Consider the following 461,373-nt stretch of genomic DNA (forward strand, 5'->3'; position numbering starts at 1 on the left):
TAGTCTCTAAAATGAGATGTTCCAGCCGCACCTTCCGGTACGGCTACCTTGTTACGACTTAGCCCTAGTTACCAGTTTTACCCTAGGCAGCTCCTTTGACGGTCACCGACTTCAGGTACCCCCGGCTTCCATGGCTTGACGGGCGGTGTGTACAAGGCCCGGGAACGTATTCACCGCGCCATGGCTGATGCGCGATTACTAGCGATTCCAGCTTCATAGAGTCGAGTTGCAGACTCCAATCCGAACTGAGACCGGCTTTCGAGATTCGCACCCACTCGCGTGGTAGCTGCCCTCTGTACCGGCCATTGTATTACGTGTGTGGCCCAAGACGTAAGGGCCGTGATGATTTGACGTCATCCCCACCTTCCTCTCTACTTGCGTAGGCAGTCCCAACAGAGTCCCCAACTGAATGATGGCAACTGTTGGCAGGGGTTGCGCTCGTTGCAGGACTTAACCTAACACCTCACGGCACGAGCTGACGACAACCATGCAGCACCTTGAAGATTGCCCGAAGGAGGGTCTGTTTCCAAACCTGTCAATCCCCATTTAAGTCTTGGTAAGGTTCCTCGCGTATCATCGAATTAAACCACATAATCCACCGCTTGTGCGGGCCCCCGTCAATTCCTTTGAGTTTCATCCTTGCGGACGTACTCCCCAGGTGGCTAACTTATCACTTTCGCTTGGTCTCTGAACCTTGCGGCCCAAAAACGAGTTAGCATCGTTTACGGCGTGGACTACCAGGGTATCTAATCCTGTTCGCTACCCACGCTTTCGTCCCTCAGCGTCAGTTGGACCTTAGTGACCTGCCTTCGCAATCGGTGTTCTAAGTAATATCTATGCATTTCACCGCTACACTACTTATTCCAGCCACTTCAAATCCACTCAAGACCCGCAGTATCAATGGCAGTTTCGCAGTTAAGCTGCGAGATTTCACCACTGACTTACGGGCCCGCCTACGGACCCTTTAAACCCAATAAATCCGGATAACGCTCGCACCCTCCGTATTACCGCGGCTGCTGGCACGGAGTTAGCCGGTGCTTATTCGTACGGTACCTTCAGCTATCTACACGTAGATAGGTTTATCCCCGTACAAAAGAGGTTTACAACCCATAGGGCCGTCGTCCCTCACGCGGGATGGCTGGATCAGGCTTCCACCCATTGTCCAATATTCCTCACTGCTGCCTCCCGTAGGAGTCTGGTCCGTGTCTCAGTACCAGTGTGGGGGATCTCCCTCTCAGGACCCCTAAAGATCATCGACTTGGTGGGCCGTTACCCCGCCAACTATCTAATCTTGCGCGTGCCCATCCCTATCCACCGGGGTTTTCAATATCTAGTGATGCCACCAGATATATTATGGGGTATTAATCCTCCTTTCGGAGGGCTATCCCCCGGATAGGGGCAGGTTGCACACGTGTTACGCACCCGTACGCCGCTCTCTGGGTAGCAAGCTACCCATACCGCTCGGCTTGCATGTGTTAGGCCTCCCGCTAGCGTTCATCCTGAGCCAGGATCAAACTCTCCACTGTATGTTTGTCCGTCCCGCTCAAAGTCATGACTCCGCCTTGGTTTTTTTCCTTACTTGGTTGTTGTATCTTTTCTTTCAATGAACTCCGTTCTTCCGCTATCCAGACTCCGCTCTGCCGCTTCGTCCGATTTGCGAGTGCAAAAGTATAAACTATTTTCTATATGGCAAAATGTTTTGAGAAAAAAATTTGAAATTATTCCTAACTGTCTTCTATTCAGCGTGAAATCTTTCAGAGATTTTGTTTCCGTCATCCTTAAACATCCCGCCCTCCTGCGCTCCCCGCATCATTGTTTCGAATTGGGACTGCAAAGATAAAGCAAATTTTTGAAACTGCAAATATTTTTTTTAATTTTTTTTTGCGGCCATTCCTGACTTATATATAAAAGCTACTTCGCTACCTCCTTAAAAGGTGGGTGCAAAGGTAATGCTTCATTGCGGAGTGAGCAAGCAACTTATCGTAAAAATAGCTGGAAGTGGAAAAAGTGTCGCGTAAATACTTGGCGAAAAGGAGGTTGCAGTCGTCGTCAAGTTATCCACATTATGTGAAATGTATACGTCGCGGTAGGGATAGTAGTGGAAATCCCGCAGTGACGACGAAGGAGGAGCGAGGAATTGGAACGAATAGCTCGACCCGAGGTGTGGGAAAATTATAAAAGTGTAAAGTAAGCGTCGGCGAGGGGACCGTCCAAAAAAAGAATCAAAGAGATTTAATCTTCTGGAAAAGGATATACCCTAAAAGAAAACCGACCGTATCGGCGACGAGATCGAGCCCTTCCAAAGATCTGCCAAACCCCATCACATCCTGCAAAATTTCGGTGAGCATCCCGTAGCAGAGCATTATTTGGAGGAAGATGAGAAACTTGATTCGGGGAAAGGCGCACATGAATGAAAATCCCAAAACCATGAATATTGAAAGGTGGAGTACCTTATCGATACCGTCGAACATAAAGAAGTATTCGCGGTTTTCGACACCTGGTTTGAGAAGCATATAAGTAAGAAATGCCCAATAAATGGGCAAAATCTTAGCAAATATTTTCGAAATTTTATCCAAGGGAAGCTTGGTACTGCTCTGCTGAAAGAAGTTCGGACTGATCCGCGCCATCCGCAATCTGCAATTTGATGATCCAACCTTTTCCGTACGGATCTGTATTGAGCAATTCTGGCTGATCTTCCAAATCGGAGTTGAATTCAGTTACAGTTCCGGAAAGTGGCAAGAAGAGGTCTGAAACAGTCTTTACTGCTTCCACGCTTCCGAAAACGTCTCCTGCGGAAAGTTCATCATCCACGGAATCCACATCAACAAAAACAATATCTCCCAATTCGCCCTGCGCGAAATCTGTAATACCGATTGTTGCGATGTTTCCTTCAATTCTTACCCATTCGTGGTCTTTTGTGTATTTTAGTTCAGACGGTGTGTTCATTTTCTCTGTTTTTTATTTCTTCAAAATTAAGTAAAATTCTTTGACCTGCAAACAATTCTTACCACAATGATACAGAGAGTGATTGAGCCACTCTTTATTAATTAATGCTGATTTTGCTACCTTTGTTACTACGGATTTCACAATCCACCACCTTATATATATAAGGACTCACCTAAATTTCTTTGTACAATGAACTTACAGAATAAACTTAATGCCGCTCAAAAATCCTTTGAGAACTGGCGAAAAACTTCCTTTAAAGAAAGACAAAAACTGATAGAAAAACTCTCAGGAGTGCTCGATTCAAACCGTGAAGCTTTAGGAACGATCATCACAAAAGAGATGAACAAACCCATTTCCCAATCCATTGCCGAAATAGAGAAATGTGCCTTGATGTGCCGCTATTATGCAAAAGCCGAAAACATTCTTCAACCAGAAAAAATAAAAACCGAATACCGAATCTCGGAAATCCACTATGTTCCAATAGGCGTGATTATGGGAATCATGCCGTGGAATTTTCCGTTCTGGCAAGTCTTGATATTTTGCCGTGCCTGCAATTTTGGCGGGAAATACGGTGGTGCTTAAGCATGCATCAATCTGTTTCGGAAGCGGGAAAAGGATTGAAAAGCTGTTTCTGGAAGCAGGTTTTCCAAAAGGTGTGTTCCAGAATCTGGAGATTGGACACGAAGAGGTGAAGAAAGTTTTGGAAAACCCGATCGTTCGCGGAGTAAGTTTAACGGGAAGTGAAAAAGCGGGAGCCGAAGTTGCGGCAACCGCGGGAAGAAATATCAAGAAATCCCTGCTCGAACTTGGTGGAAGCGACGCGTTCATCGTTTTGGATGACGCCAATTTTGAAAAAGCAGCAGAAAGCGGTGCAAAAGCGCGTCTCCAGAACTGCGGACAAGCGTGCAACGCAGGGAAGCGATTCATCATCCAGAAAAATATTGAAAAAGATTTTCTTCCCTTATTTATAAAGGAGTACCAAAAATTTGTTCCTGGAAAACCTTTGGATAAAGCCACCAAAATAGCAGGAATGGCGCGTCCAGATTTGGCGGATGATCTGGAGAAACAATATAAAGCTGCAATAAAAAACGGAGCAGAAATTATTTTGCCGCTTGAAAGAATTTCTCCCAACGAATTCGTGCCAGGTTTGATTAAAGTGAAAAAGGGAAATCCAATTTTGGATGAGGAAGTTTTCGGGCCACTTGGAATGGTCCTGGTCGCAAAAGATGACAATGAAGCCCTGAAACTCGCAAATGATATTCCGTTTGGACTTTCCAATTCAGTTTGGACGAAGGATAAAAAGCGCCAACAATTCTTTACCGAAAATCTGGATTCCGGGACTGTGAGTATTAATAAAGAGTCAAGCTCGGACCCTCGTTTACCGTTTGGTGGTGCGAAAGCTTCGGGTTATGGAACCGAGTTGTCGCTTTTGGCGTTGAAAGAATTTGTAATTGCGAAGACGGTTGTAGGAAACTGAAGATCCAAGAAACAAGGCAAAAGAAACAAGAGCCATGTGATTTCCATAAACGATTGTCAATGGTGAATTCGCTTTGCGGTGAATGGTGAATTTTGATTGGCGTTGCTCAGGAACCATTTGAGCAAACTTTAACAACCACTGCACCAAAATGCACCAACTGCAACAATTGCAACCGCAAAAACTACTTGCTCTCCTCCACTTCCTTTTTCAGCTGGGCTTTGTAGAGTGTGGCGTAGTAACCGTTTTTGTCGAGAAGTTCCATATGTTTTCCTTCCTCGACGATTTTTCCGTGATCCATCACGATGATCTTATCCGCTTTCTCGATGGTTGAAAGTCGGTGCGCAATGATGATGGAGGTTCTATTTTTGGTGATTTTCTCCGTTGCTCGCTGGATGAGTTTCTCGCTTTCTTGGTCGATGGAGGAAGTCGCCTCATCGAGAATCAGAATTTTCGGATCAGTAAGATAAGCTCTTAAGAATGAAAGGAGCTGTCTTTGTCCCAAAGAAATCGACGAACCACGTTCACGCACCACATAATCGTAACCATCGGGAAGCGACATGATAAAGTCATCTACCTCGATGTCTTTTGCAACCGCACGGATTTTATCTAAAGTAATGGTGTCGTCGCCGAAAGAAAGGTTTTCGAAAATACTTCCGTGGAAAAGGAAAACATCCTGCAGAACAACTCCGACATGACTTCTCAGATTGTAGAGTTCATAATCCTTTAAATCAACATCATCGAGAAGAATCTTGCCTGAATTAATGTCGTAAAGTCGCGTAATCAAACTGATAATCGTGGATTTCCCCGCTCCAGTCGCACCCACAATCGCCACCGTTTCGCCAGGATTTACCAAGAAGCTGATCCCTTTCAGAACCTCCTGTTTTTCATCATAAGAGAAATGTACATTCCTAAATTCAATTTTACCGTCAAAATGATCTTTCATCACTTTTCCGTTATTTGGGAGCATAAAATCTTCATCCATCACTCCCAAAACTCTTTCTGCACCTACGATTCCACGCTGGATGTTGTTGAAGCGGTCTGCAATTTGTCTTAGCGGACGAATCAGCATGGAAATGTACTGAATAAAAGCGATTACCGCACCTGCTTTAATAGTAATAAAACCTCCATACATCAGGATAAACCCGAGAAACAGCGAAGAAATCAGTTCGACAACGGGAAAAAACAGCGAGAAAATGAAAACTGTTCTCAGCAAAGCCGCCTTTAAAGTGATATTAATCTGATCAAATTTTTCAAATTCCGCCTTCTGTCGGTTGAAGACCTGAACCAAGGTCATTCCTGAAAGCCGTTCCTGTACGAAGGAATTTTGGTTGGCTGTCCAGGTTCGCTCGTCGCCGAAAGCTTTCTTTAAACGTTTTTGGAAAAATCTCGTAATGACCACCATCAAAGGTAAAATCGCCAATGAGATATAACTCAGGTGCACATCCACTTGAAACATCATGAACAGCACGAAAATGATACGTAAAATATCTCCAAAAACCATCAAGAATCCATCCGTGTAAACGGTGGCGATGGTCTCCACATCACCTACTGCCCTGGTTACGAGCTGCCCCACCGCAGTTTTGTCGAAAAAGGAAGTGCGGAAGTAGATCAGTTTATGGTAAAGCCGTTCACGAATATCGCGAATGACATTTTGCGAAATAAAATTGGAAAAATAGACCAGAAAAAAGTTCAGAATGGTTTCCCCAAAAACCAACGCCACCAAAATATAGATGTGCTTCATCATCAGCGCCTTGTCCTTTAGCCGGATGATGTCGGTATCCACGATCTGCATGGTGAGATAAGGTCTGTATGTGGAAATTACGGAAAGCAGGACTGAAATAACGAGCGTGAAAATAAACCACGCGCGGAACTTCATGCCAATCACGAAAAGCCGTCTGATAATATCCCAAGTGCTTTGCTTCTTCATTTATTCTTGTAAACGGTGCAAAAATACGGAAAAAGTTGGAGTTGGATAGAACGTGTATTTGTTTGTGTTGGTTGCAATTCTCAAGTTTCAGGCCTGTCTGCCGACAGGTAGATTTGAAGTTTCGAGATCATAACTGAGGAAAGAAATTCACTCGAAGAAATTCACTATTGAATTTCATCACTTATCACTCATCGCCCATCACTCATCTTCGCTCTGGCTCACCCACACTCCGACTTACCAACACACCCCCTCAATACCTCCACCGAAACATCAACGCCGACAAAGCAAAGGTTAGAACCGCAACGGCGCCATAAGCAGCCATTGTTGGATTGAGGAATTTACTCCAGGAGAGATAAACCATCCAAGAGGAAATCAATCCTGCGAGAAAGAGCAAGATTGCTGTGGGAAAGGTTTTAAAAAAAGTAAAGATCTTTTTCATTATCGTATTGCTACTGAAACTCATTGATGCCATAAAGTATTTCCTTCATTTTGCTGCCGTTTACTTCTACGGGTTTGTAGGCGACATTGAACTTATCAATGGCAATATTAATGTCGGATTTCAGTTTGCCGTATTCGATCGGTAACTTACTTTCGCATTGTGTTTGGTTTTGGTAGCTGTTTAGGATAATGCTAAATTTCTGGTAAAACTGTTCACCCGAATTGATAAAGTTATTGTATCCGCCGATAAACTGGATGAGTCGGTCAATAGGAAACTCCACCTCGATCTGCATCTTTCTTTTTTGAAGGTTTTCGGATTTAGCAATGGTCAGCACATAGTTTTCGAGTTTATCTTTCACCTCGCTCCAGTCGTCGTTTTCGCGACATTCTTTAAGTGATTTTGCGTAACCTATTGGTTTGGTGTAATCGCGAAAGAGCGTTTCGATATCTTTTTTGATTCCGTCATTTGATTTTTGCAGAAAGGCGGTTTCAAAATAAATCGTGTTCAAGTCATTCTGCATCCGGAGTGTGAAGTCGATAATGCAGTCCACTTTTTTTAGCTCAGATTCTTTCTCTTCTTTGGTAAGGTTGGAAACCAACATGCTTGTAAATGTATTGATTACCGAGGCAATTGAGTTTGTTCCCAAAATACTTGTGAGATCGAAACCAAACTTCTTATCTTTTTTTGACTTGATGAGATCCTGCACTTTTTCAAATTCAGGATATTGGGTAGGGTTTGAGATTTTTGAAATTTCCGAAAAAGTTCTAACGGATGAAAAATGATGATCCAGCCCTAGAACCTTTTCATATAAGATTCGGATAATTTGTAATCCTTTTATGTATCTGATTTTAGAAATCTCATTCGACATATCTGAAAGATTATTGCTGATGTTTGTTTTCAGCATATCCTTTTCAAGGAGCAGATTGAGTTTTCTTTCCGTGTTTTTTTCCTGAATTAGGGCAATATCAATTTCTTGCAACTTCTTGTTATAGAAAGTGATTTTTTCGGAATAGCTTTTAGAAACTGTTTCGAGTTCCGCATACATTTCTTCCACCACTATATTGGGATCATCTTTAAGTTCTTCTGCAAAAGCAAAGATGACTCCTAAAAAGAAGAAAAGGAAGATCATTGTAGTTTGTAGTAAATTTTTCATAATACTCAAATTTTAAAATGGGCATTGCCATTAGTCGCTTCACCGGCAATGCCCGGGTTTAGAAATCACGAAGCGCATTACTTCTCTGAAAGGGTGAAGATCACCACCGCTTCCTCTTTTTCGAAAAGCAGCGGATAATTCCCCTCCTTTATTCTCCCGTACTTTCTGTCAATCTGCAATTGATCGAGCAAAGAATCCTCGAGGATGATATCCTTTTCCTGAGAGAATTGCAATTTTTCGGTGGGTGAAATTTTGTCAAATTCTTTTCCTGCAATGTTTCTTTGCGAGCTTGTGGAAAGTGTTCTGTTGTCAAACACAAAAGCGATGGACTGACCGGAAATTTTTCTCACCGTAACCGCATCTTTGTTCACACTTGGCGGCTCCCCAGAAACATCGCACAATCCCAAACCTCCGTGGCAGTCTCTGCCACGAATATCTGCCGAAATCCTTGCCTCTTGCGAAAACAGAAAGAGCGAAAGAAACATTGCAGGCAAAATTGCATGTTGTTTTTTCATATTATAGGGGTTTAAAATTTAACGATTAATATGGGTGTAATTCTGTTACAGGTTATTTTCAATCCTGAACTTATTTAAATTGAATCTCTTTCTCTGTCAGTCCCCATCCGTCTTGGAAATCCATATTCAGCTTTACTACCTTAATTTTCACTTTTCTGTTGTTTTCAGCCAGCTCCTGCCAAGCCGAAACATGGTCAACATTTCTATTTCCTACAAAAATTGCCCAATTGATCATAAGATAATAATCTGAATCATTCATTACATGCATTGACTCCGATTCTAATGGAATAGTAAAGTCGGTAATAAGTTGCTGTATATTATGAGTGCCTGTTTTTAGTTTAGTATTGGCATCCAGATTTGGAATAACCCGAAATAATCCGGCATTACATGATTCGGAATCTTCTTTATAAATGAGTTCGTTACCGTTTTTGTCAAACAATATAGCTTCGGGAATTCTCTTATAGAAGACTTTTATGATGTCTGAAAATGCTTTCTTGTCTTTGCAAAGATAGTTGTCGCCATGCTGCATTTTATTCTGATCCAAATACATCTTGATGTTTTGGGGGTTCTCTAATTTCGGGTCTTTAAAACCGAAAATTGTTTTGCCAATTTGCTGACAGGATACAAGTGCCAATAAGCAAAAGAGCATGATAATTCTTTTCATAATTTTTCTTTTTAAAATCCTTTCTGTTGCAACCAACAGAAAGGATTTAATGGGGTTAATGCTATCTGATTGATACCGGAATAATATATGACCCGTAAATATTTGAGTCAAAGCTTGGCTTATATGCACCAGCTTTTAGCGTATAAGTTCTTCCGTCCATCTCAACGGGAATGTCATTGTCAACATGCAAGGTGTTATCAAATCTTGTTGTATCGATTGTTTGTGCCAAATCAAAACGATAATAGCTTTGATTCGAGTCCTCAATTAAATACCCCGTAGCTGTTGATTGCCGAAAGCTCACATCTATATCAACATAAGATCCTTTACAGAAACCAAATCCACCACAATCTTTAGATGTCCTTCCGATCACCCAATGGATTTTTATTCCAATTTTTGACGAAGGCGCGTCTGCAAATTTTACATCTTTGGCAGTAGGTTCCAATTTCGTTGACTTCTGCCCAAATGCAAAAGAACCCACAAACACCATCAACACCGCGAAAAATTTAATCATTGTTTTCATAATAATTTTTGTCTCCTCCAGATTTTTGGTTTTAAAGAGCAACGGTCGGGAGAGGCACGTATTTGCGACCGCTGTCTTTGGTTAAAGATTTAAGTTTTGCGAAACCGTTTGTTTTAAGCCGCCGGCTCCGCTTCTTCCGGCTATTGCGGGATGTTTTAGGAGTTCCCGCAAACTCCTCCTATTCGTAGCTACTGAATATTCTGGTCAATTACTTAATTGGTGGTTTTACATTTGGGGCATTTTCTTGAGGCAACCCTACAAGAACAGAATCCGAATCTTCGGAACTATTCCTGTTCATCATAAGGTCTTTGGCTGTATCCATATCTTCTTTGTGAAAATAGGGCAAATTCTCCTGTTCTCGGCAGCTCGTCAATGCAAACAATAAGATTGCGGCAGCGAACCATACTATTTTTTTCATGCTTTAAAATTTTAATGGGTTTAAAAAATTCTAATCACATGCAATTGCGTCTTAAAAGTTTTTCGTTTTCATCTGTGAGATTTATTTTACTCCTTTCTTCACAAAATCTGAAATAGCGAGCTCCTGTTCTTTCCGAAAATCTTCCGTGATTCCTTACCGACAAATCTATATGCCGAACCGATACCCACCAAAAGAACCGACGGAAATTTTAATGATGAAAATTGTCAAAATCAGAAAAACCATTGTCAAAAAATGAAAACCCCATCAGCAAACCACTCATAATCAGCATATAAAAAATTTCCGAGAGATAAGATTTTTTAGCTACATTTGGGTTTCAAAAGCATCCAAAGTGACGGAATTCCGCAGTTTTTTTCTCCTGATTTTCCTTTTTACACAATTGCCGTTCCTGTCATTTGCGCAGCCCGGCGAATATTTAAGCGAATATTCTGATTATCCAGCATTGGAAAAGAAGATAAAGTCTCTGGAAAATCAACCCGAACAGTCGATGGTTTATGTAGAAATGTTTATTAGGAAAGCAAAAAAAGAAGGGAATGCCGATAATATTCATAAAGGATATTTATTTGCAACCTTTAATTCCAGAGAAGAAATACAACTAAAATACGGTGACAGTTTAATTGTTTCCTCTATAAAACTGAATGACAGGAATAAGACAGGTGAGGCGCTTCTGTCACAAGCTTTGGTTTATCAGGGAAATGAAAATTATGAGAAATCCTTAGAATATACCCTTGACGCTTTAAAAATTTTTGAAGAAACCAAGAATCTTTATTTAATCAATACAGCAAAATATTCGATTGCGGAAATCAAAACTTTTCTGGGAGCTTATTCGGAATCCAATACTTTATTTATTGAAACCACAGAGTTTTTCAGAAACAATCAAAAGAGAATAGGCAATACTGACTATCGACTATATTACCTCTACTCATTACTTGGATTAATTGGAACTGAAAATCGCTTGAAACATTTTTCTGAAAGTCAGAATCTTATCGACGAGGGAAAAGCTTATGTGAGCAAAAACCGGGAGTTTTTGGGCTACTTCCCGTATTTTGTCTCTTCCGAAGGAACCAACTTCTACTTCCAAAACAATTATCCCAAAGCGATCGAGAAACTCGACGAAGCCCTGAAACTTTACGACGACAAATGGAAACACCTCACCGAAAAATTCTATATCGGCATGAGCTACTACCACTTGAACCAATACGACAAAGCCATTCCCTACCTTCAGCTGATCGAAAAGGACTATGATGAAACGGGCAAACTCTTCCCCGAATTCCGCCCCGGCTTTGAGGCGATGATCGACATCTACAAAAACAAAGCAGATAAAGACCTGCAACTGCACTATATCGACAAACTCCTGATCATCACCAAAAAGGAAAACGAAAGCAGGGAAAAAATCCGCACACGCTTAGAAAAGAAAATGGGTGAAACCGAGCTGCTCGCCGCCAAAAAGGAATTGGAAAACTATAAGAAATGGCAAAAGTTTGCACCGATTTGGATTGGAACAATACTAATTGTTGCGGGACTGTTGTTTTACCGAAACCGGAGTAAAAAACTGCGAAAAAAAATATCACCACATTCGGAAGATCATGGTTTTTCCACGACTGAAACTCTTGAAACCATTGCCCTTTCCCTACACAACGATGCGCCGTTTACAGCTGAGCCGACAGAAATTACCCCAACTACACTTCCACTAACCGAACCTGAAAGTTCTGAACCCACCGACTTTAGCAAATATGCCCCGATCCGGAAAGAAACAGTGCTCCTCATCCAGAAAAAACTCGCCACATTCGAAGAAGAAAAGCGCTTTACCTACAAAAACATTAAGCTCAGTTCGCTTGCAAGGGATTTCGGAACCAACGAAAAGTATATTTCCGCCATCATCAAAGCCGACAAAGAAAAGAACTTCAATGAATATTTGAGCGACCTCCGAATCGACTATTTCCTGCAGCTCCTCAAAATACCTGAAAATAAATTGAAGAGCATCACAGAACTTTCAGAAAAAACGGGCTTCACCAACAACGAAATGTTCCATAAGGAATTCAAGAAGAAGTTTGGTGTTTCTGTGAAGCAGTATTTTGGGAAGGATTAATCGGCTTTAAGCAATCGGCTTTCGGCTTTCGGCGGTTTAGAGTTGAAAACTAAGTTTATCGTTTTTAGCCAATGATAATTTCTCACCGATTTCACAGATGACGCAGATTATTATGTGGTTGCAATTGTTTCAGTGGTATCAAGTTTCAGGTTTCAAATTTCAAAGATCATAGCTAAAGAAGAAATTCACTCGAAGAAATTCATTCTTGAATTTCATCGCTCATCACTCATCACTCATCGCTCATCACTCATCGACACTCCAACTCACCTACTCTCCAACTCTCCAACCCTCAAACTCTCAAACCCTCAAACCCTCAAACCCTCAAACTAAAAATTATAACCGACATCCACTAAAAACAAACCTTGCGGCGGCGCGGAAGTTCCTGCTGCGTTACGGTTTTGCGATTCAATGACGGTGCGCAAATCTTCAGGTTGGATTTTTCCGTTTCCGATTTCGACCATGGTTCCGACGATGGCGCGAACCATGTTCCTTAAAAAACGGTCGGCAGAAATGGTGAATTTCAGTTCGGAACCGTTTTGTGACCATTCTGCTTTGTAGATTGTGCAGAGGTTGGTCTTGTTGTCGGTGTGAAGCTTGGCAAAACTGGTGAAATCATCGTATTCAAAAAGGATTTTGCACGCCTCGTTCATTTTGTCGATGTCTAAATCCCTTCTCCAGATTTGCCACGCAGAATCTTGGGTAAATGGATTTTTTTCTAAAGAAATGTAATATTCATAGGTTCGGAAAGTGGCGTCGAATCTTGCGTGGAAATCATCTTTTACCTTAAAGATTCTTTTCACCGAAATATCGGGAGGCAAGAAACTGTTGAGTTTGTGCGGCAGATTTTCCTCTAAAATTTGCTCCGTGTCGAAGTGGGCAAACATTTTTTTTGCATGCACTCCAGTGTCGGTTCTTCCCGCTCCCGTCGTTTTGATTTCTTCGCGAAGAATCGTGGACAAAGCTTTTTCCAGTTCTTCCTGAACGGTGATTTCGCGCGGCTGAATCTGGTAGCCGAAATAGTTTTTCCCGTGGTATGAAAATTCGATGAAGTAGCGCATTGCTGCAAATTTAAAATAAATGCCACGAATGCACGAATAATTCAGTCCAGTATCCAACTCAAAAATTAACTTGTTGATCACTGCTGCAGAATCTACAGAAACTAAAAATGCCAGGAATGCACGAAATTTAATAGTGGCAATGAATCTTTATTTCATTCGCGAATTGACTCCGTCGAATCTTCGATTTCGTGGCACAAAAAAATTCTAGCTCAAGTTATCAAAGATTAGAAGCAGTCAATGGACAAATTAGAATCTTTATCGATTTGTGGATAGGAAAATTCCCATACTTTCGCATTATGAAAATCCTTTTGCTTTCCGACACCCATTCCTACATCGATGAAAGAATTATCGAATACGCCACACAAGCCGACGAAATCTGGCATTGTGGCGATTTTGGGAATATGGAAGTAGTCGAGGAACTTGAAAAAATAAAACCACTCCGCGGCGTTTACGGAAATATCGACAACGAAAAAATCAGAAGAATTTTTCCCGAAGTTCTGCGGTTCAACTGCCAAAAAGTGGAAGTTCTGATGATCCACATCGGTGGTTATCCTGGAAAGTATTCTCCTTTAGCCAAAAAAGAAATTGCAGAAAATCCACCGAAACTATTTATTTCAGGACATTCGCATATTTTAAAAGCGATGTTTGACCATAAAAATCAATTACTTCATTTGAATCCAGGTGCAGCGGGAAATCAAGGATGGCATAAAGTGAGAACGATGATGCGGTTTGAAATTAATGGGGAAAAGATTGAAAAGTTGGAAGTGATTGAGTTGGGAGTTAGGTGATTATTCCAGCAATCGGCTTTCAGCTTTCAGCAATCAGCAATCAGCTTTCGGCAATCCGTAAAATAATGTCAACAAAAAAGGATTCCCAAATTTGGGAATCCTCCGGAAAAAAGTAAGTATGAAAATTACTACTTTACAATTAATCTTTTTACGATACCTTCTGAAGTTTTGATGATGTAAAGTCCCGTTGCAAATCTGCTGGTATCGATGGTTTTCTGTTTTGCGGCTTTCTGCAGAAGTTTTCCTGCCATATCATAAATTTCAATGTCGGCTTCTCTGTTGAAATAAACCGTCCCTTTCGAAGCCGGATTCGGGAAAACCGAGAAAGTGTTCGTGGTATTTGCAGCGCCGTTTGCAGAAAGGATTGAGTCATTAATTTCATAAATCGTCAATGTTCCGCTGATTTCGTTTGCAATCACGATATACCCTTTTCCAGTCGCACTTTCGTTTTTCGGGATGTAGGTAATTCCTTCCGCACCGTTGTCGCCACCGTATGCAGAAGTATTTCTGGTATTTTTATAGTCCACAAAAACGGGAGCGTTCGGATTGGTCACGTTATACACCATCACTCCGCCGATTCTTTCCAGTGAAATAAATGCAAAAGTTTCGTTGGCAATCGTTGCGATTGTCACTCCTTCCGGTTCCGGACCTTTTGAGCGGCTTCTGTTCTTCGGAGTATTCGAATCGGAATGATCAGCATTGAAAATTGTTGGGAAATGTTTTGCGGTATATCTTTCGAAATCGTCGCCACTGTCGAAAACAATCTGTTTCGTATCCGCATTAAAAATCGAGAACGATCTTGCTCCCACTGAATTGATTTCTTCAAATTCACTGTCTCCATCAAGGTTTCCGTTCAGGTTCGTCACTCTGAATCTTCCAAGATTATGCGATGCTTTCAACATTTGAGCTTGTGGAAAAACCGCGGGATCCAAAACGTAATTGTTTGCTCCAACTGTGGTTCTTTCGTTCAGGTTGGAAAATTCTTTTTCGTCGCCTTCATTTGCAGTGATGATGAAATTGGTTCCATTAACTTTATAAGTCGCAACACCATCCGGAATGTAGTAGGATTTTACCGGCCAGTTTGCAATCAGCACTTCACCGTTGTTGTCGGAAGCGTCGAAACCGTTCCCCGGCAAATTCATATCTTTTTTACCTAAAGCCCAAAGCGAAGTAAGGGTTTTGGTATTCAGATCAATTTCTGCAACCGCGTTATTTTCCTGGATGGTTACAAAAGCTTTCTGGTTATCGTCGGAAATCGCGATGTATTCAGGTTCCAAATCCTGGGAAAGTGTACTCGAAGCTTTTAGCTTTCTGATTCCTGAAGCGATTAGTGAAGCTTCCTGAGCGTTGAAATCGGTAAACAAAAGTGTCGTCACATTCGATTGTGAAAGTGAAGGAATCCCACCGGAAATATCAATAATACTAACCGAACCTTCCGGATCTACGGAATAATTTGCGTTAGGTTCACCTTCATTGGCTGTTAAAACTTTTGTTCCATCATTGGTAAAAGTCACCATATCCGGCAAAGCTCCTACTGTAACCTGTTTTAGAAAATTTCCCGAAGTATCGAAGAATACTACCGAACCATCCAATTGAGGATTGGTGTTTGGAGAAGCTACCGCAACTATTCCGTTTTTCACAGCAACACTGGTAATTCCTCCATAAGCATTCATATCCACCGAATTGATGACAGTTGGTGCAGATGGATCAGTGAAATTAATGATATCTAAAACTCCAGCAATCGCACTGGTTGTGAAAAGCCGTTTGGAAATCGGATCGTGAACCACGATTTCGGTGGTACTGCTGTTTGCACCGGAAGGATCGAAACTTCCAACATAATTCAGTGTAATCTGATTATTGGGAACCGGTGCCTGTTTATCGTTATCAATAATATAGACCGTCGAAAGTTGCTCTCCTGTAATCGCTGCTCCTACTGGATTTTCCAAACTTAACACGAAATATTCTGCTTGCTGTTCTTCGAGCGTGTCGTCGATAATCGGAATCTGGATATTGTAAATTCCCGGAGTTGAGGGAGTAATATTAATGGTTTGCGTCGCCAAAGTAAAATCTCCCGAATCAGCAGTGCTGAACGGAGCCGGCTTCACCACCAAATCCACCGATGCATTGGAAGGCGAATTGACCTTTAATGCAAAATTTAAAACTCCCGCATCTTCGTTTACTTTAATAAAAGTTTTGTCGAATGCGACAGAAGTTCCCGCTGTTGTAAACGTGGAAGAAGTCGTCTGTGTTACCGCATTGTCGCTGAAATCTTCGACAATATTTGGTTTTAATGCCACATAATAAGTTTGGTTGGTCATAAGATTTGTATCCGGAATCACGGTTATGACATTATTGCTAAAGGTCGTCGTGAACGCAACCACCGCTCCGGAAGCATTGCCAATTCTGAAATCCACCAAATCTTTTGCATTCGTATCGGTAATCGGCGAATTGTCGATCAATCTTACATCTTCGTTAAAAGAAATAGTTGGTTTAAGCGTGGTCGAAATGTTCGTCGCGTTATTTACCGGAGTCAAAGTTACGACAGGCGGCGTTGTATCTGCACCTCCCAATGCAGTCGCGTCCAAAGTGAAATTATCAAAACGGTTATTGCCAACATTTCCGCCAGATCCGGTTTCGAATTCTACTTTCAGCTTAAAGTTTGGGTTATCTTTAACGTTAGGAATCGCCGAAAAATCGAGCGTTAATAAAGTCGGATTTCCATCAACAGGAGCGAAAGTCGTAAATGGACTGAAATCCGTTCCGTTGGTGGAATAGGACCAAAGTTGAGTTCCAGCTCCAGAACCGGATCTTCTTGTCGCGGTTGTTACCACCACATTTTCAAAACCAGTTGTCGGAAGTGAAAACTGCAACGCTCCTCCAATTGGATTATTGAACCTCAAATGCGTTCCGGAAGGATCGCCGTTTCTTGCGTTCAGGTTTTCTACGTTAAAGTTCTGTCCGGTACCACCTGCATTGTCGATCACACTTGATCCACCGGGAACAGCGACCAAAGCAGCTCCCGAAACCAATGATTGAGTTGGAGTTGTGATCGTAGCGATTGTAGAATTGTTGTTGAAGTTCCAGTAGTGAACCAACGTTTGCGAAAACGCGAAAGACTGCGCTCCAAATACCAGCGAAACTGCAAAGAGTTTCAGCGTGTAAATTTTCTTCATAGTTACTCTTTTATCAGATGCACAAAAATCTGATTATTAAACCAGAGAACCTTTAACGCAAGTTTAAAGATTCGTGAATAAAACCTTGTTGATAAATGGTTCAGCTTGGGTTAACTTTAAGTTTCAAAATGAGACAATAGAAGAAGTTTGAAATTTCGCATTCGATTAATTGTTGGAAGCTGATTTTAAAATGAGAAAGTAGACAGCGTTTTCATCTACGCTTCATCAATTCGCTGTATTGGATCAATTTTAAAAATCTTTGGTGAGAATAATTGAAGTTTTTAGTTAGAAATTCCACCACAAAAAAAACCATTTTTCAAATCTTTAATCCTTAAATTTGAGAAAAATAAGTCATGAGAAAAAAACTCAAAGAAATGCCTCTCTACAAAAAGGCAGACGAAATCTATCGCACCGTAAAGACGATCTGCGACCTGATTCCCGATGAAAACGAATATCTTCAGCACACCAAAATGCACCTTCAGGAAAACACGATGGTCATTATGGCGAAAATCTCCGGTGCGGAAGCGGTGAATCTGTGGGACATTAAAATGGAAAACGCCGCAATCATCCGAAAATGTGCACGCGAGCTGATGGTGAGTTACCACAGTTTGACGGCTTTCGGTTTTGACGAGGCAGACTATTACCTGATTGTGCGCAAACAGCTGGAAGAATTCAGAATGTTGTTCCGGGAATGGGTGGCTTCATTTGACCCGAAGAAATTCATCGTTGACGAATGGGGACTTTTCAACCCGCCTGGAATTCCGCAGGATTACCAACAAAGCGACGAAGAAATCGACTTCTTAGACGATGATGAAGACGAGTTGGATTTCGGTTATGACGATTTTGATGATGAGGATGAATAAACTACGATTTCTAAGAGTTCAAACGCATTAATAGACAAATTCATAAAAACCACAAAAGTCACAAAAGAAACCTGCTAAATACCACCTCTAAAGAATTTCAAAAATATTTCTTAGATACCAAAAGAAAAAATCGAAGATTTTTTTGAACTTTTGTGTCCTCTTAACTTGCTTTTCTTAACTCTATCATTGATATACAGTAAGATTTTTGTGCCTTTTGTGGTTAAAATTATAATGCGTTTGACTTGCATTATTACTTCTTCCCCTTCAAACCATCATAAATACTGTGGACTAAACCATCGGCAACAGAAATTTTCGGTACGAAGATTTTGTTGATGTCGCTCCACGTCATGACTTTGGTAAAGATTTCCAGAGCCGGAACCAAAACATCTGCGCGGTCCTCCCGAAGATTGTGCCTGATCATTCTCTCATGAACGGATAGTGAACTCAGTTCCTTATAAGTCGTTTTCAAACCCGACAGAAAAAGCGGTTTGCCGTCCTTGGTTTTGCTCATCGAAAAAATCTTGTTTATATTTCCACCGGAACCGATTGCAACCACCGTTTTTTTGCTGTTGATATTCTTGCGAATTTCTTCTTTCATTTCCTTCCAAAGATCGTCGGTCACGAGATTGTTAAGCAATCGGATGGTGCCGATATTGAAAGAGTTTTTGTATTTCAGTTTACCATTTTCGTAGAAAGTAAGCTCGGTAGAACCACCGCCAACATCCACATAAAGATAAGCAAAATCTTTGTCGAGTCCTTCTGCGACGTGGTTTTCGTAAATCAAGGTAGCTTCTTCATCACCTGAAATAATTTCAATATTGATTCCTGAAGTTTTTTTCACCTCGTCAATAATCGCTTTGCCGTTTTTCGCATCACGCATCGCGGAAGTTGCACACGCACGGTAATGTTCGACATTGTAAATCTTCATCAAATCAGAAAAAACCTTCATCGAGTCGATGACCATTTTCTCGCGTTCTGCACCGATTTCGCCGTTGGTAAAAACGTCCATCCCCAAACGGAGCGGGATTCTCAGAAGGTTTAGCTTTACGAATTCCGGTTTCCCTTTTCTTGGTTCGTTTACTTCATTAATTAAAAGTCGTGCGGCATTACTCCCGATATCGATGGCGGCAATTCTCATGGTTTCTGAAAAATTATTGGTCTTAAAGGTAAGAAGAATCAAACGAAAATGGAAGTAAATCGCGGATGGATTTGGTTTTGTAGATTTCACCATCCAATGAAGCGAAGTAAATTTCGATCTCGTCTTTCTGCTTGGATTCATATTCCAGGATCGATTGTCGGCAAGCTCCACAAGGTGGAATCGGGGTCGATGAAATGGCATCTTTTGGCGCACCGATCACAAAAAGTTTTTTGATTTTCACGTTTGGAAAATTTGCAGAAGTCCAGAAAATCGTCGTTCTCTCCGCGCACAATCCCGACGGATATGCCGCGTTTTCCTGATTGCTTCCCGTGATGATTTCGCCGTTTTCCAGAAGCACCGCACATCCTACCAAAAAGTTGGAATACGCCGCATAAGCGTTTTCACGGATTTTCTTGGCGGCATCGAAGAGTTTTTTTTCAGTCGCATCCAGCGCGTCGTAACTGCTGATGGCTTCAAAGGTGATTTTAAATTCTTTTTCCATTATAAAAAATCGGGAGGTAAAGATAGGGAAATTCGGTAGATTTTAGATGTCAGATTTCAGATTTCAGATGTTAGATCTCAAATTGTAGGTTACAAATGGGTGCAAATGGATGCAATGGTTACTTCTTCCTTATTAATAGATTTTGATGCTGTACTCTTCAGCAATGTTCTATTTTTGACTTAATTTTGCAATGATCAACAATTGCAACAACTGCAACTATTGCAACAATCGCAACCACTACAACAAAATCAAATACAAATGACCCTCTACTCCAAAATATCTTTCCGCAATCTCGAACTCAGCAACCGATGGGTAATGTCGCCGATGTGTATGTACTCCTGCGAAAACGGTGTTCCAAATGATTTTCATTTCGTGCATTACGCGAGTCGCGCTCAAGGCGGAACTGGACTGATCATCGTGGAAGCAACCGGCGTTGTCCCGGAAGGAAGGATCACCAATAAATGTACTGGAATCTGGAACGACGAGCAGAAAACCGCCTTTTCTAAAATCGTGAAATTCATCCACGCAAACACAGAATCCAAAATTGGGATTCAGTTAGCGCACGCCGGAAGAAAAGCTTCAACCTGGAACGGGAAACAAATCTCTTTGGAAGAAGGTTGGGAAACCGTGGCTCCATCGCCGATTCCTTATTTGGAAGGCGAACGAATTCCGCACGAACTTTCAGTTTCGGAAATCAAAGATTTGGTAAAAAATTTTCAGGATGCCGCGATCAGAAGTTTGGAGGCAGGTTTTGATCTGATTGAAATTCACGCTGCACACGGATATTTGATTCACCAGTTTTTGTCGCCGTTATCGAATGTGCGAACCGATGAATACGGCGGAAGTTTTGAAAACCGAATCCGGTTTTTATTGGAAATCGTTGATGCCGTGAATGAGGTTTTGGATGATGACCACCCACTTTTTGTAAGAATCTCGGGAACTGAATATGCTGAAAACGGCTGGAACATTTCCGACAGTGTGGAACTCGCAAAGATCCTGAAACAAAGAAAAGTTGACCTCATCGATGTTTCGAGCGGCGGGAATATCCACGGTGCAAAAATAACTTTGTTTGATGGTTACCAAGTTCCTTTCGCTTCCGAAATTAAAAAAGATTCGGGAATGAGAACCGGCGCGGTCGGATTAATCAAAACTGCAGAACAGGCAGAAGAAATTTTGCAGAACGGCGACGCAGACTTGATTTTCGTGGCGCGGGAAATTTTGAGAAATCCTTATTTGGCGATACAGAATTCATTTAAAGAAAACCAAAACTGTTTTTTCCCTCCTCAGTATGAAAGAGCAAAACCTTGATTAAATGTTACGAAATCAAAGATGGATGGATTCAATGCGCGAATAAATAATTTTTGAAACAGTAGAAAAAAAACCGGTTTTGACTTTTATATTAATTTTTTCATAATTTTACTAACAACGTAAAAACTAATTTATCATGAAAAAAATTATTCTACTTCCCCTATTTCTGTTGGGATTTTGGGGAATGTCTCAAAACAGCATTCAATCCGGTTTCGGAGAATTTAAGTTCAACCAAGCCAAAACACCATGTTTAACAAAAGAACAGCATGACGAAATTTCCGCTCAACTTGATCAAAGTGCGAAACTTCTTCAGGCGGAAGGTAAATTATTAATTTCACCCAAAGCTCCGCCGCTAAAATTTATCTGGCCGGTAAGAAAATCCGCCACTGCTCCCTACGAAAATGTCTGGAGCATCAGTAATCATGTAGATCACGACCTCAATTATCCAAACCAGCTAAAAGACTGGAATTGCGGTACCAGAACTTACGATACTGCAGACGGCTACAATCATCAGGGAATTGATATTTTTACGTGGCCTTTTACATGGTTCCAGTTTGAAAATAATCAGGCGGAAATTATTGCTGCAGCAGACGGAGTAATTATCTACAAATCTGACGGAAATTTTGATAAAAACTGCGCTTTCAACAGCTCCAACTGGAATGCGGTTTACGTGCAGCATTCCGATGGTAGCAGAGCTTGGTACGGACACATGAAAAAAAATTCTCTCACTCCCAAACCTGTAGGTGCAGCAGTAGTTGCAGGTGAATATTTAGGAATTGTCGGCAGTTCCGGAAATTCTACCGGTCCGCATCTGCATTTTGAAGTGTATGACAGCAACAATCAACTTGTGGATACTTATCAAGGTCCCTGCAACGATTTTGTATCCGGAAATATTTCCTGGTGGCAAGTTCAAAAACCTTATCAAGACCCAAAAATCAATGCCGTTCTTACCCACACCGCACCGCCTAATTTTGGAACCTGTCCTACTACAGAAATAACTTACCAAAAAGATGATTTCGTTAGCGGAAGCAACGTTGTAGCGGCAGTTTATCTTGCAGATCAAAAACCGGGAATGGTTATTGTAGTGCGGCTTATCCGTCCGGATGGAACCGTAGCTTTTACAACCAGTATTAATTCAACGACGTTCTACGCAGCAAGTTTTTGGTACTGGACTTTGCCGGCAGGAACCTTCAATATGAACGGGAACTGGAAGTTTTCAGCAAATGCCGAAGGAACAACAGTGACGCACAATTTTACTTACGGGATTTTAAATACGCAAGATCATGATGCTAAAAGCATTGAAATATTCCCAAATCCAACCAAAGATTTCTTAAATATTCAGGGACTTGGTGCCGAAAAAATAAAAAGAGTTTCCGCTTATGACGCATCGGGAAAAATGATAAGTCTTCAGGCGGCGAAAAAGGATCAGGTTAATGTATCTGATTTAGAAAATGGCTCTTATGTTTTAATGATTCAGACCGACCATAAAACTTATAAAAAGAAATTCATCAAAAAATAATTCCTTTAAAAATTTTAACAAAAAAATCCCTGACTTACAATAAAAATCAGGGATTTGTTTTTTTACGAATATTCAAATTTTCTAATGACTTCCAGCGTCTTGTCGATTTCCTTTTCTTTAATAGCGTCAGAAATAAACCACGTTTCAAAACCACTCGGCGGAAGATAAATCCCGTTTTCCAAAAGCTGGTGGAAGAAATTGTTGAACAGCGAGTGGTTCGCCATCGCCGCCTCGTCGAAATTAGAAACCGAAGTCGCGTGGAAAAACACACTCATCATCGATCCTTTCCTGTTAATGCGGTGCGGAATATTCTTAGAATTCAAAATCTTGCCAATTTCGAAGTCGAGGGTTTCAGTAGCTTTGTTGATATTTTGATAAAAGCTCGCATCCTTCTTGATGAGTTCCAAAGTAGTCAAACCAGCCCTCATCGCCAAAGGATTCCCGCTCAAAGTTCCCGCCTGGTAAACCGCGCCTCTCGGAGCAAGATGGTTCATAATTTCATTTCTTCCCGCAAAAGCACCGACCGGCATTCCGCCACCGATTACTTTTCCGAAGGTTACCAAATCCGCTTTCACATTGAAAACTTCCTGGGCTCCGCCAAAAGCCAAACGGAAACCTGTCATCACTTCATCAAAAATCAAAAGCGCACCATTTTCGTCACAGATCGTACGGAGTTTTTGTAGGAAATTATTTTCCGGCAAAACGCAACCCATATTTCCTGCAACCGGCTCGATGATGATGGCGGCAATTTCTCCTTCGTTGTGTCTGAACAAATCTTCGACCTGCTCAAAATCATTGTATCGCGCAAGAAGTGTGTCTTTTGCCGTTCCCGCAGTAACTCCGGGTGAATTCGGATTCCCGAAAGTTGCGGCACCACTTCCCGCTTTAATTAAAAACGAATCCGAATGTCCGTGATAGCAACCTTCGAATTTGATAATTTTATCTCTTCCCGTAAAACCTCTCGCCAAACGGATTGCACTCATACACGCTTCAGTTCCCGAAGAAACCATTCTGATCTGGTCGATATTCGGCACATTTTCCACGATGAGTTTTGCAATTTCTGTTTCGAGTTCGGTAGGTGTTCCGTAGGAAAACCCGTTTTCTGCCTGCTTCTGGATGGCTTCCAAAACCTCGGGATGCGTGTGTCCCAAAATCGCCGGTCCCCACGAATTGATATAGTCGATGTAAACATTATCGTCCACATCGGTCATGTACGCACCTTTTGCATATTTCATAAAAACGGGAACTCCGCCAACAGATTTAAAGGCACGAACTGGTGAATTTACTCCACCCGGAATATATTTTTGGGCTTCGTCAAAAAGCGCCGAACTTCTTTGATATAACATTTTATAGGTGATGAATGATGAGTGATAAATTATCCTCTCGGTTTTTTTTCCTGCAGGTAAATGAGCTGTCCCGGTTTTGGTTGCTGTCCGAAATCCATTCTGTTTTTTGAGTAGAGTTTCTTCAGCTTGATGCCAAATTTCTGCGAAATATAGTGCATCGATTCGCCGGCTTGAGATTTATACGTGGCAATATTTCCTGTGGATGATTTTGATTCGAGGAAGAGGATGTCGTTTTTTCTGACATGGTCGCTGTCGAGCTCGTTCCATCTCAGCAAACGACTTTGGCTGATTCCGAATTTTTTCGAAAGCGACGCCAAATCCATATCGTCGGGAACAATGATGAATTTGCGGTTTTCGTTCGGATGGCTTTTAATTAAGATTGAATTCAGAAGCTCCGTTTTGCTGACGATTTTCTCAACTTTTTCCTTTTGCTTTGCGTAGGAAGTTTGTTCATAAGGAACTGTTACCGTAACTGGTTTTGTATTGGCTTTATTTTGTTCGAGCTTTGCCATAAAAACCTGGTCATTGCGCAAATCGGGATAGAGTTTAAGAATTGCGTAATGCACCTCTTTTGAATTGGTATTGTCGAATTCGTACAGTTTCAGTTTTTCGATTTTGTCGATCAGAATATAGGCGTATCGCGGATTGGTGGCGTAACCTGCCTTCTTCAGTCCGTGTGCCCATCCTTTGTAATCTTTGATATCGAGTTTGAAAAGGTTGACGTAATATTTTCGGTATGCCAGGAATTTAGAGTGGTCTTCATAGGAATCTCTCGGGTCGTCGTACACGCGGAAACATTCATTCGGAGCATCATCGGTGTGCGCCATTGTTTTTCCGGTCCAGTCTTCTTTGCATTTAATTCCGAAATGGTTATTTCCCTGGATTGCCAATCGGCTTTGTCCACCACCAGTTTCCAGAATTCCCTGTGCCAAAGTGATTGAGGCGGGAATTTTATACTTCTCCATTTCCTCTACGGCATAAGCTGCAAATTTCTGCACGTACTGGTCATCGTTTTTCCAGGATTGCGAATAGGTTTTTGATAGAAAAAATACAGTAAAAGCAAAAAATATTTTTCTCATAAATGGATTTATATTTTGGCTAAATGGACATTTACTTTTTTTAAATGGGCTAAAGCCCATTCCTATTGATAATGACTGTTCTATTTTGCTTTTTCAGCATTTCGTTGGCTCCCTCGATTCCCTGCAATCCGCCGGTATGGAAACAGAGGATTCTACTGTTTTCGGGAAAGAAACCCTCATCAATCAACTCGAAAACTTTCTGCATCATTTTCCCGGTGTAAATGGGATCCAATTGAATCCCGAACTCTGCTGAAAACCAATTGATAAAACGGATATTTTCGTCATTTATTTTACCATAACCCCCGAAATCTGCCTCGATCAGCGAAAAATTTTCATTTCCTGACAGTTCTGAAATTTTAGTTTTCAAGGAGTTGTCATCAACAACTTTAAAGCCCAAAACTTTCTGGTCATCTCCCGCAAATTTCGAGATTCCTGCAATCGTTCCGCCAGTTCCCACCGCGGTGCAAAGATAATTAAAACTTTTTGTATCGCTGCTTAACATATGCTGAATGCCATCTACAGCGAGATTGTTGGTTCCTCCGTCTGGAATGATCAAGCTACTCGGAAATTCGTTCTCCAATTTTTTGGTTAATGAAACTTTGTTGCGGTATTCTTCCCTCGAGACAAATCGAAAATCCATTCCGTTGGAACTGGCAAATTTCAAAGTCGGGTTTTGTTCCCATTTTTGTTGGAGTTCCTCGCCGCGGATGATGCCCAAAGTTTTGATCCCCAGATTTTTTCCCAATGCGGAAACCGCAGAAATGTGGTTGGAGAATGCGCCGCCAAAAGTGATGATTAAAGGGTTTTTCGGATTTCTTTCTAAATAGTGATTGATATTATAGAACAGTTTCCAGAATTTGTTTCCTGAAATTTCGGGATCGATCAGATCTTCTCTTTTGATAAAAAGACGGACGCTTTTGTTTAATGGAATTTCGGTGATGGGAATTTTTATGGTGGGAAAATTCATTTTCTTGATTCTCGCTAGTTGTACAAATTACGGAGAATTATTTTGGGAGAAAAAGTGAGCGGAGAAATTTTTTGCCAATTCAAAAACGCAAAGCATTTTCAAAAAATCCTATTCGAGGTAGCAAAGTTGGCGGATCAATCCGCTGATTAAAGAGATGCTTCATCAATCCGCATTTTGCGGAGTTCGCTTTGCTTCCTCTATGTACGACGAAATTAAAATAAATCTTTGCGATTTTCTTTAACACAAATGCACGAATTTCAACGATGAACCTCGAAGCTCTGAAGAAGAACGAATCTTGTTCTGAAAAAATTCATGTGAAAAAGGTGACGAAACTGCGCCCCCGATCGAGCGGCGTGTTTGAGCTCTTTTTTCTTTTTTGGAAATGGGAAAAGCAGTGGCAAAAAGAAAAAAAGCGAGTAGTGAGAGCGGGAAATGTGCGCCCAAAATATTTCAGGAAAGATACTTCCAGAAACTCCAGAGTTTTCTGTGGGAAAGGTAATCCAGATCGTCTTCCATCGCGAATGCTTCGCGCTCGAAGGAAATGTATTTGTAGGCGAGGTAACTGTCGTTGAGTTTGAAATACCAGTAATAGTACTCTATGACATACCACAGATAAAAGAAAATCACTAAAAGCTCCAACTGCTGCCGAAGATGGATTTTTTCGTGGTTGATGAGGACTGCGTTAGTTTTGTCCTCCTGCTTTTTCAGGAAGATAAAGGGAAAAAGAGTGATGCCGTTTATTTTTGTATTTTTGAGTAAAGATTTCCAAACGATTATCATAACACAAATATAATTTTTTCGGAGGCGAAATTTAACTAATGGATCAAAATAAAATCAAAGAGAATGAAGACTTTTATTATAACGAGCAGGGTTACAGGGTTTTTACAGAAAAGTATCACCTGAAACGCGGCTACTGCTGCAAAAGCGGCTGCAAACACTGTCCGTACGGATATGATAAAAAGACCGACACGTTTAAAAAAATTAAAAAAAATAACTCGTAATGAAAAAATATTTTTTTCTCCTTTTGGCATCCGCGACTTTGGGACTTACTTCCTGCAGCCCATTCAACGTGAGATCCGACTATGCTGAAACCGCAAATTTCAATATGTACAAAACGTACAAGCTTAGAATTGACGACCTGAAACTGAACGACATCGATAAAGACCGCGTGCTGAACGAGGTTTCGAAACAGTTGCAGATGAAGGGAATGTCGGTTGCAGAAAATCCCGATTTGATTGTGAACGTGAAAGCGAACCACAAGAAAATCCAGGATGTGCAGGGAGCAAGACCATACGGAATGTACGGATGGGGCGGTCCTTTCGGTTGGGGAGTTGGAATGAGCAGAACATGGACTTCTAACTACAACGAAGGCGCACTTGTTCTGGACCTGATCGACGCAAGAACCCAAAAATTAGTTTGGCAGGGAATCGGAAGCGGAATCTCCGTGGATTCTCCGAGAGCAAAACAGCGACAGATTCCAGAAATCGTGGCAGAAATTATGGCGAATTATCCGCCGCAAAGAGGAAAATAATTCCCTAAAAGAATAGAGAAAACCGCCTGGATTAGGCGGTTTTCTTGTTTTTAATTTTGGATCATTTCTTATTTATGATGTCCTTTTGCTTTATGACCTTTTTTAATATAAAGGTGACTTCCATCGCCTAATTTTTTCCTTCTTTCATATTCCTTCATCGATTTTTTATTTTGTCCCTGATTATTCTGGACTTTTATTTTTTGGAATTTGCTGTTCTGGTATTTCTTGTAGTTGTTTTTGTTTCTGTTGTAAACCGCTACTGGATTTTGTCCTTTGTAGTACTGGTTTTTGAATTTCGTATACTTTTCCTGACCCAAAATTCGCTCGATTGAAGAATATCTATCGGTTCTCCATCGATCGGGATTGTTCGCATAACGTGTATTCCACGAATTGTAATCCGGATACTGGTTGTTTAATGCAAACAAATCTGCTTTCTGCTGCGGAGAGAGTAACAAGTTTGCCGCTACTGTTTCCCAATTTACGTCGGCAATACTTCGTTGATAATCGTTATAATAAACCGACTGCGAATAACCTAATGTAAATAATCCTAAACTAAGGACTGTAACTAACTTTTTCATTCTAAAATTTTTTGGTGTTGTATTTAAACTTTCTATTTGTGTGCCAAAAAAAGTTTCGAGAAACAAAAAAGAGCAGCTTCATTGCTGAAACTGCCCTCCATCATTATTAACATTAAAAAACTAAAATTAGTGCGAAGTCAATCGCAATCCCGAACCACCACCTGAGTTATTCGGCGTTCTGAATCCGGGAGACCTTGTCTCGCTACCGGAATTATTCTCAATTTTTCTTTCAGGCATACTGTTTCGGATCGAGTTTTCTCGCGGTGCGGAATCGTTTCTGAATCCGCCACTGTTCTGCTCGCTTCGGAAACCACCGCTTCGATGTTCTGTATTTACTCTCGGCGCAGTTCCCTGGTTATTTCTGAAACCTCCTTCCCTGTCGGAATTGGTATTGTTTCTAAACCCTCCATTTTGGTTGGAGTTGGTGTCATTTCTGAAACCATTGTTTGAATTGGTATCGTTACGGAAACCTCCATTTTGGTTGGAATTGGAGTCATTTCTGAAACCGCTGTTGTTACCCGATCTGGTTCTTCCGTTATCGGTAAATCCGAAATTTGGTCGCGGATTGTTTTGATGATACTGTACCCGATCCACTCGATATCGGTTCACGTTGATGTTTCGGTATCTCGGGATGATATATACATTGGCTGCATAATGCTGTCTTCTGTAATTTTGGTAGTACACAACTGGACTGTAACCGCCATAAAAATTATTCTGGAAGATCACGAAGATTCTTGGCCCCAAAATTCTTTCCAAAGCGTAGAATCGGTCGTAATACCATCTGTCAGGATTGTATCTGTAGTAGTTGTTCCACGCAGAGAAACTTGGATACATCTCGTTCAGCATGATAATTTGCTGTACTTGCCATGGTGAAAGTCGGTACATTCTGAAGAAGCGGTTCCAGTTGATATCATAGATGCTTCTTCGGTAATCATTGTAATAACTTTGGTAATAATTGTCGGTATAATAATCGGAAGGATACTGGTAATAGTAGTCATCCGGGAAGTAAAACTCGTCCTCGTCATCACCGTAGTAATAGCCGTTGTTTTGTCCGCCATTTCCCCATCCGTTGTTTGGGTAAGTGTCGGGATAATATTGCGCGGAAGCCAGTGTCATCGCAAACACCGAAATTCCAAGAAGTATTTTTTTCATTTCAAATCAATTTTTTTGAGTTCAATGTAAACTATTAGAAAAGCGTGCCAAATTCACTATTGAAATCTTTGTCAACACCCATCGATAAAGAGTTTCCATGAAACTCTCCTTATGTTTGATTCAAATAAAAAAAGGAAGTTAAACTCTAATTTAAAATCCTTTATTGAAAACTTTTATCTCGCTGATTGTCAGTAACTTAATTTTATAGTATTTTAGATTAAGAATCGTAAAATTACTTGTGATTTTTTTCTACAAATTCGAAATTATTTTTATTCTAAAATATCTTCAATAAATTTTGGCTAAAGCCCCTAAATACGATCATAAAAAAAGCGGGCTAAAGCCCGCTCCTATTAAATCAAATTGATTTGATTATTGATGTTTTTACAAAACTTCTTCGAGTAGTATCAAACGTCATAAAAAACTACCCCGTCCTCATCTTTGATGAGGACACCCCTTCAGAGAAAGGGAATTCGCCCAGAATCAAACGCGGTTAGAATCTGAAATCCAGGACGCGATTTTGTTATTAAAATCTTCTTTCGCCGCCAAATCTTCCAGATTCAGATGCATTCGGTATCTCCAATAATGTGGGAAAACCGCCGGCTGATTAATTCTTTCATCGTCCATATTTGGATTTGCCAATTCATAATCAGTCGCCAAGAACTCCTGTATCGGGAAAATTGCGAGCATCGCGTCATTGTACAGATGCTGCTTCATAATCATTTCACCCAATTCCGGCTCCATATTCCAAGGAGCGGTTCCGTATTGACCGAGTTGCTGGTTGAAGAATTTCTGCGTGAAGTTCCGGTCTTCGTGCCACCATTGACGAAGTGTCGAACTGTCGTGCGAACTCGCGGTCACCACATTCATATAACCTGCATTTCGCGGGTTGTACCACAAAATATTTTCCGACGGCATTCTCTGAACTTTCAAAGCGGTAATTGCTAACCGGTCCATCACTTGTGGAACACAGTCAGGAACAAGTCCTAAATCTTCGCCACAGATCAGCATATCAGTAGCATTGAGGATTACCGGAAGTTTTTCCATCGCTTTCTGGTACCACAATCCGTCCTGTCTTTTGAAGAAATAGTCGATGTACAAATCGTGGATCGCCTGTTTTTCCCAATCCGGAAGATATTTGTAGGAATCAGTCCTGTCAATATTGAACCGCGGATGGTAAACATATTCGCCGTTTCCTAAATCTTCCTGAAGGAAAAGCACATTTGCACAGAGTGAAATCAGTTTATCTTCCGCCCACGGATGAGGATTTTGGTCAAAATAATCGCGGAGTTTTCTTTGGGTGTCGAATTCTTCCTTGAAGCTGTAGGTTCCATTAAAATGGTTGTTCATGAAGAAGTTGTGAATCGCATCCCTTTCGTCACCGAAATAGTCCCACAAAATTTGGTCGTTGATATACGGTTTGCAATATCGGTCGAAATGGAACGGAATATTTCTCGCATGAAACTCTTCGATTCTCACAGGAACTGCTGGATAAAAATATCCGAGGATTCCCTGAACTGCGCTCATCGGCATCCTCCAGATTCTGAAGAAACCGAGAATGTGGTCGATTCTCATGGCGTCGAAATACTGTTCCAATGCCTTGAAACGGTTTTTCCACCATCGGTAACCGTCGGCTTTCATCGCGTCCCAGTTGTAGGTTGGGAATTCCCAGTTTTGCCCCAAACCGGTGAACTGATCAGGTGGTGCTCCCGCCTGAAAATCCATGCCGAAAAGTTCCGGTTCCGTCCACGCTTCTACCGAGTATCTGTAAATCCCGATCGGCAAATCTCCTTTCACCGAAATTCCCAAATCGTGGATGTAGTCGATCGCATCTTTCAATTGCAGGTGAAGTTGGTACTGAACCCAGGAATGAAGCATGGTCGCATCATAATCTTTGCTTTTGGCGGTAAAGAAAGGAGCGATTTTTCCGGCAATATATTTTTTGTGTGTTTTCCAGTTGTTGAAGTTCGGCGTTTTGTACTTGTCGCGCTGAACGCAGAACGCAGCATAAGGAACGAGCCACTCTTCGTTGTCTTTGATGAATTTCTTGAAGTTTCGATCCTTCAGGATTTTCTCTTTATTGGCATCAAAAACGGCTTTCACATATTTCCATTTGCCTGAAATCATTTGTTCGTAATCGATCAGATCAAGCGCATTGAGCTCTGTTTTTTTCGCATTAAATTCTTCAACTAAATCTTTCGGTAAAGCGAAATCAAGTTTATCTAAAGACAAATATTGCGGATGAAGTGCGTACACCGAAATCGCAGCATACGGATAAGAATCAGTCCAGGTATAGTTTGCCGTCGTGTCATTAATCGGCAAAATCTGCAAAATGGAAAGATTGGTTTTTTTTGCCCAATCGCCGAGATTTTTCAGGTCAGAAAATTCGCCGACTCCGAAACCATTTTCGGTGCGCAATGCAAAAACCGGAACTGCAACTCCCGCTGCATGATACATTTCGTAAGATTTAAACTTGAAGAAATGGTCGGCTTTAATCTGTAAAACATTTTTCTCAGCATTTGGTAAAGTCCATCTGTTGTCGCCATATTCGATATCGAAAACCTGTCCTGAAGTGATGTCTTTCAAACCGTATTTGTACTGGATCATTTGGTTGGTCGGCAGTTCGATTGCGGCTTCCCAAATCCCGAAGTCGGTTTGCGCCAACTCTACCGCTTTCAGCCATTCCCAATTTCCGAGTGCATCGCAGTTTCCGAGAATCACCACTTTCCAGTTCGGGTGGTAAATCGGAGCTTCCAAACGGAAAAGATGAGTGTGTTTTTTGAGTACCGAAATTTTTTCTGGCTTGAATCCGCGCAGTTTATTTTTAAGAATTTTATTGTTGAGATAATTCTCCGGGAAGTTTTTCAAATTCCAGCTGTCGTACACTGTAAACTCATTATAGTTGTGCGGAAGATTCAGATGGTGAAGAGAAAATTCTTCATCGAGGATATTTCCTCCTTCATCGGTCAACTGGTATTTGTACGAAATCTGCTTGGAGAAATAGTCGATTTCCGCATTCCAGTTTCCGTTATCAGTATAGTTCAGGAAGTGGAGCTTGTCTTCGCTTCCTTCCTCCATCACCAAAACCTGGAGTTTTTCGCCCATTTTGGTTCGGAAGTTAATGTTAAGGTAAAGTTTCATTAAATTATTTTCTTAATGTCATTTGAGGGCTGCAAGTTACAAAAATTCTTAAGAAAAATTAGATTCTTCAGCTTTTGAATTTTTAGTTTAAACATTGATTACCAATCTTTTACAATTGCTTATTAAAAGCATGTCAAAAATCATAAAAAAACCTTCCCGATTCAGTTCGGGAAGGTCGATCTTTATACAGTTTTTCAGGAAAAATCCTAATTCACAGAGATCTTTTTATTTAAAATCACCTTTTTATTGCTACCTACGACAGAAACAACATAAACACCTGATTTCAAATTGTTTAGTTCAATTCTTTGAGTTCTGTTTTTCTCAATGGATGGAAGATTTTTCTGCATTACTTTAATCCCTGCAAAATCATAGATTTCAACAGAAACATTTCCTGTGATCTTAGGATCATCCAAGCGGATGTTGATGAAATCTTCCTCCACTTTTGTCGGGTAAATATCAACTCCTGACGCAGTAATTAAGTTGAGTTTTTCCCCAAGGAAATAGGAACTTGCCAAATCATAAATCACAGGTTTCAGGTTTCCCGCGATTGGTTTTGCCTGAAGATTGTCCATCGCGATTTCGTACATGCTTTCACCGCGCGCACTTCCTATAACCACATTTCCTTTGGAATTTACCGCTGCTCCGTTCAGCGAGTAATTTGCAGGAAGTCCGGAAACTTTGCCTAAAAATTTAGTTGTCATCAGTTTCGGTGAAACCTTAAACACATTTCCAGAAGCGGAAAAAACCATAAGGTTATTATCGGCATCTGCAACCATATCGCCGCCAAAACCCTTGGTCATCATCTTTATCGAATTTTCGCCATTTGCGGAATCGTCTTTCACCGCTCCCAAATCGGTCAACGTATATTTCCCGTCTTTTCTGGAAATCTGGATCAGCTGGGAACCAGAATTGCTCATCGCGTAGATATTTCGGTCGTAGCCGGTCGTCATTCTCGTGATGTGTGAAGCCAGATCACAGGAAGTAGTTTTCACAACATTACTTTCAATGAGCGTGATGTCTTTGGATTTTTGGTCGAGCAAATAAACGTTCGAAGAAAACATGGGAATGTAAACGAGTTTTCCGTTCAATCCGTCATAAGCGAGCGACGCCATCGAAACCGCTTGCGAATTGTTGAACGATTGTTTCACTTCCGTAATCATCCTGTTCTGTTGTTGCGAAAAAACATTCGGTGAAGACTCCGCACTGAAAATTGCGGCTCCGGAAACACCGTGGTTCACATCAATTGTACGGAAATCGCTGAACACGATATTGGTGCTCGTTTTTCCGGTCAATGCAAATACATCCTGTTGTGCAAAAGCTACGGAAGCAGCCGACACCAATGCTAAAGAGAATAGTTTTCTTTTCATATTAATTGGTTTTATTGGTTTTAAAGTTATGATTTTGAATGAACTAAGTTAGCAATTTTTTTGAATGGAAAATATTTTCTATGAAAACTTGATGAAAGATTAATTCAGAAACCGCTTATATATTACAGCAAAAAAACCTCTCCGCACCGCAGAAAGGTTTTTCTATTATCTGTAAAGTCAGTTTAAGAAATCGTGTAAGTCGTTCCTTCTCTCCCGTCTTTTAGTTCGATTCCCTGCTCAAGCAGCTTGTCGCGGATTTGGTCGGAAAGCTCGAAATTTTTCGCTTTTCTCGCCTGGTTTCTGAGTTCAATTAACACTTGGAGAGTCTGATCAAGTTTCTCGTTGTTATTTTCCTCAATGTTTTGCAGCCCGAGAACTTCATACACAAAATCGTGCATCAGTTTTTTCAGCTCTTCCAAATCTTCGGAACTAATGGTTTCTTTTCCATCCTTTAATTTGAAGATGAAATTCACCGCCTCAAAGAGATGCGAAATCAAAATCGGAGAGTTGAAATCGTCGTTTAATGCATCGAAGCATTTGGTTTTCCACGCCGTGAGATCGAAACTGCTTTCTGCCGATTGCTGACCACTGATTGCCGAAAGCGATTTGACCGCTTCCATCAATCTCTGATATCCTTTTTCACTCGCCACCATCGCTTCGTTGGAAATATCCAAAACGCTTCGGTAATGTGCCTGCATAAAGTTGAAACGCACAATCGTCGGGTGAAAGGGCTTTTCGAAGAAATCATTATTTCCGGAAACCAATTCCATTGGCAAAATATAATTGCCGGTCGATTTGCTCATTCTCTGTCCGTTCATCGTCAACATATTGGCATGCATCCAGTAGTTTACGGGAGCGGTTTCGTTGCACGCTTTTCCTTGCGCAACTTCACATTCGTGGTGCGGAAATTTCAAATCCATTCCACCACCATGGATATCGAAATTCTCACCTAAATATTTAGTTGACATCGCGGTACATTCCAGATGCCATCCTGGGAAACCTTCTCCCCACGGGGAATTCCAACGCATGATATGTGCAGGTGAAGCCGATTTCCATAAAGCGAAATCTTGCGGATTTTTCTTTTCGTTCTGTCCGTCGAGATCGCGGGTATTGGCAAAAAGTTCGTCAATATTTCTTCGGGAAAGTTCGCCGTAATTCAGACCGCGCTTGTTGTATTCCAACACGTCGAAGTAAACGGAACCGTTGCTTTCGTACGCAAATCCTTTATCAATCAGTTTCTGGGTGAGTTCGATCTGCTCCAAAATATGTCCGGTTGCAGTCGGCTCAATCGTTGGCGGAAGGAGGTTGAAAGTATCCAGAACTTTATGGAAATCGACGGTGTATTTCTGAACAATTTCCATAGGTTCGAGTTTTTCCAGTCGCGACTGTTTCACAAACCGGTCATTGTCCACATCGCCATCATCGGTTAAATGTCCCGCATCGGTAATATTTCTCACATACCTCACTTTGTAGCCGAGAAACATCAAAGTTCTATAAATAAAATCGAAGGACATGAATGTTCGCACATTTCCCAGATGCACGTTGCTGTAAACGGTGGGTCCGCAAACATACATCCCGACATTTTTTTCGTGGATGGGTTTGAAGACTTCTTTTTCGCCGGAAAGGGAGTTGTATATTTTTAGATACATAAATGATGATTGATAAATGATAAATGATAGTTTAAAAATTACTCAAAACTATTTTCTTCAAAAGGAATGTTTTTATCTTTACAATAAACCAAAATGTCGTTATCATTAGAAAAAAAACGGTCGCAAAAAGATTCAAAATCTTTTTCTAAAGGACGATAAAACCTGTCTTCGATACCCATTAATTTCTCTATATGCTCAATAAACCTTTCAAATTCAGGATTCATTTTGCAAAGCTTATCAATAGTTTTAAAATCCAAATTTCTATATCTTGCAGGATACAGTATTTTTGATTGATAAGGATTGGCACTCAATTTAATAATTCCAACGCCAAAAGACTGATTTAGTCTTTCAATTTCATCTAATAAATCATCGCTAAAATCTAATGCTACTAAATAACCATAATTTGCCCAAGATGAGTTTGAAACTGCCTGAAAATATGCCTGTTTTAATTCATTATCAGAGGAAATTTCTCTTTTTAATTCATAAGAAGAAATTTTAAATGCCTCTTTTTGATTAATTTTTTTGAAAAATTCTTGGCTAATTTTATTTCTGAATTGAAGAAAATTCACACCTACCATGTCAGGATTAGTCCAAACTTGTCCATTCTCTTTATTTAATGATTTTTCATGGTAAATTGTCTTTGAAAAAACATTTTCAATATCTTTTAGAAAAGTGCTTAAAAGAATATGTAAATCTCTTTCCTTATAGCTTTCTTTCTTTGTTGTTTTTTGTGACTCAACAATAATTGGTTGTATATCAACAATATCTTCTTCGAACTTCGACAAATAATACAGATAATTCCCTCCTTGCTTTTTGACTCTTTTAATTCTTTTATCATTTTTATAAATAAAATCAGTCAAATGTGCCGAAACGGTATTGTGTGGTGTTTTGCCTTTAAACTCCACATACTTTTTTGATAGAATATAATCACATAGTTCAAATGAACCTATTGGCTTCTGAATTTCTTCAAGTGATTTTAATACTGCTTCCTTAATAGTCATTTTCTTAAATTTTAATCCAACTTCGCGTGACTTCCTACATAATGCAGGAATTCCTGTCGTGTAATGGGGTTCGTTCGGAAGATTCCACTGAGTTCTGCGGTGATGGTGGAACTTGCAGTATCTTTAATTCCCCGACAATTCACACAAAGATGTTTTGCATCGATGATACAGGCAACGTCTTTGGTTCCCAATGCTTCCTTTAAAGCATCCACAATCTGCATCGTCAAACGTTCCTGAACCTGCGGTCTTTTTGCGTAATAATCAACGAGCCGGTTAATTTTCGAAAGTCCAATTACCTCGCCATTAGAAATGTAGGCAACATGCGCTTTTCCGATAATCGGCAGGAAATGGTGCTCGCAGAAAGAATATACAGTGATGTCTTTTTCTACCAACATCTGCCGGTATTTGTACTTATTGGAAAATGTAGAAATTCCCGGTTTGTTTTCAGGCAAAAGCCCGCCAAAAATTTCCCTCACATACATTTTTGCCACCCGTTTTGGGGAATCTTTCAGGGAGTCGTCGGTCATATCCATTCCCAGCGTCTCCATGATCTTATGAAAATGTTCCTGGATAATCTCAATCTTTTCGTCCGGAGATTTCTCGAATGCATCCTTCCGCAAAGGAGTGTGATCCTTTCCCGTAAACAGGTCGTCGTCGTTTTCGAATTCTGGATTCATATCTTATCGTGATGAAAGGACAAAATTAGGAATTTTAGGAGCGAACCACAAAACTGGGCTGCTTTATCTTTGAAGTTAAAAACAAAAAACCGGAAAACACTTCCGGCTTAAATTATATCAAACATATCTATTACAATCCGAAGCGAACACCCAAATTCGCAATGGAAATCCCGAAACCTGCTTCAGCGAACACCGCGATTTTATCTCCATAACTCGCACCGATCGGATTAACCTGAAACATAAAGCCGGTAACATCCTGTTTTCCTGTGTCGGTTTCGCGATTCATGAACAGCATACCGAGCATTGCATTTCCATACAGCTTAAACTTATTGTTTTGATAATATCTTACATCAACTCCGGGCATTACTGCGACATACGAGCTATTGTAGGTCATATTTTTTGTGCTGCCATTATTAATATTTTTAATAGTCGCTTCATTCTTAATCCCCATAAAACCCACCTGCAGACCAAGACCAACAATCTCTGACAAGCCATATCGGTAATCGACAAAAATATAAGGATAGCTTGTGGAGTAGTTGTCCTCTCTCGTAACTCCTGTAATCGGTAAAATAATGGCGTCGAAGGCATTGATGAAGAGGTCACCTGTTGACAGCATGGTTCCGTCGCCGACTCCGACTTTGATTTGATGTTTGTAATCCTGTGCCTTCAGGCAAGTAAATGAGAACAGCAACGCAATAAGCGTAAGATGAAGTTTTTTCATGGTACAATTTTTTATGAGCAAAAATAAGAAAAAAATGTATCCGTTCTGAAAAAACACAAAACCCGGAAAAACTTCCGGGCTTAATGTTGAAATTTAAAATCCTCCGCCTGCACCGGTAAAGGTGAATGTTGCGGTGATCCCTGCTCTAATCGTGGAGAGCGGGAACGCGGTGGAAATCTTGTACTTCGTAAGCATTTGGTCGTAGAAGAGTTTGATGTTGAAGTTCTGCGACATGCTGTAATCTGCCGAAAACTTAATGCTCATCATTCGCTGACCGCCGGTAACCTGTGAATCGTTTTGAAGAATGTTGGTAATTCTTGTCTGGCTGTCTCTCAGAGAGAAATCGCCTCTAAAATTCACATCGCTCTTGATGGTACGCTCTTTACCTTTGAAGTTCATTTTCAGTTTGAAATCCTTCAAAATGTATCCGAAACCGAAGATATATTCTTTTCCAACGTCTTCCGTCAAAGTATGATTTACTAAACCAAGCATAAACATCCTGTCGCGGTTATAGGAAGCACGGAACTGCATATTGTTTCTGAGCGTCATATCTGCTCCGATTAGCGGTGCGAAAGCTTCCACATAACCCACCTGTGAATAGGTGTACGGATTATAGAAATCGTTGAAAGCATCCCGGTTCGGAGCGGCGTTGTGCTGCATATTATAATAATCGATGCTCGACTGAATTCCCGATGCGGTGTAAGTTGACGTATAACCGTGAAGTACATCAAATTTAGAGAACTGGCTATTTACTAAAGGAATATTTTTCAATCCCGAATAGGTAACTCTCCAGTTCGGAAGCGGGAATCCTGACTTTTTAGGATCAGTTATCGGTCCGCTCACGGATTTTCCTTCAACCGCTGCCTGGAATGCCGGAACCAACACATAGGCATTTGCGAGTGAGTGACCATCTGTAAATCCGTCTCCAGCAAGTGTTCCTCCCATTTGTTGAGAAATTTGTCGTGCATTTGCAATCATATTGTCATAAATCGTTGCGCCGTCTGTAAATGCAGTTCGGAAAGTCCAAGCAGTCTTCGAGTGGGTAATCATATCGTTACCGAACGAGAACTGGAATCCGTTTGCAGGATTGGAATCTGCATCGACATTGTAACCACCCTGAGTGAAATTGCTGGTAAAGTTTTTCATCACATTCAGGTCAATTCTGAAATCATTCACAGGCATGATCTGAACATTCGCGAGGAAATTTCGGTTTTTCATCTGTGTATATGGATCGTTCATATAGTGCGAATCTGAGATCCATCCCCTTTCAATCACCGTCCTTCTGTAATCCGCCTGCGAACCGAGTAGGAATCCTGCAGTTGGTCCACCTAAAGTCTGTCCGTACCCAAAGAAATTAGGTGCTGAAAGCAATCCTGGAAGTACAGTACCATTATTCTCATTATAAGAAATATCGAGTTGCTTTACCGATGTTAATGCATACGCAATACTTTGCAGCGGCGTAAGTTTGTTTTTGAACTTGTGGGTTCTGAAACCTCTCTTACCATTTTTCTTTTGCCATTCTTGGGTAATCACATTGTTCAGCGAGTCAATTTCCTGCTTTCTTTTCAGCATTTTCGAATTGATCGCTTGGAAATACTTGAACTTGCTGAAGAATTTAGGCATATCGACCGTCGCAGTTCCAATGATATTGTTGGTATTCTGACCGATGCTTCCCAAACTTTCTGCTTTTTGAGTGTCTGGATTGATGAACCTTGTCATCACAGTACTTCGCGCATTCCAATTATAAGTAAATCCATAACCAAGTTCAGCATTTATGAAATCCAGGTATGGTAAGTATTCGAACGGGAAGCGGTAATTCAACTGAACTCTGTGGTTATAAAGTACCGGTCTTCCTGCCCTGAAAACATCAGAAAAAATTGATTTCGTCGTCATATCCGCAGGATTCAGATTGTCGTTCAGAGTCCTCATTGCGGAATTGATTTCAAGTTTCAGAGATTTGGTAAAATTAAACCCTAATCCATACTGCCATCCGAAGAAGAAGTTTCTGTTTCTGATCACATCGAATTCCTGACCTGTATTTCCACTAAGGATCGATTCGATATTCCTGAATTCAAGTTCGTTATAATTTCTGTCAACTTCCGTGCGGAAAGACAATCTTGTAGGAACTGGATTAAAGTTGACTTCTTTCAGCCATCTCAAATATTTATATGATTTGGCAGTGTCACTCACTACTTTATTGAACGGTCTTAAAACCCACGGTTTAAAAGAATAATTGTAGTCGATATACCCTTTCAGATACTGCCGGTAATTCTTTTTGGTGTAAACATCCCTGTAATAATCGTCGTTATAAACAGCAGTTACAGAAACGTTTTCTACGTCGTAGAATTTTGGTTTCTTGTTCGGATTCATTCTTTCCTTACGCATATTTACGACACCGACACTTCTTTGCTGTGTATAAGTTCTTGCCACTTTTTTCAGCTGATCTCTGTTTGGTGCCTCCTCAAATTTCACATCATTGTCAATCGGATTGTATTTCGGATCTTCAATGGTTTGCGTGTAGGAATAATTCACCGGAATTTTCATCCCTGCTTTTTCAGGAAGGAATTTGTCAACATTTACGGTAGTGTTGATGCTGAACGCGGAATGTGTCGCCTGAGATCTCTCGGAAGGTTTTTGAGTAATTCCGCCAAAACCTACGGTGGAATAGGAAGCATTTGCATTAACAAGCGCGAAATCTCCAAGGTTAAAGTTCAAACTTGCATTTCCGGCATATCCTCCCTTATTTTCAATTCCGGAAAGTCGAATTTCGTTCACCCATAAGACGATCTCTTTTGTTGATGCCGCGTTTTTATTACGAACTCCCAACATAATCGTGGTTACATTTCCGAGACTCGGTCTACCTTTAATATAGATTTTTTTGTTAGGGTCGATTGAACCGTACTCGACGTCTTCTATTCTCTGGTCAATTGCGTTTGAGTGCTCCTGGTCGCGTCTCATTTTAGCATTCACAAAGTTCTGGATTTCAAGATGCATCATATTTTCGTGCGGCCAGATTTCGAGTGGCGACTTCGCATTTTTTGCAGTATATTTCAGTGACGCCTCGTATTCGTAGTAGTTATCAGTAGCATCACTTCCGAAACGGATGAAGAATTTTGCGTCTGGATCATAAGCGGATGAGTTTACGTTTTTCAAATCTTCAGCATGCACGAATAGTTCCATGTTCTGGTAGCGTCTCATGTCCAGCGCTACATTTTTGAAAACACCACGTGACGTATCTCCGAAAAGTGGTGAAGCTTTCATGTATAAGGACGCTTCGTTCTGTCTTTGCGCACCGGCATTTCCACTCAATACCTGTCTGTCAATTCCAGGAGGAAGCACATAAGGAGGTTGGTTAAGTCCGTTTTCTTCAAGGTTTACACTACCTACATCAAGGTTTTGGTCGGTTACGATCTGCGTTCCTTCCTGATCTGGAAGATTCGTTGCGATATTTTTGGTGTATTTTCTCCAATCGCTTCTTACCAAATCTAAAGTTCCGAAACGGATTGTAGATGCCTCGTCAAAGCCGGTAAGCAATAATCTTGCAAACCGCACATTATTCAAAATCGAAGGATCTTTTGCTCCGCCTTCGTTTGCACCCGTATCAAACTGAGTTACCGGAATTCGGAAAAGATACCACTTGTTTTTGCCGGTTTGTCCGTTTTGGAATCTGGCATCAACTTCTTTCACGTCAACAATGAAGTTCTCGCCGAGTACCATATCCTGCTGACCAAGTTTGATAGTATATTGGTTATAGTTCTCGTTCTGATCAAGGTTGTAGTCGCGGTTTACATCTTCTGCATCAGGAGTCTGTGTAGCAACCTCAAGCGTGTTGCTCTGCGAGTTCCCTTCTGGACCACGGAAATACTTGTATCGTTCTGCCACTGAGGAAGCTTGAGGTCCGGTGAATTTATTTGACAAGTAGAAAACGAAATCATCAGATGCCGGATCCGGAAGATTAGTCACTGGATTCATGAAATTAGTCCCGAATTTATCCGCCTCACCTGCTGCGTCTAATCCGTCATAACCTAAATCTTGAGCGGTTCTCTCGTCACCTTCTGTTGAAAATGCATAAAGAATCGGGAATTGGTTGGGTTGCTTCCCCCAATTGGTCGTCGTTGTATTGGCAGGAACGTTCGGTGTTGGCAAACCGTTTTCATAGGTTAGTTTTCCGTCTTTCAATACATCTTCCGAAACATTTCCAAGATGAAGCAAAATTTTCGGGTCTGCTCCTAAATTTTTTCCGTCTGCATAAGGATCCATCATCCAAAATTCAACATATTCAATATTAGAATTGGTAAAATTTGAAACTGAGATCGGCCTCATCAATCCCGCCCATCTCTGTTGGGTAGTTTCGATTTGCGTATTGACGTTATAAGGACCCCTTTCCTGCGGGAAGTAAGAAATATCAAATGTATTGGTGTAAAGCTGTTCACCTGCTACAAAATCTCTGCTGTTGTACAGTTCCTTCATTTCAACTCTTCGTGAAGCGTGGTTAGAAACAGCTTGTGCATTGATTCCTGTAGGTGCAGCTCCCCCGATTCCGTAAAATCTTGGATCGATATTGTACCATGAAAGCAAACCTCTACCATTTCCGTGGGCTAAGTTGTCATTAAGTTCTGCACCCGAGAATATAGGTTCCGGATTGAGTTCAGGTTTTGAAGCCAGACTCCACATTGCCGGTTCTTTCAGAGAGATTTTTGATGTAGTCTGCTCGAAATCATCAATATACGATTGATCGCCAATTCCTTTGTTCTGTCCCGGAATCAAGTATGCTCCTTCTGCCATGAAACTCAGATTTGATGGCGCTTCGGTGTTGATTAAAGGAATTTTGTCGGTAAGTCGCGTCAGGAACGGCAACTGATTGTTGTATAAGATGTTGAATCCGGCCATCGTATTGTTCACCGCTTCCTGACCGAAATTCACTTTCTGGGTCAAAGGTGTTTCCGAATAGTTGACCACCGTTCCACCAATTGTAAGGTGTTCATTGAATTTTCTTTCGAGATTTAACCCGAGGAATCTTTTCCGCTGCGTATTGAAAGTCAGCTGGTTTTCCATTGAAATATTGATCGCCTGTCCCGACTGCTTCACTGCTTCGTTAATGATATTCACCGTTCCAAGCATATAATCTACGGTATAGTCAACCCCTTCCTGAAGCTGCACTCCATTTGCGGTAACTTTTACCGAACCTTGTGGAACATTGATTGCGCCGAGAGAAATGCCGGTTCCCTGCGAACCTTTAAAGCGACCTTCCATCGTGTAACGCAATGCAAGATTACTTTGCGAAGCTACCTGTTTCTGCTGGTCATACAGATCATTGAAAACAAATTTTGGATCATTGCTTCCCAACTTGCTCTGCAAATAGCTACCGAAAGGTTTTGCTTTAGTAAAAATTACTTTTCCATTGGCTGGATCTACAGTAATATTCGGCACAAAGTCGAAAATCCCATCACCCAAGATATCCCCGTTTTGCTGCAAGTCATTATTCATATTCAGTCGATCCCAATTGAAAAGCTTCAACAGGTTAATGTCCTGAACTGGAGTATTCGGAAGATAATTTACCTTTCCACTTTGTGCATCACGGTAATAAACGTTGAGCAGGAATCCGTCTCCACTCAACTGGTTGGTGTTGAGCGAATAAATATTTTTCATCATCAAATCCCACATCGGCGAAGTAGTTTTCACCATGGTATTTGGTTTCAATACTTTCGTGATCAACACAGAACCTTCTTCAGAAAACTCTCCAACTTTATATACTTTACTTTCACCATTCAAGGTATAGGAGTATGATACCGCCAAAAGCTGATTGTCATTAAGTCGCTGATTTAATGACAAATAACCCAATTGTGGGTGGAATGTAAATTCGTTCTGAGAAAGCCTTCTTGCTTTTCGGTTGAAGATAAACTGTTCACCGTCCATATAAATTTCCGGTGTTCCGTTGGCATTAGGAAAAGTCTGTCTGTTGATGGCATTATACGCGGTATTCACATTTCTAATATCCGGTCCTAAAGCCACAATGCTCTGGTAAAGGTTATTTTGCGAGTTATCGGGAATTCCTGACGCTCCTTCTCCTAAATCACGAATACCCAAAATACCTTTTTGATCCTGAAGATTTCCCGAACCTTGGTCCAAAACCCACGCCTCAATTCTCGTAATGTTAATTCTTGACTGCACCTGCGGATAATATTCTAACGCACGGTCGTAATTGTTGAGGAAATAATGCCCCAGATAATAGTGTTGGTTATCTTCATAGTCAATCGCGTTGAGTTTGAAAGTGTTCATCACACCACCTCCCTGCGCAATAATATTTCTCGATTCACCCTGCTGTTGAGAAAAAACCAAAGTTCCGTACGTTTTTCCGAGCTGGAATTCGGTTTTCAAACCAAAAAGTGATTCAGAACCACGAATCAAACTTGTAGAAAGTGGCATATTCACATTACCAAATTCCACCCTTTTAATAATCTTATCTTCACCACCAGTTGTTTTATCCTGCAAACCCTTCGACTGCAAATCTTTCCAAGTTCCTTTTGCCTGCCAAACAAGATTCATCTTGTTCTCGAATGCAAATCCACTTTGAGTATCATAGTTTGCTTTGAGTTGAAGATTTTCACCCACTTTCCCCAATAATCCGAGTTGGATTCTCTGCTGAATATCGATTGCGAAATTGGTTCTGTTATGCGGTAAAATCAGGGGATTATCAATTTTCTGATAAAGAATTCCAAGGTCGAAGGATGCAAATCCCTGCGGAATAATCTCAATCTTATTCCCACCAAAAATCGATTCAAAAAGCTTGTTCTTAATATTCAAACTTGGCAGAAAACCTTTTTTTGTACCTGCTGTGGTTTCTTTAAGGTAACTTTGGCTATTTAGCGCAGATTTTTCCCTATAATAGCTACTTAGCTGATTGTTGAGCATATAACGGTAATACTCATCGGAAGTCATAGAAACCGGACTTCCAACCACCATATTCCCAATTTTCGGATACAGGATATACATTCCGCTTTGCACATCGTAGAAAGCTTCGTAATGCAGCGGATCCGGCAACGAAAAATCCTGCCGCACCGATGCGCTGTCCGACGGTTTTACCTGCGCAAAAACTGTTACGAAAGAAAAACAGAGAAAAAATAAAGTTAATAATTTATGCCGAAAAATAATGCTCTTGTCCAAACGTTAAATGTTTTTTAAAATTTGCTTCACCAAATCCTCCACTGTAAGATCAGGGTTTTGTTTAAGAATACGATCTGCAATCTTGTCGCTCGTTTTCCGGGGAATCCCCAAAACCTCTAATGCAGATAACGATTCTTCCTTCACTTTATTATTCTCAAATGTAGAAATATTTGCATCCAAAACCGTGAATTTTTGGACTTTATCACGTAAATCGACAATGATTCTTTCAGCAGTTTTCACACCGATTCCCTTCACTTTTTGAAGCATCAGTGCATTACCCGAAAGTATCGCCGAAGCAATCTCGTCCAAAGATAAAGAAGACAACATGATGATGGCAGAAACTGGTCCCACTCCATTAACGCTTATTAACAGATTAAACATTTCTTTCTCCAAAATTGTGTTAAAGCCAAATAGCAAATGTACATCTTCACGGATGATCTGCTGAATATTGAGAAACGTCTCCTTACCCAAAACCAGCTTTTCTGAAGTTTGCAAACTGACGCCGACCAAATAGCCAACACCGTTTACATCGACGACCACAGATGTTGGATTCAATTGCTGTACGATTCCTTTGAGAGAATAAATCATGGTGAATGGAAACGACAAATATAATCATTTCGAGAACGTTTCAAAATGATAAAGTGCCGATTTTGAATATTATTTTTGAGAATAAACCCCGATCTACTACATTAATTGCCATCTCTTCGCTGTGCATCGAGAACGGCGATCGTTGCCAAGTTCACAATCTCGTCCACACTTGCGCGCATCTGCAGCACGTGAACCGGCTTTTTCAACCCCATCATGATCGGACCGACGATTTGTGCAACCTTCATTCCGCGGATGATTTTATATGAGAGATTCGCACTCTCCAGATTTGGGAATACGAAAACATTGGCTGGATTTGTACCGAGTTTTGAGAATGGATAATCCGAAAGATGATCCGCATTCATCGCAAAGTCCGGCTGTATTTCACCATCCACGACCATTTTCGGATATTTCTCGTGGAGGATCGAAACTGCTTTCGACACCTTTTTTGAGGTTTCAGAAATCGCCGCAAAATTCTCGAAAGAAAGCATCGCGATTCTTGGTTCTATGGCAAAACTTTTCACGGTCATCTCACACATTCTAGCAATATTCACCAAATCTTCCGAAGTCGGATTCTGGATAATCGAAGCGTCGGAGAAAAACATCGGTTTTTTCTCGGTGATAATCATCATCATTGATGCTACTTTGTCAACACCTTTGTCTTTTTCAATGACTTCGAGAACCGGTTTCAGGACTGAAGAATAATTTTTGGAGAAACCGACAATCAGCGCGTCAGTATCCCCGTGTTCCAACATTAACGGGCCAAAATAATCTCTTTGGCGAACGAACCTTTTCGCTTTGTACTCGTTCATTCCCTTTCGCTGACGTCTTTTCCAAAGCGTGTCGCGGTACTTCACGCGGTATTCTTCCTGGTCGTCGTCCATCGGATCCACAATCGGAACATTCAGCTCGATACCGAATTTCTTCATCTGCTCCTTGATGTATTTTTTCTCACCCAAAAGAATCGGATGTGCAATTCCTTCTTCGTAAAGAATCTGTGCCGCTTTCAACACGTTGTATTCCTCTGCATTTCCGAGGGTAACACGTTTCGGATTCGAGCGGGCACGGTTTTGCATCATTCGGATGAGTTTCTCGTCACGCCCCATTCTATCGAGAAGCGCATTTTCATACTCCTCAAAATCAGTGATGGGTTTTCCGGCAACTCCGCTTTCCATCGCAGCTTTTGCAACTGCAATCGAAACACGGGTTATCAATCGGTTATCAAATGGTTTTGGAATAAAATACTCTTTTCCGAAATTCAGACCTTTCAGATTATATGCCAAGATCACGGCTTCAGGAACGGGTTCTTTTGCCAAATCTGCAATGGCGCGAACTGCCGCCAATTTCATTGGTTCGTTAATGGAAGTCGCCTGAACATCAAGTGCACCACGGAAAATATATGGGAAACCAAGCACATTATTTACCTGGTTCGGATAATCGCTTCTTCCGGTTGCCATAATCGTATCTTTTCTGGTTTCCATTGCGAGGTTGTACTCGATTTCCGGATCAGGATTTGCCAAACCGAAAACGATCGGATTTTCAGCCATCGACAACAACATTTCAGGAGTCATCACATTACCTTTAGAAAGTCCCACGAAAACATCTGCACCTTTCAGCGCCTCCTCTAAAGTGGAAATTTCAGTATTGGCGATAAAGTCGATTTTTTCGGGAGTGAGGTTTTCTCTTTTATGGTTAATGACGCCTTTGGAATCACACATTAGGATATTTTCCTTTTTCAAACCGAGCTGCATGTACAGATGGGTACAGGCAATTGCTGCTGCTCCAGCTCCGTTCACAACGGTTTTTACTTCACCGATTTTCTTACCGGCAAGTTCAAGAGCGTTGAGCAAAGCCGCCGCAGAAATAATCGCAGTTCCGTGCTGGTCGTCGTGCATCAACGGAATGTCGAGTTCGTTTTTCAGTCGCTGTTCGATATAGAAAGCTTCCGGCGCTTTAATGTCTTCGAGGTTAATTCCACCAAAAGTCGGCGCGATTCCTTTCACAATCTCGATGAATTTATCGGGATCTTTTTCGTCGATCTCAATGTCGAAAACATTGATGTCGGCGAAGATTTTAAACAAAAGTCCTTTCCCTTCCATCACTGGTTTTGAAGCTTCCGCACCGATGTCGCCCAAACCGAGAACCGCAGTTCCGTTTGAAATTACGGCAACCAAATTTCCTTTTCCGGTGTAGTCGTACGATGTTTTTGGGTTCTTTTCGATTTCGAGACACGGAATCGCAACTCCAGGAGAATACGCCAATGAAAGGTCTCTCGCCGTAGAGTGTGGTTTTGATGGAATGACTTCTATTTTTCCTTTGGGCTCTGCTTTGTGGTAATCAAGCGCGGCCTGGTTAAAGTTTTTTTCGTCTCTTTTATTTTTGTTAGGCATTTCAGGGGTTTGAAGTTTGGGGTTTGAGGTTTGATCCCGAATTTACGGGATAGGAGTTTCAGGTTTGGCGCTGAATCTGAAAGTTAATCCATATTCAGGATATATTTTTTATGGTAATCTACCAAGCTTTCGATGGGTTTCTGCACAATCACTCCCACATTGAGGTTGAGTTCGGCAGCGGCTGCACGCAGGATATCTTCATAATAAAATGCAATCGAACCGATGAAATTGATCTCGGCTTCTTTCGCTTCTTCATACGGCAAAACCTGGTAATCGAGGAAGTTCTTCATCTCGTCGAAAACCATATTCTGGAAGTACGGATGACTTTTCCTTTCCACTACAAATTTATTGAAATCAGCAAGATAGGCATTTGCACGCGGATTGTGGTACATATTCTTGATCGCCTCCTCAATGGTCAAATTATATTTTTCAATAAAACCATTGTGCAGATCTGCAGGAAGTTTTTTCATAAAGAACCTTCGCAGCAAATGTTTTCCGATGGCGCTTCCGCTCCCTTCGTCACCAATCAGGAAACCGAGTGACGGCAGTTCTCTCCTGATTTTCTCCCCATCAAAATAACAGGAATTCGAACCGGTTCCAAGAATGCATACAATTGCAGGTTTTCCGTTGTAGGCAGCGTAAGCAGCGGCAGTGAGGTCTTCTTTCACGGTAATTTCAGTGGTTTTGAAAATCTTCTGAAATTCATTTTCAACCAACGCCACATTTTCGGGAACGCCACAACCGGAGCCGTAGAAAAATATTTTCTGAAGGGAATCCTTAATAGAAACGAGACTGCCGTTTTTCTCTATTTCGGGCACGATCATTTCCGGATTGATTATATTGGGATTGAAACCGATTGTTTCTGTCTTCAGGAAAATCTTACCGAACTTGTCGAGAATTACCCAGTCGCATTTTGTGGAGCCGCCGTCAACAATTGCAATCATACGCTGAAAGTTTAATCTGCTAAAATATTAATTTAATTTGAAAATGGTTCAGATTTACCCATATTTTCCGCTTATAAAAAAGTGAAGCAATCCAAAAATGAATTGCTTTATTTTTTTCTATGTGATTAGGTCTTACTCCACATTCAACACTTCCCGAATTTCCGGAGCGTGCTGCTTGATGGTGTTTTCCACACCCAGCTTCATGGTCGAGAAACTCATTGGGCAACCGTTGCAGTTTCCGATCAGCTTTACATATACGGTTTGTTCAGCTACATCAACCAATTCTATATCACCGCCGTCTTTGTTGAGGAAAGGTCGGATTGATTCCAGCGCCTCCAGAACTTTGGTTACGGTTTCTTCGTGTTTTTTCTGTTTCATAATCTTTTTCGCATTTGAGATGGTTGAAATTCTTTACAAGCAATCGACTCCGCCGATGCGCTGTGGACAATTGACTCCGTCGAACCACTTCGTTAGGTTTCGCGATTTGTCCTTACTTTCCTTACTTTTTCGGTGAGCAACCTGCCATTGTTGTGATTTTCACAGCTTCTGTCGGAGGAAGGTTTTTGTTTCTTTCCACCAAACTTTCGATCATATTCTGGGTCGTTTTGGTATAGATTTCCTCGATCTTGGAACCTTCCTGCAATGCAGCGGGTCTTCCGACATCACCCGATTCACGGATGCTCTGGATGATCGGGATTTCACCAAGAACCGGGATTCCCAAATCTTCTGCCAAATACTGCGCTCCCTGGTTTCCGAAAATGTAGTATTTGTTTTCCGGCAATTCTTCAGGAGTGAAGTACGCCATATTTTCGATCAGTCCCAAAACCGGAATATTGATGCTTTCCATTGTGAACATCGCGATTCCCTTTCTAACGTCGGCTAATGCGATATGTTGCGGAGTCGAAACAATCACCGCTCCCGTTACCGGAACTTCCTGTACGATGGAAAGGTGGATGTCGCCTGTTCCCGGCGGTAAATCGATGAGCAGGAAATCGAGTTCGCCCCAATGTGCGTCGCGGATCATTTGGTTTAACGCTTTTGAAGCCATCGGTCCACGCCAAACTACCGCCTGGTTTGCTCCCGAGAAATATCCGATGGAGAGCATTTTCACGCCGTAGTTCTCAATCGGCTTCATTAGATTCTTACCGCCAACTTCAACGGATAAAGGTTTTGAGCCAAAAGTATCGAGCATTGTCGGAATTGAGGGTCCGTAAATATCGGCATCCAAAACCCCGACTTTGAAGCCCATTTTTGCCAAAGTTACGGCGATATTCGTCGTTACGGTAGATTTTCCTACCCCACCTTTTCCGGATGCGATGGCGATGATATTCTGGATTCCGGGGATTTGCTTCCCTTTGATCTGGCTTTTCTGAATTTCTGAAGGTTCCGGGGAATTGATTTTCAGTTTCAGAACAATGTCTTCACCGAATTCTGTTGCAAACGCCTGCTTCATTGCCACCTCCAGTTTTTTCTTTTCGTGCATTGCAGGTGAATGCGCCGTCATATCGATATACACGTCGTTTCCCATTACCTGGAAATTGTGTACCAAGTCATCAACTTCAATTTCTTTCAGGAAATCCTGAACTTTTGCTTTCGTCAACATAATTTTCTACTGTAAAATGATTGACAAATTTAAGCAAAATTTTCCTTATTTAGAATCAATAAAATCTATGACATTTATCTTAAAAAAATGACGGTAAAAACCGCCATTTTGTCTGCAAATATTTGAAAATACCCGTGCATTAAGAGCTCTTTAAAACGCAAAGAATTATCAACTGCGCTCCCAAACTTCATGAGGGCAAAGTATTAATCTGCAGGCAGATTTTTTGAAGCTCACTCTTTCCACGCTTCATCAATTCGCGACGGCGAATAAAACTTTGCCACCTTAATGTTATGAGTATGATTCTAAACTTTTGCGTTTAAGAATTATGTAACATCGGCTTTTCTTTTGGCTTCAAGAAAAAATGATAATTGAAAACTAAATTCACCTCAGGTTTGAAAAGGTTTTTAGAAATTACAATTCTCCACCGTGATTATCCAGCTGTCCTTCCCATTTCGAAACTGCGGAAGTTGCCAAAGCATTTCCGAGCACGTTGGTCATACTTCTTCCCATATCGCAGAAATGGTCGATCGGCAGAATCAGCGCGATTCCTTCCGGCGGAATTCCGAACATCGTGCAGGTTGCGACAATGATTACCAAACTTGCTCTTGGAACACCCGCGATTCCTTTGGAAGTTAACATTAACACCAAAAGCATGGTGATTTGTTGACCGATGCTCATTTCTATTCCGTAGATCTGTGCGATGAAGATTGACGCGAAAGTCATGTACATCATACTTCCGTCGAGGTTAAAGGAATATCCTAAAGGTAGGATGAACGACACAACTCTGTTGTTGCAGCCGAAACGTTCCAACTCTTCTACCAGTTTTGGGAAAACCGCTTCGGAACTTGTGGTGGAAAACGCGATGAGTAAAGGTGCCTTTATTCTTCTGAAAAGTTCGAAAAGTCTATTCCCTAAAATCAGATATCCTACGATGCAGAGAACCAACCACAACACTCCCAATGCAATGAAAAAATCGCGGAGATAAATTGCGTAAACCTTGAAAATCTCGAAACCATTAGTTGCAACTACTGCTGCGATTGCGCCCAAAACACCGAGTGGAGCGACCCACATAATATAGCCCACCATTTTCAGGATTGCGTGTGCGCAGATGTCGAATGCCTTGGTAATCGGTTTGGTATATTCCTCTCCCATATTTGCCAACGCAACACCGAACATAATGGAAAATACTACAATTTGTAATACCTCATTAGTTGCGAATGCCTCGAAAACACTTTTCGGGAAGATGTGTTTCACAAAATCTTCCATCGAGAATCCTTTGCTGGATTTAATGAGATCGTCTGCAGATGCGTGATCCTGAATCGGAAGCTGCGTTACGTGACCAGGTTCGAGCCAGTTTACAAAAATCAACCCGATGAAAAGCGAAACTAACGATGCTGAAAGAAACCACAACATCGCCTTTGTTCCCACTCTACCAATCATTTTGATGTCGCTCATCTTTGCAATTCCCACAACGAGCGTGGTGAAAACGAGCGGCGCGATAATCATCTGTACCAAACGGATGAAGATGGTTCCTAAAAGTTTAATGTTCTTGGCGAATGATTCCGCGCTGTCTGCGTACTGATAATGCACGACACCGCCCATCGCAACACCCACAACCAAACCGATGATGATGGCGATGAAGAGTTTGTTTTGACCTTTCATAGAAGTTCTTTTTGCTGTTTTTTTTTCGAAGATTACAAATATAGATTTTTTTTGCTTTGCCGAAGTGGTCGAGGGAGCTGTATTTCGGACAAGCGATAGAAGTGGAAATCCTTTTTGTTTTTTTTTGCGTTGGAAATGAAGTTGGAAAAAACAAAAAGATTGTAACGGATAGCGCGGTCCCGACGAAACTTTTTCTTAAAAAAAGTTGTCGGGATGGCCCATAAAAAAACCCCTGAAAAAAATCAGAGGTTTAGGTTGGTTGTATTGTGGTTTGTTATGCTCTCAAATATCTTGCATAAGCGTAACCTTCTGTTCCTGAAGAAGTTCTAACTTTCCACCAGTCGTCAGAAGTTTGCTCAACCAAAGTTACGTTTTCGCCTTTCGCAGCTTTTCCTACGATTGCTCCTTCTGTTGAAGGTTCCTGACGAATGTTGAGGTTGGATTCCTCGGTTGCCACTGTCAAAGCAGCTCCTGAAGCCAATCCTGTAACTTGCACGTCAACATTGATGTCGGAAGCGGAATAGGTTGCGTCGATTGCTCCCAAAGCGTTCCATACCGCGTCTTTTGCAGCGGTGTTTGCAGCGTTTCCGGAAACATAAAGGATTCCGTCCTGCTCTGTAACCTGAAGTCCGGAGATTCCCGCAGACTGAGCCGCAGCGATTACTCCTGCGTATTTATCTTGTAATGCACTCATTTCTAATTATTTTACAGTGTAATTATAGTTAACTTTTCCAGCTTTCAAAGCGTCAACCGACATTTTGATTTTTCTTGCCTGCTCAGGAGAAACGTTTCCTGTAAGTGTCAATTCGCCGTTGATCACCTCAACTTTTACTGAAGGGAAATCTTTCACAGCGTCGGTCACTTTTTGCTGAACTGCAGGATCCACAGCAGAAGTAGTTTCAACCACTACAGGAGCTGCGATTGTTGACATATCGTGTACATCCTTGATTCCTGGGATTGCTTTCAGGGAAGCGATCATTGCGTCTCTTGAAGCTTCGTCAGCAAAAGTTCCGCTCAAATGCGCTGCTCCGTCTTTTACCTCAACAGAAGCGTTTGGATTAGAAGTTACAACAGTAGTTGCCTGAGTTTGAAGTTCGGCATCAGAAACTTTTTTCTTACATGCGATAGAACCGAATGACACTGCAAGTGCCAAAGCTGCCATAGCGAGTGTTTTTTTCATAGTTGAATTCATTTAAAATGTTAAAAAAATTATAGTTCAAATTTAACAATAAAATGTATGCCGAATTCTTAAAGAATGATAAATTTTTCTTAAATCTTTTGCAAGTTTTTGATTAGGAGCAATATATTTTGATAGAAAATTTTCTTTACCGTTCCCCAAAGGGAGGAAAACTTTCTTCAAATATCTGAGTATTACAAACGAATCCTCACTTTTATCAAAGGATTTCAAAGATAGTGAATTTTTCTTAATGGTTTTCGATGGTTCGAAAGGTAAGATTGATTCGCGGTTCGGCGACTTTCGTGGTTGGCGGAAGCCGGTGAAGCCAGTGAGATTGGGTTTCGTCTTTCATTACAAGCAAGCTGCCGTGTTCGAGGACGAGTTCTACTTTCTCTTTGCTGGTTTTGTGTTTGAATGAGAACTTACGTTCCGCACCGAAACTGAGCGATGCGATGGCGCCGTTTTTCTTCAGATCCTTTTCGCCGTCGCTGTGATACGCCATTCCTTCGGAACCGTCGTGATAAAGGTTGAGCAAACAGGAATTGTAGGTTTCCCTGGTTTTGATCTCGACAATTTTCTTGAGATCCAAAAGAGCATCCGTCCAAATTAAAGCTTGTTTTGTTCTTCCCGAATAGGAGTACTCAAAATTTTCATCACCGAACCAGGCGACTTTTCTTTTGGTTTCGATAAGTTTTCCGAAGATGACGGCTTGATCAGCTTTCCAGGGAATCTCGCTCATCAGGATTCTAAAACAAGCATCCGCTTCTTCTTTAGTAAAAATCTTTCCATAATAATTGACGGTTCCGTCTTTGGGAAGAAGATTTTTGGTAGGGTCAAAGATTTGGTCGAAGAGATTTTGCATAGATAAAAATAATGAAGCTGCTGGAAAAAACCTTCGGTTTTTGGACAGATCGCGATCTGTCCGTACGGAGTGTGATATTTTATATTTTATCTTTTTCCTTGTTTCTTTTTCCTTGTTTCTTTTTCCTTGTTTCTTGTTTCTTTACTTACCGATATGATAATACGCCAACATTTTATAATACAGTTTCGCAGCTAAGAAAGCTGTCGGTTTTGCATAAGGCGAATCCATCAGTTCCACAATATCGAATGCTACGACATTACATTTCTCGAAAACTTTTCTAAGGAGTTCCAAAGTTGGATACCACTGCAATCCTCCAGGTTCCGGAGTTCCTGTAGATGGTGCAAATGAAGGATCGAACGCATCCAAATCAATCGTGATGTAAACATTTCCGGAAACTTTCTCCAAAACATCATTTACCCAGTTCTCGTTGTTGGCGATTTCGTGCGCCCAAAAACACTGCCCTTCAGGAACATACTGCATTTCCTCAACATCGCAGGAACGAATTCCGACTTGAACCAAATTTAATTTCTGCGAAGCCTCAAAAACTGCACAAGCATGATTAGAAGTCGAACCGTGAAAATCAGGACGCAAATCGGTATGTGCATCCAATTGAAGCACCGTCAAATCAGGATATTTTTCACCAAACGCACGAATGGAACCGATAGAAACCGAATGTTCCCCACCAAAAAGCGTGAACAGTTTTCCTTCGTTCTGCATCATTTCTTGAGTTTTTTGGTAAACCGCTTCCGTCATTGCTTCGGGTGAAGAATTTTCTGAAACTTCTCCCGCCATCCAAACGCCTTCCAGATAAGGTTCTGTTCCTGTTTCGATGTCGTAGAGTTCCATATTTTCGGAGGCGTCGAGGAAGAGTTCCGGACCTTTGTCCGCACCTTTTCCCCAGGTTGAAGTTCCGTCGTAAGGAACGGTTACCAACATTACTTTAGCGTTTTCGAGTGTCGCGTTTTCTTCGGGAATTCCTGCGTAAGTATTCATTTTTAGTTTGAAGTTTAAGGTTTGAAGTTTGAAGTTGGACAAAGATAAAGATTTTCAGATTCCACCGAAAATGGAAATCAAATCCAAAATACTCAATTAAAATTTTAATTATATTAAAATAATTTTTAACTTTGTTAAAGACAAATTCATTTAAAATGAAACTACCGATTTTTTGTCCAAGCTGTGAAAACTCATTGAACGTAAGCCAAATGAAATGCAACCATTGCGAAACGGAAGTGAATGGCAACTACGAACTCCCGCTGTATCTGAAGCTTTCGAGAGAAGAGCAGGATTTCATCCTCCAGTTTTTTCTTTCCAGCGGAAGCATCAAAGAAATGGCAAAACAGCAGGAACTTTCTTATCCCACGATGAGAAACAGAATGGACGATCTCATCGATAAAATCAAAAACTTAAATTAATAAACCGATGAGAAAAATCCCAGTAAAATACGGCATCGAGATTTTGGTGATCTGCCTCACTCCCTTTCTGTTTATGATTTCGGAAAGTATTTCGAATGGAAAAGTAACAGGAATTCTATTTTCATTTGGCTACCTGATTCTTGTTGGTTTCGTTATTTTCGGCATTAGATATTGGATTGAAAATGAAGAACTTGTCATTCAAAACCTCTTATTCTGGAAAACCCGAATCAGGATCAGTGAAGTCTCAAAAATCGAAAAAACTTGGAATGCACTTTCTTCGCCTGCGCCGAGTATAACAGGAAGAGTAGAAATTTATTACAATAAAAAAAGTATTGTTATTTCACCGAAAAATTTTGAGGAATTCAAGAACGAACTGCTTAGAATCAATCCCAACATCATTATTAAAGAATAAAATATGAACTTTGAAAATCCATTGTTTTTAATGGGAAGTATGACGGGAGCAATTTTCGTGATTGGAGGATTATTGCTTTATTTTCTGCCTCCAAAAAAAATCAATTCGCTGTACGGTTATCGTACGGAAAGCTCGATGAGAAATCTCGACCGTTGGAATTTCGCACAGAAATATGCGGCAAAAGTGATGATTGCTTGCGGAACCGCATTTTCATTTATCTCGATTGCAGGTTTGTTTATTGTCGGAAACGAACGACTTTCGTTGATTGTCGCAATGGTTTTATTATTTCTCATTTGTGCCATAATTTACTTTTCGACTGAGAAAAAACTTAAAGAAAATTTTACCGATCAACCTTAAAATTTAAACGTTATGAATTGGAAACTTTTTTTCAACCCGTTTGAAAAATTCAGCGAAATCCAACTTCTGGTATTTGGAATCATTATCACGATTCTCGGGAGTTTTATTGGGAGTTCGCTCGGCGTGATTTATGACGGCGTTTTTGATGTGCATGTTTACCAAACGACTTTCGCAAAAGCAATTCTCGTGAATTTCATCAACATTCTTTCCGTTTTTGTTCCATTATTGATTTTAGGTAAGATCATTAATTCAAAAACAAGAATCATCGACATCCTGAATGTTTCGCTGATCAGCAGGTTTCCCATTTACATCGCTGGTTTGTTAGCCAATAATGAGAAGATGAACGGGATTACCGAAAATATTCTAAAGGAAATCAACACTCCAGAAAAACTTCAAATTCCAACCACCGACCTTATTTACCTTATGGTTTTTTCATCATTAATGATGATACTTTTAGTTTACAGCATCGTGTTGATGTTTTCAGGATTTCGAACCGCGACCAATGTGAAAAAATGGCAACATTTCATCTTTTTCGCAATTGCCATTATTGTTGCAGAACTCATTTCGAAGGTTACGATCGGAAGTTTACTCGATTTTTGGCAATAATTAATACCCCAAAAGCTTCAGCACATCTTCAGGTTGCTGTTCCTCGCGGAAAACGGTGTAAACAAAGTTTCCTTCCTCGTCTTTGTCGATGAGAATGTGTTTCGGTTGCGGCATCAAGCAGTGGTGAACTCCGCCGTATCCACCGATGGTTTCCTGATAAGCTCCTGTATGGAAAAACCCGATGTACAAAGGTTTTGTGTCACTAAAAACAGGGAGATAAATGGCGTTTGTATGCTGTTCGGAATTGTAATAATCGTCGGAATCGCAGGTTAATCCGCCAAGGAAAACCCGCTCATAAGTATCGTCCCAACGGTTGATCGGGAGCATAATGAAGTGTCTCGAAATCGCCCAAGTGTCGGGAAGCGTGGTCATAAAAGAAGAATCGATCATGTTCCATTTTTCCCTGTCGTTCTGCCTTTTCTGTGAAATGATTTTGTAGAGATGACCCCCGCTTTCGCCTACGGTAAAACTTCCAAATTCGGTGTAAATGTTCGGTTCTTCCACGCCTTCTTCCTCACAGAATTTCTTGATCTGTGAAACGATTTCATTCACCATATACTGGTAATCGTAATCGAAATTCAGAGAGGTCTTGATCGGGAAACCGCCACCAATATTCAGGGAATCCACTTCCGGCGCAATTTTTTTCAAACGTGCGTAAACCCGGAGACATTTATACAATTCGTTCCAATAATACGCGGTGTCTTTAATCCCTGTATTGATGAAGAAATGCAGCATTTTCAAGCGCGCATTCGGATGTTCCGCGATTTTCTGGGAGTAGTAAGGAATAATGTCTTTATAACCAATTCCTAATCTCGAGGTGTAGAATTCAAACTTCGGCTCCTCTTCCGATGCGATTCGGATCCCGATGTCGAAAGTCACGTCGATGCTTTCGGTAAGTTTGTCGAGTTCACGGTAGTTGTCGAGGATCGGAGTAATATTTTCGAAACCGTTGTTGATCATTTCAGAGATTTTCTGAAGATAGTCGTCAGTCTTAAAACCGTTACAGATCACTTCGATATTTTTGTCAACCTTTCCTTTGTCATAAAGGGATTTCACAATATCCATATCATAAGCGGAAGAAGTTTCGATCGAGATGTCGTTTTTTAAAGCTTCCTCCAATACAAATGCAAAATGGCTGGATTTGGTGCAGTAACAGTAACGATAGTTTTTCGTGTACTCGTTGAGTTCAAACGCTTCCTTGAACCACGCTTTTGCGCGCTGGATGTTCATCGAGATTTTTGGCAGATAATTAAATTTCAGGGGAGTCCCAAACTTTTCGACGACCTCCATCAAAGGAATATCGTGGAACTGGAGTTGATTTTCCGAAACGTTGAATTCTTCCGTCGGGAAATACAGGGTTTGGTCGATGAGCTCTGAATATTTAATTTTCATTCGTAAATCTAATTTTTAAAATTTTGACGCTTGAAATCTGAACTGCAAATTTGGTGAAAAAAGTTGGTTTTTCTGTTAAGCGAAATTCAAATAAGGAAGTTTTATGCCATAATAAAAATGAAGGCTTCAACGAGGTTTTTAGTTTTCAACAAAAACAATCAGCTCACCTTTTTCGAATTCAATGGTGACCTTTTCATCTGAAGCAAAATTTCTTGTTCCAATCCTTGAAGTGATCGACAAGCTTTCTTTGTTTAATGGCCAGTTCAATCCTGCGGTGATAATATTTTCCGCAATAGGAAATGGGTAAAGAGAAATCATTTTTCCTTTCACGTTTTCCAAAACTAACTTTTTAGGTGAGAAAAAATATCTTGAAAAATTATCGTAGAAAGTTAGCTCCAAATCATCTTTAAACTTAAAGCCCACGGTTAGGTTCCCCAGAAAGTGATCCATCTCACCACCGCTCGCTCCATACACATCTACTTTCTTTATTCCTTTTTTCCGTAGAATTTCCAGTGACTTTTCGAAATCCGTCTTATCCTGATCGGGAGTGAAGATGAACTTCTCGCGGTACAGCTCGTCATCTGCAATCGTGTGTGAATCAAAATCTCCAGAGACAAAATCCAGTTTTTCCATAGGAAAGTTTTTTTCCTTTAAATAGCGGAAAGCACCGTCGGAACAGCAAATCAAATCATAGCCGTCAATTTCGGGAAGATCTTTCGGCGGTTCGCCGTTGATGAACAAAAGAGCAAATCCTCCCCCTAAATCCTCCTTCAAAGGAGGGGGATTTTTATGTTCGTCATTATTCAGGTTGGTCATAACTGATGAAATGGGACCTTTATTGTTCTGGTTTTTCTACGGGAAACTTTAGTTTCTTAAAAGTCGAGACTTGTCCCTACCTGTTATTTGGATTCCAAAATTCTTCGGTGTCGCCGTGTAATTTTGAGACGTATCTTGCCAAAACAAAAAGATAATCTGAAAGTCGGTTGAGGTATTTAATCAATTCCGGTCGTACTTCTTCTGATTCATTCAGAAAAACAAGACTGCGCTCCGCTCTTCGGCAAACCGTTCTGCAAACGTGAAGTGCGGTTGCTGCTTTTCCGCCACCTGGAAGAATAAAGTACTGAAGCGGCTCCAGTTGCGGTTCATATTCGTCCATCCAGTTTTCGAGTTCCTGAATTTCTTCTTCGGAAATCATCAAGGTAAGGCGGGACTTTCCATTGGCCAAAGTCAGTTTATCAGTTGGTGTCGCCGATTCCGAACCGACGGTAAATAAATCGAACTGAATTTTTTTCAATTGCGAGATGACCTTTGCGTCAGTGATCTCACATTTTGCCACTCCGATAAAAGAGTTGAGCTCGTCGATATTTCCGTAAGATTCAACTCTCGCGGAAGCTTTTGAAACGCGGGTTCCGCCGTAAAGCGCGGTTTGACCTTTGTCGCCCGTTTTGGTATAGATTTTCATTTTTACTGATTAATGAAGTAAAATTAAGGAAATTAATGATGTTGAGAAAAAAAACTAAACCACCCCGTCTCCCGAACTTCGTTCGGAATCCACCCCTCCAGTGGAGGGGAATTTCGTTATTCCCAAAATTACTTCAATTCATTTAGAATAATCTCCCACAGATTTTTATTAAAACTTCTGAAAAAGTTGACATGCCCAATTTCTCTTTTCTCGGATTCGGCGACTTTCACTTCTCGGTAGGTTTTCTTTAGGTTCGGATACGCAGTGTGCATCAAGCTTTCCATGCCTTTTTCGGTCACCCACGAATCGTCTTCGGCGTGGATGATGAAGGTGTCTTGAGTCAATTCTTTGGAATAATCCTTGCCGATTTTCTCAAAAAGCTTGCTGGTCGATTTCTTGTTGAGGATCAAAGTTTTCCAATCCAACGCGGCTCCTTTCGGAAGCGACTCACCCAAACCAAACCAATGCGCAGGAAAGTATCCCAAAAGCTTTGTCGTAGCGGGAACAGCGATTCCAAAACCGAAAAGTGCGGTAACTGCGACTTTCGTTTTTAGATGTCCGAAATAGGCATCCTGTGTGGCGACGAAAATAAATTTTTCAAATAACAGAGAATCGGGATTCATCCCCAAAATCAGCGCACCGACGGAATGACCAAGACAAAACTTCCGGAAACCCTTGTAATATTTGTCGATAAACTGAGTGAGCGTTTTGTAGTCTTCAGTTCCCCAAATCCGCATCGATGCTTGGAAACCTTTTATTTTTTCTGGTTTCGAAAGTCCGATTCCTCGGTAATCGTAGGTGATGACAGTGAACCCGCGTTCCGCAAAATATTTAGCAAAAGAAAAATAAATCTGCTGTTTTACTCCCGTTGCCGAATTGATGAGCAGCAGTTTCCCGTTGGAATCGACGGGTTCGAAAAACGTTGCCGCAATGGGAACTTGATCGGAAGTTTTCAGATGGATGGTTTTCATTTGCGTTAAAGTCAACCCAAAAAGAATCGGACTGCTGAACTTCAAAATTAAAGATTTAAAGTTTTCTGAAAAGGAAAATCGGTATGGTCAGAATAGAATTTAGAGCATATTCAAATTCTTTTTAGAAAAAATATTATTTCGGAAGTTTTCTTTACCCCGACACTAAACGGCGGAAAATTTCCCGCTAAATAAACCAAAATTTGCTCCCTTTAGGGGACGGGGTAATCAAATTTAGGTTTATTTAGATAATATTAACACGCCCTTAGTCCTTCAGGAAATCTTTCAGATACGGCAAACCGCTTTGCGAACCACTGTTTCGGGTGACTTTCAATGAGACATCATTTCCGAATTTTACACATTCATCAATGGTGTTTCCGTGACAAAGTGCGACTGCAAAACCAGAGGTGAAAGCATCGCCCATTCCCATTTTGTGTAGCACGGAATCGTGATGATTGCGGTAATATTTCATTTCAGAACCATCGAAGTACGTCGTGGAATTGGAATCGTCGCGCACGAAAAGTTTGTTGGGATATTTTCTGACAATTTCCTCCCGAACCTCGTGACCGAAAATCGTGGAAAGTTCGTTGCTTTTGGCGACAATAAAACTCGCGTCTTCAATTACTTCTGCTGAAAGTTTCTTTGCAGGTGCGGCATAAACACCGACTTTTTTACCGTGTTTCTTGGCAAGCTGCACGGTAAATTCCACAGTTTCCATCGGAATTTCGAGTTGGATCAAAATCAAATCTGCGGAGATGAAGAACTTTTCTGCCTCCATAATATGTCGCCGTTTCAAATGATAATTTGAAGCCGGAACCACGACAATAGAATTGATTCCCTCAGAAGTCGTCACGTAAGCTGTTCCAGTCGGTGCATCTTCCGTTTCTGCAACAAATCCGACATTGACACCCTCTTCAACAAGGTTTCTCATAATTTGCTGACCAAGCGGATCCATTCCCACGCAGCTGATGAAATATACATTTGCTCTGAGTCGCGCAGTTCCTACCGCCTGATTTGCACCTTTACCGCCGAAAAAACTTTCAGACCTATCCGCTATTACCGTTTCGTTGGGTTTCGGAAGATGTGAGGTGTTGAGCACCAAATCGATGGACGAGCTGCCTACAACAATAATTTTCGGTTGTTCTGAAGTAATGGTCATTCTGAAATTCTGTTTTGAGAGGATTAGTTAATAAACAAATTTATCCTTTAATTCCCAATTTAACTATGGTTTAACATTAATTAACAAAGCCAACCTCAATAAATTCCGTCATAATTTTCGCCGGACGATTTTCGTTATCAAACCCAATATAGCTTCCGTAAAAACCTTCACCATAACCCGTTTCGAATGCGAAGATGTTTCCGCCCTTTTCTTCATCAGGTTTGAGGAAGGCAAACTGGTCGATTGCTCCGTTTTCGTCAAAAAAATGTTGGTGGAAAAACTCCTCGTAAATCCCCATAAAGTCATCGCCTTTTCGGTGGAACAATCTTTTTTCCAAATGATTCAAGCAATCCTGAGTTTCTGCATCCATAAAGCACCCCATTCCGCTTTCCACGGGATAGCCGAAAATTTCGCCTTCCTTCAAATCAGCCGTGTTCTGACCATCGGTTGTCGCTAATTTCCAGTTCGTAACCTCGTTCGCATTGAAAACAATTTCCACATAAGCAATGCAGTTGGACTCTTTTTCTTTATGCACCAAAACTTCGAATTCGCCAACAGGAAAATCTTCATTGAAAGCAGCCATATCTCCCGTTAACAGAAGATCGCACGCTACAATTTTTCCCGTCGGAAGATGGATTTTTCCTGCGTCGAAAGTTTCAATCAAAGGACTTTCAACAAAATTTTTGCTGAAGAGTTTCGCGATATTTTCAAGGTGCGTCATAATTAAGGTTTGAAAGGGTTTGAGTTGATTTGAGTTTATTTGATGTTGCGGAGCTTCTTAAACCCTCAAAGAATTTCAAATAAAATCAAACAACTTCAAATTCTAAAGCGTTTTCAGTTTCTCCTCCAGAAGTGCGATTTTTTCCTGCGCGTCTTTCTGTTTTTTCAGTTCGTTATCCACTACCTGTTGCGGAGCTCCTGCCATAAATTTCTCGTTGGAAAGTTTCTTCTCAACTGAAATCAGGAATCCTTTCAGGTATTTGAGTTCTTCCTCGGTTTTGGATTTTTCTTCTGCCAAATCAAGGTTTTCACTCAGAGGAATTGAGATTTCCGTGGCTCCAACTAAAAAGGTGAAACTCGGTTTGTCGGTTTTCTGCGCAAAATGGATTTCAGAAATATTCGCCAGCTTTTTCACTAATTCTTCATTGGCAAAAGAGTCGGTGTTGGTAAAAACCTCCACTTCTTCCCTTGGTGAAATTCCTTTTGACTGTCGGTAATTCCGCACTCCAGAAATCAGTTCCTTAGAAGTTTCGAAATTTTTAATCAATTCACTATTAAAGCTATCAGCTTTCTTTTGTTGCGAAATGACCAATGCGTTTTCAGGAGTTCTTGCGGAAATATTCTGCCAAAGCTCTTCCGACAAAAACGGCATGAACGGATGCAGCAGTTTCATTAATTCCTCAAAATATTCGATCGATTTATGATAAACTTCCGCCGAAATCGGTTCGCCGAAATTGGGTTTGATCGCTTCCAGATACCAAGAACAGAAATCGTCCCAGATCAGTTTATACACCAAGTGCAGCGCATCAGAAATTCTGAATTTTTCGAACTGGTCTGCAATTTCGGTGATGGTTTTGTCCATTTGGTTTCCAAACCATTCGATGGCCTGTTTGTCGGAGCTGTTGGGTTGCAGCGTTTCGTTTTTTTTCCAACCCTGGATCAGTTTGTAGGCGTTCCAGATTTTGGTGGCAAAATTTCTTCCTTGCAACATCAGGTCTTCATCGAAAAGCAGGTCGTTTCCTGCAGCGGAACTCAGTAAAATTCCTACGCGAACTCCGTCTGCACCGTATTTGTCAATGAGTTCAATTGGATCGGGTGAGTTTCCGAGCGACTTCGACATTTTGCGTCTTTGCTTGTCGCGAACGATTCCCGTGAAATAAACATTTTTAAAAGGAACCTCTTTTCGGTATTCCAAACCGGCCATAATCATTCTTGCAACCCAGAAGAAAATAATATCGGGACCCGTTACCAAATCCGAAGTCGGGTAGTAATAATTAATGTCTTTATTCTCGGGATCGAGCATTCCGTCGAACACCGAAATCGGCCACAACCACGAAGAAAACCAGGTATCGAGCGCATCTTCATCCTGCTTTAAGTTTCGAGTTTCGAGTTCCGGGTTTCGAGTTTTTTGTTTGGCTAAAGCCAAAGCATCTTCGATATTTTCGGCAACCACAAAATCGTTTTCTCCACTACCATAGTAATACGCCGGAATTTGCTGTCCCCACCAAAGCTGTCGGGAAATATTCCAGTCGCGGATGTTTTCCATCCAGTGTTTATAGGTGTTCTTGAATTTTTCAGGATGGAATTTCACCTCGTCGTTCATCACCACATCCAATGCTGGTTTAGCGATTTCCGACATTTTCAGGAACCACTGCTGCGAAATTTTCGGCTCGATTACGGCACCAGTTCTTTCGGAGGTTCCCACTTTGTTGATATAATCTTCCTGCTTTAGCAATAATCCTTTTTCCTCCAGTTCTTTGGCGATGAGCTTTCGTACTTCGAAACGGTTTTTGCCTGCGTAGTGAAGTCCGTGCTGATTGAGATTGGCGTCATCATCCAAGGAATCGATCATCTGCAGGTTGTGACGTTGCCCAATTTCGTAGTCATTTGTGTCGTGAGCAGGAGTGATTTTCAGTGCACCCGTTCCGAATTCAATATCCACATAATCATCCTCAATTATAGGGATCACGCGATTCGCGATGGGAACGATCACATTTTTTCCTTTTAAATGAGCATATCTTTCATCATTAGGATTAATGCAAACCGCGGTGTCGCCGAAAATGGTTTCAGGACGAGTTGTTGCTACAGAAAGAAAATCCTCCGTTCCTTCAATTTTATATTTTAAATAATAGAGTTTTCCTTTCTGTTCTTTAAAGATAACTTCCTCGTCAGAAATATTGGTTTTGGCTTCCGGATCCCAATTTACCATTCGGTAACCGCGATAAACCAGATCTTTATTGTAAAGATCTACAAAAGATTTGATTACCTGCTGCGAAAGCTTGGGTTCCATCGTGAACCGCGTTCTTTCCCAGTCGCAGGAAGCGCCGAGTTTCTTGAGTTGTTCCAAGATTGTTCCACCGTATTTGTCGGTCCATTCCCATGCATGTTTCAAGAATTCTTCTCTTGAAATATCGGACTTGTTGATTCCTTCCTCTTTCAGTTTTGCCACGACTTTTGCTTCAGTCGCAATCGAAGCGTGATCCGTTCCGGGAACCCAGCAAGCGTTGAAACCCTGCATTCTTGCGCGGCGAACCAAAACATCCTGAATTGTATTGTTCAGCATATGTCCCATGTGAAGAATCCCAGTTACGTTTGGCGGTGGAATAACGATGGTGTATGGCGGCTTTTCGTTGGGTTCAGAATGAAAGTAATTGTTCTCCAACCAGTAACTGTACCATTTCTGTTCAGTTTCCTGGGGATTATATTTGTCCGAAATCTGCATAAAATCTTAAATAATTATTAAAATATCAGTGCAAAAATAGGGTAAATAAAATTTTTTGGAATGATTATTAAAATAATTTTTAACTTTGTTACTCGATTTCAATCTAACAACAGATATTAACAAAAAACAAATTAGGAATATGAAAAAGATTTTCGCAGCACTTTTCATTACTGCATCATTTGCTTTCGCTTCGGCGCAAACCATTTCATTCGACAAAACGACTTACGATTACGGAACAGTAAAAAATGGATCCGACGGACACAGAATGTTTACCGTGAAGAATACAGGAGACAAACCTCTGATCATTTCCAGAGTTCAGGCATCTTGTGGATGTACCACACCGGAATGGAGCCAGGATCCTATTATGCCAGGAAAAACAGCACAGTTAAAAGTGGGTTACAACACCACTATTACCGGACCCTTCACTAAATTGATCGAAGTTTTTTCTAATGACCCTCAAAACAGCAGATCAGTTATCAACATCAAAGGAACTGTTGAGGCCCCTGCGCAAGCACAAGGTCAGATGATGGAAATGAAGTCAAGTGAAGTTGCGACTGCGAAAACTGCTGTGTTGCAACCAATGCAAGCTGCAAGAGCAGAGGTCGCTGTAAAAGCAGAGCCAGCGCAAAAAGCAACAAAGAAAACTGCAAGAAAAGCTGCCGCAAAATAATTAAGAATTAAAAAAATCCTAAAATCACTTCATAATTGGAGTGATTTTTTTATTTTAGTTTAAAATTAAAAGATATGGATTTGGATTTCACCGATAACTTTGTTGTAAAAGGAAAGTTCTCAATTAAAAACGCTGATACCGAATACACAGGGAAATTAACCAAAGAAGAAGGGCAAAAAATGCTGCAGGATGAAAAAGTTAAGCTGCGCAAATTGCAGGAACGGCTTTATGCTGATGGAAGCAAATCCCTCCTCATTGTTATCCAGGCAATGGATGCGGCCGGAAAAGACTCACTGGTTGAACACGTTTTTGGAGGAGTGAATCCACAAGGTTGTGAAGTGACCAGCTTCAAAGCACCAAGTACCAAAGAATATTCTCACGATTTTCTTTGGCGCCAGTATCTTGCACTTCCTGCTAAGGGAAAGATTGGGATATTCAACAGAAGTCATTATGAAAGTGTCCTGGTTTGTAAAGTTCATCCGGAATACAACCTCAGCGAGAAAGTTTGGAAATCCATTGACGATTTCGACGACAAGTTCTGGGAAAACCGATACGAAAGCATCAGAAATTTCGAAAAACACCTCGCTCAAAACGGAACGACGATTGTAAAAATCTTCTTGAATGTCTCTAAAAAAGAACAGAAGAAAAGGTTTATTGACCGAATCGACGAGCAGGAAAAAAACTGGAAATTCTCGATGGGAGATTTACCGGAGCGTGCATTGTGGGATAAATACATGAAGGCATATGAAGAAGCCATCAGCGAAACCTCGAAAGATTATGCACCGTGGTTTGCGATTCCCGCCGATGATAAGTGGTTTGCGAGAGTAGCAGTAATACAAATTATTATTGACGCGTTGACCGGAATGGACCTGAAATATCCCGTGCTTTCCGACAAGGACCGCGAATCGCTACAAGAAGCCAAACAGCAGTTGCTGAACGAGTAATTTTTCAAAAAGAATTTCGGTTGGAAATTATCTTCCGACAAAAAAAACCACAAGAAAAACTATAAGCCGGATTCTGTTCCCCAAAAATGGGGCGCCTGTTATTTATCTGCGTTTTACATTGCTGCAAAACTTTAGCTGTTTACCCCTCGACATTGGACGAGCCGCCCTTGATTGCCGATATACTTAACATTGCACCGCAAAGAGTTTACCTGATTTCACTATAAATTAATATACATTCTTTCTGTTGCACTGGTCCTGATCTCGCGACCGGCGGACGTTATCCGCTTTGCTGCTCTGTGGTGTCCGGACTTTCCTACTTTCGCCGAGACGAAAATCAACAAGCCGTTTTTCTTGTGGATGGCAAAGATAAGGAGAAATACGAAATACGAAGGACGAATTACAAATTACGAATTTTGAATTTTGAATCAGAGAGAGAATTGGTTTAAATGGTTTTTATAAATTTGCGTATGGATTATTTTAGTGTAGTTTCCGCGGTTCTTGAAAGGTGGTATCTCAAGTTTGCCCAGTTTACCCCAAAACTGATCGTGGGGATTATTATTTTCTCCTTTTTTTTGATCGCGAGCAGTTTCCTAAGCAAAGTCGCTGTACGCATTTTTAACCGCCTGTTTCCGAAAAGCAGAAGATTCGATACCGTTGCCTCCTTAGTTGGATTTTTTAGATTTATGATCCTCCTTTTCGGCACATTTATCACGCTTGAAGTAATGGGACTCAGCGGATTTTTTCTGAAACTTCTTGGAAGTTTGGGTGTTGCAGGGATTATTGCCGGTGTTGCCTTAAAGGATTTGGTATCGTCGATGTTCTCGGGGATTTTGGTAGGGATGGACAAATCATTCAAAGTCGGTGATCTCGTGCAAATAAGCAATATCACGGGAACAGTGGAGGAAATAGGTTTTTTGACTACCAAAATTATCGCTGATGACGGCAAGAAAGTGTATTTACCCAACCAACTCATCTTCAACTCGCCTTTTATCAATTTCACAGCTTCGGGAGACCGGAAAATTTTCATCGATATTGAAATTCCAAACACGCAGGATCTGGAGAAGTCAAAACGTGTGATTTACGATGAAGTATCGAAATTTGAATTTGTTGATCAATCAAGAAAACCGCAGGTAATTCTATTGAAACAAAACTTGGGAATTTTCACGATCGAGGGACAGTTTTGGATTCGCTCTGGACTTAATATCCAGGAAGTGAGGAGTGAGGCATTACTCAAAATTAAGCAACGACTGGATTCCGAGGGAATTTCTATGGTGAATCCTGTAGCTACTAATCCAGGAAACCTTTAATACAGTGGTTTCTATTTTCTGAAACTCCATGGGGAAACCGAATTGGGGTCGCTCCACAAACCGAGTTTATTTTTCTTGGCAGTTTCTTCAAGTCGGGCATAATCTGCATCGGAAGAGTATTTTTTGTAATGCCAAGCTAAACCAAATTTCACCATTTCTTTATTGACATTGGTGCCGTCTTCCAGAAAAATTTCGGCAATCAGTCTCCCTCTTGAATCATAAGAACCGTTTCTCCCATTACTGATAATGGTCGCATTTTTTCCAAAACAAAGGTCGGAAAGCCGTTCTTTGGATTTTGTTCCGAATGGCTGTCTTTTCTCGGGTGCGTCGATATGTTCCAAACGGACGCTCATTGGAAATTGGTAGTAGAGTGCTTCAACAGTATCGCCGTCTTTTACCCCGATTATTTTTACTTTCAACACGACGCTATTCTGATCCGCGTTAGCAAATTTTGCTGGAATTAATGTTGCGAAAAATAGTAATAAGAGAAGAAATGATTTGTTCATAGTAGATTTTAACTATGCAATTTACAGAATTTCTTGAAAAAATAATATTGTGGATGCTCTAAATATCTTATAAGCTTTATGATAATAACCACAAAGTCACAAAAGGTGTATGTCAAAAATTGATACAGTCGAAAATACCACCTATTTAATGACACAAAAGTTTAGAAAAACTCTGGCACTTTTTCGCACAAAAAATATCCCGATTCCTAAGAACCGGGATTTACTTTTATACTAAACTTTGTCAAAGATTTTAACTTTGACGAAGTGAGTTGGCAATTTTACGCCTGAACGTTGTTTTGTCCCAATACGAACGGCTCAACTTCCTTGATTTCGCCAAACTGCTGCTCGTAATTAGCGATGTTTTGTTGCAATGCAGCAAGAACTCTTTTAGCGTGAAGCGGAGCCAAGATTACTCTTGATCTCACGTTTGCCTGCTGAACTCCCGGCATCAATTGGATGAAGTCTAATACGAATTCAGATGGAGAGTGGTTAACCAATGCAAGGTTACAGTAAACACCTGCAGCGATCATTTCGTTCAATTGAATGTTGATGTTGTTTGGATCTTGGTTTTGATTGTTGTCCATTTTTAAAATTTTTGTTTGATATAATTTGATTTTGTTTGATGTAGTTTGATTTGGTTTGAAAGCAGAACGTTATCAAACTTTCAAACCTTATCAAACGATTTCAAACTATTAGTTAATTAATGTCTTCGAATTCTTTCTTCGAACCTACGATGATGTTCTGGTAATCTTTAAGTCCGGTTCCTGCAGGAATTCTGTGTCCTACAATTACGTTTTCTTTCAGACCGCCAAGATAATCAACTTTTCCTGAAACCGCTGCCTCATTCAAAACTTTGGTAGTTTCCTGGAACGATGCTGCAGACATGAAGGATTTGGTTTGGAGCGCGGCTCTCGTAATTCCCTGAAGAACAGGAGTTGCCGTTGCAGGAAGCGCTTCGCGAACTTCCACCAGTTGTAAATCCTCACGTTTCAGTTTGGAGTTTTCATCTCTCAGTTCTCTCGCCGTGATCATCTGACCTGGCTTGAATTCTTTGGAATCACCAGCTTCGGTTACGACTTTCAGTCCGAAAACTCTGTTGTTTTCTTCAAGGAAATCGTATTTGTGTTCCAAAGCTCCTTCAAGGAATTGGGTGTCACCACCGTCCACAATTTCTACTTTGGTCATCATCTGTCGAACGATGATTTCGAAATGCTTGTCGTCTATTTTTACCCCCTGAAGTCGGTACACTTCCTGAATTTCATTTACCAGATATTCCTGAACTGCGGTTGGTCCTTTGATTTTAAGGATATCGTCCGGAGTGATGGAACCGTCGGAAAGTGGTGCTCCTGCTCTCACGAAATCGTTTTCCTGTACCAGAATCTGGTTAGAAAGTTTCACGAGATATTTAGAAATTTCTCCGGTTTTCGCTTCCACGATCAATTCGCGGTTACCTCTCTTGATTTTTCCGTAAGAAACTACCCCGTCGATTTCGGTTACTACCGCCGGATTCGATGGATTTCTTGCTTCGAACAATTCGGTAACTCTCGGTAAACCACCTGTGATATCCCCTGCTTTTGCAGATTTTCTCGGGATCTTGATCAGGACTTTACCTGCCTTGATTTTCTCGCCGTCATTAACCATCAAGTGAGCTCCAACAGGAAGGTTGTATGCTTTCTGCTCTACTCCTTTCGCATCTACAACTTTCAGCGTAGGAACGGCTTTCTTGTTTCTGGATTCAGAGATTACTTTCTCTTCGAAACCGGTTTGCTCGTCGATCTCCAACTGGTAAGATGTACCTTGAATGATGTCCTCGTATTCTACCTTACCTGAAGTTTCGGCAATGATTACCGCGTTATATGGATCCCATTTCGCGATCATATCTCCTTTGCTTACTTTGTCGCCCGACTTCACAAAGATTTCGGAACCGTAAGGAACGTTCGCCACCATCAATGGTGTTCTTGCTGCATTGTCGGCTACCAAACGGAATTCCGTAGAACGGGAAACCAGGATGGTCGCTTTCTTACCTTCTTCATTTTCAGAAATTACGGTTCTGATTTCGTCCATTTCAACGATACCGTCTCTTCTTGCAACGATGGATGGGTTTTCTGAAATATTACCTGCAGTACCTCCTTGGTGGAAAGTTCTCAACGTCAGCTGAGTTCCAGGTTCACCGATGGACTGCGCAGCGATTACTCCTACTGCTTCTCCAATGTGGATTGGTTTTCCTGTCGCCAAGTTTCTACCGTAACATTTCGCACAGATTCCTTTCTTCGCCTCACAAGTTAATGGTGAACGAACTTCTACCACCTCGATTCCAGCTTCTTCGATCTGTTTTGCAATCGCCTCGTCGATGAGTTGGTCTGCTTCCAGAATAACCTCGTCGGTTTCTGGGTGGTAAATATTGTGAAGGGAAACTCTACCCAAAATTCTCTCGGAAATCTTTTCAACGATTTCGTCGTTTTTCTTAAGCGGAGTAATTTCTGTTCCTCTCAATGTTCCACAGTCGTCTTCGGTAATGATTACATCCTGTGCAACGTCCACCAATCTTCTGGTCAAGTAACCAGCATCAGCGGTTTTCAGAGCGGTATCAGCAAGACCTTTACGAGCACCGTGAGTGGAGATGAAGTATTCCAAGATGGAAAGACCTTCCTTAAAGTTCGCCACAATCGGGTTTTCGATAATTTCTGCTCCGGTAGAACCGGCTTTTTGTGGTTTTGCCATCAAACCTCTCATTCCCGATAACTGACGGATCTGTTCCTTAGAACCTCTCGCTCCTGAATCAAGCATCATATACACAGAGTTGAATCCACCTTGGTCGGTTTTCATTCTGCTCATAATCATCTCGGTCAAACCAGCGTTGGTGTTTGTCCAAACGTCGATTACCTGGTTGTATCTCTCGGTGTCTGTAATCAGACCCATGTTATAGTTTGCCTTGATTTCGTCCACATTTTCAACCGCCTGTGCAATCATTTTCTTTTTCTCTTCCGGAATTACGATATCTCCTAATGAGAATGAAAGTCCACCTTTAAATGCGTTGGAATATCCAAGGTTCTTCATATCGTCGAGGAACTTCACGGTTGTTGGGAAATCTGTTTCCGCAAGGATTCTACCGATAACGTTTCTCAATGATTTCTTCGTCAACAGTTCGTTTACGAAGCCAACTTCTTTAGGAACAATTTGGTTGAACAGGATTCTTCCGACCGTAGTTTCGATCAGTCTGATCACGAGTTCGCCGTTTTCTTTCACAGGAAGTTTACATCTTACTTTCGCGTTCAGGGAAACTTTTCCTTCTGCGTAAGCGATTTCTGCTTCTTCCGGAGAATAGAAAGCCAAACCTTCACCTTTTACTTTGTAATCATCGGTGGAGTATGCTTCTTTAGTCATGAAATAAAGACCAAGAACCATGTCCTGAGAAGGTACGGTAATCGGTGAACCATTTGCAGGGTTCAAGATGTTTTGCGAACCGAGCATCAAAAGCTGAGCTTCCAAAATTGCTTCCGGTCCTAACGGTAAGTGAACCGCCATCTGGTCACCGTCAAAGTCAGCGTTGAATGCCGTTGTTACGAGTGGGTGAAGCTGGATTGCCTTACCTTCGATCATTTTCGGCTGGAACGCCTGGATTCCCAATCGGTGAAGCGTAGGTGCTCTGTTCAGAAGTACAGGGTGACCTTTCATCACGTTTTCAAGGATATCGTAAACTACTGGCTCTTTTCTATCGATGATTCTTTTCGCAGATTTCACGGTTTTTACAATTCCTCTCTCGATCAGTTTTCTGATGATGAATGGCTTGTACAATTCTGCCGCCATATCTTTAGGAATACCACATTCGTGCAACTGAAGGTTTGGACCTACAACAATTACCGAACGAGCAGAGTAGTCAACCCTTTTACCCAAAAGGTTTTGACGGAAACGACCCTGTTTACCTTTCAGTGAATCCGAAAGTGATTTCAAAGGTCTGTTTGATTCAGATTTTACTGCAGAAGATTTTCTCGTGTTGTCGAACAGTGAATCCACCGATTCCTGCAACATTCTCTTTTCGTTTCTAAGGATTACTTCCGGGGCTTTGATTTCCAAAAGTCGCTTCAAACGGTTGTTTCTGATGATTACTCTTCTGTAAAGGTCGTTAAGGTCGGAAGTTGCGAAACGTCCACCATCCAACGGAACCAATGGTCTCAGTTCTGGTGGAATTACAGGGAGCACTCTCATAATCATCCATTCCGGACGGTTGATCATTCTGGTGTTTGCTCCACGAAGTGCTTCTACAACGTTCAATCTTTTTAACGCCTCAGTTCTTCTTTGTTTTGAAGACTCGTTGTGCGCTTTGTGACGAAGGTCGAAAGAAAGTGCATCGAGGTCGATTCTTCTCAACAATTCTTCAACTGCTTCCGCTCCCATTTTGGCAACGAACTTGTTTGGATCGGAATCGTCAAGATATTGGTTTTCAGCAGGAAGCGTATCGAGGATATCCAGATATTCTTCTTCTGTTAAAAACTCCATATCCTCGAAATCGGAACCATCGGCTTTCTTAGCGATCCCTGGTTGGATTACGACATATCTTTCGTAATAGATAATCATATCCAACTTCTTGGAAGGCAATCCGAGAAGGTAACCGATTTTGTTCGGCAGCGAACGGAAATACCAAATATGTGCTACAGGAACCACCAAATTGATGTGCCCGATTCTTTCACGACGCACTTTTTTCTCGGTAACCTCCACTCCACAACGGTCGCAAACGATTCCTTTGTAACGGATTCGCTTGTATTTTCCACAGGCACACTCATAATCTTTCACGGGACCGAAGATTTTCTCGCAGAAAAGTCCGTCACGCTCCGGTTTGTGCGTTCTGTAGTTGATGGTTTCGGGCTTTAGAACCTCTCCTCTTGATTCCTGAAGAATGGATTCGGGAGAAGCAAGACCGATTGTAATTTTACTGAAATTACTTGTTTTATTTTTGTTTGACATAACTCTTTTTAAGATTATAAATTTTAGATTTTAGATTTTAGATTAATTATTGAATATCAAGCAGTTTGAATTCAAAATTTATAATTTAAAATTTAAAATTATTCTTCTAGTCTTACATCCAGACCAAGACCCTGAAGTTCGTGCAGCAATACGTTGAACGATTCAGGAATTCCAGGTTCAGGCATTGCCTCACCTTTGGCGATTGCTTCGTAAGTTTTCGCTCTACCAATTACGTCATCGGATTTTACCGTCAAGATTTCACGTAAAATATTCGATGCTCCGAACGCTTCAAGCGCCCAAACCTCCATCTCTCCGAAACGCTGTCCACCGAACTGCGCTTTACCTCCTAAAGGTTGCTGCGTGATCAGTGAGTAAGGTCCGATCGAACGTGCGTGCATTTTATCATCCACCATGTGACCAAGTTTCAGCATATAGATTACCCCAACTGTTGCCGGCTGTGTAAATCTTTCACCAGTTCCACCGTCGTAAAGGTAAGTGCTACCGAATTTCGGAAGTCCAGCTTTATCGGTGTATTCGGTGATTTCTTCCAGTTCAGCACCGTCGAAAATTGGCGTCGCAAACTTCAGTCCTAACTTCTGACCTGCCCAACCAAGAACAGTTTCATAAATCTGACCGATGTTCATACGCGAAGGTACACCAAGTGGGTTCAGTACGATGTCCACAGGAGTTCCGTCTTCAAGGAACGGCATGTCTTCTTCACGAACGATTCGGGAGACGATCCCTTTGTTACCGTGACGACCCGCCATCTTATCACCCACGTTCAGTTTACGTTTTTTAGCGATGTAAACTTTTGCCAATTTGATGATTCCCGCTGGAAGTTCGTCTCCGATGGAGATTGCGAATTTCTCACGGTTTTTCACACCCTGGATGTCGTTGTACTTAATTTTATAGTTGTGGATCAGCTGTTTGATGAGTTCGTTTTTGTCTGCATCCACTGTCCAGTCAGAACCGCTTACGTTTACGTAGTCTTCAACGCTTTGAAGAAGTTTTGTGGTAAACTTCACTCCTTTTCCGATGATTTCTTCATCAAGGTCGTTTTTCACTCCTTGAGAAGTTTTACCGTTAACAAGCGTTCCGAGTTTTTCGAGCAACATGTTTCTCAAATCGTCGAACTTCGCTTTGTAGGTATTTTCGATTTCTTCGAGTTTCAGTTTCTCTTCGGTTCTTTTCTTTTTGTCTTTAATGTTTCTTGAGAAAAGCTTCTTGTCGATCACCACACCTCTCAATGAAGAATCGGCTTTCAGGGAAGCGTCTTTTACGTCTCCTGCTTTGTCACCGAAGATTGCGCGAAGAAGTTTTTCTTCCGGAGTTGGATCAGATTCCCCTTTCGGAGTAATTTTCCCGATCATGATGTCTCCAGGTTTTACTTCGGCGCCGATTCGGATCATACCGTTTTCGTCAAGATCTTTGGTTGCTTCTTCAGAAACGTTTGGAATATCCGAAGTCAGTTCTTCCATACCGAGTTTGGTATCACGAACTTCCAGTGAATATTCATCAACGTGGATGGAAGTAAACCAGTCCTCACGAACTGCCTTTTCGTTGATCACGATCGCATCCTCGAAGTTATACCCTTTCCAAGGCATGAACGCTACAGTAAGGTTTCTACCCAATGCAAGTTCGCCGTTTTCAGTTGCGTAACCGTCGCAAAGAACCTGTCCTTTCACCACTTTGTCGCCTACTCTTACGTTTGGTCTCAAAGTAATGGTGGTACTTTGGTTGGTTTTTCTGAATTTGGTAAGGTTGTATGTTTTCGTCGCAGATTCGAATGACACTAAATCATCGTCCTCGCTTCTTTCGTATTTAATGGTAATTTTGTCCGCATCCACATATTCCACAACACCGTTTCCTTGAGCATTGATCAATACTCTGGAATCTGTCGCCACCTGTTTTTCAAGACCGGTACCAACAATCGGAGCTTGCGGTTTCAAAAGCGGAACCGCCTGTCTCATCATGTTCGATCCCATCAATGCACGGTTCGCGTCATCATGTTCCAGGAACGGAATCAATGATGCAGAAATACCCGAAATCTGGTTTGGTGCAACATCGATCAGGTTAACCTCGTTTGGTTCTACTACAGGATAATCACCGTCAAGACGCGCAATTACTCTATCGGTAGAAATGGTTCCATCGTCGGTCATTTCAACGTTTGCCTGTGCAATTACCTTTTCTTCCTCATCTTCAGCATTCAGGAAGATTGCAGGACTTTTCAGGTCAACTTTACCATTAGCAACTTTTCTATATGGAGTTTCAATGAATCCTAAGTTGTTGATTTTCGCATAGATTCCCAGTGAGGAGATCAAACCGATGTTCGGTCCTTCCGGTGTTTCAATCGGACAGATTCTTCCGTAGTGGGTATGGTGAACGTCACGAACCTCGAAACCTGCTCTTTCTCTTGACAAACCACCTGGTCCGAGTGCAGAAAGACGACGCTTGTGCGTGATTTCTGAAAGCGGGTTGGTTTGGTCCATAAACTGTGAAAGCTGGTTGGTTCCGAAGAACGAGTTGATTACCGATGTTAAAGTTTTTGCATTAACTAGGTCGATCGGCGTGAAGATTTCGTTGTCTCTCACGTTCATTCTCTCACGGATGGTTCTTGCGATTCTTGAAAGACCTACGCCGAACTGTCCTGCCAACTGCTCACCAACAGTCTTGATTCTTCTGTTGGAAAGGTGGTCGATATCGTCCACCTCAGCTTTGGAATTTACCAGTTCGATCAGGTGACGAACGATGGAGATGATGTCTTCCTTCGTCAATACTTCTGTTTTTTCAGAAATATTAAGCCCTAATTTCTTGTTCAAACGGTAACGTCCCACTTCACCTAATGAATATCTCTGCTCGGAGAAGAATAGTTTTTCGATAATTCCTCTTGCAGTTTCCTCATCTGGCGGATCAGCGTTTCTCAACTGACGGTAGATATATTCCACCGCTTCTTTTTCGGAGTTTGTAGGGTCTTTCTGTAAAGTATTCTGGATGATCGAGAACTCGTTGGAATTTTCTTTGTGGATGAGGATTGATTTTACTCCCGCGTCCAAAATTAAATCCAAATGTTCTTTTTCAAGAACGGTTTCTCTGTCGAGGATGATCTCATTTCTTTCGATAGAAACCACTTCCCCTGTATCTTCGTCCACGAAATCTTCGAACCAGGTGTTCAAAACTCTCGCGGCCAAAGTTCTGCCTTCAACTTTTTTCAAAGCTGCCTTAGAAACTTTCACTTCTTCGGCAAGGTCGAAAATCTGAAGGATATCTTTATCGGATTCGTATCCGATTGCTCTCAACAAAGTCGTCAACGGTAATTTTTTCTTACGGTCGATGTAAGCGTACATTACGTTGTTGATGTCGGTTGTAAATTCCATCCAAGATCCTTTGAAAGGGATGATTCTGGAATAGTACAGTTTGGTTCCGTTGGCGTGGTAAGTCTGTCCGAAGAACACACCCGGAGAACGGTGAAGCTGTGTAACGATCACACGTTCAGCACCGTTGATGATGAATGATCCCGAAGGAGTCATATAAGGAACCGGCCCCAAATACACATCCTGCACCACGGTCTGGAAATCTTCGTGCTCCGGATCGGTACAGTAGAGTTTAAGGCGGGCTTTAAGAGGCACGGAATACGTCAAACCTCTTTCCACACACTCGTCGATCGAGTAGCGCGGTGAATCAACCAGGTAATCCAGGAACTCGAGTACGAACTGGTTTCTGGAGTCGGTGATTGGGAAATTTTCTTCAAAGGTTTTGTAGAGGGTTTCGTGAACTCTCTGTTCCGGGAGCGTGTCCAGCTGGAAAAACTCTTTGAATGACTGGATCTGAATGTCCAAAAAGTCAGGAGTCTCAATTCTTCCCTTTGCTGCGGAGAAATTGATTCTTTCGTTTCCCTGAGTTTTTGCGACTGCTTTAGATTTACTCATAAAAAAGATTAAGAATAAAGGGTTAAAAAATATTTTGGTTAAAAAATATCAGAAAGATGGAAGAAACAAGATAAATGTAAAAAGATAAAAGTTCAAGTGAAGAATTGTAAGTTTGGCGCCACAAATACTTGAGTCTTTTGCCTTTGTTCTTGGCTCTTTGTGCTCTTTCTAACTGCAACGCCGGTATATCTTTTCACGGAGTAGTGCAAAATATTTTTTGGTTCTTTCGGCGGAAAAAATTGGTAATTGTATAAAACACGAAAGCCCTTTCAAATTCTTTGAAAGAGTTGATGATCAATATTTTACGAAATTAAGAACAATTATTAGCGCCAAAAGGAGTGCAAATGTACAATAATTTTTGGCAATACGCAAATGATTTCAGAATTGCAAGAGATAGGCGCGAACACTTTGTTGATTCTGACTTTAAAACGAAAAAATCAGTGCCGCGAAATGTGACCTTTAAGTGTAATCATCATATTTTTTTCAATGAACTTGACTGAGGAATATTTTGCGTCACAAAGGTTGCTAGTCAGCAGATACTCCCCTTTCTTAATAACGATGGAATTCTTACCATGTCTTGGTATGGCGAGGTTGTAATAGTTTTTCCCAGAGATCCGCATAATCATATTGCAGTCTGAATAATTCTCCGCAAGGAGGATTGCCTCATCTGAATTTGTGTCATTATCAAAAAGTTGGCTCAATAATTTGGCTGTATGGCTGTTTTTCGCCGCTTCGGACTGATTCATCAGCTCTTCAAACTCTTCCTGTTCACTATTTTTACTGGGTTTAGCTGGAGGAATTGCGGTTATAGTAGGTTTTGCCGGCTCAGAAGGTTTGGAGCTACTCTTCATCCATTCATTTTTTAGTGAAATGAGTTTTGCCCTCAACACTGTACGTTTGGGATCATCGGGATGAACGTTTTTCAGGTAGTTTTCAATTTCGGGGATGCTTTTACTTTCAAGGATATCTTCGCTGCGTTTCTGGCCAGAAAGCAAAATCAGAAAAAACAACATCAAAAGCACAAAAAACTTCTTCACCTTAAGGAATCATTTATTTAATTCGAAATTTGATGTAAGTGATCGTTTTTCCTTTCGCCGAGAAAAGGCCTTCATAGTAAGTTTTTATCTCTCTCAGCAAAGGTGTCCCAGGATCATATTCCGGAGCTCCGTAGATATCGTGGTGCGCAGTGATGATATCGTGACCAGCTCCCTGCAATAGTCCCAAAGTATAACCGTGCAAAAATTCGGAATCCGTTTTCAGGTGGATCATTCCATCTTTTTTTAGAATCTTCTTATACCTTTCTAAGAAATCCGGATGCGTCATCCTGTGTTTTGTTCTGCGGTATTTGATCTGAGGATCTGGAAAAGTAATCCAAATTTCATCCACCTCATCTTTTTCGAAGAAGCAGTCGATCAGTTCGATTTGCGTCCTGAGAAATGCAACATTTGTCATTCCTTCATTTATCGCCTCTTTTGCTCCAAACCAAAAACGCGCTCCCTTGATATCAATACCGATAAAGTTTTTCTCAGGAAAAGCTTTGGCTAAACCAACCGAATATTCTCCCTTTCCACAACCCAACTCCAAAACCAGAGGGTTTTGATTCTTAAAAACTTCGCTTCTCCACTTTCCTTTCAAATAAAAGTTATTCAACGCCTCTTCCCTGGTTGGCTGAAAAACATTCGGAAGCGTCCTGTTTTCGGCAAATCTTGCCAATTTATTCTTGCCCATCTTAAACTCATCATGAGATGACAAAAATAAATATTATTGTTGGAATAACAATTCGCTCAATGTGAATCATTTTTGTTGATTTGCGCCCAACGAAACCATCACTGCTTTCTGAACGGTTTTCTGTGAAGCATACTGAGCGCCGCAAACCAAGCTCGAGAAAAGATAGTCTCCTTTCAATACTACGATCGTATTGTCGCCATGTGCAGGAATCGGTAATCGGTAGCGGGTATTTCCCACGCCTTCAATCCTCATGATCATATTGCAGCTGGATTTGTTTTCGATCAGCACAATGCTTTCCTTGCTATTGGGATCGTTGTCAAACAGGGAATTCAGTATTTTGACCGTATTGTTTTTTTTCTCCATCGGACTTGCCGACATCAGCATATTAAACTCCGCTTCTTCCTCATCCGTCATTCCGCTTTTCATCGGAGCAGCTACTTCAACGTCGGTTTCCTGTTGTTCTACATTTCCGTAGACTTTAGTTTTATAAGCTCTCTCTACTTCTTTTTCAATTATTTGCTGCTTGAATTTCGCTATCTGCCTCTGCCTGATCTGTTCGTTAAATTCCTCAAAACTCATCCTTGTCGAGGGTTTCTTTCTAAGCAGAGCAATTTTCTCTTGAAAATCCTTCACACGCTGATCAGCGGGATGCGCTTTTCTGATATATTCTCTCAGCATTTTGATCAGCCGCGGCTTCAAAATCAATCGTTTAGGATCGTCGGGATGGGCGTCGCGCAAGAAGGCATCAATCTCATAGATATTGGTGCTCCTCATAATTTTGGAGTAGTCTTTCATTTTCTGCTGCGAAAAGGTATGACAAGACAGCAGTATCGTAAGAAGACACAGGATTTTTTGGTTCATCATCGGCGTTTTGTGCGGGTGAAAATTTCTCACAGGAAAAGCCGCTGTGTAAAAATATTTTTTTTTAATGAACCAACAAATTTTATCTTGAGAGATCCATCAGCTGAGAATTGCGGAGTCGCCGCTGATAAATTGGCAGATATTTCTCAATGTACATTGCAACCGGCTCATAATTATTGGCTGCGATATATTGGTAAATATTGTCGGACGAATACACGAACTGCAAAAAATTATCGACCAGATTTGCTGGAATCTTGAGATTGGCGAAATAGTCCTGACCGTAGTATTTTTTTATGCTTGCAATGGAATTATTCATTTTTTCGTACTCGTTGGCTCTTTCCTTTTTCTTTCTTTCGCCCGAAAGAATGTCGTAAATGCTTTCTAAACTGAAAGTAAGTCCGCCACCGGAAAAACCTGCAACCGGAAGTTCTGGAGGCAAGCCGTTTCCTTTTGGAGCAGGGAGACCAATCATTCGTTGTAATTCTAATTCCCTTTCACCTGTTTTTAGTGAACTCACGTCTTTACGAAGATTTCCCGTAGGTTTAAACCTGCTGATCACCACTTCCTGGATGTCGTAATATGCCACTTTAAGCTCGACGATGTTTTTGGAGTTCTGCATATTTTCTTCGGTAACTTTCACGTCTTTTCTGTCAGTTACAATAGAAGTAAAACGGATGATATCGCCTGGTTTTGCGGGGATCTTGAAAGTACCGAAATAGTCGGTATAGACAGTTTTATGGGAAGTAATATTGGTAACATAGACCTGATTCAGATAATATACCGATTTGTCCCTGATCAGGATTTCGCCAGAAAAAAACTGGGCATTCGCCAAAACAGTGAGCAGGAATGTGAACAGGAGCAGAAACTTCTTCATACAGTGGGCAAAAGTAAATGTTTTTTGGAACAAATACCGAATTTTAGATGCCGTTGCACGGTTAAAGTTAGGTTAAATACTAAGAAATTCTGTTAAAGCATGACATTAAGCAAAAAAAATCCCAGCCAATTTAAGCTGGGATAAATATCATTTTTTATTATATAAACTTAATTCGTAGAGTTAGTCCGTTTGTCCTATATTCGCCCATATTACAGAGTAAAGAATCATAATACATTTGAACCGCATAAACTCGCATATTTCCGCCATTATCCTGAATATGTTTCACAACTTGTTGAAGTATTCGGTTTAACAAATCAGGAGGTAAACCACTTCCGATAGGAAAAACCCAATATGATGGTGGAAGACTCGCATCGACGGTTTGGAAAATATCAAGCTCAAGATAACCATTAGATTTAATTATACTAAAATCGTAATCCGGGTCAACATAATTTGGATCATTAGGCAGGAACTTGTAATCAATGGCAGAATTATTATAGTAATTCTCTATATAATTTACTAAAAGTCTCGGCAAGTCAGTACAACCTCTACAATAATATAAAGAAGAATCATCATTCCAAAAGTACACATTACCATGAGGATAATATGGCACTGTGCTGTTAGGAACGTTAGTCAAACCAATACCTCCCCCACATTTATTAGCTTCATTGATAAGGAGATAGGCACTTGCCTCTTTTGAGGAACGATTCACACCCTCTGCTTTTCCGATAGGATCTAATGAGGATATTGCTTCTGAAGATCTATCGATATTTTGGCATGCGATTGACAGTAATGCAACAATAAGAAGATAAACTGTGTTAAAAAATAATTTCTTCATAATTCTATTTTTTGATGAATTTCACTTTTTCTACGGTTCCTTTATCATCTACAGAGATAAAGTAAACACCTGACTGAAGTTTGGAAACCGAAACTTTGTTGTCAGCAACATTTCCTTTAGCAACCAACTGACCTGCAGCATTATAAATGCTGTATGTAGCGTTATTAGAAACTTTGGAAACATTCAATACGTCAACTGCCGGATTTGGATAAACCTGAACTGCATTTGCACGTACATTGTCGTTAACTCCAAGAGTTGGCGAGATTATTACTGCGTAATCCTCAACTTCACCGTACGTGTAGCTTCCACATGGATTGGTTTGTGCAGTGTTAAATTTCAGAGCAACTCTCATTCTTACTGGCTTGTCTCCAGAATAAGCATCCGCAGGAACCGAGAAGGTTTGTGTAACCGGAGTCGTTTGGTTTCCTGGAGTCTGCATTACAAGTTCACTTGGCTCAAATGTTCCGTTTCTGTTGAAATCGATCCAGGCAGTAACTGCCTCACTATACTTGGTTCCAGTCCAAGCTTTTGAAACAGAAAGAACGTTATTTGATGTTCCTTTGGCTAAATGTACAGTTCTAGTATTATCAGTAGTGTAATCAGTGTAATTTGAAGCTCCTGAGCTGCTGTTTACTCCTGTTGCACCTTCCGCGGTGATCGTTACATTAGAAATATACTCGTCATTAGAATTGGTTGAAGTTAATGTACAGTATGTCAGCACTAAAGTACTAAAGTTGGTTACCGGTGTATATGTTCCGGTAGTTCCGGTACAAACTGACGCTACCTGCACTTCATACGCAACTGCTTCTTCCAGTCCTGTGATGGTGTAAGTGTTAGTCGAAACAGGAACTTCGTTCCAGGTAGTATCAGACGCTTTCTTCCATCTAAGAATATAGGTCGCACTTGCGATCGGATCCCAAGAAACTGTCGCAGCAGCAGTGGTGATGTTGGATACCGTTAATCCTGCAGGTGCAGTACCGTCGCAAGGAACAATTGCAGAAACTATAACCGGCGCCACCGCATAGAAAACGTTACCTATCGCAGAAACCCTCATCTTAAGCTGAGTGTTGGTTGGGAACGATGCAAAGCTCAATTCTTCAGTACCGTCGTTTGGAGTTGATGCAGCGATTACGTTCCAAGTCACACCGTTGTCCTGGGTGTATTCGATCTTAACATTTGCCACATAAAATGGAGCAGCGTCAGTTCCCACTACATCCCAGGTAAATGGACCGGGAGCGTTGTTATACACTTTGGTTGAAGTAATCTTAAAAGGTCCGTTTGCATGAATAGTAACTTTCTGACCTGCAACCTGAGTTTGTTGCGCCTCCACATTGGAATTGTTATCACGTACAGTTACTCTGAAGTTCATTACTCTCGCCACATTAGAAACAGATTCCCATTCAGCTTTTAAACCTAAAATACCGTTCATTACCATTGACGTCTTAGGGAAATATCGTGTAGGCGAAGTAGTTCCCATAATAGATCTGAATTTCGGTCCCTGAGTATTGTTTGCGGTAACATCAGTTACTGCTGCAGTCGCCCCGTCATATTGTTCCCAGGTATAAGTAATCGGGTCATTTTCAGGATCGGTAGCAGTCGCAGTCAGTGCGAATGCAGTACCCTTAGGAATGGTCACATCCGGCATTGGCGTGATTACTGGTGGCTGATTGGTGATCGGTGTGTTGACATCGCAGTTTTGCGTCTGCACATAATTCTGCACCTGGAAAATACTCACTGCGTGAAAATAAGGGTCAGAATGTGGCTGTACGTCAGCACTGGTAATTCCTGCGTACCCCATAATAGTAGAACCTGATCCCGGCTCCATGTGTGCGATACTTCCCGAGTGGATTCCGTGAGCAAAGGTATGCCATGCTCCAAACTGGTGACCCATTTCATGGGCTACATAGTCGATATCGAAATTGTCTCCTACAGGATCACCGGATCCAGGCGAAGTGTATCCCTGTCCTTTATGCCAATACCACTGATAACCTGAATCATAAGTATCTGTATTGTTACACACACAACCGATACATCCCGCGGAACCTCCTCCACCGGAACGTCCGAACAAGTGTCCAATATCATAATTGGCATCTCCTACCCCGTAAGTAGTTCCCTTGAGTACATTCTTAAGTTCGGCAGTCCATGCTCCTTGAGCTCCTGGATTCGCCGGGGAATAAGGGTCGGTATTAGGATTGGTAAAAATAATCTGCGGAAAATCCTGCAGAACCATTCTGATGGCGAAGTCTTTCTCGAAAACACCGTTTACTCTGGTCATCGTAGCGTTCATCTGTGTAAGCGCTCCAGCAACTCCACCGAATAGCTGAGTATACTCACCTGTTACAGACAATGCCAAACGGTACTTTCTAAATTTCTGATCACTATTTTTGGAAAAATTGGTAACCTGGTTAGAAAAATCAGTAGTTTGCCCAAGTTTCTCAATCTGGCTCTTTGTCAACAGTTCCTGCCCGTGACAAGTGTACGCTCCATCAGGTTTTTTTGATTTCGGAAATACGCCATATACGGATTTGTTAGCATTAAGAGGTTCAATAAACTCCTGCTTTCCGTCGGTAAACATCATCGATTGGAAATCGGTAGGCGACACAGAAAATCTCACATATTTCGCAGGATCGTCAATTCCCACACCTGCGTAGGATCCAAGCTGGTAACGGTCTGCCAAAGATTTCACGACAACTGGCGCACTGTACACTGCGAATCTTTCGGTCTTTCCGTCCAAAGTCGGCAGATTAATTTCAACAGCTACAGCACCTTTCCCGCTTTCCTGCGCATTCGCAAGCTTCGCTCTCATCTGGTTGAGGTCTAAAGAATAGTAATTCTTTACATTCGCCTCAGGTCTTGTCCTCTCACCCTGCATCGTCGTAGGTGCCCATTGTGCAAAGGCAGCCGTACTCATGAGTCCGCAAAGCAAAGAAGTAAAAATTTTCTTCATAAGATTAATATTTGTTTTAAATGAATCTGCCAAAAATAGCTTATTTTCTCAAAGCGACAAAATAAAAGATTCAATATTTTTGGTGTTTTTAAAGAAAATAAATAGAGTAAGACCAAAATAAATAAATTATTGTCAAAATAATCATCACATCAATATCAACACCTTATTTAAAGCATGAATTTTAGAAAAAATACGGCAAATATTCCTTAAAAAAAATATTAAAAAAACAACCGTATTATTTGCAGCATAATATCAGAAGCGATACGCCAAATTCCAAGAAAAACCTAAGTTGAATTTGGCTGAGCTTTTCCCAAATCCAGGAACGATCATCGGTGAGATTTCCTCCTGTTTGGTAGAAAATATGAGGTACTTCGGCTGAATATTCACATCAATATAGAAAGGGCTTTCGAAAAGCTGAACCCGGCCTCCAACCGTTCCTTCAAGCCAATAAGAACTTTGCGTGGAAGCAGGAAATGCCACCGAAGTTTCGCTGCCGCCATAACCGCGGACAGGAACCGCCCTGTATTCCTGGCTGTAAAAAGAACCCGCAAGTTTGCCACCTGCGTAGAACCCGTTAAGATGATTTTCGCTGTCATAAGCCAACATGTAGAAAGATCCGAGCTTTAGGAAGCCGCCACTTACAGTAGCGTCGTATCCATTTTTTTTGTAGCTGTTCTTTTCAAAACCGGCATCTGCAACTGCGTGAAGGTTGCCTTTTAGTTGCGTTGATACAAATCCCTGGAAAAGTTTCCGTTCCGAGAAAACACCGATTCCCGCATTCAGCACATCGAAACCGACCATGAAGTTGGGTTCGTATTTCCATTTCACTTTCACCGAATCCTTTTCATTCTGAGCAAAAGCGAAAACGAAAAGTACACTAAAAAAGAAGGAAAAGATGCGTTTTGCTTTCATCAGTAATCTGGGCTTGGTTCTGCTCGGTTCCAGTAACCGGATTTGCTATCTCGACCGTGGAATTTACATTTTCGTACACTTTCTTAATTCCGCAAGCGGGGGAAACATATTCCGAAGCAGTCGTATAATTGATTTTGATTTTAGAGGTAATCGCAGCTTTCGACAATCCCACGTAGATTTCGGTAAAAGGATTTCCATCCACCCGAAGCGGGATGTAAACGGAGTCGGTTTTCGCCTTCCGCGCAATCAAAGGAATCTGCCCGTTTCCGTAATCGACATTGACATAAAGAGAATCAAGCGTTTTCAGTTTTCCGGTCGAAGCGGTTTTGAATTTCATTTTCATTCTGGGCGTCGCTTCGCCACCAATACAGATGTCGTCATCACTGGTACATGAAAAAAGCGAAACCAAAAACAAAGAAAGAAAAAATATTTTCAGGAAATTCATTGTTCAAAAATAATAAAAAGTTGAGAGCTACGCTGCAATTGCAGGAAAAGAGTGGTTCAATGGTTCAGTGGTTCAGTTCACCTTTGACAATCACCCATCGCTCATCACTCATCACTTATCACCTATCACCAATCACAAACACATCGACTCAAAAATTTCCTTTACCCCAAAACCCTAAAGGGAGGAAAATTTTTTCGCTCCAACTCACCTACTCACCTACACTCCAACTCTCCAACTCTCCAACTCTCCAACTCTCCAACTCACCTACACCTTCTTCACAAGCAGCGCAATATTCTCCACATGATGAGTTTGCGGAAACATATCGACCGGGAGGATTTTTACCAGTTGATACTGCTCTTTCATCAACGCCAAATCTCTCGCCTGCGTCGCAGAGTTGCAGCTCACATACACAATTTTTTCGGGGGAAAGCTTCAGGATTTGCTCGACCACTTTCTGGTGCATTCCGTCTCTCGGCGGATCGGTGATGAGCACATCCGCTTTCGGATGATTGGCAAGAAACTCGTCATTAAAAATATCTTTCATATCGCCGCAATAAAAGGTGCAGTTAGAAAGTCCGTTCAGTTCCGCGTGCTCTTTTGCAGCGTCGATCGCCTCCTGAACCGACTCAATCCCAGTCACCTGTTTCGCGTTTCTTGCAACGTACTGCGCAATTGTTCCAGTTCCAGTGTACAAATCATAAACAACCTCATCGCCTTTCAAATCAGCGAATTCTAAAGTTTTTCGGTAAAGTTCGAGTGCCTGATTATAATTGGTCTGGAAAAAGGATTTCGGCCCGATCTTGAATTTCAATCCATCCATTTCCTCCATCAGAAAACCATCGCCAAAGTAAGTGATCACGTCCTGATCATAGATCGAATCGTTTGGTTTTGAATTAATTACATAAACCAAAGTCTTGATTTGCGGAAATCTTTCCAATAGGAAATCAAAAAGAGCTTCGCGATTTTCCTGATCTTCTTTAAACAGTTGGAAAAGCACCATCCACTCTCCTTTCGAGTTTTGGCGCATCATCAAAGTTCTCAGGAAACCTTCCTGATTCTTTACATCAAAAAATTCCAGACCTTTTTCCACCGCATAATTTTTTACGGCAAGTCGAATGGAATTCGAGGGTTCCTCCTGGAGATAACATTCCTTTAAATCCAGAATCTTGCTCCACATTACGGGAATATGGAAACCGAGTGCATTTTTATTGTCGAAATCCTCTCCGGAATTTACCTCCTCCAAAGTCAGCCAACGCGCGTTGGAGAAAGAAAATTCCATTTTGTTGCGGTAGAAGTACTGTTCCTTGCTTCCCAAAATTGGCAGCGTCTCGAAATCTTCAATTCCGCCGATTCTTTTGATATGGTTAAAGACTTCGTCCTGTTTAAACTCAAGCTGTTTTTCATAAGAAAGGTTCTGCCATTTGCAGCCGCCGCAAACTCCGAAATGGATACATTTTGGCTCTGCGCGAAATGGCGACTTCTCGATAATTTCCACTGCATCTGCCTCAAAATATTTTGACTTGGATTTTTTCACTCGTGCATTCACCACATCGCCCGGAACGGCGCCAGAAACCAGTACGGTTTTGCCTTCTTCGGTTCTTCCGACAGCAACACCTTTTGCACCTGCGGAAATGAGTTTGATGTTTTCTAAAACAATATTTTTATGCTTCTTTCTCATTGAAAAATTTCGTGAAGCAAAAGTAAGGTTTTAAAATAAAAATCTTTGGGATCGTGAGGTTTTCTTTTTATATGAGCTTGAGGAAAAACTTATTAGCTTTCGCTTGAACGTAAAAAATTCGAAATGCTTCTGCAACGCAAAGATTTTCTATGAACACGTACAAATTTAGTTAAGCAAAGATTGCGGATAAATCGCTGATTAAGCAAGCACTTCATCAATTCGCTTTAGCGGACAAAAATCATCGTCTTCAAAAAAATTAACTTAGAAAGAATTGCATGGAAAAATTCTCGCAGTGCCAAACAAAGTAATATTTATACACCTACATCTCTACCAGACAAACAAAGGCGCTTTCTCTTATCGAAGATAGACAACGTCTAAAAGACCCCTATTGAATAGCTTAATCGCAAAGGTTCTAATTTCATCCTACTCTTTTATAAGAATGCAAAGTTTCTTCGCTAAAGCGAATTGATGAAGCTTGGAAAGAATCAAAAATAACAGAAAGTATCGAAAATGATATTATTTCTCAATGCTTGGCTAAATGAAATGCCTTTGCGCTCCAAATAAGCGGAATAATTAATCATAAATTTCCTTGCATCTTTGCGATGAATGACTCTCACAGAAAATAACCATCAAGAATTATTTCCAAGAATGCTGATCATTTTCCAGCCATTAACTTTTCCCGGTTCATTAGATAATACAATCCAGCGATACAGCCGGTTAACAGGAATCCGAGTGTCCAAAGATATTTGGAGGAGAAGTTGTTTTTGAAGACATCCACGATCAAAACCACCACGGTGATGAAAGTCGCAGCAAGTCCAAGAACAGGAAAAACAGAGCCAAACTCTTTAGGAACACCGAGTGACGTAAGGTCGATAGTGATTGTAAAAAGCGTAAAAATCAACCCGATAAGCGCAATTGGATAAAGTTTGTTTTTCTGAATAATTAAAGGAAACTCCATAATTTTAATTTTGGTAAATATAAAAATTCCCGCCGAAAAATCGACGGGAATTGAATATTGAACAGTTCAAACGCATTATAATTTTAACCACAAAAGGAACAAAATCTTTATATAGCAATTACAAAGGTGAAAAAACCTATTTAAGAGGACACAAAAGTTCAAAAAATTCTTCGATTTTTTCTTTTGTTATCTACTAAGAAAATATTTTGAAATTCTTTAAATATAGTATTTAGCAGTATTCTTTTGTGACTCTTTTGTGGTTTTTATGAATTAGTCTTTTTAGTGCGTTTGACCTGAATATTGAACGATTTTTTTATTTGCTCGGAGCAGGTGCTTTCTCCGGTTGGGGGACCTGGTTTTGCGGAGCCAGCAAGTCGTTCTGCAGATGCGCTTCAGGAACCGTTGGCGCTTTAAGACCTGTCAGTTTATCGAGCACGGTCACAATTTCAGGGTCGCCCAAGTTGTAGAAGAATCTGCTTGCAACTTTACCGTCTTTGTCTAAAACGATGAACGAAGGCATTTTGAAACCATAGACTCCAAAATCTTTCGCAACTTGGGAATTCATTCCACCTTCACCGTAAACATTTGCGGCAGGAATACCTTTCAGCATCGCATTGCTCGTTTTGATGAACTGATCTTTCGTATCGTCAAGGTTCACGAAAGTGAAATTCATTTTCGATTTGTAGAAATTCACCACTTCCTTCAGAACAGGAACTGTCGCTTCTGAAATATAAGGATTCCACGAAGCATAGAACATTACCAATGTTGGTTTTCCTTTACCATCAAAAATTTTATCGGTACTTCCGTCTGCTTTGATCACTTTCGGACTTGGTGCAGCTTCGCCAACTTTTGGTCCTGCAATCACGAAGAGAATTTTCTCCATGTCTTTTTTGATTCCTGAATCTTTTATTTTGTCCTGAATCAACTTATTGATTTTTGCTGAGCTTTCAGCCGGCATTCCGGGAGCAAGGTCACTGCTTGAAAGCACGAACGACAAAAGATAATCCTTGGTCAGCTGTGGGAGATCTTTTTTGGTGTCGAGGAAATTGGCGAAGAGTTCAGAAGTCAATTCTGTTCCGGTTTTCTTACTCGTTTCTGCAAATTTCTGGAATTCCGGGCTCAATTTGCCTAGAAGATAATTTCGGTAAACCGGTTGAGATTTCAGCATTCTGTCTTTATCGGTTTCGAGTTTTGCAACGACATCGGTGAAATTTTTGGAAACTTTGTAGGATGGATTTCCAGATGCTTGCGCATGATTCATTTCATACTGGTTCATCAATCCCAAAATACTCGCGTGAAGTTCATCTTTTTTGTAGGTAATCACTTCGCTGTCCGGTGAAGTTTTCTTGGCCGCAGTTTCGATCCCGCCTTCAAAATCTTTTTTGATTTTCTCCACCTCTTTCAAAAATGCAGGTTCGTCTTTCGCAACAAGTTCGCCCACATTGATTTTTTCTGCATAAGTTTCGATTGTTTTCTGAACTTCGTGCAAGAAATCATTGTTCTTTTTCGCGTCACCAGAGACTGTGTACTGCATTGGGAAATTTTCTGCCTTCCCTGAAATATTGAGTTTCTGACCGCCTTTCAGATAAATCATTGCCTGTCTTCCTCCGTAAGTAATGATGTACATCCCGTTCTTAGGCGCTTCAAAGCTGCCCGAAAAGCTGCCTTTGGAATCCACACCGATATTGGTTAATGGCAAAGTCGCAACTCCGGAAGCTTCGATAAACTCGATTCTCTCTAATGGTGATCCACCGGCGAAATTACCCATAACTTCAACTTTTTTTGAACACGCGATTGCAACCACTGCAAAAAGCATCAATAAAAAAAACTTCTTCATTTTCTGATAAATAAATTTGAGCAAAAATAAGCTATTCGGCGGTTTATTAAAAATTAATCGTAAGATTTGTGAATATTTAACAAAGACAAAAACCACCTCGGTCGAAGTGGTTTATGTTCTAATTTCTAATATTTCAATTTTTTATCCTCTGTCAACAGAAGAGGTGGTAAACTCGCGGTTAAGTCTTGCGATAACTTCGAGGGTAATTCCTTTCGGACATTCCACTTCGCAGGCGCCGGTGTTGGAACAGTTTCCGAAACCTTCTTCGTCCATCGCTTTTACCATATTCAGAACTCTTCTCTTTCGCTCCACCTGTCCTTGTGGAAGCAGTGCGTATTGGGAAACTTTCGCTCCCACGAAAAGCATCGCGGAACCGTTTTTACAGGTCGCTACACAAGCTCCACAACCGATACATGCAGCGGCATCCATTGCTTTATCGGCATCTTCTTTTGGAACGAGGATCGAGTTGGCGTCAGTAGTATTTCCCGAAGTGTTTACGGAGATGAATCCACCTGCTGCCATAATTCTGTCGAATGCAGAGCGATCCACAACCAAGTCTTTGATTACTGGGAAAGCGGCACTTCTCCAAGGTTCGATGGTAATGGTTTCACCGTCTTTAAACATTCTCATGTGAAGTTGACAGGTGGTGATTCCTGTGTCCGGTCCGTGTGGTCTTCCGTTGATGTAGAGGGAGCACATACCGCAAATTCCTTCTCGGCAGTCGTGATCGAATGCGATCGGTTCCTTTCCTTCGTTAATAAGGTTTTCGTTCAAAACATCAAGCATTTCCAGGAACGATGAGTCGGTGGAAACATCGGAAATTTTGTAGGTTTCGAACTGTCCTTTTGATTTATTGTTTTTCTGTCTCCAAATTTTCAGAGTCAGATTAAGTCCTTTTTTTGCACTCATTTTCTTAACTTTTTTTTTGGAGATTATTTATAACTTCTTGTTTTCACTTCAATATTTTCATAGATCAGGTCTTCTTTGTGCATCACCTCCTGATTAATGTCGTCACCTTTGTATTCCCAAGCTGCAACGTACTTGAAGTTGGCGTCGTCTCTTTTCGCCTCTCCTTCCGGAGTTGAGTGGTCCCAACGGAAATGTCCACCGCAGGATTCTCTTCTTTCCAAAGCGTCTTTCGCCATCAGCTGTCCCAGTTCCAGGAAGTCTGCAACTCTGAACGCTTTTTCCAGTTCGGGATTCATTTCGTCATTCGATCCGGGAACTCTTACATCTCTCCAGAATTCCTCACGTACTTCGGCAATTTCTTTGATCGCCTCCTGCAAACCTTCAGGAGTTCTTCCCATTCCTACCTTGTTCCACATAATGTGTCCCAGTTTTTTGTGGAAATAATCTACCGAGTGTTTTCCATTATTATTAAGGAAGAAATCGATTTTGTCTTGAATACCCTTCGCTGCCTCGTCAAATTCAGGAGTATTGGTTGGAATTGCTCCTGTTCTGATGTCTGCAGAAAGATAATCGGCAATCGTGTAAGGAAGCACGAAATAACCATCGGCTAATCCCTGCATCAATGCGGAAGCTCCCAATCTGTTCGCTCCGTGGTCGGAGAAATTCGCTTCACCGATTACGAAACAACCAGGAATCGTGGACTGCAGATTGTAATCAACCCAGATTCCGCCCATCGTGTAGTGAACTGCCGGATAAATCTTCATCGGAGTTACATACGGATTGTCGTCGGTAATTTTTTCATACATCACGAAAAGGTTTCCGTATTTTTCTTCTACCCAAGCTTTTCCTAAATCATAAATCTGTTTTTCTGTTGGGTTGTGGATATTTTTCTCGAGTGCCGCTTCTTTACCTTTCTTCATAATTTCTGTAGAGAAATCAAGATAAACTCCTTCTTTGGTATCATTGTTCTCGATTCCGAAACCGGCGTCACATCTTTCTTTTGCCGCTCTGGAAGCAACGTCGCGCGGAACGAGGTTTCCGAAAGCAGGATATCTTCTTTCAAGGTAATAGTCGCGGTCTTCTTCTTTGATATTTTCAGGGCGAAGTTTGCCTTCCCTAATTGCAACCGCGTCTTCAATTTTCTTTGGAACCCAGATTCTTCCTGAGTTTCTGAGCGATTCCGACATCAAAGTCAATTTACTCTGCTGCGTTCCGTGTACAGGAATACAGGTTGGGTGAATCTGCACATAGCAAGGATTTGCGAAGTACGCTCCTTTTTTATGGATTTTCCATGCCGCAGAAACATTGGATCCCATCGCGTTGGTTGAAAGGAAGTAAACATTTCCATAACCTCCGGAAGCGATTACGACAGCGTGCGCCGAATGTTTTTCGATCTCACCGGTTACGAGGTTTCTTGCGATAATTCCTCTTGCTTTTCCGTCAACGATAACCAAGTCGAGCATCTCGTGACGGTTGTACATTTTGATTCTACCTTTCCCGATTTGTCGGCTCATTGCAGAATATGCTCCTAAAAGTAACTGTTGTCCGGTTTGTCCTTTTGCATAGAACGTTCTTTTTACCTGAACTCCACCGAACGAACGGTTATCTAATTGTCCGCCGTAATCTCTACCAAACGGAACTCCCTGTGAAACACACTGGTCGATAATATTTGCAGAAACTTCCGCCAAACGGTAAACGTTGGCTTCTCTTGCGCGGTAATCTCCACCTTTGATGGTGTCGTAGAATAATCGGTACACCGAGTCGCCGTCTCCTTGATAATTTTTTGCCGCATTGATCCCACCTTGCGCCGCAATAGAGTGCGCTCTTCTTGGTGAGTCCTGGTAGCAGAATGCTTTCACATTATAACCCTGCTCCGCTAAAGTTGCAGCAGCAGAACCTCCCGCTAAACCTGTACCCACAACGATCACGTCAATTTTGTCGCGGTTGTTGGGTGCAACGAGGTTCATATGGTCTTTATGATTTTTCCATTTGTCGGCTAAAGGTCCGGCTGGAATTCTTGAATCTAATTTGCTCATTTCTTGAAATTTTGAATTTTAGATTTTAAATGAATTAAAACTTAAAATTATGATTGAGTTAGAAAGTGGTACAGTGCAATAAAAATAAAACCTGCAGGAATTAGGATCGAATACCATTTTCCTAAAGTCTTGATCATCGGCGTATATTTCGGATGTCTCGCCCCGATTGACTGGAACGACGATTGGAAACCGTGTGCCAAGTGTAATCCTAATAGAATAAAGGAAATCACATAAAGTACAACACGCCAAAGTTCACTGAATTTATGGTGAAGCTCGCCCCAGAATCTCGTCATATCATTTGGATCGCCATTTCCGGGAACATACTTGTAATTCATCTCGTGCAGCCAGAAGTCATACATATGCAGACCAAGAAACGCAAGAATTACCGCGCCCGAAATAATCATATTTCTCGACATCCAGGTTGAGTTGGCCGCAGAACCATTCACCGCATATTTTACCGGCCTTGCTTTGTTGTTCTTTATTTCGAGCACAAACCCCATGATGAAGTGAAACATCACCGCAAAAACAAGGATCGGCTGCATCAGAAACTGAACCGCGGGATTATATCCCATGAAATAGGACGCACCGTTGAACGCGTTTTCGCTGAAAACGGAAAGCATATTAACCGAAAGGTGCATCACAAGAAAAATCAGCAAAAACATTGCAGACAATGCCATTGCATACTTTCTACCAATAGTAGAACCTGTAAATCCTGCCATAATTTATTTTTAAATTGAATTCCCACAAAGTTAAAAAAATGTTAAGGTATATCCCAGTGAGAAAAATCAGAATTGATTAGTTTGTAATGCTTCTAAATAAGATATCCACGATAGATGCTTAGTTTTTCTGCTTTAGATAATAGCGTTTCCCATTGATATCAATGTGTTCTACGTTGGCGGGAATTTTCTTCACTTCAAAATTAGTGGTCCGCCTCGAAGTGAGGTACGGCTCCATCACATAAGTCGAAAGTTTTTCCAAATCCAAACCTTCAGGAACAAGAAACTGAACTCGGTCTTTATTCTTAATGGAAATTATCCTTTCCTTAAAATATTGATGACCCAAAACCTCATCCAATCGTGCAGCGCGGTAATTCAACATTATTCTCAACGCAATAAAAAGCAAAAGAAAATAAACCAACCGTGAAACATTTTTGATATTAAAATTCAAAATGGCAAACCTTAAGAAATACACCACGATGAAACCCACACCAACTTCCAGCAATGTCATTGGAATCATTTTATGGAAGGCGAAATCGGTGTCGGCAAAGAAATGAATCGTCTTCAAAGTCCAATTAACCACAAAATCATAGATCAGATTCAGCCAGTCGCAACCTACAGAAAAAGCGATCAAAACCGTCATTAATAAAGCAAAAATAATCAGGATTTCCGCAATCGGAATAATGACGAGATTCGCAGGAATCGAAATAAAGCTCCACTGATGAAAGTAAAAAATCACCAACGGAAGTGTCGCAATCTGCGCCGCAAAACTGATCGAAACCACATTGACCATAAAATCCTGGAATCGGTTTCTTGGTTTTGGCAAATATTTCAGGATCGGTTGGTTCAGCCAGAAAATCCCAAACACCGCCGCAAAACTCAGCTGAAATCCCACATCGTATAGTTGGTTCGTGTCATAGATGAGAATTGCGAAAGCAGCAATTGCCATCGCGTGCAGCAAATCGGTCTTTCTTTGCAGCAACACATATATATAATAGCACGAAATCATAATGCAGCTGCGAACGACCGAACTACCATAATCGATAAAAATCGCAAAAGCCCAAATCAGCACCAACGAAATCACGATTTTGAAATTCCTGAATTTCGGCGGAAAAATCGGGTTCAATACCAACAGAATCAGCCAGAAAATAATCGCCATATGAGATCCAGAAATCGCCAGAATATGCATCAGTCCAGACTTTGAGAAATCCTGAACCGTTTCCTTATCCATTTCGGTACGGTCGGCGAGAATGATTCCCTTTGTGAATTCGCGGGTTCGCTTGCTGAGATTGGTTCGGTCGATTTTGGCTAAAGTTTCCAAACGCTTTTGTCGGATTTTTTCGGCAAAAGTGAGGTCGTTTCTTTTTCCTTTCTGATAAGAATTGGGAAGGTAGCTTTGAAAATAAATACCGCGTCGCGACAGATATTTCCCGTAGTCAAACTGAAAATCGCTGTACGGTTTCTGAATCCTGTTCAAATAAGCTTGCGCTTTGTAATAATGGTTGAAGTCGAGTTCCTGCTCCTCTTTCGGCATCGAAAGCACGCTATGAAACGGCTCCTTATTCTTCCACGCGCTGATTTCGTAGCGGCGGTTTTTCTCGTTGGAGTTCAGTTTCCCGTTGATTTTAAAATAGATGAATTCCTTTCCCTGAAGTTGGGGCAGATCTGGTTTTTTCATCTTTAAAGAATGGGCGAAAATTCCCACCGAAAAGAAAAACAGGATCAACGAGATATTTCGAAATTTATGGAAGTAAAAATTCCTGACCAGAAAAACAAACAACGATAAAAAGCTGAAAATCAGAAAAATATAAATCCAATAATCAGCCAAATGAAAAAAATCCTGCAGAAAAATCCCAAGGACAAATGCGGCGCAAAGAATAAGATGCGGCTGTTTTTTCACGTTATGTTTTTGGTAAATTTATCAAATCTCTTTGATAAAAACCAACCGTGAAATCACCCTTTAACAATAATCGCAGCCGCTTTGTCGCTCGCTCCTTTCCCGCCTAACTTTTCGCGGAGTTGGCTGTAGTTATCTAAGATTTGTAATCGTTTATCGCCCTCCAAAATCATTCCTAATTCTTCAACTAAATTTTTCGTGTTGAGTTCGTTTTGAATGAGCTCGGTCACAATTTCGCGATCCATAATCAGATTGACGAGAGAAATATACTTGATATTTTTGATGAGCCGCTTCCCGATTTCATAAGAAATTCTGCTTCCGCGGTAGCAAACGACTTCGGGAACATTCAGCAATGCAGTTTCCAAAGTGGCGGTTCCTGAAGTAACGAGTGCCGCTTTTGAACATCGCAGTAAATCGTAAGTTTTGTTGGAGACGAAATGCACATTCTCGTCCACATATTGTTCGTAGAAACTTTTTGGCAAACTCGGCGCACCAGCGATCACGAACTGATAATCTTCAAACTTCGGACGAACCGAAAGCATAATTTCGAGCATTTTCGAAACTTCCTGTTCACGGGAACCCGGTAAAAGTGCGATGATTTCTTTTTCGTTTAATCCATTTTCTTGCTTGAATTTCTCTACATTCATTTCAGGCAGATCCGAAATCGCATCGAGTAGCGGATGTCCCACAAAATGTGCATCAACACCGTGTTTGCTATAGAAATCTTTCTCAAATGGAAGAATCACGAGCATTTCGTCCACAAACTTTTTAATGATTTCCACGCGTCCTTCTTTCCACGCCCAAAGTTGCGGGGAAATATAGTAAACCACTTTAATTCCCAGTTTTTTTGCGAACTCCGCAATGCGTAGATTAAAGCCAGGATAATCCACGAGAATCAAAACATCGGGTTGAAAATTTCTGATATCTTCTTTGCAAAGTCTGATATTTCCAAGAATGGTTTTCAGGTTTTTCGCCACTTCCAAAAAACCCATGAAAGCAAGCTCCCTATAGTGTTTCACGGGTTGAATACCAGTAACTCTCGTCATCAGATCTCCACCCCAAAAACGGAACTCCGCACTGGAATCTTTCTTGAGAATCGATTTCATTAAATTTGAGGCATGAAGGTCGCCTGAAGCTTCACCTGCGATGATGTAGTATTTCAAATTCTTTCTGTTTATGGTTTAATAATTCGCAAGCCGTTCAAAATAAGAAAGCACATTTCCGTAGCTCATTTTTTTCTGAAATTCTGGTGAAAAAATCTGCGCAACTTTCCTATTTATTTTTTCATACGATTGCGGAGTTCCGTATTCATCGAAGAAATATGGATATCTTGTCTGATCGGGATGTGTTCTGTCATCAAAAAAATCGGCACCGAAACAGATGCTGTTTTCAGCTCCCATTTTTAGGGCATAATCAATGTGAGCGTAGATTTGCTCGGCATCTTCAGGATTGATGAAATATTTCACAAAGTTAATCCCGATCAAACCGCACCGATTTACAATTTCAGAAACCAATTCATCGGGAAGATTTCTGTTGTGTCTAAAAACGGCTCTCATATTCGAATGGCTCGCTATCACAGGAATCCGGTAATTTCTTTGGTCGATGTAATTTAAAATATCGAAAGCAAGTTGGTCGCTTGTATGCGCTAAATCGACGGCGATTTTTTTTCCATCTATATAGTCGAGGAGCAGTTTCCCGTCTTCCTTCAATCCGATATCTGTGAAATTTCCGCCACCGAAACGGTTTTCTGTGTGGTGCGTCAAACCAATATACATCAGCTTTACTTCGGAATTCAGCGTGTCGAAATTTTCAAACATCGTTTCAATCGGCATCTCTTCCTCACAAAACCCGGAAGCGTTTTCCACCGTCGCAATGATTGAAAGTCCATCATTTTTAATATCAAAATTTTCAGGAAAAAACTCACGGATTCCCTCTGTTTGAAGGAGATTTTTGTAGCATCGAAGCTGTTTTTTTACGTATTCCACACTGCCTTTTTCAGTGGAAGAATACATTGCCATCACCTGCATTTTCACGTTTCCCTCAAGAATATTTTTCAGTGAGCACCGAACCTCATCTTGTACAGAAGTGTTGGGCAATGCGAGATATGCCATTAAATCACAGTGCAGATCGATATTTGCATTCATAGTAAACCGCGGTTCGAATTAGGTGTTCGTAAAAATATAGTTCAAATATAATAATATCGGAAATTTTCTTTACCCCGACCCTAAAATGAGGAAAATTTCCCTCAAGATTAACCAGAATTTGACCAGCTCTAAAAGAATTGGCGTAATTTTGCTTCAAAGATAAAATAAAATGGCGGAAGATTTTGAAATTAAAAATAAGGTAGCAGAGAGCGGTTTGGTGAATTTTGACCTTTCACAGCTCGTTCCAAAAGGCGAAAGAAAAGGTATTGACCTCAAAGATTTTCTGTTTCAGGGTTTGATTTTAAAGGAGAAGGATTTCCGTGAGAAAGTTGCCGCGATCAATGCTGAACATTATTCGGGGAGTTACGTTTACATCTATAATTCCGCTGATGCGATCGTTCCGCTTTGGGCGTATTTTCTCTTAACGGCAAAAATCACGGGCTCAGCAAAAAAAATCGTTTATGGAAACCGCGAGGATCTGGAAGTTCTCCTGATGCACAACGCGCTTCAAACCTACGATTTCACCGAACTTACCGACAAACGCGTCTTGGTAAAAGGTTGCTCCGATGAATCCATTCCCGAAAACGCTTACATTGAACTGGTTGAACAGCTGAAACCCTTGGTAAAATCGCTGATGTTTGGAGAAGCGTGCTCGAATGTCCCGATTTTTAAAAATTAACGATGAAAAAAGAAGGGGAATTTTTTGGCGCTGCATTGTTTTTTATTTTTCTTCTTATCTATTATTTGGGGAGTTTCTCCAAAGTGCCCTTCGGCGACGGTATTGGATTTGTAACCGATATTGAAAAGCAGGAATTTGTTTTTTCTACCAACACCTACGCTCATTTTCTTTTTACAAACATTGGGGTATTTTTCCAAAAACTCTTTCCTTTTATAGAAAGTGCAGAAATTGCAAAATTTGTCACAATAACCTCTGCTGCTGGGACCGTGGCGGTATTTTACTGGATTGTTTCTTTTTTAGGAAACTCTTTTTCAGGGTTTTTCGGCGCTGTTATTTTTGGTTTTAGTTTTTCTTTTTGGAAAAACGCTGAAATTGTGGAAATTTATACCCTGAATATTTTTTGCATCGCGCTTTTTATCTTTTTCATTATAAAATATTTAATGGAACGCAGAGAAAAATGGCTGCTGATTGGCTCTGTGATTTTGGGAATAAGCATGTTCAGCCACATTCAGAATATTTTGCTGATTCCTGCATTTCTTTTGGTATTAACCCGTTTTTCAGACTTTAAAACCTCGGTAAAGTGCGTTGCAGTCTTTACGTTTTTTTTGTTTTTACTGTTCCTGATTCCCATTCTTAACAATGAGCCGGTTTCCGGTGTCATTTCTTCCGGAACAGCACTCAGCCAGATCAATTATTCGGGGTTTTTGAAAAGCTTTGTAAGTTCATTTGCGTATCTGTTTTATAACTTCTGGTACTTCACAGTTTTGGCATTTTTTGGTATGGTTTTTCTGTACCGCTCAAATTTCAAAATTTTTATTTTTTTGATTGCAATCGCAGTTCCTGTATATTGTTTTTCTGTATTTTTCAATGTTTCGGACAATTATGTATTTTTTATCCCTTTCAATTTTACTTTTGCCGTATTCATTGCATTTGGCATTTTTGCATTACAAAGAAAAAAATGGATAAGAATGCTGGCTTACACTGCATTTTTGATTCCCGCACTTTATTATGTTACTTTTAAAATCGCGTCGCAAAACGAAAAAGCCCGGGAATTTTCAGAAAAGAAAGAATACAAGGGCGGGCTTCGTTATTATTTACTGCCATGGATGAAAAACAATGTCGGCATTTTGGAATTTACAATTGAAAACCGACAAGCACCAGAAGCAATGTACTGGATGACCCGCAGTGCAAAGGAATTTATTCTCCTGAAAAAAGCAAAAGGATATAATGACAAGCAAATAAAAAAACTTTAATAATAATTTATAAGTCTTAGAAAAATTTACGGCTTATTTTTTGATAAATTTGATGTTCATTTTTTAATCATTATAAAAAAATAAACAAACTATGAGTTTAATTGATTTAATCACAGGTAATGCCGGAAATCAGGTAGCTGCAGACGCTGAAAACAAATTCGGAATCAGCAGAAATCAGGTGATCGCACTTTTGGCGGTTGCCGCTCCATTGGTAATTTCCTACCTCAGAAAAAAATCCCAGGAAAATCCTGCTGAAGCAGATGCACTGAATAACGCACTCGACAGAGATCACGACGGAAGTATCCTGAATGATCCATCGCAAGCCGCAGCGAGACAAGCTGAAGGTGGATCGATTCTTGACCACATTTTTGGGGGCCAGAAAGCGAGCGTGGAAAACCAACTTTCGCAAAACACTGGAATCTCGATGGACAAAATAGGTCCGATTTTAGGAATGCTTGCTCCACTGATCATGGGCTATATCGGCAAAGAAAAACAAGCAAACGGAGTAACTTCAGGAGGTTTGGGAGATTTGTTAGGCGGAATTTTGGGCGGCGCTCAGAATCAGGCACAAGCTGAACCGTCGAATCCTTTGAACGACATTTTAGGACAGGTTCTTGGCAGTGGTCAACAACAGTCATCAGGAAATCCTTTGAACGATATTCTCGGACAGGTTCTTGGAGGCGGCCAACAACAGCAGCAACAACAAGGAGGCGGACTTTTAGGCGGAATCCTTGGAAATATTTTGGGAGGAAGATAAATCCAGAACTAATCCTTCAAGGTTTTTGAAACCTTGAAGGATTATATAAAAAACCGAAGATTATTCTTCGGTTTTTTTCTTTCTCGTTGTTTTTGGTTTTTCCTCGGCAGGTGCTGTTTCCTCTGGCTTCTCAGCTTTCGGTTTGGCTGCTTTTGGTTTTGGTTCAGCTTTTTCGGCTTTTGGCTTTACAGGTTTTTCGGCTGCAGCGGCGACAGGTTTTGCTGATTTTCTTGGCCGTGTTTTACCGTAGCTTCCCGCTTTGCGCTTTCCGCGAGCGGTTTTCTGATCTCCTTTTCCCATAATAAATCGTTTATTTTGTTATTGATTTACACAAAGTTAAAAATATTTTGCAAAACAAAGCGCTTTCATCAAATAAGTAAAAACGAACTTTTTGCTACCGCCCGAAAATCTTATCTTTGCACTCGGATTTTTGAAATGAAGAACAATCCAGTTCTCAAACGATTTCAAACATTTTCAAACGACATCAAACAAAAAATTATGTTTCGCACGCACACCAACGGAGAATTATCGCTAAAAAATCTTAATGAAGAAGTTACCCTTTCAGGTTGGGTTCAGACCATCCGCGACAAAGGTTTTATGGTATGGATCGATTTGCGCGACCGTTACGGGATTACGCAGCTGGTGTTTGATGAAGACCGCTCGTCACAAGAATTGATGGAAAGCGTAAAAAAACTCGGACGTGAATTTGTAATTCAGGTGACAGGAAAAGTCATTGAAAGAGCATCAAAAAATCCAAAAATCCCAACCGGTGAAATCGAAATTTTGGTGGAGAAACTGAATCTTCTGAACGCTTCCGAACTTCCGCCTTTTACCATTGAAGATGAAACCGACGGTGGTGAAGAGCTGCGAATGAAATACCGCTATCTCGACATCCGAAGAAATCCGGTAAAAGACAAGCTGATCTTCCGCCACAAAATGGCGCAGAAAGTGAGAAATTATCTTTCAGATAAAGGTTTTATCGAAGTTGAGACGCCGGTTCTCATCAAATCTACTCCGGAAGGAGCGAGAGATTTCGTGGTTCCGAGCAGAATGAATCCGGGACAGTTTTACGCACTGCCGCAATCACCGCAAACTTTCAAACAGTTATTAATGGTCGGTGGAATGGACCGCTATTTCCAGATTGTAAAGTGTTTCCGTGATGAAGATCTGCGTGCAGACCGACAACCGGAATTCACCCAAATCGACTGCGAAATGGCGTTTGTAGAACAGGAAGATGTACTCGAAATATTTGAGGGAATGACCGCATCACTCATCAAAGAAATTTCAGGGAAAGAAGTTGGAAGATTCCCGAGAATGACGTTCGACGAGGCGATGAGAAAATACGGAAACGACAAACCCGACATCCGTTTCGGAATGGAATTTATCCCCCTGTCTCCCGAAGGGAAAAAAATGGAAAGCGGATTTCCGGTTTTTGATGACGCAGAACTCGTCGTCGGAATTAATGTTGAAAATTGTGCAGACTGGACCAGGAAACAAATCGATGGCTATATTGATTTTGTAAAAAGACCACAAATTGGCGCAACCGGAATGGTGTGGATAAAATACCAACAGGATGGAACCCTCACTTCCTCTGTGAATAAATTTTTCAATGAAGATGCTTTAAAGAAAATTGCAGAAAAATTCGGTGCAAAACCAGGCGACCTGATGTTTGTAATGAGCGGCGACACCTACAAAGTGAGAACCCAGCTTTCGGCATTGAGAATGGAACTCGGCAACCAGCTCGGATTGAGAAAAGGTGACGAGTTTGCTCCGCTTTGGGTCGTTGATTTCCCGCTTTTGGAATGGGACGAAGAAACCGGTCGTTACCACGCAATGCACCATCCTTTCACTTCTCCAAAACCTGAAGATATTCACCTCCTGGAAACCGAACCTGGAAAAGCGAGAGCCAACGCTTACGATATGGTGCTGAACGGAAACGAAATCGGTGGCGGTTCTGTAAGAATTTTCGACAAAACTTTACAGAGCAAAATGTTCGACTTGCTCGGTTTAACCAAAGAAGAAGCGGAATCACAGTTTGGATTTCTGATGAACGCTTTCAAATACGGAGCTCCGCCGCACGCAGGTTTGGCTTTCGGTTTTGACCGTTTGGTTGCGATTCTCGACGGCAACGAGGTGATCAGAGATTACATTGCTTTCCCAAAAAACAATTCCGGAAGAGACGTGATGATCGATGCGCCGAGTGCGATCGCGAAAGAGCAGTTGGATGAACTTTCTTTGAAAGTGGAAACGAGGGAGTAAACTGTTGCAATTGATGCAGTTGTTGCAATGGTTACAATGGTTTTTAAGTTGTAGCATAAAATTCACTCGAAGAAATTCACTCGAAGAAATTCACTCGAAGAAATTCACTCGAAGAAATTCACTCGAAGAAATTCACTCGAAGAAATTCACTCGAAGAAATTCACTCGAAAAATTCATTCCGAAGTAAATTATTTCGCTCTTAATCTCTCCTTAATCGCTTCAATATTTTTCTTTGCTGAATCTTCAAGGATTAAAGAAGCACTCATGTGGATTCTTTCGGGCATCAGCTGTTCGAAATGCTCCGTTCCTTCCCACGAAACTTTTTTGATTAAAGCCAACGCATCCGAACTTCTTGAAGCCAATTTTTGAAGAAAATCAAAGATTTTTTCGTCCATTTCCTCGATCGTATGCGAAACCGAATGAAACACATCATGCTTTACGAACCAATCCGCAGTTCTGAAATCGGCGTCGATCGACATGGCTTCATGCGCGGACTTTCCGATTTTCCTTTCGACATAAGGTCCGATGACGAATGGTCCGATTCCCAGATTCAGTTCGGTTAAAGCCATCGACGCATCTTCAACCGCAAAACAGTAATCCGCAGCACAGGCAATTCCGACGCCACCACCAGTCGTTTTTCCCTGAACACGGACAATCACAAGTTTGCCGCAACTTCTCATGGCATTCAACACTTTTGCAAAACCCCCAAAGAATCTTTTGGAAGTTTCCAAATCCTGAATTTCTAAAAGTTCGTCGAAACTTGCTCCGGCGCAAAATGCTTTGTCACCAACAGATTTCAGCAAAATAGCTTTTACCTCATCTTTTGAACCTTCATCCAGTATAGTTTGTGCAAGCTGTTCTAAAATATTTCCCGGCAATGAATTGCTTTTCGGGGTTCCGAAAGTAATTTCGGCAATTTGATTTTTGATTTCTGATTTTACGAATGGTTCCATAAATTTATCCTCACCCCAACCCTCTCCAAAGGAGAGGGAGTTTTTAGGGCATTTTATTTTAAATCTTTTCTAATTTCCTAATCTCTTAATCTCCTAATTTCTTAATTGTTAAATGCTATGAGATATTTATCTATATACAAATCCTTCTCCTTCGATTTATATTGTTGAATATATCGCGGATGTTCCAACACAGTCATTTTTTCAAACAGCTTTTCCCGCTCGTTGATTTTTTTGAGAAAAGTAGCGTTTTTTACACCCAAAACAAAAACTTCGGAAGTATCCAATCCTAAACTGATATGTTTTTTGAGCGATTCTATCATAAAATCTTCGACACAGTTGAACAATTCCTTGTCGTCGTAATAATTCGCATTTAGGTAAACTCCGCTTTTTCCTTTTCTTGTGATTGCCAACGGAAACGGCGAATTGATGTAAAATTCAGAATAAAATTTTTCTGCTCCGCCAAATGCTTCTATCATATCATATAGAAAAACCGACGAAACTTCGTGAGTTCGCGCAGATTTCATTTTAATTCCACAATATTTTTCCAAATTTTTGGTATCGGTGAACGGAACGCCTGTAACTCCTGCTCCATGACGACTCGGATTGATACCGATCAAAAACTTTCGCGTTCGGTTGTCGCTGTAGAATTTGTCGTAAAACTGCTTCATTACAACCATTGTTTCAGGATTATCCAAAAACGGATTCATCACCTGAAAATCCTGGGGGAGTTTCCCGCTGTATTTCAGGTTTTTGTTGAAGGAGATGACTTTTTGGGCGAAGGTTTTATTCATCTATTATTTAGATAGCGTTCCTAAGGAACGCATTTACAAACTTTAAACTTTATTTTTACACAGATTGCTTTCCTATGGAATGCTCCGTTTATCGTTAATTTTTTCCTACGCAGATTGCATTCCTACGGGAATGCCTTCAATCGATCTTCAAATATTTCTAAACAGATTACATTCCTACGGAATGACCTTTTCTTCTATATTTTTATTCTAAATTTACCACTAATTAGTATCATTTTCTTTTAATTTTAGTGCGTTGGTGGATTCCGTAGGAATCTTATCTGTGTAGGAATAACATTGGATTGCGATTTAGGGCACTCCGTAGGAGTGCTATCTTTTTCAAAAATAGTTAAAAGTCAATCATAAAATTCAAATAAATATTCATCCTTAAATTCAATTTCAAACGCCTTCAACAATGCTGAATATTCTTCTTTAAAACTTTTCTTCTTGTGATGTTCTTCCTGATTTAAAACATAATTCACCACTTTATCTTTTTGACTTTTAGAATATGAAAATGCTCCATAACCTTCCTGCCAGTTAAATTTTCCTAAACAAAGTCTGTTATCATTAATGAAGTTTGAAGATTCTATTTTTGTAGTTTTCACTAATTCCGGAATGGTAATCTGCAAATTTTTATAACTGAAAAAGATATGCAAATGGTCTGGATTTGCATAGATTGCTAAAACTTTCTGTTTTTTATTGTTGAAAATTCCACATATATATTTTTCGATTTCGTCACGAACGTTGGAAGATATTTTAATATCCCTTCCTTTTGTAGCGAAGATGATGTGCAAATAAATTTGTGTGTATGTGTTTGGCATCTATTTAAATTTTCTAAAAAATTATTAAAGATAGCGTTCCTACGGAACGCCCTTATCCTGCGCTAATTATATTTCTACACAGATAACATTCCTACGGAATGTTCCAAACGCCTTCTCTTTATACAGTAAATTGATAAATTGCTACATTAGTAAATTGTTAGATTAAATTAAACTGTTCGAAATGATATGTAAAATGCTTCCTGTGAAACAACTCCCACATTTCTTTATTTATGGTATGGAATAACGGATGTGCGTGTTCTGCTTTCGGATTTTCTCTGTAATAAATCAAAAATTCCGTAAGCGTTTCCATAAATTTTTGTTTGGCTTCATCCAGATTTTTATATCTCAGCGGTGCATTTTCATTTTCCGGTAATTCTTCATATTTCAAACCTCTCGAAATAGGTTTATTTTTATACAGCCAATCGTGAAGTTTTTCAAGTTGTTCTTCGGATTGCTCACGAAATGGAGCTTCAGTTTTCCCAATAGCAAAATGCATAAAATCTTCAAGATGTTCCAGCATATTTTGCGGCGTCATAATTCCAAATTCAGGTTTTGTATTAGCGGTTAAACCGTTCAGCATTTTCTGAATTTTCGTTTTGTTGAGTTCGATAAATGGCGATTTTTTCGCTACCAAAGTTAAAATCGTTGCCACGCAAACCACTTCTTCACGCTGATTCACAACCTCGACCAACCATTTTACCACGCCCGAAGGAATATTTCTGCCCTTCACGCCACGGTTGATTTTTTCTTTCGCCGTCAAATAAACCGTAATCGTGTCGCCGGCATAAACGGGTTTGAAGAAACTTGCATTTTCGAGACCGTAATTTGCGATAACCGGGCCTTTTTTTCCAGAAACAAATAATCCCGCCGCCGCTGAAAGAATAAAATATCCGTGAGCAACAGGCTTGTCGAAAATGGTTCCGTTCAGGGAAGTTGCATCGGTGTGTGCATAGAAATGGTCCCAGGAAACATTGGAGAAATTCACGATATCTGCTTCTGTGACGGTTCTTCCAGCCGTTTCGAGCGAATCGCCGACTTCCACTTCTTCAAAATATTTGTGGAACGGATGTTTATCGCTGTATTTTTTCTCTGCACCTTGAGTGTAGATTTTGGTAATCGCCGTCAAAACATCGGGCGAACCTTGGATTGCCGTTTTCTGTAAAAAGAAATGAAGCCCGTTCAAACCGCCCATTTCTTCGCCACCTCCCGCTCTTCCGGGACCGCCGTGCATTAAAGTTGGCAACGGTGAACCGTGACCGGTAGATTCTTTTGCGTTATCGCGGTTCAAAACGAAAATTCTTCCGTGTGTGGAAGCCATTTTCCAGGAAGTTTCGGCTACAAATTTTTCGTCGTGGGAAATAATAGAACCCACCAAACTACCTTTTCCTCTTTTTGCCAATGCAGCAGCTTCTTCTGCATATTTATACGGCATCAAGGTAGAAACCGGCCCGAACGCTTCCACTTCGTGAGAAATATTTTTTTCAAACGGTTTATCGTTCAAAAAGACTTTTGGCGAAATGAATGCTCCACTTTCAAAATCAGCATCTACCAATTCGTGCTGTCCGTCGTATATAAGTTCGGTTTCGGCTTTCAACTGATTGATTTTTCCCTGTAAAACTTCGAGTTCTTTCTTCCCGACGATACTTCCCATTCTCGTTTCACGGTTCAAAGGATTCCCGATTTTGGTTTGATCCAATACTTTTGAAAGCGCGTTCTGAACCTCGCCAATCAAATTTTCAGGAACGATAATTCTGCGGATTGCGGTGCACTTTTGTCCGGCTTTCGTGGTCATTTCGTTGCGAACTTCCTTGATGAACAAATCAAATTCCGGCGTTCCGGGTTTAGCATCAAGTCCCAAAATCGAGGCGTTCAAAGAATCGGCTTCCTTGTTGAAACGAACGGCATTCTGAGAAATCGAAGGCAGGGATTTCAGTTTTCTCCCTGTATTCGCAGAACCGGTAAACAAAACGGAATCACCATCCTGAACATAATCCAGAATATTCCCCGGCTCACCGCAAACCAACTGAAGTGCGCCTTCCGGAAGCAATCCACTTTCAATCATATCCTGGAAAACGGCATTGGTAAGGTAAGAACCGGGTGTTGCAGGTTTTACAATACTTGGAACTCCCGCCAACAATGAGGTCGAAAGTTTTTCCATCATTCCCCAAACCGGAAAATTGTAGGCATTAATCTGAACGGAAACACCTTCACTCGGCGTTAAAATGTGCGTTCCGAGATGTGTTCCGTTGGCCGAAATTTTCTGAACATCGCCATCCACCCAAAACGGTGTATTGGGCAACATTCTTTTCGCCAAACCGGAATAGGTAAAAAATGTCCCGAAACCGCCTTCAATATCCACCCAAGAATCAACATGCGTTGCACCGGTTTTATAGGAAAGTTCGTAGTATTTTTTCTTTCTCTCGAGAAGATATAATGCGATATTTTTCAGCATTTCGCCACGGTCGTAGAAAGTCATAGAAGACAAGTTTCTGTAACCAACCGTTCTTCCGTAATGCAGTGCTTCTTCAAAATTAATTCCGTCGGTATCGGAAATAGCGACGAGTTCACCGTTAACGGCATTGAAAAGTTTAATTCCTTCTCCTGTTCCTTCCTGCCATTGTCCGGCGATATAGTTTTTTAGTTTCATTTTTTTTAATGTAACAATTTAGCAATTTACCAATGTAGCAATTATCTGATGATTAATGCATTTCGTAAAAAGTAAGTTGGGTCTTTGTCCTAAAAATAAGTTGTGGATAAAGCCAATTCGTTTCGTTACTTTTTTTAAACGGGCTAAAGCCCGTTCCTATTGATCCGCATCTCTTTTTTCGTCAAATTGATTATGTTTTTTCCGAGGGTTAAGATACGGAAAATTTGAGTTTGTACTTTATTTCAAAATAACAACAAGTTTTATTCTTTCTAATAATTATTGAGCGTCCTGTGTCTTTAGAATTATGATTTTCTTAGCGAGAACGTCAACCAGTAGGAGGAAAAGAAGAAGTAGAAATCCCGAAAAAAAACGATATTCACCTGGAGCAGGAAAGAAAAAAACTTCAAATAAAGATTGGCGAAAAGAAACATTGCTAATAGTTTCGTCCATAAATCTTTAGTAAAATAGAAAATACTTGCAATGCATAAAAATGCTGCAACTGATATTTTCTTGAAACTTGACAAACCATCTATCAGTATTGCCCTATATTGACTGAAAGAAAATTCTGCGGGATCTGAAAGATATCTACGACGATAAATAAATGTATCGTAAAACACATCGTTCCATCCAGGATATTTGTTAATTTTTAAGATGAGGATGTACATCAATAGAATTGTGACGCCAGAAACAAAGCTTAGCCAATGTATTTTTTTCTTAGTGATGAAATCGTACAGAAAAACAGTTCCAAAATAGCTTAAGGTGAAAATTACCATATCCGGTCTTGTAAAAACCAGTAAAAGTAATACCATACACTGAATCAAGAAATTTTGTTTATCTAATATTACATAAAAAAACCAAAGCATCAGTAAGATCGTCAACATATCAGGAGATGGGATTGTCGCCAAAAATCGAAATTGCGGAATAAGAAGCAGACCCACAGTAAACAAAAATGACAAAATTGTTTTTTCCGGAATTATCTTGTTAAAAATTGAAAAGAGAAGAAATCCGAAAATAAAAAACGAAATTAGATTAGGCAAGAATACTGAAAGTGGCGCAATAATACCTAAGTTACTAAAGACAAAAATCAGCGCCACAAACAAAACTTTGAACGAGTAGTATGGTATCTGTTGGATAAATGCTTGTGGGTTTTGTGAGATGAAACTTTTCCAATCCCGAATATGTTCGTCTTCTCCATTTTGAAGAACATTAACTCCAGTCATGTTATCATATGAAGCCGCGGGAGCTTCGCTCCTTATAGCAGAATATACATCATTCTTAAGTTGGACATTATCGACTGGTGAGTCTACAATGAAACTACTTCCCAGATATCCAGGCATATCCCAACCATAACTTCTCTGCTAAAAATTATGATAAAAAAGCAAAACACTGACAATTAGGAGCAAAAAATAATAAATTTTAACTGAATTAATCATGTGAAACAAGGAGTTTAATCATAACGTTGAGCAAGTTACGGATTTTGATTTTTCAATAAACAAAAAACCCTTTCTTTGCATGACATAGAAAGGGTTGTATGAAAAATTTTTGAAATATTGGAAATTTATCTCGCGTTCATATCGACATAGTCGCGTTTTTGTGCGCCTTGGTAAACCTGTCTTGGTCTTCCGATTGGGTCGTTTTTCAGGCGCATTTCTTTCCATTGTGAAATCCATCCCGGTAATCTTCCCAAAGCGAACATTACGGTGAACATTTCTGTTGGGATTCCTAAGGCGCGGTAAATGATTCCTGAGTAGAAATCCACGTTTGGATAGAGTTTTCTGCTTACGAAGTATTCGTCTTCCAGCGCCACTCTCTCCAACTGCATTGCGATATCGAGTGCTTTATCCTCGATTCCGAGTGCGTCGAGAATATCGTCTGCAGCTTTTTTGATGATTTTCGCACGTGGGTCGAAGTTCTTGTAAACGCGGTGTCCGAATCCCATCAAACGGAAATTATCGTCCTTATTTTTTGCTTTCTCTACATATTTTGCAACGTCTCCGCCATCTTGCTCAATCATTTCGAGCATTTCGATTACTGCCTGGTTTGCTCCGCCGTGAAGCGGTCCCCAAAGTGCAGAAATCCCTGCAGAAACTGAAGCGAACAAACCTGTGTGTGCAGAACCAACCATTCTTACTGTGGAAGTGGAACAGTTTTGCTCGTGGTCTGCGTGAAGCATCAATAATTTGTCCAAAGCATCTACTACAACAGGATTCATCACAAATTCTTCGTTTGGACGACGGAAGCACATTTTATAGAAATTCTCCACATAATTCAGGGAGTTGTCTCCGTGGTTAATTGGGAATCCCATTTTCTTTCTGTATGTCCACGCGCAAAGGTGTGAGAACTTTGCGATCAGCATTTCTGCAGCGTGGTCCAAATCTTCTTTGGAAGAAACATCCACCGCTTTCGGGTTGAACGCCGTCAAAGCAGAAGTGAGTGAAGAAAGAACTCCCATCGGATGCGCAGAACGCGGGAAAACGTCGATGAGTCGCTTCATTTCGTCAGCAACGTAATTGTATTTTTTTATTCCTGCATCGAATTTACCAAATTGGTCTTTGTTCGGCAATTCACCGTGAAGCAGCAAATACATCACCTCGGTGAAGTTGGATTTTTCTGCAATCTGCTCGATTGGGTAACCTCTGTAATACAGCTCACCCTGATCACCGTCGAGGTAAGTAATTTCGCTGATGGTTGCTCCGGTGTTCTTGTAACCAAGATCGAGTGTGATTAAACCGGTTTGGTCTCTGAGTTTGGAAATATCGATTCCACGGTCGCCGAGCGTGCTGTCGATGATCGGATATTCATAAGAATTCCCGTCGTAATTCAATACAACTTTATTGTCTGACATTTTATAATTTATTTTTCTACTAATTTATGAATATTGAGAGATAACCGCAAATAAATCAATGCGCTATTTGTTATTCATACAATATATTTTTTCTATTATCTCTTAATTTTAAAGGCATCCAATCCCGGAAAGATTGCGGTTTCGCCTAACGCTTCCTCGATTCTGAGGAGTTGGTTGTATTTCGCCATTCTGTCGGAACGTGAAGCAGAACCCGTTTTGATCTGTCCGCAATTGGTTGCTACAGCAAGATCTGCGATGGTTGCATCTTCAGTTTCTCCTGATCTGTGCGACATTACCGCCGTGTATTTGTTATGTTGCGCCATCTGCACCGCATCCATGGTTTCGGTGAGGGATCCGATCTGGTTTACTTTTACAAGGATCGAGTTGGCGATATCTTCTTTGATACCTCTCGACAAACGCTCCACATTGGTCACGAACAAATCGTCGCCCACCAACTGAACTCTGTCGCCGATTTTGTCGGTCAGCATTTTCCAACCGTCCCAATCGTTTTCCTGCATTCCGTCTTCAATGGAGATGATCGGATATTTATTCACCAACTGCTCAAGGTAAGATGCCTGCTCAGAACTGCTGAATTGCGCCGCATCCGGAGTCTGGAATTTTCTGTAATCGTAGATTCCGTCTTTATAGAATTCGGATGAAGCACAGTCGAGCGCGATCATCACATCGTCTCCCGGTTTGTAGCCAGCTTTTTCAATGGCTTTTAATAAAGTATCGAGTGCGTCTTCGGTTCCCGTAAAAGTTGGGGCAAAACCTCCTTCATCACCTACTGCAGTTGACAATCCTCTGTCATGAAGGATTTTCTTAAGGTTATGGAAAATCTCCGTTCCTTTTCTTAAAGCGTGGGAAAACGAATCTGCTTTTACCGGCATAATCATAAATTCCTGAAACGCGATCGGCGCATCTGAATGGGAACCACCGTTAATCACGTTCATCATCGGAACAGGAAGCGTGTTGGCGTTTACTCCACCCACATATTTGTACAGCGGCATTCTGAGTTCGGTAGCTGCAGCTTTTGCGGTAGCCAATGAAACACCGAGGATTGCGTTGGCTCCAAGATTTCCTTTGTTGTGCGTCCCGTCGAGATCGATCATAATCTGGTCGATGAAGTTTTGGTCGTACACAGGAAGTCCAACCAATTCGGGAGCGATGACTTCTCTTACATTTTCAACAGCTTTCAGCACACCTTTTCCTAAAAATTCGGATCCGCCGTCGCGAAGTTCAACTGCTTCGTGTTCTCCTGTAGAAGCTCCTGAAGGAACTGCAGCACGTCCCATTGCGCCGCTTTCGGTAAATACATCTACTTCGATGGTTGGGTTTCCTCTGGAATCCAGAATCTGTCTTGCTTCAATGTAAGAAATGTAACTCATTATATTTTGTTTAAAGTTTGAAGTTTAAGGTTGTTCCAAGTTTCAAGATTTGAGTAAAAAAAAATGACTTGATATTTTCCAGTACAAATTTAGTTAAAATTGAGCATTTATTAATGTTTGCAAAAATGATTTTGATAAGGTTTGCGTTAATTTTTGGTTAATTTCCTGGATTTGTTGAAAAGTAATGATTCTTGAAAAAGAAATTGCGTGGATTATCATTATTAAGCTAAAATGAGCGCGAAACTTGGCTATTAAAAACCATTATGAAGCGCTTCAGCAAGTCTAGCTCAATTTTTCGCACCTATCCAGAAAAATTCACACTAGGTCATTCATTTGCCCCAAACCTGTCCGCCAACAAGCAAGCATTTTGCGTCTTCACCGCTATTCCCTTTTTTTTAATGAAAAAAATATGGAGGGCTTACTTATTCAGAAAACCTTTTGAAATTTTAGCCGCATGTTCTAAACTTGGAAGTCCTATTGATTTTCGATTTCGATTTACTTTTGGGTTTTGCAGGAAAGAACAATAATTAGAAGTAAGAGAAAAGTTAGCTTGAAGAAAAGTTTCATCATTTTAATTCTTTAATTTCCTAAATTTACATAATAAACAAATCCAAAAATGAAAAAGCTCACACTAACAATTGCAGCTTTTTCCCTGCTCACGACTTATAGCTGCAAGAAAGTCAATTTTTTGTTTAATTGGGGAAATAATATAACAAATACTTAAGAATATCATTTGAAAAATTCCTTAGATTAAATTTGATACCCTAGTAATTTTCTGATTAGATAAAAGAATCTTTCAATCAACCGCAAATCTTGAGTGACAATTTCTGCATTACCTTTCATCTCCTTATCGAACGGGAGTGTTTTGTTATAAGAAGTCTTAAGTCCTTTCGGCAGAAGAACGTCGATATAGTAATTTCATTTATAGTCAGGTGTCAAAGAAATATTTTTAACCCGTCCTTCCACAATTCCAAATTCCTGATAGCGGAAGTTGTAGAGCTTTATCAACACTTTTTGCCCTGACGAAATTTTCCCAGAGTTGGTTGCCGGCACCAACATTCTTCCAACGATTGCAATCTCATTTTTTATCCGGCTTATTAATAAAATTAACATACTCTCGTAAATCAAGCAAGTCGTTATTAAATCGTAGTTGGTCAAGACCTTGAGGATTTTCAACAGGACTTGTCTCCATTTTACCTGTTAATGAATTGATTTGCATCTGTGTTCCATAGATTTGCTTTTTTCCTTCATTAATTTTGATCCTGTCTATAAGGTATGTATAATATCGTGGTTTTATGTTAGGAAGTGGAGAAGAAAACATTTGTAAAATTTCCTTTTGAAAAGCGAGATCAGAATCACTATGTTGCGCAACAAACCAAATGGTTTCAAGTAACTTACAATCACAATCATTTTCTGCTATTTTCTTAATTCCAAATTTAGACAAAGCTCGTTTGATGTCTTGCCTATTTTGATTATCATTATTTGTTATCACAGCCATTATACTATCTATCTCTTTCTTTGTTCCAGTAAAAAAATTATCGGGTAAATTCCTATAATACTGATCTTTATACAGTATCTCCGTAAAACTAATGCGAAGACTATCATAATCAGGAGTTGTTTTGCAGGAAGTTAATTCATTATAATAGGATATCGATGATGAGTCTAATGAACATTTATTGATTTTAGAAAAGTTATTTTTAATATAATTATTAGCAACTGATAGATACTTGTCGTTTTCAGAAATTTTCATATAGTTTAATACTCTTGCTTTCTTATTTTTGTCAAGGTATTCAATATTTGGAAATAGATGCTTAAAGGTGAAGTCGGCTAGCTTTTCCTTCTCATCATTTATCAGGTAAGCATCCGCAATCCTAAAATATTCTTGCACTCTCTGTCTTTCATAGTTTAAATTAGTACAATTAATTATGATAAGAAAAATAAATATAATATTAAATGATATCTTCATGATTTATTATTTTAGAAATCGGAAATTTTGGAGGAAACACCTCATATCCATTTGTTTGAAATATGTTAGAGCTGCTACAAACATAAAAGTCTTCTATAACAGATTTTGAGATTTTTGATCTTCTTATAAACCAATGAGATAGTGGGAAAGAAGGTTTTCTAAAATTAAGCTTTTTTTTCATGGTGGGTATTTGTTAATATTTTTCCAACTTTTTTTTCTAAAAAATAATTACAAGGACGGGATACCATTCCGAACTGACCTACAGGATTTATTTCTAAAAAATAATACTCCCAGTTTTTAGTCACAATCATATCAATAGAACATGTAATTAATTTTAATTCTATAATCATTTTTCTTAATTTTTCTTCAATATTCCTTGGAAGTTTGTAAGGAACAAACCGATTAGGTCTTTGAAAATTATAATCTCTGAAATCCAGTCTTGTCTGTTTATCATTTTGAGAAAATATTGCCATTGAATAAAATTCTCCGTCACAATAAAAATTCTCAATTCAAATTTCTTTTCTATTTCTTCCTGAATTTTAGAGGGGAAAAAATTATCTGCATTATTTTTTAAAAATTTAATTCGACTTGTATATAAAGTAAATATCTCTTTATTATAGTTGTATGATGTTGCTTCTCCTATCGCTTTTGTTATTAATTGTTTATTTCCTAATTTTTTTTTTGATGTGTTTGGTCGAGTTCGTCACGACTGTGAAAGGAACTTTTAATCCATATTTTATCGCGATGCAAATATTTTTTAGCTTATCTATTCTTTGAGAATATTTATTAACCCATAACGATTCTAAGAAAAAGTATTCGAAAAAAAAGTATATGCGACCTAATTCACCCATTAAGTGAAGTTCTAGCGTTTTGTCACTACCATATGTATTGAAAAATGGCACATTATCAAACACGCTTTCATCATAAGTTCTTCTAAACCATACAGTTTTAACTTTATGTGGATTAATAATATTATCTTTAAATTCGAAAAAACTACTATTAATTTTTAAATTGAAATCTGAAAAAATTAAATCTTCACCATTGATTCTAACAATATTTTCTATATTGCTAGCAAATATCCAATCCATAACGTTGTCAGTTGTAGTTTCTCCCTTGTCTTTACTAAAAATAACAATATAACTCATGATTATATAAGTACGTTATAAAAAAACACACAAAAATGTGTGTTCTAATTAATAATTCTTACAGTTAATAATTATACCATTGGAGCGACCCAATCATATCTCACTCTATCTACAGTATAACAACCGCACTGAGTTTGGGTTGCTTCATTGCGATAAGTATCGCCAAGTGAGGCGCGCCAATTATTCTTCTCATGGTTTCTTTCTTGAATTTTTTTGAATTCAGCTTTTCCAGTTTTTCATAATAAAAATTTTTAATTGGTTTTGTACTATTGATTATTCAAATTTAAATCAAAATTTATAATACAAAAACAAAAACTTTTGCGATTTATTTGCGATTTTAAACAATATCTTTCAAAACTCTACTAAATTAAGGCAATAAAAAATAGAGTTTCTATCTAAATTTTTTAATTTAGCATCAAATGAATGCACCATGGAAAAAATAAAGCTCACCGAAGCACGCAAGCGAAAGGGGTTTTCCCAAAGCCACATCGCAGAACAGCTCTGTATGGATGTCTCCAACTATAATAGGCGAGAGAAGGGTCAGGCAAAAATTACCGCAAAAGAATGGCAGAAGCTGGCAGAAATTTTAGAAGTTCCATTAGAGGATATCTACGAATCTGAAGAATCCCAGATCTTTATCTTTAATGACCAGTCCTCCGGAAACGGCAATATTGTGAATAATTACAATATTCCCTTCTCAATTTGGGAGACCCAAAAGAAATATATTGAAAAACTGGAAGAAGAATTACAACAATTGAGAAAACGGTAATTCCTTTTCAGTCATTGTTTCGGTCTTAATATACTGTCCTTCCATTTTTTGTATTGCAAAGAAGGCAAACCGTATTTCTTTCTTCTTAAATTGAAAGTGTCAATGGGTTTGTCGGACTTGATGATTTTGAAACCTCTCGCATTACCATCGTCGCCAAAATAATAGTGATGATAGAAATGCAGAAATCGGGAACCGATTAAGCTTTCCATTTGAAAAGGTTCGGCTTTTCCTTTTTTCAAGTTGGTAAAAACAAACTCCTTTAACTGATCATACTCCTCTATACGTGAAATATGATAGTAAATCAATCCCAATTTAGACGCATTCATCAATCCAAGAACCTTTTGTTCGGGATAGCCAAATTGTTCGGATAGTTTGCGAAGTTTTTTATAGTTGTCTTCGTCAACTTCCCATTCGTTTGGCTTTCCTCTGGATTTTTGGTCATTGCTGAACATTGATTCGAAAGTAGAAATATATTCCTGGTTTCTCGTCTTTAAATATGAGTTTTCCCAAGTTTTTAATTCATCATCGGTAATTTTGAGCGATGCTATTTTTAGATTTACCAAACTATCCTTTTTAAGAAACTCGGGTTTGGAACCCCAATTCTCAACCAAACTTTTAAGGATATTCCTTACATTTTTATCCTCATCAAGTAATTGAGAAAGCTCCACATAAGACTTCATCTCATAAACGGAAACGCTATTTCTTGGCGGATAGATTTTGAACAGACTATCTAACTTTCTAAATGCTTCTTTATTTTTGCCAATAATTTTCAAACTATCTGCTTTATAAGCTTCTAAAAAATAAGGGATGTAATTTATTTCTTCTTGGTTGGGAGCAGGTTTTCGTACAAAACAAGAAATAATAGAGAGCAATGAAAAAAGGAATATTGATCTCGTAAAATATTTTTGCATGGGAAGTTTATTTTATCAACGTACAAATTTCTTAAATTTACATACTAAATCCTTAATTATGAAAAATCCAGTTTTAGTTCTTTCTTCAGTTTTGTTACTTTCTGCATTCAGCTGCAAAAAATCTTCAGACGGCAACAAAAGCATAATCGTTGAAGAAAACGTAGAAAAAACCGTTAGCAACGACAACGGAAAAATCGACAGTACTTTTACTGATGCCAAAACCGAAAAAACAGCCGACACCCAAGTTCAGGAAATTACAGAAAGATATGTCGGAACCGACGGAACCTCCGCTTTGGTGACCTTTAAAAATTCTGACAAGGAACACACGATCAGCATCCGAAGCAACAACAAAACCATCGTTCTTCCCCAAAAAGAAGCGTGGGCAAAAGGCGGAATCTACGCCGACCACGACATCGAAGTGAAATCGGAAGGCGACAATATCACCATTACGCAAGGAAACAACGTGATCGAGCTGAAAAAAGCGAGGGGACAGTAGCGGCTTCGCCGAGGTTCCTCACTGCGTTCGGAATGACAGTTGGAGTGTGGGTGTGTTGGAGAGTTGGTGTGTGGGTGAGTCGGTGTGTTGGAGAGTGAAGTAGTGAATTTGCTTCGCAGTGAATTTCTGTGAGTGAATTTCTTGTAGAGTAAATTTTTATTAAAGTTCTTTCTTAGTGCAAGCAGAGCAACTTGAACTTTGAATGTTGAATCTCAAAAAAATAAGTTTTGGCTAAAGCCAAATTACAACTCACACTTCTAAGCGGGCTAAAGCCCGCTCCTATTGAAGCGAAAGATTCTATTATTTTCCTTTCTGTGAAAAGATCTTGCGTATTTGAAACTTGGAACTAGAAACCTGAAACTCTAGAACAATCTGAAACCAACTGCAACCATTGCAACAACTGCAACCATTGCAACCATTGCAACAACCACAACAACAGCAACCAAAAACAAAAAATCCGCTCAGAACTTCTGAACGGATTTTTATGTTGAAAACCAGGATTCTTATTCCTCAGTTTTTTCTTCTGCAGTGTCAGCAGCTTCAGCTTTTGGAGCTTCTGCAGCCGGTTCTTCAGCTTTTGCTTTTTCCTTTGCAGGGATTTCTGCAACGGGTTCTACTTTTTTCGCTGTGGTTCTTCTGCTTCTTCTTGTCGCTTTTTTCTCTTCAGCATTCGGGTTGTAGAGCTCGTTGAAATCTACAAGTTCGATCATTGCAGTATCTGCAGCGTCTCCCGGTCTGAATCCGGTTTTGATGATTCTGGTATAACCACCGTTTCTTTCTGCAATTTTAGGGGCAACTGTTCTGAATAATTCAGTAACCGCCTCCTTGCTTTGCAGGTAAGAGAAAACCGTTCTTCTGTTGTGTGTTGTATCTTCTTTAGCTTTGGTAAGAAGGGGCTCAACATATACTCTCAAAGCTTTTGCTTTGGCAACAGTAGTGTTGATTCTTTTATGCTCAATAAGAGAACAAGCCATATTAGAAAGCAATGCCTTTCTGTGGGAAGCTGTTCTTCCTAAGTGATTGAATTTTTTACCGTGTCTCATTGTTTTTTATTTATCAGCGTCTAATTTATATTTCGCAACGTCGAAACCGAAGTTCAGACCTTTTGCATGCACTAATTCTTCTAATTCTGTTAAAGATTTTTTACCGAAATTTCTGAATTTCATCAAATCAGACTTAGTGTAGGAAACCAGCTCGCCCAAAGTTTCTACTTCTGCCGCCTTCAAACAGTTCAAAGCTCTTACGGAAAGATCCATGTCTGTCAATTTAGACTTCAGGAGTTGTCTTGTGTGCAACGTTTCCTCGTCGTATTGGATGGACGCCTTCACTGCCTCGGTCTCAAGAGTGATTCTCTCGTCGGAGAACAGCATGAAGTGGTAGATCAAAATCTTTGAAGCTTCAGTTAAAGCATTCTGCGGAGAGATTGATCCGTCGGTCTCGATATCCAGAACGAGTTTTTCGTAGTCTGTTTTTTGCTCTACACGGTAATTTTCAATCGTGTACTGAACTTTCTTGATCGGGGTGAAGATCGAGTCGATTGCAATCGTTCCGATCGGAGCGTTTGCTGATTTGTTTTGTTCTGATGGAACATAACCTCTACCTTTTTCGATGTTGAAAGTCATTTCAAACTTCACGCTTTTGTTCAGGGTGCAGATTACCAAGTCTGGGTTCAGTACGTCGAAACCAGTGATTGATTTTCCTAAGTCACCTGCTGTAACGGTAGTTTGTCCGGAAACTTTAGCGGTTACCTGTTCTGCAGCAGCATTTTCGGATTTCGCTTTCAGTCGCAATTGCTTCAGGTTCAGAATGATTTCTGTAACGTCTTCAATTACACCGGGAATTGTTGAAAATTCGTGCTCTACGCCTTCTATTTTAATAGATGAGATAGCATATCCTTCAAGAGAAGAAAGCAAAACTCTTCTCAAAGCATTACCGATGGTTAATCCGAATCCTGGTTCTAACGGTCTGAATTCAAATGATCCTTTGAAGTCGTCGGAATTGAGAAGGATTACCTTATCGGGTTTAATAAATGTTAAAATTGCCATATAATTTGGGTTGAGCAAAAATTTGAAAAAATTATTATTTAGAGTAAAGTTCGACGATCAGCTGTTCTTTGATATCTTCCGGGATTTGGATTCTTTCCGGAGCTGATACGAAAGTACCTTCTTTCTTCTCGTCGTTGAACTGTAACCACTCATAATTTGATTTGGAAGCGAGTGCGTCAGCAATTACCTCAAGAGATTTAGATTTCTCTCTGATTGCCACTACATCACCAGCTTTCAACAAATATGAAGGAATGTTTACGAGCTCGCCATTTACTGTTACGTGCCTGTGAGAAACCAACTGACGTGCACCTGCTCTGGTTTTAGAAAACCCTAATCTGTACACCACGTTGTCTAATCTCGATTCACATAGCTGTAAAAGTACTTCACCAGTAACGCCTTTTGCTCTCTGCGCTTTTTCGTAAAGGTTAGCAAACTGTCTTTCCAAGATACCGTAGGTATATTTTGCTTTCTGCTTTTCTGTAAGCTGGATCGCGTACTCGGATTTTTTTGCACCTCTTCTTTTATTCGGTCCGTGTTGTCCCGGTGGTTGGTTTTTTCTTTTCTCGAAATTTTTGTCGTCTCCGTAGATTGCAGCACCAAATTTTCTTGCAATCTTAGTTTTTGGTCCAATATATCTTGCCATAAAATTTTTTTTTAAGAGTTTCAGGTTTCAGGTTTCAGGTTCGTTATGGAACTTGGGACTTGAAACTTGGAACTAAGATTGTTATACTCTTCTTCTTTTTGGTGGTCTGCATCCGTTGTGCGGCATTGGAGTCACGTCAACGATTTCACTTACTTCAATTCCTGAATTGTGGATGGTTCTGATTGCAGATTCTCTACCTGCACCCGGACCTTTCACAAACACCTTTACTCTTCTCAGTCCTGCATCGTGTGCAACCTGCGAGCAATTTTCTGCAGCCATCTGAGCTGCGAATGGAGTATTCTTTTTAGAACCTCTGAATCCCATTTTTCCGGCAGATGCCCAAGAGATTACTTCTCCGTTTTTATTCGTTAAAGAAATAATAATGTTGTTGAATGATGCCTGGATATGTGCTTCACCGATCGCTTCAACTTTTACTTTTCTTTTCTTAACAACTTTAGTTTGTTTTGCCATAATTAATTCTAAAGATTATTTACTTGCTTTTTTCTTGTTAGCAACAGTTTTTCTCTTTCCTTTACGGGTTCTAGAATTGTTTTTAGTTCTTTGGCCTCTTAAAGGTAATCCCAGTCTGTGACGTATTCCTCGTTGGCATCCTATGTCCATCAATCGCTTGATGTTCAATTGCACTTCAGAACGAAGCTCACCCTCAACTTTCACGTTGTCGGTGATGTAGTTTCTGATTGCAGCCAATTCATCGTCATTCCATTCGTAGACTTTCTTGTCTTCGCTGATTCCAGCGTTCTTCAAAATTTCAGCAGCGGTACTTCTTCCGATTCCGTAGATGTAAGTAAGCCCGATTACGCCTCTTTTGTTTTTTGGTAAATCAATACCTGAAATTCTCGCCATAATTTAATTTTAGCCTTGTCTTTGTTTAAATTTTGGGTTCTTCTTGTTGATCACAAACAGAACGCCTTTGCGGCGAACGATTTTGCAATCAGCACTTCTTTTTTTGATAGATGCTCTAACTTTCATTTGAATTGTATTTATTCTTTTCAGTGGACAAATGGAATCTTAACGATTTCATTTGTTTCGATTTTAGCAATCGGCTTTTGGCTTTCGGCTTTCGGCTTTTCGCAATTTATATTTAAAAGTATTCTTAAAATAATTAATACCTGAAAGTAATTCTCCCTTTAGATAAATCATAGGGAGACAGTTCCAATTTTACCTTGTCTCCGGGTAAAAGTTTGATGTAATGCATTCTCATCTTACCCGAAATGTGAGCGATGAGGACGTGTCCGTTTTCCAACTCAACACGAAACATGGCGTTAGAAAGTGCTTCCACGATCACGCCATCCTGTTCGATATGTTTTTGTTTTGCCATCCGTCCAATTACAAATTTGTTGTTCTTGATAATTTCGACTGCATCAAGCCATCATAGTGGTGGTTCAACAAATAAGTATTGATTTGCTGAACGGTGTCTAAGATAACTCCAACCATGATCAACAGCGATGTGCCGCCGAAAAACAGGGCAAATCCGTCTGTCTGGACAAGCCATCCGTGTATAAACGCGGGAAGGACTGCAAAGATAGCCAAAAATATGGAACCTGGCAAAGTTATTTTTGAAAGGATATCATCCAGATAATCAGAGGTTTCTTTCCCCGGTCTTACTTTTGGGATCAATCCGCCGTTCCTTTTTAGGTCATCCGCCATCTGGTTTACCGGAATAGTGATCGCAGTATAGAAGAAGGTGAAGATGATGATCAGTATCGCAAACAATACATTGTATTGCCAACTGAAAACATTCTGGAATCCAGCGAGGAACGTGTTGCTGTCATCAAGCTTTGTCAATAATCCCGGTACAAACATTAACGCCTGTGCGAAGATGATCGGCATTACTCCCGCCGCATTCACTTTCAGTGGGATCCACTGTCTTGCTCCCTGCATCAGGTTTCTGTTGACACCACCTCTTGCCTGTGCTCTGCTCACGTACTGGATCGGGATTTTTCGAACCGCCACAGAAAGCAGGATTCCGAGAAGCACCACCAATAACCAGAAAAGGACTTCAACAAGGATCATAATTGTTCCCAATCCTCCTTTACCTGTTTGTGTAGCTACTTCCTGTAGGAATGCCGAAGGGAAATCTGCCAAGATTCCAACCATGATCAGAATCGAGATCCCGTTTCCGATACCTTTGTCGGTAATCTTTTCACCCAACCACATTGCGAATACAGATCCCGCCACCAAAATCACGATACTCGGAAGCCAAAACATGATCGACTGCGGATGCACGTAATATGCAGACGCAAACTGAGCATGCGGAAGGAACATCTGGGTAATCGATGTAAGGTAAGAAGGTGCCTGTACCAAACAAACCGCAATGGTTAACCATCTTGTAATTTGGTTCAATGTATTTCTACCGCTTTCGCCGTCTTTCTGCAGTTTCTGGAGATATGGAATCGCCATTCCCATCAGCTGAACGATGATGGAAGCAGAAATGTAGGGCATGATTCCGAGTGCCATGATCGACGCTCGGGAAAACGCACCACCGGTAAATGAAGAAAGCAACCCAAGAAGTCCTGCTCCCTGTCTGTTGCCTCCCTGGTTTTTGTACTGCTCCAAAAGACTCCCTACTTCGGCCATGTTGATGGCCGGAAGCGAGATATAAGATGCGAATCTATACACAAGGATTATCCCGAGAGTGAAAAGGATTTTCTCTCTGAGTTCCTTAAGCGTCCAAATGTTTTTCAGTGTTTGTATAAATTCTTTCATTGGTAGAAATTAAAGGGTAATTGCTTTTCCTCCTGCTTTAGAGATTGCCTCTTCAGCGGATTTTGTGAATTTTTCTGCAGAGATCGAAACACCTGTTTTCAATTCACCTCTACCCATAATTTTCACGATTTCGGTTTTCTTGGCCAATCCGTTTTCTACCAAAACTTCTTTGGTGATCTCGGTGATGTTTTTAGCATCTGCCAAAAGCTGGATCGTATCAAGGTTGATTCCTCTGTACTCTTTTCTGTTTACGTTGTTGAAACCGAACTTAGGCAATCTTCTTTGAAGTGGCATCTGTCCACCTTCGAAACCGATTTTCTGAGAGTATCCGGCTCTAGATTTCTGACCTTTGTGTCCTTTCGTTGAAGTTCCGCCGTAACCGCTTCCCTGTCCTCTACCGATTCTCTTTTGGCTGTGCGTGGAACCTGCTGCCGGTTTTATGTTATTTAAATTCATTTTATTTAGATTTGAGATTTAAAGATGAGAGACAAGAGACCTAAAGTCTCTCATCTCGTTTCTATTTTCTTATTTTTGAACTTCTACCAAGTGGCTAATTGCAGCCACCATTCCAAGGATTGCAGGAGTTGCCTCGTGCTCTACAACTTGGTGAAGTTTTTTCAATCCTAATGCTTCAAGCGTTCTTTTTTGGGTTTTTGTTCTTCCAATAGCGCTTCTTACTTGTTTTACCTGAATTTTTGCCATTGTCTTAATATTAACCGTTAAACACTTTATTTAATGTAACACCTCTCAGCTTTGCAATTTCCTCAGGTCTTCTGATATCGAGCAACGCTTTGAAAGTAGCTTTCACCACGTTGTGCGGGTTTGAAGATCCTTTGGATTTTGAAAGAATATCTTTGATCCCTGCAGCTTCTACCACCATACGCACAGTTCCACCAGCGATTACACCGGTACCGTGAGTTGCAGGTCTTAGGAAGATATCTGCACCACCGTATCTTGCGGAAGTTTGGTGAGGGATGGTGTGATTGATTACAGGAACTTTAACCAAGTTTTTCTTTGCATCTTCTACCGCTTTAGCGATAGCGGAAGCAACCTCCTTAGATTTTCCCAAACCGTAACCTACCGTTCCGTCTTCGTCTCCTACAACCACAATTGCAGAAAATCCGAAAGCTCGACCACCTTTGGTTACTTTTGTTACTCTGTTTACAGCTACGAGACGATCTTTAAGTTCTAATCCTCCCGGTTTTACTTTTTCTATATTATCTAGTCCTAACATATTTTCCGAAATTTAATGATTAGAATTTAAGTCCTGCTTCTCTCGCTCCATCGGCTAAAGCTTTGATTCTGCCGTGGTACACGAATCCATTTCTGTCAAACACAATACTTTCGATTCCTGCAGCTTTGGCTTTTTCAGCGATTGCTTTACCTACTTCTGCGGAAACTTCAGTTTTTGTTCCTTTAGCGTTCAGCGCTCTTGAAGAAGCTGATGCCAAAGTTTTACCATCTTTATCGTCGATCAATTGCGCGTAAATCTCCTTGTTACTTTTGTAAACGGATAATCTTGGCAATTCAGCAGAGCCGGAGATTTTCCCTCTAACTCTTCTTTTGATTCTGTCTCTTTTTTGTACTTTGTTCAGTGCCATTTTCTTAAAATTTATTAAGCAGATTTACCAGCTTTACGTCTAACAATTTCTCCTACGAATCTGATTCCTTTTCCTTTGTAAGGTTCAGGTTTTCTGAATGATCTGATTTTTGCGGCAACCATTCCCAAAAGTTGCTTGTCGTATGATGACAAGGTGATGATTGGGTTCTTACCTTTTTCAGATAGTGTTTCTACTGATACTTCTTTCGGAAGGTCCAGTACGATACCGTGAGAGAATCCCAGTGCAAGCTCAAGTTTTTGACCTGAGTTCGATGCTCTGTATCCTACCCCTACCAATTCTAGCTTCTTCGTGAAACCTTCTGAGGTTCCTACAACCATATTGTTGATTAACGCTCTGTAAAGACCGTGTAATGCTTTGTGCTGTTTTGATTCGGACGGTCTTTCCAATGTAAGTTTTCCGTCTTCTAAGTTTAGAGAGATCCCTTCGCTCAACTGCTGCGTAAGCTCACCTTTCGGTCCTTTCACAGTAACCAGACCTTCTTTCTCGGTGATGGTAACATTTGCGGGAACTTCTATAATTGCTTTACCAATTCTTGACATTTTCCTTTGGATTAAAAATTAATAAACATAGCAGATTACTTCACCGCCTACTTTTTCTTGTCTGGCTTTCTTATCGGTCATTACTCCTTTAGAAGTCGAGATAATTGCCACTCCCAAACCGTTGAGTACTCTTGGCAGTTCCTCGGAACCTTTGTACTGTCTCAAACCTGGTCTTGAAGCTCTCTGGATGCTCTTGATTGCTCGTTTGTTGGTTTGTTTGTCATACTTCAAAGCGATTTTGATATTTCCCTGAACAGCGTTGTCCTCGAACTTGTAGTTGAGGATGTAACCCTGATCAAACAAAATTTTCGTAATCTCCTTTTTGATTTTCGATGCAGGAATTTCCACCACTTTGTGGCCTGCGCTTTGTGCGTTCCTTACTCTGGTCAGGAAATCTGAAATTGGATCTGTTACCATTTTTCTATTTGTTGTTATTGGTTAAGGACAAACAGTTTTGAGAAGATTTCAGATGTCAGATTTCAGATTTCAGACTTTTGTTGTCTGTTGTCTGATATCTGAAATCTGTTGTCTAATCAACTTGCTTGTCTAGATTAGTTAATAATTATTACCAACTTGCTTTTTTAACTCCCGGGATGAGTCCTGCGTTTGCCATTTCACGGAACGTTACTCTGGAGATACCGAAGGTTCTCATGTATCCTCTTGGTCTTCCGGTAAGTTTGCATCTGTTGTGCAGTCTTACTGGCGACGCGTCTTTCGGAAGTTTCTGCAATGCCTCGTAGTCTCCGGCTTCTTTCAAAGCTTTTCTTTTCTCAGCATATTTTGCAACTGTAGCTTCTCTTTTGCGCTCGCGCGCTTTCATTGATTCTTTAGCCATTTCTTAGTTCTTTTTGAAAGGTAAACCGAAGTGAGTTAAAAGTGATTTTGCTTCTTTGTCAGTTTTCGCGGAAGTTACGAAAGTAATGTCCATCCCTTGGATTTTCTTTACTTTGTCGATTACGATCTCAGGGAAGATGATCTGCTCGGTGATCCCTAAGTTGTAGTTTCCTCTTCCGTCGAAACCGTCAGCTTTGATTCCGCTGAAATCTCTGATTCGTGGGAGTGCTGAAGAAGTTAATCGATCTAAGAATTCATACATTTTGTTGTCTCTCAGTGTCACTCTTGCACCTACCGGCATTCCTTTTCTGAGTTTGAAAGCTGCTTCGTCTTTTTTGGAAACAGTACCAACTGCTTTTTGGCCGGTGATTGCTGTAAGTTCCTCTACTGCGTAGTCCACGATTTTTTTGTCTGCAGTTGCAGCGCCCAAACCTTGGGAAACAACGATTTTCTGCAATCTAGGTACCTGCATTACAGATTTGTACCCAAATTCTTCCATCATTGCAGGAACAATTTTCTCTTTATAATTTTTCTTTGGTCTTGCTACGAATTCCATAATTAAATTTCTTTACCGGTTGTTTTAGCAATTCTTACTTTCTTGTCACCATCTACTTTGTAACCTACTTTGGTAGCTTTTCCTTTTTCGTCCAAAAGTGCTACGTTGGAGATGTGGATGGATGCCTCTTTCTCAACAATTCCTCCTTGAGGATTTCCAGCGGATGGTTTGGTGTGTCTTTTCACGATGTTCAGACCAGCCACGATTACTCTTGGATCCTTGCCTTCTTTCTTGATTACTTCAAGAACTTCACCCTTGTTTCCTTTATTTTTTCCGGTAGTAACGATTACGTTATCTCCTCTTTTAATTTTAACTTTAGTCATTTTCTTAAAATTTTAAAAAATTAAAGTACTTCAGGTGCCAATGAAATTACTTTCATGTATTCCTTGTCTCTCAGTTCTCTTGCAACAGGTCCGAAAACACGTGTTCCTCTCATTTCTCCGGCTGCGTTTAGAAGTACGCAAGCATTGTCGTCGAATTTGATATATGATCCGTCTTTTCTTCTCACTGCTTTTTTAGTTCTTACAACTACTGCTTTGGAAACGGTACCTTTTTTGGCATTTCCCTGTGGTGTGGAATCTTTGATAGTCACTACGATTTTATCACCAACTGAAGCATATCTTCTTCTGGTTCCTCCCAGAACTCTGATAACCAATACTTCTTTAGCACCTGTGTTATCAGCAACTTTTAATCTTGATTCTGTTTGTAACATTACTTAGCTTTTTCAATGATTCTTACTAATCTCCATCTTTTGTTCTTGCTCAAAGGTCTTGTTTCAGTAATCAGTACTGTATCGCCTTCGTTACACTCGTTGTTCTCGTCGTGAGCGGTATATTTTTTCGTTTTCAAAACGAATTTACCGTACATCGGGTGCTTCATTTTCATCGTTTCACTTACAACAATGGTTTTTTCCATTTTATTGCTGGAAACAACTCCGATTCTTTCTTTTCTTAAATTTCTATCCATGATAAAATGAAATTCTTATTGTTGTTTAAGTGTTAGTTCAGTTTCTAATCTTGCGATTGTTTTTCTCAGATCTCTGATCTGGATCGGGTTTTCAATCGGACTGATTCTGTGCGCCAATCTCAGTTTGTTGTAATCAGCTTTTACTGCCGCGAGTTGATTTTGGATATCACCTGCGCTTAGGTTTTTGATGTCAGCTTTTTTCATTTCTATTGAGATTATTGAGGTTGTACAAAATCGTTGGCTACTACAAATTTGGTCACTACCGGTAATTTCTGAGCGGCAAGTCTTAAAGCTTCTTTTGCAACTTCGTAAGGAACTCCACCGATTTCGAACATGATTCTACCTGGTTTTACTACTGCTACCCAATATTCCACAGCACCTTTACCTTTACCCATCCTTACTTCGGCTGGCTTCTTGGTAATTGGCTTAACCGGGAAGATATTGATCCACAGCTGACCTTCTCTTTTCATATATCTCGTAGCGGCGATACGCGCTGCCTCGATCTGTCTTGCAGTAATCCAAGCTCCTTCTGTCGCTTTGATTCCGAAGGTTCCGTAAGCGAGTTGATGTCCTCTCTGGGCATTGCCCTTCATCTTCATCTTGTGAACTCTACGGAATTTGGTTCTTTTTGGTTGTAACATTTCTGTAAATTTTAGATTTAGATTTCAGACTTCAGATTTCAGATTTAAAAAAGTAACGGTAATTTAAATTCTAAAAATCTTCATCTAAAATTTTAGTTGTTGTTATTTCTTCTTGGTCTTCTTTCTCTGTCACCTCTCTCTCCTCTCTCGCTTCTTTCTCCTCTTCCTGCAGGTGCTTTTTTCTGTTGACCAACGAGTGGCGAAAGTTCTCTTTTTCCGTAAACTTCACCTTTCATGATCCAAACTTTCACTCCGAGTTTTCCGTACTGCGTCAATGCTTCACCGATATGGTAGTCGATATCTGCACGGAAAGTTGACAATGGGATTCTTCCTTCTTTGAAAGACTCGCTTCTTGCCATCTCAGCACCGTTCAATCTTCCGGAGATCATTACTTTGATTCCTTCTGCACCCATTCTCATTGTGGAAGCCATTGCCATTTTCACAGCTCTTCTGTAAGAGATACGGTTTTCGATTTGTTTTGCGATGCTGTCTGCAACCAATACTGCGTCGAGTTCAGGTCTTTTGATTTCGAAGATGTTGATCTGGATGTCCTTGTCGGTGATCTTTTTCAATTCTTCTTTCAGTTTGTCAACTTCCTGACCTCCTTTACCGATGATGAGTCCCGGTCTTGCTGTAGTGATGGTTACGGTTACTAATTTCAGGGTTCTTTCAATAAAGATTTTTGAAATTCCTCCTTTAGATAATCTTGCTTCAAGGTATCTTCTGATTTTGTAGTCTTCCGCGATTCTGTCTCCGTAATCGTTTCCGCCAAACCAGTTAGAATCCCATCCTCTGATGATTCCTAATCTGTTACCAATTGGATTTGTCTTCTGTCCCATACCTTATTTATTATCTTTAGTACCTAAAATTAGTGTGATGTGGTTGCTTCTCTTTCTGATTCTGTAACCTCTTCCCTGTGGAGCTGGTCTCAACCTTTTGAGTTGTCTTGCGCTGTCCACGTGGATTTCTTTTACGATCAGTCCAGCTTCCTCGATGTCTGCACCTTCATTCTTCACTTGCCAGTTAGCCATTGCTGAAAGCAATACTTTCTCCAACTTGTTTGATGCTTCTTTCTTTGAAAACTTCAGGATTGCCAAAGCTTTATCAACTTCTACTCCTCTGATGATATCTGCAACCAGACGCATTTTTCTTGGTGAAGACGGGCAGTCGTTGTGCAACGCTTTTACCACGTCCTGGTTTGCTATTTTACGTGCTAATGCACTTTCTCTTTTTCTTGATCCCATGATTATCTTCCGCCTTTATTTTTGTTACCACCGTGACCTCTGAAAGATCTTGTCGGAGAAAATTCGCCTAACTTGTGGCCCACCATGTTTTCAGTTACGTAAACAGGTACAAAAGTTTTCCCGTTGTGTACTGCGATAGTTTGCCCTACGAAGTCCGGAGAGATCATTGATGCTCTGGACCAAGTTTTGATTACAGTCTTTTTACCAGACTCTTTGTTTGCCTGAACCTTCTTATCTAAAGTATGATGAATGAAAGGTCCTTTTTTAAGTGATCTTGCCATAATTATTTTCTTTTAGATACGATAAATCGGTTCGACGCTTTATTTTTCTTTCTTGTTTTGTAACCTTTTGCAGGTTTACCGTTTCTTGATCTTGGGTGACCTCCTGAAGAACGACCTTCACCACCTCCCATTGGGTGATCAACCGGGTTCATCGATACTGGTCTTGTTCTTGGTCTTCTACCCAACCATCTGCTTCTACCTGCTTTTCCTGAAACGGTTAACTGGTGGTCGGAGTTGGATACTGAACCGATCATTGCGATACACTCGGTAAGGATCATTCTGGATTCGCCTGAAGGAAGCTTCACGATTGCATACTTGCCATCTCTGGAAGTAAGCTGTGCGGAAGAACCTGCAGAACGTGCCATGATTGCACCTTGTCCCGGCTTAAGCTCGATACATGAAATAACGGTTCCCAAAGGAATGTTTTTCAGTTTCATTGCGTTCCCAACGTTTGGTTCGGCAGTTTCAGAAGAGATTACTTTCTGGTCCACTTTGATTCCGTTTGGAGCGATGATGTATCTCTTCTCTCCATCCGCGTACTCAAGAAGTGCGATGAAAGCAGTTCTGTTCGGATCGTACTCTACAGTTTTTACCGTAGCTTCAACGTTGAATTTGTTTCTCTTGAAGTCGATAATTCTGTATTTCTTTTTGTGTCCACCTCCGGTGTAACGCATGGTCATTTTACCTGTGTTGTTACGTCCACCTGACTTTTTAATACCAACTACCAAAGATTTCTCTGGCTTGTTGGTAGTAATTTCCTCAAAGTTGTTTACAACTCTGAATCTCTGTCCCGGGGTGATAGGTTTTAATTTTCTAACAGACATTACTATTGTTTATATTATTATTAATTGCTTTCGGCTTTCTGCGTTCTGCTTTCGGTGGATTGCCGACTGCTGATTGCTGATTGCTTTAAAAATTATGCTGAGAAGATATCGATTACTTCGCCTTCTGCGAGTTTCACGACTGCTTTTTTCAGCTTGTTGGTTTTCCCAACCTGAAGTCCTTTTTTGGTGTACTTCGAAGAAACTGTAGGAGCGTAAATCATGGTGTTTACATCTGCCACCTTCACACCGTAAGCATCTTCTATCGCTTTCTTAATCTGGATCTTGTTTGCCTTTGGGGTTACCAAGAAGCTGTAAGTCCCTCTTAAATCAGTAAGATAGTTTGCTTTTTCTGAAATAACTGGTTTAATGATAACTGACATGACTTATTTTCTTAAATTTTCCTGGAATTTTTCGATAGCACCTTCTAAGAACACGATTTCTCCCGCATGTACCAAGTCGTAAGAACTGATCTCGTTGTAGGTCAGAACTTTCACTTTAGGCAAGTTTCTTGAGGAAAGATATACGTTCTTGTTTGCTTCTGGCAAGATGTACAGAGACTTTTTGCCTTCGAAACCAAGTGCGTTGTTCAAGTTGATAAATTCTTTAGTTTTAGGAGCTTCGAAAGTGAACTGCTCCAAAACTTTGATCGAATTATCTTTCAATTTTTGAGAAAGCACAGATTTTTTAGCCAATCTCTTCAAAGCTTTGTTCAGTTTGAATCTGTAGTCTCTTGGCTTAGGACCAAAAACTCTACCTCCTCCTTTGAAAGTTGGCGACTTGATATCACCGTATCTCGCAGAACCTGATCCTTTTTGCTTTTTAAGCTTTCTGGTAGAAGCAGTAATCTCGCTTCTTTCTTTTGATTTATGAGTACCCTGTCTTTGTGCGGCAAGGTATTGCTTTACTTCTAAGTAAACCGCGTGCTGGTTTGGCTCGATCCCGAAGATCGCGTCGTCCAAAGTAACTTTTCTTCCGGTTTCTTTTCCTGATGTGTTTAATACTACTAGTTCCATCTTCTAATGATTACATAAGAATTTTTTGCTCCCGGAACAGCACCCTTTACTACTAAAAGATTTTGTTCTTCATCTACTTTTAACACCTGAAGATTCTGAACGGTAACTTGCTTACCACCCATTCTTCCTGCCATTCTCATCCCTTTGAATACTCTCGAAGGGTCGGATCCCGCACCGATGGAACCTGGAGCTCTCAATCTGTTGTGCTGTCCGTGAGTTTGCTGCATTACACCTCCAAAGTTGTGTCTTTTTACAACACCTTGGAAACCTTTACCTTTCGAAGTTCCTGTTACGTCAACATACTCCCCTTCATTGAAAAGGTTAACTTTCACTTCGTCTCCTACTTTCAAGTGATCGAATCCGTGGTGGAATTCAACCAATTTAGCTTTAGGAGTAGAGCCCGCCTTTTTGAAATGGCCGGCCAACGCTTTACCAACGTTCTTTTCACTCTTGTCATCGAAACCCAACTGAAACCCGACATATCCATCGTTTTCAATGGTTCTGACCTGTAAAACCGAGCATGGACCCGCTTGAATAACGGTACAAGGAATGTTTTTTCCTTCTTCGTTAAACAGGGAGGTCATCCCGACTTTTTTACCAATAATACCTGACATTATTTAAATATATCTATTAAGTTCTTCATTATCAATCAGAGATTGCAGTGATTTCTACGTTCGAATTAGGCACACTTCTTCCCTAAATTGAGAGTGCAAATGTATGAAGAATTTTTGAATTGACAATGAGAGAGATAAAAATATTTTTAAAATTTAATTGTGAAGCTTTCCCTAATTTTTGCCTACTTTTAAATAAATATTTAAAGAAGGAAGAAATTATTTCTACTGTCAATTTTCGGCCTGTTTTTAATAGGATGTTCGCCACAGATCAAAACCCTTGCAAACGGAAAACAATTAGACACCAGATTGGCCGGAGTCTGGACCGGCTCCGAAAAAGACCAGCAAATAGACGGCCTCTCCAAGTCCTGGGAAATGACCAGAATGGATGACGGAACCTACACCATCAATTTCAAATTCACGCAAGGTGAAATGACAGATTCCAGCCAAGCAGTAGGTGATTGGTGGACCGAAAACGGGAAATATTATGAATTCCACGATTATGACGGGAAAACAGATGTTTACAGCTATACCGTTCTGGATCCAAAGCGTGTGAAATTTAAGAGCGAAAAAATAGCAATCGGAATGGAAAACAGTGAATATGAATTCATAGACACGAAAACCGGAAATGCAAAAAAGGAAACCATCACTGAAAAAGACGGATCCTCCTATGAAAATGCCATCAAAATAGGCAGCGTGCCGCAGGAGTATCAATATGTGAGAGCAAATTGCACCGGCTGCATATTAAAAAGCCAGTCGCTCAGTGTGAACAAAGGCAGATTTTATGACATCATCATCGTGACCAAGCCGGATGGTTCCACTAAAAGTTATTACTTTGACATCACTTCATTTTATGGAAAAGGATTTTAGATTTTAAGACGAAATCCGGAATACGAAACCCTTACTGATCGTCAACATACTTTCGCTAAAACACCGATTCGGAGGAAATGTGCAGTTGACTATTTTGAATACAAAAATCCGCCCTCTTTCGAGAGCGGATTCATTATAATTATTTCGCAGTTAGTCTTCCATCTTCGGACTTCAGAATTTTCTGCTCCATCATCACACTTTGATTTCCACGTCAACTCCTGAAGGAAGCTCCAATTTCATAAGAGCATCAACAGTTTTAGAGGAAGAGGAATAGATGTCCATCAATCTTTTGTGTGCAGAAAGCTGGAACTGTTCTCTTGCTTTTTTGTTTACGTGCGGAGATCTCAACACAGTGAAGATTCTCTTGTTCGTTGGCAAAGGAATCGGTCCGTTTACCACAGCTCCGGTCGCTTTTACCGTTTTTACGATTTTCTCAGCAGATTTGTCCACCAAATTGCAATCGTAAGATTTTAATTTTATTCTGATTCTTTGTGACATTTTATTTTTTGCTTTTAGCAATCAGCAATCGGCTTTCGGCTTTTTGTGTTGCGTTCATAAATTGTACTAATATTAATTACACGGTTATAACTACCGACTTCCATCTTCAGTCTTCCCGCTTCTTATCCTTTAGCTTTAGCGACTACTTCTTCAGCTACATTGGTTGGAGCTGCTTCGTATTTTTCGAATTCCATTGAAGATGTTGCTCTACCTGAGGAAAGCGTTCTCAATGAAGTTACGTATCCGAACATTTCAGAAAGTGGTACGAAAGCTTTGATTACTTTAGCGTTATTTCTGTCGTCCATACCGTTTACGGTTCCTCTTCTTCTGTTAAGGTCGCCCACGATATCTCCCATGTATTCTTCCGGAGTTACTACTTCCAGCTTCATGATCGGCTCCATGATTACCGGCTTCGCTTTTTTACCTGCTTCTTTGAAACCAAGTTTCGCTGCAAGTTCGAAAGAAAGTTGGTCAGAGTCTACCGCGTGGAAAGATCCGTCTTTAAGGGTTACTTTAATTCCTTCAATTTCGAATCCTGCCAATGGACCATTCTTCATTGCCTCCTTGAATCCTTTTTCAACAGAAGGGATAAATTCTTTTGGAATGTTACCACCCTTGATTTCATTCACGAATACCAAACCAGGTTTTCCGTCATCAGTTGGACCCAATTCGAAAACGATATCCGCAAATTTACCACGTCCACCGGATTGTTTCTTGTAAACTTCTCTGTGATTGGTTGTAGCAGTAAGGTTTTCTTTGTACTCTACCTGCGGTTGACCTTGGTTTACCTCAACTTTGAACTCTCTTCTCATACGGTCAACAATAATGTCGAGGTGAAGCTCACCCATACCGGAGATAATCGTTTGTCCTGAAGCTTCGTCGGTCTTCACCTGGAAGGTCGGATCTTCTTCAGCAAGCTTAGCAAGAGCGTTACCCATTTTATCTTGGTCTGCTTTCGTTTTTGGCTCCACCGCGATACCGATTACCGGATCCGGGAAGATCATCGATTCCAAAACGATTGGGTTTTTCTCGTCAGACAAGGTATCACCTGTTTTAATATCTTTAAATCCTACAGCTGCACCGATATCTCCTGCCTCGATATACTCCACAGGATTTTGCTTATTTGCGTGCATCTGGTAGATTCTTGAGATTCTTTCCTTGTTGCCTGATCTTGTGTTAAGAACGTAAGAACCTGCATCAAGTCTTCCTGAATAAGCTCTAAAGAATGCAAGACGTCCTACGAATGGGTCAGTTGCAATTTTGAAAGCTAATGCTGCGAATGGCTCAGTAACAGAAGGTTTTCTTGTAACCGGCTCGTCAGTTTTTGGATCTGTTCCGTCGATCGCTTCTTTGTCAAGCGGTGAAGGAAGATATTTACAAACTGCATCCAGCATGAACTGAACTCCTTTATTTTTGAATGAAGATCCGCAAGTCATCGGGATGATCGACATATCGATGGTTGCTTTTCTCAACGCTTCGTTGATTTCTTCTTCAGTGATTGAATCTGGATCTTCGAAGAATTTCTCCATCAGAGTTTCATCGTAGTCAGCAACAGCTTCAACCAATTTTTCTCTGTAGGTCATTACGTCATCCTTCATATCCTCAGGAATCGGAACTACCTGATAAGTTGCTCCCTGTCCTGCGTCGTCCCAAATGATCGCTCTGTTCTTGATGAGATCAACTACTCCTTTGAAATCTTCTTCTGAACCGATTGGCAAAACGATTGGAACAGCGTTTGAACCCAACATTTCTTTCACTTGGTTTACTACCATTAAGAAGTCGGCTCCTTGTCTGTCCATTTTGTTTACGAATCCCATTCTCGCCACTTTGTAGTTGTCTGCCAATCTCCAGTTGGTTTCGGATTGTGGCTCTACTCCGTCAACAGCAGAGAAAAGGAATACCAATCCATCCAATACTCTTAGGGAACGGTTTACTTCTACAGTGAAGTCCACGTGTCCCGGTGTATCGATGATGTTGAAGTGGTAAGGTTTAGATTCAGGCAAAAGTTGTCCCTGAGAAGTTGGGAAATTCCAAGAACAAGTAGTTGCAGCCGAAGTAATGGTGATACCTCTTTCTGCTTCCTGCTCCATCCAGTCCATCTGTGATGCACCTTCGTGGGTTTCTCCCAATTTGTGGGTTTTACCGGTGTAAAATAAAATTCTTTCTGTAGTGGTGGTTTTACCTGCGTCGATGTGAGCGGCGATACCGATGTTTCTTGTGTATTTAAGATCTCTTGCCATTTCAGATTAGAATTTAAAGTGTGAAAATGCTTTGTTTGCTTCAGCCATTCTGTGAGTGTCTGTTTTCTTTTTGTACGCAGCACCTTCTTCTTTTGCAGCTGCAATAACTTCAGAAGCTAATTTCTGAGCCATTGACTTGTCATTTCTTGCTTTTGAATATTTGATGAGCCATTTCATTGCCATAGAAATTTTTCTGTCGGCACGGATTGGCATTGGAATCTGGAAGTTTGCACCACCGATTCTTCTTGAACGTACTTCCACGTGCGGCATTACGTTGGTCAAAGCATCTTTCCAGATTTCAAGTGAAGATTTTTCGTTTTCACCTTTTTTAGCTTCCACGATGTCTAAAGCATCATAGAAGATTTTGAATGCGATTGACTTCTTACCGTCAAGCATCAAATTGTTTACAAATCTTGTTACCAGCTGATCATTAAATTTCGGATCCGGTAACAACGGTCTTTTTTTCGCTTTTGTCTTTCTCATTGTTTCGTTTCTTAATAATTAATGATTACTTTTTCTTACCTTTTGCAGGTGCTGCAGCGGCTTGACCTGGTTTTGGTCTTTTTGCTCCGTACTTAGATCTTCTCTGAGTTCTTCCGTTAACTCCTGCGGTATCCAAAGCTCCACGAACAATGTGATAACGTACTCCCGGTAGGTCTTTCACCCTTCCGCCTCTCACCAATACTATCGAGTGCTCCTGAAGATTGTGTCCTTCGCCCGGGATATAAGCGTTGACTTCTTTACCATTAGAAAGTCTTACCCTAGCGACTTTTCTTAGTGCAGAGTTAGGTTTCTTAGGCGTAGTAGTATATACTCTCGTACATACACCTCGTCTTTGCGGACATGATTCAAGGGCAGCCGATTTGCTCTTCTTGGCAAGTGTGGCTCTTCCTTTTCTAACTAATTGTTGAATAGTAGGCATTTAATTGCTTTTTATTTTAGGGTGCAAAAGTATGAATATTTTATGAAATGGCAAAGTTTCATTTCATAAATAATTAAAAATATTGATTTACATAACCATGTACCCAAAATATTTCTTTTTAATTTGACTAAAAAACAACTTGATTTTTCAAAATCTTGGGATTTTTTTGAATGCCTTTAGAAAAGTGTCTGTTTTTTCTATTGAAATGGGTATTTCTACATCATTTTTTAGAACTATAGTTCCTCCATTTACTCTACTAAATTTTAGCGTATGTAATATATTAATTATATATGATTTATGACATCTGAAAAATTGAGAATAAGAAGATAGGGTTTCTTCGAAGTTTTTCAAAATTCTACTTGTAGTATATTTTTTTCCATTGGTTAAGTGTATGTCTGTATAGTTACTATCCGCTTTTAGGTAAAGGATTTCATTTACTTCAATCATTATTAAGTTATTACCATCAGGAATGGCTATCCTTTCTGTATGAGCTATGCTTAACTTAGCTACTTGTAATTTATGAAAAGTGGTGAGCTGTTTCTGTTTATACCGTTCCATTGTTTCTTTTAGTTCTTCTGGGTCAATTGGTTTTAGCAGATAATCCAAGGCTGATGTTTTAAAGGCCTGAATAGCATATTGGTTATATGCTGTTGTAAAGATGATGTTAAATTGGATTTCATCTTTACCAAAAAAATTCACAATTTCTAATCCGTTATATTTTGGCATTTCTATATCAAGGAAAACCATCTCCGGTTGAAATTTTCTTATTGCCAAAACTCCTGATGGCAAATCATCACAGATAGCTACCACTTCTATTTCTGGTGCCACTTGATTGATGACTCCTTTTAAATAAATTTGTGCTCTTTTTTCATCTTCTATTATTATTGCCTTCATTATATTTATATTTTCATTTTTATAGTTACTAGAGTTCCGTTGCTTTCTTCATTCTCATCATATAGATCTGTATAATCTATTGTGATATTATATTGATCTTTATTCAGTAACATTATACGGTCTAAATTAGCTTTAGTTGCAAAAGATTTAGGTTTAGAGGTATTGAGTTTATTTAATTCTTCTGATTTAACTCTACCTATTCCGTTATCTTTTATTGTGGTGATTAATTGACGAGTTCTATCAACACGAAATTCTATTGAGAGATTTTTTTCTCCGTTACTATGAGCAAGTCCGTGTAAAATGGCATTTTCTACATAAGGCTGAAAAAGCATCGTTGGGATTCTTACATCATTCAAAAGAATGTCTTGCTCATAGTAAATTTTAAAGTTAAAATCTTCAAACCTCATTTTTTGTAATTCTAAATAAAGTTTCAGAGTATCTATTTCATCTTGTAAGGTAACCGTATCTGTGTCTGATAGCTCTAAAATTTTTCTTGTTAATTTAGAAAATTTAGACAAATAGGCTGATGCAACTTGGGTGTCATTAGTAAATATATAGGATTGGATATTATTGATGGCATTGAAAAAGAAATGAGGATTCATCTGGGATTTGATGAGTTGTAATTTTGATTCTTTTAAATTTTTTTCTAAAGTTATTTGCGCTATTTTCTCTGCATTTTTCCTTTTTAATTGTATAATTTTCCAGCGATACAGCAAGAAGCTCATGAGTAAAAAACTACATATGATTAGAGTGATAAACCAAGCACGCTTCCATAAAGGCGGTAAAATTTCAAATGTAATGGGCTTTATAGTGAATTTAATTTCTGACGTGTTTTTGTTCATTAACCCCAGCTGAATAGAATATTCTCCAGGCGCTAACGCTACGAGTTTTATATTTTTAGAATTATTGTTTAAATTTTTCAATACGCCATTAACTTTATAAACAATTTGATAATCATCATCAAAATCAAAATTTAATACATTAAAATTTATTTGGACATCATTTTCTGAATATTTAAGTTTTTTTTCTAAAGAAACTAACATACCATTAACTGCAATGTTTTCAATAATTATTTGGGGAGTTTGAAATGATGTAAATGAGGTCTTTCTATTGTTAATTTTTATAATTTTATCTTCTGTTATAGCGTAGTAACTGCCTTTAAAATAGTTAATCCCTTTTATTCTTAAAAATTTTCCTAGAGAAAAAAGTTTATTAAACTGATAAGATTGAAGTTTAAAAACAGTGTTTTTATCTATCAATAAAACCTGATTTTCGTCCTTTAACATTAGATTAAAAAGACGATTAGTTTTAATTTTTTTGATAGCCAATCCTTTAATTTCAAATAGCTCTCCATGGTTGCTCAGTGCAATTATCCTATCGTTTTCTATAATTAAATTTTTAATATGCAGTATTTTACCATTAGAAAACAAAGAAGACACTTTATTTTCTTTAAGTTCTAGTAACCCATTATTACTTGCAACTAAAACCCTATCATGTAGAGCATCATAAACAATAGATTTTCCTCTTATATTTGTAAGTAAATTATTTTCCCAAGTTAATTTTGGACGAGTAGAAATGGTATTAACAAAACCAGTTCCTGATACTAAAAAACGATTTTCAGAAAAAGGAAAAAGATGTTTTACCGCACTATTATAATGTACAATTCGCTTGCTTTTTTTGTGTTGTATATAAAAGCCATTTGCTGAGAAAAAATTATAATCTACATCAGCATTAAAATTAAGGTAATAAACAGGATAAGCATCTTTACTTTGCCAATAGTTTTGATACTGTAGTTTTTCATTTAAGGTATAAATTTTACCAGAGCTCCCTCCCACATAGATTCTCTCACCATCATCTGTAATACTAGTGAACTTTTCACTAGGGATTTGCAATTCTAAAGTCTGAAAATTTTTAATAATATATACTCCATTTTTAAGCGATGAGAACCAAAAAACATTGTTCTTATCTTTAAAAACTTTAGAAATATCCTCTTTGGGAAGATTTTTAGTGAACGATAATTCTTTACCATTCATTGAGAAGACTCTTACTCCTTCCTTGGTACATAACCAAACCTCCTGATTGATAATTTCAAAATTTTGAACCTGTTTATCAATAGAAAAAGTAGCTAAGTGCGTAAATTTTTCTTTATCAAAACTAAGAAGTTTACACTTAAAATATTTGTCTTGAGTGAAAAAATAAATTTGGTTGCCGCGTTTGTAAGAAAGAACTTTTATACTCCGCTTTATTTCTTTGTTTTCAATAATCTTAGTTTTCCATTTCTTTAGGGATATGGTTTGTGTAGTTTCATTTCCTAAGATAATTTCATCATCTAAAACATCTAAAAAACTGGTTTGGAATTTTTTAATTTTTATATTTTTAATTTTTTTAAGAGAGTACAAATCTCTTATTTCAATACCTTGCCAATGAGCTTTTATTAAATATTGATTAGTAATTACAAAATTAACAAAGCCAATATTATTGGTCTGCGAAAAAGTTTCTAGCTCATCTTTACTGTTCACATAATAAAGATACCCATCAAAAGTTTGATACCAAACTCTACCTAAAACATCTTCTTTTATGTTAGATCCAGATTTAGAATGCAAGTCTGAATGAGAATAAGTTTTAAAATCTACACCATTATACTTTATTAGCCCTTCTTCTGTAGCCAGCCATATAAAGCGTTTTGAATCTTGAAATATATCAAAAACAGTAGAGCTTGGCAATCCAGACTCTGTATTTAATTGATCATAGAAAATATTCTGAGCATTTATAAAAGTTGCCCAGAAAACCAAAAAAAGGTATGATAAAAAGAATTTCATTTTTCTAATTACAAATTAATAAATATTACTCCATGCAAAAAACTATTTCACTCACCGAAAACAAGGTTTCATTTAAAACGGGTGTTAAATTGAAATTTATAAAAGTCATATTTGTACAGCTAATATTAAAATTATGAAAAAATACTTCTACATTTTATTGATTATGATTGGCTTTTTAACAAAAGCGCAAAATCCTATTTATCATTTTAAGTTTGATAATTCATTAACAGAAACCAACAACCCTGCTCATTCATTTACGATGTATACTAATGGAGTACCTGATTCTCCTTATTATTATTCTGATCGTTTCGGAGAAGCATCTGGATCATTAGTTCGCATTCCTAACACTACCAATTTTTTTGTTTCATCTGTACTCCCTAATTTACCTGTTGGTAATGCAGCAAGAACTATTTCTTTTTGGGTAAGAATTACAGACATAACACAGTATGACATTCAGTATTTTGTAGGATATGGCTCCAATTCTGTTGGAGAATCTTTTGGATTTAGCCACGGTCCAAACAATACTGTTAGGAATTATTATTGGGGAACTGAAACCAACAAAGTACAATATTTTAAATTTGGAACATGGTACTACATTGCTGCTACTTATAACCCTTCTAATTCAATTGCAAAAGGAAATCTTTTTATCAATGGGCAGTTAGTAGGAACATCTAATGAAACAATTAACACTAATAATACAGAAAAAAAATTATATATAGGTAAGACAGGAGCTTCTGGTCTGTCTTCTGACAAAGGTTTTCAGATTGATGATTTAAAAATATATGATTCAGTCTTAACAGAACAACAGATTTTTGATGAATACCAAGGAGCGGTTACCAACTCTTACCCTACCACCAATTTACTCGCTTATTTTAATTTTGAAAATAATTTAACCAGTCATAACGGAAACTACAAATTTCAAGAAACCAATAATAACAATATCCCTTTTGTAAATACGATTAACGGAAAAGGTATTTCTTTTCAACAATATTTTTCATTAATGAATAAAAACGGAATACCAGGAAGCGGTAACATTTCTAACGATCTAGGAAACGAAGAATTTACCATTGCATTTTGGTACTATACTGATGGCATAACTGCTACAATACCTTATCCTACAGTCTTTGAGATGAATGAAACACTGTATTTCAGACATCAAGTAAACCCTACAGCAATTTATGATGCATGGGGCTGGCTTGGCATGAATAATATTTGGAGTGAAAAGAATATAGGTTTTGGCACAGGTGGTTGGCATCATATTGCAATTGTACATAAAACTTCTGCCAACATAGGAATGCGCATGTACTTTGATGGAATAGATTATGGAATGAATACTAGTGGTTACAATGCTGTAGCATTAGTTAACAATCTAAAAACCGTTTATTTAGGTGGCGGTACTACTGGTGGCACTTTATCTCCTGTAAAAAGATTTAATGGCAAAATTGATGAGTTATTTTTCTATAATCGCGCATTATCATCTCAAGAAATATCACAAATAAAAAATTATAGAACTTCAAATTCACTTTCTGTAAAAGATATAGAAAAAGGAAATAATAAATTTACAATCTTTCCGAATCCAACTTCAGATTATATTCAAATTAAAGGTGAAATTTCAAATAATACTTGGATAAAAATATATGACAATACCGGCAAAATTGTTCTATATAAAACAACATTATCTGAAGAAAAAAAAGTAGCGGTAAATCATCTACCAAAAGGAGTATACACAATTGTAATTGCAACAAAAGAGGGTAATATAGAATCACATAAATTTATCAAAAAATAAAAATGATGAGAAAGCTTATTCACCTAATTATTAAAAAACTTTTTATTGACCCCAATATTAATTAAATAATTAGCCACAAGATGATAAATTTTCTTGTGGCTATTTTTAATTAGAGCCTGTTTAAATTTTATTCAACAAAAGTTTTATAGCGGATAATTTGACCATATTTTCAGAATTTTCCATGAGCAGCTCATAATTTCTGCACAATCTTCTGTCATTATCAAACCACGAGAAAGTTCGTTCAATAATCCATCTTTTTGAGATGGGTTTGAATTCCGTCTTATTTTCAACCCACCAACACAAAGAATTAATTTTGAAGAAATTAATAGAAATATGCTTTCAGCGCTTGAGCTTGAGCTCAGAAGTGTAGAGTACTTGCGACTTGTCCTTGATAGTGTCGTACTTCAACCATTTTATTTGAGGGTTAATTGTTCCTGCAACACTAATTTTCACATCTCCCAATTGATTTTGGGTATGCTTATAGCGAAGCTCTTTATTAATAAGTGGGATGTGGTAGACAGTAATCAAGCCGGGACCATCTTTCTCATCATTAAAAGAGTACTTCCTGTCTTTGAATTTAGACATCTGGGGTTTGATTTGATCCCTGTTTTTGAAATAGTATACCGGGTTTTTCAAATGATAAGCCATCAAAAAAAATAGAAAAAAGCAACCCACTCCGAAAATGAGCCGGTCACTTTTCAGGTTTTTAAAGTAAATCAACAAAAAAGAAAAAAAGAAAATAAGATTTGCAGCGGCCAGCATTCTAACATTCATTTCCTCAATCTGTTGAACCAGTCCGGATATAAACAATGTAACAGTATAGAAAATCGCAACAGTCCACAAAAGCCAATAGAAATCAACAATCAACGCATCTTTCTTCCGTCGGTATAACTTAACAAAGTATCCCAATAGAAAGAAATCCAAAACCATTATCAATAGTTGAAACCCAATACTCACCCAACTATTTGATGCGGGCTTTAAACCAATAAAAGGATCAACAACATTGGTTACGCCTAATAGATCGCGTAATATATATATTGGAAAATAATGAGCAGGCGCCCCACGAAGATTTTCTCCTGTAAAACTACTATAAGTGTAATAATTGAACCCCAAATAACATAGAATCCCTATTCCTGCGAAAACCAACACCCAAAAAAGGTCCCTTTCAGAGTCTAATTTTCTATTGAGCAGCTTTACCATAAGCCAAAAAGCACCAATTCCCATGTAAATATATATCCCTGAATAACGCACTGTGAACAGTGCCACCAATATCAAGGTTGTAAAAACAATGAATTTTCGCGAGCAGATTTTTTCATGAAATCTTTGATGAAGCAAGAACATCAAAAAATAAGTAAAAAAGAGAAAAGGACCTTCTGAAACGGCTAGGTTTAAAGAAAAGAACATTGCCTTACCGGTAAAAAGCAATACGGTCTCACGAAAATAAAAGCGTTTGAAATGAGAAAACAGCAGAATAATTACCACCATAGTGATATTCAACATTTTCACTGCCCAAAAATAGTCCTGAAAAACAAAGTGGAAAATCCAGATCACCACCGGGTAACCCAAAGGGAAAAGATTAGCTTTAAGTGCCGGCAAATCGGAAGCAATTCCAAAATAGGAAAGACTGTCGTATCCAATACCTCCTGATGATAGAAAAAATGAGTTTAAAAAATAGAACACCACAGCAATCACGGCCAAATAGCTATACTTATTCATAAGAAACTTTGGATATTTTTTTGTTCGGCAAATTTGCAAATTTTAAAATTTTTAACTTGATTTTCAACTTTTAATATATATTTGTACTTACAAAAAAATCGAAACAAGAGTGAAAAAAATTTTACTTTTCCTATTATTCTCACAGTTCTTTTTTTCTCAGCAGTGGAGCATTTCCTTTGCAGAAAGAAACGCACTGATCAGTATCTATAACTCAACTTCCGGTGACCAATGGAGCCAGAAATGGGACATGCAAAAAGACCCTAAATATTGGTATGGTATAAAAATAAAAAATGGAAGTGTAACCGAGATCAATCTTAGAGGAAACGCTTTAAAAGGTAATTTCCCACAACAGGTTTCACTTTTCAACAATCTTCAGAAACTTGACTTAAGCTCGAACCAACTTACCGGCGACATTCCTCAATCTTTAGGTGCATCAACAGGACTTGTACGGCTCGACATTAGCAATAACAGATTTACAGGCGATCCAACTGCGGCGTTGCTTCCGCTGACCAATTTGACTGAGCTTTCTATTGGCAATAATAATTTTGCCATCGGAGACATTGAGACTTTTTTACAAAATTTTCCCAAGATTGAGACGCTTGATCTCGCGCATATCGGTTTAACCGCAGTTCCCCAAAATTTATCTCAAATCCCGAAGCTCACCGCTCTCAACCTGAGCAACAATTCGCTTTCGCAGAATTTCGGCAACCTTTCTGCCTTGATTTCCCTTCAGGAGCTTGACCTTTCTGGGAATGGTCTCACAAAGATCCCCAGTGAAATTGCTCCCCTTACCAGACTAACTTCCCTAAATGTGGGCAATAATTTATTTACAACGAATTTTGCAGGACCATTAGCGAGTTTACTTAACCTCCAATGGCTTTCATTTCAGGGCAACCAAATTTCTGATTTCCCTGCAGAACTTTCCCAGCTTACCAAATTGATCCATCTTAATTTTGCTGATAACAAGATCAGTTCCGGGTTCCAACAACTACGGATTCTGAAAGACTTGGAGCAGATCTTCTTAGACAAAAACCTGATCACCACTTTCCCCGAAACTTTGCTTCAATTGAGAAATCTTCAAATGCTATCTCTAACCAATAACCAAATCTCTGGTGAAATACCTGACAATATTCCCGCGTTGACATTTTTAGATAATAACCGTTTCACAAAACAACAGATCAAGAACTTTATCCTTAAGGAAAAACAGCTCGCAGATTTTACCTATTCGCCTCAAAGATACGATGACCCCTTAACGATTGCAGTTAATCCGGGTGCACCGGCTAATCTCCAGCAATCACTTTCCGGTCCTGAATTCCAGTTCACATGGTTCAAAAATCTTGACCAAAAAACAAATGTCACCTCTGAAAACTATTATTTAAACAGTACGAGAGAAGAAGATTTTACGCAATACACTTGTGAAGTTTATTATTTTGAACAACTTCCGAAAGAACTAATGGAAGTCGCATTCTATCGCGAACCAATCACACTTACTAAAGAACTTGCGACCGCAGAAATCAACCGCGAACTGGTTGTTTATCCAAATCCGGCGACTGATTTCATCAATATCAAGTCAATGAAAATCGATATCGAGAAAGTTTTCATCCACGATTTGAGCGGCAAGATGGTCTATTCCGGAAACGAAAGAAGAATCAGCGTAAGTCACCTTCCGTCTTCAACTTATGTGATTTCAATTAAAACTTCCGACGGTGTAAAATCGTTCAAGTTCATCAAACATTAATTGATAATCTTTATTGGAATAACAATCTGAATAGTTTTTGTCAATCGGTTAAACTTTCAGTCCTCCATTTATTTCCGTAACTTTGTAGAAAATAAAAAGTTATGAAAAATTCCATTATCATTGGCTTAAAGGAAAGTGACTGTAAGCAGATTTCCGAAAAATTAAACATCCTTTTGGCAAACTATTCCGTTTTTTACCAGAACACGAGAGGAGCTCACTGGAACATTAAGGGCGACCAGTTTTTTACCCTTCATCCAAAATTTGAGGAGCTTTACGACAACCTGGTCTTGAAAATTGACGAGATCGCGGAAAGAATTCTGACACTCGGTGCAACGCCTAACCACAACTATTCCGACTATCTGAAACTTTCAAACATTGGTGAAAGTAAGGAAGTGAGCGATGCCACAAAATGTGTGGAGAATATTTTGGGTTCCTTTAAAATCATTATCGATTTGCAGCGTGAACTTCTTGACATTACCGAAAAAGCCGGCGACGAAGGTACCAACTCTCAAATGAGCGACTATATCACCGAGCAGGAAAAAGAAGTGTGGATGTACAACTCCTACCTTGGCAAATAATTTATGATAAGCAATGCAGGATAAATCGTCTGGGAAACCGGACGATTTTTTTTATTAACTTTAATTAAATTTGTTGAAAATACCGAAATGGCTCAAGTAAAACTCCACTCCATCCTCGATAACGACTTCTACAAAATTACGATGCAGAACGCGGTGGTAAAACTTTTCCCCAACGAAAGGGTGAAATACCAGTTCATCAACCGTGGCAAACACAACTTCCCGAAAGGTTTTGATGAAGAACTCAGAAAATGCATCGACGCAATGGCGGATCTGAAGCTGACCAAATCCGAGAAGAAATTCCTGCGCGAAACCTGTCCGTATCTCGATTTGCCTTATCTCGATTTTCTTGCCGGTTATCAGTACGATCCTTCGGAAGTGAAAATTAAGCAAATCGAAAACGATATCGAAGTTACCGTTGAAGGAGAATGGTACCGCACGATTCTTTGGGAAGTTCCAATTTTAGCGCGCATCTCGGAGTTGCATTACGTAATGAACCAAATGGAAAGAGATTCCAACGAAACCGTGATGGAGAAAACCCTTGAAAAAGCCAGCCAACTCACGAAACTCGGCGTTACTTTCGCGGAATTCGGAACCAGAAGAAGGCATTCCTACAACGTCCACGATTTGGTGGTAAAAGCATTGGTTCAGGACAAAAACTCAACCTTCATCGGAAGTTCCAATGTGCACTTCGCAATGAAGTATGGCGTAAAACCCATCGGAACCCATGCTCACGAATGGTTCATGTTCCACGCCGCGGAATTTGGATTCAAAATGGCAAACGCCCTTTCCCTCGAACACTGGGTGGATGTGTATCGCGGCGATTTGGGAGTTGCGCTTTCCGACACTTATACAACCGATGTTTTCTTCCAACAGTTCGACAAGAAATTCGCAAAACTTTTCGACGGGGTTCGTCACGACAGCGGCGATCCTTTGGAGTTTGCCGATAAAACGATTGCACATTACAAAAACAACGGCATCAATCCGTTATTCAAATACATTATCTTTTCCGACGGCTTAAATCTGGAAAAGGTCGAAGAAATCACCCAGTACTGTCGCGGAAAAATCGGAATCTCTTTCGGAATCGGAACCAACTTAACCAACGATGTCGGACTAAAACCAATGAACATCGTGATGAAACTCATCGCAGCACAATCGATTAACGGTGATTGGATTCCAACGGTGAAACTTTCCGACGAACACGGGAAATATACAGGCGACCCAAAAATGATCGAATTGGCGAAAGAGTTTTTAAGAATCAAGGAATAGAGGGAAGTTGGGAGTCGGAAGTCAGAGGTCCGAAGACGGAAGATGAAAGACAAAAGAAAAAATAATTAATAATTAAAATCCACACCTGCTAATAATTGATTTTGGCAGTAAGAAGTCCGCAATATTCCCCTCCTTTGGAGGGGTGTCCGAAGGTCGGGGTGGTTTACAAAATCACATAAAAACTAAAAAAAATGAAAAACCCTTTCTACTACATCATTCCGCTATTTCTTATCGTCTCCTGTTCTACCCAAAAAGACGCAAAAGACAGTTCCGAAAAATCAAAAATCTCCTTCGATCAAAAACTTGCAGACTCTCTCGGCGCTGATCAGTACGGAATGAAACCTTACGTAATCGTCATCCTAAAAACCGGGAAAGCCAACATCACCGACAAAGAAAAACTCAACGAACATTTCCGCGGACATATGGAAAACATCCGCCGCTTGGCAAAAGAAGGCAAACTTACTTTAGCGGGACCGTTCTCCACCAAGAACGAAAGGGAGTACCGCGGGATTTTCATCTTTAACGTAAAAACAAAAGAGGATGCAGAAAACCTGGTGAAAACCGATCCTGCAGTTATTGCTGGAGTTTTCGATTACGAAGTTTATCCTTGGTACGGTTCTGCAGCTTTACCGATGTTTTTGAAGTACCACGAAAAAATTGCGAAAGAGAATCCGTAAACTCATCCAAAGTACAAATACCTTTCGTATTTTTGAAAAATGGAGTTGACTTATTTAATTATCGGATTTGTTGCAGGCGGAATCTTGGGTGCTGCGATCTTGTATTTTGTATTGAAATCATCGATGGTTTCGAGAAATACTCATGAGGAACTCAACAATCTTTTCATTAGAAATTCATCAGATCTGGAAAATTCGGGAAGGGAAATCTCAAAGCTGAACGACCACATTAATTCCGAAAAAGAAATCAACCGACAGCAAACAGAACTGCTTCAAAATCTGCGAAATGAAATCGCTAAAATCAATGCAGTAAATGAATCACAAACTTCTACACTTAAAAATCAGGTAGAAATTAATGAAAAACAATCTTCTGAAATTCGTGAACTGACCAATGAAAAGCAAAATCTCTTCGCCTTAAAATCGGAGCTCGCCGCAAAAAATGAGGGTTTGGAAAAACTTCTGCAGGACCAAAAAGAAGAAATCGTCAAACTACAGGAAGCTGCGAAGAATGAATTCAAAATTCTCGCAAACGAAATTCTCGAAGAAAAAACGAAAAAGTTTACTGAAACCAATAAAGAAAATCTCGATTCTATCCTAAAACCTTTGGGAGAAAATATCGAACTTTTTAAAAAGCGGGTAAATGAAGTGTATGAAAATGAAGCAAAACAACGCTTTTCACTCGGCGAAAAAGTAAAAGAACTCGCACAACTCAACCAACAGATTTCCGAAGACGCCAAAAAACTGACCCGTGCTTTGAAAGGCGAGGCAAAAACCCAGGGAAATTGGGGCGAAATGATTCTGGAAAGCATTCTGGAAAAATCAGGTTTGGTAAAAGGTCGCGAATATTTTCTGGAACATGAACTTCGCGATGAAGACAACAAGGCACTTTTCTCCGAGTTTTCTGGCAAAAAAATGCGTCCAGATGCTGTGGTAAAATATCCCGACGAAAGAAATGTGATCATCGATTCAAAGGTTTCGCTCACCCATTTTTCGGAATTGGTGGATGAAACCGATGCGGAAATGTATCAAATCAAACTCAACCAACATCTGAATTCCATAAAAAACCACATCACGGAACTTTCCAAAAAAGCTTACGACGATTACGGAAAATCGCTGGATTTCGTGATGATGTTTATCCCGAGCGAACCGGCTTATATTGCAGCAATGCAGGCCGACCAAAATCTGTGGAATTTCGCTTACGAAAGAAGAATTTTGCTTTTAAATCCGAGCAATTTAATTACTTCATTAAAGTTAATTGCCGATTTGTGGAAACGCGAATATCAAAACCGAAATTCCATGGAGATCGCAGAGCGCGGCGCAAAACTCTACGATAAATTTGTGGGTTTTGTAGAAAATCTGGAAAAAGTCGGTAAAAATATTGACCAGGCAAAAAATGCTTTCAACGACGCCTACAAACAGCTTTCCACAGGAAACGACAATTTGGTCATTCAAACCCAAAAACTGAAATCTTTAGGAATCAAAAACAAAAAAGATTTACCACAAAGTTTAGTGGATAACTCGCAGAATTTGCTGGATTTTAATGAAGAATAACATGAAGAAAATAGTTCTTATTCTGATTTTTTTGCCTCTATTCTTTTTTAGCCAAAACAAAAAAGACATTTGGAAACCTTTCACTTATTTTATAGGAACATGGAAAGGCGAAGGAAAAATGAATGGGAAAGCCGGCAAATACGAAAGAACCTATCAATTTATTTTGAATAAAAATTTTATCGAGGTTAAAAACAAATCGGTTTATCCACCACAAAACGGAAGGAAAGAGGAGGTTCATGAAGACATTGGCTAAATCAGTTATGATAAGGTCTTGAAGAAATTCAAACTGCGGCAATTTCATGTGGAAAGCTTTGTGAATGAATATGTTGCCAAAAACATTTCAGAAAAGGACATCGATTTTGAAACCGAAAGTATTGAAAATATTCCCAATGGATTTCGTGCCAAGGAATCTTATAAAATCCTGAATTCTAAAACATTTACCGAAACTTTTTCCATTTCCGAACCTGGAAAAGATTTCGAAACTTACTCTGAAGTCACACTGCGAAAGGTAAAATAATTCTACTTTTGCAGCATGATGATCGAAAGCTTTCAAAACGAAAAAATAAAAAACCTTACGCGATTGATTTCCGACAACCGTTTCCGAAAGAAGTCAGGAGTTTTTGTGGTTGAAGGAAAACAGGAAAACGAAAGAGCGCTGAAGTTCGGCTTTGAAGTACAGGAATTTTTTATCTGCGAAAGCATCTTTAATGAAGATTTTCCAAAAGGGAAACGCAGCTTAGTTTCCGAAAAAGTGTACGAAAAGATTGCTTACCGCGGAAGTTCCGAAGGAATCATCGGAATATACCAAACTCCAAAAAACGATTTAGCCACTTTTAGTCCAAAAGAGAACTCGGCAATCATCATCGTTGAAGGAATTGAAAAACCGGGAAACTTGGGAGCGATCCTCAGAAGTTGTGAAGCTTTCGGAATCGACGGCTTGATCATCACTGATCCAAAAACGGATCTGTATAATCCGAATGTCATCCGCTCGAGTGTGGGTTGTCTTTTCGGGATGAATGTATTTACCGCGACAAACGAAACCACATCGCAATTTTTGGAAAAAAATAAATATACGATCTACTCAACCTTTATGGATGAAAGCGCAGAAGATCTGGATCAAAAGGATTTCACCAAAAAAACCGCAATTATCTTTGGAACCGAACATTCGGGAATCAGCGATTACTGGATGACAAAAACTCCAAACATCCTCATTCCGATGGTTGGCACAATTGATTCGCTGAATCTGAGCAATGCAGTTGCCATTACCTGTTATGAGATTCTACGGCAAAAAAGGAAATAAAAAAACCGCTTCTCTGAGAGAAACGGTTGTTTTCTTAAAAGTTATTACTAATTACTTAGTAGCTTCTTTTACAGCTTCTTTAGCATCTTTAGCAGCATCTTTAGCAGCGTCAGCAGCACCTTTAGCAGCATCAGCAGCACCTTTAGCAGCATCTTTAGCAACTTCAGCACCAGCAGCAGTAGTAGCAGCAGCAGCATCTTTAGCAGCGTCAACTGTTACAGCAGCAGCAGAATCAACAACAGCAGCAGCAGAATCAGCTACAACAGCAGCAGAATCAGTAGCAGCAACAGCAGCAGAATCAGCAGCGTTTGCAGTTTCAACAGTTTCAGTTTTTTTACAAGCTACAAGAGCTACAGCAGCGATAGCAGCTACGAAGAATGACTTTTTCATAATGAATTAAATTTAATTGTTTTGTTTGTTTAAAGTTTCGATTGTTCTGTTCACTCATTTGAACGTGACAAAGGTATAGCGAGAAAAAAATTTGTTTCGGAAAACTAATTGTAATATCTTTGTAAAATTGATTTACAAAATAACATAACTGATAATCAATCATTTAAATAACATTTAGCAATTGAGCGATTTAGATATTTTACATTTCGAACAGCTAAAAAATGAGGTTCAGGCCAAATATTTAGAAAACCACACCCCTTCTAACGACGAAATTTCGAAGTGGAAGGGAATCGACATTATCTATTTCCAGGAAGATCTGCGGAAAATAGCGAAAGGAAATATCTCTGAAAAGTCATTTTACACCTACTTTAAAACTTCACCAGTCACTAAGCTTCCAAGGATTGACATGCTCAATATCCTCAGTGTTTATGCGGGATACGTCTCTTGGTACGACTTTAAGAAAAATCATCTTTTCGCTAATGAAATTTTGAAAGATGAAGAAGAATCCGTAGAAGAAACAGCTATTGAAACTGAATTTTTTAATAAAAATCCAACTTCTGAACAAAAAGAAGAGAAAACCACTGAAAACTCACCTATTTTAACAGAAACAAAATCTGATTTACAAAAAATCAACACTGATATTCAATCCGTTAAAGTAAAAAAGTCGGAATTTTCAACCTACGATACTTCTGAGCAAAAATCAACTTTATCAATTGTAAAAAAATATCTTTGGTTGGGTATTTCGGCAGTTTTGGCGGTTTTTGTAGGTTTACTGGGTTTCAAAGATGAGCTGTTCAGCAAGAAATTTTATTACAGCTTTATCGATGCTGACCGAAACTCAAAAATCAACGCGGAACTCCAGGTTCAAATCTTACGGGAAAACGAATCCCCTATTCTATACGTTGCGAAGCCGAACGAACCCTTTGTTTACACAACCAAGACCAAAAAACTCACGATGGTGGTTTCGTCGCCTTATTATAAGACAGATACCATTTACAGAAATCTTGAAACTGCTCCGGAAGCTGAAAACATCGAGCTAAAACCCAACGATTATGCTCAGATGCTCTATTTCTATACCCGAAACATCAAAGATCTGAAACGCAAACGACTGGAACTCAATAACCTAATTAGCGACGTAGCTACGATTTTTCAGGTTTTTGACAATGATACTTACGGCGTGGAAACAATGGACAAACAACGGTATATCAGTTTGGTAACTTTGCCGACAACTTCCCTTGAAAATCTGGAAGTTATTGAAATTAAGAATGATAAGTTCGGAAAAATTAATATGATTAAATTTAAAATCACCTCCGATGAAAAGAAATAGCATATTTTTTCTACTGATCTCCCTTTTCTTTTTAATGACTGGCTGCAAGAAGGAAAGCACGGAAATGTCAGATCTTCAAAAGGTTAGAAACAACAATAACAAGAAAAGCTATCCTGTCACCAAAATGGACAGCGCGCAAGCGATTTCATTCATAACCAAACAGAAAATCCAAGAACTGTTGGATCTATCGACGCTTTATACATCGGGAAACCGCGACACAGAAATCGATTCCGTGATTTATGCACAAATGAAAAGTTACTTTGCGGAAGCGGACTCGAATAAACTAAAACCTATTTTAAAACAACTTGATAGTTTTAGGGTAAAATCCGCAAAAGTCGGTAATATCGATGTATCAAAAGAAATCCGCGGAAAGGACACGCTTGATTTTGCCAAGTTCAGCGTGGAATATTTTGATAAAAACGACCGGTCAATCGGTGTATTTCAGAAAAATGCACAGTATATGCTGAAACTTTCTCCAGTAAAATTCAAAAAAGAATTTAAGTTCTATTTCGTAGATTTCGATGTTCAGCCACCGAAAGACAGCACATCTGTCGGTATAACCAAATAATCGAGAGGAATATCGTTTTCCCAAACATCGTCAACTTTTTCTTCGGGAGTGAAGAAACCGACGCCAACTTTCATACAATTGGAATTAATTCCTGAAAAGAAACCGTCGTAGTATCCTTTTCCGTAACCCACTCTATTTCCTTGACTATCACAGTATAAAAGAGGTGTGACCACAAAATCAAAATCCTTTACGGGTGAATCCTCGTTAATTTCAGGTTCGGCAATTCCCCATGAGCTTTTTATTAATGGCGTATCCCGCGTTATCTCAATCGAAATTAATTTCTTCCGAAAAATCTTGGGTACAAACACCCGAATTTGATGATCGAAAAAATAGTTTAGAAACAGAGAAGTGTCCACTTCTCCCTTTTCGGGAATGGACAAGAAACAATGAACCTTTTGATTTTCAACGGGTTTAAATTGTAAAACAAAATTTTCTAAGATTTTTTGGGAGAGAGTCAAAACCTCATCATGCGACATGGATTCTCGTTTTTGGAGATATTTTTTTCTGAGGTCTGACTTCTTCATAATGGTAATTTTTGCCAAAAATACAAAAAAGATTGCGCTCCTACGGAGCGCACCACGTAAACCAATCATCCAATCTAAACAGATTGAACTCCTACGGAGTTCTGAAAACCGTAACCACAATCTATATTTCCTTCACCGAAATAATCTTCACAGGGCACGCTTTCGCTGCCTTTTCGCAAGGTTCGAAAGCTTCAGGATTCGGAACCTTGATTGTGTGGAAACCCTTTTTATCAACCGATTTCAGCAAAACCGACTTGCCGTCTTTTTTAGACATGCGAAAATACTCCGGTGCAAATTCTGCACAGTAATTACATCCGATACATTTGTCGCGCTGAAGTGTGATGATAACCATATCTTTATATAAGAAACAAGATACAAGGAAAAAGACACAAGATACAAGGAAAAAGACACACGTGGAAAAACTGGAATTATAACTACCTTTTCAACAAACAAACAAACAAAATAAATAACTATCAATAAAGCTTGCCAACTTTTCCCTTCTCTTTTTTTCTTTTTTCTTTCTTCTATTTACCTTTTACTTGTCTCTTTTTACTTGTATCTTGTTTCTTCAAATTTTACGTTTTCACGATTTTATAGAGTTTGTCGCTTGGTCTTACTCTGAAATCGGTTTTGAACGTGATGACATCTGATTTAGTGGCTTTTTCGGCTTCAGGTTTTTGGTCCACCTGCATCGCTTCCATTACCATTTCCTGCGAACCTGTTGTGGGTCCCTGAATCAGAACTTTATCGCCGATGTTCAGGTCGTAAGCTTCAATAAGGAATTCCGCGATATTGGATTTGGGGTAGAAATGTCGTCCCTTTCCGATATAAACTTTTTTCTGAGTCGCGGCAGAACCTGAAATTGCAGACCATTCCCCCAATTTCTGTCCGAGATAGTAACCGCTCCAAAATCCTCTGTTGTACACAGTTTCCAGCTGCTTCATCCAAACCTCAACATTTTCCTGGCTGAAAGTACCGTCGGCAATGGAATCAATCGCCTCTCTGTAGCATTTTGTCACCGTTGCAACATATTCGGGAGCTCTTCCGCGTCCCTCAATTTTCAGGACTTTAACACCTGCATCCACGATCTGGTCGAGGAATCCGATCGTACATAAATCCTTTGGCGACATCATATATTCGTTGTCGAGTTCGATTTCGAAACCGGTTTCCTGATCGATTACAGTGTATTTTTTTCGGCAGTTCTGTTTGCAGGCACCTCGGTTTGCAGAAGAATTGTGCGAATGTAAACTCAGATAACATTTACCCGAAACCGCCATACAAAGCGCGCCGTGACCAAAGATCTCAATTTCTACGAGATTTCCGCTCGGACCTTTTACCTGTTCTTTTTCAATCTGGTCGCAGATTTTCTTGATCTGGGTAATTGAAAGCTCGCGCGACATCACCATCGTATCGGCAAAAAGTGCATAAAACTTCACCGTTTCGAGATTGGTAATATTGATCTGGGTTGAAATATGAACTTCCATCCCGATTTGTCTTGCATAGCTGATTACCGCCTGATCCATTGCGATCACCGCAGTCAGGTTGGCTTCTTTCGCCTTATCCAAAAGCGTTTTGATGATGGACAAGTCGTGGTCGTAAATAATCGTATTTAAAGTAAGGTAGGTTCTCACCCCTTTTTCTGAGCATCTTCTGGAGATTTCGGGCAAATCGTCGATTTTGAAATTCATCGAAGCTCTCGCTCTCATATTGAGCTGCTCCACACCGAAGTACACCGAATCTGCACCATTGTCTATCGCTGCCTGAAGCGAGGTAAAATCACCTGCAGGAGACATCAGCTCTATTTTTCCCGTTGCCGTCATCAAGATAAAATTTTATAAAGTTGATCTGATAGACGAACTCTAAAAGGAACGGCAAAAGTAATCTGATCGCCTTTTTCTGCAGCTTGGGCAGGTTGTCCGTTAGCAAATATTTCAGAAAGTGTAAGTTGTTGTTCACCTGTTGTCGGTCCCGAAATCAGTATGGGATCGCCTACTGCTATATTACCTTTTTCGACGAGGAACTGTGCGATTTTGGATTTGGTAAAGTAATGTTCTGCTTTACCAATCAACTCTTTTTTAACTTTAAGCTTTTGACGGATGTCTTTGCTTTCTGCTTTTGCTAAAGGTTGATCGGACACATTTCCTGAACGCTTAAATTTCAAAGCTTCGGATTTTCCTTTTCTGAAGATCTTGTTTCCAACCTGCAAACCTTTCCTCAATTTTACCTGTTCGTCAACTGATAGATGAATCGTTTCTTGGCATTCTGCGGAGCAACAATTTTCCATCGCGGCTTTACATTCATCACATTGAATAAACAATAAATGACACGCGTCGTTCGCGCAGTTTGTGTGGTTGTCGCATGGTTTACCGCATTGGTGACACTGCGAAATAATATCGTCGGTAATTCTTTCTCCCAAACGGTGGTCGAACACAAAATTCTTCCCAATGAACTTGCTTTCAATGCCTTCTTCCTTGATTTGACGGGTGTATTCAATAATTCCGCCTTCCAACTGATAGACATTTTTAAATCCCTGATGTTTGAAATAGGCACTCGCTTTTTCGCAACGGATTCCACCAGTACAGTACATCAGCAGATTTTTATCTTCTTTAAAATCCTTCAGCTGTTCGTTGATGATCGGCAAACTTTCGCGGAAACTTTCCACATCGGGAGTAATTGCGCCTTCAAAATGGCCGACTTCACTCTCGTAATGGTTTCTGAAATCCACCACAATTGTATCTGGATTTTCGAGTAAGGAATTGAATTCCCGAGCTTTAAGGTGAATTCCTTTATTGGTAACATCGAAGGTTTCATCATTCAGACCATCGGCTACAATTTTATTTCGGACTTTTATCGTTAATTTTAGAAAGGAGTAATTGTCCTGTTCCACCGCGATGTTGAGACGGATTCCTTTCATAAAATCATATGCTTCGAGGGTTTCGCGAAAAGCGTCGAAATTTTCGGCAGGAACACTCATTTGCGCATTGATTCCTTCGTGGGCAACATAAATTCTGCCTAAAGCATCAAGTGCGTTCCAGGCAATAAATAGTTCGTCGCGAAATTTTTTGGGATCTTCGATTTTGGCGTACGCATAGAAAGACAAAGTAAGCCGCTCTTTGCCGGCTTCTTCGATAAGTTTTGCTCTTTCTTCTGCGCTTAAAGTGTTGTACAGTTGCATGCTATAAACGTTTTAAGTGAGAAAATTTTCGCAAAGATAAGGAAATTGCACGTTTTTGTTTTTATTCCTTAAAATAAGGTTTAATGAATCATTATTTTATCCCTCCAAACTTCTTGATCACTTTGAATGCTGTAATACAAAATCCCTTTAGTTAGGTTTTTGATTTGGAATTCTTTATTGCTTTCAATTCTTACAGAGTCGAGCAGTCTTCCTGAAGCATCGTAAAAACTGACATTATAAGTTTTAGAAGAATTTCCATGAATTTTGAAAACTCCACGATCCGCTAAATAAATGATTTTAAGGGCGTTACTAATTCCTGTTTCTTTAGTTGCCATGACCCAATTGCAGGATTTCGGCGAAAAAGCATCTTCAAAACATTCCAGAAAATTACCTCCTTCGAAAATAGGTCTTCCCGGCTTGAAAAGCAATCCGGAACTCGAACCAATTCCTTCATAAATTCCCACGTAATCTTCAATCCGAAAGATTCTGACATTTCTATCAAAAACATCTCCATACCCAATGCTTTCGATTGATAATTTAGGGACTGAATTAGCTCCCGTAAATGGAAAATTATTCGGATAATTGTCACCCACGTTGATGGAAAAATCATACAGCAAGATCTCAGAATTGGTATCTTCGTCAAAATAATAAACCTTTTTCTGAGCAATATCTTCCCGCAGTAAATTATAAAAAACATCCGGATTCGTTTGTGGAGTACATGGCAAGTAACGGTCACGTGTATAACAGTACAGATTTGAATAAATCTTTTTGTAAGTGATTCCGTTTTTCACTTCCTCTCCATTGATAAATCGGTAATAGTAGTAGTTTGGACTTGGTGAGTCAAAATTATACTCTTCATTTCGTTCGTACCACTTATTACCATCCTGCAAAAGAGGGCGGTAATTTTGCGAAAAATACATAGCAGTATAAAAGATCGCTAAAACTAATAGTTTTGCCTTCATCACCATTTTTTTTGATTCTTATAACTCTGTATAAATATACTTCAAAACATTCCGATCAATTTCCGTAAAAGGGACTTTCCTTCTCGCCATCGCCTTTTCTGCAACTTCGTAAGCTTTTTCGAGTTTGAATCTTTCATCGCCCTTCATTCCACCCCAAGAGAAGTTTTCGATTAGATTTGGCGGGAATCCGCTTTTGAAGATATTTGCACCAACACCAACTACTGTACCTGTATTCAACTGAGTATTGATCGCAGTTTTCGAGTGGTCACCCATAATTAAACCGGCGAACTGAAGTCCGGTGTTCACAAATCTTTTTGCACGGTAGTTCCAGAGTTTCACTTCCGCATAATTATTTTTAAGGTTGGATGAATTGGTATCTGCACCGAGATTGCACCACTCGCCAATTACGGAATTCCCGACAAAACCGTCATGTCCCTTATTAGAATATCCGAAAATGACGATATTGTTGACTTCACCACCAACTTTTGAATGAGGACCGATCGTGGTCGCTCCATAGATTTTCGCCCCTAAATTAAATTTCGAATCCTCGCAAAGCGCGATCGGACCGCGAAGATTACAACCTTCCATTACTTCTGCATTTTTTCCGATGTAGATTTTTCCGGTTTTGGTGTTTAAAGTGGAAAACTCGATGGTCGCACCTTCTTCGATGAACAAATCTTTCTTATCGCCAAGAAAACCGTTGGTGGAAGAAAGTTCCTGAGAATTTCTGTTTTTGGTCAAAAGTTCGAAATCGAAATCGATCGCTTTTTCATTAAAGGAAAATAAATCCGTCGGTTGTTTGAAAAAAAGAAGCTCCTCGTGGATATCGGTCATTTTTTCGATCTGGTTGAGTGAGAAGTTCTCCATATTTACTTTTGCGGCAAGCAATTCATTTTCGTAAACCAAAGCTTCGCCCAATTTCAGCTCTTTTATTTGATTCAGCACATTTTCCGTAGGAAGAAAATTGGGAACAATGAAAAGCCCTTCCTTTTTTTCAGGTTTTGAAAACTTTTCCTGAAGATAATCTTCGGTAATAAAGGATATTTCTGATGCGTCTAAAAGTTTTTGCCATCTTTCGGAAAAAGTCAGAATCCCGCAACGCATCTCTGCGACGGGTCTCGTGAAAGTTAGCGGCAGAAAATCTTCCCAAAACTGGGCATCGGAAAAAACAAGTTGCATATAATTGAAGTTAATGTTTAGAATTTCAAATTTACAACAAAAAAAGTCTCTCAGAATGCTGAAAGACTTTAAATATTTTTAAAATTCTACAATTACTTTGCGAATTTCTTGTACTTGTTCATAAACTTGTCAACTCTACCTGCAGTGTCAACCAACTTCACTTTTCCGGTGTAGAAAGGGTGAGAAGTTGAAGAGATTTCCATTTTGATCAAAGGATAAGTTTCTCCTTCGTACTCGATGGTGTCTTTAGTTTCTGCAGTAGATTTGCAAAGAAACATCTCGTCGTTACTCATGTCTTTGAACACGACTAATCTATAATTTTCTGGGTGAATTCCGTTTTTCATAACTGATTGTTTTAAAATTAATTATACAAAATTCGCTTTGAAATGAGTAATGGATTTTTCTCTGCTGAATTTTAGGTTGCAAAAGTACAAATATTTTTTTTATCTGCAAACACGGAATTAAGAAATGTAAAAATTTTAGCGCTTGTTTAAATTTTCTAAATAAACCTAAATTTGATTACCCCGTCCCTAAAGGGAGCAAATAGGGGTTTACTTCGGAGGAAATTTTCCGCCCTTTAGGGACGGGGTAAAGAAAATTTCCGAGATCATATTTTTTTGAATAAAATTTAAACATGCTCTCCCGATTCGACAATTTTAATTAAATTTGAAACCTACATAGATTTTTCAGAAATGAGCAAGAAATTCACCACCATATTCGGTTTTTCATTTTGGGTTCTCCTTACGGCGATCGCCTGTAAGAGAGACGATATTAATTTTGAGACACCGTCGCAGCTTTTAAGATTTTCAGCCGACACTGTTTTTTGTGACACGGTTTATAACCAGGTTCGATCAGAAACCTATGCGGTGAAAGTTTATAATACCGAAGACAAGGACGTAATGATCCCGAAAATCTCCCTCGAAAGCGGAAGTGGCTCACTTTACCGAATCAATGTGGATGGAAAAGCAGGGACTGAATTCACCAATGTTCCTTTAAGAAAGAAAGATTCGCTCTATGTTTTTGTAGAGATCGCGCCTGTTGCAAACGCTCCCGAAGCAATCGCTGAAGACCGCGTACTTTTCCAGACTCCTGCAGGAAACCAGCACGTGACGCTGTTTTCCGTAGTTCAGGATGCGGAATTCTATATCCAGACCGAAACCAATCCGAATATTTTAAGCGCCAATACTTCTTGGACGAACAATAAGGCAAAAATTATTTTCGGCGACCTGACTTTGGCGGAAGGAAAAACCCTCGACATCCAACCCGGAACGAAAGTTTATTTCCACAAGAACAGCGGATTGAAAATTTCTAAGAGCTCAATTCTGAATGTGAATGGAAGTTTGGGCAATGACGTAATTTTCCGAGGTGACCGAAACGATACGAGATACGATACCATCCCGAAAAACTGGAACGGAATTTCGCTGGACGAGAACGCAGTATTAAACATGAACTACGGAAAAGTTTTCGGGGGAACCCGCGGAATTGAACTGAATAAATCTACTGCAACCATCGACAATTCGATTATCCACACTCACCAGGAATACGGGATTTTTGCGGTGAACTCTACACTAACTGCAAGAAATCTGGTGATGAACAATTGCGGAAATGCAGATTTGGGAATTTTCAAGGGCGGAACCTACAATATCCTCCACTCCACTTTTGCCAATTATTGGAGCATGAATTCTGCGCTGGCTGGTTTGGGAATTTTTGCGACCAATGAATATCAGAATGGAACTGCAACCGAACAGGGACCATTAACGCTGAACATCAGAAACTCCATTATTTACGGAGACAAGGAAAACTCGATTGTATTTAAACCAACTACGGGACAAACCTTTAATTATACCTTCCAAAACTGTTTGGTGAAAAACGGCGCGACTCCTGGCTACAATCTCGATGCAGCTTCCATAAAAAACCAGGATCCGAAATTCGAAAATTACTTTACCCACAAAATGAATTTACGGGTTAAAGCCGATTCCCCTGCAAAAGGAAAAGGAAATACCGCAGTTGCAGCAACAGTTCCGACCGATATTGTTGGAAATCCGAGAACTGTTTCTCCGACAATCGGGGCATATCAATAAGTGATAAGTGATGGGCGATAATATAACCAACCTTCAAAACGAAGTTGACGACTGGATCAAAAATGTCGGTGTGCGCTACTTCAACGAGTTGACCAATATGGCGATGCTCACGGAAGAAGTGGGTGAAGTGGCAAGAATTATCGCAAGAAGATATGGCGAACAAAGCGAAAAAGAAACCGACAAAACTAAAGATTTAGGCGAAGAATTGGCAGATGTACTTTTTGTGACTTTATGTTTAGCCAACCAAACCGGAACCGACCTGCAAAGCGCTTTCGACCGGAAAATGAAGATAAAAACCGAACGCGATCAGGAAAGGCATCAGAATAATGAAAAGCTGAAAGAAAAGTGAATGGTGAATGCTGAGTCTGCTTCGCAGTGAATCGTGAATTTGCAAGAACCTCAAACTTTAAACCTCAAACTTTAGATCTCAAACCTCAAACGAATTATAGAATTTGCTACTCAAAAAATCTACCCTTAAACCCAACGAAACCATACAGATCAACGGTTCGAAAAGCATTTCGAACCGGCTTCTTATTTTGGGTAAACTTTTTGGCAATATTCTCTCTGAAAACCTTTCAGATTCGCAGGACACCCAACTATTACAGCAAGCTTTAAACAGCGATTCCGACCACATCGACATCCATCATGCAGGAACCGCGATGCGTTTTCTTACCGCATTTTTCGCGATTCAGGAAGGAAGAACCGTAACGCTAACTGGTTCCGACAGAATGAAACAACGACCGATCAAACCTTTGGTTGATGCCTTGCAGGATTTAGGTGCGGAAATATATTATCTGGAAAACGACGGTTTTCCTCCATTAAAAATTATTGGAAAGAACCTTAGAAAAAGTTTGGTTACGATTCCTGCGAATATTTCGAGCCAGTTTATTTCAGCATTAATGTTAATCGGTGGCGCGTTAGAAAACGACTTGGTCATCAATCTGACCGGTGAAATCACTTCGCGACCTTATTTGGAAATGACGCTGAAAATGCTCAGAACCATAGGAATCGAGAATTTCTGGGAAGGAAACACCATTCATATTCTTCCCGATATTCAGTCTGAAAAAAGTTCGCATCTCCTTAGATTTGTGGTAGAAAGCGACTGGAGTTCGGCGTCCTATTTTTATTCGTTGGCGGCGATTGGCAGAGAATGTATCAACCTGCAAAGTTTCCGGCAACATTCGTTACAGGGAGACTCCGCCTTAAAAGAAATCTATTGGGAAAACTTCGGCGTGAACACCATTTCCGAAGGTGCGGAAAGCAAAATTTCGCTTTTGCCGGAACATTATTTTTCCTTTCCCGAAAAAATTATGCTGGATATGAACAAGTGCCCCGATATCGCGCAAACTGTTTGTGTAACGGCGACCATATTAAAAATTCCTTTCGAGATCAGCGGACTTCATACCCTAAAAGTGAAAGAGACCGACCGTCTTCTCGCACTGAAAAATGAACTTTTTAAAATTGGGTGCATTGCCGAAATAACTGATGATTCGATTACCTCACATAAATTCTTTGAAATCAAGGAAAACGTCCACATCGAAACCTACAACGACCACAGAATGGCGATGAGTTTCGCGCCATTTTGTTTAGTTAGAGAGCTGTACATTGAAAATGAAGAAGTTGTGAAAAAATCGTATCCTGAATTTTGGAATGATTTTCGGCAAATTCTTCAGTAAAATTATAAAAGATCTATGACCATCATCATCACGGGAACATCTGCGGGAATCGGATTTGCATTGGCAGAATACTTTGGCAAAAAAGGTCACCGTGTATTCGGATTAAGCAGAAAAAATGTGGAGTCTGAATTTTTCACTTCAATCCCAACCGATATTACCGATCATTTACAAGTCGAAAAAGCGATTTCCGAAATCTTAAAATTGGAAACCAGAATCGACATCCTCATCAATAACGCCGGAATGGGAATGGTCGGTCCTGTTGAAGATTCCACTCAAGAAGAAATTTTGAAACTGTTTAATCTAAACTTGGTAGGATCGGTGCAGACGATGAGTGCAGTTTTACCAAAAATGCGGGAACAAAAATTCGGGAAAATCATCAACATTTCAAGTATCGGAAGTGAAATGGGACTGCCTTTTCGCGGATTTTACTCGGCATCCAAATCGGCTTTGGACAAGGTTACGGAATCGATTCGCTATGAAGTTTCCCCGTGGAATATCGAAGTTTGCGCACTCCATTTAGGCGACATTAAGACCAAAATAGCAGAAAACCGGGTGAAATCAAACGTTTCTGGTGCATACCAAAAAACTTTTGATAAAGTTTATGAACTGATGAACTCCCACGTTGACGACGGAACAGAACCTCTCGAAGTCGCTGAATACATCGAAAAACTTTTGAACAAAAACTCCTGGAAAGCACACTATTATTTCGGGAAATTCGGACAGAAGATCGGCGTTCCTTTAAAATGGATTCTTCCGCAAAAGATTTATGAGAATCTAATGAAGAAGTATAATAAAATAGGCTAAATTTTTCGTATATTCATCAAAGAAAAATTGGTTATGTTAGAAATTGCCTGCTTTGAACTCACCTCTGCCGAAACCGCCTTGAAATCGGTTGCAGACCGCATCGAGTTCTGTGCAAATCACGATTTGGGTGGGACAACTCCCAATTTTTATGAATTCCTCCATCTGAAAAGGCATTACGCAAAACCTGTTTACGTGATGATTCGACCGGAAGGTGGCCCGTTTTTTTATTCCGATGAAGAGTTTTTAGCAATGAAAAACAGCATTATCGCCTTCAAAGAAGGTGGTGCGGATGGTTTTGTTTTCGGCATTCTGGATCCCCACAACGAAATCGACAAAGAAAAAAATACCGAACTGATCGAACTTGCAGGTGATGTTCCCTGCACTTTTCACCGCGCATTCGACCGAACAAAGGATTTAGAAAAATCCATTAAAACCTTAATAGAACTTGGTTTCAGCACGGTCTTAACTTCAGGCGGGAAACCCAACGCAATGGAAGGAAGGGAGAAATTGAAAGAACTTATCGACGGTTATTCGCATAAAATAAATATCCTCATCGGAGGCGGGGTTCGCTCAGAAAATATAGCGGAACTGAAGTCTTTTACTGGCGGAACTTTTTTCCACTCCTCTGCAATTATGAAATACGACACTTTTGCAGATGATGGCGAGATTAAGAAGTTGAAGCAGCTGTCGTCGTAGTTATTCGCGAACAAGCGGCAACGTCGAACACCTCAACAATCCTCCCATTTTAGAAATCTCGCGGTACGGAATTTCTTCCACGGTCATTCCCCATTCGTTTCGCAGGTGGTCGTTCATTCGGGTGAAAGCTTTGTCGGACACCACAATTTCGGGCGAGATCGAAAAAATATTCGGGTACATTTCAAACATTTCCTCATCAGTGACGTGGAAGCAGTTTTCCTCACCGAAAATGTCGAGGATTAAAGTATAGTCGCTCTCGTCCACAAAACCGTTTTTATAGATAATGCATTTGTCTTTGCCAACTGGGTTGAAAGTACAGTCTAAATGCAGGATTCCCTTAAAAGGTTCCTTGTCGTTTTTCTTCAGTTCAAAATCGAGAATCCTTTTCTTTGGGAAATATTCTTTCAGGATTTCGATGGCGTATTCGTTGGTACGTGCGGTTTTGAAACTTCGGTAATCCTCGCTGTAGCACGTTCCGATGAAGAGATAGTCGTTCCAGACGATCACGTCGCCACCTTCAATGTGTGCAGTTTCAGGAAGATTGATGATGTCGCGCCATTTCACCTCCTCGAAGATTTTCTTATAGGCGTCCTGTTCATCGGCTCTGTCGGAGATTACATTAGAAATAATCATCTTGTCATCAATTACAAAAGCTACGTCTCTTGCAAAAACCTGGTTGTAGTTTTCGATAATTTCCGGACGGAAAACTTGCACATCATACTTTCTCAAAACCTTTTCAAATTCTGTCATTTCGTGGATGATGTCCTCTTCTTTTGGGTAGATTCCCTTTTGGATCGTGTCATAAGATTTTGCGTCGTAGCTTTCCTCAAGCGTCGGAATTTTTCCCATGGAACCAGGTTGACCCAATACGACGGATTTTAAGCGTGCAGTCTCGTTCTTGATGTTCAGTTTCATAAAAATGGTGCTTGCAACAAATTTAAAGAAAGCAATCGGAGTGGCGAAATTTTTTTCGGCTGACGATTTTTCCTATATTTTAGGGAATTTTGACAAATTTACCTGTTATAAGACACTAACCTGTCACGAAAAAAACCATCAAAAATTAAAATGGGATTAAAATCTTATAAATGCTGTTAAAATATCGTTAAAACTGAAACAAACGGGTTTTGGTTAATACTTATTTAGCATTAAATTTGTTCAGTAAACATTCAGAGTTTAAGATTGGTATATTGAAAAATATGGATAAGAAATTTTCTTTACCCCTCCCTAAAGGGTGGAAAATTTCTCTCAAAATTGATAGACTCAAAAGAAAAAGATAAATTATATGACGATGAAGAATAACCTAAAAAAACTGATTCCTTATGCTTTCGTGGGTGTGATCTCAGGAGCGACTACTTTTGGTGCGATTAATTATTTCGGGGTGAAGAATAGTGATTCCGAGTTTTCTTATTTTGCGCCGAAAAACAATAGCGATGCAAAGTTTGCATCATTCAATATGACGGGAGTTGGAGACGACTTTGTGAAAGCTTCCAAGATGACGGTTCCTGCGGTCGTAAGTATCAAAAATTTTTCCGACAGAAACACGCAGAGAAGCGACCAGGATTTGTTTGACCTGTTTTTCGGAAACCCGTTCGGAAACAATCAGAGACAACAGCAGCAACAACCGAAGGTTGAAATGCCACGAGGAATGGGATCTGGTGTGATCATTTCGCCGGACGGCTATATTATTTCCAACAACCACGTGGTTGCAGGAGCTACGAAACTTGAAGTTCAGCTTTCAAATAAGAAAACATACATCGCGAATTTGGTGGGAACCGATCCTACAACCGATATCGCACTTTTGAAAATTGAAGAAAAAGGATTGCCTTACCTGAACTTTGCCAATTCCGACAATGTGGAAGTTGGTCAATGGGTTTTGGCGGTAGGAAATCCGATGGGGCTGAATTCCACCGTTACTGCAGGAATTGTTTCCGCAAAAGGAAGAAGCATTGATTTACTCAGCCAACAGTCGAAAACGCCGATTGAGAACTTTATCCAGACCGATGCTGCGATTAATCCAGGAAATTCAGGTGGAGCTTTGGTTAATCCAAACGGCGAACTGATTGGGATCAACTCCGCAATTTCTTCAAAAACAGGATATTACGAAGGGTATGGTTTTGCTGTGCCTTCGAATCTTGCAAGAAAAGTTGTAGAAGACATCAAGAAGTTTGGTTTGGTTCAGCGGGGCTTTTTAGGGGTCCGTTCTTTTGACCTTTCTGACCAAAGAGCAGTTGCGCAGTATAACCAGCAGAATAAAACGAATATCAAATCCAGAGACGGAGTTTATATTACCGACGTTACTGCAAAAGGCGGTGCAGAAGATGCGGGATTGAGAACTGGGGACATCATTACAAAAGTTGACAACACGGTGGTTTCAAGCTATTACGATCTTTCTTTCGCTGTCGGAAGTAAAAGACCGGGTGACCAAGTTGCAATTACCTACCTAAGAAACGGGAAAGAAAATATTGCAAACGTTACCTTGAAAGATGAAAAAGGCGGAACTTCTTTCCGAAGCAAAGCTGATATGACCGTTACCGAAAAAATCGGATCGGAGTTTGAACCATTAAGTGAAAAATTCAAAACCGATTATGGACTGAACAGCGGTGTGATTGCAAAAAATGTTCAGGACGGAAGCGAAATGGCCAAAATCGGAGTTGTGGATAATTACATCGTGATCGAAGTCAACGGAAAACCTGTAAACTCGCAGAAAGATATAGAGAAAATCCTCGACAAGTACCAAGGAAACGTTCAGGTGAAATATGTCGATGAGTACGGAAGGATTACGACGAGAGGTTTTAAGATGCCGTAGGTTTTAATTGAAAAATTAATAATGAATAATTAATAATTGTAAAACGGAAATTTTCTTTACCCCTTCCGATAATTATCGGAACTAAAGGGAGAAAAATTTCCTTCAAGAAAAAAATCAATTTCTTAAATAGCAAAAACGCAACTTTCTTAAGGTTGCGTTTTTTTGTTTTGGAGTTTTCTGAGCCGTTTCTTTTTCCGTTCGTAAATGACCTCGGTAATTTTTCCGCCGATCCACGCAAAAGGGAAGAACGTAAGAAAGATGAGGATTTTGTAAAAAGTAGGGTGATACGGAAAGATGATAATATCGAGCATCGCCACAAAAAGCAGGATAAACCCGATCAGAATTGCGTAGGCGACTTTGGCGTATTTCACGATAATTGCCGTTGCAACACCACCTACAGTCGCACCAATTCCCGAAGAAATAAGCAGTGCCACGAAAAAGTACGGTTTATGTTCAACGCTTTTCAGAACCCGCTCCCATTGTTGGAAAGGCGTGATCGCCTCATAATTGATCCACGATGGGTTCAGCCGGATTCCCAAAGAAATAATGAGCCCCGAAACAGCAAGGCCCACAATTACCGCCAAAGTATTCCTCAGAAAGTTCATTTAGAATTGGTGCGCAATCATCGAGATTTCAATATCCACATTTTTCGGAAGGCAGGAAACCTGAACCGTTTCGCGTGCCGGGAAAGATTCCGCATCGAGGTAGGAAGCGTAGATTTCGTTCATCGCTGCAAAATCGTCCATATTCTTCAAAAAGATGGTTGCCTTCACCACGTTTTTGAAGGTCATTCCCGCTTCAGTGAGAATCGCTTCGAGATTTTTCATCACCTGGTGCGTCGCTTTTTCAATGCCTTCTTCCAGTTTTCCAGTTTCAGAATTCATCGGTATCTGTCCGGAAATGTAGAGGATTCCATTGGCGAGATTCGCCTGTGAATAAGGCCCGATCGCGGCAGGAGCATGTGGAGTAGAAATCAATTTTTTCATAGCGTTTACGTTCTGGTCAATTTAATCAACAAATATAAAACTTATTAAACAACGATGGAAACCTTTTCTTGAGAGCATGTTTAAATTTTATTCAAAAAAAAATAGTATCGGAAATTTTCTTTACCTCGACCCTAAAGGGCGGAAAATTTAGTACGAAATAAACCTAAATTTGCTCCTTTTACGGTCGGGGTAATCAAATTTAGGTTTACTTCGAAAAATTAAATGTGCTATCAGTTTACACCACAACTTTTAAGCAATGGATTTTTAATTTTATTTACATTAAATAAACAGCACTAAAAAGGTGCGTTCGGCTGTGTGATGCTGTTGTCTTTGTACTTCAGCGCATCTCGCAGAATATTGGCTTTGATTCCGATGAAGAAATCGTACACCTTATACTGACCGAAAGGAATCCAGTTGAAATTGATGGTAAAACTTCGCTGGTCTCTCGAGATTCCGATTCGGGTGTTGGCAATTTCTTTGGTCACCACGTCGTAATAAAGGTTTCCGTTCAGATTCCAGTACGGCGTAAGTTTGATGTTCCCGTCCAAACCGACTGAAGCCATTTTGTTTCCGAAGCGGGTCAAACTTTTGGTGTAGGAATATTGAGCATTGACGTTCAAAGTCCACGGTTGCTCGAATCGGGAATAATGGTCATCGTCGAAATAATAGTTTTCGTTTCGGATTTCGCCCTTGGTCGGATATTTTTTAGCCAGGTCGGTTTTTTCTTTGCCCTTGAAAAGTTCGCTGCTCAAAGGATAAGAAAGTTGTGCGTTGAAACCCTGCACGCTGAAATGCCCGAAATTTTCCGTTCTGATTCCTGTGTTTTCACCCGGAGCAAACAAAATTTGATAGGGTTCGAGTGTAAGACTTGAGTTAATGTTGAGCTTCTCGAAGAGCGTCGTCTGTCCGCTGAATTGGAACATCGACCATTTGTGGGAAGGTGCCGCGAAATTGTAACTCGTGTTGAAATTCAGTGTTTCAAAGATTTTCAGTTTTTTTACTCCTGTGGAATCTTTCTTGGAATTGACTTTCATCTCTAAATTGTTCCCGATCGAAATCGTCATTGCCTGTACCAAATGCGAACTTGGCGAACCGACAATTCCACGGTCAAAGATGGAATATTGAGTCATCTCTCCGCGGTCGTTGTAGTAGTTTTTGTAGTAACCGAATGATGCTGCCGAAAAATCTGGTGCATAACTGAAACCAATTTGCGGTGTCACCATATGTCGAATCGCCTGAATCGTAGAACCTTTCTTGAAGTTCAACATTCCGTAAAGAACCGTCTGCAAACTCGCACTGGTAGAAAAAGAAGAGTATCCAGCAATTTTTTTGTTCAGAACATCTTCTACTTTATTGTCTAAAGGATTATAGAATCTCGTTAGAGTTTTCGTTGTCAAAGCATTGTCGATATTGGCTGAAATCGAGAAGGTGAAATATTTTGCCAAGGTCGTATTGGTTCCCAAAGAAATGTTATTTTTCAAACCTGTCTGCAGCTTATCCCACATCGGTTGTTTGAAAAGTTCCCCTGCGTCGGTCTGCACATAATTATTAAAATTCAGTCCGGTGTTTACGGTGATGTTTTCAAGCAGTCCCTGTCTTACTCCCGTTTTGGGTTTAAACAAATAGAACTGGTTGATCGCTACGTTCATCACCGGTAATTTAAGATCCGAAAGTCCTGTCGAAAAGTTTTGTGAATAAGACATGGAACCCGTAATCGTAACCGGAAGTGTGAGAAACCGCTTGGTCATACTCACCGATGAGTTCTGCTGCGCGTTCAGGTTGTGCTGGTTAAATGCGTAATTATTGTTGACGGTATTGTTGTAGAATTTCTGACTCACCACATCGACGGATGCCGAGAAAGTGAGAAACGGATTGGCTTTGGTATCCTGCTGATGTCGCCACGCGATTCTGTAGGTGCCGCTTTTTTGGTAATCCGACAGTCCCTTGATTCCCCGAACTGTAGTTCCCACATCGGCAGAAAAATTCCCCGAGTAACGGTAACTCTTTCTGTAGTTCACTTCAGGTCGCACATTCCAGCTTCCTTTGGTATAAATGTCGGTCAGTAATTTCAGGTCAAAATGTTCGCCGATTGGTTGGTAATAACCAAGTCCGTTGAGGTAAAACCCTACATCCTCTCTTTCACCAAAACTTGGGATCAGGATTCCCGCGCTTCTTTTGTCGGAAAACGGAAGGATTGCGAAAGGCATTATTAATGGAGTCGGAACTTGCTCGATATACATTTGGATCGGTCCCGTTATCACTTGCGATTTTTTTTCGCCTTTGATCAGTTTGATGTTCGGTGCGAGTAGGTAGTAATCAGCGGTGGTGTCTTTTTTCTTGATGAAATATTCGTCCGTGGTGTACATTCCGCGACGCATAAAGAATACGGAATCGTTGTATTTCTTGGTTTTTTCGGCCACGATTACGCCCTCGCTTTCTTCGGTTCTGGCGTTCAGCGCGATTGCCTGTTTCGTTTTGATATTGTAGGTAAACTCGTCGTATTCGTATTTTTTTCCTGCCTGTGTCGCGATGGCGGGAGTTTTTATCCTTCCTAAAGAATCCAGTTCGCCGCGTGCGAAGATCAGGGATTTGTCCCAGTCGATAGAGATATAGTCGGCGTCGATCTGCATATCCTGGTATTTTACCTGCGCCTTTTTTTTGAGGAAGGTCATCTTCTTCGGGATGTCGTTTCGGATGTTGTCGGCCTTTGTTTCTACCACGGCTTCAAGGGATTCCTTCTTTACGACGACGGTATCCTTTTTTTGAACAGTAGTGTTAACTCCCTTATTTTCAGGCAAATTTTGAGCAGACAAATGTGCTAAAATATTGTTAAAAATTAGGAAAATTAAAAATAGTAATATATTTTTGAAGCCGGTTTTGACCAATGCTGTAATTTCTGTATTCGGGCTCAAAATTAACATTATTTTTAAAATCAAGAGATGATTATCAACAGATTTTCCCTTAAAAAATATTTCTTTCTCCTTTTATTATTAAGCTTCACATTCGCAGGTGCGCAGAAAAAATTCACGGTGGTATTAGATGCAGGACATGGTGGAAGCGATTTTGGCGCCAACAGAGTTTATCCCGAAACAGGGCGTCTCAACGAGAAAGACGTTACGCTTGCAATTGTTTTGAAGGTAGGAAGGATGCTTGAAAAAAACAAGGACTACAAAATTATCTATACCCGAAAAATCGATGAGTATCCGTCGTTATTAGACCGCACGAATCTTGCCAATAGAAGCAAGGCCGACTTGTTTATTTCGGTTCACTGTAACGCAAGTCCGCGGACCGCACCTTACGGAACTGAAACTTTTGTGCAGGGACCCGACCAGAATAAAACCAATCTGGAAGTAGCTAAAGCCGAAAACGACGTGATCTTCCTCGACGAGAAGGACCGGGAAATGTTCGCTTCCTACGATCCGAAATCTCCCGAATCACTAATCGCACTCAAAATCCAGCAAAGCAAATATTTGGAAAGCAGTCTCCTGTTCGGCAGTTTTGTGGAAGAAAATTTTGAAAAGAAGGATAAAAGATTTTCTCGTGGCGTAAAACAGCAGAACTTGCACGTATTAAGGTTGAACGCGATGCCATCCGTTTTGATCGAGACCGGTTTTATCAGCAATTATGACGACGCGATGTATCTCGCTTCCGAAAAGGGACAGAATGAAATCGCGGAAAGTATTTACAATGCAATTTTAAGCTATAAGAAAGCGATTGACCGAAACAAATCCGTCGCACAGGAGCCAGCGAAACCGGAAGAGAAGCCACTGAAAAATGATTTCAGAATTCTACTGATGTCTTCTCCGATGAAGTACAACAGCACCGATCCTGCTTTGAAGGGATTAAGCGATATTGTTACTATTAAAGAAGGCACACTATATAAGTACTATTATAGTGTAACCAATTTCGCTTCTGTGCGCGACAATAATCTGAGGTCAGCAAAAGACGCCGGTTTCCAGAATTCAACTTCCATATCGTTTGTTCCTGACCAAAAACTTGGCGTGGGATATTATACACTTGAATTGGCGGTAACCGAACAGAAACTTAGCTCCAACTCACCAATGCTTGGAACTCTGAAAGATGTTAACCGCGACAAGGTTGCAGGCAAATTCTACTATACTTACGGCAAGTTCAGCACTTTGGAGGAAGCGCTAAAAACCCAGAAAGAAATCGAAGGAAAAGGAGTGAAGAACACGGTAATCCAGAAAGTTACCAAGTAACCGCAGTTGCAGATTAAAAACATTATTTATATTTTTGCACACTCCAAAAACAGAGGCCTATTCCTTGGGAAGTTGTTTATACAGAAACAGAGGAAAACTGGGAGGATGCTAGAAAGCGGGAGAAGTTTCTGAAAAGCAGCGACGGATTAAAGTTTCTGAAAGAACTTGGCCTATTCGTCTAGTGGTTAGGACTCAAGATTTTCATTCTTGCAACAGAGGTTCGATTCCTTTATAGGCTACAATAAAACACACGAATCAAGATATTAAGAAACAGGAAAGTCATTTATATCTGGCTTCGAAAAAAAGAATTCCACGAGCTTGGTACGTGCTTTTCCAACGACGAATTGTTTGAAGGAAAAAATATTTTAAAAATTATTTGCAAGGTTAAAAAAAAGTTATATCTTTGCACCCACATTTAGGAAACGATATGGCAAATCATAAATCAGCACTCAAAAGAATCAGACAAAACGCAGTGAAAAGATTGCGTAACAGATACTATCACAAAACTGCAAGAACAGCTGTGAAAGTATTGAGAAATGAAGAAGACAAAAAAGTTGCTACCGAGCAGTTGCCAAAGGTAATTTCTTTGTTGGACAAATTGGTGAAGAAAAACATCATCCACAAAAACAAAGCAGCTAACCTAAAAAGCAAATTAGCTAAGCACGTTAACAAACTTGCTTAATTAAATAAAGAGTCCGGCCCGTTCGTCTATCGGTTAGGACCTCAGATTTTCATTCTGGTAAGAGGGGTTCGATTCCCCTACGGGCTACAAAACTTCCGAAATAATTTCGGAAGTTTTTTTATGTCTTATTCCAGCAATAATCCATGGCGTGAGCTCATTATACAAAATCAGAAATTGCACTAATGATTACTTATTGGTAACATTGTGGTAACAGAACTCGTAGTGCACTATATGTTTGCCACGAAATCGAAGATTCGATAGAGTCAATACACGAATATTATCAAAAACGTTGAATCTTTTCTTAATTAAATGAATGATCTGCATTCAAGTTATGGGTGTGGAGTTGTTTCATTGATAAAATTCTAATAATGTCTAATTCGTGAATTCGTGGCTAAACAAATTTTCTGATTTTTTCAGCTTATTTTTCGATGGATAATGCACTACGGGTTAACAGAATAAACTAGAAATGTTAAGCAGATTCAGGTGAAACTTTTTATCTTTGAGTAAATCTTTCAACTTTATATGAAAATCCTCATCCTCAACGGGCCAAACCTCAATCTGCTCGGAACTCGCGAACCAGAAATTTATGGGAAAACCTCAATGGAAGATTACCTGGAAAAACTTCAGGAAGAGTTTTCTGAGCACACACTACTTTATTTTCAATCTAATGTGGAAGGCGAAATCATCAACAGAATTCAGCAGGACGATTTCGATGCGCTTGTCATTAATCCCGGAGCTTTTACGCACTATTCCTACGCGATTGCCGATTGTTTGAAGAATATTTCAAAACCGAAAGTCGAAGTCCACATCTCCAATATTTATAAACGGGAGGAATTCCGGCAGAAATCTGTCACTGCATCCAATACCGAAGGTGTTCTCAGCGGATTCGGAATGAATGGTTACCGACTAGCTATACTGAGCATCATCCCTTAAACTTAATCGATATTTAAAATAAGGGCATCAGATTTTGATTATTTTTAATAAAGTTTCATCATGAAAAATTCAGCTTTCTGTCTCATTTTTTTCGTTTTCGGGTTCGCTTTCCTCCAATCGCAAACAAAAGATCCCCGTTATCAACCAAAGGAATACGTTGAGATCACACATCCCGAATGGAGCAAAAACGCCACGATTTACGAAGTAAATATTCGTCAATACACTCCTGAAGGCACCTTCAAGGCATTTGAAAAACACTTGCCGCGTCTCAAAAAGATGGGAGTCGATATTCTTTGGCTCATGCCAATTCATCCGATCGGTGAAAAAAATCGGAAGGGAACTTTGGGAAGCTATTATTCCGTCAAAAATTTCAGAGCGATTAATCCAGAATTTGGAACCATGCAGGATTTCAAAAACTTAGTCAATAAAATTCATTCCATGGGAATGTATGTCATTATCGACTGGGTAGGAAATCATTCAGCTTGGGACAATCCACTTGCAAAAGAGCACCCCGATTGGTATACCAAAACCCGTGAAGGAAATTTTCAGCCAACTCCGTGGTACGATTGGGATGATGTGATTGATTTTGATTACGACCATCCCGATTTGAGAAAATATATGACCGAATCACTGAAATTTTGGGTAAAGGAAACTAATATCGACGGTTACCGTGCGGATGTTGCCGGATTTATTCCCGTAGATTTCTGGGAAAACGCGAGAAAGGAACTCGATGAAATAAAACCTGTTTTCATGCTTGCTGAATGGGAAAGTCGCGACCTTTACAAGAAATCTTTCGATATGACGTATTCGTGGACTTTGTGGGATAAACTTCGCGAAGCAACCAATCACCAGAAGCTCCCCGGATTGGTAGAATATTTGTCGCACGACGTGAATTCCGTACCGAGAAATGCTTACAGAATGACCTTTACCGACAATCACGACAAGAATTCCTGGGAAGGAAATCCCTATCTGAATTTTGGAGACGGGCTGAAAACCGCTATTGTAATGACCGGCGTTGTGAACGGGATGATGCTTTGCTACAGCGGCCAAGAAGCTGGACTGAACAGAAGTTTAAAGTTTTTTGAAAAAGATCCTATTGTATGGAAACACGACGAAAACGAAATCCTCTTCGAAAAGCTATTTCATCTTAAGCATAAAAACCAGGCACTCTGGAACGGAAAATACGGTGGCGAAATGATTCGTGTCAAAAATAATCACGAAGACAAAGTAATTTCATTCTACCGCGAAAAAAACGACGACGCCGTCCTTCCGATTCTCAATTTCTCAGACAAACCTGTTGATTTACAGCTCGAAACAAAATACTTCCAAGGGAAATACCGCGAACTTTTTACAGAAAAGGTTTTTATTATTAAGGAAAATTCCACATTCCAACTTCCTGCGTGGTCTTACCTTGTCTTGGTTAAGGAATAATTTTTGCTGCAAAAATGTTTTACTTTAAGTTATGAAAAAGATCCTCCCAATATTTCTCATTGCATTCCTAGGTTCTTGTACCAAAGAAAAAGAAACGATTACCGACACCAAAATTTCTGATTCAGCACTCGTTTTACCGCAAGACAGCGTTGAAGTTCCGGAGATAAAAAACCCGGAAGCAACTGCTGTGTTCCAGATCAATCCACTCGATGTTTCATCAGGAAAAGGCAGATCGGTTTTCACTGAAAATGGAAAAACTATATTTTATTTTGAGCAAAACGCCAACAAAGGGAGCATCAGAATTGACGGCAAAGATTATCCACTAAACAGCTACGACTTCAACGAAAACAACTACACTCTTTCCGGTGACCAAGTAAAAATTGAGGCGACCAACGGCGACTTCAAAGACCAAACCGGTAATTGTGTAAACGGAGTTTTTCCAGAAGTAAAGGTTACATACAAAGATAAAGTTTTGAATCTCACCAATGTTTCGGTCCAGGATTGTCCAGATTTTTAAGTTTGGGTTTAAAACTGCTTAAACAAATACCTGTTCGGATAACTCAATCGATCGCTTTGCCGTTTTCCACCGACAATAATGTGTATGATATTCATTTGGTCGTCAAACAAATTGTACAGAAAACTCACGGCAACCTCCACTTTCTTTGGTTGACTGACCACTTCGCTTTCCAGGAAAATGTTCACCGACTCACTCTCTTCTTCAAAACCAAGATAATCGATTTTCAAAAACTTACTATCTGTCTTTAGCTTCAAATAGTCTGTACAATATTTCTTTAACAGCTCGTTTATTTCCTGTTTGAATTTTTCGTCATTAAAGTGAACCGCTTTTCCGTATTTTTCTTTTAAGCCGTTCTCTAAATCATCCAGGAAAAATTTACCGATAATTTCAAATGTCTTTGATTTTGAGTTATACTTGAATTCTACCGAACCAACATGATAAGGGTGAATTTCTTTGGCAAGAAAAAGAGTTGAAATGAAAATTGAAAAAAGAAGCAGAAGCTTTTTCATAACCGAAACATAAAGTTTAAAACGAAATTAATCATTATTTTCGTACCTCAAAATTCGGTATGCAGGACTTTTTCTTTTACTTAAAGCTTGGTTGGGAGCACATTATTTCTCTGGACGCACTGGATCACCAACTTTTCATTTTAGCGTTGGTCGCGGTTTACGCGTTGAGTGACTGGAAAAAAATCTTGATTTTGGTAACGGCATTTACCATTGGGCATTCCATCACTTTGGCTTTAAGCGTTCTGGATTTTTTCAGGATTCCTACTGATTGGGTAGAATTCTTGATTCCTTTAACCATCGTCATCATCGCACTCGACAATATCTTTTTCAAAGGAAACCAGTCCAAATTAATGAGGATCAATTACTTTCTCGCCCTCATTTTCGGGTTGATTCACGGGATGGGTTTTGCGAATACCGCAAGAATGATGATGGCGAAAGAACAGAATATTTTCGTTCCGCTTTTAGGGTTTAATCTTGGACTCGAAATGGGACAGATTCTGGTTGTTGTGATCGTTTTATTATTAGAATTTTTCATTTTTAAATATCTAAAAATCAAGAAAGTAAACTGGATTCTAATCGTTTCTTTTTTCGTACTGCTTGTGTCGCTAAAAATCTGTATCGATAGATTTCCGCTTTCTTAGAAGATATTTTTTGAAATACCCAGCGAATTTTTTACTTACTTTTGAATCATAATTAATAATGACAACATGAATCTCAAATCTTTTTTCATCTTCTTTTTTTGTCCCCTTATTGCTTTCGCACAGAATATTCAGAATAATCCACAAAGCAACCACGGAAATAAATTTGAGCAGCTGGGAACAATTCTCCCTACTCCAAACATTTACCGAACAGCTTCTGGAGCTCCTGGTCACGGTTATTGGCAAAACAGAGCAGACTACGAAATCGCTGCCTACCTCGACGAAGACAAAAGAAATCTGAAAGGATCAGAAACGGTAACGTACTACAATAATTCACCCGATGACCTCGATTATCTTTGGCTTCAACTGGATGAAAACGAGCAGTCAACCGTAAAAAATGCTGGGTATCAAAGTTCAAGCAAATTGCCTCAAACCATTAATGCCGAACATTTGAAAGATCTTGAGATTCCTGTAAAAGACAACGGTTATGGGGTAAATATTGAAAAAGTGACCGACGCCGCAGGAAATCCACTCAAATATTTCGTCAACAAAACGATGATGCGAATAGATTTGCCAAAAGTTTTGAAGAAGGGAGAAAAACTGGTTTTTAAGGTAGACTGGAATTACAATATCCCCAACCGAATGACAATGGGAGGAAGAGGCGGTTACGAAAATTTCCCTGAAGACGGAAACGATCTGTACACGATTACGCAATGGTTTCCGAGAATGTGTGTTTACAGTGATTTCAAAGGATGGCAAAACAACCAGTTCACAGGTCGCGGCGAATTTGCGCTCCCTTTCGGAAACTATAAAGTATCAATGAATGTTCCTGCAGATCATATCGTTGCAGCAACGGGAGTAGGAAAAAATTTCAAAGAAGTGCTTTCTTCCACACAGTTTGCCCGATGGCAAAAAGCGCAGAATTCCAACGAACCTATTGAAATCGTAACTTTAGACGAAGCCCAAAAAGCTGAGAAAACCAAATCCACACAAAGAAAAACCTGGATTTTTGAAGCCGAAAATGTGCGTGATTTTGCGTGGACTTCATCCCGAAAATTTATCTGGGACGGAATGAAAGTCGTGATCCCCGAAAACAATAATCCCGTGATGGCGATGAGTCTTTATCCAAAGGAATCTTATCACCTTTACCGAAAATTCTCCACAAAAGCTGTTGCACACACAATCCTCACCTACTCCGAATTCACCATTCCTTATCCGTATCCGGTTGCTCAGTCTGTAGAAGCGGCAAACGGAATGGAATATCCGATGATCTGCTTTAACTTCGGAAGAACCGAGAAAGACGGCACCTATTCCGAAGGAATAAAAAATGGAATGATCGGCGTAATCATCCACGAAGTGGGACACAACTTTTTCCCGATGATCATCAATTCCGACGAAAGACAATGGTCATGGATGGATGAAGGATTAAACACTTTCGTAGAATATCTTACCGAAGAACGGTGGGACAATAAATTCCCTTCACGTCGTGGTCCAGCTCACACCATCGTAGATTATATGAAACTTCCGAAAGATCAGCTGGAACCGATTATGACCAATTCTGAGAACATCAATCATTTCGGTCCGAATGCCTACGCAAAACCAGCAACCGGACTCAATATTCTTCGGGAAACAATTATGGGGCGTGAACTTTTTGACAAAGCATTCAAAACCTATTCGAAAAGATGGGCGTTCCGTCATCCGGAACCGGCAGATTTTTTTAGAACGATGAATGATGCAAGTGCAGAAAACCTCGATTGGTTTTGGCGTGGCTGGTTCTATGGAATCGATCCTGTTGACATTTCCATCGATAAAGTTACCGTTGCCGAACCCGATTTGAATGCAGTCCCAAAACCGCAGGAAATCACGTACACTGTTGATAAACCTCAACAAAACGATTTCGAAGACATCTCAAAAATCCGAAACCGCGAAGACAAAAATATCCTGTTCTATACCGATAATGACAAGCAAACCCGTGATTTCTACTGGAGATACAACCGGGGACTGGAAAAAGTGGACACCAATAAAAAGTACACTCTGACTAATGACATATATGAAAAGTTGCCAGAAGCAGATAAAGTAAATTTGAAGAACGTGCGTGGTTACCAAATTGATTTCGGCAACAAAGGTGGAATGGTAATGCCGATTATTCTGGAGTTCACTTTCGAGGACGGGTCAAAAGTAAACGACAAAGTTGCCGCCCAAATCTGGCGAAAAGACGAAGGAAAGGTTTCACTCACCTACTTTTTCAACAAAAAACTGAAATCCATCCAACTCGACCCGATGCGCGAAACTGCAGACATCGACACCTCCAATAATTTCTGGGGCGATGCTCAGCAACCGGCTTCCAAATTCGAAGTATTCCGCGAAAAACAGCACAGCTCTGCAAGAGGCGCCGCCAAAGGAATGATTAATCCGATGCAGGCAGCAGGGAAAAAGTAGCGGAGTGGTTCAGTGTTTCAGTGGTTCAGCAATAAAGTTAATAGGTCTAATAAAATGAAAAGTCATCTTTGCGGGTGACTTTTTTTCTGCCAAAATTTCACCTCAATATTTAAAGTCTGCCAATTTGAACTTGAAACTTGAAACTTGAAACTTGAAACTTCGAATGGTATGAAGTTGGAGAAATTGAGCACAGAAAATATTTAAAAAAAATAATTATTATGTCAGTAAATTTCAAACCATTATCAGACAGAGTTCTTATCGAACCAAACGCTGCTGAAACCACGACTGCATCAGGAATTATCATTCCCGACACTGCAAAAGAAAAACCACAGGAAGGAACTGTAGTGGCAATTGGACCTGGTAAAAAAGACGAACCAACCACCGTAAAAGTGGGCGACAAAGTGCTTTACGGAAAATATTCAGGTTCTGAATTGAAGTTGGATGGAAAAGATTTTCTTATTGTAAGAGAAGGAGATTTATTGGGAATCTTGGAATAGAGTTCAGACTGAAACTTGGTGTTATTTATTTTAAAAATTATTAACTAAAATCTGACGTCTGAAATCTGACGTCTAAAATCTAAAAAATTATGGCAAAAGAAATAAAATTCGATATTGAATCAAGAGACGCCCTAAAAAGAGGTGTTGACGCTCTTGCAAACGCTGTAAAAGTAACTTTGGGACCTAAAGGTAGAAACGTAGTCATCGAAAAATCTTTCGGTGCGCCACATGTAACCAAAGACGGAGTTTCCGTTGCAAAGGAAATTGAGCTGGAAGACAAAGTGGAAAATATGGGAGCACAGATGGTAAAAGAAGTGGCTTCCAAAACCAATGATATCGCAGGTGACGGAACAACTACTGCAACTGTTTTGGCACAGGCAATCGTTCGCGAAGGTCTGAAAAATGTTGCAGCAGGTGCAAACCCAATGGATCTGAAAAGAGGAATCGACAAAGCAGTTTCTGCTGTTGTTGAAAACCTGAAATCTCAGTCACAGACTGTTGGCGAAAACGCAGAAAAAATCAAGCAGGTGGCTTCTATCTCTGCAAATAATGACGACACCATAGGGTCATTAATTTCTGAAGCTTTCGGAAAAGTGGGTAAAGAAGGTGTAATCACCGTTGAAGAAGCAAAAGGAACTGACACAACTGTAGATGTTGTGGAAGGAATGCAGTTCGACAGAGGTTACCAATCACCATATTTCGTGACCAATCCTGAGAAAATGGTTGCCGAATTGGAAAATCCATACATCCTTTTGGTTGAAAAGAAAATCTCTTCCATGAAGGAACTTCTTCCGGTTCTTGAGCCGGTTGCTCAAGCTGGAAAATCGCTTTTAATTATTTCTGAAGAAGTAGAAGGTGAAGCGCTTGCAACTTTAGTGGTAAATAAATTGAGAGGTTCTCTGAAAATTGCAGCGGTAAAAGCACCTGGATTTGGTGACAGAAGAAAAGCAATGCTTGAAGATATCGCAATCCTAACTGGTGGACAGGTAATTTCTGAAGAAAGAGGTTTCACCATGGAAAACGCTACTCTTGAAATGCTTGGAACTGCAGAAAAAATTTCAATCGATAAAGACAATACAACCATCGTAAACGGTGGTGGCGACGAAGCGCAAATCAAAGGTCGCGTAAACCAAATCAAAGCGCAGATGGAAACTACAACTTCTGACTACGACAGAGAAAAACTTCAGGAAAGATTAGCGAAATTGGCAGGCGGTGTTGCAGTTCTATACGTAGGTGCTGCATCAGAAGTGGAAATGAAGGAGAAAAAAGACAGAGTGGATGATGCTCTTCACGCAACAAGAGCTGCAGTAGAAGAAGGAATCGTTCCCGGTGGTGGTGTTGCTTTGGTAAGAACTATTTCCGCTCTTGGAAATCTTGACGGTGCAAACCAAGACGAAACTACCGGAATTAAAATTGTGAAAAGAGCGATCGAAGAGCCACTTCGTCAAATCGTAGCAAACGCCGGAGGTGAAGGTTCTGTAATCGTGGCAAAAGTTGCTGACGGTAGTGCAGACTTCGGTTACAACGCGAAAAATGACGAATTCGTAAACATGTACGAAGCCGGAATTATCGACCCTACAAAAGTAGTTCGTGTTGCCCTTGAAAACGCTGCGTCTGTTGCAGGAATGTTGTTGACTACAGAATGTGTGGTAACAGAAATCAAGAAAGACGAACCAGCAATGCCAATGGGAGGCGGAATGCCGGGAATGATGTAATGAAGCTGGAAGTTGGAAGACCGAGGTCCGGAGACTGGAACTATCCTATACTAAAATCCGTTCAGAAATTCTGGACGGATTTTTTCATTTGGCAGAAAATGCGTCTTACTGTACAAATTTTCGTTATTTCAATCTTTCAAGGATTGATAATAAAACAAAAAAGCTGCGCCCCGAAACTCAGAGCGCAGCTTTTATATTTAATATTTATCAAGAATATCCCTCTTTGAACCTCTCAATCAGCTCATCCATCTTTTCAATATGCAGGTAAACCGTTTTTACCTCTTCATATCGAGGGGATTTGTAGAAAACCTCGTGGAAATCCATATTTCCGTTGCCAACTTTTACGATTCTCAAAACCTCGATATTCAATTTTTTCAGTTCGTCTTTCAGCACTTGAAATTCATCGCTGATGTTAGTTTCCATATATTATATTTTTGATATCAGCCAATCATTAAATCGTGGTGAGCCGCAAGGTATTGGTTTTGCCGCTTTCGTTTGCAGGCATCGCGTTCAGGTTAATTACGAAGTCGTTCAAATCGACAAATCCATTTTCATAGGTAAGTTTGTTTACCTCGACTATCGTTTCGTCGGTAGATTTCTTGGCGTTGTAATAGAATGCTCTAACTCCCCACAGCAAGTTCAACATAGTGATTACCCTCTTGTTGGAGCTGTAAATAATGATATGCGAATTAGGTCGGTGCGCCGAAATTTGGAACGCGGTGTAACCCGAATAAGTTAAAGTTACGATGGCTTCAACATTAGTTGTTTTTGCGATTCTTACCGCGGCGAGACAAATCCTGTTGGTGATGAAACGTTCGTCAATACAGTTGAATTCGCGCTCGATCGGTGAGTTTTTGCTTTGGTAGAAATGGGTTTGCTCAATGTTCTTCACGATCTTCGACATATTTTTTACTACATCCACAGGATATCTTCCCACCGAAGTTTCTCCTGAAAGCATTACTGCATCTGCACCATCCAGAACTGAATTCGCTACGTCGTTCACTTCCGCTCTCGTCGGAGTTAAGCTGTTGATCATTGTCTCCATCATTTGTGTGGCGATGATCACGGGTTTTGCAAATTTTCTTGCTTTTTCGACGAGGTTTTTCTGGATTGCCGGAACTTCCTCCATCGGAACTTCAACGCCCAAATCACCACGAGCAACCATTAAACCATCACATTCCTGAAGGATTTCCTCGATGTTTCGAACACCTTCCGGTTTTTCGATTTTTGCGATAATCGGGGTTTTAAATTTGCCTTTCGGATGTTTAGCGATGAGTTCTTTCAAATCGATAATATCTTGCGCGTGACGAACGAAGGACAGCGCGATCCAGTCCAGTTCCAGATCAAGCATGAAATTGGCATCCTTGATGTCTTTCTCCGTCAAAGCTGGGAGCGAAACATTGGTATTCGGAAGGTTTACTCCTTTCTTGGAACTGAGCGGTCCACCTTGAATGGTTTTCGCTTTTACGGTGTCTTTTTCGTTGGTCTCGATTACTTCCAGGACGAGTTTACCGTCGTCGATCAGGATTCTTTCGCCCACCTTCACGTCTTGGGGAAACTTTTGGTAGGTCATATAAACCTTCTTGGAATCACCTTCGATTTTTTCATTGGTAAAAGTGAGGATGTCACCTGGATTCAGATAGGAACCTTCTTTCACCACGCCGACTCTCAATTTTGGGCCCTGCAAATCTCCAAGAATACTTGTGGAGAAGCCAAATTCCTTATTAATTTCTCGGATGGTTTCCACGTTCTTACGCACAAGATCGTAATCTGCGTGGGAAAAATTTATTCTGAAGACATCAACTCCCGCTTTGATCAGTTCGATCATGGTTTCCCGGTCGGATGAAGCCGGACCGAGCGTGGCGATAATCTTAGTCTTTTTTACATATTTATTCATAATACTGAAATAATTGATAGAGTTCCTCCTCGGAACTAAGGTCGAAATGCTGCACCGGAAAGGTGAGATTTCCAGGGAACAAAATTAGTGAAAAATCATCAAACGGCTCAGAAGTTTTGATGACATAATCTACCTCCTGAAAATGGTCAAGCAGAAAAAAAGATTCCTGTTCTGCGGTAAAAAGCTCGGTGGAGATTTTCTTCTGAGTGCTTTGCGCAGACTTGTTTGCGATGCAATGGATGCAGAGTTGCGAATCACTGTAATACGCTTCAAACCTAGGGAAAAAGTAATCGTAGTACTCGCCGTGATACACAAAATCTTCAATGCGCGAGAACTTAAAGGAATTACAGGAATTGAGGTGGTAGAAAAACTCGTAATCGGGTAATTCTTTTGCGAGACGTAGCAAACCTATTGTGATTTCCTCGTCTTCTTCCTCAAGGTCAAGTAATAACTTTTTGGCTTTCAATGATATTTTGTTTTTTGTTTAGGATATAGAATGCGCGTTGTGCCGCTTTTTCCTCCGCCTTCTTTTTGGAGGTTTCGGTGGCGTTGGAAATTTTTTCCTCGTCGAGCCAAACATAACTTCGGAAAACCTGGCTTTTGTTGGGTTGAATTTCCTCGCAGGTTTCATATTTGATGTTGACTTTCTTCTTCTGGCTCCATTCAAGCAGCAAACCTTTGTAGCTCACAATCTTGTTTTCCAGCTGGTTGATTGTGGAAGGAGTCAGGAGCCGGTCGATCACCACGGTTCTGCAAACCTCATAATCGAGGTCAAGGTAAATCGCGCCAATTAACGCCTCGAAAAGGTTGCCCTCGATATTTTCGCTGAGTGAAGTTGCCGATTCGTTCTGAAGAAATTTCGTCAATGAAAGTTCACGCCCCAATTTATTGAGATTTTTGCGGTTGACGATTTTAGATTTCATCTGGGTGAGGAAACCTTCGTTGGCGTTGGGATAAAGCGTGTAAAGATGGCACGAAATAATAGCGCCTAAAACCGAATCGCCCAGAAATTCTAAACGTTCGTAGTTTTTACATTCTTTATTCTTCGAGGAAGTTTTAAGTGAAAATGCTTCACGGTAAAGACTGATGTTCTGAACTCCGCAACCGGTAATTTTACTGATTTCGTGGCTTAGATGATAATCTTTTTCCGAGAAGTTTTTTTTTCTTTGGGTGAGGAATTTAGAAAGGTATTTCTTTAACTCCATACACTTTGCGTTTTATATTTTTTTGAAAAGCACACATGCATTATGGCCGCCGAAACCGAAAGTATTGCTCATGGCAAAGTTTACCTCCTTATCTACAGCGTGATTAAACGTGAAGTTCAATCGGCTGTCGATTCTTTCATCGTCGGTAAAATGGTTGATTGTAGGCGGCACCTTGTTGTGGATAATGGTTTTCAACGCAGCGATTGCTTCGATCACGCCGGCTGCACCCAGAAGGTGACCGGTCATTGATTTGGTGGAGTTGATCTGGATGTCGTAAGCATGTTCACCCAATAATTTAGAAATCGCGCTTGATTCAGCGATGTCACCCAGCGGAGTAGAAGTACCGTGCATATTGATATGATCTACTTCGTCGGTTGTTACACCTGCGTCTTCAAGGCAGTTCTTCATTACAAGATAAGCGCCTAAACCTTCCGGATGTGGTGCAGTCATGTGGTATGCGTCTGCACTCATTCCACCACCACTCAATTCGGCATAGATGGTTGCCCCTCGTTTCACGGCGTGTTCGTATTCTTCAAGAATAATACAGCCGGCTCCTTCACCAAGAACAAATCCGTCCCTGTCTTTGTCGAACGGTCTCGATGCGGTTTTCGGGTCGTCGTTTCTTGTGGAAAGCGCCATCATCGCATTGAAACCACCAACGCCGCTTGCGGTAACCGCTGCTTCGGAACCACCACAAACGATCACATCAGCTTTTCCTAACTGGATCAGCATTTTGGAGTCGATAATGGCGTTTGCAGAGGATGCACATGCGGAAACTGTGGTATAATTCGGACCGTGAAATCCGTATTCTATAGAAATTTGACCGCCAGTAATGTCGGCAATCATTTTAGGAATAAAAAATGGATTGAAACGTGGAATTTCTGTGTTTGCCCAACCCAAAACCTCGTTTTCGAAAGTTTCGAGGCCGCCAATTCCTGAACCCCAAATTACACCGACTCTGTTTTTGTCAACTGAGCCACTCAAAATGCCTGAATGTTGAACAGCTTCGCGAGCTGCAACGAGCCCGAACTGTGTGTTTCGGTCCATTTTCTTTGCCTCTTTCTTGTCGAAATGGTTTAATGGATCGAAATTTTTTACTTCGCAGGCGAATTTGGTTTTGAAGTTTGTGGCATCAAAAAGAGTAATCGGAGCGGCTCCGCTCTCACCTTTGAGAAGGTTTTCCCAGTATTCTTTAGCGTTTTTTCCAATCGGTGTAATAGCTCCAAATCCTGTTACAACTACTCTTTTTAATTCCATAAAGTTTGTTTCTGTTGAAAGAATATTATTTGTTCACTACTTCTTCAATGTAAGCAATAGCGTGTCCTACAGTAGTAATTTTCTCTGCTTGGTCATCAGGAATCTGGATGTTGAATTCTTTTTCGAATTCCATAATCAATTCCACAGTGTCCAAAGAATCAGCCCCTAAATCATTAGTGAAGCTAGCTTCTGGAGTTACTTCTGTTTCTTCAACGTCGAGTTTATCAGCGATAATAGCTTTTACTCTTGATGCAATGTCTGACATAGTAATTTATTTTTAGTTAATTGTTAGATGGTGCAAATATATAAAATTCTTTAGGATAATGAGTTTTTTTATTATTTTTTAAAGGGTTATCGTTTGCCATGAAACATCTGAAATCCAACAATAGCGGATGGCTTATGACAAATAGGATTAAAAAGTTTGGGACACAATCAGAACAGACAATTGCTTTCTGAAATCACAATTCATAATCAGAAAGACAAAATACCGGAACCATATTCAGTAGAGAGAAGATTTACAACCTGCTGCGACCTTTTTCAAAAGTTATGGGGCCGGAATATCGCAACTTCCACATCCAATGAATGTATGTGTTGCAAATCACTTCCCGCGAAGGTACGCTGACAAAAAAGTAATTTTGAAACAACATTAATAATTATTAAAGGAACTGGTCAGTTTCCGGTTGTCTTGAATTTTACAAACAAAAAAATCTACCGAAAAATTCCGGTAGATTCTAAAAACACAAATGATGAAAAAAAATTTCTCTTGACTAACGTAAAAACCGCGATTGTTATTTCTTAACAATAAGTTAAAATTCGTAATTACTCCGTCGGTCGGAAAACCAATCCGCTTTCCTCAAAATAGTCGAGCGTAATTCGGTCACCGTCGTTTACATTTCCTGCGAGGATTTCTTTGGAAAGCTTATTCAACACCTCCTGCTGCAATACTCTTTTCAAAGGTCTTGCTCCGAAACTCGGGTCGTAGCCTTTGTTCATGATATAATTAATGGCGTCGTCGGTTGCGGTCATATAGATTCCGCGTTTCTCCAGCATTTTGTTGAAACCGTTCAACTGATAGTGCACAATCTTGCCAATTTCCTTTTTGTTTAATGGCTGGAAGAGCACCACCTCATCAATTCTGTTTAGGAATTCAGGTCTTAAAGTCTGTTTCAGCAATCCGAACACCTCATCTTTGGTTTTGTCAACAATTTCGGCAACATTATCATCGGTGATGTTTTCGAAATTTTCCTGGATTAAATGGGAACCGAGATTCGAAGTCATAATGATAATCGAATTCTTGAAGTTCACTACTCTTCCTTTATTGTCGGTCAATCTTCCGTCGTCTAAAACCTGAAGCAAAGTGTTGAAAACATCGGGATGCGCCTTTTCGATTTCGTCTAAAAGCACTACTGAATAAGGTCTTCTGCGAACCGCTTCTGTCAACTGGCCACCTTCGTCATAACCGACGTATCCTGGAGGAGCGCCGACTAAACGAGAAACGCTGTGTCTTTCCTGATATTCGCTCATATCGATTCGGGTCATATTGTTTTCGTCGTCGAACAGAAATTCCGCAAGTGCTTTTGCCAATTCGGTTTTACCGACGCCGGTTGTTCCGAGGAACAGGAAGCTTCCGATCGGTTTTTTCTCGTCATTCAAACCAGCTCTGTTTCTGCGGATCGCGTCTGCAACGGAGGTAATCGCCTCGTCCTGTCCCACTACTCTTTTGTGGAGCTCGTCTTCCAGATGGAGCAATTTTTCTCTTTCGCTTTGGAGGAGTTTGGTTACAGGAATTCCAGTCCATTTGGAAATGACTTCCGAGATATTTTCAGCAGTTACCTCTTCTTTGATCAACTCGTTTTGGTGGTTCTGCATTTCAAGTTCGAGGGTTTTCAGTTCCTCTTCTTTTTCGCGGAGCTTACCGTATTGGATCTCGGCGACTTTTGCGTAATCTCCAGCTCTCGATGCGCGTTCGGCTTCCAGTTTCAGGGATTCGATTTCTTTTTTAACGATGGTTAAATCTTCCGATTTTTGCTTTTCTTTCAGCCATTTCGCATTGATTTCGTTTCGCTGCTCGGAAACTTTCGCGATGTCTTCTTTTAAATGGTCGATTTTGGTTTGGTTACCTTCCCTTGAAATAGCAGCCAACTCGATTTCCATCTGCATCAGTTTTCTGTCGAGCACGTCAAGTTCCTCGGGTTTGGAGTTGATTTCCATTCTGAGTTTTGCAGAAGCTTCGTCAATAAGGTCGATCGCTTTGTCGGGTAGAAAACGGTCGGAAATGTATCTTTGAGATTGCTCCACTGCCGCGATAATCGCCTCATCTTTAATTCTTACTTTATGGTGCGCTTCGTATTTATCCTTGATTCCACGGAGGATCGAAATTGCGGATTCGGTATCCGGTTCTTCGACCATCACTTTCTGGAAACGTCTTTCGAGCGCTTTATCTTTCTCGAAATATTTTTGGTATTCGTTCAAAGTAGTTGCACCCACTGCACGAAGTTCTCCTCGCGCCAAAGCGGGTTTCAGAATGTTTGCGGCGTCCATCGCTCCTTCACCGCCACCTGCACCTACTAAAGTGTGGATCTCGTCGATGAAGAGAATAATTTGTCCGTCGCTTTTAATTACTTCATTTACAACGGATTTCAATCTTTCCTCGAATTCACCTTTGTATTTTGCACCTGCAATCAAGGCGCCCATATCTAAGGAAAACAAAGTTTTGTCAGCGAGGTTTTCGGGAACGTCGCCCGAAATAATTCTGTGCGCGATTCCTTCTGCAATCGCGGTTTTACCTACGCCGGGTTCACCGATGAGGATCGGGTTGTTCTTGGTTCTTCGGGAAAGGATCTGCAAAACCCTTCTGATTTCTTCATCACGGCCGATTACGGGGTCGAGTTTTCCTTCCGCAGCGAGTTCGTTGAAGTTTTTTGCATATTTATTTAAACTTTGGTAAGTTTCCTCCGAACTTGCAGAAGTTGCTTTAGAACCTTTTCTCAGTTCTTTGATGGCACTTTCCAGTCCGTTTTTGGTCACGCCCATGTCTTTCAACATTTTAGAGACCTCGGAACTCACCTCAAATAGCGAGAGCCACAGATGTTCGATCGTTACATATTCGTCACCCATTTTTTTTGCAATATTGGGCGCGTCGAGCAAAACTTTGTTTGCGGATTGAGAAAGGTAAATATTTCCGCCTTCCACTTTCGGGAGTTTTTCGATGTTTTCCCGATTCCGTTCTCTGACTAAATTAAACTCTGCCTCCGACTTTTTCAACAAAAATTCAGAGATATTTTCATCTACCTGAAAGATTCCTTCCAACAGATGTTGCGGTTCGATACTTTGGTTGCCAAACTCCATAGCAACCTGTTGCGCTTTTTGGATGGCTTCCTGTGATTTGGTGGTATATTGGTTAAAGTTCATATCTATTTCTTTTTTACTCTAAAAAACATTAAGAACCCACACAAATTTACCGATGAATTCTTAATGTCTTTATTAATCATTTATTAATTCTGAAAACTTTAACACAAAGACTGTACTATTTTTATTTTCATTAAGAAATGTGTCAATTTTTCCGATTTCATCAGTGTTAGCAGGAGTTTTTGTGACGAAATTTCCATTTTTTCAATTGCATCCTAACCAGTAAATTTCGATAATAGACAAAAAAAAGTGGGGTACGCGAAAAATGTCAAGATTGCTTTCGACTTTTACATTTATAAATTACCGTAATATGACACTCACAGAAAAACAGAAAGAGATTCTTGAAGTCGCCAAAACATTCTTTGCGGAACGAGGATACGTTGAAACATCCATGCGTGATCTGGCTCAACAACTCAATATAAAAGCGGCTTCGATTTACTCACATTTCAAGTCGAAGGAAGAGATTCTTACTATTATTAGCAATGAAATTTACGACATGATGAAAAGCAATATGGAGAAAATACAGCAGGAAAATCTAAATCCTACCGACAAATTCTTGCTATATGTAAAGCTTCATATTCTGGCTGTGACTAATTATCAGCAATCTTTCCGTATCTATTATAAATACTGGAACTTATCGAAAACAAATGCGGCAAAATACGGCCTACTTAATTATGAGTATTTCGACTTTATAAAAAAGTTGGTTTATGACGTGTTTCCGAAGCTGAAAGAACAGGTTTTCTATATCCCCAATGCGACCCCGCTTTTCATTATCGATACATTGAACAGCATTCCGAAAATCATCAATCCTGAAAACCCCGATATCGAGGGTGTAGTGAAAGACATTCAGGATCGACTGATGTACGGGTTACCAGAAAGACATGTGATTTTTCACCTCAATTAATTGCACATTCTTGTAAATCAGCAAGTTGATTTTTTTTAATTTTTAAGTATATTTGTTGGAGTCACTTTAAGTGAAATTTTTCAACAGACATGCATCATTTTCATCAGCTAAAAACCACCAAAGTCGCGAAGGAAACCAACGATTCCGTACACATCGCTTTCGAAGTTCCACAGAATTTAAGACACGAGTTCGCCTTTAAACAGGGGCAATATCTGAATCTTCGCTTTTTCTTCGACGGTGAGGATCTGCGCCGCTCCTACTCTATCATCAATGCACCTTCAGAAGGAAATTCTGATCTGGAAATCCTCGTGAAACATCTTGACGGCGGCAAAGTTTCCACCTATCTCAACAACGAACTGAAAGTGGGCGACCTGGTTGATGTAATGGCTCCAATGGGACATTTTTATACCAACTACCATTCTTCAAATGAGAAAACTTACATAGGACTCGCTGCAGGAAGCGGAATTTCTCCCGTTCTCTCCAATTTGAAGGAAGCACTTTTCCAGGAACCGAAAAGCAATGCCTACCTTTTTTTCAGCAACAAGAGTTTGAGCGATATCATCTTCAAGAAAGAAATCGATGAACTCGCCAGGAAATTCAACGGCAGATTGCATGTGATTTACATTCTTTCCCGCGAAAAACATTTTGAGGATGAACTTTTCGAAGGCAGAATCTCACCCGAAAAACTTGATCTGCTGTTCAGTCGCTTTACCGAAATCCCTGTTCAGGAATCCACTTATTTTATTTGCGGACCATCCGAAATGATCAAGGGAATCGCCGATTACCTGAAGAACGACAGAAAAGTTCCCTCACTACAAATCATGTATGAATATTACGCAGCTCCCGATGATGAAGAAAATGCTGAGATGAGCGACGAATTCAAAGCAATCCCAAATATCGAAAGCATGGTGACGGTGATTATCGATGACGACGAATATTCCTTTCACCTCAATTCGAAAAAAAACAGTATTTTAGACCAGGCGTTACAGGAAAAACTACCGGTTCCTTTCGCTTGCAAAGGCGGGGTTTGCTGCACCTGCAAAGCTCAGGTGATGGATGGCGAAGTATTTATGGAGAAAAATTTCGCCCTCACTGAAGACGAGGTCGAAAAAGGATTCGTTCTCACTTGCCAATGTCACCCGACAACCAACGTGGTGATGCTGAACTACGATGTTTAATGTAACTTAGGAAACCTCATAGGTTTTCGAAACCTATGAGGTTTACCCCGAAAGTCATGAAAAAATTCCGTTTAAAGAAAATAAAACTAAAAAAAGACGCTATGACTGACTGGAAATTCGCTTCATTAATTGAAGTCGACAAAGAGTACAAAGTTGACGGTCTGAATATCTGGAACCATTACTGGCATTGCAGCGACCGCAAGATTGAAGTGCGCGGACCGTTTGAAGGACAGGTTTATTTCTTCAACGAGTACGAAATACAGACTCCGACCAAGAAAGTAAATTTCGTTGCAGGCGAGTTCATCAACGGGCAGATCGGGATTTATGTAAAGGACGAAAAAACGGTGTAAGCGTAATTCGCTTACATTCTGACCTTCGGTCAAAAAAAACTATTTCCTACCAATAAAAGAAAATGAAATGGACACAGAAAAATTCTTAGCATACGTACAGCAGGAAAACAAAGTGGAGCCGAAAGATGTAATGCCCGATGATTACAGAAAACTCCTCGTGCGACAGATCTCGCAACATGCACACTCCGAAGTGGTGGGAATGCTTCCTGAAGCCAATTGGATCACCCGCGCTCCTTCGCTAAGAAGAAAAATGGCGCTTTTAGCAAAAATTCAGGATGAGGCGGGACACGGACTTTACCTTTACGCAGCGACCGAAACTTTAGGAAACGGCGAAATTGTTGCCGACCGAGATTCAACCTACAACGATATGCTTTCGGGAAAGGCAAAATATTCAAGCATCTTTAATTACCCCGCACTTTCGTGGGCAGATATTGGCGCAATTGGCTGGTTGGTTGACGGCGCCGCAATTATGAACCAGGTGATGCTCATGGGAAATTCTTACGGACCCTATTCCAGAGCGATGGTGAGAATCTGTAAGGAAGAAAGTTTTCATCAGCGTCAAGGATACGAAATTCTGATGACGCTTTGCCGCGGAACGAAGGAGCAGAAGGATTTGGCACAGGAAGCACTGAATCGTTTTTGGTGGCCCGCTTTGATGATGTTCGGACCGAATGACGACGCGTCGCCAAACTCCCAAAAATCGATGAACTACCGAGTAAAGCGCGAAAGCAACGATTCCTTAAGACAAAGATTTGTAGATGTCACCGTTCCACAAGCTGAATTTCTTGGGTTGAAAATTCCTGACGAAAAACTGAAATGGAACGAAGAAAGGCAACATTATGATTTCGGTGATTTACCGTGGGATGAATTTATGGAAGTACTAAAAGGAAACGGAACCTGCAACAAAAAACGCCTTGAAACCAAGAGAAAAGCTCAGCAGGAAAATGCGTGGGTAAAAGATGCAGCGATGGCGTATGCAGCGAAGAAAAACGAACTGAATGAATCTGCAAGTTGAATACCGGATACAGTCTCAAAAATCAAAATGACCGCAATTGCGGTCATTTCTCTTATTTGGATTCCTTGATGTGTTCCTTGATTTTCTCTTCCAGCTCTTCAGCTAATTCGGGATTGTCTTTCAGCATATCTTTTACTGCGTCTCTTCCCTGACCAAGTTTGGTGTCGTCGTAGCTGAACCAGGATCCGCTTTTCTTCACGATTCCCATATCAACCGCAGTATCGAGGATTTCTCCGACTTTAGAAACTCCCTCTCCGTACATGATGTCGAATTCCGCCTGCTTGAAAGGTGGCGCAACTTTGTTCTTCACGATTTTTACCTTCACTCGGCTTCCTACTGCTTCGTCTCCCGACTTGATCGGAGCGCTTGCTTTCCTGATATCGATTCGTACAGAAGCGTAGAATTTCAAGGCATTTCCACCGGTCGTAGTTTCGGGGTTTCCGAACATTACACCGATCTTCTCTCTCAACTGGTTGATGAAAATTACGGTACATTTTGTTCTGGAAATGGTCGCGGTCAATTTTCTCAACGCCTGCGACATCAATCTTGCATGGAGTCCCATTTTGGAATCACCCATTTCTCCCTCGATTTCCGCTTTTGGCGTAAGTGCCGCCACAGAGTCGATCACCACGATATCGATTGCCCCGGAACGGATCAGGTTGTCTGCAATTTCCAGCGCCTGCTCACCATTGTCCGGTTGGGAAATAATCAAATCATCGAGGTTGATTCCCAACTTCGCAGCGTAATGTCTGTCGAATGCATGTTCCGCGTCAATAAATGCTGCGATTCCTCCCATTTTCTGCGCTTCGGCGATTGCATGTAAAGTCAGGGTAGTTTTTCCCGAAGATTCAGGGCCGTAAATTTCGATCACTCTTCCTTTAGGATAACCGCCAACTCCGAGCGCCAAATCCAAACCAAGCGATCCGGATGGAATCACTTCAATCGAAGTATCCACGGAGTCGTCTCCCAAAGTCATTACGGTTCCCTTTCCATAGGTTTTATCGAGTTTGTCGAGCACTAAGGCGAGTGCTTTTTTCTTATCTTCCATACTGCTCATCTGTAAAATTATTTTTCCAAAAGTACGCAAATTATCACTCTTTTCCCACAGTTATTTCACCCTAATTTTTAAAATTGAGATTTAAAAAGAGAATTTCGGGGCAAAAAATCGCTTTTTGTTGTTGATATATTTGCCTAACAAAAAAATATTGCTAAATTTGCACCACTCAAATCAAAACAGACCCATGGTGTAGCGGTAACACTACTGATTTTGGTTCAGTCATCTGGGGTTCGAATCCCTGTGGGTCTACATTGCAAAACAAGCAATCAATTGATATTCAGTTGGTTGCTTTTTTATTTTTCCTATTTTTAGCCTTTAGGACAAGGCTTGGGGCAAGGATAATAAAAATAATTAATCATTAGATTGATTAGCAGGATTTTGATTTAACAAGGATTTCATTGCTAAACAAAATCATATTGTTTAAATCAGTTACAAGTTTTATAAATGATTTTGACAAGTAAAATAATTATCTCTTAAATTCACTCTAAATTATGTAACTTCTGACCATCATTGGGATATTGCTATTATGCTCTACCAATATTTACGGATAATTTGAATCAATTGCAAAAGGTTTTTAAAACTTTACAAAAGACAAAAAAGTATTCATAATTAATTGCAATTCAATTACATAAAGCAAATCCTGCGACTTATCTAATGTATTTACTATAGAATCTAAAAAGGCTTATTAAGCATATCAAATCACTTTCAGTTGAAGAATTTTTTCCAAAAAATTGACTTGAAATCAAATTGAAAATGCCCCCACCCGCTGAAAAAAATTGGTTTTCCTTTTGCCTGTGAGGGGGCGTAGTTTATGTATATACTATTTGGTCTCGGATTTATTAGAATTTTTTAACTTTTCTCTCAACTCACCCACCATACACGTTGAGTACAATTCAATTTTTTCCGAACTAATCTTTTTATAGACTTCAATCTTATTAAAACTTAGTAACTTAACACCTGATACATTTCCTGTATTAAAAGAATTTACATATTCAAACAAGAATACCGCAAAAAGGCTGTCGTTCTCAAGCCTTGACCAATCTCTACCATATTCATCTTTATAAGTTTGTAAATCTTTATTTTGTACACTAAAAAACACAGGTACACCTTTAACATTTGCATCAAATAATTCATCAAATTTATCTTCATCTACAAAGACAAAATTTATCATATCAAATTTTCCGAAAAAATTGAAGAAAAAGAAGTCACCATAATAGTAAACTTTGAATAATTCTTTGCTATAGTCAAAATTATTTTGGCTTTGCCTTTCTTTGTTTTCAGCTTTTTCTTCACTCAAAAAATCATTTGAGAGAAAATGTTTTTTGAAAAAATAGCCAAAAGATAGCATATAAGCGACTATCGTAAAAACCAACTTAATCTTATCTCTTCTCGTGGTTTCTCCAAACTCTTCGTCTAATCCATATACCGAATATATGCTTAATAATACCAAGGAAAGTAGAACTAAGCCCACAATAGCTAATGGAATCTTTTTAATTTTATTAGGATACACCATCAAAGCCAGTTCAATACCAACTGTTACTGCAATTAAAGTAGATACAAATTCAGCCCAAATTGATAACGAAGTACCAAAATCATTTTTTTGTAATAAAACCGCAGTTACTATATCAATTATTCTGGACAAAAACATTCCAGCAAATAAAGCTGGAATAAAGAGAATATATCTGATGAGCCTCATTATTCAGTTTTCTTTCTTATCATAAATCCTGTTACAAATCCAAAAAATAGAGTTTCAAGAAGAAAGTGAGCTAAAATAAACCATCCAATGAATTTCAAAATATTCAAAAAGGAAAATTCAAAATCGTCAAACATTGAATAAGCAAAATAGAATGGAACAGCAAACATCAATAGTTTCAGTAGTAACATAATGGCTTTCCCTGCTGTTGAATAAGAACCAATTCCATACAAGTCTAATACAGTATTAATTTTGTAGGGGGTTTGTTTTCCGATAAACATAATAGTTGAGTTTTTATTTCATCAGCCCACAAAATGAAGTTTGTTAAATAGAAAAAGCGTGTGGGTTCAAACATCGTTGTAAGAGGCTCGGCAAAGCCCACAGCAAACAAGTCCTACTAACACACGCCCAGAGGGGCGGTGCATGAGACTTGTTATTCTTGCTGTTAAAATTTTGCCGATTTCTTACAGAATAACAGAGTTCAACGCTCCTATAAAGAATTTATATTAATTTTTTAATTCACTCAATTTCAATTTTCACAAATTTAAAATTTTCTTTCTTTTTATGTCCATATATTTACAGTTTACAATTAAATGCTTTAATCAATCTTTGGTCAATTGTATGATTATTGTAGTTATTTAATAATAGTAAGTTTCGTTTCTGTCATTACTAATCTTCCTTTGAATAAAGAGACTTTGCCTTTCATAAAAACCTTTTTGTTTTCAATTCCCCCAATAGGTGACATGTCAAATCTTTTTTTAAAGATTCGGTCAAAGCAAACTAAATAAAGTTGTTGGAAATATTCTCCTGTAAGTCCTATTTGGAATTCTTTATTATAGAGTCTTATCAACTCATCGTCATCCTCATAATAAAGTCTAAAAAATAAAAACCTGAGGAGATTATTCTGATTGACGTAAACCTCTCCATCTTTTGAAAATCCTGAATTGTCACTTTCATTTTGAGACTTCTTCATTTCATTTAATATATCATTAAAATATTCTTGAAGTAGTTTTTCCATTATAGTTTTTGTTTGATGTTAATTCAATTAAAAATTATTGAGGTTTAATTTTAAGGTTTCTACTTCGCTTTTTAAATCCTCAATTTCTCTTTCTAAATTCAAAACTTTGTCATTTATTTCATCATTGTTAAATGAACTGTCAAAGCTTTGATTTGACCAAACATCTTTTTTTACATTAATGTTCTTTTTGATTGAGTTAATTTCTTTTTGTTGTTTATAAATGATAAAAGTTAAAAAGACTGTAAAGGTTAAAAGTAACAGGGTTAAAATTTTGTTGATTGTTTTCATGTTGAATTAATTAATAGTTATGAGTTATTTTACTTAACAAAGCTTGGCTAAATTAAATTTATAAGGAAAACATTATTTATGGTTTTCTTTATTTTTTATTATTTAATTTTGATTCTAGTGTCTGTTTCCTCTGATTGTTCTAACATAACTGTTTCGTCTGTATAAATAATTAATATTCTGTTTTGCTTAAATTGTTTCATTAATTCTTTTCCAATAATTAATACCTCATCTTTAAAAATATTTTCATCTAAAGGAAATTTAGGATAATTAATAAAATCAATTTTAAGGTGTGGCTCTTTTTGGTTATTCAAAACAATTACTGTTTTTGACACAGAAGCACTTAAATAAATATCTTTTTCTTTTGAAAGCTGTTTTTGTAATTCTGATAGTGATTCAATAACTAAATTTTCATCAATCTGTTTTTGAGTATAGCCATACTCCAAACCAATAAAAATACTTGCTTGCAATGTTTTGATTTTTGTTTCTTTAATTTTCATTTGTAGGCTCGGAGGTTTTCAAGTTATTTTATAACATAACAATACTTTATTGATAGAGAATTTTTAAAATCTTTATCTGAATGGTATTCAATTGAATAATTATGGAAATGTTTACTGAAAATGAAGGAAAACAACATATTTTTATTATTTGGGTTAAATAATCACATCGTTTTAGCACCTTCGCCTGTTGTGGTCAAGCAGGTTGCTCAGTCTTTATAGACTAGTCTTGATGATAATGTAAAAGTAAAGATTATTTTTTTCTTGACAAAATATTAAAATAAAAATGCAAAATACTGTTAATCAATATTTTGCATTATTATTTTCAGCTAATTTTATAAAATCGGCAACATTAGGGAATAATAGGAGTAAATTTTTATTAAGTATTACTAATATAAATATTATAATAATTTAATTACCAATTGTCTATTACTATAATATCTTTTAATATATCTTTTTTTATTGTTGTTACCTCACTTAATAATTGTTCTACCTCTTCCTTTAATAAATGGATATTTTGTTTAGTGGTTACTAAAGAATCGTGAATGCTCCAAATAGGCATGTTTTTATGGTTTTTGTTAATTCTTAAAGCAACATAATCTAATAAGCAGTACGATTCAATATGACTTAACAATTTATCAAAATTTACACATTCATCTTTTATAAATTTCATTATCTTACTTATACTTGGGTAAATTGTTCTAAATTGTTTTGCTTCCTTTGTTGTTGTTCTCGGACTGCTGAAAAAGACTTCCATCATTACAGATTTTGCGTAATCTCTTTTGGTTTCAAAAGATTCTTTAATTCTTGGTTGCTCAAAATCAATTTTCCTTCTTTTTTTTAATTTGCTTCTTGGTTCGATGTAATTGATTTTCATTTTATAAGTTTTTCCTTCTTCATCATTTTGAATTTCTAAATGATTAGAAAAATTTGTATAAAAATCTTCTGTTAAAATAATTTCTACGAATCCTATTATTTCGTCTCTATCCACATCTAAATTACATAGTTCCTCAAATTTCTTTTTAGATATTAATTTTGATGCTCCGATTTGTTTAACCAATTTGTAATCTTTCTTTAAAAAAGCCTTTAGAAAAACCGCAAAAAAGAACGGTTGAGAAGCTCTAATATCAACTGCACTTAATCTATCTTCTTTGTAGTACAAACATTTTCTTAACTCTTTGTTTGTTCTGGTTAAATTAGTATGTAAGCGATTATCAGAATTGGGATTAATAGAATATTTCCAGTCTTTTTTATTATACTCTGATATTAATTGCATTCCCGATTGATATTTGGCGTAATTTAGCTCTTTGTAGGGCTTAATTATCTCAAAAGCTAACATTATATCTATTGTTAAATTATCATCAAAATACCGAACTAAATGAGGTCTCTTTTTGAGATGAAATTCTTTCTTGTCACTTATTGAATTAGCGTTATCATTTAGTTTTTTATTTTTTTCTTTTTCGAATTTTTTCAATAAAGATTTATCTGTAATTATATATTCAATAATATCATCAAATAAATACTTTTCTGTTAATCTGTATTGGTTGCTTGTTCCTTTATCCGTAGAATAATTAAAGGCTTTTTCAATAATTTTACTATCGATAAAAAAATCTAAATACTTTGTATATTTCGAGAAAATTCCTTTTAGTTTTTCAGAATTTAAGCTAACTAAATAATTTTCTTTTTCAGTATTTCTGTAATGACTTGGTAAGCTAATGAATAGACTTAAAAAATAAACGGCAATATCTAATTTGATATGAGGTTTATTATATTCGTTCAATTCTAAAATAAACCCTTCCAAATCTTTTAGAAGGGTTTTTTGAATGAGGACTGTTTTATTCTCCATAACTCATTCTTTTTTGACCGTTAATATACTCCTGAACCTCGCAGTTTCTGTATAATACTCTTCTCCCAACTTTGTGAGAAGGTATTTCTCCACTTCTACTACGATTGTTTAAAGTTCCTTTTGAGATTTTCAGTCTCTTGCAAACTTCTTCTCGTGTCAAATACTCTGAATCTGATTCAGATTTTTTAAATAAATCTGAAAATCTTTCTAATTCACTTGAAACTGCATTTTTTACAATTTCTGCTAAACTTTCAGGTGTTACCTGTACTAATTTTAATGTTTCCATAACGTAATTTTATTTGATTAATAATGGAACAATTAAAATGTGGATTTTGAGGATGGAAAAATTTTTGGTGATTGTTAATTAAAAAAAAAAATAACCCTCTGTAATCTTTATGATTAGAGGGTTTTTGAATAATTTTAATATTTTTTCAGAAAAAAAAGTTGCTGTTTTTGTGGATTTTAATAAAAAATATCTTTTAAAGAATCAATTTCAGTTTTATATTTTGGTTTTCTATTGACATCTTTTTTTGCATTACTTTTCATTTTTCTAATGTCTTTAAAGCTCTTATCAATACTTTCAAATTTGAACCTTTCCGCCCACCAATTATCATATTTTGTATTGTTTTGTTTTATACTTTCAATGAAGAATTCTTGAAGGGTAGAGATTAAGTAACCATAATCACTTAGAGTAAATTGTTTATTTGAGTTAAAATGTTTAGAAAGATTAATTTTATTTTGAATTTTATTGTTAATTTTAAAGACTTCAGTAAAATCTTTTTTTGAAGGACTGATATTAATTAGTTCTATGAGTTCATTGTATAGATTTTCTATTTTATCAAAATTTCTATTCCCAAAAACAGTTAGTGGAATCTCATCTTCTCTTTTTATGTCTCTTAAAATAAGATGATTATCATATAGATAAGATACTAATTCTTTCAATTTATTAATATGATAAGCATTTATTTCTTTTTCAGTTGTCAAGCTATATTTTATGTCTAAATCACTATTGTTATCTAATTGTATTAATTTTTGTGAAATAGTAATTTGGTAATTGTTTAATTCCTTTATTTTCAATTCACAGCCCCTCACGAAATCAAATAATTCTTGTTTGTATATTTCAAACCTTTCTAGTTTGGATTGTTTTTCAAAATGGTTAACTACTGTATCGTAAGAATTATCAATAAGGCTTTTGAAAAGTTCAAAATTCAACAGTTCAAGAGTTACATCTGGGTTTATTATGAAATTTATTTTATTGATTTTTTCCGAGATATAATCCTTGTAAACATCAGAATCTATTAAATGATTTTTATATGTATTAATGATTTTAGTTCTTAGGTCTGTGAGAATTTTCTTTTTTTCGGCAATTGTGTTTTTAAGTTTAATTCTGCTTCTGCTATTATAATTTTCAGGATTTATTTCTAGTATTTTATCAGTTAGTGGATTTAGGATTTTACTAATGAGAAATGTACAAAAGAAGCTGTTTCCAGTAAACTCAATGAACATTTTATTTACAAGAAAAATTAGTTCGGATGTGTTCTTTTTTAATTCTTCAAGATTGTTGTTTCCTAGAATAATCTCTAATAAAGTTTCTATTTTTGAATATGTCATAATTAAACTGCATTTAAATTTATGATTTTGCCGTTTTGTTTTTTCAACTCTTCAATTTGTTTTTGTAATTCTTCAATTTGTTTTGATTGCAAATCAGCTCTTTGAAGTTTTTCATTTCTCAACAATATATTTTCTCTTCTAATCTTTTCATGTTCAGAAGTAGGTTTGAAATAACTTTTAAAAGTTCCTTCGTTTGTATGTCCTGTAAACTGCCATATTTCAAGTAAATCCCATCCCTCCATATATCTATTAGTACAAAAACTTGTTCTTGAATTATGAAAGGTTATTTTATCTTCGTATTTGTTTTCAATGAACTTAACACCTTTGTTTGTGGCTATTTCCTGTAAAATTATCTTTTCTTTGAAATATGGAATTTCTCTAAAAATTTCTTTCAAGTATAGATTGGCATTCTGATTTGATAAAGCAATACTATTAATATTACCTCCATATTTTAAAAGTATTTCTTCTGTATATCCAAAAAATGGAAAACTTACATTTTTCTCTACTTTAGAAGTAAGAATGTGAATTGTTTTATTGCTAAAATCTAAATGTTTAGGATTGATTCTCGTTAAATCTTCAAATCTTAAAGATGTATGGCAGCCTAAAATAAACAAATCCCTTACTTTTTCTAACCTCTTATTGTTACTAAAATCGTATTGATATAAAATAGTGATTTCTTCTTCTGTTAAAGCAATTTTATTATTAGATGTAGCTTTAGGTAAAAAGTCGTTTTGCATAAAACTTCTATTGTTGGTGTGTCCTTCGGTAAATGCCCATCTTAATAATTGACTTATTCTCTTCACTCTTGTTTTAACTGTGGCAGATTGTTTTTTATCTTTTCCATTTAATAACCAGTTTTGAAATTTTAGACAAGTTGTTACATCAAAAGTATCTATATCTAAAACGATTCTATTTTCCGATGCAAATTTTTTCAAATCAGAATATGCAACATTAAAACTTGAAATGTATGACTTATGCAACGGCTTTAAACCTCCTGCAATAGCGTTGTCTCTTTTTAAGTATATTATTTCCATGAAATCATTATAGATGTCATCAAAACTTTTTTTCTTTTTATTTACCGTCTTTAGTTCTCTTTCATTAATAGCATTTGTTACAATAGTTTTAAGTTCTTCTTTTGTTGGAAGTCTATTATATTGTTCATTGAATTTATTATGAAAATCAGGAATTTTAGTTTTAAACTTGTTGAGTTTATTGTTTAGCTCCTTTTTATTTTCTCCAGACAAAATTTTCTTTTCAGTCTTTTCCCAATCCTTAGGTAAAACTTTTATTCCTGTTGTAAATCCAGTCTGAAAATCTTTAAATAGATATATCCCTTTAATAAGTGTTGGTTTATCAGAATTAGGTTCTTTTAGTCTGAATGTAACCGTTCCGACTTCTGAATTAAATTTTGTTTCCATTGATGTAGGTTTTATGAAACAAATCTACTAAATAATTCAATTGGGGCAAGGTGTGGGACAAGGTAAATTTTGAATTTTATTATTTCTTATTGTTTCTTGTTAGATTAAAAACTCTTTATTTAAAGGGTTTTATAGTGCTATTAAAAATATTAAAATTTAAAGAAAAACAAAGATTGTATTTCCTGTGGGTCTACAATTTCAAAGGCGTAATTTATTGATTTTCAATTTATTACGCTTTTAGAGGATGTTCACCAGGGTAAGTTTTTCTGAACTTTTCGTAATATTTATCAAAGTACTCTGGCTTTCCCCATTCGGTCAACTGTTGCCGCACCTCCTCATTCGTTTTAGAAAACTGCATCGCTCCCCAAATCACGATATCGATTTCGTTTGGGTCATCTAGCATCATTTCCGCATGGTCACGGATTGAAAACTCGTCCTCCATTTGGAGAAATTTCAGTTATTAATTTGACTTCTTCGCCTTTATCATCATTTCCAGCATATCCCACATTTCCTGCGGAATCTGTTCGAGCATATTGAATTCTCCGGCGCCCTGCAACCATTCGCCACCGTCGATGGTAACGACTTCACCGTTCATATACGCCGAATAATCGGAAACGAGATACGCCGCAAGATTCGCCAATTCCTGATGTTCGCCAACTCTGCGAAGTGGAACTTTTTTGCGCATATCGAATTTTTCTGCCAAATCTCCCGGCAATAATCTTTCCCAAGCTCCTTTCGTTGGGAACGGTCCCGGTGCGATGGCGTTGAAACGGATGTTGTACTTTGCCCACTCTACGGCGAGACTTCTCGTCATCGCCAAAACTCCGGCTTTTGCACATGCGGAAGGTACGACGAATGCAGAACCGGTCCATGAATATGTCGTTACGATGTTTAGAACAGTTCCCGGGATTTTATTTTCAATCCAGAATTTTCCGACAGCGAGCGTGCAATTTTTTGTCCCCTTCAAAACAATATCGAGAATCGAATCGAATGCGGAATGCGTCAAACGTTCGGTTGGAGCGATGAAGTTTCCGGCGGCATTGTTGAGCAGGATGTCGATTTGCCCGAATTCTTTAATGGCTGCGTCTTTCATGGCGACCACCTCGTCCCAGTTTCGGACATCGCAAGCAACGGCAAGAACTTTTCCTCCGGTTTCTGCTTCCAACTCTTTGGCTGTTGTTTGCAGTTTCTCCAGATTTCGGGAGGTGATGACCACTTTCGCTCCGAGTTGCAGAAAATATTTGGTCATTGCTTTTCCCAGTCCGCTTCCGCCACCGGTTACGATGGCTATTTTATCTTTCAGTGCGTCTTCGCGCAGCATTCCTTCAGTGTACTTCATTTTTGTTTCAAGTTTCAAGTTTCAGGTTTAAAGTTACGGATTTTGGGAGAAGGTCTCGGGATTTTTGATATTTGGTGAATAGGAATGTTTGTTAAGATCGTATGAATCAGCAAACCGTGTTGTATTATTTTGTCGATAAATCATAAATAATTCCGATTGTGATTGCGACAACTTGAAAGGTAATTGTTCCAAATACATAGCCCAGGAAAGCTTTCACATAATTTCTAAAACTGTTTCCAAAAAATTGCCCAATTGCCCAACCCATGTAAATAAAGACGATCAAAAAAATAACAGCTTGATTGATCATAAAGGAGCTTGGGAAAAATTTATTGACCACGGGTTCAAATGAAAGAAATAGCATTCCCATTCCCATGACAAAAGCAATCACCACAAAAATTTCGTAAAAATTGTATTGATGTTTTCTGAAAAACAATTTGATCCAAAGAACAATCGGAACAGTCATCATAAGATTGGCATATCCGCAATTATTTTGAACCCAGCTCATAATATCTTTTATGCTTAAATTTCCATAAGCTTTTTTGTAAATTTCGAAGTATAGAATATCCGTCTTTAAATAATAGGAAATCAAAGTGTAAATTACCGAAGAAATAACAAGAAATGTGATCGGTTTTGTTACGTTTTGCCGATTCTTGTTGATATATTCCCGAATAGTTTCTCCGGGTCTTATCAGCAATTTTTTGCAGGTGTAAGCAAACCCTTTTCAAAACCTATTAAATTAAGAACTTCCTGGGTCACATAGTTTCTATCAATTCTTTTCAAATTCAGTGGTTTACCGCAGTTCTTGCAATATTGCCCGTCGATAATTTGCCCACAATTTTGACAGTTTTCTTCCATTATGCTTTTTGATTTCTTTGTTTCAGAATCTCATTTATTTCTTTAGCTCTTTTGTTTTTCGGATCGTTAACAAGTTTATAGATGAGGAAAAGAGGCAGTAACAAAACTAAAGTATATGCTTTGAAATAGATGCTTACGAAAACGATTCCAATAAGAAAACCTATCAAGAAAGCGTTAATGATCGAAAATGATTCTATATCTTTCTTTTCTTTTAGCAATTCGTCCGTGGTAAAATTTATTAATTCTTTCTGTTCCTTTCCGTGGATGTTTTTCTAAACTGACAAATATATCTATTTATGCAGAATTTCCCACGCAAGGGATTGAAGTGGAAATCCCGCAGTCCCGAAGTTTCGGGAAGAGGAATTGAAACGGAAAGCCCGGTCTTAGCAGTGGGAAAAACCTAACAGGTTTTGAAAACCTGTTAGGTTTGTGGACGTTGGCGAAGATGCGCCCAAAATTAGGTTGACCCTTCGAGATCCTCAGGGTGACAGGTTAAGGATAAGATTGAGATTGGTTCCCTGCCTGTCGGCAGACAGGGTCGTTCGTTCCTCACTCCTCGCAATGACACAAAAAAAGCTGCCCAAAACGGACAGCTATTTTCTATTCATTGAAAAGGTGAAATAAACCACCCCGATCTCGTCTCCGTCGAGACCACCCCTCCAAAGGAGGGGAACTCACGAATTCACTTTCTTAATACCCGAAAAGTTCCTCCAACGAAATTTTCTTCACTTCGCCGATTCTTTTCAGGTCGTCCATGTTCATTTTCTTTTCGGATGCTACCAATGCATAAGTGTATGGTTTTCCTGCGAAATTCGCCGCGTGGAAGTTCTTCAGATCCGCCATCGTGATTTTGTCGACGCCGTTGTAGGTTTGCTTTCGGATGTCGTCATTCAGCCCAAGTTGCTTAGCGGCGAGGTAACGGAACACAATGTCGTCCTGCATAATTTCTTCAACTTTCTTGGATTTGAATCCTCATATTTTACAACTTTTTGGGATTTGAAATCATTCCTTTCACCAAAAACCACTGTGCAGAAATGTAGGTAATCATCACCAACAAGCTCAAAACAACGGTTTCTTTTACAAAAAGATTGATGGAAAGCACCGAATCAGAAATCACAAAAAGAACAGCACCAAAAATCAAATTTTTATTAGATGTCAGAACTGCAAAATATAACATTGTTGAAATGACCAATCCGTAAATAATGACGGGGATTTTCATTTCATTTAAATAGGGAAACAGATAAAAAATCAGTCCCGAAGCGTACAATGAAAGCGCAACCGCCAAGAAAGGCAAATGTTTTCTGACAGAAAGCTTCAGGAAACAAAAAATGTAAAGAACGTGCGCCAACAGAAAACTTCCTAATCCTGCAAGAAATCCCCATTTGAACAGCAGAAAGAAATCTCCGAAGAAACTGAAGATTAATCCTATGACAAAAGTTTTATTGAGTAAGTTTTTTCTTGAGTTTGATTCGAAAACATAAATTAAAATCAGTAAGGGAATCAATAATGTTTTGGTGAAAAATCGCGGTTCTGTTTGATTTTTGAAAACGAAGAAGAGATCGGCTAAAAAGACGATGAACAGAATAATTTTTAAAATTTTTGTTTTCATTTCTTACTTTATTAATCCTTGAAGGATTCATATCATCTATCAAACAGCAACCTTTCTCCGTGTTTTTCTTCAGAAACTTTTCCGTTTTCGTAAGCCAAATGTCCGTTCACAAAAGTATGCGTTACTTTTGAAGAAAACTCCGTCCCTTCCAACGGAGACCAACCGCACTTGTAGAGAATATTTTCCTTGGAAACCGTCCATTTTGAATCCAAATCCACCAAAACCAAATCTGCTTTAAAACCTTCACGAATAAATCCACGCTTTTCAATCTCGAAAAGAATTGCGGGATTGTGGCACATTTTTTCAACGATTTTCTCCAATCTGATCCTTCTTTTGGCGTGCATTTCAAGCATCGCCACCAACGAATGTTGCACTAAAGGTGCTCCAGAAGGACATTTCGTATAGGGTTGATCTTTCTCTTCCAAGGTATGCGGTGCGTGATCGGTTGCGATGATATCGATTCTGCCGTCCTGAAGCGCTTTCCACAAACCTTCCTTGTCAGCAAACGTTTTTACGGCAGGATTCCACTTGATCAAAGTTCCTTTGGTATCGTAATCTTCATTGGTAAACCAAAGGTGATGAACGCAGACTTCCGCGGTGATTTTCTTGTCTTTTAAAGGAATATCGTTTCGGAACAGCTCCGTTTCTTTCACCGTGGAAAGGTGGTAAATATGAAGTCTCGCTCCGGTTTTCTTCGCCAATTCCACCGCTTTTGATGAAGACAAATAACACGCTTCCTCGCTTCTGATCAGGTGGTGAAACTTTACAGGAATATCTTCGCTGTATTCCGCTTTGTATTTTTCGGTATTTTCTCTGATGGTTTTTTCATCTTCGCAATGTACGCAAATCGGCATTTTGACTTTACTGAAAATTTCCTCCAAAGTTTCGGGATTATCGACCAACATATTTCCTGTGGATGAACCCAAAAACAGCTTTATCGCCGCCACATTTTTTGGATTGGTTTTCAAAACTTCGTCAAGATTGTCATTCGTTCCACCCATTGAAAACGAATAATTGGCAAAGGATTTCTCTGCCGCAATTTTATATTTCTCTTCGAGAAGTTCCTGTGTCACCGCATTGGGAGCGGTATTTGGCTGCTCGATATATGAAGTCACTCCTCCCGCAATTGCAGCGCGGCTTTCAGATTCGATGTCGCCTTTGTGAGTGAGTCCCGGTTCACGGAAATGCACTTGGTCATCAATCACGCCGGGAAGCAAAAATTTTCCTTCTGCGTCGATGATTTTATCAACTCCTTCTTCGGAAATATTATTTTCAATAATAGAAATCAGGTCGTCTTCAATCAGTAAATCATTTTTAAAGAGTTGATTTTCATTAACAATAGTGGCGTTCTTAATTAGAGTTTTCATTTTTAATATTAGATTTCATATTTCAGACGCCAGATTTCAGACGTTGAAGTTTGATTTATTTCGATTTCTACAAATTTAGTTTTATTAAACCGTCCATAAAAATCTACAATCTAAAATCTGTAATCTAAAATCTAAATTTTACCTTTGCCAAAAATATTGGGTTTTGTATAAAAAATTACTGGGACAGACTGCGCTTTACGGACTTACGACGGTGGTGATTCGCCTGTTCCCGTTCATCATCAATCCTTATATTACGAAAGCATTCGGACCAGAAGCGTATTCGCCGTTTGCAGATTTCTACTCTGTTGCCGGTGTGATCGCGGTGCTTTTGACCCACGGAATGGAAACGACTTTTTTCCGTTTCGCTCTGGAAGAAAAAAATGATAGAAAACTCATCTCGACTTCTTTCTTCAGCGTTTTGGCGGCGACAATTTTATTTCTGGTTTTTTCGCTGCTTTACCGAAACGAATTGGCAATTGCCTTCAAAACTCCAACCCAAGTCGATTTGCTGACTATTTTAGTGGTGATCCTTTCGCTGGATGCATTTTGTGCAATGCCTTTCGTGTTGCTCAGAAAAAACGAGAGACCCATTAAATATGCCTCGATAAAGATTACGAACGGAATTATCAACTTCGTTCTGGTAATCTTTTTCCTACAGATTTTACCGAGATTTTCAGACGGAATTTTCGGCTTGAAATACAGCCATCAGTTTGGGATCGGTTATGTTTTTGTGGCAAATCTCGTGGCAAGTGCGGTGACTTTCATCCTTTTATTTAAAGAAATTTTCATCGCGAAACTGAAAGACTTCTCCGTTGAACTCTGGAAAAAAATGATGAAGTATTCCTGGCCGATTATGATTGCTGGATTGGCTGGAATTATCAATGAAACTTTCGACCGACAGTTTCTGAAGTTCCTGCTTCCCGACGAAATCGGACGCCACGAACTGGGAGTTTACGGTGCGGTTGCTAAGATTGTGACTTTCGTTATACTTTTTCGGCAAGCGTATGTTTTGGGAATCGAGCCATTTTTCTTCAGTCATTCCAAAAACGAAAACGCAGGAAAAACCTATGCAAAACTGATGGATGTCTTCATTGCGGTGAACTGCATGATCGTACTTTTCCTTTGTGTGAACCTCGACTGGATTTCTAAATTTTATTTAAGAAACCCTGAATATTACGAGGGAATTCCGATTCTGCCGCTGCTGTTTTTTGCGAGTTTGTTTCTGGGGATTTACCTCAACCTCTCGATTTGGTATAAACTTTCAGACAGGACGATTGTTGGTGCGTATATTTCTTTTATCGGAGCGGCGGTCACGATCGCGATCAACTTCTACTTCATCCCAAGATACGGATATTGGGCTTCAACCTGGGCGACAATTTCATCGTATTTTGTAATGATGGTCGTGTCCTATATTTGGGGGCAGATCAAGCATCCGATTCCGTACAACCTCAGCAAAAATGTGACGATAATCCTGATAACAATCATTGTTTCACTCGCATATTATCAAAATTTAAAACACAATGTTTTGCTGGGAAATATTATCTTTATAGTTTTATCAGCCATTTTGATCAAGACTCAAAACCTTGTCCCGCAAAGTATCATTAACAAAATAAAAAGGTAGCCCATAATGAAGATCAGGATTATCAATAAGTCGAAGCACGCCTTGCCAAAATACCAAACCGCGCATTCCGCAGGAATGGATCTTTATGCCAATATTGATCAAGGTTTCACGCTTTCAGCTCTGGAAAGAAAACTTGTCCCGACAGGACTTTTCATTGAACTTCCCGAAGGTTATGAAGCACAAATCCGGCCCAGAAGTGGTTTGGCAATAAAAAACGGAATCACGGTATTGAATTCTCCCGGAACGATCGATGCAGATTACCGCGGCGAAATAGGGGTGATCCTCGTCAATCTTTCCAAAGATGATTTTACGGTGAACGACGGCGACCGAATTGCGCAAATGATTATCGCCAAACACGAAAGCGCAGTTTGGGAAGAGGTCACAGAAATTAACGAAACCGAGCGTGGTGAAGGCGGATTCGGAAGCACTAAGATTTAAAACTCAAATATTTTATTGCTGAACGCCATTCTAATATTTATTGGAAGCAGACAGCTGAACATTTAAATAATAAATATGAAAATTATTGTACCAATGGCTGGAAGAGGTTCCAGATTAAGACCTCACACGTTAACCATTCCAAAACCTTTAATTCCAATTGCGGGAAAACCAATTGTACAACGACTTGTAGAAGATATCGCAAAAGTGGCGGGAGAGAAAATCGATGAAATCGCATTCATCATTGGTGATTTCGGGCCAGAAGTTGAAGCGTCCCTAATCCAGATTGCCGAGAAACTGGGCGCGAAAGGAAGCGTTTACACACAGGATGAACCATTAGGAACAGCACACGCGATAAAATGTGCAGAAAACTCAATGCAGGGCGATGTTGTAGTTGCGTTTGCAGACACTTTGTTCCGTGCAGATTTCAATTTGGATAAGAATTCCGACGGTGTAATTTGGGTGAAGAAAGTTGAAGATCCTTCCGCTTTTGGTGTTGTGAAATTAGATGATTATGGCTTTATTACCGATTTTGTTGAAAAGCCAAAGCAATTCGTTTCCGATTTAGCGATCATTGGGATCTATTATTTTAAATCTGCGGAAAAACTGATGTCGGAAATCAATTATATAATGGACAAAGACATTAAAGATGGCGGTGAATATCAACTGACTACAGCCCTTGAAAACCTTCGCCAGAAAGGAGCAAAATTCTCTTTAGGAAAAGTGGACGACTGGATGGATTGCGGGAACAAAAACGCCACAGTTGAAACCAACGGAAAAGTGCTCAACTACGAAAAAGAAGAGTTTTCGCACTATCCTACTTCGGCTACCATTGAGAACTCACTGATCATCCCACCATGCTTTATTGGCGAGAATGTAAAAATTTCGAATTCCAAAATCGGTCCTTTTGTTTCTTTGGGGAATAATACCTGCGTCATCAATTCCAATATCGACAATTCGCTAATTCAGGAGAATACAGTGATCGACCACGGAAACCTCAGCAATTCCATGATTGGGAGCTCGGCAAAATACTTCGGTGTTGCGCGTGAAATTTCGCTCGGCGATTATTCCGTTCTCGATTTTCTGTCGAAAGATTAAATTTTAATTTTATCAAAATACTTCAACCCAGCCACACAAAACATTTTGTGTGGTTTGGCGTTAATATTGCAAACTTTCTTTAGATTTTAAAGAAACAGAAATGAAAAAATATATCCTCGCAATAATTGCATTAATAATTGTAGCTTCGTGCAAAACAAAGACTGCGGTCACACCGCCAATAAGCGCGAGTACTCCGATTGCTTCCAATACCGAATTCTTTAGTAAAATTAAGGAAAAACCGAATTTCCAGCAGTTGAAAATCAACTCCAAAGTGAATGTGGAGACGGGGAGTTATATCCCCACTTTAGATGCGACCATCTACATCGAAAACGGCCAGAAAGTATGGATGAATATGCTTGCAGTTTTCCTGAACGTGGGACGCGGAATCGCAACTCCCGATGGAATCCGCGGATACGAAAAGTGGAACAAAACCTACATCGAATCCGACTTTACGTATCTGAACAATCTGATGAATGTGAATTTCATCGATTTCAGTTCGCTCCAGAATCTTTTGACGGGTAGAAACTTCGTGCCGATCAACGAAAAGGATTTTATTCTCACCAAAAATGCACAGGGCTACTCCCTGAATTCTTCAAAAAACCTCATCTTTCAGAACAAGGGTAAAACTTCTGAATACGCGGTTTCTTTGGACTATTCGAACGATTTCGATTTGATGAGGGTGAATTTGAAGGACATGAAGTCCGCCGACAATCTGGAAGTTTTATACGGAAACTGGGAGAGTTTTGAAAACATGAAAATCCCAAAAAATGTTAAAATAATTATAAAAGGTTCAAAAGCAAGCCAGATTCTGTTAGAAAACACGAAATTTGACAGTTCTAAAATGGAGACGCCGTACTCTGTTCCCAACAATTATACGAAAACTGAGATTAGATGATTAAGAGAATTGGCTTTTTAATAGGAATTTTTCTGTTCGGATTTTTTTCTGCCCAGAAAAAGGAACAACTTCAAAAGCAAAATGCGGAACTGAAAAAACAAATCGCAGCAATCAACGCCAATCTTGCAAAAACCCAGCAGGAATCCAAACTTTCCATCGCTTATCTGAACGATGTGGACAAGAAAATCCAGCTTCGTGAAAAAGTCTATATCAATACCCAAAAAGAAAAAAAACTGATAGAAGACGATATCTATCTTCGACAATTAGAAATCAACCGACAGAATAAGGAACTTGCAGTTTTAAGAAAGAACTACGCTGAAGTGTTGGTGAAGGCGTACAAGAACAAGGGAGTTCAAAACAAGGTAACATTTATTTTATCTTCAAAAAATTTAGGCGAGGCGTTACGAAGAGTTCAGTATTTAAAAGATTACTCCGATTATCAGGACAAGAAAGCTGCCGAGATTAGCGATGCAGCGAAAAAGCTCCAACAAAGTGTCGCCTTAAGACAACGTTCGGTGAAGGACAAAGAAGTTTTGCTGACCAACCAGCAGAAAGATCTTGTAACCATTGAGGCAGAAAAGAAACAAAAGGAGAATCTACTTCAGGAGTTCAAAAAGAATGAAGTACAGCTTACCGCAGAACTGAAACAAAAACAGCAAGAATCGAAAAAACTCGAGGCGCAGATTCGTTCAATTATCGCTGAAGAAATTAGAATCGCAAAAGCAAAGGAGGAGGAAAGAAAGAGAGAAGAAGCTGAAAAAATCCGTTTGGCTAAAATTGCAGCTGAGAAGGAAAAAGCGAGAATTGAAGCAGAAAACAAAGCCAGACTCGAAGCGCTCGCTCTCGAAAAGAAACGTGCAGATGAAGAGGCAAAACGTTTGAAAGATATAGCCGACAAAAAAGCTGCTGAAGAAGCAGAACGTGCAAAAATTGCAGCAGCAGCCGATGCAAAAAAATTGGAAGATGCCAGAAAAGCTGCAGACGCCGAAAAAGCAGAAGCAAGAAGATTAGCCGCGGCAAAAGAAGCTGCCGACGCTGCAGCAAAAGCAAAAGAAGCTGCCGATAAAGCCGCTGCAGCAAGAGCCGCAGAAGCTACTCTTGCCAAGAAAAACGAAGACGACAAAAAAGCCGCAGAAACGAAAGCAATGACCAACTTCGGTGTTTCAACTGCCGTCGGAAACAACTTTGCCGCTAATCGCGGTAGAATGGGAATGCCTGCTTACGGAACAATTACCCACCGGTTCGGACGACAGCCGCACCCGGTCTTCAAGAATATTGTGGAAGAAAACAACGGAATCAAAATCGCTGTTACCAAAGGAACCATCGCTAAATGTATCGCTCCAGGAACTGTTTCGCGTATTGTGGCTTCAGGAGACGGCTCAAAAATGGTTTTCGTAAAACACGGCGATTATTTCACGATTTACGCAAATCTTTCCACAACCATGGTCTCAGCGAATCAGCAGGTTTCCGCAGGAACGTCGATCGGTGCTGTTGGTGAAGATTTCGACGGAACCTATACGCTTGATTTCCAGATTTGGAACGGGACCAATCCTGTGGATCCACTGAGTTGGGTAAATTAAAAATAAACTTTAACTTTACAGAAAATTTTTTGAGATGATTACATTAACAATAATGGCGCTTTCGTGGCAACATTTACTCATCGTAGCGATCATCGTGCTTGTGCTCTTCGGTGGAAGAAAAATTCCGGAAATGATGCGTGGACTCGGTTCAGGAATCAAGGAGTTTAAAGACGCGGTGAAGGAAGACGATAAGAAACCTTCAGAACAGCAAAAATCGAATTCTGATACGGCGAACTAAAAGAAAGAACTATGAGTTTTACGGATCAAGCTTGGGAAATCTTTGAAAAGTCGATTTCTGATTATCATATTAAAGATGATGTAGATACACCTGTTGACAATCCCTACAAAGCCGAAAGTTTGGAACGGCTTTTGTATGCTAAGAATTGGATTGATACCGTTCAATGGCATTTGGAAGATATTATTCGTGATGAAAATATTGATCCCACTGAAGCTTTGAAAATAAAAAGAAGAATAGACTCCTCTAATCAGCAAAGGACTGATCTGGTGGAGTTTATCGACAGTTGGTTCCTGAACAAATACAAAGATATCGCACCAAATAACGATGCCAAAATCAATTCGGAAACTCCAGCTTGGGCAGTTGACCGCCTTTCGATTTTGGCACTGAAAGTTTATCACATGTCGCTCGAAGCGCACAGGGAATCCGCAAGTATGGAGCACAGACAGAAATGTACAGAGAAACTAAATGTTTTACTCGAACAGAAAAAAGACCTGTCTGAAGCAATCAACCAGCTGATTTTTGATATTGAGAACGGTAAAGTTAAGATGAAAGTTTACAAACAAATGAAGATGTATAATGACGAAACACTTAACCCGGTCCTTTATCAAAATGTAAAAAATGGGTAAACCTGGACTTATTTATCTTCTTTTATTCTTTCTTTCAGTATCCTGTTCGGTAGAGAAGCTCAACCTTTCGCCGATCAACGATTCGGTTTCGGGTAAATCGTCATCCACCATCAATTATCCTGAAAAAAAGAACCTTATTGTTTACTCATCAGAGATTACAGGATTAATATCGAGCATTCCAAAGTTCAAGAACGACGCCGTAAATGCTGAGATCGCGGTGATGAAGTACCATTTGAAGGACTATATCGATGCAATGGAGGCCTATAATATCAACGGATTAAATTCTGCACAACGGAAATTCGAAAGATCCTACAAAAAAATCCAAAGTTTACGAAAATATTTGAAACCAGAAGATGATGCGATTCTGAACCGGTATCTGGTAAGAATTAAGACCAATATGACTTTACTTGAAAGCAATCTGCCGAAAGACTCAATCAACTCACCTACCAAATACTAATACCCTTCATGCTAAAAATTCAAGCCGAATCGAATGTTCCCACTGAATATGGAACATTCCGAATGATTGCAATTTCCGAAAACGAAAGCGACTGGATGCCACACATGGCAATTATCGCCGAGAATACAGATTTCTCAAAACCTGTGAACGTACGCTTTCATTCAGAATGTATCACCGGTGAAGTTTTCCATTCCAGAAAATGTGAATGCGGCCAACAATTGGATGCAGCTATGAAATACACCCACGAAAATGGCGGAATTATTGTTTACCTTCGCCAGGAAGGAAGAAATATCGGGATCATCAACAAACTTCGCGCATACTCTTTACAGGAAAAAGGTTTGGATACCGTTGAAGCCAACGTGAAACTGGGACTTCCCGCAGACGACAGAGATTTCGATGCAGCGATTGAAATTCTCAATATTTTGGGAGTAAAGGAAATCAACCTTCTTACCAACAATCCCGAAAAAATGAAGGTGGTGCGGAAAAGCAACATTCGACTTATTAAGAGAATTCCGCTACAAATCCATTCCACAAACGAAAGCAAGGGTTACCTTAAGGTGAAGAAAGATTACTTCGGCCATCTCTTGGAAGATGAAAACAAATAATTGGCGACACGTTTAAGCATCACACGCTTTCCAAACAGCATCATTTTGGGGAACAGCGGCAACAATCTCCAGATTTTCTTTAGTTACAGGATGAATCAGCTCGAGTTTTCTGGCGTGCAGATGTATTCCACCATCCTGGTTTGAGCGGGGAGAACCATATTTCAAATCTCCTTTGATAGGAACTCCTATTTTCGAAAGCTGTGCACGAATCTGGTGATGACGACCCGTTTCGAGGTCAATTTCAAGCAGTTGGAAATTATCCAAATACTTAATTACCTTATAGTTAAGAATTGACTCTTTAGCTCCTTCTGTCGGTTTTGGAAACACTGTGGCTTTGTTGGTTTTCTCGTTTTTCTTTAGATAATGAATCAGCCGTTGCGATTGCGGAATCATTTCTTTAGCGACAACTGCCCAATAAGTTTTCTTAACTTCTCTATTTTTTACCATTTGGGTTAACCGCGAAAGTGCTTTGGAGGTTTTCGCATAGATTACCAAACCCGACGTAGGACGGTCAATTCTGTGAACAAGACCTAAAAAAACATTTCCCGGTTTCTGATCCCTGATTTTAATAAAATTCTTGATAAGCTCCAGTAAGGATTCGTCCCCTGTTTTATCGCCCTGAACAAGCTGACCAACTTTTTTATTGACCACAATAATATGGTTGTCTTCGAAAACGATTTGGGATTCGGAAAAATTTGCTGGGTTTTGCATTAATGTTATTTAACACCCCAAAATTAAGGCAATTTAGAAAGACATGGAAGTTTTTAGTCCTCTGTTTCGGAAATGTATTGAGCAAAAAACAACCTTTGCGAATCGAATGCAATATCTTCAAGGTTGATTTGGTTCCTTTTTAACCATATCGTTTCTGAGATTTCTGAGATTTCCAGCTGGATATCGAATTTTTCGTCAACCTCATACTCGTAAAAAAGATCCAGAGTGTTGTATGGAATGTTCTTGTAAACATACACATTTGGCAAACTTGTAGCATATTTGAGCTTGGAGGCATCAACCGTTATGTTCATCTCCTCATGAAGTTCGCGAACACAGGTTTCTTCTGCACTTTCTTTGGGGTCAACAAAACCTCCCGCCAAGTCCAGCTTACCTTTTTTTGGTTCCTGATTTCGACGTGTAAAGAGAATTTCGTCGCCACATTTAATAATCACCGCAACTGCTCCTGCAACGTTATGAAAAAGCACATAATCACAGCTTCCGCAGCTCCACTTCTTCTCACCGTTCCATTCCAGGGTTTTGTTCCCGCATTTGGGGCAGAATTTCAGTTCTTCCATTAAGCCATGTTTCTTGGATGAAAATTCAGGATTACATCACGAAGTTCCTCATTTTTGAGATGGGTGTAGATTTCGGTCGTAGTAATACTCGAGTGTCCCAACATTTCCTGGATATATCTCAAATCAGCGCCATTTTGCAAAAGGTGGGTTGCAAATGAATGCCTGAATGTGTGTGGAGAGATTTTCTTGTTGATGCCCGCTTTATCGGTAAGTTCCTTGATGATGATAAAGACAATCACCCGCGACATAGCCGAACCTCTGCTGTTTAGGAACAGGATGTCTTCACACTTTTTATTGATTTTATATTTGGAACGCACCTCACTGATGTATTCCTTAATGAGTTTGGAGGTCCAGTTTGCTAATGGAACAAATCGGGATTTATCGCCTTTTCCGTCAACTTTCAGGTAAAGTTCCTTGAAATTGATATTAGAGATTTTAAGGTCGATGAGTTCAGAAACCCGTAATCCACATCCGTAAAGAACTTCGATCATACAGTGGTTTCTGCGGCCTAAATCTGTACTGATATCAATCGCGCTAATTATTTTTTCAACATCGTCAAAACTTAGTGTGTCTGGAAGATAAAGTCCGAGTTTTGGGCCTTCAAGCAAAGAGGAAGGATTGTCAGTACGCACCTCGTCATCTACAAGATATTTGAAGAACGCCTTAATTGAAGAAATCCATCTTGCCTGAGTTCTCTCACTGAACTTTTTCTTCGACAGCTGGAAAAGGTATTCCTGAAGGTTTTCGTAGGTAATTTCTAAAGGACCAAGATTATCCATTTCGGAATCCGCGTAATCCCTTAATTTTCTGATATCTCTAAGATAAGCATCCAAGGTGTTATCCGAGAAATTTCTTTCAAACTTCAAAAAATTCTCAAAGTCTTTAATTTTTTCATCCCAAGTCATCATGTTTATGTTTTTAGTTTTTAAAGGAGTTGTTCCTTGGAAATCTTTACGATTTCAATACCGTGGTTTTTAAGAAACTCAATCCCGTCATTGTCGGAATAATCGTCTGTATAAACCAATTTTTTAATACCTGCCTGCAAAACGAGTTTGCTGCATTCTTTGCACGGCGACAAAGTTAAGTACAGCGTCGCATCTCTTGCAGATTGTGTGGAACCTGCCAATTTCAGAATTGCATTTGCTTCTGCGTGCAAAACATACCAATGGGTTTTTCCCGATTCATCTTCACAGCAGTTTTCAAATCCGGACGGAGTGCCGTTATAGCCGTCAGAAATTATCATTCTGTCTTTTACGATCAGCGCTCCTACTTTTTTTCTTTTGCAGTAGGAGAGTTTTGCCCATTCTTCCGCCATTTTTAAATAGGCGATGTCAAATTTAGTAATGATCAAAATTATTAAATTGCTTTATCGATTATTGGTTGAAAACCTTAGAATACTGGTTTTCTTTTTTCCATGAAAGCGGTTACGCCTTCCTTCTTATCATCCATCTCAAACAATTCGCCAAAGGATTTAATCTCGGTTTCAAAGCCGCGTTCGGTTTCGGACAAGTTTACTGCCTCTATTGCTTTTGAGATTGCCATCGGAGAGTTATTTGCGATTGTTGCGGCAAGTTCTTTTGCTTTTGAGACAAGATCTTCCTGGCTGAAAACTTCGTTTACCAAACCGATTTCTTTTGCTCGTTGTGCGGGAATCATTTTGGCCGAAAAAATCAGCTCATTTGCCAATCCTTTCCCTACAAGTTTAGGAAGCCGCTGAGTTCCGCCGTATCCCGGAATCAGCCCCAAAGTTACTTCTGGAAGTCCGAGACGCGCATTATCAGACGCGTAGCGAATATGGCACGACATTGCCAACTCCAAACCGCCACCTAAGGCAAACCCGTTTACTGCCGCAATTACGGGTTTATTTAAATTTTCAATTTTATCAAAAAGGATGTTCTGTCCATTTCTTGCCAACTGTTCTGCAGCTTCTTTTCCAAAGTCAGAAAACTCTTTAATGTCTGCTCCTGCAACGAATGACTTTTCCCCACTCCCTGTAATAATTGCCACTCTAATATTTGAATCTGTTGAAATCTCGTCTAAAACAGCACTCAGCTCGGAAATGGTTTTTGCATTCAGTGCATTTAGACTCTGCGGTCGGTTGATGGTAACCAACGCGATTTTTCCTTCTGTTTCAAAGATTATGTTTTCGTAAGTCATATTCAATTATGATTATAAAATATTAGACTGCAATGTAAATATTTATTTTCAGATTAAAAAGAGTTAAATCACCCAATATTAATTTTAATAATCGATGATTTTAATTAAAAATATTAATCATATTTTAGCGTGGTTCATCATATTAACATCAATATTCACTTGAAGAGCCATTGCTATTTTCATTCCCATTTCAATATTTGCCCGGAAAAAATGACAAAGCTGCCGATTGATGATTTCATCTTTTTTGGGTCCAGAAATCCCTTTCATAGACTGCACGATGTTGTAAACCAGATGGTCCCGCTCTTGCTGATCCATAGCTTTACTGTAAAGCAATCCCGGTTGTGTGTAATGGTCGTCGTCATTTTCGTTTCGGTTAAAATTTCCAACTGAGGTTCCATCGAGTTCATATTCGAAATCGCGGTAGGATTCGTCCACGGTATTTCCGTCAAAACTGTTTGGGAAATAATTTGGTGAGTCGCCGTAGCTCGATGAATCCGCCATTAAACCGTCTCTTTGGTAATTTTTGAAACCAAAAGGACATCGGTTCACCTCCAGTAAATGTGCGTTTACACCTAATCTGTAGCGGTGCGCATCGGGATATGAAAACAATCTTCCCTGAAGCATCTTGTCGGGTGAGAAACTAATTCCATTTACCAGATTCGCAGGTGAAAACGCAGCTTGTTCGACGTGGGCGAAATAATTGACGGGGACTTCGTTCAGCTCAATTTCACCGACTTCGATTAAAGGAAACTCGTCATGAAACCAAACTTTCGTCACGTCAAATGGATTCCAGCGAAATTCTCTCGCTTGATCTTCGGTCATTACCTGTATATAAACCGTCCACTTCGGGAAATCGCCCATTTCGATCGCATTCACCAAATCTTCCTGTGCAAAATCAGGATTCTCACCCCTCATTTTCACGGCGTCATCATGAGTGAAATTTTTTATGCCCTGCTTGGTTTTGATGTGGAACTTCACCCATACCCTTTCGTTTTGTGAATTAATCATTGAAAAAGTATGCGATCCGAAACCGTGCATATGCCGATATCCAAACGGAGTTCCTCGATTAGACATCAAGATCAACACCTGATGAAGTGATTCTGGGTTTAAGCTCCAGAAATCCCACATCATTGTTGCACTTTTCAGGTTGGTTTTGGGATGCTTTTTCTGGGTATGGATAAAATCAGGAAACTTCTTGGCATCCTTGATAAAAAAAACAGGAGTGTTGTTACCCACCAAATCCCAATTGCCGTCTTCCGTATAAAACTTAATTGCGAATCCGCGTGGATCTCTCTCAGTATCCGCACTTCCCTTTTCTCCTCCAACGGTGGAAAACCTGGTGAATATTTTGCAGTTGTTACCCACTTTCGAGAAAATCTTTGCCTTTGTATATACTGAAATATCGTGGGTCACCGTAAACTTGCCGTAAGCTCCCGTTCCCTTTGCATGAACAATTCTTTCAGGAATTCTCTCGCGAACAAAATGTGCAAGATTTTCCTGCAAAATAAAATCCTGTAGCAAAACAGGGCCTCTCCTGTCAACAGTCTGGGAATTCTCGTGGTCGAAATATGGTGCGCCTGAAGTTCGGGTAAGCTTTTTATTACTCATGATTCCTGAATATTTGTGAAAACCAAATTTATTCAAAAATTGTCAGAAAACCGTAAATTGTAAGTATATTTGTAATAGACTATATTTATGAAATGAACATTCAACAATTGGAATACCTTATCGCGGTAGATAAGTACAAGCATTTTGGAAACGCAGCTCAAGCATGTTTCATCACTCAGCCCACATTAAGCGCAATGATCCAAAAATTTGAAGATGAGATGGACGTGAAAGTTTTTGACCGGACAACTCATCCAATCCGAACAACCGATGTCGGTTCCCAAATTATCATTGAAGCAAAAAAAGTAATCGATGCGGTAAACGAGCTTAAGAACAAGGCGAGCTTGCTCAACAATGTTTTGGCTGGAAAGCTTAACTTAGGAATTATCCCGACAGTTTCAGGGTTTCTGTTGCCAACCGAGATTTTTGACTTTCTTCGGCAAAACTCAAAAATTGAGCTGAACGTGAAGGAAATGACCACGGATAATATTATTAAAGCATTGAAAACCGGTGAACTCGATGCTGGAATAATCTCTACACCCTATACTGCCGCAAACGAATTTTACCATGATCACCTTTTTAATGAAGAATTAATGATCTACACTTCTGATGACGAAGGCAAAAATGAAGACGACAGCTTTGTGATCCCCGAAGAAATTGATGTGCAGAAAGTTTGGCTACTAGAAGAGGGAAACTGTTTGAGAACCCAGTTTGAAAATATCTGTGAACTTCGCGAAAATGCAATGAAACCGAAAAATCTGGAATTTGTTGCTTCGAATATCAACACGCTCATTCAAATGGTAGATAAGTTAGGCGGAATAAGCATTCTGCCTGAGTTAGCGATAGACCAACTTTCGGAAAGACAAAGAACGAAAGTAAAACACTTCCGAAAACCATTCCCTTACAGAAAAATTTCGATGATTTATTACAAACCAACCTATAAACAGAAAATTCTGGATGAGCTCATTAACACCATTTCCGGTTCGCTCAACCCGAAACTTAATTTCCACAAAAATCCAGAGGAATTTGTGGCAGTAAAACCCCAATGATTTTTATTAGCCGCATAAATTTTGTGATTCACCAAAATGTAATTAAATTTGCAACCGAATAACTTTCGAGGAAAAATTTGTACTGATTGCAACCTCCATAAAAAATGCTAAAACAGATTCTTCTCTTTTAGTTCCACTTGTAATCTTTCCGACTTTTTCCTGAATTTTTTAACTAAAAACATTAGGAATATGTCTTATTTATTTACCTCTGAATCTGTTTCAGAAGGGCATCCGGATAAAGTAGCCGATCAGATTTCCGACGCGCTTATTGATAACTTTCTGGCAAATGACCCCAACTCAAAAGTAGCATGCGAAACGCTGGTTACAACAGGACAGGTTGTTTTGGCAGGCGAAGTAAAATCAACTGCATACCTCGACGTACAAAGCATCGCTCGTGATGTGATCAATAAGATTGGTTACACAAAAGGAGAATATATGTTCAACGGTGATTCTTGCGGTGTAATCTCTGCAATCCATGAGCAATCTCCAGACATTAACCAGGGTGTTGACCGTGCATCTAAAGATGCAGATTTCGAAACAAGAGCAAACTCACAGGGAGCAGGTGACCAGGGAATGATGTTCGGATATGCGACCAATGAAACCGAGAATTATATGCCACTTGCACTGGATCTTGCACATACGATCCTCAAAGAACTATCTGAACTCCGCCGTGAGAATGCCGCCATCAAATATTTGCGTCCTGATGCAAAATCACAGGTTACGATTGAATATTCCGACGACCACAAACCAATAAGAATCGACTCTATCGTAGTTTCAACGCAGCACGACGAGTTCGGAAGCGAGGAAGCGATGCTGGCTAAAATCAAAAAAGATATTATCGAAATCCTGATTCCGAAAGTTAAAGCAAAACAAAAGCGGGAAATCCAGGATCTTTTCAATGACAAGATCAAGTACCACGTAAATCCTACCGGAAAATTCGTGATCGGCGGTCCACACGGAGATACAGGTTTGACTGGAAGAAAAATCATTGTTGACACATACGGTGGAAAAGGCGCACACGGAGGTGGAGCATTTTCAGGAAAAGACCCGTCAAAAGTGGACAGAAGTGCGGCATACGCTGTTCGACATATCGCCAAAAACCTTGTAGCAGCAGGAGTAGCAGATGAAGTTTTGGTGCAGGTTTCCTACGCAATTGGCGTTCCAGAACCGTGCGGACTTTACATCAACACTTACGGAACTGCAAAAGTTGACCTCCATGATGGTGAAATCGCCAAAAAAATTGAGAAGATTTTTGACTTGAGACCTTACGCAATTGAGCAAAATCTCAAACTTAGAAATCCTATTTATCAGGAAACGGCTTCTTATGGACACATGGGAAGAGAGCATTATATTGGCGACAAAACATTTAAAAACCCCGATGGAACTACCTTTACAGTAAAGGACCTGGAATTCTTCACCTGGGAAAAATTAGACAAAGTTCAGGAGATTAAGGAAGCTTTCGGACTGTAAACCGAATACCATAAAATTAAAACTGCTTTTTCGAAAATGATTAAGCAGTTTTTTTTAACTTTAATGCATCAAAACAATCATAAAATTATGAAGCAACTACTCTGCCTGATTCTTTTCATTTTAGCGTTCAGCTCGGGAAAAGGGCAGTTTACAATGCACAAGATGGTTACTGTGGGATACGCGTATCAGAATCAGAGTTTTGGAGAAGTTGGCGGAAAGTTGCTATTTTTGAAAACAGATGATGTGATTTACCGAATTGGAGCGTCTGCATTATTTGGACGTGTGAATTCGAAATTTGTTGCAATGCCGAAAATTCAGGGAGACATCTTGCTAAACTTTGAAAAAAATGTCGACCTCTACCATTCCTGGTATTTTCTGGCGGGTGCCGAAGCAACAAATAAATATGTCGCACCCAAAGTCGGAGTCACTATGTTTGGACTGCTTGATCTAACTGGAGGTTACGCATTTTCCATTGATAGTAAAGGGTTAAACGGAAAAAAATTAGATGGACTGAATATTAATTTCACACTAAACATCCCTCTTGTTCTTCTTCACGAATACCTTAAATAAAGATTTTTTTAATTTTTTTGATACTTTTTAACGTTGTATTAACTTTTTTACTAATTTAGCCACTCACAAAACCACAGATTATCGATTTCATACTCTACTAAATTTATAACCACGGCATCATTAACCCAAAACATCATGGTGGGTTATGCCGTGGATAAATAAAAGGAGAGACACAATATGAACACTTATACAGATAGTCGGCTAATTTCCCTATTTACAAACGGTGACGAAAAGGCACTTTCAGTACTCATTGAAAGGCATCAGAACGATCTTTTTTCCTTCATTTATTACAAACTGATGGATGAAGATATGGCGAACGATATCTTTCAGGACACCTTTATGAAAATTATCGCTACCTTAAAAGAAGGAAGGTACAACGAGGAAGGAAAGTTTATTCTATGGGCTAAAAGAATCGCGCATAATTTGATTATCGACCATTTCCGGCTCAAAGCAAAACACAACAAAGTTTCGGAATCTTCCTACGACAACGAGGAATTCTCAATCTTCGACCTGATTTCATCAAAAGAGGAAAATATCGAGGAACAGTTGGTCAGCAAACAAATTTATGACGACCTCACGAAAATGCTGAAATATCTCCCGGAAAACCAGCAGGAAGTCATCAAACTCCGTTTTTATGACGGATTAAGCTTCAAAGAAATCGCTGAACAAACGGATACAAGCATCAACACCACATTGGGTAGAGTGCGTTATGCGCTTATCAACCTAAGAAAAATAATGTCTGACCACAAAATAATATTAACCCGATAATAATATTTTTACAATAGTTCCGTTTTTATGTCAAACAAATTCGCCTATGAAAAAAATTGACACTTTAAACGAAAAACTTTTGAAACCCAGAAAGCAGACAATCGATTTTCTACTGAGCTACTCGAAAAGCTTAGAAAAAATGAAACTTAAGAACAAAAACATCTTAGTTTCTAAAAATTAAAATAATAAATTTGTGCCGTATGAAAATTCAGCACATTTTTTTTGACCTCGACAACACACTCTGGGATCACCGGAAAAACGCCTACCTCACCTTACAGGAAATTTACAGACGGGAAAACGTACAGGAAAAACATCAGCTTGGGTTCGAAGATTTCCACAGGGAATATTTCACGATCAACGAGCGGCTTTGGGCACAGATCCGCGATGGAGAAATCGACAAGGAATACCTCCGAAAACACCGCTTTTATGACTCGTTTCTCTTCTTTGGAATTGATGATTTCGATTTGGCGCAGGTTTTCGAACAGAATTTTCTTGATGAGATTTTGAACTACAATGATCTTGTCGAAGGATCGTTCGAAATTCTGGAATATCTTTCCGAAAAAAATTACCGACTCCACATCCTTTCAAACGGATTTAAGGAGGTTACCTCAAAAAAGTGTGAACTTTCGGGAATAAAGAACTATTTTGAAACCATCACGAGTGCCGATGAAATCAACATCCGCAAACCACAACCTGAGATTTATGAATATGCATTAAAAAAAGCGGGAGCTTCTGCAGAAGAAGCTGTAATGATCGGTGATGACTGGATTGCAGATGTGGAAGGTGCGAAATCTTTTGGTTTGAAGGTCGTTTTCTTTGATGTTTTTAACGACAATTTCAGCGCGGAAAACGTTATGGTCATAAAAAAACTGGCCGAACTGAAAAATCTTTTCTAAGCAGCTAAACAAAAAACGCATTGAGAGTCAATGCGTTTCATTTTGGGTGGATGATGGGTCTCGAACCCACGACCTTCGGAACCACAATCCGACGCTCTAACCAACTGAGCTACAACCACCGTTTTGTGGGTGCAAATATAGCACTTTTGGAAAGATTACAAAATTATTCCTTCAAAATTTTTGAGAGCGATCAGTTTCTCGGTTGTGAAACCTTCTGCAAACTCCACTCCTGAAAGCCGACCCAAATCCTGCGCTCGGTAAGTCAAGCTTTCCAGGAAGTCTTTCGTCGCAATGGGTGTCATCGGTTCTTTTGAATCCGGATCGTAAAACTGGGTTTTGTAACAAAGACAAACTTCAATCTTCTTTTCCATAAAAGCAGAAATGTCCACCACGAAATCCGGTTCGATATTTTTCCACTGAATGTAGTGAAACACGTGTTTTGGACGCCACGGTTTTTGATTTTCACCTTCCGAAACCGTTTCGATTTTCAATAATCCCGCAAGAAAACAGGAGTCGGAAACCAGTTTTGCCGCTTTCGCATGATCAGGATGACGGTCATCGATTGCATTTGCCAAGACAATTTCCGGTTGATATTTTCGAATCATTTTCACGATCTGCATCTGGTGTTCCTCATTATTCAGTAGAAACCCATCCTTCATCTTCAGATTTTCCCTTGCAGAAATCCCCAGAGTTTTAGAGGCATTTGCAGCTTCTTCGGCTCGAGTGTAGTTCGTTCCCCTCGTTCCAAGCTCGCCTTGAGTGAGGTCAACGATCGCCACTTTTTTACCTTCAGAGATTAATTTCGCCAAAGTTCCGCCACATCCAAGTTCCACATCATCGGGATGTGCACCGATTGCTAAAATATCTACCTTCATTATTAAGAGTTTATTTTAATCAAAAATATTTAGTTTCCCGAATCAGCATAGATTGTTGTAAGAAACTGTGCGTAGGATTGTTCCAGTTTGATAATGTCTCCTGATTTAATACTGATTCCGGCACTTCCGTAAGGATTTTCGTGAACAGAAAATCTCGCGAGCTGAAAAAACTGCACGGGTTGGTTCTCCTGTCCCGTAACCTTTATGGACGAACCGAGAAATTTTCTTGTAGAAATCGTGTAAACACTTCCTTTTTCAAGAATTATGCGTCGATAGGTTCTGGGCGCAAGAACTATTTTCTTGTCATTAATAGAAATCGTTTGCGGCTTTGATGCGGATGAAATCAGATAAATTACATTATCCTCTTTCGAAAAATTTTCCGGAGCCACATAAAAAAGACTCAATTTATAGTGGACTGGATCAAATTGCGGTGCGTTTCCGTCAATACTCTCAAAATGTTTGAAAGCAAATGCATTTGCGCCAATTTCTTTAGCTTTTTTATAAACTTTACCAAACATTTCAGGATCATTCGAGGAGAAACCCTGTATTTCAATTTCGCCAAGATACTCTGCTGAAGTTGTTTCAGGATTTACTTTATAAAAGAATTTGTCAGTATTGGCATGTGTTTTTTCTATTTTATTAAAGATTACATTCTGCCCGTTAACAAAACAGCCAAAACCAATCATCAATAAAAATATTAAACTTTTCACTTTTGTTCTTTTGTAAGTATTTCGATACATTCTTCTAACGAGTTTTCCCAATGTTTGGGTTCGATGCCGTAATATTTTTCAATCTTGTCTAAGGACATGGTACTTCTTTTCGGACGTTTCGCCGGTGTTGGAAACTGTTCGGTAGTTATTGGGTTCAGTTTAACTTTTGAGTCCGAAAACTCTGCGATTTTAGAAGCGAAACCAAACCAAGTTGTTTCCGGTTGGTTTGAAAAATGGAAGATTCCATAAGTTTTGTGGTCAGATTCGATAATGTTCATCACCGCTTCCGCTAAATCATTGGCATTGGTTGGCTGCCCAAACTGGTCAGAAACAATTCCTAATTCCTCTTTGGTTGAAAAAAGGTTGAGCATCGTTTTCACAAAATTCTTGTTGAATTCGGAGTAAAGCCAGGATGTTCGGATTACAATGGTTTTAGGATTAATGTCCAATGCAAACTCTTCACCTTTCCGCTTGGAAGCGCCATAAACTCCTTGCGGATTGGTAAAATCGTCTTCGGAGTACGAAATATTGGTATCACCATCGAACACATAATCGGTCGAAATATGGATGAGCGTGCAATTGTATTCGGCACAGGATTCTGCAAGATTCGCAACACCGTCCGCATTTACCGCAAATGCTTTTTCAGATTCGGTTTCCGCTAAGTCAACCGCGGTGTATGCAGAAGCGTTAATACAGTAATCTGGTCGATAATCGTAAAAAAAATCTTCTACACTTCCCCGATTGGTAACGTCAATCTCGTCTGAATCTGTAAATGTGAATTCATAACGGTCTTCAAAATCAGGCGCTATCTTTCGAAAGCAGTTGCCGAGCTGCCCATTTCCACCTATAACAAGTATTTTTTTCATTGTTTTACTGCTGATTTATTGAGTTTTCTTAAAGCCGCCACTCTGGACTGGAAATCCTTTTCCGGCAATTCTGTTAAAAATCGGGTCAAGAGTTTTTTAGTATCTTCCGGATGTGGCAATGATTTTCTGGTTTTTAGGTCGAAGTAGATCACGGTCAACCATAAAACACTGTGAATGGTTTTCCCGTCTTCGCTTTTCATGATGATTTCGACTTTTGAAAGCCGGTCGCCAATCTCGATTGTCTTGCTGGTGATAATGACTTTTGCATTATACCGAACTTCTTTCAGGTAGGCAATCTCATTTTGTACGGTGATCCAGGTGCAGGCGGTTTTTCGGGTGTATTCCTCGTAGGTAAATCCGTAACCCTTTTCAACGTGATCCTCTCTTGCATTAAGCATATATTCGAGGTACTTAACGTTATTGAGATGACCGATTGGATCGCAATCGCTGAATCTTACTTTTACAACGCTCGAAAGTTCTTTCTCCATTCTGCAAAATTAAAAAAACCACCCCAAATTCGGGATGGTTTTCAGTGTTAAGTTTATTTCTTAAAGACCAAGCTCTTTTTTCACTAAAGGAGTTGCGTCTGCTCCACCTTTGTAGATGAGTGCACTTGAATCAATGATAAAGTCGAAACCGTTAGCTTTTGCTACCTTATTTACCGCGTTGTTCAGCTTTTCGATGATTGGCTTTACTGCTGCGTCTCTTCTTTGTGCCAAATCATTCTGGGCGGTTTGCTGAAGTTGTTGCAAATTCTGTTGTTTCTTTTGCAATTCACCTTCTTTAGCAGTTCTTTGTGCTTCAGTCATTTTAGCTCCTTCCGCTTGGTAATTCTGCACTTCTTTCTGGAAAGCTTCCGCCTGCTTGTTAAGCTCATCACCTTTTATTTTGCTGAAAGAATCTAAATCGGTAGTCATCTTTTTAGTTTCAGGCATTGCAGCTAAAACAGCTTCATAATCCATTGATGCAATTTTCTGGGCTTTTGTAATTCCTACAGCTAAAAACATCATTGCTACTGCAAATAATACACTTAGTTTTTTCATAATTGAGGTTGAATAAATTGTTGTTTTTGTTTTCTTATTTTATTGTTTCTGCCGCCTTCATTGCTCCATCTTCCAGCTTTCTCGAATCACTTTTCGAACTTTGGATCGCCGATCTTGTCGGGCTTCCTGATGATTTTACAGGAGCTCCCTTCACTGGCGCCGGTTCTGCTTTGGAAGGCACATTTTTCAGCAGCAAATCTAACACTTTATCCGTATAATCATATCGTTTATCGAGAAAAATTACACTGATGTTGTTGCTTTTATCAAGAACTATGCCTAAAGTATTTTTTTCGGAAACGGTCTTTATCGCGTTCCAAATTTGGTCCTGAAAAGGTTTGGTCAACGTGGATCGAGCATTGTTTACATCTCCCAAAGCACCAAAACGGTTGTTAATCATCGATTTTATTTTTTTGTCGAGGTCATTCACCTCCTTTTCCCGCTGTTTCAGCTGGTCACCTACCAATAGTACTTTTTCGTTTTCGAACGACAGTTTTTTCTTTTCGTACTCTGTCTGCAATTCCTGAATTTCTGCTTGCCAACTTGTGATTTGCGAGTTTAGTCGCGCTTCAGCGTCTTTGTATTGAGGCAGTTTGTTCAGAATATAATTGGTATCAACAACCCCAATCTTCTGTGCGCTCAATCCCGCAGAGAAGATTATCAGGAATATTGAAAGTAATCTTAGGTTTTTCATCTTAATAATATTTTATAGCGATTGGTTCATCAAGAAGTGGGTCTTCCAACCTGCAGGTTGAGTTGCATTAATCGGCTTATCGAATCCGTAGGCAAAATCAAATCCGATCAAACCAAAAGCTCCCATGTAAACTCTAACTCCGAATCCGGCAGAACGCTTCAACTGGAACGGGTTATAAGTTCCGTAAGAATTCCATGCGTTTCCTGCTTCAAGGAAGGTAAGTCCGAAAATTTTTGCCGTTTGGTTAAGCGAAATCGGATACCTCAACTCAAGAGCGTAGCGGTTATAGATTGTTGCTCCACCATAAGGTGTCACATCTTCACCTCCAGTGCTTCCACCTGCTGACGAAGCGTTTTCGTATCCGCGGAGCGGCACAAGCTCACGGCCGTCAAATCTTCCACCTAAAAGTCCAGTTCCCCCGACATAAAATCTTTCAAATGGCGGTGGTCCCAACTCTTTGTTATAACCGTTCAGGAATCCCGTTTCCGCACTTGTTCTCAGTACCAGTTTACCTATAACGGTGTTGTAAATATCGGCTTTTAATTTCACTTTGTAAAATTCAAGCCACTTATATTTTTCTGTAGCAGTCATTGTCGAATAATCCTTATTCGAGAACAAGGAATATGGCGGTGTAAATTTAACCGACGCCTCGATATTAGATCCCTGAGTTGGGAAAATCGGGTCGAAACCTGCTGAGTTTCTGCTCAAACCAACATTAAAGCTAAAGTTTTTTGCAGATCCGTAATATTCTGTTGTATTCCCAAACTGGAATGGATAGTTTGCGAAATCATAACTCTGATACTGAATTCCGGTATAGACCGAGAAATAATCATCGGGCCATCTCAGAAGTCGGTTTAATCCAACACTTGCAGAGAAAATATTCAATTTCTGAACTTCGCCGTTCATATCGTTGTACCGCACCAATGATTGGTTAACTCCGACAGAGAGTGCGGTTGGTCTTGTTCCGAAAAGCCAAGGTTCGGTAAATGAGATTCCATAATTCTGGAAAAACTGACCTGCTTGCGCCTGTATCGACAGTGTTTGTCCGTCTCCTTGTGGAACCGGTTTGAAGTCTTTGAATTTCAAGAAGTTTTTCAGTGAGAAATTGTTGAAGGTTAAACCCAGAGTTCCGATAAACGAACCGCCACCGTAACCTGCCTGCAACTGAACCTGTGATGAACCTTTCTCAACGAGCGTCCAATGGATATCTACTGTGTTGTCCTGCGGATTCGGAGAAACCTGTTGTCCAATCTGCTGAGGATCGAAAAACTGCATCCCTGCCAAATCGAAATAGGTTCTCTTAATATCGCTTTTCGCAAAAAGACTTCCTGGTTTTGTTCTTAGCGAGCGCAAAATTACGTGGTCGTGAGTCGTGGTATTTCCGCTCCAGGTTACTCGGTTCCATGTCGCTTTTTCACCTTCGTTAATTCGGATTTCCAGGTTGATGGAATCACCGACTACCGATTTTTCTATCGGTGTCACGTTAGAGAACAGGTAACCGTTATTCATGTAGATTGACTTGATGTCGGAATCATCTTCTTTACCTCCATCTTCGCCCACTTTCTTGTTAAATCCAACTGCATCGTAGATATCGCCGGTTTTGTAGCCAAGTATTTTCTGTAGGTAATCTGTAGAGAATGCCGTGTTCCCAAGGAAATTGATGTCGCCGATGTAATATTTTTTACCTTCGGAGAGCTTTACATTGATTTCGTAATCATTTTTTGCATTTCTCCATACGGAATCTGAAACAATTCTCGCGTCCCGGAAACCAAGTGAACGGTAATAGTTGATTAGGTTTCTTTTATCTTCATCATATTTTTCCTGGATGAATTTTGACGGTTTCATGATCGCTCCGATCCCGATAAGTCGTCTTTGCTTAGTATCTTTAAATCCTTTCTTCCTTAATTTGGCGTCTGAAACATTATCATTTCCTTCAAATTCGATGTGGCTGATTTTTATCCTTTTACCTTTATCTACATTGATAGTCCAGTCGACCAAATTCGGATCCTGTGCATTTACTTTGTCCTGAATGGTAATTTTGGCATCGGCAAAACCTTTTTTCACATATTCTTTGGGAATATTGGTTTTGAGTGTTGAGACGAGGTTCTGCGTGATTTTGGTTCCCGGTTTCAGCTTGTTGTCTTTGGCCATTTTCTCGCTTTTGGACTTGCCGATCCCTTTGCCGGTAAATTTCACTTCACCCAGTTCTTTCAAGTCCTGAAGATTAAACCTCAGAATAACCTGCTCACCTTCAATGCTTTGAACGTAGACCTCAACTTCAGAAAACGACTGGGTTTCCCAAAGTTTTTTGATGGCATTGCTGATTTTCTGCCCTGGAATTTCTACACTTTCATTTTTGTTCAGTCCCGTAAATCTTAAGATTTGAGCGGGAGTATATTTTTTTACACCATCTACAATGATATCTTTCAGGATATAGGTTCCTGCCTGATTTTCGGCGTAAACCGGATTCTGGTCCTGATGATTCTGTTCGGGTGTAACCTGCCCGTAGAAATGAGCGGAAGCCACAAACATGATGATGGGTAAGATTTTAAACTTCATTTTTTATCTTGCTAACTTATCTTTTATTTTTGGTCAAGCTGTTCGCTTGTTTTGCCGAATCTTCTTTCCTTGTTCTGGTAGTCGTATATACATTTGAAGAAATCCTCTTTTCCGAAATCCGGCCACATAATATCCAAGAACTGCAGTTCGGCGTACGCGATTTGCCAAAGCAGGAAATTACTGATTCTTACTTCGCCGCTTGTTCTTATGAGTAGGTCAACTGCGGGAATATCTTTTGTATAGAGGTGGTTTTCGAAAATTTTTTCGTCAATCTCTTCAACTTCGAGTTTACCATTTTTAACTTCTTCACTGATCTTCTTTACCGCGTTGAGGATTTCTCTTTGCGATCCATAACTTAACGCCAGAACCAGATTACCTCTCTTGTTATTTTTGGTAATATCCACCAAATTAAGCATCTGATCACGCACGAGTGGTGGAAGTTTTTCAATTTCTCCGATTACGTGCATCCTTAATCCCTTTGTGAAAATTTCTTCCGCTTCCAGCAAAAGCGTTTCGGAAATCAATGTCATTAAGGTATTGACTTCACTTTGCGGACGGTTCCAGTTCTCCGTGGAAAATGTGTAAAGGGTAAGGAATGGGATATGGATTTCGTTACAGGCATTCACCGCGTTGCGCACCGCCTGAATCGCGTGTTTGTGACCGTAGGTTCTTTCTTCCCCGCGAGATTTAGCCCACCTTCCGTTCCCATCCATAATGATGGCAACGTGCTTTGGGAGCATATCCGGATTTAACTTTTCTTTAATCGACTGCATTTTTACTAATCACAATAACAAGGTGGTCTTCCAAAAGAATAGCTCAATCCTATGGAGATCGAGTTTAACCAGTCTTTGGAATTGATGTTGCCGATTTGTCTGTTTTTCAGAAACTCTTCGGTTCTTCGTTCGACTTCCGGTTTAAACTGCTCGTCCTGAAGAAGGGATTTGGTAGTTCCCGGCATCAGAATATCTTTATTATAGGTCACTTTCACATCCGACTGGTCAATCACACTATAATCAATGGTATCTGAAAATGTGGGTCTGAACATCACTTCGCCGAAAAGCGACCAATTATAATTGAATTTATATTTGATTCCGACTCCAAAAGGAACAGCCATAGCAATTTTTTTCGTGGATGTGTAAGTCGGAGTCATTAAGAAATCTGTATTATCAACAGGGGTTTGAGCTGCGCCACCTACTCTGCGAAAATCTGCCTCTAAGATTGCTTGTGGCGTATTTGCAAGAAGCGCTCCTATACCTCCAAAAACATAAGGACTCGCAATTCCTTTCTGCTCATCATTCACTGGAAAGAAATTGTATTCGAAAAGCGCATCAAGCTCTACAATCGAGTTGGTACCCCAAAGTTTTCTGTTCTGGCGATAAAGTTCTTTCGCAACGGCATCAATAAACTGGATGTGGATGTATCCCAAATTGATCCGTACTGTTTGATAGGGATTAAAATTCATCCGATAAAGCACGCTTCCGTAAAATGGCATCCCGTAATCGCGCATGTTACTCAAAACAGGTTTCTGCAGAATATAATTGGTTTTGCCAATATCTCCCACCAAATTGCTCATACCCAGCTGAACACCTATTTCATGCCGTTGACCTTTATAAAGGACAGACACAAAAACAATCGCGAGTGACAGGATTATTTTCTTTTGCACAAAATACCGAAAGTCAATTTTCATAAATAATTTTGCAAATATAAAACTTTTTTACCTTAAAGAAATTCTTAATTTTTAGTTAAAAACCCTCAATAAACTATAATTTTCGGGGTCGAATTTGACTTAAAAACGACAAAAGAAACTTTTTATGATTTAAACTAAAAAAGTCCCTCTTAATTGAGAGACCCATTTAGAGATTAATCTCTTCCGAAAATTTTCCGGATGATATTTCTAATCTTAATCAGCAGCGGTTCTTTGTAATTTTTATCTTCATCAAAATAACCGTATCCATAACCGTAACCGTATCCATAGCCGTAACCGTATCCATAGCCATATCCCTGCTTGAATTCGAAGTCGTTATAGAGCAATCCCAGGTTTTTCACTTCCTGTTTATGGTATTTCTCGATAATCATTTTCAGCATATACTTTTCCGTATATTCGTGTCGAACCACATAAATACTTGCGTCTGCGTACTTCATCAATTCGAACGGGTCTGCAACTAAACCAACCGGTGGTGAATCCAAAATAATAAAATCATAGTGGTTTCTAAGCTCCTGGATGAACTCAATATTTCTGTCGCTCATCAGTAACTCCGAAGGGTTTGGCGGAATTGGTCCTGAAGTGGCTACATGCAGATTAGGAATTTGGGTCTGGTTGATAATTTGGCTCATCTCCACTTCGCCGGTAAGGAAATTGGAAATCCCGTATTTGTTGTTGATCTGGAAATCGCCGAAAATTTTTGGCTTTCTCAAGTCCATTCCCAATAGAATGGTTTTCTTGCCACTCAGCCCTAAAACTGAAGCTATATTAATAGAGGCATAGGTTTTCCCTTCTCCCCCAATTGAAGAAGTTAGGAGGATCACTTTAGATTTGCCGTCTTCTTTATGCAGGAACCTCAAATTTGCCCGGACTCCACGGAATGCTTCCGATATGGAGGAACGCGGCTGTTCGAGCACTGTAAGGTTGTTGTCGTGGTTGTTCTTCCCGATGACGCCGAGTAACGGTATCTTGGTTACACTGACCAACTCCTTGATGTTTCGGATTCTGTTGTCCATTGCCTCCGAAATACCGATAAAGAAAAGCGGCAGGAAAAGCAGACCTCCAATGATCATGTACTTCGTTTTCTCAACATCGGGAGCAATTGGACCCTGCCCAAGATTTTTAGCTGGGTCTATTACCGTAATGTCCGATTTATTGGTCGCTACACGAATCTGCGTTTCATTTTGCTTGGTAAGCAAGGAATTATAGGTCGCCTCGATCATATTGTAACCTCTCTCCGCGTCCAGATAGCGCCTTTCCTTTTCTGGATAAGTCATCAAATCCACATTGGTTGCTGCAATTTCCCGATCTATTTTGTAGATTTCGTTGCGGTATATATTGTAATAATTGTTTAGCGAGCCATTAGAGCTTCCTCTTGCCTCACTAATCAGGCGGTTGATTTCCCGCATTGGCTCAGAATTCGGGGTGTAGATGAGTGCGAGTTCTCGCCTCTTTGCGTAGAGCGCTTTCAGTTCGCTCACTGTCGCCGAAAACGCGCCATCTTCGATCCCGGCAGAATTGGTGCTGATCATTCTGTCGAGATTTTGGGACATCAACGTATTACGGATGTTATTGAGCGAGCTTAACTTTGTTAGGATCTCTGCTTTTTTGGATTCAAGCTCTTTGATTCTGGTGAGCGATTTTTCGTCTCTGTCTTTGATATTATAAAGTCCTTCCTGTGTTTTCAGCCGGTTGAGAACAGCCGCGCTGGAATCCAGTTTACTCCGGATTTTTGTCAGGTTATCGTTAAGGTATTGTTCTGTATTCTTATCTACCGTGTTTCGGTCAATCAATCTTTTTTTCTGTAATTCATCTACAGAAATATTGAGAAAGTTAACCGTCTCATTCAGATTAAAACCTCTTTTGGTGATCATCATAATCGAGCCGATTTCTTTGTCGAAATCAACCGAAATGGTATTGACCAAACTATTAACCTTATTATTTACGGTTGAAAGTGTGACGATAATATTATCAAACTCTATGGAACTTGGTTGCGGGTTTTCCAATAGGCGGAACTTAAGATTAGGCGCGACATACCATTCATTCAAACCAATTATTTTGTCTTTTGGTCTTTTAAATTTAGGAATGTTGAGAAATCCTTCTGATTCGTAGGAGTACACCCTGTTCAGTTCTCCTTCTAAGGGCAGAACAACTTCGTATCTGCCTTTACCTTTAGGCATTAAGGTAATCGGATAATCAACCTGTTGAGGGTAGTCTTTATCGATTTCCAAAAAAACAGGTGAATCAAACTTATCAATATAAGTTTCCTTGATGAGCCCTTTCGTTGAATAGTTGGCATATAAATCCAGCCGCTTTACAAGATATTCGTTGTGCGACCGAGAGAGGAGCATTTTTTTCAGATAAATTCCATCCTGATTGTTGGATTGCCCCCAAATAAAATTAATGGACTGATTAGGTGTGAAATAACTTGCCGTGTTATTAGAAATACTTAACGAAAGGTTCGAAGCGTAAATCCTCTGTGCATAATACTTGCTGTAAAACCACGAAATCGCATAGCCCATGATGGCCATCAGTACGAACCAATACCAATTTTTCAGAATCCGAGAAATAAAGTGCTCAACATCGAAAAATGTGAATGAGCCCACCTTTTCAGTTGAAGCAGTTGCGCTCTTGCTCATATTATCTTTTCCCGGAATCATAATCTTGTAAGAATCAAGTAAATAGAAAGTGCGGTAGTTAATACTGAAACGCCGGTTGTAAGAGTTTGAACGGGATCTTTTCCGAATCCGTTAAGGTTTTTGGAGCGTGTGTTGAGATAAATTTCGTCTCCATTCTGCACCCAGTAATAAGGTGAATTCATCAGGTCTTCGCGGGTGAGGTCAATTTTGGCGATCTTAATTCCTTCTGGGAGCTTTCTGTGAATCACGACGTTGGTTCTGTCCACCGTTCTGTTTAACCCACCGTTGATCGCAAGTGCTTCTGTAATTGTGAGTGTGTTCTTGTGGGTGATTTTTTCTCCGGTAATTCCTACGGTTTCCACATCACCTAAAATATAGTAGGTAATTCCGTCGGTATTGAGCCGAACTTCAGATTTTCCCTCAAGGAAATTTTCGTTGACTCTATTTTGGATTTCCTGGGCAATGTCTTCAATGGTTCTTCCCTCAGCTTTTACAAATCCGATCCCAAAAATATTAATATCACCTTTGGAATCCACCCTTAAACCATTAAAATAAATATTGGTATTTCCTCCAGAATTGTTGCCGGTTGAAGTAACATTTGCCGGTCTTGCTCCCTGTACTCCGCCGGTTGCCGGATTGTTGATAGGAGCATTTAATGTGGAGTAAAACTGTGCCGCATCACCTTTTGGAGTAGTCACGATATTCAGGGTGAGCATATCGTTTTTCGTCACCCGGTAAATGGGTATATTGTAGGGGACCAGTCCTTCTTCATTGATTACCAGACTTTCATTCGGTTGCAAATATCTAACGTCTTTCGTTGAAATACAAGAAGTAACCATCAGAGAAAGAGCTATAAGAAATAAAACAACTTTGTTTTTCATCAGCTTGTGCATAGCTTGCAAAAATAATAAATAATTAATTACCCTTTTCCCGTAAATACAGAATGAGCTTCGGGATATAAGCTCCGATTAAACCAATTCCCATTACCAAAAAAAGCAGGAGATTCACCTCTAAGTGTCGAAAATAATAAACGACTGAAACCACAAAAAGATAATACAGAATGATATAGAATGTTGCTCTCCGGTGCGTCATACCCAACCTCAGCATCGAATGGTGAATGTGGTTCTTATCGGCAATAAATGGCGACTTGCGATTTACCAGACGGATTATAATAACGTTAAAAGTATCGATAATTGGCAAAATAAGTATTGCCATCGCGATTGCGGGTACAGACTTCAAATAATATCTTGGAACTCCCGGAAATTTCTCATCGATAAAGATATCAATAAAACAGATTGCAGTAAATCCCAGCAGAAAACCGAGAATCATCGATCCGGTATCCCCCATAAATATTTTGCGCTGTCTCTGGTTCGAAAGGTTATAATACAGGAAGCCGGAAACTGCTCCAATAATAACCCCGGATAATACTACCAAAGGATAGTTTAATGGCCCCAACCGAAAATAGCTAATACCGAACATTGCGCTGCAAATTATGGAATAACCTCCTGCCAAACCATCAATCCCGTCAATTAAGTTAAATGCATTAATCAAGATGATAAAAGTAAAAATACTGAAAAGCACGCTCGCTACATAACCAATTTCGTGAATCCCGAAAACTCCAAAGAAACTCTTGATCCGTACATCAGAACCAACAACTAAAAGTGTCACTACCACAATCTGGGCAAGAAGTTTCTTGTACGCGCGCATCACAACAATATCATCCATCACACCAACATAAAGCAAGATCACAAGTGATGCAAATAGAAATTTATAAAGTTCGAAAAGTTCGAATGCGAAAATAGATGCAGAAATCGCCAAAGATGCAAACAACGCGATGCCCCCCAGATTCGGAATTTTTCTTTGGTGCGAACTCCTTAAACCAGGTTCGTCCATCAGGTTTTTTCTTCTCGAAATCTTTACAATGATCGGAATCATGTAAAAAGTAATGAGGAAAGCCAACAGCGTACCCGCCACAAACTTTACATAAAAGATGGGTATTGAAAAATTTTCAAAAAAACTCTTTAGCAGGTCCATTGCATTACCATAACTTGTTCGTATAACGCCCCAAGGTGAATTTTCCACGGTCACCATTTCCCTGTCCGAAATAAAAGAACATGGCGACAAAGTAGCTTACAAAGCCAATATACAGAAAACGCCTTGCCTGATCACGAACAGCATAAACCAAATTCGGCAGACAAAACATTGTCACAAAAAACATATAGACTCCCGGAAGACGCACCGCAAAAATACCGTTTGACCGGAAAAAATAAAAGAGGAACATCCCGAAAACGGCAAGATTTCTCATATACTCATACCACCAAACTTCTTCACACCCTTTCTTGTCATACCGAATCAACACGATAATAAAAAGAATCTTCACAATATCGTTAAGCCCGGTTTCAACTTCATTACCGTAGTATCTGTCATCCAGATACCCTGTATATGCTCCGGAAATATCTTTCGGAGTAAGTGAGCTAAAAAGATTCCCACCAAATCGATAAAGTTCGAAAGGTGAAGATAAAACAGCGAAAACCAAAACCCAGAAAATCCTTGTACTGTTCATTGGAATTTTCACCAGCCAGTAAGCCGGCAAAAAAACGATGGATGTCTTATGGAATCCGATTGCAATATAAAGGCACAGTAGAAACATCCACAGGTTTCTTTCCTTAATAAATTTAAAGGATGCAGCGCACACCGCGATTCCCAAACCCTGTCTCATCTGCCCCGAATCCTCAAAAAACATAATGGGCATAAAGTAAAAAAGCAATGCCAATGCGGGGAACTCGACATTTTCATAGATCGTCGTAAATTTCAGCGTCACCGTAATGATCGCCATAATCAGCGTTACCACATAAAACGGAAACCCAATATCGAAAACAATCTTATTGATCAGTACAAAAATCCACTCTATTTCTTCTGCATTGGGTCTGAAAAGCGCTTTGTCCCAAACATCTCCATAAGTGGTGTAAAGAGAAAATCCCGAGAAAAGCATTTTATACACAGGATAATCTGCACCTACATTTTCACGCAAGCCAACTGCGATGATAATCAAAAAAGCAACGATCCACACAGCAGCTTTCTGTTTTTTTCCCGAGCCAAAAACCTCCTGATAACTTGCAAACAGGAGGATAATAAAAATCAGGATGAAAATCGGGTGTAAAATCGGCATCGATAAATCCGTGTGTTTTTAGAGCAGTTTTCGGAGCAGTTTTTCCTGACCGAAAAAATATAATAGGTAATACACTTTTTTCTTTAAAGGCAAAGATAAAAGATAATTCCTTCCAAAACGTTTATAACACAATATTTCTGCAAATGAAATTTTATTCTCACTGATGAAGCTTTTCAGCGCCGCCGACATTTTTGCATAAACCTCAACTTCTTTTACAAATGCGAGGTACGCCAGAAAGGTGTATACTCCCTCCAAAATCTTAAAGTTTTTGAGGTCAGATGCTTTGGAAGAATATTTCGAAGTCTTAAAAACTGCCTCTACATCCGAAACCGCATTTAAGATATCCAGTCCTTTTTCGGTATGCGATTTTGTGATGGAATCGGTACGTTCCAAATATTGGTAATGGTAATTTTGGGTTTGAGCCAAAGTTTCGCACTGCAGCAGAAGTTGCGGGATCAGCTGAATATCTTCGAAATGGATCCCTTTCTCAAATCTCTTATTTTCAAAGAGTTCTCTTTTGAAAATTTTATTACATGCAAAATAAGAAAGGTCTGCAAACACCGAAAAGTTCTTTTCCAAATCAATTTTCTCAGGCATATTGGGAATTTGCGTAAGCTTCTGCGTAACATTTCCATTCTCGTCCACTTTTCGTAGATTACAGATGACCATTTCCGCGGAGTGTTTCTTTGCAAGTCCGTACATTTCCTCAAACATTTTTTCAGAAACGTAATCGTCGCTATCCACAAATCCGACTAACTCACCAGAAGAGTGATTCAAACCAAAATTTCGGGCGTCACTCAACCCCCCATTTTCTTTGATGAAGGACTTTATCTTTAATGGAAATCGAGCGGCAAACTCATCAATAATATTTTGCGAATTATCACTGCTTCCATCATTTACAACAAGAATTTCAATATCTTCCAATGTTTGATTCACCAACGAATTCAAACATTTTTCCAGATACTGTTCTGTATTATAAACTGGGACTATTACAGAAACCTTCTTCATTGCTTAAGGTTTTCCGTTACGTTTTACATACAGGAAATAATCTTTTCCGATCGGCCGTACTCCGTAAACTAATTTTACTATTTCCGGCGCATTCTGATGGATTTCTGCGATCGGGTATTCCTTTACCAACGAATAATGTTCATCAAAATATGCTTTGTCTCCCTCTTTCATTTGATAGTACCCTTTTCCGCTGTCTGGCTTCACGCCAATGCTCAGAATATAATTCGGTTGAAATTTACGCAGAGAATTCATCCACCAATAGTGTTCATCGGCTGTCATTTCGTCAAGAATCTTTTTGTTCACCAAACCTACTTCATCGTAAGTGTAAAGATTGGTGTAGAAAGGTATTTTTCCGGCAGGTTCCAACAGGATCGACTGTTCCATATTCGTTCCGTTCGCGGCAATATCTTTGGCGATCTGCACACGCTGCGTATTTTCCATATACCCAATTGCGTAGGACTGCACCAGCTGAAAAAGATAAAGACCAATAAAAATCAAAAATATCGAAGGAACCAAAATCCGCTTCCTGATCCTTACAAAATTTAACAGATAATAGATTACCGCAACAAACAGAAAAACCCGCGGAAGCCAGTAATACCAGTCAAAATACGCCTTTAGAAAAGCAAAAACAGAAATTTTCAGTAAAGCAAAAACAACAACCGCAACCAGAATCACCTTCACTTTATAAGCTATTCTGTCTTTATTTTTAATGATTTTGACCATTGCAAAACAGAGCAAGGCAAGAAATCCGAGAAAGATAAACAGCGTAACAAACGAATATTTCTTGATGAGCCCGCCATAATAAGCCCATTGAATAAGGAAATAATCCAAATTATTGTTCGGCGTCAAATTTTTGTAGGCGATTTTTTTGGCTGAAATCGTGTGATTCACCAACTCGCCAAAATAAAAGTAGTTAAAACCAACAACGCTCACCAAACCGACAACTCCACCGACAATGAAGGTCCAATTCAGTTTTCTCTTCAGGTATAAATCAGCCAGAAACATTACCCCAAGAAAAATTACGGTATCCACTCTTGTCCAAAGCAACAGGATCGGGAATAGAAAAAATGCCCAGTTTTTCAGCTTGAAGAATCCGTAATAAATCAGCCCGCAATACAGAAAAAAGAGAATCCCATATTCCATACCTACACAGGATGCGGTAATCGCAGGTGGAACAAGGTTAAGTAAAACCACAAAAAAACCTCGGCGAAGCGTGTCCTGCGGAAAAAGAATTTTACCTAACCAAATTGAGCCGATTGCAAATAATACCGCGCTGAAAACAAGAATCGGATAAATAAAATCCTCCCCAAAAATCAACTGAAAAAACGCGGAAACTACTGTATAGAGATGCGTCGTAGAAGCCGAAATCCTATCTTCCCCATTAAACCCAATCACTCCGTAATTGAGCAGATTTTTTGCAACGCGCCAAGTGATAAAGGAATCTTCCTGAATGTGCTTCGTTAAAAAAACCGGGATTTTAACCGCCAATGTAATGGCAATCAAAAGAATATTATTTGAAAAAATTTTAGACAACCATTTACTCATATATTCAGATTATATAAAAATGATTGTACGTTTGGTCACCATCATCGGTGTTGGATTTTTCTCTGTCATCTGTGTGTTTAAGCAACAAAAATATCGTATTTTTCTTAATACCAAAAGGTTGTCGGCCGAAATCAGCTTTTCATAAACCTTTTGTCGAGCATTCCCTGTTTTGCGGCTTCGTATTCGAATCTTGAGCACGGAATCAGGTTTTCGGTTTTCTCATCATCGCCGAAATACCATAAACCGCTGAACGTATCTCTCTTAAACGCAAACTGGTTATCGTCGATCATCACCCAAAAAGTTTCGAAATGTCTTTCTTTTGGGTGCGATTTCTGAATGTTGACCCCCTCGATCAAATGCCAAATCATCTGCGCCAAAAGTTGATGGTTAAGATGCTCCGAAGAATTGGCGTTAAAGTTGAAAATCCCCGCCGATTTCAGGTTTTCGCTTAATCCGATTTCCTTCATATAAGCGCAGATTTCTCTTCTATTAAGTCCGTTCACTTGTGGGTTTACCGAGAAACCGTCGCCATAACTTTCCACCGCGTCGCAGTTTACCGTAATCAGATCCGCTCTTCTGAAATAGGGTTCTGTTTTTTCGGTGGAGTTCATCATTTCCGCCAAACGGATGATTTCAAATTCCACCTCCTTCATCAGTTTTACCGAATCGATTTCGTTGAGGTGTTTCTGATAACCGAGATGGTGATAGTTCTTAATACTGAAGGTCTTTGAACTGAGAATTTTTGCCAGAAAGTTCTTTTCATTAATCTCTTCACCTTCGTTGAGGAGCGAGATGATGTTTGAAATCTGAGTGTAGTTGATATTTTTTTGGTGGAAGTTTAATGCCGAAAAAAGAGAATGCGCCAAATCATTGCTTCCACCGATGATTATGGGAATCGCGTTTTTGTAATGACACATCGAGAGTACTTCCTGTAGAACATAATGCGTATCCTGATGCGACTTCCCCGAAATCAGGTCGCCCAAATCGCAAATTGGAATTTCAAAATCGAGTTTGGAAAGTCGGTACAACTCTCTCCGAACATTGACGTAGTCGAAAATTTCTGCCTCCCCGAATTTGATGCCGCGATAATCCGAGCAGAAAACCAGGGCAATTCCGTCTTCCTTAATTTCGTTGCTGATGATATTGCCGAGCTGCCATTTTTCGGTCTTGAATTCTTTTGGCGGAATCAGGATGTCGTCGAGGTTCATTCTTATGTTTTAGTTTTGAGGTCGTGTGCGTAAAGGATTTTTACAAATTTAATGAAAATCCCATATCACCAAAATGAAAAACGCTTCCAGTGTTGTTCTGAAAGCGCAATTTATTTGAAGTGCAAACTATTTCTTTTTCGCTGCCGTTTTCTTCGCAGGAATTTTTCTCGCAGCTGCCTTTTTTGCCGCTGGTTTTTTCTTCTCTGCGAAAGCAGTTTTGTCCTGCGCGGTGATCCATTTTTTCACCTCGTCCAAAGAAACTTCCTTCAGCGCTTCAGCGGTGTATTTTTCATCCTTTTTATTTTTCGGAATCTTAAACATCGCTTTCCCGAATTTGATAAACGGTCCCCATCTTCCGTTTTCGATGGAGATTTTTTCTTTCTCCCACTGTTGGATGTAGCGGTTCGCCTCTTTTTCAAGTTTGGCGTCGATCAGCTCGTTGATGTCGCTTTGTGAGAGGTTTTCGAAATCATATTTCTTAGGTACATTCACAAACATCGATTGGTATTTGATGAATGGGCCGAATCTTCCTGTTCCTTTCGTTACTGGTTCTCCTTTGTACGTTGCGATCGGCGCGTCGGCAATTTTCTTTTCGTTGATGATTTCCTCCGCTCTTTCCTGATTTACAGAAAGCGGGTCTTCTCCTTTTGGAATCGAGATAAAGGTTTCGCCCCATTTCACATACGGTCCGAATCTTCCGACACCGATGGTTACGGATTTTCCTTCGAAATCTTTCAGATCGAACGGAATTTTGAATAACTCCAGAGCTTCTTCCAGAGTGATCGTCGCGATGTTCTGACTCTGCATTAATGAGGCATAAGTTTTCTGCTCATCATCCGCTTCGCCAATTTGAATCATCGCTCCATAACGTCCCATTCTTGCATAAACGTTTTTGCCAGATTTCGGGTCTTTACCCAACAAACGCTCTCCTGTTGCCCGATCCGCGTGTTCTTCCACATCCTCAATTCTCGGGTGGAAAAAATCGTAGAAACTGGTCATCACGTTTTTCCATTGTTTGCCGCCGTCTGCAATATCGTCAAATTCCTGTTCCACTCTTGCTGTGAATCCGTAATCAAGGATTTCTGCAAAGTTTTCGGTCAGGAATTCATTCACCACTTCACCAATGTCGGTGGGAACGAACTTATTTTTGTCGCCACCGAATTTTTCAGATAGAATTTCTTTCTTAATGTCTTTAGTTAAAGTCATTTTCAGGATTTCTCTTTCCTGCGGAAGCACTTCTCTCTTATCGACATATTCACGGTTTTGGATCGTCTGAATCGTCGGTGCATAAGTTGAAGGTCGCCCGATTCCGAGTTCCTCCAGTTTTTTTACCAACGCGGCTTCGGTATATCTTGCGGCAGGTTTCGTAAATTTTTCTATCGCGGTGATTTTCTTGAAAGTCAAGGTTTCTCCCACAGAAACTTTAGGCAATAATTTTTCGTTGTTTTCCTCATCATCGTCGTCGGATTTGGTGATTCCATAAACCTTCAGGAAACCGTCGAAAATAATGACTTCACCTTGCGCTTCGAACTGGGTGGGAAGTTTTGGATTCCCGATTTCAATAGTAGTCTTCTCAATTTTGGCATTCGCCATTTGCGACGCCAAAGTTCTTTTATAAATGAGTTGATAAAGCTTGTTCAGCTGTGCATCGCCAATCGACTTTACTGAAAAATCGGTTGGTCGGATCGCTTCGTGCGCTTCCTGTGCGGAAGCAGATTTGGTGGTATAATTTCTTGGGTTAGAATACGCTTCGCCAAACTCCGAAAGAATCTGTGCTTTCGCACCGTTGATCGCTTCCTGCGAAAGATTCACAGAATCGGTTCTCATATAGGTAATGTACCCTTCTTCATAGAGTCGCTGTGCAACACGCATCGTCGAAGTAACGCCGTATCCCAATCTGTTACTCGCTTCCTGCTGCAAAGTAGAAGTGGTGAAAGGAGCGGATGCAGAACGGGTTCCAGGTTTTTTCTCTACATTTAGAACTTTGAATTCGGTGTTTTTTGAAAGTTCAAGAAATTTTTCCGCCTCAGTTTCTTCAGAAAAATCTTTTTTGAGTTTCGCGGAAATTTCCTGCTTTTCAGAATTGAGGAAAACCCCGTCGAGTTTGAAAGTGGATTTTGCAACGAAATCGCGTATCTCTTTTTCACGCTCCACAACCAACCTCACTGCAACGGACTGCACTCTTCCCGCGGAAAGTCCCGTCTTTACTTTTTTCCAGAGAACGGGCGACATTTCGAAACCAACGATTCGGTCGAGAACTCTTCTCGCCTGCTGCGCGTTTACAAGATTTTGGTCAATTTTTCTGGGATTTTCGATTGCTTTCAGAATGGCGTTCTTCGTGATTTCGTGGAAGACGATTCTTTTGGTACGGTCTTCTTTCAGCTTTAATTCCTGCGCAAGATGCCATGCAATTGCTTCTCCTTCGCGGTCCTCATCGGAAGCGAGCCACACTGTTTCTGCATTTTTTACAGCGGTCTTCAGTTCGGCGACAATTTTTTTCTTGTCGGGTGAAACTTCGTAATCTGGAGTAAAAGTAGCAAGGTCGATTCCCATTCCTTTCTTAGGCAAATCACGGATATGTCCGAAACTTGATTTCACTTCGAACTCCTTTCCCAAATATTTCTGAATGGTCTTTGCTTTTGCTGGTGACTCTACGATTACTAAATTTTTTGGCATCCTGAAAATTTTTGCAAAAGTAGAAGTTTTTTTTAACTCGCAAATTTTTGTCGTTTTGTGTTGAAATTCTTCACCATTTTCTAATTGTTGAATTAATTTTAAAAACATACCACTTGCCCTGTTCACTTCTTTTAAAAAACATTTAACACGCTATATATAATAAGGTGTTATTTTTGCAATACCATCGGAAAGCACATTTTTTGAAAAATTTCATTAAAAATACCATCCAGAGCCAAAAAGTATTCTACCGCTACTTCCGCAGGAAGGGGCTGAAAAGGTTTCTTAAAGAAAATATTCTTGAAAGCGACGGCAGCAACGAAACCAAGGCGAAATCAATCGCATTGGGCGTTTTCATTGGATTGTCGCCTTTTTGGGGACTGCACTCTTTTTTGGCAATTACGCTCTCTGTGTATTTCAAACTCAATAAGCTGCTATCTTTTATGTTCTCGCAACTTACTTTACCACCACTGATTCCCGTGATTATTTTCCTTTCGATGATGGTGGGATCGCCTTTTGTAAAAGAAAGTGTGAGTTTTGAAAACGCAACTTTCGACCTGGAATTTATCAAGCAAAACATTGTGCAGTACACCATCGGAAGCTTGATTTTGGCGACCGCGGCAGCTGCAGTTTTTGGTTTCGGCTCTTATTTTCTCCTAAAAATGCTCGATCCGAAACGAAGCCGCCGATAAGAAAATACTTTAAATTCTCTGTTTGCATTTAGAGTTCTTCAAAAAACACGCAAAGATTTCTACCAGTTATCCTGCTTATTATTAAGAAAGCAAAGCGCGATCCGCTAAAGCGAATTGATGAAGTTTGCGCGAATTTTCCGCCTAAATCTTCGCATCCTCAAATTCATTTCCAAGAAAATCTGCGACATCCGCGAAATCTGCGAGAAGTAACCATTTCGAAAACTATATTCGTGCATTTGTAGCAAAATCTTAGCGAGCAAACTCCTTAGCATGTTATAGATTAATTTTGTAGAAAACAGATTTAAGAAATAAGCTAAATTTGCGAATCGTTTCAAATCCGCCAATGCACCGATTTTTTATTTCCATTTTTTGGTTTATTCAGAAAAACAAAATTTCCACTGTTTTAGTGGCGATGACGTTATTGGCGGTTTGCGGATTTTTCGGCTCGAAGATTCATTTTGAGGAAGACATCAACCAAATTATTCCAAAAAACGACAAATCCGATATCACAGCGAAAGTTCTTAAGCAGCTGAATTTCTCCGATCAAATTGTCGTTATCATCGAACAGAAAGGAGACACGGACGAATTCGCACTCTCCGAAACCGCCGACAGTTTTTTGGATAAAATCACTCCTTTAAAAAAATACATCAATAACGTACAGGGAAAAGTTGATGAGGAAGAAATCACCCAAACCTTCGATTTCGTCAACCAAAATCTGCCGTTGTTCCTGAATGATAACGACTACCGCGAAATTTCGCAAAAGCTAAACTCCGACAGCATCGCCAAAAAAGTTGAGCAAAATTATGCAGCGCTGGTTTCGCCGACGAGTTTGGTCACGAAAAACTTTATTAAAAAAGATCCGCTCGGAATCTCGTTTCTCGGACTGAAAAAACTGGAATCGCTGAATATGGGCAATGACTTCCGACTGGAAAACAATTACATCGTCACCAAAGACGGCAAACATCTCCTGCTTTTTATCGAACCCAAATTTGGCGGTGCCGAAACGAAAAACAACGAAGTTTTTGCTGACGGACTGGATACTATTAAGGATCAACTCAACCAACGGTTCAAAGAAAAAACCGAAATCAGTTATTTTGGTTCGCCAATTATCGCGGTTGCCAATGCGAAACAAATCAAGAGCGACATTCAGAAAACGGTGGTCATCGCACTGGTCGTACTTCTCGCGTTGTTGATCTTTTACTTTAGAAATCTTTTCACGCCGATCATTATTTTTCTTCCGACAGTTTTCGCAGTTGGGATTGCGTTGTGCAGCATCTATTTTTTGCGCGACAGGATTTCGGCGATTTCGCTGAGCGTGGGTGCAATTTTGCTGGGAATCACCGTTGATTACGCACTTCACGTTTTGACACACCTTAAAAAAAGCGGCAATATCGAAGAGCTTTACCGCGAAATCACACAACCTGTTCTAATGAGCAGCTTTACGACGGCGATCTCTTTTCTGTGCCTGGTTTTCGTGCATTCCGAGGCGTTGATCGATTTAGGAATTTTTGCATCGATAAGCGTCCTGAGTTCTTCATTTTTTGCATTGATCATTGTTCCCCAACTTTATCATCCGAAAGAAGTCGAAAACCAAAAACCCAACTTTATCGACCGTATCGGTTCCTACGATTACGACAAAAACAAGTTTCTGCTGATCTTCTGCTCCATCGTGATTATCGCGTGTTTCTTCGGTTTCAGCAAAGTGAAATTCAACGAAAATATCGGCAACCTGAATTTCGTGCCCGATGAAATGAAAAAGACCGAGCGCAAACTGGAACAACTTTCCGACATCACGTCGAAATCCATCTACACCGTTTCCTACGGAAAATCCGAAGCCGAAGCCCTAGAAAAAAACACCCAACTTTTCGAATTTTTAAACGACAACAAAACCAAAAACGGCATCATCAGCTTTTCATCGGTTGGCGAAGTGGTTCTGAGCAAAAAAGAGCAACAGGAAAAAATTGAAAAATGGAACAGCTTCTGGAATGCCGAACGAAAAAAACAGGTGACAGAAGACCTTGTTAAAAACGGCAACAAATTCGGCTTCAACGAAAATGCTTTTTCAGATTTTCAGGGATTGCTCACTAAAACTTTCGAACCCATTTCGCTCGACGAATACCAAACGCTGAAACCGCTTCAGCTCCAGAATTTCATTAATGAAAAAGATGGACTTTATACGGTTTCGAATATCGTGAAGATCGACGAAAAAAGCCGCGACCAATTTATAAAATCTGTTGAAGAAAAAGGAGGAATCATCGCAATCGACCGACAACAAATGAACGAGAACTTTCTCGGACTGCTCAAAAAAGATTTCGGCTCGCTCATCAATTATTCGCTTATCGCGATTGTTCTAATCCTGTTTGTGTTTTTTAGAAAGGTGGAACTCACAATGCTTGCGATGGTTCCCATCATTTTAACGGGGATTGTTACCGCGGGAATTCTGTATTTCTTCGGAATGCAGCTGAATATTTTTAGCACGATTGTGTGCACTTTGGTTTTCGGAGTTGGTGTAGATTTCAGCATTTTCCTTACACAGGCGCTGATGAAGGAAAACACCACAGGAAAAAATGTGCTTCCAACATACCGCACCTCGATTATTCTGGCTGTCTTAACTACGGTTTTGGCGATCGGAACTTTGATTTTCGCAAAACATCCCGCACTGCATTCCGTCGCATCAGTCGCATTGATTGGAATGTTTTCGGTGCTCATCATCACTTTTTCGCTCTACCCTTTTCTATTCCGACTTCTCATTATTAAAAGACAGAAAAAAGGTCTTTCGCAACTGACGCTCAGATTGTTCTTGCACTCGGTTTTGTCTTTTGCCTATTACGGAATTGGCGGATTTCTTTTCTCTCTTTTCGGGCATTTCTTCGTGCCAAAAGCTGGAAAAAAAGGACTGTTAAGTATTAAGAAAACAATGGCCGCTTTCCTGAAATCGGTATTGTATTCGAATCCATTTGTAAAGAAAAAAGTCATTAATCCCAACAATGAAACCTTTGAAAAACCCGCAGTAATCATCGCAAACCACACCTCTTTTCTGGATACTTTGGTTATTGCGATGGTGACTCACAAAGCGGTTTTCCTTGTAAATGACTGGGTGTATAACTCGCCCGTTTTTGGAAAAATGGTGAGAGCTTTGGGATTTTATCCCGTTTCGCAGGGAATTGAAAACGGTACCGAACAACTCCGCGAAAAGGTGGAACAGGGTTTTTCGTTAATGGTTTTTCCCGAAGCGACGCGATCTTCAGACAATAACGTGAAGCGATTTCACAAAGGGGCTTTTTATCTCGCGGAAGAATTTGGGCTCGATATTTTGCCGATCTACATCCACGGAAATTCCGAGGTTCTGCCCAAAAACGACTATATTATCTACAACGGTTCGATTACGGCGAAAGTGGGAAACAGAATTTCAAACACCGACCTGAGTTTCGGCAAAAATTATTCGGAAAGAGGCAAAAATATCAACAGACTTTTCCGTGAAGAATTTGCGAAACTGCGGACAGAAATTGAGGATGAAGATTATTTTAAAGAAAAACTTTTCCTTTCATTCCTTTATAAAGACAGCGAAGTGGTCGCAGAAGTAAAAAATGATTTTAACGCCAACAAGAAAAAATACCACGCATTAAATTCCCTGATCGGAAAAGACGATGTGGTGCTGCATTTCTCCTCAGATTTCGGGCAGAAAGATATTTTGCTTACGTTGCAGGAAGCATCACGAACGGTGTATTCCTTTAATTCCAATCTTGAAAAAAGAGAGATTGCAAAGCAGAACCACAATGTGAAAACTCGCAAGATTTTCTACATCGATTCACTTTCTGAAATGAAGAAATCTCCCGATGTACTACTCATTTCTGATAAAGATTTCGATTGGAAATTCATCGAAACCATTCCAAAAAAAGTTGTTTTTCTTAATGTGGAACCCTTCTTTCCAGAGCATACAAAATTTTTACCCATAAATAATTATGACGGAATTTTTATTTATGGCATAGAATGATTTTTTTGATATTTTTGCAATACACAACCCGAAAAAATGGCGAAGAACATCCTTGTCACGTATTATTCCCAAACCGGACAGCTCGAGGAAATTGTAAAAAATGTCACCAAAGCACTCGCTGAAAAAAAGGAGGAATTCAACGTTGTCTATTACGAAATCAAACTGAAAAACGACTTTGAATTCCCCTGGAAATCTGAGGTTTTCTATGACACCTTTCCAGAGTCTTACCTGCAGGTTCCACGAGAAATTTTGCCACCTCCCGAAGAAGTTCTGAACACCAAATTCGATCTGGTTATTTTTGGTTATCAGGTTTGGTTCCTCACTCCTTCGATTCCTGTAATCTCTTTTCTGAAAAGCGAATATGCCGAAAAAATATTGAGCAATACGAAACTTATTACGGTTTCAGGAACAAGAAATATGTGGATGCTTTCTCAGGAAAAACTGAAAGTTTACTTCAGAAAACTCAATATGCAGTTGGTCGGAAACATCGCTCTGGTCGATCGTCACGACAATTATACCAGTGTAATCACCATTCTGAACTGGATGCAGACCGGCAAAAAAGAACAGCCAAAACCACTCCCAAGCGCTGGAGTTGACGATAAGGAAATCGCGGCTTCCACCAAATACGGAACCATTATTCTACCTTATGCCGAAAAAGAAAATTACGACGGAATGCAGCAGGAACTCGTGAAAAACGGAGCTGTAGAAGTACGACCATTTCTGTTAAAAGTTGAAACCGTTGGAAATAAACTCTTTACGGTTTTCTCTAAACTGATCAAAAACAATCCGCACAAAAGGAAGTTTTGGGTGAGTGTTTACAAATTCTATTTATTTTTTGCAATTTGGATTGTTTCGCCGATTGTGTTGTTTTTTTTCACTATTTTAACACCGTTTTTTTGGAATAAAAGACAAAAGCAAATCAAACATTTTCAAGGAATTTAAAAATCAGACCTTATCACTATGAACGAAGTATATATCACAAAATCATCAGTTTACCTTCCGAACGAACCCATCAATAACGATGAAATGGAGAATTATCTCGGTTTGGTCAACGGAAAACCCTCTAAAGCGAAAGCATTAATTTTAAGAAACAACGGAATCACGACCCGTTATTACGCTTTAGACAAAAACGGAAAGTCAACTCACACCAATGCCGAAATTACTGCAAATGCCGTTGAACAACTGTTTGACGATCAGTTTACAAGAGATGATCTGCAGCTGATTTCGTGCGGAACAACTTCGGCGGACCAGATTCAGCCATCACATTCTTCGATGGTTCACGGACTTTTGAATAATGGGAAATCGATTGAAATCAATACTTCTACTGGATTGTGTAATGCGGGAATGAACGCTTTCAACTACGCTTTTCTTTCAGTAAAAGCGGGAACTGTTGACAACGCGGTTTGTGTCGGTTCCGAGAGATTTTCTGCGTGGATGACCGCGGATAAATTCAACCACGAAGTTGAAAATTTAAAGCAATTGGAAGAAAAACCAATTGTCGCCTTCAAAAGAGAATTCCTTCGCTGGATGCTTTCCGACGGAGCTGGAGCGTTTTTGCTACAAAATAAACCGAGAGAAAATTCCGTGAACCTCCGTGTGGAATTCATCGATTTTTATTCCTACGCACACGAAATCGAAACCTGTATGTATTCAGGCGCTGAAAAGCAGGAAGACGGAACTTTGAAATCCTGGGCAGATTACCCGTCCGACGAATGGCTGAAAGAATCGATCTTCGCACTGAAGCAGGATACGCGGCTTTTAGATGAATTTATTTTGAAGAAAGGAGCGCAGTCTTTGCGGGCATCTTTCGACAAACACAATATCAAACCCGAAGATATGGACCACGTTTTGGCGCACATTTCTTCGAACTATTTCAAAGTTGGTTTGAAGGAAGAATTCGCCGCAGTTGGTCTGGATTTCCCTTGGGAAAAATGGTATTACAACCTTTCGGAAGTTGGAAACATCGGTGCAGGTTCGATCTTTATCGCCACCTCGGAACTGATGAATTCAGGAAAACTGAAAAAAGGTGAAAAAGTGTTACTCTGTGTTCCAGAAAGTGGAAGATTTGCATATTCCTGCGCTTTATTGACGGTTTGTTAATGGAAATCAAACTTCCCATTTTCGATGCTGCATTTGTAGAAACATTAATTCCACAAAAAAAACCTTTCGTGATGGTCGATGCGCTGATTTCTTTTTCTGAAAGGGAATTGGAATCCGCATTTACACCCGACGAAACCGCGATTTTTTGTGAGAACGGCTACTTTCAGTCCGCAGGAATTTTGGAACATCAAGCGCAAAGTGTCGCACTGCACACTGGCTACAAATGCTTCCTGCGAAACGAGATTCCACCAGTTGGATACATCGGCGCAGTAAAATCCTTTGAAGTTTTCGAGCTGCCAAAAATTTCAGAAAAACTGCAAACCAAAATTCAGATTCTGGAAGAACTGATGGGAGTGACTTTAGTAGAAATCTCGACAACAGCAGCTGGGAAAGACATCGCAAAATCAGTAATGAAAACTGTTTTGAACAGCAGCTCAACTTAATACCAAAGCTCATTAACCAAGAAAATATCAATATCCGCGATTTTCTTCCGCACCGCGAACCGATGCTGATGGTGGATTACATCCTGGAGATTTCTGAAGAAAAAGTGGTGACTAATTTTTTGATTAAAGAGGAGAATCCCTTCGTTGAAGAAGACCATTTTTCTGAACCTGGGCTGATCGAAAACGCCGCTCAAACCTGTTCGGCAATTGTAGGACAAAGTTTCTTTGGCGACGGAAAGGAAAACGTGAAGCTCATCGGATTTATTACCAATATCAAGAAAGTCAGTATTTTTGAAGTTCCGAAAGTTGGAGAACAAATTCTGACAAAAGCAGAACTGGTCGCAAAATTTGGAAATATCTGCACAATGAAATGCAGCACTTTTTGTGGCGAACGTTTATTGAGCGAGGCAGAAATCAACCTTTTCATTAAAGAGACCAACGCATGAAAAAAGAAGATATTCCGCAGGATGACAGCACATTACAGTCGGCAAACATGACCGAAGTGATGTACGTAACCGACGAATACGACAACTACACCACCGCACGAAGCACCGGTTGGGAAGCGAAAAACCTCGCGCTAGACGAATCGATGACGCTCATCAACGAAAGAATCGAGGAAGCACGAAAAAAAGTTGAAGCGGGAACAGCAAGTCCGATCGCGTACTTTATGGAAAAAAATAAGATGGATTTGGGCGTACTTTCTGCGTATGTCGGAATCTGGAGTTTCTTTGTGAAAAGGCATTTGAAACCAGGAGGATTTAAGAAACTAAGTGAAAAAACCTTAAAAAAATACGCAGCCGCTTTCGACATCACAGTTGATGAGCTAAAAAATTTTGACGGTAAACAATGAAAGTAGATTTTGAACATCACCAAACGGCACACTGCGAAAACGGCGTAGCTTCGAACTTACTCAGAAACAAAGGGATAGAAATCAGCGAACCGATGATTTTCGGGATCGGATCGGGTTTGTTTTTTGTGTACCTCCCTTTTCTTAAAGTTAATTTTTCGCCTGGTTTCAGCTACCGACCGATGCCTGGAACAATTTTTTCTAAGGCGGCTAAACGTTTGGGAATCAAGATCAAGAGAGAAAAATTTTCAGACTCGAAAAAGGCGCAGCAAAGACTTGAAGAAAACCTCAAAAGCAATAATCCGACCGGTTTGCAGGTCGGCGTTTTCAACCTCACCTATTTTCCTGAAGAATATAAATTCCACTTCAATGCCCACAATCTCGTGGTGTATGGAAAAGAAAACGGCAAATTCCTGATCAGCGATCCCGTGATGGATTTCGTGACGGAGCTTTCCGAAGCCGAACTCGAAAAAGTGCGTTTCGCAAAAGGCGCGCTTTCGCCGAAAGGTCATATGTACTACCCAATTTACGTTCCCGAAAATCTTCATTTGGAAGAAGCCATCAAAAAAGGAATCCGCGAAACCTGCAATAAAATGCTCGCTCCAGTTCCTTTAATCGGCGTGAAAGCGATTCGTTGGGTAGCGAGAAATATCCCGAAATGGGCAGAAAAAAAAGGTGCAAAAACCACCAATCACTATCTCGGTCAGCTCATCCGAATGCAGGAAGAAATCGGAACCGGCGGTGGTGGATTCCGATATATTTATGGCGCATTTCTTCAGGAAGCTGCAGATGTTCTTCAGAATGAAAAGCTACGTGAACTCTCAAAAGAAATTACTGAAATCGGTGATCTGTGGCGGGATTTTGCGGTTGATATCGCACGAGTTTATAAAAACCGAAACTCGAAATCCGACATTTACAACCACCTCTCAAAATCGATGCTCCACATTGCAGATCTGGAGGAAGCTTTCTACAAGAAACTGAAAAAGGCGATTTAGCAAAAAGATAAAAAAAAAATTCTAACTTTGTTAAAATTAGAAAAAATGAAAAACGGCGATCGAGTTTTAATTTCCCCGCAAGTTACAGGACGCCCCGATTGGATCGAGGGAACTGTGATACAGGTTGAAAACAATCCTTTTGTCGGAATTGTAATAACGGCAAAATCTGATGATGGAGAAACTTTTTTTGAAAAAGAATATCTGTTCAAGAAAGTGGAATTATGTACGCGATAGTTTTCGATATGGTGATTTCTGACCTTAAGGAACATTATGGCGAGAAATATCACAGTGCTTACACCGAAATAAAAAACACGCTTTCCGATAATGAATTTTATTGGATTCAGGGAAGTACGTCCGTCACAAAGAAAAATCTGGATGCTGTTTATCTGGCAATAAATTCTTTATCAAAAATCTCGTGGTTAAGAAATCCGTTCGAGACATCAGAGTTTTCAGAATTGAGGACTGGTCTGATTTCACATTGATTGTAAAAGGAGACTAACCTTTTCATATCTTATTTTAAGGCAAGCTTTTCTCAAAAATCTCTTTTTATTTTCCTATTTTGCATCCTCAAAAACAGAAAGTGCCCGAATCTATTATCAAAATCCAAAACCTTTACAAGAAGTACAAAAACGCAGATGATTTTTCTGTGAACAATATTTCTTTAAATATCGAGGAAAACGAGATTTTCGGAATCCTCGGTCCCAACGGCGCAGGAAAAACCACGCTGATTTCGATGCTTTGCGGATTGCTAAAACCCACTGCAGGAACCTACACCATCAACAGTCTTTCCCCTAAAAATAACAGAACGAAAATCCAGCGACAAATCGGAATTGTTCCGCAGGAATATGCGCTTTATCCAACTTTAACCGCTAGAGAAAACCTTATGTTCTTCGGAAGTTTGTATGGTTTAAAACATAAAGTTTTGCATTCCAAAATCGAAAATGCACTTCAACGTGTCGGATTGGAAAATTTCGCCAACAGAAAAATCGACAATTTTTCCGGAGGAATGAAGCGACGCTGCAACCTTATCGCAGGAATTATGCACGAACCGAAAGTTCTGTTTCTCGACGAACCTACCGTCGGCGTCGATGTGCAGTCGCGAAACGTAATCATCGAATATTTGCAGGAGCTTAATAAAAATGGTACTACGATCATCTACACTTCTCACCATTTGCAGGAAGCAGAGGAGTTCTGCACCAAAATCGCCATCATCGACCACGGAAGAATCTACGCCATCGGAAGTCCAAAAGAACTGATCGCGCAAACCGAAAACGCCAAGAATTTAGAAGACGTTTTCATTGCATTAACTGGTAAAGAATTACGGGATGCTGTATAAACTTTGGCGCGCAATATGGAAGGAAATCCTTTTGCTGAAAAGGGATATCGGCGGAATCGTGATTATTTTCGTGATGCCGCTCGTTCTCATCATCACCATTACGCTGATTCAGGATTCATCGTTCAAATCGCTGGAAGGTTCGAAAATGCCGATGATTCTTGTGGACAACGACAAAGGAGAAATTTCCCAAACCATTATTAATGAATTGAAGGCGGGGAAAACTTTCGAAATCGTCTCGAAAAACTATGATGAAAATACTGCCAAAAAAGCAGTGTACAACGGCGAATATCAACTGGCAATCGTGATCCCGAAAGATTTATCGAATGATCTGAATGCGCACATCAACCAAAAAGTTGAGGAAATCGTGAGTCAGTTTGGTGCGGAAGTTCAGCAAAACACTTCTTTACAGCAAATCAAGATTCCCGAAAACAAAGAAATCCATCTCTATTTCGATCCCGCGACAAACCCAGGTTTCAAAAGCGGAATCATCAATACGGTGGATAAAATGATCTTTAAGATCGAGAACAAAAAAATCTACAAAGCGTTTCAGGAGCAGCTCGGAACGGGGGAAGATCTCGACAACAGCAAGAATTTCATCACTTACAAAGAAGTCACTCCTAAAGCTGAAGACAACTTCATTCTCCCCAATTCTGTGCAGCACAATGTTCCAGCGTGGGCTTTGTTTGCGATATTTTTCATCGTGGTTCCGCTTTCCATTAACCTTGTTAAAGAAAAAAATCAGGGCACGATCATTCGGTTGAATTCTTCGCCGACTCCTTATTTCATCCATGTTTTGGGAAAAACTTTTACGTATCTTGTCATCTGCATCATTCAGTTTTTGCTGATGGTTGCGGTAGGAATTTACCTTTTTCCGTATTTTGACCTTCCTGTTTTTGAGGTAGGCGGAAAATTAGCGGCAATGCTTTTCGTGACCTTTTTTGCGGGATTAGGCGCGATCGGAATTGGTGTTTTGCTGGGAACTTTGGCAGAAACACAGGAGCAGTCAGCTCCTTTTGGCGCGACAAGTGTGGTGATTTTGGCAGCAATTGGCGGAATCTGGGTTCCCGTTTTTATGATGCCCGAATTTATGCAGCTCGTCTCTAAATTTTCGCCGATGAATTGGGGATTAAATGCGTATTATGACATCATCCTCAGAAATAGCGGAATACAGGGCGTTCTGAAATATTGCGGAATGTTGTTTTTGTTTTATTTGGTGATGGTTTCCATTGCGTTGATTTATGAAAAAAGAAAAAATGCATCCTGATAAAGAACTGAAATTTTCTGAAACAGTGCGCGTTCGTTTCAACGAGACCGATCCGCTCGGAATTGTGTGGCACGGTCACTATATCGTGTATTTCGAGGACGGCAGAGAAGCGTTCGGAAGACATTTCGGACTTTCTTACCTCGACATTCAGCGGAACGGATTTGTAACCCCGATTGTGAAAAGTACCTGCGAACATTTTCTTCCGTTAAAATATGGCGAGACTTTCAGGATTGAAACGACTTTCGTGAATTCTATTTCAGCCAAAATGATTTTCAGATATGAACTTTTCAATGAAGCTAATCAATTGGTTTGTTCAGGCGAAACAGTTCAGGTTTTCTTGGATAATGAGGGAAATCTACAATTATATAATCCAGAATTTTTCCAGAAATGGAAGGAGAAAATGGGAATTTCGTAGAGACAAATCGTGATTTGTTTGAAACGTAAGGTTTTCAGAAAAATAAAATGAGTCAGAAAAAAGTTTACATCACCGATTCCAACTGCATCACTCCGTTAGGATTCGATGTGGGAAGTAATTTCGATGCTTTGTTAAATGGTGAATCTGGAATTCGGAAACATCACCTATTTGAAAATCAAAATCCTTTTTTTGCTTCGGTCATTAATGATGAAACTTTAAACCAAAAATTCATCCAAGAATTTGAAGATCAGGAGTTCACCCGGCTCGAAAAAATGCTGCTTCTTTCACTGAATGCTTTAGTGCAGAACCACGAAATCACCGAAAAAACCGCTTTCATTCTATCGACGACAAAAGGTAATATTTCCGCGCTGCAAAACCAGAAGCAATTACCGGAAAGCGTTTACCTCTCCAATTTAGCCAAGAAAATTGCTGACTTTTTTGCATTTAAGAGCAAACCCATTATCGTTTCAAATGCCTGTGTTTCGGGAGTTTTGGCAGTTTCTGTGGCAAAGAACCTTATCCGTTCTGGGAAATTTGAGAACGCGTTTGTCGCAGCTGCAGACGAAGTTTCTGAGTTTGTGGTTTCGGGCTTTAATTCGTTTCAGGCAATGAGTGCGAATCCCTGCAAACCTTATGATGAAAGCAGAGACGGAATCACGCTCGGTGAAGCTGCTGCAGCGGTTTTTATCACTTCCGAACTTTCTCAAAACGAAAAATTTAGTTTTGAAATTCTGGGCGATTCTTCCATTAACGACGCGAATCATATTTCGGGACCATCAAGAACTGGAGAAGGACTTTTTCAAAGTATTTCCAATGCGGTGAAGGAGGCAAAAATTCTTCCCGAAGAAATCGACTTTATTTCCGCGCATGGAACCGCAACCATTTACAACGACGAAATGGAAGCATTTGCGTTGAACAGAATTGGGCTTCAGCACGTTCCACTCAACAGTTTAAAAGGATTTTACGGACATTGTCTCGGTGTATCCGGACTTTTGGAAACGGTGATTTCGATGGAAAGTGCTTTGAGAAATACGCTGATAAAATCCGTCAATTTCGAAAAGTTGGGAACTACTCAGGAAATCAATGTCATTAATGAAAACCAATCCGCAGAAATCAAGACCATTCTGAAGACTGCTTCTGGTTTTGGTGGGTGTAATTCTGCAGTGATTTTGAGAAGGTGAATTAAGTGAAAATTCAGTTAGTTCCATTTTGGAACATACTGCATCAGACGGAAAAAAATGAAACAAAACTCAAAAAATAATCTCAGATTTTGATAAGGAAGTAGAAAAATTAAACCAGAGCCGATCCAATAAAAATCGTGACAAATAAGATGAAAACCGAAAAAACCTGCATCATCGAAAATTCAAAAATAATTCTGGACAACGAAATTATTTTTGAGAACCAATCCGATTCTTTTCCGGAATTTGCGAAATCGGCGTACAAACATTTCGATGTCAATTATCCGAAATTCCATAAAATGGACGAGTTGAGCAAACTCGCTTTTCTGGGTGCAGAAATCATTCTCAAAAATGAAGAAAACAAAGACACCGCGCTGGTTTTCGCCAACCGATCTTCGAGTTTGGACACCGATTTCAAGTACCAGCAAACCATCAATTCGGCGGAGGAATATTTCCCAAGTCCCGCTGTTTTCGTCTATACGCTTCCCAACATCTGCATCGGCGAAATCGCCATCAAACATCAGCTGCAAACGGAAAATGTCTTTTTTGTTTTGGATGAATTCGATGAGGATTTTGTCAACAGTTACGCCGAACAGATTTTGGTTTCGCAAAAAGCGGAAAAAGTTTTGTGCGGTTGGGTGGAATTGTTCCAAAATAGTTACAAAGGATTTGTATATTTGCTATCTTTAACATAAAATACTTTTGAAATTCATGGACAATCTTAAAGAAGAATTAAAACATAAAATCATCGAAGTACTCAATCTGGAAGATGTTTCCGCGGACGAAATTAAAACCGACGCACCACTTTTCGGCGGCGGTTTAGGTCTGGATTCTATCGATGCTTTGGAACTTATTGTACTTTTGGACAAGGAATACGGCATTAAACTTTCTGACCCTAAAAAGGGAAAAGAGATTTTCGAATCGATCGACACGATGGCAAAATTTATCGAGGAAAACCGCACAAAATAAAGGATGAGTCACCAAGTTGCCATTACCGGAATGGGCATCATTTCCTGCATCGGAAACAATGTGGAGGAAAATTTCAGCTCGCTCATCAATTCCAGACATGGCATTTCCGAGATTGAAATTCTGGAGACCAACCGTCGCGGAACTCTCAATACAGGTGAGATCAAACTCACCAACGAAGAACTCACGACAATTCTTCAAATTCCTGAAAACCATAATTTTACACGCACCACTCTACTTGGAATGGTTGCCGCAAAAGAAGCGGTAGAAAGCGCAGGAATCACCGATATCAATTCCGGAAAAACAGGATTGATTTCTTCCACAAGTGTCGGCGGAATGGACGTTACCGAAAAATACTTCTACGAATACCGCCATCTTCCCGAGAAACAGAAATTCATCCAGTCGCACGATGCAGGATATTCCTCCGAAGCAATTGCAGAGTTTTTGGGATTAAAGGGTATGGTTTCAACAATCAGTACCGCCTGTTCATCGGCTGCAAACGCGATTATGATGGGCGCGAAACTCATCAAATCAGGTGTTCTCGACCGGGTAATTGTCGGCGGAACCGATGCACTTTCGAAATTTACCTTGAACGGTTTCAGCAGCTTGATGATTGTAACCGACACTTTTAATACTCCTTTTGACCAAAACCGAAAAGGTCTGAATCTCGGTGAAGCAGCTGCATTCCTTGTTTTGGAATCTGAGGAAAGTGTGAAAAAGTCAGGTAAGAAAGTCTTGGCGTATCTTTCAGGTTATGGCAATGCAAACGATGCGCACCATCAAACCGCGTCATCGGAAAATGGTGAAGGTGCATTTCTCGCGATGGAAAAAGCGATGAAAATCTCAGGACTAAAAAATTCAGAAATCGACTATATCAATGTTCACGGAACGGCGACTCCCAACAACGATTTGTCAGAAGGAATCGCGCTGCAAAGAATTTTTGGCGAGGGAAAAGTTCCCGACTTCAGTTCCACAAAAGCTTTCACGGGTCATACTTTGGCGGCAGCTGCGGCGATTGAGGCGGTGTACTCGATTTTGGCAATGCAGCACAATGTCGTTTTCCCGAACCTGAATTTCAAAACAAAAATGGAAGAATTTGATTTAGTGCCAATTACGAAAGTAAAATCGAAAGAAATCAACCATGTCTTATCGAACTCTTTCGGATTTGGCGGAAACTGTTCAACCCTAATTTTCTCGAAATCATGAAACCCGTTTTTGTAAATAGCGCGGTGTGTATTTCGGCGCAAAATACTTTGGCGGAAGATGTTTTCGCAGAACTGAAACTTCCTGAACGAACAAATCTTCTGAATGCGATCGAACCGTCATATAAAGAATTTATAACACCCGGACTGATTCGAAGAATGTCGAAAGTCGTGAAAATGAGTTCGGTTGCCGCACAGAAATCTTTGCAGGAAGCGGAAGTCGAAAATCCTGACGCGATCATCGTGGGAACAGGAATGGGTTGCTCCGAAGATTCAGAAAAATTCCTGAAAAATCTCATCGAAAACGGTGAAGAATTCCTGACGCCCACTTATTTCATACAGTCCACACACAACACTGTTGCTGGACAAATCGCGCTTTCGATTCCGTGTCATTCCTATAATTTCACTTATGTAAACTGCGGTTCGTCGTTTGAATTTTCACTGCTTGATGCAAAACTTCAGCTTGAAAACGGTGAAGCGCAAAACTGTCTGGTCGGCGGAACCGACGTGATTGCCGATCACACCGAAGAACTGTACGAACTCAACAAAACCATCAAAGCAAAAAACGAGATTCCCGAGAATCTTTTGGACTCAAAAACCGAAGGCGTTGTTTGGGGAAACGGTTCGGCTTTCTTCGTTCTGGAAAATGAAAAAAGTGAATCTTCGTATTCGCAACTTGTTGATATTTCGATTGTTAATATTTTAGAAAAGAGCGAAATCAAGAATTTCATCAATGATTTTCTAACCAAAAACAATCTGGAAAATTCAGAAATCGATGCCGTGATTTTTGGTTTCAGTGGAGATCACGACTCAGATAATTTCTATAGAGAAGCTCAGCAACTGTTTGAAAATTCTCCGCAGCTCTACTTCAAGCATTTGTGTGGCGAATTCAATACCGCAGCTGCTTTTGCGTTTTTTATGGCGAACCAAATTCTGAAAAAACAGGAGATTCCCGAACTGATAAAAATCAATAATTTTGAGAAAAAAGAAATTCGCAACATTCTGATTTACAATAATTTTTTCGGAAAAGAACACAGTTTGGTTTTGCTGAAAAAGCCCTAAAATCTTTGTGGGATGAAACATTATTTCAACATCGGTTTCCTCATTATTCTGCTGTTGATTTTGGCCGCACTGAAAGTTGAATTCTGGATTTTCCTTATTCCTATTCTGATTTTTCTCGTGGTACTTTTCATTGGGGTTTACAATATCCGGTTCAATTATTTCCTGAAATCTTATCATCAAAATTCAACTTTAAAGGAAAAGAAAATCGCACTGACTTTCGATGATGGACCAACCGAATTTACGCCGCACTTTTTGACATTGTTAAAAACCTTTGACCAAAAAGCCACTTTTTTCTGCATCGGGAAACAGATCGAAAAACATCCTGAAATCTTCAGACAAATCATCGAAGAAGGCCACGAAATTGGGAATCACACGTTTTCGCATTCCAACAAAACGGGGTTTCTTTCTACCCAAAATATGACTAACGAAATCCTGAGAAACGGCGAAACTATTTTCCATCAAGGAAAAATCAGAACAGATTTGTACCGACCACCTTTCGGAATCACCAATCCGAATATTGCGAAAGCGATTAAGAAAACCGGCAAAAAATCCATCGGCTGGAATATTCGCTCGTTTGATACCGCCATTAATTCCGAAGAAAAAATCCTGAACCGAATTCTACCGAAAGTAAAACCGGGAAGCGTAATCCTGCTTCATGACACGAGCGAAAAATCTGCAAACGTGTTGGAAAAATTATTGGTATTTTTGCAGCAGAATGCTTACGAAAGTATTTCTGTAAGTGAACTTTATAATTTTAAAAAATGAAAAAACATATAGCGGTCGTTCTTGTTTTTCTGTCGGTTTTCGGATTCTCGCAAACCAAAATGAGCGATGCGGAAGTGAAAAGTTTTGTGGCAAAAGTTTCCTCAGAAAATAAAAATATGCAGTCGCTGCAAAGTGATTTTGTGCAGACCAAAAAAATGGATTTCCTAAACAAAGACATCGTCACCTCTGGAAAAATGGCGCTGAAAACACCGAACCAACTCAGCTGGAAATATACCAAACCGTACCAGTACAGCGTGGTTTTCCAGAATAATAAAATCTACATCAACGATCAGGGAAAAAAATCTTCGGTCGATGCAAAAAGCAAGATGTTTGAAAAAATCAACAAACTGATTGTGGGAACTTCTGGCGGAAATCTTTTCAATGACCCCGAATTTACGGTACAATATTTCAAAAACGGCTCCAACAAAATTGCACGTTTTACCCCGAAATCGGCACAGCTTCTGCGATACATAAAACAGGTGGATCTGACTTTTGCCGAAAACCAAACCACCGTTTCGCAAGTCAATATGTTGGAAGCTTCAGGCGACACGACGACGATCACCTTCAAAAATACCAAGATCAATGCGGCAATTCCTGCGGAAGCTTTTTCTCTTTAGCATCGGTTTTCTGGTTTTTCAAAGCTGTAAAAGTTTCAAAACCGAAAATTTGGGAACCGGCGAGAACCATTCGCAAATCATTGACAATCTTTATTTTAGCTCAAAGAACACCGATTATATTTACAAATCTCAGGTTGATATTTACGATAATCAATTGAGCGGAATATTGATCATTAAAAAAATTAATGACGATTTTCACCGAGTTGTTCTGACTTCGGATTTCGGGAACAAACTCTTCGATTTCGAAATCTCGCAAAAGGACTTCAAGCTGAACTACATCATTCCCGATATGGACAAAGGAATGGTGAAACGCTTTCTGGAAAAGGATTTCAGAATTATGTTGAGAGAAAAGTTTACTTCGGACAAAATGTTTACCAATGAACAGTTTATAATTTATCAGTCAGAAGAAAACAAGGAAAATTACTTTCTCTATTTCGATAAAGCTAATGAACTGCTCACAAAAATCATCTACACCGAGCACGGCCGCGAGAAAATTAATTTCAGTTTTGAAGCGAAAAAAAGTATCTTCGCAGACGAAATTGAGATCGCGCATAAGGATTTCAAAATCAACATCAAACTCAATCAGATAACAGAAAACATGCAATAATGAAAAAGTTTTATCTTTTATTTTTAGTGGTATGTGGCTTTGCAGCCAATGCACAGGTGACTTTCAACCCAGGACTTAGAGCGGGTGCCAATTTCTCGCACTATTCCGGAAGTACCGACAATTTCTTCTTTTGGGACAACTGGTATTCGTCGCCGACACCAACTTCGTTTAAAAGCCGTACCGATTTCTACGTCGGATTTCAGGGAAACATCCGCTTTACGAAATACTATGGACTGCAGCCGGAAATCGTGTATTCACGACAGGGAAGTAAGGTAGAATCCGAAGGAAAAAACGGAGAAATCAAAGTTTCATACCTCTCGCTTCAAATGGTGAACAAATTCTATATGGACAAGTTCAACATCCACGCAGGTCCGACCATCGATTTCGTGGTTGACAAAAATACCAATATCAACGATGGCGAAACAGACCTTGGTTTCCTTTTGGGTGTTGGTTACGACATTACGGAAAATATCGGAATCGAAGGACGCGTGAAACGTGGAATCATCCCGGTTTTCAGCTATGATGGGAACCATTCGAACGTAGTTTTCCAGGCGGGAGTTTACTACACCTTTAAGCTGAAGCAGTAATGATTCTGGAAGATTTCTATACGTTAAAAAGTATAAGCGAGCAAGAGCCGGGAAATTTCCTGGCTCAAATATCGCTGAACAAAAACCACGAAATCTTTAAGGGACATTTCCCAGGAAATCCTGTGACTCCCGGAGTTTGCATGATGCAGATTGTAAAGGATTTGACTGAAAATATTCTTCAGCAAAAACTATTTCTCAACTCGGCTTCGAATGTGAAGTTTATGGCGATCATCAATCCGGAGGAAAACCCCGACCTTGATATTGAACTCCTTATTTCCCAAAACGGCGACGAGGTGAAAGTGAGAAACACGTCTTCTTTTGGCGGGACTATTGCATTGAAAATGTCGGTGAACTATAAACTCATTTAGTATGAAACTGATTTTTTCATTCATAGCGGCTTTCGTTTTACTGTTTCAACAATCTGATTTAGAAATGATTAGAGAAACTTACAGCACCGCAAATCTTTCAAAACAGAATTCGGATAAGCTTGCAAAAGCAGTTGAAAACTCCTCTTCTTCAGATTTTATTTTCAAAGGATACAAAGCCGCATCTGAAATAGTAGCGGCAAAATTCATGAAAGGACCTGAAAGAAAAAATGCAATTTCTTCAGGAATAAAATCTTTGGAAAGTAATATCAAAGCCAACCCGAGTAGTACCGAACTTCGGTTGATCAGACTGAGTGTGCAGGAAAATTTGCCAAAAATTGTCGGCTACCACAAGAATATGGGGGAAGACAAAGACTATATCCTGAAAAACTACGGTCAGCAAAATGCAGCACTGAAAAAGTACATCAGGAATTTTGCAGCAGGTTCCAAAACGATGACGGCGCAGGAAAAGAATTCTTTGAGATAATAGTCTTTCTCCGTTGCGATTTAGATGTTACATAAAGTCCGCGGAGAATTTTTCACAAAGCACACAAAGTTTTCGTACACAAAGACGCTGGCTTTACAAAGTCGACCGTTGCGCAACCGTTTTCAAGCGAAGCGTAACTTAATAATGGCTAACTTTGTGAACTCTGAGCAACTTCAGTGAAATTTGTGTTAGTAAAGATTTCGAAGTTGTTTCACAAGTTTGAAGACCCGATATTTATGAACTTATCCAAAAATTTTTCCGGTTCAAAAAACGAAATGACTCTTTCTGAAATTCAGGAAACGATGCAGCAGAAAGGAATCTGCGTACTTGTTCCCACCTACAACAACCACAAAACTTTGCGCCGCGTTATCGACGGCGTTTTGATTTACACTCAAAATATTATCGTGGTTAATGATGGTTCCACGGATTTAACTTCCGAGATTTTGAAGAGCTATGACAATATTATAACCATTTCATTACCAGAGAATAAGGGTAAAGGAAACGCACTGAAAATAGGATTCCGAAAGGCGAAAGAGTTGGGTTTTAATTATGCGGTCACGATCGATTCCGATGGGCAGCATTTTCCCGACGATATTCCCGTTTTCGTTGAAGCTTTGGAAAAAGAAAAGCAGGACGTTCTACTGATCGGCAACCGAAATATGTCGCAGGAAGGAATTCCGAAAAAGAGCAGTTTCGGCAACCGGTTTTCTAATTTTTGGTTTTGGTTTGAAACCGGAATTAAGCTCGAAGATACACAATCAGGATTTCGGTTGTACCCGTTAAATAAAATTCCAAAAAACTATTACACCCCAAAATTCGAGTTTGAAATCGAAGTCATCGTACGCACAGCGTGGAAAGGAATTCCCGTAAAAAATGTGCCGGTAAAAGTACTCTACGATCCGCTGGAAAGAGTTTCGCATTTCCGACCTTTTCAGGATTTCACGAGAATCAGTATTCTGAATACGGTATTGGTTACGGTGACGCTTTTGTATATTAAACCTCGTGATTTCTTCAGAAGTTTATTGGGAGTTGGCAAGCAAAAGAAGTAAATTATCTTAGTTTCCGGTTTGTCTTTTTCAGATAACTTTCAATATTCTCTTTTTCGGGAACGGTGGAAATTTCTTTAGTTAAAGCTGTTTCAAATGATTTTTTTGCTTCAACGAAATTTTTAGTTTGGAAATAATATTTCCCGGTTTTAAAATGAACGATCCATAATTCAGGATTAAGGTTCCGGTACTTATTAATGAAATCCTCGCTCAGCGATTTTTTGTGCTTAATGGCATCATCGATTTCGCGGTCGGCAATTCTGAATTTCTGATAGTTCTTAAAATCATCTGAATCAGCGAATGAATCCCGATGAATATTGAGTTTCCCGTTTGAAAAATTTCCAGCTGCAACATTCCCCGAAAAAATCTCATTCAAATCGTAACATACAAACTCCCCCAACTGAAACGGCTTAGTTGAAACCCAAACCAATCTTTTTTCCGGCGAGAAAACAATTCCATGATGCCCAAGAAGTTGATTAATCGCCTTTTCGTTTCCATAACCGATTTGGGAATGGTTCAGTCCGGAAGTATTGCGCAAAGCTTCGACCATTTTCTGCGGATTCATCTTTTTATTTTCAGCTAATATTTCCTGAAGTTTTTCGTATCGGTATTTCGAGTGGCTTTCAGAAAACTGTTTGATGTTTCGTCGGTCATTCTTATAACTTTCCGACTGGAAGTGATTGGTGCAGATTACTTTGTCTGAATTCGGCACATCATACACACCGAAATTTTTAGGTGAGATTTCGATCAGCACCGCCTTTTTGTCGCTCGCACTTCCGACCATAATCGATTCCGAGACGAAGACTTTTCTTTTTTTGGCAATTTCAATGGCTTCATCGATATTTTTGGCAAACATCAAAATTTCCTTTGTTACCAATGAAACCGGAGTTTTCGCAACCAGCGGAATTTTCGATTTACCGGCGTTGATGGTCACTGTGATTCCCTCCAGATTCATTCCTGAAACCACACCCGTCATTCCCGGCCACGAATACGACATATACGGAATTCCTTTTTCGGGTTTGATGAACTGCACCACTTTTTCTTTGGCAAAATTGTCGCCCGCGTAAAAGTCGAAATTTCTTCCGATGAGCAGTTCGCCGTTTTCCGAATTGTCGTTCCACACCGCCATCGACGAACAACCGACCATCATCAGATCCTGCATCGCATGACCAATATCGTGAGCTGCGTGAAGATACATGCTGCGCTGGAATTTCGGAGCTACCCAATCGTAAACATCCGATGAATACTGAGAAAGTCCATAGATTTCAGTCTGAAAATCGTTTCTTACATTCAGGTACATTTTGCGGTTGTACCACTTCAGAAACTTGCTCAGCAGTTTTTGCCGGGAATTCGATGGCACCAATTCTTTGACTTTGGAAAAGAAAACATCTTCCTGCTTCTGCATCATTTTCTGGCTCAAAGCACCCGAGTTGTAGCCAATCTGCAAAGGATTTCCTTCCGCATAAAGTTCCCAGATTCCCCATTTATTCTTGGCAAAAGAATTTTTTTTAAACAGAAAAACGGAATCATTTTTCTTCACCACTGCAGGAATTTCAAGCGGATACTGACTGATTTCCGGAAGATGTTTCAGCGATCTTGAAGTTCCGCACGAAACTGTGGAAATGACGATTGCCAGATAAAAAATGTACTTTCTAAACATGATCTTCAAAAACATCTTTTCCTAAAAGCTCCGAACAGGTGTTGAAAGCACCGATGGTCACTCCCAAAATTCCGTGTAAGTTGACGCTTTGTCCGGTAAGGAAAAGATTTGGAATTTTTGTTCGCGGCGAAAACATCGATTTCAGCGGATTATTGGATTCCTTAACAAATCCGTACATATTTCCGTTGGTATTCCCGATGTAGTCGCGGTACGAAAGCGGCGTCGAAGTATAAATTTTCTCAATCGCAGAACGGATTTTGGGGAATTTTTTCTCGATTTCCGATATAAGGTTTTCTGCTTTTTCCCGCTTAAAGTCTTCATAATCTTCCCCACGAAATTCTTTATCGGCGGCAGTATTCTTCGTGTGTTCCCATGCTTTAACCTCATCAAAATCCATATAGGAAATCGCAGTGATACTCTCTGCAAAACCGGGATGTTTCTTCGAAGGGGAACAGGAAAGCATATAATTTCGCGGCCAGTTTTCTTTGCTGTTTTTCGCGGATTCCCAAACCGATTTTTCGTTCCGGTAATGGTAATAATTATGGTTAAAGTAATCGACCGTTTCCGGCTTCAGCACGAGATAAATACTGAAACAGGAAGTGGTTGTAATCAGCGTATCTACACGACTGGTCAACGATTTTTTAAAACGTTGTTTTCCGGCGAGATCAATGGTTCTCTTAAGATCAATATTCGAAATAAACCGATCAGCGAAATACTCTTTTTTATCCTTGGTTTTTACCGATTTCAGCACATTGTTTTCATCGAAGTAGAATTCTGTCACTTCGTTATGTTTATGGATTTCTGCACCGTATTTTCTCAGTTTTCTGATCAGCGCTTTCGAAATTTGGCTTCCTCCGTTCAAGCAGCGATATGCACTTTGAATATAAGAATTTACCGTTAAAGCATGCACATACAGCGGAGTTTCCGAAGTTCCTGCATACAAAAAGTTGGAACCGGCAAGAACTGAACGCAGTTTGCTATTTTCAGTAACTGATTCAATAAAATCCTTCGCATTTTCGTAGAGAATTTCCTCGTTGTAGCTTTTGTTTCCCGTCAAATAACGTGGAAAATGATCACAAACATTTCGTATGGTCTCTATATATTTTTGAAGGTTCTCTTTTTCTTCGGGAAAAAATTGACCGAGTTGACGCACGAAATTTTCACCGCCTTGAGAATGTGGATATTCCGCATCATCGCCATCGAAAGTAATTCTGTCAAAACCATCATCGTCGAGTTTCGAAAGCTTTAACTCATCAAAAATTTCAAGCCATTTGAAATACCTGTTGAGATTTTGCCCTTCAGAAAGTCCGCCCAAGTAATGAACTCCCGAATCGAAAATCAATTTGTCGCGCGAAAAAGTTTGCAGATTTCCGCCGAACTGGTTGTTTTTTTCGAGCACGCAAACCTTCAATCCTTCTTTCGCCAAGATCAGCGCGGAAACCAATCCAGCCAATCCACTGCCGATAACGAGAATGTCGAAATGCGCTTTCATTGTATTAGATGTCAGATGTCAGATTTCAGATTTCAGACTTGAATCTTGGAAAAATTCGTCTTCATTTGAAGATGCTCAAAAGTACTAATTTAATTGAAATCGTCCCAAAAATCGTAGTAGTTGAACCACTGCAGCGGATATTTTTCGAGCATGGATTCCAAGCTCCTGACGAAAGAATTGAGCAGTCCGTTCGCATCGCGGTGCTTCACTTCGGCGATTCTCGCGTAAAGATGGTAATGTAGATTGGGTTCCTTCATCACGTACACAAACGCGACAGGAACCTTCAGTCGTGAAGCAATAGAAAAAGGACCTGCCGGAAATTTTGCAGGTTTACCCAAAAGTTCGGCTTCAAGAAATTTGGAACCTTCGAAATACCGGTCGCCGGTGAAACAGATGATTTCATTTTTTGAGAGCGCCTCGCTGATTGCGAAAATGTGCGACATATCGTCATTAATGAAAATAAACTTGATGGACGACCGTTTCTCGGAAACACTTTCCAGATATTCCTTAATCACATTATGTTCCTGATCGGTGGTAACAAGATTGATTTGGTAGTCGAAATCAATTTCCGCAAAGAATCGTTCTGCAATCTCGAAGTTCCCGATGTGTGCGCTGATCAGGACTCCGCCTTTTTTGTCCTGCATCATTTTCTTGAGGTTTTCAATCCCGTCAAATTCGTAGGTGAACTGATTTCGCAGTCCCGCAGAAATGGCGGTTTTGTCGATCAGGGTTTGCCCGAAAGTAAAGTAGCTCCAGAAAACAGATTTCTTTGACTTAAAGTTTGACCAGCGTAACCTTCTTCGGAAGTAGGTGAAAATGTGTTGGTTGCTCTTCTTTAAGAATAAAAAATAATACGCGGCGACGAAGTAGAGAACGGAATAGGCGAAACGCACCCCAAAGTTTTTGATGGAAAAAACAAATATCTTGTATCCCAACAAAGTTCCTCTGGATTTTCCGCTCCATTTTGCCATGAGAAAATATTTCAGAAACCCGAAATAATCGGGTGGACTAAAATAGTTTTAAATAAAATTAAAGAAATAAAAATCTTACGATACCAGCTGCTTCTGCGATATCTTATTTTGGATGGTGCTGTAGAAATCGTCGAAAGTCACGATCTGCTTGAAATCTGCTTCACCAAGCTTCACACCGAAATTCGATTCGATGATCACCACCATATCGATATAGTCTAAACTGTCTAAACCTAACGTTTTTTTCAGATTTGCGTCGTGCTGAATATCATCTCTGTCAACCTCGAACTCGTTAACCAAGAAATCATTGACGATGGAGACGATCTGTTCCCTTTCCATGTGTTTTTATGAAGTTTTTTTAATGATAATTGATGAATTTGTTCCCCCGAATCCGAAAGAATTCGACAAAAGTACATTAATTTTTTGATTCTGCGTTTTCGAGATCAGATTAATATTCTGTGCGGCTTCATCAGGATTTTCGAGGTTGATGTTGGGCGCGATAAAATCGTTCTGCATCATCAGTACGGAATAGATTACCTCGCTTGCTCCCGCCATCCAACACTCGTGTCCCGTCATCGATTTGGTCGAACTTACCGGGATCTCGCCACCAAAAATTTTATGGATTGCTTTGGCTTCATTCGCATCACCAATCGGTGTTGAAGTTGCGTGAGCATTGATATAGTCGATTTCTTCGGGATTCAATGACGCCTGTTTTAAAGCGCGCTCCATTGCTAAAGCGGGACCGTCGACATTCGGGGTCGAAATATGACCACCGTTTGAAGAAAATCCGTAACCCACAATTTCTGCGATAATCGGAGCGCCTCTCTTCACCGCCGATTCGTAACTTTCTATAATTAAAGTCGCTGCACCACCGCTCGGAATCAGTCCGTCTCGATCTTTGTCGAATGGTCGTGATGCTTTCTGCGGCTCATCTTCCCTCACCGAAAAAACGCCGAGTCCGTCGAAACTTGCCATCGAAAGTTTGTTGGTTTCCTGTGCTCCGCCACAAATAATGATATCTTGCAAACCTTGCTTAATCAGGAGGTAACCCAATCCGAGAGAATGCGATCCGCTTGCGCACGCTGCACTCACGGTGAGATTGATTCCGGTAAGCCGAAAAATCGTCGAAAGGTTCATGGTTACCGTAGAATTCATCGATTTGAAAATCGCGCCGGAACCGATGAGTTGGGTATCTTTTTTTTCTTTGACGATGTCGATAGCTTCTACAACTGCTTCTGATACGCTGTCGTTTCCGTAGAGGATTCCCACCTCGTTTTGGTCAATGAAATCCTGATCGATTCCCGCCTGTTTCAGCGCGTCGATCGTTGCCAGATAAGCGTACTCGCTTTCCTCGCCCATGCTAATTCTTTGGCGGCGGCTGAGTAAATTCTTCAGGTTGGGTTTCGGAACTTTTCCGGTGAGTCCGGATCGGTAACCAAACGCTTTTCTTTCTTCATCTAAAACAATTCCCGATTTGCCGTTGTACAGCGAATCTTTTACTTCATCCAAAGTAATTCCGATGCATGAGTAAATTCCCATTCCGGTAATTACAACCCTATTTTCCATGATTATTTACGAATAAATTCCCCCGTTGATATTGATAATTTCGCCCGTAATGTATGAAGATTTTTTCGAAGCCAAAAACGCGACCAGATCCGCAACCTCTTCCGCTTCGCCAAAACGGTTTGCCGGAATCATCGACTTGAGTTCCTGCTCATTGATTTGTGAAGTCATATCGGTCCTGATAAATCCGGGAGCGACGGCGTTTACGGTGATGTTTCTTTTCGCAACTTCCTGTGCAAGTGCCTTTGTTGCCCCGATTACCGCACCTTTTGCAGCAGAGTAATTGGTTTGTCCCGCAGTTCCTTTCAATCCGGAAACCGAAACCATGTTGATGATTCGGCCATATTTGTTGCGAAGCATTTTCTGGATGAAGAAGTTGGTCACGTTGAAGAAACCATTCAAACTCGTGTTGATTACGGAGTTCCAGTCTTCTTCCTGCATCCACATGAAGAGTCCGTCTCTGGTAATTCCGGCATTATTTACGATTACTTCTACCGTTGCTTCGGGATTATTTTCCTGCCACGACTCGAGAACAGATTTTGTTTCCGTTGAATTGGCGACGTCAAATTTCAAGATTTCGCCTGTTTTTCCCAAAGCTTTGATTTCATCCAGAGTTTCGTTGGCTGCAGCATCGTTACTTTGGTAAGTAATCAGGATATGGTAATCCGTTTCTTCGGCAAGCTTGATGCAGACTGCTTTACCGATTCCTCTGGATCCTCCTGTGATGATTGCACACTTCATGATCAATCAATTATTTTTGAAAAGGTTCGGCATTTTCGAACCATTTGTTTCCCAGTAAATTTCCTTTGGTGTCAAGAAATCCCCATTTGCCATTTTTCTTCACTCTCGAAAGTCCGTTGATAAAGCCCTTTGAACTTTGCCAGAAAGCAAACGGGACCGAAATATCGTATTCTGCAGGAATCATCATTTTACCTGTAGTATCGATGAATCCCCAGTTTTTTTCTTTTACAGGAGCCAATCCGTCATTGCTGAAAACTTCCGCATCGTCGTATTTTGGTTCTACCACATAATTGCCTTTCGTATCGATATAGCCCCACTTTTTACCTTCAGAAACGGGAGCGAGATTTTTATTGAAAGCTCTGGCTTTATCAAATTTTGGCTCGATTACCCATTTCCCGTCAGCATTCACAAAACCGATTTTCCCACCTTTTCTTGCATAGGTAATGGTTTGTCCATCAAAATCCCAAATTTTTTCGGCACCGTCAATCTCATTGAAAACACTACCTTTTATTGTGCCGAAAGAATTTCCTTTTTTCGCCCAAGTCAAATTCTGCTGATATTCGCCGATTTCGTCGTATTCCGGCTGAATAATCACCTTGCCTTTACTGTTTACGATTCCCCATTTATCATCTTTCTTAATCCTTGCAAAACCATTTTCAAAATCACGGATCGTTTCGTATTCGGGTTTCAAGATCACATCTCCTTTCGTATTGATTAAGCCGATGGATTTTCCTTGCTTGATGAATGCTGCACCGCCATTAAAATCGTACAGCTTGTCAGATTCAGGCATGTTCAGCGCATTTCCTTTTTTATCGATGTAAAAGGTTTTTTTGTCTTTGGAAACGATAGCAATGCCGCTGTTGAAATACTTAGCATCGTCAAACTGTGGTTCGATCACCCAATTTCCGGAGGGAGCGATGTAGCCCCACTTTTTTCCGTCTTTTGCAGCAGCTAAACCATCGGAGAAGTTTTTGGCACCGCTAAACTTCGCGGGAATTGCAAAATCTCCCTTTTTGTTAATGTAACCAAAGTTTTTTCCATCTTTAACCAAAGCAAGTTCCTGTGCAAAAAACAGTTGCGAAAACGCAATCAGTAAGAACAATAGTTTTTTCATGGCGTTAAATTTTCGTAATTAATGGTAAATTTAGGAATTTTTTAAATAGGTTTTCACTTTCCCCACAAAAGGATACATTACCAAATCTTCCGAAAAAGCAGGAACGATTTCTCGCACATCGTCATAAAGTTTCCTCGTCGATGCAGAAACCTTGTCCTTAAAACCTAAATATTCTATCGCCTGAACAATGGTGATAAGCTCGATTGCCAAGACTTCAAACGCATTTTCAATGACCTTTTCACAGATCAGTGCGGCGTTGGTTCCCATACTCACAATATCCTGGTTATCGTTGTTGTTGGGAATACTGTGAACGTACATCGGGTTCGAAAGCATTTGATTTTCAGCGGTTGTAGAAGTCGCCGTAAACTGCACTCCCTGCATTCCGAAGTTGAAACCCAGTTTTCCGAGGTTGACGAACGGCGGCAGAATCTCGTTGATTTTGGAGTTCAGTAAATAGTTGAGCTGTCTCTCAGCGAGCATTGTGAGTTTGGTTACCACGATTTTCAGCTTGTCCATTTCTAAAGAAATATAGTCGCCGTGAAAATTTCCGCCGTGGTAAACGTGCTCTTCTTCTGGAATAATGATCGGGTTGTCGTTTGCAGAATTCACCTCGTTTTCAAGAACGTTTTCAGTAAACTCCACCGTATCGAGAACAGGGCCCAAAATCTGCGGAACGCATCTAAGCGAGTAGTATTCCTGCACTTTATCTTTGAAGATTTCCTCATTATTTTCCCCGTTGTAAAGGTAATCTTCTCTTTTTCTAATGAGTTGTGAATCTGCAAGATAACCTCTCATCAACTGCGCAACTTTTTGTTGTCCCAAATGTTTTTTGGTCGCATTGAGGGATTCTGAATAATGGTCGTCAAACGCCTGAACAATTTCATTGATCGCACACGAAAAACGCACGGAATAATCTACCATTTTTTTTGCGTAAAAAGTATTGTTGATCCCGATTCCGGTCATTACGGAAGTTCCGTTCATCATTGCAATTCCCTCACGGATTTCGATGTTGAGCGGGGTTAGATTTTCTGCGTCAAAAACTTCTTTCGTTGATTTTCTTTCACCTTTATAAAAAACCTCGCCTTCACCGATCAAGACAAGTGCAAGATGCGCCAACTGAACCAAATCGCCACTTGCGCCAACTCCGCCGTGCTCGAAAATCAAGGGCGTGATGTCTCTGTTAATCAATTCTTTAAGCAACATAATTACCGACGGATGCACCGCTGATTTTGCCTGAGAAAGTGAACTGAGCCGAGCAAGCATCGCCGCTTTCACCGCATCGGGTTTCAGGGGATTTCCGGTTCCGGAAGAATGGCTCCTGATCAGGTTATACTGCAGCTGGTGTTTGTCGGAATCTTTTATTCGGTACTGCGCCATCGGACCAAATCCGGTATTGACGCCATATATTATCTTTTTCTCGGAAAATTTTTTTAGAAACTGGAAACTTTCGTTAACCTTCTCCAAAAGCGAGTCGTCTAACTCTATCTTTTCATTTTCAAAAATAACACGCTGAAAATCATCGATTTTCAAATTATTGGTAAGCTTCATTTAAATTTAATGGGCTGAATTTGAATTAATTCAAATTATTGTCTTTAATTTTGGCAAAGATATAATTTTATTAAAAAAATATCCCGCTATGGTTAAAGAATTTGTGGATGTATTGGTAGTTGGAGCCGGTCCGTCCGGATGCGTATCTTCAGCTTGGCTGCAGCAAAACGGTGTGAAAGTGAAGGTGGTCGAAAAAGCTAAATTCCCACGATTCGTCATCGGAGAAAGCTTAATTCCGCGAGTGATGGATCATTTCGAAGAAGCGGGACTTTTCCCGGCATTGGATGAGATGGGTTTTGAGAAGAAATTAGGGGCGCGATTTTTAAGGGGCGATCAGGTTTGTAATTTTAACTTTAGCGACAAGTTTGGTGAAGGTTGGGACTGGACTTGGCAGGTTCCCCGTGCTGATTTCGATGATACTTTGGCTAAAGCCGCCATTTCAAAAGGTGTGGATATCGAGTTTGAAACAGAACTCACCGATATTAAATTCAACGGTACAGATTCGGTTTCAACCGTGAAAAACAAAAATGGCGATACTAAAGAAATCCACGCGAAATTCGTGATCGACTCCAGCGGATACGGAAGAGTTCTACCGCGACTTCTCGACTTAGAGAAACCCTCAAAACTCGATCCGCACTCTGCAATTTTTACCCACGTGAAAGACGATACGCGAGTTCCGGGACAGGAAGGGACATTGATTACTTTCGACGTTTTGCAGACGAAAGTTTGGCTATGGGTCATTCCTTTTTCCAATGGAAATACGAGCATCGGTATTGTAGGACCAACTGATTTTATCGAAGGACTTTCCGAAAGTGGTGATAATACAGAAGCGCTGCGAAACGCAATCAACCAATCCGATTACTACCGCGATCGCTATCTGAATTCGGAATTTCTTTTTGAGCCGAGAAAACTCACCAATTATTCCTGTTCTGTGAAAAAACTTTACGGCGACGGATTTGCATTAACCGGAAACGCTTCGGAATTCCTGGATCCCGTTTTTTCTTCGGGAATGGCCTTTGCAACTGAAGGCGGAATGCTTGCCGCAAAACTTGCAAAACGGCAGATCGAGGGAGAAACCGTCGATTGGGAGAAAGATTTTAAGGAATATATTCTTTACGGCGTCGATGTTTTCTCGACCTATGTGCAGGAATGGTACACCGGAAATCTGCAAACATTATTCTTCCACCAACCGGAAAATCCTGAGGTGAAGAAAAAAATCTGTGCGGTTTTGGCGGGATACGTTTGGAATAAGGAAAATCCGTATGTGAAAAAGCACAAGAATGCCATTCGGAATATCGCCAAACTTCTTGAGGAAAATAAGTCGGTGGATTTTTAGCGATCCGCGCGAGTTATTTCTTTAAGTTTTTGCTGATTTCTTTCATCAGCAGTTTCCCGGTTTTCTGGTAAGCAAGCGCGACTCTGCCGTACTCCATGACCAGGTTTCTGCCTTTTGCGCCAATTCCGTCAATCTTATCGCCTTCCAGCTTGAGCAGGACTTGTGTCGGATTATCGGTTTCCACAAACTTCAATACCGAAGTAAGTTTTGCGGGCTGCATCATCATACCGCCGTACCAACCGGGATAAAGCCACTTGGTTTCCACGATCAGCGTGTACTTTGAGGGAAGGTCTTTACCAAAAACGATATTTTTCATCGGGCTTAATCCTTTTGCAAAGTCATCGGCGAACCGGGTTTTGTTTTGCTGCCAATCTTCGCTCCACTTCTTCCATTCGTCTTCGTTTTTTGGATTTCCATCCAGAATATCTCTTTTTCGGTTTTCCAGGTATTGCTCTTCGGTGAGATTTTCCGCCATCATTTTCATATCGTCAAAAGTAACCTTTACATTGACTTCTTTCTGACCTTTCAAGAAATCGAAACTTCCAGAAACAACATTTAGCTTTTGTGCGGAAATCATTACCGATAAAGCGGCAAATACAAGAAGAAGTGATTTTTTCATTTTAGTAATTTTTGTCGCGCAAATCTATAAAATTAATCGGTTTTCTACTTAACGCATGGTGCACTTCCCTGAAAAGCTCTTCGTGGGTGCAAACCTCGATTTCGGGTGAAACCCTGATCTTCGCGCGAAAGTGGTCTTTCACTTCTTTGATAAATTTCTCCGATTCGTCTTTGCAGCTGACTTTCACCAGTATTTCATCCATCCCTACCTTATCTTTCCTAATAATGATTTGATAACAGGAAATCCCCTGATAAGAACGGAGCAGATCACTCAGAACTGGCGGATAAAGCGTCGTTCCTTTGTATTTAATCATCTGTTGTTTTCGCCCGATTACCGGACCGAGCCGCATCGTTGTTCTGCCGCATTCACATGGTTCGTAGTGCGGCTTTACGATATCTCCCGTCCTGAATCTCAGCAGCGGAATTGCTTCAACTCCTAAAGTTGTGATGACCAGTTCGCCGCTTTCACCTTCTTTGACGGGGTTTTGGTCATCATCCAGAATCTCAGTAATGATCAGCTCCGGATGGTGATGCCCACCTTTTTGAAATTCACATTCGGTAAAGGCGGTACTCATTTCAGTGGAGGCATACGTTGAAAACAGTTTGATGTTCCACTTTTCAGCAATTTTTTTTGAAAGTTCCGAGTCGGTGAAATCCTGTTCGCGCAAGCTTTCACCAATGCAAACCGCGCCGTAAACGGATGAATTCTGATAGTCAATTCCGTGATTTTCAGCGTACTCGATCATTTTCAGAAGAAATGACGGAACGGTAATCAACCATTTCGGTCGGTAACGCAAAATGCTGTCCCACTGAAGTTCAGGAATTCCGGGTCCCATTCGGATGACTCCTGCTCCCATTTTTCGTAAACCAAGAAAATAAGCCATTCCTGCCATAAACCGCTTGTCGATGGTGGTCATCATCTGTACCAAATCACCTTTTTCTATTCCTGCACAGGCAAAAGAAATCGCCTCATTATAAGCAAGCCGTTCCAAATCTTGGTCTGAAAGTCCGAAAGTGACCGGATCGCCGAGTGTGCCGGAAGTTGTGCTGTAATCCACAATTCTATCCGTGGGAACACAGAAGAAATCGAGGTTGTTTTTCTGAAGGTCGTCTTTGGAAGTGGTGGGTAATTTTGAAAGGTTTTCCAATGTTTTAATCGCCGAAATATCAATTTGATTCTCTGCAAAAAGCTTTTGGTAGAAGTCGGAATTTTCTTTTAAATAAGTTAGAAGTTCCCGCAGTTTCTGCTCCTGAAAAGATTTGATTTCTTCTTTGGAGGCGTATTCTATGGATGGTTTAAGGTTCAAAGTGTCAGAATTTTTTTTAAAAAAATTATTGAAGCAAATATTCGTGAAGCGGAACCAACTCTATTGTTTTTCCATCGACATCAAATGAATCCTTCTGGTCAAAAGTAACTATTTTTCCTTTCGGTTCGTCGAAAAAATTCAGCGCATCGAGCAACCCGTCGAATTCGCGCTTCATATTGTCGGCGGTTATTTCGTAGCACGACTGAACGACTTGTGCTGCTTTTCCCTTTTCTATCGCCACAAAATCACACTCTTTTTTTTCATTAAAGTAATAGATTTCCTGATATTTTCTTCTCAAATGAAGGTAAACCGCATTCTCCAAACGCCTTCCTTTTTCTTCGGTAAAAACGATGGAATTATGGGTGAAAAGTCCCAAATCGATGACATAAACTTTCCTCGGATTCCGGATTTGCGTTTTAACGGAATAACTGAATTTCGGGAGGAACTGAACGATATATGAATTTTCCAAATGTGAAAAATAATCAGTGATAGCGCTCACAGATTTCAGTCCAAACAAATCCTTCATTTTGGTTGCTGAAACCGGTTTTCCGATATTCGAGATTAAATACACCGTCAACTGAAACAGCGAATTCACATCACGGATTCCATATCTCACGGCGATATCGCGATTCAAAACATCGATTAAAAGTCGCTGCAGAACCAATCCGTTTCCTGTGATTAGAAATTCAGGAAAACCACCATCGGCAAGATATTTTTCGGTTGCAGAACTACTGCTTTCCAATTCTTTGAATTTTAAAAACTCGGAAAAAGAAAATGGCAAGAGTTCATATGGGAGATTTCTTCCGGTAAGTTTTGTTCCTAATTCGCGGCTCATCAATGAAGCATTAGAACCTGTAACAACAACTTTATAACCTTCGTCTAATTTTTGCCGAACATAGAGTTCCCAACCTTCAAATATCTGTATTTCATCAAAAAAAAGTTGCTTTACATTTCTTTCTTTGATGATGGAATCCAAGCGCTGAAAGTCGGTCATTTCAAAACCTGCCAATCTCGGGTCTTCAAAATTCAGAAAAAGAGAATTTTCAAGATTTTTGTTCATCAACTGAAGCATCATTGTGCTTTTTCCGGCTCTTCGAACACCCGTGATCAGGATAACAAAATTATCATACACCTCGATTTCATTTAGTTTTTCTCTTTCCAAACCGAGTTTTTTATCAAAAAATATTTCATTTTGATAATCGATAACTTCCATTAACTGACTCTCTGTTAGCATAATACTAATTTTATTCATTACAAATGTACATTTTTATTTGATACTATCAAATATTTTCGTTCGTTACTATCAAATAATATTGTAGTTTAATAACAAATACAATCTTTCATTTATAACGAAAACCTTTATCCATCAGTAACAAACAATATCTTCCATTTTAAATGAAAGTAATTTTTCACATTCATTAAGAGCCTGTTTAAATTTTACCAAATAAACCTGAATTTGTTTTCCCCAACCCTAAAAGGAGCAAATTCAGGTTTATTTGGAAGGAAATTTTCCTCCCTTTAGGAACGGGGTAAAGAAAATTTCCGATATAATTTTTTTTTGAATAAAATTTAAACAAGCTCTAAACAAGGTATTTCAAACAAAAACCTCTTAGAAAATCAGTGAAATTTTCCTTAAAATTCCTTATATTCGCACTCTTAAAATTTGCAACAGAACAGTTTGAAAATGAAGAAGTTTAACGAATACAAAAACCTTGATTTAACCGCAGTTGCCGACGGAGTTTCCAAATTTTGGAACGAAAACGACACCTTCAGAAAATCGGTTGAAATCCGTGAAGGACAACCGGAATATGTATTTTACGAAGGGCCGCCTTCCGCAAACGGAATGCCGGGAATTCATCACGTAATGGCGAGAGCGATTAAGGATATTTTCTGCCGTTTTCAGACGCAGAACGGTAAAAAAGTATTCAGAAAAGCAGGTTGGGACACTCACGGTTTGCCAATAGAACTGGGCGTTGAGAAAGAATTGGGCATCACCAAAGAAGACATCGGAACCAAAATTTCCGTTGAAGATTACAATAAAGCCTGTCGTGAAGCCGTAATGCGCTACACCGACGTTTGGAACGACCTGACCGAAAAAATTGGTTATTGGGTGGATTTGGATGATCCTTACATCACCTACGAACCAAAATATATGGAAACCGTTTGGTGGTTGCTGAAACAACTCTACGACAAAGGGTTGCTTTACAAAGGTTACACCATTCAACCATATTCTCCAAAAGCGGGAACCGGACTTTCCTCGCACGAACTGAATCAGCCTGGAACTTACCGCGATGTGAGCGATACGACGATTGTTGCACAGTTTAAGGTGAAAAAATTGTCTGAAGCTTTAAACAAAAAACTAGGGGCAGGAAGCACAGAAGCATGCGACATTGCAGAACATACTTGTGGTGGTGCGATGCACTGGGCAGAATTTGATAAAGAAAAAGAAGAGCCAATCCACATTTTAGCGTGGACGACCACTCCTTGGACACTTCCTTCAAACACAGCACTTGCAGTTGGTCGCGACATCGAATATGTTTTAGTAAAAACCTTTAACCAATATACTTTCGAGCCAATTAATATTGTTTTGGCAAGAGTTCTTTTGGTGAAAAATTTCGGTAAAAAATATGTTGAAGGAACAGAAGAAGATTTCAAAAATTACACTTCCGAAAGCAAAACGATTCCTTACCAAATTTTAGCAGAATTTACCGGTGAAGATTTAGCCGGAACTGAATACGAACAACTGATTCCGTGGTTTTTGCCAAATGAAACTCCTGAGCAAGCGTTCAGAGTAATTGTTGGCGATTTCGTAACAACAGAAGACGGAACCGGAATCGTGCATATTGCGCCGACTTTTGGTGCGGATGACGCGCGTGTTGCGAAAGAAAACGGCGTTCCTCCGATGTTGGTGAAAGATGAAAACGATAATCTTGTTCCGCTTGTTGACCTTCAGGGAAAATTTTTGAAAGGTGAAAATGTTCCGGAAGTTTTCAGTGGAAAATACATCAAAAACGAATATTACGATGACGGAATTGCTCCTGAGAAATCTTGGGATGTGGAACTCGCCATTCTCTTAAAAACTGAAAACAAGGCATTTAAGGTTGAGAAATACGTCCACTCTTATCCGCATTGCTGGAGAACGGACAAGCCGGTTCTTTACTATCCGTTGGATTCGTGGTTTGTGAAAATGACCGACAAACGTCAGCGTTTGGTTGAACTGAACGAAACCATCAACTGGAAACCGAAATCCACCGGTGAAGGTCGTTTTGCAAACTGGTTGGAAAATGTAAACGACTGGAATCTTTCCCGTTCAAGATATTGGGGAATTCCTTTGCCAATCTGGAGAACGGATGATTTCAAAGAAGAAAAAATTATCGGTTCAGTTGAAGAATTAATTTCAGAAATTAATATATCAATCACTGCAGGTGTAATGTCCGAAAATCCGTTCAAAAATTTTGAAATCGGCAATATGTCGGCGGAAAACTATGCGGAGATTGATTTGCATAAAAATATTGTGGACCAAATTGTCCTCGTTTCCGATTCAGGAAAACCGATGAAACGCGAAAACGACCTGATTGACGTTTGGTTCGATTCCGGTTCTATGCCGTATGCACAACTTCATTATCCTTTTGAAAATAAGGAAATGATTGATGAAGGACACGCTTTCCCAGCAGATTTCATTGCGGAAGGTGTTGACCAAACCCGCGGTTGGTTCTATACGCTTCACGCGATTGCGACGGCAGTTTTCGATTCGGTTGCATATAAAAATGTGGTTTCCAATGGTTTGGTTTTAGATAAGAACGGACAGAAAATGTCGAAACGTCTTGGAAATGCAGTTGATCCGTTTGAAACTTTGGCAAAATACGGTCCCGATGCAACACGTTGGTATATGATTTCCAATGCCAATCCGTGGGAAAACCTGAAATTTGATGTTGAGGGAATTGATGAAGTTCGCCGAAAATTCTTCGGAACATTGTATAATACTTATTCATTTTTCGCACTTTATGCCAATGTTGACGGTTTTAAATACGAAGAAAAGGATGTGGAAAACCGTCCGGAAATCGACCGTTGGATTCTTTCTGAACTGAATCTTTTAATTAAAGAAGTAAAAGAATTTTACGAAGATTATGAGCCAACAAAAGTGGCGAGAGCAATCAATACTTTCGTTAATGACAATTTAAGTAACTGGTATGTAAGACTTTGCCGCCGCCGTTTTTGGAAAGGCGATTACACGGAGGACAAAATTTCTGCATATCAGACTTTATACACCTGCTTGGAAACCGTTGCAAAACTTTCTGCACCGATTGCGCCTTTCTTTATGGATCAATTATTCCAGGATTTGAATGCAGTGACTGGAAAAGAATCGAAGGTTTCTGTTCACTTAACGGATTTCCCGACTGCGGATGAAAGCAAAATCGATACAGATTTGGTGGAGAAAACGCATTTGGCTCAAACCATTACTTCAATGGTATTTTCATTAAGAAAGAAAGAAAACATCAAAGTTCGCCAACCGTTGCAAAAAGTGATGATTCCGGTTTTGGATAAAAAAACAGAGGAGCAGATTTTAGCAGTTTCTGAACTGATTAAACAGGAAGTGAATGTGAAAGAATTACAGTTAATTAATGCTGAAGAAGCGGCTCATTTAATTGTAAAACAGATCAAACCGAATTTCAAAACTTTGGGTGCAAAACTCGGAAAAGATATGAAAGCAGTTGCCGCAGAAATCATTTCAATGAACTCTGAGCAAATTGCAAACCTTGAAAAAGAAGGAACAATGACCATTGCCGGACACGAAATCGGGCTTGAAGATGTGGAAATTTTCACCAAAGATATTCCGGGATGGACGGTGACGAGTGAAGGAAAAATCACTGTGGCACTGGATTTGACACTGACTGACGATTTGAAATCTGAGGGAATTGCAAGGGAATTTATCAATAGAATTCAGAACTTGAGAAAAGACAAAGATTTTGAGTTAACTGACAGAATCTCAATTCAGTTGGAAGAAAATTCACCTTTTGAGAAAGAACTTATCAACAATAGTCAATATATTTCAGCCGAAGTATTGTCGGATAAAATAGAAATCGTATCTTCCCTCTCAATTTTTGACGAAATCGAAATTGACGAAGTGAAATTTAAAGTAAATGTAACCAAAGTTTGACGTGGTTTGAAATTGTTTGAAAAGGTTTGAAATTGTTATTTGAACCGAAAAATCAAACAAAATCAAACATTCAAATAAAATCAAACATAAGAAGAAATGGCAGAAGACAGACAAAGATACAGCGACAGTGATCTACAGGAGTTCAAGAGGGTAATCCTCGAGAAAATCGCGAAGGCAGAAAAAGATTTGGCACTAATCAACGAAAGTTTCCTGAACGACCAGAATAACGGAACCGACGATACTTCCCCAACTTTCAAGGCATTCGAGGAAGGAGCAGAAACATTGAGCAAGGAGCAGAACGCGATTTTGGCGGGACGACAGGAGAAATTCCTGCGTGATCTGCGCAATGCATTAATCCGCATCGAAAACAAAACCTACGGAATCTGTAGAGTTACGGGAAAACTCATCCCGAAAGAACGCTTGATGGCAGTTCCACACGCAACTTTGAGTATTGAGGCGAAAAATATGCAGCGATAATTATAGACACGAGATGTCAGATTTCAGACATCAGACTTTTTTGTAATTTGAAGTTAAATCGCATTCGATATCTAAAATTTATTAAAATGGACAATGCTTCAACATCTTTAGGTAAACTGAATCCGCTTCAACTTGAGATTCTGAAACTTTTTTCGAGAAATTTAGATGAAAAAGATTTGAAGGAAATCAAAAAATTGATTGTGAGATATCTTGCGGAAAAAGCAATACATCAAGCCGATAAAATTTGGGAAAAAAATAATTGGACAGATAAGGACATGGAGCGAATGCTTCTGAGGGAAGAAAGAACGCCATACAATCCCAAAAATTAACATCAGTTGAAAGTCGTTTTAGATACCAATGTTTTATTGATTGCCGTTTCACGAAAATCTAGATTTCATAAAATTTTCAGTTCTTTAGTTGACGGCGAATATACAATCTGCATTACCGATGACATTCTTTTCGAGTATGAAGAAATATTGAAAAAATATTTGGATGGTGTAGTTGCTGAATCCATTATGGAGATTTTTGAAAATGCGCAAAACGTAATTTGGATCAATAAATATTTTAAATGGAATCTGATTACCGAAGATCCGGACGACAATAAATTTGTGGATTGTGCTATCGCTTGAGGAGCACAATTTTTAGTAAGTACCGATAAGCATTTCAATATTTTAAAGAAAATAAAATTTCCGAAAGTGGATGTCGTAAAAGCCGAAGATTTCTTAAAAACATTAAAGTAACAATGAACACTTTAATTATAATCCTTCTTGTTATCGTAATTTTTGGATATTTTTTCAGGAAAGAAATCAAAGAGAAGATCGCGCCCGACAAAGAAAAGAATTATACGATCGACGATAAATTTAATTCCGAAAAACGGGAGAAGGAAAAGGAAATTGATGAAATTTTGAGCAAGATTGGGAAGAACGGACTTGACGATTTAAGCGAAAAGGATCGAAAAAGACTGGATGAATTGTCAAAGAAATAAGAAAATAAACAGTTTTTCGCTAAATGCCACATAGAAAGAAACCGCATAAGTTATACACAATAGAATATGGAATCACTTATCGTTCACCCCAAAAACCAAATGGAACTCAACGCCCTGAAAAGTATGTTAAAGGAAATGGGCATCAAGTTTGAAAAATTTCATACCCGAAATACCAAAACAGACAGCAAGCCATTTGTAAAAAAAGAGACGAAACCTAAAAAATAAAAACAGACACGAGACGGAAAGACAAGAGAAACGAGACTTCAATAGTCTCCAATCTCCAATCTCCAAATCTCCAATCTCATTATGAAGAAAATCGCATTTGTAACATTCATCATTTTATTAATAGACCAAGTTTCAAAATTCTACATCAAAACCAACTTTCAGTTAGGCGAAAGCGTGGATGTTTTCCCAGGTTTCAAGCTGACTTTCGTCGAGAATCCGGGAATGGCGTATGGTTTTCATTTCGGGGGCTTGATCGGGAAGTATTTTCTGGTTATCGTGCGGATCTTTCTCATCGGAGGAATGGTCTATCTCTTTAGAAAATGGCTCAAAGAAGGCATTCACGGCAATTACCTGCTGATTCCGATGGCGATGATTTTTGCAGGTGCAATCGGAAACCTCATCGACGGAATGTTTTACGGACTGATTTTCGACAGTGGAACCGTTTACGACGAAAGTATCGGCAGATGGATCGATTACGGCGGTGTTTCCAAAGTGGTTCCTTTTGGCGAAGGATACTCGCATTTTATGAAGGGCTGCGTTGTCGATATGCTGCATTTCCCACTTGTTGACTGGAATGTTCCGGAGAACTTTCCCCTTATCGGCGGAAAACATATTGAGTTCTTCAAATATATTTTTAATGTGGCAGATTCGGCGATCACAGTTGGTGCCGCTTTGCTTTTGATTTTCAGAAAGAAAGCGTTTCCGAATGGGTTTGATTTCTAGAATAGATGTCAGATTTCAGACACCAGATTTCAGACTGATGAATATTCTAAGAGCCTGTTTAAATTTTATTCAAAAAAAAATTATATCGGAAATTTTCTTTACCCCGTCCCTAAAGGGAGGAAAATTTCCTTCCAAATAAACCTGAATTTGCTCCTTTTAGGGTTGGGGAAAACAAATTCAGGTTTATTTGGTAAAATTTAAACAGGCTCTAAGAAAAATATTTCTGTTATTCCTGATACTTTCTGTATTGGGAATTGTTTTTGTAACAGGTGCGAATTATCTTGTTGAAAATAGTACAGCGGATTATGTAACTGCGGATATTTCCAAACTGCCCAACGAAAAAGTCGGTTTGGTTTTGGGAACAAGTGAAAAAACCGATAGAGGTTACACCAATTATTATTTCAAATACCGTATCGACGCCGCAGAACAGCTTTACAAATCAGGAAAAGTGAAGTACCTGATTGTAAGTGGTTACAACTCCGTACATCATTACAACGAACCCGAAGACATGATGAATGCACTGATTGCAAGAGGAATTCCGAAAGATCATATTTTTCAGTATTTCGCAGGTTTCCGGACTCTGGATTCGGTGATTCGGGCAGAGAAAATCTTTGGTCAGAAATCGTTCATCATTATTTCTCAAAAATTTCATAATCAAAGAGCAGTTTATCTTGCCAGAAAAAATAATATTGACGCATACGGTTTCAACGCGAAAGATGTCAACAACAATTCGAGACTAAAAATCAAAATCCGTGAATATTTTGCAAGAGCGAAGGTTTTCGTGGATTTTGCTCTGGGTATAAAACCCAAGTTTGGTGGTGAGAAAGTAATGATTCCTTAAAAAAACTAAACTTCAGCAAATTGTCTGAAGTTTTTCTTTTCGCTATTTTTGCAAATCTAAACCTCAATCTTTACTTCATCCTCAAAGTATGTCACGAATCCTCACAGGAATACAGGCAACGGGAACGCCGCATTTGGGAAACCTTTTGGGAGCGATTATTCCCGCTATCGAACTTTCTAAAAAATCTGAAAACGAATCGTTTCTTTTCATCGCCAATATGCATTCTTTAACACAAATTAAAAATGCTGAAGAACTGAAACTGAACACCTATCAGATTGCCGCGGCTTGGCTCGCAATGGGATTGGACACCGAGAAAACCTATTTTTACAGACAGAGCGATATTCCTGAAGTTTGTGAATTGTCGTGGTATTTGTCTTGTTTTTTTCCGTATTCGAGGTTGCAGTTGGCGCACTCTTTTAAAGATAAAGCCGACCGCTTGGAAGATGTGAATGCCGGGCTTTTTACCTATCCGGTTTTGATGGCGGCAGATATTTTACTTTACGATGCAGAAGTTGTTCCTGTAGGAAAAGACCAATTACAGCACTTGGAAATGGCGCGAGATATGGGTGCGAGATTTAATAATCAAATGGGTGAAGTTTTTGTTTTGCCGGGAGCGGAATTACAGAAAGACACGATGTATGTTCCCGGAACTGACGGACAGAAAATGTCGAAATCCAGAGGAAATATCATCAATATCTTCTTGCCCGAAAAGCAATTGAAAAAACAGATTATGGGAATCGAAACCGATTCGAAAACGCTGGAAGAGCCAAAAGATCCGTCAACAGACAAGGTTTTTGCAATCTACGAACTCATGGCCACTCCTGAACAGACTGAAATCTTGAGACAAAAATATCTCGCAGGAAATTTCGGTTACGGACACGCGAAAACAGAATTGTTGAATTTAATTTTAGAAAAATTCAAAACCGAAAGAGAAAAATTCGACTACTACATGAACAACTTGCCAGAACTGGATGCCAAACTTTTTGAGGGCGCAGAAAAAACCAGAAAAGTTGCGGTTGCAACTTTGAAAAGAGTAAGGGAAAGTTTGGGAATGTAACCCAAGTTTATCACAAGTAAAAAAGCATCCTTTCGTGGATGCTTTTTAGTTTTATTCAATTTCTTCGTCCGATTCAATCGTGAACGAGCGGGACTTAAAGTCTTTGTCGTGTTTCTCAGAGATTACGTCCTCCCCTTTCTGACTGATGATGAAATCCGTAGATTCCTTAAACATCTCTTCGAAACTCTTGAAATCTTCCTTGTAGAGATAGATTTTGTGTTTCTCGAAAGTCGCCTCACCATTCTCGCCGAAGTTCTTTTTGCTTTCGGTAATCGTCAGATAGTAATCCCCCGCTTTCGTCTCGCGCACATCAAAGAAATATGTTCTTCTTCCTGCCTTCAACACCTTTGTGAAAATTTCGTTTTCGTGGCGTTCCTTGTAATCACTCATTTGTAGCTAAATTTTGAAATCTTATAAAAACAAATATAAAAGATTTCTTTTAATTGCAAAATTATTTTTTAACTTTTTGTTAAGAAAATTGAATTATCGATAACGATTCTACATTTTAGGCAGATTCAATATTTTCTATCGGGGTGAGATTCAATATTTTATCTGCACGTTTTGCGCTTGATTCGCGGTGAGTGATGATGATGGAAGTGCAGCTCTGGATCTCGTTTTCGATGTTTTGCAGGATGTTTTCTTCAGTTTCGGTATCTAAAGCGGAAAGCGAATCGTCAAAAATCAGGATTTTTGGTTGCTTGATCAAAGCTCTTGCAATAGCGATTCGCTGTTTCTGACCTCCGGAAAGCATCACTCCACGTTCGCCGACCATCGTTTTGTACTGGTCTTTGAACTCCACGATATTCTTGTGTACATCGGCTTTTTTCGCATATTCCTCCACGAGTTCTATACTTGGTTGATCGATCGCGAAACCGATATTATTTTCAATCGTGTCAGAAAAAAGGAAACTTTCCTGCGGAATATAACCAATGTAGTTTCGGTAGTTATCGAGATTGTGCTCTTTCAGATTTTTACCGTCGATGAAGATTTCGCCTTCAGTTGGATCAATTAATCGAGCGAGCAAAAGTGCAATGGTAGATTTCCCGCTTCCCGTTTTTCCCATTATCGCCAAAGATTTACCGGCTTCAATTTTAAAGCTGAGATTTTCCAGCGCCCTGATTCCCGTATTCGGGTAAGTATAGGAAACATTTCGGAATTCGATATCGCCCTTAATCGGATAAATTTCGTGGTTGTGGTTAATGATTTCGGTCTTCATATCGAGAAACTCGTTGATTCTCGCCATCGAAGCTTCCGCTCTCTGATTCACGGAGGTTACCCAACCCACCATCGAAAACGGCCAAATCAGAATATTGATGTAGAGGAAGAAATCTGCGATTTTACCAACAGAAAGCTCGTTCGACATATATTTTTGTCCACCGATCAAAAGGATGACGACATTCAACAATCCGATCACAAACAAAATGATGGTGAAAAAATACGCCTCAGTTTTCGCCAAATCGAGGGCTTTATCCTGATAATCCTTCACCTTGATCCCGTAATTTTTCTCGATATACTTTTCTTTTGCAAAGAACTTAATGACGCGGATTCCCGAAAAACTGTCCTGCACGAAGGTCGAAATCGCCGACTGGCTTTTCTGCATAATCTTCGATTTCCTGTTGATGATGGAGCTTACTTTGTAGATCACAAACGAAAGCAGCGGCAGCGGAAGCAGCGACCAAAGCGTCATCGAAACATTGGTGTTGAGCATATAGATACTCGTGATAATGAGCAATACCAGGAGATTCACCACATACATCACACCTGGACCGAGGTACATTCTCACTGCAACCACGTCCTCGCTGAGTCGGTTCATCAAATCCCCGATCGTCGTTTTCTTGAAGTCGGTGAGCGAAAGTTCCTGGTAATGGTTGTAGATTTTGTTTTTCAGTTGGTACTCAATTCTTCTGGAAGCAACGATAATGGTTTGCCGCATCATAAAGGTGAAAAATCCCGTAAGTAACGATGACCCCACGATAATTCCCACATACATCAGGACTTCCTTGTTGAATCCGAGTTTTTCGGTCTGCGAAATCGCATCCACCGATTTCCCAACAAACTGAACTTTGTAAATATTAAAGAAATTACTCGCAACAATGAACAGGAATCCCCAAAACAGCAGGATGCGGTGTTTCCAGAAAGAAGGATTGAGGGTTTTAAGGGCGTTCATAACTTTTTCACTGCAAAAATAAGAAAATGAAAATGGTTTGATCGGATTTGTTTGTTTGAATTCTTTTCAAAAACATCTCTAATACGTATTAAATTATTATATTTGTTCGTATAAAATATAAAATAGGTGGATGCGAAACTGACTTTAAAGCTAAAAGAATCTGTGATCGAGCGCGCTAAGAGATATGCTTCCGACAGGAAAACGAGTTTGTCACGACTGATTGAGAATTACTTGGACTCGTTGACAAGTGACTCGACTCCGGATTTCGAAATTTCCCCCTTTGTGAAAAGTATCGCGACTGGAAAAAGTGTTCCGCTTGATGTGGAAAAAAAGAACAATAATGACGACTACATTCAGTATCAGGATCAAAAACACCGATAATGCAAAAGCTATTTTTAGACACCAACATCGTGGTAGATTTTCTCGGTGAACGCGAAGAAGTTTATCGATCTGCAGCCAGAGTGATGACTTTGGCGGATCAAAAGAAAATCAAAATCTTCACCACCTCCAATACGATTTCCACGAGTTATTATTTGCTGTCGAAATATGAAAGTCCGAAAGCTGCGCTGGAAAAAATCAGAAAATTCAAGGTGCTTTGCTCGGTTTCTGCAATGAGCGACGAAGTGATTGATAAGGCGATTGCCTCCGATTTCAAAGATGTTGAAGATGCGATCCAGTATTTTAGCGCAATTGCAACCCATTGCGACCTGATTATCACGAGGAACGGCAAGGATTTCAAAAACGCGTTGATTCCCGTGATGAATGCCGAAAGTTTTCTGCAAACTTTGAAATAGTTTTGCTCCTAAACCGTTCTATCCAGACTTATTTTCTACGTCAGATTCTTCCCGTCGTATCGGTGATCTGCTTTTCTTTGTATTGAGAATCAGATACTTTCCCGAAATTATATTTTATTCCAACAGAAAAAGTTGGCATATTTCCGTAAAATGTTCCTTTCGTTACAATTTTGGCTTTAGCGGATAAACTTTGTTTTCTTAAAACTGTGAATGATTTAAATAAACCTTTGCGATGAATATTCACAAAATTTGTTGCCACGAATGCACGAATATTTCTTTTAAGAACCGCATTAATTTCGACCTCGGAGATTTTTGTGTAAAGAGAATTTCACCATTTTCTTATCTCACAGATTTCGCGGATTTTTTAATTAATGTTTGTTGCCTCGAAATCGAAGATTCGATGGAGTCAATGCACGAATGATTCTTTTACATTTGGCTTAAAAATTTGATTTCAAAAAACTAAAGTTTCCTCCGTCTTCCAACTTCATTCTTCCCTCCTTCATTCCAACTTTTTCATTATCTTTGCCCGCATAAAAAGTTCTTTGAAATGTTAGGAAGAAGACAAATTCGTGAAAAAGTGGTGGGATCACTTTATTCTTACCACCAAAACCCCATCAAATACGATGTTCTCGAGAAAAATATGTTTACCGAAATCGAGAAAATCTACAACCTCTACATTTACCAGCTTAATTTTTTGGTTGCCCTGAAACATTTGGCGGAAAAGCAGATTGAAATCGGCAAGAACAAATACATCAAAACCGAGGACGAAATCAATCCCAACCAAAAATTCATCAACAACCAGATCCTGAAAAAAATTGAGGAAAACGACGAACGGCTTTCCTTTACCTCGAAACACCAGGAACTGAAATGGGAACTCCACGACGACTTGCTTGTAAAGACTTTCCAAAGGATGAAGGCAGGAAAAAGATACCAGGACTTTATGCAGGAAGAAGGGTATTCTTTCGAGGAAGACCAAAAATTTATCGGGAAACTTTTCCTTCGATATATTGCTGAAAACGAGGATTTTCACGAGCATCTTGAGGAAAAGGAAATGAGTTGGGGCGACGATTTCCATATCTCGAACTCGATGATCCAAAAAACCATCGGATTTTTCAGGGAAAACGAACCGAGCCACACTTTGATCAAGATGATTAAAGATGACGAGGACCGCGAATTTGCATCAAAACTTTTGAAACAATCCCTCAATCATTGGGAAGAAAGCGAAGAGAAAGTGAAAGTACGCCTCGAAAACTGGGACTTGGAAAGGATTTCACTCATCGACAAAATCATCCTGATCGCTGCAATTACCGAACTCGACTATTTCCCACTGACTCCAGGAAGAGTGATTATCAACGAATATATCGAGATTTCTAAAGTTTTCTCGACGGATCGTTCCAACATTTTCATTAATGGAATTTTAGACAAATACACTAAAGAAATAAATCGTAACTAAATATGAAAAATTTAATTAAAGTATTACCACTCGCTGCAGCAATGACTTTGATGAGCTGCAAAAAAGACCAGAAAGCAGACCAACTAATCACCGAGGAAGAAACTGCAATTGTGGCACCAACACCGCCAACTCAGGAAGAAATGGTAACCGAAGCGCAGTCGAAACCATTGACGACTTTGGCACTTTCTGAATCAAATTTTGAGTTCGGAAAGGTGAAGAAAGGCGAACATGTTGAACATGTTTACGAAGTAACCAACACGGGAAAAAACCCCCTGATCATTTCGCAGGTAAAACCTGGATGTGGCTGTACTGCGCCTGACTACACAAAAGACCCGATCCTTCCTGGACAAAAAGGACAGATTACGCTGAAGTTTGATTCCACCAACTTCGATGGATTGGTCAACAAACAGGCGGAAGTTTACGCTAATGTAGAAACAGCTCCTGTCGTGATTTCTTTCACTGCAGACGTTCAACCTAAATAATGCAAAAATGAAATTTTTTACCGCGTCCCTAAAGGGTGAAGAATTTCATTTTTGATTAACAGCATTTAATCAAATAGTTAATTTTAAACAAAAAAGAATGATTACCATATTTTTACAGGCATCTCAACCGGACTCGATGATGCCGACGCTTCTGATGATGGGCGCAATGTTCGTGGGATTTTATTTCCTGATGATCCGTCCGCAGATGAGAAAACAGAAACAGGAAAAAAACTTCCAAGATAATCTGAAAGTTGGAAGCAGAGTTGTAACGACTTCGGGACTTCACGGAAGAATCGCTCAAATCCAAGACGACGGAGTGGTGATCGAAACCCTTTCCGGAAAACTGAAATTTGAGAAAGCAGCAATTTCGAGAGAATTTACACAGCAAAGATTCCCAGATTCTGCAACAGACGAAAAGAAATAATTCAAACTGAATAATACGAAAAAGCAACCTGATCGAGGTTGCTTTTTTGTGAAGAAGAGTCATAAAACTCCCAAATAAAATTTGTTTGACCGAGAGAAAGGAGTCAATCTTTTGTGACTTTGTGGTTTTAGATTTTACGAAAAAATCAGAATCAGCAAACTCGCGACAAATATCCTGAAAATCGTCACCAGCGGATACACCTGCGCATAACTTTGAATCGGAATATCAGAATCCAGATAATTGGTACTGAACGAAAGTGCGGCGGGATCGGTATAGCTTCCGCTCATAATTCCAGCGAGTTGCAGGAAATTGATCTTCATAAAAAACCTTCCGATAATCACCATAATAATTAATGGAATAAAGGTGATCGCCGAACCAAAAAGCAACCAGTTCCAGCCGTTGTACTTCACGAAATTTTCATAGAATCCGTCTCCCGCGTGAATTCCGACCGCGGCAAAAAACAGACAGATCCCAAAATCCTTCATAAAATAAATCGCACCATTGTTGATATAGGAATGGATGAACGAAATTCCGCCATATCTCGAAATAAGAAGTGCAACAATCAGCGGTCCTGCTGCGAAACCGAGCTTGATCGGAACAGGAAGACTTGGAATCACAATCGGAATCGAACCCAAAATCACACCCAAAAGAAGACCACCAAAAAGGGAGAGAAAATCGGGCTCCAACAGTTTTTTTTCAGAGTTTCCGATGATTTTTTCGACTTCGGCAATGGCTTCGTCGGAACCGATGACCCGCAATTTATCGCCGTAGAAAAGTTCGAGAGACGGTCTCGGCAAAATTTCGCGACCTGCACGGAAAACTCTCGTCACCTTTAAATCGTAAGTATTGAACAAGTCGAGTTCAGCCAAGTTTTTATGGATCGCAGATTCTTTGGTCACGAAAATATTTTTCTTCCGTACATCCGAATCCGATTCGATAAATTGGTCAGTTGAAGGACGACCCACTTTTGCGATGAATTCGGCCAGGTCTTTTTCAAGTCCGACCAGCATCAACACATCTCGTTCACGCAGTTCCATATCGAGTGTCGGCGATTTCACCGCTTCACTTCCGCTGTGTTTAAGTCGGGAAATCACTATTTCTTTTCCCAATTCTTTCGTCACCTGATGGATGGTTTTTCCAAAGAATTCAGGATTGGTCACCCTCATTTTTTTGTGGGTTAAAGGCAGTTCGCGGTTAATCTTCGACATTCTGAACTTCTTCATTTCCTCATCGCTGTTGATTCGCAGAAGAAATTTTGTAAAGATGATCGTCCCAATAATTCCGAAAACACCGAGTGGATAAGTAATGGCGTAACCGATGGTGGGATCGTTAAAAACCCTGTCTGGAAAAGAGTTTTTGATTTCCTCAATCGTATTTTTCGCTGCTCCCAATCCAGGAGTGTTGGTCACGGAACCACTCATTATTCCGACCAGGTCTTCAATTTTTAGACCTGTAAGTTTGTACAGAACAATCGTGACCACGCCACCCAAAAGCACGGTGGAAACTGCAAGGATATTGAACTTTAATCCCTCATTTCGAAAAGATGAAAAAAACGACGGACCCACTTGAAGTCCGATTCCGTACACAAACAAAATCAAACCGAAATCTCTGATAAAATCGAGAATTCCTGGCTGAATTCGATAACCGAAATGTCCCAGAATCAATCCCGTAAACATTACCGCGGAAACTCCGAAAGTGATCTTCCCCAACTTGAGTCGCCCAAAAAATATTCCCGTACCAATTGCAAGCATAATGGCGACAATGGATTGCGTAACGGTCGGATTTTCAACAGGAAACAGCAGCGCTTTTAACCATTCGAACATAGCGAGAAATTTTTATGCAAAATTACAGCTAAAAATAGTGATTAAAAATGAACTTAAGGTGAAGTTTGTCAGATTTAGACATTAGATTAAAAGGTAAGGTAAAGAGTTTTTGTCAATAAAAAAATTCTCTTTTATTAACGCAAAGTCTTCAAATCAAAAACAAAATATTAGAGAGCAAAGAATGATTCGCAAGCGAATTTGATGAAGCGAAAGCTTCAAAACGAATTTATTCGTCGTCTTTGCTATCCTTAATCATAATGTAAGTCATTGAAATTCTTTGCGTTTCAAAAGAACTTTAAACACACAACATATCCCATTAAATTAGAAGGCAAGGTATTTTATCCAAAGGAATCATTATCCTTTTCTAAGAAGCTGCAGTCCGATTCCACAGTTCAGGCAATCCTTTCTTTGACAGAAATTTTTGTAGTGAAAAAGCAGTGCCTGACTTTCAAGGGCATTGTTGACTGGAAGTCCGAGTTTTTTCCAGCCATCGATGATGGTGTTTTTTTCGGGAGCGATATTTCGGTAGAAATCAAGGATTTCGTCGCTGATGTTTTCTTCGAAATTTTTGTGGTAAGTATATTTGATGGGCAACACTGCATTTAACAAAACAAGGTCAACGAAATCTTTAGTTAAAGTTTTTTCCCCCTCAACCGAAGAAATTTTACCAAAGTTGAAACGGTTGTTCCAGTAATCGCTTGCTTTCACCTCATCAAAAATCTTGTAGATTTCACCGATGTTTTTTGCGTAAACCAGTTTGGAGAAAAGGTTTTGATTTAAATGGTAAAGCGACGCCAACTGCGATAATCTTAGCGTTGGAAAGTTTGGTGGACGAAGTTTCGAAAACTTCGGCGGAATCCGAAAATCGGTTAACTGAAACTTGTTTTGAAGGAAGTCAAATTCCCGTTTCCAGATTTTCATCTGCTCGTCTTCGGGATTTTCGAGCCATCCGCAAATGCCGTAAAGCAGTGCTTCGAGCTGGGTTTGGTTCTGTCTTATTTTGTTGATGAGGGTAAAATCGATGCTTTCCGCAATCTGCCTAAAAATCTGCGCGTTAATCTTTAACCCAAAAGCATACGCCAAATTCTGAAAGAGTACGGCTTCATAATTATTCTTGTTTTTGATCAAAGCTTCCTCGATTTCTATTGATTTTCCGTCGAGTTTGTTCAAAAGCGATTCATCATAAAAAGCAAATGGAATTTTCTTTGGGTCAAAGATTTTTTCGCAGGGAATGAACTGGTTTTCGTCGAGAAGCGATTCGTATTTCCACAAGAGACTTTGGTCGATGTAATCTTTCAGTTCGAGGGTTGGAATATTTCTTTCGGTGAGTTCGGCGATCTCCACATCATGGTTAAACACTGCGTGGAGAATCATATTCTCAAACTCTGGATTCCCCGAATGCTGGTGGAAAATCCAGTCCGAAGATTTCAAATGCAGCTCAATGTTACCCGCTAAAACTAAATCTTTCGTTTTGATTTTACTGAATAGAAAATCGGGACCCGAATCGAAATTCCATTTTCCGAAATCGATGATTTCAAGTGGATTTCCTTCCACATCCTTAAAATCAAAACTGTTGAAAATTTTGAAATTCCAAAGATATTGAAGGAGTTTTTCGGTCACGAGTGAAAAATTAAGGAATTAAGGGATTAGGAAATTAAGAAATTAATTTGAATTTGGCCCTCTTTATTTTCAGGGCCACGAAATCGAAGATTCACCGGAGTCAATACACGAATGATTTCTTTAAAAAAATGCAAACGCAAAGTTTTTCTTTTAATATGCAAATTTGAGGGCGGCAAAGATTGCGGATAAATCCGCTGATTAAGCGTACGCTTCATCAATTCGCTTTAGCGGATCAGTCTTTGCCATCTTAAAATAGGGAATGATTTGAATAATTCTTTGCGGTTTTGCTCTGTTTATCGGTTAACATTGCGAGGAACGAAGCAATCTCCACAAATACACCAATGATTTCTTCATAAACATTCAAACCAACCTCATCTCCTGATCCTTTAATTTTCAAAATTCTTAATCGTCTCCTCATACATTTTTTCGTACAGCGGGAGAATATTCTTTAAATCAAAACGCATTGCCTGTTCTTTGGCGTTGTGTTTCATTTTTGCAAGGAGTTTTTCGTCCCTAAGAAGTTTGATGGTATAGTTGCTCATCGCCTCCACATTTCCGATTTCGGCAAGATAACCCGTTTCTCCCTGAATATTCACTTCAGGAATTCCGCCCGCGTTGGATGAAATTACGGGAGTGTTTGCAGCCATCGCTTCCAGTGCCGCCAAACCAAAACTTTCCTGTTCCGACGGAAGCAGGAAAACATCGGAAAGCTGCAGAATTCTGTACAAATCGTTCACTTTCCCCAACAAACGGATTTTCCCGATCAGGTCTGGATTTTCTTCCATAAACTCGTTGATTTTTTCCATATCGGGACCTTCACCGATAATGATGAGCATGGATTTCACTTTCGCATGGACATTCTTGAAAATCTGCAAAACCTCCTCCACTCTCTTTACTGGACGAAGGTTCGAAACGTGTATCAGAATTTTTTCGTCAGCAGCGGCGAACTGCTTTCTTTGGCAAATCATGTCCTCGTGAAACTCGGTATTGTCGATGAAATTGGTGATGACCTGAATATCTTTCCTGATGTTGAAGAATTTCAAGGTATCGGCTTTCAAGCTTTCGGAAACTGAAGTTACGGTATCGCTCTGGTTTATGGAAAACTCCACCGCGTGCTTATAACTCGGATGTTGACCAACCAAGGTAATGTCTGTTCCGTGAAGCGTCGTCACCAAAGGAATATCTTTTCCCTCTTCCTTCAGCATCTGCTTCGCTGTGAACGCCGCATATGCATACGGAATCGCGTAATGCGCGTGAAGCAGGTCAAGTTTGTACAGATTCACGACGCGGTAAATCATCGACGAAAGCGCAATATCATACGGTTGATACTGGAACAGCGGATAAGTCTGCACATTCACTTTATGGAAAAAAATATTGGGATTCGTGATGTCGAGACGTGCTGGAAGGTTGCTGGAGATGAAGTGCACCTCATAACCTTTGTTGGCGAGTGACATTCCCAGTTCTGTAGCGACGATTCCACTTCCGCCGTAGGTTGGGTAACAGAGTATTCCGATTTTCATATTTATTTCGAGTGAAACGATGCAATGCGTTTCTTTAATTTTTTACGTTATAATTCTTTTAACCACAAAAGGAAAAGAAGATTTTTTCGTTCTTTAAAGATGTTATTCTTTATGCGGAGTTAGTTCGCAAAATACGAAAATCTCACTTGAAGACTGCACACAGTTTTTTTCCTGTTTTACACCATATTTCAAGCATCATTCTTTTGCTCCTTTTGTGGTTAATTTCTTGTGGTTAATCTATTCGACCACTGTTTTGCTATTCTTGTTTTTTGTCGATGAATCCAAATCCACTCCCATTCCAGCTTTCAGCTTGTCGTTGACCAAAACAGGCAGTCTTCCCCAAATTTTAGTTTTCCCGTTTAAAGCATTTGCTGTGGCAACCATTGAATCGTCGTTGTTTTCGTAGCTCACCAAAACGGTGGAAACTTTAGAAATATCCACATCAATTAAAGCATACGCAGAGCCGAAAACATTCAGAATCACATTTTGATTTTTACTTAAATCCGCCAAAATCTTTTTCGATGCATCCGAAATTTTATAAGGTTTATACGCTGTGGAATTGTCCTTATGAAAACCCACGATCACTTTCGAGTTTGCAGGAATGGTCGATATTTCGTTGGCATTCTTAATAATGACGGTCGTTCCCAAATTGAGCTGGTCGAGAAAGGTCTGATAAGGAGCTTCTTCCAGCGGTACATAATAATAAGTTTCCTTACAGTTCAGCGGCAGCAGTTTTTTCTCATCCTTTAACAAAGTCAAAGCGTTGGAATACATCTTCTGAACGATTTTCTTGTGCGATTCGTTGTTCAAATCTTGGTTAATATTTTCGGGATTTCTCGGTTGGTATTCGTGAAGTCCCAGAAAATATTTGGTAAGCAAGATTTTCTTTACACTTTCCTCCACTCTTTGCTGTGGGATTTCCTTATTGTCGATGGCGAGCTGGATCAGGCGTTTTCCTTCCTTCACTCCGTCAGAAAAAAGCATAATGTCGTTCCCCGCTTTGAAAGCAAGCGCGTCGAGTTCTCCTGGCTTATAGCGTTTCGCAACGGCTCCCATATTCAGTGCGTCGGTAATGATGAGTCCTTTGTAGCCGAGCTTTTCTTTAAGCAAACCTGTGATGATGTTTTTTGAAACCGAAGCCGGGATATTTTTCCCCGATTCCAAAGCCGGAACGTAAAGGTGAGCGACCATTACTCCACCAATTCCTTTATTCATCAAAGTTTTGAACGGTGCAAGTTCCACGGAATTCAAACGGTTCAAATCGTGGGAAACAACGGGGAGATCGTGATGCGAATCGGTGCTGGTGTCGCCGTGTCCCGGGAAATGTTTGATCGCCGCCAAAATTTGGTGATTCTGCAATCCGTCGGAATACGCCGAAGCAGATTTTACGACATTCTCAACCTCGGAACCGAAACTTCTGTTGCCGATAATCGGGTTGTCTGGATTCGTGTTGACATCGACAACTGGCGCAAAATCCCAGTTGATACCCATTCTGTGGCAGTCTTCCGCGATTTTTGCCGACATTTCAGCAATGAGGGATTTGTCCTGAATCGCCCCCAAAGTCATTGCCCACGGAAATTTGTGTGCCGCTGCAATTCTTTGGAAAAGTCCCCATTCTGCATCCATCCCGATCATTAACGGAACTTTGGATTTTTGCTGGAATTCATTAACCAGATTAATTTCCCTTGCCGCGTCATCCTGCATCAGAATCAGTCCGCCAATTTTTTCATTAACCACGATGTTTCGCACATTGGTAATATAATCTTCACCCTTGTTGGTGTAAAGCGCAATGATGAAAAGCTGTCCCAATTTTTCGTCTTGGGAAAGTGAGTTGTAGGTTTTGTCAACCCATTCGTTCGCTTTCTTTAAATCGGCTTTGGAAAGATTCTTCGGTTGGTACTGCGACTGGAATTTCGCCACAAATAATAAAACTGTTAGAACTAAGATTTGACTTTTGAAGTTTTTCATTATCTATAAAGTGAGGTGAACAAAAATACAATTTTTAAAACTTAGAAACTTAAATTTTATTGGCATACATCTTGAAATATTTGCGCAGATTAACCTTTTAAATAATAAAAAAATGAAAAAATATTTTGCTATCCTTCTTTTGGCAGTTTTCGGATTTGTGGCGTTCAGTTGTACAGACAGAAACGATCCAGTTCCGACGACAGACAACGACACCTATCCGATGATGCGCGATATCCGCGGAACATTCAATGCAGCGAACGGATATACCATCACACAAGGAATTACGATTGCGTCAACCGATGTGGTACTGGTTTATAGAAACATTAATTCCGGAAACTCCAACGGCGCAGTTTGGCAATTGTTACCTAAAACTGAATATTTAACCAACGGTAGGGAACTCGATTATAACTTCCTTTTCGACACTAAGAATATTGAAATTTATACGGACGCAAACTTTGATCAGGCGACTTTTACTGCCGCAGAAGCAACAACTTACCTCAATAACCAACAGTTCCGAATTGTTCTAGTTCCGGCTTCACAAGGACGAAACAATGTAGATTACTCTGATTATCATGCTGTGATTCGCTATTTCGGACTGGATGATTCTAATGTGAAAGGATTCTAATCATTCAAAACCTCATATATTTAAAATGCGGAACCTGCCTTTTTTGGTGGGTTTCGTTTTTTTGATTAATGAACTAATTACTTTCGTAAATCAACCGAAATCTTTAACTTTATTGGTTCAAAAGATTTACAGAGATTATGAGTGTACATATCGCCGCCAAGATAGGAGAAATCGCCAAAACTGTGTTGCAACCTGGTGATCCGTTAAGAGCCAAATATATTGCCGAAAATTTTCTGACAGACATTAAATTGGTTAGTCAAACAAGAAATATCTTTTATTTCACGGGACTTTACAAAGGGAAAGAAGTTTCAGTTGGAGCAAGCGGAATGGGAGCTCCGAGTATCGGGATTTATTCCTACGAACTTTTTACCGAATACGATGTGGAGACCATTATCCGAATCGGAACTTGCGGTGCATATACAACCGACCTTACATTATTTGATGTTTTGAATGTGGAAAATGCAGCGAGCGAATCGACCTATGCAAAATTTGCTTGGGGAATCGAGGACGAGCTGATTGCCAATCAGGGTATTTCTTTCGAAAAAATTAATGAAACAGCGAAAGAACTTTCTTTAGAAACGAAGTCGGTAAATATTCATACGAGTGATATTTTCTACAGAAAAGATCCCGCAATTCCTGCAATCGCAACGAAATACAATTGTCCCGCCGTAGAAATGGAGGCATTCGCACTGTTTGCCAACGCACGATACCTGGGTAAAAACGCTTCGACGATTCTTACGGTTTCAGACATAATTCCGACCCGCGAACAGATTTCTGCCGATCAGCGCGAAAGAGCTTTAAGAACAATGATGGAGCTTGCTTTGGAGACAACGGTGAAACTTTAGCAACGGCATCACTTCATCCTAGAATTTACTGCCCTTGATTCATCAATCCTCCCTCCTCTTTTTTGTCTTTGTTTAAAAGGTTCGGATCTTCTTTCGCCAGTTTGTTTCGGGTAGGAATTTTGTAATTCACGGAAATTCCGAATCTGCGGGAATCGTACTTTTGGCTCAAATATACAAACGGAGTCTGCGCGACAGAATGAAGCGCCATTTTTTGCGAATTGAAAATGTCGTCCGCATAAAGGGAAACTGTCAAACGGTTGTCCAGAAATTTCTTGGAAACGTTGAGGTCGAGTGAATTATTAAAAGGTTTATCCGCCACAAAATAGTAATAACCCGCATTCGGAGTCAGATAGCTGTAATTCGCCACAAACTTGATTTCTTTAGGCAAAATCAGCTGAGTCATTATATTGAACATAAAGAAACCATTCGTCTTGATATCGGGAAGCTCGTGTTTTTGGTAACCAGCGTACAGATACATAAAATTGATCTTGTCGGGATTGAAGTTGAACTTCATAATCTCGTTAAATGGCTTGCTGAAAAGCATAAACGGAATCGGTACACCAAGGTTGAAATTGTGGATCTTCATTTCGGAAACGTTGGCTTGTGAAGTTCTGATGACATCGCCTTCTCTGGTAATTTTCTGCACCACCTGATTTTTTGCGACGCTTACACTATAACCGAGGAATGCATAATCGAACGCGCTAATTTTCGCCTCGAAATTATCATAAATCGTGGGCTGCAAAAGCGGATTTCCTCCTGCCTGTGAATTGGGACCCGAGAAAGTGGTATTGTTAGGATTGAGCACCGATACACTCGGAAGCGTAATTTTCTTGTTATAGTTTAGCGCGAAATACACTTGTTTCATAAAGTTGTACTGAATACTCGCATTGGGGAAAAACTTGAATTTCTTAAACGGTGTTAAATCTTTTTCCTTCACCGTTCCCAAACTGTCGATGCGGGTATTTCCCGAAATATCGTAATCTTCGGCTCTAGTTCCCACGATGAAGTCGAACTTTTTCAGTTTTGCCTGAAGTTCAAGGTACGAAGCCGCGGTTTGCCTTTGATAGTCGAGGTTGGTGAGATTTCTGCTTTCCGTTTCGAAAGTCTGTCTATCGTAGAGTCCGCCAAAACTCACTTTTCCTTCGTCAAGTATTTTCACGGGCTGTGAATAATCCACTTTAAAGTTAACGTTGTTCATCATCGATCCGTTCTCCAGGTTTTGGGTGGAAATCGGTGGTACACGCAGAATATTATTTTGGCTAAAGTCATTTTTGGCATTAGAATACGCCAACTTGAAATCGAGTTTTCTGTTTTTGTCGTCGAATCTTTTCTGGTAGGTTGCAACCGCTTCATGACGGTCAATAAGCGTGTTCGCAAAATCTTCGGAATGATAAGGAACGCTCTGGAAACGACCATCACTTTTGGTAAGGTTGTCGTTATTGTTGTGGTAAAAGTCGTAATTCAACAAAAGCCGGTCAACACCCAATTCGAAAGTGAGCGCACTTTTCGCAAAATAACCGCGCATAATCCGGTCGGTATTCGAAAGCACCAAACCGTCCTGATCACCGTTCATCATACTTTCACGGTAGTTTTGCCCGAAATTCAGCTGCCATCCGAAATACTTATTTCTGGAATTCAAGCTCATTGAATTATTGACTCTGTGACGAAATTTATCGTAACTGGTAAAGTTGTAGTTCCCTGAATACGTTGCGGTTAAATAATTTCTCGCAGTTTTAGAAGTGATGATGTTCAGAATTGCGCCGCCTGAAGTTGCAGGAAATTCAGCTCCGGGTTGGGTAATGATTTCAATCCTTTCCACGGAGTTTGCGGGCATTCCTTCGAGGAAAGCGTTGAGTTCGTTGGTAGAAATATTCAGCGGACGACCATCCATATACACCTGCAGCATTTTTCCCTGGTAAAGCATTCCAGCGACATCGGAAACGATCAGTCCGGGAAGTTTCTTCACGCCCTCCATCAAACTTCCAGAGTTCAGATGCGGCTGTTCCGAGAAATCGAAAATGGTGCGGTCGGCTTTTTGCTCAACGGCTTTTTTGGTGGAAACGATGGTGACTCCCTCGATCTGTTTTTCTTTTGGTTCGGATTTTGGTTTTTCCTGTGCGCTGATGAAGTTTAATGAAAAAAGAAAAGCTGTTGCTGCGAAAATTCGGTTCATAAATTTAATTGTACCCAATTAGACAGCCGAAATTGGGATTTGTTACGGGCAGGAAAAATATTTTTCAGTCGCAAAAAAACCGCTCATTACTGAACGGTTTCCATTATCTATTTTATTTCCAAAATTAATTGGCTTCCATCTGCTTGATCAGGTTCAGTGCGGATCCCGCTTTGAACCATTCGATCTGCTGCTCGTTGTAAGTATGGTTTGCAACAACGGTGTCTTTGCTTCCGTCGGCATGAACGAATTCCAAAGTCAATGGTTTTCCTGGCGCAAATTGGTCGAGATCAAGGAAGTTCACGGTATCGTCCTCCTGGATTTTGTCATAATCTGCTTTGTTGGCAAAAGTCAATCCAAGCATTCCCTGTTTCTTCAGGTTGGTTTCGTGGATACGTGCGAAGGATTTTACTAAAACCGCTTTTACACCAAGATGTCTCGGCTCCATTGCAGCGTGCTCTCTGGAAGAACCTTCGCCGTAGTTTTCGTCGCCCACCACGATAGAAGGAATTCCTGCTGCTTTGTAAGCTCTCTGAACTGCAGGAACTTCACCGTATTCACCGGTCAGTAGATTTTTCACCTTGTTAGTTTCCATGTTGTAGGCGTTTACTGCACCAATCAACATATTGTTGGAAATATTGTCGAGGTGACCTCTGTATTTCAACCAAGGACCCGCCATTGAAATGTGGTCGGTTGTACATTTTCCGAAAGCTTTGATTAAAACTTTTGCTCCCGTAATATTGAGTCCGTCCCAAGCTGGGAATTCCTCCAAAATCTGAAGTCGGTCAGAAGTCGGACTTACATTCACCTGAACAGAGGAACCGTCTGCAGATGGCGCTTGATAACCATTGTCATCTACCGCGAAACCTTTTGCAGGAAGCTCGGAACCTTTTGGCTCGTCGAGTTTCACCTGTTCACCTGCTTCGTTGGTCAAAGTATCTGTGATCGGATTAAAGTCTAATCTTCCTGAAATCGCAACTGCGGCAACCATTTCCGGCGAAGCTACGAAAGCGTGGGTGTTTGGATTTCCGTCGGCTCTTTTTGCGAAGTTTCTGTTGAAGGAATGGATGATGGAGTTTTTCTCCTCTTTCTCAGAACCCTCTCTGTCCCACTGTCCGATACACGGTCCGCAAGCGTTGGTAAAGATTCTGGCATTTTCGAATTTTCTGAAAGAATCAAGGAAACCGTCTCTTTCTGCAGTGAACTTCACCTGCTCAGAACCAGGGTTAATTCCAAGGATTGCTTTTGGTTTCACTCCTTTTGCGAAAGCATCTTCAACAATGGAAGCCGCTCTTGACAAATCTTCGTAAGATGAATTGGTACAAGAACCAATCAGCGCCCATTCAACGTCGATTGGCCAACCGTTCGCAACTGCCTTATCGTGGAATTCTGCAACTGGAGTCGCTAAATCCGGTGTAAAAGGTCCGTTCAAATGTGGAGTCAATTTGTCGAGGTCGATTTCAATTACCTGGTCAAAATATTGTTGTGGGTTTGCATAAACTTCGGCATCACCGGTCAAATGTTCTGCAATTTTATCAGCAGCATCTACTACGTCTTGTCTTCCGGTTGCAGCAAGGTATCTTCTCATCGAATCATCATAACCGAAAGTTGAAGTCGTAGCTCCCACTTCTGCTCCCATATTACAGATGGTTCCTTTTCCTGTTGCGGAAAGCGACTGCGCTCCTTCGCCGAAATATTCGATGATGCAGCCGGTACCACCTTTCACGGTTAGAATTCCTGCTACTTTTAGGATAATATCTTTTGCCGAAGTCCAGCCATTCATTCTACCGGTAAGTTTCACTCCGATCAGTTTCGGCATTTTCAGTTCCCATGCCATTCCTGCCATCACGTCAACTGCATCTGCACCACCAACACCGATCGCGACCATTCCCAATCCACCTGCATTTACGGTGTGTGAGTCGGTTCCGATCATCATTCCTCCTGGAAATGCATAATTTTCTAAAACCACTTGGTGGATGATTCCTGCTCCCGGTTTCCAGAATCCGATTCCGTACTTGTCGCAAACCGAACTGAGGAAATTGAAAACTTCAGAGTTTTTGTTTAATGACTCCTGCAAATCCTTTTCAGCACCCACTTTTGCCTGAATCAAGTGATCGGCGTGTGCGGTAGAAGGCACTGCAACCTTTGCTTTTCCGGCCTGCATAAACTGAAGAAGCGCCATTTGCGCGGTCGCATCCTGCATTGCCACTCTGTCCGGAGCGAAATCTACATAAGAATTTCCTCTTTCATAAGCTTGTGTCGCGTTTCCTTCCCAAAGGTGCGTGTAGAGAATTTTTTCTGCAAGTGTAAGCGGTTTTCCCACAACTTCTCTCGCTTTCGCAATTCTTTCGGGATAGCGTTCGTACACTTTCTTAATCATATCAATGTCAAAAGTCATATCGGTATGTTTTTAATGAAAATAATTGAAGTCCAAAATTACGAAATTTTTAGGAGCAAAACGGGTTAAAATGATTAAGAATTAAAATAAATATTATCTCAAACATCTATATTTTTGTTAAATTTATCCGTTTTTTACCCAAAAGCCATTTACAATAAAGAAGAAGCTGCCCATAATGATTTCTGTTGCCGTAATTTTGATTTTAGGCGCGGCATATTTTTTCTTTAATCCGGCAGAAAACCCGTTCTTTCCGTCATGTCCTTTTAAGTCAGCGACAGGGTTAGATTGCCCCGGTTGCGGTTCGCAGCGAGCGGTTCACGAGTTGCTGCATCTGAATTTTAAGAGTGCCTTCATTCATAATCCACTGATTGTTGTGGCGATCCCCGTTTCATTTCTTTACCTAATCTTTAGTATTGATGCTGTAAAGAATAGATTTCCAAAGCTCTACCGCTTGTTATTCAACAGGATCTCATTCTACATTTTTGCCGTAATCGTGTTGCTCTTTTTTATTTTTCGAAATATGTAAAAAAAATGCAAATATTTTTTGTAATTTCGCGGTCAGAAATAAAGGGGTGCTGCATCCGCGGCTGAGATTATACCCAATGAACCTGGAACAGGTAATGCTGTTTAGGGAACATATAAAATGTACCAATGTAAAAATTGAACAATGTACCAATCTGATTGCTACATTGCTACATTAAAAAATTGATGCATTTAATTTAATCGCCCCTTTTATTCAATTAATCTTAAAAATTAAAAGAATGAAAGGATTGTTTTTTTTAGGACTTTTGAGTCCAGCCGTTTTTTACGCGCAAATTCAGCAGGATTCCATCAAGGAGTCACAAATCGAGGCCATCAATTTTACCAAACGGCTTCCCGTCGCCAAAGAAATCATCAATGTGCAAAAGGATCTGGACCAGAAAAATCTCGGTCAGGATTTACCCGTGTTGTTGAAAAACCAGATGTCGGTTATTTCAACTTCCGATGCGGGAAATGGAGTTGGCTACACAGGTTTCAGAATCCGTGGAGTTGGCGGAAACGGCATTAATGTAATGATGAACGGCGTTCCGTACAACGATTCCGAATCGCAGGGAACTTTCTTTGTGGATGTTCCTGATTTGACAAGTTCCGCTTCACAAATCGTGATTCAGCGAGGAGTTGGAACATCTTCCAACGGAGTTTCGGCATTTGGAGCGAGTGTGAACGTGATCTCGAAAAATCCCGATGAAAAATTCTACATAAAATCCGACAATACTTACGGATCTTTCAACACCTATAAATATTCTGCCGAAATCGGTTCCGGGAAGTTCTGGAACAACCGGCTGAGTTTGATGGGACGTTACACGAAAATTCATTCCGACGGATATATCGACCGCGCTTTCTCGGATTTGGATTCCTACAACTTTACTGCGCTATTCGAACAAAACAAAACGAAACTCCGTTTTCTTGCTTTTGGTGGAAAAGAAAAAACCTACCAAGCTTGGAACGGCATCGATAAGGCGACTTGGGAAACCAACCCGAAATTCAATTTTTCGGGCGCGATTTATGATGCGAACTGGGAAAACATCGTGAGTTTCTACGATAACGAAACCGACAATTACGGGCAGAACCATTATCAATTATTGTGGGAGCAGAACTTCAACGACCGTTGGAATCTTGAAACCACTCTCCATTACACCAAAGGAAAAGGATATTACGAAAACTATAAGCAGGATGCGAAATACTCGAAATACAATCTGCCAAATCAAGGAGCTTCGAAACGTTCGGACTTCATCAGAAAAAAATGGCTCGACAATGATTTCTATGGAGCGGTTTCCACGCTTTATGGGAAGTTTGAAAACCTCGACCTGAACTTTGGACTCGTTGGAAACCAGTATTACGGAAGGCATTACGGAAATGTTTCCGACGTTTTTCTTCCCCAAATTTTCGAGCATGAATATTACCGAAACAATTCATTAAAAAATGAAATCGCAGGTTTTGCAAAAGCAATTGTTAAAGTAGACGCGTTCGAATTCTTTGGAGATTTGCAGTTGAGAAACATCGGCTACAACACAGGGATCGTTCAGCAAGGCGATGAAGAAGGCGTTGAATTGAAAAAGGACTGGCTGTTCTTCAACCCGAAATTTGGTGTGAACTACAAAATTCCTCAAGGAAAAATTTTCGTTTCCTACGCACACGCACACCGCGAACCGAACCGAGACGACCTCTTTTCAAATACAGAAACTCAAGCTGAAAAACTCCACGATTTCGAGGCAGGAATCGAGAAAACTTTCGGTAACCTCTCCTTTACCACGAATCTCTATTATATGAATTATGTGAACCAGCTGGTTTTGAACGGACAAATCAACAATATCGGAGAATTCATCAGAGTAAATTCGGGTAAAAGCTACAGGATGGGAATTGAGCTCGGCGCTTTGGCAAAACTGTCGGAACAGTGGAATCTTTCAGGGAATCTTGCTTTAAGTAAAAACGAAAACCAGGACTTCAAAAATGAAACCGGCAACGGAATTGATAATCTTGGAAACACGCCCATTTCCTTTTCACCAAATGTGATTGCGAACGCGTTGCTTAGTTATTCACCAACCAAAAACTTCTCGGTCGGTCTTCAAAATCAGTATGTAGGAAGCCAGTTTCTGGACAATACCAATAATGCAGATCTAAAACTTAAGGAGTATTTCCTGACCGATTTTAATGCAAAATACACTTTACAATTAAACAGAACTGATATTGATTTCAAGCTTTTGGTTAACAATATTTTTAACCAAAAATATGTAAACAATGGTTATGTGTATGAAGGACCCATTTATTTTTCACAGGCGGGAACCAACTTCCTTTTCGGCGTAAGCGCTTGGTTCAGATAGAATGTAAAACATAAATAATTGAATTTAGCTTCTGTAAAATATTTTACAGAAGCTGTTTTTTATTGCAAATTTTATTTTAATTTTGTCCCCTTAACTTTAATTAAATAAAAACATTATGAAAAAAATCTCTTCTTTGCTGGTTGCTTTATTTGCAATCATCACAGTTTCAGCTCAGGTACAGGTTACAGTAACTTCAGCTGGAAAAGTAAAAATCATGTACGGAGCTTCAAATAATTACACATTTTATGCTCCGGGAGTAGGAACTCAGACTTTTTATATCCACATGTGGTCTGTACCAGCAGATAATGGTACCGGTGCACAACTTGATGACTCTTGGAACAACTCTAATGTAACAATGAACTGGAGCGCTGCAGACAATGCTTACGTTGGAAATGTTGACTTTGCTACAAAGCTTTGGACCGGCACTAATAATGTAATCCCTGCAGGTACTACTTTAACCAACTTTGGAATGGTTTTCAAAGATCAACAAAACGGCGCAACGCACCAGTCTGCTGACGTTCAAGCGAACACAGTTGGTTTTACTCCGACAACAATTCCTGCATTGGCTGTTTCTAACGTTTCTGCAAAAGCTAAATCAGCAGTAGTAGCAGGTAAACTTTATACTTCTGCAAAAGGAAACCTTACTCTTTCGGTATATGAAATGAGCGGAAAGCTGGTTAAGACTTTTAATGTAAACGCAGACGGAAACGCAATCGACTTGAATGTACCTTCTAACGGACTTTACCTTGTGAAAATCAGCAATGGTTCTGAAAACGAAGTAGTGAAGTTTGCAAAATAATCTTCATTAACAATTAATAAGAGACTGCCCAATTTCGGCAGTCTTTTTTTTTGTTTTGATAAACTCATGCAAAAAACATAAATTTGCCAAAGTATGAATTTCACCGCACTGATTCTCGAATTTTTGAAACAAAACGGAACCGTTTCTCTACCCGGATTCGGAACTTTTTATCTAAAGAAAAGCAACGCGGTTCTGGACAGTGACGGCAAAAGTATTCTACCGCCGGGAAGTGAAATCGCTTTTCGTGAAACTGCAGCGAGAGATTCACAAAAGTTTGCACAATTTGTTGCAAAACACAATAAAGTAAAACAGATTGACGCCGAAATCGAGATCACGAAACAGGTGAATTTCTGGAACGCAACTCTTTATAAAGAGAAAAAGCTTTCCGTTGAAAATTTGGGAACTTTTTTTCTGGACGACAGCAAACTGCATTTCAAAGGAATTAGAACAGAAAATCTTTCGCCCGATTTTTACGGACTGGAAGAAATCAAGTTTTCCGAAATCAAGAGGAACAGAACAAAAGCGGGTGCATTCACCTTCAGCAATTCCGCTTGGTGGATCCTTCCGTTGCTTGCCGGTGTTTTAGGGCTCGCTTATGTGGGAATTACTCAGCCGGAAATGATCTTCGGCAAGAAATCATTCAACAATTTACACGAAGAAAAACCTGCTCCGAAAATTCAGAAAGACAGTGTCAAAACTGATTCTGCAAATGCAGCGATCGCGGTTCAGGACTCGATCCGAACAGATTCTATTGAAACTGTGGCAATTCAGCCCAAGAAAACAGCCCAAAAGTGGAGCTCAAAAAATTATTCAAAATCTAAATGGCAAAAATCAAAAAAGCGTCGGAATCATTAACGGTGATGACGAATATCGTGCTTCCCAACGAAACCAATTCACTCAGAAACCTTTTCGGTGGCGAACTTTTGGCAAGAATGGACCGATGCGCGTCAATTTCCGCAGCAAGACATTGTGAAAGACGCGTCGTAACGGCTTCTGTGAACCACGTTTCGTTCAACCACCCCATTCCTGAAGGCGGAATCGTTGTTTTGGAATCGAAAGTTTCAAGGGCGTTTTCTACCTCAATGGAAATTTATGTCGATGTTTGGTTGGATGATCCGATCAATCAGAAAAAAATCCATACCAACGAAGGAATCTACACTTTCGTGGCGGTGGATGAATTTAACAAACCGGTTCCGATCCCACAAATGGAGCCAGAAACCGAGGAAGAAAAACTTCGGTTCGATGCCGCACTGCGAAGAAAAGAACTTTCGCTCATCCTCTCTGGAAGAATGAAACCTGCAGATTCGGTGGAGCTGAAGAAACTCTTCTCTATCTAAGTTGATTTGAAATTGCCATGAACCATCTTGGCTCTTTTTACTTGACTCTTGGCTCTTTTAACTTGGCTCTTTTATCATGAAAATCCTCCTCCTCGACAAAAACCACCCACTCATTACGGAACAACTTTCCGCAAAGGGTTTTTTGTTGGATGAAGATTTCACTTCCTCTTACGATGACGTCTTAAAAAAGATTTTAGATTACGACGGAATCATTATCAGAAGCAGAATCCCGATCGACAGGAACTTTATTGAGCATGCTAAAAATCTGAAGTTCATTGCGAGAGTCGGCGCTGGAATGGAAAATATTGACTGCGAGTTTGCCGAACTTTCAGGAATCAGACTCATCAGTTCACCCGAAGGAAACCGGGATTCTGTGGCGGAACACGTTTTGGGAATGTTGCTGATTTTGATGAACCGTCTGTTTATCGCATCCAACGAGGTAAAAAACGGAATCTGGAAAAGAGAGGAAAACCGCGGCGACGAGCTTCTAGGGAAAACATTCGGAATCATCGGTTACGGAAATATGGGAAAAGCGGTCGCCAAACGGCTCTCGGGGTTTGGCTGCAAAGTCATTTTCCACGATATCTTACCGAATCTTTCAGATGAATTTGCAACTCAGGTTTCATTGGAAGAACTCAAAAAAGAATCCGATATCTTGAGTTTGCACCTCCCGATTACGCCTGAAACACATTATCTCATTGACGAAAAATTTATTTCTGAAATGGAGAAGGATTTCTATTTCGTGAACACTGCCCGTGGAAAAAATGTCAAAACGAAAGATTTAGTTGAAGCCATTAAAAATGGAAAAGTAAAAGCTGCAGCACTTGACGTTTTGGAATATGAAAAATCGTCTTTTGAAAATCTAGAAACGAAAAACGAAGACCTTCAATTCCTGCTCAACTCTGAGAAGGTCATCGTGACACCACACATTGCGGGCTGGACAACACAAAGCAAAGAAAAACTGGCGCAGGTAATTGTGGACAAGATTTTGATTGAAATTGTTTAACTCTAATGCACAAAAAAATTCTTGCTATGGAAGTAATTATGTTTCGACCACAAAATAAGAAAGAAAAAATGTTGATGAAGATTTTTTTCAAGGCCTTGAATTTGGAAATCGAGGAAAGGGAAGAGACAACTTCTGACATTACAAATCCTGTGATTTTGGAACGATTGGAAAGAATACGGAAAGACCAAGAAGGCAACACCATCAGAATTGACCCAAAGAATGTATGGAAATCTATTTCTTCAAAATAGAGGACATTACAAAGACAAATAGGGATTCATTTACTGAGTCCTTTTTTTATTTCAATTTCTTAACAAATCTTTATGACTGCAATCTTACGCTGCTTTCCAAAAAATCCCTTAATTTGCGGGATTCTTAAATAGTTTTTCTTGATGAATTTTTTCCGCAGTATTTTGCCGCTGCTACTTTTGGCGATTTTGGTGACCTCATGCAAATCAGAAGGCATCAATTCTGAAAGCGAAGACACCGAAACCAGCTTGCCCAATTACGGAAACATCAAGCTTGCCGAGATTTTCCACAGAAAAGACATTAAGCTGGAAAACAAGGACTCCATCGTATCTGTTCTCGACAACTACTACAAAAACGTTTGGGAAAAAGGCGATTTGTGGGGCGGGTTTCTCGTAGCAAAAGGCGACAAAATTCTTTACGAAGAATACCGCGGATTTGCTCAGGACAAAAATCAGGAACCCATCAATAAAGAAGTTCCACTGCACGTCGCGTCGGTTTCAAAAACTTTGACAGCAATGGCGGTAATGAAACTCGTGGAAGCTGGAAAAATTGATCTGAATGACCATCTGACAAAATTCTTCCCAAAATTCCCCTATCCGAAAGTGACTGTTTTCACGCTTTTAAACCAAAGAAGTGGACTACCGAAATACGAATACTTCATTGAAAAAATAAAGCCAGAACCAGCGGAACTTTCCAAGAAATTCCTCACCAATCAGGATGTGCTGAATATGCTGATTCGTTACCAACCCGAACTTTCGCGCGAAACCGACACTGGCTTTATGTACTGCAATACGAATTATGCGTTATTGGCTTTAATTGTCGAGCAGGTTACCAAAACTCCTTTTCCGGAGGCGATGCAGCAGATTGTTTTCCGCCCACTGAAAATGAAGCACACCTATATTTTTCAGGAAAAAGATACGGCGACCGCAGCGAAATCCTTTTACCAACGCGGACCGAGAGTTTATCCTTATGATCGTCTTGATGCAATATACGGCGACAAAAACGTGTTCACCACGCCACGCGATTTGCTGAATTTCTCCAAGGCGATGTTTGCCAAAAACTTCCTTCGCCACGACCTTTACGAAAAGATTTTTGAACCGTACAGCAACGAAAGACCGGGAGTCAACAATTATGGAATCGGTTTCAGGATGAAGGTCTTTAACGAAAACGAAAAACTCACCTACCACAACGGATGGTGGCACGGAACGAACTCTGTTTTTGCCCACCTTCTGAAATCCAACGTAACCATTGTCGCCATCGGAAACAAATATTCGAGGAGGGTTTATTCGGCACTCGCGCTTTCCGGGCTGTTTGAAAATTTCCCTTACGAAATCGAGAAATTCCACAAGGTGATGAACGAAACCGACAGTACTAAAAGTTCTACTGCCAAAGATTCCGTGGATTCCTACAGCGAATAATTTCTTATTTTTGTTCAAAATTTCTCAATGAGGAAAATTATTTTTCTTTTCATTTTCAGCATCATCGTCACTTCCTGCGCAAGAGTTGGTTCCCCAGTTGGCGGTCCCAAAGACACGATTCCGCCGAGAGTTGTCGGGAGCAATATCGATACTTCAAGAGTGAATGTACCACGAAACATCAAGGAACTCCGCATTGATTTCGACGAGTACATCACGCTGAAAGACATCAACAAAAACCTGATTATTTCGCCATCATTAAAAAGGATGAAAAAAATTCTTCCTTCGGGAATGGCGAATAAATACCTGCTGATCAAATGGGACGATACGCTGCAAGCAAATACAACCTACAATTTTAATTTTGGAAACTCGATCGTTGACAACAACGAAGGAAACCCGCTTCAATACTACACTTTTGCTTTTTCTACTGGAGATAAAATCGACAACCTCTACATCAGCGGCGATGTGAAAAACATGATCGCCCAGAAACAAAGCGGCACCGCTGAAAAGAATTTCGTGGTCGGACTATATCAGGAAAAAGATTCCATGAACTACCGCCAAAAACCGTACTACATCACCAAAGCCGATCCAGACGGTTACTTCGAGCTGAATTATCTGTCGCCCGGAAATTACCGAATTCTCGCATTCGACGACGCCAATGGAAATTCAGTGTATGACGCAGGAAAAGAAAGTGTCGGCTTCAAGAAAGAAAAGATTGAGTTGGACAAAAGTATTTCGGGAATGGAAATTTACCTTTATCCATCGAAGAAAGCGGTAAAATACACCGAGATGAAAGAAGTTCCTGGTGGAGTTTTGATGACTTTCGAAGGGAATCCAGAAAGTGTGAAAGTGCAGTCGCTCAACGCAAAACTCCAGGATTACAAAGTAACGCAAACTCCAAAATCTGATTCGGTGACCATTTGGTTTGATGCCCGAAAACAGGATCTGGGAATCACACAAAGCGAAAACCTGAAATTCAGCTACGACAACGGAATCAAGAAAGATTCGGTATCGCTGTTTTACCGTTACAACACCAAGAATGAAATGACGGTCAGCAATTCCAGAGGGAATCTTTTGCCGCCGAATCAGGATTTCGCCATCAAATCGAATTACTATATCGACAGAATTCAAACAGAAAAATGGACACTGGTTTCAGACAGCATCCAACAGGAATTTACCGCAAGAATCTCGGAAAAAAATCCTTACGAAATTTTCATTAAAGCTAATTTTAAGGAAGGTAAAAAATACTCATTAACTGTACCGAAAGAAACCGTGTCTTCTTTTTACGAATCGATTGCTAAATCCTACCGATTTGATTTTGAGGGAGATAAAACCGAAAACTACGGCACTTTAAATCTAACCCTTGAAAATCCACCAACTCACAAGTTCTGGCTACAATTGCTGAATGAGGGAAATGATGTTGCGTATTCCCGTTACGGAAAAGAAACTAAGTTTATCTTTAGCTCCATAAAACCAGGGAAATACCAGATTCGGATCTTGGTTGACAATAACGAAAACGGAATTTGGGACACCGCCGATTTTGCCAATAATGAATTTGCGGAAGATGTTTATTTGATGGACAAGAAGATTGACATTCGTCCGTTGTGGGAAATCCGCGAAGTGTGGGATCTCGCGCCGAAGAAGGAAGCGCCGAAAGAGACTTTACCGAACGTACCGACTCCAATAGAAACCAAGAAACCTTAATGATGAAAACATTCCTGAATATTCTATACTGGTTTCTGATTGTGATTGCATTGATTCAGTTCATTCCTGTGGACAGAACCAACAAACCCGTTGATGAAAAAGTGAATTTCGTGACGGTGCAGAACACTCCCAAAAATGTTACTGAAATTTTGAAAAAAGCTTGCTACGACTGCCATTCCAACGAAACGGTTTACCCGAACTATGCGTATGTCGCGCCAATTTCGTGGTCGATCAAGAACCACATCAACGAAGGTCGAGAACATCTGAATTTCTCGGAATGGAAGAATTTCAACCCTGATTTGAAAAAGAATATGCTCGAAAACTCGGCGAAATCGGTCAAGGATTACTCGATGCCGATGACTGGTTATATTGCGCAGCATCCCGAGGCGAACCTCACCAAAGCGGAAAGGGTTTTGCTCGTGAATTACTTTGAGGAACTGCTGAAGTCGGGGAAATACTAAAATCCAATTAGAAAAGGTTTCAGTTCTTTTCTTCACCGCAAAGATTATCTATAAGGCATCAAATCTTAAGAATGCAAAGAAGAATCTGCAAGCAGATTTTTTGAAGCGCACTCCATCCATCCTTCTTCAATTCGTCTTTGACGAAAAAATCTTTGCCCACTGAATTATGGAAGTTCAAAACTCAATCTTTGCGTTTTCAGAAAAAAACTTGCTTTTATAATTTGTCACATAATTTTTGATAACTGATCAGATTTGAATAATTATCAAAATCTGAAAATGTTTACGGTTGAAAGTTTTACAAAACTCCCAATCCCAGGAAAACAGAAAACACAATTAAAGCCACCGCAACAAATTTTTGAAGGAAGGAAATGGTGATTTTCTTCAAGAGTTTATTCCCTAAAAAAGCACCCGCAAAAGCAGAAAGTGTCGCGAGAATCACCAAGTTCCAGTTGAGGGATTCGTTATTCTTGATGATGTGTTCCGAATAAACGGAAAGCCGCGAAATATCGATGAGACAGGCAATTGCAATTCCTGTCGCGATAAAAGCTTCCTTCGATAATCCCGCCCGAATCAGAAACGCCGATCGGAGCGCACCTTGATGCCCTGAAAGTCCGCCAAAGAAACCACTCACCAATCCACCGAGCGGTAAATATTTTTTGCCGAACTGCAGGTTTTTCAGCCGGGGAATCAAATCGAAGAGCGCGAAGAAAATTAACAGAACCGCGATGATCACCTTGATTGCAGTGATTTGAAATGATTTTCCCGAAAATCCGTATTCGTAAAACGGTTTCATTTCTGAAAGATAATTGAGCAAATAAGCTCCCAAAAACGCCGCCGCAATTGCAGGAATCCCAAATCTCAACAAAACCTGTTTGTCAACATTTTTCCCAACGAGGAAGAATTTGAAGACGTTGTTCAGAAAATGCACAATCGCCGTTAAAGCAATGGCAACTTCGACCGGAAAAAACAGTGCGAAAACGGGAAGAAGAATCGTTCCCAAACCAAATCCTGAAAAAAAAGTAAGTCCCGACGCAAACAGCGCAACCGCACAAATAATAATTTCCTGCATTTCTAATTTTTTGCCATCCAAAAATTAAAATTAAGGAATATCTGCGAGAAGCATATTAACTTACTGCCGCCTCTCCAATCTCGGTCTGCTGAAAAGCGAAATAATTACTCCCGCAAAAAGCCCGATCGTTTTCAGCGAAGCAAACTGCGAATCTGTGGGAATGAATGCGCCAATCACGCAAAGTGCAGCCGCAAGATACATCGGATAAAGAAATTTTTGGTTGGTTAAAGTCGGTGCCTGCAAAAAGAAACTCGCCCCGATTAAGATGTAGAAAAACTTCTGGTACAAAAGGTTGTTCAGCTCAGGCGACAATAGGTTGAAGAATCCGATAACGAGGCAAACGAGTGCCGCAATCGATAGGATTCCTTGAATTGTTTGTGTATTTGTATTCATTAATAACTCTCATTTTGATTAGGAAAATCCGAACTTTTCACGTCTTTCACATATTGGGAAACCGCGCCAGTAATTTCGGTATATAGGTCGAGGTATCTTCTTAAAAATTTAGGTGAGAAATCCTTGTTCATTCCCACCATATCGTGGTACACCAAAACCTGACCGTCGCAGTCGGGACCTGCTCCAATACCGATGGTTGGAATCGAAATGCTTTCTGACACTTTCTTTGCGAGTGCCGCAGGAATTTTTTCCAAAACCAAAGAAAAACATCCGAGTTGCTCCAGAAGTTTGGCGTCGCTGATGAGTTTCTCTGCTTCCTCCTCTTCTTTTGCGCGAACTTTATACGTTCCGAACTGGTAAATCGACTGCGGCGTCAATCCCAAATGTCCCATCACAGGAATTCCAGCATTGACGATTTTGATGATCGATTCCTCGATTTCTTTTCCGCCTTCTAGTTTTATTGCATGAGCTTCAGACTCTTTCATAATCCGAACTGCAGATTCCAACGCTTTCTCGGGATTCGACTGGTAACTTCCGAACGGAAGATCGACCACCACCAAAGCTCGGTCAACACCACGAATTACACATTGTGCGTGGTAAATCATCTGATCCAAAGTAATCGGCAAAGTAGTTTCGTAACCCGCCATCACATTGGAAGCGGAATCTCCGACCAAGATCGCGTCAACTCCGCCTGCATCCACCATTTTTGCAGTCGTGTAATCGTATGCGGTGAGCATCGTGATTTTTTCTTTGTCGAATTTCATTTTTCGCAAAGTCTCGGTGGTAATTTTTTTGAGTTCTGAATGTACAGACATAATCTTAACTTTCGGCTTTATGCTTTCTGCAATCAGCAGATACAGAAAATTAAAGATAGATGAGGAAAAGCCGACCGCTGATCGCCGACTGCAGACAGCTACATAATCACGTGCCCCAACTTAATCAATTTCTCGTGGTTGAGGATTTTGATGAGTCTGCCGTCAACTTCGATGAGCCCGTCCTGCTTGAATTCGGAAATCAAGCGGATTGCGCTTTCTGTGGCGGTTCCGATAATGTTGGCAATTTCTTCACGGGTTAATGAGATCTTGATAAATCCTTCTGGATCGGTTCCCAGTTTCTGCTCGAGAAGCAAAAGAATTTCCGCGAGTCGTTCCCGAACGGTTTTCTGAGCAAGGAAAGTTACGGTATTTGAGGATTCGCCGAGTTCGAAAGCGATTTTCTGCAACATCACAAAAGCCAGCTTGGAATCCACTTCCAACAAATGTAGAAAAACATCCGACGGAAGAAAAGACGCCTCAACATCGGTCATCGCTTCGGCTTTTGCCTGAAAGTCTTCACCGCATAGAATGGAGCGGTATCCGATCAGATCACCTTCTTTAATAAAACGGAGAATTTGTTCCTTTCCGTAAACCCCTAATTTTGAAAGCTTTGCGGTTCCTTTTTTGAGCAGATAAACTCCTTTTGCCATTTCACCATCCTCAAAAATGGTTTCGCCTTTATGAAATTTTAGAGATTGCCTTGAAGACAGATATTTTTCAAAATCCACGGGCGACAATGTTTCTCTGAATGACTCTTCGTTAAAGGTGTTCTGCAGATTCTCCTCGATCAGGGTTTGTTTTTCCAGTGACATAGTTTTATGACATTTATCAGCAAAAATAGGGTATTTAAAGCCTTGCTACAAATTTATTTGTCATAATTTTGTCCGTTAAACTTTGTTGAAGTGGCCGAAAACTGTTTTCATTGTGGGCAAGACATCGCGAAAGAGCGGATTTCTTTCGACGAAAAGGTGTTTTGCTGCAACGGCTGCAAATCGGTTTATGAAATCCTGAACCTCAATAATTTAGGTAATTTCTACGAGCTCAATAAACGGTCGGGAATCCGTCCAGATGAAAGCTCCTCGCAGTTTGATTATCTCGACACTCCTGAAATTTTTGAGAAAGTGACCGATTTTTCCGAAGGAAACACGAGTTTGGTTACGTTTAAGATTCCTGTAATTCACTGTTCATCATGCATCTGGTTGCTTGAAAGTTTGCAGACGCTGAACAAAAACATCAATTATTCCCAGGTTAATTTCACCAGAAAAACAGTTCAGATTTCCTTTAACCAAAACGAACTGAAACTGAGCGATTTGGCGAAATTCCTAACCAATCTCGGGTACAAACCAGTCATCAATCTGGAAACCGCTGAAAGAAAAGAGGAAACTCTTGACAAGACTTTGCTCATTAAATTAGCAATTGCAGGGTTCGCATTCGGAAACGGAATGTTTTTTTCCTATCCCGAATACGCCGCTGAAGTAATGGGAACAAGCGATTTCTGGTTCGACAAATACAAGAATCTGTTCCGATTTATTATGTTCCTTTTGGCGACTCCCGTTGTTTTTTACTCCGCTTCAGATTACTTCAAATCGGCTTGGTTTGGCTTAAAGAATAAAATCGTCAACATCGATGTACCGATTGTTTTAGGGATTTTGATGCTCTATGGGAGAAGCATTTACGAGGTGCTCACCGATTACGGAGCGGGTTATTTCGACACTTTGTGTGGACTGCTGTTCTTCATGTTGCTCGGAAAACTATTTCAAAAAAGAACGTACAGCGCACTTTCCTACGACCGCGACTACAAATCGTTTTACCCGATTGCCGTGACCAAAATCGATTTCCATGGAAAGCAGGAAAATATTCTTCTTTCGGAATTAAAAGTCGGCGACCGGATTTTGGTGAGAAACCAGGAAATTATTCCCGTAGATTCCATTTTAATTAATGGTGAGGGAAATATCGACAACAGTTTCATCACGGGCGAAAGCGCGTCAGTTCCTAAAAAAGCAGGAGACAAAATTTTCGCGGGCGGAAAACAGACAGGTTCTGCATTAGAACTGGAAGTTATCAAAACCGTAAACCAAAGTTATCTTACGCAACTTTGGAATAAAGAAGCATTCAAAAAACACGAAACGGGACTTGATACTTTAACCAACCATATTTCCAAATACTTCACCTTCACCATTTTAGGAATCACCTTGATTGCAGGAATTTACTGGATCCGCGTGGATTTTGAGAAAATGTTTCAGGTGGTTGCAGCGATTCTGATCATTGCTTGTCCGTGTGCATTGGCGTTGTCTGCTCCGTTTACGTTTGGACACGTGATGCGGATTTTGGGGCGGAATAAATTTTATGTTAAAGATACTTTAACCATCGAAAAAATATCTAAAATCGGCACACTGGTTTTTGACAAAACGGGAACGATCACCCATCAGAAAAAAGCTGACATCGTTTTTGAAGGAACTGAAATTCAGGAATTTGACTTAAAGAACATTAAATCATTAGTAAAAAATTCCAATCACCCGCTTTCAAAATCTCTATATGAATTTCTGGAAATTGAGGATGAGCACTTCCCTGTTGAACATTTTCTTGAAATTCCTGGGAAAGGTTATGAAGCCGAAGTTCGTGGGAAAACGTATAGAATCGGTTCTGCAAAATTGGTTGGTCAGGAATCCAAAAATTTGGAAACTGCAGTTTATATCAGCGGAAATAATGAGTACTTAGGAAAATTCATCTTTAAAAATGAATACCGCGAAAACTTGAATTCTCTATTTAAAAAACTTCACGGTTACAATATCCATATTCTCAGTGGTGACAATTCTTCGGAAGAAAACCAGCTGAAGTCGATGATTCCGAATCCGCAAGGAATGGCGTTTAACCAAAGTCCTGAAGACAAATTGAACTACATCAAAAACTTACAGGAAAAAGGACAAAAAGTGGCGATGCTCGGCGACGGACTAAATGATGCAGGTGCTTTGAAACAAAGCAACGTGGGAATCGCGGTTGCGGATGACACCAATTCGTTCACGCCTTCATCGGATGTAATCATGTCGGGAGAAAAAATCACGGAACTCGACAAATACCTGAACTATTCGAAAGATGCGATGACGATAGTGAAAATGACTTTCGCGATCAGCTTAATGTACAATGTAATTGGGGTGAGCTTCGCTGTACTTGGTAAGGTTTCTCCACTATTTGCCGCGATTCTGATGCCGATCAGCTCGATCAGTGTGGTGGTGTTTACTTCTGTGGCAACTTGGTGGCGGAGCTCTAAATATTTCAGTATCAGAAAGTAACGAAGAAGCCACTTATTTAGAAGAATTTTAAATTAACATTGTTTAACATCCCTTGCCGAAAATCATAATTTTTAAGTAAATTTGGGGCAGGTTTATTTCTAAATTTGCACGGGAGATGGATATACTGTACCTGATGATTCTTTGCAGCGTGACATTGGCAGTAGTTTTCCTGATTATTTTCATCGTGAATGCCAGAAAAGGTCAGTTTGAAGACGATGAATCCCCTGCAGTAAGGATTTTGCTGGATTCGGAGGTGATTAAGGAAGAGGAGCCGCAAAATGAAGAAACAGTTAAAAAAGATATAGAAGAAAAAAGTGATTAGTTAATATGGAAACACAAAAGTTTAGTTATGACAACGGCATTGTGCGCGCATTTCTTTATGCAACAGTAGTTTTCGGACTCGTTGGATTTTTATTGGGACTTACCGCGGCACTGATGCTTTTCTATCCGGAACTTCCTGAGTACTTCCTGGGAACCGATGATGTCACCATCAAAAGTTTGCAGAGCGGTAATCTCCAAGGATTGATCAATTCGCAGGGAGCGTTTGGTTTTGGACGTATCAGGATGCTTCACACGAGTGCGGTAATTTTTGCATTTGTTTGCAACGGGTTCTTCGCGGGAGCTTATTATTCGTTACAGCGACTCCTTAAAACAAGAATGTGGAGCGACACCCTTTCCTGGATTCACTTCTGGGGATGGCAATTAATGATCGTTGCCGTAGTTATTACTTTCTTCATGGGGATTAACACCTCTAAAGAATATGCAGAACACGAATGGCCAATCGATATTTTGATCACGGTGATCTGGGTAGTTTTCGGAATTAATATGATGATGACCATTCTTAACAGAAGAGTTCGTCACCTTTATGTAGCAATTTGGTTCTATTTGGGAACTTGGGTTGCGATTGCGATGCTGCATATTTTCAACAACCTTGAAGTACCGTTATCTTTCACAGGATGGAAATCCTACTCTGCTTATGCAGGGGTTAAAGATGCTCTGGTTCAGTGGTGGTACGGTCACAATGCGGTAGCTTTCGTATTGACGACACCGATTCTTGGTTTGATGTACTACTTCCTTCCAAAAGCTGCAGACCGACCTGTGTTCTCTTATAAGCTTTCAATCATCCACTTCTGGTCATTGATCTTCGTTTATATTTGGGCAGGACCTCACCACTTGCAGTACACTGCAATTCCAGGTTGGGCGCAAGCATTGGGAACTGGTTTCTCAATCATGCTGATCGCTCCATCTTGGGGAGGAATGCTTAACGGACTCCTTACACTGAGAGGAGCTTGGGATAAAGTTAGAGAAAATCCAGTACTGAAATTCTTTGTTGTTGCGGTTACCTGCTACGGGATGGCGACATTTGAAGGGCCGATCTTGGCAACCAAGACATTGAACAAAATTGGTCACTTTACCGACTGGGTAATTGGTCACGTTCACGTTGGTGCACTTGGCTGGAACGGATTCATCACATTCGGTATGATTTATTATCTGTTGCCGATTATGTGGAGAACCAAACTTTGGTCTGTGAAATTGGCAAACTGGCATTTCTGGTTAGGAACTTTAGGAATTATTTTCTACGCAGTTCCTTTATATATCGCAGGATTCACCCAAGGTTTGATGTGGAAGCAATTTAATCCAGACGGAACACTTGTTTACAAAAACTGGTTGGATACTGTAACCGCAATTATTCCTTACTATCAAATGAGATTTGTAGGTGGACTATTATACATCAGTGGTGCAATTCTAATGGTGGTAAACGTGATTGCAACGGTAAGAAGCGGATCATTCCAAAAAGAAGTTCCTGCTGAAGCTCCTGCATTGGCAAATATCTCTAAACAAAGAAAAGAAGGAGAAGGATGGCACTTATGGTTGGAAAGAATGCCGGTTTTGATGACTGTTCTTTCATTCGTGGCAGTGGCGATCGGTGGTTTCATCGAAATCGTACCAACATTGACCATCAAGGACAACGTACCGACAATTGCTGCGGTAAAACCATATTCACCACTTGAATTGGAAGGTAGAGACCTCTATATCCGTGAAGGATGTAACTCCTGTCACACCCAGGTAATCCGACCTTTCCGTGATGAAGTGGTTAGATTCAACGGTAAAAATGGTCAATACTCTAAAGCCGGGGAGTTTGTTTACGACAGACCTTTCCTTTGGGGATCAAAAAGAACAGGTCCGGATCTGCACAGACAGGGTGGCAAGAACCCGAGTTCATGGCATTATAAACACATGCTGAACCCAAGAGTAACTTCTGCGGGATCCGTCATGCCGAGATATCCTTGGTTAATTGCCAATGACCTCGACAGAAGTAAAATGGTGGCTAAGTTAGAACTGATGAAAAATGTTTTCGATGTTCCTTATACAAAAGCAGAAATCGATTCAGCCAATCAGTGGGCAGATAATCAGGCAGCGCACATTGTGAAGCAGATCTATGCTGAAGCTGCAGACGTAAAGAAAGCTTACGACGAAAAGAAAGCTGCTGAAGGTGCTAACTTCACCCCGCTTGAGAAAAAAGAAATCGTAGCGCTTATTGCATACCTGCAAAGATTGGGTACCGACATTAAGACTACCGAAATTAAAACTGCAAGTACAAACTAATCAATCGGTTAAAGGGACATTCGAATGATACCACAAAGCATCAAGGACATATTAGGAAACAGCGGCGATAACTCGATATTTCAAACAATCGCGATGTTATTCTTCCTTGTCCTCTTCCTGGGAATCGTATATTGGGTTTTTTCGAGACCAAAGAAATATTACGACGAAGAAGCGAATGCCCCTTTAAATGATGATATTGTTAAAGATAACGACGAAAATCTTTAATTTTAAAAAATTAAACTTTTATGAAACCTAGAACACCCGTTTACATTACGATAGCAACAATTTTTGTGATTCTGTTCATCGTGTATTATATGTTTGTACAGAGCGGCTCATTCCTGACCTCGGCTTATTTCTGGGGAACGGTGGTGATCAGTATTATTCTCGCGATGATTCACCATTCTATTGGGGATTTGATCGAGAACGATAAATTCAAGAAATTGTCAGATGCAGAAAAGCATGCTTATCTGGAGGCAAAGAAGACTCCTTATTTCAAGAGCTTATACGAAAGTGCATTTAAGAAGCAATCAAGCAGCGAGGAAAAAGATATCCTTATCGACCACGGCTTTGACGGAATTATGGAGCTTGACAACCAGTTGCCTAAATGGTGGCTCGGTTTATTCTGGTTCGGTGTAGCATATTGTGTGGTTTACCTTATTGCTTATGGATTTACCGACTTCGCTCACCAAGGAAAAGAATATGATGAGGAATACAAAGCACAAACTGCAAGTATCGCCGAGTATATGAAAAACACTCCTCCTCCAACCATTGAAACTGCAGTTTACTCGGCAGACAATATCGCCGCAGGTGAAGAAGTATTCAAAACCAACTGCGTATCCTGCCACAACGACGGAGGAAAAGGAGGAATCGGACCAAACCTGACCGACAACTTCTGGATCAACCAACCAGAGAAAACTTTATTCAAAAACGTTTTCCACATGGTTGAAAACGGTTCGCAAAATAACCCTACAATGCAGGCATTTGGAAAGAATGGAGTATTAACCGGATTTGATATTCAAAATGTGGCTGCATATATCTACCACATTAACCAGGAACAATCACCTGTGACACAAGCACAGGGTGGCGCTGCTCCGCAAGGAACAGAAGCTCACTGGGAAAAGTAAAACTTAATAAACAACCAATTTGAAAACATAATCCGGTATCTTTTGGCATGAGAGATAAGGATTATGTTTTCTTTTTTTAATGCAAAAGAATAATGGCAGAAGAACAGCAAATACATAGAGAAGGGCTTAAAGGCGGACAAGGACAGGTAATCGAAGCCGAAACTTTCAGGGATTCCGTTGGAACGATGGAGCAAACCGGAAAAAGAAAATGGGTGTTCCCACGGAAACCCAGCGGCAAGTACACCAATTACCGAACGCTCGTCGCCATCGTCTTGCTTGCTGTTTTCTTTATTTTACCTTTTGTAAAGATCAACGGAAACCCGTTTCTGATGATCAACATTCTCGACCGGCAATTCTATATTCTCGGTCAACCATTTTATCCGCAGGATTTCTTTATTCTTGCTTTGGGTGCGATTACTTCCATCGTTTTCATCATTCTCTTTACTGTAGTTTTCGGGCGTATTTTCTGTGGATGGATTTGTCCGCAAACCATCTTCCTAGAAATGATTTTCCGTAAAATCGAATATGCGATCGAAGGCGACCGTAACAAACAGATGAAACTCGACCGACAGGAATGGAACGCCGAAAAAATCTGGAAACGCTCACTGAAATGGGGAATCTATATTATCATTTCCCTTATCATTACCCACTGGATGTTCATGTACATCGTCGGTTATCAGGAGGTTTTCAAAATTATGAAGGAAGGTCCGTTTGTAAACTTTACCAATTTCCTCGTAATGATCCTTTTCACCGCAGCATTCTACTTTACATTTGCGTGGTTCAGAGAGCAGGTTTGTACACTCGTTTGTCCATACGGTAGATTACAGGGAGTACTAATCGACAAGCAGACCATCAATGTTTACTACGATTTTAAAAGAGGTGAAAACCGTGCAAAATGGAGAAAGGGTGAAGACCGAAAAGCTGCCGGAAAAGGCGACTGTATCGACTGTAACCAATGTGTCGTAGTTTGTCCGACAGGAATCGACATCAGAGACGGACAACAGCTGGAATGCGTGAACTGTACCGCATGTATCGACGCGTGCGACGAGGTGATGGTGAAAGTTGGTTTGCCAAAGGGTTTGATCCGATACGCAACAGAGGACGAGATCGAAAAAGAAGTTCCTTTTAAGTTCACTTCTAGAATGAAGGCGTACACCGGAGTGCTTCTGCTTTTGGTTGGTTTCCTTGGATTCCTCCTGAGCAACCGTGGTTCGATGGAAGCAAAATTCATTAAACCTGCAGGTTCCACTTTCTTTGTCAGAGACGGAAAAATCATCAACAACTACAATTATACTTTCCTCAACAAATCTAACAAGGATCATATAGTGACCATAAAGATCATCGAGCCGCAACACGGAACGATTACGATGGGTGAAGACGAAAAAATCCTGATGAAAAAAGACCAGATGATCAAAGGAAATGTAAACATCAGCTTCCCTGAAAAAGAAATCAAACTCTCAAAACAAAACATAAAGATCGGCGTTTATGATCAAGACGGCAAACTGCTTGATTCATTTGACACCTATTTTGAAGGACCGTTTAAAATTCAATTCTAATAAATATGCTGAAGAAGTTTAACTGGGGACACGGAGTTATTTTAGCGCTCGGATCGTTTATCGCGTTCATCATGTTTATGGTTTTGGTTTTTCCGAACGGGCAGCAGAATTCCGAGCTCGTTTCCCAAAGTTATTATGAAGACGAACTGCAATACCAGCAAGTGATCGATGCCAAAAACAACGCTGAGAAATTAACCGAAAAACCCAGCTATCAGCAAAGTACAGAAGGTATCAAAATTACCTTTCCCGCCACGGAAACTGTAGATAACAAAGCGGTACATTTTGAACTTTTCAGGACAGACGACGCCAACCTCGATGTGAAAAAAGAATTGACGCTGGATAACCAGAACGCGATTCTAATTCCCTCAAAAGTTTTGGTTAAAGGTTCCTACACGCTCAAAGTAAAATGGCAAAAAGATAAAAAACATTACCAAGTCGATTACGACGTTTTATGGAAATAGCACTCATCATTTCTGCACTTGGATTGGGATTCGCGTCCGGTTTTCACTGTATCGGGATGTGTGGACCGATTGCGCTTTCGATGGGTTTAACCAAGAAACAGTCCACCAATTATTACCTGCAGAACCTCACTTACCAATTCGGTAGAATCGTTACCTATTCCCTACTCGGAGCAGTTCTTGGCATTGTGGGAAAAGGTTTTGAAATGGCGGGTTTCCAACAATATCTTACCATCGGTGTCGGAATTCTTTTGATCATTATGGCGATTTTTTCCTTTGGCGGAAACGACTTCGCCTCGAAAATTCCGTTTCTTTCCAAGTTTCTCTTAAAGGTAAAAATCAATCTCGGCAATTTATTACAGAAAACAGATTACCGATCCCGCTTCACGACAGGAATTCTCAACGGATTTCTTCCTTGCGGAATGGTTTATATGGCTTTAACGGCGAGTCTTGCTTCTGGTGGAATTTGGCAGGGAGCAACCTTCATGGCACTTTTCGGATTGGGAACTTTACCTTTTATGTTCGCGGTGGTACTTTTAGGAAACCTGATGACGAACGCATTCAGAATTAAAATCCTAAAATTCGTTCCTGTGATGATGATTATTCTCGGCGGACTTTTCGTTCTCCGCGGAATGGAAGTTGGGATTCCCTACCTTTCCCCAAAAAAGGAAGCGCTGAAAATCATCCACAACGATTCCAAGGAACACCACGAGGGAAACCACGAAAGCTGCCATTAGTAGCTGCTAATTCAAACGATAAATTCCAAAAAGAAAATCAGTAGGATGCTTTTGAAGTAATTCGTCTTCAAGCCGGAAAACTTCTCTTAGAACAGTGTCCTTTTCAACATCCATTTCAACAAAATGATGTGCGATATCTTTCAGTGCACTCTGCATGATATTGTTTCCAAATGGCTTCTCTTCAATAATCTTAAAACGTTTATGGATTGCGGGCAAAATGCTTTCGGAATCCGCACATTCAGATGGATCTGCAATGATCATCCTCGCCAAACCGGAACCCTGATAACTATTTTTGTAGATATTGGTTTTAAAAACCTGACGGTATTTTTTAGGAATCGACTTTATCGCTTTATTAATGTAAGAAATCTGCAGATCGGAATACTGCAAACGATTTTTTCCAACATATTCATTGATTACCAGATAACCACCAGGTTTTAAGCTCTTTACCACCACATCATCCATAAACTGCTCGATATGGTCAAAGTGATGAAGTGAAGCATGGAAAAAAACGACATCATATTCCTCTTTCTTGAAATCGTACTTCAAAATATTTTCCGCATGATAGAAGATATTGGTAAGATTTTCTTTGTCGGAAATCTGTTTTGCCACCTTCAAAAGTTCGTCGGAAAAGTCAAAACAGTGGATTTCCCAGTTTGGCATCAACTGAGCAAGCCGAATCTCGTGGCTGCAAACTCCGGAACCTAAAGCGAGAACTTTTAGTTGATCGGTTTTGTTGAAATATTTCGAGGTAAAATAATCTTCGTAAAGCATCTCCTCGTTTCCTGTAATCATCAGGTTCCACCTTTTCCTAAGATCAGGAACAATCCAGTAATTGGCATTATCGATTTTGCTTTCATTAAATGCAGACTGCGTTCGCTTAAAGGAATCAGTAGTAAATTTTGACAACAGAAAAGGCAAACCTCTCTGGTAAAACTTCACATAAATATCGTAAAAATCTTCTCTCGTAAAAATTCGCATCAATATCGTTTTTTCAGTTTTTTTGGATAAATGCAAAGTTACCTTTTTTGAACGAATAACACATTTTGGTTGGAACCGCTGCCTTAACTTTGGTATCAGTTTTGAATCTATTATGCACTCTTAATACATTTAATACATTCAAAAATGATTAAAAATTTTGGACTTTGGGTTGCCGGATTTCTATTGCTCGTAATGCAATCTTGTTCGGTAAATACTGAAACCACTTACTACAAAGATTCCGCGACCAGTATGGAATCCCATATCCTACTCGACAAGTCGATGCTTGGAATGATGAGCATGATGGGAAATAATTCCGCGGACGTTCTTATGAATTCAAAGGAATTTGGAAATCTCACCACCGAATGGAAAAGCTTGTTCGACCTTCAGAAAGACGGAAAAATCACCGTAAACCCCGATTCCGCGAAGGTTCTGAAAAAACTCTATTTAAAATTGAATAAAGACAAAGGCGAAATGTACGGACTTTCGTTAAAATACGATAAACTTTTACCAAAAGAAATCGCCAGTTTACTCTCGCAAAGCAAACAACTGAAGAGAATCCCACTTCAGGACATCGCCAACTGGAATGGAAATACTTTAACCATCGATACCGATAAATTCAACTCTGCAGATATGTTGAGCGAGATCGGAAAAAACACCCAGGATAAGGAAACCTCTGCACCAAAAACAAAAAGCGACTCCATCGCCGCTTATGGACGACAGATGGCGCAAAGTATGGCAGGAATGTTGCAAATGGTCAACGCCAACTTTACCAATACCTTGAAGTTCCAGAAACCGATAAAGTCCATCACCGGGAAACACGATTTCGTGAAACAGATCGACAATAAAACCATTCAGATTAATGTGAGGAGCAAAGATTTGTTGAATGAAGGCAAAAACCTTATCAATAAAGATAAAAAGATTATCATAACCACAGAATAATATGAATTTCAAATAATTGACCACCTAAAACAGGTGGTTTTTTGTTTTCAAAAATTAATTAACTTTGAAAGAAACTAAAAATTATGGGACTCACTATTCATATCGAAGGACAGTTGAAATCTGAAAAGGACTTCAACGAACTGATGGTTCTCGCGACTAATTATGCCTTTAATAAAGGTTTTCGTTATAACCTTTTTATTGAAAAGGAAAATATCCTTTATAAGATAAAGAACGGAAAACTCATTGACGGTAATTATCTTGTAAAAGGCATTGTGATCAATCCTGGAGACGGTTGCGAATCGCTAATAATGGAGTTTGATGAGGAACTGCATTTTCAGACTTCCTGCAAAACACAGTTTGCCGATCCCGAGATCCACATGGAGCTCGTTGGTTTTTTACGAAAGATCGAATCATTCTTCGAATTCTTCACTGTGCAAGATGAAGGAGAATTTTGGGAAACGGGAGATGCGGAGATTTTGCGGTCAAAAATCAACTTTCTGAACCAAATGATGGACAGCGTGCAAAAATATATCAAAGAACAGAACGACAATCGCTGGAAATATAACTGATTTACCAAATTTATCTTTATTTTTGTCGCTCAAATAAATAAACTTACTTATGAAAGAATTGATTGAAAAAATCAGTGCAGAGTTTGAAACATTCAAAACTGATGCAGACACACAGGCGGAAAAAGGAAACAAAGCTGCCGGAACAAGAGCGAGAAAATCTACCTTGGCATTAGAAAAACTTTTGAAAGAATTCAGAAAAACCTCATTGGAAGAATCTAAAAAGTAATCAGCAAAAACCCTCCCGAATTTCAGGAGGGTTTGTTCTTGGTATTTCTGCCAGAAATTTTCTTTACCCCGTAAAGGGTGGAAAATTTCTTCCCAAGTAAGACGATTAAATCTTCTCAAATCTCGCGTATTCCGCAATCTTCGCAGGAATCTTAATTCCGTCTTCAGTTTGGTTGTTTTCCAGAAGCGCCGCCATAATCCTCGGCAAAGCCATCGCAGAACCGTTTAAGGTATGTACAAGCTGCGTTTTTCCATCTGCTCTGAATCTGCATTTCAAGCGGTTTGCCTGGAAAGTTTCGAAATTGGAAACCGACGAAACTTCGAGCCATTTTTCCTGAGCCGCACTCCAAACTTCGAAATCGTAAGTCATCGCCGAAGTGAATCCCATATCACCGCCGCACAGTCTCAAAATTCTGAAAGGAAGTTCAAGGTCGGTAAGAATTCCTTTTACATGTTCCACCATTTCTTCCAACGCAGCGTAGGAATTTTCAGGTTTCTCGATTCGCACAATTTCTACTTTTTCAAACTGGTGAAGTCGGTTCAGTCCACGCACATGAGCACCGTAACTTCCCGCCTCTCTTCGGTAACATTGCGAAAACGCGGTGTTTTTTATTGGCAAATCTTTTTCTTCCAGCAAAACGTCGCGGTAAATATTCGTCACCGGAACTTCTGCCGTAGGAATCAGATAAAGATTATCTTCATTAATGAAATACATCTGTCCTTCTTTGTCTGGAAGTTGACCGGTTCCATAACCTGAAGCTTCATTCACCACATGCGGCGGATTGACCTCAAGATAACCCGCATCTACATTTTTATCGAGGAAATACTGAACCAGTGCTCTCTGCAACCGCGCTCCTTTTCCTAAATAAACGGGGAAACCTGCGCCAGCGATTTTCACGCCGAGTTCAAAATCAATAAGGTTGTATTTTTTCGCCAACTCCCAGTGTGGAATCGCTCCTTCTCCCAAACCTTTCACATCGTGCGACTGGTAAACGATTTCGTTGTCGTCCGCTGAAGTTCCTGCCACCACTTTTTCATAAGGAATATTCGGAATCAGGTAAAGTATTTCCTGAAGTTTCACTTCCGCATCGCGGAGTTTCTGCTGCAGCACTTGGGAATTTTCTTTGAATTCCGCAGTTTTTGCTTTTGCCGATTCTGCCTCGTCTTTTTTCCCGTCCTTCATCAAGATCCCGATTTCCTTCGAGATTTTATTCATTTCGGTGAGGTTCTTGTCAAGCTCAAACTGATATTTTTTTCTGTCGTCATCCGCTGCAATAGCATCGTCAACCAAACTGAGCTGCTTGAAATTCCTTTTATTTAAACCTTCAATAACGCGTTCTTTGTTTTCGCGCAAAAAATTTACCTGTAACATTTTATGAATGATAAGTGATGAGTGATATACGATGCTGCTCTGCAATAATTCCGCTGTGCAAAATTAAGGATTATTTCGTGATTTTCACGATGTTTGGCTGTCCTTCGACCTTGGTGAATTTCAGCGAATTGTTGTACCAGATTTTCGAGACCTGAAAAAGTTCGGGAGTCCAAAGGTAACTCACCGTCAAAGTATCGTTGATAATGGTGTTCGTTGTCGCACTTGTTTTCTTGGTCAACCTTAAAGCAATTTTTGATTCGTACGTCTTGAAAGTTGCGGTGGAATCGATTCTAATCCTTCTCGCTCCTGCAACATATTCGATGAAATGAATCGTATCTGTTATTCCTATTTTCGGACTGAAAGTTACAGGTGCGTTATCGGTAATTCCGTACACATCGTTCATTTTCACATCGGTGTAGGAATTTGGAATTTTGGAATTGAGCATGTCCTGATTCGCCGAATCGATGTACAGATGGATGACCTGGTCGATTTGCTGACCGGTAACATTGTCGTTTCTGCAGGACAGAAACCCCAACAACACGATCGCCAAAAAGAAAAAGGAATTTTTCATTGCAACAAAGATAACTTATTTCAAGTTTTTCAGGTAAATCAAAAAAGCGGACATTAATAAAATACCATTGACAAGCAGCGTTACGGATAATGCGATTCCCATTCCATTAATTCCAAATTTAGGTGTGAACAAAAATCCCAATCCGATCAGCAGAACCAATGTCGCGACGGAAACATAAGTATTGATTTTCATTTTGCCGACTGCGGAAAGCAAGTTCCCGTATAGATTCCGAAAAAGAATATTAAGGCAAAAACCAGCTAATAATATGGTGAACAATAAGGTATTGTCTCCATACTTTTCGCTGAAGAACAAGTGGAGAATTTCTAATTTGAAAACAAATCCAAACAGAAAAATGAGCGCGGTTACCGGAATAAATATTTTGTAATAATTGGCGACGTAGTTGAATAAAAAACCTCTATCCTGATAATTTCTCGCAATCACCGGGAAGTCGCTCTGCATAAAAGTCAATGCTAAAAATGTAATATTTGCGGGAATCAAAATGGCAACTTTGTAATTGGCAACTGCTGTTTCGTTCATCAGAAAACTGAGCATCAGAACATCTGCCGAAAAAAGCGCATCCGAAAGCAAAGCCGTACCTGAAGCGTGAAGACCATAGTTCCAGATTTCTTTTTTGTTAAAACTAAAGTTTTCGGTGAAGGTGCGGTAACTTTCCTTCTTCAACCAAAACAACGCAAGAAATGGAGTAAAAGCGATGGCCACCAAATAACCATACAATCCGAAAAAATAAGCCAAAAGCAAAAGCAGCAATACCCCCAATATATTTACCCAATTGTTGACATTTGCAAACGTTTTGTTATCGCCAAAAATCCTAAGTTCCGACTGGATATAATTTAAGAAATAAGAACCAACTAATCGTACCGCAAAAAACAAAAAGATAAAAAAAATATCTTCATATTTGCTGACATAGAACAAACTGACCAACAAGAAAATCACACTCAGTAATATCTGGTAACCAAAACCTTTCGCCAGCAAGTAACCGCAGAGCTTTCTTTTTTCATCCGGATCATCCGTAATCGAGCCAAACCGCAACAGCGACTGATGACTTCCAAAACCACTGAAAGGCGCGAAAACCGCAAAAACCGAAGCCACAATACTCATCGTACCGAACTCACTTTCTGGCAGAACCCTGATGATGAAAAGCGAACCCAGAAATGCGCAGATCTTGGCAATGAGCAATGAAACAAAAACATGCTGCCCTTTGTTGTTCAGGAAATTGCGCAAAAATTCTCGTAAACTTTTCACTTTTAAAAGAACAGTTTGAAGATTGCCAAAATATTTACCGCCTGCGATTTTTCTGCAAAATGTTTCGATTCAAAAAGAGTCCGCACATCTTTTGAAAGTTCTTCATAGCCATCGATTCTTCCAATATTTTCATCAAAATAATTTTGGTAAACTCTTTGGATTTCGGGATCATTATCGTAATAGTACTGATAAGGATACATGCTGGAATGCTGCGGTGTTTTCAGAATTTTCTCATAAAGCGCTTTGAATCCCCGCTTCATGAACTTGTCGCCAAATGTGGTTTTCCATTGTGCATCGGGTTTCATAAGCGTCCTCTCCCATTTATATTTCGTAGATTCGGGACAGTGTTTCTTGATCCACTCAAGGTAAAACCGATGGTTAAATTTCCATTCTTCGGGGAGTGAAATTGCTGTTTTCAGGAAATCTTTGGACATAAACGGTGAAGTTTGGTATCTTTTTTCCTGAAAAACGTGTGCTCCCAAAAGCGTCCGATTATACGCGATATTTCTCAATAAAAAAAGTTCTTCAGTCTCATAATCATCCAAAATCTTGTCGAGGGAAGCTGAAACTTTAGGCAGAAACTGCGGATTCACAACCATTTTAAAACGGGTCGGTTTTTTTCTTTTCGGTTCAGAATTGAAGCCGCCCAAAACACCGTCGCCAATCTGTCCGCTGTGAAAGAGGGCAAAGTTTTCGTACTGCATTTTTTCTACCGCATACTTTACGTGGATTCCACCGGTATAGAAAACCATTCCTTCGGAAATACGGGTAAGTTCGTCGATCTTAGTGAGAAATTTCCCACCGTTTAATGGGATGAATTCGTAATGCAGCTGATAATCCTGTGCAATTTTTTCAGAAATCGTGTGATCAGGATAACCCGATTGCGAGAAACAGAGTACGTTTCCCGGTTTCTCTTGGTTTTTAATGGCATACATCATCGCGACACGGCTGTCTAAACCACCACTCAACAACGACAAATGATTTTTTCCGAGTTCTGTATCTTTCTCATATTCCATCAGAACCGACTCCCTGAAAACCTCGTGCACTTGGTCAATCGCAGCATTTTTGCTACCAGAAAAATAAGGAATACCTTTAAGTGAAAAATATTCTTTTTCCTGATAAGTATTCGTCAAACAGTCAATCTCCAGATACTGTCCGTCTAAAAGTTTTGAAATCCCACTGATCGGTGTTTTTCTTTCGGGTAAATTGCTAAAACATAAAAACTGGTACAGCGATTCCATATCCGGTTGGGTGCGGATTCCCGATTCCTTCAGCGTTTCATTGAGGCGAATCAGATTAGTATCGACGTAGATTGTGTCGTTAAAAGTGGCGTAAAAAACATTTTGGGTATTCGTTGGATTGGTAAAGACAAATACCTTACTATTCATCTTATCCCAAATAAACCCACGAATTTCGCCTTCTAATTCTTTCGTCATCAACTCCCCTCTTTTACGGTAAAGTTCTCCTATTAATGTTGAAAAATCTTTAAGTGCATATTGTTTCAGAAGTTTTTCTCTATTCAAAAGGACTCCCTCCAATAAAAAGCCATAGGTATCATTATCCACAAAAGAATTATCATAATCTTTTGTCATAAAAGATCTTGCATCAACTTTATTTTGTGTAATTTTGATTGTAAATCCTTTCATTTCAGTATTTCCTCGTAAACTCTGGAAATTTGTTTTGCAATTGCTTTTTTTGAAAAAGTCACTTCCGCGTAATCAACTAATTGATGAGCATCTGGAAATGGATTTCCCAAAACATTTTTCATTGCCACCTCGAGCCCCTGAATATCCGTATTGTCCAGTAAAATTCCGGCATATGGTGGAAAAAACTCGCCAATGCCACCTACATTTGTGGAAATAACTCTTAAACCCGACGCAAAAGCTTCCCCAATCACACAGGGTTGATTTTCATCATCACTCAACAAGATGAAGCAATCTGATTTTTGCATACGTTCCGCTATCTGCTCACTCGTCTGAATACCGAATACTTCTATTTTTTCAGAAAGTGATGCTTTTTCTACTTTTCCTCTTAAGGTTTCCAGAGTTTTCTCATCACCGTCTCCGCCAATCTGTAGGTTGAGTTTATACCCGTTCTTCAACAGTCTGATTGCCGCATCAATAATTTTGTCAGCGTTTTTTCTGGGAATCAGATTAGAAACATGAATGAAGGTAAACTCTTTAGTATGTTTGCCGTGGAAAAAAATTTCTGTATTGACGACGTTGGGAATAACTTGCATTTTTGTTTTGATCCCCAAATCCATTAATCCGTACATCAGGTCTTTAGAGACCGGCAATATTTTGTCTGCCGTGTTACCGATAATTTTGGCAAAGAATTTAATAGGTTTAGCTGTTCGATGGCTATTTATCTTTCGTAAAGCTGTCCAATGTTCTGTAACTAAAAATGGGATTTTATGAAATTTTTTCAGATAAACTGCAAACAGCATAGAATTGTGCAGCACATTGGCGTGAACCAAATCGGGAATTTCCAATTTTGAAAATCCTTTTCTATAACCGTTCATCCTTCGCAAAAAATTCAGGAGCGGGTTTCGTGTATTTTTATAATAAACGATTAATGTCTTAATTCCATTTATTTCCTTCTGTTCAAACAAGTATTTCTTGTCTTGATGATAATCCCCTATACAATGTAGGATTTCGACATTATGGTACAATGACACCGCCTCCGCATGACGCTGTACAAAATTTCCATTGGTCGGCTCCAATTTGTTAGGAAACCATGAGGAAATAAAGAGTACTTTTTTTCTTTCCAAGATTTTATTTATAATGTTACCTTTGCTCAAACTTCAAATTGGATGAAGATGATGACGAAAATCAAAAAGATTATTGACTTTGCTGGAATTCTTTTAGAAAACCCAAGTCTAATAAACATTACACTCAATGAAAATTCCGTTCTGCAAAAGAAATTTAAACAAAAATACGGCAATTTTGTTGCATTACCGCAAATTGAAATTAAGGATTTAGCGCACAATGATGTTTCCTCGGTTGAAAGTTTCTTGATGGATGGCAGTTCACTTATCACCGATTTACAATTATTAGCTACGCTTGCTGCGAGGGAAGATGTGAACTCTTACTTCGAGATCGGAACATGGCGTGGAGAAAGTGTATATAATGTGGCCAAACAAATCCAGGATTGCACAACTATGAACCTTTCGAAATTGGAGATGAAGGAAATGGGTTGGGATTCACGATATGCTGAACAGCACGGAATTCTTTCAACAAAAAATTCAGAAATTCTTCATCTTGAAGGTAACACCAAAGCTTTTGACTTCGCATCGTTGAATAAAAAATATGATTTGATTTTTATTGATGGCGACCACAGCTACGACATGGTTTTGAACGACACTAAAAAAGTTTTTAAACATCTACTTCATGAGAATTCCATCGTAGTTTGGCATGACTACGCCTATAGTCCGCAAAAGATTCGTTATGAAGTTTTTCACGCAATTTTGGATGGAACCGGAAAAGAAAACCATCAGTATCTTTATCACGTGAAAAATACTTTGTGTGGGGTTTTTTATCGTGGAGATATCGACACAACTATTTTCGACGATATGGAGGTGCCTGGAAAAATATATCACAACACGATAATTAGTGAAAAGTTTTCATAAATCGATAAGAAAAAAGCGGACAGAATATCTGTCCGGCTTCGTAATTTTCGGTAATTTGGTCGGAAACAATTGGTAATTTAAAGAAACTTTCCTAAGAATTATCGGTACACCAATGTGGCTAAGAAAACCGCTGTACTAATTGAACTATATTTGATTCCAAGTAATCTCTGAAACATTAACATTAATGATAACTGCGATAAATTTCGCCAACTATTTTTCACCACATTACCTAATTTTATTTCCTTACGAATTTGATAGATTTTGCTGTTTTCTTTAAATCGTAAATTTTAATAATATATGTTCCTGCTGGCAAGTCATGAATTCGAATTGTTTGCTCATTATTAAAAGTTTTAACTTGCTTTCCAGAAACGTCATAGATTTCTGATTTAAGAATCTTATTTTTGGATTTAATGCTTAAATAATCACTCGCAGGATTAGGATACAAAACTATTTCATCAGCTTTTGTAACAGAATTGGATATATTATTTTTTTCAGTTGTAATAATGATTGTAGGTCGAGAAATAGTGTTAGAACCAAAACAGGTATTTACATTATCTACATACAAAAAGTGGGTTTTTCCCAATCCTGGTTCGAGCAAGGTATTAGAATCTAATGTTATCCCTTTTTTTGCTCTAAAAATCACGCCAGAATTCTCAATAAATCTTTGATTTTTTATTCTTATGTATTCAGGAGAATTTACAAGCTTGAAATCCCATTTTTTAAATGTTCTGTTATTTACCAAAACCTCTCCTCCATTTGCTGAATTCATTTGCCATGCAATTTTCGTGGCTTTTTCAGCGTTTATTCTTCCTGCACCTAAACCTCCAATATACGGTGCGTTTGCACTTATCGAATCCACTGAGACTGCCGTCAATTTAATAATAGACTCTAATTCATCTACACTTAAACAATTATTTGCAGTAAAGATTAAACTTGCAATTCCTGAAACATGTGGTGCAGCAGAAGATGTGCCGCCATATGCTGCATATAAGTTTGTGGATGGAGCATTAGGATTAAACGCAGTTGTAAAACAACCAAAACCTGGGGCTAAAATATCAACTTTATCATTAATTTGATGTGTAGTGCTCGGATACCCAATCCAAGATTCAACATGGTCACGCCAATTAGCAAATTTACCCGCAGCACTTCCAACTGGCGCGATCCATCCGATATCTTGTGAACCCACAGAACTCACACTAATTACATGATTATAACTTGCAGGGTAATAGTATTCTGTATTATTGCTACCGGACGCAATGCCGTTACCTGCTGAGGCAATAATCACAGTACCGTTTTCGTAGATTTCATCAATAATGTCTTGTATATAGGACACACTGGAAGAAGCGGCTCCCCAGCTACAGTTAATTATACGGACCCCGTTTTGAGATAAGATAAGCATGTCATTAAAACTAAAATCTAAGCTGATCATCTTACTTTGAAAACCTATTCCCGACATCCCTAAATTATTGTTAGTGTTTGCTCCAATAATTCCGGCGGTGGAAGTTGCGTGACCGGTTTCATTTAGGGGTATATTATACATAGATAATGCTTTCCCAATTAAATCCTCATGATCTAATTTCACACCACCTTCAGAAACCCCTACATAAAAATCACTATGTCCTTTACTATATTCCCAGGCTCCTTTTACATTTACTAGATCATAGTTTTTAGAATTATAATAATCTCCAGTAATATAATAATCATTAGTATCATATAACAGTTTAGGAGCTTGTGTTTCCTCAATATTATAGAAATAATCAGTAAAAACAGATAGTTCATTTTTCAATCTCGGACTATTACACTCCAATAAATATACATTCTGTAACTTAGGTTTTTTAGATGAAGGAAACGCTTTTTCAAATTTGGAAATTTCGTATTTGGAAAAAATATTTGTAATATCTGTACGTTGATGTTGCAAGACTATTCTATTTTTTTGTACAGATACAACCTTAGGCACATCGGCTGTATTTAGAATTTCAATGAATAATATTACATTGTTACAATATGATAACGAAGAAAAAAGTACAAAAATCAAATAAAATAACTTTGTTTTCATTATTTTAATCTTTTTAGTTTTTCTATTTCATTATTTAGATCGATGAGGTATAAGGTCAATTCTTCGACTTTCTTGAGTAAAAGAATATTCATTTCTTTCAATTCGATTCCATGTTGAATCACCTCTTCTGTCGTAGGAACTTCAGGCAAATGTTTATTTTCTGTAATAAATTTTTCTAAACTTTTTAAGTCTAGTAGCTTATAATCATCATCAAAAACATAGTCTGCCCAACCGTTTTCTGCAGCGATCTCAACCTTTACTTTTTCAGTTTTTATCCCATCTTTAACAAGTAATCTATATCCACTGCAATTCGTACAATCAACATTTGTGGTACCAAGTCCAAGTTTACCATTTGATCTCAGTGTGAAGAAAACCTCATAAACTCCGGGCGAAGTATGTCCAGCAGCGGTTAATACTCCTGGATTATTAGGTTGATATGCTCCATACCTCAAGAATGCTAAATCAATTCCTCCATCAAGATTTCCTAAATCATTCCCAATAAAAAATGCATCTGAATCAGCATTATGCAAAAATGCTGATTTTCCATGAACTTTAAAGTTTACTCCTTTTTGTGGATTACCTCCAATCGCAATCTCTCCACTATTTGCAACATGTATTCGTTCAACATTATTGGTTTTAAGAATTAACGCACTAGCATCAGTTGTACCCAAGAAATTTTGAGTGGGATTTGTACCAGCATTTCCAGTAAGAGACCATTGTGCATTAACATATAATGCAATACACAAACTAATTAAAAACACAATTTTTTTCATAATTTGATAAACAAATTTATAATTATTTCATTATTAGAAGACCGTTTTTATATTAATAATCTTTAATAATACAACAACTTCTTCCTACAGACAAAAAAAATGGTTCCTACTGTAATTCTCCACAAGCAGTTTTTTAGTAAGCACTGAATTTCCTCATAATATTGATGAGGAACTTAGTAGTGTCCTTGCAAAATACAACCAAAAATCGAACTAATTTAGAACTTTTCGTCAAAAAAATAGTTCTCTTCTTGGTTTGGATCTCCAATAGCGTGAAGTATTTCAACATCGTATAAACGTGAAACTGCTTCGGCGTGACGCTGCACAAAATTTCCGTTGGTCGGCTCCAACTTGTTGGGAAACCAAGACGAGATGAAAAGGATTTTGTGACGCATTAGAAATTACTTAACGGTAAAAATAGTGTGAAATATTGTAGACAAAAAACCTTGTCAAAGTTTGGAGCTTTGACAAGGCATTATTAAGTATTATCTTAATCTACGTAAATCCCTGCCCAACTTCTTTTCAGGGGCAGAAGGAAATCGCTCAGAAATGCGACATAGGTTCCTTTAGAAAAATCGAAAACTTCGATGTCTTTTGAGATGGAACCGTCTTTCAGTCCTTTTTTGAAATCCTGCAACTTCAAAGTTTTGATCTCGCCGTTTTCCACGAAACTTGCCTTCATCCTGTCGAAAAGTCCAAGTTCGAACTCGTTGTCGATTTCTTTCATAAACCTTCCCAAAGTATCGATGGAGCAACCTGAAGCTTCCTCTTTTTCCTCGTCCACGCAGATGATGATGAACTGGTTTTTCTCTATTTTGAAAGATGCGGAAAGCTCATTTCCGTGTGCAGCCCAATCACCGAGAAAGTCGTACAGTTTTTCAGCGATCACCTTGCTTTCCTTCGTGGTGAAAGGTCTCGACGCGGGATAAATAATTACGCGGTAATCATTGGTTTCTATGATGGTTGATTCTTCTATTTTCATTTTAAAAAATTAAGAGATTAAAAGATTAGGAAATTAAGGAATTATGTAAACGGTGCTTTATACTCTTAATTGCTTAATCTCCTAATTCCTTAATTATGTTTTACAAATCTTCTGCTTCCGCCAGAAGTTCTGCAATATCTTTTACTGCAACTTCGGTGTTTTTATTAAAATGCTTCACACCGTCGGTCATCATCGTCATACAGAACGGGCAACCTGTCGCGATAATGTCTGGTTTTTCATCCAGTGCTTCCTCGGTTCTTTCCACGTTGATGTCTTTGTTCCCTTTCTCAGGTTCTTTAAACATTTGTGCTCCTCCCGCTCCACAACACAATCCGTTGGATTTGCATCGCTTCATTTCCACCAATTCGGCGTCTAATTTTTGTAAAAGTTCACGCGGTGCTTCATATTCGCCATTTCCTCTTCCCAAATAACACGGATCGTGGAAGGTAATTTTCTTGCCTTCGAATTTCCCTCCTTCTACTTTCAGACGGCCTTCTTCCATTAATTTCTTAAGGAACTGCGTGTGGTGCATTACCTCGTAATTTCCGCCCAATCCTGGGTACTCGTTCTTTAGCGTGTTGAAGCAGTGCGGACAAGCCGTCACAATCTTCTTGATGCCATAACCGTTCAGGATTTCGATATTGGTTAAAGCCATCATCTGGAATACAAATTCGTTTCCAGCTCGTTTCGCAGGATCGCCGTTGCAGCTTTCTTCCTGACCAAGCACAGCGAATTCTACGCCGACATTATTTAAGATTTTGCACAATGCTTTCGTGATCTTCTTTGCTCTGTCGTCAAAACTTCCTGCGCATCCTACGAAGAAGAGCACTTCTGGCATTTTTCCTTCGGCAGCATATTCTGCCATTGTCTTTATTGTGAAATCCATTTTGTATTTTATTAATTTACCAATTTATCAATGTAACAATTTACCAATCTTGCAATTTACCAATCTACCAATGTAACAATCTACCAATTTAGCAATCTATTAAACCTCATTTTTACATTGTTACAGTGTTCCAGTGTTCCAGTGTTCCATTTTCACATTGTTACATTTTCACATTGCTACATTAGTCAGTTGCCCACTTCAATCGGTCGGCTTGGTTGTATTGCCACGGTGCGGCGTTGTTTTCGATATTGGTCATCATCAGGTTCAGTTCCTGTGGTGCGGCAGATTGCTCCATCACCAAAAATCTTCTCATCTCCACAATGATCGAAAGCGGGTCGATGAGTACAGGACAAGCTTCCACACACGCGTTGCAGGTTGTACACGCCCAAAGTTCCTCTCTTGAAATATGGTCGTCGAGAAGTTTCTTTCCGTCGTCCACAAACTTTCCGTTCTTGTTGATATTTTTGCCAACCTCCTCGATTCTGTCGCGGGTTTTCATCATAATTCTTCTCGGCGAAAGTTTTTTGCCTGTAATATTTGCCGGACAAACCGCGGTACATCGTCCACATTCTGTGCAGGAATAGGCATTGAGAAGTTGAACCTGATTCAGATCAAAAACATCGCTCGCTCCGAATTTTTCAGGAACAGCGTTTGGATCTGCTTCAGGTGCAGCTGCATAAGGATCGGCATTTGGATCCATCATCAGCTTAATTTCCTTGGTTACGGAATCAAGGTTATTGAACTGTCCTTTTGGATTAAGGTTCGCGTACCACGTATTAGGAAATGCAAAAATAATGTGGAGGTGTTTGGAGAAATAAAGGTAATTCATAAAAACCAGAATCCCCACGAAGTGGAACCACCACGCTGCACGCTCCGTGAAAATCAGGAACGAACTGTCGAAATTGAACCAGTTGAAAATCGGCACAAACAATTGCTGACTGATCGGGAACGATCCGAGTTGGTGAAAACCTTCAACACCACGGCTCTGTAAAATGAAATCTGCGGAATTCATTTTAAAGAAAGCCATCATCAAAGCAAATTCAATGATAAGGATGATGTTTGCGTCGCTGATCGGCCAACCTTTCAACTCTTCAGAATCTGAGCTGACCCTTTTGATATGAAGAACATTTCTTCGGATAAAAAACAATATCACTGCAATGACAACAAGAATTGCCAAAACTTCCAGTGTGGCTGTGAAAATTCCGTAAAGTGTGGCACCTAAAATCGACGCAAGAAATCGGTGGGTCCCGAAAATCCCATCAACAATGATCTCGATTAACTCGATGTTGATGATCACGAATCCTACATACACCAAAACGTGGAGGAACCCCGCAATCGGTCGTTTCCCCATTTTTCCCTGACCTAAAGCGACGTTGGTCATCATCTTCCAGCGTTCAGGTTTGTTGTCGGTTCTGTCAATGAATTTACCCAGCTTGATGTTGCGGTAGATTTCCTTCAAACTCTTGAAAAAAAGCCCGAATCCCACGATGAGCAGGACCGCAAAAATAATATTGTCAATATATTGCATATTGAATGGAATTTAGTTTTAGTTGGAGCTGTTCTTCCCAAAAACTGAAAAATTCAAATATCTTTTCGGATTTTCCTTCAGATCAAGAATCAGTTTGTTCAGGTTTTCAGAAGACGCGTTGAGGTTTCTGTAAAGTTCCTCATCTTTTGCCAATTTACCAAGCGAACCTTCACCATTCTGTATGCCTGCAATAACGCTGTTGAGTTTATCGGCAGTTAAACTTAGTTTGTCGATGGTATTGTTGAGCTTCTTCACATCAACTTCTTCCGCCACTCTTCCGTATTTGTCGATGGCGGATTTGGCGCTGATCGTAGCAAGATTGGCGTTATCGAGCACTTTCTGAACACGCGGATCGTTATTTGCCAAAAGTGCGTTGGTTTGTCTGGAAGTAGTTTCGAATGAGGCCACAGTTTGGTTAAGGTTTGCGAGCAAACTTCTGATCATCGCCTGGTTCTGCGCATCGGTTATCGAACTTGCATTGACCATCAACGAATCCACTCTTTTTAACACTACTTGAAGCTGATCTTTTACCGGTCCAATTTGCGAGGAGAGACTGTTCATCATCGAAAGCTTGAAAGCTCCCGCCAAAGTATCGCCGTCTTTTGCCATCGGTTGTCCGTATGCCAAGTTTACGCGCATTTCTTTTCCCGACATTAATCCCGGTTCAAAAATCTCCAAAGTTGATTTTCTTGAAAACTCGAAATTATCGTCGATGATTACTTTTACGACAAAGTGGATTTTACCGTCTTTTTCGGTGATGGGAATAATTTTATCTACCTGTCCGACTTTCAAACCATTGATAGATACTGGGTTCGAAGCGGCTAATCCTTCCACATTGTCAAATTTTGCATAGAAAATATTGTCGGTGGTGAATAAGCTTTTGCCCTTCATGAACTGGAACAGGAACACGAATCCAACGATTGCAAGGATTGCGATAAGACCTGCCTTTATTTCTTTGGTGAATTTCACTTTTCTTAATTTTTGGTCAACAAATATAATATATTTTAAATAAAACTTGTGGCTTTAAACATCGGTATTAGCAACAAAAAAAGCGACTTTTGAAAGTCGCTTTTTGTATTTTAACAATTTGATTATTGCTGTGTCGTTTGCTGATTATAAATCTGGATTCTATAATCCTTAATCGTTGCATTGTCTTGCAAGCTCTTCAGGAAGAGCTGCCCAAACTGCTGCGAATTCTGCCCCTGAATCGACTGGATTACCTGCTTCACATCTCCCGGTTGCTTGTTCATGGTTTCAGATTTTTTCATCACCACGTAAACTCCGGTCATCCCTTCAACTGGGTTTGAAAGTTTGCCTTTCGCTACACCGAAAGCTGCTCCTGCAACTTTTGGCTCCATTGCACCTGCAACTTGCGGACTTAGCAAGTTAACCTGCGCAGATTGTTTAGTTACCGCAAACTGTTTTGCAAGTTGGTCAAGGTTGGTTGCTTTTGCCGCGTTGATTTTCTCTGTAATTTGTTTCGCGATAATTTTGTTTTTCACGATCGGTTCGATTTGGTCTCTAACCGCTTCCGGATCTGCAGTTCCTGCGTCCTGAATTCCGTTCAAGAAGGCAACGATTCTGTCACCGGTTCCGTCAACAGTGAAGATGTCGGTATCTCCTTTGCTTCTTTTTCTGTTGAAAGCCCATGCAATAACTTCCTCGTCTTTATCGGTTCCCAATCCCGGAATCTGTCCCTGGAATCTGCCGACTTCTTTAGGATTGCTGAACTGGTAGTTGTTCTTTTTGGCAAGGTTTGCAAATTCGTTGAAAGATTTCCCCTGAACCTGCTGAATGAATTTGGTTGCCTTCGTGTACACCTCGTTTTCAGTTTTATCTGATGGCTTGATCGTTTTTACAAGATTAGCAACTTTATAGGTCATTGAACCCGATTTTTTATCTTCGATATTGATGATGTGGTATCCGAACTGTGTCTCAACGACTCCGGTTGCACCTTTTCCGTTGGTTGCAAGGAAATGAAGGAACTCCGGAACGAAAGGAGTTGCAGGAGTCGTCCAACCCACGCTTCCTCCCTGTGCAGCAGATCCCGGATCTGAGGAATACTTCAGGAATTCTGTAAACTTGGAAGGATCAGCTTTTACCACTGCTCCAATCGAATCGGCCAATTTCTTAGCTTCTTCCTTAGTTCTTGTAACATCTGCTCCTGCCTGATTTCCTTTATAAGAAACCAAAATATGTCTTGAGAGTGTAGAGTCCGATGGTTTCTTGTCTAAAAGCTTAGAAACCACATAGAAATTTTGTTCTTTGTATGGACCCCAAGTTGTTCCTACACTTGCACCAGCAACTTTATCTTTAATCTCGGCCGGAAGTTGTGCCGCTGAAAAATAGGTTGGGTTGAAAGGCATGTCTGAATTCAGCGCAACAAACATTGAGTCGTTGGTCGTATTTTGGAAACTTTCTTTTCCGCCGCTCATTTCGCTTCCTTTAGAGAACAATTTGTTGATTTCTTTCTGTGTTGCTGCATCATCTTCCGCACTTGGCGCTGCAGGGAAATAGACTAATCCAAGGTTTCTGCTCGCATCTCTTTTGAACATAATCGGATGCTTCTTGATATAGTCTGCCAAATCTTGTGTAGTTACCTTCACTGGGTTTTTCTGCGCATAAGCATCATAATCTACTTTCACAAAGTCGATATCTGCAAGCTGGTCACGCTGCCTCATCATTTCTTCCGCCTCTTTTTTGCTCACGGTAATTCCTGTTGATACGTTTGCAAAAACCTGTCGAGCCATCATTCTGTATTCGATTGCCTTTCTGGTTTTCAGCCAGTTATTGTACATTTCGGCATTGGTTCCTTTCAGTTCTTCAACCTGTTTTTTGATTTCCTGAATCTTGAAGTTCCCTTTTGCATCAAAGTTCTCCTGGTTTTGTGCAAACATCGGATCGTACTGAAGCTGGTTCCAGAACATTTCGTCGGTAAGCTTCAATCCCATTTTATTAAATTGCTGCTCGATCAGTTTCGACTGCACAGCGAGTTGCCACGCTTGCTCCTCCAAACCTTTTGTCGGTCTGCCTTGTTGCTGCGCCTGCTGCTGAAGTATGAAAAGTTGGTCGTCAAAATCCTCTTTAGTGATTTCATCTCCATTTACTTTCCCGAAAACACCCGGTTTTGCGCCAAACAGCTTCTGCAAACTGTCGGGATTCACAACGAACGCCAACATTGCCACCGCAATAATTCCCATCAAAAGCCAGGGTCTGTTTCTAATCTCTTCTAAAACTGCCATTTTTTTGTATAATTTTATCAGTCTGCGAAAATACACATTTTTAAGAGATTAGAAAAAAAATCGAAAATTTATTTAAACCCGATTAACCGAATGCGGTAAATTTGTCTAAATTTTCCCGTGGCACAGAGCTTGTCGAATTAAAGCCACCTTTTTATTTAAAGCATTTTCGAGGATAAGCGATGAGAATGCAATGTAAACGATTCAATTAAAATGACAATTTGTCATCTGATAGTATTATGACAGAATTTGAAGACATCAATTTTGATGAAATAATGGGCGACGGATTCAGCATCGTGGCTGAAGAAATCAACCTGAACGATTTTACGGAAACTGCAGAAAACAAGGAGCAGAAAATATTCCCAATCCTGCCCGTAAGAAATATGGTGATGTTCCCGAAAGTGGTGATTCCGATTACTGCGGGAAGAGAAATGTCGATCAAACTCTTGGAGGAAGCGCAGCAAAAAGGCGAATTCATCGGAATCTTGAGCCAGAACAATTCCAGTGTGGAGCAACCTACTTCCAAAGATATGTACCAAGTGGGAACTTTGGCGAAGATCATTAAGATCATCAAACTTCCCGATGGAAATACCACCGCCATTACCAAAGGTTTCCAGAGATTTAAGATTAAAACTTTCACTTCTGCAAAACCTTATTTCAAGGCAGAAATCACGAAACTGAAAGACGTTTCTACCAAGAAAACCGAGGAATACAACGCGTTGTTAGAAAACATCAAGGATCTTGCCTTAAAAATCATCCAGCTCGATCCCAATATTCCGAATGCGGCAAACTATGCGATCAAAAACCTCAACGATAATGAGGACTTGCTGAACTTCGTCTGTACGAACGCCAATTTTGCGGCAGCGGACAAACAGAAACTTCTGGAAGAAAAAAGCTTGATGATCCGTGCAGAGAAATGTTATGAACTGATGCACAACGACTTCAGGAAACTGGAACTGCGAAACCAGATCCACCAGAAAACCAATAAGGAACTCGACAAAAACCAGCGCGAATATTTCCTGAACCAGCAGATGAAAACCATTCAGGAAGAATTGGGAGGCGGTCCCGATTCGGATGTTGAGGAGCTTCAGGAAAAAGCAAAATCCATACAGTGGAGCGAGGAAGTTGACGCCCATTTCAAAAAGGAAATCAACCGACTGCAGAGACAAAACCCGAATTCGCCTGACTACAACGTACAGCGAAACTACCTCGATTTCTTTACCGACCTTCCTTGGCAAAAATATTCCAAAGACATTTTCGACATCGTCAAAGCGGAAAGAATTCTGGACAAGGCCCACTTCGGTTTGGAAGACATCAAGAAAAGAATCCTGGAACACATGGCGGTTCTGAAACTGAAAAACAATATGAAATCGCCGATCCTCTGCTTAGTCGGTCCTCCCGGAGTAGGTAAAACGTCGCTCGGAAAATCGGTTGCGGATTCTTTGGGCAGAAAATATATCAGAGTTTCTTTAGGCGGACTCCATGACGAATCCGAAATCCGCGGACACCGAAAAACCTACATCGGCGCAATGGCAGGAAGAATTCTGCAGTCCATTAAGAAAGCAGGAACCTCGAATCCTGTGATTGTGTTGGATGAAATCGATAAAATCGGACAGGGAGTTCACGGCGATCCAAGTTCGGCGCTTTTAGAAGTCCTTGATCCCGAACAAAATTATTCCTTCTACGACAACTTCCTTGAAATGGGTTACGACCTTTCAAAAGTGATGTTTATCGCGACTGCCAATTCTCTTTCCACCATTCAACGACCACTTTTGGACCGAATGGAAATCATCGAGATTGCCGGTTACACTTTGGAAGAAAAAGTGGAAATCGCAAAACGTCATCTCATCAAAAAACAGCAGGAAGAAAACGGTCTGGATTCAAAATCATTCAAACTCGGAAATGCCGAACTGAAACACATCATCGACGCACATACTTCCGAAAGCGGCGTTCGCGGACTGGAAAAAAGAATTGCCTCAATCGCAAGATGGGTTGCGCTGCAAACTGCGACTGAGAAAGCATTTGATCCAAAAATCTCCATTGATAAAGTGGACGAAATCCTCGGAGTTCCACGTCCGAAAAGTTTGTCGGAAATCACGGGAGTTCCAGGAGTGGTGACAGGTTTGGCGTGGACGCAAGTTGGAGGCGACATCCTTTTCATCGAAAGTATTCTGAGCGAAGGAAAAGGAAACCTCACGATGACAGGAAATCTGGGAACCGTGATGAAGGAATCGGCGACGATTGCGCTGGAATATATTAAAGCAAAACACGTCGAACTGGGAATTTCTTCGGAAGACATCCAGAAGAAAAACATCCACGTTCACGTTCCGGAAGGAGCCACCCCAAAAGACGGACCTTCTGCGGGAATCGCGATGCTCACCTCGATCGTGTCGAGTTTCCGAAATAAAAAGGTAAAGCCACACTTGGCAATGACGGGCGAAATCACCCTTCGCGGAAAAGTGCTGCCTGTAGGCGGAATCAAAGAAAAACTTCTCGCCGCGGCAAGAGCGGGAATCAAGGAAATCATCCTCTGCGACGCGAACCGAAAAGATGTTCAGGAAATCAAACAGGATTATCTTAAAAACCTAAAAATCAATTACGTAAGCAGAATGAGCGAGGTGGTTGATTTGGCGGTGGAAAAATAATTTTGAACAAATAGTTTTTGCCATGAATGCACGAAAAAAATCGTGCATTCGTGGTTTTTTTATTGCTATATTTGATAAAAGTTTTTGAAGATGAACGCCATACGACAATACCATAGATTAGACGAGTCCCGCGAAATTAAGATTTCCATTCCCGAAGATTTCGCCGCAACCGAAGTGGAAGTAATGGTTCTACCTTCCAGAACGGCTTACGAAATTCCGGACGAGGTAAAGAAAATGGTGATAACGAAGAGACGAACTCGACTTATAAAATCATCAGTAGGAAAGAGGTAAAAACTGATGTTATATCGGGAATTCTCTATTATCGAAAAATATCAGAAGATCTTGCGCTCCGAATTCCCATATTCCAATGATGTGATGGACGGCGAAGAAAGCCGGCAAAACCGCACCTGCAGAAAATATAAAATTACGAAGAAGATTACGTTGGAGGAAAAGGAGTGATTTTCGTCACTATTCAATTAAAAAAGGGTTTATTTTTCAGTAAATTTGCATTTTCGAATCTAATCGCGAAACTTCAAACCTCAAACCCACATAGATGCTCCCAAAAATAAACCCAACCCGAACAAAAGCGTGGCAGGAACTGAACGCACATTTTGCGCAGAATGATTTTGAACTCCGTACGCTTTTCCAATACAATCCTGAACGATTCAACCAGTTCTCTGTTAGAAGGGAAAATTATCTTTTTGATTTTTCTAAAAATTTGATTGATGGAAGAACTTTCGAATTGCTCCAAAACTTGGCGGAAGAATGTAAACTGAAGGAAGCCATTTCGGCAATGTTTTCGGGTGAAAAAATCAACGAAACGGAAGGAAGGGCGGTTCTGCATACTGCATTGCGGGATTTCACCGATAAAGAAATCTTGGTGGATGGCGAAAACATCAAACCCAAAATCAGAAAGGTTCTGGATCAGATGAAGGGTTTTTCAGAGCGGGTGATTTCCGGTTCCCACAAAGGTTTTACTGGAAAAGAAATTACCGATGTGGTCAATATCGGAATCGGCGGTTCGGATTTGGGACCAGTGATGGTTGTTTCGGCACTGAAACATTTTAAGACACGGCTGAATGTTCATTTCGTTTCCAATGTTGACGGAAACCACATCGCGGAAACGTTAAAGACCTTAAATCCGGAAACCACGCTTTTCATCATTGCATCGAAAACTTTCACGACCCAGGAAACGATGACCAATGCGGAATCGGCAAAATCTTGGTTTTTGAAAAGCGCGAAACAGGAAGATGTCGCCAAACATTTTGTGGCTTTATCTACTAATATTCAATCAGTTAAAGCGTTCGGAATTGCAGAAGAGAATATCTTCGAATTCTGGGACTGGGTCGGAGGAAGATATTCGCTTTGGAGCGCAATCGGATTAAGCATTTCGCTTGCAGTTGGTTTCAATAATTTTGAAAATTTATTAAAGGGAGCTCACGAAACCGACGTTCATTTTCAAGCGGCAGATTTCAAAGAAAACGTCCCAGTTTTGATGGCGCTTCTCGGGATTTGGTACCGCAACTTCTTTTCCGCAGGAACTTACGCGATCCTTCCCTACTCACAATATTTGGACAGATTTCCGGCGTACCTGCAACAAGGCGATATGGAAAGCAACGGAAAATGTGTGGACCGAAACGGCGAGTTTGTGGAATACGAAACCGGCCCGATTATTTGGGGAGAACCGGGAACCAACGGACAGCACGCTTTCTACCAACTGATTCACCAAGGAACGGAATTGATTCCAGCAGATTTTATTGCTTATGTTAAATCGCCGAACCAGGTTTCTGACCATCAGGAAAAATTATTGGCGAACTTCTTTGCACAAACAGAAGCTTTAGCTTTTGGTAAAACCGAGGAAGAAGCGAGAGCGGAACTTATAGAATCCAGCAAATCTGAGGAGGAAGTGAAGCGGCTTCTTAACTTTAAAATCTTCCACGGAAATACGCCAACCAACTCATTGTTAATTAACGAATTAACTCCATTTTCATTAGGACAGCTCATTGCACTTTACGAGCATAAAATTTTCGTGCAGGGAATTATTTGGAACGTGTTCAGCTTCGACCAGTTCGGCGTGGAACTCGGAAAAGTTTTAGCTGGAAAAATTCTGAAAGAAATCGAAAGCGGGGAAACGGTAACCTCCCACGATTCTTCAACCAACGGTTTAATGAATTATTTTAAGGAAAAGAAATCAATCTGAAAAAGTAAAAACAAAATGGCTCAAATTCTCGACGGACTGAAGCTTTCGAACGAAATCAAGCAGGAAATCAAACAAGATGTTGACAAAATCATCGCTTCCGGAAAACGCGTTCCGCACCTCGCCGCAATCTTGGTGGGAAACAACGGCGCAAGCAAAGCTTATGTAAACAGCAAGGTGAAAGACTGCGCGGAAGTGGGCTTCAAATCGTCGCTCATCAAGTTTCCAAGCACCGCATCGGAATCGGAACTTTTGGAAAAAATTCAGGAACTGAACACTGATCCCGAAGTTGACGGATTCATCGTACAGCTGCCTTTACCCAAACAAATGGATCAGGAAAAAGTTATCATGGCGATCAATTCCCATAAAGACGTAGATGGTTTCCACCCCGAAAACTTCGGAAGAATGGCTTTGGAAATGAGTACTTTCCTGCCTGCAACTCCGTTTGGAATCCTTACCCTTTTCGAACGGTACAATATTGAAACAAAAGGAAAACACTGCGTAATTATCGGAAGAAGCCGAATCGTAGGAAGACCGATGAGCATTTTGATGGGCAGAAAAGATTTCCCTGGAAATTCCACCGTGACTTTAACACACAGCTACACTCCACACGTTGAGGAATTCACAAAAAATGCCGACATTGTGATCACCGCATTGGGAGATCCGCACTTCCTGAAAGCAGATATGATTAAAGAAGGAGCAGTCGTGGTTGATGTTGGAATTACCCGCGTTGACGACGATTCCGAAAAAGGTTACCATCTTGCAGGCGACGTGGATTTCGAAAGCTGCTCGAAAAAAGCAAGCTGGATCACGCCGGTTCCGGGAGGAGTTGGACCAATGACGAGAGCAATGCTGATGAAGAATACTTTGTTGGCGTATAAACATACAATTTACAAAGACTAAATTTGCAGTCGGCTTTCAGCGGTCGGCTTTTAGCAAAAAAACCGCAATTAGCTGAGAGCAGATTGCAGAAAGCAGATAGCAATGGATAAGGAACAGGAAATTTTATTAAAAGAAGGAAAAATGCTCCCGGTGATGGAGCATTTTTATACTTTGCAGGGAGAAGGTGCGCATACCGGAAAAGCTGCATATTTTATTCGTTTAGGCGGTTGCGATGTCGGCTGTCACTGGTGCGACGTGAAAGAAAGTTGGGATCCGAACCTGCATCCATTAATGAACACAGAGGAAATTGCCGAAACCGCAGCAAAATATTGCAAAACCATCGTGTTAACCGGTGGCGAACCTTTGATGTGGAACCTAGATCCACTAACCAAGAGATTAAAGGAACTCGGCTGCCAAATTCATATTGAGACTTCCGGAGCTTACGAGATGAGTGGGATTCTCGACTGGATCACACTTTCGCCCAAGAAAACGGGTCTCCCGAAAGAAGCGATTTATTCCAAAGCCAACGAGCTGAAAGTGATCGTCTTCAACAATAACGATTTCAAATTTGCCGAAGAACAGGCGGCGAAAGTTTCGGAAAACTGCAAACTTTATCTGCAAAGCGAATGGAGCAAACGCGAAGAAATGTATCCGAAAATCACAGACTTTATTTTAGCCAATCCAAAATGGCAAGCTTCGGTGCAAACACATAAATATTTGAATATTCCATAATTTATGTTAAATTTACTCTCCTGAAAACACAGATAAATGCAGAAACTTCGATTTTCGCGGTACTTCAAGGTTATTTTTATCTTACTCGATATCATCGTAATCGCGTGTGTTTTTCTGTTTTATTTTTTTAGGAATAACGGCTATAAATACGGACAGGCAATTCTGGAGCAAAATCTGCTTTCACTTATCCTGCTTATCTTTTTCTGGATTCTACTAAGCGGAAGAACCCGGTTATATACCATTCCAAGAAACCTGACATACACCATTTACCTGGAACGGTTGGTTACCCACATCTTCATCTTTATTTTCGGTGTAATTCTTTTGGCAAAGGTGAGCAACAACGATTTTCTGAAAAAAGACCGTTTCTTGATTGCGATGAGTCTTTTCCTGCTTTTGTTCCTGCTAAAATCAATGCTTTTTTTCTCGTTGAAATATTTAAGAACACTCGGTATCAACCACAGAAACGTGATGTTTCTTCGGGAAGATTCGTCATCAGAAATCCTTAGAAGCATCCTTTCCCAAAGAAAAGACTATGGTTTCAAAATCTTTGATTACCCATCCGAAAAAAGGATTGATTTTCCAAAACTGACCGAATTCTGGAAAGAAAATGGAATCCATACATTATACCTTTCCAATGGGGGAGAAAAACTGTTCAAAGAAGATGAAAGACAGCTTTTCAAACTCGCCGATCTCCATAAAATCCGGATTACTCTGATCCCGAGTATTGTGAAAAACAACTTCTTCCAATACGATTTGGACTATATTGAAACACAACCACTCCTCGTTCGCGCAAAATTCCCATTAGATTATCTTACCAACACCATATTAAAGCGCACTTTCGATATTCTCTTTTCTATTGTGGTATTGTTGGGAATCTGCACTTGGCTGTTTCCGATTATCGCACTGCTGATCAAGCTCGACAGTAAAGGGCCTGTTTTCTTCCTTCAAAAAAGATATGGTTACCATGACCAGGTTTTCAACTGCTTTAAGTTTCGGACGATGTATGTAAACGGGGACTCCGCCAATAAGACAACCGAGGAAAATGACAAAAGAATAACCGGCATCGGAAAATTTCTTCGAAAAACCAGTATCGACGAGCTTCCGCAGTTTATCAATGTGCTGCTCGGCGATATGTCGGTTGTGGGACCGCGACCACACATGCTTTTAGTTGATGATTTCTACAAACCGAAAATTGGGAGATACGTCGTTCGAAGTATGGTGAAACCTGGAATTACGGGACTTGCGCAAGTTAACGGTCTTCGTGGCGACACCGGCGATATGAATATCGAAATGCAGAAACGAATTCTTGCAGACGCATTCTACGTGAAAAACTGGAGCCTCTCCCTTGATTTGGTCATCATTCTGAAAACGGTTTTTCTGGTCATCAGCGGCGACAAAAACGCCCGATAAAAAATCATCCCCAAAAAAATAAAAAACACTAATTTAGCGCAATGTTTAAAAAACTTCTGAACGAAATTGGCGCTTACTTCCTGCTGCTGTCTAAAACTTTAAAAAGACCGCAGAAAATGTCGGTTTTCGGCAAACTTTTCATGCGCGAAATCAATGACTTAGGAGTAAATTCTTTCGGATTGGTACTCTTTACGTCGATTTTTGTGGGCGCAGTTGTGGCGATACAGATGTATAACAATTTCGATGCATCAAGTTTTCCGATTCCGAACGCCTTTATCGGCTATGCAACCAAAGTGGTTTTGATTCTGGAGTTTGCACCGACCATTATCTCCGTAATTCTTGCAGGAAAAGTGGGTTCCTACATCGCGTCGAGTATCGGAACGATGAGGGTTACCGAGCAAATTGATGCATTAGACATTATGGGTGTAAACTCGCCCAACTTCTTGATTTTACCAAAAATTCTCGCAAGTATTGTTTTTAACCCACTGCTCATCGCGATCAGTATCGTATTTGGTGTTTGGGGCGGTTATCTTGCGGGAGTAGCTACTGGAAACTGGAGCAAAGCAGACTATATCACCGGTATTCAGATGTATATGCCGCAACATTTTATTTGGTACGCGTTTTTCAAGACAGCGGTTTTCGCCTTCCTCATCGCGACGATCCCGGCTTATTTCGGATATAATGTTAAAGGCGGCTCGCTCGAAGTGGGTCGTGCAAGTACACAGGCGGTTGTGTGGACGATCGTGGCGATTATCATTATGAATTTAATTTTAACCCAAATGTTCCTGAGCTGATGATTGAAGTGAAAGACTTAAGAAAAAGTTTTGATGAGGTCGAAGTTCTCAAAGGAATTTCGACCACATTCGACACGGGAAAAGTAAACCTGATCATCGGCCAAAGTGGTTCGGGAAAAACAGTATTTCTGAAAAGTTTGCTTAATGTGTACCAACCGACTTCAGGAGAAATTCTTTTTGACGGAAGAGACATCAACAAAATGTCGCGGGAGGAAAAACAGTCATTAAGAAGTGAAATCGGGACCGTTTTCCAGGGTTCTGCACTTTTCGATTCCATGACGGTGGAAGAAAACATCATGTTCCCACTCGATATGTTTACCAACCTTACTTACCGCGAAAAGAAAAGAAGAGTTTTCGATGTCGTTGGAAGAGTCCACCTGAACAAAGCCAACCGAAAATACCCATCGGAAATTTCCGGAGGAATGCAGAAAAGGGTTGCCATTGCACGAGCAATCGTAAACAATCCCAAGTATTTATTTTGCGACGAACCCAACTCGGGACTGGATCCTTACACTTCAAATATTATCGACGACCTGCTTTTGGAAATCACCAAGGAGTACAACACGACCACTATCATCAATTCCCACGACATGAATTCGGTGATGACCATTGGTGAAAAAATTGTTTATCTTCGTCTTGGAATCAAGGAATGGGAAGGAAACAAAGACATTCTGATCAATGCCGGAAATAAAAACCTGATCGATTTCGTTTATTCTTCAGAGCTCTTCAAGGAGCTGCGCGAATATTTCCTCGAGACCAACAAAACTTCAATAGAAAATATAATAACTAAACCACCTTCAAATGAAAACAATTCTTAGCACAATTCTGTTAGCAGTCACGGTAAGCGTTTCTGCGCAAGTAAAATTTGCCGCGAAAGGGAACCTCCTTTTTAAAATGGACAAGCCGACTTGGGAAAACATCACTTCAGCGCAAACCTATGGTGATAAAGGCAAAAATAATGTCGGGTTCAATTTCGGACTTTCTGCCAAGATTGACCTCCCTGCAACTTCATTATTCGTAATGCCGGAAGTTTACTATACGACTTACAAATCCGAGTTTGATATTCCGGGAAAAGGAACCACCCTGGAAATTAAAAGTAACCGAATCGATATTCCTGTACTTTTAGGATATGACCTTTGGAGCGATATTTTGGGAATTTACGCAGGACCTGTCGCATCATACAATCTTGACAAAAATGATCAGTTCAAGGATTTTAAAGAAGATACCAAAAACAAATTTTTGATCGGTTACCAGTTTGGCGCTCAAGCGATGTTTAAAAACATTATTCTGAATGCCCGTTACGAAGGTTCCTTTACCGACGACCAGCGCGACTTTATCGATGGAATTACCAACACCACGATTCGCTACGACAGCAAGCCGGGACTGATTATTGTTGGTTTGGGATACAGTTTCTAACCACCAACAAACTTGCAAACGAAAAAAAACATGTTTAAAAGACATGTTTTTTTAATGCCATCAAATAAAAAAAGAAACATACAACTTGAAAATCTCAACTATAAATCAAATTTAATCATAACTTAAAAACCCATCACCTTTTGACTAAAATTGGAATGATTTTAGCTTAGTAATCTGGCTTTGCACTGTTGATTTCTGATGAAAAAAAATTGCTATAACAGAAAGTTTTCACTCCTAATAATTTCGATTTTCTCCACAGTTTTTGGGTATTCCCAGAACAGGATTTCGGGTGTGGTACTCGATGCCAAATCCCAAAAACCTTTGGCGGGAGCTGAAATTTTCATTAATGATAATGAGCAGCCACAAACAACTTCTACGGATGGAAAATTCGTAATCACCTCTGAATCAGGAATTAGCACCGCAAAAATCATCAAGAAAAATTATAAAACCGAAGTCCTGAATTTCGGTGACCACCGTTTTGAAAACCTCACGATTCGCCTGCAAACTGAAAAAGTAGAAGAAATCCAGGAGGTAAAACTATTAGTCGAAAACAAGAAAAAATACAAAAACAAAAAGGACAATCCCGCATACGCAATCATGCAGGAAGTCTGGAAACGAAAGAAAACCAACGGTTTAGCGAAATACGACGATTACCAATTTAAGGAATACGAGAAAATCGAAGTCGGGATGAACAATATCGATTCCGCCTTCATGCAGAAAAAAATCTTCAACGATCTGGAATTTGTTTTCAAGTACGCCGATTCGTCCAACTTCGACAAAAAGCTTACGCTGCCTGTTTTCCTAAATGAAACCATCTATAAAGTTTACGGCAAAAACAAGCCCGAAAATAAAGAAAACAGAACGATTGTCGCCAATAAATTTTCTGGTTTTAACAATAATGAGCTGATTGCTTCAACCGCAAAAAACCAGTTCAAGGAAGTAAATCTGTACGACAACACTCTGAACTTTTTCAATATCGGATTTCCAAGTCCGGTCGGAACCGACGGCTTTAGCAACTACGAATACGAGATTACCGACTCACTTTCGGTGAACGGAACTGAAAGTGTCGCGATCAGATATTTCCCGAAAAGAAAGGAGCAGTTGGCGTTTCAGGGAATTCTTTACATTTCTAAAGATACTTTTAATGTCGTAAAAGCTACGCTTAAATCCACCAACAAAATCAATGTGAATTTCGTGAACGGAATCTATCTCGAAACCGAATACGATTCGCCCAACGACACGATTTTTCTGCCGAAGAAAACTTATTCGGAACTGGAAATGTCAGTGTTTGACAAAAAGAAAGATGCGAAAGGAATTCTCTTTAAACGGACGCAGATCTTCAGCGATTACGACTTTAACCAAAATTTCGACAGCAAACTTTTAGCTCCAAACACACAAACTTTAAGCGACGATAACCTCACAAAACCCGATGAATTTTGGGAAAAGGAAAGACCTGAAAGTTTAGGCGAAAGAGAAGAGAATGTGTACAAAATGGTTTCGGAATTGGAGCAGGTTCCGAAATTCAAACGCGTGGTAAAACTTGTTGAAGTGTTGAGTTCAGGATATTTCAACGCGTGGAATGCGATCGATTTCGGCGGCATTTTTTCTGTTTTTGGCTACAACGAGGTGGAAGGATTTCGCTTAAGAGCGGGCGCAAGAACCTATTTTTCGCACAACGATTTATGGCGGATCGCTGGTTACACCGCATACGGATTTCGGGACCAGAAATGGAAATACGGTTTGGAAGGAAGGTATATGTTCGACCGCGATTTCCGTGCAACGGTCGGATTCGGAAGTCGGGAAGATATCCTGCAACTCGGTTCGCAACTCACCACCGACGATGGAATTATGACGCGTTCGTTCGCTTCTTCATCGATTTTTTCTTCGGGAAGCAATGCTTCTTTGAGCTGGCTAAAACAGCACAACCTGTTCTTCTCGATTGAACCGATTAAGAACTTCCAGTTCAGGTTTGATGCGTCTTACCAAAATATCAAGTCAGCCAATCCCGAAAAATTCAACCTCGATTTTTATAAGAACGGAGCGCTAAAATCCGAAACCGACGACTTCCACACTACCGTCAGTTTCATAGCAAGACCAGGTGCAAAATTTTCGCAATACGGAGTTGACCGTTATGAATTTACGACACTTTCGCCGACAATTGTTTTGAAATACACCCACGGATTTGAGAATGTGATGAAGGGAGATTTCGATTACGACAAGCTTCAGTTTCTGTACTCGCATCCGATCTTGCTCGGAAATTACGGTAAAACGATTGTGAATCTAGAAGCTGGAAAAAACTTTAACGCTGTTCCACTTTCACTGCAGAATATTATTCCGGGAAACCAATCCTACAGTTTGGTTCCGGGAACTTTTTCACTTTTGAAATATTATGAATTCGTTGCAGACCAATACACCACTTTTCATCTCGAACACCATTTCAACGGTAAGTTATTCTCCTACATTCCTTTAATTAAGAAACTCAAAATGAGGGAGTTGGTTTTCTTCCGCGGAGCATATGGAACGTTGAGCGAAAAGTCAAAAAACATCAACTTCGAAAACACGCGCTATTCCGCTCCGGATCAGCAGATTTACTATGAATACGGTTTCGGTTTGGAGAATATCGGTTTCGGAAACTTCAAAATTCTTCGCGTAGATTTCAACTGGCGCGGAAATTATCTCGACCGACCCGATGTGACCAAATTCGGTGTGAAATTCGGATTCCAGATGAATTTTTAGGATGGTAGTTTCTACTTCATAAACGCAAAATATCCTTTCAACACTTCCGCATTGTCAACTTTCGAAGTGTCGATTTCTAAGATTTTCGCTTTCGCGTCGGGTTTGAAGAAATTGTCGAGAACCCTTGAAAGCGTTTCCTCGTCGTCAACTTTGGTATAGCCAAAACCGAAATGCTTCGCGAGAAGTTCAGCATTTTTGTGGTGTTTTGTCAAAATAAATTCATCCAAAGCGTTGGTAGAACTCGGACCCGGAATAATCCTGAAAATATCGCCGCCTCCGTTATTGAAAATCAAAATCCGGGTGTACGGCGGAATGTAATTGTTCCAAAGTCCGTTGATATCGTAAAAGAAACTCAGATCTCCAGTTACCAAAACTGTTTGGTTCGGATTACGCATCGCAAATCCCATCGCAGTTGAAGTGGATCCGTCGATTCCGCTCGTTCCACGGTTGCAATACACTTTGTCTTTTCTAAAATCAAAAAGCTGCGCATACCGAATCGCCGACGAATTGCTGAAATGCAGATTCACATTTTCGGGAGTTTTATACGAAAGAAGTTCAAAGAATTTGAAGTCCGAGAAATTCGTGAGCAGACAGTATTCCTTGTGTTTCAGATCTTTTTTATCTCGCAGCACATCCCATAAATTAAAGAAAGGTTGCGGCTCCAATTTGGCTACATTAAGGAGTTTTGCGAAGAAGTTTTCAGGTGTGGTCTCAATTTTTTCCGTTAATGAAAAGAACGTGTCCGGTTGCCAAACTTCGTCGATGTGCCAATGATTTTTTGGTTTCGCTTTTCTCAGAAACTGCTTTACTTTTTTGGAAACCACGTTTTGCCCGACTGTAATGAGCAGTTCGGGAGCGTAGGTTTTGAAATCCTCTTCAGTAAAATTGTAGATATAGCGGTCGATATGCGAGAAAAACTTGTCATTTCTAAGGTTTGAATTTACCTCACACAAAACTACGGCACTGTGATTTTTCACCAATTGGGAAAGCTGCATTTCCAGTTCCTCGCTGTAGTCGCGGGTTCCGACCAAAATCATAATCCGTTTTGCGGTATTCCATTCTGCGGCAATGTTCGACGGGAGTTCGTACGATTTCCTGCGGATGGTTTTTTCCACCGGTGGAAATTTAGGAACTTCGGTAACCAACTCATACAAAGGTTCTTCCAAAGGAATATTGATGTGAACCGGGCCTTTTTTCTCAATGCAAAGTTCGATCGCTTTTTTGATGAGCTCGAAGTTGGTTTCATCTGCATTTTCCTTCCCGTCTTCCAAAAGCTGGAAATCTCCGTAGGAATGTTGTGCAAAAAGTTCTTTTTGGCGAATCGTTTGTCCGTCAAAAATGTCCACAAAATCCGTCGGTCGGTCTGCAGTGAGAATCAGTAAGGGAACATTCGAGTAAAACGCTTCGGTTATTGCGGGATAATAGTTTGCCGCCGCAGAACCGCTCGTACACGTAACCGCGACTGGTTTTTTCTCGCTTTTCGCCATTCCCAAACCGACAAATCCGGCGCTTCTTTCATCGACAATGCTGTAACAGTTGAATCCTTCCGACTCCGAAAAATGGATCGCCAAAGGTGCGTTTCTGGAACCTGGTGAAATTACGATATTGTGAATCCCATATTCGTTTAAAAGGTACGCCAAAGCTTGTATGCTTCGTTTGGAAGAGAACTGTTTCATCTGAAATTTTGATAAATGCAAATTTACTGATAATTAAAGTTTTGAAAAGCATATTTTAAGGTTAATTGGCGGTTTTCGGTTTTTCCTCCCGGTAATTATCTCTATTTTTGCCGCTGTAATTTTTAAGCAAATACAATGAATCAAATTCCTAGTGTGGATTTGCGTGATTTCCTTTCGGACAACCCGGAACGCAAACAAAAATTTGTAAATGAAATCGGAAAAGCTTACGAAGAAATCGGATTTGTCGCACTGAAAGGTCACTTTCTGGATGACAAACTGGTGGATGAACTTTACGGCGAGGTGAGAAACTTCTTCAACCTTCCCGTTGAGACCAAACAAAAATACGAAATCCCTGGAATCGGCGGACAGCGCGGTTATGTGGGATTTGGTAAGGAAACCGCAAAAGGTTTCAAGAAAGGCGATCTGAAGGAATTCTGGCATTTCGGGCAGTATCTTGACGAAGGTTCAAAATATGCCGAGGTTTATCCTGACAACGTGAATGTTACGGAAACCCCAAAATTCAACGAGGTTGGAAAACAGGCATACCAAATGCTGGAGAAAACCGGAGTTTATGTGTTGAGAGCTTTGGCGGTGCACCTCGGTTTGGACGAATTTTATTTCGACAAATATGTGAAGGAAGGGAATTCAATTCTCCGTCCGATCCACTATCCGCCAATCACGGAAGAACCGGAAAACGCGGTTCGCGCAGCAGCTCACGGCGACATCAATCTGATTACGCTTTTGATGGGAGCACAGGGAAAAGGACTTCAGGTGCAAAACCACGACGGCGAATGGATCGACGCGATCGCACAACCCGACGAACTAATGATCAATGTTGGAGATATGCTTTCAAGACACACCAACAACAAACTGAAATCCACGATTCACCAAGTTGTAAATCCGCCGAGAGAATTGTGGGGAACTTCGCGTTACTCGATTCCTTTCTTTATGCACCCGGTAAGCGAAATGCCACTGAACGCGCTTGAAGGAACTTACGACGAAAGCAATCCGAAACTTTATCCCGATACCACCGCCGGAGAATTCCTCCACGAAAGATTGGTTGAGTTGGGACTCATCAAGTAAACTTCGGAACATATAATATGGAACGGGCAGATTTATTTCTGTCCGTTTTTTTGTGACACAAAGTGTTCAAAGTTCCTCAAAGTTCACAAAGAATTATTTTTTAAAGGGCGCTTCGCTTTGAAAGGTTTATTTTAAAAAGTTGGTCTTTACCAAGCAACGCGCCTTCGAGACCGAAAAACTTTGAGTACTTCGTGAAAATCCTTCGAGTGCTTTGTGTAAGAACAAAAAACGCTGTCCAGAGTTTATATTGCTAAAATTTTTTCCCTTAAAACTTAACATTTCTCCTTACCAAAAACCTACACTGCCAAAAATCATCCCTTCGCTTTGTAAATTTTAATAAAACCAATCCAAAACTTTTGTAACTTTAGTTTCCCAAAAAAAAGTCCGAAGTCCGAAGTCCGAAGTCCGAAGTCCGAAGTCCGAAGTCCGAAGTCCGAAGTCCGAAGTCCGAAGTCCGAAGAACGAAGTCCGAAGAACGAAGTGAACCTTGGAACTTGAAACCTGAAACCTGAAACCTGAAACTCGAAACTTCAAACCTCAAACCTCAAACCTCAAACCTTTAAACAAACAAAAAAATTCATATTATGAGTGCTGAAACCAAAAATTTACGGAATGTGGTGATGCTCGGTCATTCTGACAGCGGCAAAACCACGCTTATAGAAGCCATGTTATTCGAAGGCGGGGAGATCAAGCGCCGCGGAACTGTGGAAGGACAGAACACCGTGAGCGACAACACCGATTTGGAGCACGAAAAAGGCAAGACCATTTTCTCCCACCAAATGTTTGTCAACTGGCGCAATAATAAAATCAATATTATCGACACTCCCGGATTTGACGATTTCGTTGGCGAAGTCGTTTCGTCATTAAAAGTTGCCGATACCGCAATCATCGTTCTGAACGCTGCAAACGGTGTGGAAGTAGGAACAGAGCTCGTTTGGGAATATGTGGAACAAAACCACACTCCGGCGATTTTCGTCATTAACCAAATGGATCACCCGAAAGCTGATTTCGATAAAACTTTGGAGCAGGCAAAAGAAAGATTCGGGTCTAAACTCGTTCCGATCCAATATCCTTACAATTCCGGAGCAAATTTCAACCAGATCATCGACGCGTTGAGAATGGTGATGTACGAATTCCCTGCAAACGGAGGGAAACCAGAAAAGAAACCCATACCGGAATCTGAACTGGAAAAAGCCAACGCGATGCACAACGCACTCGTGGAAATCGCCGCAGAAAATGAGGAAGGTTTGATGGAAAAATATTTCGAGGAAGGAAACCTTTCCGAAGAAGAACTGGCAAAGGGAATTACGATCGCCATCGCGAATCAGCAGTTCTTCCCGGTTTTCGTAACCAGTGGTTTGAAAGATATGGGAAGCGGAAGATTGATGGGATTCATCAACGATATCGCTCCATCACCGGCAGAAAGACCTGCAAGAGTACTCGAAAATGGCGAGAAAATTTCCTACGATCCGAATGACAAAACAACGGTTTTCATTTATAAAACCCTTTCTGAACCGCAGGTGGGAATGGTTTCCTACTTTAAAGTCCTTACAGGAAAACTGAAAGCAGGCGACGAATTGGTGAATGCCAACAATGGCGAGGTGGAAAGAATTTCGCAGCTTTATATCGCTAAAGGAAAAGAAAGAATCGCTGTTGATGAACTGGTTGCAGGTGATTTAGGAGCTACCGTGAAACTGAAATTCGGGCACTCCAACAATACGTTGAACGCGAAAGGATTGGACAGAAAAATCCGCCCTATGGAATTCCCGGAAAGCCGGATCAGAAAAGCGGTTTCCACCGACTCATCCGCCGATATGGAAAAATTGGTGACCGCGCTTCACAGAATTGAGGAAGAAGATCCTACCTTGAAAGTAGAACAATCTGCAGAACTGAAGCAAACTATTCTGCATGGACAGGGACAACTTCACCTCGATTTGGTTAAGCAACGTCTCGAGAAAGAATTCGGTGTGAAGATGAATTTCGACAATCCGAAAATTCCTTACCGCGAAACAATTACCGGAACTGCCGATGCTGATTACCGCCACAAAAAACAATCCGGTGGAGCGGGACAGTTCGGTGAAATCCATATGCGCGTAGAAAATTTCTACGAAGGAATGGACGAACCATCCGGATTCAACATCCGCCAAAAAGAAATCGAAGATTTACCATGGGGCGGAAAACTCGCTTTCTACTGGTGCATCGTGGGTGGAGCGATCGACAACCGCTACATCGGCGCCATCAAAAAAGGAATTATGCAGCAGATGAAAGAAGGACCTTTGACCGGATCTCACTGCCAAAACATTCGGGTTTCTGTGTACGACGGAAAAATGCACAGCGTGGATTCCAACGATATCTCGTTCCAATTAGCGGCTTCAGGAGCGTTCAAAACTGCTTTCCACATGGCGAAACCGCAACTTCTGGAACCGATGTATTCGGTGGAAATTCTCTGTCCGGATGAAGATACCGGCGACGTGATGGGAGATCTTCAAACAAGGAGAGCCATTATTTCGGGGATGGATTCCGAAGGTCACTACCAGAAAATTATGGCAAATGTTCCGTTGGCAGAAATGCACGATTACGGTTCCACACTCCGTTCGATTACGGGAGGAAGAGCCAAGTTTAAACTGAAATTTGCAGATTATCAGCTGGTTCCGTCGAATGTACAGCAGGAACTGGTGAAACAGCATTCCGCAGAAAGTGTGGAAGCTTAACATTATTTCAGATTAATTTTTCAATCCTTCAGGTTTTTCCTGGAGGATTTTTTGTGATCGCTAAAGTTTGAATTCTTGATGAATAGAAGTTTTTTTCCTACGGAACCTCCAAAAAGATTATTTTTTGCGAATCGGCGTCAGCAAATCCACCAATCCGTTCAGCTTGATTTCGTAAACCGTCGAAAGCTGCATTCCCAGTTTTCCTTTAGGCATGCCTTTTCGCTGAAACCATTCCAGATAAGAAATGGGCAAATCGGCGAGAATCGTTCCCTTGTATTTTCCGAAAGGCATTTTTGCTTCGCAGATTTCTTTTAATATTTCAGGAATGGGAATTTGGTTTGACATTATTTGATTTTGTTTGAAAATATTTGACTATTTCTTATTTCCTGAAAATTAACAAATGATTTTGCGAATTCAAAAACGATGAAAAATTTGATTCTTTTCTCTGCACCAATTGCATCTTGCACCAATTTGCACCAATTTGCATCAAATATTCAAGTCGATTTTCTTTTCAATTTCTTTAGGTTCGGGTAGGATGATTTCGTTTTCGTCATTTGAAAATTCGTCGCGGTAAACCTGTATCAGCAGAACTGTTATTGAAATAAGGATCGGCCCGAAAATCAGTCCCATGAATCCGAAAAGGTTCATTCCGACGATAATTCCAAAAACGGTGTTTAAAGGATGTATATTTTCTAACTTTTTCAAGACGGTGAATCGCAGCACATTATCGGTCAACCCAACCACAATCAGCGCATACGCGGCTAATCCCAATCCAGGAGCAAGGTTCCCTTCCGCAATCATGAAAACGCAAACCGGAATCCATACAATTGCGGCTCCCACAATCGGAAGCATCGATGCGACGCAGGTCAAGGCGAAAAGGAGCAACGGACTCGGCGCACCAAAAATCCAGTAACCGATCAAAGCGATCAAACCCTGTCCGATCGCGACTACCGGAATTCCGATGGCGTTTGCGACAACCATTTTCTGGATTTTATCACCAATCAGGTTGATGTTGGCTTTCTTCAAAGGAGCGGCTTCCCTTACAAGTCTTTCAAAAAACCTTGGCTTTTCCAACATAAAATAAAGGATAAAATACATCGAAACAATGATGGTCAACGTATTGAAGGTCCCACTCAACGCCGCGGTGGAGAACTGGGCAACCTTGTTTTTTAAGGTCGAAATGTTTTCTTTGCTCAGAATATCCAGATTGGTTTTTTGGTAAATGAAGTCGTTGATTTTGTCGATGAACACGTTGAACTTATCCATGTACGCAGAAGCGTTCCCAAGCTTTGCGATCAAGAGATCCGCAATGAAATACACCGGCAAAATCAACACGACCAGTGTCGCCAGAATCAAGACTGTGGAAGCGAGCCACGGTTTCCACTTTTTTTCTTCCTGAAGGTAAAGGTTGTACTTTCTACAGATGATGTATAGCGTAATCGCACCCAAAGCCGACGGAATGAACAGCGAGAGGTTGTAGAAGATCAAACCCGCAAGCGAAACAATCACCGCAAGCAAAAAGAACTGCTTGATCTTAACTCCGTGGATCTGGTATTTTCGGTTCGGCATAAAGCGGTATTAAAAAAGCAACAGCACAAAACTATTGCTTTCAAATGTACAAATATTATTGGCTTTTCGAAGGAAATCTTTTCTTGCTTTCGGTAAAATTCCCTTCAAAATAAACCTATTTTAATTTTTAAACTCGATTTGTCTCGGCGTTCCCAAAAAAGCGCAGTAGGCGGAATACATCACGGCAAGGAAAAACATTGCGGTGGCAAGAACTCCGATTCCGCACAGCAGAACTCCAGAAATGCTGATCAGCAAACCAAGTACTGAAACTCCCAACATCACCCCGTAGTTTTCTTTTGCAACATTGAATGCTTTATTCAATGCCTCACCGAAACTCTCATTTTCAAAAAGCAGAATAGGATAACCCAAAAGCAGGAACGGAAGCACAAAGAATCCCGGCAAAATGCACATTGCAAAAGCAATTCCCAAAATCAAGCTTGAAATAATGCTGTAGATAACGATGTTGAGAAAATTCTGCTTGTAACCGATAAACAGATCGGAAAACTGGATCGGCTGCTTAAAGTTGAACTTGTTGGCAATGTAGATCAAGCCCACATAAAGCGGTGCCATCAAAACTCCCAGCAATCCCGAGAAACCGTAATAGGTTTTCACACCCGGAATTTCCCAAATTTTAATTGAAGAAAAATCGTTGCCGGAATCACGCATTTCCTCCATTATGATTTTGGAGTCAAATCCTGAAACTGCCTGCACAATCATTGATGCCACAATATAGATTACCATCGCCAAAAGCGCGTAAAGAAATATTCCCTTGTACGTCTCGAATGCGTGGGAAATGATTTCACCCGTTGTTTTCTGCGGGTTTCTTGGTTGGTCGAATTCCTGAAAAGTTTCCATTTTTAATCTTTTAATGTTTCTCAAATTTATAATTTTTATTGAAACAAAGCATGAACTCAGAAATAAATTTTACCCGACCTCCTTAAAATAATTTTGATAAAGGGCATAAATAATGGCATTCCAGAACGGGAAAGTAAACAGAAAACCAAATCCGAACAGGAAAATTCCGCTTAAACTGAACAGAAAGCCTACGAAAAGACAGATCAAAACCGTTGCAAAGTCGCGTTTCAATCCTTTGATGGTTAAACCAATTCCCTCGAAAGTTTTCACATCCATAAAAAACAACAGCGGAATCGAGAAAATCGTAATGAAAATCCACACAACCCCCAGAATTAGAAGCGAATTCGCATAAGAGAAAATAATGATCCAGAACAGATAGAACCCGAAAAACTTAAAAAAATCAAATCCAAGATAACCGGCAAAAAGATCGTTCATTACTAGCTTTTCGCCCAGATCGAGTTTTCTGTAGATTTTGTAGAAACCCACATTCAGCGGTGCGATCAAAGCTAAGAGTACGAAAATAGCGAGCGTGAAGTTTGCCGTTTGCGGAAGTTTCGCGATCTCCTCCATCTTTTTGTTAAACGCAGGGAAATCCGTTTTCAACAGTTCGCTGTATTGGGAAAACTCGTCCCACAAACCAAAATATTTGAAAAAATAGTAGTAGCCAAGAAAAAACAGCGACAGATACAGCAAACTGTACATGAGCTGAAAAGACAAAGTGCGGTTCCAGTAACTAAACGCCTGAGATAAAATTAAGTTGATTCCCGTTTTTTGTGGGTAGTTGTTTTCCATGGCGCAAAAATAAGGAAAAGCGGGAAGTTAATGGTGCGACGAAAGATATTCGTGGTTTGGTGGCGAAAACTGAAGTAAAGAGTTCCCAGTCATTGCGAGGAGGAACGACGAAGCAACCTCAATGATTATAAATTCCATTGAAAGCATTGAAAAGTATTTAATTGAGATTGCCACGTCATTCCGCTGCGCTCCATTCCTCGCAAGGACGGACGTCATTACTCCACGTTTTATTTTCCATAATTCAAATTCCCCACAATAAACTATTTTTGCAGCAATGAAATCTGAACATCATCCCGGCTTCCAAAGAATGGACGAGCTTTCACAGGAAGCAGTACCCTTCTTTTTCATCGTCGATTTTATGATGGAAAAAGTAGAGCTTTTTACCAAAGAACAACTAAAAGATTCGGGATTATTGATTGATTTTAAAGGTTTTAAGAATAGTGATAAAGTAGATTTTATTGATAAAACTATCGAACTGAAATCTTTTCCGCAATCCAAAGAAGAGTATCGGACAGGGTTTGATATTGTTCAGAAAAATCTCCGACTCGGAAATTCCTACCTCACCAATTACACCTGCAAAACTGAAATAGAAACCAATTTTTCGCTCGAAGAAATTTTCCATTTTTCCAAAGCGAAATACAAGGTGCTCTATAAAAACGAGTTTGTTTTCTTTTCGCCCGAAACTTTCGTGGAAGTTGCTGATAACGAAATCTTTACCCATCCGATGAAAGGAACAATCGATGCCGCAAAAGAAAACGCCGCAGAGATTCTGAAAAATGATGTAAAGGAAAAAGCCGAACATTACACCGTGGTCGATTTGCTGAGAAACGATTTAAGCATGATTGCAGATGACGTGAAAGTAAATGAGTTTCAACGGATTGACTTCATCCGAACAAAACAGAAAAATTTGTACGCGATGAGTTCCGAAATTTCGGGGAAGTTGAAACCTGAATTTCAGGGAAAAATCGGAAGCTTGATGCAAACCTTACTTCCTGCAGGTTCAATTCTCGGCGCTCCGAAACCAAAAACACTGGAAATTATTCTGGAGGCCGAAACCTACAACCGTGGTTTTTATACCGGAGTTTGCGGATGGTTCGACGGAAAAAACCTCGATTCCTGCGTGATGATCCGGTTCATCGAAAAAGAAAATGACAAATTGTATTTCAAAAGTGGTGGCGGAATCACGCATTTGAGTAAATTAGCCGACGAATACCAAGAAATGAAAAATAAAATTTATGTCCCAGTTTTTTGAAAGTATAAAAGTTGAAGACCAGAAAATATTCCTTTTAGACCTTCACCAAAAGAGGGTCAACGAAACTTTTTCCTATTTCGGGAAGGAGAAGTCGATCGACCTGGGAAAGATTTTCAAGGAGTTGCAGCACGATGAAGACGGGCTTTTCAAACTACGGATCAGTTACGATTTGAACAAAAATTTCCGCACGCAGATGATTCCGTACGCGATTTCAGAAATCACCGATTTTCAGTTGGTGGAAAATAATTCTTTTGATTACACCTTCAAATCTGAAGACCGCAAGGAATTTGACAAAATGAAACTTAAGGCAAAAGCCAAGGAAATCATTATCGTAAAAAACAACCACATCACCGACACTTCATTTTCGAACCTGCTTTTCAAGAAAGGAAAGGAATGGTTCACGCCCTCAACATTTTTGCTGAACGGCGTTCAAAGACAGCACCTTCTGAAAAGCAAGAAAATAAAGGAAACCGAAATTACTTTGCAGAACCTCACTGAATTTACCCATTTCCAAATCATCAACTCGATGAATGATTTCGACGATATGTTTATCTACCCCATCGAAAAAATAACCAACCTGCCCGAAAGCGGCGATTACCTGGAAGTTTAGGGTGTTGACTGAATAAAAAAATCCGCAGATTAATAGTAATTCTGCGGATTTTGGTTTTGTGTTGGCTTAGATTCCGTTTGCTGATTTTGTTTGGCGAGTTCAGCCGCCTGTCTTTCTAATTCTTCTTTTTCCTTACGAAGCTGTTTCAGCTCGCGTCGTTTCTGCTCTTCCTTCAGTGCGGTTCCTTTGCTTACGTAGCCCACAATTCCTCCAATGATCAAACCAATTCCAATTCCGGCGAGAGTTCCCATTAGATTGAGTGGCTCAAAAAGTTTTACAAACGAAAAGTTGGGAAGCATATAATAAAGCAGAAAAGCCAATCCCAAAAGCAGAAGTCCTATAAAAGTTAAATTTTTCATATCAAAGAATTAATAAACACTTTTGTTTTCATCGGAATTTCCCGCCCTTTAGGGTCGGGGTAAGGAAATTTCACCTATCAGTTTTTCTTGACCTCAAAAACAGATATCAAAAAAACCTTTCCAAATTTACAATTTTTTCGGAAAGGTTTCTATTTGATTTAATCTGTGTTAAATTTTTCCGCCTGCTGTTTTATAGTATTCTAAAGCTTTCGGCATATGTTTCTCCAAATCGGCTCTTCTGGTGTCCGGATTCGGGTGGGTTGATAAGAATTCCGGTGGTCTGTTTCCGTTGGATGTCGCCTCCATTCTTTGCCAGAAAGGTTGTGCTTCCCGTGGATCGTATCCCGCCATTCCCATTAAATAAAGACCCATTTCGTCTGCCTCCAATTCCTGACTTCTTCCGTATTTCAATAGCGCAACCTGGGCTCCGATCGGATATGCCTGAGAAAAAATCTGCGCCAACTGTGCATTCGATATTGTAGCACCCAGAATTGCTCCACCATACTGTGCAACCATCGCCTGAGAAATTCTTTCATTTCCATGTCCTGCAAGTGCGTGAGAAATCTCGTGTCCCAAAACCACAGCTAAACCTGCGTCAGTTTTGGTTACAGGCATAATCCCGGTATATACCGCAACTTTTCCACCCGGCATACACCAAGCGTTGATCTGCTTGTCATCGATGAGATTAAACTCCCACTGATAATCGGCAATATCGCCTTCACGCCCAATTCCGCGGTAGTAATTATTGGCGGCATTCTTTATTCTTAAACCAACATTCTGTACGCTTTTGGCTGCAGTAGTTCCCGAAATCACCTTTGCTTTCGAAAGGGTTTCTCTGTACTGTTGCAACGCCATCGCCGCGATTTCCTGATTGTTGGCTAACTGTAACGTTTTTCTTCCTGTAATCGGATTCGTGGTACACGCAACCATAATTGCAGACAACGCTCCGACCGTAAGTAAACTTTTAACTTTTTTCATAGCTGTATTATTTCATTTGAGTCTATTAAAACAATTATTATTCCAAATAAATTTTTACCTTTAACTTAGTTAAGTCTAATAAATCAAACTACAAAAAATATGAAAAATTTAATCCTGATATTGGCGTCATCGTTTCTTTTCGCGATTTTGGGTTCATGCAGCTCACAATCCGCAATTGCGCCCGAGAAAGTTTCAGCATTGGTAAACTCCGGTGAGTTTACATTTATTGCGCAACGAGCAAATCCTATGAACATGGATGTAGTGAATGTGATGAATTCTTTGCCCGGCTCTTCTTCCACAAGAATTCTGGATTTGGATTATGGCTACACCGTACAGATTTCTAAAGATCAGCTTGAAGTGACTTTGCCGTATTTCGGAAGATTATACAACCCAAGTTACGATACGATAAAGAATGGTTTCCGTTTTACTTCCAAAGATTACAAAGTAACGCAAGAAGATGGAAGAAAAGGGAGCAAGGTATTTTATATCACCGTTAATGACCAACAAAACATCCGCAAAATGAATCTTGAGGTTTTCAAAAACGGCAAAGCGTATCTTTCCATCGATGCCAATGACCGACAACCGATTTCGTATGACGGCTATATCATGGAAAATTCTACCAAGAAGTAATTACTTATTGAAAAGTCGATCGACAAATATTTTTGCCTCAGAACTTGGATTGGCTTTCAGTTCTGAGGCATTTTTTTTGTGGAGCTCGTAGAAAGTTTCCGTGGACTGGTTTTCTTTCGTTTTCTGAAGAATATATTCCTGAACCCAATAGTCAAAACGTTTCTCCTGCTGTTTTCTTCGGGTTTCGCTGAAGGTTTGGTTTTTTATTTTCAGCTGGATAAAGTCGTCGATTCTGGCATAAACTTCGTCCAAACCTTTATTATTTAATGCCGAACCAAGCAGAACGGGAACTTTCCAATCCTTTTCTTTTGATGGCATAAAATGCAAAGCGCGCATCAGTTCAACTTTGGTATTTTTTGCTTTGTTGAGGTTCTCATCTTCCACTTTATTAATGAAGATCAGATCGACCATCTCCATAATTCCGCGTTTAATCCCCTGAAGTTCGTCTCCACCACCAATAATTTTCAGGAACAGAAAAACGTCGGTAATGTCTGAAACCAAAACCTCACTCTGCCCAACTCCAACTGTTTCAATCAAGATAAAGTCGTAACCTGCCGCTTCGCAAATCAGCATCGTCTCAAAAGTCGTATTGGCAACTCCGCCCAAAAAACCCGAACTCGGCGAAGGACGGATGAAGGCGTTTTCTTCTTTCGCCAATTCTTCCATCCTGGTTTTATCGCCCAAAATTGAACCTTTGTTCAAAGACGAACTGGGATCGATTGCAAGCACGGCGACCTTCTTTCCTTTGCTTAAAGCGAGCTTTCCAAAACTTTCGATAAAGGTTGACTTTCCAGCACCGGGAACTCCCGTAATTCCCACTCTGATTGAATTTCCCGTTAAAGGCAAAATCTCTTTCAGCAGTTCTTCGGCCTGAATTCGGTGTTCGGGTTTTTTGCTTTCTACCAACGTGATGGCTTTCCCGAGCAACCGCTTGTCGCCGGAAATAATCCCTTTAACTAAATCTTTCGTGGAAACCGTTTTCATCTACTCAAAAATACGATACTTTTTACGAATTCGGTTCATTCCAACGAAAGTAAGCGGAAATTTCTTTATTTTTGAGAACATTAAATCTGAAATACTATGAAAATTTTAGCTGTAACCGCAATTTTGGGAACCGCATTCATCGTTTCCTGTACACCGAAGACTCCCGCTGTAAGCGGGCCGAAAACCATTACTGCGGAATATCTTGCACAGGGAAAAGTTATTTTCGACAACTCCTGCAAAAAGTGCCACGATTTACCAAATCCAAAGGATCACTCCGCACAGGATTGGGTGGGAATTATGAATTCGATGGCGCCAAAAGCAAAGCTGAATGACACACAACACCAAATGGTTTACGACTATATCGTTTCGGTAAAATAGTGATTTGATGGAGGCGAAACCTGAGATTTCCTGGGAAGATTTCGAGAAAATCGACATGAGGAGCGGAACTGTGCTTTCGGTATCGGATTTTCCGAAGGCGAGAAAGCCATCCTACATTCTTGAAATTGATTTTGGCGAACTGGGAATCAGAAAATCTTCCGCGCAGATTACTGAACTGTATTCAAAAGAGGAACTTGTTGGAAAACAGATCATTGCCGTTGTGAATTTCCCCAAAAAACAGATTGCGAATTTTTTCAGCGAATGTCTTGTCCTCGGAGTTTATGGTGAAAATAGGGAGGTTACGTTGCTTTCGCCCTCGCTTGAAGTAAAAAATGGTTGTCAGGTTGGCTAAATGAAATATCTGCTCACAGATCAGGAAACAGAACGACTGAAATTTCGAAAGCTTGAAATTTCGGACTTCGAAGTTTGGAAAGAGCTTTTTGCCGATGCCGACACTCGGGATTTATTGGGAATGTCAGAATTCGAAACTCCCGAAAAATGTTGCAAGAAATGGTTTGAATGGACCTTTCACCGTTACGACAACAATTTGGGCGGACAAAATATCCTGATCGAAAAAGCTTCTGGCGAAATCGTCGGTCAAGCTGGACTTTTGATAAGGGAAATTGATGGAGTTGAAGAACTGGAAATTGCTTATTCTATTCTGCCAAAATTCAGAAGAAAAGGGTTCGCCGCGGAAGCCAGCAAAAAATGTCAGGACTTTGCTTTTGAAAATAATTTTAAGGAAAGATTAGTTTCACTGATTGTTCCTGAAAACATCAATTCGAAACGAACTGCATTGAAAAACGGATTGCGCTTCAAAGAGCAGATTAATTTTCACAATCAGCTGTTTGATGTGTATGAGATTACAAAGGACGACTGGCTTCATCAAAACAATTAATAATTTTACTTAAGGAAACTCAACCTCAACTATAAAAACACCAACCATGCTTAATTCCATTCCTTTAGAAAAAGTACTTTTCCTTGACATCGAAACCGTTCCACAATATGCAGAATGGGACGAAATGCATGAATCACAGCAACAACTTTGGGACAAGAAAACCAAAACTCAAAGAAAAGAAGATTTTTCCGCAGAAGAGTTCTATAAAGAACGTGGTGGAATTATGGCGGAATTTGGCAAAATCATTTGCATCTCCGTTGGGATTTTGGATAAGAATGAAAGGTTGATGATCAAGAGTTTCTACGGCGATGATGAGAAAAAGCTGCTGGAAGAATTCGGCGAAATCTTCAACCGGCCGAAACTTCGGGAAGTGATTCTCTGCGCCCACAACGGGAAGGAATTCGATTTCCCGTGGATTGCGAGAAGATTTTTGATCAATGGAATGCAGCCGCCAAAAGCTTTTCAGTTATTCGGAAAAAAACCTTGGGAAATTCCACATCTCGACACCATGGAACTGTGGAAATTTGGTGATTACAAATCTTATGTCTCGCTGGAACTTTTGGCAAATGTCTTCGCAATCCCCACTCCAAAGGACGATATCGACGGTTCAATGGTGGCGTCAATCTACTGGATAGAGAAAGACTTATTTAGAATTGTTCAATATTGTGAAAAAGATGTGTTAACTTTGGCAAATATTTTCCGCAGGATGCGGCAGGAAAATCTCCTGGAGAAATCAGAATAAAAAAAATACCGAAGCTGACCAACCAATGAAATACACCGACGACCAAATTGCCGACATCGGCGAAAACATAATCAGAGTACTTAAAACAATTTACGACCCTGAAATTCCCGTGGACATTTATGAACTGGGATTGATCTACGATGTGCAGATTTCTGACGAAGCTGCCGTGAAAATCATTATGACGCTCACTTCACCAAACTGCCCCGTTGCAGAAAGTTTACCCGCAGAAGTGAAGGAAAAAGTTGCGATTGTGGAACACGTAAAAGAAGTCGACCTGGAACTCACTTTCGAGCCATCGTGGAACAAAGACATGATGAGCGAGGAAGCGAGATTCGAACTCGGAATGCTGTAATCTGAAGATTAAATCGGCACGAAAATTACCGCTGCAACTGCTGCAACACCTATCGCGATGGTAGAAAGCCAATCTACCCTTTTTGCTTCACGCACATCGGTTCTGTTGAGCACAACCTCTTCTCCAGTCTTTGTTTTTCCGTAAATTTTATCGTCGTCCTGTCTTAGAACCTGCATTTTTACCGTCTTCGCATCATTCGTCTGGAAAGTGTATTTCTGGTAAAGTTCGAGTGAGTTTTTCTGCATCGGTTTTTGAGGACTCACCACTCTTACCTGGCAAGAAGTTACAGAAAGAACAAGTAGCAAAACTATAATGGAAAAGAATCTTTTCATTTTTTCGAAATAAAATTTTGTCAAATTTAATAAAATAAATGTTTCCCTTTGAGTTTTTACTATTAAAGTTCAATTGAATTCAAATCCTGCGCAATCAGCCACGCTTCACTCCAACACGCCTGAAAATTAAATCCGCCTGTAACCGCATCAATGTTCAGCACTTCCCCCGCAACATAAACGTTTTCCAGGATTTTTGACGACATATTTTTAAAGTTGATCTCCTTCAAATTAACTCCACCTGCAGTCACAAACTCGTCTTTATAGGTTGATTTCCCTGTGACCTTCATTCGGTTGCCGCACAGATTTTGTAAAATTGACTGAATTTCCTTCGCAGAAATATTGGAAATATTCTTGTTTAAATCCACTTTTGAAATCCAAAGAATCCGGTGCCAAAATCTGGAGGTAATATCGAAAACCTTTGAAGTTCCAATTGTTTTCTTCGGATTTTCGTTTCTGAATTTTTTGAAGGTTTCTTCCGCAGTTTCAATGTCGATTCCCAAAAAATTGACCAAGATTTCGAACTGATATTTCAGGTCTGCAAGTTCCCTTGCTTTCCACGCAGAAATTTTCAAAATCGCCGGTCCCGAAAGTCCCCAATGTGTAATCAGCATCGGTCCAGATTCCTCCGTTTTCAGTTGAGGGATGGAAACTTCGGCGTTGGTAAAACTCGTTCCAGGCAAATCATTCAGTAATTCATTTTTAATGTTAAAGGTAAAAAGGGAAGGAACCGGGTCAACGATTTGATGTCCTAAATTCTGAATCAGCTTTAAAGATTTGGGTGCACTTCCAGTCGTATAAACAACATAATCTGCAGTGTAATCTCCTGAATTAGTTTGGATTAAATATTGACTGTCCTGCTTTACAATTCCGTTAACTACTGATTTAGTTTTGATGTTAAAGTTCTTATCAGAAACTTCTTTAACCAAAGTATTAATGATGGTTTGTGAGGAATTACTTTCAGGAAAGATGCGGTTGTCGTTTTCAATCGTTAAGGGAACATTTCTCTGCTCGAACCAATCTATCGTATCTCCCGGCTGAAATTTGTGAAAAACGCTGAGAAGTTCCTTGTTTCCCCTCGGATAAAATCCCGCCAGTTCACGCGGGTCGAAACAAGCGTGAGTCACGTTGCATCTACCGCCACCGGAAATTTTTACTTTCTGTAGAACATCCGAATGCTGCTCAAGGATGATGACATCAAATTTTTGTTCGTCGAGATTTGCGGCACAGAAAAAACCTGCAGCTCCACCTCCGATGATGATTATTTTCTTTCTATCCATAAAAATTTGGCTAAAGCCAAACGAATCTTTTAACTTGCAAACGGACTAAAGTCCGTTCCTACTGAACTGCAAAAATACAATTTTTATAACCCGTCATTTATGGTTAATTTTGCGCATTACAATTTTTAATTTTTCATTCTTACTTTTTCATTAGCAAATATGTCTGATTATCATTATAAATTCGAGGTGAGATGGAGCGACATCGATGCCAACAAACACCTCGCCAACTCCGCTTATGTGGAATACTGCGCACAAACCAGAATGGCGTTTATGAACACCCACAAAATGGGTCTGAAAGAACTCAGCAGATGGGGAATCGGTCCCGTTATTCTGCACGAACGATATTCTTTTTTTAAGGAGATTTATGCCGACCAAACTGTTTACGTATCGCTGGAAATTTCGGGAATGTCGGAAGATGCGAGTATTTATCAGTTCATCCACAAGTTTTATCTTCCGGACGGGACACATATGGCAACCTCTGAAGCAACTGGAGTCTGGATCGATATGATGTTGAGAAAATCGACAACCCCACCCGACGAAATTCTCGAGGTGATGCAGGAATTCAGCAGCGAACACGTAAAAACTTTAACAAGAGACGATCTGAAAAACCTCCCTTTCAAACCTGAAAATGTGGAAGCATTCCACAAAAGAGGAACTTTCACCTGGAGAAAAAAAGAAGAATAATCATCTATCACTCATCACCAATCACCCATCACCTATAAAAAATGTCCATCCTCGAAGATAAAAACCCACAACTCACTCCGATCTCTGCTTATGGCGAATTCGGACTGATCAAGCATCTCACCGAAAACTTTAGTTTTGAAAATTCCTCAACAGAAACCGCGGTTGGAGATGACGCCGCAATCATTAATCCCGAAGGAAAAAAAGTAGTCGTAAGCACCGATGTTTTGGCTGAAGGTGTTCATTTCAACCTCGGTTATGTTCCGCTGAAACATTTGGGTTACAAAGCGGTGGTAGTGAACTTGAGCGACATTGCAGCAATGAACGCGACTCCGACACAGATTTTGGTTTCACTCGCTGTTTCCAATCGTTTTCCGGTGGAAGCTCTGGAAGAAATCTACAGCGGAATTGCTTTGGCGTGCAAACACTACAAAGTAGATTTGGTAGGAGGCGACACCACGAGTTCAACTTCCGGTTTGGTGATGAGCATTACCGCAATCGGCTTGGAAGACGAAGAAAACATTGTAAAAAGAAACGGGGCGAAAGTGAACGATTTGCTGGTGTTGACCGGAGATTTGGGAGGAGCTTATCTCGGACTTCAAATCTTGGAAAGGGAACATTCCGTTTTTCTGGCGAATCCGAATATGCAGCCAGAAATGGATGGTTACGATTATATTTTGGAACGGCAACTGAAACCAGAAGCACGAACCGACATCAAAAATATCCTGAAAGAACTCGATGTGAAACCTACTTCGATGATCGATGTTTCTGATGGTTTGTCGTCTGAAATCCTGCATCTTTCCGACCAAAGCAAAGTTGGGTTCCGGTTGTATGAAGAGAAAATCCCGATGGATTCGCTCACAATTTCTACGGCGGAAGAACTGAACCTGAATCCCGTGATGTGCGCGTTGAGCGGAGGCGAAGACTACGAACTGCTTTTCACCATTTCACCGAACGATTTCGACAAAATTAAAAACCATCCCGACTTCACAGTGATTGGTCACGCTGTAGATTTGGAGCAGGGAAATTATTTGGTAGCGAGAGGAAGCGGCGAACTGATCGCGCTGAACGCTCAAGGTTGGGACGCTTTTCTGAATAAGTAAGCTAAACTTTCGCGCCTACAAAAGCAGCAAAAATCTGCGGGTGTATCAGCTCCTCGACATTTACCGAAATATCGTTGGACTCGATTTCAGGTTTTTCGTATTGGGTTTCGTCAAAGTAGAGCAGCTTCCATTCATTATTATTGAATTCGATATAGGAAAGATTCTCAATCCAGTCGCCGGAATTCAGATAGTTAACAGTGCCTTTTTCATTGGTCACAATTTTGTCCGCCGGTTGGTGGATGTGTCCGCAGAATACGTATTCGTAATGATTTTCGATGGCGAGTTCGATGGCTTTTTCCTCAAAATCGGCGATAAATTTCACCGCATTTTTTACGGAATTTTTGATTTTCTTTGAAAGGGAAACTTTCTTTTTCCCGATACTTTCCAATAAAAAGTTGATGGCGCGGTTCACCAGAATCAGCCAGTCGTAACCGATTCCACCGATTTTCGCAATAATCTTCGCCCCGCCTTTCGTGGTATGGTCGAAAATATCGCCGTGGAAAAACCAGTGTTTTTTGCCATTGATTTCCAGCAAATATTTGTCGGTCAGGAAAAGGTTTCCCATCGTGAGATCCGTGTATTTTCTAAGGAATTCATCGTGGTTTCCGGTGATGTAGATCACGTCGGTTCCGTTTTTCATCATTTTGAAAAACTCGCTCAGAACCGCCATGTGCGAATTGGGAAAGTATTTTTTCGAGAACGCCCAACCGTCGATAATATCGCCATTCAGGATGAGCAGTTTCGGACTGACGCTTTTCAGATAAGCAACCAGCTCCGTTGCGTGACATCCGTAAGTTCCCAAATGTATATCGGAAAGAACAACAATTTCAATGTTTCGTTTCTCCATCGAAGTTTTTTCAAAGTTAAGGTTTCAATATGAAATAAAGGTAAATGGAAAATTAAATTTCTGGAATGGCTGAAAACAAAAATTCCCAATCTCACGATCGGGAATTTTGTGTTTATTATACGCTGTAAATTAAGCGTTTGGCTCTACAGATACGAAAGATCTGTTGTTTGCTTTCTTTCTGAAAACTACTTTACCGTCAACAAGCGCGTGCAAAGTGTGGTCTTTACCCATTCCCACGTTTTCACCTGGGTGGTGTTGAGTTCCTCTTTGTCTCACGATGATGTTTCCCGCGATTGCTTCCTGTCCACCGAAAATCTTCACTCCCAATCTTTTGGAGTGCGATTCTCTACCATTTTTGGAGCTACCAACTCCCTTCTTGTGTGCCATTTTACTTTGGAATTATTTTTTTGGAGTTAATTTGTCGATATTTTCTGCAATGTAAGCATCGAATACTTCAGTACTCAAAATTCTTTTACCTTCTTTTTCTTTGCACTCTTTACCAAGTTCTACAAGAACTTTTCTGTTGTCTGCAGATTCAGACATACCGTGCTTTTGAAGAAGATAGTTCAATTCGTGTTCTTCGCTGAAGTTTACCGTTGCAGCATCATCTTTTGAAGAAGCTTTTTTCTCCTCTGTCTTTTCAGCTTTTGGAGCTGCCGCTTTTTCAGCTTTAGGTTCTGCTTTTACCGTTTTTGCTTCAGTAGATTCAGCTTTAGCGGTTTCTTTTTTCGCCGTTTTTTTTGCTCCGTCAAATCCGGTGATTCCAGTGATTTGAATTTGAGTTAAAGATTGACGGTGACCGTTTTTCTTTTCGTAACCTTTTCTTCTTTTCTTTTTGAAAACGATTACTTTATCCGCTTTCACGTGGTCAAGGATTTCAGCATCTACAGTGATGCCGCTTACAGCCGGGGCGCCGATTGTTGTAGTACCGTTCACGGTAAGAAGAACTTTGTCGAAAGAAACTTTCGCTCCTTTGTCTCCTTTCAAACGGTTTACAAACAACTTCTGGTCTTGTACAACTTTGTATTGAAGCCCTGCTATTTCTACAATTGCAAACATTGTTTATAAATTTTGTTAGTTAATTCGAGGTGCAAAAGTACAAATTTTTTCTGAATTACAAATAGTTATGCGTTTTTTTGTGATTAAAATATTGAGGGTCATTTTGTTTCGGGGAAATAAGAAAAGATATAATGTTAAAAATATTCGCGAAATCTCAGTAATCCGCGAGAAAAAATCGCAAAGGTTAATTGAAATAATCTCTGTTCAAGATGGCAAAGTCTTTCCGCTAAAGCGGATTGATGAAGCAGTCGCTTAAGCAGCGGATTTATCCGCAGTCTTTACTTACTTAAGTTTTGAATGACAAAATGAATCTTTGCGTAGAATTTTGAATTCTTTGTTAGTGTATTCGTGGCACAAAAACCTCATCCACTCCATCCGTTCCGGTATAAACCGCCTTCTTTCCATGGTCGGAGATCATCAGAACCGAGCCGTCTTTTTCATAAACTTCGGTGTGATGGTCGCCGTCTTCCAATGTCATTTTTAAAGATGGTCGATTTCCTCTTTTCGCGACAACGAATTTTTCATCACCTTCTTCCTTAAACTCAAGCGACAGCTTTTCACCTTTATCATTGTAGAGCAAAATGGTTTTATTTAAAGGTAACGAAATCGTTTCCACTTCCTCGATTTCTTTTGTATTGCTATCCTTAATTTGAATTTCACCCACTGGATTTTCGGGAACTTCTGCCTTCACAGTAAGCGCCGAACTCTCTTTACCACAGGAAACCAACAAAAAAATAAGGGCAGGAAATAGTGCTTTTTTCATCATCAAAATTTAATGGGCTAAAAATAGCCAAACAAAGCCATACCGGAAAGTAAACTTTATTTAATTTTCATTAAAAGCGATGAACTTATTTTCTATATTTGGTCAACTAAACTTTTATGAAAACTCTTCTTTACGCATTCTTAGGATTTTTCACGGTTTCGTGCATTTCAATTTCGGGTTCAATTTCGGGATTGACCGACGATTATGGTTCGCTGAAAGATCAACTGAAAAACCGAATTATTCCCGCAACCGATTTTGCCAAAACCGACACGCTGCATATTTATAAAGTCAACGCCAATCAGCTGAAAACAGAACTCAATAAATATCCTAAGGCGATGGTTTATGTTTTCACCAATGGCTGCAAGTCGAATTACTGTCTGCCAATGTCGGCTTATCAGGATTTTTCGGAGCAGAATAATTACAAGCTTTTTCTCGTGATGAACGGTTTTGGAATGGTGAACGAGACTTTGAAACAGCGCTCCGAAATTTTCACCGAACCTTTATTTGCGATTGATGGCAATCATTATGGATCCAAAATCAGGACAAACTATACCACAAAATTCGAGAATGAACTCCGCGGATTTGAGCAGAAAGGAAAATCAAAATACGAAGGAAACCTTTTCTTTTTTGAAAATGGTAAACTTGTAAAAACCACTCACGACCTACCGTAAAAATTTCTATGAAAAGAGACCTCTACATCGACTTTGCAAAGGGTTTTGCAACATTGGCCATTATCTTTATCCACACCGTCTTTTGGTCGGGGCAATACTATGTACCAACAGAATGGCGTGTTTTATCACTTCTGATTGATGTTCCGCTCTTTTATGCTTTGAGCGGACTGACTTCAGGAGGAAATGTTGAAAAAACCCTTTACCGACTGCTGAAACTGCAGATTACATATATGATTTTCGTGACATTTCTTTTCTTCCTCGATTATTTGTTCAAAGTTTTCGGACTGAGCTTTTTCGGGATGCAGTGGATGAAGGATTTCTACAGCACTTTCGGCGGAAAGTATGTTCCGCAAAACATTTCGACCGATCCGCAGTGGCAGAATTTGGGGAATTGGTATCTTCACCAATACACGAATGCCGACACTTTTCCTGTGGTGATGGGAAGTTTTTGGTACCTGAAAGTATATTTTATTTTGACCGTTTTCGGGGTTTTGATTTTGCGGTTTTTCCCAAAACATATCAACGCATTTATCGCGCTTTGTTTTGGGTTGACTCTGGTTTTCAATCTTTTGCCGTGGTTTTATCCGACAGGACAGGTTGGTTATGTTGCGTTCTACCTTGGATTATTTTTGGTCGCGCATCAATTAAAAGGAAAAAAAATCCCCACGAAATGGATTCCAATATTATATGGAATTCTCTTCATCATCCTCATTGTTCTCTTCTGGAATTACGGTAAAGATCTTTTTATGAGGATGAACAAAGCCAAATTCCCACCGAAGCTGCTCTATATTTTCTGGTCGTGTTTCTCGTTGGTGACGCTTTTTGTTCTTTACAACCGACTGAAAATCAGCAAAAACAATTTCATCACCTATATCGGGAAGAACGCGATTTTCTATTATTTCGCGCAAGGAATGAGTTCTTCACTGGTGTATTTTCTGGTGGTTCCATTAAAGGACAAAATGGAATGGTGGATTCTGATGATCCTTATTTTCGCAATCAATATTCTTCTTGCGGTCATCATTGCCGAAGGAGCGAAAAAGATCGATGCTTTGGGTTGGAAAACCCTTGAGTTTCTGCGAAAAAAAACCGCTTCAGTGTGATCTGAAACGGTTTTAGCAAATTTTTACGTTAAGTAAAAACGCTTATTCTTTGTTGCCTCCTCCTCTTGCTACAACTGCGATTAGGATGATCAATAACAACGCACCGATTACCCAATAAACAGGATTGGTAAACCATTCTTCTGTAGTTGTGGTAGTTTTGGTGGTGGTGATGTCAACTTTTGCGTCCGGAGTTGTAGATTCCTGAGCAAGAGCAAGAACGCTGAAGAAGAAAGTCAGTAAAAAAATCCCGAAGCTTTCCGCTTTTTTGAAGATAACCTGTGTGTTCATAATTTATTTTTTTAATGTTATAATTTTTAACTTTCAAGTTTTATGCCAATTATTGCCAATTATTTTTGAGGGAAATGAAATCTTTAACCAAAAACCTTTACTTTTTCATATTGATCTTATTTTCTTTCGTTAAAGAAATATGACCTATTATGTCTTTAAGAAAAATCTATACTTAATTAATAATCAGCTGTTTATAAAAACCTTGTCTTGCATTGTTAAACGAAGTGCCTTTGTTTGTCTTGAAAATATGCAGATTTTTATTTAAATATTTCCTAGCGAACTTTGCGAGAAAAAAATACTCGCAAAGCCACACAAGGTTAGATTAATTTGTGCGCTGCTTTTAAGATAAACCAAGGCGCTTTCGCTCATTAAAGACATACAAAGAAATAAATGCACAGTTGGAATATCCTGTTTCTAAAAGCTGTAAACTCTTGAATAGAATCACTATTTTTACCGAAAAGTTTTTTGAAATGTTTAAACTGAAACTCCTCACTGATCCACGATGGGCGAATATCGCCGAAGGAAACCTGGAAGAGATCCTCACCGATCACGCATGGTGCGAGCAGAAAGCCACAACCAACGCAATCACGCTGATCACGATGCTTCCCGAACACCCAGAAATTGTGACCGAACTTTTGGATATCGCCAAAGAAGAGCTCGAACATTTTCAGCAGGTACACGAAATCATCAAGCAGCGCGGATACGAATTCGGGCGCGAAAGAAAAGACGACTACGTGAACCAGCTTTTCAAATTCATCATCCAGGGAAGCCGCGAAGACTATATTATCGACAGAATGCTTTTTGCCGCAATGATCGAGGCGAGAAGCTGCGAACGATTCAAAGTCTTGACCGAAAACATTAAAGACGAGGAACTGAAAACCTTCTACAAAGAACTGATGATTTCTGAAGCAAACCATTACACGACCTTCATCGGATTTGCCAGAAAACTTGGGAATCCCGAAAAAGTAAACCAACGCTGGGAAGAATGGCTCGAATACGAAGCAGAAATCATCAAATCTTACGGAAAAAAAGAGACGATTCACGGGTAAAAAAAAATGTTTCGAGTTTCAGGTTTCAGGTTTCAGGTTCATTGAATTTTCTTATTTTTACTGAACATCAATTATAAGTCTTAAACGATCATCTACAACTTGTCTCAGGAAGAGTCTTGAGACTTGAAACGTGAAACTCGAAACCAAAAAATGTCATGCAAGAATCCCTACTAAAAACGACGCTCAATACCTTGGCAAAATCCTTTTTCCAGGGTTTGCTGATTTTGGGTCCGTTTGCAGTTACGGTCTGGATTATTTGGTACGTGGTTTCCAGCATCGACAACCTGATTCCCACCCTTTCAGAGAAAACCTATCCAGGAATTACCTTCCTCATTGTAATCGCAACTACAACGCTGATCGGCTATCTCGGAAGCAAATTTATTTTAGGACGTGTAATTGTGGACAGTTTCGACTACATCCTCGAACATACGCCGGGAATTAAATTCATCTACACTTCACTGAAAGACGTGATGACTTCATTCGTGGGCGACAAAAAGAAATTCAACCAACCCGTTCTCATCAAAACCGCGGAAATGCCTGAAGTTTGGCGCGTAGGATTTCTAACTCAAAACGATCTTTCGTCCGTCGGTTATCCTGAATATGTTGCGGTGTATCTCCCTCATTCTTACGCAGTTTCAGGTTGGGTTGTTTTCGTTTTGGCTGAAAACATCGTGCACCTCGAAAACGTCACAGCGGCACAGGCGATGAAGTTTGCGGTAAGCGGCGGTGTTGCAGGATTCCATTCGGATGACAATGTTTTCAAAGCACCGGAATGAGTTGGAGCATGGGTGAGTCGGTGAGTAGATTGAGTTTTCAGTAATGCTGAGCATTCTCTATTACTCACACTATTTGTTCAAACGATTCACAGTCTTACGATTAACTTCAAACCTCAAACTTCAAACTTCAAACATTCATAAATGAACCTTCCCTACGCAGAACCCTACAGAATAAAAATGACCGAAGAGATTCGGCAATCCACCCGAGAAGAAAGAGAGCAGTGGCTGAAAGAAGCCGGCTATAATTTGTTTAATTTAAAATCTTCGCAGGTTTTTATCGACCTTCTCACCGATTCCGGAACGGGTGCAATGAGCGACAAACAATGGGCTGCATTGATGACCGGTGACGAAAGTTACGCGGGATCGAAAAGTTTTGAACAGTTGCACGAAACCGTCAAGAAAATTTCTGGTTACCAATATCTTTTACCTACGCACCAAGGAAGAGCTGCCGAAAACGTACTCTTCTCCGTTTTGGTTAAAGAGGGCGACGTAATCCCCGGAAATTCCCATTTCGACACCACGAAAGGACATATCGAATTCCGAAAAGCTCACGCCATCGACTGTACCGTGGATGAAGCTTTTGACGTGGAAAACCTTTTTCCCTTTAAAGGTAATATCGATTTAGAAAAATTAGAAAAAGTTTACCAAACCTATCCAAAGCAAAAAATTCCGTTCTGCTTGGTGACGATTACCTGCAATTCTTCCGGCGGACAACCGGTTTCCCTTGAAAACATGAAAGCGGTGAAGGAACTTTCCGACCGATACGGAATTCCCATTTTCTTCGATTCTGCCCGTTTTGCTGAAAATGCCTACTTCATTAAGACTCGTGAAAAAGGTCAGGAACATCGAACAATCAAAGAAATTGCACGGGAAGTTTTCTCCTACGGAGTCGGAATGACGATGAGCTCTAAGAAAGATGGATTGGTGAATATCGGCGGATTTATTGCGCTGAATGACGAAAACCTTTTCAGGGCGGCATCGAATTTTACCATTATTTATGAAGGGTTCATTACTTATGGCGGAATGGCGGGAAGAGATATGGCGGCTTTGGCGGTTGGTCTCGACGAAGCGACCGAATTCAAATATCTTCAAAGTAGAATTTCGCAGGTGGAATATCTCGGCAACAAACTGATTGAGTACGGAATCCCCGTTCAGAAACCGATTGGTGGACATGCCGTTTTCATCGACTCGCTGAAATTTTTACCCAATATCAAAAGAGAGGAATATCCGGCGCAGACTTTGGCGAACGAAATCTACAAAGAAGCGGGAATCCGAACGGTGGAAATCGGGACACTGCTTGCTGACCGCGATCCTGAAACCCGCGAAAACCGTTACCCAAAACTGGAACTCGTGCGTTTGGCGATCCCGCGAAAAACCTATACCAACAATCACATGGACTATATCGCAGCCGCGGTAAAAAATGTGTATGACCGCCGTGAAGAAATTGCAAAAGGTTATCAAATTGTTTGGGAATCAGAGATTTTGCGCCACTTTACGGTGAAGCTTGAAGAAGCGTAAAAATCATTGAGCGTCATTTCGGTGGCGCTCAAATTTTATCTGTTTTGCAGCTCCATCATTCCTTCCGGAGAAACGAAATCGTAATTCCACGCCGGCTCGAAGGTAAGCTCGATTTCTACCTCGATTCCCGGGAATTCTTTTTCCAGTGCATTTTGCACACCGGTTTTGATCGCGTCTCCCATCGGACAGAACGGAGAGGTTAAGGTCATCAGAACATGAACTTTATTCTCTTCCGGGAAATTGATTTCGTAAACCAAACCGAGATCGATGATGTTCACCATCAGTTCGGGATCCATCACTTCGTAGAGGACAAATTCTGCGCGCCGCTGCAAATCGTAACTTTTATCGTTTTCGTTGAAAATCATTCTAATTTTTTTGTTTTGTGTAAAAGGAGTTTGAAGACATTCAGGTTATAAATCACCGCCAAAACAATCCACAGGAAAAGTCCGATACGGATAACGATGAGTTGCTGCAAAGCCAATCCCAGTGCGAAAGTGAGGAATGCCGCAATGAATATCCTGAATTGCCAAATCGTGAGTTGCTCACTGTAAAGATGTTTCGGTAGCGGAACCTTCACCTTTCCTGAAAGATGTTTGTAATGCCCGTTCCAAATAATAAAAGGTAAAGTCTTGAAGGTTTTCCCGAGAATAATATTGGTAATCCAGCCAAGAAAAATCAGTGTTCCATAAACCATTGTCCATCGGTAACCTTCAGAATAATAGACGATTGGGATGAGCAAAACGGCAATTACCAAACTCAGGAATGAAAGAAAGGCGTGTTTCATCAGCAGTTCGACTCGTTTTCTGAGCCGGTTTTTGTAGGCGTCACGAAGGTAAAGCAACCAGAAAATAATTCCGGTTAAAACCAATCCAGCGTAAATAAAAATTCTCCAGCTGATTTCGAAAAAATAACCATCGACCAAAAAGAGAATCAACCCTAAATTTTGAAAGACAAACGAGTTTTTAAGTAGGTATTCTTTAGCAGATTTCCCCAGCAAAAACATTGGAACCAACTTCGTGCTCACTCCCGTAATCAGCTGCAGAAACCAGCCCGCGATTCCCATGTGTGCGTGAAGTTTTAGGACTTCGAGGTGGCTCGTTCTGAAAAGCGGAGTCGTTAAACCCAAATTAAGTGCCAGCAAAAGTCCCACCGAAACGGTAAACAACAGCCAAATTGCAGAACTTGTAATAAACAACCTCTGTGCTGAATATTTCACGCAGATCTTGGTGGTTTTCAGAACATTAACAACGAAAAGCAATACCGAAAAAACAATCAGAGAACCGCCGGTTATCATCACCCAACCGATGTCGAGATTCCAGAATTTCCAGGTGAGGAGAATGATTCCCAAAGTTAAGGTGTACCAACTGGAAGACGCCAGTTTCTCGCTGTACAGATCCTGCTCACAAATCACGGGAAGCAGTTGGTGCGCCGCGCCGAAAATAATCATCGTTCCCCATCCCAAAGCAGCGATATGCACGATGGTGAGCAAATGCGGCGTGAAGTAATGCCGGGTAAAAGATTCTGGAGTACAGAACATTACCACAGTCAAAACCAAAAAAGCGATCGCCGCCGTCGCATAAAACGGAAGTATCGCAGAGTTTCCTGGTGCTTTACCGATGTTGATATCTGACACGTTTTGTTTTTAAATGAATAATTAAGAATTAATAATTAATAATGGGTTGTGTGATGGAACAGAATTTTGTTTTTGATCCGTGTTTCAATTCTTCATTGTTCATTATTAAATTTTCATTATCTTTTCAAAAAATCAGCATTTTCACATTTCCTTCCTCAATGTTTCGGATGTGGACTTCATAATTCTTGTCCGCCAATTCTTCGAGCAGATAGACCGGAACTCTTTTGTGGTCGATGTATAGAGCGTTTCCTGCGGGAAGTACTTCCAGTTCGCCAAGGATTGCCTGCATCGGACCCGGCATTTCGAGTTCACGCACATCGAGTTTGCGGATATTGCTTTCGCCGAATTGCGACAAAGCTTTGTTGAAACTGCTTTCGTCATCCATCAAAACTTTTTCGTCGGCAGATTGGGAGGAATGTTCCGTTTCCTTCAGTTTCTTCAAAAAGTAGGTGTGAAATTCTTTTTCGCCAATCTGTTCTACGAACGCGTCTTCTGCTTTTTCCTGTTTCAAAAGGTGGATTAAAGGAGTAGGCACGAAATTGTTAACAATGCAGAGGATTTTTCCCGGCTCCACTTCTTTGAAGCGGTGAAGAATCTCCTTCAGCGGATCGGCTCCATTGTCGATGATCGGTCGAACGTCGTAGAATTCGATGTTGATCTGTGGAGCATTCTGCAGCCAGATCGGTTTTGGTTCTTTCGAAACATCTTCTTTAACTTGCTCCTCGCCTTCGAAGATAAACCCAAGTGGCGAAAGCACTCTTTTGAAATCTTCCACTTTTGCACCGCCCATTTTTGCAGCTTCTGCGATAGTTACTCGCGATGCCATTATTTTCCGCAGGATCGGGTTTCTGAGTTTTTCCAAAGGTTTCGCGATCGATGCGATGGCTTCGATGCTTTGCGAGTTTTCTTTGATCAGTTCAGATATTTTTGTTTTGGCTGAAATTGTTTTCATTACTTTATTTTTCTTTAACCCAGAATTCGTCGTCGTAATTTTCCAACGCCGTATGTTCCTCACTGTGAAGGGTTTTCCCGATCTCGTCAAGTTTTTGGTCGCTGAATTTTTCTTCCAGATAGGGGAAGAGTTCCCGCTCCTCATATCTTGTGTGCTGATCGACCAAATCTGCGAGTTCATGGTAAAGCGGATAGCTTTTTTCCTCGGTCCTCAAATTGATTTCGTTGATTTTGGCTAAAATCCTTTGGTGTTCTTCCAACCCTTTTTTTACCATTTCGTCGTTATGGTCGATGAACAGGAGTTTTTCTTCCGTATCGAAATGATGTTCCAGATGGTGTTTCCAAAACCAGTTCATGTACTTGGTGATTCTTTCCGGCTCGATTTCCATTTTCACACCGTTACGAAGTTTCCAGCAGAAAAGCAGCGTTGCGTGATGTTCGCGGGAAACAGGAACTAAATTCTCGTTACGTTTGATGGGTTTCTTTTCCATTTTGGTTAATGATTTTGCGTCAGTAATTCCCATTGTGGTTTTTCGGTTTTTAATTTTACTTTGTCTGTGATAATCAATCGTAGCGACGAGTCGTTGGTGAAGAAGGTCCACATCCAGTTGATGAAGATAATGAGTTTGTTTTTCACGCTCAGAATCAGCATCAGGTGCAGGAACATCCAGAAAACCCAGGCAAAAAATCCCTTGAAGCTCAGCATTGGCAAATCGACAGCAGCTTTGTATTTGCCGACTGTCGCCATGCTTCCCTGGTCTCTATATATAAAAGGTTTTAGTTTGCGGTCCCGAATCTGTCGGTTAAAATTCATTGCCAGATTCTTTGCCTGGTTGATGGCGACATTTGCAACCTGCGGATGACCTTTTGGATATTCTACCGACCGCTGCATCGCGATATCGCCGATTGCATATACATTTTCTGTTTTTTCTACTTTGTTAAAATCATCCACAATATACCGGTTGTTCTGGGTAAGCTCGGCCGGAATTCCATCGATGAGGTTTCCGGTGACTCCTGCTGCCCAAATTACGTTGGTCGATTTTATGGTTTCGCCTCCTTTCATAATCAGGGTTCCGTTTTCGTAGGTATCTACAAATCTGTTCAAGAGTACTTCAACACCAAGTTTCTGCAGGTATTCGAGTGATGCGCTCTGTGCAAGCTCACTCATATTTCCCAATGTTTTTCCGCTTCCTTCGACGAGAATAATTCTGATTTTGGAAGTATCGATTTCGGGATAATCGTTGGGAAGGATATTCTTTTTCATTTCTGCAAAAGCTCCCGCCAATTCCACGCCGGTTGGACCCGCTCCTACGATTACGATGGTGTTCAATCCTGTTTCATAGTTTCGTGTCGCATTAATATTTTCAAAACTTTTTAGAATGCGGTTTCTGATCTGTATCGCCTCGAAGGTGCTTTTCAGCGGCATTGCCGATTGCTCCAGCTTTTCGATGTTGAAGTAGTTGGTTTTGCATCCGGTTGCGATCACGAGAGAATCGTACTCAAAGTTTCCCGCGTCGGTGTAAATGGTTTTCTGGTTGGTGTCCACGGAATTTACTTCCGCCATTTGGATGCTGATTCCTTTCCTTTTCTGAAAAATTTTCCTGAAGGGGAAGGAGATACTCGATGGTTCCAGTTGTGCAGCCGCAACTTGGTAAAACAGCGGCTGAAACTGGTGGTGGTTTGATTTGTCCAGCAGCAGCACTTCGTAATGCCTCGTGTCGATTTGTTTCGCGAACTGAAGTCCTGCGAATCCGCCGCCGATTACTGCTATTTTCTTTTTCACTTTTTTGATATTGATGTTTTGTTGTGCTGTTCATTGAGGTTGATCAGCATCAATTTATATTGTCAGGCATTCGCCAATTCTTCATCCTGTTTCAATGCCTTTGGGAAAAGATAGTCGTTTTCCAGTCGGATGTGCGTGTGGAGATCTTCTTCAAATTCCTTCAGTTTGCTGTAGAGGTAGCTAAACGAGTTGCACGCATTCTTAGGTGGGGTGAAGTTATTGGTAATTCTTCTGAGGAAATTCAGGTCTTCGCCTGCAATTTCGTGGTCTTTTGTTAGGATTCTGATGGGATGGTCGAGTGTTCCGATTTCGTAGGTTACTTTCTCGTCGGATTTCCTTTTTTTCGCCAATCCCTGTTTGATAACGGGAAAGAGTACTTCTTCTTCGTTTGCAATATGGTCCAGCAAATCCTGCAGGAAATGGTGGGTTTGTGTTGCAACGCGGTGAAGTTCAGGATGATCCGTTCCGTGATGCTCAGAAACCTTGATGGCTAAACCGTTTAAGCTTTCAGCGTTATCTTTAATGTATTGGTGGTGCTTATCAACGATGTAGTCGGCGAGCTCATCTAATTCCCATTCGTCGTAGTTGGTGTTTTCAGGGTATTTTGATCCAGAATCGCTGCATCCGAATTTCACGCCTTTTTCTTTAAGAAATTCGGCTTTCTTAAGATCCTTTTCGGGAATGGAACCATTTTCTTTTTTTATTTCTGAAGGGTTTTTTGAAATCAGAACCTTAAATCTTTCAGGTCCCTGTTCCAGATATTCCCAGGTGAAGATATTTCCTCTTTCCGCCAGAAGCTCGTAATACAGTGGTTTCGGATCATGGTCATTGTCGATGATGAAGCTTTCTCCCGGATTAAGCGCATCAAAATGTTTAAAAATCGTCGGGTGCTTAAACTTCGGTTCTATCGCGGTTACATCGATGGTTTCTTTTGGCTCGTTGGTTTTTGCTTCTTCCGCAGGATTTTTTGCAATCTGCACGATGTACCATTCCGGGCCTTTTTCAAGGTATTCCCAGGTGAAGATATTTCCTCTTTCCGCTAGAAGTTCGTAGTAAAGCGGTTTTGGATCGTGGTCATTTTCGATCACGAAACTTTCGCCGGGATTCAGTGCGTCGAAATGTTTGAAGATCGTTGGGTGTTTCAGCCGGGGTTCGATTTTCGTTACGTCGAGGGTTTCCATTGTTGCCATTGCGGTAAATGTTATTGAGTTAAATGATAGTATTTCGCATTAAGGACTTTTTTATCCTTTATTAAATTAAAAATTTTTTCAGTTTCTTTTCAGTTGTAATTCGTTGTCCGAATCGCCATTCCGAAATTTGTTTAAAGTAACTTTTCCATAGATTTCGTAGAGTTTGTCGCGCGCTTCCTTATACTCGTTATGGATCGGGCAGGGATTGGTTTCCGAGCAAAACGCCAAACCTAAACCGCACCCGTGAAACATTTTGTCGCCATCGATTGCTTCAACAATATCTGCGAGAGAAGACCTGGCCTCCATTTCAGAAATACTGAAACCACCATATCGTCCTTTTGTGCTGTGCAGAAATCCCTGTTTGCTGAGCTGCTGCAGAATCTTGGCGATAAAGAGTTCGGGTGAATTGATCTTCTCCGAAATTTCTTTAGTCGTCACCATCGTTCCGTATTTGGATTGCTGCGCGACATAAATCATCGCTCTCAAAGCATATTCGCAGGTTTTCGAAAGCATATTTTTTAATTCTACACCACAAAGGTAAAGATTATTTTTAATTAGGACAAATTAGTCTGAATTAAATTTAGAAATTATTACTCTAAATTTAGTCAAGAAACTATTCTTTCCGGAATATCTTTTTGTTTATTTGAAACGAATGAGAATGACCTGATAAAAATGTTTGTACACCCCTTCAACCAAGTTCACTTCTCTTGAATAGCTATTTAATGATTATCCTTTTAGAACCGCAATCTCGTCGCGTAACTGTGCAGCTTTAATAAAATCAAGATTTTTTGCAGCTGCTTCCATTGCTTTCTGTTTTTCAGCGATGAGCTTATCGACATTTTCGCTACCATAGCTTGCGCGTTCTTCGGCAACTTTCTGAAGAATTTCTTTCTGGGTATATTTTTCGTCAGGGAAATCTTTGCTCCTTCCCACCAAAACTTCAGAAATTTTCTTATTTAAAGCAGTCGGAACCAAATCGTTATCTGCATTATACTTCATCTGCTTCTCGCGGCGGTAATTGGTTTCGTCAATGGTTGCCTGCATCGATTTAGTCATTTTGTCGGCATACATAATCGCCTTGCCGTTGATATTTCTTGCAGCACGACCCACAGTTTGGATCATCGAACGGCGCGAACGGAGCATTCCTTCTTTATCAGCATCCAAAATTGCAACGAGCGAAACTTCGGGTAAATCGAGTCCTTCACGCAAAAGATTCACGCCTACCAAGACATCAAACAGCCCCACTCTCAAATCCTGCATAATTTGAATTCTTTCTAAAGTTTCCACATCGGAGTGAATGTAGCGAGTCCTGATTCCGAACTTGGTGAAATACTTCGTCAGTTCTTCCGCCATTTTTTTGGTTAAAGTCGTCACCAAAGTCCTTTCGTCTTCTTCCGCTCTTTTCTGTATTTCCTCGATCAGGTCGTCGATTTGGTTTAAAGTTGGGCGAACTTCAATAACCGGATCCAGCAAACCCGTCGGACGAATTATCTGCTCGATATATTCACCGCCGGTTTTCTCCAGCTCGTAATCGGCAGGAGTCGCGGAAACAAAAATCACCTGGTTCTGCATCCCTTCAAACTCGTCGAATTTTAGGGGACGGTTGTCCAAAGCGGCAGGAAGGCGGAAACCGTGCTCCACCAAAACTTCTTTTCTGCTTCTGTCGCCTCCGTACATCGCGTGTACCTGCGGAATTGTCACGTGACTTTCATCGATCACCATCAGATAATCTTTCGGGAAATAATCGAGAAGACAGAACGGACGGGAACCGGGCAATCTTCCGTCAAAATACCTTGAATAGTTCTCAATCCCGCTACAGTAGCCAAGTTCCTTCATCATTTCCAGATCGAGTTCGGTTCGCTCCTGAAGACGTTTTGCTTCAAAAGGTTTTTCGATACTGTTAAAGAAATCCACCTGTTTCACCATATCATCCTGAATCTCGCGGATTGCATTTTGTTGAGTTTCCTTGGAGGTTACGAAAAGATTTGCCGGATAAATCTGAATCTCGTCAAAGTTCGACATCACATTACCTGAAACCGGATCAAAGCTTTGGATCGTTTCAATCTCATCCCCAAAAAACTGAATACGGATCGCGTTGTCCGCATAAGCTGGATACACATCCACAACATCGCCTTTGACCCTAAAAGTTCCGCGCTGGAATTCATTCAAAGTTCTCGCGTATAAAGCATTTACCAAAGAATGGAGCAGATTGGTTCGGGTGAGTTTCTGGTTTTTTTCAATAGTGATTAAAGACTTGTTAAACTCGGTGGGATTTCCGATACCGTAAATACAGGAAACTGAAGCGACAATCAAAACATCCCTTCTTCCGGAGAGCAAACTCGCCGTTGCTGAAAGCCGCAACTTCTCTACTTCTTCGTTGATGGAAAGGTCTTTTTCGATATAGGTATTCGTGGAGGCGATAAATGCTTCCGGTTGATAATAATCGTAATAACTCACGAAATATTCCACCGCGTTTTCAGGGAAAAACTCCTTGAATTCCATAAAAAGTTGTGCCGCCAAAGTCTTGTTGTGCGCCAAAACCAACGTCGGTTTCTGCACATTCTGCACCACGTTTGCCACCGTAAAGGTTTTTCCGGATCCGGTTACGCCGAGAAGTGTTTGGTATTTTTCACCGATTTCAAGCCCGTTCGTCAATTTTTCAATTGCTTGCGGTTGGTCGCCGGTTGGTTGATATTCGGAGTGGAGTTGGAAGTTCATATTGAAGTTGTTGGCAAAAAAGTATGAGATTTTGCACAGAACAAAAATACTAAAATTGGTAATGGGAATTTAGAACAAATCGGAATGAGAACCAATTCTCGTTAGATAAATCGTATTCGTCGGTTCATCAAATTGAAACCAAATCAGCAGCAAATCCGGACGGACGTGGCATTCCCAATGATCTTTGTATTTACCCTTCAATTGGTGTGGAACCATTTTCTTGGAAATACCTTTGACGCCGGAAATTTCTAAAATTTCTAATGTTGATGCAATATCTTCAAAAAGTGCCGGGTTTCTCAAAAATTTTTTCACATCTCTCCTGAATTTTCCCGATTCTATGAGGTTATACTTCTTCTCCATCTTCGTCCCTCATCATTTCAAGAAATTCACGGATATTTTTTATTGGTTTTCCCGTCCCGTTTTTAATCATTTCCTGCACTTCTTCCATCGCGGCAATGGTTTCTTCGTTCGGTTCATAAGAAACACTTTCATAGAGGGCGGTCTCGATAAAATTATTTAGACTTCTGTTTTCTCTCTTAGCCGCCATTTGCAATCTTAGATAAAGATTTTTGTCAATTCTAATGGACGTCAGTTTTTTCTCCTTAATCATTTTTGTGCTATTTTGTAATACAAATGTAATACAAATAAATATACCAAACGCAAAATAAAAGAGCAGAAAATTCCCGCTCTTTGTAAATGTGATATCTATTGATTAATTCAGAAGATGTTTGAACTTCTGCGATTTTTTACAAAAGCACTATCCACTTTGTTTCCCTTATCGTAAAATTTCGAGTAGATGTACTTCCCGTTTTTATCATAAAACTTCCATTCTCCTTGATAAAACCAATGTCTCTCTTTTTCGGAAACGTCCGTTTGCGTTTTACCTTGTTGCATCAAAACGCCATTCGGATAATACACTTTTACTTTGGAATAATCTTTTAAAAAACGTTCCTTTTGATAAATTTTTCCTTCAAAAGAAGTTTTCCACAACCCAACTTTTTCGCCATTCCTGTATTTTCCTTTTTCCTGCAGCTCACCATTGTTTGACGATGAATTTTCTATCCACATTCCGTTTCTTTTCTGATTCCCTTTTTCATCGATAACATATTTATTAAATCTTGAACTTTTCACTGAACAGGAAATTAGAAGAACAGCAGTAAATAGAATAAAAAATCTCATGGTCAATTATTTGCTAAAGACCATGGTCAATGGCATTTTAAAGGAACTCGCAACATTTTTTCCATCTTTCGTTGCGGGAATAAATTTCACATCTTTCGTGGATTCTGCAAAAGTTCTTTTCGCTTCCTTATTGAATATTTCATTGTTTCCTTCGGCAGTGATGTTGGTAACATTTCCCGAATCATCAATTGTTAATGTTACTTCGGTTTTTATTAATCCTTGAATGTCGCTAAAAATACTCGTGTCAAAATTTTTATTGATAATCATTCTGAAAGCATTTGTTCCATCAGGAAATAAAGGTTTGGTTTCGTAGCTTTCAGCAATTGAAGTTGTGGGAATTAAGGATTTTTCTTCTTTTTTCACAATTTTGGTTTTTTTCTTAATTGTGTCCGTTTGAATAGGAATTGTCACCGCAGATTTTTTGTTGCTTTCAACGGTTTCAACTGTTTTTCTTTCATGAGTTGTTTGGATTTCTCTTGATTCAGGAACTGCGCTATCAAATTTCTCGACAGGTTTTGTTGCAGAAGATTCGACACTTTTCTGTGCAGGAATTTTCTCCACGAAAGTGAAAAACAAAATTGCAGAAACTGGCAAAATCAAATACTTTTTAAGTTTCGAAACTGAGGTTGGTTTTTTGGTCATCATAATAAATCTCTTTTTGGTGTTATTTAAATTGAATTGGTTGGAAAAGATGAGTTTTTCGGTTGCAAGTTCGTTTAACAGTAATTTTTTGTATCCGTAGAAATCTGGATTGTTTTTCAGAACCTCTTCATCAGCTAAAAATTCGTGATTAGTGAGAATGGCTTTTTTATAAAAATAAAATGCAGGATTGAACCAAAAAGCAACCAGCAGAAACTCGATCAATAAGATATCAAAACTGTGGAACTGCTGAATATGAGCCGATTCGTGAACAATAATTTTTGGGTCAATTTTTCCATTTTTAAAATCCGCTTTGTTCAGGAAAATATATTTCAAAAAACTGTGAGGAGTCGTTGGTTCGGTTTTTAGGATAATTATTTTACCGTTAATGATTTGCTTTTCACCTCTTTTTATTTCGCGGTTGATAGAAATTAAATTCCACGAAAACCTTAATAGCAAAATGGCTGAGACGATGAAATAAGTCGCAATCAAGATGTTTTCAATGCTAAAAATCGAATGCATATTTTGGGTTTCATTAATGGAAAAAGTTTCTTTTCCTGCCAGAAGATTTCCATTAATCTCTGAATTTACAACACCATAATTAATGCTTAGTAATGGAATGATTAACGAAAATAAAATAGTTGAAAGCAGAAAAAACCGATTAAACCGATGCATCTTTTCCTTTTCCAAAAAGAAAAAATACAGCCCAATAAAAATTGACGAACAAAGAATGGTTTTGAGAATATACGTTTCCATTATTTCTGTTTTTTGTCGAGTTCGGACTCAATTATTTTCTTAATCTCTTCCAATTCTTTTTGTGAAAGTTTTGCATTTGCCGTAAAAAAGGAGGCAAACTGCGTCACGGAATTGTTGAAGAATTTGTCGATCAGTCCTTTCATTTCTCCCGTGAAATATTTTCCCTTTTCAATTTTGGGGAAGTATTCTCGGGAATTTCCGAAAGTTTTGTAACCCACCAGATTTTTGTTCTGCATTCTTTTCAGCAGTGTCGCGATGGTGGTTGTAGCAGGTTTTTGTTCAGGAAAAGCATCGATTAAATCTTTCATAAAAGCTTTTTCCTTTTCCCACAAAATATCCATTAATTCTTTTTCGGCGTCGGTCAATTTTTGATTCATCTCTACAAAAATATAATTTCCTCTACAAATGTAGAATTAATTTTCAAATAGTCAAACTTATTATTAGAAAATTCTACTCACAGAATTGGAAACGACCAACTTGAAAAGAATACTGCTTCGCAAAATAGTATGATTATTTCCATCAAAATTTGAATTAATAATATGTTAGAAAATGTACATCTTCCTAATTTGCAAAGTATGCAGAAATGTAATCTCAGAACAATCTCAGTTGATGCTCCTTTGTTCCGGTAAAATGTTCCGTCGAAAGTGGGTCGATTCTTTTGTCAGCAAAATATTTCTTCCTCGCCAAACGGTAGGTGTCGTGAATCATTTCCGCGACATTTCCCTCACCTTTGTATCTTTCGAAATATCTCTTCTCGCCGAGATTTCCACCACGCATCGAGCGGATTAAGTTCAAGACTTTTTGCGCCCGATCCGGAAAATGGTTATTCAGCCAGTTGACAAAAACAGGTTCAACCGTATCGTTTAAACGGATCAGAACGTGGTGTGCGCTTTTCGCTCCCAATTCGGAAACGGTTTTGTAAATGTTTAAGCCCTCATCAGAATTGAGCGCAGGAATTACGGGAGCGACCATCACATTCACCGGAATATCGTTCTGGGAAAGAACTTCGATTGCTTTCAGCTTATTTTTTACTGATGAAGTTCGTGGTTCCATTATGCGCCGCAAATCTTCGTTAATGGTGGGAATACTCAAGTTCACACTCACCAAATTTAATTCCCGAAGTTTGACCAGAAAATCCAAATCCCTCAGAATCAGAGCGTTTTTAGTAATAAACGAAACCGGATGCCGATAATCGAGAAAAACTTTCAAAAGGTTTCGCGTGATTTCCAGTTCGCGTTCTATCGGCTGATAAGGATCAGTATTTCCCGACATCACTATAGTTTTTGGAACATAGCCACGTTTCTTGAAAAACTTTTCCAACAGTTCTGGAGCATTTTTCTTGACCATAATCTTCCTTTCGAAATCGGTGCCCGCAGAAAATCCCCAATATTCGTGGGTGGGTCTTGCAAAACAGTACGAACAGCCGTGTTCGCAACCTTGATATGGATTCAGCGAGTATTCCATCGACAAGTCCGGACTTTTCACGGGATTCACGATTGTTTTGGGAAAGACTTCAGTGAAGGAAGTTTTCACTTTCAAAAAATCCTCTTCGTCTGGCTCATAGGTATATCTGTCGAAACGATTGATCTCGTTCCGAACTGCGCCTTGACCTTTGTATGGGGTTTGAGGTTTGATAATTTAAATTTGAGGTTTGAAGTTTGGTGTTTCGAGTTTTAGGTTCCAAGTTTCATTCCGCATCCGCGGGACGAGAGTTTGATGTTTGGAGTTTACAAAATTATCTTCCGCATACTAAAAATAATGAGTTTTAAGACTAATTTTATCCACAAAAAATCCTGCTTCGATTAAGAAACAGGAATGGTAATTGAATTTAAAGGGCAATTTATTGCATCGCCAAAAATTCTACTCCGTGATGTCCTTCGTTTCTATATCTTTTCTCAAAATGACGGTGAAAGTCTGAGTAATATTCATCGTAATCTTTATGTCTTTTCTTTAAAAATTTTCTAATCCCGAAAATCCCCAAACCAATGATGATCCCGATGCTTCCGGCCAACAATATCCCTGTCTCTTTTTTCATATTTTAAAAATTTGCTGATAAAAATAAGCAAATTTTATTCCCTTTCGAGCTTCGGAAATTTTAAAGTTTGTTAATGTTGATGCACTTTACCATAAAATGCTTTAAAATTCTTATTTTTGGGAAAATCTAAAAATGAAGATACATTCGCTTATGCTTTCTGCAGGAGTCCTTTTCTTGGCTTCTTGCGCTACACAAAAAATGACCAACAGTTTACATTACCCTGAAACAAAAAAAGTTTCACAAATCGACGAATATTTCGGGACCATAGTTGAAGATCCTTATCGATGGTTGGAAGATGATCGAGCCGAAGATACCAAAGATTGGGTAAAAAGGCAGGTTGCATTCACCAATGATTATCTTTCTAAAATTCCATTCCGTGAGGAGATTAAAAGTCAATTGAAAGACATTTGGAATTACGAAAGAATCGGCTCACCTTTTAAGGAAGGAGATTTCACCTACTTTTATAAAAACGACGGGCTTCAAGCGCAATCCGTTTTATACAGAACCGACAAGAACGGCAAAACAGAAGTCTTTCTGGATCCCAACAAATTCTCAGCAAACGGGACGACTTCTTTGTCTGGAGTTTCATTCAACAAAAAAGGAAATTTGGTTGCCTACTCCATTTCCGAAGGAGGAAGCGACTGGAATAAAATCATCATTCTCAATGCTTTAACCAAAGAAAAAATTGACGAGACCATAACCGATGTTAAATTTTCGGGTGCGTCTTGGTTGGGTGAAGAAGGTTTTTTCTATTCAAGTTACGATAAACCGAAAGGAAGCGAACTTTCTGCAAAAACAGATACCCACAAAGTTTACTTCCATAAATTGGGAACGAAACAATCACAGGATCAATTGATTAAAGGTGGGGAAAACTTCAAGAGAAGATATATGAGTGTTGGTGTTTCTGATGATGAGCGGTACCAAATCCTGAGAGCTTCAGAAGCAACCAACGGAAACGAGCTTTATATCAAGGATTTGAAAAACAAAACAGATATTGTTCCTATACAAACTGGCTACGATTTCAATACCAATTTCGTGGATTCGAAAGGTGATTTTATTTACGCCGTTACTGACAAGAATGCACCAAACCGGCGATTGGTGAAATTCAACATTAATAAACCCGATGTTTGGACCGACGTAATTCCCGAAACTGAAAATGTGTTGAGCATTTCCACTGGTGGTGGTTATCTGTTTGCGAGATATATGAAAGATGCGGTGAGTTATGTAAAACAGTTTGACTATGACGGAAAGCTCATCCGAGAAATCCAGTTGCCGGGAATCGGTACTGCAGGCGGATTCAGCGGAAAGGAAAAAGAGAAAGACCTTTATTTTTCATTTACCAATTATATTACGCCTGCAACAATCTATAAATTTAATGCAGATACCGGAAAATCTGAAGTTTACCAAAAACCGAAAGTGAAATTCAATCCAGAAAATTATGTTTCGGAGCAGGTATTCTACACTTCAAAAGACGGCACAAAAGTTCCGATGATGATTAGCTATAAAAAAGGGTTGAAACTCGATGGCAAAAATCCTACGATTCTTTATTCTTATGGCGGCTTCAACATCAGTTTGCAACCGGGATTCTCGGTAGTTAATGCAATCTGGATGGAAAACGGTGGGGTTTACGCTGTTCCTAATATTCGTGGTGGAGGTGAATATGGAAAAAAATGGCACGACGCAGGAACGAAGATGCAGAAGAAAAATGTATTCAACGACTTTATCGCGGCAGGTGAATATCTGCAAAATAAAGGGTATACTTCTAAAGATTATATGGCTATTTCCGGTGGATCGAATGGCGGACTTCTTGTCGGAGCAACAATGACGATTCGTCCAGACTTGGCGAAAGTGGCGCTTCCTGCAGTGGGCGTTCTCGATATGCTCCGTTACAACAATTTACAGCAGGAGCAGGTTGGAGCTACGATTACGGAACTGCCGAAGATTCTAAAGAAATGTTCGAATACCTGAAATCTTATTCACCGCTTCACAATGTAAAAAAGGGAGTTTGCTATCCTTCAACAATGGTTACAACCGGCGATCACGACGACAGAGTTGTTCCGGCGCACTCTTTCAAATTTGGCGCGGAACTTCAGAACAGGCAGAGCTGCAGTAATCCGACTCTGTTGAGAATTGAAACCGACGGCGGTCACGGTGCAGGTCGATCAACCCAGCAGATGATTAATGAAAATGCCGATAAAATGAGTTTCACGCTATACGAAATGGGCATCAACGCTTTAAAAAAATAAATGATAAATAATTGTGTTAAAAACTTCCTGGACTTTGTTTGGGAAGTTTTTTCATCAAAAATAAATAGATAAAATCCCTATTTTTACCAAATGAAAAAAGAGGATATTGCCGAATTTTATGACGAGTACGTACAAAGGCAGCTTGCAATTGGCGCCAATGAGCGGCTGATTTCTTTGTACAAAAGATTGATCGCTATAGGTTTGAACAGCTCTTCAAGGATTTTGGAACTTGGTTGCGGAGTGGGAATTTTCACCAAACTCTTAAGCAAGAAAATTACCTCTGGCTTAATCGAAGCGGTGGATTTGAGCGAGAAAAGTGTTGCCGTGGCCAAAAACGAACTGAAAAACAAAAAAAATATTCACCTCGACGTAGCCGATGTAGTCAAATATCACGCTAAAAATTCCCGATTCGATTTCATTACTTTAATGGATGTGATCGAACATATTCCTATCGACCAACACGATGAACTCTTTGGAAATTTGGCAAAGATTGCAGATGACAAAACAAGAATCGCCGTCAACATTCCAAACCCACAATACATTGAGTACGCGAGAATTAACCATCCTGAAAGTTTGCAGGTCATCGATCAGGAGGTGCATCTTTTTCCGCTGATTCAGATTTTCGAAAAACACGGATTAGAATTGGTTTTTTTCGAAAAATACGGGATTTGGGAAGAAGAGGATTACCATTTTATGGTCATCAGAAAAAAAAGAAAATTTGAACTGAAGCATCTTGCTGACCAAAGAACGGTTTCCGAAAAAATCTCGAAGAAAATCAGCACCAAAATTGACGAATTAAAATACAGATAGCAAGAAAGCAAGAAAACTAATCACTATTTTTGTGGGTTTAAGAAAATGTCGGACATCATCAAGCTTTTGCCGGATCATGTAGCCAACCAAATCGCCGCCGGTGAAGTGGTTCAGAGACCTGCGTCCATCGTAAAGGAACTGATGGAAAACTCCGTAGATGCAGGTGCCACCAAAATCGAGCTCATCATCCGTGATGCGGGAAAAAACCTGATCCAAGTGGTTGACAACGGAATTGGGATGAGCGAAACCGATGCGAGAATGGCTTTCGAAAGACATGCCACCTCCAAAATAAATTCCACAGAAGATATTTTCAGAATTTCGACCAAAGGTTTCCGAGGCGAAGCTTTGGCGTCCATCGCGGCAGTTGCACAGGTTGAACTGAAGACGAAAGCAAAAGACGCAAAAACTGGCACCAACATCTACATTGAAGGTGGCGGATTGCAGTTTCAGGAACCGATTCAAACTGCGGAAGGTTCAAACTTTCTCGTGAAAAATTTGTTTTACAACGTCCCTGCAAGAAGAAAATTTCTGAAGAACAACAATGTGGAATTCCGCCATATCATTGATGAATTCCAAAGAGTTGCATTGGCTCACGAACATCTGGATTTCGAGCTGTTCCACAACGACGATATCATTTTCCGTTTAAGGAAATCGAACCTACTACAAAGGATTGTCGAAATTTTCGGCAGAAAACTTCAGCCGATTTTGGTTCCGATCAAAGAAGATTTGGGTTGGATTAAACTCAATGGTTTTGTAGCAAAACCGGAAGGTGCGAAGAAAGTTCGTGGTGAACAGTTTTTCTTTGTTAATGGTAGATTTTTCAGAAGCGCTTATTTCAATAAAGCGGTTCAGGATGCGTTCGAAGGACTTCTTTTACCTGGTTATATTCCGACGTTTTTCCTTTTCCTGGAGCTGGATCCCGAGAAAGTCGATGTAAATATTCATCCCCAAAAAACTGAGGTAAAGTTCGAAGATGAAAATCTGATTTACGCGCTGATCCGTTCCACGATCAAAAAATCGCTCGGGATTTATAATGTTGCCCCAAGTCTGGATTTCGACCGCGACGCTTCGATTGACGCTTTTGTACATCAAAAACCAACTGGCGGCACTTTCAAGGCACCCGAAATTTCGGTGGACAGAAACTACAATCCTTTCAAAGAGGAAGCAGCTTCTGCAGGCGAAAAGATTGCAATGACGGAAATCTACCAGCAAAATATTCCAGCCGAACCTTCAAAAATTAACCTTTTCGAAGATGAGGATTTTGATGAGGATTTGATGCGGCTACCGAACGGTTACTGGCTTTTTAATAAAAGTGGAAAAACACTGATGCTCGATCTAGGCAGGATGCACCGATTGGTGGTGAGCGAAAGAAATGCGAAGAAGAAAATCAGCAACGAAAGACATACTTTGCTTTTCTCGCTGGAATACCACATGAACGAAATCGAGAAGAATAAGTTCCGCTCCATCAAGAAGTTTTTGCCGGAACTCGGTTTCGAAATGGTAATTGCAAATGACAATGTTTTGAGGATTGACGCAGTTCCCATAGGTTTAAAGGAAACCCAGGTGATGAAGTTTATGGAGAATCTTTTTGAAATCCTGGAATATAAAACAGAAGACGAGTTCATGAACTTCTACAGAAACCAGTGGAACAAAATGCAAAGCAAATCCCGGTTTGACTTCATTTATAAAATCGATGCCGAACAGGTGATCAGAGATTTCACCGTGCTTGGTTTCCCGGAATATTTACCCGACGGGAAAAGGTGCTTTACCGAACTTCCTTTAGAAGAACTGAAAAATAAATTTTAAGAAATTATGTTTCCAAAACTAACGCCGGTTACCCGAAATATTGTCATTCTGAATGTGATTTTCTATTTGGCTTCGAACTTTGTTTATCCGCAGCTTTATGATATTTTTTCGGTTTTCTATATAGAGTCGCCGTTTTTCAGAGTGTGGCAAATCATCACGCATATGTTTATGCACGCACCGATGGGTTACGGAATTGGTTTGACGCACATCCTTTTTAATATGTTGACTTTGGCGAGTTTCGGACCAGTTTTGGAGCAGGTTTTAGGGGAGCGAAAATATATAATGCTTTATTTCTTGAGCGGAATTGGCGCCTATTTGCTGAACTGTGGCTGGAATTACTTTGAGATTATGCAAGGAGCAAACGTGCAGGAAATTTATTCCATCCCGATGATGGGAGCTTCAGGCGCGATTTTCGGAGTGGTCGCTGCATTTTCCACGATGTTTCCTGATGCAAAATTGTTCTTTATGTTTATTCCTTTTCCAATCAAGGCGAAATATCTTTTACCCGGAATTATCGTAATTTCGCTATACCTCGGTTTCAGCGGTTCGATGGGCGGTATTGCCCACTTTGCACATATCGGCGGAGCAATCGTGGGTTATATTTTGGCAAAAAGTTGGAAAGACAACCAGTACAGAATCGATTAATAGAAACTGAATGAAGTTAATAAGGTTTACTTTAACGGTTGCTCATTTCTTCATCATGATTTTTCTGTTGGGAACTTTGCTCAACGCGTATGTTCCGCCGAAAACCTTTCCTTATCTGAATTTGCTTTCGCTGGCTTTTCCGGTTTTAATGATTCTCAACTTGCTGCTTCTTATTTTTTGGGCAGTTTCGCGAAAAAAAAGAGGATTGGTTTTTTTACTGTTGTCCTTAATATTGATTAATCCTACGAGGAGATGGGTGAACTACAGTGAAAAATCTACAGAGAAACCAAATTTGAAAATTGTCACTGCCAATATTCATAGTGTTCAGGACGGATATGGAGAAATTTTTTCTTATTTTAAATCGGTAGACGCAGATGTAGTTCTCGTGCAGGAATACAGAACGGACTTCAATATACCGGGTTATCCCTACTCTCAAATGGATCACAAAGTTGTTGCAATAAACTCAAAGTTAAAGATTGTAAGCCAAAAAATTCTTGTGAAAACCGAGATCGGCGGTGGACTTTTGTGTGATATTGAAGTGAATGGAAAAATAATAAGGTTCATATCTGTATATCTTCATCCGTTCATGTTTGAGAAAACTAAACTCACGGAAACACCAGAAATCAACACCTATAAACCAAAGGTTAAATACATTGTCGGCAAATTGATCCCAACCTTTAAAATCCATCAAAATGAAATTGCGGAAATTCGAAAGGCCATCGACGATTCTCCGTATCCCGTGATTTTAGCTGGAGACTTTAATGCTGTCCCGAATTCTTATGAGTATTACCATTTGGGTAAAAACCTAAAGGATACTTTTATGGAAGTTGGAAACGGAAGTGGCACAAGTTTCCACGATTATCAATTCCCGATCCGAATCGACTACATTTTTTGTTCGAAGTCGATCAAGCCAGTCAATTATCAAGTGGACCGCTCCGTAAAAATCTCCGACCACTATCCGGTGATTGCGGAATTTAAAATAGATTAAAATGAAAAACATACTTTTATGCACATTGGTTTTGACGCTGTTTTCGTGTGGTAAGAAAACTGCAGATTCCGAGTTTGTTGAAGCAAAAACCAGCAGCATTCCACCCTATGACACCGTGGCGAAAGATTCGTTTTCGGCGGGCGCTATTTCGGTGGATGTCGCACGAAGAATCAGAATGTCATCACAAATTTACCAGGACTCGTTACGCGAAGTCCGCAAAAAATTGGAAGAAGAAAAACTGGCAAATAAATTGAAGGAGGAAAAAGAGAAAGCCGACAAAAAAGCCGAAGAGGAAAAGAAAAAAGCAGAGGAAGCCAAAAAAACCAAGGAACAGGAAAAACCAAAAACGGAAACGCCGTCGGTTGATAATCAGAGTAATCCATAGATTCAATTCACTAATTAATATTAAGAATTATGAAATCAACAATTTTAGCCGCAGGAATTATTTCACTGGGCTTAATGAGCTGCAAACAATCTGAAACCAAAGTCGAAACGTCTGAAAATCCCGATGGTTCTGTTACCACAACTACATTCGAGACGGAAAAAACTACCGCTTTAGATTCAGCAAAAATCAACGCAACCGTTGATAAAGCCAAAGAAAAATTGAACGAAGCTGGCGAAAAAATAGATGAAGCTGCAAAGAAAGCAGGTGAAAAATTAGAAAAAGCAGGTGACGACCTTAAAGAAGCCACCGATAAAGGTGCGGAAAAAGTGCAAAAAGGTGCTGATAAAATTAAAGATGATTTGAAGAAATAGCATCCTAAGTCACTTAAGCAAGCGTATTTCCCTAATCATTGTATTGACAATATCGTCGCTTGTCGCCCATGAAGTAATCAATCGGATCGCCGACTTTTTATCATCGATTTTTTTCCAGACGTAGAAATCGAAGTTTTGGGAGAGTCGCTCGATTTGATCGTTCTCCAGAATCGGAAAAATCTGGTTGGTAAAAGTCTGCGAAAGAAATTCACACCCAATTTCTTTAAAAGCAGCTTTTAATTTCATCGCCTGTTGATTGGCGTGGTCGGCTAATTCAAAATATAAATTGTCCTTTAATAATTCTTGAAACTGAGTTCCGAGAAGGCGACCTTTCGCAAGCATCGCTCCTTTTTGTTTGAGGTGAAACCCAAATTCCTCCTGTAGATTTTTATTGTTAATGACGATTGCTTCTCCGATTAATGCACCGTTTTTAGTTCCTCCTAAATAAAAAGCGTCAGTATTTTGAGCAATATCTTCTAAAGTCAAATCGTTGGTTTCTGCGGTTAATGCATGCCCCAATCTCGCACCGTCCATAAAAAGGTATAGGTTTTTTGACTGGCAAAATTCATACAGATCTCGCAATTCCTCTTTAGAGTAAATGGTTCCAACTTCAGTAGAGTTTGAAATATAGACCAGCTTCTGCTTCACCTGATGCGGAATGTTTTGGTGAACATCGATTACTTTTTGAATATCATCAACGCGCAGTTTTCCATCTTTGGTAAGAACACCGTGAACTTTATGTCCTGTCGCTTCAATCGCACCGCTTTCGTTGGTGAAGATATGACCCGTTTCCGCGGAAACTACACTTTCATGCGGACGCAGAAAAGCAGAAATCACGATCAAGTTTGCCTGAGTTCCACCCGAAACGAAATGAACTTTCGAATGTGGGTTTTTAGTTTTATCAAGGATGAATTGAGCAGCGGTTTTGCAGTAATCATCGAGTCCGTAACCGTTTTGCTGATCGAAATTATATTTCACCAAAGCTTCCAAAATCCTTGGATGCGCACCTTCGGAATAATCGTTTTTGAAAGAATATTTCATGGATATAAATTTAGAAAAAATGGGTGATTTCACGGTGTTTTATTCCAGAAAGAATTCCAATCTTTGCAATAGAAATACCACCAATTTTTTCAATAAATACTGGCTGTATCATTTCCTTTTTTGTTAATTTTCCCATATAACAACAGTCAGAGCTAAACACACTGTTTCTTCAGTGTGTTTTTTGTTCCAAAATAAAATTGTTAGTTTTGTATTAAACAGCATCTAACTTCATGATTTCCTTAACTGAAGAAAACTATCTGAAAGCCATTTTTCATCTCATTAATGAAGAAAATTCGGTCACCATCAACGAACTCAGCAAATTCCTCAATGTAAAAATGCCGAGTGTAAACAATATGATGAAGAAGTTTGCCGACAAAAAATGGGTGATTTACGAAAGCTACAAACCATTGCGAATTACAGAATCGGGGAAAAGGGAAGCCGCTCTTGTTGTACGCAAACACCGTTTAACGGAAATGTTCCTGGTAGAAAAAATGAATTTCGGCTGGGAAAATGTTCACAAAATCGCGGAACAACTTGAGCATGTGCATTCCGAAATTTTCTTCGACAAGATGGATGAAATCTTGAATTATCCGAAGTTTGATCCTCACGGTGAGCCGATTCCCGACAAGGACGGAAATATTATCGCCCAGGATTTGCAGAAGCTCAGCAAGTGTGAAAAGGGAGACCGCGTTACGTTTTCTTCCGTCACGAGTTCGAATGACGACTTCCTGAATTTCTTAAACGCCAAAAAACTTGAACTCAGCAAAACCATCAAAGTGATCGAAATCGAAAACTACGACCGCTCAATGACTGTAGAAATCGACGGAAAGGAAACCATCCTCAGCAAAACTGTTACAGAAAAGATCCTTGTCAAACATTAACAAAAAATTTTTCAGGTAAAAAAATGCTGTTTTGAAACCAGCAATAATTGCCGTAACTTTGTAACAATCACAATAAATTCAATAAAAATTAAAGATATGTCAAAAGCAATTTCACAGGTTCCGTATGCGGTGAACGAACCCGTAAGAACTTATGAACCGGGATCGGCTGAAGTGAAATCCCTGATTTCCACCTATAAAAAAATGTGGAAAGAAAAGTCAGCAATTCCAATGGTGATCGGAGGAAAAGAGGTGAAAACCAAGAACGAAGTTCCCCTGAAATCGCCACAGGACCACCAACACGACCTCGGTTTCTATTACAAAGGAACCATGAAACATGTGGACGACGCGATTAACGCCGCTTTGGCTGCAAGAGAAAAATGGAACAACCTCGGTTGGGAACAGCGCGCCGCAATCTTCCTTAAAGCCGCAGATTTGATCGCAGGTCCTTACAGAGACCGACTGAACGCCGCGACCATGATCGGACAAAGTAAAAATGTGCATCAGGCAGAAATCGACTCCGCTTGCGAACTGATTGATTTCCTTAGATTTAACGTGGAATTCATGACCGAAATGTACAGCGAGCAACCTGTTTCTGACAACGGAATTTGGAACCGTGCAGAATACAGACCGTTGGAAGGATTTTGCTTCGCTGTGACTCCATTCAACTTTACCGCAATTTCTGGGAATCTACCTTCGTGTATGGCGATGATGGGGAATGTGGTGGTTTGGAAACCTTCCGACAAACAGATTCTTTCTGCAAAAGTAATTATGGACATCTTTACCGAGGCAGGTTTGCCAGATGGTGTGATCAACATGATTTTCACCAGCGGAAAAGAAACTGCTGAAAAAGTTCTTTCGCATCCTGACTTCGCGGGATTACATTTCACCGGTTCAACCAGCGTTTTCCAGAGCATGTGGAAACTGATGGGCGACAATATCCACAACTATAAAACCTACCCAAGAATTGTGGGCGAAACGGGTGGAAAAGACTTCGTAATGGTGCATCCTTCCGCAAATGTTGACGCAGTTGCAACCGCTTTGGTAAGAGGAGCTTTCGAATATCAAGGTCAGAAATGTTCCGCCGCTTCCAGAGCGTATGTTCCAAAATCTTTATGGAAAGACGTGAAGAAAGTTATGGAATCACAAATGAAAACCATCAAAATGGGAAGTCCTGAAGATCCATCGAACTTCGTGAATGCGGTGATTGACCAAAATTCATTCGAAAAATGTAAAGGATATATCGAGAGAGCGCAAAAATCAAAAGACGCTAAAGTGATTATCGGCGGAAAATGCGACGACAAAAAGGGCTGGTTTGTAGAGCCAACCGTAATCGAGGCGACGAATCCGAAATACGAGTCGGTGTGCGAAGAGATTTTCGGACCAATCCTTTCCGTTTATGTTTATGAAGATAAAGATTGGGCAGCAACATTGAAATTAGTTGATGAAACCTCACCATATTCCTTGACTGGATCAATTTTCGCTCAAGACAGATATGCGATCGACGAAGCATACAAAGCTTTGGAAAATGCCGCAGGAAACTTCTATATCAACGACAAACCAACCGGAGCAGTTGTTGGTCAGCAACCGTTTGGTGGAGCGAGAGCTTCAGGAACCAACGACAAAGCGGGGTCTAAGATGAACCTTCTTCGTTGGGTTTCTGTGAGAAGTATTAAGGAAACTTTTGTAAGTCCAAAAGATTATAAGTATCCGTATCTTGGTTAAGAGCCAAGAGCCAAGTTAAAAGAGCCAAGTAAATCCGTGGAAGAAATTCTGCGGATTTTTTTTGATATTAATTTTTGGTAATATTTCGAGGTTTGCTTTTTGTCGCACATTATTTGCTTCTAACGAGCCATAAATCTTTTAATAATGAAAAAATTAATGCTCCCACTTCTATTGACGGGTTTGATTTTGGGATCCTGTCAAAACAAAAATGAAAAGACCGCCGAAACTACAACCTCCGAAACCACAACAGAAGTTGTTCCGCAAGATTCAGCAGAAGTAATGGAAGTTTCCGACGGACACACTACTGAAAACTCGGTGGATTGGAACGGCACTTACAAAGGAACGATTCCATGCGCTTCCTGTCCGGGAATTGAGAGCACCCTGACTTTGAATACCGACAAAACTTATGTGTTGGAATCAAGCTATATCGGCGAGAAAAAACAGAACTTTGTGGACAAAGGAACTTTCGAATTCAGTAAGGATGGAAGTTTCATTACCTTGAAAGATGACCAAGATCCTAATGAAAGCAAAGTATTCTTAGTGGGTGAAAACCAAGTCTTTATGGCAGAAAAAGTTGGTGACCGATCCATGAAAGAGGACTACAAACTGACAAAGAAGCTATAAGTTTTTATTTAACAAAATTTTAAAGATTCAATTTGACTAATGGCACGCTTTTTACAATTGAATAGATGTCAAATAAATTTTTTGAAAAATAACTTAAACTTACAATTATGAGCACTAAAAGAAACGGTTTATTAGCTTTATTAGGACTTGGAGCACTCGCTTGGTGGAAATACAAAAACTCTACTCCAGAAGAGCAACAAGCAGTAAAGGATAAACTTAACACCGCAAAAGACAACTTCAACAAATGGGGAAGTGATCTGAAAAACAAAGCAAATGAAGTTGCTTCCCAAGTTCAGAACAAAGTTGACGAAGCGAAAACTACAGTTCAGGATTAAATGAATCAGAACTAAAAGTAAATTCACATTCATAACACTAAAGAACCGCCGCACCAATTGATGCGGCGGTTTTTGTAAAGTTGCGGTTTGTGTATTTTTACGTGGAATTATTTTATGTGGTCTTCAAAATAAACCTAAATTTGATTACCCCATCCCCTAAAGGGAGCAAATTTAGGTTTATTTTCAGGGAATTCTTTTCGATCTCCGAGTTGGTAGTTTTAAAAAAATCCCGGAAAAGAATTTCCAGGGCTTGCAATTATTTCAAGAGCGTGTTGAAAGTGTCTCCCTGCCGAATATCTCCGGTGTTGTAACCTTTCATGAACCACTCCTTACGCTGAGCAGAACTACCGTGAGTGAATCCTTCCTGATTAACGTATCCTTGCGAACGGCTTTGAATATTGTCGTCACCTACTGCTTCCGCTGCAGAAATTGCAGATTCAATATCTCCCGGTTCCAAAATATTTTCTCGGTTTTGAGTTTGTCTTGCCCAAAGTCCGGCGTAGAAATCCGCCTGAAGTTCGGTCGCTACAGAAACCCTGTTCATTTCCGCTTCAGAATATCTTCCGCTTCTTCGGAGCTGATCCACTTTCTGTGTCGTTCCTAAAAGCGTTTGTACGTGGTGACCGATTTCGTGTGCCAAAACATAAGCTACAGAAAACTCCGTCACTTTAGCACCGAATCTTTGCTGCAGTTCACGGAAGAAACTCATGTCCATATAAACGGTTTGGTCAGCAGGACAATAAAACGGCCCCATTGCAGCTTGCGCGGTTCCGCATCCTGACTGTGTCACTGCTTCAAACATTACTACTTTTGGTGGTCGGTACTGCATTCCGTTGTCCTGGAACACTCTTCCCCAAGTTTTCTCGGTTTCTGCGGTAACCATTGAAACAAAATCTCTTACCTTCAATTCATCTGGCGTCAAATCGCGTTGCTCTGTTTGTGGCGCGCTATTCATTCCCGAGGAAAGTATTGCCGAAGGATCGCCGCCAAGGAAGAAAATAATTGCAGCGATGATGAGTGTTCCCAATCCGCCACCAACCAAAAGTCCGCCACCGCCGCCACTTCCGCGTCGGTCGTCAACATTTTGGCTTCTATCGTTTGTCCATTTCATAACTTGTCGATTATTTTTTATGGAATTAAAATCAATGTTAAAAGTACGAAAAATCTGAGTGTATTATTCTACGGTATCAATTTTTGTGCAAAAAGAACTGAAGCGGAAATTAATTTTCGACAATTTAGGAAACCTCATAGGTTTTCGAAACCTATGAGGTTTAGCAAATGATTTAGCTGCCAAAACCGATATGACCTTTCTTCACCGAAAGCTTTCGTTTAAAGTCGATCATTTGTAATGCCGTCGCAGCAGCTTCTACCCCTTTATTTCCCAAATCTCCTCCACTTCTTGCAATCGACTGTTCTTTATTGTCGTCCGTCAATAGGCAGAAGATCGTGGGAGTATCGGTTAAGATATTGCAGTCTTTGATTCCCTGCGCAACTGCGGAACACACGTAGTCGAAGTGCGGCGTCTCACCACGGATCACACATCCGATAGAAATTACGGCATCGAACGTTCTTTCCTTGCAGAGCTGCATGGAAGCATAATTCAGTTCAAATGCTCCGGGAACAGAAAACAGCTGGATATTTTCTTCAAGGACACCTTCTTTCTTCAAAGTTTCCAAAGCGCCGTCGCGAAGGTTATGAGTTACGAAACCGTTCCATTCTGAAACAACGATACCGATTCTGAAAGAACCGGCATCAGTTAGTTGCAATGGTTTGTAATCTGAAAGATTTACAGTAGCCATTTTGTATTTTTTAATAATATTTTACCATTTCGATGTATGAATCCGACATTCCGTTGTCATAATCCTGGAACTTTTCGTCAATCGTCGAGAAGTATTTTTTAGCTTCCGCATTTTTCTTCATTGCCAACGCCATAATTCCTGCTTTTCTGGTGAAGTAGTAGGAAGTGTAAGGATCGTCTGAAGCGGTAGTCGCTTTGTCTAAAAGTGAAAGTGCGTCGTCGTTTTTGTTGAGATTTGACATACAGTCGGCCATTGCGCCATATTTCAAAGCCATCAAGGTTGCATTTTCAGAAGAAAACTTGTCGAGCAAGTCATAAGCTTCCTGATATTTACCCTCCTTGAATTTCAGCAGACCTGCGTTGTAAGCAGAAAGTTTTCCTACTTTGGTTCCGGAGAAGTTATTGTAAGTTCCCATGAAACCAGGGTTTGCAGCGGTTTTTCCACCAAAAGCAAGTTCATCTTTCCCGTCTGAAAGATTTTTTTGTGCAGCGAGGTAGCTCATTGTTGCCTCCTCATTTTTTGGTCCCAGATAAAACTGCTGGAAAGCGAAATAACCTAAAACTGCCAATACCAAAGCTCCGAAAACAGTGATTAATGTTTTCGCGTGTTTTTCAATAAACTGCTCAGTATCGAATGCTGTTTTGTCGAGGTCTCTGAAAACTTCTACCGTTTCCTTTCCTTCAAGCTCTTTTTTATTTGGTTTTTTGTTGAACTTTGCCATAATCTCTATAAAAAATTGAGTGCAAATTTAACTGTTTTTGAGCGATATACAAAATATTGTTTGAATAAAACAATTTTGGTTTTTTGATCAGTAGTTTTGACCTTAATCTCAATATTCCAGAATCTGGTGGATTTCAGCGTCGAACTGTTTCAGCCGGTCTGTTCCGCACAGATCTTTCAAGCCGATCAGGAAGCTGAACTGGGTAACTTTTCCGCCCTGCTTTTCAACGAGTTTTGCGGCGGCTTCCGTAGTTCCGCCAGTTGCGAGTAAGTCGTCGTGGATCAGCACCCTCTCGCCGGGTTGGAGTTGACCGGTTCTCATTTCAATTTCTGCAGAACCATATTCCAAATCATATTTCTGACCTACAAATGGCGGCGGAAGTTTGCCTTTTTTTCTGATGAGGATGAATGGCACTTCGAGTGCGACTGCGATGGCGATCCCGAAAAGGTAACCTCTGCTTTCGATTCCGCAAACTGCGTCGATCTTTCCGCGGCTGAAATTGGCTAAATCTTCAATGACTTCCTCGTACAGTTTAGGATTCAGAAATATCGGTGTGATGTCTTTAAACTGAATTCCAGGTTTTGGAAAATCAGGGATATTCTCGATGGTGCTTTCTAATTTCTTGATAAGTTCCGGATTGGTCATTTTAATTGATTTTATAGCTGGAGATTTTCCACTCTCCATTCACATTTTTCAAACCGAAAGTTACCTGCAAAGCGGTGGTTTTCCCTTCCTTGTCAGTAACATCGTAGGTTGCGTTTACACTCGCTGCATTGGCAGAAGAACTGTTGGTTGAGACATTCTTAACGCTGATGTTCTTCACCCCGCCAAAACCAGAAGTTGGATTGGAAAAGGTTTCGTAAGAACCCCAGTTCGGATTGTCGGAAGTGTCATAAGCTGCTTTGAAGTTCTGCGAACCAAGATTGTTCAGGAATTTCGTAACGCTGCTTTTTGGATCACCGATTGGTTTTGTGGTACCCGTTGTTCCACCGGTTCCTCCATTTTCTGCTGGATTGGACAAATCTGGCGAAGCAAGGTCGTCATCAATCGCAGTCGGGTTTGCCGGATTGAGTTCCGGATCTCCTGCAGGCATCAGCAAAGCTTTTGGATTTACATCAACACCCACTTTCGACATCTTGAAGGTCTTCTTCGTGGTTTTCACCGAAACGGTAATGTCAATTTTGTTGTCGATGATTTTCTGCGCTGGAAGCGAAGCAAATCTCAGGTTAAAGCCCTTGAAATTATTGTCCTGCATCAAATTTTTGGAAGTGAAGATTCTATTTCCACCACTCGAAACCTCCATTACTGTCTCTAAGGCAGATCCGCTGAACGCGACATTTTTTCCGGAATTGTCAACAAGCCGCGGAAGCACTTTCACAGATTGCGCTCCCAAAATATTGTCTGTCGCAACTGGTTCCACGAGAATGTCTAATGAACTTGCCGTAATATCGTTCGGATCGGATTCTTTTGCGCCCTCGTTTCCGAAGATATTCATCTCGCCCAAAGAAGGCGGACCTTTACTCGACCAATCGATACCGTTCTTTTGTGCGACCTGGTCTGCAAGCGATAGAATTCCCGGAACCTTCATTCCGTTGATGAGTTTTCCTAACGCATTAATCTCGTTCACATCACCTTCCGCATCGACGCCGAAGGTTTTCAGGATGTATAGCGCCTCGTTAAACTTCACCTGCTGAAGGGTGTTTAAGCTTGTCGCCATATCATTAATACTCGACTGGAACGCCTTCGGATTGGTTGCGTCAACTTTATCTTTCTTACAGCTTACGAGAAACAAGCCGAAAAGCAACAGCAAAAGAACTTTTTTCATTGCATTGAGGTTTTCACAAATTTATAAAAAATCCCGACATAAAGCCGGGTAAATTTTCTAATCGGAAGTTTTGTTTATAACCTCTTTCAAATCGTTTTTGAAGAAATTCTGAAATACTTTCTGCAAATTGGGGAAGCCTTCGTTCTGCCAGAATTTAGTTCGGTAAGAACTGTTGGCTGTTCTAAATTTCACTTCCGGAATTTTGTCACTTTCAGCATATTCAATTTCCGTCGGATAAAAATTTCTCTGGATGATGAGCTGGTTGAAGTTGGTTTCGGATTTGTGCTTTAATTTTAGCTCCTGTTATCGGAATATTCAACCAAATCACGATACAGTTTTCGCGAGTCTTTATCAAATGCAAAGTCGAGCGCGGTGTTGGAGTCGAAAAAACGGTAACCAAAAAGTGAAAACTCCTTGTCTTGAAGCAGCTTCTTTCTCACTTCCATCACATCTTTGCCGGCTGCCGAAACTTCTTTAACAACTGCATTCTTGTCATTTCTGAATTCCTCCATATTTACAACGCTCTTCATATCCGGAATTTCCAGAAAAAATTTATAGTCCCAATCCGAAGTGTTTTTTCCGCTTTCACCGGGATTAACCAAATCGAAGACCCTGTATTCCTGAACTTTTCTTGACTTCAGAGTCTTGGTTTTATTATCGAAAATGAATGTCACAATTCCGTCCGTGTACGAATTCAACTTATTGTTGACAAAAACATAGGAATTGAAATTTCCTTTCAAAATAAGATATTTTACTTTCGCATTATTCTTAATCACAACAGGTTCTACCTCTACAATTTTCTCACGGAGTCTGATCACGTTCTGGTCAAGATCACCACTTCTGAGTTTTCCAATAATGAAATTGTCGTAAACCAAGTCGTATTCAGGTTGCATGGATTCAGAGACGATTTTTCAATAGTTCCGTCATTACTCGAAGTGGTCACCAAATCGCCATCGATGTTAAAAACCATCACCTTTGGAAGCGGCATTCCTGAATTTTCAGAAATGAACGTAATATTTTGAGCAAATCCGAAAATAAAACTCACCGAGATTAATAAGAGGGAAATCAGTTTTTTTATGGTTAATGCAAGAGTCTGGATAAAATTTATTTAAAAAAATATATCGGAAATTTTCTTTACCCCAACCCTAAAGGGCGGAAAATTTTCTTCAAAATAAGACAGATTCTAAGTTAAAAAAAATTCCGGCTAAAAAATTAACCGGAATGATGTTATTGAGAAATCTATCCATTAGAACGGATATTCATAAATCTCAGATTCTTTCAGGAATGGGTTTCCTGTCGGGATGAGTTTAAGCTTAGAAAGTGCCGTCATCACGACGAAAACGAACAATCCTACAAACAGTAATACTGCTCCAAGATTCAATAGAAGAACTTCTGGAGTTTTCCAGTAAGGTCCAACTGTTCCCGGCATCACCATATTGAAGTAGTTCATAAACTGACCGCAAACTACGATTACCGCCATGGTAGTCACCACCTTGTAATTTCTCTTGATGCTCGAACTTACCAATACCAATAATGGAAGCAAGAAAACGAAAATCATCACTGGAAGGAAAGTTTCTCTGTAGTATTCGAATCTTCCGAAGAAGTAGTTAACCTCTTCAGGAATGTTTGCGTACCAGTACAACATGAACTGAGCGAACCAGGTATAAGTCCAAAGCATGCTCGTTGCAAAAAGGAATACTCCCAAATCGTGCAGATGGTTGTCATTAAACTGTGGAAGGAAACCATTTTTCTTAAGGTAAACACTGATCAAAATGATTACCGCGATCGATGACGCCAAAGCACTTACCATCGCATACCAAATATACATTGTGGAATACCAGTGCGGATCAATCGACATCAACCAATCCCATGCCCAAAGTGCAGAAGCGAATCCGAAGAATACAATGTAGCCAACGCTCCAGCTGTAATAGCTTGCGTAAACTTTTCTGCTCTTGGTTTCATCAACTTTTTTGGAAAGAGACTTCAGCTTCCATGCAAAAAATGTTGCACCCACTACATAAAGAACTGTTCTGAATACGTAGAAAGGGATATTGAGGAAGATTTTCTTTTCGTAAAGAATTGGGTCAAAATGTGCATCTCCAGGAGTGGTCAACGATGGATCCATCCAGTGGAAAAGATGCCCGAAATGCATTGCATTCAGGATGGTTAAAATAATCAACGCTCCTCCTGCCCACGGAATGAATGACGCGATTGCCTCCATTACTCTCAGGATAATGATTGGCCAACCTGCGTGAGCAGCATTTTGGATACTGTAGAAAAACAGTGCACAGCAGCTCAATGCGAACAAGAATACCGCAATGGTGTGTACTGCTGCAAGCGGTTGGTTGTGAACCTGCATCGTTGCATGATCCAAATGTGCTTGATGATCTTGCGGACCTACCATTTCACTGGAATGCGTAGGTGCGGTAATTCCACCGGAATGTGCCGCCTCCATCATATGTTCAATTCTTGCATCATCAATACCATGATTCATGAAGTAACCAGCTCCAAAAAGTATTAATCCCAGAACGATGAATATGATTGAATATAATCTTAATTTTGGTGAAAAACTATACATTTCTTAATTCTTTTTATTTTTTAGGACTGGTTGTTACACTTGCTGCGGCAGCATCTGCAGGAGCAGGAGCGGCTGTCGCAGGATCCGGTGTGGTTGCAGTGGCTGTTGCAGGCGCTGCAGGAGCCGGATTAATTCCTCCTTTAAATTCATTCATCACATACATTGCAACTCTCCATCTGTCACCTGGTTTCAGTTGACCTGCAAATGAGCCCATCGCGTTTCTACCATTGGTCAAAACATAATGTACTGAACCAACCGTGATCTGACGGTCTTTATAGTTTGGTACTCCGGAATAGGCACCGCTCGCTACAATCGATCCCTGTCCGTCGCCACCAGTTCCGTGACATGCTGCACAGGTTTTGTTGTAAAGGTCTTTGCCTCTTTCAAGATCTTTCTGCTGATTTGCCGGATCAAGTGGTGAAGCGGTCACCAATTTTGATGCGTCATATCCTGCATTATACTGATCCATTGTCATCGCTGTATTTGCAGCTTCGTCGGCAACTCCTTCTTTGTTTTGCGCAACAGTTCCGTTTACAGGACCTAATCCAGTCGCTCCGTTTTGTTTTACGAAAGCAGGGATTTCGTTCTCATGTTTTGAGTAAGCGTCTTCTGCTTTAGCCAAAGGATCGTATGCTACCGGGAAATACATGTCGGGGAAATATACCAAAGGTGGGTTCTGCTTGCTGCAAGAACTCAATGAAATTGCTGCAAAACCTAAGATAGCTGTAATTTTTAAAATATTCTTTGTCATTGTATTAAGCATCTTTTACAGTTATTTCTTCTACATTAGTATCAATCAGGATTTGTTTCACTGCGTCCACATTGTCGGTTACAAATTCCATCATAAATTTGTCATCGGTAGTTCTTGGGTCCGGGTTTTGTGGTGGACAACCAGGATACATCTTATTTCTTACCAGGAAGGTAAGCGACATCATGTGTGCTGCACAGAAAACCATCAATTCAAACATCGGAACCACAAATGCAAGCATGTTTTCGCCCCAGGTGAATGCGGGTTTACCACCGATATTTTGTGGCCAGTCGTGATTCATGGTGTACCAAGTCACCAAGATTCCTATCGTTACTCCATATACTGCATAAATAAAGGCAGCGTCGGAGATTCTTGTCTTTCTTAAACCTAAAGCTTTGTCAAGACCGTGCACTGGGAAAGGCGTGTAAACTTCCGCAATCTTGATTCCCTTGTCGTTGCACGCATGAACGCCGTTCAGTAAGTCATCGTCGTCGGCATAGATACCGTATATTCTTTTAGTGGTGCTCATCTTCTTCTTTAGCTTTATAAGTTTCACCTGAAATTTTCAAAATAGTCTTCAATTCCGCCTGTGCGATTACCGGGAATGTTCTTGCGTAAAGAAGGAACAGTACAGAGAAGAACCCGATTGTTCCGAGGAATACGCCCACGTCGATAATTGTAGGTTTAAACATCGTCCAACCTGAAGGCAAGTAATCTCTTGCAATGTTGATTACGATAATGTCGAAACGCTCGAACCACATCCCGATATTGATGATCAATGCCACGATGAAAGTCCAGATAATGTTTGTTCTCAATCTCTTGAACCAAAACGATGCAGGAACTACAAGGTTACAGATGATCAGTGACCAGAAAGCCCACCAATAAGGACCTGTAGCGGCACCCGGTGAAAGATACGTGAAATCCTCATATCTTGAACCTGAATACCATGCGATGAAATATTCCGCTGCATAAGCTACGGTAACCATACCTCCTGTTACGATGATTACGATGTTCATAATCTCGATGTGGTACATGGTGATGTACTCTTCGAGGTGACAAACTTTTCGTGCAACCAACAAAAGCGTCTGTACCATTGCGAATCCTGAGAAAATCGCACCGGCAACGAAGTAAGGAGGATAAATTGTGGAGTGCCATCCTTTGATAACCGATGTCGCGAAGTCGAAGGATACTGTGGTGTGAACCGAGAATACAAGTGGTGTTGCCAAACCTGCCAAAACGAGTGAAAGTTCCTCGAATCTTTGCCAGTGCTTTGCTTTACCGCCCCATCCAAATGCAAGGAAGGTGTAGATTCTTTTCGTCCATGGAGTTTTTGCGCGATCTCTGATCATCGCGAAGTCCGGAATCAATCCCATAAACCAGAAAACGGTCGATACGGAGAAATAAGTAGAGATCGCAAATACGTCCCAAAGTAGCGGCGAGTTGAAGTTGGTCCAAAGTGAACCGAACTGGTTTGGCAACGGGAATACCCAATAACCAACCCAAACTCTACCCATGTGAATTACCGGGAAGATTGCCGCCTGAACTACCGCGAAGATGGTCATCGCCTCAGCAGAGCGGTTTACCGACATTCTCCATCTTTGTCTAAATAACAATAGTACCGCAGAAATCAGCGTTCCGGCGTGACCGATACCTACCCACCATACGAAGTTGGTAATATCCCATCCCCAGTTGTTGGTTCTGTTGAGTCCCCATGCACCGATTCCGGTTCCGATGGTGTAAGCAATACAGCCGAATCCATAAACGAATAGCGTTAAAGCCACCCAAAATGAAACCCACCATAGTTTTCCGGCTCTTTCTTCGATAGGTCGTGCGATATCTTCTGAAATATCATGATAAGTTTTGTGACCAATAATTAAAGGTTCCCTTATCGGAGCTTCGTAATGTCCTGACATTTTTTACCTATTTATTATTTAAACTTTATTTTCTTTTCTGTTTCTTACTTTAGTGTGGTAGAAAACGTTTGGTTTCGTACCGATTTCCTCGAGCAAGGTGTATCTTCTGTTGCTTCCGTAAAGTGATCTTACTTCAGAAGCTTTGTCGTTCATATCCCCGAACTTCATTGCTCCGGTAGAACAAGCATTCACACAAGCTGTGGAGAATTCGCCGTCTTTCACAACTCTTCCCTCTTTCTTGGCTTCAAGAATTACGTTCTGAGTCATTTGGATACACATTGAACATTTCTCCATAACCCCTCTCGTTCTTACCACCACGTCAGGATTCAGTACCATTCTTCCTAAATCGTTGTTTTGGTTGTAGTCGAACTTATCGTTAAGGTTATAAGTAAACCAGTTGAATCTTCTTACTTTATACGGACAGTTGTTTGCACAATATCTTGTACCGATACATCTGTTATAAGCCATTTGGTTCTGTCCCTGCTTACCGTGCGAAGTTGCCGCAACCGGACAAACTGTTTCACAAGGAGCGTGGTTACAGTGCTGACACATCACCGGTTGGAAAATTACATCCGGATTATCTGCAGGGTGGTTCAGAATACCGCTTTCTTTGCTCAGGAAGTGACCATACATTCCAGGAACATCAAGACCTGCGTCGACTGCTTCTGCTTGAGAAAGTTTGCCGTCTTTGTTCTTATCCATTCCTGCTGGAATATCGGTGGTGTAGTAACGGTCGATTCTTAACCAGAACATATCTCTGGACATTCTCACCTCTTTCTTACCAACTACAGGAACGTTGTTTTCTGCTTGACAAGCGATGATACACGCTCCACAACCAGTACATGAGTTCAGGTCGATTGACAAGTTGAAGTGTGGCCCATCCGTATCATCAAAAGCATCCCAAAGGTCAACTTTCGCTGCAGGAAGTGCTCCACCGATCGTGTGATATTCCAATGGTTTATTCCAACCGTCTTTTTCGTCATCAAATTTTACGTTAAGGAAAGTGTCAAGAGGAACTTCTCTCGCAATTTCGTAACGGCCCATCAAAGTATTCTGAAGCTGCATTCCTGCGAACTCGTGCTCTTCACCAGTTTTTTCGATCGTTACATTTGATAGAACAGTGTTAGAACCATCAAACAATGGATAAGCGTTTACACCAGTTTCAGCAACTTTACCTGAATCTTTTTTACCGTAACCCAAGGCAAGACCGAGTGAACCTTCAGCTTGACCTGGCTGTACAAAAACGGGAACGTTCTTAATGGTAACTCCATTTGCAGTAAGGTTCACGATAGAGCCGTCCAACTGCATTCTCGCATTCAGATTGTTCTTGATTCCTAAACGCTTCGCATCTTTCGGAGAAATAGTCAGGTAGTTGTCCCAGGTCATTCTCGTAATCGGATCCGGCAATTCTTGCAACCATGGATTGTTTGCCTGAGTTCCGTCTCCCATCGCGGTTTTGGTATAAAGCACCAGTTCCAAATCAGATGCTTTGAAGCTAGCCAATTCGGTTGCTGCCTGTGCTGCGTTTCCTCCTGTGTAAGCAAGTGTCGCTGTATTTCCGCCTTCTAAGACACCATTGTAAAGTGCTTTGTTGAAAGTAGTTCCACCGATTAAGGTTGTTGCGTTTGCTTTAAGGTAATCGTAATAGTTATTTGCAGGATTTCCTTTTCCGTTCATCCAAACAAGAAGGGAATCCTCAATCTGTCTTGATTTATAGATCTTTTGGATCGTTGGTTGCATCAATGTATAAACACCTGTTTGCGGCGCCATATCTCCCCAAGATTCCAACCAGTTAGCAACAGGAATTACCGCTTTCGCAGCTTTGTACATTTCATTTTTCTTGTCGGCAATTGCAACCACTGTAGGTACTTTTGCTACAAGAGATTTGAAGTTTTCTCCTTTATTGCTGGAATAGATTGGGTTTACGTTATTGGTGATCAACACGCCAACTTGACCCGAGTTCATCCAAGAAAGGAATTCCTGATATCTCGCTCCGTCAAATTCTTTCAGGAAGTTTGCCTTACCTGTGAAAGCGGTTGATGCTAGTTTTTGGTTAATGAGGTGCGCTAAAACGTGGGCAGCTTTAGAACCGTCCGCGAAAACAACAGCGTTGCTTCCTTTTGCTTGAAGTTCTTTTACAATTTCGCCCGCTTCTTTGCTTACGGAACCTCCATTTAATCCGTTATAAACTTCAACAAGCACTTTGTTTACGGCGCTTGGTTTCAACTGGATTCTTGTATCAGCATTGGCTCCAGTCAAAGACATGTTCGATTCAACCTGAATGTGTCTCAACATATCCGCACCTGGCTTTCTTGCCGCTGCATAAGAGGTTTCTAAAGTTCCACCGTTGAATTCACCCAAGAAATCCGCCTGGAAAGAAACGACCAATTGAGTTTTAGAAAGGTCGTAAACCGGCAAAGCTCTCTGTCCGAAAACTTCCTGAGCTGCATCCAAAGCTGCAGAATAAGGAACAGAATCATAAGTTACCAGTTCCGCAGTAGGAAATTTCGTCTTGAAGTCGGCAAACAATTTCTTGAAAGTCGGTGACGCGAAAGAATGCGAAAGAAGTACGATTTTCTTTCCGCTTGCCTGTGCTGAAGTCAATCCTTTAATAACGAAATCGTCAACTTTGTCGAAAGTTTCATCTTTACCGTCAAGTTTTGGCTGCTTTACTTTGTCGTTATCATAGAGTGAAAGAACTGATGCCTGTGCTCTTGCATTGGTTTTACCTAATGCGTTTGCCATCGGGTTTGGTTCAATCTTGATCGGTCTTCCTTCTCTGGTTTTCACTAAAACACTTGCGAAGTCGTAACCGTCAAAATAAGTAGATGCGTAATAGTTTGGGACTCCCGGAATAATTTCGTGCGGCTTCACCACATAAGGAATCGTTTTGATCACGGGAGCTTCACAAGCTGCCAAAGTTACAGCAGCGGTGGAGAAACCAAGAAGCTTAAGGAAATCTCTACGAGAAGTTCCGCTCTGCTCAGATTCGTTTGCTTTTAACTCTCCCGTTTTTTCATCCACTGGGATTTCCTCAAGGAATTCCTTTTGAGCCAACCTTCCTGTTAAGGTTGGATCTTCCAGTTCGTGGATACTTCTGAATTGTATTTTATTTGAAGACATTGATACTTCTGATTTTAGTTATTAATAATGACATTTACCACATTCAAGACCTCCAATCGCATCTACGGTGATTTTTCCTTCAGATTGAGGATACTGTTTTTTCAGTTTGTCGTGTAGATTTTTGAAGTATTCTTTATTATAACCGTTGTTCATATCAACTTCCGTTGTTCTGTGACACTCGATACACCATCCCATTGTGAAATCGTTTGCCATCTGCACTACGTTCATCGTATCCACCTGTCCGTGACAAGCTTTACAAACCACATCGATTTTCGCGTTAGGATTTTTCTTGTTATGGGAATTAATGATCGCCTGCTCACCTGCAACTACGTGCTGTGCGTGGTTGAAGTAAACGAAATCAGGCATATTGTGGATTCTCACCCATTCAACCGGTTGAGTTTTCCCGGTGTACTGCTGTTTTCCTGGATCCCAACCTGTAGCTGCGTAAATTTTTTGGATTTCGGCATCATAGAAAGCTTTGTCTTTTCCTGGCTCCATATATTTTCCTTTGTACTCGGAAATATTTCGGTGACAGTTCATACAAACGTTCATTGAAGGAATTTCGGAAACTTTTCCGTATTTCGCCGAAGAGTGGCAAAGTTGGCAATCGATCTTATTGTCTCCGGCATGGATTTTATGCGAGAAGTGAATTGGCTGTTCCGGCTTGTAACCTTTATAAACGCCGATCCACATCATCCAGTTCCAGATTCCGTAGCAAGCGAGAATTCCCAGCAAGGCAAGGATTCCTTTACCAACATAGTCGTATTTTTTGTAGAGATCCGCAAAAGAAGTAGCTCGGGTTGCGTTAAGTCCCGCCAACTCATCGGTTTGCTGCAGTTTCACCAACTGTCTCAACCTCAATAACAACCAAAGAAGCAAGCCCCCGATTGTAAGAAGTGAAATTAAAATGATTTTGGAGTTTAAAGAATCTTTCTTAGCCGCTTCCAGTGCTGCAACAGAATTCGTATCAACCGCTGCTGCTGCATCTGCAGCCGGTTCCGGCGCAGGAGGATTGGTGGTGTATTCTAAGATATCGTTGATGTCCTGGTCAGAAAGATTAGGGAACGGAAGCATTTCAACCTTGTTGAACTTCGCAAAAATTTCGTTGGCATACTTGTCACCCGATTCGCGAAGCGCCTTATTGTCCTTAATCCATTTGTGCAGCCAGTCTGTATCCAGATTCTGCTCAGTTTTCAGTTTTTCAACTATTCCGCCCAATGCAGGTCCCACCATTTGTTTATCCAGGGCGTGACACGCAGTACAGTTTGCCTTGAAAAGCTTTTCGCCGTTTTTGGCGTCACCTTGAGCGTAAATAGAAGCACTGGTCGATAACAACAGTCCTATTGCAATCAGACCCCTTTTGTAATGCTTTCTCCAACTAATCATTTATAAAATCTTGGGTTGTTAAAATGTAATGAGTTTACTTTTCAATTTGGCAAAAATAAGACTTTTAACACAAATTTAACAGCGGTTAAAGGCGCTTTTCGAGAATTCACATAATTTGTAATTGTTCTAAATAACAATTTGTGGTATAATTTTTATTTGTTTTAAATTTGTCCCAAAATAAATTTTGATGAAATCCATTCTGAAGATATTCTCTGTCCTTATTCTTATCACCACGAATTTTGTTGGAGCACAACTTGTTGTGAAAAACGACACGATTTCTGGCACACCACTTTCCATCAGTATGGACAAGCGCATTGATAATTTGATGAGCGACATGGAAGACAAATGCGCTACGAGATCGACGACTAGTAGTGGAGAAAATACCGCAAACGACTCTTCAACAAGAAATACTGCACCAAAAATTGTTGTTCCTGAAAGAGAACTTACCCAAGCGGAAATCTGCAGGAGAAACCCCAGAATTATGGGCTACAAGATTCAGCTCGCCGTGGTAAAAAGCAATGAGGAAGCGAGAGAAGTCGGAATGTACTTTCGCAGAAGATTCCCAAATATGAAGGTGGAGATCGATGCGTCATTAAGACCCAATTATAAAGTAATGGCGGGAAGCTACCTCACGAAACAAAGCGCCGCTCCTGACCTTGCAAAAATCAAACCATACTTTAATTCCGCTTTAGCGATCCAGTATAGGGTTTTCTGTGTGGAAGCAAAATAAACTTACTTTTGATAATATTTATGATTCTGCTGGTCTTCTTGGCAAATTTTTTTTTAGATTTCAAAATTTCGTTTTTCATTTTATTCGTATCTTTAAAACACCAAAAAACAAGATACAATGGCACACCACAATCTAAAAACTTTATCAGAAGTTCTTGAGACGCTCCGCCGTCGCGGAATCACCAAAGAAATCAGAATGAACAAAGAAAACGTGATGGTATTGGGAGACAATGAGAAAACCTACAAACCATCCGATCTATCCATCGTAAAATCCTACCGATTCGAGGGAAACAGCAGTGCAGACGATAACGCCGTTCTCTATTTAATTGAAGACAGAGAAGGCGAGAAAGCGACTATTCTCGATTCTTACGGTTCCGATAGCAATTACAGCGGACCCGAATTTGACAATTTTTTGAGGCAGATTCCTTTCGATGAAAAGTCCGAATACGACAGTTATTAATATTGATCCGAAATTTATTTTTCGAATTTTTTCTTGAAGATCCCGCGAAGAAATCCTTTCTCCTTGACAGATTCTTTTACCTCCTGAACTTTGCCTTTCACTTCCGTGGTCGCATGCTTGAAATCAGATTTCGTTTGAGTTACAGTCGTTTTGGTAGCTTCAACTGTATTTCGGATTTTGGTTTCGGTTTGGGGTGCGTTTTTGCCGATGAGCGTCTTTTTCAGTCCCTGCTCAATACCGCGCCAGAAAAGGTTGAAGAAGGATTTGGTCGGATCACGTTGTACATTTTCTACGGAAACACTTTCAGGATAATCCCCCGAATTGGATTTCACAAAAACATTAGCAACAGCCGAAAGAATCTTGTCTTTTTCACCGGTCGATTTTAGGAGCGCGACCTGTAATTTCTGATGTTTCATCCTTAAACCTCCATCCAGTCCAGATTTATTCCCATCAAACTCAAAACGTAAGTCGGAGATATTACCTGTCGCTCTGATTTTCAAATAAGGTTCAATGAATGGGTTGATCTCTGAAGCAGGCAAGCTGGAAATATTTCCAGAAATTGAAAACGCATCGTCCATTTTAGCGGTGTCGAAATTCCATTTTACATTCATCGGAGACGCGTCCATAAATCTGCAATTGATCGTAATCGGAACCAGAGTCGGTTTTCCTTTTGATTTTCCAGAATTCAGGTTTTTTACGTTCATGTTGAAGTTGCTGAAAATAAGTTTTCCGGGACCGTCGCTTTTCTTGGTGTCTTCTTCGTACACAAGAAGGGAATTTCTGAGGTCGAGGTTTTGCACAAAGACAGGAAACTTAATACTCCTCAACAACTTGGAGTACAGCGGTTTTTCTGTTAAGTCATCTTTTGGTATCTTACTCCTGAAAATATTGGCGTTAACTCCATTCAACGTGACTTGCGATGCGTCAAGATACTTGTTTTCCCAACCCAGATCCCAGTTTCCTTTTGCTGAAATTTGGTTAACTTTTAGATCATACAAATCTTTTTCCGCAGGAATCATTCGGATAAACTGTGCCCGCGAAACCAAAGGTTTTAAACTGAAATTATTGACCTGCAGCGAGTTTTTGTTCTGCGTCAAAACGCCTATATTCATTTGATAAAACTGGTTGATTCTGTAGCTGAAATTCTTCGTTGTTAAAGTATAGTTATCGGTTTTGAACGGGATTTTTTCAAGAACGGTTTTTTCGTTCATTTCCAGATTCTGGATCTTCGCATTCAGATCGTTGAAGACCAAAGGTTTGTCCTGGTTATCAAAAACCAAGTTGGAATTTCTTAGATCGATATTTCTAATTCTCAACGGAAACTGGATTCCGCCATAATCTGGTTTCTTTTTGTTTGGGTTTTTAGGTGCTGTCACTTTTCCGTTCAAACCATTAACCAGAACATTTTGCACGTCCAATTTCAGTTTACTGTTCAATAAATTCCATTCTTTAATTTTCAGATTGATCTGTTTCGCATTCAAATCCATCAGAGCTTTATCGGAAACTGAAACCGTAGGTTTTACCGAAATATTTCTTAAGTCCGCCGATTTTGGATTAATTGCCATAGCAGAAATTTTCACGTTTTCTCGGTTGGAATTAAAAATAATATTTTGTCCCTTGATTCTGAAATCGTCATAATTAAACGGAATATTTCCTTTGGCGCTTTCGTCGTCCATCACAAAACGGTCGATATTCACATTCAGGTTTCCTGCGGTAAAAAGTGGATTTCCGTCGGGTTGAAGAATGTTGACCTTTGCGTTATTCATCGCCGCATTTTCAAGCTCAAGTTTGTATTTAAAGCTTTTTTCCTTGCTCGCGGAATTGGAGTTGGTGGTGAAAACTTTCAGTTCGGGATACTCAAAGCGGAGGTTGGTCAAACTAATTTTGTTCTTTTTGAGATGGATGTCCTTAAACTCCATTTCGGAAGACTTGAAGTCGAAGAGGTTTCTTTTTTTCGGATAAAACCTTCTGAAATTTTGGTAGGAAAGCAGCGGCACCATCGCAAAATCCTTGATGCTCATTTGGTTGTCTTTCGTGGTGACGTATTTCGCGGTAAAAGCGTAAACGTTGTCGGGACGGAAAAAGAAATCCTTACCGCTAATTTCATATTTGTCAAAAACGATGGGAAGCTTTTCCTCGACGGATTCCTCGGTCATCTGAAGATTTTCCACATCAAGGTTGAGTTTGCTGACCGACAGAAATTTCTGCTTGTTGAAACGGAAAATCTGTATATCGCCGTCACTGATTTTAATATTTTCAAAAACGACGGGGTTTCTTTTCTTTCCGGTTTTCTCATCGACAGGTTTTGCGAGGATAATGTTCAGCCGCGGGTTTTTCATCAAAAGGTCGGAACTGTTGATCCGCTTCCTGAAAATGGCATCGTAAATTCCAAGCCGAGAAATAGAGAGCGTATCGACCGTTCCCTGAAGTCCGATCACGTTTTGGTTTTGGGGATTTTTGCTGTTGATGGAAATTCCTGTGGAGAAAATATTTCCCGTTCCCAGATCCACATCGAGCGATTTATAGGAAATTATATAGTCGGAATTGTTTTTCAGATAATTGGGCAGATTGGTTTTAAGCCAGTAATTCAGTCCGAAATTGGCCACGAGAAAAAGCAGGACAAAAATCCCGAGAACGGTAGCAAAAATTCTAAGGTAATTTTTTCGCATTTTTTGAAAATTAAAATTTTGTGCCAATGAACCATGAAAAATCAATTATCAAAGAAAAGAAGACCCAAACTACCCCGTCAAAAATTTTCTTCAAAAATTTTCGCCACCCCTTCAAATAAGGGGAATCATTCAGTTTTACAGACCTGTCTGTAACTCAATCACATACCCTTCATGTCCTCTAACATTCATGAAATTTCCACCGTCGAAAGAGATGTACTGACCTTTAATTCCTCTTAAAATACCTTCGAATTCAGGATTTTTGTCGAGCGTGAACGAGTTGATTTTTTCGGGTTTTTCGTACGGATAATCGAGTTGCACGATCTCGTTGTCGTCACGGTAGAAATTCTGGAAATCTGTCGGAAAATAGTTTTTCACCTTTTCGCGGAAATCGGCCAAATCTAAATCATCCTCAAAATCATCTTCGAGCATTTTTTTCCAGTTGGTTTTGTCGGCGAGGTGTTCTTTCAGTGCAACCTCGATCATTCCCGCTTCGTAGCGGTTTTCGGTTTTTGCAATCGGTAAAGCGAACGTTGCTCCCTGGTCAATCCAACGTGTAGGAATTTGCGATTCGCGCGTCACACCGACTTTCACGTCACCTGTGTACGCGAGATATACAACGTGCGGTTGCAGCTGGATCGTTTTTTCAATTTCAAGATCGCGTTCCTCAATTCCCAAATGCGCGGTGGAAAGTTCGGGTCGGATAATCGTATCGCTTGCGTACGGACTTTCGAAAAAGCACTTCTTGCAGAATCCCATTCGGTAGATTTTCTCGTCGCTGCCGCAATTTATACATTGGTAACCGATGTGCTTTATTCTCATTTTCTTTCCAATCAGCTGATTCATATTAATCAAATCATTAGAAAGATTCAGAAAATATTGGATGGGTTTTCCGTTTTGGGTAGTCATTTTTAGGATTTGTCCCTGGAAGTGCATAGCGATAAATTTCAGTAAAAATAAGGAATAAAAGTTGAAGTGTAAATGGCTATATTTGTATAAAATAAAATGTGATGACAGAAATAATTTTAAAAACCCACTTGGAATCAAGAAAGTTAAAAGCTCTTCTGGAGTTTTTGAGATCTTGGAATATTGATGCGGAAGTAAAAACGACACCGAAAAAAAGTTCGGAAGAAAAGATAAGTTTTTTTGATGGAGAGGGCATTTGGAAAGATTATGATATTGACGGAAAAGAATTAAGAAAAAGAGCTTGGGAAAGAAACAAATGATTCTCTGCGACACCAACATCCTCATCGATTTATACAGAGGAAATCAAAAAATTGTTTCTTTGTTAAAGCAAATTGGCGAAGAAAATATTGCTATTTCAGATATTACCACAGCAGAAATTTTTTTCGGAGCAAGAGATCGAAAAGACTTAATTTTTCTAGAAAAACAACTCCAACAGATCGCAAAGCTTGCAGTAAATGAAAGTACTTCTAAATTAGCGGTTGAACTCATCATTAAATATTCCCTTTCAGATCGACTTTCACTTGCAGATGCGTTTATTGCTTCCACCGCAATTCAATATGATTTTCCTTTATTCACATTGAAAGACTTTAGATATATCGACGGGCTTCAACTTTATCCATCCTTGTAAACCACAAATGAACTATCTCATCACAGGCGGAAGCGGCTTCATCGGTTCCCATCTCGCGGAACACTTGCTGAAAAACGGACATTCTGTCATTAATATTGACAACTTTGATGACTTTTACGATTACCGCATCAAAATAAAAAACACTTTGGAATCGGTCGGCGAAAATCCGACTTTCAGCTTTCAGGAAAGGGAGCTCGACATCCAAAAACTGATCCTCGAAACCTCATCAAAGAATTACCAGCTTTATTATCAGGATCTTACAGATAAAAATGGTCTCGAAAAAATCTTCCGCAAACATAAAATAGATTTGGTGATTCATCTTGCAGCTTTGGCGGGAGTTCGTCCTTCGATCGAGCGACCTTTGGATTATGAGGAGGTGAATGTAAAAGGTACGATGAATCTCTGGGAACTGTGCAGGGAATTCAAGATCGATAAATTTGTATGCGCTTCAAGTTCGAGCGTTTACGGAAACAATGAATCCATCCCTTTTGCCGAAACCGACAGTGTTGACCGACCCATTTCTCCCTATGCGGCGACGAAAAAGTGTTGCGAGATTTTAGGCCACGTTTATCATCACCTGTACAAAATCGATATGCTCCACCTTCGATTCTTTACTGTGTATGGACCGAGACAGCGACCAGATTTAGCCATCCATAAGTTCACCAAAATCATTACGGAAAATGGTGAAATCCCTTTCTACGGCGACGGTTCCACTTCGCGAGATTATACTTTCATTGATGATGTTATTGATGGAATCCTGAAATCCATCCATTACCTGGAAACCCACGATAACGTTTATGAAATCGTAAATCTTGGCGAAAGCGAGGTCATCAGTTTAGACGAAATGCTCTCCACTTTAGAAAACCATCTCGGCGGAATTTCCAACAAAAAAAATCTGCCACTTCAACCCGGAGATGTTCAAAAAACCCACGCCGACATTACCAAAGCAAGGACTTTGCTGGGTTACAATCCGACCACACCGTTCCAAATTGGCACAAAAAAGTTTGTGGAATGGTTTTTGAGAAAGTGAGTCGAGTTCCGAGATTTGGAGCGGGGATTTTGTGAAATTTGAAGTAAGTTGAAATCGTTTCGACATCAAATTTTCCAGCAGCCAATGCTACTTTTCACAGCATAAGCCGAACCTCGTTTCTCCTAACTCAAAAAGATTGAAAATCAAGGACAAAAACCTTTGAAATCTCACCTAATTTTATACTTTTGCAAAAAAATTAAAATATGTACTGGACATTAGAATTAGCATCCTACCTCAGCGACGCACCTTGGCCAATGACAAAGGCAGAATTGATCGATTACGCAATCAGAACCGGTGCACCAATGGAAGTGGTCGAAAACCTTCAGGCGATTGAAGACGAGGGAGAAATCTACGAGTCGATCGAAGAAGTATGGAGCGACTATCCTACTGACGAGGACTTCCTTTGGAACGAGGACGAATATTAAGAAAGCAGCCGGCAATCAGCAGTCTGCTTTCTGCTGTTTTTGCCACCAAATTATTTTAAAGCAGTTAATTGGTGCTGAATGCCAAATGCAGACAGCCGAAAGCAAAAAAATATGGGATTATTAGACAAAGTTCTGAAAGGTTTCTTGGGCGATAAAAATGCGACCGACCTGAAAGAAGTAAGAAAAGTTGTAACAAAAATCAAAGCGGTAGAGCCAAAAATTCAGGAGCTTTCTGATGACGGCTTAAGAGCAAAGACTACCGAATTCAAGGAAAAAATAAAGGCCGCAACCGCAAATATCACCGCTCAGATTGAAGAGACCAAAGAACAGATCGAAAAATCTTCAAACGTCGATGAAAAAGAGGCGCTGTTTGCCAAAGTTGAATCCCTGAAAAAAGATTCATACCAAATCGAGGAAAAAGTACTGAACGAGATTCTTCCCGAAGCTTTTGCCTTAATCAAAGAAACAGCACGACGACTTGCAGAAAATAAAGAGATTCGCGTTGCAGCAACAGATTTGGACCGCGAACTTGCTTCAACTAAAGATTTCGTTGAAATCCAGGGAGACACCGCAGTTTGGAAAAACCACTGGAATGCTCACGGAACCGACGTTGTTTGGGACATGATCCACTACGATGTGCAGTACATCGGTGGTGTCGTTCTCCACAGTGGAAAAATTGCCGAAATGGCGACAGGTGAAGGTAAAACCCTCGTTGGAACTTTGCCGATTTACCTGAACGCACTTCCAGGAAGAGGGGTGCACGTCGTAACAGTTAACGACTATCTTGCAAAACGTGACTCCGCTTGGATGGGACCACTTTATCAGTTCCACGGTTTGACGATCGACTGTATCGACAATCACCAACCGAACTCCGATTCCAGGAGAAAAGCATACCAATCGAGCATTACCTACGGAACCAATAACGAATTCGGTTTCGATTACCTGAGAGACAATATGGTGACCTCGCCTGAAGAACTTGTTCAGGGAGAGTTGAACTTCGCGATCGTCGATGAGGTGGATTCCGTTTTGGTGGATGATGCGAGAACACCGCTCATTATTTCGGGACCTGTTCCGCAAGGTGACCGTCAGGAATTCGACGTGCTGAAACCTTCCGTTGACAGAATTGTTGAGGTTCAAAAAAAAACCATCACTTCCATTCTCAACGAGGCCAAAAAACTCATCGCCGCAGGAAATACCAAAGACGGTGGTTACAAACTGTTACAGGCGTACAGAGGTTTGCCTAAAAACCGACAGCTGATCAAATTCCTTTCTGAAGCAGGAAACAAAACCCTTCTCCAGAAAACGGAAGCGCACTATATGCAGGACAATAACAAAGAAATGCCGAAGGTTGACAAAGACCTGTATTTCGTTATTGACGAGAAAAATAATCAGATCGACCTTACCGACAAAGGGGTAGAATATTTGTCTGCCGGAAACGAAGACAAGGACTTCTTCGTACTTCAGGACATCGCGACAGAAATTGCTGAGCTTGAAGCAAAAGGTTTGACTAAGGAAGAAGAATTTGAAGCAAAAGAAAAACTTTTCAGCGATTTTGCAGTGAAGTCGGAAAGAGTTCACACGATGAGCCAACTTCTGAAAGCATACACGCTCTTCGAAAAAGATGATGAATACGTGGTAATCGACGGAGAAGTAAAAATCGTTGACGAGCAAACCGGCCGTATTATGGAAGGAAGACGTTATTCCGACGGACTTCACCAAGCCATCGAAGCGAAGGAAAATGTAAAGATCGAAGCAGCGACGCAGACTTTCGCAACCATTACTTTGCAGAACTATTTCCGTATGTACAACAAATTGGCGGGAATGACCGGTACTGCGGAAACCGAAGCAGGCGAATTTTGGGAAATCTACAAACTCGACGTTGTGGTAATCCCGACAAACCGTCCGATTCAAAGAGACGACAGACAGGATTTGGTGTACAAAACCAACCGCGAAAAATACAACGCCGTAATCGAAGAAATCGAGAGGTTAACTGCTCAGGGAAGACCAGTTCTTGTGGGGACAACTTCTGTAGAAATTTCGCAGTTGCTTTCCAGGGCATTGCAGTTGAGAAAAATCCAGCACAACGTACTGAATGCGAAACTACACGCGAAAGAAGCAGAAATTGTTGCTTTAGCGGGAGGACCGGGAGTTGTAACCATTGCAACGAATATGGCAGGAAGAGGAACCGATATCAAGCTTCAAGGCGATGTGAAACAAAACGGTGGTTTAGCGATCATCGGTACTGAAAGACACGATTCCAGACGGGTTGACCGCCAGTTAAGAGGTCGTGCCGGAAGACAGGGAGACCCAGGAAGTTCACAGTTCTACGTTTCCCTCGAAGATAATCTGATGCGACTTTTCGGTTCAGAAAGAATCGCGAAAATGATGGACAGAATGGGACATAAGGAAGGTGAAGTGATTCAGCATCCCATGATTTCGAAATCTATCGAAAGAGCGCAGAAAAAAGTGGAAGAAAACAACTTCGGAATCAGAAAACGTCTTCTGGAATATGACGACGTGATGAACAAGCAGCGCGACGTGATCTACAAAAGAAGAAAGAACGCGCTATTCGGCGACCACCTGAAATACGATATCTCGAACATGATTTTCGATGTGGCGCAATCCATCGTTACCAAAACCAAAATGGAGGGCGACTACAAAGATTTTGAATATGAAATTATCAAGTTCTTCACAATGGAAGCTCCAGTTTCTGAAAACGACTTCAAAAACAAGCAGGTTCCGGAACTGACCAATATCGTGTTCAAAGCAGCAACGGAAGATTACCAGATGAGGTTGAACCTTCTGAAAGAAAAATCCTTCCCGATCATCGAGAACGTTTACCAAAACCAAGGTTCAATGTTCAAAATGATCCAGGTTCCGTTTACCGACGGAATCAGAACAATGACGATTGTTACCGACCTGCACAAAGCATACGAAACACAGTGTCAAAGCTTGGTGGATGATTTCGAGAAGAATATTTCACTCGCCATTATCGACGAAAACTGGAAGCTCCACCTGAGAGAAATGGACGATTTGAGACGTTCGTCGCAAGGAGCAGTTTACGAGCAGAAAGATCCGCTTGTTATTTACAAACAGGAATCGTACTACCTTTTCAGCGAAATGGTGGAGAAAATAAACAAAGAGATTATTTCGTTCTTATATAAAGGAGAAATTCCTGCGTAATAAAATACGATGAATATCATACAAACTTCTCCATTAATGGGGAAGTTTTTTTGTTACATTAATGTTAATTTTTTGTACTTTTAAAAACTAAATTTACAAAGGATGGCATTAATAGATTTGTCCAAACAAGTCGCTTTGGGAGTCGATATCGGTGGAACCAACAGCAAGTTCGGATTGGTAAACCACCGTGGCGAAATTCTCGATAAAGGAAGCATCAAGACCGATGAATATGAAAAAGTGGAGGATTTCATCGACGCACTTTACGAAAAAGTTTCCCCTCTAATAAAAAAGCATTTTAACGAAAAACAATTTGACGGAATTGGAGTCGGTGCACCGAATGCCAATTATTTCCGCGGAACGATCGAGCAGGCGCCGAATCTCCGGTGGAAAGGCGTTATTCCCTTCGCCGAAATGATGACCAAAAAATTCGGAGTTCCCTGCAAAATGACCAACGACGCCAATGCCGCTGCTTTAGGTGAAATGATGTTTGGTGCAGCGAGAGGAATGAAAGATTTCATCATGATCACACTCGGAACAGGAGTTGGAAGCGGAATTGTTTCAGGTGGAAAAATCATCTACGGTCACGACGGATTTGCCGGAGAATTAGGTCACACCATCGTAAAACCCGGTGGAAGAAAACACTGGAGCACAGGTTCCGAAGGTTCTTTAGAAGCGTATGCATCCGCGACGGGAATCTCGATTACCGCCAAAAAAATGCGCGCTGAGTTTCCCGATTCAATGCTGAATGATTTTCCAGAAGAAGAAATCGATTCGAAAGTAGTTTTCGAGTGCGCGAAAAAAGGCGATCCGACTGCAATTGAAGTGTTCCGTTATACAGGACAAAAATTAGGTGAAGCTTTGGCAAATTTTGTGATGTTTTCTTCACCCGAAGCAATCCTCCTTTTCGGAGGCGTCATCAATGCGGGAGATTTTATTCTAAAGCCAACCAAACTCCACATGGAAAGAAATCTCTTACCGATTTTCAGAAACAAAGTAAAACTGGTTTTCAGCGAACTCGACGAAGCAGATGCAGCGATTCTCGGCGCAAGTGCTTTGGTTTGGGAAAAGTAACTTTTGCTTTACATAATTTCTTGCCACGAATGCACGAATGAATTAATAACGATTAGCGCGTTCGTGGCATTTTTTTTCACAAGATTCAATTACAAAATTTTCATTATAGAAAACCGTTATCAGATTATGAATAAGATTTTAGTAATTTTGATGTCATTAATTTTAGTTTCCTGCAACGGTCAGGAAAGCAAAAAACCATTAACGAAAAATCATAAAATGAATCAACAGAATTTAGAATACATCACCTTCGGAGGTGGCTGCTTTTGGTGTGTGGAAGGTGCTTTTCAATATTTAAAAGGTGTTGAATCTGTCGTTTCCGGATATTCGGGAGGACATAAAAACAACCCAACTTATGAGGAAGTTTGCACTGGTGAAACAGGACACGCAGAAGTGGTGCAGATCGGCTATGATCCAAAAGTGATTTCGTACGAAAAGCTGATGGACGTATTTTTCTTTCTGCACGATCCTACTCAACTCAACAGACAGGGAAACGATATCGGAACGCAATACCGCTCGATTATTTTCTATAAAGACGTAGCCGAGAAACTAAAAGCCGAAGCAGCTTTGAAAACCTCGGAATCAAGTGGAAGATGGAACGGCAAATATGTAACGGAATTCAAGAAGTTTGAAAAATTCTGGCCGGCTGAACAGTATCATCAAGGTTACTACGAAGCCAACCCGAACCAACCGTATTGCAGTGCAGTCGTAGGTCCGAAAATTGCCAAATTCAAAAAACATTATGGCGAACTGGGAATGCTGAAAGCTACCGCTCTCTGAAAATAAAATAACCCGCTTCCAACGGATGATCCTGAACATAGTCTTGAGGATTTTCTTTTTTAATAAGGTCATAAATCATCAAATCGCCCGCTGCAGAACCCGAAAACACAATTCCAAAAATCAGCATCCAAAGATTGCCGGTAAACAAACTGATTACTGCGGGAATAAGACCTAAGAAAACCAGCGGAGCGAGCAACGCGATTTTGTAATGCTTGATTTGAAGCGGCTCTTTGCAGTGGCAGTAAGGAGTCAGCATTTTCCAGAGCACTCCGAACTTCACCGAGCGGATTCCCTTTTTAGCATAGATAGCAAAGAAAATTCCGTGAATGAGTTCATGAGCTACGATTCCCAAAGTGAATACCACAATTGGTAGAACACCGCTAAGCAATAAATTGTCTGCTCCTACTTTTGGAAATCTAAATCCCCACATCAGAAAAAAAGGAAGCCCAAAAATTACTCCGAAAAGCGCAAAGTATTTTAGAGCAACCATCTGCGCCTTCATTAGGTCAATTATTTTTTCTTCTTTCACAAAGTTTTCAGGAATCATTTCATTACATTTTTACATTAATAAAAAAGGGCGCTGATTTTCAACGCCCTCTGTTTATAGTATTTTGGGATTATCTTACCAAAGTCATTTCACTGATTAGGTGTCCTGCTTTTCCGTATTTTTCGATGATCCATAGAACCATTCTTACGTCAACGTTGATGGTTTTCTGTAATTTCGGGTCGAAGATGATATCGCCGCTCAATGCCTCGCTGTTTCCGTCGAAAGCTAAACCAAGAAGGTTTCCGTGCGCATCCAAAACTGGCGAACCTGAGTTTCCACCCGTGATATCGTTGTTAGAAAGGAAGTTTACAGGCATGAATCCTTTTTTGTCCTTGTATCTTCCGAAGTCTTTTTTCTTCACCAAATCAAGGAATCTTTGTGGAAGGTCGAACTCTTCGTCACCTTTTTTATACTTCGCCACCATTCCGTTGATGTCTGTATAGTAATTATTTTTCTCAGAAATTCCGTGGTAGTTTCTGTCGGATCTCAAAGGAAGTGTATCGATGGAACCTCCTGTCAAACGCATCGTAGAGTTTGCGTCTGGATAGAATGCTTTGTCTGGTTGAGATTTTCTTAACCCGTCAAGGAAGATTCTGCTGTTTTTCGCGAACGCGTCATCAATTTTTGCAAATTTTTCACCCATCAGTTTTTGATCTTCAACAAATCCGTTGGCAATCTTCAATAATGGATCTGAATCAATTTTAAGGCGATCCGGATTGTTCAGGAAGTTAGTCGCAGACTGCTTGTTAGCAAAGATCGACTGGAACGCCACATTAGAAAGCGTTTTGGAATCCAAATAAAGTAAAGTTGGTGAACCAACATCTTTATTCACTCTCTTCTGGTACAGACCAACCATTGAGTTCAGCATCTCTCCTTCCAATTCCGGGTTGAAGGTTTCATAAATTCTGTCGATTGCATCGGTAACTTTGGTTTTCATTCCCGCTTTACCTGCGTCATCCTGATCAGCGTAAGTTTTAAGAAGTGATCCCAACTGATACGCAACCATAAGGTATTTAGCGTTTCTCTGAAGTTGTGAAGAGTAGTTTCTTTCCACATTTCTGTCTGAAAACTGATGATAGTTTCCTTTAATGTCTTCAAGTACTGAACCGTAAGTTGCCTGGTTTTCCGGCATTAATGCCCAAACTTGGAATTTGTTTTCCAAATCTTTTTTCCCTGCAATGGTTTGGTTTTTCTCAACCGCATCGATAGTTCCCTGTCTGTTTTTCCAGTAGTTGGCAACTGATGCGTATTGTGAAGCGTAGTGAAGTTTCGTTGCCTGGTCTTTGTCCATGTACTTTTTCATCACGTCCATCGCCATTTTCGAAGCTTCAACCCAAGCTGGATAATCTTTTGTCACCATCTGCTCGATTCCGTAAGAAGTCAGGAATCTATTGGTTCTTCCAGGATAACCAAGAATCATTGCAAAATCTCCCGGCTTATAACCTTTAAGAGAAATTGGCAAAGCGTGTTTCGGCTTCATCGGAACGTTGCTCGGTGAATATTCCGCCGGATTTCCGTTTGCATCTGCATAAACTCTGAAAACAGAGAAATCTGCAGTGTGTCTTGGCCATTCCCAGTTGTCGGTATCGCCACCGAATTTCCCTAATGAGTTTGGCGGAGTTCCAACCAATCTTACATCTTTAAAATCCTGATATACAAAATAATAGAACTCGTTTCCGTTATAGAAATCTCTTACTACCACTGTATATTTTCCGTTTTCGGAGTTTTCGTTCTGGATCGCTTTATACTCTGCGTCGATGATGTTTTTTCTGTCTTCAGCCGACATGTTATTGTTGAGCTTGGAGTTGATTCTATTTGAAACATCGTCCATTCTTACAAGGAATCTTACAGAAAGTCCTTTCGCAGGGATTTCCTCGCTTTTTTTCATTGCCCAGAAACCATTGGTAAGGTGGTCTTTCTCAGGAGTTGAAAGCGCTGCAATCTGTCCGTAGCCGCAGTGGTGGTTGGTAAACAGCAGTCCTTCTTTAGAAACGATCTCTGCAGTACAACCGCCGCCGAACTGCACGATCGCATCCTTCAAACTTGAATTGTTAACCGAGTAAATTTCTTCAGGAGTAAGCTTAAGTCCCTCTTTCTTATAATCAACACCATTAAGACGCTTGATCATTGTTAAAAGCCACATCCCTTCGTCGGCTTTCACCTGAAGGAAACTCAGCATAAAAGTGAGTAGTAAAAAGATTCTTTTCATTGATAAAATATTTATTTTGGCTAAATTAAGAAAATCCTTTCAGATACGGAATAATGCCGAGTAATATTGGTAAATAAAAAAGGCCTGAATAAACAGACCTTTTAAAGATTTATTAAAGTAAATTATTACTTTTTGATAAGTTTGGTGTTTTCAACTGCACCACCTCCATAATGAACTTGAAGCATATAAGTTCCTTTCGCTAGTGAGGATACGTTTACCTGGCTGCCTTTTGCAGCTGTCAAGACTCTACCAGAAAGATCAATCACTACTACTGATTCAATTTTCTTGTTAGATGTAATGTTTACTACGTCTGAAGCAGGGTTAGGGAAAACCTTAAGGTTAGATTTCACGCCAGCTTCTGAAGTTGCAAGAGCTAAATTACCGGAAAATTTCAAGATACCTTTGGTTCCACCAGGACCATCAGAGAATTGTCCTGCCCATCCTGTAGTTGGGTTCAAGAATGCTACTTTACCACGTTGCTCACCTGTATCGATGCTATTCCATGTTAAGCCACCGTCAGTAGAATAAGCTGATCCCAACCAAGCATTATTGTTGAAGTTGATACCAGTAGTCACATAAGTACTTGCTGTTCCAGGAACATAAGCAACATCCCCAAAGTACCAAGTTCCGGTTGGGGTAACAGGATCCCAAGTTTGACCACCATCTGCTGTAGAATAAAGTGCCGCAGAAAGAGTTTGCCCCGCAGCTGCACCATCAACAGCTATTAAAAGACCGTGGGTTTTGTCAGCATTCATAGCTAAATGACCAGAAGAACCGGAAGTAATAACCCCTCCAAAATCAAGAACTGGAGAATAAGCTCCTGTCCATGTTGTTCCTCTATCAGCGGAGTGCAAAATTCTTCCAATTGAAGTTCCTACCCAAATATCATCTCCCTGAACATCTTTCATTCCAACATAAGTAAATTCATCAGAATTATCTGGTGCCAAAGCTCCGGAAACCGCTGTCCAAGTAGTCCCTCCGTTAGATGTTTTATACATCTCGAACTTGTTATTGATGGGGTCACCACTTGTCCATCCGTTATTCGCATCCCAGAAATGAACGTGATTTGCAAACGATGCTGCGTTCGCTGGGTTGTAAGCATTCGCCTGCTTCGTCCAGGTAGCTCCACCATCAGTTGTTTTCCATATCCCATTAGCTGTCACACCACTCGAAAAAGGAGCAGTTGCGATCCACGCAGTATTACCATCAATTGCGGTAATGTCAGAAATTAAAGCATTGGAAGCTAAGCCCGAAACAGGTCTAGCCGACCAAGAGGTTCCGCCATTAAGAGTTTTAGAAACTACTTTAGGGTAAGTTCCTGCTCCAGATCCATCATAAGCAAAAGTCCATGCAGTATTCGCATCAACGATCTTAATCTCGTCTACTCCAAAGTTAGCAGCAAAGTTTGTTGCTTGTGCCACCCAAGAATTCTGTGCCGTAGCCATCATTGCAACCAGCGCAAAGCCAGTAAGTAAAAGTTTTTTCATAATCTTATAAGTTTAATGATTTTTGGTAAAAGTATATAATTCTGAAATAATATGCAAATATTATTATATGTTTTTTAATTAATCATCTTAGTTTCAATCAACATAATATTCAAAACATTGGCAACTCTAATAATGAAATTACTGCGATAACCTATTCGTTTTTAAACATTTCCGTATGTGGAATGTCATCTTCTAAGTACTTTTTTCCGGTATCACGAAAACCGAAGCTCTGGTAGAAATTCAAAAGATAATCCTGTGCAGATATCCTGACTTTTCTTGTCCCAAACCTACCCTCGATTGTTGCCAAAGCCAATCGCATTAAAACCGAACCCAGTTTCAAATGCCGATAATTGATTTTGGTTAAAACTCTACCGATCGATGCTTCACTATATTTAATATCGATATCAAAAATTCTGCAATAGGAAATCACTTCCCCGTTCTTCTCCGCCCAAAGATGAACGGCTTCCTGATCGTAATCATCCAGTTCGGGATACGGACAGTTCTGCTCCACCACAAAAACATCGACCCTCGCTTTGAGAATTTGGTAGAGTTCCTCTGTTGTAAGGTCTTCAAATTTTTTTATTTTCCAAACGGTTTCTTTCATTTGCTGAAATTCTTACTCAAAATTCACGTGGTTTTTCTCAAGAAATTCATTGGTCGTTTGGATGAATTGCAAAATTTCATCTCCACCCTCTTTTTTCTCCGCGGAGGTAAGGTAGGTTTCAGGTAAGTCTTCCCAAGTTTTCAGAAGCTCCTCTTTGTACTTTTCGACATTGGCAGTTGCGGCATTTCCCTTGAGTTTGTCTGCCTTGGTAAATACAATTGAAAAAGGGATTCCATTCTCACCACACCATTCGATAAACTCCAGATCAATTTTTTGCGCCGAGTGTCTGGAATCGACCAGCACGAAAAGGTTAACCAGATTCTTTCGGTTCAAAATATAATTGGTGATGAGTTTTTCGAAGTCCTTTCTTTGGCTTTTCGAAACTTTCGCATAACCGTATCCCGGCAAATCCGTCAAATACCAATTTTCATTAATGAGAAAATGATTGATGAGCTGCGTCTTTCCAGGAGTTTGAGAAGTTTTTGCCAAATCCTTTCGGTTCAGCATCGCGTTGATGAGCGAAGATTTTCCCACGTTGGAGCGCCCGATAAAAGCATACTCGGGGATTTTGGGTTCCGGACAATCCTGCCATTTCCCGCTGCTCTTCACAAATTCTGCAGTTTTGATAACCATTTTTCTTTATTTCAAATTAAACTCAACAAAAAATGGAAGCTAAACTCCCACTTCATATATTAATGTCTCTGTAACCAACCGTATAGGATTTCATTAAACTCATCCGGTTTCTCCATCATCGCGGCGTGTCCACATTCATCGAGCCAAAATAATTCCGAATCGGGAATCAGGCGGTCCATTTCAATCGCAACTTCGGGCGGCGTCACATTATCCTGCTTTCCCCAGATAATACACGTCGGAACCTGAATTTTGTGGAGCTCCTTTTCCATATTATGTTTAATGGCGCTTCTCGCAAGCATCACGGTTTTGATTCCCTTTCCACGGTCGTTCACAATGGTGAATACCTCATCCACAAGATCTTCGGTTGCAACCGAAGGATCAAAAAAAACTTCCTGCGCCTTTTTTTTAATATACTCTCTGTCGTTTTTTCTTGGGAAGCTGTCACCGAATGACCGTTCATACAATCCCGAACTCCCTGTAAGCACAAGGTTTTTCACGATGTCGGGTCTAGATAAAGTCAGGATCAATCCAACGTGACCACCCATGGAATTCCCCACTACAGTCGCGGGTTCTCCCACCACTTCCTCAATAAATCGGACAACAAATTTTGCGATCGATGTAAGATTCGTATTCAGTACAGGCAAATCATAAATCGGCAGATCCGGGAAATAAACACGGTATCCCCTCGACGAAAAATAAGAAATCAATTTGGTGAAATTGCTCAAACCTCCCATCAATCCCTGCAATAGAACAATCGGTTGACCATCGCCTTCAACCAGATAATTGAATTTTTTGTTTTTTTTAGTCTTAAATAACATAAAGCTTCCTCAATAGGCGATTGCAAAAATACAAATTAAACACCAAAATTTATTTTTCGGATTTAAAATTAGCGATTATTCTTTCATTACCGACATTCAGGGGAAACTTTTTTTTTCAATTCCCGCAACAAAAACGTAACCGTTCTTAACAGCTTTTCAATCAGTCGGTTAATTAATAAAACCAAAACTTATTAACATTATGTCAAAAAGTGGGAAAAAGTGGGAAGATTTCAAAATTATTATATAAATTTGTCCCAAATGATTAATTTCTACGAGACATACGAGTGCAAAATCGATGACAAGGGCCGCTTGAAACTGCCTTCGTCATTGGTTAAGCATTTGGAAAACCTCGGAGGTGACTTTGTAGTGAAGCGCGCCGTTTTTCAAAACTGCCTCGAAGTTTATCCAATGAAATCCTGGAACCAACGAATGGAAACCATTGGCAAACTTAACCGATTCGTAAAGAAAAACCTCGACTTCATCCGCCAATACACTGCAGGTTTGAAAACCATAGAAATTGACAAAGCCGAAAGAATCCTGATTTCTAAAGACTTGAAAACCTTTGCAAATCTTGAAAAAGAAGTGGTAATCGCGGGAATGATCGACTATTTCGAAGTTTGGGATAAAGCCGCTTACGAAGAAAACATCAAAACCGACGAGAACGACTTTGCCCAACTTACCGAAGAGGTGATGGGGAATATCCCTCTTTCCCCCGAAGGGGAGAACATTCCTTAAAAATCGCGCTAGGTTTTTTTGAGAATTATTAAGCATTAAGAAATCTTTTTTGATTTTCATACGACTAAAAATATTTTGAACGAGCAAGGCAACCATAATGATGTGAAGAGTTTTTCCCCCTTTGGGGGAAAGGGGGAATATCATAATCCCGTATTGCTGAAGAAAAGTGTTGATGATTTGGTGACGAATCCCGACGGAATTTATGTGGACGTAACTTTTGGAGGAGGCGGCCACTCGAGGGAGATCCTGAAACGGCTTTCTGAAAAAGGAAAACTCTTCAGTTTCGACCAGGATTTAGACGCTCTTGAAAATACAATCGACGATGAAAGGTTCACGCTCATCAACCAAAATTTCAGATTTCTGGAGAATTCACTCCTGATGTACGGAATTAATGCAGTAGACGGAATCCTCGCTGATTTGGGAGTTTCATCTCACCAGTTCGACGAAGCGGAACGCGGTTTTTCCACACGAAGCAACGCACCTTTGGATATGAGGATGAATGTGATGCAGTCGCTCGACGCTAAAAAAGTCATCAACGATTATGAAGAGGAGCAATTGGCAGATATTTTCTACCACTACGGCGAACTTCGCGAAGCCCGAAAACTAGCAAGAGAAATCGTTCATCAAAGAAAAACGAAGAAAATAGAAACCACGGAGGATCTGAAAAACCTCTTCAGCTTCATCCCGCCGCACAAGCAGAACAAATTTTTTGCGCAGGTTTTTCAAGCAGTGCGGATCGAGGTAAATCAGGAATTGGAGGTGCTGAAGGAAATGCTCCTTCAATCCTACAAAATTCTGAAGCCCAATGGAAGGTTGGTGGTGATTTCGTATCACTCGCTTGAAGACCGATTGGTAAAGAGATTCTTGAAAAACGGAATGTTCGAAGGTGAACCTTCCCGCGACATCTACGGAAATTATGCGAAAGCGTTTGAACTTCTGCAAAACAAAGCGGTGATTCCCGATGATGCAGAGATAGAGGAAAACTCAAGAGCGAGAAGTGCAAAATTGAGGACAGGAACAAAATTATAGACCACAGATTCTATACATCAGACAAAATCTGAAATCTGCTTATGGCAAAACGAAAAACATATCGCCCACAGAAAAAACTCACTTTTATCGACATCATAAAAGGGAATTTTCTGAACCGTGATGAAGTGAAAATTCATTACAAATACTTTATGTTGGTGTTTTTGCTCCTGATGATCATGATTTACAGCAACCACTTGGTAAGTAAAAAAATTGAACAGGTTAACGAACTGAAAGAACAGACTGAAGAGTACAAATCCAGAAATGCATACGCTCAAAGTCGGCTGATTAAGGTGAAACTGGAATCCGAACTGGGAAAAGAAATGGTTCAGGACTCCCTGCTCTCACTCGAAAGCCACCCACATAAACTACTGATAAAATTAGATAGCACGAATGGCGGTACAAAATGATTTTGAAAAAAAGCGCTCAAAAACTTTGAGGTGGGGCTACTTCTTCGCGGGGTTTGCCTTCATTTTGTTTGTGGTGTTTTTGGGCAGAATTCTCGTCTTGCAGAACACCAACGTGCAGGAAATCAAGGACGACTACATCAGCAAGAATTACCGTGAAGCAACCCTGAAAGCTGCACGCGGAAACCTTTACGCTTCCGATGGCTCGATTCTCGCGACAACGGTGATGAGATACGATGTTTATGTGGATTTCAAAACGATTAAGGACACCATTTACAATGCCAACATCGGTGCTTTGACAGATTCGCTTTCGACCATGTTCGGAAAACCGAGAAGTTATTTCCGCGACCGTTTTGACCAACAGAAAAAGGCAAAAAACCAATACTACTCAGTTGTTAAAGGTCTTGATTTCGACGATTACGACCGCATCAGAAAGTTCCCGATTTTCAACAAAGGAAAAAACAAAGGCGGTTTCATTGTGGACCGAAATTTCAAACGCGAACTCGCCACAACACAGATCGGAGCAGGAACAATCGGGATGGACAACGGTGTTTCCAAATCTGGTTTAGAGGGCGCTTTCTCTAAATATTTAACGGGAACCGACGGAACCCGACTGGAGCAAAGAGTAAACTCAAGCCAATGGAAACCAATCGATTACTGGAAAGTGAACGAACCCATCGACGGACAGGATGTTCACACCACTATTGATCTAAGAATTCAGGATATCGCACATTCTGCTTTGGAAAAACAGCTGGTCAATTTTGATGCAGACCACGGTTGCGTTGTAGTGATGGAAGTAGCGACAGGAAAGGTAAAAGCGATGGTCAATCTCCGAAGAACTGAACCTGGAATTTATGTCGATGCCTACAACTACGCACTGAAAGACGCTACAGAACCTGGTTCCACTTTCAAAACCGTTTCGCTACTTGCCGCGATGGATGACGGATTTATCGATGAAAACACAACCGTAAATGTCGGAAACGGAGTTTGGACTTATGCGAAACAAAGAATTTCTGACGGACACGGTGGCGGAACTTACGAGATCTCTGATGTTTTGGCAAAATCCAGCAACGTGGGTTCTGCAAAGCTGATCACGAAGTTTTATGCCGACAAACCAAAAGTCTTCCTCGACCATTTGAAAAAATGGAAAATGTTCGACAAAATGGATATCGAGCTCCCTGGAATCACCAAACCTTTCATCGTCACTCCGGACGACAAAAGATGGAATGCGGCAACACTCGCCTCACTTTCTTACGGATATTCATCACGATTTAATCTTCTGCAGCTCACCACCTTCTACAATGGAATCGCAAATAAAGGCAAAATGCTGAAACCGCTCTTCATTGAGAAAATAATGAAAGACGGAACCGTACTTTATGAAGCAAAACCACAGGTGATGGTCAACAAAATGGCGTCCACAAAAGCGATTAATTTAATGACCGCTTCGCTCACCAAAGCAGTTGAGAAAGGAACGGCAAAAAGTATTTTCACCCCGAATCTAAAAATGGCGGGGAAGACAGGAACCGCCCGATTCGAGTACTGGAAACCAGGTCCCGCAAAATATCAGGCGAGCTTCGCTGGGTTTTATCCGAGTGACAACCCGAAATACACCTGCATCGTGATGATCAACCAACCCGACAATTCCAAAGGATTTTATGGTTCAACCGTTTCAGCACCGGTGTTTAAAGAGATTGCAGGAAAAACATTCCTGAAAACGCCACAAAATATAGAGCAGGAAATGCTGGTCGACAAAAAAGTGGATTTGAGCAAAATGATCGAACCCAACACGAACCTCGCCATTAATGGAAATCAAATGCCGAATGTGGTCGGACAAATCGGAAAAAACGTCATCCCACAACTGGAAAACGCAGGATATCGGGTTGATTTTAAAGGCGTTGGAAGAATTAGAGAGCAGTTTCCATTAGAAGGAACCATCATTAATAAAAACCAAAGAATATATCTGCAATTACAGAATTAAAAAAGAAACAAGGAAAAAGAAACAAGTACAACTTGCGACCTGAACCCTTAAACCTGAAACAAAAAAATGTTTTTAAAAGAATTGTTAAACAGAATTCCTGTTCTTGAAATTTTCGGAAATGAAAATCCAGAAGTTTCAGAAATCGTTTTCGACAGCAGAAAAGCTGTTGAAAACTCGCTGTACGTTGCAGTGAGAGGAACTGTTTCCGACGGACATTCTTTTATCGGTTCTGCGGCAGAGAAAGGTTGTACCGTAATTGTTTGCGAAAAACTCCCTGAAATTTTAGACGACCATCTTACCTACATCAAGGTAAAGGATTCGTCAAAAACTTTGGGCCAACTCGCTTCCAACTTCTATGGGAATCCATCAGAAAAATTAGATTTAATCGGCATTACAGGAACCAACGGAAAAACTTCGGTGACAACTTTATTGTTTGATATCTTCAAAAACTTAGGTTTTAAATCTGCATTAATTTCAACAGTAGAATACCGAATCGGTGATGAAGTTTTTCCGTCGACCCACACTACTCCCGATGTTCTGACTTTAAATAAAATTTTGAACAAAGCCGTCGAAAGCGGTTGTGAATATGCTTTTATGGAGGTTTCTTCCCACGGAATCCACCAGAACAGAACGGAAGGTCTTCATTTCAAAATCGGCGGATTTACCAATATTACCCACGATCATCTCGATTATCACAAAACCTTTGATGAATATTTAAAGGTAAAGAAAAGATTCTTCGACGAACTTTCTCCAGAAGCTGTCGCCATCACCAATCTCGATGACAAAAACGGAAACGTAATGTTGCAGAATACCAAAGCTGCGAAGAAAACCTACGCTTTGAAAACGATGGCCGATTTCCATGGAAAAATTCTGGAAGTGGATTTCAACGGGATGCTCTTGAACTTTAACGGAAAAGAATTCTGGACCACTTTGACTGGGAAGTTCAACGCTTACAACCTGTTGCTCGCTTTTGCAGTTGCGGTGGAATGCGGTTTCAACGATGATGATGTTTTGCAGGCAATCTCAAAACTTCAAAGGGTAAAAGGAAGGTTCGAAACTTTGAAATCCGACGGCGGAATTTTCTTCATCGTCGATTACGCGCACACTCCCGATGCTTTGGAAAACGTGCTGGATTCCATCAACGAAATCAGAACAAAAAACGAGCGGCTCATCACGGTTTTCGGTTGCGGTGGCGACAGAGATCACGCAAAGCGACCAGAAATGGGGAAAATCGCAACGCGCAAATCTACTTTGGCAATCATCACTTCAGACAATCCGAGAACAGAAAACCCGAACGAAATCATCAAAGAAATCGAACAGGGAGTTGAACCGCAGAATTACAGCAAATACACTTCAATTCCCGACAGAAAAGAAGCAATAAAAATGGCGATAAAGTTTGCCGAACCGAAAGACATCATCCTCGTCGCCGGAAAAGGTCATGAAACCTATCAGGAAATCAACGGAGAAAGACAACATTTCGACGACAAGGAAACCATAATAGAACTGGCAAAAATGATGAGCAAATAATAAAAAAGTGAATAGTGAATTTTTCCTTTTCAAAGAAAGTGAATGGTGAATTAAGAAATTGACCGCAAAGCAAATTCACTTGCGAAGCAAAATTGACAACGAAGAGAATTAACAAATTTTAGAAAATGTTATACTACCTGTACGAATACCTCACCTCCCACGGAATCCACATTCCGGGACTCGGCATGCTCAAGTTTATATCGTTTCGTGCGGGAATGGCGGTTTTATTCTCGCTGGTCATCGCGTTGGTTTATGGTAAGAAAATCATCAACTACCTGCGTACAAAACAGATGGGCGAATTGGTGCGCGATCTCGGTCTCGAAGGACAGAAACAGAAAGAGGGAACGCCGACAATGGGTGGTTTGATCATTATTTTGGCGACGCTCATTCCAGTTTTACTGTTCACCAGAATCTTCAATGTGTACATCGTATTGCTGATTATTTCTGTGGTTTGGATGGGTGCAATCGGGTTTATCGACGATTATTTAAAGAAAATCAAAAAAAACAAAGACGGACTGAGCGGAAAATTCAAAGTAATCGGACAGGTTGGTTTGGGACTGATTGTGGGAGTTACCATGTTCTTTCACCCCGAAATCACGGTAAAAAGAAAATACGCCGATGCTAAAGAAGTGAACAGAAACAATGTGGAGAGAAACTTTATGCCGACTGAAAAATCAACGGTTTCCACCGTGCCGTTTGTGAAAAACAACGAGTTCGACTACAGCGGAATATTGTTCTGGATGTCGCCTGAAGAAACCCATGAATGGTCGTGGTTGGTTTTCATCCCGATTGTGATTTTCATCGTGACCGCAGTTTCAAACGGAGCCAACATTACCGACGGAATCGACGGACTCGCTGCAGGAACAAGCGTCGTCATACTGCTCACTTTAGCGTTCTTCGCTTATCTTTCAGGGAACATCATTTTTGCCGATTACCTTAACATTATGTTCCTTCCGAATATGGGAGAAACCACGATTTTCGCCCTCGCTTTGGTTGGAGCCGTCATCGGTTTTTTCTGGTACAACACTTATCCTGCCCAAGTTTTTATGGGCGACACGGGAAGTTTGATGTTGGGCGGTGTAATAGCGGTTTTGGCAATCATTTTAAGAAAAGAATTACTCATTCCTGTGCTGTGCGGAATTTTCCTTATCGAGAATATTTCGGTGATGCTGCAGGTTGCAGTCTTTAAATATAGAAAAAGAAAATACGGGTTAGAATATGCCCAAAACAACAGGTTATTCAAAATGTCGCCACTTCACCACCATTATCAAAAGGAAGGTTACCACGAAAGCAAAATCGTGAACCGAATGATCATTATCGGGGTGTTGCTCGCGATTGTTTGTTTGATTACTCTGAAAATCAGATAAGAGAGAAGTCCGAAGACGGATGTCCAAAGTTAGAAGATCGAAAAAAAATAGAATAAAGAAAATTGGAAACTAATCTCAAAATGCAGAATGAAAACACCGCTTCCCCTTTGGGGAAAAAGGGGATTAAGATCGTTGTCTTAGGAGGCGGAGAAAGCGGATTCGGAGCAGCTTATCTGGCGAAAAAGAAAGGGATGGAAGTTTTCCTTTCCGATAAAGGTGTGATTAAAGACGAATACAGATCACTCCTGAACGAAGCTGGAATCGAGTATGAAGAAGGAAACCATGACGAAGCAAAAATCCTCGCTGCAGACTGGATTGTGAAATCTCCCGGAGTTCCCAAGAAAGCGGAAATCATCACGAAAATCCACCAAAAAGGAATTCGTCTCTCGTCAGAAATCGAGTTTGCATCAGAATTCACCGACGCGAAAATCGTGGCAATCACAGGAAGCAACGGAAAAACAACAACGACTTCGCTGATCTACCACATCCTGAAAAATGATGACTTGAAAGTAGGTTTAGCGGGAAACATCGGGAAAAGTTTTGCGAAGCAGGTTGCAGACGAAAATTTCGACTACTATGTTTTGGAGGTGAGTTCGTTTCAGCTCGACGACATTCAGAATTTCAGACCGCACATTTCGCTGTTGTTAAATTTAAGTCAGGACCACCTGGATCAGTACAACTACAATTATGAGGAATACGCTTTGGCGAAATTCAGGATTGCAGAAAATCAGGAAAACGACAATTTCTTCATCTATAATAAAGACGACGAAATGAGCATGAAGCTCTTGGAAAAACTGGAAATCAGAGCGAAGATGATCCCGTTTTCTACAAAGCTAAAACTAAGAGAAGGTGGATTCGTAAATGGAGAAGAAATCGAGGTGAAACTTTCGGATGACTTTATGATGAAGATCGACGAACTCTCCCTCGTTGGAAATCATAATGTTGCGAACAGTTTGGCCGCATCCATCGCAGGTAAAATATTGAACATCAGCAATGAAAGTATCAGAAATTCTTTGATGACCTTTCAGGCAGTTGAACATCGATTAGAAAATGTTGCGGAAATCGACGGAGTGAAATTCATCAACGACAGCAAAGCAACCAACGTCAACGCTTGTTATTACGCACTGGAAAGCATGAAACAGCCGACAGTGTGGATTGTAGGCGGCGTGGACAAAGGAAACGACTATACCGAAATCGAGGATCTGGTCAAAAGAAAAGTAAAGGCAATTGTTTGCTTAGGCATTGACAACCAGAAGATTATCGATTTCTTTAAAGATAAGAAGGAAACGATCTACAGCACATCAAGTATGGAGGAAGCGATCAAGGTTTCAAAATCTTTGGCAAAAAGTGGAGACACCGTTCTGCTATCACCGTGTTGTGCAAGTTTCGACCTCTTCAAAAATTATGAAGACCGAGGCGAACAGTTCAAAAAAGAAGTTTTAAAATAGGAAAATGCAGGAAGCAGAAAACAGATTCGAACTTTTAAAAGGCGACAAAGTACTTTGGACGGTCATTTTGCTGATCTCGTTCTTTTCGGTGTTCCCTGTATATTCTGCGAGTTCCAATCTGGAGTATATCGTGAACAACGGAACCACGACTTCGCACCTCATCAAACACATGTTTTTTGTGGTTCTCGGTTTGGCAATCATGCGCGGAGTTGGCGTTTTCAAATATGAACATATCGGCAAACTCAGTGCGATTCTGTTAGGATTTATGGTGATTCTGCTCGGAATTACCATGTTTACAGGCCAAAAAATCGACGGCGCTTCCGCTTCACGTTGGTTGAAAATTCCCGGAACACCGATTTCGTTTCAGCCGTCATCATTCGCATATTTAATGCTGATCATCTATCTGTGTAGATATTTAACCAAAAAAATCAAGAGAGAGCGACTTCCGATTGAGAATATCTTCTACATTTTCGGACCAGTTCTTCTCGTTTTCGGCTTGGTTGCGAAAGACAACGGATCTACCGCATTGATGATTCTGATGGTTTCACTTGCGGTAATGCTGATCGGACAGTTGAGTAAAAAATATATTTTCGGTTTCGTGGGAATTTCGGGTATTGCGATTGGGATTTTCTTCTTCCTCGCTCTGAAAACCGACATGATCGAAAACAACCGTGTTCATACCTGGATGAGCCGTATAGAAACTTTCACCAATTCAAAGAAAACGACCGATGTTGAAGACGAAAGTTTAAAGGCCAAAAACTATCAGGTGATGCAGGCAAAAGCAGCGATCGTTCACGGCGGAATTACAGGAATGGGTCCTGGAAAAAGCGCCTTGAAACAGATGCTTCCGCAGTCGGCTTCCGATTTTATCTTCGCCATCATCGTTGAGGAATATGGGTTTTTCGGCGCACTCTTTCTCATCGCGCTCTACTTGATTATGATTATTAGGATCGTGATGATTGCGAGTAAGATGCCCGCATTTTTCGGTAGCTTACTGGTACTGAGTTTAGGGATAATGATTTTCGTGCAACTCGCGGTAAATATTGCGGTCGCGGTCAATCTAATCCCAGTAACGGGACAACCGCTTCCATTAATCAGTTACGGGGGAACGTCGATGTTAGTAACCTATATCCAACTCGGTCTGATTCTCAACGTGAGTTCAAGAATCCAGGTATATGATGAAGAAGGAATGGGCAAAAAGCAAAGTATAGAAGAAATTAACGACATCGCCTAATCCCCTAAACCCCCAAAGGGAACTTAAAAAAAAGAAAAATTGGAAAACAAAAAGAACATAGAAACAACCACATTTCTCCCCTTTGGGAAAAAAGGGAATTTCCGCGTTCTGATGAGCGGCGGCGGAACAGGAGGACACATCTTCCCTGCAATCGCCATTGCCGATGAAATCAAGAGCAGATTTCCGAATGCCGAATTTCTGTTCATCGGTGCGAACGGAAAAATGGAGATGGAAAAGGTTCCGCAATCGGGATACAAAATTGTGGGACTGAACATCGCTGGTTTCGACCGTGGAAATTTGTTGAGCAACTTCAAACTGCCATTCAAGATTGTTTCCAGTTTGCTGAAGGCGAGAAAAACGATCAGGGAATTCAAACCTGATTTTGCGGTGGGAACAGGTGGTTTTGCAAGTGGGCCAGCTTTGTTTACCGCTTCACGATTGGGGGTTCCGATTTTTGTTCAGGAGCAGAATTCGCTTCCAGGAAAAACGAATATTTTCCTTTCCAAAAAGGCGAAAGCAGTTTTTACCGCATATCCAGCAATGGAGAAGTTTTTCCACGGAACTAAGACTTTGTTTTTAGGAAATCCGATCCGGAAGAATATTATTACGGATTTAATGGAAAGGAGTGCGGCAAAAGAAAAGCTTGGATTGGATAAAGACAAACTGACCATTCTTTCTGTCGGCGGTTCATTAGGTTCACGAACATTGAACAACGGTTGGAAGGACAACTTGAACACAATTTTAGAAAAAGATTTCCAGCTGATTTGGCAAACTGGGAAAACCGACTACCAATCGATTTTGGCTGAAACCGAATCGAAGCAGCACCGTAACCTGCAGATTGTCGAGTTTATTAAGAATATGGAAATGGCATATTCTGCTGCAGATGTGATTGTTTCGAGAGCGGGAGCAATTGCGATTTCGGAGCTGGCGGTGGCGCAGAAACCTGTGTTACTGGTTCCGTTTCCGTTTGCTGCGGAAGACCATCAAACCAAAAACGCGCTGACTTTGGTTGAAAAAAATGCAGCAAGAATGGTGAAAGACACCGAAATGAAAGAAAAGTTTCTGCCGACTTTAATGGAAATCTGCGAGAATGAGCAGTTGCGAAACGAAATGTCAGAAAACTTGAAATTCTTCGCAAAACCCAATGCAGCAAAGGAAATTGTGGATAATATAATAAAGACATCAGACTTAAAGATTTGAGACAAGAGATGAAAGTCTCTAATCTCTAATCTATTAGTCTCCAATCTAATATGAAAGATTTAAAAACATATCAAACCTTCTACTTCGTCGGAATCGGCGGCATCGGAATGAGTGCTTTGGCGCGCTATTTCAATGCATCCGGCAAAACCGTGCTCGGTTACGACAAGACCCAAACCAAGCTGACTTCTGCCCTGATTTCGGAGGGAATCGATATTGTTTTTGAAGATAGTATTAATGACAAAATCCAAAATTTAGACAAAGAAAATACGCTCGTCATTTACACTCCCGCCATCAAGAAACTTGACATTCTGAATTATTTTAATGATAATGGTTTCACGGTTTTGAAGCGGGCAAAAGTTCTCGGAATGATCACCGAAAACACCGATTGCATCGCAGTTGCGGGAACCCACGGAAAAACAACGACCTCGTCTTTGGTGGCGCATTTATGCAACGAGGCGAATCTTCCGTTCTCCTGCTTCCTCGGTGGAATCGCGGAAAACTTTAAATCGAATTTCCTTTTCAACGGCGACCAAGTTTCCGTAGTCGAAGCTGATGAATACGACAGAAGTTTCCTCAACCTCTCTCCAGATTGGGCGATCATTACTTCCACGGATGCGGACCATTTGGATATTTACGGCGACAAAGCCACAATCGAACAGGGATTCCGTGATTTTGCCAATCTCGTTCCCGAAAACGAGCATCTCTTTATCAGAAAGGGAATCCAAATCGGAAGAGGCGCCAAAACTTACGCTGTCAACGAAAAAGCTGATTTCTATTCCGACAATATCCGCGAAGTCGGTGATAAGATTTACTTCGATTTCCACGCTCCAAATGCGGAAGCGGATGATTTCGTTTGGGAAATCCCTGGAATCCACAACGTGGAAAATGCAACGGCCGCAATCGCATTGCTGAACAGTTTCGGAGTGGATTTCGAAACTTTAAAACTGGGAATTGCCAACTTTAAGGGAATTAAAAGAAGATACACCAAACATTCTTTTGAAAACGGAAAAATATACATCGACGATTATGCGCATCATCCGACGGAACTCAACGCGGTGATTGGCTCGATCAAGCATTTTTATCCACAAAAAAAATTGCTGGTCGCTTTTCAGCCGCACCTATTCAGCAGAACTCGGGATTTTGCAGACGGTTTCGCAGAAAGTTTAAACCAAGCCGACGAACTCATCTTGCTCGACATTTATCCAGCACGCGAACTTCAGGAAAATTTCGAAGGCGTGACTTCGGACTGGCTTTTAGAAAAAGTGAAATTAGACAAAAAGGAAGTTTCAACTTTGGGTGAAAGCTTTAATAAAATAAAAGAAAAAGATTTCGATGTACTGCTCACAGTCGGTGCCGGAAATATTGACACGCTGTACGATTCAATTGTTGAATGGTTGAGCAAGAAGTAAAACGCAAAGACGCTACGAAAAAGCTATAATAAAGGGATTTAGGGAGAGGATTATGAAAAACAAATTCAGAATATTAAAAATATTAACTACAGTAATCATTTTCGGATTTCTGCTGAGTTTTTCATTGAGGAAATTCAACGACAAATCGATGGAAAAAGTTGCGGTGAATATGGTAAAAACCAAGCAGCCAGTTTACTTCATCGATGAAAAGGATATCAGGGAAATTGTAAAAAAATCGAACCCCACCAAAAGAATCGGCGACATCAATATCCCAAATTTAGAGAAGAAGCTCAAACAACTACCCGCAGTTGACAGCGCAAATGTGTACTTGATGCTCAACGGAAAACTGAACCTTGACATCAAGCAAAGAGTTCCCGTATTCCGCCTCAATAAAGGTGACCGAGACTTTTATGTCGATGAAAAAGGGGTAGAATTCCCCATCTCGAAAAACTACTCGTTTCCGTGTATGCTGGTTACGGGTGATGTGAAGAAGTCCGAATATGAAAAACTGGCGGAACTGGTAGAAAAGATCAACCACGATGAATTCAGCAAAAAGTACTTCATCGGGATTTCAAAAGAAAACGGAAATTACCAATTGCTCACCAGCGAAGGAAATTACAAGGTGGAAATCGGCGACTTAAACAATATTGATTTTAAAGTAAAGGGCTTTAAGACATTTGTTGAAAAATACCTGGTTTATCAGCAACCCGAGAAATACAAAAAGGTTTCAGTGAAATACGACAACCAAATCGTGACCACGCTGAATCCCAACTTTAAAGAAAACGACAGCGTGATCAATGCAGCGAAAAAAGAATTGGCAAAATTACCTGCATTAACACAGAAAAAGGAAGAAGCAGAAAGAAAACTCAATGAGCAACCTGTAGCGAAACCCACCGAAAAAAAACCGGAAACCAAACCAAAAGAAAAACCTAAAGCAGCTGAACCCGAAAAAAAGAAAACGGAAAGCGAACCAAAACCCGCAGCGAAAAAGGAAGCTGCACCAACAAAAAAAGAAGCTCCAAAAAAGCATGAAACAGCGAAAAAGGAAACTTCGAAAAAAACAGAAACCAAACCAAAAACCCCGGCAAAACCGGCAGAAAAGAAAACGGAGCCAAAACCAAAAGCAAAAGTAAAAATCGAATAACAGTTCCGTAGGAACGACCGAAAAGGAGGATTAGAAAATATTCCAATAAAATAATAACACAAACAAGACACATTTCTCCCCATTGGGGGAAAGTAGGACAAAAAAATCAAATCGACATACAAATGGAAAATCACGAGTATTCAGTAGGGCTTGACATCGGAACCACAAAGATTGTGGCGATTGTCGGCAGAAGAAACGCCCACGGAAAAATTGAGGTGCTCGGCGTTGGAAAAGCAAAAAGTTTGGGAGTGCACAAAGGAATTGTGAACAACATCTCGCAAACAATTCAGTCTATTAAATCCGCCGTAGCAGAAGCTCAGTCAAGTTCAGGCGTGCCAATTCACAAAGTTACGGTGGGAATCGCCGGAAAACACATCCGCTCGCTACAGCATTCGGACTACATTATGCGGGAAAATCCCGACCAGTACATTACCGAAGACGACATCGAAAAATTGAAGGAACAGGTAAAGAAACTGGTAATGCTTCCCGGTGAAGAGATCATCCACGTTCTTCCGCAGGAGTACAAAGTAGATTCCGAAGGCGAAATTCAGGAACCGATCGGAATGCACGGCAAACGATTGGAAGCAAACTTCCACGTTGTTGTAGGACAAATGGGAAGCATCCGAAACATCGCAAGATGCGTTCGTGAAGCAGGTCTGGAAATGGAGTCGCTTACTTTGGAACCGCTTGCTTCATCGGAATCTGTTTTGACAAAAGAAGAAAAAGAAGCCGGAGTTGCCATCGTTGACATCGGTGGAGGAACAACGGATATCGCGATCTTTAAAGACAATATCATCCGTCATACCTGCGTAATTCCTTACGGTGGCGGAATCATTACCGACGATATTAAGGAGGGTTGCTCCATCATCGAGAAACACGCAGAACAACTGAAAGTGAAATTCGGTTCCGCAGTTCCTGAGCTTGAAAAGGACAGCACTTTCGTGACCATTCCCGGACTTCATGGAAGACCCGATAAAGAGATCTCGCTGAAAACTTTGGCGCAAGTAGTGAACGCTCGTGTGGAAGAAATCCTGGAAATGGTGAATACAGAACTGAAAGCATACGGCGCTTTTGAGCAAAAGAAAAAACTCATCGCGGGAATCGTATTGACAGGAGGTGGCTCTAACCTTCGTCATCTTCGTCAGTTAGCGAATTACACGACAGGTTTCGACAGCAGAATTGGTTTTGCCAACGAATATGTTGCCAACGACAAAAACCAATATTTGAAAGGGCCTGAATACGCAACTGCGATTGGACTTTTAATGGAAAGCTTAAAGATCCGCGACAAGAAGCATGGAGTGGAACAACCGGAAGAAAAAGTTGAAAATGTAGAAACAGCATCCACTCAAAATCAAACTGCTACCGAACAACCAGAATTCCGTACCGAAGAAACACCGGAAATCCCAAGGGAAAAACAGAAAGCAAACCGCTTGACCATCGGCCAGAAAATTATGGAAAGCGTAAAAAAGTTCTTTGAAGAAGTAGAATAAAATTAAAAAATACATACTATGGAAAATATGGGCAACACAGGATTTTCATTTGATTTACCAAAAGGAAATTCATCAATAATAAAGGTAATTGGTGTCGGCGGCGGCGGAAACAACGCGTTGAAACACATGTACGAAAGAGGAATTCACGGAGTAGATTTCGTGATCTGCAATACCGATGCGCAGACTTTGGACAACAATCCGGTTTCAAACAAAGTTCAATTGGGAATCACCATGACAGAAGGACTCGGCGCAGGAGCTGATCCCGATGTTGGTGAAAAAGCAGCAATTGAAAGCATCGAAGAGATTAAAGCCGCGATGGGACAAAACACCAAAATGGTTTTCATTACCGCAGGAATGGGAGGTGGAACAGGAACCGGAGCTGCACCTGTAATTGCGAAAATCGCGAAGGAAATGGGAATTCTCACTGTGGGAATTGTGACTGTTCCGTTCAGTTTTGAGGGAAAAAGAAGATTGGAACAGGCAGAAGTGGGACTCGAAAAACTGAGAAATAATGTCGATTCACTGATTGTCATTAATAACGACAAACTTCGACAACAGTTCGGAAACCTTGGTTTCAAATCAGGATTCTCGAAAGCGGACGAAGTTTTGACCAACGCTGCAAAAGGAATGGCAGAAGTAATTACGGGATATTTCGACGTTAACATCGACTTCCGTGATGCGAAATCGGTACTACAAAATTCAGGTACCGCATTGATGTCGAACGGAATTGCTTCCGGCGAAAACAAGGCGGAAGAAGCGGTGAAAAAAGCACTCGATTCCCCATTGTTGAACGACAACAAAATAACCGGCGCGAAAAACGTACTCCTTTTGATCAGAAGTGGTTCCGAAGAAGTTACGATGGACGAAATCGGAGTGATTATGGACCACATCCAGAAAGAGGCAGGAAACACCGCGGATATTATTTTCGGGGTTGGAACAGATGAGGAACTCGGCGATTCCGTAAGCGTTTTGGTGATTGCGACAGGTTTTGCAAAAGACCATCACAAACATTCAGGACCGACTGAAACTATCAAGTTTTCACTTTCGGATTCTTTAGAAAGACCAGTGAAAAAAGAATCTCCGTTTAAACAAAACGTGGAAAGAGAGGAAATCAAAAGAGAAGATTTCGCAACAAAAAGCTTGTTCGTTCTCG

Annotated in this window: 448 protein-coding genes, 4 tRNA genes, 1 rRNA gene, 1 other RNA gene, 5 pseudogenes and 1 riboswitch (1 of these 460 running past the window's edge); of the genes and pseudogenes, 194 read left to right on the forward strand and 265 right to left on the reverse strand. The window is 40.2% G+C overall.

The annotated features are described in order from the left end of the window. Positions 1-9 precede the first annotated feature (9 nt). The 3 genes from MTP09_RS11860 to gcvH form a co-directional block, all read right to left on the reverse strand. Positions 10-1,526, reverse strand: a 16S ribosomal RNA gene (locus MTP09_RS11860). 696 nt (positions 1,527-2,222) lie between these two features. Beyond that, positions 2,223-2,627 (reverse strand): VanZ family protein, encoded by a 405-nt coding sequence (locus MTP09_RS11865; RefSeq protein ID WP_317618761.1) that lies wholly within the window; start codon positions 2,625-2,627, stop codon positions 2,223-2,225. Continuing rightward, positions 2,569-2,946 carry a glycine cleavage system protein GcvH gene (gcvH, locus tag MTP09_RS11870; protein ID WP_243548563.1) on the reverse strand — a complete coding sequence of 126 codons (378 nt, stop codon included), beginning with the start codon at positions 2,944-2,946 and terminating at the stop codon, positions 2,569-2,571. Before gcvH ends, MTP09_RS11865 begins: the two co-directional genes overlap by 59 nt. Positions 2,947-3,135: 189 nt before the next feature. On the opposite strand from gcvH, the pseudogene MTP09_RS11875 reads away from it, so the two are divergent. Beyond that, a pseudogene (locus tag MTP09_RS11875) lies at positions 3,136-4,423 on the forward strand (aldehyde dehydrogenase family protein). A 181-nt stretch (positions 4,424-4,604) separates the two neighbouring features. Here MTP09_RS11875 and MTP09_RS11880 read toward each other — a convergent pair. The 6 genes from MTP09_RS11880 to MTP09_RS11905 all read right to left on the reverse strand — a co-directional run bounded on the left by MTP09_RS11880 (position 4,605) and on the right by MTP09_RS11905 (position 10,059). Further along, a complete protein-coding gene (locus MTP09_RS11880) occupies positions 4,605-6,350 on the reverse strand; it encodes an ABC transporter ATP-binding protein (RefSeq protein WP_243548564.1) in 1,746 nt (581 codons plus the stop codon). Between the two features lie 449 nt (positions 6,351-6,799). Continuing rightward, positions 6,800-7,942, reverse strand: coding sequence for a hypothetical protein (locus MTP09_RS11885; RefSeq protein ID WP_152669387.1), 1,143 nt, complete (start codon positions 7,940-7,942; stop codon positions 6,800-6,802). A 77-nt stretch (positions 7,943-8,019) separates the two neighbouring features. Continuing rightward, complete coding sequence (locus tag MTP09_RS11890) at positions 8,020-8,457, reverse strand: hypothetical protein (RefSeq protein WP_048500707.1); 438 nt, start codon at positions 8,455-8,457, stop codon at positions 8,020-8,022. Positions 8,458-8,527: 70 nt separating this feature from the next. After that, the gene (locus tag MTP09_RS11895) at positions 8,528-9,121 is read right to left on the reverse strand and encodes a hypothetical protein (RefSeq protein ID WP_243548565.1); all 594 of its coding nucleotides are present in this window, start codon (positions 9,119-9,121) and stop codon (positions 8,528-8,530) included. A 61-nt stretch (positions 9,122-9,182) separates the two neighbouring features. Then, entirely contained in the window at positions 9,183-9,641 is a 459-nt protein-coding gene (locus MTP09_RS11900; RefSeq protein ID WP_243548566.1) for a hypothetical protein, read from the reverse strand. Between the two features lie 208 nt (positions 9,642-9,849). Beyond that, complete coding sequence (locus tag MTP09_RS11905; protein ID WP_243548567.1) at positions 9,850-10,059, reverse strand: hypothetical protein; 210 nt, start codon at positions 10,057-10,059, stop codon at positions 9,850-9,852. A gap of 349 nt (positions 10,060-10,408) precedes the next feature. Between MTP09_RS11905 and MTP09_RS11910 the strand changes: the two genes are divergently transcribed. Then, on the forward strand, positions 10,409-12,166 hold the full coding sequence (locus MTP09_RS11910; protein ID WP_243548568.1) for a tetratricopeptide repeat protein: 1,758 nt from the start codon (positions 10,409-10,411) through the stop codon (positions 12,164-12,166). A gap of 326 nt (positions 12,167-12,492) precedes the next feature. Here MTP09_RS11910 and truA read toward each other — a convergent pair whose 3' ends face one another. After that, positions 12,493-13,224, reverse strand: a complete 732-nt coding sequence (truA, locus tag MTP09_RS11915) for a tRNA pseudouridine(38-40) synthase TruA (protein ID WP_243548569.1) — start codon at positions 13,222-13,224, stop codon at positions 12,493-12,495. Between the two features lie 293 nt (positions 13,225-13,517). Here truA and MTP09_RS11920 point away from each other — a divergent pair, with 293 nt between their 5' ends. Further along, positions 13,518-14,012, forward strand: a complete 495-nt coding sequence (locus tag MTP09_RS11920; protein ID WP_243551662.1) for a metallophosphoesterase family protein — start codon at positions 13,518-13,520, stop codon at positions 14,010-14,012. A gap of 128 nt (positions 14,013-14,140) precedes the next feature. Here MTP09_RS11920 and MTP09_RS11925 read toward each other — a convergent pair whose 3' ends face one another. Next, positions 14,141-17,185, reverse strand: a complete 3,045-nt coding sequence (locus MTP09_RS11925) for a choice-of-anchor I family protein (RefSeq protein ID WP_243548570.1) — start codon at positions 17,183-17,185, stop codon at positions 14,141-14,143. Positions 17,186-17,538: 353 nt separating this feature from the next. Here MTP09_RS11925 and MTP09_RS11930 point away from each other — a divergent pair, with 353 nt between their 5' ends. Then, entirely contained in the window at positions 17,539-18,048 is a 510-nt protein-coding gene (locus MTP09_RS11930; protein WP_243548571.1) for a hypothetical protein, read from the forward strand. Between the two features lie 250 nt (positions 18,049-18,298). Here MTP09_RS11930 and MTP09_RS11935 read toward each other — a convergent pair whose 3' ends face one another. Continuing rightward, positions 18,299-19,186 carry a Ppx/GppA phosphatase family protein gene (locus MTP09_RS11935; RefSeq protein ID WP_243548572.1) on the reverse strand — a complete coding sequence of 296 codons (888 nt, stop codon included), beginning with the start codon at positions 19,184-19,186 and terminating at the stop codon, positions 18,299-18,301. Between the two features lie 22 nt (positions 19,187-19,208). After that, positions 19,209-19,688, reverse strand: a complete 480-nt coding sequence (gene cdd / locus MTP09_RS11940; protein ID WP_243548573.1) for a cytidine deaminase — start codon at positions 19,686-19,688, stop codon at positions 19,209-19,211. Positions 19,689-19,946: 258 nt separating this feature from the next. Between cdd and namA the strand changes: the two genes are divergently transcribed. Together namA and MTP09_RS11950 are read left to right on the forward strand one after the other, a co-directional pair. Further along, a complete protein-coding gene (gene namA, locus MTP09_RS11945; protein ID WP_243548574.1) occupies positions 19,947-20,996 on the forward strand; it encodes an NADPH dehydrogenase NamA in 1,050 nt (349 codons plus the stop codon). Positions 20,997-21,132: 136 nt separating this feature from the next. Beyond that, a complete protein-coding gene (locus tag MTP09_RS11950) occupies positions 21,133-22,515 on the forward strand; it encodes a peptidoglycan DD-metalloendopeptidase family protein (RefSeq protein WP_243548575.1) in 1,383 nt (460 codons plus the stop codon). Positions 22,516-22,577: 62 nt separating this feature from the next. On the opposite strand, the gene hemL is transcribed toward MTP09_RS11950, so the two are convergent. From hemL to MTP09_RS11970, 4 genes are all read right to left on the reverse strand, one after another. After that, positions 22,578-23,861, reverse strand: a complete 1,284-nt coding sequence (gene hemL, locus MTP09_RS11955; RefSeq protein ID WP_243548576.1) for a glutamate-1-semialdehyde 2,1-aminomutase — start codon at positions 23,859-23,861, stop codon at positions 22,578-22,580. Between the two features lie 29 nt (positions 23,862-23,890). Next, entirely contained in the window at positions 23,891-24,940 is a 1,050-nt protein-coding gene (locus tag MTP09_RS11960; protein WP_243548577.1) for a glucosaminidase domain-containing protein, read from the reverse strand. 49 nt (positions 24,941-24,989) lie between these two features. Next, entirely contained in the window at positions 24,990-25,907 is a 918-nt protein-coding gene (locus MTP09_RS11965) for a 1-aminocyclopropane-1-carboxylate deaminase/D-cysteine desulfhydrase (RefSeq protein ID WP_243548578.1), read from the reverse strand. A 450-nt stretch (positions 25,908-26,357) separates the two neighbouring features. Continuing rightward, positions 26,358-26,687 carry a hypothetical protein gene (locus MTP09_RS11970; RefSeq protein WP_243548579.1) on the reverse strand — a complete coding sequence of 110 codons (330 nt, stop codon included), beginning with the start codon at positions 26,685-26,687 and terminating at the stop codon, positions 26,358-26,360. A gap of 38 nt (positions 26,688-26,725) precedes the next feature. Between MTP09_RS11970 and MTP09_RS11975 the strand changes: the two genes are divergently transcribed. Together MTP09_RS11975 and MTP09_RS11980 are read left to right on the forward strand one after the other, a co-directional pair. Beyond that, a complete protein-coding gene (locus MTP09_RS11975; protein WP_243548580.1) occupies positions 26,726-26,908 on the forward strand; it encodes a DUF5522 domain-containing protein in 183 nt (60 codons plus the stop codon). After that, positions 26,908-27,438 (forward strand): DUF4136 domain-containing protein, encoded by a 531-nt coding sequence (locus tag MTP09_RS11980; RefSeq protein WP_243548581.1) that lies wholly within the window; start codon positions 26,908-26,910, stop codon positions 27,436-27,438. Before MTP09_RS11975 ends, MTP09_RS11980 begins: the two co-directional genes overlap by 1 nt. Before the next feature lie 68 nt (positions 27,439-27,506). Here MTP09_RS11980 and MTP09_RS11985 read toward each other — a convergent pair whose 3' ends face one another. The 19 genes from MTP09_RS11985 to speB all read right to left on the reverse strand — a co-directional run bounded on the left by MTP09_RS11985 (position 27,507) and on the right by speB (position 55,101). Then, the gene (locus MTP09_RS11985; RefSeq protein WP_243548582.1) at positions 27,507-28,016 is read right to left on the reverse strand and encodes a hypothetical protein; all 510 of its coding nucleotides are present in this window, start codon (positions 28,014-28,016) and stop codon (positions 27,507-27,509) included. A gap of 126 nt (positions 28,017-28,142) precedes the next feature. Then, entirely contained in the window at positions 28,143-29,168 is a 1,026-nt protein-coding gene (locus tag MTP09_RS11990) for a hypothetical protein (protein WP_243548583.1), read from the reverse strand. A 480-nt stretch (positions 29,169-29,648) separates the two neighbouring features. Next, positions 29,649-32,306 carry a 4-alpha-glucanotransferase gene (locus MTP09_RS11995; protein ID WP_243548584.1) on the reverse strand — a complete coding sequence of 886 codons (2,658 nt, stop codon included), beginning with the start codon at positions 32,304-32,306 and terminating at the stop codon, positions 29,649-29,651. Between the two features lie 206 nt (positions 32,307-32,512). Then, on the reverse strand, positions 32,513-33,673 hold the full coding sequence (locus MTP09_RS12000; RefSeq protein WP_243548585.1) for a T9SS type A sorting domain-containing protein: 1,161 nt from the start codon (positions 33,671-33,673) through the stop codon (positions 32,513-32,515). A gap of 182 nt (positions 33,674-33,855) precedes the next feature. Beyond that, the gene (gene cysS / locus MTP09_RS12005) at positions 33,856-35,322 is read right to left on the reverse strand and encodes a cysteine--tRNA ligase (protein WP_243548586.1); all 1,467 of its coding nucleotides are present in this window, start codon (positions 35,320-35,322) and stop codon (positions 33,856-33,858) included. A 38-nt stretch (positions 35,323-35,360) separates the two neighbouring features. Next, a complete protein-coding gene (locus tag MTP09_RS12010; protein ID WP_243548587.1) occupies positions 35,361-36,323 on the reverse strand; it encodes a hypothetical protein in 963 nt (320 codons plus the stop codon). Between the two features lie 11 nt (positions 36,324-36,334). Further along, positions 36,335-37,000 (reverse strand): GTP cyclohydrolase I FolE, encoded by a 666-nt coding sequence (folE, locus tag MTP09_RS12015; protein ID WP_243548588.1) that lies wholly within the window; start codon positions 36,998-37,000, stop codon positions 36,335-36,337. Between the two features lie 130 nt (positions 37,001-37,130). Further along, positions 37,131-37,721 carry an outer membrane beta-barrel protein gene (locus MTP09_RS12020; RefSeq protein ID WP_243548589.1) on the reverse strand — a complete coding sequence of 197 codons (591 nt, stop codon included), beginning with the start codon at positions 37,719-37,721 and terminating at the stop codon, positions 37,131-37,133. Between the two features lie 93 nt (positions 37,722-37,814). Continuing rightward, positions 37,815-44,885, reverse strand: a complete 7,071-nt coding sequence (gene sov / locus MTP09_RS12025; protein WP_396022222.1) for a T9SS outer membrane translocon Sov/SprA — start codon at positions 44,883-44,885, stop codon at positions 37,815-37,817. Between the two features lie 3 nt (positions 44,886-44,888). After that, positions 44,889-45,473, reverse strand: coding sequence for a Holliday junction branch migration protein RuvA (gene ruvA / locus MTP09_RS12030; RefSeq protein WP_243548590.1), 585 nt, complete (start codon positions 45,471-45,473; stop codon positions 44,889-44,891). Positions 45,474-45,574: 101 nt separating this feature from the next. Further along, entirely contained in the window at positions 45,575-47,860 is a 2,286-nt protein-coding gene (locus tag MTP09_RS12035; RefSeq protein WP_243548591.1) for an NADP-dependent malic enzyme, read from the reverse strand. Positions 47,861-47,943: 83 nt separating this feature from the next. Then, positions 47,944-48,804, reverse strand: coding sequence for a BadF/BadG/BcrA/BcrD ATPase family protein (locus MTP09_RS12040; protein ID WP_243548592.1), 861 nt, complete (start codon positions 48,802-48,804; stop codon positions 47,944-47,946). 132 nt (positions 48,805-48,936) lie between these two features. Further along, positions 48,937-49,182 (reverse strand): NifU family protein, encoded by a 246-nt coding sequence (locus MTP09_RS12045; protein WP_243548593.1) that lies wholly within the window; start codon positions 49,180-49,182, stop codon positions 48,937-48,939. 121 nt (positions 49,183-49,303) lie between these two features. After that, on the reverse strand, positions 49,304-50,407 hold the full coding sequence (locus MTP09_RS12050; RefSeq protein WP_243548594.1) for an Mrp/NBP35 family ATP-binding protein: 1,104 nt from the start codon (positions 50,405-50,407) through the stop codon (positions 49,304-49,306). A gap of 411 nt (positions 50,408-50,818) precedes the next feature. Then, the gene (locus MTP09_RS12055; protein WP_243548595.1) at positions 50,819-52,069 is read right to left on the reverse strand and encodes a dicarboxylate/amino acid:cation symporter; all 1,251 of its coding nucleotides are present in this window, start codon (positions 52,067-52,069) and stop codon (positions 50,819-50,821) included. Between the two features lie 274 nt (positions 52,070-52,343). Then, entirely contained in the window at positions 52,344-52,763 is a 420-nt protein-coding gene (locus tag MTP09_RS12060) for an SH3 domain-containing protein (protein ID WP_243548596.1), read from the reverse strand. A gap of 6 nt (positions 52,764-52,769) precedes the next feature. Beyond that, positions 52,770-53,249: a BON domain-containing protein gene (locus MTP09_RS12065; protein ID WP_243548597.1), complete on the reverse strand. Its 480-nt coding sequence runs from the start codon at positions 53,247-53,249 to the stop codon at positions 52,770-52,772. Between the two features lie 244 nt (positions 53,250-53,493). Further along, positions 53,494-54,108 (reverse strand): alpha-ketoglutarate-dependent dioxygenase AlkB family protein, encoded by a 615-nt coding sequence (locus tag MTP09_RS12070; RefSeq protein WP_243548598.1) that lies wholly within the window; start codon positions 54,106-54,108, stop codon positions 53,494-53,496. Between the two features lie 141 nt (positions 54,109-54,249). Then, a complete protein-coding gene (gene speB / locus MTP09_RS12075; protein ID WP_243548599.1) occupies positions 54,250-55,101 on the reverse strand; it encodes an agmatinase in 852 nt (283 codons plus the stop codon). Positions 55,102-55,256: 155 nt separating this feature from the next. Between speB and MTP09_RS12080 the strand changes: the two genes are divergently transcribed. The 4 genes from MTP09_RS12080 to MTP09_RS12095 are packed head-to-tail and all read left to right on the forward strand — an operon-like array spanning position 55,257 to position 56,895. Further along, positions 55,257-55,520: a DUF2089 family protein gene (locus MTP09_RS12080; protein WP_243548600.1), complete on the forward strand. Its 264-nt coding sequence runs from the start codon at positions 55,257-55,259 to the stop codon at positions 55,518-55,520. 7 nt (positions 55,521-55,527) lie between these two features. After that, positions 55,528-55,932: a PH domain-containing protein gene (locus MTP09_RS12085; RefSeq protein WP_243548601.1), complete on the forward strand. Its 405-nt coding sequence runs from the start codon at positions 55,528-55,530 to the stop codon at positions 55,930-55,932. Positions 55,933-55,935: 3 nt separating this feature from the next. After that, positions 55,936-56,289: an SdpI family protein gene (locus MTP09_RS12090; RefSeq protein ID WP_243548602.1), complete on the forward strand. Its 354-nt coding sequence runs from the start codon at positions 55,936-55,938 to the stop codon at positions 56,287-56,289. Positions 56,290-56,301: 12 nt separating this feature from the next. Further along, positions 56,302-56,895, forward strand: coding sequence for a YIP1 family protein (locus MTP09_RS12095; RefSeq protein WP_243548603.1), 594 nt, complete (start codon positions 56,302-56,304; stop codon positions 56,893-56,895). Here MTP09_RS12095 and MTP09_RS12100 read toward each other — a convergent pair whose 3' ends face one another. From MTP09_RS12100 to MTP09_RS12130, 7 genes are all read right to left on the reverse strand, one after another. Continuing rightward, a complete protein-coding gene (locus MTP09_RS12100) occupies positions 56,896-58,287 on the reverse strand; it encodes a type III PLP-dependent enzyme domain-containing protein (RefSeq protein ID WP_243548604.1) in 1,392 nt (463 codons plus the stop codon). Between the two features lie 138 nt (positions 58,288-58,425). Continuing rightward, a complete protein-coding gene (locus MTP09_RS12105) occupies positions 58,426-59,103 on the reverse strand; it encodes a thiamine diphosphokinase (RefSeq protein ID WP_243548605.1) in 678 nt (225 codons plus the stop codon). Positions 59,104-59,179: 76 nt separating this feature from the next. Continuing rightward, a complete protein-coding gene (locus MTP09_RS12110; RefSeq protein WP_243548606.1) occupies positions 59,180-59,749 on the reverse strand; it encodes a cob(I)yrinic acid a,c-diamide adenosyltransferase in 570 nt (189 codons plus the stop codon). A gap of 128 nt (positions 59,750-59,877) precedes the next feature. Continuing rightward, complete coding sequence (locus tag MTP09_RS12115; protein WP_243548607.1) at positions 59,878-60,720, reverse strand: alpha/beta hydrolase family protein; 843 nt, start codon at positions 60,718-60,720, stop codon at positions 59,878-59,880. A 262-nt stretch (positions 60,721-60,982) separates the two neighbouring features. Then, complete coding sequence (locus MTP09_RS12120; RefSeq protein ID WP_243548608.1) at positions 60,983-61,876, reverse strand: ribokinase; 894 nt, start codon at positions 61,874-61,876, stop codon at positions 60,983-60,985. 76 nt (positions 61,877-61,952) lie between these two features. Further along, the gene (locus tag MTP09_RS12125; protein ID WP_243548609.1) at positions 61,953-62,597 is read right to left on the reverse strand and encodes a DUF4241 domain-containing protein; all 645 of its coding nucleotides are present in this window, start codon (positions 62,595-62,597) and stop codon (positions 61,953-61,955) included. 102 nt (positions 62,598-62,699) lie between these two features. Next, positions 62,700-65,318: a valine--tRNA ligase gene (locus MTP09_RS12130; protein WP_243548610.1), complete on the reverse strand. Its 2,619-nt coding sequence runs from the start codon at positions 65,316-65,318 to the stop codon at positions 62,700-62,702. 139 nt (positions 65,319-65,457) lie between these two features. Here MTP09_RS12130 and MTP09_RS12135 point away from each other — a divergent pair, with 139 nt between their 5' ends. After that, a complete protein-coding gene (locus MTP09_RS12135; RefSeq protein WP_243548611.1) occupies positions 65,458-65,988 on the forward strand; it encodes a DUF1573 domain-containing protein in 531 nt (176 codons plus the stop codon). A gap of 74 nt (positions 65,989-66,062) precedes the next feature. Then, entirely contained in the window at positions 66,063-66,932 is an 870-nt protein-coding gene (locus MTP09_RS12140; protein WP_243548612.1) for a polyphosphate kinase 2 family protein, read from the forward strand. 46 nt (positions 66,933-66,978) lie between these two features. Here MTP09_RS12140 and rnpB read toward each other — a convergent pair. Further along, positions 66,979-67,286, reverse strand: an RNA gene (rnpB, locus tag MTP09_RS12145) — RNase P RNA component class A. 113 nt (positions 67,287-67,399) lie between these two features. Between rnpB and MTP09_RS12150 the strand changes: the two genes are divergently transcribed. Further along, entirely contained in the window at positions 67,400-68,239 is an 840-nt protein-coding gene (locus MTP09_RS12150; protein WP_243548613.1) for a mechanosensitive ion channel family protein, read from the forward strand. Between the two features lie 11 nt (positions 68,240-68,250). Here the strand turns inward: MTP09_RS12150 and MTP09_RS12155 are convergent, their stop codons facing one another. The 21 genes from MTP09_RS12155 to MTP09_RS12255 all read right to left on the reverse strand — a co-directional run bounded on the left by MTP09_RS12155 (position 68,251) and on the right by MTP09_RS12255 (position 98,409). Then, complete coding sequence (locus tag MTP09_RS12155) at positions 68,251-68,745, reverse strand: thermonuclease family protein (protein WP_243548614.1); 495 nt, start codon at positions 68,743-68,745, stop codon at positions 68,251-68,253. Positions 68,746-69,023: 278 nt separating this feature from the next. Further along, the gene (locus MTP09_RS12160; protein WP_243548615.1) at positions 69,024-69,329 is read right to left on the reverse strand and encodes a DUF3467 domain-containing protein; all 306 of its coding nucleotides are present in this window, start codon (positions 69,327-69,329) and stop codon (positions 69,024-69,026) included. Positions 69,330-69,441: 112 nt separating this feature from the next. Further along, positions 69,442-73,707, reverse strand: a complete 4,266-nt coding sequence (gene rpoC / locus MTP09_RS12165) for a DNA-directed RNA polymerase subunit beta' (RefSeq protein WP_243548616.1) — start codon at positions 73,705-73,707, stop codon at positions 69,442-69,444. Between the two features lie 98 nt (positions 73,708-73,805). Next, positions 73,806-77,633, reverse strand: a complete 3,828-nt coding sequence (gene rpoB, locus MTP09_RS12170; RefSeq protein WP_243548617.1) for a DNA-directed RNA polymerase subunit beta — start codon at positions 77,631-77,633, stop codon at positions 73,806-73,808. A gap of 437 nt (positions 77,634-78,070) precedes the next feature. Beyond that, positions 78,071-78,670 carry a DUF6759 domain-containing protein gene (locus MTP09_RS12175; protein ID WP_243548618.1) on the reverse strand — a complete coding sequence of 200 codons (600 nt, stop codon included), beginning with the start codon at positions 78,668-78,670 and terminating at the stop codon, positions 78,071-78,073. 13 nt (positions 78,671-78,683) lie between these two features. After that, positions 78,684-79,361, reverse strand: a complete 678-nt coding sequence (trmB, locus tag MTP09_RS12180; RefSeq protein ID WP_243548619.1) for a tRNA (guanosine(46)-N7)-methyltransferase TrmB — start codon at positions 79,359-79,361, stop codon at positions 78,684-78,686. Between the two features lie 66 nt (positions 79,362-79,427). Further along, positions 79,428-80,255, reverse strand: a complete 828-nt coding sequence (locus MTP09_RS12185) for a DUF6759 domain-containing protein (protein ID WP_243548620.1) — start codon at positions 80,253-80,255, stop codon at positions 79,428-79,430. Positions 80,256-80,304: 49 nt separating this feature from the next. Then, positions 80,305-81,129 (reverse strand): hypothetical protein, encoded by an 825-nt coding sequence (locus MTP09_RS12190; protein ID WP_317618762.1) that lies wholly within the window; start codon positions 81,127-81,129, stop codon positions 80,305-80,307. A gap of 124 nt (positions 81,130-81,253) precedes the next feature. Then, positions 81,254-81,931, reverse strand: a complete 678-nt coding sequence (locus tag MTP09_RS12195; RefSeq protein ID WP_243548621.1) for a hypothetical protein — start codon at positions 81,929-81,931, stop codon at positions 81,254-81,256. Between the two features lie 4 nt (positions 81,932-81,935). Beyond that, the gene (locus MTP09_RS12200; protein ID WP_243548622.1) at positions 81,936-84,878 is read right to left on the reverse strand and encodes a reprolysin-like metallopeptidase; all 2,943 of its coding nucleotides are present in this window, start codon (positions 84,876-84,878) and stop codon (positions 81,936-81,938) included. 252 nt (positions 84,879-85,130) lie between these two features. Then, on the reverse strand, positions 85,131-85,790 hold the full coding sequence (locus tag MTP09_RS12205; RefSeq protein ID WP_243548623.1) for a DUF6048 family protein: 660 nt from the start codon (positions 85,788-85,790) through the stop codon (positions 85,131-85,133). Beyond that, positions 85,756-86,235, reverse strand: a complete 480-nt coding sequence (locus MTP09_RS12210) for a DUF6452 family protein (RefSeq protein WP_243548624.1) — start codon at positions 86,233-86,235, stop codon at positions 85,756-85,758. Before MTP09_RS12210 ends, MTP09_RS12205 begins: the two co-directional genes overlap by 35 nt. A 264-nt stretch (positions 86,236-86,499) precedes the next feature. Further along, positions 86,500-87,912, reverse strand: a complete 1,413-nt coding sequence (rlmD, locus tag MTP09_RS12215; RefSeq protein WP_243548625.1) for a 23S rRNA (uracil(1939)-C(5))-methyltransferase RlmD — start codon at positions 87,910-87,912, stop codon at positions 86,500-86,502. 655 nt (positions 87,913-88,567) lie between these two features. After that, positions 88,568-88,870, reverse strand: coding sequence for a hypothetical protein (locus MTP09_RS12220; RefSeq protein ID WP_243548626.1), 303 nt, complete (start codon positions 88,868-88,870; stop codon positions 88,568-88,570). A 313-nt stretch (positions 88,871-89,183) separates the two neighbouring features. Then, positions 89,184-90,707: a TlpA family protein disulfide reductase gene (locus MTP09_RS12225; protein WP_243548627.1), complete on the reverse strand. Its 1,524-nt coding sequence runs from the start codon at positions 90,705-90,707 to the stop codon at positions 89,184-89,186. A gap of 141 nt (positions 90,708-90,848) precedes the next feature. Continuing rightward, positions 90,849-91,616: a succinate dehydrogenase/fumarate reductase iron-sulfur subunit gene (locus MTP09_RS12230; RefSeq protein WP_243548628.1), complete on the reverse strand. Its 768-nt coding sequence runs from the start codon at positions 91,614-91,616 to the stop codon at positions 90,849-90,851. 23 nt (positions 91,617-91,639) lie between these two features. Continuing rightward, a complete protein-coding gene (locus MTP09_RS12235; RefSeq protein WP_243548629.1) occupies positions 91,640-93,652 on the reverse strand; it encodes a fumarate reductase/succinate dehydrogenase flavoprotein subunit in 2,013 nt (670 codons plus the stop codon). Between the two features lie 47 nt (positions 93,653-93,699). Next, positions 93,700-94,371: a succinate dehydrogenase cytochrome b subunit gene (locus tag MTP09_RS12240; protein WP_243548630.1), complete on the reverse strand. Its 672-nt coding sequence runs from the start codon at positions 94,369-94,371 to the stop codon at positions 93,700-93,702. Positions 94,372-94,489: 118 nt separating this feature from the next. Continuing rightward, positions 94,490-96,268, reverse strand: coding sequence for a ComEC/Rec2 family competence protein (locus MTP09_RS12245; protein ID WP_243548631.1), 1,779 nt, complete (start codon positions 96,266-96,268; stop codon positions 94,490-94,492). Positions 96,269-96,321: 53 nt separating this feature from the next. Beyond that, a complete protein-coding gene (gene lpxB, locus MTP09_RS12250; RefSeq protein ID WP_243548632.1) occupies positions 96,322-97,428 on the reverse strand; it encodes a lipid-A-disaccharide synthase in 1,107 nt (368 codons plus the stop codon). Positions 97,429-97,446: 18 nt separating this feature from the next. Further along, entirely contained in the window at positions 97,447-98,409 is a 963-nt protein-coding gene (locus tag MTP09_RS12255) for a dipeptidase (protein ID WP_243548633.1), read from the reverse strand. Positions 98,410-98,578: 169 nt separating this feature from the next. On the opposite strand from MTP09_RS12255, the gene MTP09_RS12260 reads away from it, so the two are divergent. The 3 genes from MTP09_RS12260 (at position 98,579) to MTP09_RS12270 (ending at position 101,098) form a co-directional block, all read left to right on the forward strand. Further along, positions 98,579-99,088 (forward strand): DUF2480 family protein, encoded by a 510-nt coding sequence (locus MTP09_RS12260; protein WP_243548634.1) that lies wholly within the window; start codon positions 98,579-98,581, stop codon positions 99,086-99,088. A gap of 2 nt (positions 99,089-99,090) precedes the next feature. Then, complete coding sequence (locus MTP09_RS12265; RefSeq protein WP_243548635.1) at positions 99,091-100,341, forward strand: protein O-mannosyl-transferase family; 1,251 nt, start codon at positions 99,091-99,093, stop codon at positions 100,339-100,341. A gap of 91 nt (positions 100,342-100,432) precedes the next feature. Then, a complete protein-coding gene (locus MTP09_RS12270) occupies positions 100,433-101,098 on the forward strand; it encodes a DUF937 domain-containing protein (protein WP_243548636.1) in 666 nt (221 codons plus the stop codon). A gap of 60 nt (positions 101,099-101,158) precedes the next feature. Here the strand turns inward: MTP09_RS12270 and MTP09_RS12275 are convergent, their stop codons facing one another. Next, on the reverse strand, positions 101,159-101,398 hold the full coding sequence (locus MTP09_RS12275) for a 30S ribosomal protein THX (protein WP_243548637.1): 240 nt from the start codon (positions 101,396-101,398) through the stop codon (positions 101,159-101,161). A gap of 198 nt (positions 101,399-101,596) precedes the next feature. Here MTP09_RS12275 and aspS point away from each other — a divergent pair, with 198 nt between their 5' ends. Beyond that, on the forward strand, positions 101,597-103,357 hold the full coding sequence (gene aspS / locus MTP09_RS12280) for an aspartate--tRNA ligase (RefSeq protein WP_243548638.1): 1,761 nt from the start codon (positions 101,597-101,599) through the stop codon (positions 103,355-103,357). 188 nt (positions 103,358-103,545) lie between these two features. Here aspS and MTP09_RS12285 read toward each other — a convergent pair whose 3' ends face one another. From MTP09_RS12285 to MTP09_RS12330, 10 genes are all read right to left on the reverse strand, one after another. After that, positions 103,546-104,310, reverse strand: a complete 765-nt coding sequence (locus MTP09_RS12285) for an enoyl-CoA hydratase/isomerase family protein (RefSeq protein ID WP_243548639.1) — start codon at positions 104,308-104,310, stop codon at positions 103,546-103,548. Between the two features lie 101 nt (positions 104,311-104,411). Next, positions 104,412-105,101 (reverse strand): SMUG2 DNA glycosylase family protein, encoded by a 690-nt coding sequence (locus tag MTP09_RS12290; RefSeq protein WP_243548640.1) that lies wholly within the window; start codon positions 105,099-105,101, stop codon positions 104,412-104,414. Positions 105,102-105,454: 353 nt separating this feature from the next. After that, entirely contained in the window at positions 105,455-105,919 is a 465-nt protein-coding gene (locus tag MTP09_RS12295) for a transposase (protein WP_243548641.1), read from the reverse strand. A 157-nt stretch (positions 105,920-106,076) separates the two neighbouring features. Then, on the reverse strand, positions 106,077-108,566 hold the full coding sequence (paaZ, locus tag MTP09_RS12300; protein ID WP_243548642.1) for a phenylacetic acid degradation bifunctional protein PaaZ: 2,490 nt from the start codon (positions 108,564-108,566) through the stop codon (positions 106,077-106,079). A 302-nt stretch (positions 108,567-108,868) separates the two neighbouring features. Then, on the reverse strand, positions 108,869-109,903 hold the full coding sequence (locus MTP09_RS12305) for a hypothetical protein (protein ID WP_243548643.1): 1,035 nt from the start codon (positions 109,901-109,903) through the stop codon (positions 108,869-108,871). 221 nt (positions 109,904-110,124) lie between these two features. Next, positions 110,125-111,411 carry a citrate synthase gene (locus MTP09_RS12310; RefSeq protein WP_243548644.1) on the reverse strand — a complete coding sequence of 429 codons (1,287 nt, stop codon included), beginning with the start codon at positions 111,409-111,411 and terminating at the stop codon, positions 110,125-110,127. 95 nt (positions 111,412-111,506) lie between these two features. Beyond that, positions 111,507-112,799: a phosphopyruvate hydratase gene (gene eno, locus MTP09_RS12315; RefSeq protein WP_243548645.1), complete on the reverse strand. Its 1,293-nt coding sequence runs from the start codon at positions 112,797-112,799 to the stop codon at positions 111,507-111,509. A 1,078-nt stretch (positions 112,800-113,877) separates the two neighbouring features. Next, complete coding sequence (locus MTP09_RS12320; RefSeq protein ID WP_243548646.1) at positions 113,878-114,765, reverse strand: DUF6624 domain-containing protein; 888 nt, start codon at positions 114,763-114,765, stop codon at positions 113,878-113,880. Between the two features lie 164 nt (positions 114,766-114,929). Beyond that, positions 114,930-115,238 carry an ATP-grasp domain-containing protein gene (locus MTP09_RS12325; protein WP_243548647.1) on the reverse strand — a complete coding sequence of 103 codons (309 nt, stop codon included), beginning with the start codon at positions 115,236-115,238 and terminating at the stop codon, positions 114,930-114,932. A 189-nt stretch (positions 115,239-115,427) separates the two neighbouring features. Continuing rightward, positions 115,428-115,910 (reverse strand): hypothetical protein, encoded by a 483-nt coding sequence (locus MTP09_RS12330; RefSeq protein WP_243548648.1) that lies wholly within the window; start codon positions 115,908-115,910, stop codon positions 115,428-115,430. A gap of 430 nt (positions 115,911-116,340) precedes the next feature. Here MTP09_RS12330 and MTP09_RS12335 point away from each other — a divergent pair, with 430 nt between their 5' ends. Beyond that, the gene (locus MTP09_RS12335) at positions 116,341-116,679 is read left to right on the forward strand and encodes a helix-turn-helix domain-containing protein (RefSeq protein WP_243548649.1); all 339 of its coding nucleotides are present in this window, start codon (positions 116,341-116,343) and stop codon (positions 116,677-116,679) included. 11 nt (positions 116,680-116,690) lie between these two features. Here the strand turns inward: MTP09_RS12335 and MTP09_RS12340 are convergent, their stop codons facing one another. Beyond that, positions 116,691-117,452 carry a hypothetical protein gene (locus tag MTP09_RS12340; protein WP_243548650.1) on the reverse strand — a complete coding sequence of 254 codons (762 nt, stop codon included), beginning with the start codon at positions 117,450-117,452 and terminating at the stop codon, positions 116,691-116,693. Positions 117,453-117,648: 196 nt separating this feature from the next. Between MTP09_RS12340 and MTP09_RS12345 the strand changes: the two genes are divergently transcribed. After that, complete coding sequence (locus MTP09_RS12345; protein WP_243548651.1) at positions 117,649-118,086, forward strand: hypothetical protein; 438 nt, start codon at positions 117,649-117,651, stop codon at positions 118,084-118,086. A 503-nt stretch (positions 118,087-118,589) separates the two neighbouring features. Here the strand turns inward: MTP09_RS12345 and rplQ are convergent. The 28 genes from rplQ to rplC all read right to left on the reverse strand — a co-directional run bounded on the left by rplQ (position 118,590) and on the right by rplC (position 132,635). After that, positions 118,590-119,129 (reverse strand): 50S ribosomal protein L17, encoded by a 540-nt coding sequence (rplQ, locus tag MTP09_RS12350; protein WP_243548652.1) that lies wholly within the window; start codon positions 119,127-119,129, stop codon positions 118,590-118,592. 6 nt (positions 119,130-119,135) lie between these two features. Further along, positions 119,136-120,131, reverse strand: a complete 996-nt coding sequence (locus MTP09_RS12355; RefSeq protein WP_243548653.1) for a DNA-directed RNA polymerase subunit alpha — start codon at positions 120,129-120,131, stop codon at positions 119,136-119,138. Positions 120,132-120,165: 34 nt separating this feature from the next. Beyond that, a complete protein-coding gene (rpsD, locus tag MTP09_RS12360) occupies positions 120,166-120,774 on the reverse strand; it encodes a 30S ribosomal protein S4 (protein ID WP_243548654.1) in 609 nt (202 codons plus the stop codon). Positions 120,775-120,855: 81 nt separating this feature from the next. Beyond that, the gene (rpsK, locus tag MTP09_RS12365; RefSeq protein ID WP_088469642.1) at positions 120,856-121,245 is read right to left on the reverse strand and encodes a 30S ribosomal protein S11; all 390 of its coding nucleotides are present in this window, start codon (positions 121,243-121,245) and stop codon (positions 120,856-120,858) included. A gap of 15 nt (positions 121,246-121,260) precedes the next feature. Then, complete coding sequence (rpsM, locus tag MTP09_RS12370) at positions 121,261-121,638, reverse strand: 30S ribosomal protein S13 (RefSeq protein WP_243548655.1); 378 nt, start codon at positions 121,636-121,638, stop codon at positions 121,261-121,263. A gap of 9 nt (positions 121,639-121,647) precedes the next feature. After that, positions 121,648-121,764 carry a 50S ribosomal protein L36 gene (gene rpmJ, locus MTP09_RS12375; RefSeq protein WP_007839480.1) on the reverse strand — a complete coding sequence of 39 codons (117 nt, stop codon included), beginning with the start codon at positions 121,762-121,764 and terminating at the stop codon, positions 121,648-121,650. Between the two features lie 133 nt (positions 121,765-121,897). Beyond that, positions 121,898-122,113, reverse strand: a complete 216-nt coding sequence (gene infA, locus MTP09_RS12380) for a translation initiation factor IF-1 (protein WP_004917349.1) — start codon at positions 122,111-122,113, stop codon at positions 121,898-121,900. An 8-nt stretch (positions 122,114-122,121) separates the two neighbouring features. After that, on the reverse strand, positions 122,122-123,501 hold the full coding sequence (secY, locus tag MTP09_RS12385) for a preprotein translocase subunit SecY (RefSeq protein WP_243548656.1): 1,380 nt from the start codon (positions 123,499-123,501) through the stop codon (positions 122,122-122,124). A 9-nt stretch (positions 123,502-123,510) separates the two neighbouring features. Further along, the gene (gene rplO / locus MTP09_RS12390) at positions 123,511-123,957 is read right to left on the reverse strand and encodes a 50S ribosomal protein L15 (RefSeq protein ID WP_243548657.1); all 447 of its coding nucleotides are present in this window, start codon (positions 123,955-123,957) and stop codon (positions 123,511-123,513) included. A gap of 69 nt (positions 123,958-124,026) precedes the next feature. Then, positions 124,027-124,203 (reverse strand): 50S ribosomal protein L30, encoded by a 177-nt coding sequence (gene rpmD, locus MTP09_RS12395; RefSeq protein ID WP_243548658.1) that lies wholly within the window; start codon positions 124,201-124,203, stop codon positions 124,027-124,029. 10 nt (positions 124,204-124,213) lie between these two features. After that, positions 124,214-124,735, reverse strand: coding sequence for a 30S ribosomal protein S5 (rpsE, locus tag MTP09_RS12400; protein ID WP_243548659.1), 522 nt, complete (start codon positions 124,733-124,735; stop codon positions 124,214-124,216). Between the two features lie 19 nt (positions 124,736-124,754). Further along, entirely contained in the window at positions 124,755-125,102 is a 348-nt protein-coding gene (rplR, locus tag MTP09_RS12405; RefSeq protein WP_243548660.1) for a 50S ribosomal protein L18, read from the reverse strand. 14 nt (positions 125,103-125,116) lie between these two features. Continuing rightward, a complete protein-coding gene (gene rplF, locus MTP09_RS12410; protein ID WP_243548662.1) occupies positions 125,117-125,662 on the reverse strand; it encodes a 50S ribosomal protein L6 in 546 nt (181 codons plus the stop codon). An 18-nt stretch (positions 125,663-125,680) separates the two neighbouring features. After that, complete coding sequence (rpsH, locus tag MTP09_RS12415) at positions 125,681-126,079, reverse strand: 30S ribosomal protein S8 (protein ID WP_243548663.1); 399 nt, start codon at positions 126,077-126,079, stop codon at positions 125,681-125,683. A gap of 148 nt (positions 126,080-126,227) precedes the next feature. After that, positions 126,228-126,497 carry a 30S ribosomal protein S14 gene (rpsN, locus tag MTP09_RS12420; RefSeq protein ID WP_031503409.1) on the reverse strand — a complete coding sequence of 90 codons (270 nt, stop codon included), beginning with the start codon at positions 126,495-126,497 and terminating at the stop codon, positions 126,228-126,230. Positions 126,498-126,500: 3 nt separating this feature from the next. Next, the gene (rplE, locus tag MTP09_RS12425) at positions 126,501-127,052 is read right to left on the reverse strand and encodes a 50S ribosomal protein L5 (protein ID WP_243548664.1); all 552 of its coding nucleotides are present in this window, start codon (positions 127,050-127,052) and stop codon (positions 126,501-126,503) included. 2 nt (positions 127,053-127,054) lie between these two features. Beyond that, on the reverse strand, positions 127,055-127,375 hold the full coding sequence (gene rplX / locus MTP09_RS12430) for a 50S ribosomal protein L24 (protein ID WP_243548665.1): 321 nt from the start codon (positions 127,373-127,375) through the stop codon (positions 127,055-127,057). A 20-nt stretch (positions 127,376-127,395) separates the two neighbouring features. After that, a complete protein-coding gene (gene rplN, locus MTP09_RS12435) occupies positions 127,396-127,764 on the reverse strand; it encodes a 50S ribosomal protein L14 (protein WP_031503404.1) in 369 nt (122 codons plus the stop codon). Beyond that, a complete protein-coding gene (rpsQ, locus tag MTP09_RS12440; RefSeq protein WP_243548666.1) occupies positions 127,764-128,018 on the reverse strand; it encodes a 30S ribosomal protein S17 in 255 nt (84 codons plus the stop codon). The genes rplN and rpsQ overlap by 1 nt, the downstream gene beginning before the upstream one ends. 15 nt (positions 128,019-128,033) lie before the next feature. After that, a complete protein-coding gene (gene rpmC / locus MTP09_RS12445; protein ID WP_243548668.1) occupies positions 128,034-128,222 on the reverse strand; it encodes a 50S ribosomal protein L29 in 189 nt (62 codons plus the stop codon). Positions 128,223-128,233: 11 nt separating this feature from the next. Further along, positions 128,234-128,659 (reverse strand): 50S ribosomal protein L16, encoded by a 426-nt coding sequence (gene rplP / locus MTP09_RS12450; protein WP_243548669.1) that lies wholly within the window; start codon positions 128,657-128,659, stop codon positions 128,234-128,236. A 92-nt stretch (positions 128,660-128,751) separates the two neighbouring features. Next, complete coding sequence (gene rpsC / locus MTP09_RS12455; protein ID WP_243548670.1) at positions 128,752-129,498, reverse strand: 30S ribosomal protein S3; 747 nt, start codon at positions 129,496-129,498, stop codon at positions 128,752-128,754. Positions 129,499-129,501: 3 nt separating this feature from the next. Further along, positions 129,502-129,903 (reverse strand): 50S ribosomal protein L22, encoded by a 402-nt coding sequence (gene rplV / locus MTP09_RS12460; RefSeq protein ID WP_243548671.1) that lies wholly within the window; start codon positions 129,901-129,903, stop codon positions 129,502-129,504. 2 nt (positions 129,904-129,905) lie between these two features. Beyond that, positions 129,906-130,184 (reverse strand): 30S ribosomal protein S19, encoded by a 279-nt coding sequence (gene rpsS / locus MTP09_RS12465; RefSeq protein ID WP_243548672.1) that lies wholly within the window; start codon positions 130,182-130,184, stop codon positions 129,906-129,908. Positions 130,185-130,186: 2 nt separating this feature from the next. After that, complete coding sequence (gene rplB / locus MTP09_RS12470; protein ID WP_243548673.1) at positions 130,187-131,008, reverse strand: 50S ribosomal protein L2; 822 nt, start codon at positions 131,006-131,008, stop codon at positions 130,187-130,189. Positions 131,009-131,100: 92 nt separating this feature from the next. Then, positions 131,101-131,388: a 50S ribosomal protein L23 gene (gene rplW, locus MTP09_RS12475; protein ID WP_243548674.1), complete on the reverse strand. Its 288-nt coding sequence runs from the start codon at positions 131,386-131,388 to the stop codon at positions 131,101-131,103. A gap of 3 nt (positions 131,389-131,391) precedes the next feature. Beyond that, entirely contained in the window at positions 131,392-132,021 is a 630-nt protein-coding gene (rplD, locus tag MTP09_RS12480; protein ID WP_243548675.1) for a 50S ribosomal protein L4, read from the reverse strand. After that, the gene (rplC, locus tag MTP09_RS12485) at positions 132,012-132,635 is read right to left on the reverse strand and encodes a 50S ribosomal protein L3 (RefSeq protein WP_243548677.1); all 624 of its coding nucleotides are present in this window, start codon (positions 132,633-132,635) and stop codon (positions 132,012-132,014) included. The genes rplD and rplC overlap by 10 nt, the downstream gene beginning before the upstream one ends. Before the next feature lie 306 nt (positions 132,636-132,941). On the opposite strand from rplC, the gene MTP09_RS12490 reads away from it, so the two are divergent. Beyond that, complete coding sequence (locus MTP09_RS12490; protein WP_243548678.1) at positions 132,942-133,502, forward strand: hypothetical protein; 561 nt, start codon at positions 132,942-132,944, stop codon at positions 133,500-133,502. Between the two features lie 192 nt (positions 133,503-133,694). On the opposite strand, the gene rpsJ is transcribed toward MTP09_RS12490, so the two are convergent. The 6 genes from rpsJ to MTP09_RS12520 all read right to left on the reverse strand — a co-directional run bounded on the left by rpsJ (position 133,695) and on the right by MTP09_RS12520 (position 140,875). Then, entirely contained in the window at positions 133,695-134,000 is a 306-nt protein-coding gene (rpsJ, locus tag MTP09_RS12495) for a 30S ribosomal protein S10 (RefSeq protein WP_243548679.1), read from the reverse strand. Positions 134,001-134,122: 122 nt separating this feature from the next. Next, entirely contained in the window at positions 134,123-136,240 is a 2,118-nt protein-coding gene (gene fusA, locus MTP09_RS12500) for an elongation factor G (protein ID WP_243548680.1), read from the reverse strand. A gap of 6 nt (positions 136,241-136,246) precedes the next feature. Next, the gene (gene rpsG / locus MTP09_RS12505) at positions 136,247-136,723 is read right to left on the reverse strand and encodes a 30S ribosomal protein S7 (RefSeq protein WP_243548681.1); all 477 of its coding nucleotides are present in this window, start codon (positions 136,721-136,723) and stop codon (positions 136,247-136,249) included. Positions 136,724-136,748: 25 nt separating this feature from the next. Then, positions 136,749-137,162 carry a 30S ribosomal protein S12 gene (gene rpsL / locus MTP09_RS12510; protein ID WP_048499091.1) on the reverse strand — a complete coding sequence of 138 codons (414 nt, stop codon included), beginning with the start codon at positions 137,160-137,162 and terminating at the stop codon, positions 136,749-136,751. Between the two features lie 147 nt (positions 137,163-137,309). Continuing rightward, the gene (locus MTP09_RS12515) at positions 137,310-138,056 is read right to left on the reverse strand and encodes a LytR/AlgR family response regulator transcription factor (protein ID WP_243548682.1); all 747 of its coding nucleotides are present in this window, start codon (positions 138,054-138,056) and stop codon (positions 137,310-137,312) included. A 5-nt stretch (positions 138,057-138,061) separates the two neighbouring features. Beyond that, positions 138,062-140,875 carry a sensor histidine kinase gene (locus tag MTP09_RS12520; RefSeq protein WP_243548683.1) on the reverse strand — a complete coding sequence of 938 codons (2,814 nt, stop codon included), beginning with the start codon at positions 140,873-140,875 and terminating at the stop codon, positions 138,062-138,064. A gap of 133 nt (positions 140,876-141,008) precedes the next feature. Between MTP09_RS12520 and MTP09_RS12525 the strand changes: the two genes are divergently transcribed. Then, positions 141,009-142,661: a LamG-like jellyroll fold domain-containing protein gene (locus tag MTP09_RS12525; RefSeq protein ID WP_243548684.1), complete on the forward strand. Its 1,653-nt coding sequence runs from the start codon at positions 141,009-141,011 to the stop codon at positions 142,659-142,661. A gap of 339 nt (positions 142,662-143,000) precedes the next feature. Here MTP09_RS12525 and MTP09_RS12535 read toward each other — a convergent pair whose 3' ends face one another. Next, on the reverse strand, positions 143,001-144,377 hold the full coding sequence (locus MTP09_RS12535) for a hypothetical protein (protein WP_243548686.1): 1,377 nt from the start codon (positions 144,375-144,377) through the stop codon (positions 143,001-143,003). 109 nt (positions 144,378-144,486) lie between these two features. On the opposite strand from MTP09_RS12535, the gene MTP09_RS12540 reads away from it, so the two are divergent. The 8 genes from MTP09_RS12540 (at position 144,487) to MTP09_RS12575 (ending at position 151,484) form a co-directional block, all read left to right on the forward strand. Continuing rightward, a complete protein-coding gene (locus MTP09_RS12540) occupies positions 144,487-146,115 on the forward strand; it encodes a leucine-rich repeat domain-containing protein (RefSeq protein WP_243548687.1) in 1,629 nt (542 codons plus the stop codon). 101 nt (positions 146,116-146,216) lie between these two features. After that, positions 146,217-146,693: a Dps family protein gene (locus MTP09_RS12545; protein WP_243548689.1), complete on the forward strand. Its 477-nt coding sequence runs from the start codon at positions 146,217-146,219 to the stop codon at positions 146,691-146,693. An 87-nt stretch (positions 146,694-146,780) separates the two neighbouring features. Next, on the forward strand, positions 146,781-147,959 hold the full coding sequence (gene pncB / locus MTP09_RS12550) for a nicotinate phosphoribosyltransferase (protein WP_243548690.1): 1,179 nt from the start codon (positions 146,781-146,783) through the stop codon (positions 147,957-147,959). A gap of 191 nt (positions 147,960-148,150) precedes the next feature. Continuing rightward, on the forward strand, positions 148,151-148,636 hold the full coding sequence (locus MTP09_RS12555; RefSeq protein WP_243548691.1) for a YciI family protein: 486 nt from the start codon (positions 148,151-148,153) through the stop codon (positions 148,634-148,636). A gap of 39 nt (positions 148,637-148,675) precedes the next feature. Beyond that, positions 148,676-150,184 (forward strand): DNA recombination protein RmuC, encoded by a 1,509-nt coding sequence (rmuC, locus tag MTP09_RS12560; protein ID WP_243548692.1) that lies wholly within the window; start codon positions 148,676-148,678, stop codon positions 150,182-150,184. 1 nt (position 150,185) lies between these two features. Further along, positions 150,186-150,437 (forward strand): hypothetical protein, encoded by a 252-nt coding sequence (locus tag MTP09_RS12565; RefSeq protein ID WP_243548693.1) that lies wholly within the window; start codon positions 150,186-150,188, stop codon positions 150,435-150,437. 48 nt (positions 150,438-150,485) lie between these two features. Then, the gene (locus MTP09_RS12570; protein WP_243548696.1) at positions 150,486-150,701 is read left to right on the forward strand and encodes a hypothetical protein; all 216 of its coding nucleotides are present in this window, start codon (positions 150,486-150,488) and stop codon (positions 150,699-150,701) included. A 15-nt stretch (positions 150,702-150,716) separates the two neighbouring features. Beyond that, positions 150,717-151,484 (forward strand): TrmH family RNA methyltransferase, encoded by a 768-nt coding sequence (locus tag MTP09_RS12575; protein ID WP_243548697.1) that lies wholly within the window; start codon positions 150,717-150,719, stop codon positions 151,482-151,484. 51 nt (positions 151,485-151,535) lie between these two features. On the opposite strand, the gene MTP09_RS12580 is transcribed toward MTP09_RS12575, so the two are convergent. Beyond that, positions 151,536-151,874 (reverse strand): hypothetical protein, encoded by a 339-nt coding sequence (locus MTP09_RS12580; protein ID WP_243548698.1) that lies wholly within the window; start codon positions 151,872-151,874, stop codon positions 151,536-151,538. Positions 151,875-152,055: 181 nt separating this feature from the next. On the opposite strand from MTP09_RS12580, the gene MTP09_RS12585 reads away from it, so the two are divergent. Further along, entirely contained in the window at positions 152,056-153,201 is a 1,146-nt protein-coding gene (locus tag MTP09_RS12585) for a hypothetical protein (RefSeq protein ID WP_243548699.1), read from the forward strand. A 64-nt stretch (positions 153,202-153,265) separates the two neighbouring features. Further along, positions 153,266-153,769 carry a hypothetical protein gene (locus tag MTP09_RS12590; RefSeq protein ID WP_243548700.1) on the forward strand — a complete coding sequence of 168 codons (504 nt, stop codon included), beginning with the start codon at positions 153,266-153,268 and terminating at the stop codon, positions 153,767-153,769. Here the strand turns inward: MTP09_RS12590 and MTP09_RS12595 are convergent. From MTP09_RS12595 to MTP09_RS12625, 7 genes are all read right to left on the reverse strand, one after another. After that, a complete protein-coding gene (locus tag MTP09_RS12595; protein ID WP_243548701.1) occupies positions 153,727-154,293 on the reverse strand; it encodes a 5-formyltetrahydrofolate cyclo-ligase in 567 nt (188 codons plus the stop codon). The genes MTP09_RS12590 and MTP09_RS12595 overlap by 43 nt on opposite strands. A 121-nt stretch (positions 154,294-154,414) precedes the next feature. After that, the gene (locus MTP09_RS12600; RefSeq protein ID WP_243548702.1) at positions 154,415-154,645 is read right to left on the reverse strand and encodes a ferredoxin; all 231 of its coding nucleotides are present in this window, start codon (positions 154,643-154,645) and stop codon (positions 154,415-154,417) included. Between the two features lie 223 nt (positions 154,646-154,868). After that, the gene (locus MTP09_RS12605) at positions 154,869-156,113 is read right to left on the reverse strand and encodes a peptidase U32 family protein (RefSeq protein WP_243548703.1); all 1,245 of its coding nucleotides are present in this window, start codon (positions 156,111-156,113) and stop codon (positions 154,869-154,871) included. Beyond that, positions 156,113-157,468: an oxygen-dependent tRNA uridine(34) hydroxylase TrhO gene (gene trhO, locus MTP09_RS12610; protein WP_243548704.1), complete on the reverse strand. Its 1,356-nt coding sequence runs from the start codon at positions 157,466-157,468 to the stop codon at positions 156,113-156,115. Before trhO ends, MTP09_RS12605 begins: the two co-directional genes overlap by 1 nt. A gap of 80 nt (positions 157,469-157,548) precedes the next feature. Then, a complete protein-coding gene (locus MTP09_RS12615) occupies positions 157,549-158,430 on the reverse strand; it encodes a T9SS type A sorting domain-containing protein (protein WP_243548705.1) in 882 nt (293 codons plus the stop codon). 18 nt (positions 158,431-158,448) lie between these two features. Then, the gene (locus tag MTP09_RS12620; RefSeq protein ID WP_243548706.1) at positions 158,449-159,609 is read right to left on the reverse strand and encodes a GlmU family protein; all 1,161 of its coding nucleotides are present in this window, start codon (positions 159,607-159,609) and stop codon (positions 158,449-158,451) included. A gap of 92 nt (positions 159,610-159,701) precedes the next feature. After that, the gene (locus MTP09_RS12625) at positions 159,702-159,953 is read right to left on the reverse strand and encodes a type B 50S ribosomal protein L31 (RefSeq protein ID WP_243548707.1); all 252 of its coding nucleotides are present in this window, start codon (positions 159,951-159,953) and stop codon (positions 159,702-159,704) included. 348 nt (positions 159,954-160,301) lie between these two features. Between MTP09_RS12625 and MTP09_RS12630 the strand changes: the two genes are divergently transcribed. From MTP09_RS12630 to MTP09_RS12650, 5 genes are all read left to right on the forward strand, one after another. Beyond that, a complete protein-coding gene (locus tag MTP09_RS12630) occupies positions 160,302-161,690 on the forward strand; it encodes a hypothetical protein (RefSeq protein ID WP_243548708.1) in 1,389 nt (462 codons plus the stop codon). 10 nt (positions 161,691-161,700) lie between these two features. Then, positions 161,701-162,039: a nucleotide pyrophosphohydrolase gene (locus MTP09_RS12635; protein WP_243548709.1), complete on the forward strand. Its 339-nt coding sequence runs from the start codon at positions 161,701-161,703 to the stop codon at positions 162,037-162,039. A 103-nt stretch (positions 162,040-162,142) separates the two neighbouring features. After that, positions 162,143-163,366, forward strand: coding sequence for a 3-phosphoshikimate 1-carboxyvinyltransferase (locus tag MTP09_RS12640; RefSeq protein WP_243548710.1), 1,224 nt, complete (start codon positions 162,143-162,145; stop codon positions 163,364-163,366). A 15-nt stretch (positions 163,367-163,381) separates the two neighbouring features. Next, positions 163,382-164,170 carry an SDR family oxidoreductase gene (locus MTP09_RS12645; protein WP_243548711.1) on the forward strand — a complete coding sequence of 263 codons (789 nt, stop codon included), beginning with the start codon at positions 163,382-163,384 and terminating at the stop codon, positions 164,168-164,170. Between the two features lie 33 nt (positions 164,171-164,203). Beyond that, positions 164,204-164,866, forward strand: a complete 663-nt coding sequence (locus tag MTP09_RS12650; RefSeq protein ID WP_243548712.1) for a copper homeostasis protein CutC — start codon at positions 164,204-164,206, stop codon at positions 164,864-164,866. Here MTP09_RS12650 and MTP09_RS12655 read toward each other — a convergent pair whose 3' ends face one another. Further along, positions 164,867-165,781, reverse strand: coding sequence for a dimethylarginine dimethylaminohydrolase family protein (locus MTP09_RS12655; protein WP_243548713.1), 915 nt, complete (start codon positions 165,779-165,781; stop codon positions 164,867-164,869). A 373-nt stretch (positions 165,782-166,154) separates the two neighbouring features. Here MTP09_RS12655 and MTP09_RS12660 point away from each other — a divergent pair, with 373 nt between their 5' ends. After that, positions 166,155-167,672 carry a trypsin-like peptidase domain-containing protein gene (locus MTP09_RS12660; RefSeq protein ID WP_243548714.1) on the forward strand — a complete coding sequence of 506 codons (1,518 nt, stop codon included), beginning with the start codon at positions 166,155-166,157 and terminating at the stop codon, positions 167,670-167,672. Positions 167,673-167,818: 146 nt separating this feature from the next. Here MTP09_RS12660 and MTP09_RS12665 read toward each other — a convergent pair whose 3' ends face one another. From MTP09_RS12665 to MTP09_RS12675, 3 genes are all read right to left on the reverse strand, one after another. After that, on the reverse strand, positions 167,819-168,277 hold the full coding sequence (locus MTP09_RS12665; RefSeq protein ID WP_243548715.1) for a hypothetical protein: 459 nt from the start codon (positions 168,275-168,277) through the stop codon (positions 167,819-167,821). Further along, the gene (locus MTP09_RS12670; protein WP_243548716.1) at positions 168,278-168,658 is read right to left on the reverse strand and encodes a RidA family protein; all 381 of its coding nucleotides are present in this window, start codon (positions 168,656-168,658) and stop codon (positions 168,278-168,280) included. 293 nt (positions 168,659-168,951) lie between these two features. Next, positions 168,952-171,579, reverse strand: a complete 2,628-nt coding sequence (locus MTP09_RS12675) for a putative LPS assembly protein LptD (protein ID WP_243548717.1) — start codon at positions 171,577-171,579, stop codon at positions 168,952-168,954. A gap of 18 nt (positions 171,580-171,597) precedes the next feature. On the opposite strand from MTP09_RS12675, the gene MTP09_RS12680 reads away from it, so the two are divergent. The 7 genes from MTP09_RS12680 to MTP09_RS12710 all read left to right on the forward strand — a co-directional run bounded on the left by MTP09_RS12680 (position 171,598) and on the right by MTP09_RS12710 (position 176,441). Continuing rightward, positions 171,598-172,878 (forward strand): N-acetylmuramoyl-L-alanine amidase family protein, encoded by a 1,281-nt coding sequence (locus MTP09_RS12680; RefSeq protein WP_243548718.1) that lies wholly within the window; start codon positions 171,598-171,600, stop codon positions 172,876-172,878. Positions 172,879-173,045: 167 nt separating this feature from the next. Further along, positions 173,046-173,117 (forward strand) — tRNA-Glu (locus MTP09_RS12685). Between the two features lie 188 nt (positions 173,118-173,305). Beyond that, positions 173,306-173,560 (forward strand): 30S ribosomal protein S20, encoded by a 255-nt coding sequence (gene rpsT / locus MTP09_RS12690; RefSeq protein ID WP_243548719.1) that lies wholly within the window; start codon positions 173,306-173,308, stop codon positions 173,558-173,560. 15 nt (positions 173,561-173,575) lie between these two features. Continuing rightward, positions 173,576-173,647: transfer RNA gene (locus MTP09_RS12695), tRNA-Glu, on the forward strand. A 435-nt stretch (positions 173,648-174,082) separates the two neighbouring features. Next, entirely contained in the window at positions 174,083-174,493 is a 411-nt protein-coding gene (gene aroQ / locus MTP09_RS12700; RefSeq protein ID WP_243548720.1) for a type II 3-dehydroquinate dehydratase, read from the forward strand. Positions 174,494-174,553: 60 nt separating this feature from the next. Next, positions 174,554-175,924 carry an alpha-amylase family glycosyl hydrolase gene (locus tag MTP09_RS12705; RefSeq protein WP_243548721.1) on the forward strand — a complete coding sequence of 457 codons (1,371 nt, stop codon included), beginning with the start codon at positions 174,554-174,556 and terminating at the stop codon, positions 175,922-175,924. A 31-nt stretch (positions 175,925-175,955) separates the two neighbouring features. Then, positions 175,956-176,441, forward strand: a complete 486-nt coding sequence (locus tag MTP09_RS12710; RefSeq protein ID WP_243548722.1) for a hypothetical protein — start codon at positions 175,956-175,958, stop codon at positions 176,439-176,441. 8 nt (positions 176,442-176,449) lie between these two features. Here MTP09_RS12710 and MTP09_RS12715 read toward each other — a convergent pair whose 3' ends face one another. Then, a complete protein-coding gene (locus MTP09_RS12715) occupies positions 176,450-176,950 on the reverse strand; it encodes a DUF6702 family protein (RefSeq protein ID WP_243548723.1) in 501 nt (166 codons plus the stop codon). A gap of 59 nt (positions 176,951-177,009) precedes the next feature. On the opposite strand from MTP09_RS12715, the gene MTP09_RS12720 reads away from it, so the two are divergent. The 4 genes from MTP09_RS12720 (at position 177,010) to groL (ending at position 182,239) form a co-directional block, all read left to right on the forward strand. Continuing rightward, positions 177,010-177,591, forward strand: coding sequence for a HupE/UreJ family protein (locus MTP09_RS12720; RefSeq protein WP_243548724.1), 582 nt, complete (start codon positions 177,010-177,012; stop codon positions 177,589-177,591). Between the two features lie 66 nt (positions 177,592-177,657). Further along, positions 177,658-180,027 (forward strand): M1 family metallopeptidase, encoded by a 2,370-nt coding sequence (locus MTP09_RS12725; protein WP_243548725.1) that lies wholly within the window; start codon positions 177,658-177,660, stop codon positions 180,025-180,027. 218 nt (positions 180,028-180,245) lie between these two features. Further along, positions 180,246-180,524 carry a co-chaperone GroES gene (locus tag MTP09_RS12730; protein WP_243548726.1) on the forward strand — a complete coding sequence of 93 codons (279 nt, stop codon included), beginning with the start codon at positions 180,246-180,248 and terminating at the stop codon, positions 180,522-180,524. Between the two features lie 89 nt (positions 180,525-180,613). Then, positions 180,614-182,239 carry a chaperonin GroEL gene (gene groL, locus MTP09_RS12735; RefSeq protein WP_243548727.1) on the forward strand — a complete coding sequence of 542 codons (1,626 nt, stop codon included), beginning with the start codon at positions 180,614-180,616 and terminating at the stop codon, positions 182,237-182,239. A gap of 207 nt (positions 182,240-182,446) precedes the next feature. On the opposite strand, the gene MTP09_RS12740 is transcribed toward groL, so the two are convergent. From MTP09_RS12740 to clpB, 7 genes are all read right to left on the reverse strand, one after another. Next, positions 182,447-182,662, reverse strand: coding sequence for a hypothetical protein (locus MTP09_RS12740; protein ID WP_243548728.1), 216 nt, complete (start codon positions 182,660-182,662; stop codon positions 182,447-182,449). 28 nt (positions 182,663-182,690) lie between these two features. Beyond that, positions 182,691-184,136 (reverse strand): pyruvate kinase, encoded by a 1,446-nt coding sequence (gene pyk, locus MTP09_RS12745; protein WP_243548729.1) that lies wholly within the window; start codon positions 184,134-184,136, stop codon positions 182,691-182,693. Beyond that, on the reverse strand, positions 184,129-184,602 hold the full coding sequence (locus MTP09_RS12750; protein ID WP_243548730.1) for an IPExxxVDY family protein: 474 nt from the start codon (positions 184,600-184,602) through the stop codon (positions 184,129-184,131). The genes pyk and MTP09_RS12750 overlap by 8 nt, the downstream gene beginning before the upstream one ends. Then, positions 184,577-185,341, reverse strand: a complete 765-nt coding sequence (gene rnc, locus MTP09_RS12755; RefSeq protein WP_243548731.1) for a ribonuclease III — start codon at positions 185,339-185,341, stop codon at positions 184,577-184,579. Before rnc ends, MTP09_RS12750 begins: the two co-directional genes overlap by 26 nt. Before the next feature lie 12 nt (positions 185,342-185,353). Next, a complete protein-coding gene (fabF, locus tag MTP09_RS12760; RefSeq protein ID WP_243548732.1) occupies positions 185,354-186,598 on the reverse strand; it encodes a beta-ketoacyl-ACP synthase II in 1,245 nt (414 codons plus the stop codon). A 25-nt stretch (positions 186,599-186,623) separates the two neighbouring features. Then, positions 186,624-186,863: an acyl carrier protein gene (locus MTP09_RS12765; RefSeq protein WP_002976354.1), complete on the reverse strand. Its 240-nt coding sequence runs from the start codon at positions 186,861-186,863 to the stop codon at positions 186,624-186,626. A gap of 554 nt (positions 186,864-187,417) precedes the next feature. Continuing rightward, on the reverse strand, positions 187,418-190,009 hold the full coding sequence (clpB, locus tag MTP09_RS12770) for an ATP-dependent chaperone ClpB (protein ID WP_243548733.1): 2,592 nt from the start codon (positions 190,007-190,009) through the stop codon (positions 187,418-187,420). A gap of 307 nt (positions 190,010-190,316) precedes the next feature. Here clpB and MTP09_RS12775 point away from each other — a divergent pair, with 307 nt between their 5' ends. The 4 genes from MTP09_RS12775 (at position 190,317) to paaA (ending at position 193,453) form a co-directional block, all read left to right on the forward strand. Continuing rightward, positions 190,317-190,910, forward strand: coding sequence for a TetR/AcrR family transcriptional regulator (locus MTP09_RS12775; RefSeq protein ID WP_243548734.1), 594 nt, complete (start codon positions 190,317-190,319; stop codon positions 190,908-190,910). A gap of 89 nt (positions 190,911-190,999) precedes the next feature. Then, positions 191,000-192,088, forward strand: a complete 1,089-nt coding sequence (locus MTP09_RS12780; protein ID WP_243548735.1) for an FAD-binding oxidoreductase — start codon at positions 191,000-191,002, stop codon at positions 192,086-192,088. A 101-nt stretch (positions 192,089-192,189) separates the two neighbouring features. Next, complete coding sequence (locus MTP09_RS12785; RefSeq protein ID WP_243548736.1) at positions 192,190-192,438, forward strand: hypothetical protein; 249 nt, start codon at positions 192,190-192,192, stop codon at positions 192,436-192,438. 67 nt (positions 192,439-192,505) lie between these two features. Next, positions 192,506-193,453, forward strand: a complete 948-nt coding sequence (paaA, locus tag MTP09_RS12790) for a 1,2-phenylacetyl-CoA epoxidase subunit PaaA (RefSeq protein WP_243548737.1) — start codon at positions 192,506-192,508, stop codon at positions 193,451-193,453. A gap of 52 nt (positions 193,454-193,505) precedes the next feature. Here paaA and recA read toward each other — a convergent pair whose 3' ends face one another. After that, positions 193,506-194,510, reverse strand: a complete 1,005-nt coding sequence (recA, locus tag MTP09_RS12795; RefSeq protein ID WP_243548738.1) for a recombinase RecA — start codon at positions 194,508-194,510, stop codon at positions 193,506-193,508. Positions 194,511-194,688: 178 nt separating this feature from the next. Here recA and MTP09_RS12800 point away from each other — a divergent pair. Continuing rightward, positions 194,689-194,759, forward strand: a tRNA-Gln gene (locus MTP09_RS12800). A gap of 571 nt (positions 194,760-195,330) precedes the next feature. Here MTP09_RS12800 and MTP09_RS12805 read toward each other — a convergent pair. The 16 genes and pseudogenes from MTP09_RS12805 to MTP09_RS12875 all read right to left on the reverse strand — a co-directional run bounded on the left by MTP09_RS12805 (position 195,331) and on the right by MTP09_RS12875 (position 208,048). Continuing rightward, positions 195,331-196,206 carry a hypothetical protein gene (locus MTP09_RS12805; protein ID WP_243548739.1) on the reverse strand — a complete coding sequence of 292 codons (876 nt, stop codon included), beginning with the start codon at positions 196,204-196,206 and terminating at the stop codon, positions 195,331-195,333. After that, positions 196,206-196,484 (reverse strand): hypothetical protein, encoded by a 279-nt coding sequence (locus MTP09_RS12810; protein WP_243548740.1) that lies wholly within the window; start codon positions 196,482-196,484, stop codon positions 196,206-196,208. Before MTP09_RS12810 ends, MTP09_RS12805 begins: the two co-directional genes overlap by 1 nt. 353 nt (positions 196,485-196,837) lie before the next feature. Next, positions 196,838-197,221, reverse strand: a complete 384-nt coding sequence (locus MTP09_RS12815) for a hypothetical protein (RefSeq protein ID WP_243548741.1) — start codon at positions 197,219-197,221, stop codon at positions 196,838-196,840. Between the two features lie 27 nt (positions 197,222-197,248). Beyond that, positions 197,249-197,509 (reverse strand): hypothetical protein, encoded by a 261-nt coding sequence (locus tag MTP09_RS12820; protein WP_243548742.1) that lies wholly within the window; start codon positions 197,507-197,509, stop codon positions 197,249-197,251. 98 nt (positions 197,510-197,607) lie between these two features. Continuing rightward, positions 197,608-198,006, reverse strand: a complete 399-nt coding sequence (locus MTP09_RS12825) for a hypothetical protein (protein WP_243548743.1) — start codon at positions 198,004-198,006, stop codon at positions 197,608-197,610. A gap of 127 nt (positions 198,007-198,133) precedes the next feature. Further along, positions 198,134-198,244: riboswitch (SAM-I-IV-variant riboswitch) on the reverse strand. Positions 198,245-198,418: 174 nt separating this feature from the next. Further along, positions 198,419-199,849: a hypothetical protein gene (locus MTP09_RS12830; protein ID WP_243548744.1), complete on the reverse strand. Its 1,431-nt coding sequence runs from the start codon at positions 199,847-199,849 to the stop codon at positions 198,419-198,421. Further along, entirely contained in the window at positions 199,839-200,135 is a 297-nt protein-coding gene (locus MTP09_RS12835; RefSeq protein ID WP_243548745.1) for a helix-turn-helix domain-containing protein, read from the reverse strand. Before MTP09_RS12835 ends, MTP09_RS12830 begins: the two co-directional genes overlap by 11 nt. Before the next feature lie 176 nt (positions 200,136-200,311). Then, entirely contained in the window at positions 200,312-201,460 is a 1,149-nt protein-coding gene (locus MTP09_RS12840) for a hypothetical protein (protein WP_243548746.1), read from the reverse strand. A gap of 2 nt (positions 201,461-201,462) precedes the next feature. Beyond that, on the reverse strand, positions 201,463-202,878 hold the full coding sequence (locus tag MTP09_RS12845) for a tyrosine-type recombinase/integrase (protein WP_243548747.1): 1,416 nt from the start codon (positions 202,876-202,878) through the stop codon (positions 201,463-201,465). A 229-nt stretch (positions 202,879-203,107) separates the two neighbouring features. Continuing rightward, positions 203,108-203,320, reverse strand: coding sequence for a hypothetical protein (locus MTP09_RS12850; protein ID WP_243548748.1), 213 nt, complete (start codon positions 203,318-203,320; stop codon positions 203,108-203,110). An 18-nt stretch (positions 203,321-203,338) separates the two neighbouring features. Continuing rightward, a complete protein-coding gene (locus MTP09_RS12855) occupies positions 203,339-204,217 on the reverse strand; it encodes an SDR family oxidoreductase (protein WP_243548749.1) in 879 nt (292 codons plus the stop codon). A 124-nt stretch (positions 204,218-204,341) separates the two neighbouring features. Beyond that, on the reverse strand, positions 204,342-204,806 hold the full coding sequence (locus tag MTP09_RS12860; RefSeq protein ID WP_243548750.1) for a hypothetical protein: 465 nt from the start codon (positions 204,804-204,806) through the stop codon (positions 204,342-204,344). 15 nt (positions 204,807-204,821) lie between these two features. After that, positions 204,822-204,926 (reverse strand): annotated as a pseudogene (locus MTP09_RS14590) (DUF3667 domain-containing protein); the annotation flags it as partial. Between the two features lie 836 nt (positions 204,927-205,762). Beyond that, entirely contained in the window at positions 205,763-206,014 is a 252-nt protein-coding gene (locus MTP09_RS12865; protein WP_243548752.1) for a hypothetical protein, read from the reverse strand. A gap of 37 nt (positions 206,015-206,051) precedes the next feature. After that, positions 206,052-206,681, reverse strand: a complete 630-nt coding sequence (locus MTP09_RS12870; protein ID WP_243548754.1) for a lysoplasmalogenase — start codon at positions 206,679-206,681, stop codon at positions 206,052-206,054. Between the two features lie 32 nt (positions 206,682-206,713). Further along, a complete protein-coding gene (locus MTP09_RS12875) occupies positions 206,714-208,048 on the reverse strand; it encodes a dihydroorotase (protein ID WP_243548756.1) in 1,335 nt (444 codons plus the stop codon). 163 nt (positions 208,049-208,211) lie between these two features. On the opposite strand from MTP09_RS12875, the gene MTP09_RS12880 reads away from it, so the two are divergent. The 9 genes from MTP09_RS12880 to ribA all read left to right on the forward strand — a co-directional run bounded on the left by MTP09_RS12880 (position 208,212) and on the right by ribA (position 215,603). Then, on the forward strand, positions 208,212-209,669 hold the full coding sequence (locus MTP09_RS12880) for a lipopolysaccharide biosynthesis protein (protein WP_243548757.1): 1,458 nt from the start codon (positions 208,212-208,214) through the stop codon (positions 209,667-209,669). A gap of 6 nt (positions 209,670-209,675) precedes the next feature. After that, a complete protein-coding gene (gene dut, locus MTP09_RS12885; RefSeq protein WP_243548759.1) occupies positions 209,676-210,107 on the forward strand; it encodes a dUTP diphosphatase in 432 nt (143 codons plus the stop codon). A 75-nt stretch (positions 210,108-210,182) separates the two neighbouring features. After that, positions 210,183-211,202: a sugar phosphate nucleotidyltransferase gene (locus MTP09_RS12890; protein ID WP_243548761.1), complete on the forward strand. Its 1,020-nt coding sequence runs from the start codon at positions 210,183-210,185 to the stop codon at positions 211,200-211,202. Between the two features lie 100 nt (positions 211,203-211,302). After that, positions 211,303-212,097: a DUF4292 domain-containing protein gene (locus tag MTP09_RS12895; RefSeq protein WP_243548762.1), complete on the forward strand. Its 795-nt coding sequence runs from the start codon at positions 211,303-211,305 to the stop codon at positions 212,095-212,097. Then, positions 212,094-213,677 (forward strand): M23 family metallopeptidase, encoded by a 1,584-nt coding sequence (locus tag MTP09_RS12900; protein WP_243548763.1) that lies wholly within the window; start codon positions 212,094-212,096, stop codon positions 213,675-213,677. The genes MTP09_RS12895 and MTP09_RS12900 overlap by 4 nt, the downstream gene beginning before the upstream one ends. Positions 213,678-213,711: 34 nt before the next feature. Continuing rightward, positions 213,712-213,915, forward strand: coding sequence for a Sec-independent protein translocase subunit TatA/TatB (locus MTP09_RS12905; protein ID WP_243548764.1), 204 nt, complete (start codon positions 213,712-213,714; stop codon positions 213,913-213,915). A gap of 11 nt (positions 213,916-213,926) precedes the next feature. Next, positions 213,927-214,541 (forward strand): DUF4254 domain-containing protein, encoded by a 615-nt coding sequence (locus tag MTP09_RS12910; protein ID WP_243548765.1) that lies wholly within the window; start codon positions 213,927-213,929, stop codon positions 214,539-214,541. Further along, a complete protein-coding gene (locus MTP09_RS12915) occupies positions 214,534-214,998 on the forward strand; it encodes a hypothetical protein (RefSeq protein WP_243548766.1) in 465 nt (154 codons plus the stop codon). The genes MTP09_RS12910 and MTP09_RS12915 overlap by 8 nt, the downstream gene beginning before the upstream one ends. Before the next feature lie 8 nt (positions 214,999-215,006). Beyond that, entirely contained in the window at positions 215,007-215,603 is a 597-nt protein-coding gene (gene ribA / locus MTP09_RS12920) for a GTP cyclohydrolase II (RefSeq protein ID WP_243548767.1), read from the forward strand. A 12-nt stretch (positions 215,604-215,615) separates the two neighbouring features. Here the strand turns inward: ribA and MTP09_RS12925 are convergent, their stop codons facing one another. The 6 genes from MTP09_RS12925 to MTP09_RS12950 form a co-directional block, all read right to left on the reverse strand. Further along, complete coding sequence (locus MTP09_RS12925) at positions 215,616-216,314, reverse strand: RluA family pseudouridine synthase (RefSeq protein ID WP_243548768.1); 699 nt, start codon at positions 216,312-216,314, stop codon at positions 215,616-215,618. A 53-nt stretch (positions 216,315-216,367) separates the two neighbouring features. Then, a complete protein-coding gene (locus MTP09_RS12930; protein ID WP_243548769.1) occupies positions 216,368-216,889 on the reverse strand; it encodes an NUDIX hydrolase in 522 nt (173 codons plus the stop codon). Further along, positions 216,889-217,794 (reverse strand): site-specific tyrosine recombinase XerD, encoded by a 906-nt coding sequence (gene xerD, locus MTP09_RS12935; protein WP_243551668.1) that lies wholly within the window; start codon positions 217,792-217,794, stop codon positions 216,889-216,891. The genes MTP09_RS12930 and xerD overlap by 1 nt, the downstream gene beginning before the upstream one ends. A gap of 20 nt (positions 217,795-217,814) precedes the next feature. Further along, complete coding sequence (locus MTP09_RS12940; RefSeq protein ID WP_396022260.1) at positions 217,815-218,234, reverse strand: deoxycytidylate deaminase; 420 nt, start codon at positions 218,232-218,234, stop codon at positions 217,815-217,817. A gap of 44 nt (positions 218,235-218,278) precedes the next feature. Further along, positions 218,279-219,046 (reverse strand): enoyl-CoA hydratase-related protein, encoded by a 768-nt coding sequence (locus MTP09_RS12945; protein ID WP_243548770.1) that lies wholly within the window; start codon positions 219,044-219,046, stop codon positions 218,279-218,281. Positions 219,047-219,163: 117 nt separating this feature from the next. Further along, a complete protein-coding gene (locus tag MTP09_RS12950) occupies positions 219,164-220,654 on the reverse strand; it encodes a catalase (RefSeq protein WP_243548771.1) in 1,491 nt (496 codons plus the stop codon). A 92-nt stretch (positions 220,655-220,746) separates the two neighbouring features. Here MTP09_RS12950 and MTP09_RS12955 point away from each other — a divergent pair, with 92 nt between their 5' ends. The 5 genes from MTP09_RS12955 (at position 220,747) to MTP09_RS12975 (ending at position 225,404) form a co-directional block, all read left to right on the forward strand. Further along, positions 220,747-221,700, forward strand: a complete 954-nt coding sequence (locus tag MTP09_RS12955; RefSeq protein WP_243548772.1) for a LysR substrate-binding domain-containing protein — start codon at positions 220,747-220,749, stop codon at positions 221,698-221,700. A gap of 189 nt (positions 221,701-221,889) precedes the next feature. Next, a complete protein-coding gene (metK, locus tag MTP09_RS12960) occupies positions 221,890-223,170 on the forward strand; it encodes a methionine adenosyltransferase (RefSeq protein WP_243548773.1) in 1,281 nt (426 codons plus the stop codon). An 87-nt stretch (positions 223,171-223,257) separates the two neighbouring features. Next, positions 223,258-223,740, forward strand: a complete 483-nt coding sequence (locus tag MTP09_RS12965) for a hypothetical protein (RefSeq protein ID WP_243548774.1) — start codon at positions 223,258-223,260, stop codon at positions 223,738-223,740. A 177-nt stretch (positions 223,741-223,917) separates the two neighbouring features. After that, positions 223,918-224,508 carry an RNA polymerase sigma factor gene (locus MTP09_RS12970; protein ID WP_243548775.1) on the forward strand — a complete coding sequence of 197 codons (591 nt, stop codon included), beginning with the start codon at positions 223,918-223,920 and terminating at the stop codon, positions 224,506-224,508. A gap of 200 nt (positions 224,509-224,708) precedes the next feature. Continuing rightward, on the forward strand, positions 224,709-225,404 hold the full coding sequence (locus tag MTP09_RS12975; protein ID WP_243548776.1) for a YjjG family noncanonical pyrimidine nucleotidase: 696 nt from the start codon (positions 224,709-224,711) through the stop codon (positions 225,402-225,404). 45 nt (positions 225,405-225,449) lie between these two features. Here the strand turns inward: MTP09_RS12975 and MTP09_RS12980 are convergent. The 18 genes from MTP09_RS12980 to topA form a co-directional block, all read right to left on the reverse strand. Next, a tRNA-His gene (locus MTP09_RS12980) sits at positions 225,450-225,523 on the reverse strand. 36 nt (positions 225,524-225,559) lie between these two features. Then, the gene (gene bshB1, locus MTP09_RS12985; protein ID WP_243548777.1) at positions 225,560-226,279 is read right to left on the reverse strand and encodes a bacillithiol biosynthesis deacetylase BshB1; all 720 of its coding nucleotides are present in this window, start codon (positions 226,277-226,279) and stop codon (positions 225,560-225,562) included. A 29-nt stretch (positions 226,280-226,308) separates the two neighbouring features. Further along, positions 226,309-226,989, reverse strand: a complete 681-nt coding sequence (locus MTP09_RS12990; protein WP_243548778.1) for a hypothetical protein — start codon at positions 226,987-226,989, stop codon at positions 226,309-226,311. Next, on the reverse strand, positions 226,986-227,855 hold the full coding sequence (gene rfbD / locus MTP09_RS12995) for a dTDP-4-dehydrorhamnose reductase (protein WP_243548779.1): 870 nt from the start codon (positions 227,853-227,855) through the stop codon (positions 226,986-226,988). Before rfbD ends, MTP09_RS12990 begins: the two co-directional genes overlap by 4 nt. Continuing rightward, positions 227,852-228,343, reverse strand: a complete 492-nt coding sequence (locus MTP09_RS13000; RefSeq protein ID WP_243548781.1) for an acyl-CoA thioesterase — start codon at positions 228,341-228,343, stop codon at positions 227,852-227,854. Before MTP09_RS13000 ends, rfbD begins: the two co-directional genes overlap by 4 nt. A gap of 60 nt (positions 228,344-228,403) precedes the next feature. Beyond that, positions 228,404-228,898, reverse strand: a complete 495-nt coding sequence (locus MTP09_RS13005; RefSeq protein WP_243548783.1) for an OmpH family outer membrane protein — start codon at positions 228,896-228,898, stop codon at positions 228,404-228,406. Between the two features lie 34 nt (positions 228,899-228,932). Continuing rightward, positions 228,933-229,589 carry an OmpH family outer membrane protein gene (locus MTP09_RS13010; RefSeq protein ID WP_243548790.1) on the reverse strand — a complete coding sequence of 219 codons (657 nt, stop codon included), beginning with the start codon at positions 229,587-229,589 and terminating at the stop codon, positions 228,933-228,935. Between the two features lie 12 nt (positions 229,590-229,601). Then, entirely contained in the window at positions 229,602-232,148 is a 2,547-nt protein-coding gene (locus MTP09_RS13015) for a BamA/OMP85 family outer membrane protein (RefSeq protein ID WP_243548792.1), read from the reverse strand. Positions 232,149-232,171: 23 nt separating this feature from the next. Next, positions 232,172-232,921 carry an isoprenyl transferase gene (locus MTP09_RS13020; protein ID WP_243548793.1) on the reverse strand — a complete coding sequence of 250 codons (750 nt, stop codon included), beginning with the start codon at positions 232,919-232,921 and terminating at the stop codon, positions 232,172-232,174. 5 nt (positions 232,922-232,926) lie between these two features. Beyond that, on the reverse strand, positions 232,927-233,835 hold the full coding sequence (porG, locus tag MTP09_RS13025) for a type IX secretion system protein PorG (protein ID WP_243548795.1): 909 nt from the start codon (positions 233,833-233,835) through the stop codon (positions 232,927-232,929). A 173-nt stretch (positions 233,836-234,008) separates the two neighbouring features. Then, positions 234,009-236,510 (reverse strand): exopolysaccharide transport family protein, encoded by a 2,502-nt coding sequence (locus MTP09_RS13030; RefSeq protein WP_243548797.1) that lies wholly within the window; start codon positions 236,508-236,510, stop codon positions 234,009-234,011. Next, complete coding sequence (locus MTP09_RS13035; protein WP_243548799.1) at positions 236,507-237,370, reverse strand: polysaccharide biosynthesis/export family protein; 864 nt, start codon at positions 237,368-237,370, stop codon at positions 236,507-236,509. The genes MTP09_RS13030 and MTP09_RS13035 overlap by 4 nt, the downstream gene beginning before the upstream one ends. A 34-nt stretch (positions 237,371-237,404) precedes the next feature. After that, on the reverse strand, positions 237,405-238,523 hold the full coding sequence (locus tag MTP09_RS13040) for a glycosyltransferase family 4 protein (RefSeq protein WP_243548801.1): 1,119 nt from the start codon (positions 238,521-238,523) through the stop codon (positions 237,405-237,407). Between the two features lie 4 nt (positions 238,524-238,527). Continuing rightward, positions 238,528-239,658: an EpsG family protein gene (locus tag MTP09_RS13045; RefSeq protein ID WP_243548803.1), complete on the reverse strand. Its 1,131-nt coding sequence runs from the start codon at positions 239,656-239,658 to the stop codon at positions 238,528-238,530. An 18-nt stretch (positions 239,659-239,676) separates the two neighbouring features. Further along, positions 239,677-240,666 carry a glycosyltransferase family 2 protein gene (locus MTP09_RS13050; RefSeq protein WP_243548811.1) on the reverse strand — a complete coding sequence of 330 codons (990 nt, stop codon included), beginning with the start codon at positions 240,664-240,666 and terminating at the stop codon, positions 239,677-239,679. 3 nt (positions 240,667-240,669) lie between these two features. Beyond that, positions 240,670-242,169 carry a hypothetical protein gene (locus MTP09_RS13055; protein ID WP_243548812.1) on the reverse strand — a complete coding sequence of 500 codons (1,500 nt, stop codon included), beginning with the start codon at positions 242,167-242,169 and terminating at the stop codon, positions 240,670-240,672. A gap of 173 nt (positions 242,170-242,342) precedes the next feature. Further along, positions 242,343-243,419 carry a formimidoylglutamase gene (locus tag MTP09_RS13060; protein ID WP_243548813.1) on the reverse strand — a complete coding sequence of 359 codons (1,077 nt, stop codon included), beginning with the start codon at positions 243,417-243,419 and terminating at the stop codon, positions 242,343-242,345. 126 nt (positions 243,420-243,545) lie between these two features. Further along, the gene (topA, locus tag MTP09_RS13065; RefSeq protein WP_243548814.1) at positions 243,546-246,095 is read right to left on the reverse strand and encodes a type I DNA topoisomerase; all 2,550 of its coding nucleotides are present in this window, start codon (positions 246,093-246,095) and stop codon (positions 243,546-243,548) included. A 200-nt stretch (positions 246,096-246,295) separates the two neighbouring features. Here topA and MTP09_RS13070 point away from each other — a divergent pair, with 200 nt between their 5' ends. The 25 genes and pseudogenes from MTP09_RS13070 to MTP09_RS13190 form a co-directional block, all read left to right on the forward strand. After that, positions 246,296-246,784 (forward strand): DUF2062 domain-containing protein, encoded by a 489-nt coding sequence (locus MTP09_RS13070; protein ID WP_243548815.1) that lies wholly within the window; start codon positions 246,296-246,298, stop codon positions 246,782-246,784. Between the two features lie 343 nt (positions 246,785-247,127). Beyond that, complete coding sequence (locus MTP09_RS13075) at positions 247,128-250,778, forward strand: MMPL family transporter (protein WP_243548816.1); 3,651 nt, start codon at positions 247,128-247,130, stop codon at positions 250,776-250,778. Positions 250,779-250,814: 36 nt separating this feature from the next. Next, a complete protein-coding gene (locus MTP09_RS13080; RefSeq protein ID WP_243548817.1) occupies positions 250,815-251,720 on the forward strand; it encodes a dialkylrecorsinol condensing enzyme DarA in 906 nt (301 codons plus the stop codon). A gap of 18 nt (positions 251,721-251,738) precedes the next feature. Then, positions 251,739-252,878 (forward strand): beta-ketoacyl-ACP synthase III, encoded by a 1,140-nt coding sequence (locus tag MTP09_RS13085; RefSeq protein WP_243548824.1) that lies wholly within the window; start codon positions 251,739-251,741, stop codon positions 252,876-252,878. After that, positions 252,878-253,321, forward strand: coding sequence for a hypothetical protein (locus MTP09_RS13090; RefSeq protein WP_243548826.1), 444 nt, complete (start codon positions 252,878-252,880; stop codon positions 253,319-253,321). Before MTP09_RS13085 ends, MTP09_RS13090 begins: the two co-directional genes overlap by 1 nt. 68 nt (positions 253,322-253,389) lie before the next feature. Further along, the gene (locus MTP09_RS13095; protein ID WP_243548828.1) at positions 253,390-253,767 is read left to right on the forward strand and encodes an ABC transporter permease; all 378 of its coding nucleotides are present in this window, start codon (positions 253,390-253,392) and stop codon (positions 253,765-253,767) included. Further along, on the forward strand, positions 253,764-254,171 hold the full coding sequence (locus MTP09_RS13100) for a hypothetical protein (protein ID WP_243548830.1): 408 nt from the start codon (positions 253,764-253,766) through the stop codon (positions 254,169-254,171). Before MTP09_RS13095 ends, MTP09_RS13100 begins: the two co-directional genes overlap by 4 nt. Next, entirely contained in the window at positions 254,168-255,163 is a 996-nt protein-coding gene (locus MTP09_RS13105; protein ID WP_243548833.1) for a BtrH N-terminal domain-containing protein, read from the forward strand. The genes MTP09_RS13100 and MTP09_RS13105 overlap by 4 nt, the downstream gene beginning before the upstream one ends. A 45-nt stretch (positions 255,164-255,208) precedes the next feature. Beyond that, the gene (locus MTP09_RS13110) at positions 255,209-255,397 is read left to right on the forward strand and encodes a transcriptional regulator (protein WP_243548835.1); all 189 of its coding nucleotides are present in this window, start codon (positions 255,209-255,211) and stop codon (positions 255,395-255,397) included. Next, positions 255,385-255,662, forward strand: a pseudogene (locus MTP09_RS13115) (virulence protein). Before MTP09_RS13110 ends, MTP09_RS13115 begins: the two are co-directional and overlap by 13 nt. A gap of 81 nt (positions 255,663-255,743) precedes the next feature. Further along, positions 255,744-256,499: an ABC transporter ATP-binding protein gene (locus MTP09_RS13120; protein ID WP_243548837.1), complete on the forward strand. Its 756-nt coding sequence runs from the start codon at positions 255,744-255,746 to the stop codon at positions 256,497-256,499. Then, positions 256,489-257,763 (forward strand): ABC transporter permease, encoded by a 1,275-nt coding sequence (locus tag MTP09_RS13125; RefSeq protein WP_243548841.1) that lies wholly within the window; start codon positions 256,489-256,491, stop codon positions 257,761-257,763. The genes MTP09_RS13120 and MTP09_RS13125 overlap by 11 nt, the downstream gene beginning before the upstream one ends. After that, positions 257,753-258,178 carry an acyl-CoA thioesterase gene (locus tag MTP09_RS13130; protein WP_243548842.1) on the forward strand — a complete coding sequence of 142 codons (426 nt, stop codon included), beginning with the start codon at positions 257,753-257,755 and terminating at the stop codon, positions 258,176-258,178. The genes MTP09_RS13125 and MTP09_RS13130 overlap by 11 nt, the downstream gene beginning before the upstream one ends. Positions 258,179-258,225: 47 nt before the next feature. Beyond that, on the forward strand, positions 258,226-259,359 hold the full coding sequence (locus MTP09_RS13135) for a beta-ketoacyl synthase N-terminal-like domain-containing protein (protein ID WP_243548844.1): 1,134 nt from the start codon (positions 258,226-258,228) through the stop codon (positions 259,357-259,359). 149 nt (positions 259,360-259,508) lie between these two features. Continuing rightward, complete coding sequence (locus MTP09_RS13140; RefSeq protein WP_243548846.1) at positions 259,509-260,051, forward strand: 3-oxoacyl-ACP synthase; 543 nt, start codon at positions 259,509-259,511, stop codon at positions 260,049-260,051. A 16-nt stretch (positions 260,052-260,067) separates the two neighbouring features. Then, positions 260,068-260,325 (forward strand): phosphopantetheine-binding protein, encoded by a 258-nt coding sequence (locus MTP09_RS13145; RefSeq protein ID WP_243548848.1) that lies wholly within the window; start codon positions 260,068-260,070, stop codon positions 260,323-260,325. 3 nt (positions 260,326-260,328) lie between these two features. Continuing rightward, positions 260,329-261,528 (forward strand): beta-ketoacyl-[acyl-carrier-protein] synthase family protein, encoded by a 1,200-nt coding sequence (locus MTP09_RS13150; protein ID WP_243548850.1) that lies wholly within the window; start codon positions 260,329-260,331, stop codon positions 261,526-261,528. After that, entirely contained in the window at positions 261,525-262,586 is a 1,062-nt protein-coding gene (locus tag MTP09_RS13155) for a beta-ketoacyl synthase N-terminal-like domain-containing protein (protein WP_243548852.1), read from the forward strand. Before MTP09_RS13150 ends, MTP09_RS13155 begins: the two co-directional genes overlap by 4 nt. Positions 262,587-262,598: 12 nt before the next feature. Next, positions 262,599-263,351 (forward strand): polysaccharide deacetylase family protein, encoded by a 753-nt coding sequence (locus tag MTP09_RS13160; protein WP_243548854.1) that lies wholly within the window; start codon positions 262,599-262,601, stop codon positions 263,349-263,351. Beyond that, positions 263,348-263,968, forward strand: a complete 621-nt coding sequence (locus MTP09_RS13165; RefSeq protein WP_243548856.1) for a LolA family protein — start codon at positions 263,348-263,350, stop codon at positions 263,966-263,968. The genes MTP09_RS13160 and MTP09_RS13165 overlap by 4 nt, the downstream gene beginning before the upstream one ends. Then, entirely contained in the window at positions 263,934-264,575 is a 642-nt protein-coding gene (locus MTP09_RS13170) for a hypothetical protein (RefSeq protein ID WP_243548857.1), read from the forward strand. The genes MTP09_RS13165 and MTP09_RS13170 overlap by 35 nt, the downstream gene beginning before the upstream one ends. Then, positions 264,575-265,162, forward strand: a complete 588-nt coding sequence (locus MTP09_RS13175) for an outer membrane beta-barrel protein (RefSeq protein WP_243548858.1) — start codon at positions 264,575-264,577, stop codon at positions 265,160-265,162. Before MTP09_RS13170 ends, MTP09_RS13175 begins: the two co-directional genes overlap by 1 nt. Next, positions 265,162-265,530 carry a 3-hydroxyacyl-ACP dehydratase gene (locus tag MTP09_RS13180; RefSeq protein WP_396022224.1) on the forward strand — a complete coding sequence of 123 codons (369 nt, stop codon included), beginning with the start codon at positions 265,162-265,164 and terminating at the stop codon, positions 265,528-265,530. Before MTP09_RS13175 ends, MTP09_RS13180 begins: the two co-directional genes overlap by 1 nt. Positions 265,531-265,594: 64 nt before the next feature. Then, positions 265,595-266,014 (forward strand): hypothetical protein, encoded by a 420-nt coding sequence (locus tag MTP09_RS13185; protein WP_243548860.1) that lies wholly within the window; start codon positions 265,595-265,597, stop codon positions 266,012-266,014. 275 nt (positions 266,015-266,289) lie between these two features. Next, positions 266,290-267,030, forward strand: a pseudogene (locus tag MTP09_RS13190) (glycosyltransferase family 2 protein); the annotation flags it as partial. Positions 267,031-267,064: 34 nt separating this feature from the next. On the opposite strand, the gene MTP09_RS13195 reads toward MTP09_RS13190, so the two are convergent. The 8 genes from MTP09_RS13195 to MTP09_RS13230 form a co-directional block, all read right to left on the reverse strand. Continuing rightward, complete coding sequence (locus tag MTP09_RS13195) at positions 267,065-268,735, reverse strand: C45 family autoproteolytic acyltransferase/hydolase (RefSeq protein WP_396022225.1); 1,671 nt, start codon at positions 268,733-268,735, stop codon at positions 267,065-267,067. After that, positions 268,713-270,212 (reverse strand): phytoene desaturase family protein, encoded by a 1,500-nt coding sequence (locus tag MTP09_RS13200; RefSeq protein ID WP_243548861.1) that lies wholly within the window; start codon positions 270,210-270,212, stop codon positions 268,713-268,715. The genes MTP09_RS13195 and MTP09_RS13200 overlap by 23 nt, the downstream gene beginning before the upstream one ends. An 89-nt stretch (positions 270,213-270,301) precedes the next feature. Then, the gene (locus MTP09_RS13205; RefSeq protein WP_243548864.1) at positions 270,302-271,183 is read right to left on the reverse strand and encodes an LpxL/LpxP family acyltransferase; all 882 of its coding nucleotides are present in this window, start codon (positions 271,181-271,183) and stop codon (positions 270,302-270,304) included. Between the two features lie 75 nt (positions 271,184-271,258). After that, positions 271,259-271,519 carry a phosphopantetheine-binding protein gene (locus MTP09_RS13210; protein WP_243548866.1) on the reverse strand — a complete coding sequence of 87 codons (261 nt, stop codon included), beginning with the start codon at positions 271,517-271,519 and terminating at the stop codon, positions 271,259-271,261. 6 nt (positions 271,520-271,525) lie between these two features. Then, the gene (locus MTP09_RS13215; protein ID WP_243548868.1) at positions 271,526-272,746 is read right to left on the reverse strand and encodes a beta-ketoacyl-[acyl-carrier-protein] synthase family protein; all 1,221 of its coding nucleotides are present in this window, start codon (positions 272,744-272,746) and stop codon (positions 271,526-271,528) included. 6 nt (positions 272,747-272,752) lie between these two features. Further along, positions 272,753-273,484 (reverse strand): 3-oxoacyl-ACP reductase FabG, encoded by a 732-nt coding sequence (gene fabG / locus MTP09_RS13220; RefSeq protein ID WP_243548870.1) that lies wholly within the window; start codon positions 273,482-273,484, stop codon positions 272,753-272,755. A 10-nt stretch (positions 273,485-273,494) separates the two neighbouring features. Then, a complete protein-coding gene (locus MTP09_RS13225; RefSeq protein ID WP_243548872.1) occupies positions 273,495-274,598 on the reverse strand; it encodes a WG repeat-containing protein in 1,104 nt (367 codons plus the stop codon). A gap of 30 nt (positions 274,599-274,628) precedes the next feature. Further along, positions 274,629-276,146 (reverse strand): HAL/PAL/TAL family ammonia-lyase, encoded by a 1,518-nt coding sequence (locus tag MTP09_RS13230; RefSeq protein ID WP_243548874.1) that lies wholly within the window; start codon positions 276,144-276,146, stop codon positions 274,629-274,631. Positions 276,147-276,234: 88 nt separating this feature from the next. On the opposite strand from MTP09_RS13230, the gene MTP09_RS13235 reads away from it, so the two are divergent. After that, the gene (locus MTP09_RS13235) at positions 276,235-277,482 is read left to right on the forward strand and encodes an NAD(P)/FAD-dependent oxidoreductase (protein ID WP_243548876.1); all 1,248 of its coding nucleotides are present in this window, start codon (positions 276,235-276,237) and stop codon (positions 277,480-277,482) included. Positions 277,483-277,495: 13 nt separating this feature from the next. Here MTP09_RS13235 and MTP09_RS13240 read toward each other — a convergent pair whose 3' ends face one another. From MTP09_RS13240 to MTP09_RS13250, 3 genes are read right to left on the reverse strand one after another with little or no spacing between them, the layout of a single operon-like run. Beyond that, positions 277,496-278,101 (reverse strand): hypothetical protein, encoded by a 606-nt coding sequence (locus MTP09_RS13240; protein WP_243548878.1) that lies wholly within the window; start codon positions 278,099-278,101, stop codon positions 277,496-277,498. Between the two features lies 1 nt (position 278,102). Further along, entirely contained in the window at positions 278,103-279,407 is a 1,305-nt protein-coding gene (locus tag MTP09_RS13245) for a phenylacetate--CoA ligase family protein (RefSeq protein WP_243548879.1), read from the reverse strand. Positions 279,408-279,432: 25 nt separating this feature from the next. Further along, positions 279,433-280,641 (reverse strand): ATP-binding protein, encoded by a 1,209-nt coding sequence (locus tag MTP09_RS13250; protein WP_243548881.1) that lies wholly within the window; start codon positions 280,639-280,641, stop codon positions 279,433-279,435. A 450-nt stretch (positions 280,642-281,091) separates the two neighbouring features. Between MTP09_RS13250 and ileS the strand changes: the two genes are divergently transcribed. From ileS to trpS, 9 genes are all read left to right on the forward strand, one after another. Next, positions 281,092-284,565, forward strand: a complete 3,474-nt coding sequence (gene ileS / locus MTP09_RS13255; protein WP_243548883.1) for an isoleucine--tRNA ligase — start codon at positions 281,092-281,094, stop codon at positions 284,563-284,565. Positions 284,566-284,661: 96 nt separating this feature from the next. After that, a complete protein-coding gene (locus tag MTP09_RS13260; protein ID WP_243548885.1) occupies positions 284,662-285,042 on the forward strand; it encodes a TraR/DksA family transcriptional regulator in 381 nt (126 codons plus the stop codon). 86 nt (positions 285,043-285,128) lie between these two features. Beyond that, positions 285,129-285,371 carry a hypothetical protein gene (locus MTP09_RS13265; RefSeq protein ID WP_243548887.1) on the forward strand — a complete coding sequence of 81 codons (243 nt, stop codon included), beginning with the start codon at positions 285,129-285,131 and terminating at the stop codon, positions 285,369-285,371. Positions 285,372-285,377: 6 nt separating this feature from the next. Then, positions 285,378-285,671: a putative toxin-antitoxin system toxin component, PIN family gene (locus tag MTP09_RS13270; protein WP_243548888.1), complete on the forward strand. Its 294-nt coding sequence runs from the start codon at positions 285,378-285,380 to the stop codon at positions 285,669-285,671. A 113-nt stretch (positions 285,672-285,784) separates the two neighbouring features. Continuing rightward, positions 285,785-286,027, forward strand: a complete 243-nt coding sequence (locus tag MTP09_RS13275) for a DUF6576 domain-containing protein (RefSeq protein WP_243548889.1) — start codon at positions 285,785-285,787, stop codon at positions 286,025-286,027. 66 nt (positions 286,028-286,093) lie between these two features. Beyond that, positions 286,094-286,252, forward strand: coding sequence for a DUF2683 family protein (locus MTP09_RS13280; protein ID WP_243548890.1), 159 nt, complete (start codon positions 286,094-286,096; stop codon positions 286,250-286,252). 81 nt (positions 286,253-286,333) lie between these two features. Continuing rightward, on the forward strand, positions 286,334-286,975 hold the full coding sequence (locus MTP09_RS13285) for a lipoprotein signal peptidase (protein ID WP_243548891.1): 642 nt from the start codon (positions 286,334-286,336) through the stop codon (positions 286,973-286,975). 253 nt (positions 286,976-287,228) lie between these two features. Further along, positions 287,229-287,816, forward strand: a complete 588-nt coding sequence (locus MTP09_RS13290) for a vancomycin high temperature exclusion protein (protein ID WP_396022261.1) — start codon at positions 287,229-287,231, stop codon at positions 287,814-287,816. Between the two features lie 88 nt (positions 287,817-287,904). Next, the gene (trpS, locus tag MTP09_RS13295) at positions 287,905-288,873 is read left to right on the forward strand and encodes a tryptophan--tRNA ligase (protein WP_243548894.1); all 969 of its coding nucleotides are present in this window, start codon (positions 287,905-287,907) and stop codon (positions 288,871-288,873) included. Between the two features lie 51 nt (positions 288,874-288,924). On the opposite strand, the gene MTP09_RS13300 is transcribed toward trpS, so the two are convergent. Both MTP09_RS13300 and MTP09_RS13305 read right to left on the reverse strand, forming a co-directional pair. Then, positions 288,925-289,263, reverse strand: coding sequence for a DUF3276 family protein (locus MTP09_RS13300; protein ID WP_243548899.1), 339 nt, complete (start codon positions 289,261-289,263; stop codon positions 288,925-288,927). Between the two features lie 115 nt (positions 289,264-289,378). Further along, positions 289,379-291,040 carry an ABC transporter ATP-binding protein gene (locus tag MTP09_RS13305; protein WP_243548901.1) on the reverse strand — a complete coding sequence of 554 codons (1,662 nt, stop codon included), beginning with the start codon at positions 291,038-291,040 and terminating at the stop codon, positions 289,379-289,381. Between the two features lie 126 nt (positions 291,041-291,166). Here MTP09_RS13305 and MTP09_RS13310 point away from each other — a divergent pair, with 126 nt between their 5' ends. From MTP09_RS13310 to yajC, 5 genes are all read left to right on the forward strand, one after another. Next, entirely contained in the window at positions 291,167-291,421 is a 255-nt protein-coding gene (locus MTP09_RS13310; RefSeq protein ID WP_243548903.1) for a DUF6364 family protein, read from the forward strand. Further along, entirely contained in the window at positions 291,421-291,834 is a 414-nt protein-coding gene (locus MTP09_RS13315; RefSeq protein ID WP_243548905.1) for a type II toxin-antitoxin system VapC family toxin, read from the forward strand. Before MTP09_RS13310 ends, MTP09_RS13315 begins: the two co-directional genes overlap by 1 nt. Before the next feature lie 547 nt (positions 291,835-292,381). Next, positions 292,382-293,287: a transcription antitermination factor NusB gene (nusB, locus tag MTP09_RS13320; protein ID WP_243548907.1), complete on the forward strand. Its 906-nt coding sequence runs from the start codon at positions 292,382-292,384 to the stop codon at positions 293,285-293,287. A 2-nt stretch (positions 293,288-293,289) separates the two neighbouring features. After that, positions 293,290-293,769 (forward strand): DUF1573 domain-containing protein, encoded by a 480-nt coding sequence (locus MTP09_RS13325; protein ID WP_243548909.1) that lies wholly within the window; start codon positions 293,290-293,292, stop codon positions 293,767-293,769. A gap of 97 nt (positions 293,770-293,866) precedes the next feature. After that, positions 293,867-294,193 (forward strand): preprotein translocase subunit YajC, encoded by a 327-nt coding sequence (yajC, locus tag MTP09_RS13330; RefSeq protein WP_243548911.1) that lies wholly within the window; start codon positions 293,867-293,869, stop codon positions 294,191-294,193. 134 nt (positions 294,194-294,327) lie between these two features. Here yajC and MTP09_RS13335 read toward each other — a convergent pair whose 3' ends face one another. The 5 genes from MTP09_RS13335 to MTP09_RS13355 form a co-directional block, all read right to left on the reverse strand. Then, the gene (locus MTP09_RS13335) at positions 294,328-296,016 is read right to left on the reverse strand and encodes a putative transporter (RefSeq protein WP_243548913.1); all 1,689 of its coding nucleotides are present in this window, start codon (positions 296,014-296,016) and stop codon (positions 294,328-294,330) included. 354 nt (positions 296,017-296,370) lie between these two features. Further along, a complete protein-coding gene (locus MTP09_RS13340; protein WP_243548915.1) occupies positions 296,371-297,636 on the reverse strand; it encodes a DUF2851 family protein in 1,266 nt (421 codons plus the stop codon). Positions 297,637-297,883: 247 nt separating this feature from the next. After that, positions 297,884-298,033 carry a hypothetical protein gene (locus MTP09_RS13345; RefSeq protein WP_243548918.1) on the reverse strand — a complete coding sequence of 50 codons (150 nt, stop codon included), beginning with the start codon at positions 298,031-298,033 and terminating at the stop codon, positions 297,884-297,886. Further along, the gene (bshA, locus tag MTP09_RS13350; RefSeq protein ID WP_243548920.1) at positions 298,023-299,156 is read right to left on the reverse strand and encodes an N-acetyl-alpha-D-glucosaminyl L-malate synthase BshA; all 1,134 of its coding nucleotides are present in this window, start codon (positions 299,154-299,156) and stop codon (positions 298,023-298,025) included. The genes MTP09_RS13345 and bshA overlap by 11 nt, the downstream gene beginning before the upstream one ends. Before the next feature lie 237 nt (positions 299,157-299,393). Then, positions 299,394-301,124 carry a glycoside hydrolase family 3 protein gene (locus MTP09_RS13355; RefSeq protein WP_243548922.1) on the reverse strand — a complete coding sequence of 577 codons (1,731 nt, stop codon included), beginning with the start codon at positions 301,122-301,124 and terminating at the stop codon, positions 299,394-299,396. A gap of 112 nt (positions 301,125-301,236) precedes the next feature. On the opposite strand from MTP09_RS13355, the gene MTP09_RS13360 reads away from it, so the two are divergent. Both MTP09_RS13360 and deoD read left to right on the forward strand, forming a co-directional pair. Then, on the forward strand, positions 301,237-301,749 hold the full coding sequence (locus MTP09_RS13360; protein ID WP_243548924.1) for a hypothetical protein: 513 nt from the start codon (positions 301,237-301,239) through the stop codon (positions 301,747-301,749). 137 nt (positions 301,750-301,886) lie between these two features. Then, positions 301,887-302,594, forward strand: coding sequence for a purine-nucleoside phosphorylase (gene deoD, locus MTP09_RS13365; RefSeq protein WP_243548927.1), 708 nt, complete (start codon positions 301,887-301,889; stop codon positions 302,592-302,594). Positions 302,595-302,619: 25 nt separating this feature from the next. Here deoD and MTP09_RS13370 read toward each other — a convergent pair whose 3' ends face one another. Then, positions 302,620-304,767: an outer membrane beta-barrel family protein gene (locus MTP09_RS13370; RefSeq protein ID WP_243548929.1), complete on the reverse strand. Its 2,148-nt coding sequence runs from the start codon at positions 304,765-304,767 to the stop codon at positions 302,620-302,622. Positions 304,768-304,891: 124 nt separating this feature from the next. Next, a complete protein-coding gene (locus tag MTP09_RS13375; RefSeq protein WP_243548931.1) occupies positions 304,892-307,162 on the reverse strand; it encodes an aconitate hydratase in 2,271 nt (756 codons plus the stop codon). A gap of 175 nt (positions 307,163-307,337) precedes the next feature. Between MTP09_RS13375 and MTP09_RS13380 the strand changes: the two genes are divergently transcribed. The 10 genes from MTP09_RS13380 (at position 307,338) to MTP09_RS13425 (ending at position 316,991) form a co-directional block, all read left to right on the forward strand. After that, positions 307,338-307,688, forward strand: coding sequence for a DUF2752 domain-containing protein (locus tag MTP09_RS13380; RefSeq protein WP_243548939.1), 351 nt, complete (start codon positions 307,338-307,340; stop codon positions 307,686-307,688). 235 nt (positions 307,689-307,923) lie between these two features. Next, positions 307,924-310,023, forward strand: a complete 2,100-nt coding sequence (locus MTP09_RS13385; protein WP_243548941.1) for a TonB-dependent receptor — start codon at positions 307,924-307,926, stop codon at positions 310,021-310,023. A gap of 115 nt (positions 310,024-310,138) precedes the next feature. Next, positions 310,139-310,822, forward strand: a complete 684-nt coding sequence (locus MTP09_RS13390) for a T9SS type A sorting domain-containing protein (RefSeq protein ID WP_243548943.1) — start codon at positions 310,139-310,141, stop codon at positions 310,820-310,822. A gap of 93 nt (positions 310,823-310,915) precedes the next feature. Next, positions 310,916-311,677 carry an HU domain-containing protein gene (locus MTP09_RS13395; protein ID WP_243548945.1) on the forward strand — a complete coding sequence of 254 codons (762 nt, stop codon included), beginning with the start codon at positions 310,916-310,918 and terminating at the stop codon, positions 311,675-311,677. Next, positions 311,644-312,159: an acyl-CoA thioesterase gene (locus tag MTP09_RS13400; RefSeq protein WP_243548947.1), complete on the forward strand. Its 516-nt coding sequence runs from the start codon at positions 311,644-311,646 to the stop codon at positions 312,157-312,159. Before MTP09_RS13395 ends, MTP09_RS13400 begins: the two co-directional genes overlap by 34 nt. A 76-nt stretch (positions 312,160-312,235) precedes the next feature. Further along, the gene (locus MTP09_RS13405; protein WP_243548949.1) at positions 312,236-313,165 is read left to right on the forward strand and encodes a 2-hydroxyacid dehydrogenase; all 930 of its coding nucleotides are present in this window, start codon (positions 312,236-312,238) and stop codon (positions 313,163-313,165) included. 5 nt (positions 313,166-313,170) lie between these two features. Next, complete coding sequence (locus MTP09_RS13410) at positions 313,171-313,413, forward strand: hypothetical protein (RefSeq protein ID WP_243548951.1); 243 nt, start codon at positions 313,171-313,173, stop codon at positions 313,411-313,413. Positions 313,414-313,554: 141 nt separating this feature from the next. Continuing rightward, on the forward strand, positions 313,555-314,829 hold the full coding sequence (locus tag MTP09_RS13415) for a serine hydrolase domain-containing protein (RefSeq protein ID WP_243548952.1): 1,275 nt from the start codon (positions 313,555-313,557) through the stop codon (positions 314,827-314,829). A 27-nt stretch (positions 314,830-314,856) separates the two neighbouring features. Continuing rightward, complete coding sequence (locus MTP09_RS13420) at positions 314,857-316,530, forward strand: Ig-like domain-containing domain (protein WP_243548960.1); 1,674 nt, start codon at positions 314,857-314,859, stop codon at positions 316,528-316,530. A 2-nt stretch (positions 316,531-316,532) separates the two neighbouring features. Continuing rightward, positions 316,533-316,991, forward strand: coding sequence for a heme-binding domain-containing protein (locus MTP09_RS13425; RefSeq protein ID WP_243551677.1), 459 nt, complete (start codon positions 316,533-316,535; stop codon positions 316,989-316,991). Positions 316,992-317,286: 295 nt separating this feature from the next. On the opposite strand, the gene MTP09_RS13430 is transcribed toward MTP09_RS13425, so the two are convergent. From MTP09_RS13430 to MTP09_RS13445, 4 genes are all read right to left on the reverse strand, one after another. Then, positions 317,287-318,060 (reverse strand): sulfite exporter TauE/SafE family protein, encoded by a 774-nt coding sequence (locus MTP09_RS13430; RefSeq protein WP_243548962.1) that lies wholly within the window; start codon positions 318,058-318,060, stop codon positions 317,287-317,289. 60 nt (positions 318,061-318,120) lie between these two features. Beyond that, positions 318,121-318,453 carry a hypothetical protein gene (locus MTP09_RS13435; RefSeq protein WP_243548964.1) on the reverse strand — a complete coding sequence of 111 codons (333 nt, stop codon included), beginning with the start codon at positions 318,451-318,453 and terminating at the stop codon, positions 318,121-318,123. Continuing rightward, on the reverse strand, positions 318,453-319,268 hold the full coding sequence (panB, locus tag MTP09_RS13440; RefSeq protein ID WP_243548966.1) for a 3-methyl-2-oxobutanoate hydroxymethyltransferase: 816 nt from the start codon (positions 319,266-319,268) through the stop codon (positions 318,453-318,455). Before panB ends, MTP09_RS13435 begins: the two co-directional genes overlap by 1 nt. 98 nt (positions 319,269-319,366) lie before the next feature. Then, the gene (locus tag MTP09_RS13445; protein ID WP_243548968.1) at positions 319,367-320,080 is read right to left on the reverse strand and encodes a Crp/Fnr family transcriptional regulator; all 714 of its coding nucleotides are present in this window, start codon (positions 320,078-320,080) and stop codon (positions 319,367-319,369) included. Between the two features lie 90 nt (positions 320,081-320,170). On the opposite strand from MTP09_RS13445, the gene MTP09_RS13450 reads away from it, so the two are divergent. From MTP09_RS13450 to MTP09_RS13485, 8 genes are all read left to right on the forward strand, one after another. Then, positions 320,171-322,558, forward strand: coding sequence for a heavy metal translocating P-type ATPase (locus MTP09_RS13450; protein WP_243548970.1), 2,388 nt, complete (start codon positions 320,171-320,173; stop codon positions 322,556-322,558). A gap of 115 nt (positions 322,559-322,673) precedes the next feature. Then, a complete protein-coding gene (gene ccoS, locus MTP09_RS13455) occupies positions 322,674-322,880 on the forward strand; it encodes a cbb3-type cytochrome oxidase assembly protein CcoS (protein WP_243548972.1) in 207 nt (68 codons plus the stop codon). A 5-nt stretch (positions 322,881-322,885) separates the two neighbouring features. Then, positions 322,886-325,165: a cytochrome-c oxidase, cbb3-type subunit I gene (ccoN, locus tag MTP09_RS13460; protein ID WP_243548974.1), complete on the forward strand. Its 2,280-nt coding sequence runs from the start codon at positions 322,886-322,888 to the stop codon at positions 325,163-325,165. Positions 325,166-325,189: 24 nt separating this feature from the next. Then, entirely contained in the window at positions 325,190-325,390 is a 201-nt protein-coding gene (locus tag MTP09_RS13465) for a cbb3-type cytochrome oxidase subunit 3 (RefSeq protein WP_243548976.1), read from the forward strand. 20 nt (positions 325,391-325,410) lie between these two features. Beyond that, on the forward strand, positions 325,411-326,289 hold the full coding sequence (locus MTP09_RS13470; RefSeq protein WP_243548977.1) for a cbb3-type cytochrome c oxidase N-terminal domain-containing protein: 879 nt from the start codon (positions 325,411-325,413) through the stop codon (positions 326,287-326,289). 92 nt (positions 326,290-326,381) lie between these two features. Further along, positions 326,382-327,845: a cytochrome c oxidase accessory protein CcoG gene (gene ccoG, locus MTP09_RS13475; RefSeq protein WP_243548979.1), complete on the forward strand. Its 1,464-nt coding sequence runs from the start codon at positions 326,382-326,384 to the stop codon at positions 327,843-327,845. Positions 327,846-327,850: 5 nt separating this feature from the next. After that, positions 327,851-328,306, forward strand: coding sequence for a FixH family protein (locus MTP09_RS13480; protein WP_243548982.1), 456 nt, complete (start codon positions 327,851-327,853; stop codon positions 328,304-328,306). Continuing rightward, on the forward strand, positions 328,297-329,040 hold the full coding sequence (locus MTP09_RS13485) for a sulfite exporter TauE/SafE family protein (RefSeq protein WP_243548984.1): 744 nt from the start codon (positions 328,297-328,299) through the stop codon (positions 329,038-329,040). The genes MTP09_RS13480 and MTP09_RS13485 overlap by 10 nt, the downstream gene beginning before the upstream one ends. Positions 329,041-329,046: 6 nt before the next feature. Here the strand turns inward: MTP09_RS13485 and MTP09_RS13490 are convergent, their stop codons facing one another. Then, positions 329,047-330,018 (reverse strand): class I SAM-dependent methyltransferase, encoded by a 972-nt coding sequence (locus MTP09_RS13490; RefSeq protein WP_243548986.1) that lies wholly within the window; start codon positions 330,016-330,018, stop codon positions 329,047-329,049. 144 nt (positions 330,019-330,162) lie between these two features. Between MTP09_RS13490 and MTP09_RS13495 the strand changes: the two genes are divergently transcribed. The 3 genes from MTP09_RS13495 (at position 330,163) to MTP09_RS13505 (ending at position 331,752) form a co-directional block, all read left to right on the forward strand. Further along, positions 330,163-330,957 carry a hypothetical protein gene (locus MTP09_RS13495; RefSeq protein ID WP_243548988.1) on the forward strand — a complete coding sequence of 265 codons (795 nt, stop codon included), beginning with the start codon at positions 330,163-330,165 and terminating at the stop codon, positions 330,955-330,957. Positions 330,958-331,040: 83 nt separating this feature from the next. Then, positions 331,041-331,526, forward strand: a complete 486-nt coding sequence (locus tag MTP09_RS13500; protein ID WP_243548996.1) for a hypothetical protein — start codon at positions 331,041-331,043, stop codon at positions 331,524-331,526. A gap of 49 nt (positions 331,527-331,575) precedes the next feature. Beyond that, complete coding sequence (locus MTP09_RS13505; RefSeq protein WP_243548998.1) at positions 331,576-331,752, forward strand: histone H1; 177 nt, start codon at positions 331,576-331,578, stop codon at positions 331,750-331,752. A gap of 105 nt (positions 331,753-331,857) precedes the next feature. Here the strand turns inward: MTP09_RS13505 and serS are convergent, their stop codons facing one another. The 5 genes from serS to MTP09_RS13530 form a co-directional block, all read right to left on the reverse strand. Continuing rightward, the gene (serS, locus tag MTP09_RS13510; RefSeq protein ID WP_243548999.1) at positions 331,858-333,123 is read right to left on the reverse strand and encodes a serine--tRNA ligase; all 1,266 of its coding nucleotides are present in this window, start codon (positions 333,121-333,123) and stop codon (positions 331,858-331,860) included. Positions 333,124-333,193: 70 nt separating this feature from the next. Beyond that, positions 333,194-333,694 carry a hypothetical protein gene (locus MTP09_RS13515; protein WP_243549001.1) on the reverse strand — a complete coding sequence of 167 codons (501 nt, stop codon included), beginning with the start codon at positions 333,692-333,694 and terminating at the stop codon, positions 333,194-333,196. Positions 333,695-333,709: 15 nt separating this feature from the next. Then, complete coding sequence (locus tag MTP09_RS13520; RefSeq protein ID WP_243549003.1) at positions 333,710-334,957, reverse strand: oligosaccharide flippase family protein; 1,248 nt, start codon at positions 334,955-334,957, stop codon at positions 333,710-333,712. A gap of 2 nt (positions 334,958-334,959) precedes the next feature. Beyond that, positions 334,960-336,603, reverse strand: coding sequence for an asparagine synthase-related protein (locus MTP09_RS13525; RefSeq protein ID WP_243549005.1), 1,644 nt, complete (start codon positions 336,601-336,603; stop codon positions 334,960-334,962). Then, positions 336,600-337,727 carry a glycosyltransferase gene (locus MTP09_RS13530; protein WP_243549007.1) on the reverse strand — a complete coding sequence of 376 codons (1,128 nt, stop codon included), beginning with the start codon at positions 337,725-337,727 and terminating at the stop codon, positions 336,600-336,602. Before MTP09_RS13530 ends, MTP09_RS13525 begins: the two co-directional genes overlap by 4 nt. 48 nt (positions 337,728-337,775) lie before the next feature. Between MTP09_RS13530 and MTP09_RS13535 the strand changes: the two genes are divergently transcribed. Continuing rightward, positions 337,776-338,585: a class I SAM-dependent methyltransferase gene (locus tag MTP09_RS13535; RefSeq protein WP_243549009.1), complete on the forward strand. Its 810-nt coding sequence runs from the start codon at positions 337,776-337,778 to the stop codon at positions 338,583-338,585. Positions 338,586-338,820: 235 nt separating this feature from the next. Here MTP09_RS13535 and MTP09_RS13540 read toward each other — a convergent pair whose 3' ends face one another. From MTP09_RS13540 to MTP09_RS13575, 8 genes are all read right to left on the reverse strand, one after another. Beyond that, positions 338,821-340,641, reverse strand: a complete 1,821-nt coding sequence (locus tag MTP09_RS13540; RefSeq protein WP_243549011.1) for a S8 family peptidase — start codon at positions 340,639-340,641, stop codon at positions 338,821-338,823. Further along, positions 340,641-341,414 (reverse strand): hypothetical protein, encoded by a 774-nt coding sequence (locus MTP09_RS13545; protein ID WP_243549013.1) that lies wholly within the window; start codon positions 341,412-341,414, stop codon positions 340,641-340,643. The genes MTP09_RS13540 and MTP09_RS13545 overlap by 1 nt, the downstream gene beginning before the upstream one ends. A 215-nt stretch (positions 341,415-341,629) precedes the next feature. Further along, entirely contained in the window at positions 341,630-341,806 is a 177-nt protein-coding gene (locus tag MTP09_RS13550) for a hypothetical protein (RefSeq protein ID WP_243549015.1), read from the reverse strand. 95 nt (positions 341,807-341,901) lie between these two features. Continuing rightward, positions 341,902-342,393 carry a hypothetical protein gene (locus MTP09_RS13555; protein ID WP_243549017.1) on the reverse strand — a complete coding sequence of 164 codons (492 nt, stop codon included), beginning with the start codon at positions 342,391-342,393 and terminating at the stop codon, positions 341,902-341,904. Between the two features lie 100 nt (positions 342,394-342,493). Further along, positions 342,494-343,279, reverse strand: coding sequence for a (Fe-S)-binding protein (locus MTP09_RS13560; protein ID WP_243549019.1), 786 nt, complete (start codon positions 343,277-343,279; stop codon positions 342,494-342,496). Positions 343,280-343,460: 181 nt separating this feature from the next. Then, positions 343,461-344,807: a (Fe-S)-binding protein gene (locus tag MTP09_RS13565; RefSeq protein WP_243549020.1), complete on the reverse strand. Its 1,347-nt coding sequence runs from the start codon at positions 344,805-344,807 to the stop codon at positions 343,461-343,463. Positions 344,808-344,825: 18 nt separating this feature from the next. Next, a complete protein-coding gene (locus MTP09_RS13570) occupies positions 344,826-345,776 on the reverse strand; it encodes an MlaD family protein (RefSeq protein ID WP_243549022.1) in 951 nt (316 codons plus the stop codon). 122 nt (positions 345,777-345,898) lie between these two features. Continuing rightward, the gene (locus MTP09_RS13575; protein ID WP_243549024.1) at positions 345,899-348,049 is read right to left on the reverse strand and encodes a peptidylprolyl isomerase; all 2,151 of its coding nucleotides are present in this window, start codon (positions 348,047-348,049) and stop codon (positions 345,899-345,901) included. A 236-nt stretch (positions 348,050-348,285) separates the two neighbouring features. Between MTP09_RS13575 and lon the strand changes: the two genes are divergently transcribed. The 11 genes from lon (at position 348,286) to MTP09_RS13630 (ending at position 360,858) form a co-directional block, all read left to right on the forward strand. Then, positions 348,286-350,691 carry an endopeptidase La gene (lon, locus tag MTP09_RS13580; RefSeq protein WP_243549026.1) on the forward strand — a complete coding sequence of 802 codons (2,406 nt, stop codon included), beginning with the start codon at positions 348,286-348,288 and terminating at the stop codon, positions 350,689-350,691. 90 nt (positions 350,692-350,781) lie between these two features. Then, positions 350,782-350,982 carry a hypothetical protein gene (locus MTP09_RS13585; RefSeq protein ID WP_243549028.1) on the forward strand — a complete coding sequence of 67 codons (201 nt, stop codon included), beginning with the start codon at positions 350,782-350,784 and terminating at the stop codon, positions 350,980-350,982. Between the two features lie 6 nt (positions 350,983-350,988). After that, the gene (locus tag MTP09_RS13590; protein ID WP_243549030.1) at positions 350,989-351,150 is read left to right on the forward strand and encodes a hypothetical protein; all 162 of its coding nucleotides are present in this window, start codon (positions 350,989-350,991) and stop codon (positions 351,148-351,150) included. Between the two features lie 94 nt (positions 351,151-351,244). After that, the gene (gene pgi, locus MTP09_RS13595; protein ID WP_243549032.1) at positions 351,245-352,891 is read left to right on the forward strand and encodes a glucose-6-phosphate isomerase; all 1,647 of its coding nucleotides are present in this window, start codon (positions 351,245-351,247) and stop codon (positions 352,889-352,891) included. A 15-nt stretch (positions 352,892-352,906) separates the two neighbouring features. Beyond that, a complete protein-coding gene (locus tag MTP09_RS13600) occupies positions 352,907-353,791 on the forward strand; it encodes a bifunctional 5,10-methylenetetrahydrofolate dehydrogenase/5,10-methenyltetrahydrofolate cyclohydrolase (protein ID WP_243549035.1) in 885 nt (294 codons plus the stop codon). 81 nt (positions 353,792-353,872) lie between these two features. Further along, on the forward strand, positions 353,873-354,502 hold the full coding sequence (locus MTP09_RS13605) for a 7-carboxy-7-deazaguanine synthase QueE (protein WP_243549037.1): 630 nt from the start codon (positions 353,873-353,875) through the stop codon (positions 354,500-354,502). A gap of 36 nt (positions 354,503-354,538) precedes the next feature. Further along, positions 354,539-355,912, forward strand: coding sequence for an exopolysaccharide biosynthesis polyprenyl glycosylphosphotransferase (locus MTP09_RS13610; protein WP_243549045.1), 1,374 nt, complete (start codon positions 354,539-354,541; stop codon positions 355,910-355,912). Positions 355,913-355,953: 41 nt separating this feature from the next. Then, entirely contained in the window at positions 355,954-356,706 is a 753-nt protein-coding gene (locus MTP09_RS13615; RefSeq protein ID WP_243549047.1) for an MlaE family ABC transporter permease, read from the forward strand. After that, positions 356,706-357,524, forward strand: coding sequence for an ABC transporter ATP-binding protein (locus tag MTP09_RS13620; protein WP_243551678.1), 819 nt, complete (start codon positions 356,706-356,708; stop codon positions 357,522-357,524). Before MTP09_RS13615 ends, MTP09_RS13620 begins: the two co-directional genes overlap by 1 nt. Further along, entirely contained in the window at positions 357,508-358,122 is a 615-nt protein-coding gene (locus tag MTP09_RS13625; RefSeq protein WP_243549049.1) for an outer membrane beta-barrel protein, read from the forward strand. Before MTP09_RS13620 ends, MTP09_RS13625 begins: the two co-directional genes overlap by 17 nt. A 198-nt stretch (positions 358,123-358,320) precedes the next feature. Next, the gene (locus MTP09_RS13630) at positions 358,321-360,858 is read left to right on the forward strand and encodes a DUF5686 family protein (RefSeq protein WP_243549051.1); all 2,538 of its coding nucleotides are present in this window, start codon (positions 358,321-358,323) and stop codon (positions 360,856-360,858) included. Between the two features lie 11 nt (positions 360,859-360,869). Here the strand turns inward: MTP09_RS13630 and menD are convergent, their stop codons facing one another. Next, positions 360,870-362,534: a 2-succinyl-5-enolpyruvyl-6-hydroxy-3-cyclohexene-1-carboxylic-acid synthase gene (gene menD, locus MTP09_RS13635; protein ID WP_243549059.1), complete on the reverse strand. Its 1,665-nt coding sequence runs from the start codon at positions 362,532-362,534 to the stop codon at positions 360,870-360,872. A 135-nt stretch (positions 362,535-362,669) separates the two neighbouring features. Between menD and MTP09_RS13640 the strand changes: the two genes are divergently transcribed. Further along, positions 362,670-363,617, forward strand: a complete 948-nt coding sequence (locus MTP09_RS13640) for an isopenicillin N synthase family dioxygenase (RefSeq protein WP_243549061.1) — start codon at positions 362,670-362,672, stop codon at positions 363,615-363,617. A 584-nt stretch (positions 363,618-364,201) separates the two neighbouring features. Further along, a complete protein-coding gene (locus MTP09_RS13645) occupies positions 364,202-366,328 on the forward strand; it encodes an elongation factor G (RefSeq protein WP_243549063.1) in 2,127 nt (708 codons plus the stop codon). Positions 366,329-366,445: 117 nt separating this feature from the next. Here the strand turns inward: MTP09_RS13645 and MTP09_RS13650 are convergent, their stop codons facing one another. From MTP09_RS13650 to MTP09_RS13670, 5 genes are all read right to left on the reverse strand, one after another. After that, the gene (locus MTP09_RS13650) at positions 366,446-366,673 is read right to left on the reverse strand and encodes a DUF3820 family protein (RefSeq protein ID WP_243549065.1); all 228 of its coding nucleotides are present in this window, start codon (positions 366,671-366,673) and stop codon (positions 366,446-366,448) included. Positions 366,674-366,814: 141 nt separating this feature from the next. Continuing rightward, positions 366,815-367,897, reverse strand: coding sequence for an AI-2E family transporter (locus tag MTP09_RS13655; RefSeq protein ID WP_243549067.1), 1,083 nt, complete (start codon positions 367,895-367,897; stop codon positions 366,815-366,817). Positions 367,898-368,017: 120 nt separating this feature from the next. Further along, on the reverse strand, positions 368,018-368,752 hold the full coding sequence (locus MTP09_RS13660) for a beta-carotene 15,15'-monooxygenase (RefSeq protein ID WP_243549069.1): 735 nt from the start codon (positions 368,750-368,752) through the stop codon (positions 368,018-368,020). 69 nt (positions 368,753-368,821) lie between these two features. Continuing rightward, positions 368,822-369,544, reverse strand: a complete 723-nt coding sequence (locus MTP09_RS13665) for a hypothetical protein (RefSeq protein WP_243549071.1) — start codon at positions 369,542-369,544, stop codon at positions 368,822-368,824. A 27-nt stretch (positions 369,545-369,571) separates the two neighbouring features. Then, positions 369,572-369,760 (reverse strand): hypothetical protein, encoded by a 189-nt coding sequence (locus MTP09_RS13670; protein WP_243549073.1) that lies wholly within the window; start codon positions 369,758-369,760, stop codon positions 369,572-369,574. 58 nt (positions 369,761-369,818) lie between these two features. On the opposite strand from MTP09_RS13670, the gene MTP09_RS13675 reads away from it, so the two are divergent. Both MTP09_RS13675 and MTP09_RS13680 read left to right on the forward strand, forming a co-directional pair. Continuing rightward, positions 369,819-370,796: an aminodeoxychorismate synthase component I gene (locus MTP09_RS13675; RefSeq protein ID WP_243549075.1), complete on the forward strand. Its 978-nt coding sequence runs from the start codon at positions 369,819-369,821 to the stop codon at positions 370,794-370,796. Beyond that, on the forward strand, positions 370,780-371,406 hold the full coding sequence (locus MTP09_RS13680; RefSeq protein ID WP_243549077.1) for an aminotransferase class IV: 627 nt from the start codon (positions 370,780-370,782) through the stop codon (positions 371,404-371,406). Before MTP09_RS13675 ends, MTP09_RS13680 begins: the two co-directional genes overlap by 17 nt. A gap of 29 nt (positions 371,407-371,435) precedes the next feature. Here the strand turns inward: MTP09_RS13680 and MTP09_RS13685 are convergent, their stop codons facing one another. Both MTP09_RS13685 and MTP09_RS13690 read right to left on the reverse strand, forming a co-directional pair. Next, a complete protein-coding gene (locus tag MTP09_RS13685) occupies positions 371,436-371,765 on the reverse strand; it encodes a LapA family protein (protein WP_243549079.1) in 330 nt (109 codons plus the stop codon). A gap of 168 nt (positions 371,766-371,933) precedes the next feature. After that, positions 371,934-372,743: a M48 family metallopeptidase gene (locus tag MTP09_RS13690; RefSeq protein WP_243549081.1), complete on the reverse strand. Its 810-nt coding sequence runs from the start codon at positions 372,741-372,743 to the stop codon at positions 371,934-371,936. Positions 372,744-372,842: 99 nt separating this feature from the next. On the opposite strand from MTP09_RS13690, the gene MTP09_RS13695 reads away from it, so the two are divergent. After that, positions 372,843-373,373, forward strand: a complete 531-nt coding sequence (locus MTP09_RS13695; RefSeq protein ID WP_243549083.1) for a DUF4251 domain-containing protein — start codon at positions 372,843-372,845, stop codon at positions 373,371-373,373. On the opposite strand, the gene meaB is transcribed toward MTP09_RS13695, so the two are convergent. Beyond that, positions 373,374-374,357: a methylmalonyl Co-A mutase-associated GTPase MeaB gene (gene meaB / locus MTP09_RS13700; RefSeq protein WP_243549092.1), complete on the reverse strand. Its 984-nt coding sequence runs from the start codon at positions 374,355-374,357 to the stop codon at positions 373,374-373,376. A gap of 96 nt (positions 374,358-374,453) precedes the next feature. Between meaB and MTP09_RS13705 the strand changes: the two genes are divergently transcribed. The 5 genes from MTP09_RS13705 to MTP09_RS13725 are packed head-to-tail and all read left to right on the forward strand — an operon-like array spanning position 374,454 to position 376,727. Then, the gene (locus MTP09_RS13705; protein WP_243549094.1) at positions 374,454-374,735 is read left to right on the forward strand and encodes a cytochrome C; all 282 of its coding nucleotides are present in this window, start codon (positions 374,454-374,456) and stop codon (positions 374,733-374,735) included. A 7-nt stretch (positions 374,736-374,742) separates the two neighbouring features. Next, the gene (locus tag MTP09_RS13710) at positions 374,743-375,087 is read left to right on the forward strand and encodes a tRNA-binding protein (protein WP_243549096.1); all 345 of its coding nucleotides are present in this window, start codon (positions 374,743-374,745) and stop codon (positions 375,085-375,087) included. Continuing rightward, positions 375,088-375,633 (forward strand): GNAT family N-acetyltransferase, encoded by a 546-nt coding sequence (locus MTP09_RS13715; RefSeq protein ID WP_243549098.1) that lies wholly within the window; start codon positions 375,088-375,090, stop codon positions 375,631-375,633. It abuts the gene before it with no gap. A 46-nt stretch (positions 375,634-375,679) separates the two neighbouring features. After that, entirely contained in the window at positions 375,680-376,375 is a 696-nt protein-coding gene (locus tag MTP09_RS13720; protein WP_243549100.1) for a ribonuclease H-like domain-containing protein, read from the forward strand. A 25-nt stretch (positions 376,376-376,400) separates the two neighbouring features. After that, entirely contained in the window at positions 376,401-376,727 is a 327-nt protein-coding gene (locus MTP09_RS13725) for an iron-sulfur cluster assembly protein (protein ID WP_243549108.1), read from the forward strand. Between the two features lie 8 nt (positions 376,728-376,735). Here MTP09_RS13725 and MTP09_RS13730 read toward each other — a convergent pair whose 3' ends face one another. Together MTP09_RS13730 and MTP09_RS13735 are read right to left on the reverse strand one after the other, a co-directional pair. Beyond that, positions 376,736-377,059, reverse strand: a complete 324-nt coding sequence (locus MTP09_RS13730; protein WP_243549110.1) for a bacteriophage spanin2 family protein — start codon at positions 377,057-377,059, stop codon at positions 376,736-376,738. A gap of 62 nt (positions 377,060-377,121) precedes the next feature. Next, entirely contained in the window at positions 377,122-378,336 is a 1,215-nt protein-coding gene (locus MTP09_RS13735) for a BaiN/RdsA family NAD(P)/FAD-dependent oxidoreductase (RefSeq protein ID WP_243549112.1), read from the reverse strand. A gap of 159 nt (positions 378,337-378,495) precedes the next feature. Between MTP09_RS13735 and MTP09_RS13740 the strand changes: the two genes are divergently transcribed. Both MTP09_RS13740 and thiL read left to right on the forward strand, forming a co-directional pair. Continuing rightward, complete coding sequence (locus MTP09_RS13740) at positions 378,496-379,020, forward strand: acyl-CoA thioesterase (protein WP_243549114.1); 525 nt, start codon at positions 378,496-378,498, stop codon at positions 379,018-379,020. A gap of 47 nt (positions 379,021-379,067) precedes the next feature. Further along, on the forward strand, positions 379,068-380,120 hold the full coding sequence (thiL, locus tag MTP09_RS13745; RefSeq protein WP_243551679.1) for a thiamine-phosphate kinase: 1,053 nt from the start codon (positions 379,068-379,070) through the stop codon (positions 380,118-380,120). Position 380,121: 1 nt separating this feature from the next. On the opposite strand, the gene MTP09_RS13750 is transcribed toward thiL, so the two are convergent. The 4 genes from MTP09_RS13750 to MTP09_RS13765 form a co-directional block, all read right to left on the reverse strand. Next, positions 380,122-380,967, reverse strand: a complete 846-nt coding sequence (locus MTP09_RS13750; protein WP_243549116.1) for a UDP-2,3-diacylglucosamine diphosphatase — start codon at positions 380,965-380,967, stop codon at positions 380,122-380,124. A gap of 129 nt (positions 380,968-381,096) precedes the next feature. Next, entirely contained in the window at positions 381,097-381,354 is a 258-nt protein-coding gene (gene rpmA, locus MTP09_RS13755; RefSeq protein WP_243549118.1) for a 50S ribosomal protein L27, read from the reverse strand. 12 nt (positions 381,355-381,366) lie between these two features. Beyond that, a complete protein-coding gene (gene rplU / locus MTP09_RS13760; protein ID WP_243549120.1) occupies positions 381,367-382,026 on the reverse strand; it encodes a 50S ribosomal protein L21 in 660 nt (219 codons plus the stop codon). Positions 382,027-382,363: 337 nt separating this feature from the next. Then, positions 382,364-382,789 carry a hypothetical protein gene (locus tag MTP09_RS13765; RefSeq protein WP_243549121.1) on the reverse strand — a complete coding sequence of 142 codons (426 nt, stop codon included), beginning with the start codon at positions 382,787-382,789 and terminating at the stop codon, positions 382,364-382,366. A 116-nt stretch (positions 382,790-382,905) separates the two neighbouring features. Between MTP09_RS13765 and MTP09_RS13770 the strand changes: the two genes are divergently transcribed. Both MTP09_RS13770 and MTP09_RS13775 read left to right on the forward strand, forming a co-directional pair. After that, positions 382,906-383,460 (forward strand): hypothetical protein, encoded by a 555-nt coding sequence (locus MTP09_RS13770; RefSeq protein ID WP_243549123.1) that lies wholly within the window; start codon positions 382,906-382,908, stop codon positions 383,458-383,460. 8 nt (positions 383,461-383,468) lie between these two features. After that, entirely contained in the window at positions 383,469-384,560 is a 1,092-nt protein-coding gene (locus MTP09_RS13775; protein WP_243549125.1) for an acyltransferase family protein, read from the forward strand. A 42-nt stretch (positions 384,561-384,602) separates the two neighbouring features. Here the strand turns inward: MTP09_RS13775 and MTP09_RS13780 are convergent, their stop codons facing one another. Further along, the gene (locus MTP09_RS13780) at positions 384,603-384,848 is read right to left on the reverse strand and encodes a hypothetical protein (protein WP_243549127.1); all 246 of its coding nucleotides are present in this window, start codon (positions 384,846-384,848) and stop codon (positions 384,603-384,605) included. A 470-nt stretch (positions 384,849-385,318) separates the two neighbouring features. On the opposite strand from MTP09_RS13780, the gene miaE reads away from it, so the two are divergent. The 3 genes from miaE to MTP09_RS13795 all read left to right on the forward strand — a co-directional run bounded on the left by miaE (position 385,319) and on the right by MTP09_RS13795 (position 388,191). Beyond that, entirely contained in the window at positions 385,319-385,897 is a 579-nt protein-coding gene (gene miaE, locus MTP09_RS13785) for a tRNA-(ms[2]io[6]A)-hydroxylase (RefSeq protein WP_243549129.1), read from the forward strand. A gap of 155 nt (positions 385,898-386,052) precedes the next feature. After that, positions 386,053-386,673: a DUF502 domain-containing protein gene (locus MTP09_RS13790; protein ID WP_243549131.1), complete on the forward strand. Its 621-nt coding sequence runs from the start codon at positions 386,053-386,055 to the stop codon at positions 386,671-386,673. A 141-nt stretch (positions 386,674-386,814) separates the two neighbouring features. Beyond that, entirely contained in the window at positions 386,815-388,191 is a 1,377-nt protein-coding gene (locus MTP09_RS13795) for a tryptophanase (protein ID WP_243549133.1), read from the forward strand. Between the two features lie 35 nt (positions 388,192-388,226). Here MTP09_RS13795 and MTP09_RS13800 read toward each other — a convergent pair whose 3' ends face one another. The 15 genes from MTP09_RS13800 to MTP09_RS13870 form a co-directional block, all read right to left on the reverse strand. Beyond that, on the reverse strand, positions 388,227-388,556 hold the full coding sequence (locus tag MTP09_RS13800; RefSeq protein ID WP_243549135.1) for a metal-sulfur cluster assembly factor: 330 nt from the start codon (positions 388,554-388,556) through the stop codon (positions 388,227-388,229). Beyond that, entirely contained in the window at positions 388,553-389,824 is a 1,272-nt protein-coding gene (locus tag MTP09_RS13805; RefSeq protein ID WP_243549137.1) for a hypothetical protein, read from the reverse strand. Before MTP09_RS13805 ends, MTP09_RS13800 begins: the two co-directional genes overlap by 4 nt. 124 nt (positions 389,825-389,948) lie before the next feature. Continuing rightward, positions 389,949-390,776: a DUF2249 domain-containing protein gene (locus MTP09_RS13810; RefSeq protein WP_243549139.1), complete on the reverse strand. Its 828-nt coding sequence runs from the start codon at positions 390,774-390,776 to the stop codon at positions 389,949-389,951. 4 nt (positions 390,777-390,780) lie between these two features. Continuing rightward, positions 390,781-391,299, reverse strand: coding sequence for a hemerythrin domain-containing protein (locus MTP09_RS13815; protein WP_243549141.1), 519 nt, complete (start codon positions 391,297-391,299; stop codon positions 390,781-390,783). Beyond that, positions 391,272-392,558 (reverse strand): NAD(P)/FAD-dependent oxidoreductase, encoded by a 1,287-nt coding sequence (locus MTP09_RS13820; protein ID WP_243549143.1) that lies wholly within the window; start codon positions 392,556-392,558, stop codon positions 391,272-391,274. The genes MTP09_RS13815 and MTP09_RS13820 overlap by 28 nt, the downstream gene beginning before the upstream one ends. 62 nt (positions 392,559-392,620) lie before the next feature. Next, positions 392,621-393,748, reverse strand: a complete 1,128-nt coding sequence (locus MTP09_RS13825; RefSeq protein WP_243549145.1) for a DUF2249 domain-containing protein — start codon at positions 393,746-393,748, stop codon at positions 392,621-392,623. A 78-nt stretch (positions 393,749-393,826) separates the two neighbouring features. Beyond that, complete coding sequence (locus MTP09_RS13830; RefSeq protein WP_243549147.1) at positions 393,827-394,261, reverse strand: RrF2 family transcriptional regulator; 435 nt, start codon at positions 394,259-394,261, stop codon at positions 393,827-393,829. Between the two features lie 213 nt (positions 394,262-394,474). Next, positions 394,475-396,466, reverse strand: a complete 1,992-nt coding sequence (uvrB, locus tag MTP09_RS13835) for an excinuclease ABC subunit UvrB (protein ID WP_243549148.1) — start codon at positions 396,464-396,466, stop codon at positions 394,475-394,477. Positions 396,467-396,535: 69 nt separating this feature from the next. Then, positions 396,536-396,826: a type II toxin-antitoxin system YafQ family toxin gene (locus tag MTP09_RS13840; RefSeq protein ID WP_243549150.1), complete on the reverse strand. Its 291-nt coding sequence runs from the start codon at positions 396,824-396,826 to the stop codon at positions 396,536-396,538. After that, positions 396,810-397,076 (reverse strand): toxin-antitoxin system HicB family antitoxin, encoded by a 267-nt coding sequence (locus MTP09_RS13845; protein ID WP_243549152.1) that lies wholly within the window; start codon positions 397,074-397,076, stop codon positions 396,810-396,812. Before MTP09_RS13845 ends, MTP09_RS13840 begins: the two co-directional genes overlap by 17 nt. 107 nt (positions 397,077-397,183) lie before the next feature. Next, positions 397,184-397,597: a toxin-antitoxin system YwqK family antitoxin gene (locus MTP09_RS13850; protein ID WP_243549154.1), complete on the reverse strand. Its 414-nt coding sequence runs from the start codon at positions 397,595-397,597 to the stop codon at positions 397,184-397,186. A 54-nt stretch (positions 397,598-397,651) separates the two neighbouring features. Next, entirely contained in the window at positions 397,652-398,806 is a 1,155-nt protein-coding gene (locus MTP09_RS13855) for a M56 family metallopeptidase (protein WP_243549156.1), read from the reverse strand. A gap of 233 nt (positions 398,807-399,039) precedes the next feature. After that, positions 399,040-399,417, reverse strand: a complete 378-nt coding sequence (locus MTP09_RS13860; RefSeq protein WP_243549158.1) for a BlaI/MecI/CopY family transcriptional regulator — start codon at positions 399,415-399,417, stop codon at positions 399,040-399,042. A 214-nt stretch (positions 399,418-399,631) separates the two neighbouring features. Further along, the gene (locus MTP09_RS13865) at positions 399,632-400,675 is read right to left on the reverse strand and encodes a PA0069 family radical SAM protein (protein WP_243551680.1); all 1,044 of its coding nucleotides are present in this window, start codon (positions 400,673-400,675) and stop codon (positions 399,632-399,634) included. A 205-nt stretch (positions 400,676-400,880) separates the two neighbouring features. Further along, positions 400,881-401,075 (reverse strand): hypothetical protein, encoded by a 195-nt coding sequence (locus MTP09_RS13870; RefSeq protein WP_243549159.1) that lies wholly within the window; start codon positions 401,073-401,075, stop codon positions 400,881-400,883. A 150-nt stretch (positions 401,076-401,225) separates the two neighbouring features. Between MTP09_RS13870 and MTP09_RS13875 the strand changes: the two are divergent. The 7 genes and pseudogenes from MTP09_RS13875 to MTP09_RS13905 all read left to right on the forward strand — a co-directional run bounded on the left by MTP09_RS13875 (position 401,226) and on the right by MTP09_RS13905 (position 408,326). Further along, positions 401,226-403,321 (forward strand): annotated as a pseudogene (locus MTP09_RS13875) (prolyl oligopeptidase family serine peptidase). 90 nt (positions 403,322-403,411) lie between these two features. Further along, entirely contained in the window at positions 403,412-404,131 is a 720-nt protein-coding gene (locus MTP09_RS13880) for a class I SAM-dependent methyltransferase (protein ID WP_243549161.1), read from the forward strand. A gap of 45 nt (positions 404,132-404,176) precedes the next feature. Next, on the forward strand, positions 404,177-405,937 hold the full coding sequence (gene mutL / locus MTP09_RS13885; RefSeq protein WP_243549163.1) for a DNA mismatch repair endonuclease MutL: 1,761 nt from the start codon (positions 404,177-404,179) through the stop codon (positions 405,935-405,937). A gap of 6 nt (positions 405,938-405,943) precedes the next feature. Continuing rightward, positions 405,944-406,582: a rhomboid family intramembrane serine protease gene (locus MTP09_RS13890; protein ID WP_243549165.1), complete on the forward strand. Its 639-nt coding sequence runs from the start codon at positions 405,944-405,946 to the stop codon at positions 406,580-406,582. Between the two features lie 10 nt (positions 406,583-406,592). After that, complete coding sequence (locus MTP09_RS13895) at positions 406,593-407,570, forward strand: endonuclease/exonuclease/phosphatase family protein (RefSeq protein ID WP_243549167.1); 978 nt, start codon at positions 406,593-406,595, stop codon at positions 407,568-407,570. Between the two features lies 1 nt (position 407,571). Next, positions 407,572-407,955, forward strand: a complete 384-nt coding sequence (locus tag MTP09_RS13900) for a hypothetical protein (protein ID WP_243549169.1) — start codon at positions 407,572-407,574, stop codon at positions 407,953-407,955. Between the two features lie 29 nt (positions 407,956-407,984). Continuing rightward, entirely contained in the window at positions 407,985-408,326 is a 342-nt protein-coding gene (locus MTP09_RS13905; RefSeq protein ID WP_243549171.1) for a hypothetical protein, read from the forward strand. Positions 408,327-408,335: 9 nt separating this feature from the next. Here MTP09_RS13905 and MTP09_RS13910 read toward each other — a convergent pair whose 3' ends face one another. Both MTP09_RS13910 and MTP09_RS14420 read right to left on the reverse strand, forming a co-directional pair. Continuing rightward, the gene (locus tag MTP09_RS13910) at positions 408,336-409,367 is read right to left on the reverse strand and encodes a threonine aldolase family protein (protein ID WP_243549173.1); all 1,032 of its coding nucleotides are present in this window, start codon (positions 409,365-409,367) and stop codon (positions 408,336-408,338) included. A 10-nt stretch (positions 409,368-409,377) separates the two neighbouring features. Continuing rightward, complete coding sequence (locus MTP09_RS14420) at positions 409,378-409,503, reverse strand: hypothetical protein (RefSeq protein ID WP_263008867.1); 126 nt, start codon at positions 409,501-409,503, stop codon at positions 409,378-409,380. A gap of 94 nt (positions 409,504-409,597) precedes the next feature. Between MTP09_RS14420 and MTP09_RS13915 the strand changes: the two genes are divergently transcribed. From MTP09_RS13915 to MTP09_RS13930, 4 genes are all read left to right on the forward strand, one after another. Continuing rightward, on the forward strand, positions 409,598-410,248 hold the full coding sequence (locus tag MTP09_RS13915; RefSeq protein WP_243549175.1) for a metal-dependent transcriptional regulator: 651 nt from the start codon (positions 409,598-409,600) through the stop codon (positions 410,246-410,248). Positions 410,249-410,344: 96 nt separating this feature from the next. Beyond that, entirely contained in the window at positions 410,345-411,970 is a 1,626-nt protein-coding gene (gene pruA, locus MTP09_RS13920) for an L-glutamate gamma-semialdehyde dehydrogenase (protein WP_243549182.1), read from the forward strand. Between the two features lie 144 nt (positions 411,971-412,114). Next, positions 412,115-412,594 (forward strand): copper resistance protein NlpE, encoded by a 480-nt coding sequence (locus tag MTP09_RS13925; protein ID WP_243549184.1) that lies wholly within the window; start codon positions 412,115-412,117, stop codon positions 412,592-412,594. A 107-nt stretch (positions 412,595-412,701) separates the two neighbouring features. Next, positions 412,702-412,929 carry a YtxH domain-containing protein gene (locus MTP09_RS13930; RefSeq protein ID WP_243549186.1) on the forward strand — a complete coding sequence of 76 codons (228 nt, stop codon included), beginning with the start codon at positions 412,702-412,704 and terminating at the stop codon, positions 412,927-412,929. 256 nt (positions 412,930-413,185) lie between these two features. On the opposite strand, the gene ypfJ is transcribed toward MTP09_RS13930, so the two are convergent. From ypfJ to MTP09_RS13995, 13 genes are all read right to left on the reverse strand, one after another. Next, a complete protein-coding gene (ypfJ, locus tag MTP09_RS13935; RefSeq protein ID WP_243549187.1) occupies positions 413,186-414,040 on the reverse strand; it encodes a KPN_02809 family neutral zinc metallopeptidase in 855 nt (284 codons plus the stop codon). A 172-nt stretch (positions 414,041-414,212) separates the two neighbouring features. Then, positions 414,213-414,728: a 6,7-dimethyl-8-ribityllumazine synthase gene (gene ribH / locus MTP09_RS13940; protein WP_243549189.1), complete on the reverse strand. Its 516-nt coding sequence runs from the start codon at positions 414,726-414,728 to the stop codon at positions 414,213-414,215. A gap of 10 nt (positions 414,729-414,738) precedes the next feature. Further along, the gene (locus MTP09_RS13945) at positions 414,739-415,449 is read right to left on the reverse strand and encodes a YfgM family protein (RefSeq protein ID WP_243549191.1); all 711 of its coding nucleotides are present in this window, start codon (positions 415,447-415,449) and stop codon (positions 414,739-414,741) included. A gap of 108 nt (positions 415,450-415,557) precedes the next feature. Beyond that, the gene (locus MTP09_RS13950) at positions 415,558-416,094 is read right to left on the reverse strand and encodes an adenine phosphoribosyltransferase (protein WP_243549193.1); all 537 of its coding nucleotides are present in this window, start codon (positions 416,092-416,094) and stop codon (positions 415,558-415,560) included. A gap of 1 nt (position 416,095) precedes the next feature. Then, positions 416,096-417,274: an NTF2-like N-terminal transpeptidase domain-containing protein gene (locus MTP09_RS13955; protein ID WP_243549195.1), complete on the reverse strand. Its 1,179-nt coding sequence runs from the start codon at positions 417,272-417,274 to the stop codon at positions 416,096-416,098. A gap of 293 nt (positions 417,275-417,567) precedes the next feature. Continuing rightward, the gene (locus MTP09_RS13960) at positions 417,568-418,167 is read right to left on the reverse strand and encodes a hypothetical protein (protein ID WP_243549197.1); all 600 of its coding nucleotides are present in this window, start codon (positions 418,165-418,167) and stop codon (positions 417,568-417,570) included. Beyond that, a complete protein-coding gene (locus MTP09_RS13965) occupies positions 418,089-418,319 on the reverse strand; it encodes a hypothetical protein (protein ID WP_243549198.1) in 231 nt (76 codons plus the stop codon). Before MTP09_RS13965 ends, MTP09_RS13960 begins: the two co-directional genes overlap by 79 nt. Positions 418,320-418,520: 201 nt before the next feature. Beyond that, positions 418,521-419,852: a quinol:cytochrome C oxidoreductase gene (locus tag MTP09_RS13970; protein WP_243549200.1), complete on the reverse strand. Its 1,332-nt coding sequence runs from the start codon at positions 419,850-419,852 to the stop codon at positions 418,521-418,523. Between the two features lie 13 nt (positions 419,853-419,865). After that, positions 419,866-420,603 (reverse strand): c-type cytochrome, encoded by a 738-nt coding sequence (locus MTP09_RS13975; protein WP_243549202.1) that lies wholly within the window; start codon positions 420,601-420,603, stop codon positions 419,866-419,868. A 4-nt stretch (positions 420,604-420,607) separates the two neighbouring features. Then, positions 420,608-421,129, reverse strand: coding sequence for a DUF3341 domain-containing protein (locus tag MTP09_RS13980; RefSeq protein ID WP_243549204.1), 522 nt, complete (start codon positions 421,127-421,129; stop codon positions 420,608-420,610). Beyond that, positions 421,116-422,513 (reverse strand): NrfD/PsrC family molybdoenzyme membrane anchor subunit, encoded by a 1,398-nt coding sequence (nrfD, locus tag MTP09_RS13985; RefSeq protein ID WP_243549206.1) that lies wholly within the window; start codon positions 422,511-422,513, stop codon positions 421,116-421,118. The genes MTP09_RS13980 and nrfD overlap by 14 nt, the downstream gene beginning before the upstream one ends. An 18-nt stretch (positions 422,514-422,531) precedes the next feature. Then, the gene (locus MTP09_RS13990; protein ID WP_243549208.1) at positions 422,532-425,636 is read right to left on the reverse strand and encodes a TAT-variant-translocated molybdopterin oxidoreductase; all 3,105 of its coding nucleotides are present in this window, start codon (positions 425,634-425,636) and stop codon (positions 422,532-422,534) included. A 21-nt stretch (positions 425,637-425,657) separates the two neighbouring features. Continuing rightward, positions 425,658-427,022, reverse strand: coding sequence for a c-type cytochrome (locus MTP09_RS13995; protein WP_243549210.1), 1,365 nt, complete (start codon positions 427,020-427,022; stop codon positions 425,658-425,660). A gap of 187 nt (positions 427,023-427,209) precedes the next feature. Between MTP09_RS13995 and MTP09_RS14000 the strand changes: the two genes are divergently transcribed. After that, positions 427,210-427,752 (forward strand): SPOR domain-containing protein, encoded by a 543-nt coding sequence (locus MTP09_RS14000; RefSeq protein ID WP_243549212.1) that lies wholly within the window; start codon positions 427,210-427,212, stop codon positions 427,750-427,752. Positions 427,753-427,869: 117 nt separating this feature from the next. After that, positions 427,870-428,211, forward strand: a complete 342-nt coding sequence (locus tag MTP09_RS14005) for a hypothetical protein (protein ID WP_243549214.1) — start codon at positions 427,870-427,872, stop codon at positions 428,209-428,211. A gap of 14 nt (positions 428,212-428,225) precedes the next feature. On the opposite strand, the gene MTP09_RS14010 is transcribed toward MTP09_RS14005, so the two are convergent. Together MTP09_RS14010 and MTP09_RS14015 are read right to left on the reverse strand one after the other, a co-directional pair. After that, positions 428,226-430,880 carry a hypothetical protein gene (locus MTP09_RS14010; protein ID WP_243549217.1) on the reverse strand — a complete coding sequence of 885 codons (2,655 nt, stop codon included), beginning with the start codon at positions 430,878-430,880 and terminating at the stop codon, positions 428,226-428,228. Positions 430,881-431,015: 135 nt separating this feature from the next. Next, on the reverse strand, positions 431,016-431,813 hold the full coding sequence (locus tag MTP09_RS14015; RefSeq protein ID WP_243549219.1) for a DUF2797 domain-containing protein: 798 nt from the start codon (positions 431,811-431,813) through the stop codon (positions 431,016-431,018). Positions 431,814-431,887: 74 nt separating this feature from the next. Here MTP09_RS14015 and MTP09_RS14020 point away from each other — a divergent pair, with 74 nt between their 5' ends. The 7 genes from MTP09_RS14020 (at position 431,888) to msrA (ending at position 438,957) form a co-directional block, all read left to right on the forward strand. Further along, positions 431,888-432,103, forward strand: coding sequence for a hypothetical protein (locus MTP09_RS14020; RefSeq protein ID WP_243549220.1), 216 nt, complete (start codon positions 431,888-431,890; stop codon positions 432,101-432,103). 59 nt (positions 432,104-432,162) lie between these two features. Beyond that, positions 432,163-432,471, forward strand: coding sequence for a PIN domain-containing protein (locus MTP09_RS14025; protein ID WP_243549223.1), 309 nt, complete (start codon positions 432,163-432,165; stop codon positions 432,469-432,471). 7 nt (positions 432,472-432,478) lie between these two features. Continuing rightward, the gene (locus tag MTP09_RS14030) at positions 432,479-433,501 is read left to right on the forward strand and encodes a GDP-mannose 4,6-dehydratase (protein ID WP_243549225.1); all 1,023 of its coding nucleotides are present in this window, start codon (positions 432,479-432,481) and stop codon (positions 433,499-433,501) included. Positions 433,502-433,704: 203 nt separating this feature from the next. Further along, a complete protein-coding gene (locus MTP09_RS14035; protein WP_002662059.1) occupies positions 433,705-433,926 on the forward strand; it encodes a DUF2795 domain-containing protein in 222 nt (73 codons plus the stop codon). A 111-nt stretch (positions 433,927-434,037) separates the two neighbouring features. Then, positions 434,038-437,109, forward strand: a complete 3,072-nt coding sequence (secA, locus tag MTP09_RS14040) for a preprotein translocase subunit SecA (protein WP_243549227.1) — start codon at positions 434,038-434,040, stop codon at positions 437,107-437,109. A 102-nt stretch (positions 437,110-437,211) separates the two neighbouring features. Then, entirely contained in the window at positions 437,212-438,180 is a 969-nt protein-coding gene (locus tag MTP09_RS14045; RefSeq protein WP_243549229.1) for an ROK family protein, read from the forward strand. A gap of 126 nt (positions 438,181-438,306) precedes the next feature. Then, positions 438,307-438,957 carry a peptide-methionine (S)-S-oxide reductase MsrA gene (gene msrA, locus MTP09_RS14050; RefSeq protein ID WP_243549231.1) on the forward strand — a complete coding sequence of 217 codons (651 nt, stop codon included), beginning with the start codon at positions 438,307-438,309 and terminating at the stop codon, positions 438,955-438,957. Here msrA and MTP09_RS14055 read toward each other — a convergent pair. The 6 genes from MTP09_RS14055 to MTP09_RS14080 all read right to left on the reverse strand — a co-directional run bounded on the left by MTP09_RS14055 (position 438,944) and on the right by MTP09_RS14080 (position 445,255). Then, complete coding sequence (locus MTP09_RS14055; protein WP_243549233.1) at positions 438,944-439,504, reverse strand: DUF3267 domain-containing protein; 561 nt, start codon at positions 439,502-439,504, stop codon at positions 438,944-438,946. The genes msrA and MTP09_RS14055 overlap by 14 nt on opposite strands. Positions 439,505-439,574: 70 nt before the next feature. Continuing rightward, a complete protein-coding gene (locus MTP09_RS14060) occupies positions 439,575-441,713 on the reverse strand; it encodes a S46 family peptidase (protein WP_243549235.1) in 2,139 nt (712 codons plus the stop codon). A 125-nt stretch (positions 441,714-441,838) separates the two neighbouring features. Beyond that, positions 441,839-443,200: a T9SS type A sorting domain-containing protein gene (locus tag MTP09_RS14065; RefSeq protein WP_243549236.1), complete on the reverse strand. Its 1,362-nt coding sequence runs from the start codon at positions 443,198-443,200 to the stop codon at positions 441,839-441,841. 151 nt (positions 443,201-443,351) lie between these two features. Next, complete coding sequence (locus MTP09_RS14070; protein ID WP_243549239.1) at positions 443,352-443,804, reverse strand: GNAT family N-acetyltransferase; 453 nt, start codon at positions 443,802-443,804, stop codon at positions 443,352-443,354. Between the two features lie 12 nt (positions 443,805-443,816). After that, positions 443,817-444,437: a ribosome biogenesis GTP-binding protein YihA/YsxC gene (gene yihA, locus MTP09_RS14075; RefSeq protein WP_243549246.1), complete on the reverse strand. Its 621-nt coding sequence runs from the start codon at positions 444,435-444,437 to the stop codon at positions 443,817-443,819. A 59-nt stretch (positions 444,438-444,496) separates the two neighbouring features. After that, positions 444,497-445,255: an alpha/beta fold hydrolase gene (locus MTP09_RS14080; RefSeq protein WP_243549248.1), complete on the reverse strand. Its 759-nt coding sequence runs from the start codon at positions 445,253-445,255 to the stop codon at positions 444,497-444,499. Between the two features lie 258 nt (positions 445,256-445,513). Between MTP09_RS14080 and mraZ the strand changes: the two genes are divergently transcribed. The 13 genes from mraZ to ftsZ form a co-directional block, all read left to right on the forward strand. Further along, positions 445,514-445,990, forward strand: coding sequence for a division/cell wall cluster transcriptional repressor MraZ (mraZ, locus tag MTP09_RS14085; protein WP_243549250.1), 477 nt, complete (start codon positions 445,514-445,516; stop codon positions 445,988-445,990). Positions 445,991-446,092: 102 nt separating this feature from the next. Then, positions 446,093-447,019: a 16S rRNA (cytosine(1402)-N(4))-methyltransferase RsmH gene (gene rsmH, locus MTP09_RS14090; protein WP_243551681.1), complete on the forward strand. Its 927-nt coding sequence runs from the start codon at positions 446,093-446,095 to the stop codon at positions 447,017-447,019. A gap of 41 nt (positions 447,020-447,060) precedes the next feature. After that, positions 447,061-447,426, forward strand: coding sequence for an FtsL-like putative cell division protein (locus MTP09_RS14095; protein WP_243549259.1), 366 nt, complete (start codon positions 447,061-447,063; stop codon positions 447,424-447,426). After that, positions 447,410-449,401, forward strand: a complete 1,992-nt coding sequence (locus MTP09_RS14100; RefSeq protein ID WP_243549273.1) for a penicillin-binding transpeptidase domain-containing protein — start codon at positions 447,410-447,412, stop codon at positions 449,399-449,401. Before MTP09_RS14095 ends, MTP09_RS14100 begins: the two co-directional genes overlap by 17 nt. Before the next feature lie 66 nt (positions 449,402-449,467). Next, positions 449,468-450,928, forward strand: a complete 1,461-nt coding sequence (locus MTP09_RS14105; protein ID WP_243549275.1) for a UDP-N-acetylmuramoyl-L-alanyl-D-glutamate--2,6-diaminopimelate ligase — start codon at positions 449,468-449,470, stop codon at positions 450,926-450,928. A 125-nt stretch (positions 450,929-451,053) separates the two neighbouring features. After that, positions 451,054-452,295 (forward strand): phospho-N-acetylmuramoyl-pentapeptide-transferase, encoded by a 1,242-nt coding sequence (mraY, locus tag MTP09_RS14110; RefSeq protein WP_243549276.1) that lies wholly within the window; start codon positions 451,054-451,056, stop codon positions 452,293-452,295. Positions 452,296-452,417: 122 nt separating this feature from the next. Next, positions 452,418-453,743 carry a UDP-N-acetylmuramoyl-L-alanine--D-glutamate ligase gene (gene murD, locus MTP09_RS14115; protein WP_243551682.1) on the forward strand — a complete coding sequence of 442 codons (1,326 nt, stop codon included), beginning with the start codon at positions 452,418-452,420 and terminating at the stop codon, positions 453,741-453,743. A gap of 4 nt (positions 453,744-453,747) precedes the next feature. Beyond that, positions 453,748-454,977: an FtsW/RodA/SpoVE family cell cycle protein gene (locus tag MTP09_RS14120; protein WP_243549279.1), complete on the forward strand. Its 1,230-nt coding sequence runs from the start codon at positions 453,748-453,750 to the stop codon at positions 454,975-454,977. Positions 454,978-455,088: 111 nt separating this feature from the next. After that, complete coding sequence (murG, locus tag MTP09_RS14125) at positions 455,089-456,177, forward strand: undecaprenyldiphospho-muramoylpentapeptide beta-N-acetylglucosaminyltransferase (protein ID WP_243551683.1); 1,089 nt, start codon at positions 455,089-455,091, stop codon at positions 456,175-456,177. A 50-nt stretch (positions 456,178-456,227) separates the two neighbouring features. Then, positions 456,228-457,586, forward strand: coding sequence for a UDP-N-acetylmuramate--L-alanine ligase (gene murC / locus MTP09_RS14130; protein ID WP_243549281.1), 1,359 nt, complete (start codon positions 456,228-456,230; stop codon positions 457,584-457,586). A 52-nt stretch (positions 457,587-457,638) separates the two neighbouring features. Then, a complete protein-coding gene (locus MTP09_RS14135; RefSeq protein ID WP_243549283.1) occupies positions 457,639-458,730 on the forward strand; it encodes a cell division protein FtsQ/DivIB in 1,092 nt (363 codons plus the stop codon). A 122-nt stretch (positions 458,731-458,852) separates the two neighbouring features. Then, positions 458,853-460,220: a cell division protein FtsA gene (ftsA, locus tag MTP09_RS14140; protein WP_243549286.1), complete on the forward strand. Its 1,368-nt coding sequence runs from the start codon at positions 458,853-458,855 to the stop codon at positions 460,218-460,220. 18 nt (positions 460,221-460,238) lie between these two features. Then, positions 460,239-461,373: the 5' portion of a cell division protein FtsZ gene (ftsZ, locus tag MTP09_RS14145; protein ID WP_243549288.1), read on the forward strand. It continues 722 nt past the right edge of the window; 1,135 of the gene's 1,857 nt are visible here — the first part of the coding sequence; it begins with the start codon at positions 460,239-460,241; the stop codon falls past the right edge of the window.

Source organism: Chryseobacterium suipulveris, assembly GCF_022811685.1.
Taxonomy (GTDB): domain Bacteria; phylum Bacteroidota; class Bacteroidia; order Flavobacteriales; family Weeksellaceae; genus Kaistella; species Kaistella suipulveris.

Coding starts and splice junctions, on each gene's coding strand:
- MTP09_RS11865 (WP_317618761.1), bottom strand. CDS start 2,627: ATGGCGCGGATCAGTCCGAACTTCTTTCAGCAGAGCAGTACCAAGCTT.
- gcvH (WP_243548563.1), bottom strand. CDS start 2,946: ATGAACACACCGTCTGAACTAAAATACACAAAAGACCACGAATGGGTA.
- MTP09_RS11880 (WP_243548564.1), bottom strand. CDS start 6,350: ATGAAGAAGCAAAGCACTTGGGATATTATCAGACGGCTTTTCGTGATT.
- MTP09_RS11885 (WP_152669387.1), bottom strand. CDS start 7,942: ATGAAAAATTTACTACAAACTACAATGATCTTCCTTTTCTTCTTTTTA.
- MTP09_RS11890 (WP_048500707.1), bottom strand. CDS start 8,457: ATGAAAAAACAACATGCAATTTTGCCTGCAATGTTTCTTTCGCTCTTT.
- MTP09_RS11895 (WP_243548565.1), bottom strand. CDS start 9,121: ATGAAAAGAATTATCATGCTCTTTTGCTTATTGGCACTTGTATCCTGT.
- MTP09_RS11900 (WP_243548566.1), bottom strand. CDS start 9,641: ATGAAAACAATGATTAAATTTTTCGCGGTGTTGATGGTGTTTGTGGGT.
- MTP09_RS11905 (WP_243548567.1), bottom strand. CDS start 10,059: ATGAAAAAAATAGTATGGTTCGCTGCCGCAATCTTATTGTTTGCATTG.
- truA (WP_243548569.1), bottom strand. CDS start 13,224: ATGCGCTACTTCATCGAATTTTCATACCACGGGAAAAACTATTTCGGC.
- MTP09_RS11925 (WP_243548570.1), bottom strand. CDS start 17,185: ATGAAGAAAATTTACACGCTGAAACTCTTTGCAGTTTCGCTGGTATTT.
- MTP09_RS11930 (WP_243548571.1), top strand. CDS start 17,539: ATGAGAAAAAAACTCAAAGAAATGCCTCTCTACAAAAAGGCAGACGAA.
- MTP09_RS11935 (WP_243548572.1), bottom strand. CDS start 19,186: ATGAGAATTGCCGCCATCGATATCGGGAGTAATGCCGCACGACTTTTA.
- cdd (WP_243548573.1), bottom strand. CDS start 19,688: ATGGAAAAAGAATTTAAAATCACCTTTGAAGCCATCAGCAGTTACGAC.
- namA (WP_243548574.1), top strand. CDS start 19,947: ATGACCCTCTACTCCAAAATATCTTTCCGCAATCTCGAACTCAGCAAC.
- MTP09_RS11950 (WP_243548575.1), top strand. CDS start 21,133: ATGAAAAAAATTATTCTACTTCCCCTATTTCTGTTGGGATTTTGGGGA.
- hemL (WP_243548576.1), bottom strand. CDS start 23,861: ATGTTATATCAAAGAAGTTCGGCGCTTTTTGACGAAGCCCAAAAATAT.
- MTP09_RS11960 (WP_243548577.1), bottom strand. CDS start 24,940: ATGAGAAAAATATTTTTTGCTTTTACTGTATTTTTTCTATCAAAAACC.
- MTP09_RS11965 (WP_243548578.1), bottom strand. CDS start 25,907: ATGAATTTTCCCACCATAAAAATTCCCATCACCGAAATTCCATTAAAC.
- MTP09_RS11970 (WP_243548579.1), bottom strand. CDS start 26,687: ATGATAATCGTTTGGAAATCTTTACTCAAAAATACAAAAATAAACGGC.
- MTP09_RS11975 (WP_243548580.1), top strand. CDS start 26,726: ATGGATCAAAATAAAATCAAAGAGAATGAAGACTTTTATTATAACGAG.
- MTP09_RS11980 (WP_243548581.1), top strand. CDS start 26,908: ATGAAAAAATATTTTTTTCTCCTTTTGGCATCCGCGACTTTGGGACTT.
- MTP09_RS11985 (WP_243548582.1), bottom strand. CDS start 28,016: ATGAAAAAGTTAGTTACAGTCCTTAGTTTAGGATTATTTACATTAGGT.
- MTP09_RS11990 (WP_243548583.1), bottom strand. CDS start 29,168: ATGAAAAAAATACTTCTTGGAATTTCGGTGTTTGCGATGACACTGGCT.
- MTP09_RS11995 (WP_243548584.1), bottom strand. CDS start 32,306: ATGAAACTTTACCTTAACATTAACTTCCGAACCAAAATGGGCGAAAAA.
- MTP09_RS12000 (WP_243548585.1), bottom strand. CDS start 33,673: ATGAAAAGAAAACTATTCTCTTTAGCATTGGTGTCGGCTGCTTCCGTA.
- cysS (WP_243548586.1), bottom strand. CDS start 35,322: ATGTATCTAAAAATATACAACTCCCTTTCCGGCGAAAAAGAAGTCTTC.
- MTP09_RS12010 (WP_243548587.1), bottom strand. CDS start 36,323: ATGACTATTAAGGAAGCAGTATTAAAATCACTTGAAGAAATTCAGAAG.
- folE (WP_243548588.1), bottom strand. CDS start 37,000: ATGAATCCAGAATTCGAAAACGACGACGACCTGTTTACGGGAAAGGAT.
- MTP09_RS12020 (WP_243548589.1), bottom strand. CDS start 37,721: ATGAAAAAACTTCATCTTACGCTTATTGCGTTGCTGTTCTCATTTACT.
- ruvA (WP_243548590.1), bottom strand. CDS start 45,473: ATGATTTATTCTCTCAAAGGAATCGTACAGCAATTGAATCCAACATCT.
- MTP09_RS12035 (WP_243548591.1), bottom strand. CDS start 47,860: ATGCCTAACAAAAATAAAAGAGACGAAAAAAACTTTAACCAGGCCGCG.
- MTP09_RS12040 (WP_243548592.1), bottom strand. CDS start 48,804: ATGATTGCAATTGTTGACGGCGGCTCCACAAAATGCGACTGGGTAATT.
- MTP09_RS12045 (WP_243548593.1), bottom strand. CDS start 49,182: ATGAAACAGAAAAAACACGAAGAAACCGTAACCAAAGTTCTGGAGGCG.
- MTP09_RS12050 (WP_243548594.1), bottom strand. CDS start 50,407: ATGTTGACGAAAGCAAAAGTTCAGGATTTCCTGAAAGAAATTGAAGTT.
- MTP09_RS12055 (WP_243548595.1), bottom strand. CDS start 52,069: ATGAAAGGTCAAAACAAACTCTTCATCGCCATCATCATCGGTTTGGTT.
- MTP09_RS12060 (WP_243548596.1), bottom strand. CDS start 52,763: ATGAGTGCATTACAAGATAAATACGCAGGAGTAATCGCTGCGGCTCAG.
- MTP09_RS12065 (WP_243548597.1), bottom strand. CDS start 53,249: ATGAAAAAAACACTCGCTATGGCAGCTTTGGCACTTGCAGTGTCATTC.
- MTP09_RS12070 (WP_243548598.1), bottom strand. CDS start 54,108: ATGCAAAATCTCTTCGACCAAATCTTTGACCCTACCAAAAATCTTCTT.
- speB (WP_243548599.1), bottom strand. CDS start 55,101: ATGAATACTTACGCAGGAATTCCCGAAGAAAACGCGACACTCGAAAAC.
- MTP09_RS12080 (WP_243548600.1), top strand. CDS start 55,257: ATGAAACTACCGATTTTTTGTCCAAGCTGTGAAAACTCATTGAACGTA.
- MTP09_RS12085 (WP_243548601.1), top strand. CDS start 55,528: ATGAGAAAAATCCCAGTAAAATACGGCATCGAGATTTTGGTGATCTGC.
- MTP09_RS12090 (WP_243548602.1), top strand. CDS start 55,936: ATGAACTTTGAAAATCCATTGTTTTTAATGGGAAGTATGACGGGAGCA.
- MTP09_RS12095 (WP_243548603.1), top strand. CDS start 56,302: ATGAATTGGAAACTTTTTTTCAACCCGTTTGAAAAATTCAGCGAAATC.
- MTP09_RS12100 (WP_243548604.1), bottom strand. CDS start 58,287: ATGAAAATTAAATATTCAGAGCTCATCGACCAAACCCTGTATTTCCCG.
- MTP09_RS12105 (WP_243548605.1), bottom strand. CDS start 59,103: ATGACCAACCTGAATAATGACGAACATAAAAATCCCCCTCCTTTGAAG.
- MTP09_RS12110 (WP_243548606.1), bottom strand. CDS start 59,749: ATGAAAATCTATACCAAAACGGGCGACAAAGGTCAAACCGCGCTTTAC.
- MTP09_RS12115 (WP_243548607.1), bottom strand. CDS start 60,720: ATGAAAACCATCCATCTGAAAACTTCCGATCAAGTTCCCATTGCGGCA.
- MTP09_RS12120 (WP_243548608.1), bottom strand. CDS start 61,876: ATGACCATTACTTCAGAACAACCGAAAATTATTGTTGTAGGCAGCTCG.
- MTP09_RS12125 (WP_243548609.1), bottom strand. CDS start 62,597: ATGACGCACCTTGAAAATATCGCGAAACTCTTCAGCAAAAATTTTGTT.
- MTP09_RS12130 (WP_243548610.1), bottom strand. CDS start 65,318: ATGCAGATTTCGGACAAATATAATCCCCAGGAAACTGAACAGAAATGG.
- MTP09_RS12135 (WP_243548611.1), top strand. CDS start 65,458: ATGAAAAAGATTTTCGCAGCACTTTTCATTACTGCATCATTTGCTTTC.
- MTP09_RS12140 (WP_243548612.1), top strand. CDS start 66,063: ATGGATTTGGATTTCACCGATAACTTTGTTGTAAAAGGAAAGTTCTCA.
- MTP09_RS12150 (WP_243548613.1), top strand. CDS start 67,400: ATGGATTATTTTAGTGTAGTTTCCGCGGTTCTTGAAAGGTGGTATCTC.
- MTP09_RS12155 (WP_243548614.1), bottom strand. CDS start 68,745: ATGAACAAATCATTTCTTCTCTTATTACTATTTTTCGCAACATTAATT.
- MTP09_RS12160 (WP_243548615.1), bottom strand. CDS start 69,329: ATGGACAACAATCAAAACCAAGATCCAAACAACATCAACATTCAATTG.
- rpoC (WP_243548616.1), bottom strand. CDS start 73,707: ATGTCAAACAAAAATAAAACAAGTAATTTCAGTAAAATTACAATCGGT.
- rpoB (WP_243548617.1), bottom strand. CDS start 77,633: ATGAGTAAATCTAAAGCAGTCGCAAAAACTCAGGGAAACGAAAGAATC.
- trmB (WP_243548619.1), bottom strand. CDS start 79,361: ATGGGCAAGAATAAATTGGCAAGATTTGCCGAAAACAGGACGCTTCCG.
- MTP09_RS12195 (WP_243548621.1), bottom strand. CDS start 81,931: ATGAAGAAATTATTTTTTAACACAGTTTATCTTCTTATTGTTGCATTA.
- MTP09_RS12200 (WP_243548622.1), bottom strand. CDS start 84,878: ATGAAGAAAATTTTTACTTCTTTGCTTTGCGGACTCATGAGTACGGCT.
- MTP09_RS12205 (WP_243548623.1), bottom strand. CDS start 85,790: ATGAAAGCAAAACGCATCTTTTCCTTCTTTTTTAGTGTACTTTTCGTT.
- MTP09_RS12210 (WP_243548624.1), bottom strand. CDS start 86,235: ATGAATTTCCTGAAAATATTTTTTCTTTCTTTGTTTTTGGTTTCGCTT.
- rlmD (WP_243548625.1), bottom strand. CDS start 87,912: ATGAGAAAGAAGCATAAAAATATTGTTTTAGAAAACATCAAACTCATT.
- MTP09_RS12220 (WP_243548626.1), bottom strand. CDS start 88,870: ATGGAGTTTCCTTTAATTATTCAGAAAAACAAACTTTATCCAATTGCG.
- MTP09_RS12225 (WP_243548627.1), bottom strand. CDS start 90,707: ATGAAGAAGTTTTTTTTATTGATGCTTTTTGCAGTGGTTGCAATCGCG.
- MTP09_RS12230 (WP_243548628.1), bottom strand. CDS start 91,616: ATGAGTGCAAAAAAAGGACTTAATCTGACTCTGAAAATTTGGAGACAG.
- MTP09_RS12235 (WP_243548629.1), bottom strand. CDS start 93,652: ATGAGCAAATTAGATTCAAGAATTCCAGCCGGACCTTTAGCCGACAAA.
- MTP09_RS12240 (WP_243548630.1), bottom strand. CDS start 94,371: ATGGCAGGATTTACAGGTTCTACTATTGGTAGAAAGTATGCAATGGCA.
- MTP09_RS12255 (WP_243548633.1), bottom strand. CDS start 98,409: ATGAATGCAAATATCGATCTGCACTGTGATTTAATGGCATATCTCGCA.
- MTP09_RS12260 (WP_243548634.1), top strand. CDS start 98,579: ATGGCGGAAGATTTTGAAATTAAAAATAAGGTAGCAGAGAGCGGTTTG.
- MTP09_RS12265 (WP_243548635.1), top strand. CDS start 99,091: ATGAAAAAAGAAGGGGAATTTTTTGGCGCTGCATTGTTTTTTATTTTT.
- MTP09_RS12270 (WP_243548636.1), top strand. CDS start 100,433: ATGAGTTTAATTGATTTAATCACAGGTAATGCCGGAAATCAGGTAGCT.
- MTP09_RS12275 (WP_243548637.1), bottom strand. CDS start 101,398: ATGGGAAAAGGAGATCAGAAAACCGCTCGCGGAAAGCGCAAAGCGGGA.
- aspS (WP_243548638.1), top strand. CDS start 101,597: ATGTTTCGCACGCACACCAACGGAGAATTATCGCTAAAAAATCTTAAT.
- MTP09_RS12285 (WP_243548639.1), bottom strand. CDS start 104,310: ATGGAACCATTCGTAAAATCAGAAATCAAAAATCAAATTGCCGAAATT.
- MTP09_RS12290 (WP_243548640.1), bottom strand. CDS start 105,101: ATGAATAAAACCTTCGCCCAAAAAGTCATCTCCTTCAACAAAAACCTG.
- MTP09_RS12295 (WP_243548641.1), bottom strand. CDS start 105,919: ATGCCAAACACATACACACAAATTTATTTGCACATCATCTTCGCTACA.
- paaZ (WP_243548642.1), bottom strand. CDS start 108,566: ATGAAACTAAAAAACTATATCGCCGGACAATGGCAGGAAGGAACAGGA.
- MTP09_RS12305 (WP_243548643.1), bottom strand. CDS start 109,903: ATGCCTGGATATCTGGGAAGTAGTTTCATTGTAGACTCACCAGTCGAT.
- MTP09_RS12310 (WP_243548644.1), bottom strand. CDS start 111,411: ATGTCAGACAATAAAGTTGTATTGAATTACGACGGGAATTCTTATGAA.
- eno (WP_243548645.1), bottom strand. CDS start 112,799: ATGAGTTACATTTCTTACATTGAAGCAAGACAGATTCTGGATTCCAGA.
- MTP09_RS12320 (WP_243548646.1), bottom strand. CDS start 114,765: ATGAAGATATCATTTAATATTATATTTATTTTTCTTATCATAATTAAT.
- MTP09_RS12325 (WP_243548647.1), bottom strand. CDS start 115,238: ATGGCAATATTTTCTCAAAATGATAAACAGACAAGACTGGATTTCAGA.
- MTP09_RS12330 (WP_243548648.1), bottom strand. CDS start 115,910: ATGAGTTATATTGTTATTTTTAGTAAAGACAAGGGAGAAACTACAACT.
- MTP09_RS12335 (WP_243548649.1), top strand. CDS start 116,341: ATGGAAAAAATAAAGCTCACCGAAGCACGCAAGCGAAAGGGGTTTTCC.
- MTP09_RS12345 (WP_243548651.1), top strand. CDS start 117,649: ATGAAAAATCCAGTTTTAGTTCTTTCTTCAGTTTTGTTACTTTCTGCA.
- rplQ (WP_243548652.1), bottom strand. CDS start 119,129: ATGAGACACGGTAAAAAATTCAATCACTTAGGAAGAACAGCTTCCCAC.
- MTP09_RS12355 (WP_243548653.1), bottom strand. CDS start 120,131: ATGGCAATTTTAACATTTATTAAACCCGATAAGGTAATCCTTCTCAAT.
- rpsD (WP_243548654.1), bottom strand. CDS start 120,774: ATGGCAAGATATATTGGACCAAAAACTAAGATTGCAAGAAAATTTGGT.
- rpsK (WP_088469642.1), bottom strand. CDS start 121,245: ATGGCAAAACAAACTAAAGTTGTTAAGAAAAGAAAAGTAAAAGTTGAA.
- rpsM (WP_243548655.1), bottom strand. CDS start 121,638: ATGGCGAGAATTTCAGGTATTGATTTACCAAAAAACAAAAGAGGCGTA.
- rpmJ (WP_007839480.1), bottom strand. CDS start 121,764: ATGAAAGTTAGAGCATCTATCAAAAAAAGAAGTGCTGATTGCAAAATC.
- infA (WP_004917349.1), bottom strand. CDS start 122,113: ATGGCAAAACAAAAACATATCGAACAGGATGGCGTGATCGTGGAAGCA.
- secY (WP_243548656.1), bottom strand. CDS start 123,501: ATGAAAGAATTTATACAAACACTGAAAAACATTTGGACGCTTAAGGAA.
- rplO (WP_243548657.1), bottom strand. CDS start 123,957: ATGAATTTAAATAACATAAAACCGGCAGCAGGTTCCACGCACAGCCAA.
- rpmD (WP_243548658.1), bottom strand. CDS start 124,203: ATGGCAAAAATTCAGGTAAAACAAGTAAGAAGCGCTATTGGAAGAACA.
- rpsE (WP_243548659.1), bottom strand. CDS start 124,735: ATGTTAGGACTAGATAATATAGAAAAAGTAAAACCGGGAGGATTAGAA.
- rplR (WP_243548660.1), bottom strand. CDS start 125,102: ATGGCACTGAACAAAGTACAAAAAAGAGACAGAATCAAAAGAAGAGTT.
- rplF (WP_243548662.1), bottom strand. CDS start 125,662: ATGTCAAGAATTGGTAAAGCAATTATAGAAGTTCCCGCAAATGTTACC.
- rpsH (WP_243548663.1), bottom strand. CDS start 126,079: ATGGTAACAGATCCAATTTCAGATTTCCTGACCAGAGTAAGGAACGCA.
- rpsN (WP_031503409.1), bottom strand. CDS start 126,497: ATGGCTAAAGAATCAATGAAAGCGCGCGAGCGCAAAAGAGAAGCTACA.
- rplE (WP_243548664.1), bottom strand. CDS start 127,052: ATGGAATTCGTAGCAAGACCAAAGAAAAATTATAAAGAGAAAATTGTT.
- rplX (WP_243548665.1), bottom strand. CDS start 127,375: ATGACTAAAGTTAAAATTAAAAGAGGAGATAACGTAATCGTTACTACC.
- rplN (WP_031503404.1), bottom strand. CDS start 127,764: ATGTTACAAACAGAATCAAGATTAAAAGTTGCTGATAACACAGGTGCT.
- rpsQ (WP_243548666.1), bottom strand. CDS start 128,018: ATGGATAGAAATTTAAGAAAAGAAAGAATCGGAGTTGTTTCCAGCAAT.
- rpmC (WP_243548668.1), bottom strand. CDS start 128,222: ATGAAAAAAGCTGACATCAAAAACCTAAGCGCAGGTGATATCCAAAAT.
- rplP (WP_243548669.1), bottom strand. CDS start 128,659: ATGTTACAACCAAAAAGAACCAAATTCCGTAGAGTTCACAAGATGAAG.
- rpsC (WP_243548670.1), bottom strand. CDS start 129,498: ATGGGACAGAAGACAAATCCAATTGGTAACAGATTAGGAATCATCAGA.
- rplV (WP_243548671.1), bottom strand. CDS start 129,903: ATGGGATCAAGAAAAAGAGAAAGTGCATTAGCACGTAAAATAGCAAAC.
- rpsS (WP_243548672.1), bottom strand. CDS start 130,184: ATGGCAAGATCACTTAAAAAAGGACCTTTCATTCATCATACTTTAGAT.
- rplB (WP_243548673.1), bottom strand. CDS start 131,008: ATGTCTGTTAGAAAATTAAAACCTATCACCCCGGGACAGAGATTCAGA.
- rplW (WP_243548674.1), bottom strand. CDS start 131,388: ATGTCAGTTATCATTAAACCAGTTATTTCAGAAAAAGCAAACTATCTT.
- rplD (WP_243548675.1), bottom strand. CDS start 132,021: ATGGAACTAGTAGTATTAAACACATCAGGAAAAGAAACCGGAAGAAAA.
- rplC (WP_243548677.1), bottom strand. CDS start 132,635: ATGTCAGGTATTATTGGTAAAAAAGTCGGGATGACCTCCCTGTTTAAC.
- rpsJ (WP_243548679.1), bottom strand. CDS start 134,000: ATGTCACAAAGAATCAGAATAAAATTAAAATCTTACGATTGCAATTTG.
- fusA (WP_243548680.1), bottom strand. CDS start 136,240: ATGGCAAGAGATCTTAAATACACAAGAAACATCGGTATCGCCGCTCAC.
- rpsG (WP_243548681.1), bottom strand. CDS start 136,723: ATGAGAAAGACAAAAGCGAAAAAAAGACCGTTGTTACCGGATCCGAAA.
- rpsL (WP_048499091.1), bottom strand. CDS start 137,162: ATGCCTACTATTCAACAATTAGTTAGAAAAGGAAGAGCCACACTTGCC.
- MTP09_RS12515 (WP_243548682.1), bottom strand. CDS start 138,056: ATGAAGGCAATAATAATAGAAGATGAAAAAAGAGCACAAATTTATTTA.
- MTP09_RS12520 (WP_243548683.1), bottom strand. CDS start 140,875: ATGAAATTCTTTTTATCATACCTTTTTTTGGTTTTCTGGGCAACTTTT.
- MTP09_RS12525 (WP_243548684.1), top strand. CDS start 141,009: ATGAAAAAATACTTCTACATTTTATTGATTATGATTGGCTTTTTAACA.
- MTP09_RS12535 (WP_243548686.1), bottom strand. CDS start 144,377: ATGAATAAGTATAGCTATTTGGCCGTGATTGCTGTGGTGTTCTATTTT.
- MTP09_RS12545 (WP_243548689.1), top strand. CDS start 146,217: ATGAAAAATTCCATTATCATTGGCTTAAAGGAAAGTGACTGTAAGCAG.
- pncB (WP_243548690.1), top strand. CDS start 146,781: ATGGCTCAAGTAAAACTCCACTCCATCCTCGATAACGACTTCTACAAA.
- MTP09_RS12555 (WP_243548691.1), top strand. CDS start 148,151: ATGAAAAACCCTTTCTACTACATCATTCCGCTATTTCTTATCGTCTCC.
- rmuC (WP_243548692.1), top strand. CDS start 148,676: ATGGAGTTGACTTATTTAATTATCGGATTTGTTGCAGGCGGAATCTTG.
- MTP09_RS12565 (WP_243548693.1), top strand. CDS start 150,186: ATGAAGAAAATAGTTCTTATTCTGATTTTTTTGCCTCTATTCTTTTTT.
- MTP09_RS12575 (WP_243548697.1), top strand. CDS start 150,717: ATGATGATCGAAAGCTTTCAAAACGAAAAAATAAAAAACCTTACGCGA.
- MTP09_RS12580 (WP_243548698.1), bottom strand. CDS start 151,874: ATGAAAAAGTCATTCTTCGTAGCTGCTATCGCTGCTGTAGCTCTTGTA.
- MTP09_RS12590 (WP_243548700.1), top strand. CDS start 153,266: ATGTCAGATCTTCAAAAGGTTAGAAACAACAATAACAAGAAAAGCTAT.
- MTP09_RS12595 (WP_243548701.1), bottom strand. CDS start 154,293: ATGAAGAAGTCAGACCTCAGAAAAAAATATCTCCAAAAACGAGAATCC.
- MTP09_RS12600 (WP_243548702.1), bottom strand. CDS start 154,645: ATGGTTATCATCACACTTCAGCGCGACAAATGTATCGGATGTAATTAC.
- MTP09_RS12605 (WP_243548703.1), bottom strand. CDS start 156,113: ATGACGGCAACGGGAAAAATAGAGCTGATGTCTCCTGCAGGTGATTTT.
- trhO (WP_243548704.1), bottom strand. CDS start 157,468: ATGCAACTGTACAACACTTTAAGCGCAGAAGAAAGAGCAAAACTTATC.
- MTP09_RS12615 (WP_243548705.1), bottom strand. CDS start 158,430: ATGAAGGCAAAACTATTAGTTTTAGCGATCTTTTATACTGCTATGTAT.
- MTP09_RS12620 (WP_243548706.1), bottom strand. CDS start 159,609: ATGCAACTTGTTTTTTCCGATGCCCAGTTTTGGGAAGATTTTCTGCCG.
- MTP09_RS12625 (WP_243548707.1), bottom strand. CDS start 159,953: ATGAAAAACGGAATTCACCCAGAAAATTATAGATTAGTCGTGTTCAAA.
- MTP09_RS12630 (WP_243548708.1), top strand. CDS start 160,302: ATGAGCAAGAAATTCACCACCATATTCGGTTTTTCATTTTGGGTTCTC.
- MTP09_RS12635 (WP_243548709.1), top strand. CDS start 161,701: ATGGGCGATAATATAACCAACCTTCAAAACGAAGTTGACGACTGGATC.
- MTP09_RS12645 (WP_243548711.1), top strand. CDS start 163,382: ATGACCATCATCATCACGGGAACATCTGCGGGAATCGGATTTGCATTG.
- MTP09_RS12650 (WP_243548712.1), top strand. CDS start 164,204: ATGTTAGAAATTGCCTGCTTTGAACTCACCTCTGCCGAAACCGCCTTG.
- MTP09_RS12655 (WP_243548713.1), bottom strand. CDS start 165,781: ATGAAACTGAACATCAAGAACGAGACTGCACGCTTAAAATCCGTCGTA.
- MTP09_RS12660 (WP_243548714.1), top strand. CDS start 166,155: ATGAAGAATAACCTAAAAAAACTGATTCCTTATGCTTTCGTGGGTGTG.
- MTP09_RS12665 (WP_243548715.1), bottom strand. CDS start 168,277: ATGAACTTTCTGAGGAATACTTTGGCGGTAATTGTGGGCCTTGCTGTT.
- MTP09_RS12670 (WP_243548716.1), bottom strand. CDS start 168,658: ATGAAAAAATTGATTTCTACTCCACATGCTCCTGCCGCGATCGGGCCT.
- MTP09_RS12675 (WP_243548717.1), bottom strand. CDS start 171,579: ATGTTAATTTTGAGCCCGAATACAGAAATTACAGCATTGGTCAAAACC.
- MTP09_RS12680 (WP_243548718.1), top strand. CDS start 171,598: ATGATTATCAACAGATTTTCCCTTAAAAAATATTTCTTTCTCCTTTTA.
- rpsT (WP_243548719.1), top strand. CDS start 173,306: ATGGCAAATCATAAATCAGCACTCAAAAGAATCAGACAAAACGCAGTG.
- aroQ (WP_243548720.1), top strand. CDS start 174,083: ATGAAAATCCTCATCCTCAACGGGCCAAACCTCAATCTGCTCGGAACT.
- MTP09_RS12705 (WP_243548721.1), top strand. CDS start 174,554: ATGAAAAATTCAGCTTTCTGTCTCATTTTTTTCGTTTTCGGGTTCGCT.
- MTP09_RS12710 (WP_243548722.1), top strand. CDS start 175,956: ATGAAAAAGATCCTCCCAATATTTCTCATTGCATTCCTAGGTTCTTGT.
- MTP09_RS12715 (WP_243548723.1), bottom strand. CDS start 176,950: ATGAAAAAGCTTCTGCTTCTTTTTTCAATTTTCATTTCAACTCTTTTT.
- MTP09_RS12720 (WP_243548724.1), top strand. CDS start 177,010: ATGCAGGACTTTTTCTTTTACTTAAAGCTTGGTTGGGAGCACATTATT.
- MTP09_RS12725 (WP_243548725.1), top strand. CDS start 177,658: ATGAATCTCAAATCTTTTTTCATCTTCTTTTTTTGTCCCCTTATTGCT.
- MTP09_RS12730 (WP_243548726.1), top strand. CDS start 180,246: ATGTCAGTAAATTTCAAACCATTATCAGACAGAGTTCTTATCGAACCA.
- groL (WP_243548727.1), top strand. CDS start 180,614: ATGGCAAAAGAAATAAAATTCGATATTGAATCAAGAGACGCCCTAAAA.
- MTP09_RS12740 (WP_243548728.1), bottom strand. CDS start 182,662: ATGGAAACTAACATCAGCGATGAATTTCAAGTGCTGAAAGACGAACTG.
- pyk (WP_243548729.1), bottom strand. CDS start 184,136: ATGAATAAATATGTAAAAAAGACTAAGATTATCGCCACGCTCGGTCCG.
- rnc (WP_243548731.1), bottom strand. CDS start 185,341: ATGGAGTTAAAGAAATACCTTTCTAAATTCCTCACCCAAAGAAAAAAA.
- fabF (WP_243548732.1), bottom strand. CDS start 186,598: ATGGAATTAAAAAGAGTAGTTGTAACAGGATTTGGAGCTATTACACCG.
- MTP09_RS12765 (WP_002976354.1), bottom strand. CDS start 186,863: ATGTCAGACATTGCATCAAGAGTAAAAGCTATTATCGCTGATAAACTC.
- clpB (WP_243548733.1), bottom strand. CDS start 190,009: ATGAACTTTAACCAATATACCACCAAATCACAGGAAGCCATCCAAAAA.
- MTP09_RS12775 (WP_243548734.1), top strand. CDS start 190,317: ATGACACTCACAGAAAAACAGAAAGAGATTCTTGAAGTCGCCAAAACA.
- MTP09_RS12780 (WP_243548735.1), top strand. CDS start 191,000: ATGCATCATTTTCATCAGCTAAAAACCACCAAAGTCGCGAAGGAAACC.
- MTP09_RS12785 (WP_243548736.1), top strand. CDS start 192,190: ATGACTGACTGGAAATTCGCTTCATTAATTGAAGTCGACAAAGAGTAC.
- paaA (WP_243548737.1), top strand. CDS start 192,506: ATGGACACAGAAAAATTCTTAGCATACGTACAGCAGGAAAACAAAGTG.
- recA (WP_243548738.1), bottom strand. CDS start 194,510: ATGAGCAGTATGGAAGATAAGAAAAAAGCACTCGCCTTAGTGCTCGAC.
- MTP09_RS12805 (WP_243548739.1), bottom strand. CDS start 196,206: ATGAGGCTCATCAGATATATTCTCTTTATTCCAGCTTTATTTGCTGGA.
- MTP09_RS12810 (WP_243548740.1), bottom strand. CDS start 196,484: ATGTTTATCGGAAAACAAACCCCCTACAAAATTAATACTGTATTAGAC.
- MTP09_RS12815 (WP_243548741.1), bottom strand. CDS start 197,221: ATGGAAAAACTACTTCAAGAATATTTTAATGATATATTAAATGAAATG.
- MTP09_RS12820 (WP_243548742.1), bottom strand. CDS start 197,509: ATGAAAACAATCAACAAAATTTTAACCCTGTTACTTTTAACCTTTACA.
- MTP09_RS12825 (WP_243548743.1), bottom strand. CDS start 198,006: ATGAAAATTAAAGAAACAAAAATCAAAACATTGCAAGCAAGTATTTTT.
- MTP09_RS12830 (WP_243548744.1), bottom strand. CDS start 199,849: ATGGAGAATAAAACAGTCCTCATTCAAAAAACCCTTCTAAAAGATTTG.
- MTP09_RS12835 (WP_243548745.1), bottom strand. CDS start 200,135: ATGGAAACATTAAAATTAGTACAGGTAACACCTGAAAGTTTAGCAGAA.
- MTP09_RS12840 (WP_243548746.1), bottom strand. CDS start 201,460: ATGACATATTCAAAAATAGAAACTTTATTAGAGATTATTCTAGGAAAC.
- MTP09_RS12845 (WP_243548747.1), bottom strand. CDS start 202,878: ATGGAAACAAAATTTAATTCAGAAGTCGGAACGGTTACATTCAGACTA.
- MTP09_RS12850 (WP_243548748.1), bottom strand. CDS start 203,320: ATGGAGGACGAGTTTTCAATCCGTGACCATGCGGAAATGATGCTAGAT.
- MTP09_RS12855 (WP_243548749.1), bottom strand. CDS start 204,217: ATGAAGTACACTGAAGGAATGCTGCGCGAAGACGCACTGAAAGATAAA.
- MTP09_RS12865 (WP_243548752.1), bottom strand. CDS start 206,014: ATGCAGGACGACATTGTGTTCCGTTACCTCGCCGCTAAGCAACTTGGG.
- MTP09_RS12870 (WP_243548754.1), bottom strand. CDS start 206,681: ATGAAAACAAAAATTTTAAAAATTATTCTGTTCATCGTCTTTTTAGCC.
- MTP09_RS12875 (WP_243548756.1), bottom strand. CDS start 208,048: ATGAAAACTCTAATTAAGAACGCCACTATTGTTAATGAAAATCAACTC.
- dut (WP_243548759.1), top strand. CDS start 209,676: ATGAAGATCAGGATTATCAATAAGTCGAAGCACGCCTTGCCAAAATAC.
- MTP09_RS12890 (WP_243548761.1), top strand. CDS start 210,183: ATGAAAATTATTGTACCAATGGCTGGAAGAGGTTCCAGATTAAGACCT.
- MTP09_RS12895 (WP_243548762.1), top strand. CDS start 211,303: ATGAAAAAATATATCCTCGCAATAATTGCATTAATAATTGTAGCTTCG.
- MTP09_RS12900 (WP_243548763.1), top strand. CDS start 212,094: ATGATTAAGAGAATTGGCTTTTTAATAGGAATTTTTCTGTTCGGATTT.
- MTP09_RS12905 (WP_243548764.1), top strand. CDS start 213,712: ATGATTACATTAACAATAATGGCGCTTTCGTGGCAACATTTACTCATC.
- MTP09_RS12910 (WP_243548765.1), top strand. CDS start 213,927: ATGAGTTTTACGGATCAAGCTTGGGAAATCTTTGAAAAGTCGATTTCT.
- MTP09_RS12915 (WP_243548766.1), top strand. CDS start 214,534: ATGGGTAAACCTGGACTTATTTATCTTCTTTTATTCTTTCTTTCAGTA.
- ribA (WP_243548767.1), top strand. CDS start 215,007: ATGCTAAAAATTCAAGCCGAATCGAATGTTCCCACTGAATATGGAACA.
- MTP09_RS12925 (WP_243548768.1), bottom strand. CDS start 216,314: ATGCAAAACCCAGCAAATTTTTCCGAATCCCAAATCGTTTTCGAAGAC.
- MTP09_RS12930 (WP_243548769.1), bottom strand. CDS start 216,889: ATGGAAGAACTGAAATTCTGCCCCAAATGCGGGAACAAAACCCTGGAA.
- xerD (WP_243551668.1), bottom strand. CDS start 217,794: ATGACTTGGGATGAAAAAATTAAAGACTTTGAGAATTTTTTGAAGTTT.
- MTP09_RS12945 (WP_243548770.1), bottom strand. CDS start 219,046: ATGACTTACGAAAACATAATCTTTGAAACAGAAGGAAAAATCGCGTTG.
- MTP09_RS12950 (WP_243548771.1), bottom strand. CDS start 220,654: ATGAGTAATAAAAAGCTTACCCGAACTTCAGGCGCACCATATTTCGAC.
- MTP09_RS12955 (WP_243548772.1), top strand. CDS start 220,747: ATGAACATTCAACAATTGGAATACCTTATCGCGGTAGATAAGTACAAG.
- metK (WP_243548773.1), top strand. CDS start 221,890: ATGTCTTATTTATTTACCTCTGAATCTGTTTCAGAAGGGCATCCGGAT.
- MTP09_RS12965 (WP_243548774.1), top strand. CDS start 223,258: ATGAAGCAACTACTCTGCCTGATTCTTTTCATTTTAGCGTTCAGCTCG.
- MTP09_RS12970 (WP_243548775.1), top strand. CDS start 223,918: ATGAACACTTATACAGATAGTCGGCTAATTTCCCTATTTACAAACGGT.
- MTP09_RS12975 (WP_243548776.1), top strand. CDS start 224,709: ATGAAAATTCAGCACATTTTTTTTGACCTCGACAACACACTCTGGGAT.
- bshB1 (WP_243548777.1), bottom strand. CDS start 226,279: ATGAAGGTAGATATTTTAGCAATCGGTGCACATCCCGATGATGTGGAA.
- rfbD (WP_243548779.1), bottom strand. CDS start 227,855: ATGAAAAAAATACTTGTTATAGGTGGAAATGGGCAGCTCGGCAACTGC.
- MTP09_RS13000 (WP_243548781.1), bottom strand. CDS start 228,343: ATGGAGAAAGAACTTTCGAGCGTTGTAAAAGTAAGATTCAGCGATTGC.
- MTP09_RS13005 (WP_243548783.1), bottom strand. CDS start 228,898: ATGAAAAAACTAAGTGTATTATTTGCAGTAGCAATGATGTTTTTAGCT.
- MTP09_RS13010 (WP_243548790.1), bottom strand. CDS start 229,589: ATGAAAAACCTAAGATTACTTTCAATATTCCTGATAATCTTCTCTGCG.
- MTP09_RS13015 (WP_243548792.1), bottom strand. CDS start 232,148: ATGAAGTTTAAAATCTTACCCATCATCATGTTTGTGGCTTCCGCTCAT.
- MTP09_RS13020 (WP_243548793.1), bottom strand. CDS start 232,921: ATGCAGTCGATTAAAGAAAAGTTAAATCCGGATATGCTCCCAAAGCAC.
- porG (WP_243548795.1), bottom strand. CDS start 233,835: ATGAAAATTGACTTTCGGTATTTTGTGCAAAAGAAAATAATCCTGTCA.
- MTP09_RS13030 (WP_243548797.1), bottom strand. CDS start 236,510: ATGATTCCGGGAAAAGATAATATGAGCAAGAGCGCAACTGCTTCAACT.
- MTP09_RS13035 (WP_243548799.1), bottom strand. CDS start 237,370: ATGAAAAACAAAGTTGTTTTATTTCTTATAGCTCTTTCTCTGATGGTT.
- MTP09_RS13040 (WP_243548801.1), bottom strand. CDS start 238,523: ATGGACCTGCTAAAGAGTTTTTTTGAAAATTTTTCAATACCCATCTTT.
- MTP09_RS13045 (WP_243548803.1), bottom strand. CDS start 239,658: ATGCCGATTTTACACCCGATTTTCATCCTGATTTTTATTATCCTCCTG.
- MTP09_RS13050 (WP_243548811.1), bottom strand. CDS start 240,666: ATGAAGAAGGTTTCTGTAATAGTCCCAGTTTATAATACAGAACAGTAT.
- MTP09_RS13060 (WP_243548813.1), bottom strand. CDS start 243,419: ATGAACCTCGACGACATCCTGATTCCGCCAAAAGAATTCAAGACCGAA.
- topA (WP_243548814.1), bottom strand. CDS start 246,095: ATGCCAAAAAATTTAGTAATCGTAGAGTCACCAGCAAAAGCAAAGACC.
- MTP09_RS13075 (WP_243548816.1), top strand. CDS start 247,128: ATGCACCGATTTTTTATTTCCATTTTTTGGTTTATTCAGAAAAACAAA.
- MTP09_RS13080 (WP_243548817.1), top strand. CDS start 250,815: ATGGCGAAGAACATCCTTGTCACGTATTATTCCCAAACCGGACAGCTC.
- MTP09_RS13085 (WP_243548824.1), top strand. CDS start 251,739: ATGAACGAAGTATATATCACAAAATCATCAGTTTACCTTCCGAACGAA.
- MTP09_RS13090 (WP_243548826.1), top strand. CDS start 252,878: ATGGAAATCAAACTTCCCATTTTCGATGCTGCATTTGTAGAAACATTA.
- MTP09_RS13095 (WP_243548828.1), top strand. CDS start 253,390: ATGGTGGATTACATCCTGGAGATTTCTGAAGAAAAAGTGGTGACTAAT.
- MTP09_RS13100 (WP_243548830.1), top strand. CDS start 253,764: ATGAAAAAAGAAGATATTCCGCAGGATGACAGCACATTACAGTCGGCA.
- MTP09_RS13105 (WP_243548833.1), top strand. CDS start 254,168: ATGAAAGTAGATTTTGAACATCACCAAACGGCACACTGCGAAAACGGC.
- MTP09_RS13110 (WP_243548835.1), top strand. CDS start 255,209: ATGAAAAACGGCGATCGAGTTTTAATTTCCCCGCAAGTTACAGGACGC.
- MTP09_RS13125 (WP_243548841.1), top strand. CDS start 256,489: ATGCTGTATAAACTTTGGCGCGCAATATGGAAGGAAATCCTTTTGCTG.
- MTP09_RS13130 (WP_243548842.1), top strand. CDS start 257,753: ATGCATCCTGATAAAGAACTGAAATTTTCTGAAACAGTGCGCGTTCGT.
- MTP09_RS13135 (WP_243548844.1), top strand. CDS start 258,226: ATGAGTCAGAAAAAAGTTTACATCACCGATTCCAACTGCATCACTCCG.
- MTP09_RS13140 (WP_243548846.1), top strand. CDS start 259,509: ATGAAAACCGAAAAAACCTGCATCATCGAAAATTCAAAAATAATTCTG.
- MTP09_RS13145 (WP_243548848.1), top strand. CDS start 260,068: ATGGACAATCTTAAAGAAGAATTAAAACATAAAATCATCGAAGTACTC.
- MTP09_RS13150 (WP_243548850.1), top strand. CDS start 260,329: ATGAGTCACCAAGTTGCCATTACCGGAATGGGCATCATTTCCTGCATC.
- MTP09_RS13155 (WP_243548852.1), top strand. CDS start 261,525: ATGAAACCCGTTTTTGTAAATAGCGCGGTGTGTATTTCGGCGCAAAAT.
- MTP09_RS13160 (WP_243548854.1), top strand. CDS start 262,599: ATGAAACATTATTTCAACATCGGTTTCCTCATTATTCTGCTGTTGATT.
- MTP09_RS13165 (WP_243548856.1), top strand. CDS start 263,348: ATGAAAAAACATATAGCGGTCGTTCTTGTTTTTCTGTCGGTTTTCGGA.
- MTP09_RS13170 (WP_243548857.1), top strand. CDS start 263,934: ATGCGGCAATTCCTGCGGAAGCTTTTTCTCTTTAGCATCGGTTTTCTG.
- MTP09_RS13175 (WP_243548858.1), top strand. CDS start 264,575: ATGAAAAAGTTTTATCTTTTATTTTTAGTGGTATGTGGCTTTGCAGCC.
- MTP09_RS13180 (WP_396022224.1), top strand. CDS start 265,162: ATGATTCTGGAAGATTTCTATACGTTAAAAAGTATAAGCGAGCAAGAG.
- MTP09_RS13185 (WP_243548860.1), top strand. CDS start 265,595: ATGATTAGAGAAACTTACAGCACCGCAAATCTTTCAAAACAGAATTCG.
- MTP09_RS13195 (WP_396022225.1), bottom strand. CDS start 268,735: ATGTTTTTGAAGATCATGTTTAGAAAGTACATTTTTTATCTGGCAATC.
- MTP09_RS13200 (WP_243548861.1), bottom strand. CDS start 270,212: ATGAAAGCGCATTTCGACATTCTCGTTATCGGCAGTGGATTGGCTGGA.
- MTP09_RS13205 (WP_243548864.1), bottom strand. CDS start 271,183: ATGGCAAAATGGAGCGGAAAATCCAGAGGAACTTTGTTGGGATACAAG.
- MTP09_RS13210 (WP_243548866.1), bottom strand. CDS start 271,519: ATGGAAAGGGAACAGATCGTCTCCATCGTCAATGATTTCTTGGTTAAC.
- MTP09_RS13215 (WP_243548868.1), bottom strand. CDS start 272,746: ATGGAAAATAGGGTTGTAATTACCGGAATGGGAATTTACTCATGCATC.
- fabG (WP_243548870.1), bottom strand. CDS start 273,484: ATGAAGTGTGCAATCATCACAGGAGGATCCAGAGGAATCGGTAAAGCA.
- MTP09_RS13225 (WP_243548872.1), bottom strand. CDS start 274,598: ATGAAAAAACTATTGTTCTTACTGATTGCGTTTTCGCAACTGTTTTTT.
- MTP09_RS13230 (WP_243548874.1), bottom strand. CDS start 276,146: ATGAAGCTTACCAATAATTTGAAAATCGATGATTTTCAGCGTGTTATT.
- MTP09_RS13235 (WP_243548876.1), top strand. CDS start 276,235: ATGGTTAAAGAATTTGTGGATGTATTGGTAGTTGGAGCCGGTCCGTCC.
- MTP09_RS13240 (WP_243548878.1), bottom strand. CDS start 278,101: ATGAAAAAATCACTTCTTCTTGTATTTGCCGCTTTATCGGTAATGATT.
- MTP09_RS13250 (WP_243548881.1), bottom strand. CDS start 280,641: ATGCTAACAGAGAGTCAGTTAATGGAAGTTATCGATTATCAAAATGAA.
- ileS (WP_243548883.1), top strand. CDS start 281,092: ATGAAGAAGTTTAACGAATACAAAAACCTTGATTTAACCGCAGTTGCC.
- MTP09_RS13260 (WP_243548885.1), top strand. CDS start 284,662: ATGGCAGAAGACAGACAAAGATACAGCGACAGTGATCTACAGGAGTTC.
- MTP09_RS13265 (WP_243548887.1), top strand. CDS start 285,129: ATGGACAATGCTTCAACATCTTTAGGTAAACTGAATCCGCTTCAACTT.
- MTP09_RS13275 (WP_243548889.1), top strand. CDS start 285,785: ATGAACACTTTAATTATAATCCTTCTTGTTATCGTAATTTTTGGATAT.
- MTP09_RS13280 (WP_243548890.1), top strand. CDS start 286,094: ATGGAATCACTTATCGTTCACCCCAAAAACCAAATGGAACTCAACGCC.
- MTP09_RS13285 (WP_243548891.1), top strand. CDS start 286,334: ATGAAGAAAATCGCATTTGTAACATTCATCATTTTATTAATAGACCAA.
- trpS (WP_243548894.1), top strand. CDS start 287,905: ATGTCACGAATCCTCACAGGAATACAGGCAACGGGAACGCCGCATTTG.
- MTP09_RS13300 (WP_243548899.1), bottom strand. CDS start 289,263: ATGAGTGATTACAAGGAACGCCACGAAAACGAAATTTTCACAAAGGTG.
- MTP09_RS13305 (WP_243548901.1), bottom strand. CDS start 291,040: ATGAACGCCCTTAAAACCCTCAATCCTTCTTTCTGGAAACACCGCATC.
- MTP09_RS13315 (WP_243548905.1), top strand. CDS start 291,421: ATGCAAAAGCTATTTTTAGACACCAACATCGTGGTAGATTTTCTCGGT.
- nusB (WP_243548907.1), top strand. CDS start 292,382: ATGTTAGGAAGAAGACAAATTCGTGAAAAAGTGGTGGGATCACTTTAT.
- MTP09_RS13325 (WP_243548909.1), top strand. CDS start 293,290: ATGAAAAATTTAATTAAAGTATTACCACTCGCTGCAGCAATGACTTTG.
- yajC (WP_243548911.1), top strand. CDS start 293,867: ATGATTACCATATTTTTACAGGCATCTCAACCGGACTCGATGATGCCG.
- MTP09_RS13335 (WP_243548913.1), bottom strand. CDS start 296,016: ATGTTCGAATGGTTAAAAGCGCTGCTGTTTCCTGTTGAAAATCCGACC.
- bshA (WP_243548920.1), bottom strand. CDS start 299,156: ATGAAAATCGGAATACTCTGTTACCCAACCTACGGCGGAAGTGGAATC.
- MTP09_RS13355 (WP_243548922.1), bottom strand. CDS start 301,124: ATGAAAAACTTCAAAAGTCAAATCTTAGTTCTAACAGTTTTATTATTT.
- MTP09_RS13360 (WP_243548924.1), top strand. CDS start 301,237: ATGAAAAAATATTTTGCTATCCTTCTTTTGGCAGTTTTCGGATTTGTG.
- deoD (WP_243548927.1), top strand. CDS start 301,887: ATGAGTGTACATATCGCCGCCAAGATAGGAGAAATCGCCAAAACTGTG.
- MTP09_RS13370 (WP_243548929.1), bottom strand. CDS start 304,767: ATGAACCGAATTTTCGCAGCAACAGCTTTTCTTTTTTCATTAAACTTC.
- MTP09_RS13375 (WP_243548931.1), bottom strand. CDS start 307,162: ATGACTTTTGACATTGATATGATTAAGAAAGTGTACGAACGCTATCCC.
- MTP09_RS13380 (WP_243548939.1), top strand. CDS start 307,338: ATGATTTCTGTTGCCGTAATTTTGATTTTAGGCGCGGCATATTTTTTC.
- MTP09_RS13385 (WP_243548941.1), top strand. CDS start 307,924: ATGAAAGGATTGTTTTTTTTAGGACTTTTGAGTCCAGCCGTTTTTTAC.
- MTP09_RS13390 (WP_243548943.1), top strand. CDS start 310,139: ATGAAAAAAATCTCTTCTTTGCTGGTTGCTTTATTTGCAATCATCACA.
- MTP09_RS13395 (WP_243548945.1), top strand. CDS start 310,916: ATGAATTTCACCGCACTGATTCTCGAATTTTTGAAACAAAACGGAACC.
- MTP09_RS13400 (WP_243548947.1), top strand. CDS start 311,644: ATGGCAAAAATCAAAAAAGCGTCGGAATCATTAACGGTGATGACGAAT.
- MTP09_RS13405 (WP_243548949.1), top strand. CDS start 312,236: ATGAAAATCCTCCTCCTCGACAAAAACCACCCACTCATTACGGAACAA.
- MTP09_RS13410 (WP_243548951.1), top strand. CDS start 313,171: ATGCACAAAAAAATTCTTGCTATGGAAGTAATTATGTTTCGACCACAA.
- MTP09_RS13415 (WP_243548952.1), top strand. CDS start 313,555: ATGAATTTTTTCCGCAGTATTTTGCCGCTGCTACTTTTGGCGATTTTG.
- MTP09_RS13420 (WP_243548960.1), top strand. CDS start 314,857: ATGAGGAAAATTATTTTTCTTTTCATTTTCAGCATCATCGTCACTTCC.
- MTP09_RS13425 (WP_243551677.1), top strand. CDS start 316,533: ATGAAAACATTCCTGAATATTCTATACTGGTTTCTGATTGTGATTGCA.
- MTP09_RS13430 (WP_243548962.1), bottom strand. CDS start 318,060: ATGCAGGAAATTATTATTTGTGCGGTTGCGCTGTTTGCGTCGGGACTT.
- MTP09_RS13435 (WP_243548964.1), bottom strand. CDS start 318,453: ATGAATACAAATACACAAACAATTCAAGGAATCCTATCGATTGCGGCA.
- panB (WP_243548966.1), bottom strand. CDS start 319,268: ATGTCTGTACATTCAGAACTCAAAAAAATTACCACCGAGACTTTGCGA.
- MTP09_RS13445 (WP_243548968.1), bottom strand. CDS start 320,080: ATGTCACTGGAAAAACAAACCCTGATCGAGGAGAATCTGCAGAACACC.
- ccoS (WP_243548972.1), top strand. CDS start 322,674: ATGGATATACTGTACCTGATGATTCTTTGCAGCGTGACATTGGCAGTA.
- ccoN (WP_243548974.1), top strand. CDS start 322,886: ATGGAAACACAAAAGTTTAGTTATGACAACGGCATTGTGCGCGCATTT.
- MTP09_RS13465 (WP_243548976.1), top strand. CDS start 325,190: ATGATACCACAAAGCATCAAGGACATATTAGGAAACAGCGGCGATAAC.
- MTP09_RS13470 (WP_243548977.1), top strand. CDS start 325,411: ATGAAACCTAGAACACCCGTTTACATTACGATAGCAACAATTTTTGTG.
- ccoG (WP_243548979.1), top strand. CDS start 326,382: ATGGCAGAAGAACAGCAAATACATAGAGAAGGGCTTAAAGGCGGACAA.
- MTP09_RS13480 (WP_243548982.1), top strand. CDS start 327,851: ATGCTGAAGAAGTTTAACTGGGGACACGGAGTTATTTTAGCGCTCGGA.
- MTP09_RS13485 (WP_243548984.1), top strand. CDS start 328,297: ATGGAAATAGCACTCATCATTTCTGCACTTGGATTGGGATTCGCGTCC.
- MTP09_RS13490 (WP_243548986.1), bottom strand. CDS start 330,018: ATGCGAATTTTTACGAGAGAAGATTTTTACGATATTTATGTGAAGTTT.
- MTP09_RS13495 (WP_243548988.1), top strand. CDS start 330,163: ATGATTAAAAATTTTGGACTTTGGGTTGCCGGATTTCTATTGCTCGTA.
- MTP09_RS13500 (WP_243548996.1), top strand. CDS start 331,041: ATGGGACTCACTATTCATATCGAAGGACAGTTGAAATCTGAAAAGGAC.
- MTP09_RS13505 (WP_243548998.1), top strand. CDS start 331,576: ATGAAAGAATTGATTGAAAAAATCAGTGCAGAGTTTGAAACATTCAAA.
- serS (WP_243548999.1), bottom strand. CDS start 333,123: ATGTTACAGGTAAATTTTTTGCGCGAAAACAAAGAACGCGTTATTGAA.
- MTP09_RS13515 (WP_243549001.1), bottom strand. CDS start 333,694: ATGAAAAATTCCTTTTTCTTTTTGGCGATCGTGTTGTTGGGGTTTCTG.
- MTP09_RS13525 (WP_243549005.1), bottom strand. CDS start 336,603: ATGAAAGGATTTACAATCAAAATTACACAAAATAAAGTTGATGCAAGA.
- MTP09_RS13535 (WP_243549009.1), top strand. CDS start 337,776: ATGATGACGAAAATCAAAAAGATTATTGACTTTGCTGGAATTCTTTTA.
- MTP09_RS13540 (WP_243549011.1), bottom strand. CDS start 340,641: ATGAAAACAAAGTTATTTTATTTGATTTTTGTACTTTTTTCTTCGTTA.
- MTP09_RS13545 (WP_243549013.1), bottom strand. CDS start 341,414: ATGAAAAAAATTGTGTTTTTAATTAGTTTGTGTATTGCATTATATGTT.
- MTP09_RS13550 (WP_243549015.1), bottom strand. CDS start 341,806: ATGCGTCACAAAATCCTTTTCATCTCGTCTTGGTTTCCCAACAAGTTG.
- MTP09_RS13555 (WP_243549017.1), bottom strand. CDS start 342,393: ATGAAAATAGAAGAATCAACCATCATAGAAACCAATGATTACCGCGTA.
- MTP09_RS13560 (WP_243549019.1), bottom strand. CDS start 343,279: ATGGATTTCACAATAAAGACAATGGCAGAATATGCTGCCGAAGGAAAA.
- MTP09_RS13565 (WP_243549020.1), bottom strand. CDS start 344,807: ATGCAATATATTGACAATATTATTTTTGCGGTCCTGCTCATCGTGGGA.
- MTP09_RS13575 (WP_243549024.1), bottom strand. CDS start 348,049: ATGGCAGTTTTAGAAGAGATTAGAAACAGACCCTGGCTTTTGATGGGA.
- lon (WP_243549026.1), top strand. CDS start 348,286: ATGACAGAATTTGAAGACATCAATTTTGATGAAATAATGGGCGACGGA.
- MTP09_RS13585 (WP_243549028.1), top strand. CDS start 350,782: ATGAACGCCATACGACAATACCATAGATTAGACGAGTCCCGCGAAATT.
- MTP09_RS13590 (WP_243549030.1), top strand. CDS start 350,989: ATGTTATATCGGGAATTCTCTATTATCGAAAAATATCAGAAGATCTTG.
- pgi (WP_243549032.1), top strand. CDS start 351,245: ATGCTCCCAAAAATAAACCCAACCCGAACAAAAGCGTGGCAGGAACTG.
- MTP09_RS13600 (WP_243549035.1), top strand. CDS start 352,907: ATGGCTCAAATTCTCGACGGACTGAAGCTTTCGAACGAAATCAAGCAG.
- MTP09_RS13605 (WP_243549037.1), top strand. CDS start 353,873: ATGGATAAGGAACAGGAAATTTTATTAAAAGAAGGAAAAATGCTCCCG.
- MTP09_RS13610 (WP_243549045.1), top strand. CDS start 354,539: ATGCAGAAACTTCGATTTTCGCGGTACTTCAAGGTTATTTTTATCTTA.
- MTP09_RS13615 (WP_243549047.1), top strand. CDS start 355,954: ATGTTTAAAAAACTTCTGAACGAAATTGGCGCTTACTTCCTGCTGCTG.
- MTP09_RS13620 (WP_243551678.1), top strand. CDS start 356,706: ATGATTGAAGTGAAAGACTTAAGAAAAAGTTTTGATGAGGTCGAAGTT.
- MTP09_RS13625 (WP_243549049.1), top strand. CDS start 357,508: ATGAAAACAATTCTTAGCACAATTCTGTTAGCAGTCACGGTAAGCGTT.
- MTP09_RS13630 (WP_243549051.1), top strand. CDS start 358,321: ATGAAAAAAAATTGCTATAACAGAAAGTTTTCACTCCTAATAATTTCG.
- menD (WP_243549059.1), bottom strand. CDS start 362,534: ATGAAACAGTTCTCTTCCAAACGAAGCATACAAGCTTTGGCGTACCTT.
- MTP09_RS13640 (WP_243549061.1), top strand. CDS start 362,670: ATGAATCAAATTCCTAGTGTGGATTTGCGTGATTTCCTTTCGGACAAC.
- MTP09_RS13645 (WP_243549063.1), top strand. CDS start 364,202: ATGAGTGCTGAAACCAAAAATTTACGGAATGTGGTGATGCTCGGTCAT.
- MTP09_RS13650 (WP_243549065.1), bottom strand. CDS start 366,673: ATGTCAAACCAAATTCCCATTCCTGAAATATTAAAAGAAATCTGCGAA.
- MTP09_RS13655 (WP_243549067.1), bottom strand. CDS start 367,897: ATGCCGAACCGAAAATACCAGATCCACGGAGTTAAGATCAAGCAGTTC.
- MTP09_RS13660 (WP_243549069.1), bottom strand. CDS start 368,752: ATGGAAACTTTTCAGGAATTCGACCAACCAAGAAACCCGCAGAAAACA.
- MTP09_RS13665 (WP_243549071.1), bottom strand. CDS start 369,544: ATGGAAAACAACTACCCACAAAAAACGGGAATCAACTTAATTTTATCT.
- MTP09_RS13670 (WP_243549073.1), bottom strand. CDS start 369,760: ATGACGTCCGTCCTTGCGAGGAATGGAGCGCAGCGGAATGACGTGGCA.
- MTP09_RS13675 (WP_243549075.1), top strand. CDS start 369,819: ATGAAATCTGAACATCATCCCGGCTTCCAAAGAATGGACGAGCTTTCA.
- MTP09_RS13680 (WP_243549077.1), top strand. CDS start 370,780: ATGTCCCAGTTTTTTGAAAGTATAAAAGTTGAAGACCAGAAAATATTC.
- MTP09_RS13685 (WP_243549079.1), bottom strand. CDS start 371,765: ATGAAAAATTTAACTTTTATAGGACTTCTGCTTTTGGGATTGGCTTTT.
- MTP09_RS13690 (WP_243549081.1), bottom strand. CDS start 372,743: ATGAAAAAAGTTAAAAGTTTACTTACGGTCGGAGCGTTGTCTGCAATT.
- MTP09_RS13695 (WP_243549083.1), top strand. CDS start 372,843: ATGAAAAATTTAATCCTGATATTGGCGTCATCGTTTCTTTTCGCGATT.
- meaB (WP_243549092.1), bottom strand. CDS start 374,357: ATGAAAACGGTTTCCACGAAAGATTTAGTTAAAGGGATTATTTCCGGC.
- MTP09_RS13705 (WP_243549094.1), top strand. CDS start 374,454: ATGAAAATTTTAGCTGTAACCGCAATTTTGGGAACCGCATTCATCGTT.
- MTP09_RS13710 (WP_243549096.1), top strand. CDS start 374,743: ATGGAGGCGAAACCTGAGATTTCCTGGGAAGATTTCGAGAAAATCGAC.
- MTP09_RS13715 (WP_243549098.1), top strand. CDS start 375,088: ATGAAATATCTGCTCACAGATCAGGAAACAGAACGACTGAAATTTCGA.
- MTP09_RS13720 (WP_243549100.1), top strand. CDS start 375,680: ATGCTTAATTCCATTCCTTTAGAAAAAGTACTTTTCCTTGACATCGAA.
- MTP09_RS13725 (WP_243549108.1), top strand. CDS start 376,401: ATGAAATACACCGACGACCAAATTGCCGACATCGGCGAAAACATAATC.
- MTP09_RS13730 (WP_243549110.1), bottom strand. CDS start 377,059: ATGAAAAGATTCTTTTCCATTATAGTTTTGCTACTTGTTCTTTCTGTA.
- MTP09_RS13735 (WP_243549112.1), bottom strand. CDS start 378,336: ATGGATAGAAAGAAAATAATCATCATCGGAGGTGGAGCTGCAGGTTTT.
- MTP09_RS13740 (WP_243549114.1), top strand. CDS start 378,496: ATGTCTGATTATCATTATAAATTCGAGGTGAGATGGAGCGACATCGAT.
- MTP09_RS13750 (WP_243549116.1), bottom strand. CDS start 380,967: ATGGAGAAACGAAACATTGAAATTGTTGTTCTTTCCGATATACATTTG.
- rpmA (WP_243549118.1), bottom strand. CDS start 381,354: ATGGCACACAAGAAGGGAGTTGGTAGCTCCAAAAATGGTAGAGAATCG.
- rplU (WP_243549120.1), bottom strand. CDS start 382,026: ATGTTTGCAATTGTAGAAATAGCAGGGCTTCAATACAAAGTTGTACAA.
- MTP09_RS13765 (WP_243549121.1), bottom strand. CDS start 382,789: ATGAAAAAAGCACTATTTCCTGCCCTTATTTTTTTGTTGGTTTCCTGT.
- MTP09_RS13770 (WP_243549123.1), top strand. CDS start 382,906: ATGAAAACTCTTCTTTACGCATTCTTAGGATTTTTCACGGTTTCGTGC.
- MTP09_RS13775 (WP_243549125.1), top strand. CDS start 383,469: ATGAAAAGAGACCTCTACATCGACTTTGCAAAGGGTTTTGCAACATTG.
- MTP09_RS13780 (WP_243549127.1), bottom strand. CDS start 384,848: ATGAACACACAGGTTATCTTCAAAAAAGCGGAAAGCTTCGGGATTTTT.
- miaE (WP_243549129.1), top strand. CDS start 385,319: ATGTTTAAACTGAAACTCCTCACTGATCCACGATGGGCGAATATCGCC.
- MTP09_RS13790 (WP_243549131.1), top strand. CDS start 386,053: ATGCAAGAATCCCTACTAAAAACGACGCTCAATACCTTGGCAAAATCC.
- MTP09_RS13795 (WP_243549133.1), top strand. CDS start 386,815: ATGAACCTTCCCTACGCAGAACCCTACAGAATAAAAATGACCGAAGAG.
- MTP09_RS13800 (WP_243549135.1), bottom strand. CDS start 388,556: ATGATTTTCAACGAAAACGATAAAAGTTACGATTTGCAGCGGCGCGCA.
- MTP09_RS13810 (WP_243549139.1), bottom strand. CDS start 390,776: ATGAAAACAATTTCAGCCAAAACAAAAATATCTGAACTGATCAAAGAA.
- MTP09_RS13815 (WP_243549141.1), bottom strand. CDS start 391,299: ATGGGAATTACTGACGCAAAATCATTAACCAAAATGGAAAAGAAACCC.
- MTP09_RS13825 (WP_243549145.1), bottom strand. CDS start 393,748: ATGGCAACAATGGAAACCCTCGACGTAACGAAAATCGAACCCCGGCTG.
- MTP09_RS13830 (WP_243549147.1), bottom strand. CDS start 394,261: ATGCTTTCGAAAACCTGCGAATATGCTTTGAGAGCGATGATTTATGTC.
- uvrB (WP_243549148.1), bottom strand. CDS start 396,466: ATGAACTTCCAACTCCACTCCGAATATCAACCAACCGGCGACCAACCG.
- MTP09_RS13840 (WP_243549150.1), bottom strand. CDS start 396,826: ATGGAGAAGAAGTATAACCTCATAGAATCGGGAAAATTCAGGAGAGAT.
- MTP09_RS13845 (WP_243549152.1), bottom strand. CDS start 397,076: ATGATTAAGGAGAAAAAACTGACGTCCATTAGAATTGACAAAAATCTT.
- MTP09_RS13855 (WP_243549156.1), bottom strand. CDS start 398,806: ATGCATTCGATTTTTAGCATTGAAAACATCTTGATTGCGACTTATTTC.
- MTP09_RS13860 (WP_243549158.1), bottom strand. CDS start 399,417: ATGAATCAAAAATTGACCGACGCCGAAAAAGAATTAATGGATATTTTG.
- MTP09_RS13870 (WP_243549159.1), bottom strand. CDS start 401,075: ATGAAAAAAGAGACAGGGATATTGTTGGCCGGAAGCATCGGGATCATC.
- MTP09_RS13880 (WP_243549161.1), top strand. CDS start 403,412: ATGAAAAAAGAGGATATTGCCGAATTTTATGACGAGTACGTACAAAGG.
- mutL (WP_243549163.1), top strand. CDS start 404,177: ATGTCGGACATCATCAAGCTTTTGCCGGATCATGTAGCCAACCAAATC.
- MTP09_RS13890 (WP_243549165.1), top strand. CDS start 405,944: ATGTTTCCAAAACTAACGCCGGTTACCCGAAATATTGTCATTCTGAAT.
- MTP09_RS13895 (WP_243549167.1), top strand. CDS start 406,593: ATGAAGTTAATAAGGTTTACTTTAACGGTTGCTCATTTCTTCATCATG.
- MTP09_RS13900 (WP_243549169.1), top strand. CDS start 407,572: ATGAAAAACATACTTTTATGCACATTGGTTTTGACGCTGTTTTCGTGT.
- MTP09_RS13905 (WP_243549171.1), top strand. CDS start 407,985: ATGAAATCAACAATTTTAGCCGCAGGAATTATTTCACTGGGCTTAATG.
- MTP09_RS13910 (WP_243549173.1), bottom strand. CDS start 409,367: ATGAAATATTCTTTCAAAAACGATTATTCCGAAGGTGCGCATCCAAGG.
- MTP09_RS14420 (WP_263008867.1), bottom strand. CDS start 409,503: ATGGGAAAATTAACAAAAAAGGAAATGATACAGCCAGTATTTATTGAA.
- MTP09_RS13915 (WP_243549175.1), top strand. CDS start 409,598: ATGATTTCCTTAACTGAAGAAAACTATCTGAAAGCCATTTTTCATCTC.
- pruA (WP_243549182.1), top strand. CDS start 410,345: ATGTCAAAAGCAATTTCACAGGTTCCGTATGCGGTGAACGAACCCGTA.
- MTP09_RS13925 (WP_243549184.1), top strand. CDS start 412,115: ATGAAAAAATTAATGCTCCCACTTCTATTGACGGGTTTGATTTTGGGA.
- MTP09_RS13930 (WP_243549186.1), top strand. CDS start 412,702: ATGAGCACTAAAAGAAACGGTTTATTAGCTTTATTAGGACTTGGAGCA.
- ypfJ (WP_243549187.1), bottom strand. CDS start 414,040: ATGAAATGGACAAACGATAGAAGCCAAAATGTTGACGACCGACGCGGA.
- ribH (WP_243549189.1), bottom strand. CDS start 414,728: ATGGCTACTGTAAATCTTTCAGATTACAAACCATTGCAACTAACTGAT.
- MTP09_RS13945 (WP_243549191.1), bottom strand. CDS start 415,449: ATGGCAAAGTTCAACAAAAAACCAAATAAAAAAGAGCTTGAAGGAAAG.
- MTP09_RS13950 (WP_243549193.1), bottom strand. CDS start 416,094: ATGACCAATCCGGAACTTATCAAGAAATTAGAAAGCACCATCGAGAAT.
- MTP09_RS13955 (WP_243549195.1), bottom strand. CDS start 417,274: ATGAAAAAAGTTCTTTTGCTGTTGCTTTTCGGCTTGTTTCTCGTAAGC.
- MTP09_RS13960 (WP_243549197.1), bottom strand. CDS start 418,167: ATGCAACCTGAATACGACTTGGTTTACGACAATTTCATTATTGGAAAA.
- MTP09_RS13970 (WP_243549200.1), bottom strand. CDS start 419,852: ATGTATAGTTTTTCACCAAAATTAAGATTATATTCAATCATATTCATC.
- MTP09_RS13975 (WP_243549202.1), bottom strand. CDS start 420,603: ATGACAAAGAATATTTTAAAAATTACAGCTATCTTAGGTTTTGCAGCA.
- MTP09_RS13980 (WP_243549204.1), bottom strand. CDS start 421,129: ATGAGCACCACTAAAAGAATATACGGTATCTATGCCGACGACGATGAC.
- nrfD (WP_243549206.1), bottom strand. CDS start 422,513: ATGTCAGGACATTACGAAGCTCCGATAAGGGAACCTTTAATTATTGGT.
- MTP09_RS13990 (WP_243549208.1), bottom strand. CDS start 425,636: ATGTCTTCAAATAAAATACAATTCAGAAGTATCCACGAACTGGAAGAT.
- MTP09_RS13995 (WP_243549210.1), bottom strand. CDS start 427,022: ATGATTAGTTGGAGAAAGCATTACAAAAGGGGTCTGATTGCAATAGGA.
- MTP09_RS14000 (WP_243549212.1), top strand. CDS start 427,210: ATGAAATCCATTCTGAAGATATTCTCTGTCCTTATTCTTATCACCACG.
- MTP09_RS14005 (WP_243549214.1), top strand. CDS start 427,870: ATGGCACACCACAATCTAAAAACTTTATCAGAAGTTCTTGAGACGCTC.
- MTP09_RS14010 (WP_243549217.1), bottom strand. CDS start 430,880: ATGCGAAAAAATTACCTTAGAATTTTTGCTACCGTTCTCGGGATTTTT.
- MTP09_RS14015 (WP_243549219.1), bottom strand. CDS start 431,813: ATGCACTTCCAGGGACAAATCCTAAAAATGACTACCCAAAACGGAAAA.
- MTP09_RS14020 (WP_243549220.1), top strand. CDS start 431,888: ATGACAGAAATAATTTTAAAAACCCACTTGGAATCAAGAAAGTTAAAA.
- MTP09_RS14030 (WP_243549225.1), top strand. CDS start 432,479: ATGAACTATCTCATCACAGGCGGAAGCGGCTTCATCGGTTCCCATCTC.
- MTP09_RS14035 (WP_002662059.1), top strand. CDS start 433,705: ATGTACTGGACATTAGAATTAGCATCCTACCTCAGCGACGCACCTTGG.
- secA (WP_243549227.1), top strand. CDS start 434,038: ATGGGATTATTAGACAAAGTTCTGAAAGGTTTCTTGGGCGATAAAAAT.
- MTP09_RS14045 (WP_243549229.1), top strand. CDS start 437,212: ATGGCATTAATAGATTTGTCCAAACAAGTCGCTTTGGGAGTCGATATC.
- msrA (WP_243549231.1), top strand. CDS start 438,307: ATGAATAAGATTTTAGTAATTTTGATGTCATTAATTTTAGTTTCCTGC.
- MTP09_RS14055 (WP_243549233.1), bottom strand. CDS start 439,504: ATGATTCCTGAAAACTTTGTGAAAGAAGAAAAAATAATTGACCTAATG.
- MTP09_RS14060 (WP_243549235.1), bottom strand. CDS start 441,713: ATGAAAAGAATCTTTTTACTACTCACTTTTATGCTGAGTTTCCTTCAG.
- MTP09_RS14065 (WP_243549236.1), bottom strand. CDS start 443,200: ATGAAAAAACTTTTACTTACTGGCTTTGCGCTGGTTGCAATGATGGCT.
- MTP09_RS14070 (WP_243549239.1), bottom strand. CDS start 443,804: ATGAAAGAAACCGTTTGGAAAATAAAAAAATTTGAAGACCTTACAACA.
- yihA (WP_243549246.1), bottom strand. CDS start 444,437: ATGGTTATCAAAACTGCAGAATTTGTGAAGAGCAGCGGGAAATGGCAG.
- MTP09_RS14080 (WP_243549248.1), bottom strand. CDS start 445,255: ATGTTATTTAAGACTAAAAAAAACAAAAAATTCAATTATCTGGTTGAA.
- mraZ (WP_243549250.1), top strand. CDS start 445,514: ATGATTAATTTCTACGAGACATACGAGTGCAAAATCGATGACAAGGGC.
- MTP09_RS14095 (WP_243549259.1), top strand. CDS start 447,061: ATGGCAAAACGAAAAACATATCGCCCACAGAAAAAACTCACTTTTATC.
- MTP09_RS14100 (WP_243549273.1), top strand. CDS start 447,410: ATGGCGGTACAAAATGATTTTGAAAAAAAGCGCTCAAAAACTTTGAGG.
- MTP09_RS14105 (WP_243549275.1), top strand. CDS start 449,468: ATGTTTTTAAAAGAATTGTTAAACAGAATTCCTGTTCTTGAAATTTTC.
- mraY (WP_243549276.1), top strand. CDS start 451,054: ATGTTATACTACCTGTACGAATACCTCACCTCCCACGGAATCCACATT.
- MTP09_RS14120 (WP_243549279.1), top strand. CDS start 453,748: ATGCAGGAAGCAGAAAACAGATTCGAACTTTTAAAAGGCGACAAAGTA.
- murG (WP_243551683.1), top strand. CDS start 455,089: ATGAGCGGCGGCGGAACAGGAGGACACATCTTCCCTGCAATCGCCATT.
- murC (WP_243549281.1), top strand. CDS start 456,228: ATGAAAGATTTAAAAACATATCAAACCTTCTACTTCGTCGGAATCGGC.
- MTP09_RS14135 (WP_243549283.1), top strand. CDS start 457,639: ATGAAAAACAAATTCAGAATATTAAAAATATTAACTACAGTAATCATT.
- ftsA (WP_243549286.1), top strand. CDS start 458,853: ATGGAAAATCACGAGTATTCAGTAGGGCTTGACATCGGAACCACAAAG.